Source organism: Serratia sp. 201 (genome assembly GCF_037027545.1).
Lineage (GTDB): Bacteria > Pseudomonadota > Gammaproteobacteria > Enterobacterales > Enterobacteriaceae > Serratia > Serratia bockelmannii.
Genome location: NZ_JAXCHC010000002.1, coordinates 111,615 through 569,197 on the forward strand (window position 1 = coordinate 111,615; position 457,583 = coordinate 569,197).

The following is a 457,583-nucleotide window of genomic DNA, read 5'->3' on the forward strand; positions in this document are numbered from 1 at the left end:
GCTGCGTATCAACAGCCTGACGCCGCTGGCGGCGGATCATGTGCACAGCGCCAATTGCGGCTGCGGCCACCGGCATCTGCCGAGCGACAGCGAGCTGCAGGCGGGAAGCGACTGGCGCACTCAGGCCGCCATCGTGCTGGCGATGGGCATGCGTCCCTGTTCGGGGGCGATTTTAGTGCTGCTGTTCTCCAAGGTGATCGGCGTGTTCGGCTGGGGCGTGATCTCCGCGCTGGCGATGGCGTTCGGCACCTCGTTGACCATCTCCATGCTGGCGCTGCTGGTGCATTACAGCCGCCGGCTGGCGGTGCGCCTCAGCCGTTCGCGCGCGCCCGCCGCCTGGAGCGCGGTGGCCTGGGGTTCGCTGGCGCTGGCAGGCGGTCTGATCCTGTTGGCCGCCGGGCTGTTGCTGTATGTCAGCGCGCAGCCGGAATTCGGCGGCGGCATCCGCCCCTTCTCCCGCTAACGGGCATAAAAAAAGCGCTGCATCGGCAGCGCTTTTTTTCGATTCGCTTCTGGCGATTAACGCTTCAGCGCTTCGCTCAGTTCTTCACGCATGGTGGCCAGCATGGCTTTCACCACGCGTGGGTTACCTGCGACCAGGTTACCTGAGCTGAAGTGGTTGTGGCCGCCGACGAAGTCGGTCACCAGGCCGCCGGCTTCACGCACCAGCAGCTCGCCCGCGGCGAAGTCCCACGGCTTCAGGCCGATCTCGAAGAAACCGTCTACGCGGCCGGCGGCCACATAGGCCAGATCCAGCGCGGCGGAACCGGTGCGACGGAAGTCTGCGCACTGGGTGAACAGCTTGCCGACGATGTTGATGTAAGGCGTTGCGTGCTGTTTGACTTTGAACGGGAAGCCGGTCGCCAGGATGGTGCCATCCAGATCTTTGGCGTTGGTACCGCGCAGGCGGTAGCCGTTGAGCTGTGCGCCCTGACCGCGCGTGGCGGTGAACAGTTCGTTGCGCATCGGATCGTAAACCACGGCCACTTCAGTACGGCCTTTGATGCGTACGGCGATGGAAACGGAGAAATGAGGGAAACGTTTGATGAAGTTTGCAGTGCCATCCAGTGGATCGATCACCCATTGCACATCGCGATCTTCGCCGATCAGCTCACCGCGTTCTTCGCTCACGATACTGTGTTGCGGATAAGACTTGCGGATGACGTCGATGATCAGATGCTCTGCATCGCGATCGACGTTGGTGACGAAGTCATTGGTCCCTTTCTGGCTCGCTTCTACAGCGTCCGGGGTTTCGTAGTTTTTGGCAATCAGGTTACCGGCCTTGCGCGCAGCGCGCACGGCGATAGTCAGCATCGGATGCATGGGTATCTTCCAACTAGGATGTTAAAGAACAGGAAACGGCGCGAAGTATAGCAGCTGTTCGGCAAATTGCCTACGGCTGTGTTAAGATGCTGCGATTTTCCGCCACGCTCAGAGTTTGTATGCTGCACAATATCCGCATTGTTCTGGTAGAGACTTCACATACCGGCAACATGGGCTCGACCGCCAGAGCCATGAAAACCATGGGGTTAACCAACCTTTATCTGGTTAATCCGCTGATCAAACCCGATTCTCAGGCCATCGCCCTGGCTGCCGGCGCCAGCGACGTGATCGGCAACGCCACCATCGTCGATACCCTCGATGACGCCATCGCCGGCTGTAGCTTGGTGGTGGGCACCAGCGCACGTTCTCGCACCTTGCCGTGGCCGATGCTGGAGCCGCGTGAATGCGGCGTGCGCGCGGTGCACGAGGGCGAGCACGCGCCGGTGGCGCTGGTGTTCGGCCGCGAACGCGTCGGGCTGACCAACGATGAATTGCAGAAGTGCCACTACCACGTCGCCATTCCGGCCAACCCGGACTACAGCTCGCTGAACCTGGCGATGGCGGTGCAGATCCTGGCGTATGAAGTGCGCGTGGCTTACCTCGATCGCCAACAGGCGGGCGCGCCGCAGCTGGAAGAGACGCCGTATCCGCTGGTGGATGACCTCGAGCGTTTCTATCAGCACCTGGAGCAGACGCTGCAGCGCACCGGCTTTATTCGCCCGTCCCATCCGGGCCAGGTGATGAGCCGCCTGCGCCGGCTGTTCACCCGCGCGCGCCCGGAAGGGCAGGAGCTGAATATCCTGCGCGGCATGCTAACCTCGATCGAGAAACAGGATAAACATCAAGGTAATTAATTGATGTGGCATAACGGTGGGCGACAATAGTATTAGTTATCCAAAGGTTATAACATGTATTTTATATACCTTTGTTCTTGCTAAGTTCAAAACGTGCTAATACTTGAGTTAATTACTAGGTTAAATAGTTGACTGTTTTACTCAGGAATGTCAGACTTTCGGCCATATTTGACCAACAGGTAACCATTGAGCTATGAGACTGACATCCAAAGGCCGTTATGCCGTAACCGCTATGCTTGACGTAGCGCTGCATTCCCAGGAAGGGCCGGTGCCACTGGCGGACATTTCCGAACGCCAGGGTATTTCGCTCTCTTATCTGGAACAATTATTCTCCCGTCTGCGCAAGAATGGCCTGGTGGCCAGCGTGCGCGGTCCGGGCGGTGGTTATCTGCTGGGTAAAGACGCGGGTGAGATCGCCGTTGGCGCTGTCATCACTGCCGTCGATGAATCGGTAGATGCAACCCGTTGCCAGGGCAAAGAAGGCTGTCAGGGCGGCGATCGCTGCTTGACCCACGCCCTGTGGCGCGATCTGAGCGAGCGCATCAGCGGGTTCCTGAACAACATTACGCTGGCAGAACTGGTCAATAACCAGGAGGTGCTGGTGGTGGCGGATCGTCAAAACAACGATACGCGCCGCACGGCCAACGGTCGTCCGCAAGAAACTATCAACGTTAATCTGCGCGCATAAGCAGCTGGCGAAATTATTTTAGTTTTTGGAAGTGATGTACGGAGCACAAGAGCAATGAAATTACCGATTTATCTGGATTACTCAGCAACGACGCCGGTTGACCCGCGCGTTGCTGAGAAGATGATGCAGTTTTTGACCCTGGACGGCACTTTCGGCAACCCGGCTTCCCGTTCCCACCGTTTCGGTTGGCAGGCGGAAGAGGCGGTAGACATCGCCCGTAACCAAATCGCCGAACTGGTGGGCGCCGACCCACGCGAAATCGTCTTCACCTCCGGGGCGACCGAATCCGACAACCTGGCGATTAAAGGCGCTGCCAATTTCTACCAGAAAAAAGGCAAGCACATCATCACCAGCAAAACCGAACACAAAGCCGTGCTGGACACCTGCCGTCAGCTGGAGCGCGAAGGGTTTGAAGTCACCTACCTGGCGCCACAGAGCAACGGTATCATCAGCCTGCAGGATCTCGAAGCGGCGCTGCGCGATGACACCATCCTGGTCTCCATCATGCACGTCAACAACGAAATCGGCGTGGTGCAGGACATCGAAGCGATCGGTGAAATGTGCCGTGCGCGCGGTATCATCTACCACGTTGACGCCACCCAGAGCGTGGGCAAACTGCCTATCGATCTGAGCAAGCTGAAAGTCGACCTGATGTCGTTCTCCGGCCACAAAATCTATGGCCCGAAAGGCATCGGCGCGCTGTACGTGCGTCGCAAACCGCGCATCCGCATCGAAGCGCAGGTACACGGCGGCGGTCACGAGCGCGGCATGCGTTCCGGTACCCTGCCTGTCCACCAGATCGTCGGCATGGGCGAAGCTTACCGCATCGCCAAAGAAGAGATGACCGAAGAGATGGCGCGTCTGCGCACCCTGCGCGATCGTCTGTGGAACGGCGTGAAAGATATGGAAGAAGTGTATCTGAACGGCGATCTGGAGCACGGCGCACCGAACATCCTGAACGTCAGCTTCAACTACGTTGAAGGCGAGTCGCTGATCATGGCGCTGAAAGACCTGGCCGTTTCTTCCGGTTCAGCCTGTACCTCCGCCAGCCTCGAGCCGTCCTACGTGCTGCGCGCGCTGGGCATGAGTGATGAATTGGCGCACAGCTCGATCCGTTTCTCCCTGGGGCGTTTCACCACGGAAGAAGAGATCGACTACACCATTCAACTGGTGCGTAAATCCATCGGCCGTCTGCGCGATCTGTCCCCACTGTGGGAGATGTTCAAGCAGGGCGTGGACATCAACAGCATCGAATGGGCGCATCATTAATTCTCAGGTTTCAGGAGCAAGGTCATGGCTTACAGCGAAAAAGTAATCGATCATTATGAAAACCCGCGTAACGTGGGTTCTTTCGACAACGAAGATCCTACCGTCGGCAGCGGCATGGTAGGGGCACCGGCTTGCGGCGACGTGATGAAGCTGCAAATCAAGGTTAACGATGAAGGCATCATCGAAGACGCGCGCTTTAAAACTTACGGCTGCGGTTCCGCCATCGCCTCCAGCTCGCTGGTGACCGAATGGATGAAAGGCAAGTCGCTGGATCAGGCTGAAGCGATCAAAAACACCCAGATCGCCGAAGAGCTGGAATTGCCGCCGGTCAAAATTCACTGCTCGATCCTGGCTGAAGACGCCATCAAAGCAGCGATTGCCGACTATAAGAGCAAGCATAGCGCCAAGTAATTTGTCTGAATCGGCCCGGCCGCGCCGGGCTTTGATGTGAAGTGTGAGGTTGTGATGTCTATTACCATGAGCGACAGCGCTGCGCAGCGTGTTCAGGCGTTTTTGACGAACCGCGGCAAGGGTCTCGGCCTGCGTCTGGGAGTGCGAACTTCCGGCTGCTCCGGGATGGCCTATGTGCTGGAATTTGTTGACGAAGCCAACGATGACGACATCGTGTTTGAAGACAAAGGCATCAAGGTGATCATCGACGGCAAGAGCCTGGTCTACCTTGACGGCACCGAGCTTGATTTCGTTAAGGAAGGCCTGAACGAAGGCTTCAAGTTCAACAACCCGAACGTCTCAAGCGAGTGCGGCTGCGGCGAGAGTTTCAACGTCTGACAGTCCATCGTGCTCCCCCGTTTCGGCGGGGGAACTTCATCCGCTAACGCCCAGAGCACGCTATGGATTACTTTACTTTATTCGGGCTGCCCGTTCGCTACACCGTGGACGGCAGCCTGCTTGCGTCCCGCTTCCAGGATCTGCAGCGCCAATTCCACCCCGATCGTTTCGCCAACCAGCCGGAGCGCGAACGCCTGATGGCGTTGCAGCAGGCGGCGACCATCAACGAAGCCTACCAGTCGCTGAAGCACCCGTTAAAACGCGCGGAGTATATGCTATCTTTGCACGGCTTCGATCTGGGCAACGAACAGCATACGATGCGCGACACCGCCTTTCTGATGGAACAGCTGGAGCTGCGTGAAGAGCTCGACGCCATTGAGCGCAAGCCGGAGGCGGAAAGCCTGCTGGCCGATTTCGGCGCGCGGCTGGCCTCCTCCATCAAGCAGCGCAGCGCGCTGATGCTGCAGCAGTTGGACAGTGAACAGTGGGCGGATGCCGCCGACACCGTGCGCAAGCTGCGCTTTTTGGACAAACTCCAGCAACAGGTTGAACAACTCGAAGAAAAACTGCTGGGTTTTGAGTAACACCTTCTGATTCTGATTGTGGAAGCTTCAACATGGCCTTATTACAAATTAGTGAGCCTGGCCTCAGCGCCGCGCCGCACCAGCGACGCCTGGCCGCCGGCATCGACTTAGGCACCACCAACTCGCTGGTCGCCACGGTGCGCAGCGGGCAAGCGGAAACGCTGGCCGACGATCAGGGACGCCATTTGCTGCCTTCGGTGGTGCATTATCAGGCGGACGCGCAGCGCGTCGGCTGGGATGCGCGCCAACAGGCGGCGCAGGATCCGGCCAATACCGTCAGCTCCATCAAACGCATGATGGGTCGTTCGTTGGCGGACGTGCAGCAACGTTACCCGAACCTGCCGTATCAATTTCAGGCCAGCGACAACGGCCTGCCGCTGATCGTCACCGCCGCCGGCCCGGTTAACCCGGTTGGCGTCTCCGCCGATATCCTGCGGGCTCTGTCCGCGCGCGCGCAAGCGGCGCTGGAAGGCGAGCTGGATGGCGTGGTGATTACCGTTCCCGCTTACTTCGACGACGCGCAGCGCCAGGGCACCAAAGACGCGGCGCGTCTGGCCGGCCTGCACGTCCTGCGCCTGCTGAATGAACCGACCGCGGCGGCGATCGCCTACGGGCTGGATTCCGGCCAGGAAGGGGTGATCGCGGTTTACGATCTGGGCGGTGGCACCTTTGATATCTCCATTCTGCGCCTCAGCCGCGGCGTGTTCGAAGTGCTGGCCACCGGCGGCGATTCCGCGCTGGGCGGCGACGATTTCGATCACCTGCTGGCCGACTGGCTGCGCGAGCAGGCCGGCGTGGCCGATCGCAGCGATCACGGTGTGCAGCGCCAACTGCTGGACGCCGCCATCGCCGCCAAAATCGCGTTGAGCGATGCCGACAGCGTGTGCGTTGAGGTAGCCGGCTGGCAGGGCGAGGTGACCCGCGCCCAGTTCGAAGCGCTGATCGCACCGCTGGTGAAACGTACGTTGATGGCCTGCCGCCGCGCGCTGAAAGATGCCGGCGTCGCCGCCGACGAGGTGCTGGAAGCGGTGATGGTCGGCGGTTCCACCCGCGTGCCGCTGGTGCGTGAGCAGGTGGGGGCCTTCTTCGGCCGCACGCCGCTGACGTCGATCGATCCGGATAAAGTGGTCGCCATCGGCGCCGCGATCCAGGCCGACATCCTGGTGGGCAACAAGCCGGACAGCGACATGCTGCTGCTGGACGTGATCCCGCTGTCGCTGGGCCTGGAAACCATGGGCGGTCTGGTGGAGAAAGTGATCCCGCGCAACACCACCATTCCGGTGGCGCGCGCGCAGGAGTTCACCACCTTTAAAGATGGCCAGAGCGCGATGATGATCCACGTGCTGCAGGGCGAGCGCGAGCTGGTGCAGGATTGCCGTTCGCTGGCGCGCTTCACGCTGCGCGGCCTGCCGCCATTGCCTGCCGGGGGCGCGCACATTCGCGTCACCTTCCAGGTGGATGCCGATGGTCTGCTGAGCGTCACCGCGATGGAGAAATCCACCGGCGTGGAAGCCTCGATCCAGGTCAAGCCGTCATACGGTCTGTCGGACAGCGAAATCGCCGGCATGATCAAGGATTCGATGGCCAACGCGCAAAGCGACGTGGGCGCGCGCAAGCTGGCGGAGCAACGCGTGGAAGCCGCGCGGGTGCTGGAAAGCCTGCAGGGTGCGCTGGCCACCGACGCCGCGCTGCTGAGCGAGGCGGAAAGCCAGGCGATCGCCGCCGCGACCCAGGCGTTGCAGCAGGCGGCGCAGGGTGAAGATCCCGCCGCTATCGAAGACGCCATCAAAACATTAGATGCACAAACGCAAGATTTTGCCGCGCGCCGCATGGACGCTTCCATTCGCCGCGCGCTGGCTGGCCATTCTGTGGATGAGGTTTAACCATGCCTAAAATTGTTTTCCTGCCCCATCAAGACCTTTGCCCGGAAGGGGCGGTTCTGGAAGCCGAAAAAGGGGAGTCGATCCTCAACGTTGCGCTGCGCAACGGCATTGAAATCGAGCACGCCTGCGAGAAATCCTGCGCCTGCACCACCTGCCACTGCATCGTGCGTGAAGGCTTCGATTCGCTGGAAGAGAGCAGCGAGCTGGAAGACGACATGCTGGACAAAGCCTGGGGGCTGGAGCCGGAAAGCCGTCTGAGCTGCCAGGCGCTGGTCGCCGACGAAGATCTGGTGGTCGAAATGCCGCGCTACACCGTCAACCACGCGCGTGAGCATTAATTGTTAGCCGCAGCGTCAACCCGGAGATCATAATGGGACTGAAGTGGACCGACAGCCGTGAAATCGGCGAAGCCCTGTACGACCAATACCCGGACACCGATCCGAAAACCGTGCGTTTTACCGACATGCATCAGTGGATCTGCGATCTCGAAGAGTTCGACGACGATCCGCAGGCTTCCAACGAAAAAATACTGGAAGCGATCCTGCTGGTCTGGTTAGATGAAGCGGAGTAAATAGCGTAACGGGCTGCCATGGGCGGCCCGTTTATTTTGTATCCGACAAGATTAATAAAAGAATAATCCGGAGTAAGAAGGCTATGACAACAGAATTCATGCAGGTTACGCTGTCGCAACAACCTGCCGACGCCCGCTGGGGCGAAAAAGCGCTGCTCAGCACCAACGGCGAAGGGATGACCATTCACCTGACCGGCGCCGACAAGCTGGGCGCGATCCAGCGCGCGGGCCGCAAAATTGATGGCCAGGGCATCAAAAACGTCAAGCTGGCCGGCGACGGTTGGGATTTGGAAAACAGCTGGGCGTTCTGGCAAGGCTATCGCGGGCCGAAAGGGCAGCGCAACGTCGAATGGGCTGAACTGCCGGAAGCCGCGCGTCAGGAGCTGGATAAGCGCCTGAAGATCGTCGACTGGGTGCGTGACACCATCAACATGCCGGCGGAAGAGCTGGGGCCGGAGCAACTGGCGACCCGCGCTGTCGATTTGATGTGCGACGTCGGCTGCGATGCCGTCAGCTACCGTATCACCAAGGGCGAAGATCTGCGCGAGCAGAACTATGCTGGCATCCACACCGTCGGCCGCGGTTCCGAACGCCCGCCGGTGCTGCTGGCGCTGGACTTCAACCCGACCGGTAACCCGGACGCGCCGGTGTTCGCTTGCCTGGTCGGCAAGGGCATCACCTTCGATACCGGCGGTTATAGCCTGAAACAGAGCGCCTTTATGGATTCGATGAAGGCTGACATGGGCGGTGCGGCCACCATCACCGGCGCCCTGGCGCTGGCGGCGGCGCGCGGCCTGAAGCAGCGCGTGAAGCTGTACCTGTGCTGCGCCGACAACATGGTCAGCGGCAACGCCTTCAAACTGGGTGATATCATTCGCTACCGCAACGGCAAAACCGTTGAGGTGATGAACACCGATGCGGAAGGGCGCCTGGTGCTGGCCGACGGCCTGATCGACGCTTCTGAGCAGGATCCGCAGCTGATTATCGACTGCGCCACCCTGACCGGCGCGGCCAAAACCGCAGTGGGCAACGACTACCACGCCCTGTTCAGCTTCGACGATGCGCTGGCGCAGGAACTGTTGAGTAGCGCCGCCGCCGAGCAAGAGCCGTTCTGGCGTCTGCCCCTGGCCGAGTTCCACCGTAGCCAGCTGCCGTCCAACTTCGCCGAGCTGAACAACGTAGCCGGCCCGGCCTACACCGCCGGCGCCAGCACCGCGGCGGCCTTCCTGTCGCACTTCGTCAAGAATTACCAACAGGGCTGGCTGCACATCGACTGCTCCGCCACCTACCGCAAAGGCGCGGTGGATCAGTGGTCGGCCGGCGCGACCGGTTTGGGCGTGCGTACCCTGGCCAACCTGCTGCTGAGCAAAGCCAAATAATTGAACGCCCGCCGCATCGGGCGCTAGAATGCGCATTATCTTCGGGGCCCAGCATGCTGGGCCTCGCTATTTGATCCTGGAGTTTGCCATGAGTGCCCATCATCACGATGCCGCCCCGAGCGAGAACGAACTTGAACGCCTGCTGAAGCTGGCGGTGACGGAGCCGGCCCACCGCCCGGCGTTCTTCCGTGAACTGCTCGAGGCCACGGTGCTGATCCTCGGCGACAGCGAACAGGTGCAGCAGGACGGCGACATCACGCTGAACGCGGATACGCCGGTCAATATCCAGCATTGGGAAAAGCAGGACGGCGGCAGCATCATTCCGTTCTTCACTTCGCTGGAAGCACTGCAGAAGGCCGTTGAGGACGAACAGCCGTTCATCGCCATGCCGGCGCGGGTGTTGTTCGAAATCACCCAGGGCGCGGATCTGTTCCTCAACCCGAAGGCGGAGTACGGCAAAGAGTTCTATCCGGAAGAGGTGGCGATGCTGTTGGCGACCGGCGGCGTCGTCAAACCGGTGGAGCATTACGTCGATAAAGAGACCCAAATCCTGCTGGGGCAGCCCGAGGAGTACCCGTCGGCGATGGTGGATGCGTTGACCACGCTGTTCAGCCAGCGCAAACCGGTGCGCCGCGCGTTCCTGGCGCTGATGCACGACCAGGTGGCGGACGAGAAGCCGAATCTGCTGATCGGGCTGGAAGTGGACGCCGAGCCGGCGGAGATCGAGGCGTTGATCAACGAGGCCGGCAGCGTCGCCAGCGAAACGGCGCCAAACGACGAACCGGTGGATTTCTGCCTGGTGTCGGAGAACGAGCGCGGCATCAGCCACTATCTGATCGCCCATACGCAGCCATTTTACCAGCGCCGCTGGGGCAGCTGGCTGCGCAATTTGATCCCGTCTACCGACAAGACCCAGTAGCGCCGCCGCGTGGTTAAAATGACCCATGAAGATCATATTTTTTTAATGAAATGTTGATTTTCCCGTAGGCAAGCGTTAACGGCGCACATATAATCTGCGCCACTTGAGAAGGCCGGCAACATTGCAGACCGGCCTGTTTTGGAAGTCATACAGAGGCCATCATGACCGTAGAACGTACCTTTTCCATCGTTAAACCAAACGCAGTAGCCAACAACGACATCGGCGCTATCTACGCGCGTTTCGAGCGCGCCGGTTTCAAAATCATCGCCGCTAAAATGCTGCGTCTGACTCGCGAACAAGCTGAAGGCTTCTACGCTGAGCACAAAGGCCGCCCATTCTTCGACGGTCTGGTTGAGTTCATGACCTCCGGCCCGATCATGGTGCAGGTTCTGGAATCTGAAAACGCCGTGCAGCGCAACCGCGACATCATGGGCGCAACCAACCCGGACAACGCACTGGCCGGCACCCTGCGCGCCGACTACGCGGACAGCTTCACCGCTAACGCCGTTCACGGTTCCGACTCCGTTGAATCCGCACAGCGCGAAATCGCTTACTTCTTCAACGAAAGCGAAATCTGCGCACGTTAATCGTGCATTTCTGAGCTGATAGCCAGGCATTCACCGGCTGAAACAATAAAAATGCCCTGAATGCCTTTCAGCCGTAGCCACCCGCTACTAAAATTTGTACAATGCCGCGCCCCTGATAAGACGACTTGTCAGGGGCGTGTTTTTAGTGCCGCCACCCGAATCATGCGGGCTGAAATGCACAACTTACTGTCCATTCTTTAGCGCCATAACGTGTAATAACGAGGCCAGAGATCATTATGTTAGAACCCATCACGTCCGAGCACACCGTGTCTGAAAATAATTCGCTGACTACCCCCTCCGTTAACGTGGAGCAACCGGCTGCGGCCAAAATCAACCTGCTGGATCTGAACCGCCAGCAAATGCGCGAGTTCTTCGCCGAAATGGGCGAGAAGCCGTTCCGCGCCGATCAGGTGATGAAGTGGATTTACCACTACTGCTGCGACGATTTCGAGCAGATGACCGACATCAACAAAGTCCTGCGCGGCAAGCTGCAGCGCGTGGCGGAAATCCGCGCGCCGGAAGTGGCGGAAGAACAGCGTTCGGCCGACGGCACCATCAAGTGGGCGATTAAAGTCGGCGATCAGCAGGTCGAAACCGTGTACATCCCGGAAGCCGACCGCGCGACGCTGTGCGTCTCCTCGCAGGTAGGCTGCGCGCTGGAGTGCAAATTCTGTTCGACGGCGCAGCAGGGCTTCAACCGCAACCTGCGCGTGTCGGAAATCATTGGCCAGGTGTGGCGCGCGGCGAAAATCATCGGTGCGCTGAAGGTGACCGGCCAACGCCCGATCACCAACGTGGTGATGATGGGCATGGGCGAGCCGCTGCTCAACCTGAACAACGTGGTGCCGGCGATGGAAATCATGCTGGACGACTTCGGCTTTGGCCTGTCCAAACGCCGCGTGACCCTGTCTACTTCCGGCGTGGTGCCGGCGCTGGACAAGCTGGGCGACATGATCGACGTGGCGCTGGCTATTTCGCTGCACGCGCCGAACGACACCATCCGCGATGAGATCGTGCCGATCAACCGCAAATACAACATCGAGACCTTCCTGTCCGCAGTGCGTCGCTATCTGGAGAAATCCAACGCCAACCAGGGCCGCGTGACCGTCGAGTACGTGATGTTGGATCATATCAACGACAGCACCGACGATGCGCATCAGCTGGCGGAAGTGCTGAAAGACACGCCGTGCAAGATTAACCTGATCCCATGGAACCCGTTCCCGGGCGCCCCCTACGGCCGCAGCTCCAACAGCCGGGTGGATCGTTTCTCCAAGGTGTTGATGGAATACGGCTTTACGACTATTGTTCGTAAAACCCGTGGTGACGATATCGACGCCGCCTGCGGGCAACTGGCGGGTGAAGTGATCGACCGTACCAAGCGTACCCTGAAGAAGAAAATGGCCGGGGAACCTATCAACGTACGGGCGGTCTGAATCCTATAGCACCATTTTTTGTTATCTAACAGCCTGTTATGCGCAAGCATGTCGCTGGCGGGCGTTAGCTGACGGCCGATAAGGAAATGAATGCGGGCATGAAGCTGAAACTGTGGGGTATGTGGCTGGCGGCCGGGTTGTTGGCCGGGTGTTCCGGTTCAGCGCCGGAAAAGGAAGCACAAGTCTCTGAGGCGGGCCAGACGCGGTTGCAACTGGGCCTGGAGTACCTGCAGCAAGGCGACATGGACGCCGCGCGCCAGAACCTGGAAAAGGCGCTGGACGCGGCCCCGCAGGATTACCGCACGCAGTTGGGCATGGCGCTCTACGCGCAGCGGAACGGTGAAAGCGCCGAGGCCGAACAGCGTTATCGGCAAGCGCTCAAACTTGCGCCGGGCAATGGCACCGTATTGAATAATTACGGTGCGTTTCTTTGCGGTTTAGGGCAGTATGTACCGGCGCAACAGCAGTTTAGCGCTGCGGCGCTGGTGCCCGATTATGGCCAGGTTGCCGACAGCCTGGAAAACGCAGGTTACTGTTTTCTCAAGGCCGGACAAAACGATGAGGCGCGCACGCTGTTGAGCCGCGCGCTAAAAGTCGATCCGGACAAAGGCACTCCGCTGCTGGCGGAGGCCGAAAAGCAATTTGGAGAAGGGAAGCGCGCCCAGTCGCAACTTTTATTGGATGTTTATCAGCATGTTCTGCCGGCCAGCGCCAGCAGCTTATGGTTACAGATTCGTTTCGCCGCGTCAGCCGGCCGCCAGGATAGCGTTCAACGCTATGGCAAGCAGCTAGCGCGAAGTTTTCCACAATCCAAACAGTACCAGCAGTTCTTAGCTAATGAATACTGAAGCCTCCCAAGATAAAACCGTATCCATGACGACGGGCCAGCGCCTGCGTCAGGCCCGTGAGCAACTCGGGCTGAGCCAACAGACCGTTGCAGAACGCCTGTGTCTCAAAATGTCCACCGTGCGCGATATCGAGGAAGACAGCGTGTCTGCTGACCTCGCGTCCACCTTCGTGCGCGGCTACATCCGTTCCTACGCCAAGCTGGTGCATCTGCCGGAAGACGAACTGCTGCCGATGCTGGCCAAGCAGGCGCCGTTGAAGATGGCGAAAGTGGCGCCGATGCAAAGCTTCTCGCTGGGCAAGCGCCGCAAGAAACGCGACGGCTGGCTGATGAGCTTCACCTGGCTTATCGTGTTCGTGGTGATCGGCCTGACCGGCGCTTGGTGGTGGCAAAACCACAAGGCGCAGCAGGAAGAGATCGCCACCATGGCCGATCAATCCTCGGCGCAGCTTTCACAGAATAACGAAGGGCAGTCCGTGCCGCTGACCGACGGCAATGCCGACGCCGGCACCAACGTGCCGTTGGTCGACAACAGCGCTACGCCGGCTGATACCGGCGCAGCGGCTCAGACGCCTGCGGCGACCGCCCAGGCGCCGAGCGCGGCCCAGCAGCAGCCTGCCGTGGTGTCGCCAAGCCAGACAACCCTGCCGGAAACCGCGCCGGCGGCACAAGCGCCGTTGCCGACCGCCGATGCGGGCGTGGCTGCGCCGGCGGCCGATCCGAACGCGCTGGTGATGGATTTCTCCGCCGACTGCTGGCTGCAGGTGACCGACGCGAGCGGTAAAACGCTGTTCAGCGGCACCCAGAAGCAAGGTGGCAAGCTGAACCTGACCGGCACTGCGCCGTATAAACTGACCATCGGCGCGCCGGCGGCAGTTCAGATCCAGTATCAGGGTAAACCGGTTGATTTAAGCCGGTTCGTTAAGTCAAACCGTGTTGCTCGCCTGACCGTCGCCGCGCAGTAATCGCGCGGCTGGTCGTGATGTCAGAGCAGCAATGGAGAGTAAGTAATGCATAACCAAGCGCCCATCAACCGTCGAAAATCTACACGCATTTACGTCGGCAAGGTGCCTATTGGTGATGGCGCGCCGATTGCCGTGCAGTCGATGACCAACACCCGTACCACCGATGTTGAAGCAACGGTTAATCAGATCAAAGCGCTGGAGCGCGTGGGCGTCGACATCGTCCGCGTTTCGGTTCCTACCATGGACGCCGCCGAGGCGTTCAAACTGATCAAGCAGCAGGTCAACGTGCCGCTGGTCGCCGATATCCACTTCGATTATCGCATCGCGCTGCAGGTTGCCGAATATGGCGTAGACTGCCTGCGCATCAACCCGGGCAACATCGGCAACGAATCGCGCATTCGCTCGGTGGTGGACTGCGCCCGCGACAAGAACATCCCGATTCGCATCGGCGTCAACGGCGGCTCGCTGGAGAAAGACCTGCAGGAAAAGTACGGCGAACCTACGCCGGAAGCGCTGTTGGAATCCGCCATGCGCCACGTGGACATCCTCGATCGTCTCAACTTCGACCAGTTCAAGGTCAGCGTCAAGGCGTCGGACGTGTTCCTGGCGGTGCAATCCTACCGCTTGCTGGCGTCGCGCATCGATCAGCCGCTGCATTTGGGCATCACCGAAGCCGGCGGCGCGCGCAGCGGGTCGGTCAAATCGGCCATCGGCCTGGGCATGCTGCTGTCTGAAGGCATCGGCGATACCCTGCGCATCTCGCTGGCGGCGGATCCGGTTGAAGAAGTGAAGGTCGGTTTCGACATTCTGAAGTCGCTGCGCATCCGCGCGCGCGGCATCAACTTCATCGCCTGCCCGACCTGTTCGCGTCAGGAGTTCGATGTGATTGGCACGGTGAACGCGCTGGAGCAGCGCCTGGAAGACATCATCACGCCGATGGACGTCTCGATCATCGGTTGCGTGGTGAATGGCCCGGGCGAAGCGCTGGTGTCCACCATGGGCGTGACCGGCGGCCACAAGAAGAGCGGCTTCTATGAAGACGGCGTGCGCCAGAAAGAGCGTTTCGACAACGAACAGATGATCGACCAGCTGGAAGCGAAAATTCGCGCTAAGGCCGCGATGATGGACGAAAGCAACCGCATCACGGTCAACCTGCTGGAAAAATAAGCGTTATCGCTACACGGCGGGCCAGTTGGCCCGCTTGTTTATGAGCCTGAAGGGCAGAAAACCGCATCCGCGTTGAATACCGGGCGGCAAAGTCCCTATAATCGGGTTCATTTTTACAGACAACGGACAGAGAACTCACGTGGCAAAGAACATTCAAGCCATTCGCGGCATGAACGACTACCTGCCGGAAGAAACGGCATTATGGCAGCGTATTGAAGGCACCCTCAAGCAGGTGCTGGGCGGCTACGGTTACAGCGAAATCCGGTTGCCGATTGTAGAGCAGACCCCGTTATTCAAACGCGCGATCGGCGAAGTGACCGACGTCGTGGAAAAAGAGATGTATACCTTCGAAGACCGCAACGGCGAAAGCCTGACGCTGCGTCCGGAAGGGACGGCCGGCTGCGTGCGCGCCGGCATCGAACATGGTCTGCTGTACAATCAGGAACAGCGTCTGTGGTACATCGGCCCGATGTTCCGCTACGAGCGCCCGCAGAAGGGCCGTTATCGCCAGTTCCATCAGCTGGGCGCAGAAGTGTTCGGCCTGCAAGGCCCGGATATCGACGCCGAGTTGATCCTGCTGACCGCCCGCTGGTGGAAAGCGCTGGGCATCGCCGAGCACGTCAAGCTGGAGCTGAACTCGATCGGTTCGCTGGAAGCGCGCGCCAACTACCGCGACGCGCTGGTGGCGTTCCTGGAGCAGCACGTCGAGGTGCTGGACGAAGACTGCAAACGCCGCATGTACAGCAACCCGCTGCGCGTGCTGGACTCCAAGAATCCTGAGGTGCAGGCGCTGCTGAACGACGCGCCGCGCCTGTCCGAGTACCTGGATGAAGAATCCCGTGCTCACTTCGCCGGTCTGTGTGAACTTTTGGCGCAGGCAGGTATCCCATATACCGTTAACGAGCGCCTGGTGCGCGGTCTGGATTACTATAACCGCACCGTGTTTGAGTGGGTGACCACCAGCCTGGGCGCGCAGGGCACCGTCTGCGCGGGCGGCCGTTACGACGGCCTGGTCGAGCAATTGGGCGGCCGCGCCACCCCGGCGGTCGGTTTCGCCATGGGCCTCGAGCGTCTGGTGTTGCTGGTGCAGGCGGTTAACCCGGAATTCAAGGCGCCGTCGGCTATCGACGTGTACGTCATCTCTTCCGGCGCGGGCACCCAGAGCGCGGCAATGCAGCTGGCTGAACAGGTGCGCGACGCGGCGCCGCAGCTGAAGCTGATGACCAATTACGGCGGCGGCAACTTCAAGAAGCAGATCACCCGTGCGGACAAATGGGGCGCGCGCATCGCGCTGATCCTGGGTGAGAGCGAAGTGGCGGCGCAGCAGGTGGTGGTGAAAGACCTGCGCAGTGGTGAACAAGAAACGCTGGCGCAAAGCGAAGTCGCTGCGCGTCTGGCTTTGATGTTAGGTTAAGGAGAAGGACACCGTGGAAGTCTATACCACTGAAAACGAACAAGTCGACGCACTGCGTCGGTTCTTTGCCGAGAACGGCAAAGCGCTGGCGGTGGGCGTGGTGCTCGGAATTGGTGCCCTGGTTGGCTGGCGTTACTGGCAGAGCCATGAAAACTCCAACATGATGGCGGCATCGCAATCCTATCAGGAAGCCAGCGATCGTCTGGCGGCCGGCAAGCCGGATGACGTGGCTGCCGCAGAGAAATTTGTCCAGGCTAACGGCAACAGCTACGGCGTACTGGCCGCGCTGCAGTTGGCCAAGCACTTTGTCGAACAGAATGATTTCGCCAAGGCTGAACAGCAGCTGGTGCTGGCGCAGGGCCAGACCAAAGACGACAACCTGTTGGCGATGATCGACCTGCGTCTGGCGCGCGTCCAGCTGCAGGAGAAAAAGCTGGATGAAGCGCTGAAAACGCTGGATGGCGTGAAAGGCGAAGGCTGGGCGGCGATGATGCAGGATGTGCGCGGCGATGTATTGCTGGCCAAGGGCGACGCCAAGGGCGCGCGCGAAGCTTACAGCAAAGGCATTGAGTCCAATGCTTCTCAGGCGCTGCAGGTTCTGCTGCGCATGAAATTGAATAACTTGTCCAGCTAAGGGGAATTCCCATGCAATTGCGTAAAACACTCTTGGTCGGACTGGTTTCCGCTGCCTTGCTGAGTGGTTGCTCGCTGTTTAACAGCGAAGAAGACGTGGTTACCATGTCGCCGTTGCCGAAAGTTGAAAATCAGTTCACGCCGAGCAAGGCGTGGAGCACCTCGGTGGGCGACGGCATCGGTGAGTATTACTCCCACCTGCGTCCGGCCTATCAGGACAGCACCATTTACGCCGCCGATCGCTTTGGCATCGTGAAAGCGATGGACGCCGACAGCGGCAACGAGAAGTGGAAGGTCAACCTCTCCGAGAAGACCGGCTTCTTCTCCAGCAACCTGTCTGCGCTGCTGTCGGGCGGCCTGACGGTTGCGGGCGACAAGGTTTACGTCGGCAGCGAAAAAGCGGTGGTTTACGCATTGAACACCGCCGACGGCGCCATCGCCTGGCAGACCAAAGTGGCCGGCGAAGCGATTTCACGTCCGGTTATCAGCGACGGCATGGTGTTGGTGCACACCTCCAACGGCATGCTGCAGGCGCTGAACGAAGCCGACGGCGCGGTGAAGTGGACGGTTAACCTGGACATGCCTTCGCTGTCGCTGCGCGGTGAATCCGCGCCGGCCGTCGCCTTTGGCGCCGCCATCGTCGGCGGTGACAACGGCCGCGTCAGCGCCGTGCTGATGCAGCAGGGCCAACTGATCTGGCAACAGCGCATTTCTCAGCCGAGCGGCGCGACCGAAATCGATCGCCTGAACGACGTGGACACCACGCCGGTAATCGTTGACGGCGTGGTCTACGCGCTGGGTTACAACGGCAACCTGACGGCGCTGGATCTGCGTTCCGGTCAGATCATCTGGAAACGCGAGCTGGGTTCGGTGAATGATTTCATCGTCGACGCGGGCCGCATCTACCTGATCGACCAGAACGATCGCGTGGTGGCGCTCAGCACCGAAGGCGGCGTGACCGTGTGGACGCAAAGCGATCTGCTGCACCGCAACCTGACGCCGCCGGTGATGTATAATGGTTATCTGGTGACCGGTGACGCCGAAGGCTATCTGCACTGGGTCAACACCACCGATGGCCGTTTTGTCGCCCAGCAGGAAGTGGACAGCTCCGGCTTCCTGTCTGCGCCGATGGTGGCCGGCGACAAGCTGGTCATCCAGGCTCGCGGCGGGAAAGTTTACGCTTTCACCCGCTAACGCCGCTCGTCGTGATCCTTCTTGCGCCCGAAAGATTTCGGGTTGCAGCCAGGCGGCAAGCGCATGAGTCCTCGGGAGCTTAGTGAGCTAAGTGACCGAGGCGAAGGTGCGCAGACAACGCCGCTGTGGCGCGAAAGATGAAGGGGAAAACGGCTCCTGAATGTTCAGGGGCCGTTTCGTATTTTATAAGCTGCACCGCTGGTGTCTATCCACAGTGCAGTAACGCATTGATTATTAAGTAATGAGGCTTCAACAATGATACCTGTCGTCGCGCTGGTCGGGCGCCCGAATGTGGGTAAATCCACCTTGTTCAACCGTTTAACCCATACGCGTGATGCGCTGGTGGCGGATTTCCCGGGGCTGACGCGTGACCGCAAGTATGGTCGTGCTGAAATCGAAGGCAATGAATTCATCATCGTCGATACCGGTGGCATCGACGGCACCGAAGACGGCGTCGAAACGCGCATGGCCGGTCAGTCGCTGCTGGCGATCGAAGAAGCGGACATCGTGCTGTTCATGGTCGACGCCCGCGCCGGCCTGATGCCGGCGGATCAGGGCATCGCCCAGCACCTGCGCAGCCGCCAAAAGGCGACCTTCCTGGTGGCCAACAAGACCGACGGTCTGGATCCGGACACCGCCACCGCCGATTTCTACTCGCTCGGCCTGGGTGAAGTGTTCGCTATCGCCGCTTCTCACGGCCGTGGCGTGACACAGCTGATTGAACACGTGCTGGTGCCGTTCGTGCCGGAAAAACCGGAAGACGTCGAGCTGACCGAGGAAGAGGCCAACGCCGCTTACTGGGCCGAGCAAAACGGTGAAACGCTGGAAGGCGAAGAAGACGAAGAGCCGGAAGAAGCGTTCAACCCGCAGGATCTGCCGATCAAACTGGCGATCGTCGGCCGCCCGAACGTCGGTAAGTCTACGCTCACTAACCGTATCCTCGGCGAGGAGCGCGTGGTGGTGTATGACATGCCGGGCACTACCCGCGACAGCATCTACATTCCGATGGTGCGCGACGAACGCGAATATGTGCTGATCGACACCGCCGGGGTGCGTAAACGCGGCAAGGTGACCGAAACCGTCGAGAAGTTCTCGGTGATCAAGACCCTGCAGGCGATTGAAGACGCCAACGTGGTGCTGCTGGTGATCGACGCGCGTGAAGGCATCTCCGATCAGGACCTCTCGCTGCTCGGCTTTATCCTCAACAGTGGGCGCTCACTGGTGATTGCGGTTAACAAGTGGGACGGCATGAGCGAAGAAGATCGCGAGCACGTGAAAGAGATGCTCGATCTGCGTCTGGGCTTCGTCGACTTCGCGCGCGTGCACTTTATTTCCGCCCTGCACGGCAGCGGTGTCGGCAACCTGTTCGAATCGGTACAGGAAGCCTACGAGTGCGCAACCCGTCGCGTAAACACCTCGATGCTGACCAAAATCATGCAGATGGCGGTTGACGATCACCAGCCGCCGTTGGTGCGCGGCCGCCGCGTGAAGCTGAAATATGCCCACGCCGGCGGTTACAACCCGCCGATCGTGGTGATCCACGGCAACCAGGTCAGCGATCTGGCCGATTCGTACAAGCGCTATCTGATGAACTACTTCCGCCGCTCGCTGAACGTGATGGGGACGCCGATCCGCATCCAGTTCAAAGAGGGTGACAACCCGTTCGCCGGCAAACGCAACCTGCTGACGCCGACCCAGATGCGTAAGCGCAAGCGCCTGATGAGCCACCTGAAAAAGAGCAAGTAATTGCTCATGAGGGGCGCGGCAGTGATGCCGCGCCCCTTTTTTATTGGCCCGAAATCGTTTTATTATCTGAAGATTACCTCGCCTGCCTGAAGGAACACCATGTCCTGGGAAACCTGGAGTTTTGCGTTTAACGTCACCGTGCCGAATCTGCTGATGATGCTGCTGGGGATCCTGCTGCGCCATTGGCGCCTGATGGATGACCGTTTCGTCGACGGCGCGACCCGCCTGGTGTTCAATTTGGCGCTGCCGTGCCTGCTGTTTTTCAGCATCGCCACCAACCACCCGCAGCTGCTCGGCAACCTGCCGCTGGTGCTGTTCGGCGCGGTCGGCACGCTGGCGACCTTCCTGCTCTTGGAGCTGGCGGCCAAGTGGCTGGTGAAAGAACCGCGTGAGCGCGGGGTGTTCGTGCAGGGCGGCTTCCGCGCCAATACCGCCATCGTCGGCCTGGCCTACGCCATGACCGCCTATGGCAGCGAAGGCATTGCGCTCGCCTCGCTGTACCTGACGGTGACGGTGATCCTGTTCAACATACTGTCGGTTATCACCCTCACGCGCAGCCTACAGGGTGGGCAGGGCAAGAAAATCAGCCACCTGTCGCTGCTGCGCAGCATCGTTACCAACCCGCTGATCATCGGCCTGGTGTGCGGGCTGCTGTATGCGCAAACCGGGCTGGGCATCCCGACCGTGATCCGCCAGACCGGCAGCTATATCTCCGCGCTGTCGCTGCCGCTGGCACTGCTGTGCACCGGCGCCAGCCTGGATTTTCGCGCCATGTTCCGCTCGTCCAACGTGGCGGCGCTGTCGTCGGCGGCCAAGCTGTTTCTGGTGCCGTTCCTGATGACGCTGGCCGGCTGGCTGTGCGGGTTTCAGGGTGCGGCGCTGGGCATTATCTTCCTGTTTTCCGCCACGCCGACCGCTTCGGGCAGTTATGTGATGACGCGCGCCATGGGCGGCAACGCCACGCTGGCGGCCAACATTATCGCCATCACCACCGTCGGTTCGTTCTTCACCACCGCGTTGGGCATCTATTTCTTGCGCTCATGGGGTGCGATTTAATCTGGAGTCGTTATGGAAGCGCACTGTCCGCACTGCCGTCAGACCATGAAGTGGGTAGCGGGTCATTACCATTGTGAAGCCTGCCTCTGCGATTATCGGCAGCTGGCGAGCTGCCCGGAGTGCGGGCAGCCGCTGCAAGAATTGAAAGCCTGCGGGGCGGTGGATTACCTGTGCCAGAACGGGCACGGGCTGATCTCCAAAAAACGGGTGAATTTCAGCTATCAGCCGCTGTAAGCCCTCACTCATCCACCTGGCCGGTTTTCCACAAATCCACCAGCGCCTGCGGCGCGCTGCTTTCCGGGATTAACAGCACGATCTCGGTGCTCAGGGTGGGGCTGGTGTAGTTGATCTGTACGCGGTAGTAGCGCTGGTCGCCGCAGCCGGGGGAGTTGGGTTGGCCCTCTTCCTGGGCGTACGGCAGTGTCTGATTCAGCAACTGATTCAGGCGCTGCCGTTGCTCCGGCGTGATATCGGCCAGCGCAATGCGGCGCTGGCCCGCCAGTTTGGGAATGTAGGCGAAGCCTCCCTCGCGCGCCAGCTCAATGACCGTATCCTGATTGAGCGTCGGCAGCGGTTTCATTACTCCACCCCCACCTGATGCCAGGCCTGTTGCACCTTGTCCGCCACGCTTTGATCGAAACGCGCTAGCGCATGTTTCACCGTGGCGCGGGCGAAGGTGGCGAAGTCGGCGTTTTGCGGCAGCGCTTTGTCGCACACCGTGTCATACCAGACGTAGCCGGCTTTTTCCCAGGCGAAGCCGCCCAGCGCGGTTGCCGCCAGGTAGAACGCGCGGTTGGGAATGCCGGAGTTGAGGTGTACGCCGCCGTTGTCTTCCTTGGTCTGGATATAATCCTTCATGCTGGCGGGCTGCGGGTCTTTGCCCAGCAGCGGGTCGTCGTAGGCGGTGCCGGGTGCCGACATCGAGCGCAGCCCTTGGCCTTTGATGCCCTTGGCGAGCAGCCCGGCGCCGATCAGCCAGTCGGCTTTATCGGCGGTTTGCTGCAGGTGGAATTGCTTGACCAACGAACCGAACACGTCAGACAGCGATTCGTTGAGCGCGCCGGACTGCTGGTAGTAGATCAGCCCAGCCTCGCTCTCGGTCACGCCGTGTGCCAGCTCGTGGCCGACCACGTCGATGGCGATGGTGAAACGGTTGAAGATCTCGCCGTCGCCGTCGCCGAACACCATCTGCTGGCCGTTCCAGAAAGCGTTCTGGTACTCCTTGCCGTAGTGCACGCTGCCGACCAGCGGCAGCCCTTTATTATCCAGCGAATTGCGCCGGTAGGCCTGCCAGAAGAAATCGTAGGTGACGCCGAGATAGTCGTAGGCCTCGTCCACCGCCACGTCGTGGTTGCTGGGCTGCCCCTCCTTGCGCACCTGTTTGCCGGGCAGTTGGGTGCCGTTCTGGACGTCGTAGATATCGCGGAGCGCTTCGCCGGCTCGGGCGTTTTTCTCGGTCGGTGAACGCAGCGGCTTGTTGCCGAGCAGGCTTTGCACGTGGTTCAGGGTGTGCAGCGCGCAGTCGCGCTGCGGGGCGTTACCGTGTTCAATAATGCGGCGCAGCATGTAGGGAGGAATGACGGAACGCATGCGCTGGGCTGGCATAGTGGCTCTCCTTAGGCAAAAAATTTACCTCATCGAATGAATGCACTGAGCCTAAGTGTAGCCTACTCGTCATAAAGCCTGTGGTCATGCGTGCTCACCGCCGGCGCGGTCTTGTGCGGGCTGATGCGCCGCACCGAGGCGCGTACCGCCAGCCGGCCGTGCAGCAGCAGGTTGCACGGCGGCGCGTCGGCGCGCAGCATGCGCCGCTGCAACAGTTGGATCGCCTCGTAGCCCAGCTCATCGCGCGGCACCTGCACCGAGGTCAGCGGCACATCGTGGATTTCCGCCAGGTTGAAGCCGTCGGTGCTCATCACCGAGACGTCGCCCGGCACGCTCAGCCCCCGCTTGTTGAGCGCCTTGACCGCCCCGACCGCCATGTAGTCGCCGCCGGCCAGGATCGCCGTCGGCAGCGGGGAGTGGCCGTGGAGGCCATCGAGATAGGTGGTCAGCGCCTGCTCGGCCTCTTCGCCGCCGAAGCCGGAGGTGGTGACCAGATGGCGGCCGTCGTCGAACGGCAAATGATACCGGGCGTAGGCCTGTCGGATGCCCGCCAGCCGCAGTTCCATGGTGTGGCGGCGCAGACACTGCAGGTTGAGGATATGGCTGTGCCCCTGCTGAAACAGGTAGCTGGCGGAATAGTCGCCGATCAGCTGATGATCCGGCGAGACGCTGTCCAGCCGCATCTGCCGATCGCTGCAGTTGATCAGCACGCAGGGCTTGTGCAGATCGGCGGCCAGGGTGTGGATATGCTCGTCGTCTATGCCGATGATCAGCGCCGCTTCGGTGTGCGGGTCGCTCATCTTTTCCAGAAACAGCGCGCCGTCGCTGTGCCGTTCTTCCAGCCCGCAGTAGCGGATGCGCACCTCGTGCTCCATCAGTGCGGCGGCAATGCCCTGAATGACCTTGTAGTAGAAGATGTCGGTGCGTACGTCGAACGCGCGCTGCGGCGCGAACACCATCACGTTGTTCAGCATCAGCCGGCCGCTGGAAATGCCCTGCAGAATGCCGTTTTGCTGCGCACAGTCCAGCACCTTGCGGCGCGCCTCGGCGCTGGTGTTGGCCTTACCCGCCAGCACGCGGGAAACGGTGCTGATCGACAACCCGGTTTGGCGAGCGATCTCCTGAATTTTCAGCTTTCCGTTCATTTTGTGATCTCCTTCAAATTCGTCCATGAGAATATTTTCACTGCGCATTTTCAGCGTCTTGACCGGCTTTCATGCCCATTATGGCTATTTTTTCACCCACCCGTGAAAATATTTGCAAAAAACTCCGTTTCGCTGCGCGCTATCGCTGAGTAGTCTGCATTGGTACACCAATTTTACCGACCTGTCAGTCCAATTTTAACGGTGTGCGAAAAAGAAAACAAAAAATAAATCATGGGGTTGTGATTGTCTGTCGGCCAATGATACGGCGCCGACCCGTTTTCATCGTCCCGTGTTTGATAGCGCAACGTACCCTACCAAAACGCGCGTCGCCGTAGCCGGCGGCCGCGGGGAGAGAACCGATGAGTGTGGAGATCAATCAGGCGGTCGCGCAGAGCGGCCGGCGCAAGTTCAAATCGCTGCGCTGGTGGATGCTGGCGCTGTTCTTGCTGGGCGTGACGGTCAATTACATCACCCGCAACTCGCTGGGCATTCTGGCGCCGGAGCTGAAAACCAGCCTGAACATGAGCACCGAGCAATATGCCTGGGTGGTGGCGTCGTTCCAACTGGCCTACACGGTGTTCCAGCCGATCTGTGGCTGGCTGATCGACGTTATCGGCCTGAAGATGGGCTTTCTGATCTGCGCGGGCATTTGGGCGGTGGTATGCATGCTGCACGCCGGCGCCGGCAGTTGGCTGCAACTGGCCATTCTGCGCTTCTTCATGGGGGGCGCGGAGGCGGCGGCCACCCCGGCCAACGCCAAGGCGATCTCCGACTGGTTCCCGAAGAAGGAGCGCCCGATCGCCGCCGGTTGGGCGGGCGTCGGTTTCTCCATCGGCGCCATGCTGGCCCCGCCGATCATCGTCATCGCTCATGTCTCCTTCGGCTGGCAGGGCGCCTTCCTGTTCTCCGGCGGGTTGGCGCTGATCTGGGTGGTGCTGTGGTGGCTGTTCTACCACTCGCCGCAGCAGCACCCGAACCTCAGTCAGCAAGAGCTGGACCTGATCCGCGAAGACAACGAGCCGGTGTTGCCGAAGCTGCCGTTCTTCACTTCGCTGGCCAGCCTGTGCAAGAACAAGAAGTTTTACGGCATCGCCATCCCGGCCTTTCTCGCCGAGCCGGCCTGGGCAGTCTTCAGCTTCTGGGTGCCGCTGTACCTGGCCACCGAACGCGGCATGGATCTGAAACAGATCGCGATGTTCGCCTGGCTGCCGTTCCTGGCGGCGGATATCGGCAGCGTCGCCAGCGGCTATCTCACCACCCTGTACCGCAAATGGTTCGGCTGCAGCCGCGTCAACTCGGTGGTCGCCAGCTCGGTGACCGGCGCTTTCCTGATGGTGTCGCTGGCGTTCGTCGCGCTCACCCAAGATCCCTATGTGGCGATCGCGCTGATCTCGATCGGCGGCTTCGGCCATCAGGTGATCTCCTGCATGCTCAGCGCGCTGGTGGTGGAATCGTTCGATAAGAATCAAATGGCGACGGTGAACGGCATGCGCGGCTCCAGCGCCTGGATCGCCAGCTTCCTGTTCACGCTCCTGATCGGCGCGGTATCCGACACCATCGGCTTTAACCCGCTGTTTATTGCGATGGGCTTCTTCGATTTGATTGGCGCCCTGTTCCTGGTCGCCCTGATCGCCGAGCGCGGCGGTAAGAAAACCCCTTCACACAGCTAAGTGGAATATTTATGAAAAGCTTAAAAAATTGGACATTGGCGGCGCAGCATGCGGACCACGTCGAGCTGCTGGTCGATGAACGCCACCGTTTCTGCCTGTACGTGCTGGAAGACGGTCTGTTCCGCGTGTTGATCAAACGTGAGGGCGGGCTGGCGCTGGATCGCACCTGGAGCATCGCGCCGCAGGAAGATGTGCCCTGGGAGGGGCGCGATCGGCTCAGCGTCGCCGGTTTCAGCCTGCCGGGCTATCAGCTGCGCCGGGAGGGCGATCGGCTGGTGGTCAGCACGCCGCGGCTGCGCGTGACGGTGCATCAGCCGCTGTGGCTGGCGTGGGAGTATTGCACCTCCGACGGCGAGTGGCGGCCGCTGGCGGCGGATCGGCCAACCAGCGCCTACCTGCTCAATGCGCACGGCGACGGCGTGGCGCACTACCAGCGGCGTTTTGCCGATGAGCGCTATTACGGCCTGGGGGAGAAAGCCGGCGATCTGGAACGCACCGGCCGCCGCTTTGAGATGCGCAATCTGGACGCCATGGGCTACAACGCCGCCTGCACCGATCCGCTGTACAAGCACATTCCGTTTACCATCACCCGCGGGCCGGAGGCGAGCTTCGGCCTGTTCTACGATAACCTGAGCAGCTGCTGGCTGGATCTGGGCAACGAGATAGACAACTACCACGCGGCCTACCGCCGCTATCAGGCCGAAGCGGGCGATCTGGATTACTACCTGTTCCTCGGGCCGAAGGTTTTGGACGTCACCAAGGCCTTCGTGCGCCTGACCGGCCGCACCCACTTCGGGCCGAAGTGGAGCCTGGGCTACAGCGGTTCGACCATGCACTACACCGACGCGCCGGACGCCCAGCAGCAGCTGCAGCAGTTCATCGCGCTGTGCCGTCAACACGCCATACCCTGCGACTCTTTCCAGCTGTCGTCGGGCTACACCTCGATCAACAACAAGCGCTACGTGTTCAACTGGAATTACGACAAGGTGCCGCAGCCCAAGCTGCTCAGCCAGGCGTTTCACGACGCCGGCCTCAGGCTGGCGGCCAACATCAAGCCATGCCTGCTGCAGGATCACCCGCAGTATCAGGCGGTGGCGGCGCAGGGGCTGTTTATCCGCGATTCGCAAAGCGACGCGCCCGAACGTTCCAGCTTCTGGGACGACGAGGGATCGCACCTCGACTTCACTAACCCGGCGGCGGTGCGCTGGTGGCAGCAGGGCGTCACGCAGCAGCTGCTGGAGATGGGCATCGACTCGACCTGGAACGACAACAACGAATACGAAGTGTGGGACGGCGAAGCGCGCTGCCACGGCTTCGGGCGGCCGATCGCCATCAAGCATATCCGACCGGTGATGCCATTGCTGATGATGCGCGCCTCGATGGAGGCCCAGCAGCGCTTCGCGCCGCAGCGGCGGCCGTACTTGATCTCGCGCTCCGGCTGCGCCGGCATGCAGCGCTATGTGCAGACCTGGAGCGGCGACAACCGCACCAGTTGGCAGACGCTGCGCTACAACATCCGCATGGGGCTGGGCATGAGCCTGTCCGGGCTGTATAACCTCGGCCACGACGTCGGCGGCTTCTCCGGCGACAAACCGGACGCGGAGCTGCTGGTGCGCTGGGTGCAAAACGGCGTGATGCATCCGCGTTTCACTATCCACTCCTGGAACGACGACGCCACGGTCAACGAGCCCTGGATGTACCCGGCCGCCACCCCGGCGGTGCGCGAGGCGATCAATCTGCGTTACCGGCTGCTGCCGTATTTCTACACCCTGCTATGGCAGGCCTGCGCGGACGACGAGCCGATGCTGCGCCCGACCTTCCTCGACCATGAACAGGATGCGCGCACCTTTGGCGAGAACGACGATTTTCTGATTGGCCGCGATCTGCTGGTGGCCAGCGTGGTGGAGCCGGGGCAACGTCGCCGTTCGGTGTATCTGCCGGACAACGGCGAAGGCTGGTACTGCTTCTACAGCGGCCAGTGGTTCGGCGGCGGCCAGACGGTGACGCTGGCGGCGCCGCTGGAGCGTCTGCCGCTGCTGGTGCGCGCCGGGGCGGCGCTGCCGCTGTCGCAGCGGCTGGCGCATGTGGACGTGGCCGCCGACGATCGGCGCGAGCTGCGGCTGTTTCCGCTCAAGGGCTGCGGTGCAAGCCGTGGGCTGCTGTTTGAGGACGACGGTGAAAGCGACGGCTGGCGGCAGGGCGATGCGCTGTGGCTGCGCTGGGAAATGCGCTGCGACAATCAACGCATCATGCTGGATATCACGACGGAAGGGCGTTTCTGCCCGGCCTGGCGCACGCTGACGCTTAGCCTGCCGGAAGGTGAAACGCGCGCGCTGTGGGTGAACGGCGAACCGGGCGAGCGTTTTACGCTGGAGTAGGGGGGTTACTCGGCCGCGCGCTTCTTGCGCGGCTTTTTGGCGACGGTGATGGTTTTCACCTCGCTTTCCACCCAGCCATCCTGCAGGCGGGTTTTCAGCAGTTCGCCGACCTGCGCCTGCTTGGTGGTTTTTAGCAGTTCGCCGCGCGGAGTTTGCGTCACGCTGTAGCCGCGCGCCAGCGTCGCCAGCGGGCTGACGGTCTCCAGCTGGCTGCACGCCACGCCGAAACGCTGGCGGTAGGCGTTGAGCTGGCGCTCCATCGCCTGCTGCAGACGGTATTCCTGCTGCTGCACGCGCTGTTGGTAGCGGTGAATGCGGCCCTGCGGCTGCACCTGCGCCAGCCGCTGCTGGACGCGTTCGCTGCGGCGGGCGGCCAGGCGCAGCTGCTGCTGCATGCCGTCTTCCATTCGGCGCTGCAGCTTGAACAGCAGCGTCTGCTGGCGCGCCAGGCGCAGATGCGGATGCTGCTGCTGTAAACGGTGGTGAATGCGGGTGAACTGCTGCTGGCGCTGCGCCAGATAGTAATCCATCGCCATCTCCAGCCGCTGCTGCTGCGACTGCAGCTGGCGCAACAGCTCAAGCTGATTGCGGCTGACCAGTTCGGCGGCGGCGGAAGGGGTCGGCGCGCGCAGATCGGCGACGAAGTCGGCGATGGTGACGTCGGTTTCATGGCCGACGGCGCTGACGATCGGAATGCGGCTGGCGAAGATCGCCCGCGCCACGCGTTCGTCGTTGAAGCTCCACAGATCTTCCAGCGAACCGCCGCCGCGGCCGACGATCAGCACGTCGCATTCATCGCGGCGGTTGGCGGTCTCGATGGCGCGCACGATTTGCATCGGCGCTTCCGCGCCCTGCACCGAGGTGGGGTAGATGACGATCGGCAGTGAGGGATCGCGCCGCTGCAACACCTGCAGGATATCGTGCAGCGCCGCGCCGCTGGCGGAGGTGATCACCCCGACGCGTTTGGCCGGGGCGGGCAGCGGCTGCTTGAACTGCTGATCGAACAGCCCTTCGGCGCTCAGGCGCTGTTTCAGCTGCTCGAACTGTTGCTGCAGCAGGCCGTCGCCGGCGGGCTGCATGTTCTCGGCGATCAGCTGGTAGTCGCCGCGCGGTTCATACAGCGTGATGCTGGCGCGCACCAAGACCTGCTGGCCGTTTTGCGGCCGGAAGGTGACGCGGCGGTTGCTGTTGCGGAACATCGCGCAGCGCACCTGGGCGCGGTCGTCTTTCAGCGTGAAATACCAGTGGCCGGAGGCGGGCTGGGAGAGGTTGGAGATCTCGGCGGAGAGCCAAATCTGCCCCATTTCCCTTTCCAGCAGTTGGCGAACCGTCTGATTCAGGCGGCTTACGGTAAAAATGGAAGGCGAAACAGGTAGCGACATGTGACCCAGATCAAATTTCAAAACAATCACTTAATTGGTCGATACTACATGGCTGAAAAAGGTAATCAAGACTTTTTGTAAGAAAGTGCTGGAGGCAACCGATTCCGCTCTGTATAATGCCGCGGCAATATTTTATCTTTTTCACAGCCCACCCTGGTGAGATATTGCCCATGCTACGTATCGCTAAAGAAGCTCTGACGTTTGACGACGTCCTCCTGGTTCCAGCCCACTCCACGGTTCTGCCTAACACCGCAGAGCTCGGCACTCAACTGACCAAAACCATCCGCCTGAACATCCCTATGCTGTCCGCAGCCATGGATACCGTGACCGAATCCGGCCTGGCCATCGCGCTGGCGCAGGAAGGCGGCCTGGGCTTCATCCACAAAAACATGTCCATCGAGCGCCAGGCTGAAGAAGTCAGCCGCGTGAAGAAGCATGAAAGCGGCGTAGTTACCGACCCGCAGACCGTTACCCCGTCCACCACGCTGCAGGAAGTGAAAGAGCTGACCGCGCGCAACGGCTTCGCCGGTTACCCGGTCGTTACCGAAGACAACGAGCTGGTCGGCATCATCACCGGCCGTGACGTGCGCTTCGTGACCGATCTGTCTCAGCCGGTGACTGCGGTGATGACGCCGAAAGATCGCCTGGTCACCGTGAAAGAAGGTGAAGCGCGCGACGTGGTGCTGCAGAAGATGCACGAAAAGCGCGTAGAAAAAGCGCTGGTGGTGGACGACAGCTTCCACCTGCTGGGCATGATCACCGTTAAAGACTTCCAGAAAGCGGAACGTAAGCCGAACGCCTGTAAAGACGAGCACGGCCGTCTGCGCGTGGGCGCGGCGGTCGGCGCCGGCGCCGGCAACGAAGAGCGCGTTGACGCGCTGGTGGCGGCAGGCGTTGACGTCCTGCTGATCGACTCCTCGCACGGCCACTCCGAAGGCGTGTTGCAGCGCATCCGCGAAACTCGCGCCAAATACCCGGATCTGCAGATCGTCGGCGGCAACGTCGCGACCGCAGCGGGCGCCAAAGCGCTGGCTGAAGCCGGCGTGAGCGCGGTGAAAGTGGGTATCGGCCCTGGCTCCATCTGCACCACCCGCATCGTGACCGGCGTGGGCGTACCGCAGATCACCGCCATCGCCGACGCGGTGGAAGCGCTGGAAGGCACCGGCATTCCGGTTATCGCCGACGGCGGCATCCGCTTCTCCGGCGACATCGCCAAAGCGATCGCCGCGGGCGCATCCTGCGTGATGGTCGGCTCTATGCTGGCGGGCACCGAAGAATCCCCGGGCGAAATCGAGCTGTATCAGGGCCGTTCGTTCAAATCTTACCGCGGCATGGGCTCGCTGGGCGCGATGTCCAAAGGTTCTTCCGACCGTTACTTCCAGACCGATAACGCCGCCGACAAACTGGTGCCGGAAGGTATCGAAGGCCGCGTCGCCTATAAAGGCATGCTGAAAGCCATCGTGCACCAGCAGATGGGCGGCCTGCGCTCCTGCATGGGCCTGACCGGCTGCGCCACCATCGACGATCTGCGCACCAAGGCGGAGTTCGTGCGCATCAGCGGCGCCGGCATTCAGGAAAGCCACGTGCACGACGTGACCATCACCAAAGAGTCGCCGAACTACCGCATGGGCTGATGCCTTAACCTCTCCTGAGTGAGAGGCCGGGGTGGGGCGCCAAGCCCCATCCCGAAACACACATTTTCGCTCTTTTTCTCTTGTTGCTGGAATTCGCCTCACATGACACAAAATATCCATAAGCATCGCATCCTGATACTGGACTTCGGTTCGCAATACACTCAACTGGTCGCCCGCCGCGTGCGCGAAATCGGCGTTTACTGCGAACTGTGGGCCTGGGACGCTAGCGAAGCGCAGATCCGCGAATTCAACCCAAGCGGCATCATCCTGTCCGGCGGCCCGGAAAGCACCACCGAAGCCGGCAGCCCGCGCGCCCCTGACTACGTGTTCAACGCCGGCGTGCCGGTGCTGGGCGTGTGCTATGGCATGCAGACCATGGCGATGCAGCTGGGTGGCCATGTGCAGGGTTCCAACGAACGCGAGTTCGGCTACGCGCAGGTGGAAATCGTCAAAGAGAGCGCGCTGCTGCGCGACATCGAAGACGCCATCAGCCCGGCCGGCAAACCGCTGCTGGACGTGTGGATGAGCCACGGCGACAAAGTGACCGCGATCCCGTCCGACTTCGTGACCATCGCCAGCACCGATACCTGCCCGTTCGCTATTATGGCCAACGAAGAAAAACGCTTCTACGGCGTGCAGTTCCACCCGGAAGTGACCCACACCCGCCAGGGCCAGCGCATGCTGGAGCGCTTCGTACTGGACATCTGCCAGTGTGAAGCCCTGTGGACCCCGGCCACCATCATCGAAGATGCGGTCGAGCGCATCCGCGAGCAGGTGGGTGAAGACCACGTGATCCTCGGCCTGTCCGGCGGCGTCGACTCCTCCGTGACCGCGATGCTGCTGCACCGGGCCATCGGCAAACGCCTGACCTGCGTGTTCGTCGACAACGGCCTGCTGCGCCTGAACGAAGCCAAGCAGGTGATGGAAATGTTCGGCGACCACTTCGGCCTGAACATCGTGCACGTTGAGGCGGAAAACCGCTTCCTGACCGCACTGGCGGGCGTGGACGAGCCGGAAGCCAAGCGTAAAATCATCGGCCGTGTGTTCGTTGAAGTGTTCGACGAAGAAGCCTGCAAGCAAGAGCAGGTGAAATGGCTGGCACAGGGCACCATCTACCCGGACGTGATCGAATCCGCCGCTTCCGCCACCGGCAAAGCGCACGTGATCAAATCGCACCACAACGTGGGCGGCCTGCCGAAAGAGATGAAGCTGGGCCTGGTCGAGCCGCTGAAAGAGCTGTTCAAAGACGAAGTGCGCAAGATCGGCCTGGAGCTGGGCCTGCCGTACGACATGCTGTTCCGTCACCCGTTCCCGGGCCCGGGTCTGGGCGTGCGCGTGCTGGGCGAAGTGAAGAAAGAGTACTGCGATCTGCTGCGCCGCGCCGATGCCATCTTCATCGAAGAGCTGCACAAAGCCGACCTGTACAACAAAGTCAGCCAGGCGTTCACCGTGTTCCTGCCGGTGCGTTCGGTCGGCGTGATGGGCGACGGCCGCAAATACGACTGGGTGGTCTCCCTGCGTGCGGTAGAAACCATCGACTTCATGACCGCGCACTGGGCGCACCTGCCGTATGACTTCCTCGGCCGCGTCTCCAACCGCATCATCAACGAAGTGGACGGCATCTCCCGCGTGGTGTACGACATCAGCGGCAAGCCGCCGGCGACGATTGAGTGGGAGTGATCCTGCTTTGATGTAGTAACGATAAAACGAAGCCCGCTATTGCGGGCTTTTTCATATTTACTTAGTTCTCATTTTTAGCAATTTGTTGAATCGCCAAGTACTTCATTTTTAAGGTATGGTTGGTGGTATGATTTGAGCCTATTTCTATGTTTGGGGTCTGGCACCATATCGCCATGAGCAAGCAGTTCATAGTACGAGTAGGTCAAGCCACTGAGGCATATTTTATATCTATGGTTAATTTGGAGATGAACCGAGTATTACTCTCCGGTGGCTACGAGAGAAGTCTCCTTGTCAAATATAGCCTCTCACAAACAACAAATTTACGGTTCAGAGAATGGCAATTTAGGTTTCTAGCGCATTGATTCATATGCTGCTGCACTTACCCACAATGAGCAATGCCATTTACCTCCGATCCGTGGACGACAGATCAGTACGTTACCTCTATGTAGTATGCAAAACTCCGAGGAAAAGTTATTTATGGCTAAGCCTGGCTTTGTCTGTTTGTATTGCGGGCTTAATAAGCCTAAGAGTGAAGAAAGCCTTGAGCATGCGATCCCACAATTCATGGGCGGCGAGTTTGCTCCGCAACAATATATGCTTCGTAATGTCTGCAAGCAGTGCAATAACCGGCTTGGGTTGTTCGTTGATGCTTCCTACGCAAAATCATGGTTTGTGACGAATGGCCTGAGCATTGCAGCACATCGGTTATACACGAGCCTGATCGATCAACCGATACCCTTGGTCTGTATTGGCCAGAGCAAGTTTGCCGGGCTAGTTCTTGACGAGGGGCAAGTTGCCGAGCATTGGGTTGGCCCATCAGGGGAGACGATCATCTGGCTTCGTACGGATGACAAGCGACTCCATGGTTATTCGGGTGGTAATCCTATCGACAAGAAAAAGAAGCCATCGACAGCATATCTATTCCTGACGAGTCAAGACCCTATCCGCTGGGAAATCGGTATTGCCAGCTTCTTGGAAATGTTCAGATCCACCAAAGTCCGGAAAATCCTTTGTGCAAGAGTAGATGAATCAGGTGAGGGACTGCTTTCTGGTTTCGATGCTTGGTCGGTAGATGATGAGTCGAATATTAGCGTTGTCATGGCTGCCCTTAAGTCAGGAAGCGTTAGGGGGCAAATTGATGTACATGTACACTTTGATCAGCGCTTCCTTGCAAAGCTGGCAATGGGGGTGGGTTGCTCACTGTTTGGCGAGTTATATCTGGATACTGATATGGCGAAAGAGGCACGCAAGACCTGCTGGCCGAAGGATGGAGAGTCTGGACAGACACGAGGTAGCGCGACTTTGATAGCGCCAAAGAATCCATTGTTTTCTAAATTCATTGGTTACCGAGGGGCTGTCGTGTTTACTGTGGTGAACACGGGTTCCTCTTATACGCTGAGTGGCACTATTGATCAGGCTATTCCGTTTGTTGTGGAACTGGCTCCATCGACTTTGTCTAGCCCATTCATTAACTGCGAAGAGGGTTACGCATTGGTGTTGTTCCCGTCGCTTGGTAAAACCATAGAGATGACGCTGGTTGAACTGGTAGCCCATTCTTCTGGTGTAAAAAAACATCCAGAGCTGGTGGCGATCGATTCGCGTATTGAGACATCCGTCGAGTTTTGGAGCCAACTTGCTTCTCTGTGACGTATTACTGCCTGTTTTTTAATGGGAGAAAGTAAGCCATGGGTAAAACAGATTATTGTTTTTGGTCTAAATTTGGCCTATATTTAGACCTTGGTGTGATTGATAGCCTTGGGGGCACGATGAAAGTAGAGACCATCAGCTACGTTAAAAAAAACGCGGCCACGCTCGATCTCTCTGAGCCTATCTTGGTCACGCAAAATGGGGTTCCCGCCTACGTGATAGAATCCTATGAGCAGCAGCAGGAGCGGGAGAACGCCATTGCTTTGCTGAAATTGCTGACGCTGTCAGAGAAAGATAAAGCGGAAGGGCGCGTGTTCTCGAAGGAACAGCTGTTGAATGGGCTTTAAGCATTACAGTGCTCAACATTAAGGGATTGCAATGGAACAGCAGGTGACCTTTGAGTACACGCTTACGGTAAAGCACTGCATCGATACAATAGTGAACCATCTCCGTCGCGTTGATGTCGAACCGCGCCCGGTTATCGCAGATATTCTCACTCAATTTGAGAGCATCATTGGCCAGTTCCCGCAGGGATGCCAGATTTGCCCTGAGCTGCTCAAAATCGGCTGCGCAAAGTACCGGGAGTTTAATCATGCTGGCGGTTACCGGGTTTTGTATTCCGTAGACGGAAGGTTGGTAACAGCACATGCGATTTTGTCACATCGGCAGGATATCCAGCAGCTGCTGTTTAAGCGTCTGATCATGCCCTGATAGCCCGTTCGATTGCCTAATTCCTGTTTTCCGACAATGATGCGGCCTTCAATAATTGGAACAGGAGGAACCGCATCACTCGTCCTGCTCATCATACTTGCGTTGGCACTCCTGAATCGCCTCAATATTCCCCAGCGTCCAGTCGAACAGTATCGAGAACGGCCCCTGCAGGGATTTGCCGAGCGGCGTCAGCGAATACTCGACGCCAAGCACCCGCCCGTCCAACACTTTGCGATGCACCATGCCGTTGCGTTCCAGCTTGCGTAGCGTCTGGGTCAGCACGCGTTGCGTGACGCCATCCAAACGGCGCTTGATGGCGTTGAAGCGCTGCGGCTCGCGCAGCACTTCCAGCACCATCATGGACCATTTATCGGCAATCTGATCGAGCACGATGCGGCTTGGGCAGTCGGCGCGGTAAACAAGGTCGGTCGTATCCATCGGTATCCTCCTGCATCCCTGGGATGCTTAAGGTGCGTAATTGACGCCAGGTATGCAAAGTATACCATTCGACACACGGCGCGAATAACCCGCACTTGTACCCCAGGTAAAAGGACATTGAGATGACAGATACAGATTTCAGCAAACTTAGGCTGTCTCATGCGCACGGCGTGATGACGATCGCTATCGATAACCCACCGGTGAACGTACTCGATGTGGCGCTGATGTCGGAAATCAGCCGTTTATTGCTCGCGGTGCGTGACGATCCGGATACGCGGGTGTTGGTGTTCCAGAGCGCGAACCCAGCGTTCTTTATTGCTCACGTCGACATGACCTTGATCGATGAGCCGCACGCTTTCGACGAACTGGCGAGCAACGCGCCGGAGGGGCTAAATCCGTTCCAGGCGTTTGGCGAACTGCTGCGCAGCCAGCCGCAGGTCACTCTCGTTAAGCTGGCCGGGTTGGCACGCGGCGGCGGCGCCGAGTTTGTGGCGGCGGCCGATATGGCTTTCGCGGCACGGGAAGCGGCGGGGCTGGCCCAGTGCGAAGCCTTGATGGGCATTACGCCCGGCGGTGGCGCGACGCAGTACCTGACGAGCCGAATGACGCGCGGCCGCGCTCTGGAAGTGATCCTGGGCGCCGATCTCATCGATGCCGCGACCGCAGAATGCTACGGCTGGATTAACCGCGCCTTGCCTGCCGCCGAGCTGGATGATTTCGTCGATCGGTTAGCGCGCAATATCGCGGCACTGCCTGAGGGCGTGATTGCGGCGGCCAAGCAGGCGATGCCTGCACCGGATCTGCAGGCCGGTTTTTATCGCGAGCACGACGCCTGGGCGGGATTGTTCGCACGCCCGGCCGCGGAGCGGTTGATCCGCGGTGGGCTGAAGGCCGGTGCGCAAACCCCGGAGGGGGAGCACAACCTTGAAGGCCTGCTGCGGCATCTTGCCCGCTAAGGCACCGCCTCGCGCTAGCCGGCCCCCCACTGCGTCAGCAGCGCATGCAGCCTGGCCGGCTCCAGCGGCTTGCGCAGCACCAGATAGCCTTCCTGCTCGGCCTCTTGCAATATCTGCGAGTTGAACTCGCCGCTGACCATCGCGCCGCTCACGTCCGGCAGGCGTTCGAACAGCGCTTTCAGGATGTCGAAACCGCTCTCGCCGGAACGCAGGCGCTGATCGCACAGCACGGCGAACGGCGTAAAACCGTCCTCGACAATGGCGAAGGCTTCCTCGGCGGAAGCCGCGCAGCGCACGGTGATGCCCCAGGTGCTCATCAGGCTCTCCCAGGCGGAGGTCACCAAGGGATCGTCGTCCACCACCAGGCAGGCGCCACGCAGTGGTGCATAGCGGGTAGGCGTGGCGGTGTTGTCGTAGGCGGCCGCGGTGTCCGGCGCTTTGTCTTCGCCGCTGTATTGCGTGAAGCGCATCCAGAAACGCGATCCTTTGCCTTCGACGGAGTGCATGCCGTACTTCACCTTCATCAGCTTGGCGCAGCGCGCCACCACCGCCAGCCCCAGCCCGTGGCCGGCGCTGTCGATTTTCCACGCCAGTTCAGGGCGGTAGTAAGGGGAGAAGATTTTGCTTTTCTCTTCGTCGGCGATGCCCACGCCGGTGTCCCACACTTCCACCAGGCACTCGGGGCCGCGTGGGCGGATGGCGATCAGCACGCCGCCCTGTTGCGTATAGCGCAGGGCGTTTTGGATCAGGTTGATCAGCGATTGCCGCACCAGCAGCGGATCGCCCATCACGCTGATACGCCGTCTAGGCCGCCAGGTGCGCAGCGCCAGGGCGCGGCTGTTGGCCTCTTCGCGGAACAGGGTGACTACCGAGTCGAGCAGGGCGCCGATATCCACATGGGTGGCGGCGGTGCGCACGTTGCCGGATTCGATCTTGCTGAGATCGAGCAGTGAATTGAACATCAAATGCACCGAACGCACGCTTTGTTGCAGATCCAGCAACTGCGGCGTCAGGCTGTCGTCCCGGTTTTTGTGGATGATGGCTTCGATCAGAAAGCCCATGGCGTGCACCGGCTGGCGCAGATCGTGGCTGGCGGTGGTCAGGAACTGGTTCTTGTCCAACAGCGCCTGTTCCGCCTCTTCTTTAGCCTGGCGGAACTGCTCCGCCAGGCGCGAGCTTTGTTCTTCGAGCAACGCCTGCTGGATAAAGAACGCATGCGAGGTTAATGCGTGGCGGTAAATGGCGAAGCCGTACAGCAAGTTCAGCATCAGTACGATGAACATCACGTCTTCCAGCCGCCAGATGATGCCGAGGTTCAGCAGCCCCCAGGAGGCGAAGAAAAAGCGGGTAAAGGTGCTGATGACGGGCGTCAGGTGCGTTGCGTTGGCGGCGACGATCGCAGCGATGCTGATATTGAGCAGCAGAAAAAAGTCAAAGTTATGGGTCTGTGGGGTAATTAAATAGAGTGATGAGATCCCCAACCCGTGAATAAACGCCACCTTATTAATGCGCGGCAGCCAGCGGCGCAGCACGGTGTCTTCATCATTTTCTTTGGCCTCATGCAGGTAGCGACGATGTCCTATTCGGATCGCCACGGCGCATAGCAGGTAAACGATGATCCAGGTAATGGTTGGGCCGAGTTCATCACCCAGCAAATAAATCCAGATGGCGAACGGGATACCGACGAAAGGCACGGCGGTGAAGCTGAACACCAGCCGCATGAAGGTGTTGTCCAGCAGGCGGATCTGTGCGCGTGGGGAGATGCCATCATTTTGTAAATGTTGGAAAAACCTCATGACGACGGATCCCGTTTGCCGTGCAACAGCGTGATGGCTTCCACTCGGCTGTTGACGCCGATCTTTTTCAATATATTGCTGATATGCTCTTTGACGGTGGGTTCTGAAATAGACAGTTGCGTGGCAATTCTTTTATTTGGCAGGCCGCGCAGCATCATAGTTAATACGTCTAATTGCCTCGGCGTTAAATTGAATTTATTTAAATGGTCATGGTTGTTTTTAATGGCGGCTTCATTGCCTTCCGGGAACCATTCCTGATTGTTATTCAGCGCAAAAACCGCCCTGGCGAATAATTCTGGCGGTTCATTTTTTAACACGAATCCATGCCCGCCGGCATTGTGCACTTTCTGCCAGATATCGTTATTCTCGTCGCCGCTGACCACCAAAATCCGCACCTGCGGATAACGTTGTTTTACTTCTTTGAGTAATTTCAACGCCGTACCGGAAGAGAGCCAAAAATCAATCACCAGTAAACGCGGTGGGCCATTTTCCCTAATATGGCGGTAGCAATTCTCTTCATTGGTCACCACATGCGCCTGTTTGAATCGGCAATGCGTGCTGAGAAAATTGGCGATACCGCTTGCTACCAATGGATGGTCATCAACGACCAACGCATAATCCTGCCCCAAAGGATTCTCCTTTCGCCTTCAAATATCAGATAGGTCTGATGAATTATTATCAACCCTCCCTACTTTAGGAGGGTTTTTTCGTTTAGGAAAGGGAAATATATTATTCGAGGATTTGGATAAGAGAAAACATAAAGCTAATCGGTAATTTTAACTGATTGGTTATAAAGGATAATTTATGAAGAAACCACTTATCGCTTTAACCGTTACGATGATGATAGCCGGTTGTTCCACCCTGAAAACCGATCAGGCCATTCCATTACTGCAGGCGGAAACCGCCAAAATGCTGGGCCTGGGCTCATCGGACGAAATTACCGTGACCAATGTCAATGGCGCACAGCCAGATGCGCTGGGCGGCCAAAAACTTTCTTATCGCGCCACCACGGAAAAAGGCCGTATTTTTGATTGCTCGTCGCTGATGATGCCGGGAATTTTAGGTTCGTCGCCGTCGCTGAGCGCGCCGACCTGTACGCCGGTGGTCACGCATAAATAATTCGCTTCGGGGGCGGTATTGCCGCTTCCTGGTTTTCCATCGTCGGAGCGTCAGCGCCGGGGGGCAATAAGCTTTTGCTTCGACGATCACTAAACCGGCGTGCGCGAAATAACGCCTCACACCTCCTCTAGTGTATTGAGTTTTCCTATAACAATAAATTTCGCGACATCACGCTAACGAGTACGGAGATAGCCCGTGAATGACAAGACATCGCACCCTTTAGCGGTTAGTACACCGCTTTCCAAACTTTACCTCGCTCTATTTTCTGCGCCGCTGTTGATGCTGGCGCCCGCCGATATCGCTCGCGCAGACGATGCCATTTTTGACGGCGACTCAAAAATTACCGAATCATTGGCCTACACCGGGGACGTTTACGTCGGCCGCAATCAAAGCGGTAATCTGCTGATCGAGAATGGCAAGATCAGCGCCTATAACATCAATATTGGCCGGATGTTCAACGGCCAAATTCATGAGAGCGTAGTCACGGTCCGCGGGCCGAACGCCGAGCTGAACGCGGTGAACGATCAGTTCGTGCTGCGTGGCGGCCTGAATCTGGGGCGGGGCACCTTGCGGGTTGAAGACGGTGCGCTGGCCAGCGCGAAAGAGATCGTGGTCGGCACCACCCGTGGCTATGACAGCCACCTTATCGCCACCGGCGCCGGTTCTCGCGTCACCAGCAATTTTCTCAGCGTCGGCACCGATTTAGGGGCACGATCCACGCTGGCGATTGAAGACGGCGCGGTGCTGAATACCGCCTTTGACGCACGCATCGGCAATGGCAGCGGGCCGGGCGAGAGCGATATGCTGAGCCCGAAAGCCACGGTCACGGGGGCTAATTCCCAATGGAACGTCGGCCGTGCGCTCACGCTTTACGGCGATCTGGACGTGCTGAACGGCGGCGTGGTCAACGTCGGTAATATTCAGGTGGCGGGCGTCTCCGGCGCGCGTAAAACCGCCGAGCTGACGATCGCCGGCAGCGGCTCACGGTTTACCAGCGGCAGCAGCGTCAACGTCGGCGATTACGGCAATGGCGTGTTGGCGGTCATGGACGGCGGGACATTCTCCGCCGGCGGCAACGAAGTGGTGCTGGGCAAGACCGGTTCCGGTTCTAACCGCGGCGCGCTGATTATCGGCAGCCGCGGCAACATGGATACCGGCACCGGGTTGACCGAGCCGACACTCGGCGCGGCGGGCGCTGCTGGCACTATCGATGCCCAGACGGCGATCGCCCTGCGGGGCGGATTGTTCCGCAGCTATGTGTACTTTAACCATACCGACGGTAATTACGTCTTCAGCAACAAGATGAGCGGCGAAGGCGAGGTGATCAACACCGCCGGGCACACGACGCTGAACGGCGATCTCACTGGCCTGCAGGCAAACGTCACCGCGCGCGGCGGTAAGCTCATCATCGCCAGCGACATCAATACCCAGAAAGAAGACGACATTTTCGAGATCCAAACCCTCAGCGCCGAAAACGGCGGCACGCTGATCCTCAATGCGACGGCGGGTTCCGACGTCAATAACGGGCAGGGCTACAGCAGCGCCGCGTCGATCAAGGCCGGCGGCACGCTGGGCGGCAACGGCACGCTGGGCCAGACCGAGATCCTGTCCGGCGGCCATATCTCGCCCGGCGACGGCAATATCGGCACGCTGACGCTGAAACGCTACCTGAACTTTATCGGCGAATCCTTCTATGACGTCGATATCGCCGGCGACGGCCGCAGCGATCAACTGCTGGTGGCGGGCAAAACCACCATCAGCGATCAGGCCAAGGTGCAGGTTACGGCGCTGGATCCGCAAACCAGCTATAAAACCGGCCAAAGCTACCGCATTCTGACCTCGGACGGCGGCATTGACGGCCAGTTCGCGTCGGCGGTTTCCAAGTCCGCCTTCCTCGATGTGGCGTTGAACCACAGCGCCAACGCCGTGGATCTGACCATCGCGCAGAAAGACACGGGCGGTGAAAACCCTGGCGGCGAGAACCCGGGTGGGGAAAACCCAGGCGGTGAGAATCCAGGGGGCGAGAATCCGGGCGGGGAAAACCCAGGGGGCGAGAATCCAGGCGGCGAGAATCCGGGCGGAGAAAACCCAGGCGGTGAAAATCCGGGGGGCGAGAATCCAGGCAGCGGCAAACCGGGCATTTTCCAAACGGTGGCCGAGAGCGGCAACCAGTGGAATACCGCTGGCGCGCTCTCGACGCTGGCGCAGAGCGGCCCTTCGCTGGCGCTGTATAACTCGCTGCTGCTGCTGAGCGCGCCGGAAGCGCGCGAGGCGTTCAATCAGCTGTCCGGTGAAGTCTATCCGTCGATGCAGTCTAACCTGATCGCCGGCAGCACCCAGCTGTTCAACGTGCTGAACCAGCGCATGCTGCGCCTGTTCGACAATGACAGCCTGCCGATACCGCCGTTGGCGATGTCGCTGGTGCAACCGGCGCAGGCGCAAAACAGCGGCGTTTGGGGGCAAACCTTCAGTTCCTGGGGCAAAAACAGCGGCAACGGCAACGTGGGCAAGCTGGATGGCAACACCACCGGCTTCCTGTTGGGCGCGGATCGCAAGCTGGCGGACCATAACGTGCGCATCGGCGGCTACTTTGGTTACAGCCGCGGCGACTACGACGTCGACAGCCGCCGTTCCAAGGCCGATACCGACAACTACCACCTCGGCCTGTATGCGGCGGGGCAGCAGGATGCGTTCTCGCTGCGCGGCGCGCTGGGTTACACCTGGCATAAGATTGAAGGCAAGCGCAACGTCGATTTCAGCGGCTTCTCGGATCGGCTGAAGTCGGATTACGATGCGAACTCGCTGCTGGCGTTCACTGAAGCGGGTTACCGTTTCGGTCAGCCGGAGATGAACGTCGAACCGTTCATCAACCTGAGCTACATCCGTTTGCATACCGACAGCTTCCAGGAGTCGGGTGGCGCGGCGGCGCTGAGCGTGCGCAATGAAACGATGAATACCTTCTATTCTACACTCGGGGTGCGCGGCGTGACCGAACTGCCGAAGAACGTCAGCCTTTACGGCTCGCTCGGCTGGCAACATGCCTACGGCGATAAGAACACCTCATCGCGCATGGCGTTTGCCGGCAGCGACGCGTTCATCACGCAGGGCCAGGCCGTGGATGACAACGTGATGGTGGGCGATATCGGCGTGAGCGTGAAGCTGTCGCACGCCGCGACGCTGGATGTCGGCTATCAGGGGCAATTTGGCGCCGATACTCGCGTTAATTCGGTCAACGCCAACCTGCGCTGGTCGTTCTGATTTTTTCCTCCAGACTTCTCTGGTACTTGCAGGCCCGCTTGATGCGGGCCTTTTTTATGGTGAGAACGCAGTGGCGGCCTGTGGCTGACTTTTATGATGAAAAAGCCCGCGCAAAGGCGGGCTGAGCGAGGGAGAAAGGGCGTTAACGCCCTTTTTTCTTGCGCCCTGGCTGGGTAAAGCGCTTGCGGCCGGCTGGCGCAGCGGCTTTGTCGGCGCCTTTCGGCCCGCCGGCGTTCGGTTTTTTCGCCGGGGCAGATTTGGCCGGGGCTTTCTTCGTCGGTTTAGCCTCGGACGAAGAGCCTTCAATCAGCTTGAACAGCTCAATCAGCTCGTCATCGGTCAGATCGCGCCACTCGCCCAGCGGCAACCCTTTCAGGCTGACGTTCATGATGCGCGTGCGTTCCAGCTTGGTGACCTCATAGCCGAAGTGTTCGCACATGCGGCGGATCTGGCGGTTCAGCCCCTGGACCAGCGTGATGCGGAACACGAACGGCGCCTCTTTCTTCACCTTGCACTTTTTGGTCACGGTGCCCAGCATCGGCACGCCGGCGCCCATGCCGCGAATAAACTCGTCGGTCACCGGCTTGTTGACCGTCACCAGATACTCTTTCTCATGATTGTTGCCGGCGCGCAGGATCTTGTTGACCAGGTCACCGTGGTTGGTCAGAAAGATCAGCCCCTGTGAATCCTTGTCCAAACGGCCGATCGGGAAGATGCGTTTGCTGTGGTTGACGAAGTCGGCGATGTTGTCGCGCTCGCCGTCTTCGGTGGTGGTGACGATGCCGACCGGTTTGTTCAGCGCGATCAGCACCAGATCTTCTTCATTGCGCGGTTCGATCAGCTGACCGTTAACCTTCACCACATCGCCGGCAAATACCTGAGCGCCAACGGTGGCGCGTTTACCGTTGATGAAAACGTTGCCCTGTTCGATGTATCGATCGGCGTCGCGGCGTGAGCAGATGCCACTCTCGCTAATGTATTTGTTCAGACGAATGGATGAGTTAGTCAGCATGGGATCTCCGTAAAACGCGGACTATACATTACCCGGATGACGCTGCGAAGCGAATCATGCAGGGGGGCTGGATAAGGGTATCCTGACCGCGGCTACTACAAAGGTATTTGCAATATGTTTTTTTCGTTTAATTAATTATAGAAAATCGATGAGGATTTTTCTGCAAATTATTCAGGTTATAAATGGATTGTGCCAAATTAAACCATTTAAGCGTTCATGTATAGATTCATTTTAGAAAAGCATTAGGATATTGATAAATTCAAGGAGGGATAAATGAACGCATTAGCCGAGGAAGGGACGTTACGACGTATGACCATGGGGGAAATTAAATTGGCTCGCCATATATATGGAAGCTCAATTATATATGGTCGTGTATGGATACACTGTGATAGCTATTTCCCGTTTGGCTTACAAAACAGAAGTTATGCCATGGCACCTAATGGCGAGTTATGGTTACGGAGGGAACTCTATAAAGACGATTTTTCTGATAACACGGTTCTGATAGAAGAAAAACATCTTTTCATCCATGAGTTGGGGCATGTATGGCAGCATCAGCATGGACAATGGGTAAGAATGCGTGGGTTGTTTAGTTGGGCGGCTGAGTACAACTATCGTCTTGATAAGAATAAAATTACTGATTACTCGCTGGAGCAACAAGCTTCGATTTTTGCTGATTACTGGCTGCTGTTGGTTTATGGTATTGAAACGTGGCGTTATTATCAACGTCCTGGACGAGTGGGCAAGTACAGGGGAACCGATAGTTTGCGTGACATTCATGCACTTTATCAAAAAATTATTAAGGGATGAGGGGAGCATGAAAAAATATTTGGTTCTATTCACGGCCTGCCTCCTGGTCGGCTGTCCGGGGCCTGGCGATAAGCTGACTCCGCGCTTCCCCGCCGTCGTCACTGCCAAAGATAACCATGTCTGCATTCTTTCTTCTATGAAGGCAGGGGATAATATTCGCTTCGTTCAGATTTATAGCGAATCAGGCGATAAGCTCATTAAAGCTATCGATAATGACGTTTTCTTCGTTGAGCCGGGGAGGTGCATGCCGGTATTCGACTATGCTTTTCGGCCAGGGAAGCGTTATTCCGTCGCCTACGATATACAGACACCCGAAGGTTCGCATTTGATTACCGCCGCATTCATGGTTGTCTCCGACGAACGGGGCAACCTGAGGGTTAACCATTAACGCATGTTCTTAGGTTTAGTTTGTTGGACTGCGTTAGGTTGTAGAATGAAAGGCTATGAAAAAACTTGCCCTGTTGCTCGCTAACGCATTGGCTGTTGTTGGGCTGGCTGTGCTGACAATAAAGCTTTTTCCTGTACCCAGGCTAAACCAGAATCAAACCGCTTGGCTGATTGACGCCAGTGGGTTTTTCCATTTTAACGGTACGGAATGGTTTGGTGCGCTCGTTTTTGGCGCGGTTTATCTGCTGGCCGGGTGTCTGGAATGGCTCTTTATCCGCCAGGTTTTTCAGCGGGTGAGCTGCGGGCACCGCCACTAACTCTCATCACCGTTCCTCCACCTTCACCACCCGGGTATTCAGCGGGGTGAGCGTTTGCCCGGCGCTGCCGATCGGCGTCAGGCGCGGGACGGGGCGGCCGCTGTCGCTTTCCACCAGCGTTGAGTGCGCTTCTCCCTCGGCGAACAGATGATCTTCCCCCCACTGGCGTAGGCCGACGATCACCGGAAACAGCCCGCGGCCTTTCTCGGTCAGCACATATTCCTGATAGGCGCTGCCGTCTGCGGCGGGCACGATCTCCAGCACGCCGTGCGTCACCAGCGCGCGCAGGCGGGTGGCAAGGATGTTCTTCGCCATCCCCAGCCCTTTTTGAAATTCGCTAAAGCGGGTGACGCCGTCGAAGGCGTCGCGCACGATCAGCAGCGACCACCAGTCGCCAATCACATCCAGCGTGCGCGCCACCGGGCACGGCGCGTCTTCCAGGCTTTTACGTTTCACGGCGGTTATCTCCAGCTGCAAATTCTGGTTGCATTATAAAACCTCTGCGCCTAAAGTTCATTGGGTTTAATAATGAAACCAGATTGAGGTGTGTAATGAGCGACAAACTGCTGGATCCCCCCTGTGCGGCGCTAGGGCGCCTGCCGGCCACCCTGGTGCTGCTGCTGGCTGCCGCCAGCGCCTTCAGCGTGGCCAACGTTTATTATGCGCAGCCGTTGCTGGACGCCATCGCCCGTGATTTTTCCATCAGCCTGGCGGCGGTTGGCATGGTGATCACCGTGACTCAGTTGGGCTGCGCGCTGGCGTTGCTGTTGGTGGTGCCGCTGGGGGATCGGTTGAACCGGCATCGGTTGCTGGCGGGGCAACAGCTGGGGTTGATCGGTGCGCTGCTGCTGGTGGGCTGGGCGCACAGCGCGCCCTGGCTGCTGACGGGGATGTTGTTGGTGGGGCTACTGGGCACCGCCATGACGCAGGGGCTGATCGCTTTCGCCGCGGCACTGGCGGCGCCGCAGGAGCGCGGGCGGGTGGTTGGTGCGGCGCAGGGCGGAGTGGTGCTGGGATTGCTGCTGGCGCGCACTCTGTCCGGCGCGCTGGCGGACGTTGGCGGTTGGCGCACGGTGTATTTCTTCTCTGCCGGAGTGACGCTGGTATTGCTGCCGATCCTGTCGCGGCTGCTGCCTGCGCCGCACACCGCACCCAGCACGCTGAGTTATCCCGCGCTGCTGCGTTCGATGCTGAGCCTGTTGCTGCATGACCGCACACTGCAAATTCGCGGCATGCTGGCGCTGCTGATGTTCGGCGCTTTCAGCCTCTTTTGGAGTTCGCTGGTGTTGCCGCTGAGCCAGGCGCCGTTCAACTTCAGCCATGCCGCGGTGGGGGCGTTCGGCCTGGTCGGCGCGGTGGGCGCACTGGCGGCGGTGCGCGCCGGGCATCTGGCGGATCGCGGGCTGGGGCAGGCGGCCAGCGGCGTGTGTCTGCTGCTGTTGACGCTGGCCTGGCTGCCGCTTGGTTTGCTCGGCAGCGGCCTGGTTTGGCTGGTGGCGGGCATCGTGCTGCTGGATCTGGCGGGCCAGGCGATCCACGTGCTGAACCAGAGCATGATCTTCAGCGCGCACCCGCAGTCGCACAGCCGGCTAGTGGGCTGCTACATGCTGTTTTACGCCGTCGGCAGCGGGCTGGGCGCCTTTGCCGGCACCCATATGTACGCCTGGGCGGGGTGGAGCGGCGTCTGCTGGCTGGGGGCGGGCGTCAGCCTGAGCGCGCTGCTGTTTTGGCGGCTGACGCTGCGCGGCATGCCGGATGCGGCGGGTAAGGGCTAGCGGGCCGGCGAATGCATCAGGTAATAATCTTCTTCGCCGTCGTTACCGGTAGAGATGATGAGCCAACCGTGTTTGCGGTAGAACGCCAGCGCATTTTCATTCTTCACCAGGCATTTCAGCGAGCCGGTGGCGGTGAAGGTGGCTTGCGCCGCCTGCAGTAGCGCACTGCCGACGCCGCGCGGCGGCTGATGGGGATCGACATACAGGTTATGAATGAAGTTATCTTCGCGGTAGACGGAGACGAATCCCAGCAGCGTGCCGCCGTCTTCCGCCACCCAAATCGCTTCGCCCAGCGTCGCGCCGTCGAAATCTTCCAACTGATAGTTTGAGGTATCGCGCCAGCCGAACGCCGCCTTGCGCGACGCCAGGTACAGCGTGCGCAGGAAGGGGCGATCGGTCTCTTGGTAGGGTCTTATCTGCATGGCATCTCCCGGTGGTTTGTGCTCACTATAGCGCATTGCACCGGGCGTGCACGGCCACAAACGGAAAATGCTAGGCGTCGCCCCAGGCGGGCAGGCGATTGAGCCCGTCGCTCAACTCCTGAGCCAGGTGGCGCACGGTGTCGGCATGCAGGGCGGCCAGCGGTGGATGAAAGTCGGGCGTCCGCAGCGCTTGCGGCGCGCTGGCAAGCTGCGCCGCATACTCGGCGAGAACGCGCCCGCCCTGGCGTTGCACCTCGATCAGCGCCTGGCGTTCGTGCACGGACAGCGCCGCGCCGCCGCCTGCCAGATAGGTGTTGAGCTTTTCGCTGGTCAGCAACAGGCTGCGCGTCTGGTTAAAGATCAGTTGGATGTGCCGGGTGAAGCTTTCATGGTTATCATCTGCCAACTGCCAGGTAGGCTCCAGCGTCACCCGGGCCACCACCGCTTCGCAGCCCTCGATCTTTTGCCAGATGCCGATGGCGTTTGTGTTCTCGCCGCCGAGGAAGCGCGCCAGTTCCCGCAGCACGTTGGCAACCTGCTGCCGCAGCGACTCCCCTTCGTATTCCGGCCACAGCGTGGCGTGAATGAAAGTGGCGAACCCTACCCCCAGCACGATGCCGATCAGGCGATCGCGGATCTCGGTCAGCTCGGTGACCGGGCCAAAGCTTTCCAGCAGCGCCAGGGAAAAGGTGAACAGGATCTGTACCCCTGCATAGCTTATCTTCTCGGAGCCGGCGGCGATCCAGGCGGAGAGGGCGATCACCGGCAGCGTCAGCAGCAGTAAGCCGACGAGGCTGTCGAGGTGAGGCATGATCCACACCACCGAGATCAGCGCCAGCAGACTGCCGATCGCCGCGCCGCCGAGACGCAGCCGCGCCCGCCGCTGTGTGGCGCCAAGGCTGGGCTGGGCCACGATCAGGCAGCTCAGCATGATGGTATGAATGCCGGGCCAATCGACGGCGGTATAAAACACGTAGGCGACCAGCACGGTCAGCAGCGTTTTCAACGAAAACTGGATGTAAACCGGGTTGGTCAGGGCATCGGGGGTAAAGAAGGGCACTTTTGGCGGTGGCGCGGCCTGCAGGGCGTCGGCGTAGTCGCTGCGGTTGGTGTAGACCTGCAGGAGGCCGGCCATTTCATTGAGCGGCGCCGGCACCTGCGGATCGTCGCTGCCGGCGATCGCGACGGAAAATCGCAGCGCGCTGTCGTGGCTGATCGCGGTTTGCAGCGCGCGGCAGGCGGCGTCTATCTCTTGCGCCAATTGACGCGCGGCCGCGCCGAAAGCCGGCGGCAGCTGATAGGCCAGAATATTCAGCTGCAACACCAGGGTGATCAGCGCCAGGTAACCGGGCTCGCTGGCACGGCAGCGATCGCTGCGCATCACCGAAAAGCGCAGCAGCTTATGCAGCTCGGTGGCGTGCTGCGAGATGGCGCTCAGATCGCGCGTCTCGCCGCCGTTGGCCAACATAGCGCGGGTTTCGTCCAACACCGCGTTCATCCGGCCCTTTAGCTGCTTCAGCGGTTCGGCCGGCAGCAGCAGGGTATTGACGATCAGGGTGAGCAGGATGGCGTAATTGATCGCCACCCATACCCACAGCACCAGCCGTATCACCACTTCCGCCTGCGGAGTGAGATCGACAAAGCTTTGCGTGTAGATCACCACCAGCGCCATCAGGAAGAACAGTACCCCAACCTTGGTCACCCGCATCAGGAACACGCTGAGGAAAAACAGCGCGCTGGAGAGCAGGATGCGCAGCATCGGGTAGTCGTAGGTGAACTTCAGTACCAGGATAGCGGCGCCGATCGCCAGCGTGGAGCTGACGAAAAACAGGATGCCGATCGTGCGGGTGATAACGATATTGGACTGCGTGATAAAGAAGACAGCGCCAGCCACGGCACCTGCAGCGTCTGCGAGATCACGATGGCGATCGCGCTGGAGAGCAGAGCACGGATCATCAGGTTGATGCGGCTGTCCGAAGGGCGCAGCTCGTCGATCAACGGGGACAGCCAGCCGCGAGACATCGTTTTATTCTTCATGGCGCAGGTTCAGCTTGGCCACCGCCGAAGCGCCCACGCGGAACAGCGCCGGGTTGGGGGCCTCGACCGCGATCTTGACCGGGAAGCGCTGCGAAACGTGTACCCAGTTGATGTTGCGCGACACGTTGGGTAGCCCGCCCAGCACGGTGCCGCCGTCGTCGGGCTGCACGCCGTAGCTGATCGATTCCACCTTGCCGCTGAAGGTCTGGCCGGCGTCGCTCATTAAATACAGCGTGGCCGGCACGCCGGGATGCACGCCTTTCAGGTCGGTTTCGCGGAAGTTGGCGACCACGTACCAGTGGCGGGTGTCGATCAGCGTGAACACCGGTTTGGCGCTGGAGGCATATTGGCCGACGGTGGTTTTCAGGGAGGCGATGCGGCCGTCGAACGGCGCTCTCACCTCGGTGAACTCCAGGTTCAGTTTGGCGATGGCGATGTCGGCCTGCACTTCGGCGCGCTGTGCGACCAGGGCTTCGACGCCGCTGACGGCGGCTTCCGCCTGTTTCGCCTGCAGCAATGCGGCCTGCAATTCCGCCTGCGCCGAGCGCTGGGAGGTGCGGGCGGTTTCCACTTCTTCCGCCGAAACGTAGTTCTTGCCGAGCAGCTTTTGCCGGCGGTTAAGGGTGTCGGCCGCCTGCGCCACCAGCGCCTGTGAGCGTTTGACGATGGCGTTCATCGATTCGGCGTTGTACTGCTGTGCGTTGACCGAACGCTGCGTCAGCTTGATCTGTTCATTCAGCGTGATCAGGCGCGCTTCGCTGGCCGCCAGCGCGTCCTGGTAAGGGCGCGGATCGATGCGGAACAGCAGATCGCCTTGCCGCACTTCCTGGTTGTCGCGGATCGGCATCTCGACGATGCGACCGTTCACCTCCGGCACCACGTCGATGGTGTCGGCATAGGCGTAAGCATCGTCGGTACTGGGGGCGTTTTCCACCCGCCAGACGACGACGGCGGCCACGATGAATGTCAACGCCAGGATGGTAAGCACCAGCAGTCTGCGCCGGTTTGGGGTGTGTGGTTGGGTCATGGCGTCAGTCTCAGTGGGGGAAAACCAGTAACCAGATCAGCATGGCGATCAGCGCGGTCAGCGCCGGATACGTCAGCAGCTGCGGCGCCAGCCAGGCGCGTTTTTCCGGGGTGCGCAGCAGCAGGTGGATCGCCACCATACCCGCCACGCCGCCGCACAGGCAAAACAGCCAGTCGGGGAACGAAGCGCCGAACACCACTATCGACGGTGCCGGCGAGCACCCGGTGAGCAACAGCGCGGTCAGGCAGGTGATAAGCAGTTTTTTGTCGGGCATAGGGCATTCTCTGACGATTGGCTTGGGCGACGGGCCGAATGAAATGACTCTTTTTCAGTGAGTGAGGTCACTGTTTGTCTTCCCCACGCTTGCGTCAGGGTAAACTAGAATAAATACTCTACTCTAAACTAGAGGGATTAATCTAGTTTTTTGTGTCGCCCTGCCTTCGTAGCGGCAAATGGGTATAATGCGTTGATGACAGCGGGCAGAAACGAATATGCAAATCGACGAAAACATCACCGGGCGAGAGCCACAGCAGGAAAGAGGGCGGCAACGCGTACAAACCATTCTGGATTCGGCGGCGGCGATCGTGGCGCAGGACGGCCTGGCGGCGCTCAGCATGCAGCGGCTCGCCAAGCACGCTAAAACCTCCATCGGTTCGATGTATCACTTTTTTCCCGATCGCCACGCGGTGATCAAGGCGCTGGCAGATCGGCATACCGAGTCGATTGAGGCGCTGGTGCGCGACATGGCGTTGGCCAGTGACGATGAGTGGCGGCGCCTCTCCGCTGAAGCGGTGATCCAGCGGCTGTTTTCACCCTATGCGCAGTACCTGCGTGAGCATGCCGACTACCTGCCGGTGATGCGGGAAATGAACCTGCCGGATGAAAAGTCCAGCTTCCTGACGCTGATCGCTAGCGTGTTGCAGCTGCGCCGCCCCGAGACCGCCGAAGCGGAGATCCTGCAGCAAACCCGGCTGTTGCAAAGCCTGGTGGCCGGTACGCTGCACCATATCTTCAAGACGGCGCCGCAGAGCGTGGCGTTCACGCTGGCGGAGCTGCCCGGCGTGCTGAGCCTGTATCTGGCGGGAAAAGAGGGAAACATCGCTTAGGCGCGAGTCAATTTATTCGCTTGTTTGTCCGCGCCGCCGCTGGCATGATCCCCTGCAGGGATTAACGCAACGTTGATCACAACCTATTGATTTTCATGACTCGGGGTGCCCTTCTACGTGAAGGCTGAGAAATACCCGTATTACCTGATCTGGATAATGCCAGCGTAGGGAAGTCACGGCCGCCCAGCCGGCGCCGCCTTCTTGAACGCCGGTTGGGAGGAATATGATCGCTCGACCTGATGCACTACCCGGCGCGCGCGCCGCGGCCTGTCTGACCCAATTCCAACAGCGCCCTCCGCTGATCCACTGCCTGACTAACGAAGTGGTGCAATCGCTGACCGCCAACGTGTTGCTGGCGCTCGGCGCTTCCCCGGCGATGGTGGTGGAGCCGCAAGAGGCGGCGCAGTTCAGCGCGCTGGCCGACGGCCTGCTGATCAACGTCGGCACCCTCAACGCGCTGCGTGCCGAATCGATGCGGGCGGCGGTGGCCGCCGCCAATCGGGCCGGCAAGCCCTGGACGCTGGATCCGGTGGCGGTCGGTGCGCTCTCCTACCGCACCGCCTTCGCCAAACAGCTGCTGGACGAGAAACCGGCGGCGATACGCGGCAACGCTTCGGAAATCATGGCGCTCAGCGGGTTGCTGGCCAGCGGCCGCGGCGTGGACAGTGGCGACGATTCGCTGGCGGCATTGCCCGCCGCGCGTGAGCTGGCGCAGCGCAGCGGCGCGGTAGTCGCGGTCACCGGCGCGGTGGATTACGTCACCGACGGCCAGCGCGACTGGGCGATCGAAGGCGGTTCCCCGCTGATGACGCGGGTGGTGGGCACCGGCTGCGCGCTGTCGGCGGTGGCGGCGGCGTTTTGCGCCCTGCCGGGCGATCGCCTGGACAACGTGGCGACGGCTTGCCGGGTGATGTCCCACTGCGGCGGCCTCGCGGCCAGGCAGGCCGCCGGGCCGGGCAGCTTTACGCCGGCGTTCCTCGACGCGCTGTATCAACTGCGCGGGGAGGATCTGTGATGAAACGCATTAACGCGCTGACCATCGCCGGCACCGATCCCAGCGGCGGCGCCGGCATTCAGGCCGATTTGAAAGCTTTCTCGGCGCTCGGCGCCTACGGCACCTCGGTGATCACCGCGCTGGTGGCGCAGAATACCCGCGGCGTGCAGTCGGTGTATTACATCGATCCGGCGTTCGTCGCCGCGCAGCTGGACTCGGTATTCAGCGACGTGCGCATCGACAGCGTCAAGATCGGCATGCTGGCCAACGCTGATATCGTGCAGGCGGTGGCCGAACGGCTGCGCCATTACCGGCCGGAATTCGTGGTGCTGGACACCGTGATGCTGGCGAAAAGCGGCGATCCGTTGCTGGCGCCGGAGGCGGTAGCGTCTATTCGGCGCGAGCTGTTGCCGCTGGTGTCGATCATTACGCCGAACCTGCCGGAAGCGGCGGCGCTGCTGGCGTGCGCGCCGGCGGAAGATGAAGCGCAGATGCGCGAGCAGGGGCGGGCGCTGCTGGCGATGGGCTGCCGGGCGGTGCTGATGAAGGGTGGCCATCTGAGCGAAAGCGAGAGCCCGGACTGGCTGTTTACCGCCGAAGGCGAGCAGCGCTTTACCGCGCCGCGCGTCGCCACCCGCCACACCCACGGCACCGGTTGCACGCTCTCGGCCGCGCTGGCGGCACTGCGCCCGCGCCATGCCGACTGGGCGGCGACGGTGGCCGCCGCCAAGGACTACCTGCAACACGCGCTGCAACAGGCGGACACCCTGGAAGTGGGGCACGGCATCGGGCCGGTGCATCATTTTCACGCCTGGTGGTGAGTCAACTTTTTGCCGCAACCGTGGTCTGACTAGTTCAGGCCCGGTTTGACGGGCGAAACCTGATTTAACCTAGGGAGAAGGACTATGACGGGACACCAGGCGCTGCGTTGCGCCCTCTTCGGCGCACTGCTCAGCTTCAGCGCGGGCAGCTTTGCCCAGCAGATCGTCACCACGTCGGATTTGATTCAGCAGCCGGGGTACCAGGCCAGCTGGCAAAACATGGTGAAAGGCCAGGCGCGGATGCCGGGCTGGGCGCGCAAGGGCGTCGGCACCTCTACGCCGGCGCAGAATCTGAACTGGAAGGGCAAAGAGTATCTGGTCGGCAACCTGTGCAAGCCGCACGACTGCGGCAACAACTTTTTGATTGTGGCGTTCAGCGCGGACAAATCCCAGGCCTGGGGCGTGCGGGTGGAAGTGGAAGATCGGCCGGAAGCCGTCGATCATCCGAAGAAGTATGCCAAGTACCAGTGGCTCGGCAAGCCGGATGACGACATGAAGGCGCTGCTGAAGCAGCAGTTCGAGAACAATCCCGACTGGAAATGATCTGACCGGGGGCGCCGGTGATGGCGCCCCCGGCGTTGATCAGCCGATGCCGGCCTGATGCAGATCGTGCAGGTTGAGCGCCCCCACCAGCACGCCGTCCATATCGACCACCGGGGCCGCGCTGATGTGCTGTTCGTGCAGCGCTTCCAGCGCCTCGCCGGCGCGCCACTGCTCCGGCAGCCGATAGCCGGGGCGGGTGATCGCCGGGCTGAGCGGATCCTGCAGGCTGTTGCCCTTCACCAGCCAGCGGCGCAGGTCGCCGTCGGTAAATACGCCCACCACCCGCTGCTGCGCGTCGCAGACCGCCACCAACCCGAGCCCGGTGCGGCTCAGTTCCAGCATCGCTTCCATCACGTTGGCGCTTTCGCTCACGCGCGGCAGGCGATCGCCGGTGCGCATCAGGTGATGCACGCGGTTCAGCAGGCGCGCGCCCAGACTGCCGCCCGGGTGCGAGCGGGCGAAGTCTTCCGCGTTGAAACCGCGCTGGCGCATCAGCGCCATCGCCAGGGCATCGCCCATCATCAGGGTGTTGACCGCGCTGGAGGTGGGCGCCAGCCCCATTGGGCAGGCTTCTCGCTCGACGCCGATATCCAACACGCAGGCCGCGGCCTGCGCCAGCGGCGACTCTTTGCCGCCGGTAACGGCGATCACCGGAATACCGTTCTCCGCCAGCAGCGGCAGGATCAGGTCCAGCTCTTTGGCGCGGCCGGAGTAGGAGATGAACACCACCACGTCGTCGGCGCCGATCATGCCGAGATCGCCGTGCAGCGCCTCGGCCGGGTGCACGAAGAACGACGGCGTGCCGGTGCTGGCCAGCGACGCGGCGATCTTCTTGCCGATATGGCCGGACTTGCCGATGCCGGAAATCACCGCTTTGCCACGGCAGTTCAGCAGCAGTTCGCAGGCGCAGACGAAGTTGTCGTCCAGGCGCGCCAGCAGGCGCTGCGCTTCGGTCAGCTCGATCTCCAGCGTTTCGCGGGCGAAGGCGAGCAGGGCGTTGGCGTTACTCATCGGGGTCTCCTACCAGAAGGATATTGATGCCTTTCGCCTGCAGGGCGGCGAGGTAATCGGGGTTGATGTCTCGGTCGGTGATCAGCGTGTCGACGGCGCTGAGTTCGCACACCACGTTCGGGCTCTTACGGCCGAATTTCGAGGAGTCTACCAACAGAATAATGCGGCCGGCGGCTTCGCACATCGCTTTGCTGACGTTGTGCACTTCGTTGAAGGTGGTGACGCCGGCGTTGAGATCGACGCCGTCCGCGCCGATAAACAGCTTGTCGAAGCTGAACTGCTGGAACGCCGATTCGGCCAGGCTGCCGTGGAACGAGGCCGATTTTTTGCGGTAGGTGCCGCCGGGCATCAGGATGGTCTGATCGTTGTCCAGCTCCACCAGCGCGTTGACGATGGTCAGGCTATTGGTCATCACCGTGATGTTATTGAACTGCGCCAGGTGCGGCACCATCTGCAGCACCGTGCTGCCGGCGTCGAAGATCAGCGAGTCGCCGTCGGCGATCAGCGCCACGGCGGCGCTGGCGATGTGGCGCTTTTTCTCGGTATTGATATGGGTTTTGCGGTCGATCGGCTGATCGCCGTCGTCGCGGCTGAGCACCACGCCGCCGTAGGTGCGGATCACCTCGCCTTCGTCTTCCAGCAGGGTGAGATCCTTGCGGATGGTGGTGCCGGTGGTGGAGAAATGCTCGGCCAGGGCGTCCACTGCCGTTTTGCCATGCCGCTGCAGATATTCAAGGATAGCGGCCTGCCGCTGCTTTGGTTTCATCGCGATTCCCGTTCACAAGAGTGGGGCATTTCCCCTCGCTGAATAATTCACTATGAAAGGTAATGCCTTTTAATGTGAAAATATCACGATTTGGGTTCAATCGCTAACGATAGTGCAGACTGGCATGCGCGATCCTCGGGGAAGATCACATCCGGGCGCAAATCCCGCTGATGCAAACCGTGTAATCGAGGCAGCGGGCGGGGCTGGGCGAAAACGGTCAGGCCGCGTAGCAACAGGCTGCCGCACACCCGCCGATCGGCATCGAAGGCCAGCGCCAGCACCACCCGCGGGCGGAAACGGCCGCCGGAACGGCCGACGCCGACGGCGCCCAGTTGGCACAGGCCGTCGAAGGCGCGGTTGAAGCGCTGCAGTTGCCACCAGCCGAAGGCGATTTGCAGCAGCCAGGCCAGCAGTGCGAAGGCGATCAGAGCTTGTGTCATGGGGTTCTCCTTAGGCCCCCTTCCGCGGGAGGGGGCGTCGGTGGCGTCAGAACATTACCTGGCCGCCGGTGATGTTGATCGACTGGCCGGTGCAGTAAGAGGCCTTCTCGCTGGCGTAGAACAGCAGGGTGTTCAGCACGTCCTGATAGTCGCAACCGCGTTTCAGCGGCACCTTGTCGATGTAGTACTGCTCCACCTGGTCCGGTGCGATGCCCAGTTTTTGCGCGTATTGCGGCAGCAGCGACTGGAACATCGGCGACTTCAGCAGGTTGCCGAGCATCAGCGAATGCACGGTGATGCCGTACTCCGCCAGATCGAGCGCCAGCGACTGCGTCAGCCCCACGCCGCCGAACTTGGCGGCGCTGTAGCCGGAGTTGTGCTTGCTGCCGACCTTGCCGGACTTGGAGTTGATCTGAATGATGCGCCCGGCGATGCCGTCGCGGATCATCAGGCGCGAGAACTCGCGGGCGCAGAGGAAATAGCCCACCAGGTTCACCTGCAGCGAGCGGTCGAAGTCGCCCAGCGGGAAGTCGGTGATCGGCGCCGCCTTGGCGATGCCGGCGCTGTACACCAGCAGGTTGGTTTGGCCAAATTCCCGGTCAACCGCCGCTGCCAACGCGATCACGCTCTGCTCGTCGGTGGCGTCGGCCTGAAAACCGCAGGCGCTGCCTGCGCCAAACGCTTCGTTGATCTGCTGTGCCACCCGATTGGCATTGTCGGCGTTCAGATCGGCCACCGCCACCCGATAACCGGCCTGCGCCAGCCCGTGGGACAAAAAGGCGCCTAACGTTTGGCCGCCGCCAATCACTACAGCTACTTCAGACATGGTCTACTCCTTATGCGATAAATGACAGCGTGCTGCCCAACGGGATATCGGTCGGCGTCGGGCCGGATACGTGGATCGATCCGGGGAATTCGGCTTCGGCTTCGCCGTCGAAGCGCACGGTGATGTGGCCCAGTTCGCGCAGATTCTGCGTGGCGACGCTGCCGACGGCGGTGATGGCGTAGCGCTGCTGCGCCAGCTCCATCACGCCGCCGACCTGCAGCTCACCGGCGGTTGCGCCGTGGCGGTGGATAAAGCAGAACTCTTCGATATCCGCCGGCGCGCCTTCACGGAAGGTGATCAGCATGTTGTCCAGCAACGCGTCGCGGGCGCAGCCGCCGATCTGCGTGATGGTGGTATGAAAAATGGTGTGCATAAACGTCTCCCTGGGAATCAAATTATTGATAAATAAAGGCCGAGGCGGCCCAGGCGATCAACACCGTCGGCGCGCCGGTCAGGAAGCGGCCGACCAGTACCGAGGGCACGCCGACCCGCACGGTGTCCTGCTTGGCTTCCGCCAGCGACAGGCCGACCGGAATGAAGTCGCAGGCGGCCTGCGCGTTGATGGCGAACAGCGCGGGCAGCGCCAGCTGCGGCGGAATATGGCCGAGGCCGATCTGCACCCCGACCAGCACGCCGATCACCTGGGCGATGACCGCGCCGGGGCCGAGGAACGGCGACAGCAGCGGGAATGAGCAGATCAGCGCCAGCGTTACCAGGCCGATCGGGCTATTGGCCAGCGGCGTCAGGCCGTGAGCGATAAAGTCCCCGAGGCCGGAGGCCATGATGATGCCGATCAAGGCCGAGACGAACGCCATAAACGGCAGGATGGTCTTCAGCACGGTGTCGATGGTGTCGCGCCCGGCCTGGAAGAACACCGCCACCACCGATCCCATGCCCATGCCGACCTTCGCCAACAGCCCGTCGCTTTGCTCGGTGATTTTCTTGCTGGTGTCGTAGTCGCGCGCCTTGGGCGGCGCTGCAACGGCGGCGGCGGGTGGGTTCTCCGTCGCGTCGATTCGGCTGATGTTGTGGTCACGCACGCCGGAGACATAGATGTCTTCGAGGATAAACTGCGCCAGCGGGCCGGACTGGCCGGTGGCGTGGATGTTGACTGTCGGAATGCGGCGTTTCGGGTACAGGCCGCAGCGCAGGGTGCCGCCGCAGTCTATCACCGCCACGCCGATCTCTTCCGCCGGCGGCTCGCCCTCTTTGAAGCCGTCGACGGCCGGCCAGCCGGTCAATTCGCTGAGGCGATCGACGATGGAAGGTCGGGTGCCGGCGGTGATGTACACTACTTTTTTACCGGGTTCGATCGGCAATTCCAGGGGGCCGCCCCAGCCGCTGGCGCCTTTTTCAATACGGATATAAGCACTCATGCTGCACTCCACGAATTAAAGTTGCACCTGGCGATCCAGACGGATGCCCATCTTGCGTTCAAACAGGCTGGTGGTCAGATCGGTGACCCAGCCGCGGAAGAAGTTGGTGAACAGCCCCACCAGGAAATAGCTCACCGCCAGCGGGCCGAGCGGCAGACCGAGGGTGGTCAGGCCGCTGGCGATGCCGAGATAAACGAACAGTTCGCCGGGGTTGATGTGCGGAAACAGGCCGTTCATCGAGTGGCAGCTGTAGGAGGCCGCCGCGTAGTAGCTCGGCTTGTATTTCTCCGGCATGAAGCGCCCCAGGCTGAGGGTCATCGGGTTGCAGAAGACAAAGGTGCCAATTAGCGGCAGCAGCAGATAACGCGAAACGGGGTTGCCCGCGCAGCGCTGCGCCAATCGTTCGATACGTTCCTGGCCAACAAATTTGATCAGCGCGTTCATGATAACCAACAGGCTGATCAACAAAGGTAAAATGCCGGTCACCATGCCGACAAACACTTCACCGCCTTTCTGAAACAGGCCGATAAACCACTCGGCGCCGTGGGTGATTAGCTCAATCATTATGTTCTCCTGTAATGGACTGATATGGCCTGGAGCGAACGGCGGCTCTGTCGCCATGGGCCTTACAGTAGTCACTTTGGTGGGCTATTTGTTTTAAATAGATCACAATTTGAAAGATAAATATTTTATTTTGAAAGTTTAAGGTGAAAGAAAGAGAAGGTTGACGGCGTCGGGTTTAGGGGGACGGGCACAAAAAAGCCCGGCGAACCGGGCTTTGGGTAGGGTGATATACGGAAATCGCCGTTGTTAGCTTGTTTCTGTTACTGTTCGAGAATCTTTTGTATTGTCTGTACGGAAGCACCGTTTCTTTCGGCCGTTTGGGCCAGCTCTTGCTTTTGTTTGTCTTTTTCAGCGATTGCCATATCTTTGGCGGCGGCTATCGCGGCCAGGAAAATTTCTTTTTCCGTAGCGGTGAGCGGGCCTTGTAGCCTGGCTTCGCAGACGCGATACAACGTATCACGGATAAAATTTACCGTGGTGGTGCGCCGAGCCAGATCGACTACGGCGGTGCTGAACCCTGCATCTCCACTGACTTTTTGAATTTGTTCCGTGCTCATTTCAGCTTTCAGCGCGGCAATAACGGACTGCGCGACATCAGGTGGGGGAGCCACGCAGTACTTGATATTTGAGTCTGCGGGAATATAAATGGCGCTGCTTCTTGTTGAGTCATAGTCAAACCAATACGTTTCTCCCGGTTTCAACTCATGCTTAGAGGCCGGAGATTTAAATAGCGCGCAAGACGATAGCGAAAGGATGAGCAGGGAGATGATGACAATATTGACTTTCATGATAGCACCACCATAAAAGTGTGGATTAATTAGCGTGAAATTTAGTCAAAAGTCCATAAATAACAATGAACTATAATAATTATTAATGCGCTAACTTTTTGTGTTTTTGGAAAAGGTGGGAAATTTAAAATTTGATAAGGTTAACTTTCAATCTTTAATGATTTATGTCGTTCTCTTTCGCATATTTAGAATAAAAAAAGCCCAAGGATAGTAAATAAAAACTAATTCTTATTTTTGCTTATAAAATACATTCGGTTGCATTATTTCCTTGTCAAGACCTCCCTCGATGCACAAAAAAGCCCGGCGAGCCGGGCTTTGGGACAGGCGGTCTGTCACATCAGGCGATGGTGACCTTCTTGTCCAGGTAGGCGTCTTGCACGGCGTTGATCAGCGCCACGCCGTCTTTCATCGATTTCTTGAAGGCTTTACGCCCCAGGATCAGGCCCATGCCGCCGGCGCGTTTGTTGATCACCGCGGTGCGCACCGATTCCTGCAGGTCGTTCTCACCGGCGGCGCCACCGGAGTTGATCAGCCCGGCGCGGCCCATGTAGCAGTTGGCCAGCTGGTAGCGCACCAGATCGATAGGGTGATCGGTGGTGAGTTTGTTGTAGACGCGATCGTCGGTATAGCCGAATTTCACCGCGCGGTAGCCGCCGTTGTTTTCCGCCATTTTCTGTTTGACGATGTCGGCGCCGATGGTGGCGGCGATGTGGTTAGCCTGGCCGGTCAGATCGGCGCTGGAGTGGTAGTCCACGCCGTCCTTGGTGAACGCCGGGTTACGCAGATAGGCCCACAACACGGTGACCATGCCCAGCTCATGCGCGCGCTCGAAGGCGATCGAGATCTCTTCGATCTGGCGGCGCGACTGCTCGGAGCCGAAGTAAATGGTGGCGCCGACCGCCACCGCGCCCATGTTGAACGCCTGCTCGACGCTGGCGTACAGGGTCTGGTCGTACTGGGTCGGGTAGCTCAGCGTTTCGTTGTGGTTGAGTTTGACCAGGAACGGGATCTTGTGCGCGTAGCGGCGCGATACCGACGCCAGCACGCCGTAGGTGGAGGCGACGCAGTTACAGCCGGCTTCAATCGCCAGCTCGACGATGTTCTTCGGATCGAAATACAGCGGGTTGGCGGCGAACGAGGCGGCGGCGGAGTGCTCTATGCCCTGATCGACCGGCAGGATAGACAGGTAGCCGGTGCCGGCCAGGCGGCCGTGGTTGAACAGGGTTTGCATCGAACGTAGCACGCTGTTGGGGCGGTTGTTATCGATCATTACGCGGTCGACGAAGTCGTCGCCCGGCAGGTAGAGATTCTCGGCGGGGATGGTGGTACAGCGGTGTTGCAGCAGATCTTCCGCTTCCTTTCCTAGCAACTGCACAATATCAGTCATGATTCACTCCCGATTAAGCTTCTTCATACACCGGCAATGCAAGGGTTTTTGACCACCGGCGCAGTAAAAAAGCGGTGATTGAAGCTGTAAAGCGATGCTACCGAACTTGATCCGGCAAGGACAAACAATAGATGCGATTGAGAGGAAATGCCATTGGCGTGGCCAAATACGCGGGGGCGATCGCCCCCGGCGCGCTAAGCGATTGATTATTCGATCTCGAACCACTCGGTGTTCTGCAGGGCGATCGGGGTGATGGAGTAGATCATCTCCTGCAGGTGATCGTGGATGGCGCGCTCCGCCGCCTCGGCATCGCGCGCTTTCAGCGCCTCGTAGATGCGGTAGTGCTGCTTGATCAGGCTCTCCGGCGGCGAGACTTCGCTCAGGCTGAGGAAACGCACCCGATCCATGGTGGCCTTGATGGTTTCGATGGTCTCCCACGCCAGCGGGCAGTCGGCAAACTGGGTCAGCAGCTGGTGGAACTCGTCGTCCAGCGCCAAAAACTCGCGCGTTTGCCCGTTCTGCGCCGCCAGCGCCTGGCGGTGCAGATTATGCTCCAGCGTCATCAGCTGCGCCGGGGTGGCGCGCTCGGCCGCGCGGCGCACGATGGCGCATTCCACCGCCTGACGGATAAAGCGCCCGTCGGCCACGCGCTTGGCGGAAATCTTCATCACGAAGGTGCCGCGCTGCGGCAGGATCTGCACCAGGCCGGCCTCCGCCAGCTTGATGAAGGCTTCGCGCACCGGCTGGCGCGAAACGCAAAAGCGGGTAGAAATCTCTTTCTCGGACAGCAGGGTGCCGGGGGGAATGGTGCAGTCGACGATATCCTTGCGCAGGAAGCGATAGATCTGTTGGTTGACCGGGACGTTGTTGGTGAGACTGTACGTTTCAGACATGGCGACAATCAGGCATCTGGCTGGAATTCGAATGCCACCATACTAGCAGATTATTGGTTAAGGGCGGGGGGATAAATCCACCCGCCGAGCAGGGTAACTCAGTGATGCCAATCCTGATATTCCTGCTTGCGCCGCGCTGGCGCAGTTTCCGGCATCAGGCTCAGGCCAATGGCCGACACCACGCCCAGCACCATCATGTACCCCGCCAGCCCGTAGTAGTGGCCGCCGGTCACCTGCAGGATCTTCACCGCCAACAGCCCGAGAATGCCGCTGCCGATCAGCGAGCCGATCTGCCAGATCAGCGCGATGCCGCTGCAGCGCACGCGGGTGGGGAACAGCTCCGGGAAGTAGGAGGCCTGCGGCGCGTAGCACATGCTGTGGCCGAAGGTCAGCACCACGATCATGGCGATCTGCGTCACCCAGAAACTATCGAGGTTGATCGCCATAAAGAACGGCACGATGCACACCACCTGCAGCAGCGCGCCGGCGATGTACACCGGTTTGCGCCCCAGCCGATCGGAGAGGCGGCCCATCAGCGGAATGGCGAAAATCTCCAGCAGCACCGCCACGATCATCGCCTCCAGCAGAATGCTTTCGTTGAGGTGGTTGGCTTTGCCGTAGGCCAGTACGATCACCGTGAACATGGCGAAGGCGCAGGCTTCGATCAGCTTGGCACATACCCCTTTGCCGATAAGGCCGGGATAGCGGCGGGCCACTTCCACCACCGGCCGGCTCTCCACCGCTTTGGTGGCGCGGATCTGGGTAAACACCGGCGATTCGTCGATCCTCAGGCGAATAAACAGCCCGACCAGCACCAGCAGCAGGCTGAGCAGGAACGGAATGCGCCAGCCCCAGTCCAGCATCTGCGCCGGCGACAGCACGGCGGTCAGCAGCGCGAACAGCCCGGACGGCAGCAGGAAACCTGCGGGCGCGCCGATCTGCACCCAACTGGCGTAGAAGCCACGCCGGGGCGGCGGCGCATATTCGGCGGTCATCAGCACCGCGCCGGCCTGTTCGCCGCCGACGCCGAAGCCCTGCAGCACGCGGATAAAGATCAGCGCGAGCGGCGCCCAGATGCCGATCTGCTCATAGGTGGGCAGCAGGCCGATGCAGAAGGTGCCGAGGCCGACGATCAGGATGGTGATCACCAGCGCCTTCTTGCGGCCGACCTTATCGCCGATGTGGCCGAACACGATGCCGCCCAGCGGGCGCGCCAGGAAACCGACCGCGTAGGTGGCGAAGGCCGCCAGCGTGCTGATCAGCGGATCGGCGCTGGGGAAAAACAGCTGGCCGAAGAACAGCACCGCGGCGGTGCCGTAAGCGAAGAAATCATAATATTCGGCGGCGGTGCCGATGGCGGAAGCGCTGGCGACGCGCCGCAGCAGCGGTTGATTGCCGGTATTGACGGCGTTATGCGTGGTGACGGTCATCGGAAACCTCCCGGTCGGTAAGCGGCAGAGCGGCGACGGCGGCTTTGGCCCCCAGGCTCAGCAGTTGATGATAAGCGTGGCTGACGGCGCGGACGAAGTCAGGCGAATCGGGCAGATCGTGGCCGAAGACGCTGTCGAGTTGCAGCAGCGCCAGGACGCGGGGCCGGCCTTCCTCGCTGCCGGCGACCAACGCGGCGAGGCGCTCGCGCAGCGGATCGCTGATATCGATCGGCCCGCCTTGTTCATCGCGGCCGCCGACGTAGCGTATCCAGCCAGCGACGCCCAGCGCCAGGCAGTCGAAGCGGCTGCCACGCGCCAGATGCCAGCGGATCGCGTCCAACAGCCGCTGCGGCAGTTTCTGCGTGCCGTCCATGGCGATCTGCGCGGTGCGGTGCTTCAACGCGCGGTTGCGGTAACGCTGCAGCAGCGAATTGGCATACTGCGCCAAATCGACGTTCGGCACTTGCAGGGTCGGCGCCTGTTCCGCCAGCATCAGGTGACGGGCGGCGCGGACAAAATCCGCATCCTGCATACAGTCGCCGACGTGCTGATAACCGGCCAGGTAGCCGAGGTAGGCGAGGAAGGAATGGCTGCCGTTCAGCATGCGCAGCTTCATCTCCTCGTACGGCAGCACGTCGCTCACCAGTTCGGCGCCGGCCTTTTCCCAGGCCGGGCGCCCCTGAGGAAATCGGTCCTCAATGACCCACTGGCTGAACGGCTCGCAGGCCACGCCGACGTCATCCTCGACGCCGCCCAGCCAGGTGCGCAACTGCCGGCGGGCCTCCGGCGTTACCGCCGGCACGATGCGATCCACCATGGTGGAAGGGAAGGCGACCTCTTGACGCACCCAGTCGGCCAACGCCGGATCCTGCCGCTGCGCCAGTTCGACCAGCACCTGGCGCGTGACCCGGCCGTTAGCCGGCATGTTATCGCAGGACATCACGGCGAACGGCAGCAGCCCGCGTTCACGGCGCAGGCGCAGCGCCGCCAGCAGCAGCCCCGGCGCCGACTGCGGCTGTGCCGGGTGGGCGATATCGTGCGCGATCGCCGGGTGTTCCTCCATCAGCCGACCGCTGGCGGGGTGGTAGCAATAGCCCTTTTCGCTGATGGTCAGCGAGACGATGGCGATCTCAGGCTGTGTCAGGGCCGCCAGCACCGCCGCCAGCCCGTCGGTTTGCAAGTGCAGCGCCTGGCGAACCACGCCGATGACCCGGCCCCGCCAGCCGTCGTCGTCCATCTCCGCCACCGAGAACAGCAGGTCCTGTTGCCGTAGGTCGGCGATCTTTTGCTGGCCGTGCTGCATGCTGATTTCGCAGTAGCCCCAGTCACTGCCGTACTCGCTGGCCAGCCTGTCGGCGTACATCGCCTGGTGCGCGCGGTGAAACGCGCCGAAGCCGATATGCGCCATGCGCGGTTTCACGCGCTCACGTGCGTAGCCGGGCCGGATAACGGCGGCCGGCAGCGCGCTGTGGTCGGAAAGTCTCATGTTCAATGTCCCTGGAGAGGTAAGCAAAGGGGCGAAGCCGCCCCGTCTGGCGTTAGGGTTTTAAGATTTGCACGCCCGCCGTTGCGCGCGGCGCCTTGATCACCAGTAGCACCAGCAGCGCGCCCAGCGCGGCGACGCCGCCCGCCAGCATAAAGGCGCTGTCGAATTTGCCGGTGTTCTGCACGATGTAGCCGGTGACGATCGGCCCGATGATGCCGGAGACGCTGCCGATCAAATGAATGAACCCGCTGGCGCCGCCGACCCGGGATTTATGCACCACGTCCTGGATAATCGCCCAGTAGAGAGCGCCGGTAATGTAGAGGAAGAAGATCGACACCGACATCAGCATCACCGCCGGCACCACGCTGCTGACGGTGCCCGCCAACGCCACGCACACCGCCGCCGCCAGCAGGCTGGTGACCAGCACGATCTTGCGCGACAGCAGCAATTTGCCGGTGATGTTGAAGATCTTGTCGGAAATATAGCCCCCGAGCGCCAGCCCGACGAAGCCGACGATCCACGGGATCATCGTGGTCAGGCTCATCTCTTTGATGTTCAGGTTGTGCGCCTGCACCAGATACGAGGGGAACCAGCTCAGGAAGAAGAACAGGATGTAGTTGTAGCAGAAGAAGGCGAAGGCGGTGACCAGAATGATCGGCTGCTTCAGATAGTAACCCAGCCCGTGAGCGGCGTCGCTCAGCGCGCTTTCCTCGCCGAGATTTTCCTGTTTCAACTGTGCGATCAGCGCCCGTTCTTCGTTGCTGACGCGTTGGCTTTTCGCCGGGTTATCCGCCACCACGAAGAACCACACCAGCATCCAGATGATGCCGATGGCGCAGATGATCATAAACGCCGGCCGCCAGCCGAACGCCAGCGCCAGATAGCCGACGATCGGCCCGGCCACCGCGCCGCCCAACGGTGAACCGGCGCTGAGCAGGCCCATAGCGGTCGCCGCCTGTTTCTTCGGGAACCAGCCGTTGATCATCTTGTTGGCCGAGGCGCAGATCGGCCCTTCGGCCATGCCGAACAGGACGCGCAGGATCAGCATTGAGTAAAAGCCGGTGGCGATCGCCGTCATGCCGCAGAAGATGGACCACAGGCCGACCGCCACGCCCAGCACCAGCGTCGGGCCGAAGCGGTCGACCGCCAGCCCGCCGACGAAGTTGAAGATGGCGTAGCCGAAGAAGAAGCTGCCGAAGATCAGGCCGAACTGTTCGGCGTTCAGCATCAGATCCTGTTCGATCATCGGCACGGTGATCGACAGCGCCACGCGATCGAGGTAGTTGATCATGTAGACCATGAACAGCAGGAACACGATGGTCCAACGCAGGTTTTTAAACATAAAGCACTCCACTGGGTGTCGTTTTAATCGTGATGCTTCGTTGTTTGCACGGGCGGCGGGTGCCGCCCCATGCCCCGATGCTGCCGTGACGTTACTCGAACTGCAGCAGTACCTTGCAGCAGGTGCGCTGATCCCGCTCGAACATCTGCATTGCCCGTTCGACGTCGCCGGCGGGCACGCAGTGGGTGAGTAGCCGCTGCGGGTCTAGCTTGCCGTCCGCCATCCAGGCGATCACCTGTGGGAAGCGCGCGCTGTTCAGGCGCGAGGAGAAGATCGACAGCTCCTTGCTGGTGATGCTCTGCTGGGTCAGGGTGCAAGCGTCGCCGGAAAAGCCCATGATGCCGATGCGCGCCGCCGGCGAAGCCAGCGCGATCGCCTCCGGCAAAATGGCGGGGTGGCAGGCGGCATCGACGATCAGCGTCGGCTGAACGCCGCGCTGCTGCAGCGCCTGCGGCAATGCGGCCTCGGCGTTGTTGAATACTTCGTCGGCACCGTTGGCGCGTGCCATGTCCAGCCGTTCGGCGATGCGATCGACGACCCACACCTGCTTGACGCCGTACACGCCTTTCAGCGTCTGGATCACCGTGAGCCCCATCGGCCCGGCACCGTAGATCAGCGCGATGTCGTCGGGGCGCGGTTGCAGATGGGCGGTAATGTTGGCGGCGATAGTGAAGGGTTCGATCATCGCGGCGTGGCGATCGCTGATGGCGGCCGGAACCGGATAGGCGTTGCGTGCCGGCACGCAGGCGTAGTCGCTGAAGCCGCCGTCGCGGTGCACGCCGATCACCTGCAGCGAGGTGCAGACGTTGGGGCGGCCGACCGAACAGGGATAGCAGTGGCCGCAGCTCACCACCGGGTCTACCGAGACGCGTTCGCCGAGGCGCGCCGGATCGACGCCTTCGCCCAGAGCATCGATCAGGCCGAAGAACTCGTGGCCGATCACCCGCGGGTAGCGGGCGAACGGGTTATGGCCGTGATAGATATGGACGTCGGAGCCGCAGATGCCGGCGAATTTCACCTTGACCCGCACTTCGCCGGCCGCCGGCTGTGGCAGCGCGCGCGTCTGCAGCGCCAGGCGCCCGGGCTGTTCGATCACGACGCTGCGCATGGTGTTTACCAGTTCCATAAGGTGCCATCCTCCAGACGCGCGACCGGCAGGTAGGCCGGTTCATAGGGGTAACGGGCCGCCAGCTTCTCATCGAACTCGATGCCGATGCCCGGCTTGTCGCCCGGATGCATATAGCCGTCGTCGAACGTCCAGCTGTGCGGGAACACCTCGAGCATTTGCTCGGAATAGCCCATGTATTCCTGCACGCCGAAGTTTGGCACCCACAGATCGAAGTGCAGCGCCGCCGCCATGCAGATCGGCGACAGATCGGAAGGGCCGTGAGAACCGGTGCGCACCTGATACAGCGAGGCGAAGTCGGCGATGCGCCGCATGCCGGTAATGCCGCCCGCGTGCGTCAGGGTGGTGCGGATGTAGTCGATCAGCTGTTCTTCGATCAGCTGTTTGCAGTCCCAGATGCTGTTGAACACCTCGCCGACGGCGATCGGCGTGACGGTATGCTGGCGGATCAGGCGGAAACAGGCCTGATTTTCCGCCGGCGTCGGATCCTCCATCCAGAACAGGCGATACGGCTCGGCGCTTTTACCAAAGCGCGCCGCTTCAATTGGCGTCAGGCGGTGGTGCATGTCGTGCAGCAGGTGCTCGTTGAAGCCGAACCTGTTGCGCACCGCGTCGAACAGTTTGGGGGTGAAATCGAGGTATTTTTCCGTCGACCACAGCTGCTCTTCCGGCCAGTCACCCTTGGTGGCCGGCTCATAGGCCTGGCCTTTGCCCTTGGCCATGCCGTAGGTGGTTTTCATGCCGGGCACGCCGCATTGAACGCGGATCGCCTTGAAGCCTTGTTCTTTATGTTTGGCGTAGTCGTCGAGCACCTCGTCGATCGAGTGGCCGGTGGTATGGCAATACACCATCACTCCCGAACGTGAGGCGCCGCCCAACAGCTGATACAGCGGCATGTTGGCGGCCTTGGCCTTGATGTCCCACAGCGCCATGTCGACGGCGGAAATGGCCGACATGGTCACCGGGCCGCGCCGCCAGTAAGCGCCTTTGTAGAAGAATTGCCAGAGGTCTTCGATCCGCTGCGCGTCGCGGCCGATCAACTGCGGGCAGAGGTGATCTTTCAGGTAAGAGGCCACCGGCAATTCGCGCCCGTTCAGCGTGGCGTCACCGAGGCCGATGATGCCGTCATCGGTGGTGATTTTCAGTGTGACAAAGTTGCGCCCCGGGCAGGTGACGAACACCTCGGCGTTGACGATTTTCATAACCTTCACATCCTGTAGCTGCGGAGAGATAGCGCGAAAATACGTCATGAACTAACTACCATACAAGTATGAATTGATGAATTTGCCGGAGAGGATCACATTTGATCGCGAGTGGAAGCGGATGAACGGAGGGGAAGAAGTGGGGCGCAGCGGCTGCGCCCGACAAGGTCAGCCCAGCAGGGCGCAGTTAGGCGGCAGGCGGCATTCGATGGCCTGCGGCAACACTTCGATGCGGAAATGGCGGCCTTTGAGCGGTTCGCCGTCGAGGTTGAAGGTCATCTCATGCGGCGCGTCGATCTCGAGCCACGGCAGCGCCGCGCTGAGGATGCTGTTGCTCTCTTCGTCGTTGAACAGGGCGGCGACCAGCGCCGGCAGCAGTTCATCGGCGATCAGCAGGCGCAGCTGCAGCAGGCCGTCGTTGATCAGCGCGCTGGGGCACAGTTCCTGGCCGCCGCCGGCCTGCTTGCCGTTGCCGATGCCGATCACCAATGCTTCGCCGGCCCAGCGGAAGTCCGGCCCGCGGATTTCACAGCGATCGGCCTGCAGCGTATCCATGCGCAGCAAGCCGTGCAAGAAGTAGGACACGCCGCCCAAGGCTGCCTTCAGCTTCTCCGGTGTCTCGGTGGTGATGCGGGTGCCGAAGCCGCCGGTGGCCATGTTGATGAAGTAGCGCTCGCCGTTGACCTTCGCCAGATCGATCGGTACCGAGCGGCCCTTGATCGCCAGCTGCAGCGCCAGTTCGGGGGATGGGGGGATATTGCACGCCATGGCGAAGTCGTTGGCGGTGCCGAGCGGCAGAATGCCCAGCGCCGGCCGGTTATGCGCCGGCAGCTGCACCAGCGCGGCGGCCACTTCGTTGATGGTGCCGTCACCGCCGCCGGCGACGACGGTGCCGACGCCGAGTTGTGCAGCTTCCGCGACGTAGCGCGCGGCGTCGCCGTGCTCCCAGGTCACGCGCACGTACAGCGTGATTTGCTCTTCGCGCAGCCGTGTGACCGCCTGACGCAGTTCTTCGTTGCCGGCGCCCTTGCCGTTGAGAATAAGCAGGGCGGCTGCATGTGAGTGTTGAGGCATTACCGATCTCCTCCGGCGGAAAACCAAGAATGCCTCAAGATAAACCAGCCTACGCCGCCAAGCCATCAGAATATTCAGCTAATTCCGGTTATTTCCTATTGTGCCGTGAATATGAAGACGATGCGAATTTATCTGAATTTAACCTGACAATAAGCGGGATTTTAATGGCGGCAGGATTAATCGCTATAGCGTTATTTATATATCGATGTGGCGTTATTATTCTTATTAAAATGGATAACGGGAAAACGTAATGAAAAATAGGCGCACCGGCGGCAATGGCGGACCCATAAAGAAAAAGCCAGCCCAAGGGAGATTGGGCCGGCTAAGGAGGTGGTTCCTAGTATTGCTATGCAAATATTTTCGTTGTTCGTTTTAAGCAGCGTGATAGTAACCAAGCTGCGGGCACATTGATGTGATCCAATTCTAATATTTGCTAAAAATCGCCGCCGAATGACGGCGATTGATTGTTAGGCTCCGGCGCTATTTTCTTCCGCCAAATTGCGGATCAGCAATGCATAATTGAGATCAATATCCTGCGGGATCGGCAAATAAACGATATGGCCGTTGCCCGGCGCGACCTCAATCGGCTCGCCTTTCTTATTTTGCATGCTTTCGAGGGTGAACAGCACGTTGCCGCCCGGCGTCATCATCTCGACGCTGTCGCCGAGTGAGAATTTATTCTTCACGTCGACTTCCGCCCAGCCTTCGCGGCGCACGCCGGTGAACTCGCCGACGAACTGCTGGCGCTCGGAGAGCGAAGAGCCGTATTCGTAATTCTGCTGCGCTTCGTGCACGTGGCGGCGCAGGAAGCCTTCGGTATAGCCGCGGTGCGCCAGGCCTTCCAGCGTGGTGAGCAGGGTCGGATCGAACGGTTTGCCGGCAACGGCGTCGTCGATGGCGCGGCGGTAGACCTGGGCGGTGCGGGCGCAGTAGTAGAAGGACTTGGTGCGCCCTTCGATCTTCAGCGAATGCACGCCGAGCTGCGTCAGACGCTCCACGTGCTGGATGGCGCGCAGATCCTTGGAGTTCATGATATAGGTGCCGTGTTCGTCTTCGAAGGCGCTCATATATTCACCTGGCTTTTGCGCTTCAGACAGCATGAACACCTTGTCGGTCGGCGCGCCGATGCCCAGCGTCGGCTCGACGGTCTGCACCGGGATCGGTTCGTGCAGGTGCACGATATTGCCGGTGTCGTCCTCTTTGCCTTCCTCCGCCTTGTACTGCCAGCGGCAGGCATTGGTGCAGGTACCCTGATTGGGATCGCGTTTGTTGATGTAGCCGGACAGCAGGCAGCGGCCGGAGTAGGCCATGCACAGCGCGCCGTGGACGAAGATCTCCAGCTCCATGTCCGGCACTTCGGCGCGGATCTCGGCAATCTCTTCCAGCGACAGTTCGCGCGACAGGATCACGCGGGTCAGGCCCATTTGCTTCCAGAACTTCACCGTCGCCCAGTTAACGGCATTGGCCTGCACCGACAGGTGGATGTCCATCTGCGGGAAGGCTTCGCGCACCATCATGATAAGGCCAGGATCGGACATGATCAGCGCATCCGGGCCCATATCGATAACCGGCTTCAGATCGCGCAAGAAGGTTTTCAGCTTGGCGTTGTGCGGGGCGATGTTCACCACCACGTAGAATTTTTTGCCCAGCGCATGCGCTTCGTTGATACCCTGCGCCAGATTCTCGTGGTTGAACTCGTTGTTGCGTACCCGCAGGCTGTAGCGCGGCTGGCCGGCGTAAACCGCATCGGCGCCGTAGGCAAAGGCGTAACGCATGTTTTTCAGCGTTCCGGCCGGGGAGAGAAGTTCCGGTGTAAACATAGTGTGTCTCGGTCTGATTTCAGGTCAGCACCACGCCACCTGATGGCGCAGTAAAAGCGGGGGATTGTAGCCGCAGCGCGGCAAGAAATCAGCAGTTAACCGGATTTATTCAAGGGAGATTGATCCCGGTCAAACGGAAAACGCGCGGTGGCGGCCACCGCGCGGGCGAAACGGGGGATCAGGCGCTCAAATCGCGGATATCGGTGGTCGGGCCGTTTTTCGTCACCGACTGGATACCGTTTTTGGCCGCGCTTTCGGAGCTGTACATTTCGCTGACGCCGATCACCTGATGGTTCTTGGCCTTCAGCACAAAATAGGGCTGATTGCTGGCGCTGTGCTTCAGTTCGTACTGCGCTTCGTGCGGTGAATTGGTCTGCACCGAGGCGATGCCGTTCTCCGCCGAGGCTTTGCTGGCATACATCTCGCTGGCCAGAATAATTTCGCCGTTACTGGCTTTCAGGTTGAAGTGGTACTGTCCGTTCTTTGCTTTTTTCAGCTCGTAATGACCGATTGCCATGGTTCTTCTCCTGTAGGTTCCGATTCGTGATGTAAGTGTAGCCAATCGCTTGAAAATCGGCGGCTAAACCTCACTGCAGCTTAGTCGAAAAAATGCGCAGTTTTTTTGCGCCGGCGCGGAGTTTTCATTCGGTGAGCCCGGCGCCGCACGGGAAGCTAAGGAAAGGCGCGGTGATTGCGCAGTGCGCCGCATAATGACAATTACGTGGTTTCATCGAGCAGCATTGCGCGTTACCGTTTGCCCGCTACGTAAAGGTGAGTGAAAAGTGAGCGATAGATCTTGGCATCGACGCGCTGCAGGCATATGCTTTGGCCTATGCCTGCTGTGGAGTGTCGAGATGGAAAGAATCGCCAAGCTGTTTAAAAACGGTAGAAATCAGGCGGTGAGGTTACCGGTGGAATTTGAATTTGATATGGATCGTGTGTATATCCGTCGCGATCGGGAGGGAAACGTGATTTTATCCAAATATCCAGCAAAGCCGGACAGCTGGGCACCGCTGCTGAGCATTATCGCCCAAACGCCGGTGCCGCAAGAGTTTCTTGGCGCGGAAGATCGTCAGCAAGGGGTTGCAGACCGCGATCCATTCTCAGAGGAAGAGTAGGCGATGTACATGTTTGATACCAACACCGTCAGCCACTTGTTTCGGCAGCATCCGCAGGTGCTTAACGTCATGCAAAAGCTCCCGCCTTCTGCCGTATGTATTTCCAGCGTCACGGAGGCGGAACTGCTTTACGGTGTGGCCAAACGGCGGAACAAGGCGTTGCAAAGCATGGTCGAGGCCTTTCTTGCTGCGGTGACGGTCTATGCATGGGATCGCGAGGCCGCCCGCTGCTACGGTGAAATGCGGGCAAACATGGTGAGAAAGGACAAAATCATGGGCGCGATGGATCAACTGATCGCCGCTCACGCGCAGAGCCGTGGCGCGACGCTGGTGACCAACGATCGCGCATTCGCCATGGTGCCCGGGTTGGCGGTTGAAGACTGGACGCGCTGATTTCCCTCTAAACCCCATTCATCAGCCGGCAGGGCTCGGCTTCCCAGCGGTAGCCCACACCGTATACCGAGCGAATAAAGGATTTTTCCCCGTCGATCAGTTCCAGCTTGCGGCGCAGGTTTTTGATGTGGCTGTCGATGGTGCGGTCGGTGACCACCCGGTAGTCGTCGTACAGGTTGTTCAGCAGCTGCTCGCGAGAAAACACGTTGCCTGGCTGGCTGGCCAGCGTTTTCAGCAGGCGGAACTCCGCCGGCGTCAGATCCAGTAACTGCCCCTGATAGCTGGCCTGGAAGCGCGGTTCATCGATGTGCAGCAGGTCATCTTCCCGCGCGTTCTCCTGCGGCCGATAGCTGCGGCGCAGGATGGTTTTCACTCGCGCCACCACTTCACGCGGGCTGTAGGGTTTGCAGATGTAATCGTCGGCGCCGATCTCCAATCCCAACAGGCGGTCAATCTCTTCGATTTTCGCCGTCACCATCACGATGGGCACGTCGCTGAAGCGGCGCAGCTCGCGGCACACCGTCAGGCCGTCGGCCCCTGGCAACATCAGGTCGAGTAAGATCAGCGCCGGCGGATGCTGGTGCACGGTCGGCACCACTTCATTACCGTTGGTCAGCCAGCGGGTGGCGTAGCCCGCCGCCTGCAGATAATCCACCAGCAGCTGGCCCAGCTTGGGCTCATCTTCAACAATCATGATCTGCACGGGTTGATTCTGAATGTCCATCAGGGCGCCTTATTTTTTATCGGGGTAGCAAATTCTACTGTAATGCGCACGCCGCCTAAAGGCGAATGCTCGGCGCGGATTTTCCCGTCGTGCGCTTCCACGATGTTGTGGCAGATCGCCAACCCCAGCCCTGAGCCGCCGCTGGCGCGGTTGCGTGAACCTTCCGCCCGATAGAAGCGTTCGAAAATGCGCGTCAGTTGCTGATCGCTGATGCCCGGCGCGCTGTCCTGCCAGCAGAGGATCAGTCTCCCCGGCTGCAGCTCGGCGCCGATCTCCAGCCGGCCACCGACGTCGGTGTAACGCAGGCTGTTTTCCAACAGGTTATTGAACAGCTGGTTCAGGCGATCGGGATCGCCGAACAGCGGCGCCTGGGCCGGCAGATGGGTGACGATCTCCAGCCCTTTGGCGCGGAAGCGTTCGCGGAAGGCGGCGACGGCGATCTGCACCAGGTGCACGCAGTCCACCTGCGCCTTGCGATAGGCCAGCGCGCCGAGATCGGAGAGCGACAGCTGGTGCAGGTCGTCGACCAGTTTGGTCAAGGTGGATACCTCAGCCTGCAGCGAGCTGAGCGACGCCGGCGTCGGCTGGCGCACGCCGTCCTGCAGCGCCTCCAGCTCGCCGCGCAGCACCGCCAGCGGCGTGCGTAGCTCGTGCGACACGTCGGCCATAAAGGCGCGACGCATCTGCTCGTTTTTTTCCAGCGAGGTGGCCAACTGGTTGAAGTCGTGCGCCAGCCTGCCCAGTTCATCCTGGCTGCTGACCGCCACGCGGGTGGTGAAATCGCCCGCCGCCAGGCGGTGGGTGCCCGCCACCAGGCGCTTGACCGGGGCCAGCATGCCGCGCGACAGCAGCCAGGTCACTGCCGCTGCCAACAGGGTGGAGAGCGCGACGATAATCCAACTGGTGCGCCGCTGCTGGCGATCGAAGTTGATGTCCGTATTGCGCGTCAGGCGCTCGACCGGGGTGGTGAGCACCCAGCCGACGATCTCGTTGTTATAGCGGATTGGATGGCGCGGCCCCTCTTTCGGCAACGGGCCGGAATGCCCGACCAGCCGATTGAACTGGCTGTCCACCACCCAAAACTGGGTGCGCCAGCCCTTGGGCGGCAGATTGTGGCTGCTGTCGCTGTTCTGTTCGAACGAACGCATGATTTGGTAGACCACCTGATCGTTGTTGCGCAGGAATATCCAATTGCCATGATGGCTGTACTGTTCCTCCAGCGCTTCGCTCAGCATGTTGATGCGCTGCTCGTTGCTGCTCTTGATGTAATCGATAAAGCCGCGCTCAAAGCTGACGCGCACCCCCCAATGCATGGTGATCAACACCAGCATGCAGGTAGCGAAAATGGCCAGGAACAGCTTCCCGGTAATGCCTATCCTCATTGCAACCTCGTTGAGCCGGTACCCGGCTCTTTGGTCAGCGTGCGGTTGGGCGCGCTATCGGCCGGCACGCGCGCGAAGGCGAGCGCGGGCAGGGCGATAATCAACGCCATACAGCAGTAGCTGTAAATAAATGCGCTGTGAATGGCTGGGCTATCGGCCACCACCTGGTGATGGGCGAAGCTGCCGATCAAGATGCCGGCGACGCTGACGCCGAGGCTCATCGACAGCTGCATGACCATCGACAGCAGGCTGTTGCCGCTGCTGGCCAGCCGGTCCGGCAGATCTTTCAGCGTCAGGGTGTTCATCGCCGAGAAGCGCAGCGAGTTGACCATCCCCTGGAAGAACAGCACCACCGGCAGCAGCCACAGCCAGCCGAGCATCGCCGCCAGCAGGAAACTCAGGCTGACCAGCGCCAGCAGCAGCGTGGCGGCCACCAGCACGTTGCGGTAGCCGAAGCGGTTGACCACCTGCACCACGATGCGCTTCATGCCCATGCTGCCGATGATCATCGGGATCATCATCAGCCCGGCGTGGAACGGCGAGAAGCCCATGCCCACCTGCAGAAACAGCGGCGTCATGAACGGCAGCATGCCGCTGCCGATGCGCCCCAGCAGGCTGGCCAGCAGTCCGATCTTGTAAGTCGGGGTGCGCAGCAGCCGCAGCGAGAACAGGGCGCGGCTATTGCCGTAAGCATGCCAAACATACCCCAACAGCGCCGCCACGCCCAGCGCCACCAGGCCGGCGATGGCGCCGCCGGACAGCCCCATGCCTTTGTGGCCGTCGAGCGCCAGCGTCAGCGACGCCATGCCGATCGCCAGCAGGATAAAGCCGCTGACGTCGAAGCGGCGGGTCTGCATTTGGTAGTTGGGCATCAGCAGCAGCGTGGCGATGGCGCCCACGATACCCACCGGAATATTGATCAGGAAAATCCAATGCCAGCTGGCGTATTGCACCAGGAAGCCACCCAGCGCCGGCCCCATCAGCGGGCCGATTTGGCCTGGCAGCGTTACGAAGGTCATCGCCGCCATGTACTGCTCGCGCGGCACGATTTTCATCACCGTCAGACGGCCGACCGGCACCATCATCGCGCCGCCGACGCCCTGAAGCACGCGCGAGGCGATCAGTTCGTTCAGGGTTTCCGAGCGGGCGCAGAGGAGGGAGCCGAGGGTGAACAGCACGATGGCGCTGAAAAACACCCGCTGTACGCCGACCTTGTCCGCCAGCCAGCCGCTGGCCGGCAGCGTCACCGCCACCGTCAGCACATAGGAGACGATCACCGACTGCATGCGCAGCGGGTTCTCCCCCAGGCTGGCGGCCATCGAGGGCAGGGCAGTGTTGACGATAGTGGTATCTAGCGTCTGCATAAAGAAGCCGAATGCCACTATCCAGAGTTGCCAGCGTACCGTGGCGGTGTGTTTCATCAGCATCAGTCGGCCATTAATGGGGCAACGGGGCCAGTTGCTTGTTGCGGCGGAACTTCGCCTGCAGCCGGTCGAAGTAAAGGTAGACCACCGGGGTGGTGTACAGCGTCAGCAGCTGGCTCATCACCAGGCCGCCGGCGATGGTGATGCCGAGCGGCTGGCGCAGCTCCGCGCCGTCGCCGCGGGTCAGCACCAGCGGCAGCGCGCCGAACAACGCCGCCAGCGTGGTCATCATGATCGGCCGGAAACGCAGCAGGCTGGCCTGGAAAATCGCCTCGCGGGCGCTGATGCCGCCATTGCGCTGCGCTTCGAGCGCGAAGTCGACCATCATGATGGCATTTTTCTTCACGATACCGATCAACAGCATGATGCCGATCAGCGCGATCAGGCTGAACGGTGCGCCGAACAGCTCGAGCGCCAGCAGCGCCCCCACGCCGGCGGAAGGCAGCGTGGAAAGGATGGTCAGCGGATGGATATAGCTCTCATACAGCACGCCGAGCACGATATACACCGTGGCGATCGCTGCCAGGATCAGGATGAGCTGCGACTTCAGGGTGTCCTGGAATACCTGGGCGGTGCCGGCGAACGCGCCGCGCACCGTGGACGGCACGCCGAGCTGAGTCATGGTGCGCTCTACCGCCGCGGTGGCGTCCGACAGGCTGCCGCCGTCCGGCAGGTTAAAGGAGATGGTCGAGGCGGCGGACAGCCCCTGATGGTTGACCGACAGCGGCGCGTTGGCCGGTCGCCAACTGGCGAAGTAGGAGAGCGGTATCGCCTTGCCTTCGTTGTTGATGATGAACATTTTGTCCAACGAGCTGACGTCCTGAGTGTAGGGCTGCGCCACTTCCATCACGACTTTGTATTGGTTGAGCGGTTGATAGATGGTCGAAATCTGTCGCTGGCCGAAGGCGTTGTTCAACAGGTTGTTGGCGTCGGACACCGAAATGCCGAGGCGCGCCATGGTTTCGCGATCGTAGACCAGATCCATCTCCGAGCCTTTATCCTGCTGATCCGAGTTGACATCCGCCAGCGCGGGTAATGCGGCCAGCGCGGTGCGGATCTTCGGCTCCCATTCGCGCAGCGCGGCGAGATCGTCCGCCAGCAGCGTATATTGGTAGCTGGCGTTGGCCTGCCGGCCGCCGACGCGGATATCCTGTACCGCCATCAGAAACAGGCTGGCGCCCGGCTCTTTGGCCAGGCGGGCACGCAGGCGGGCGATCACTTTCTGCGCGTCGTCGCTGCGTACCGACAGGGGTTTCAGTGAGATGAACATCGAACCGCTGTTGGTGCGCGAGCCGCCGGTAAAACCGGTGACGTTTTCCACGTCCGGATCTTCGCGCACGATTTTCATGAAGTCTTCCAGTTTGCCGCGCATCGCCTGGAACGAAATGCTTTGGTCGGCCTGGATAAAGCCCATCAGACGCCCGGTATCCTGTTCAGGGAAGAAGGTTTTCGGGATGCTGATATACAGCCAGACGTTGAGCGCAACGGTGGCGAGGAACACCGCCAGCACCCAGCGCGAGTGGCCGAGCACCCAGTTCAGCGAGCGTCCGTAACCCTGCTGCAGCGCCAGCAGCATTTTGCCGAAGCCGCGCGCGCGCCGCTGCGAACGCGCCGGCTGGTGGCGCAGCAAATAGGCACACATCATCGGCGTGAGCGTCAGCGAGACGATGAGCGACAGCCCGATCGATACCGACAGGGTGACGGCGAACTCGCGGAATAGCCGGCCGGGCAGGCCTTCCATCAGCAGCAGCGGGATAAACACCGCCACCAGCGAAATGCTCATCGACAGCACGGTGAAGCCTACTTCCCGCGCGCCCAGCAGCGCGGCGTTGATCGGTTTCATGCCGGCCTCGACGTGGCGGGAAATGTTTTCCAGCACCACGATGGCGTCGTCCACCACAAAGCCGGTGGCGATGGTCAGCGCCATCAGCGACAGGTTGTTGAGGCTGAAGCCGCACAGATACATGGCGGCGAACGAGCCGATCAGCGACACCGGCACGGCGACCGCCGGGATCAGCGTGGCGCGCCCGGAGCGCAGGAAGATGAACACCACCAGGATCACCAGCCCGATGGCGATCGCCAGCGACTGTTCCACCTCGGCCAGCGACGCGCGGATGGTTGGCGAACGATCCTGCGCGACGTTGAGTTGAATCGAGGCCGGGATATTCTCCTGCAGGGCGGGCAGCTCGGCGCGAATGCGATCGACGGTTTCGATGATGTTGGCGTCCGGCGCGCGGCTGATGGCCAGAATGATCGCCGGTTTGGCGTCGGTCATCCCGGCGTTACGCACGTCTTGCACCGAGTCTTTGACCTCGGCCACGTCGGCTAAACGCACCGCCGAGCCGTTGTTGTAATGAATGATCAGCGGACGATAAGCATCGGCGGTTTTCAGCGCGTCGTTGGCCTGGATCTGCCAGCGCTGCTGCGGGTTTTCCACGGCGCCCTGCGGACGGCGCACGTTGGCGTTGGCGATGGCCTGCCGCACGCTGTCCAGCGACACGCCCTGATTGAACAGCGCCGAAGGGTTCAGCTCCACCCGCACCGCCGGCAGCGAGCTGCCGCCTACGGAAACGTCGCCGACGCCCTCGGTCTGGCTGATCTTCTGCGCCAGCTGGGTGGAGGCGAAATCGTAAAGCTGCCCCTGACTGTAGGTGTCCGAGGTCAGCGTCAGGATCATGATCGGCGCGTCGGAAGGGTTGACCTTACGGTAGCTGGGGCGGCTCGGCATGCCGGTCGGCAGCAGGCTTTGCGCGGCGTTGATCGCCGCCTGCACGTCGCGCGCGGCGCCGTTGATGTCGCGATCGAGATCGAACTGCAAAATGACGCGGGTACTGCCGAGCGAACTCATCGAGGTCATTTCGTTAACCCCGGCGATGCGGCCCAGCGCGCGCTCCAGCGGCGTCGCCACCGAGGACGCCATGGTTTCCGGCGAGGCGCCCGGCAGCGACGCGCTGATCGAAATCACCGGAAAATCCACCTGCGGCAGCGGCGACACCGGCAGCAGGCGAAAGCCGATCGCGCCGCTGATGGCGATGGCCAGCGTCAGCAGGGTGGTGGCCACCGGCCGGTGAATGAACAGGGCGAAGAATTTCACGGCAGCTCCTGCGTATCCAGCTGGCGATGCGTGTTGCGCGCCAGCTTGTCAAACAGCAGGTAGATCACCGGCGTGGTGAACAGCGTCAGGATCTGGCTCATGATCAAACCGCCGACCATACAGACGCCGAGCGGATGCCGCAGCTCCGCGCCGACGCCGGTGCTCAGCATCAGCGGCAGCGCGCCGAGCAAGGCCGCCAGCGTGGTCATCAAGATCGGCCGGAAACGCAGCAGACAGGCCTGATAGATGGCGTCGCGCGGCGATAAACCCTGCTCGCGTTCCGCCGCCAGCGCGAAGTCGATCATCATGATGGCGTTCTTCTTCACAATGCCGATCAGCAGGATGATGCCGATGATGGCGATCACGTCCAGCTCGCTGCCGGCCAACATCAGCGCCAACAGGGCGCCGACCCCGGCGGTCGGCAGGGTGGAGAGGATGGTGACCGGATGAATGAAGCTTTCATACAGCACGCCCAGCACGATGTACATCGCCACCACCGCCGCCAAAATCAGCCACAGCGTGCTGCCGAGCGCCGCCTGGAAGGCCAGGGTCGCCCCCTGGAATTGGGTGGTGATGTCCCTTGGCATATTGAGATTTTTTTCCGCCTGGGTGACCGCGTCGACCGCCTCGCCGAGCGAGTAGCCGTCGGCGACGTTGAACGAAACGGTGGCCGACGGGAACTGGTCGAGATGGTTCACCGACAGCGGGCCGAAGCGCTCTTCGATTTTGGCGATGGCGCTCAGCGGCACCACGGCGCCGTCGTTGCCGCTCAGACGGATCTCATTGAGCGCCGCCAACCCCGGTGTCGTGCTGACGTCGTGCTCCAGCACCACGCGGTATTGATTGGCCTGGGTGTAGATGGTGGAGATCAGGCGCTGGCCGAACGCGTTGTACAGCGCATTGTCCACGTCGCTCATGGTGACGCCGAGGCGGGAGGCCGAATCGCGATCGACGTTGACATAGGCCACCAGCCCCTGATCCTGCCAGTCGCTGGTGACGTCCGCCAGCTGCGGGGTTTGCTTCAGCTCATCCATCAGCTGCGGCACCCACAGGCTGAGATCGTCCAGCGACATTGCCTGCAGGGTGAACTGGTACTGGGTGCGGCTGACCTGGGTATCGATGGTCAGATCCTGCACCGGTTGCAGATACAGCTTCACGCCGGGGAACTGCGCCGTTTGCTGCTGCAGGCGGCTGATGATCGCCGGAATGCGCTCGCTGCGTTCGCTCAGCGGCTTCAGGTTGATCTGCAGCCGGCCGCTGTTGAGCGTGGCGTTGCTGCCGTCGACGCCGACGAACGAGGTCAGGCTCTCCACCGCCGGATCTTTGAGGATCTGCGCCGCGACCTGCTGCTGGCGCTCGGCCATGTTGCTGAACGAGACGCTCTGCGGCGCCTCCAGCGTGCCCTGAATGATGCCGTTGTCCTGCACCGGGAAGAAACCTTTCGGGATCAGCAGGTACAGCAATACCGTCAGCGCCAGCGTGCCCACGGCCACGCCGAGCGTCAGCCAGGGATGGTTAAGCACCGTTTTCAGCCACTTGCCATATTGCGCGATCACCCGGTCGAAAAAGCGTTCGGAGGCGGCGGAAAAACGGTTCTGCTTGCGCAGCGATTCGTGGCTGAGCATGCGTGCGCACATCATCGGCGTCAGCGTCAGCGACACCACGGCGGAGATCAAAATTGCCACCGCCAGCGTGACGGCGAACTCGCGGAACAGGCGGCCGACGATGTCGCCCATGAACAGCAGCGGGATCAGCACCGCCACCAGCGAGAAGGTCAGAGAGATGATGGTGAAGCCGATCTCGCCGGCCCCTTTCAACGCGGCGTCGAGCGGTTTTTCCCCTTTCTCGATGTAGCGCGAGATGTTCTCGATCACCACGATGGCGTCGTCCACCACGAAGCCGGTGGCGATGGTCAGCGCCATCAGCGTCAGGTTGTTGATGGAGAAGCCAAGGAAGTACATGGCGGCGAAGGTGCCCACCAGCGACAGCGGCACCGCCACGCTGGGGATAATGGTCGCCGGTACGTTGCGCAGGAACACGTAGATCACCATCACCACCAGCGCGATCGCCAGCAGCAGCTCGAACTGCACGTCGCTGACCGAGGCGCGGATGGTGGTGGTGCGATCGGTCAACACCTTGACGTCGACTGACTTGGGCAGGCTTTTAATCAGCGTCGGCAGCATTTCGCGGATGCTGTCGGCGGTGGTGATGACGTTGACGCCGGGCTGGCGTTGGATGTTCAGCACGATCGCCTGTTGCTTGTTGGCCCAGGCCGCCAGTCGGGTATTTTCCGCCCCTTGTTCGATGGTGGCGATATCCTGCAGGCGGATCGCCGCGCCGTTCTGATAGGCGACGATCAGCTGGCGATAGTCGTCGGCAGATTTCATTTGGTCGTTGGCGGAGAGGGTGACCGATCGGGTCGGGCCGTCAAGGCTGCCTTTCGCCGAATTGACGTTGGCGTTGCTGATGGCGGCGCGAATGGTTTCACTGTTCAGGCCATAGGCGGCGACCGCCGCCGCGTTCAATTTTACGCGCACTGCCGGGCGTTGGCCGCCGGCCAGCGTCACCAGGCCGACGCCGGTCACCTGAGAAATTTTTTGCGCCACGCGGGTTTCCACCATGTCTTCCACCTGCGTCATCGGCATGGCGGTGGAGGTCACGGCCAGCGTCAGGATCGGCGGATCGGCGGGGTTAACCTTGCTGTAGATCGGCGGGTAGGGCAAATCGGTCGGCAGCAGGTTGGTGGCGGAGTTGATCGCCGCCTGCACTTCCTGCTCCGCGACGTCGAGCGGCAGCGCCAGCTGGAACTGCAGTGTGACCACCGAGGCGCCGCCGGAGCTTTGCGACGCCATTTGCTTCAGGCCGGACATCTGGCCGAACTGGCGTTCCAGCGGCGCGGTAATGGCGGAGGTCACCACGTCCGGGCTGGCGCCGGGGTACAGCGTCACCACCTGGATAGTGGGGTAATCCACCTCCGGCAGGGCGGACACCGGCAGCGCGCGATAACCGATAATCCCCGCTAGCAATATTGCCACCATCAGCAGCGTGGTGGCGACCGGACGCAGAATAAACAGGCGGGACGGACCGCCGCCGGCGTTGGGAGGCATCACCTGCATCAGGACTTCCTCTGAACGTCAGGTTCGCGCTTGGCGTTGGCCGCCGCCGGCGCTTCGCTCGGCGCGAGCACTTCCACCTGCATGCCTTCGGTCAGGCGATCGATGCCGTCGGTCACTACCCGATCGCCGGCGTTGAGGCCGGCGCTGATCACCACCTGCCGGCTGTCCTGCACGCCGGCGGTGACCCGATGTTTGCTGACCTTGTTGTCTTCGCCGAGCGTCCAAACGAAGTTGCCCTCGTTGCCCATCTGCAGCGCAGCGGTCGGGATCACCACCGCATCGTGCAGGGTATCCACCTGCAGCCGCGCGTTGACGAACTGATTGGGGAACAGCGCGTCATCTTCGTTGGCGAAGCGCGCTTTCAGCTTGATGGTGCCGGTGGCGGTATCAATCTGGTTGTCCAGGCTCAGCAGCGAACCGGTCGTCAGCTTGTTCTGGTTGGTGCGATCCCAGGCTTCGACGCTCACCGGCCCGGCTTTTTGCGCCTTGAGCAGATCGGCGATGTTGCCTTCGGGCAGCGTGAACACCACGTCGATCGGGTGCGTCTGCGTGATCACCACCAGACCGGTGGTGCTGCCGCTGGTAACGTAGTTGCCGACGTCGACCAGTTTCAGGCCGACGCGGCCGTCGATTGGCGCAGTGATGCGGCTGTAGGTGATCTGCAGTTTGGCGCTGTCGACCGCGCCCTGATCGGCCTTGATCGCGCCTTCGGTCTGCTGCACCAGCGAGGCCTGCGTATCCAGCTCCTGACGGGACACCAGATTGGTTTTCACCAGCTGCTGATAGCGCGCCAGATCGCGTCGGGCGTTGGCCAGCGTGGCCTGATCTTTTGCCAACTGCCCCTGAGCCTGGGTCAACTGAACCTGGAATGGCCGGGGATCGATTTCCGCCAGCAGATCGCCGGCTTTGACCTGCTGGCCTTCGGTAAAGTGGATCGCCATCAGTTGGCCATCGACCCGGCTGGTGACGGTCACGGTATTGGCGGCGGTGGCGGTGCCCAAGCCGGAAAGATAGCGTGGCACCGTCTGTTGCGTGGCGGTCGCCGCTTGCACCGGCGACATCGGCGCACCGCGTCTGCCGCCCGCCGCGCGGCCCGCTCCCGTTTTACCGGCGGCCTGGTGCGCGCCCGGCGTCGTCCCAGCGGTCGGTTGGGCGGCGCTGAAATGGCGCCAGGCCAGAACGGCGACGATGATCGCAATCGCCGCAACCAGCAGGCGCAGCAGCAGGGAACGACGTTGGGGTTTTGCATTCATGGTGGTGAAAATTCTCTCCAAAAGGCAGGGGCGCGGGCACTCATTGCCACAAAAATGACACTCCTTACAGGATACTAGTTTAGCCAGCGAAGACGGCATAAAAATGAAGGAAATATGGAGGAACCGTCAGCATTGTCTTAATAAGTGGGTGATTTGAGCGTGCTATGTTTATAAGTGATTTATTCCGGCTTATAGCCAATACGTTTTAACGATTTCCTGTATTTGGCGCTAATAATTAACAGGCAAATCATTTAACCCATGGAGCCTTTGTGATGAGCAAGAAACAACTGGGTCGTTCAGGCATTCAGGTGCCGGCGTTAACCTTCGGTGGCAACGTGTTCGGCTGGACGGCGGATCAAGCGACCTCGTTCAGCCTGCTGGATGCGCTGGTGGACAATCAGCTCAACTTTATCGATACCGCCGACGTTTATTCCAGCTGGGCACCGGGCAACCGGGGCGGCGAATCGGAAACCGTCATCGGCGAATGGCTGAAGAAGAGCGGCAAGCGCGACCAGGTGATCATCGCCACCAAGGTGGGCAAACCGATGGGCGAAGGCAAGCAGGGGCTGTCGCCGCGCTATATTCAGCAGGCGGTGGAGGACTCGCTGCGTCGCCTGCAAACCGATTATATCGATCTTTATCAGTCGCACGACGATGACCGCGATACGCCGCTGGAAGAGACGCTGGCGGCGTTCGATGCGCTGATCAAGGCCGGCAAGGTGCGGGCGATCGGCGCCTCCAACTATCAGGCGGATCGCCTGGAAGAAGCGCTGCGGGTGAGCGAGAGCAACGGATTGGCGCGCTACGAAACCCTGCAGCCGGAATATAACCTGTATGCGCGCGAAGGGTATGAAGCCGAGCTGGAAGGCGTGGCGCAGCGCCATGGCCTCGGGGTGATCAACTTCTTCGCGCTGGCCAGTGGTTTTCTGACCGGCAAATACCGCAGCAAAGCGGACGAGGGCAAAAGCCAGCGCGGCGATCGCATCGTCGAACGCTACCTGAACCCGCGCGGTTTCCGCATTCTGGCGGCGCTGGATCAGGTGGCGGGCAAACACGGCAGCTCCCCGGCGCAGGTTTCGCTGGCCTGGCTGATAGCGCGCCCGAGCATCACCGCGCCGATCGTCAGTGCGACCTCGTTGCCGCAGCTGGATGAGTTGGTCAGCGCCACCCGCCTGACGCTGGATGCGGACGACATTCAGGCGCTGAACGACGCCAGCGCCGAGTAGGGGGCGTTACCCGGTGGCGATTTTGCTCTATGCTGAAGGGGTTAACATGGCCCATTCAGGAACCCGCAATGTCTGGTGATACCATCAACGACCTCGCGACGCTGGAACAGCTGTACGGCAAACCCGCCGCGCCCTCGGTTTTTAAAGAAGTCAGCTATATTCACCCGGCGTACCGCCCGTTTATCGAGGCGGCGCCGTTTGCCGCGCTCTCGACGGTCGGGCCGGACGGCATGGATGTTTCTCCGCGCGGCGATCCGGCCGGTTTTATCCATATCGAAGACGAGAAAACCCTGCTGCTGCCGGACCGTCGCGGCAATAACCGCATCGACAGCCTGCGCAATATCCTGCACGACAACCGGGTGGCGCTGCTGTTGCTGATCCCCGGCATCGGCGAAACGCTGCGGATTAACGGGCGGGCGGAAATCGTGGTGGCGCCGGCGATGCTGCAGCGCTTCGTCCATCGCAACCAGCTGCCGCGTTCGGTGCTGCGCATTCGGGTGGAGGCGGTGTTCTTCCAGTGCAGCCGGGCGATCTTGCGTTCGGGATTGTGGGAAGAGGGCAGCCGCCTCGAACGTTCGGCGCTGCCCAGCCCCGGCCATATTTTGGCCGCGGTGAGCCAAACGCGCTTCGACGGTGAGGAGTACGACAGCGCGCTGCCGCAGCGACTGAAGGATACGCTGTATTAATCGCCGTGGCGTTCGCGCCACATTTGCCGGTTCAGCCGATACAAGACGTGCTTTTGCAGCGGATGGCCCGTCGGCAGGCGCGGATGCAGGAAGGTTTCGCCGTCAAACTGCATGCCGATGCGCGTCATCACCCGGCGCGACGGCTGGTTATTTTCGGCGGTGAAGGACACCACTTCCGGCAAGCGCAGCGTGTCGAAGGCGTACGCCAGCGCGGCGCGCGCCGCTTCAGCGGCGTAGCCGTTGCCCCAGTGAGCCGCCGCCAGCCGCCAGCCAATCTCCACGCAGGGGGCACAAGGCAGATCGTCGCCCGGCCGCGCCAGCCCGACAAAACCGATAAAAGGCGCGCCGCCTTTCACTTCCACCGCCCATAGCCCCCAGCTATGTTGTTGCATGAAGGCGCGGATGCGTTCGGCCTGCGCGTGGCTTTCCTCGGCCGTCATCGTCGCCGGGAAATAGCGCATCACCTGCGGATCGGCGTTAAGCGCGGCGAAGGCCGGCAGATCGTCGTCGCGCCAGGCGCGCAGCCGCAGCCTGGCGCTGTCGAGGGTAAGGATGGTCGACATGATACATAGCCTCCAATGAACAAGGGCGCGGCGAGCCGCGCCCTTGGGCTGTCAACGGAACAGCGTTTGCGCCCAGCGCGCCAGCCCGGCGGTGACCGAGCCGAAGTCGTTGCCGCCGACGATCGGAATGCCCGGCAGCTGCTGTTGCAGCGCGGCGCGCAGCAGGGGTGAGCGTGCGCTGCCGCCGGTCAGGTAGATCACTTGCGGCGCGGTCTGGCTGCTGGCCAGCGCGGCGCTGACCTGCTCCTGAATGCGCATCAACGGCTGCGAAATGGCGTCGGCGAGCTGAGCCTGGCTGATGCTCTCCGCCAGATCGGCCTGCACGAAATTGAGCGGCGCGCTGATGGCCGTTTGGCCGGACAGGGCGATCTTACTCTCTTCGGCCGCCCGCACCAATCGGTAGCTCAGGCGCTGTTGGTACACTTTCAGCAGGCGTTTGACCTTTTCCGGCTCCGCCGCGTCGAGGATCAGATCGCGCAGCACGCGGCCGTTGGTGGCGCTGTAGAAGTCATTTTGCGCCGGCACGTCGTTGGTCGCCACCGCGTTCCAGTAAGGCAGCGCCGGCAGGGCGATGCCCTTCGCGGTTTCGCCGCCCAGGCCGAACAGCGGCATCAGCTGTTTGAAGGCCAGCATGATGTCCAGATCGTTACCGCCGACCCGGCAGCCGCTGTGGCCCAGCAGGCTCTGCTGGCGATCGGCGCGGTCGCGCCACTGCGGCCCCATCAGCAGCACCGAGCAGTCGGTGGTGCCGCCGCCGATGTCTACCACCAGCACGGTTTGCTCTTCGCTCAGCGTCGCCTCGAAGTCCAGCCCCGCCGCCACCGGCTCGAACTGGAATTCAATGTCCTTGAAACCGGCACGTTCGGCGGCGCGCTGCAAAATGCCTTGCGCCTGCCGGTTGGCTTCGTCGCCGCCGATGCCCTGGAAGTTGATCGGCCGGCCGATCACCGCCTGATCGATGCCGGTCTGCAGCACGTTTTCCGCCTGGCGTTTGATGTGGAACATCATGGCGCACACCAGGTCTTCGAACAGCGCGATCTGCTGCGGTTTCAGGCCGTTGGCGCCGAGGAAGGACTTCGGCGAGCGCACGAAGTACACCTCTTCGGGATCTTCCATATAGTGCGCCAGCGCCTGCAGGCCGAACAGCACGCTGTCGCCGTTGACCGGAATGTCTTCTTCGCGGTTGTAACTGATGGCGCGGCGCAGCAGCTGCTGGTTTTCTTCGCTGCCGGTCGGCACCTGCCAATGGCGGTGCAGGCATTCGCTCACCGCTTCGCGGGTCGGCGCGCACAGCATCGAAGGCAGATACGGCTCGTTGTTTTCCAGCGTCAACAGCTCGGGGCCGTGGTCGCGCATCACTGCAACGGAACAGTTGGCTGTCCCGTAATCGAATCCAATAAACATCTCTTTTTTGTCCCCATGCCAATGAAGGGGGGCGACTTTACCCGAGACGAGGCCGGCGGGCAATGCACCAATGCGCGAGTGTCGAAAAATTTAGCGGGCGCGGCGGCGGCGTGCTTAACTTAATGTCCGAATTCCGCACGTCAGCGCGTCAGGCGAGCCCCATAATGCAGAAAAAACCGAACCCGAGCGTTGCCATGAATACTCAACAGCAAGCGTTGTACGACGCGCTGCGCGCGCGTGACCGCAAATTCGACGGCCGTTTTTTCGTCGGCGTCTCTTCCACCGGCATCTATTGTCGCCCGGTGTGCAGCGCCCGCACGCCGAAGCGGGAAAACTGCACCTTTTATCCGAGCGCGGCGGCGGCTGAACTGGCGGGGTTTCGCCCCTGCCTCAAATGCCGACCGGAACTGGCCCCTGGCCTGGCGCTGATCGATCTGGGCAACCGCTATGCCCAGGTGGCGGTGCAGCTCATCGAGCAAGGTTATCTGTCCGAGCACAGCTGCGAAGCGCTGGCGGCGCGGCTGGGCATTTCCGATCGCCACCTGCGGCGTATCTTCGCCGAACAGTTTGGCGCTTCGCCGATCGATTACGCGCAGTCACACCGGTTGCTACAGGCCAAGCGTCTGCTGGCGGATACCGACCTGCCGCTCAGCGAGGTGGCGTTCGCCGCCGGTTTCGGCAGCCTGCGGCGTTTCAACGAGCTGTTCAAGGCGCGCTACCGCCTGATCCCGTCGGCGCTGCGCAGCGGCGGCGCGCGCGGTGAACGGGCGGCCGCCAGCGGGTTGGTGTTTCACCTGGGCTATCGGCCGCCCTATGACTGGGCGCGCATGCTGAATTTCTTGCAGGCGCGCGCCGTGCAGGGCGTAGAGCGGGTCGAGGGGCGCCGCTACCTGCGCTCGATCGCCGTCAGCCAGGGTGGCACTGAACACCGCGGCTGGTTCAGCGTGCAGCCGGAAGAGGCGCGCAATCGGGTTCGGGTCGAGATCGCGCCGACGCTCAGTCTGGTGACGACGGAGGTGTTGCGCCGGGTCCGCTTGCTGTTTGATCTGGACGCCGCGCCGGATCGCATTAATGAGGTGCTGGGCTCGCTGGCGGCCGATGCGCCGGGATTGCGCCTGCCGGGCTGCGTGAACAGTTTCGAGCAGGCGACGCGTGCGGTGCTGGGGCAACTGGTCAGCGTGAAAATGGCGGCGACCTTCGCCGGGCGGATGGCCGAACGTTGGGGCGAAGCGCTGGCGACGCCGCATGAGGGCATCACCCACGTTTTCCCCACCGTAGAACGGGTGGCGCAGCTGCAGCCCGAAGAACTGCGCCCGCTCGGGGTGCAGGTGAAGCGTGCGGCGGCGCTGATCGAGATTGCCCGCGCGCTGGGCGAAGGGCGGCTGCAGCTCGACAACGTGCTGGATATCGAACAGGGCATCAAGGCGCTGACCGCGCTGCCCGGTATCGGCAACTGGACCGCCAGCTATATCGCGATGCGCGCCTGGTCGTGGCCGGACGTGTTCCTGGCCGGCGACTACCTGATCAAACAGCGTTTCCCTGGCATGACGCCGCGCCAGATTGAACGCTACGCCGAGCGCTGGCGCCCGTGGCGCTCTTACGCCACGCTGCACCTGTGGCACAACGGCGGCTGGGCGCCGGAAGGGGAGAGTTGAACGTGGCTAGCGGGGGGACTCGATCAGCTGCAGCAAGCGGCTCATGCCTTCACGCATCAGGAACGCCAGCAGCTTTTCCCGTTCGGCCGGCGTCAGGTGATAGTAATACTCGATCCAGACCCGTATTGGATCCTGGCGTTTGACGTCGTAGTCCGGATGATCGGCCTCGTGCAACGCCGAGAGGCTGCGCGCGCCGAATGGCAGGCTGTCGATATGGTATTCCAGCGCTTTGCCCTGTACGCCGCTGCGGCGGCGACTGACCCAGCCTTCTCGCCGGGCCATCAAATTGACTCCTTGTGGGGTTGAGGGCAACCCCGCCTTCCCCATCAGTTCCCTGGCGGAAAACCATTTCTTTTCCATAGTCCCTTATCCCTGAGTCATCACATGTCGAGGAAAATCAACGGATACGCTGATACTCGCATGGGCGATTCATCTTACTTAATCGTTTAAGCCTAAGGTGTTATTTATATCACTAATCTCGTATGGGTTAACACAATGTGAAATACGGGGGAGTGCGGCGGCGCCCGTGCGACGGCGCCGGTGAGGAAGAGGGATTAGCGAATGCCGAAATAACCGTCGCTGAGCAACACCGCCAGCGGCTGCTCCAGCGCCACCTGATCGCCGTCCGCCAGATCGATGCCGATATCGCGCAGCGCCTGCAGCGTCACCGGCTGGTGGGCCGGCCCGGCGAGCGTCTGCGCCTTGATTCGATGCGCCGCGCCGTTGAGCATCGCGACCATCAGCTCGTCCATCTGGTTGCAGTGCACGTTGGTGATAAAGCGCTCATCGATGCGAATGATGTCGATTCTCTGGTCGCTGAGCTCATCGAACGCATTGATGTTATGCCCGAAGCCGTTGACGATCAGCCGGCAGCCCTGCTGCTGCAGTTCGCGGAGAAATGCCCGACACTGCGCGGCGTGCTCCAGTATCGCGGCCTCGTCGACGCTGAACAGCAGCGCCTGCGGCGGCAGCGAGGAAGCGCGCACCGTTTCCGTCAGCTCGCGCTGGAAGTCGGCGCTGAGCAGACTGTCGATAGCCAGCGGCAGCGCGAGCGACAGCCCTTTGCGTTTGATGTCGTCGGCATATTTCACCAGCAGTTGCGCCGCCGTCCAACGGTCGATGTCCGGCATCAGGCCGTACAGCTGCGCGGCGGCGATGAACGCCTCGTGCGACAGCGGGCACTCGTCCGGCGCCATCACCTGCAGCTTCACCTGGTGAAACGCGGCCGACAGCGGCGTCGCCGGCGGCGCGACCGCGTGAGTCAGCAGCCGCAGTTGCCCCTCGCTGATGATCGTCTGCACTTCCTGCAGGCTCAGCACCTCGTGCTGCCGCTCCAGCCGCTGTTTCTGCCGCGTTTCGTACAGATAAACCTGGCCGCGCCCCTGGTGCTTGGCGGTGTAGCAGGCGATATCGGCCTGCGCCAGCAGTTCGCTGCTTTTGGCGTCGGCGCTGATGCGTGTGATGCCGGCGCTGGCGCCGACGCGGTAAATCTTCCCTTCCCAGTAGAACGGGTGCTGGCTGATTTGATTAACCACTTGCTGCACCAGCGATTTGGCCTGTTCCAGCCGGCAGTCGTACAGGATCAGCCCGAACTCGTCGCCGCCCAGCCGGGCCAGGCAGTCGCTATGGCGCAGCTGATGCCGCATCAGCTGGGCGATGTCCCGCAGCAGGGCATCGCCCGCCGCATGGCCGGCGGTGTCGTTCACCGCCTTGAACCGATCCAGATCGAGGAACACCAGCGAATGCGGCGACGACGGTTCCCCGCCGGCGACGATCGCCGCTTTCAGCTGTTTCTCGAAGCGGGTGCGGTTCGGCAACCCGGTCAGCGCATCGTGCGAGGCGCTGTAGCTGAGTTTTTTCATCAGTTCGCGCGAAGCGGTGACGTCCTGCAGCACCATCACCGCACCCATGGTTTCCCCGTCGAGGGTTTTCAGCGGTGAGACCGACTGCTGCACGTCGAAATAACGCCCGTCGCGGCTGTGCAGCACCAGCGCATAATCCGCCGGCCACTGCCGTGGGTATTGCGTGAGGTTTTCGATTTCCGGGCCGTCTTTGCCGTTGGTCAGGCGCACCACGCCGGCGACGGGCATACCGATCGCCAGTTCGAGCGGCCAGCCGCACATCTGTTCCGCCACCGGGTTCATAAAGGTGATACGCAGGTGGCTGTCGGTGGAGATCACCCCTTCGCCGATGGCGTCGAGAGTGATGTGCAGGCGCTCCTTTTCTTCGTGCAGCGCCTCGGCGAGGCTCTTGAGCTCGGTCATGTCGATATTGGTGCCGATCAGGCGCAGCGGCCGACTCTGATCGTCGAGGATCACGTTGCCCTGGCCGCGGATATGGCGCACTTTGCCGCCGCGCGTCGTGATGCGAAACTCCATGATGAATGGCCGCGGCTGCGCCAGGATCTCGGCCAGTTCGCGATCGGTGCGCTCGCGATCTTCCGGCACCAGCAGGGTGCGCCACAACGCCAGCGTCGGCGTTTGGTCGGGGGTGAGATCGTAGAGTTCGAACATGCGCTGATCCCAGGTGAAGTTTTCCTGGCCCATCACCCATTCCCAGATGCCGACGCCGCCCACCTGGTTGGCCAGCGTGATGCGCTCCACCAACCGGTTGTTCTCCGCCTCGCTGCGCTTAAGGTCGCTGATGTCCTCCACCTGAGAGATGAAGTACAACGGCCGGCCTTCGCCGTCGCGCACCAGCGAGACCGCCAACAGCGCCCAGACCGTCTGGCCGTCGCTGCGAATATAGCGCTTCTCTAGGGTGTAGCTGCTGATATGGCCGTCGAGCAGTTCGTGCAGTTGGGATAGGTCGGCGTTCAGATCGTCCGGGTGGGTGATCTCTTGAAAGGTCAGGCGATAAAGTCTTTCGGGCGGATAGCCGAGCAGCTTGCACAGCGCCTGGTTAACCTGCAGCCATTTGCCCTCCGGCGACACCAGCGCCATGCCGATGGCGGAATACTCCAGCGCGCTGCGAAAGCGGCTTTCGCTCTCGACGATATGTTGCTTTTCCACCCGGAATGTGTGCATCACCATCGCCATGGCGTGCGCCGGGATCAGGATCAGCAACATCGGCAGATAGAGGCCGAGTTCGCCCAGGAAAGTGTGCCGGGAAGACGTAAGGCGCATCAGGCCCAGCGACAGCAGGACGGTGATCAGCAGGATTGTACAGAAACAGACGGTGAAGGTTTCGAAGCGCGACAGGGCGATAGCCGCCCACAGCAGCGGCAGGATGACGAAGGTAAAGGGGAAGGGCAGATGCGTCAGCGCCAGATAGCTGAAGGCCAGCGATCCCATCAGGGTCAACAGCAGCGGATACGGATTCAGCCCAGCCAACAGGCGGCGGTGATAGGTGAGCCCGAGCGGCGCCAGCGACAGCACCCCTATCGCCTCAGCGATGAACCAGGTGCCGAACGATTGCCAAAACGTCTGGTCCGGCGTGGGGGTCAGTCCGGCGGCCAGCAGCGCGCTGAACAATGGGGTAAATATCACCGCGCAGACCACGAAGCGCAGCCAACAGCCCAGATCGCTCAGCGGATCGATCGCCGGCAGCGTGCGGCGCAGCAGCAGAGCGCACACTGCCGCTTCCAGCAGGTTGATGGCGGCCAGCTTGACGGGAATGGCGCTGAGGCCGAACAGCAGGAAGCTGGCGAGCACGATGCCTGTGCCGCTGGCCAGTAGCGGCAAACCCCAATGACGCGGGGGATGGCGATACAGCACGGCGATCGCGGCGGCGGTCGGGAACCACAGCGGCGTGAAGTGATGAGCCTCACTGGATAACGACAGGCTCAGCAAGGCGAGCAAAAACGTCGCCAGCGCCACGAACAGGGAATGCGTCAGCACGACGCCTTTGTGTGTGCCGAACGTGTTCGGCGCGCTGATCTCCATAGACACCCTTACCGATGGCCTCTGCCTGTGATTGAATTCATGACGTGGATGAATTAAGACGATTTATTGGCAAAGGGTAGTACAGCGTGAGAGGAAAACCTACCGGGAGGGCCGACTTTACTGCATTAGCGCAGGCCCGGCGACAGAATGACGAGAAAGCCGGCGCGGGGCCGGCTTTGAGCGTCTTACAGCAGGAACAGGGTGGCGAGGCCGAGGAAGATGAAGAAGCCGCCGGTGTCGGTCAGCGCGGTGATGAGCACGCTGGAGCCGACCGCCGGATCGCGGCCCAGTTTGAGCATGGTCATCGGGATCACCACGCCCATCAGCGCCGCCAGCAGCAGGTTGAGCAGCATCGCCAGCGTCATTACGCCGCCCATCGCCGCGTCGCCGTACAGCAGCCAGGTGATCACGCCCATGATGCCGCCCCACACTACGCCGTTGATGATGGCCACCCCCAGCTCTCTGAGCATCAGGCGCGAGATGTTGCCGACTTCGATCTGGTGCAGCGCCAGCGCGCGCACGATCATGGTGATGGTCTGGTTGCCGGTGTTGCCGCCGATGCCGGCGACGATCGGCATCAGCGCCGCCAGCGCTACCAGCTGGGAAATGGTGTGCTCGAACAGGCCGATCACCCGCGAGGCGATGAATGCGGTGCAGAGGTTGATCGCCAGCCAGGCCCAGCGGGTTTTGACCGCTTTGCTGACCGGGGCGAACACGTCTTCTTCCGGGCTTAAACCGCCCATGCGGCGCAGGTTGGTGTCGCTCTCTTCGTTGACGGCGTCGACGATCTCTTCGATGGTCAGGCGGCCCATCAGTTTGCCTTTGGCATCAACCACCGGGGCGCTGATCAGGTCATAACGTTCGAAGGCGCCGGCCGCATCATCGGCCTTGTCCTCAGGCTGAAAGGTGGCGGGATCGCTGTCCATCACGTCGCGCACCGGGATCTCCGGATCGTTCAGCAGCACCGCGGTCAGCGGCAGCTCGCCCAGCAGGGTGTTTTTGCGGTCGGTGACGAACAGTTTATCGGTGGCGTCGGGAATGGTTTTGCGCATGCGCAAAAAGCGGTGCACCGCGCCGAGCGTGACGTCCGGCCGCACCGTCACCAGTTCGAAATCCATCATCCAGCCGACGCTGTCTTTGGCGTATTGGCTCATCTCGCGCACCTGGGCGCGCTGCTCCGGCTCCAGCGAGGTCAGCAACCGGCCCATCAGGTTACGCGGCAGGTATTGCGCCAGGTAGGCCTGTTCGTCGACATCCAGCGTTTTGATCGCCTTGAGCAGGTCTTTGTCGCTCATTTCCTCGATCAGGCTGTCCCAGACCGGCTCGGCGACTTCCACCAGCGTCTGGCCGCGCTTGCTGTTGCCCACCAGCCGCCACAGCGCCATGCGTTCGTCCTGCGGCAGCGCTTCCAGCAGGTCCGCCAGGTCGGCGGCGTGCATGTCGTCCAGCAGGCCGGTAATTTCCGCCGTTTGGTTCAGCCGTTCGCTTTGGCTGAGGGCGTGTTCATCCCCCGGCCGGCCGAGAATGCCGTCGACCAATTCCTTATTGTTCAACAACAGAGTAAGAATGCGCTGGCGGTGTTCAGCGACTTTTTTGACGTTATGGGTTGCGGCTGACATGGTGTTCCTTAACGGGCGCTCGGCGTTCCTGACGCAGGCTCATTAAAAGATAGAGCATAGCGAGTGCCGGAGTCATTTTTATGAAACGGACGGGGCGCGGCGGTTATTCAGAGGAGGCGTCCTGTTGCGGCGCGCTGACTTCGGCGGCGTTTTGCGCAGCGGCCTGCTTTTTTTCCTGATGATGAGGCACCGCCACCACGGCGGCGTACAGCAGTCGGCCGACTAAAATGATAAAGCTGATAAACAACACTATCTTCGTCATCTGTCCGGTGGTTTTCTTGCGCATATATCACCCGGTATGCCGGTGTCCTGTGTTATTCGCTCGAGAATTTGTAACCGGATTTTAGGCGCTGATGACAAAAGTTGTCCATTTTTTTCCGGCGGGCGGCGCGCCGTATTAGGGTTTCGTTTAGGTTGGCGAGGCGGGGCGGAAAGAAAAACCCCCTGGCTGGCAGGGGGCGGGGGATCAGGCGGAGCGCTGTTCGTCTTGCGAGCCTTCTTCGTCGATCAGCAGCTTCCAGCCGACGACGTCGTTCCAGTAGGCCTGCTCGCGCTCGAAGTCCAGCTGCACCAGGTTGTTTTGCGCCAGGTAGCCGGCCGGGAAGCGCAGCGTCCAGTGGTTGTCGTCGGTGGTCAGGCGCAGCGTTTCCGGCGTGGTGGTCGACTGGCGCTGGTTGTTGAGCAGGGTGCTCAGACGCAGCAGCTGGATCAGCGGCAGGTAGTGTTTCTTTTTGAACAGGTTGAGGCGCGGCAGCTCTTCCAGCTTGATCGCCTTGCGGTGGAAACGCACCAACGCCGCCAACAGCAGCTGCTGTTCCTGGTTAAAGCCAGGCAGATTGGAGTTTTGCAGAATGTAGGCCGAATGGCGATGCATGCCGCTGTGGTTGATGCTCAGCCCCACCTCGTGCAGCATGGCGGCCCATTTCAGCAGGGCTTCCAGCTGCGGATGCGCCAACTTGGTGTTTTGCGCCATCCACTGCGAGTAGAGCAGTTCGGTGGTTTCCAGCACCCGCTTGGCCTGTTCGCGGTCGATGTTGTAGTGATCGGCCAGACTCTTGGCGGTGCGGCTGCGGATGTCCTGGTGGCGGAAACGGCCTTCCATTTCATACAGCACGCCTTCGCGCAGCGCGCCGTCGGACAAGCGCAGATCGCGGATCGCCAGCGCGTCGAACACGCCGCACAGGATAGCCAACCCCGGCACGAATACCGATTGTCGGTCTTCCGACAGCCCCGGCAGGCTCAGCGAGCCGAAGCTTTTGAACTGCAGCACCTGTTCGGCGAGCATTTCCAGGCGTTCCAGGGTGATGAGACCGTCTTTTTCTCCCATCGCCACCAGCACTTCGTGGGCGGCCTTGATGGTACCCGAGGCGCCCAGCGCGTACTGCCAGCCCTGAATGCGGTACTGCCAGGCCAGCGTTTCCAGCTTCTGTGCCGCCGCCAGCCGAGCGCGGCGGAAGTTGTTTTTGCTGATCTCTCCGCCCGGGAAGAACAGCTGGGCGAAGCTGACGCAGCCCATGCGGCGGCTTTCCGCCAGCAGCGGCTCGAAGTCTTCGCCGATCACCAGCTCGGTGGAGCCGCCGCCGATGTCGATCACCAGCTTGCGGCCTTTCTCCGGCTGGGTGTGTTCCACGCCCATGAAGATCAGGCGCGCCTCTTCCTGGCCGGCGATGATTTCGATCGGGTAGGGGATCACTTTGGCGGCGCGCTTGAGGAATACTTCGGCGTTCACCGCCTGACGCAGGGTGTGGGTCCCGACGATGGTGACGTTATCCGCGGGGAAGCCCTGCAGCCGTTCGGCAAACAGCGCCAGGCAGGCCAGGCCGCGTTCTATCGCCTCTTCACTGAGTACGTTGTTGCTGTCCAATCCGTCGGCGAGATGTACCCGTTGTTTCAAACGGCCCAATACCTGTAAAGCGCCGTTGACGACGCGGGCGATCACCATGTGGAAGCTGTTCGACCCGAGGTCGATGGCGGCGATTTCCTGCGGTTTGTTCGATGCAGTGTTTTTTAGCGGCATAGTTGCTGGCCTACTGTCCTGGTTGTTCCAGAGCTTTTAAATACTCGTAAATAGCCACCTGGGCGCGCACTTTGCGGCGGTTGCCGCGCGGCACGTACTGGTTGCTCAGTTCTTTATCCACATAACGGGCCTTGACCGTATCGCTGAACAGGATCTCCAGAATGTCCAGAACGCGCTGTTTCAGCGCCGGATCCAGCAGCGATACCGCCACTTCGATACGGTAATCTATGTTGCGGGTCATCCAGTCGGCGGAGGACAGATACACCCGTTTGTCACCTTTATTGTCGAAAACGTAAACCCGATCGTGTTCCAAAAAGCGATCGACGATGCTGATCACCTGAATATTGTCGCTGATCCCCGGCAGGTTGGGAATCAGGGAACACATGCCCCGCACCAGCAGGCGGATCTTCACGCCGGCGCCGGACGCGGTATATAACCGATCTACCAGTCCTTTATCCACCAGATTATTTATTTTCAACATAATGCCGGCCTGTTCCCCGGCCTGCGCGTTGGCGATTTCGTTGTCGATCAGCTCATACAGCTTCAGGCGCGAGTTCTGCGGCGACACCATCAGGTTGTCGAAGGTGACCGGCCGGTAGGGGTTCTCGATAAAGTTGAATACCCGGCGCACCTCGTTGGTGATGCGTGAATCGGCGGTCAACAGCGAATAGTCGGTGTAGATGCGCGCGGTTTTTTCGTTAAAGTTGCCGGTGCCGATATGAGCATAGCGCACAATGTCATCGCCTTCACGGCGTGAAATCAGGAACAGCTTGGCGTGGATTTTCAGGCCCGGCGCGGAGAAGATCACGTGTACGCCGGCCTCGGTCAGGCGCTTCGCCCAGTGAATGTTGGCTTCTTCGTCGAAGCGCGCCTGCAGCTCGACCACCACCGTGACCTTCTTGCCGTTGTGCGCGGCGTGGATCATCGATTCGATGATGCGCGAATCTTTCGCCACTCGGTAGATGTTGATTTTGATCGCCAACACGCTCGGATCGAACGACGCCTGGCGCAGCAGTTCCAGCACGTGCTCGAAGGTGTGGTACGGGTAGTAGAGCAGCACGTCTTTTTCACGAATGGCGTCGAAGCCGTTGCGGAAACCGTCGAACCAGATGTGGCGCAGGCGCGGCAGCGGCTTGTTGACCAGATTGGCCTTGCCGACGTTCGGGAAACTGATGAAATCTTTGAAGTTGTGGTAGCGGCCGCCGGCGATCACCGAATCGTAGTTGGAGATGCCCAGCTTGCCGCGCAGCAGTTCCACCATTTCGTTCGGCATGTCGCGCTGATAAACAAAGCGCACCGGCTCGGCGGTCAGGCGCTGTTTCAGGCTGGAGGACATCAGTTCCAGCAGGCTGGATTCCATTTCGGTGACCAGATCGTACTCCGCGTCGCGGGTCATTTTCATCGAATAGGCGTTGAGCGCATCGTAGTCGAAGAAGCCCTTGAAGATATCGTCTAGGCAGTAACGCAGAATGTTGTCCAGCAGGATCATTGGCTTACGGCGGCGCGGCGCTTCCGGCGGCAGATTGACGAAGCGCGGCACCTTGTCGGACGGGATCTCCAGCAGCGCATAGTCGGTGCGGGCGCCGCGGATGATCTCCACCGCCAGATAGGTGTAGTCGTCTTTCAGGAACTGCACCAGATTGGTGTCGTGGTTGATCAGGATCGGCGTGATGTGCTGGCGCAGATGCTGTTTGAAATATTGCCGCAGCCAGATTTGCTGGTTCTCGGACACCTGGCGTTCGTTGATCAGGAAGATCTGGTTGCGGGCCATTTCCAGCAGCAGATCGTTGTACAGGCCGTCGAACTCCTGATCGGTTTTCAGCACCTTGGCCTGGATCTTTTTCAGCAGGTGGCGCGAGGAACCGGCGGAGCCTTGCTCTTCGCTGATCAGGATGCGCCGTTTGAGATCGGCGAAGCGGACTTTATAGAACTCGTCGAGGTTGTTGGAGTAAATGCCCAGAAAACGCATACGTTCAATCAGGGGATTGCTCTTATCTGCGGCTTCCTGCAACACGCGTTCATTAAAGGATAACCAGCTTAGTTCTTTTTCGATGTAGAGCTTTTCCTGACCCATTGCCACTCCAGTTCAAATTTAGAATAGGATCCGGGACGCAGCGCCCGGATGCCGCTCTAGTGTCCTTCATCATTATTGCGAGAGATTGACAGGAAAGTCCAACATATCCATTGCGTTGGCGCGCGGCGTTTTTCGGCGGCAATAAATTTTCCCCGCGGCGGGATGCTCGGCAGTAAAACGATCAGCATGAAATGACGGCTAGCAGGCTTATTCTTGGCGTTATAAAGCGTGTTTATGGTCATTTTTCAGCAATATATCAAATTCATATTGTCTGTTGGCAGTGTAAAAAACCTGGGTTGAGTCGGGTAACTTTGTCATGCAAACGTCATAAAACTGACATAAGATGCCCGGTTATCTTACGGCGTAAGCCCGATTACATCAGCGACAGCGAGACACATGACACAGACGACGGCCAATCAACATCCCCGAGATCGCATGCGCGGGCGCATCGACCGCGGCGTGCAGGCGGCAGTGACCGCCAGCGGGCTGATGGTGCTGATGACGTTGATGCTGATCTTCGTTTATCTGCTGTTTGCGGTGCTGCCGCTGTTCAAACCGGCCTCGCTTGGGCAGGCTCAGCCGCTGCCGATCGCGGTGTCGGCCCCGGCGCTGGCGCTGGGCATGGACGTGCAGCAGCGCGTGGGTTATCGCATCGACGCGCAGGGCGCGGGGCAATTTTATCGTCTGACGCCGGCGCCGAGCGGCCAGGCCCAGACGCCGCTGGTGCAGCAGACGCTGCTGGCCAAACCGGCGCTGCTCGCGCAGGCTGCCGGAGAGCGCGATCTGTTTGCGCTGGCGCAGGCCAACGGCCGGTTGGTGGTGGCACGCGCGGACTTCGCGACGGCGGAAAACGGCCGGCCGCAGTGGCAGTTCCCGCTTGGGCAACAGCCATTGGCGCTGGATCCGCAGAACAAACCGCTGAAACTGCTGTCGTTGGCGGATGCGCATCGCGGGCAGTATCTGTTGGCCGGGGTGACCGACGATCGGCGCCTGGTGTTCGGCCGCTTCAGCCCCGACCGGCCGCCGCAGTTCAGCGAGCGTCCGCTGGAGCACGACGGGGAGCAACTGGTGCTGACGCCGGATGGCCGCCAGCTTTACCTGCTGACCGGCAACCGGCTGGCGCGTTATCAGATCGACGGCGCGCAGCTGCAGCTGCGTGAAACGCGTACCCTTGGCGAACACGCCCCGTATCAGATGACGGCGCTGCCCGGCGGTAGCGCGCTGCTGATCAAGGGCGCCGACGGCAATCTGCGCGAGTGGTTCGAGGTGGAAAAAGATCGGCGCTGGCGCCTGACGCCGGTGCAGCATTTCGATCACGGTGCTGACGGGCAGGAGCTGACGGTGGCCGAGCCTTACCGCCGTGTGTTCGCCACTCTGCGGCCCGATGGCGGCTTCTCGTTATTTTCCGCCATTCAACCGCAGCCGCTGCTGAATACCCGTTTGGGTGCCGAGGTGCGGCAGATGGCGTTCGCGCCGCGCGGCGATGGTCTGCTGCTGGAGAGCGCGCAGGGCTGGCAGCGCTATGCGCTCGACAACCCGTATCCGGACGTCACCTGGCGTTCGCTGTGGGGCAAGGTGTGGTATGAGAACTACCCGCAGCCGGCCTACGTCTGGCAGTCCACCTCCGGCGAAGACAGCTACCAACCCAAATTCAGCCTGATGCCGGTGATCTTCGGCACCTTCAAGGCGGCGGCTTACGCGATGCTGTTCGCCATACCCTTGGCCTTGGCCGGCGCCATCTATACCGCTTACTTTATGACGGCGGGGCTACGGCGGGTGATCAAACCGGCTATCGAAGTGATGGGCGCGCTGCCGACGGTGGTGATCGGGCTGGTGGCAGGCATCTGGCTGGCGCCGATCATCGAGCAGTATCTGTTGGCGGTGCTGGCGTTGCCGCTGTTGCTGGCGGCGGCGGTGTTGCTGTGCGGCGCGTTGACCCATCGTTTTATGCCGCGCTGCCGGCCGGGCGTCGATCTGCTGTTGCTGTTGCCGCTGCTGGCGTTGACGGTGTGGCTGGCGTTCAGCCTGGGGCCGTGGCTGGAGGTGGCGCTGTTTGGTGAGCCGTTGCATTTCTGGCTGGGGGATAATTATGACCAGCGTAATGCGCTGGTGGTGGGCGTGGCGATGGGCTTCGCGCTGGTGCCGATCATCTTCTCGCTGGCAGAGGACGCGCTGTTCAGCGTGCCGGCCACCCTGAGCCAGGGCTCTTTGGCGCTGGGCGCCACCCAATGGCAGACGGTGATCAAGGTGGTGCTGCCTTCCGCCAGCGCCGGCATTTTCTCCGCGCTGATGATCGGCTTTGGCCGCGCGGTGGGGGAAACCATGATCGTGCTGATGGCTACCGGCAACACGCCGATTATCGACGGCAGCCTGTTCCAGGGGCTGCGCGCGCTGGCGGCCAACATCGCCATTGAAATGCCGGAGGCGGTTTCCGGCAGCAGCCATTACCGCGTGCTGTTCCTGACTGCGCTGGTGCTGTTTGTCTTCACCTTCGTGTTCAACACGCTGGCGGAGGCGGTGCGCCTGCGGTTGCGTAAGCGTTACACGCCGAATCAGGAGGCGCCATGAAGAGCTGGGTGAAGAGTGGGTCGCCGTGGGTGTGGCTGACCGCCGGTTCGGTGGCCGTCAGCCTGTTGGCGCTGATCGGCATTCTGCTACTGCTGGCCGGGCAGGGGATGCGCTATTTCTGGCCGAGCCCGGTTTATCAGTTCGAACTGAATCAGAACGGCGCTGGGCCGGTGACGGTGATCGGTGAGTTGTACCAGCAACAAAGCATTTCCCGGCGCCAACTGGCCGAGGCGGGCGTCACGCCGCCGGGCGAGGCGCAGAACGTCGAACGTTATCTGATTAAGGTCGGCAACCGCGAACGCGAGGGGCAGGATTTCCGCACCTTGCTGGCCAGCGATATCCGCAGCCAAAGCACGCCGCGCAGCCTGCTGGTGCTGGAACGCGACAGCCACGGCACCGCTTACGGCTATCTGGCGGGGCTGCTGGAAGACGGGCAACCACTGACCGGCCGCAATCTGGGGCAGGCGTTGCAGCAGCGCCTGCCGCAAATCGCCGCGCTCTCGCGCCAGGCGCACGACATTCAATTCCGCGACATGGCGCGCATCAATCAGCAGTTTGACGCGCTGCGGCTGCGGGAAAAGCGCCTGCAGCGCGACGATAAGCTGGACGCCCGCGCACAGGACGCCATCAAGGCCGAACGGCTGGAGCTGCAGCGGCAGTATCAGCTGTTGTCCGAACGTCTGGCGGGGCTGAACCGCGATCGCCAGCGCGACGCGTTGCTGCTGCGCGACATGCACGGGCAGACGTTGACCATTCCGCTCAGCCAGGTGCGCGATGCCTGGTACCCGAACGCCATGAGCACCACCGAGAAGCTGACGCACTGGGGCGAGCAGGTGAAGAAGTTTCTCACCGACAGCCCGCGCGAGGCGAATACCGAAGGCGGGGTGTTCCCGGCTATTTTCGGTACGGTGTTGATGGTGATCCTGATGTCGATCGTGGTGATGCCGTTTGGCGTGATCGCGGCGCTGTATCTGCACGAATATGCCGGCAATAATCTGCTGACGCGGGTGATCCGCATCGCGGTGGTCAATCTGGCCGGCGTGCCCTCGATCGTCTACGGCGTCTTCGGCCTCGGCTTTTTTGTTTATATGATCGGCGGCACGCTCGATCAGCTGTTCTATCCTGAATCTTTGCCCAACCCGACCTTCGGCACGCCCGGCGTGCTGTGGGCGGCGCTGACGCTGGCGCTGCTGACGCTGCCGGTGGTGATCGTCGCCACCGAGGAAGGGCTGTCGCGCATTCCCGCCTCGCTGCGGCAGGGCTCGATGGCGCTGGGCGCCAGCCGGGCCGAGACGCTGTGGCGCATCGTGCTGCCGATGGCGGCGCCGGCGATGATGACCGGCCTGATCCTGGCGGTGGCGCGCGCCGCAGGGGAGACCGCGCCGCTGATGCTGGTGGGGGTCGTGAAATCGGTGCCGGTGCTGCCGGTGGACGAGATTTTCCCGTATCTGCACCTGGAGCGGAAGTTCATGCATTTGAGCTTCCAGATCTACGATATGGCATTCCAGAGCCCGAGCGTGGAGGCGGCGCGGCCGCTGGTGTTCGCCACCGCCTTCTTGCTGGTGACGATCGTGGTGAGTTTGAATCTGGCGGCGATGGGCATCCGCCATTCGTTGAGGGAGCGGTACCGAGCATGGTCGCAGTAACAATGACGCTATTTTTGGGGAGTGCGTAATGGGTTTGATGACGCCAGGCAGTTTGCCCCGGCTGGATGTCCAGCATCTCGACGATGAACAGACCGCGCTGGCGGTCAACGGCCTGAACCTGTTTTATGGTGACAAACAGGTGCTGCACGATATTTCGCTGCGTATCCCGAAACATCGGGTGACGGCCCTGATCGGCCCTTCGGGCTGCGGCAAATCGACGCTGCTGCGCTGTTTCAATCGCATGAACGATCTGGTGGACAACTGCCGCATTGAGGGCGATCTGCAGCTGAACGGCGCGGCGATCTCCGGCGCGCAGATCGACGTGGCGGCGCTGCGGCGGCGGGTGGGCATGGTGTTCCAACGGCCGAACCCGTTCCCGAAATCGATCTATGAAAACGTGGTGTACGGCCTGCGGCTGCAGGGCGTGCGCGACCGGCGCTTGCTGGATGAAGCGGTGGAGCGTTCACTGCGCGCCGCCGCGTTGTGGCATGAGGTAAAAGACCGGCTGCGCGAAAATGCGTTCCGCTTGTCCAGCGGCCAGCAGCAGCGCCTGGTGATCGCGCGCGCCATCGCCATCGAGCCGGAAGTATTGCTGCTCGACGAGCCGACCTCGGCGCTCGATCCGATCTCCACGCTGACCATCGAAGAGCTGATTTCCGCACTCAAGCAGCGCTATAGCGTGGTGCTGGTGACGCACAACATGCAGCAAGCGGCGCGCGTCTCCGACTACACCGCCTTTATTCATCAGGGGCGGCTGGTGGAGTACAACGACACCGACGCCATTTTCACGTCGCCGCGCCAGCGCCGCACCGAGGATTATATTACCGGGCGGTATGGTTGAGGCCGTTTGGGCTATGAACAAACGAAAGGCTGCACAACCGTGCAGCCTTTTGTCTATCAGGGGCGTCAGTAATTTTTACGAATGCGGATCGCTTCTTCTACCCACTCAGCCAAATTGTCTTTTATATGGTTATAGACATTGGTGCTGGTCGAATAAGGCGGATCATAGGCTTTGGCGATTGTGGAAAGCTTTGCGTCACCCAGCTTGATGTGATCCAACGGGTTTTTACCTTTCGTGGTTTGGTCGCCGGCGCTGTCTTTCAAATTGTGTATATACACCACCAGCACGCCCATGCCTTTTTTCCAAGCCTCGCATATTTCGAAATTAATCCATTTGCGATCAGCGGTATCTTTACCGGCGAGAATCACGGCGCAGCTGCGATTGTCCAACTGGCCCTTGATCCAAGCGGCGATGGCGGCGTCACCGCCTTTTTTCACTTCCTCCCAATCGTTATCCGTGGCTGGCCGGTTACCTTCCAGCGAGCCCATTTCGCGTACCTGAGAAGCGCGCCAGTTGTCCGGCTCATAATGGAAACTGTAAAAACATTTTCTGGTCATCGGGGGTTATCCTTAGTAATGATATCGATAAGCGCCAACAGGCTTTTCTTCTTCTCCGCCAGGCTGCCCGGTTCGTTAAGCTGATCCAGCAGATTCATGGCGGCGGGGTTGCGGTAGTAGAGGGTTTCTTTCATCTCCTCCTTGATTTTTCGGTAGATCTCGGCAGATGCGCTGCCGGTACAACCGATAGGAATGCAGACGCAGCCTTGTTCCGTGGCGATCTGGAACTCTTTCAATAAACCGTCGGCCAGCACGTATTCGCCTTCGGCGTTGCGTTTGTTGCCGAACAAAAAGATTGCGATGCCGCTGAGCGAAATCATGTTCTGACGGTATTCGTGCCAAAGTGCCGGTAGGGTAATGCCGCCGCTGGCGAATTGGGGGAAAGGACGCAGCACCAGCTGGCTTTCGCTGATTTTTCCTTGGCTGTCGTAAATGGCTTCCAATGCGCCGTTGATCACCGCTGTGCCTACGCCCCAGCCGAAACCGTTGACGATGCGATACTGTTTGTGGATAAGCAGGCGCGCCAGACGATGTATGAACTGGATGGACTCTTCACGGGCATAGGGCTGGTAGTTGTCGGCGCTGCCGGAGATAAACACCGTGCTTTTCTTGAACTGCGTTTCGATGGCATACAGCAGGTCAGTGATTTGCCGATAGTCATCCACCAACAGCGTTTGAATGCCGTAACGGCGCAGATCGTTAATCATCAAGCCTTGTTTGCGGCTGTTGTAATCGCAAGACGCCTGATCCTCGCTGCCGCTGTCGCCGAGCTGGACGCGCCGCATGATGCAGTAGTGGTTTCTCTGCCCTTCGCCGTACTGCGCGTAAAGGCGGCTCAATACATATTGCAGGTTGGGGTCTTCAAAGCTGAAACCGATAAACAGGAAGGTTTTGGCAGTCAGCTCCGCCATCAGCATGTTGATAAAAGGAAGGTGTGTACGGGAGTAAGTTTCGTATTGTTCGCGGGTGATAATCGCCTGGTTGGGATTTCTATAGTCACCATGCATTTTATATAAAACAACATCACGTTTATGAATGTTATTAGTCAGGCTTTCCGGCGTGGTTTTGACGTCGCAGACGCGATTATAACGGGCATAGGTTTTTTCAATCAGGTCGTCGTAGTTAGTGGTCCAAAGTGACGCTATCGGTAATCTGGCGATAATCCGGTGGTTTTCTGTTTCTTCCGCCTGTTCAGCGAATTCTGTAATTATTTTTTGATTTATCTTATGTCTGTTGCCTTTTTCATTGAGGTGATATTGCGCCAGAGAAATAAGATCGCTCTCTTTTTCGATATCCAGCTCCAGTTCATAAGCGATATCGCCGATAAGCTCTTTCCAGCTAACGAAACCGGCGGGGATGGACAGCCCGGCGCCGGCAAACAGCGCAGCGCTGCCGGCTTTGATATCATTAACGTAATCTCGAATAAACAGTTCTATATCACGGTTAAACATGAGGCTATTCCCGATATTGTTTTTCTTTATTGGTTAATTAATAACTATGTTTTTTATGAATTAATTATGCGAATAGAACTACCAAGATAAAATGACGAGTTAACTTTGTAAACTCTGCTTGTTTGTTTTTGTCGATATTGAATGTGTTATTTTAATATTGAATTTATTTGCTCTTATTATTTGTTTTTTTAATTTTAATATTAATTAAATGCACTCTGGGTAATAAGACACGGTGGTTGTGGCATATCTGCATTTTTTGTCACATTGTGACTTTGATTAAATGGAAGTGATTCTCATTATCGTTGATTTGCGGCGTAAATTGTATATACTTCGCTAAGGTATGTAAGTTAACGTAAATGGATGTGTTTAAATGTGTGCATGGAAGCTGAGGATTTGGCCTGTGCTCTTGGCGTTTTGCAGCTCTGCGTGGTGCGCGGAAATCACCAGCCCTGCTGACCGCGACAGCATTACCCAACAGCAGAAAACGTTGCTGGAACAGGCGCAGCAGCAACGCGAGGCGCTGCAAAATAGCGTTGAACTGCCGGCGTTACCGCTGCCTGAGCCGGCCGCCGCAGGGGCGGTTTGCCAAACGGTGCGGCAGATTGTTTTTGAGAGCGCCGAGCATCTTTCCTGGTCGGTGAAAGAAAGCCTGGCGCGCCCGTATCAGGGAAGCTGTCTGACGCTGGAGCACATCAACCGCCTGGTGCGTGAAACCACCAATGCTTATCTGCAACGCGGCTATGTCACTTCGCAGGCCTGGCTGCAGGAGCAGGATATCTCCCGTGGCGTGTTGGTCGTCAGCGTCAGCGAAGGGCGAATCGAGTCCATCACGCAGAATGGCGAGCAGACGCCGGCGCTGAAGATGGCATTTCCCGGCCTGGTCGGCGACGTATTGAATCTGCGCGATATCGAGCAGGGCATGGAGCAGCTCAACCGGCTGGCTTCGCAGCAGGTGACCATCGATATTCAACCTGGCGAGCAACCCGGCTTTTCCAACGTGGTTTTGCTGCGTGGCGCCACGCGCGCGCCGGTCTCTTTCTCTTTCGGCGCCGATAACAGCGGCCAGAAAAGCACCGGCACCGGGCAGATGAATGCCGGCGTGGTGCTGGACAACCCGCTGCGCCTGGCCGACCAGTGGTCGCTCTCCGCAGCGCGCAATAACGATTTCAGCCCGCATCATCGCAGCCGCAGCCTGAACGGCAGCGTCACCTTACCCTATGGCTATTGGCTGTTCAGCTACCAGTACGCCTGGAACGATTTTTTCCAGCAGGTGCCATTCAACGGCGCGGCTTACCGCTATCAAGGCAATAACCAGACCCAGCGTTTGGGCGCCAACCGCACGTTGCTGCGGGATGGCAAACGCAAGCTGGCCGTCGATATCGGGCTGGCGCGGCGCACCACGGAAAATAAGCTGGCGGGTGAACGGTTGGGCGTCAGCAGCCCGACGCTCAGCATTGCCAGCCTGGGCCTCAATTACAGCGCGGTCGCGGGCGGCGGCTATATGACGCTGAACCCGACGGTAAGCCGCGGGCTGCGCATGCTGGGCGCCACCGCCGACGATCCGGAGCGCGACGGAGCGCCGCGCAGCGAGTTCCGCAAGCTTGGCCTCGGCGCCAGTTATTTCTATCCGCTCGCACCCTCCCTCTACTACCTGACCTCGGCCTATGGGCAAACCAGCGCAGACAACCTGTATGCCGGGGAGCGCATTTCCATCGGCGGGCAATACTCGGTGCGTGGCTTTAAAGAGCAGTACCTGACCGGTAATCGCGGCGCCTACTGGCGCAATGAACTCAACTGGCAATGGCAGACCTTGCCGAGGCTGGGGGAGCTTTCTTTGACCGGCGCGTTAGACGCCGGCTGGCTGCAGGGGCGCGCCGGGCAGATAGACGGCGGCAGCGTCGTCGGGGCGGCGCTGGGCGCCACGCTAAGCGGCCGCTGGTTCAATCAGGCGGTCACCGTCGGTAAACCGCTGACGCACCCAGACAGCCTGCAACCGGATCGTTGGGTGGCCTACTGGCAAGCCACCGTCACGTTATAACGCCAGCACATAGCAGGAGCGCCTCGGCGTTCAAAACAACATCCTTTCGAAGGAATGAATATGGATAAGCTCAATCATCCGCTGGCGCGGGGCGCCAGCTATTTGCTGATCTACCTGACGGCTTTCCAGCCGTTGCACCCGGCGTTCGCCGCCGGCATTACCGCCGCTAACGGCAATACGCAGGTGGTTATCAAGCCGGGCAACGTACCGGTGGTGAATATCGCCACGCCGAACGGTGCGGGCATCTCCCACAACACCTATAAAGATTTCAACGTTGGGCCACAGGGTGCCGTATTGAATAACGCCACGCACGGCGGCAAAACGCAGCTGGGCGTGGAGATCTACAGCGCGCAGGGCAACACCTACCTGAAGGGAAAACCGGCGGAGTTGATCATCAATGAGGTGATCGGCGGCAGTCGTTCCGAGTTGCAGGGTAAACTCGAGGTATTCGGCAACAAGGCCAACGTGATGATCGCCAACCCGAATGGCATCACCTGCGACGGCTGCGGCTTTATCAACGCGCCGGGCGTGACGCTGACCACCGGCAAACCGCAGTTCGACAAGCAGGGCGCGCTGGAAGCGCTGGAGGTGAAAAAAGGCGGCGTCACCATCGGCGGTAAAGGGCTGGACGGCAGCGGCGCCGACTATGTCGATATCATCAGCCGCGCCACCGAGTTGAACGGCAAAATCAATGCACAAAATCTGTCTCTGACTCAGGGCGCCAACCGCATCAGCTTCAAGGACGGCAGCATCAAACCGATCGCCGGTGAAGGCGCTAAGCCCCAACTGGCCGTGGATACCAAAGCGCTGGGCGGCATGTACGCCAACAAAATCCGCCTGGTGGCCAACGAGGATGGGGTGGGGGTGAACCTGAAAGACCTCATCAGCAAACAGCGGGATATTACGCTGAGCGTTAACGGTAACCTGGTGCTTAACGGCACCACGCACAGCAAGGGTGACCTCAATGTCAGTGCCAAGGGATTGCACATTACGCGGGGTACTGTCGTGCAGGCGGACGGCAACGCCACGCTGGCAGCAACGACGCTGGTGAATGACGGGCAAACCAGCACCAGCGGCGATATGCGCATCTTCGGCGACCATATCCGCAACGCCGGGGAAAACGCCAAGTTGCACGCCAATAAAAATATGTGGATCCAAAAGGATGCTCAGGGCAACAAGGCTAAATCCGTCGAGAACCGTTCGGCGAAAATCCTGACCAACAGCGGCGATTTAGTGATACGCACGGAGAGTTTGAACAACGTTCGCCAGCAGTTCGCCATTTCCTCCAACAACGCGCCGAAGGACAACAAGGATATCGATCGTTGGTTGGCTGATGGTGTGTACGAGGGGCAATTCGATTACCAATTTTTTGATTATTTGGCGGACTTTGAAGATAAAAATTTCACCTGGTTGGGACACGTCGATTTCAAAAAAACGCCCTGGGTTAACAGTGAACGCGCGCGTTTTACCGTAGTGACCGACAGCCGTCCCGCAGAAATCATTTCAGGGAAGAATGCCTACATTAATGCGTCGGAGCTTTGGAACCACGTCAGCACAATAAAAGCGACTAACGATCTGATTTTAACTGGTAATAATCTGGGCGTGCGCAGTGAAATGACGGGGGACATGAACGACTATGCACTGTTCGAACCGAAGGTGCCGAATCCTAACGTTGTTCTGGGACATAAATGGCAGGATCAGAAATCGTCGATCCCGGAATATGTCATTTATGTCAGAAAAGGCGGGCAAAAGAGCTGGTCGGCTTCTGGCTATCCGGCCTCAGCCATGTTGGCGGGCGGCAATTTGGTTGCGGATTTTAAAAATCAGATAGAAATTAAAACTTCGACGCCGGCGGGAAATCAGCTTAGTGAGGTGGTGGCTTCGGGACGGCCTGACTCACTGGTAGCTCACAACATTGTGCTGCATGCGGGACGTGTTATCAGTACCGATAAAATAAACGCGCGTAACGACCTGACTGTGGTTGCCGATGATGTGTTTTACACCGACGGTGCTGAGCTAACTGCGGGCAAGAGTCTGAACGTTGCAGCAGTGAATGAGCTGGATGCCCGTCAAAGCTATCTGAAGGGACATCATGTCACTTTGACCAGCCGCAACGGCAACGTCAAAGTGCACACTGTACCTAGCCCGCGCTATTTCGGCGTCGATGGTGCCCGCTGGCTGAGCCAATTGAATGCTGCCGGGGACTTAACCTTAAATGCCGGGCAAGGTATTTATCTACGTAACACGCACTTCGCGCCGCAAAGCCAAAATATTGCAATGACGGCGAACGGCACTGTTTCGATTGTCAGAAATGACGAGGCGTTGAATAACGATCGTTTAGCGCAGAATTTATCTCCTGAACAACGACAAACGCAGTTCAACCAACTGCTAAATGCCGGACAGTTGAACGCCAGTGGTTCAGTGCTGCTCAACAGCGGCGGTTATCTGGCGTTGCGCGGGACGCACATTAAAGCAGGTAAAGATGTCACGCTGTTGGCCGGCCATAATGCCGATCTGAACTATCGCGAATTGGGGGAGCAATTTAGTCGCTTGTTCCCCTCTTCCCGCACGCCTGAACTGGGTAGCCGGGTACACGCCGGCGGCAATTTATTGATTAACTCGGCCCGCGACATCGGCACACAGGGCGGCGCGCTCTCCGCCAACGGTAATATCACGCTGCTGGCCGGGCAGAATCTATGGTTGTCGAATCTGGCCTATTCCGCCATTGATGCCGCCAACGACAACAACAAAGACGATCGCCATGTGGTCACTACCCTCAGCGCCGGGAAAAACCTGACCGCGTCGGCGAACAACCAACTGCTGACTTACGGCGCCAAGCTGACTTCCGGCGCCAACATGACGCTGACCTCCGGCGGCGATATGCGCTTCGAGGCGGTGCAAAACCACACTTACCGCGAGAGCGGCAACGAGTTCACCGAAACCCGTACCCAGCAAGGTACCGAGCTGAATGCCGGCGGCCTGATGACGGTGATTTCCGGCGGCAGCATTCTGTTCCAGGCGACCAAGCTGGTGGTTAAAGGATTAGGGGCGAACTGGAAATCACCGGTAGCGGTGACGGATTGGGGGAGTCGTATTGCGTCGGCGGAGCAGGCGGTTAGAAATGCAGAGCAAAATGTCAATCAAAAACAGAATGTGCTGAACAACGTTAGAAATACGCCTGAAGGCTTGTTACTCGATAATCCAGCTCAGCATCCTATTTCATACAAGCACAGTAGTTCTGTAACGATACCGGGCACGGGGACTTATCACCTCGATATGGGGAATATTGAAATAAAAACCCGTTCAGATCTGGATAGATTGCTTAATGAGGGAGGAAAGGCATTTGACCCATTCCCTTATGGTGTCGATCCTGCGGAAACATCCGGTGATGGTTATGAGATTGCGCTGGCAATTCGAAAAAAGACGATAGATGAATATGAAAATTTGCGTCAACGCATAATCAAAAAAAAGAATGAGATATACGCAGCCCAACAAGCATTGAATTCTGTTGATAGTGAAAAGGTAAACGCAAATAGGAAATTAGTTAGCGTTCGACAGGAAGCCCAAGCTAAACATGCGGAAGAAACAAGGCTGAAAGCCTATGCCGACGCCCACAACCAGGCCGAAGCCATGCGTGTCGGCAATATGGATATAGCCGCCAAGGGTGGCTATCTCTACGCCCAGGCGATGGAGGAGTCCAGCCACTACGAGAAAAAGGAAACCAAGCGCAAATGGTGGGGTAAGAAAACCGAGGTTAAGCAGACCCGCCATGACGTGACCAACAAGGTCACCGAGTTTACCGCCGCAGGCAATATCACGCTGATGAGCCGCGACGACAGCACCTATGAAGCCAGCAAAATCGCCGCCGGGCAAAACGCGCGCCTGACCAGCTCCCGTGGCCAGGTTAACTTCCGTGCGGTGAAAAACACCTCTTTCGAACAGACCGTCAGCAATTCGAAAGGCTTCTTTATCAAGCAGGCCAATAAAGGATACGAAGACAATAAGTGGGTGCTGCCGAGCATTCATACCGGTGGAGCCCTGACCGTGGAAGCCGCCAAGGGCGTCAGCGCCGATGTGAAGGTGAAAAACGGGCAGGCGCTGCAAAGCGCCATCGACGCCTTGGGCAATACGCCGGGCACCACCTGGGTCAAAGATCTGAACAAGCGCAACGACGTGCAGTGGAGCAAGGTCAAAGACGCTTACGACAGCTGGGATTACAAAAGCCAGCACCTGAACCCGGCGGTGGCGGCGGTGATCGCCATTGCGGCCGCGGCGGTGACCGCGGGCAGTTCATTGGCGGCTACGGCGGCTTCCAGCGTTTCCGGCGCCGTAGGCGGCGGGGCGATAACCAGCGGCGCAGTCACCGCTGGTATGTCTTCTTTGGCCTCTCAGGCGGCGGTGGCGCTGGTGGAGAATCAGGGCAACCTGTCGAAAACCCTGCAGGCGTTGGGCCGAAATGAAAACGTCAAAGCGACCGCCACGGCGATGGCGATCGGCGGCGCGCTCAATGGCTTCGACAGCGCGATGGGCTGGAGCAAGGACGCGGCGGGCAAACCGCTTAACCCGAACAACGTCAAACTGCCGCAGCTGAGCAACGGTGACTGGAGCAAGGTGGCGCAGCGGGTGGCCGGGCAGTCGGTCATCAGCTCCAGCCTGAATACCGCCATTAATGGCGGCAGTTTCAAAGACAACCTGACCAATGCGCTGCTGGCGAACATCGGCAGTCAGGTTCAGGCCGAGGGCGCCAACCTGATTGGGGATAACGGTCAGGTTCTCGATATACCGGGCCGGGCCGTAAGCCATGCCGTTCTGGCGGGCGTGGCCGCAGAAATCGGCAAGGGCAATGCCAAAGGCGCGGCGGCCGGGGCGCTGGCAGCGGAGCTGGCCGGGGTGATCATCAATGATAATCTGGTCAGAAGTGAAGGTTGGCAAGAGCGTCAGGCTCAGATCAGCCGCGTAGCGGGCGCCTTTGCAGGGGCCATCGTAACTGCCAAAGCCGCAGGTGCCACCAGCGGTGCAAATGCGGGGGAGTTTGTCGAACGCTTCAATCGACAGCTGCATCAGGAAGAACTCAACGCGATTAAAGAGTTGGCTAAGGGCGACAAGGAAAAAGAAGCGCGTCTGATGGCGGCTTCATGCCGAAAAGTAGCTTGCACCACGCAAGAGGCGTTGAGCTCAGACGAACGCAAGCAGTTTGAAGCCCTGATGAATAAGTACCCGTCAACGCGGGATGAAGACGGTCTCATCGCCAACTACTGGGTACAAAAAGAGCGTCAGCGCTTCGGCAACTATCCGGCGTTTGCCGGCTATGACAGCGAAAAGTTATTCACGTATGATTTGGGCGACCAGATAACCGACGGCCAGCTGTTTGCTCGCAACCAGCAGATAGAACAAATCAGCAAGTTGACTGGGTGGTCGCCGGACTGGGTGAATGCCTCGGTGATGGCGGTCTCTATTGCCAGCACATTTGCCGGTATGGGTAAAGCAAACGTCGGCAACCAATACCTGTCATCCAAATTGGTAGGCCCAACCAGCGCCTGGAAAGGGTATCTGGTCAATGAGAAGACCGTTCAACAGGCGGCTGCGTTCAGGCAGCAAGTGCTGGATGCTAGGGCGCCATTTGCGGAAAAAATCCGAAAAAAAGGAAATGCAGCTGTTGCACAAATCGATGTTCCTGGTATGCCGAAAACACTTGCGGCACACAGCAGGATAGCTAAAGCAGAAAAAAGTTTCATAGGTGATGGAAACCAAAACTTTAAATATGAAACCATTAAAAGTTCTGATGGTATCCTCATATCTAGGAATACAGATTCAGAGTACAAAATTCTGGACAACCTGGCTGATAAGTTAGGTAACAATGTATCAGCTGAGGGGAGAGTCACCATTTTCACTGAACGTGCTGCATGTGATAGCTGCTTGGGTGTCGTAGAACAATTTCAGAAAAAATACCCTGGAATAAAAGTAGAGGTTCTCGACAATAACGACGTAATGCTGATCCCTGGGAGATTGAAATGATGGATGAAGAACGCATGACTTATGAAGAATTGCGAGCTGAGTATTTAGATTGCTTTTATAGCTGTTGTAGAAGTCACATTAATGCTTTTAATAAAAATGGTACGACCTGGGAGTACGGTATTGAAGAAATAGGGTATGCATCTTATCAATACGAAAATGCACAGTTATCGCCTGTGGAAATGTTAATGCTGAAAGTGTTTACACTCATCCTTATAGCCGGTAGAGGGCCAAAAGATGTTGAGAATAATTACCGAAACTCAATTTCTTCCATTTTGGAAAAAACAAACCTTGAATCTCTAATTCAAGGTATTGGCGAAGATGAAAAAAGCGATTTGCTTTATGATATGGAGTTGCTTGGATTGCTTGAGAAGCCTGAGTAACCTCACCGCTCCCAACAGTTTGAGGTTAGGCACGCTTTGCTCATGCAAATGAGCCAAGGTAAAAAGTACCACTATAGGCCACGGTTGACGGAAATCTAACACCCATATGAACGGCTCTTCGGAGCCGTTTTCTGTTTTTAACGTCCCCGCCCCGAAACCCGCAACACTACCCCCACCAGCAGCAACGCAGCCCCTGAGGCATAGAGCGGGAACCAACGCGTCCACCAGAGTGAGGAAAACAGCGGGGTGCTATTGGGATCTGCGGAGGCGTAGCCGCTATAGGTATTCAGGCCGGCGGCGATGGCGAGCATCGCCAGGCCGATAAAAAGCAGCAGGTTTGAGACGGTCGTCATGGCATTTTTCCTTTGTAGAGGCAGAGGGTAACTCTTATTATCACTATTAATTATTGTTCGATTAATTATCTTGGGAAATATTATTTATTTTCGTATTCATCAGGCTATTTCCTGACGATAAAATAATATGCCTTAATACTAGCTGCTTATTTCCCAAGAGAAAACCCGCCTGGGCGGGTTTTCTCTTTTTTCTCGCGAATTGTCACTTCACCAGCGGCTTATCATTGGGCGTTTTGAACTTCGCCAGGTATTGCGGCTGGAAGATGCACATGCGCAGCACGGTGCGGTATTCGCCGTTGACGAAGAACTCGTCGATCAGTTCGCCTTCCACGTTGAAGCCCAGCTTGCTGTAGATGTGGATCGCCTTCGGGTTCTCCTTGTCGACGATCAGGTACAGCTTGTACAGGTTCAGCACCGAGAAACCGTAGTCCATCGCCAGACGGGCGGCGGTGCTGGCGTAGCCTTTGCCCTGGTGGGCAGGATCGATGATGATCTGGAACTCAGCGCGGCGGTGGATGTGATCGATCTCCACCAGCTCTACCAGGCCGACCTTGGCGCCTTCGTGCTCGATGATAAAGCGGCGCTCACTCTGATCGTGGATGTGTTTGTCGTAGAGATCGGAAAGCTCGACAAAGGCTTCGTAGGGTTCTTCAAACCAATAGCGCATGACGCTGGCGTTGTTGTCCATCTGGTGGACGAACGACAGATCGTCCCGTTCCAATGGGCGTAACCTGACGCTGGCAGTGCTGGACATGTGGGCTCCTCTGTGCCGTGAAATTGTGCAAAGTATAACTTCACAGAATGGATGAAGGCGAAAAAAAACGGCGCCGCGTGGGCGCCGTTTAGGCAAGGTTCAGGCTGCGCGCATCAGTCGGCGGCGTGACCCTGCTCAGGCAGGCGTTCGCCGTCCAGCCAGGCGGCGCCATCGCGCATCGCCAGGCGACCGTCGACGAACCAGCTCACCACCAGCGGATAGATCGTGTGTTCTTGGGTTTGCACCCGTTCAACCACGTCATCCTCTTCGTCGTCAGCGAAAATCGGCACCTTGGCCTGTAAAATCACCGGGCCGCCGTCGAGCTGTTCGGTCACGAAGTGCACCGAGGTGCCGTGTTCGCTGTCGCCGTTGTCGATGGCCTGACGGTGGGTATGCAGACCCGGGTATTTCGGCAGCAGGGAAGGGTGGATGTTCAGCATGCGGCCGGCATAACGCTGCACGAACTGCGGGCTGAGGATGCGCATGTAGCCGGCCAGCACCACCAGATCGGGCTGGTGCTGGTCGATGGCGTCCGCCAACGCGGCGTCGAACGCCGTGCGATCGGCGTAGGCCTTGGCATCCAGCGCCTGGGCGGCGATGCCCGCCGCTTCGGCGCGTTGCAGGCCATAAGCCTGCGCCTTGTTGCTGAACACCGCCACGATTTCAGCGGCGATGCGGCCCTGCTGGCAGGCGTCAATCAGCGCCTGGAGATTGCTCCCCTGGCCGGAGACCAACACCACGATCTTTTTCATCAGTTGATGACCACTTGTTGTTCGTCGGAAGAGGCGGTCAGTTTACCGATTTTCCACGCTTTTTCACCTGCCGCGGTCAGCAGCGCGATGGCCGCTTCCACTTCGGCTTCCGGCAGGGCGATGACCATGCCTACGCCGCAGTTGAAGGTGCGATACATTTCATGACGGCTGACGTTACCGGCCTGCTGCAGCCAGGTGAACACCGCCGGCCACTGCCAGCTGGCTTCGTCGATCACCGCCTGCATGCCTTCCGGCAGCACGCGCGGAATGTTTTCCCAGAAGCCGCCGCCGGTGAGGTGAGCGATGGCGTGGACGTCAACCTTCTCGATCAGCTCCAGCACGGACTTCACGTAAATTTTGGTCGGCGCCAGCAGGTGGTCGGCCAGCGGCTTGCCTTCCAACTGAGTGGCGGTCGGATCGGTGTTGCTCACTTCCAGGATTTTGCGCACCAGCGAGTAGCCGTTGGAGTGTGGGCCGGAAGCGCCCAGGGCGATCAGCGCGTCGCCGGACTGCACTTTGCTGCCGTCGATGATCTCGGATTTTTCGACCACGCCGACGCAGAAACCGGCCACGTCGTAGTCTTCGCCGTGGTACATGCCCGGCATTTCAGCGGTTTCGCCGCCCACCAGCGCACAGCCAGACTGTTTGCAGCCCTCGGCGATGCCGGTGATCACGCTGGCCGCGGTGTCCACGTCCAGCTTGCCGGTCGCGTAGTAGTCGAGGAAGAACAGTGGCTCGGCGCCCTGAACCACCAGATCGTTGACGCACATCGCCACCAGATCGATGCCGATGGTGTCGTGGCGTTTCAGATCCATCGCCAGACGCAGCTTGGTGCCCACGCCGTCGGTACCGGAAACCAGCACCGGCTCGCGGTATTTCTGCGGCAACGCACACAGGGCGCCAAACCCGCCCAGACCGCCCATCACTTCCGGGCGACGGGTCTGTTTAACTACACCTTTGATGCGATCTACCAATGCGTTGCCTGCATCGATATCGACACCTGCGTCTTTATAGCTGAGAGAGGTTTTGTCGGTCACTGCGCGATTCCCCACGACGATTTGCGGTTTGAAAACTGTGCTTCCGATGTTGATTCCGGAATAAGGCGCGGCAATTCTAACAGCGCAGGCAAACGTTTGCGAGCGGCTTGTGAACCGGCTCCGCTTTTTCGTCATCTATACTGATATTCAAACTTTTGTTGATCCCGATCGGGCTATTGTGGGTGGCGCGGCGAAAAAAAGGAGGTATAATCCCGCGATTTTTTTGGCCGCAACCACCTTAATAGGAGAAAAATGATGAAGATCGTTGAGGTGAAACACCCGCTGGTAAAACACAAGCTTGGCCTGATGCGTGAAAATGACATCAGCACCAAACGCTTCCGTGAGCTGGCCTCAGAAGTGGGTAGTTTACTGACCTATGAAGCGACCGCCGATCTGGAGACGGAAAAAGTCACCATCGAAGGCTGGTGCGGGCCAGTTGAAGTGGATCAGATCAAAGGGAAAAAGATTACCGTAGTGCCAATCCTGCGCGCAGGTCTGGGCATGATGGAAGGGGTGCTGGAGCACGTGCCGAGCGCGCGCATCAGCGTGGTGGGCGTATACCGCGACGAAGAAACCCTGGAGCCGGTGCCGTACTTCCAGAAGCTGGTTTCCAACATCGAAGAGCGCATGGCGCTGGTCGTCGACCCGATGCTGGCCACCGGCGGTTCGATGATCGCCACTATCGATCTGCTGAAGAAAGCCGGCTGCCACAGCATCAAGGTGCTGGTCCTGGTCGCAGCGCCGGAAGGCATCGCCGCGCTGGAGAAAGCGCATCCGGACGTTGAGCTGTACACCGCCTCCATCGATCAGTGTCTGAACGACAAGGGCTACATCGTGCCTGGCCTGGGCGATGCGGGCGACAAGATATTTGGTACTAAGTAAACATTTGAGCCGACTTAACGAGTCGGCTTTTTTTTGACTAAAACCTATAAAACCAATAAACCGAGGAAAAGCACACATGACCCGTCGCGCCATCGGCGTCAGCGAGCGCCCGCCGCTGCTCCAGACCATTCCGCTCAGCTTCCAGCACCTGTTCGCCATGTTTGGCGCCACCGTGCTGGTGCCTATCCTGTTCAAGATCAACCCGGCGACCGTGCTGTTGTTCAACGGCATAGGCACGCTGCTGTATCTGTTCATCTGTAAAGGCAAGATCCCGGCCTACCTCGGCTCCAGCTTCGCGTTTATCTCGCCGGTGCTGCTGCTGTTGCCGCTCGGTTACGAAGTGGCGTTGGGCGGTTTCATCATGTGCGGCGTGCTGTTCTGCCTGGTGGCGCTGATCGTGAAAAAGGCCGGCACCGGCTGGCTGGACGTGATGTTCCCGCCGGCGGCGATGGGGGCGATCGTCGCCGTCATCGGGCTGGAGCTGGCGGGCGTAGCGGCCAACATGGCGGGGCTGCTGCCGGCGGAAGGCACCAGCGCCGATTCGACCACCATCACCATTTCGCTGGTGACGCTGGCGGTCACGGTGCTCGGTTCGGTGCTGTTCCGCGGCTTCCTGGCGATTATCCCGATCCTGATCGGCGTGCTGGTGGGCTATGCGCTGTCGTTCTTCATGGGCGTGGTGGATTTGACCCCGATCCGCGAGGCGCACTGGTTCGCGCTGCCGACCTTCTACACCCCGCGCTTTGAGTGGTTCGCCATCTTCACCATTCTGCCGGCGGCGCTGGTGGTGATCGCCGAGCACGTCGGCCACCTGGTGGTGACCGCCAACATCGTGAAAAAAGACCTGATCCGCGATCCGGGCCTGCACCGCTCGATGTTCGCAAACGGCATCTCGACGGTGTTCTCCGGCTTCTTCGGCTCCACGCCGAACACCACCTATGGCGAGAACATCGGCGTGATGGCCATCACCAAGGTCTACAGCACCTGGGTGATCGGCGGCGCGGCGGTGCTGGCGATCCTGTTGTCCTGCATCGGTAAGCTGGCGGCGGCGATCCAGGCGGTGCCGGTGCCGGTGATGGGCGGCGTTTCCCTGCTGCTGTACGGTGTGATCGGCGCTTCGGGCATTCGCGTGCTGATCGAGTCCAAAGTGGATTACAACAAAGCGCAAAACCTGATTTTAACCTCGGTGATCCTGATCATCGGCGTGAGCGGCGCCAAGGTGCACATCGGCGCGGCGGAGCTGAAAGGCATGGCGCTGGCGACCATCGTGGGGATCGGCCTGAGCCTGCTGTTCAAGGTCATCAGCTTGTTCCGCAAGGAAGAAGAGGTGCTTGACGCGCCGGACGAATCGGCGGAGCAGAAGTAACGAAAAGGGCAGCCCAGGGGCTGCCCTTTTGACTTATGGCATTCGCCTTAGCTGCGAATTTTGCGGTACACGAACAGCACCACGATGGCGCCGATAACCGCCACCACGAAGCTGCCGAAGTTGAAGCCGTCAACCTTGCCGTAGCCGAAGAAGGTGCTGATATAGCCGCCGACCACGGCGCCGATGATCCCCAGCACGACGGTCAGAATAAAGCCGCCGCCGTCTTTGCCGGGCATGATCCACTTAGCCAAAATACCGGCGATCAGGCCGAAGATAATCCAGGAAATAATCCCCATTTACTGCTCCTTTCTTTGGTGGCTGAGAATAGCTTACTGCTGGGTGGCCGGCTGAGTATTGCCGTTCACCGCCGCATCGGTCTCTTGTTTCAACTCTTGCGCTTTGTTTTCGGCGCTGTTCTTGATGGCTTCGGTCTTCGCCTTGGCCTGCTCGGTCAGATCGTTGGCGCCGTTGATGGCGTCGTTTTTGATGGCCTTGGCCTGATCCACCAACTGCTGGCTCTGTTTACCTGCGTCGTCTTTGATCGCGGCGGCTTTGGCCTTGGCGTCGTTGGTGATGGCGTCCGCCTGCTTGGCGGCGTCTTCTTTAATCGCCGAAGCTTTGTCTTTCAGCTGATCCGCCTGAGTGGCGGCCTCTTTTTTGATTTCATCCGCCGTCGCTTTCGCTTTGTCCGTCAGATCGTCCGCTTTTTTCTGGGCGGCGTCTTTCATCTGCTCGGCGCTGTCTTTGGCTTTATCCAGGTTGGCGTCAACCTTGGACGAGTCATCACAGCCGGCAACCAACAACCCGATAAAGGAGGCCAACAGCACTTTATTCCATACTTTCATCGTCTATATCCTTGCAGAAACCTTGTTGATGGTGATTGCATTTAGCCTACCTATACTAGGTCAGATTTTACTTAAATTACAAATTTAACCTGCGCAGGCATGGAGTTAGGGAATGATATCGGATAATTCTTGCCTCGACGGGTGCCGCCGCCGATCAAGCGGCGCTTAGGCATTGTTCACTATTGCGGCATAAGATCCTGCCGGTTCAACAGCGCCCGTTTTCTGTGTTAAACTGCCCACGTTTTTCTGCCAGTTTTGGTTGAGGTGCTTCTCTGAATACGCCGGCACAGCTTTCACTGCCACTTTATCTTCCCGATGATGAAACTTTCGCCAGTTTTTATCCGGGCGAGAACCCATCCCTATTAGCCGCGATCCAATCCGCCGTCCGTCAGGAACATGGCAGCTATATCTATTTCTGGTCGCGTGAAGGCGGCGGGCGCAGCCATCTGCTGCATGCGGCCTGCGCCGAGCTTTCGCAGAAAGGCGAAGCGGTGGGCTATGTGCCGCTCGACAAGCGCGCTTACTTCGTGCCTGAAGTGTTGGACGGCATGGAGCAGCTGGCGCTGGTCTGCATCGACAATATCGAATGCATCGCCGGCGACGAAGAGTGGGAGATGGCGATCTTCAACCTCTACAACCGCATCCTGGAAACCGGCCGCACCCGGTTGTTCATCACCGGGGATCGCCCGCCGCGTCAGCTGAACCTGCGTTTGCCGGATCTGGCTTCGCGCCTGGACTGGGGGCAGATCTACAAGCTGCAGCCGCTGTCGGACGAAGAGAAACTGCTGGCGCTGCAGCTGCGCGGCAAACTGCGCGGCTTCGAGCTGCCGGAAGACGTGGGCCGCTTCCTGTTGAAACGGCTGGATCGCGAGATGCGCACGCTGTTTATGACTCTCGATCAGCTCGATCGCGCCTCGATCACCGCCCAGCGCAAGCTGACCATCCCGTTCGTTAAAGAGATCCTGGGGCTGTAACGAGCCATCAAGCCTGTTTTTCTGCATGTTCCAGCAGGGTGCAATAATGCTCAACCTGCTGGCGTTGCCGATCGCTTCGCAGTTGCAAAGCGAGATTGATGTATTCCAGACACTGCGCATTGTCTGCTAGCCGTGGGTCGATTTTCCCCTGCTGTGCCAACCAGGCCGCCACGTCAGCCCAGCGCCATAGCGGTGAGGCGCCGCCGAGCCGTTGAATGGGGGAAGGGAAGCCGCCGGGGCCGCGAGTCCCGTCTTTTAGCATGGCGATCGCCTGACGTGACAGTTCAGTGAGCTCGGCAATATCGCTTAACCCTACCAGGCTGGAGTCCACCGATATCACCTTGGCGCCAATAATTGCAGACTCGATATCGCTGATGGCGCTGCAAATCGCGTGCGCAAAGTTATCGCTTTCTCGATCGAATTCCAGGTAAACGGCTTTACCGTAGAAACAGATCAGCGCGTCATCGCATCCCGCCGCATACAGCGCATCCTCCAGCCCGGCGGTATCGGCAGTGACCCCGCCCAGCGTCAATGCGAAATGATAAAGCGTCATGGTGATTCTCCGGTTATTTTTTCTGCGACAGGCCAGGCAGTGATCGACCTTGCGCCGAATCTGTTTGGCATGTACCTCTGGGTTTTTTGGCGTGCTCCAGATGCTCATCATATGTTCTTGGTGCCCGACAAAGGCGCAATGTAGCCGACCAAATGCGTGCCCCTTGCTGGGCCGAAAATACCAACCCTGAGAAAGGGCGTAAGCTAATGCCGCCTGAATGTGCTTGTCTGGGTGTTTTTTCATCGCTCGTCCAGTGATGCGCTCAGGGTAGGCGGGGTGTTGACGATTGTCAACGGCTGTTTCACCGAGAGATTTGGCGTTTGCGCAGCATAGCAGTAGAAGAAGACTGGGATGATGAAAAGTATTTATATAACAAACAATTAAAAATAGCCCTGTTCAGGGCTATTGGTATTTTGCGGTTCAATAACAGACTTTCCGGACGATTACAAAATCTCCAGCACCTGCTCCGGCGGTCGGCCGATGCGCGCCTTGCTGCCTTTTACCACGATCGGGCGTTCGATCAGTTTCGGGTTCGTCGTCATTGCCGCCAGCAGTTGCTCTTCGCTCAGGCTGTCGTCCGCCAGCTTCAATTCCTTGTACAGATCTTCTTTTTTGCGCATCAGCTCGCGCGCGGATGTGAAGCCCAGTTCCTTCAACAGCTTTTTCAGCTCATCGACCGTAGGGGGCGTTTCGAGGTACAGCACCACCTTGGGATCGACGCCGTGCTGTTCCAGCAGCGCCAGGGTTTCACGGCTCTTGGAGCAGCGCGGGTTGTGGTAAATCGTGATGTTTTTCATGGCGTTCATTCCTTGTTGAATCAGCTGCGTTGGTATTGGCGGAAGCGCTGTTGCAGTTGGCGCAGCTGGTCGATGCGCGCATCGTAGCGCGCCTGTTTTAGGCTGCCGAGTTTTTGCAGCGAGCTGGCATTGCTGAGCAGGCCGATGGCCTGATCGAGCCGGCCGTTCAGCGCCAGGCTTTCGGCACGGGCCGACAGCTCTTCATCGCGCAGCCCTTGTGCGGCGCTGGCCTGCGCCAGCAGATCCCAGCCGTTCGGATCGTCCGGATGGGCAAAGGTGTAGCGGTTCAGGATCTTCGACGCCTGCGCCGGCTGGTTGCCTTCGACATAGGCGTTGGCCAGGTTGAGCTGCAGCACCGGATTGTTGCTTTGGGCGGCGTTGGCCGCCTGCAGGCGGGCGATGGCCTGCGGCGCGCGTTTCTGGCCGAGATCGATGTCGGTCATCAGGTCGATCAGCCAGACGTTTTTCGCATCCTGCGCCAGCATCGGTTGAATGATGTTGCGCGCGTCGTCGTATTTTTTCGCTTCATAGAACTGGATGGCGCGGCCGTATTTGGCGGCCGCCTGTTCGCGCACGTTGCCCTTGCTGAGCGATCCGAGCAGTTCTTCGTTCAGGCCATAGCCTTCCGAACTGTACATGCCCAGTGCGCGCACCTTGGCCATCAGGTAATCCTGCGAGGACTGCACGATGTGTTTCGGCATCTGGTTGGCGCGGTTGCGTGCGTCGGAGAGGCGGCTGTCCGGCAACGGGTGCGTTAGCAGCATTTCCGGCGGTTTGGAGGCGTAGCGCGACTGATCCGAGAGTTTCTGCAGGAAGTCGGGCATCGCTTCCGGATCGAAACCGGCGCGCTGCAGCACCTGAATGCCGATGCGATCGGCTTCCTGTTCGTTCGATTGGGTAAAGCTGATCATGCCTTGCTGGGTGCCGGCCATGGTGCCGCTCAGCGCCGCCATGCCCATGGTCGGGTTGGCCATCGCCAGCAGGATGGAACCAAGCGCGCCCACCCAGGTCAACGGGGCGTTGCGCTGCTGATCTTCCATGGCGCGCGCCAGGTGGCGCTGGGTGACGTGCGAGATTTCGTGCGCTAGCACCGAAGCCAGCTGGCTTTCGTTGTCGCTGACGCGGAACAGGGCGGAATGCAGCACCACGTTGCCGCCGAAGAAGGCGAAGGCGTTGATTTCGTCGTTGCGCACCAGATAGAAATGGAACGGCGTGCGCACCGAATAGGCGCTGGCCACCAGCCGGTTGCCCAGCTGATTGATATATTGGATTAGCAGCGGATCGTTGATCAGCGGGGCGCTGGCGCGCAGTTGGCGCACGTAAAAATCGCCCATCGCCAGTTCTTGTCCGATGCTCAGGGTGCCGCCGGCGGAGGTGCCCATATCCGGCAACTGGTCCTGGCTTTCCGCCTGTGCTGGCGCCAGGGCGGTGGCGTTCAGCGTGCCGAGCAGCAGCACCGCTAACGCGGTTTTGGTCAACCGGTTGGTCATAGTCAGGCGTTTCCCTTAAATAATCATTTCTAAGACGTCAGCAGCAGACAAGAGTTCTTTATTCCCACGGCGCAATCCGCGTGAAAGTGCGGCGGCTCACAAACCGCGGCGGCGGTGCCCATCACATCATAGTCAGCCGTTGGCAACAAGGAAACGTTAGCCGGGCGCGAATCGGGCAAAAAAGTTTTATTTTTCATTTCGAAGGGCGTTTTCTGCGTCGCCGGTGGCCTGCATTGTCAATAAAACACGGACAAAGTTGATCCGCGTTTTATTGACAAGATAAACGCAGACTCATATAGTCTGCGTTATTGAAGATTCATTGACGGTTGAAAACGGACATATGGCGTACATCACAACCAGCGTTGAATATGGCATCCACTGCCTGCTGTGGCTGGTCGGCGATAACCAGCGGGCGCTCAGCAGCCGCGAACTCGCCGAGTTGCAGGGCATCTCCCCCAGCTTTCTAGCCAAGATTTTCCCCAAGCTGGAAAAGGCGGGGATCGTCGCCGCCAGCGAAGGAGTGCGTGGCGGCTACCGGCTGGCGCGCCCGGCGGATGAGATCAGTTTTCTGGCGATCATCGACGCCATCGAAGGGCACAAGCCGCTGTTCGATTGCCAGGAGGTGCGCGGGCGCTGCGCGGTGTTCGATGACTCCCCGCCGGATTGGGCGGTCTCCGGCAAATGCGCTATCCATGCGGTGATGCTGCAGGCGGAGAAGGCGATGCGCGATGCGCTGGCGGCGCAGACTCTCGGTGCCGTCGCCGCCCGTTTTGGCCGCAAAGCGCCGCAAGGCTTCTTCGGCGAGGTCAACCTCTGGCTCGACGAGCGCATGACGGAACGCACCGCGCGCAGCGGCAAAACGGCGCGCGCCAAGACCTAACCACCGCCTTTCCTTAAAACGAAACACACTTTTTCCCGCCTCTTCGGAAGGGGCGGGCGGGCCTTCTGCACCCTGTTACGGGAGCGGGACGGCATCGTTCATCCGAAAAAACTGCGGGCAGCCTTGTCGCCCGGTTAACCCTGTATGAAGGAGTCATCCCATGACGCAGAAAATAGTGATTGCCGGTTCCGGTTTTGCCGGTTTTTGGGCCGCCGTGTCCGCCATGCGCGCCATTACCCTTGCCGGTAAGCATGACGATATCGAGGTGCTCATGGTTTCACCGACGCCAACCGTTACCATCCGGCCACGCCTGTATGAAGCCGTGCTGGAAAACATGAACCCGGACATTTCCGCGCAGCTCGCCGTCGTCGGTGTGCGCCACCTGGCCGGGATGGTAGAGCGTATCGATGCCGCTGCTAAAACGCTCACGGTGGCGCAGGCGACGGGGGAACCCCTTGAGTTGGCCTACGATCGTTTGGTGTGGGCCACCGGCAGCCGGCTGTCCGTGCCTGCGGTGCCGGGCTTTGCCGAATACGGCTTCAACGTCGATACGCTGGAAAGCGCACAGCGTTTGGGCGCCCATATCAACGCGCTGGCGGCCAAACCCTCGACGCCGGCGCGCAACACCGCCGTGGTGGTGGGCGCGGGGCTGACCGGGCTGGAGAGCGCGGCGGAGATGCCGCAGCGGCTACGCGATGCGCTGGGCAAAGACGAGAACGTGCGCGTGGTGATCGTCGATACCGCCCCGGAAGTGGGCGCCGGGATGGGGGCGGAGCCGGGGGCGGTGATACGCCAGGCGTTGGCGGAGTGCGGCGTGGAAGCGCGGGCCGGCCTGCGCGTCTCGGCCATCGACGCCGAGGGGGTGATGCTGTCGAACGGTGAGCGCATCGCCGCCAACACGGTGATCCTGGCGGCGGGCGTGCGAGCGCATCCGCTGACCGAGCAGATCCCCGGCGAGCGCGACGGCAGCGGCCGGGTGATCGGCGACGCCTTCCTGCGCGCGCCGGCGGCGGCGGGCATTTTCGTGACCGGCGATACGGTGAAGGCGGCGACCGACGATCTCGGTAACCACAACCTGATGACCTGCCAGCATGCGCTGAGCCTTGGGCGCGTGGCCGGCCACAATGCGGCGGCGGAACTGACGGGCTTGCCGACGCACCCTTACAGCCAGCCGAAGTATGTAACCTGTCTGGATCTGGGCCCCTGGGGCGCGCTGTATACCGAAGGCTGGGAGCGCCAGGTGCGCTTTACCCGTGAGGAAGGCAAAAAGATTAAGCAGGAGATCAACACGCAGTGGATTTACCCACCGGCGGCGGATCGCGAGGCGCTGTTTGCCGTCGCCAATCCGGATTTCGTGATTGTGCCTTAAAGAAAAGAGAAAACGGGAGCGGTAACGCTCCCGTCGTCATTTGCCCAGCGGCAGGAACGAGCGCTCCGGCACCACGGTTTTCATCACCAGCGTGGAGCTCAGGCGCTGCACGCCCGGCAGAGCGGAGAGTTTCTCGTCGTAAAGCTGCTGGAAGGCGGGCAGATCGCGGGCGATCACGTGCAGCAGATAGTCGGGATCGCCAAACAGCCGCTGTGCCTGCACCACCTGCGGAATGTCCACCATGGCGTTTTCGAAGGTTTCAACGGCGCGGCGATCGCCTTCGCGCATGGTGACGAACACCAGGGCGGAAAAGTTATAGCCCAGGCTGCCGGGGTCGAGCTGGGCGCGGTAACCCCTGATCACCCCGGACTCCTCTAATGCCCGTACCCGGCGGTGGCAGGGAGACACGCTCAAACCGATCCGCTCGGCCAGCTCGGTTACCGACAAACGGCCATCGACCTGCAGTTCAGCAAGAATCTTGCGATCAATCTTATCCATTTGGAAAAATTTCCCCGCTTATGCCGATTTCAGGCAAGTAATTGAAAGCACATTTTAACGCCTTGAGGATATTCTTGCCATCTGTTGAACGGTTTTGACGGCCACCGCGGCAGGCGGAGGCCGTTCTTCTTCCACGAGGAAAGGCAATGGTTCTCTGTTTGGTGTGGCGTGGCGCGTCTGAGAGGGCGCCGGCATGACGCTCGCTCTGTTCGCCGCTTTTTGGGCGGTGTCGATTTTATTGGTGATCACGCCGGGTATGGATTGGGCCTATGTGATCTCGGCGGGCATTCGCGGCCGGGTGGTGGTGCCCGCCGTCGCCGGCTTGCTGTTCGGCCATCTGCTGATGATTGCGATTGTGGTGGCGGGCGTCGGCGCGCTGCTGGTCGGCAACCCGCTGGCGCTGACGGCGCTCACCCTGTTGGGGGCGGCTTATCTGTTGTGGATCGGTTTCAACATGCTGCTGCACCCGCCAGTGCCCGGCGCCGGTGAAGATCAGCGTTCCGATTCCTGGCTGCGCTGGGCCGGCAAGGGCGTGTGCGTCAGCGGCTTGAACCCCAAGGTGTTTCTGCTGTTTCTGGCGCTGCTGCCGCAGTTTACCGACGCCCGAGCCGAATGGTCGGTGCCGATGCAGATGCTGGCGTTGGGCGTCGTGCATTTGATCAGCTGCGGCCTGGTGTATCTGCTGGTGGGATTCGGTTCGCAGTCGGTACTGCGCACGCGCCCGCAGGCTGCGAAGATAGTGGGGCGCATCTCCGGCGCGGCGATGATCGTCATCGCGCTCGGGCTGCTGGCCGAGCAGGCCCTGAAATAGCATTACCGTCGATAGATGTCCGGCCGGGCGATCTGCCAGACAAAGTCGGGGTGGTTGATGGCCGAATAGCCCACTTTCTTATAGAGCCAGGGGGCGGTGCTGGTGACCAGCATGATTCGCCTCAGCTTCGCCATCAGCGGATGGGCCTGGCAGCATTCCGCCAGCCACAGGCCCAGCCCGCTTTTTTGATGCGTCTCCAACACGTACACGTCGCACAGATAGCCGAAAGTGGCGTAATCGGTGACCAGCCGGGCGAAACCGATCTGCCTGGCCTCGTGATACAAACCGAAGCACAGGCTGTGGGTGAGGGACTGGCGGACGGTTTCTTTATCGATTCCCTCCGCCCATGACGAACGGGTCAGAAAAGCGTGGATGGCATCGAGATCAAGCAGGGCGGGATCGGTGCTGACGAGATAGTCCGCACGCTGCCAGACAAGTGCGGCAGGGGTTGTCATGATGATTCTTCTCCTGTGAAAGCGTTCAGGTCAGGGCCGCCGTTCAGGCGTGCAGTTCGGCGACCGTCATGGTGAAAATCAGCGTGTCTTCGCCCTCGTTGGCGTACCGGTGCGGGCCGTCCGTTCTGGCGACCGCCGAACAGCCCGGCGCAATTCTGAGCTTGGTTTGTTCGACGGCAAGGCTTAAGACGCCTTGCTCAACGTGCAGCAGCTCAAACGTGCCCGTCGGGTGGCCGACCGATGCATAGGATTCCCCGGGCGCCATTTCCCACCGCCACAGTTCTATCATGTTCGGGCCTTGGGTGCCCGCCAGCAAACGGGCCGAACCGCCGCTATCGCCATGCCACAGCGTGGGAATATCTTGGCTTTCAATCAGGTAGGCGGCGGGCGCGCGGGTGACGTTGACGATGTCCGCCACCGAGAGACCCAGCGCCGCCGCGAGCTTGCACAGGATGGCGATGCTGGGATTGGCGGCGCCTTTCTCGATCTCCACCAGCATGCCTTTGCTGACGCCCGCCCGGCGCGACAGTTCGTCCAGCGATAGCTTTTGGCTTTTTCTCTGTTGCTTGATGCGATGTGACACCGCTTCGCTGACGGTTTGCACGTCGGCGCCAAACTCGGTCGGTCTGTTGACTTTTTTGTTCATCGGTCAATATTATGCAATAAAATGGTCAATATAGGATTATTTAATGATTTTAGTCGATCCGTCAATCGATCCGGCCGTCGCTGCGCTGGCACCCGGTTTCCGGGCGTTGAGCATTACCGCGGTTGCGGCTCCCATAGCCCATCCGGACGTGGGGGCGTTAGCGTTGGCGCAAGCCTGTCGCGCCCTCGGCGAGGAAGACGCACCCTGGGCAGAGGCGCATCTCACGGCCTGGCGCGAGGTTTTCATGCAGTTTGGCGCCAAACCCAAGCGTACGCCCTGTTCCGCCGACGCCCTGCGCAAGCGCGCGCTGCGCGACGGCACGATGCCCAGCATCGATCCGGTCGTCGATCTCTATAACGCCGTCAGCATCCGTTATGCGGTGCCGGTGGGGGGCGAGAATATCGCGGCCTATGTCGGCGAGCCGCGGCTGATCGTCGCGGATGGCAGCGAACTGTTCGATACCGTCAAGGAGGGGGCGGTGATCCATGAATCGCCGGAGGTGGGCGAAGTTGTTTGGTGCGACGATCGCGGCGTGACCTGCCGCCGCTGGAACTGGCGCCAGGGGGTCAGAACCCGGTTGAGCGCCGAGGCCGAGCGGATGTGGTTCATCCTGGAGAGCCTGCCGGCGATGCCGTTGGCGGCGCTGCACGAGGCGGGCGACGAATTGATTGCCGGTTTACGGCAAATGATGCCCGGCGTCACGGTAGAGCAACGGCTCATCGGCTGCGCCTCGTAACGGGTGTCAGCACTGGCGGCGGACCAAACCGGTGATCAAATCCAGCGCGTCGTCCGCCGCCGCGATTTCGCTTTCGCTGAGCGCTTGCCGTTCGATGAAGCTCTCGATCGCTTCCAACAGGGAGAAGACGCTGATTTCATCCCCTATCTTCACGACTTCGCAAACGCCACGCCCGATCGCCAGACAAATGGCTTCATCAAATTCACACGGTTTGCTGTTCATCTTTCCCCCTACGGCGTTTGGGATGATATCGGCCATGCTACCGGTTTTTTCCCGACGGCTGTCTGACGAAAATCCCATTTTTTCGTTGATGCTGACTGGCGCACGACCGCGGGCATTGGCGAAATTCTGATTTCCTCACCGTGGTCAAATTTCCCTTGTGACCACCGTGCCGGCGCGGTATTGTCGCCAAATGACGACAATACCGCCTCATTGTCCGCATAAAAATTCATGACGTTATCATCCCTTCATCCCGCTGCCGTGCGGGATTTTTTTATGAGGTTTATCTCAAAGTGCGGATAACCTCGACGCGATCGCTTGCCATGCTCTGAGAATAATCCTAGCTTGAAATAGTCATTTAGGGTTAGCAATCCCTCATGACCTCCTTGTAACACTTGATGCACCAGAACGTTTTCTCCCCCGCTGCGGCGGGGGTTTTTAATGACGTGCATCAGAAAAGGCCGCAACGCAAGAACCGACAGAGTTCGTGACGATAACCAGTTTAAGTATCAGGGGACGGGACTATGAAAAATGATCTGGCGGCGGCGATCGCGATTGGCTGTGTGTTGTTGTTCGCATTGGCAGTCGGTTCGCCCCTTTCTATCGGTACCTCGCTGTAATCTTCCGCGGCCCCGTTCGGGGCCGCTCACCGAACCTGTCGCCGCGTCTGCGGATTTTTGCGCCGATCGCCTGCCCGCGCGATAAAATCAGCCAAATCGCTGTTGATGTATGGTGAACTTTGAGTACTCTGAGTGCTTTGCACACCTCGCGTGCGCCCGTTCTATCTATGCTTTAATCAGGCCCATCACAGGAATCGCCATGCCCGCCCGCCAAATCTCGAGGAGCCCGCTCTGATGCTGGAGATGTTATTACAGTGGTACCGCCGCCGCTTCACCGATCCGCAGGCTATCGCGCTGCTGGTGATCCTGGTCGCCGGGTTCCTCATTCTCTATTTTCTGCACGGCATTCTGACCCCGTTGCTGGTCGCCATCGTGCTGGCGTACCTGCTGGAGTGGCCGACCGCGCGCCTGCAGCGCATCGGCTGTTCGCGCACCTGGGCGGCGAGCATCATGCTGTTGGTGTTCGCGGGCGTTGCCATGCTGCTGGTGTTTGTCGTCGCGCCGACCGCTTGGCAGCAGGGCATCAATCTGATGAGCGATCTGCCGGGCATGCTCAACCAGTTCTATAACTTCGCCGCGACGCTGCCGAAGCGTTATCCAGCGCTGGTGGATGCCGGCATCATCGACATGATGGCGGAAAACCTGCGCAGTCGGCTGTCCGGCATGGGCGAATCGGTGGTGAAATTCTCGCTGGCGTCGCTGGTCGGCCTGCTGACGTTGGCTATCTACCTGATCCTGGTGCCGATGATGATGTTCTTCCTGCTGAAGGACAAAGATCAACTGTTGAACGCGGTGCGCCGCGTGCTGCCGCGCAATCGCGGCCTGGCGGGGCAGGTCTGGAACGAAATGAATCAGCAGATCACCAACTATATCCGCGGCAAGGTGCTGGAGATGGTGATTGTCGGTGTGGCGACCTACCTGGTGTTCGCCGTGCTGGACATGCGCTACTCGCTGCTGCTGGCGGTGCTGGTGGGCTTTTCGGTGCTGATCCCCTACATCGGCGCGGTGCTGGTCACCATACCGGTGGTGGTGGTGGCGCTGTTCCAGTGGGGCGTCGGCGCCGATTTCTGGACGCTGATCGTCGCCTATCTGGTGGTACAGGGGTTGGACGGCAACCTGTTGGTACCCATTTTGTTCTCCGAAGCGGTCAACCTGCATCCGCTGGTGATTATCCTGGCGGTGATCGTGTTCGGCGGGATGTGGGGCTTTTGGGGCGTGTTTTTCGCCATACCGCTGGCGACGCTGGTGAAGGCGGTGATTCACGCCTGGCCCGATGAACTGCGGGTCGAGGTGGAAGACAAGGCCGGCTGACAGGGAAGAAACGAAGCGCAGCAGGCCGCTGCGCTTCGTGAGAATTACTGCTGCAGGTAGCTCAGAACGATGTCGTGGTGATTGGTGGTTTTGAAATCATCAAACACTTTTTCAATTTTGCCGTTGGCGTCGATCAGGAAGCTGATGCGGTGAATACCGTCGTAGGTCTTGCCCATGAAGGTTTTCTCGCCCCACACGCCAAACTGTTGCGATACCTGATGATCTTCATCAGACAACAGCGTGAAGTTGAGCAGCTCCTTTTCGGCGAAGCGCGACAGTTTTTCCGGTTTGTCGGTGCTGATGCCCAGCACTTCGACGCCGACCTTTTTCAATTCGTCCATGTTGTCCCGCAGGCCGCAGGCTTGCACGGTGCAGCCCGGCGTCATCGCCTTCGGATAGAAATAGACCAATACTCGCTGTCCCTGGAAGTCGGCCAAATTAATTTCCTCACCGTCCTGGTCAGGCAAACTAAATTTCGGCGCTGTGTCACCGGCTTTCAATGGGCTCATCACTACTCTCCATCTTTCTCATCATGCTGTGGATAGTTCACCACGCTAATACTGCCTTGCGCGTTCAATTCTGTACATAGGCGATGGAAGGCTTGCTCAATATTTGAGGCATCCCGATCGCCGGAGCTGTGGGCGGTGATTTGGATATACAGCTGCGGTGGCAGGTCGCCGTCCGCCGGCTGCGTGCGCGAGACCAGCTCGGCGATATTCATCTGGCTGGAGTCGAACAAATCGGTAAAGCGTTCGATGATATGCGGCGAGTCCTTGACTTCCACCTGCACCCATACCGTGGCCGGCATCGGCGGCCTTTCGTGCGAGTTTGTGCGCTTCATCACGATCAGCAGATCCAGCTCCGCGCCTTTTTGCGGCAGGGTGGATTCGATCAGGGTGATGGCGTTCCAGCTGCCGGACAGCAGCATGATGAACGTGAACTCCTCCCCCAGCATGGCCAGACGGCTATCTTCGATATTGCATCCGCAACTGCTGACGTGGCGGGTGATGGTATTGACGATTCCGGGGCGGTCGGCGCCGAGCGCGGTAATCACGAGATAGTGTTCGTCTGACTGAGGCAAAATAGCGCTTCCTGTCGTGCTTAATGGGGTTACCATGGTAAACATAAAAAAAACCGCCTGCCAAGCGCTTACAACGCGGTTGTGCGCTTGCTTTTGGATAGGCAGCAAAAGTACCATGAGTGACTTGTTTGTGGAGGGGACGGCCAATGTTTACGGGAAGTATTGTTGCACTGGTTACGCCGATGGACGACAAAGGTGCTGTCGATCGCGCGAGCCTGAAAAAATTGATCGATTATCATGTAGCCAGTGGCACCGCGGCGATCGTTTCCGTAGGGACCACCGGCGAGTCCGCAACGCTTGCCCATGACGAGCACGTTGACGTGGTGCTGCAGACGCTGGAGCTGGCCGACGGCCGCATCCCGGTGATCGCCGGCACTGGCGCCAACGCTACCGCCGAAGCCATCGCGCTCACCACCCGCTTCGCCAACACCGGCGTGGTGGGGTGTCTGACGGTGACGCCGTACTACAATAAGCCGACGCAGGAAGGGCTGTATCAGCACTTCAAGGCGATCGCCGAGAGCACCGAGCTGCCGCAGATCCTGTACAACGTGCCTTCGCGCACCGGTTGCGACATGCTGCCGCCGACCATCGCTCGGCTGGCGAAAATCAAGAATATTGTTGCTGTAAAAGAAGCGACGGGGAACTTAAGTCGCGTTAGTCAGATCCAAGTGCTGGTTGACGATGAAGATTTCATTTTGCTGAGCGGCGACGACGCCAGCGGGCTGGACTTCATGCAACTGGGCGGCAAAGGGGTGATTTCCGTGACGGCCAACGTGGCCGCGCGCGAGATGGCGGAACTTTGCGCGCTGGCGGCGCAGGGCAAGTTTGCCGAAGCGCGCCGCTTAAATCAGCGCTTGATGCCGTTGCATCAGGATCTATTTGTAGAAGCAAACCCAATTCCGGTGAAGTGGGCCTGTAAGGCGTTGGGATTGATGGCAACCGATACGCTGCGTCTGCCGATGACGCCGTTGAGTGAAACCGCCCGCCCGGTGGTGGAGCGCGCGCTGAAAAGCGTCGGTTTGCTGTAACTCTAAGGGAAATTTGATGGCTTATTCATTGCAAAAGTCGACGGTAGCAAAAGTAGTGGGCATCTCTTTGGTGATGATGCTGGCAGCCTGCAGCAGCGATCAGCGCTATAAGCGCCAGGTCAGCGGCGACGAGGCCTACCTCGACGCGGCTCCGCTCAAGGCGCTGAACGCGCCGTCCGGCATGATCCTGCCGGTGCAGAGCGGCAACTATGACGTTCCCGCCACGAAGCTGCAAGGCAACGTCGGCAAGCAACTGGACATTCGTCCGCCGGTGCAGCCGTTGGCGCTGCTGAGCGGTTCGCGCGCGCAATACGCCGGCGACAGCGGCACGCTGCTGCTGGAAAACAGCCCGCAGAACCAGAACCTGTGGTCGCGCGTCGTCAGCCTGCTGCAGGCGAAGAACATCGCGATCGCTTCCCGCCAGGACGCCGGTCAGACCCTGACCACCGACTGGGTGAAGTGGAACCGTCTGGACGAAGACAACCAGTACGAAGGCCGTTATCAGATCAGCGTGCAGCAGCAGGGCTACCAGCAGGCGCTGGTGGTGAAAAGCGTTGGCCTGCAGCAGCAGGGCAAGAGCGAGCAGGTGACCGACCAATCTGAGATTCAGCGCTACAACGGCATGATGATCAACACCCTGATCGAAGGCCTGGACAAGCAGGACAACCTGGCGAGCAGCCAGACCGCCAGCCGCTTCGGCGCACTGGACGTGCAGAGCGGCGCCGATGACACCGGCCTGCCGATGCTGGTCGTGCGTGGCCCGTACACCGTTGTGTGGGATCGCCTGCCGCCGGCGCTCGAAAAACTGGGGATGAAAGTGGGTGACCGCAGCCGTCCGCAGGGCACCGTCGCCGTGACCTACAAGTCCCTGAGCAGCAGCGATTGGGATGCGTTGGGCGTTAAGGATCCTGAACTGGCGGAAGGGGATTATAAGCTGCAGGTCGGCGATCTCAACAACCGCACCAGCCTGCAATTCATCGATCCGAAAGGCAAACCGCTCACCCAGTCGAAAAACGATGCACTGGTGGCGGCATTCCAGTCTGCCTTCAGTAAAACCAGCGTTAACTAATCAAAAAGGGGCCTCGGCCCCTTTTTGTTTTGTCTATACGGTATCGTTTGCGTCGCAGGTTTGGCACAATAGTGTCCGGCACGCCAAAGAATTCATTAGGTCAATTCTATACCCCCTAATTTCGGGCCGCGCTCGGGAGACAACGGGGATACATCACTGGAGTAAGTAAGATGCAAAAGCTAGCTGAGCTGTATCGCGGAAAGGCAAAAACCGTTTACACCACCGAGAATCCCGATCTGTTGGTGTTGGAGTTCCGCAACGATACGTCAGCACTGGATGGTCAGCGCATTGAGCAGTTCGATCGCAAAGGCATGGTGAACAACAAGTTCAACCATTTCATCATGAGCAAACTGGAAGAAGCCGGCATCCCGACCCAGATGGAGCGTCTGCTGTCCGACAACGAAGTGCTGGTGAAGAAGCTGGACATGGTGCCGGTGGAATGCGTGATCCGCAACCGCGCCGCCGGTTCGCTGGTGAAGCGTCTGGGCATCGAAGAAGGTCTGGTGCTGAACCCGCCGCTGTTCGATCTGTTCCTGAAAAACGACGCCATGCACGATCCGATGGTGAACGAATCCTACTGCGAAACCTTCGGCTGGGTGAGCAAGGAACATCTGGCGCGCATGCGTGAGCTGAGCTACCGCGCCAACGAGGTCTTGACCCAGCTGTTCGATGACGCCGGCCTGATCCTGGTCGACTTCAAGCTGGAGTTCGGCCTGTTCAACGGCGAAGTGGTGCTGGGCGATGAGTTTTCGCCGGACGGCAGCCGCCTGTGGGACAAAAACACCCTGGACAAGATGGACAAAGACCGTTTCCGTCAAAGCCTGGGCGGCCTGATCGAAGCCTACGAAGAAGTGGCGCGCCGCATCGGCGTGAAGCTCGACTAAGCGTTGGCACCGCCATTCGGGGCGATCCGGCCGGATCGTCCCGCTATTCTGCGTTTTTCCAGAAAATTTCTACATTTCCTCCGCGGCAGACCATTTATAATGATGGATGCGAGATGACTAAAACCTATCCCACTCAGGCTTGAAGCTGCCTTTGCGCTTACGATCGCGGTGCAACTTCAACGAGCAGGGGAAATATCTGGAGTGTATTTATGCGTTGGCAAGGGCGTCGGGAAAGTGACAATGTTGAGGATCGTCGCGGGCAATCTTCAGGTTTGGGCGGTGGTGGCGGCGGCTTCCGTGTGCCGCGCGGCAAGGGCGGCATTGTCATTCTGGTGGTGGTGTTGGTGGCCGGCTATTACGGTATCGATCTGTCGCCGCTATTGAACGGCGGTAACGTCGCACCGCAGGGTCAACAGCAGAGCGCCAACATCAGCCCGAAAGACGATGAATTGGCCAAATTTACCTCGGTGGTGCTGGCCTCAACCGAGGATAACTGGAAAGAGATTTTCCAGCGCATGGGCAAAACCTATCAACCGCCGAAGCTGGTGATGTATCGCGGGGTGACGCGCACCAGCTGCGGCACCGGTCAGGCGGCTATGGGGCCGTTCTACTGCCCGGGTGACAGAACGGTGTATATCGATTTGTCTTTCTACCAGGATATGAAAACCAAGCTGGGCGCCGGCGGTGATTTCGCTCAGGCCTATGTGGTGGCGCACGAAGTCGGCCACCACGTGCAGAACCTGTTGGGCATCGAGCCGAAGGTCCGCCAGATGCAGCAGGGCGCCAGCCAGGCGGAAGTAAACCGCCTGTCGGTGAAAATGGAGCTGCAGGCGGACTGCTTTGCCGGCGTGTGGGGCAAATACGCTGAGAAGCAGCAGATGCTGGAAGAGGGCGACCTGCAGGCGGCGCTGAACGCTGCACAGGCGATTGGCGACGATCGGTTGCAGCAGCAGAGCCAGGGCCGCGTTGTGCCGGACAGCTTCACTCACGGCACCTCGCAGCAGCGCTATACCTGGTTTAAACAGGGCTTCGACAGCGGCGATCCCAATACCTGCAACACCTTTGCATCCCGTTAACGCCTCAAGTGCCGGAGCCTGACTCCGGCATTTTTTTCGGATTGAGACACAGCGTTATGTTACAGGCAGCGCAACAACTTATGCGGCGGCAGGGCATCCGACGCCTGCTGGTGCTCAGCGGTGAACCTGACTGGTGCCGCGAACAGGCGCAGCGGCTGGCGGCTACGTTGCCAGGCGACTGGCCGTGGGTCGGGGAAAATCCGCCGCCCGGCGAGGTGGCTTTAGCAAGCGGCGCGATGCGCCAATTGCTGGGGCAGGAGCGGCTGCACGCGGTGTTCGACGCCGGTCACTCGCTGGACGTAGAGGCGCTGGCGGCGTTGAGTGGCGCCTTGCGCGCCGGCAGCTGGCTGCTGCTGTTGACGCCCCCCTGGCGACAATGGCCTCAGCAGCCGGACGGCGACAGCCTGCGCTGGAGCGATTGTCCGCAGCCGATCACCACGCCGCATTTCATTCATCATCTGCAGCAGCATCTGGCCGATGACAGCGAAGTGACGATCTGGCGGCAGGGAGAGCCCCTGACGCTGGCCGCGCTGCCGGCGCGTGAAGGGTGGCAGCCGCCGGATGGCCGCCCGACCGAGGAACAACAGGCGATCTTGACGGCGCTGCTGCAGGCCGAGTCCGGCGTGTGGGTGCTGACCGCCGCCCGTGGCCGCGGCAAATCGACGCTGGCCGGCATGCTGGTGGCGCAGTCGCCGCTGACCTGCTGGATCACCGGGCCGAGCCGCGCCGCTACTGAGGTGGCCGGGGAATGGGCGCAGGGGCGCGCGCAGTTTTGGGCGCCCGATGCCTTGTTGGCGCAGTGCCGGGAAGGCGACGTCAGTGAGGTGGGCTGGCTGCTGGTGGATGAGGCGGCGGCGATCCCCGCGCCGCTGTTGCAGCAGTTGATCGGTTATTTCCCTCGCGTGCTGTTGACCACCACGGTGCAGGGCTATGAAGGCACCGGCCGCGGTTTTCTGCTGAAGTTTTGCGCCGGGCTGCCGTCCTATCAGGCGTTGAGCCTGCAACAGCCGATGCGCTGGGCGCAGGGGGATGCGTTGGAACGGATAACGGACAATGCGCTGTTGTTCAACGAGCTGCCCGCCTGGCCGGCGGACGGCCAGGCGATCGATTACAGCCAGGCGGAGCAGCGTGAACTGTGCGCCGATCCGCAGCGGCTGGCGCGTTTCTATGCTCTGCTGAGCAGCGCGCATTACCGCACCTCGCCGCTGGATTTGCGCAGGTTGATGGATGCGCCAGGCATGCATTTCGGGCTGGCGCAGGCCGAACAGGAAGTGGTGGGCGCCGTGTGGCTGGTGGACGAAGGCGGGTTGAGCGCCGAGTTGGCGCACGACGTGTGGGCCGGCCGCCGCCGACCGCGCGGCAACTTGGTGGCGCAGTCGCTGGCGGCGCATGGCGGCCAGTGGTGGGCGCCGACGCTGCATTCACGGCGCATTACCCGCATCGCGACGCTGCCGGCGTTGCGGCGGCAGGGTATCGCGCGTCAGCTGGTCGAGCGGCAACGCCGCCAGGCGCAGGGTCTGGACTTCCTGTCGGTCAGCTTCGGCTATACCGAGCCGCTGTGGCGCTTTTGGCAATCCTGCGGTTTCGAGCTGGTGCGCATCGGCAGCAAGCCGGAGGCCAGCAGCGGCTGCTATACCGCGATGGCTATCTTGCCCCTGAGCGAGCAAGGAGAGGCGCTGCGGCACGCGGCGCACAAGCATCTGGCGCGCGACTGGCCCTGGCTGCGGCAGCGTATTGAACTCGCGCTGGCGATCCCGGGCGACGACGGCGACACGCCGCTTGGCGAAGAGGACTGGCGCGAGCTGGCCGGATTCGCTTTCGCCCATCGGCCGCTGGAGGCCAGCCTGGGGGCATTGCAGCGTTTGCTGTTGGCCAGCAATTTGCCGCTGCCCGCGCTGCGCGGCCATCTGCAACGGCGACAATCCCCGGCGGCGTGCGCGGAGCAGGCGGGCGTAAGTGGCCAGAAAGCCTTGCTGCGGCACTGGCGGCACGAAACGGCGCAGGCGCTGGAACAGTTGAATGCGCAGCACTGCCGTTACTGGCGCGACTGGGCGCAGTCGTTGCAATAAATTGAATAACTCGCTCAATAAAACCCGATTTTCCCGATTTCTCAACGGCGTATAGTCACTGTCAGCGGTGCGGCGGCGACTGTCGCCGCACCAGGTCTGGTTACAACTAAGGAGTCATCGATGAAACATGAGCATTTCGTTGTCCAAAGCCCGGCGACCCCGGCGGCGCAGCTGATCTTGCTGTTTCACGGTGTCGGCGACAACCCGGTGGCGATGGGGGAGATCGGCAGCTACTTCGCCAAAGACTTTCCTCAGGCACAGGTGGTGAGCATCGGTGGCCCCGAAGCGTTCGGCAACGGTGCAGGGCGTCAGTGGTTTTCGGTGCAGGACGTGACCGAAGAGAACCGCGCGGCCCGCATCGCAGACGTGATGCCGCAGTTTGTGGCCGTGGTGCGTCATTGGCAGCAGTTGAGCGGCGTAGGCTATGCCGGCACGGCGCTGGTGGGGTTCTCGCAGGGGGCGATCATGGCGCTGGAAGCGTTGAAAGCAGAAACCCGGCTGGCCGGGCGCGTGGTCGCGTTCAGCGGGCGTTTCGCGCAACTGCCTGAGCGGGCTTTCGGCGACAGCGTGGTGCATTTGATCCACGGTGAAGAGGATGCGGTGATCGCGGTGCAACACGCTCACGCGGCGGCGGAGGCGTTGCGGACCAACGGCGCCGATTTCACGCTGGACGTGGAGGAAAACGTCGGGCACGCAATCAACCAGGGCATGATGAACGCCGCGTTGGAAAGGCTGCATTATTATGTGCCGCAGCGCTACTGGGACGAAGCCTTGTCCGGCAAGCGCGGCGAGCTGATCGCCTTTCGCTAAAAATTCAGGGCGCCGATGAGCGCCCTGATGTCATTTCTTTTTCGGCCAGTCGTCTTCGTCATCCCACTGGGCATTGTTGTCGCGGTGCGGCGGTATCTCCGGCTTGTTGGCCAAATAGCTTTTAACGTCGACGCGGCGCAGTTCCTTGATGCCGCTGACGACCATCCCCACCAGAACCAGCAGGATAATCCACCAGTAATCAGCTAACCATTGCATAGCTACTCCTTTCCTTCACTGCGTATAAAACGCGAAAAAATCGAGGGCAGATGGCGTTCGAGCCATTCGGCACCGGCGACCTCCTTATCATGCCAGGCCGCCAGCAACAGCGCCGGGGTCAGCAAATGTTCGGCCTCTTGTGCCAGCGGCCGGTAGCTCAGATGCCACGGCTCCACCGCCACGCCGCCGCAGTCTTCGGTAAAGGGGCGGTAGAAACCGAATTCGGCCATATGCGCGGTCAGCCACTGGTTGAGCGGCGCAAAGTAACCGCCTTCCTCATATTCCCACGGCTCCAGCTGCAGCTTTTGCCCTTCCGGCAACAGCGACGGATCGTACACGTCCAGATCGCTGCCCCAGTGATGGCGGCTGGCGCCCGGCAGGGCCGACCAGCGCAGGATCGCCTCACAGCGCTCGGCGGCCGATAGCGTCGCGACGTCGATCGGGCGGCTGTCCTTATCTAATACTGGCCGCTGGCCGCAGAATTTGCCATTCCAAATCGCCAACTGGCGGTCGAAATCGCGGAAGGTGCTGGCGGGCTGGAGATCGAATCCCGCCTCATGCGCCGCCTGCTGCATCGCCAGGAAGGCGTTGACCGCCTGCGGCTGCAGGCGGTGGTTCCCGCTCAGCGGCGCGAGGTGTTCGGTTGAGCGGCCGGTGAGCATCTCTGCGTTGATCATGCGACCAATTGCTCCATGATGCGTTGATACATGCGGCTCAGCAGCTGCAGATCCGCGGCGTTGACACATTCGTTGACCTTGTGGATGGTGGCGTTGACCGGCCCCAGTTCCACCACCTGCGCGCCCATCTGCGCGATGAAGCGGCCGTCGGAGGTGCCGCCGGTGGTCAGCAACTGCGGCGTCAATTCAGAATAGTGCTCGACCGCGTTGACCACCGCATCCACCAGCGCGCCGCGCGAGGTGAGGAACGGTTGGCCGGACAGCCGCCATTCGATGCTGTAATTCAACTGATGGCGTTCCAGCAGCTCTTCCACGCGCTGCTTGATCATCGCGTCGGTCAGTTCGGTGCTGAAACGGAAGTTGAACTGCACGTAGAGATCGCCCGGGATCACGTTGTTGCTGCCGGTGCCGGCCTGCACGTTGGCGATCTGCATACTGGTCGGCGGGAAGAACTCGTTGCCGCGATCCCATTCGATCGCCACCAGTTCATTCAGTGCCGGCATGGCGCGGTGCACCGGATTGTCCGCCAGATGCGGATAGGCAACGTGCCCCTGTACGCCGTGGATATGCAGGTTGGCGGTGATGGAGCCACGACGGCCATTTTTCACCACGTCGCCGACGCGCTCGGTGCTGGACGGCTCGCCGACCAGGCAGTAATCCAGCCGCTCGTTGCGCGCCATCAGCGCTTCGACCACTTTAACCGTGCCGTGAGTGGCGCTGGCTTCTTCATCCGAAGTGATCAGGAATGCCAGACGGCCCCGGTGATTCGGGTTGGCGGCGACAAAGCGTTCCGCGGCCACCACCATCGCGGCCAATGAGCCTTTCATGTCCGCCGCGCCGCGGCCATAGAGCATGCCGTCACGGATTGCCGGTTCAAACGGCGGGTTGTCCCAGCGTTTTTCATCACCGGTCGGCACCACGTCGGTGTGCCCGGCAAACGCCAGGGTTTGCCCTTCACCGCGCCAGGCCCAGAAGTTTTGGGTATCTTCGAAGTCCATTGCTTCGACGGTGAAGCCGATCGCCTGCAGGCGATCGATCATCAGCTGCTGGCAGCCTTCGTCATTCGGGCTGAGGGAAGGGCGTTTGATCAACTGCTGGGCCAGTTCGATAACCGGGCAAGTCATACGGCAACCTCGGTGATAAATTGTTGGTAAGCGTCGGCGTTAAAACCGAGCAGGGCGTGGCCGTTGCCGTCGTCCAGCAGCGGACGTTTAATGATTGCCGGCTGCGCCAACATCAGCGCGATGGCGGCGTCGGCATTATCACAGGCGTTGCGCTGCGCTTCATCCAGCTTGCGCCAGGTGGTACCGCGGGTATTGAGCAGCGGCTCCCAACCCAGCTGCGCGACGAAACCGCGCAGTTGCTGTTCGGTCAGGCCGTCGGCGCGGTAGTCGTGAAAATGATAGGCTATGCCCTGATCTTCCAGCCAGCGGCGGGCTTTTTTGATGGTGTCGCAGTTTTTGATGCCGTACATCGTCAGCGTTGTCTGTTGCGGTTTATTTGCCATGGCGTAAAGCTACCTGTCTCGTCGAGTCGATACTGAGCGGCGGGCGCGGTCTTAGGCCTTCTCGCCGCCCGGCGATAGCAGAGATAATGCCAGTAAAGCGGCGGCGAGATCCAGACAACGATGCGCGCGAGAGACGATTGGGCGCCAGGGAGAGAGAGGTTGGCAAAGCGATGAAACGGCGACCTTCGCCAGCGGTGCTTTTAAAAGACGCCGGCGAATGCATTCAGCCGCCAATGCGGAGCTGGGGGGCGGTCACTACTCTTTATTGGTTCTTATGTTTAAACGATCGGTCAAACACCGTACGCGGGTAATATGCAACAGCGGTTTTATCCTGCTGGCGCCGAGCTTTTTCATTATTCGCGACTTGTAATGATTGGCGGTTTTATTTCTGATATTCATGGCATTGCTGATATCGGCCAGCGATTTTCCCGTCGACCACTCCGAAAGGAAAAGGGACTCGCGCTGGGAGAGTTGCGGCGGTTCGGTATAGTGACTGTAACGCTTATATAAGTCACCGATCAGGTGGCTGAAGCGGCTCAATGATATAAGGTTTGATAATATAATGGTTTTATTGTCGACAATCACCACCTCATGCAGGCAGTCGGTGATAATGATTATTTTGTAGGTATTGGGGTTGGCATATTCATCGCGGTAACGTGCTTCAAAATTGGCGATAGTGACATCGATAAAGCAGACCCTTTTACGGCTAAAGCCGGCCGGCGCGCGTTTTTCCGCCCATGTTTGGTTAATGAGTTGTCGAATGCCGACGGTGGTATAGGCACACTCGCTGAAAATATCAATTTCCATTTTATTATAGTCCTTTACTTTCTATTTCCCGGTGAGGATTGATATCTTAAAACATAAAAAAAGAAATAATCTAAATAATTTCATGTTGAACTTATCTTGCACCGCAAACGAATGAGCGTTATCTGGGCGCGAGCTTTGAAGGGAAGGTTATATACTAGCATGATTTATAAAGAGTAAATCTTTTTTTCAACCGAATTTTTAAGCAAGGTAAGGCTAATAGAATAGACATCTTCTATTAATACCTCGGTAATTGAAAGGAATTAACATAGATATTGGCTATCAAAATTATCAAAACGATCGTTTTTGACGATCATTAAATGACGTAAGATTGCGTTTAACGAGTTAAAAACTAAGATTTTTCTTGGTTTTATCACGATGAGAAGCTTTACTTGGATCGACAGTAAAGTCGGCACTGAAGTCATGCGAAAATTAACGTGGAAATTGAGACAAAGATAATTCTAAACAAAGAAAATGCGATGTTTTAAGCTGTGAGCAGAGTGCGAACGTGGATGATTGATACGGAGAGCTGGCGTGAAAGAATGTCATATCGAAATTTCCGATCGGGTAACGCAGGAAATAACGTCCTGTATCGCGGAGGGGTTGGACCGTTTTAATGATCAACATATCGGCTACGGCGATCGTCTGCCGTTGGCCGTGGTGGTAAAAGATCCCGATAGTGGGGAGGTTCTCGGGGGGATTACCGGGCGCTCATCATTAGGGCTGCTGTTTCTCGATCTCTTTTATCTGCCGGAAGCGTTGCGCGGGGCGGGGCTGGGCAGCGAATTGTTGCGCCGTTTCGAGCAGGAAGGCCGCCGGCGCGGTTGCCTTTCCGCCGTGTTGTACACCATCAGCTTTCAGGCGCCGGACTTTTATCAACGACATGGCTGGCAGCGTATGGGGGAGGTGGCGTGCCTGCCGCCGGGGACCTGCCGTATCTTTATGAGCAAAACCTTGTAATGCGCGATTAACGTACGTAGCCTCCCTGTTGCAAACGCCGCAGGGCGGCGCCCTCAGCGAACACCATGCCGGTGGTCAAATCGTGAAAGCCGTACTTTTTATAGAAGGCCAGTTTTTCCGGCACCGAATAGATGAAAATCTTGCCGAGCGGCGCCAGATCTTGCATCACCCGGTCCATCAACCTGCGCCCCAACCCCTGTCCCTGAAAGCGCGGATCGATCGCCACGTCGGCCAGGTAGGCAACCGAGGTCAAATCGCTGATGGCATGTGCGGTGGCGATCAGCTCATCGCCGATAAACCCCCAATAGCAAAACTGGCTGTGTTGGTAAACGCGTTGCAGCGTATGCGGATCGCGTTCGCCCAGCCCGGCGGCCTGCAGCAATTCACACAGCCGCTGCCAGTCGATGGCGCGGCGGCTCATATCGGTGATGATTTCCATGGTTTTCCTCTAATCAATATGATTGAGATCGACGGCATAGTGCCGAATGGCGCGCTGATAGCCGTGGATGCCGGGGTCTGACGAGATGTCCGCCAGCAACAATAACAGATCGGCCACGGCGCGTTTATTTTCACCCAGGTTGTACAGCGTCATGGCGCGAAACAGCATTAGTTCGTTGGCCTGCGGGAATTCGGTCAGGCCATCGTCGAAAGCGCGCAGCGAAGCCGGGTATTTCCCCAGGGCGCGGTAAGTGCTGCCGAGGCCCAGCCAGGCTTCACGGCGCTGGGCGGGCGGCAAATCGCGAGCCAATGCCGCGAGGTAGCAGGGAATGGCCTGTTGCTCCAGGCCCTGAACGTCATACAGGCAGGCCAGCTGAAAGTGTAACATCGCCGCTTCCGGCTCGGCCGCCAGTTGCCGTAACGCCAGCGCAGTCGCTTCCTGATAGCGGCCCTGCGTTTTCAACTGCGAGAGAGACAAAGAAGTGGACATGATCGGCGCTCCCTTGGCGTATTTTTATACCTTTTACACGCTACCGTGGAGAAATTGATATCACAAGGGAATAGCTGTACTGCACATTGATCAGATAAATACGAAAATGTGCGCTAAGCCCGATTTCCGGGCCCGGCATCGTTCCCGTTTCCCTTCACATGGTCAAAAAACAAGCGTAGAATCCGCTTCGTCAAATAATTGAGGTTGTAAAGTATTATGGTTGATCGTGAATTAGGAAACTGGAAAGACTTCATTGATGAGATGTTGGGCAACTGACACAGCGTTGAAGCAGATGGCAAGGTTGAGTCATTGGAACGTCACTGAAACACCTTGGGAACGAGATTATCGTTCGAAAAAAAGCAGCATCGGTTACCCGACGCTGCTTTTTTTTATGCGCTGCCTGTTACTCCTCAGTGGTCGGCGTGGTTGCCGGATGCGCTTTACCCGGGAAACGGCGCCGCACCAGCACGAAGAACAGCGGCACGAAGAAAATCGCCAGCAGGGTGGCGGAGATCATGCCGCCCATCACCCCGGTGCCGACCGCATGCTGGCTACCGGAACCGGCGCCGCTGCTGGTGGCCATCGGCAGCACGCCGAAGATGAACGCCAGCGAGGTCATCAGGATCGGCCGCAGACGCATGCGGGACGCGTCGAGCGTCGCCGACATCAGATCCTGGCCTTTATGGTTCAGCTCATTAGCGAACTCGACGATAAGAATGGCGTTTTTCGCCGACAGCCCAATGATGGTCAACAGGCCAACCTGGAAATAGACGTCGTTCTCCAGACCGCGCAGCCAGGTGGCGGCGACCGCGCCGATCACCCCCAGTGGCACCACCAGCATCACAGAGAACGGTATCGACCAGCTCTCGTACAGCGCCGCCAGGCACAGGAACACTACCAGCAGCGAGATGGCGTACAGCGCCGGCGCCTGCGAGCCGGACAGCCGTTCCTGATAGGACATCGCCGTCCATTCCAGCCCGAAGCCGGTCGGCAGTTGGCTGACCAGTTTTTCCATTTCCGCCATCGCGGTGCCGGTGCTGACGCCGTTGGCCGCTTCGCCGACGATCTCCAGCGCCGAGCTGCCGTTATAGCGCTCCAGCCGCGGCGAACCGTACTCCCAGTGCGAGCTGGCGAAGGCCGAGAACGGCACCATGCCGCCCGCGCTGTTGCGCACATACCATTTGTTGATGTCATCCGGCAGCATGCGGAACGGCGCTGCGGCCTGCACGTAGACTTTTTTCACTCGGCCGCGGTCGACGAAGTCGTTGACGTAGGTCGAGCCCCAGGCGGTGGAGAGGGTATTGTTGATGTCGTCGATAGACACGCCCAGTGCCTGAGCCTTGCGTTGATCGATATCGATTTGCAACTGCGGGCTGTCGTCCAGGCCGTTGTGGCGCACGCGCGACAGCAGCGGGTTTTGCCCGGCCAGCTGTAGCAGCTGATCGCGCGCCGCCATCAGCTTGGCGTGGCCGAGGCCGGCGTGGTCTTCCAACTCCATATCGAAGCCGGAAGAGTTGCCGAGGCCGGTGATAGCCGGCGGGCTGCTGGCGATCACCCGCGCTTCGTTAATCTTGTTGAACGCCAGGGTGGCGCGATCGATGATGTCGAACGAGCTGTTGGCGCCCGAGGTGCGCAGATCCCAGTCTTTTAGCCGAATGAACAGACGCGCCACGTTTTGGCCGTTCCCCCCCGGCCCGGAGCCGATGATGGCGAACACCGACAACACATCCTGTTTCTCTTCGGTGAGGAAGTACCGCTCAACCTTTTCCACCACTTTGGACGTTTGTTGCAGGGTCGAACCTGCCGGCAGCTGCACCTGTACGGTGAAGATGCCACGGTCTTCCTGCGGCAGGAAGGAGGTCGGCAGCTTGATGAACAGCAACGCCATGCCGCCGAGCAACAGCAGATAAATCACCATGTAGCGGCCGCTGGCGTGCAGGATGCGCCCCACGCCGCGCTCATAGCGTTCGGTGTTGCGGTTGAACATGCGGTTGAACCAGCCGAAGAAGCCGCGCTTACCGTGGTGGTGGCCCTTGGCGATCGGTTTGAGCAGCGTGGCGCACAGGGCAGGGGTCAGGATCATTGCCACCAGCACCGACAGCACCATGGCGGAGACGATGGTGATGGAGAACTGTCGATAGATGGCGCCAGTGGTGCCGCCGAAGAACGCCATCGGCACGAACACCGCCGACAGCACCAGGGCGATGCCAACCAGCGCGCTCTGGATTTGCCCCATGGATTTGCGCGTGGCTTCACGCGGCGGCAGGCCTTCTTCGCTCATCACGCGTTCGACGTTTTCCACCACCACGATGGCGTCGTCCACCAGCAGGCCGATCGCCAACACCATGGCGAACATGGTGAGGGTGTTGATGCTGAAGCCGCAGGCGGACAGGATGGCGAAGGTGCCCATTAGCACCACCGGCACGGCGATGGTGGGGATCAGCGTGGCGCGGAAATTCTGCAGGAACAGGTACATCACCAGGAACACCAGCAGGATGGCTTCCAGCAGCGTTTTCACCACGTCCTTGATCGAGGCTTTGACGAACGGGGTGGTTTCATAGGCCACTTTGGCCTCCAGCCCGCGCGGGAAGTACTGCGACAGTTCGGCGATCTTGTCCTTCACCAACTGGTCGGTCTGCAGTTCGTTGGCGCCGGAGGCCAGCTTGATGTTCATGCCCGCGGCCTGCATCCCGTTGTAGCGGCTGAGGTAGTTGTAGTTCTCGCCGCCCAGTTCGACGGTGGCGACGTTGCCCAGCGTCACCAGCGATCCGTCCTGATTGACCCGCAGGGTGATCTGGCGGAATTGTTCTGGCGTCTGGAGCTGCGACTGGGCGTTGATGGTGGCGTTCAACGCCTGTTTATCGACCGATGGCGTGCCGCCTAACTGGCCGACCGCCACTTGGGCGTTCTGCGATTGAATGGCCTTGACCACGTCCTGGGTCGTGAGCTGGTAACTGTTGAGCTTGTTGGGATCGAGCCAGATACGCATGGCGTATTGCGAGCCGTACACGTCCATGCTGCCGACGCCGTTGATGCGGCTGAGCGGATCCTGCAGGTTGGAGACGATGTAATCGGCGATGTCCTGCTTGTCCATGCTGTTGTCGGTGGAGACGAACGCTACCATCATCAGCGTGGTGTCGCCGGATTTCGACACCGTGACCCCCTGATTCTGCACTGCCTGCGGCAAACGTTTGATCGCCGCCTGCAGCTGGTTTTGCACCTGCTGCATCGCTTCGTTGGGATCGGTGCCGGCTTCGAACGTCAGCGTGACGGTCGCCTGGCCGGTATTGGTGCTCTGCGACGACATATACATCATGTTGTCGAGGCCGGTCATATTCTGTTCAATGATCTGCGTGACGGTGTTTTCCAGCGTTTGCGCCGAAGCACCTGGGTAAGTTGCGCTAATGCGCACGTTCGGCGGCGCCAGATTCGGGTATTGTTCTACCGGTAAAGAAAAAATCGCCAATGCCCCGGTCAGGCAAAGAATAATTGCCAGCACCCAGGCGAAAATCGGGCGATCAATAAAAAAATTGGCCATGCAGCGCGAACCTCGTTATGACTTGTTCTATCTTTAAAACGCATCGGAAATATGCATTTCAGCGGCAGGGAAGGATTCCGGCGCTATTGCACTTTACTCGGGATAGTCGAGGAAAGCGTGGAGAAAAAAAGGAGATAGTGTAAATAACGGTAGCGGAAAACGGCGTGGATGCACCGACGCCGATAATTGTACGCTATTAAGACATTTTTATTACTATCAAAGGCCTTGCGCATGTCTTCGCCGCAGGCAACCGAAAGTAAAAACTGGACTCACCTTACAGCAGGAGCTTGGCATGGGAATTAACCCGGTATTTGCCCGTCGGCTTTATTTATGCTGGCTGATCAGCCACAGTGAGCGGCCCAATGTGCCGCGGTTGATGGCGCTGACCGGTTGGCCGCGCCGCACGTTGCAGGATGTGCTGAAGGCGCTGCCCGGCATGGGCGTCGAGCTGCAGTTCGTGCAGCAGGGCGTGCGCAACAACGACGGTTTCTATCAGTTGGAAAGCTGGGGGCCGTTCAACAAGAGCTGGGTGCATCAGCACCATCAGGCGCTGCTCAGCGCCATCGAGTAAGCGGCCCCGGCGTATTGGCCGGGGCGGGGCGATCAGTGGCTTTTGTACTCCAGGTACATCACCGTCGCCGCCACGCGAGAACGCACGTCCAGCTTGCGCAGTATATTGCGGATGTGCACCTTCACGGTTTCTTCAGAGATATGCAGCTGCGCCGCCACCTGTTTGTTGGACAGGCCGCGCGCCACCTCTTGCAAGACGTCCAGTTCGCGTTCGGTCAAGGCGGCGAAGGGATCGCGTTGCTCGCCGCGCGCCAGCAAATAGTCGGCCATGGCGTCGCTGATCACGTTCTGCCCTTCGGCGGCGGCGCTGATGTGTTCCAGCAGCTGTTCCGGTTCACTGTCTTTCAGCAGATAGCCGTCGGCGCCGGCGTCGATCAGCGCATACAGATCGCTGCGCGCATCGGAGACCGTCAGCACGATGATGCGCGCGTCCACGCCTTCGTTGCGCAGGGCCCGCAGCGTATCCAGCCCGGACATGCCCTTCATGTTCAGATCCAACAAGATCACGTCCGGCGCGTGCTGCAGTGCCAGCGCAACCGCCTCGCTGCCGTTGCCGGCCTCCGCTACCACGCCAAATCGCGCATCCAGTCCCAGCAGCTGTTTGATGCCGCGCCGCATCAACGGATGATCGTCAACGATCATGACTCGGTATTGCTTCATCACCATGAAATATGCTCCCTGTAGCAAGTAAAGCCACTCAAACGCGCCCGGAGGCGTGCTTCACAGTGGGACTGTCTCTTCAAAAATAGCGGCATTCTGCACCGCAAACCTCTCTGGGCAGCCTTCTGCCCGGCGGCAACCGTAACGCCGAGTGAACAGCCGCAAGGTCAGGGCGAGAATGTCAGGCAGACCGCCGTGCCGCCGCCGCCTCTGAGCCGGATGCGCAGCGTTCCTCCCAGTCGCGCCGCGCGTTCGCTCATGATGGTCAAGCCGTAATGCCCTTCCGGTTCTTCCAGACTGGCGATGCCGCAACCGTCGTCGGTAATGCTGAATACGTTGTCGCCTGCGGCATTGACCTCGCAACACACCGCGATCTCGTTCGCTCCGGCGTGCTTGACGGCATTGAGTACCGCTTCGCGCACGATCTGCAGCGCGTGCACCTGCTGTTGGGCGTTGAGCGCCTGCGAGGGCAGCCGACAGTGTAACTGAATCCGCGCGGGGGTTAGCGCCTTTAATGGCTGCAACAGTTGCTCCAGCGCGGCATTCAGATCCGCCTCCTGAATGTTGAGGCGGAAGGTGGCCAGTAATTCTCTCAGCTGGCGATAGGCATCGGCCAGCGTGCGATCGAAATCATCGATAATCGTCTGCGCCGCCGGATCGTCGGCGGCGCGCCGGAGCAGCGTCAGCTGGATGCGCAGGAACGACAGCGTCTGCGCCAGCGAATCGTGCAGCTCGCGGGCGATGGTCCCACGCTCTTCCATCAGCAACAGATATTGGTGCTGCTTTTGCGCGCGGTTGAAGTAGACGCCGCGGCCCAACATATTGGCCAGGCTCTGCATCAGGTGAGGATGCGGCGGCTGCGCCTCGGGCTGCCAACGCAATTCGCCCAGCAGTTTATCGCCTTGAGTGATCGACAGCGCGCTCCAGGCTTGCGCCGGCGCCGGCTCTCCTTCGTTCAGTTGCCACTGGCCATGGTCGTCCGCCACGTTCAACCGGATGCAGCGCAGTCGTTCACTTTGGCGCACGATGCGCAGCACATTTTCAAACGCCTGCTGATCGATCTGGCGCACGCTCAGCGCCTGCGAGCAGCGATACAGCACCTCCAGCGTTTCGTTGGCCTGCTGCAGGCGCTGGGTCTTTTCCTGCACTTTCAGCTCCAGCGACTGATAGAGCCGGGCCAGCTCGTCCGACATGGCGCTGAAGGTTTGCGACAGCACGCCGAGTTCGTTCGGCAGCGCCACGTCCAGCTGCGGGTGGCGAAAGTCGCGCTGTTGCACGCGCTGGCTGGCGTCGACCAGATGCTGCAGCGGCGTGACCACCTGGCGGCGCATAAAGCGGATGCAGAACAGCACCAGGCCGATGATGGCGGCGTAGCCCAGTACGCTGACGGCGGCCACCAGGGTGAGTTTCAACTCGGAATAACGCTGCAGAGCGGAAACAAAATGATCGACGCGGTTGACGTAGCCGGCGACCTCCGCCCGGTAGGCGGCGGCCTGCCCGTCGCGGATCTGCCGCTCCATCGCTTGCCATGTTCGTTGCAGCGCCAGATAGTGGTTGCGCACCTCGGCCGGGACGTAAAAGCGCGCCAGCTTTTGCAGCGCCGGCGCCTGCAAAGATTGCCGGTATTGCTGCAGGTGCAGCTCCAGCTCCGGGTTCTGCCGGTCGAGGTCAAAGGCCAAGCGGTAGCTTTGCATGCGCAGCGAACCGGCGATGTTGATCGCCTCGGCATCGCTCTGGCTGCCGGCGACGGTCGTCAACGCCAACCCGGTGGCGAGCACCGACAGGATCACGATGCCGAACAGCGCTCTGGCCAGGCTGCCGGTCACGGAACGTTTAACAAGCAATCACGGAATCCTTTTCTCTCAGGTGAGGCGCTTCGCCAGTTTCATTCGAAAGCAAAACTATAACTTTTGCAACTAAATTGCACCGCGATTTGTATCAAGTTGTCAACAAAACGGGAACAATTGTCGTTGTGTAATCAAATGAATAGCGAAATGCCCACCGATTTTCAGCCGCAGCCCGGTTTCCACTGATGATTTGCCTTTGTGGATGCGATTCGTCCTGACTCGTCTGTCAGAGTCTGCGTCTGCCCACGATGTATTTTAAATCCTGGTTTACCCGGAGAGGCGATGTGATTTTTGTTGCAAATCGTCTGCCGCGGCGCGGCCTAATCGCGGTATGATCTGCACGTTGTCACGCAAGGGAAAAGGGTTATGTCGTCGAAAATTGAGAATGTGAAGAAAGAGCTGCTGTCGGACAACTGGTATGTGCTGCACAAGTACACGTTCGATCTGAAACGCAAAAACGGCGGTTCGGTGCAACAGGTGCGCGAGGTCTACGATCGTGGCAACGGCGCTACCATTTTGCTGTACAACCGCGCCAAGGGCACGGTGGTGCTGACCAATCAGTTCCGCATGCCGACCTACGTCAACGGCAACGAGAGCGGCATGCTGCTCGAGGCCTGCGCCGGCCTGCTGGACGCCGACTCTCCGGAGCAATGCGCGCGCCGCGAAGCGGTGGAGGAGACCGGTTTTCAGGTCAGCGAGGTGAAGAAAATCTTCGAAGCCTACATGTCGCCGGGCGGCGTGACCGAAATCGTGCACTTCTTTATCGCCGAATACCATGATGATGAGCGGCGCGCGGCCGGCGGCGGCATTGAAGATGAAGATATTGAGGTGATCGAACTGCCGTTTCGCGACGCGGTGGCGATGATCGCCGACGGCCGGATTAAAGACGGCAAGACCATCATGCTGCTGCAGTATTTGCAGATTCATCGGGTGATGGAATAAAAAAAGCCGGTCATGATGACCGGCTTTTTTATCGGCTTGCGCCAGACCGCTTACTTCAGCAGCGCCTGCGCCTTGGCCACCACGTTGTCCACGGTGAAGCCGAACTCGGCGAACAGCTGCTCCGCCGGCGCCGACTCACCGAAGGTGGTCATGCCCACGATGGCGCCGTTCAGGCCCACGTACTTGTACCAGTAGTCCGCGATACCCGCTTCCACCGCCACGCGCGCCGTCACCGCCGCCGGCAGCACCGACTCGCGGTACGCCGCATCCTGCTTGTCGAACGCGTCGGTCGACGGCATCGACACCACACGCACTTTGCGGCCCGCTGCGGTCAGCGTGTCCGCCGCTTCCACCGTGATACCCACTTCGGAGCCGGTGGCAATCAGGATGACGTCCGGCGTGCCCGCGCAGTCTTTCAGCACGTAGCCGCCGCGGTACACGTTCGCCAGCTGCTCTGCGCTGCGCGGCTGCTGGGTCAGGTTCTGGCGCGAGAACACCAGGGTGGTCGGGCCGTCGTTGCGCTCGATACCGTACTGCCACGCCACCGCCGATTCCACCTGGTCACACGGGCGCCAGGTGCTCATGTTCGGGGTCACGCGCAGGCTCGCCAGCTGCTCCACCGGCTGGTGGGTCGGGCCGTCTTCGCCCAGACCGATGGAGTCGTGGGTGTAGACGAACACGTTGCGCAGCTTCATCAGCGCCGCCATGCGCACCGCGTTGCGGGCGTATTCCACGAACATCAGGAAGGTCGCCGAGTACGGCAGGAAGCCGCCGTGCAGCGCGATGCCGTTGGTGATGGCGGTCATACCGAACTCGCGCACGCCGTAATGAATGTAGTTGCCCGCCGGGTCAACGTTCAGCGCTTTCGAACCGGACCACATGGTCAGGTTGCTCGGCGCCAGGTCGGCGGAGCCGCCCAGGAACTCCGGCAGCACCTTGCCGAACGCTTCCAGCGCGTTCTGCGACGCCTTGCGGCTGGCGATGTTGGCCGGGTTGGCCTGCAGTTTTTCCACGAACGCTTTGGCGTCGGCTTTCCAGTCCGCCGGCAGCTCGCCGTTCATGCGGCGCTTGAACTCGGCAGCCAGTTCCGGGAAGGCCTTGGCGTAGGCGGCGAACTTGTCGTTCCAGGCCGCTTCTTTGGCCTGACCGGCTTCTTTGGCGTCCCACTGGGCGTAGATGTCCTGCGGGATTTCAAAGGCGGCGTATTTCCAGCCCAGCGCTTCGCGGGTGGCGGCCACTTCGGCGGCGCCCAGCGCGGCACCGTGCACGTCATGGGTGCCGGCCTTGTTCGGCGAACCGAAGCCGATAACGGTCTTGCACATCAGCAGCGACGGCTTGTCGGTCACCTTGCGGGCTTCTTCAATCGCGGCCTTGATGGCGTCCGGGTTGTGGCCGTCAACGTTGCGCACCACGTGCCAGCCGTAGGCTTCGAAACGCAGGGCGGTGTCGTCGGTGAACCAGCCGTCGACGTGGCCGTCGATGGAGATGCCGTTGTCATCGTAGAAGGCGGTCAGCTTGCCGAGCTTGAGGGTGCCGGCCAGGGAGCAGACTTCGTGCGAGATACCTTCCATCATGCAGCCGTCGCCCATGAAGGCGTAGGTGTGGTGGTCGACGATGTCGTGGCCAGGGCGGTTGAACTGCGCCGCCAGGGTGCGTTCGGCGATGGCGAAGCCGACGGCGTTGGCGATACCCTGGCCCAGCGGGCCGGTGGTGGTCTCAACGCCTGGGGTGTAGCCGTACTCCGGGTGCCCCGGGGTTTTGGAATGCAGCTGACGGAAGTTCTCCAGCTCGCGCATCGGCAGGTCGTAGCCGGTGAGGTGCAGGAGGCTGTAAATCAACATGGAGCCGTGGCCGTTGGAGAGCACGAAACGGTCGCGGTCAGCCCAGTGCGGGTTAGTCGGGTTGTGGTTGAGGTAGTCACGCCACAGGACTTCGGCGATGTCCGCCATGCCCATAGGGGCCCCCGGGTGGCCGGAATTTGCTTTTTGTACGGCGTCCATGCTGAGTGCGCGGATGGCGTTGGCAAGCTCTTTACGAGAAGACATAACGAAACTCCAGTGCGGTTACAGTTGAGCGGCCAACATGTCTTCCAGCTCCTGCTGGTCGACGGCGAACAGGCGGATGCCTTCGGCGAGTTTTTCTACCGCCATGGCGTCCTGATTGTGCAGCCAGCGGAATTCCGCTTCGGCCAGCGGAGCGGGTTGGTGGAAGCCCTCGGTCGACGGGGTCAGCTTGCGCTCGACCGGCTGTTCGCTGTTTTTCAGCTGCTCCAGCAGGTTCGGCGCGATGGTCAGGCGATCGCAGCCGGCCAGCGCCAGGATCTGCTCAACTTTGCGGAAGCTGGCGCCCATGATCACCGTCTGGTAACGATGACGCTTGTAGTATTCATAGATGGTGCGCACCGATTTCACGCCCGGATCCTGATCGGCGTCATAGTCGGCGGCAGGCTGTTTGGCCTGGTACCAGTCATAGATGCGGCCGACGAACGGCGAGATCAGATACACGCCGGCTTCGGCGCAGGCGCGGGCCTGTGCGAAGGAGAACAGCAGCGTCAGGTTGGTGTTGATGCCTTCTTTTTCCAGCTCTTCGGCGGCTTTGATGCCTTCCCAGGTGGAAGCCAGCTTGATCAGGATGCGCGATTTGTCGATGCCCTGTTCCTGATACATGCCGATCAGTTTGCGCGCTTTGGCGACGCACATGCCGCGGTCGAACGACAGGCGGGCGTCCACTTCGGTGGAGATGCGGCCCGGCACGCTTTTGAGGATCTCGACGCCGATATTGACCGCCAGCTTATCGCTGGCGTTGATCAGCTGGGTTTCCTTGCTGCCGCCCTGGCGGCGGGCATACTCCAGCGCTTCGGTGATCAGCGCCTTGTACTGTGGCAGCGCGGCGGCTTTCAGGATCAGTGAAGGGTTGGTGGTGGCGTCCTGGGGTTCGAACTGGCGGATGGATTCGATATCGCCGCTGTCGGCGACCACCGTGGTCAGCTGCTTGAGTGCGTCTAATTGATTCATTGATAAGCTCCTTGACCAAGCTCAACGTAGGGAAATGAGAACCTTTTTCATCATAGGGGGAACACACTGCATCATCGGGTCGAGAATGAAAATGCGCTTTTTCTGATTGTTGCGATGGATAATAACAATGAATGCCGAGTAAACCCAGGCGGAGCGCGGCTTATGCACGACCGCCATCATGGCTGCAGGCGATTTAACGCCGTCCGACCGCGTTTTCGTAATAGCCGATTCGCTCGACTTTCGGCGCCGAACCTCCCCCTTCAAACTCCGACTCCAGCCAGGCATCGACGATGGTTTTCGCCAGCTCGGCACCGATGACCCGCGCGCCCAGCGTGATGATCTGAGCATCATTGCTTTTGCGCGCCCGTTGGGCGGAGTAGGTATCGTGACATTGCGCCGCGCGAATGCCGGGCACTTTATTGGCCACGATGCTCATACCGATGCCGGTGCCGCACAGCAGGATGCCCCGCCGATGTTTTTCCTCCCGTATCGCCTGTGCGACGCGATAGGCGATATCGGGATAGATCCCCGTTTCTGCGGTGCGATCCGTCGTGTAGTCAATGACGGGAATGTCCCGTTGTTGCAGGTGGGCGACGATCAGATCCTTCAGTTCAATGGCGGCATCGTCGGCGCCGATGGCGATAGGCAGCATAGCGGTCTCCTGATTGGTAACGAAAAGGGCGGCGATCCTCGATGGCGCCACGTTCATTACCGTATCTCTGTTTAATCAAATGTTCAATCTATGTTCTTTTGTTTTTTCGTCGTGTTTTCTGTTTGCGCCTGTAAAAGGTGACTTTCGTCACTAAAAAAGAGGTTTTAATCGTTATTCATCCTCATGTAGACGGGTTTTTGAGCGATATCACACTTTGATAAGTTCACTGTGGGCAAATTGAACGCGTGGCGTTAGTGTTCATTTGTTCTTTGTGTGTGTTAATGATCAAAATAAGTTCCCCTACCAGAGGAGAGTGCTATGTGTCAGACCTGCATGACAGAGGCGAAAATGGCGGCCGGTATCCCCGAGATCATGAAGGCGGTTGTGGCGTACGCCCCGAAAGATTACCGCCTGGAACAGGTGCCGGTACCGAAGATTGGCCCGAAAGAGATCCTGGTGAAGATCGAGGCCTGCGGCATCTGCGCCGGCGATGTTAAAGCGTTCGAAGGGGCGCCCAGCTTCTGGGGCGATGAAAAACAACCGGCATACATCAAGGCGCCGATGATCCCCGGCCATGAATTTATCGGCCACGTGGTGGGATACGGCGAAGGCGTCGAGGGCTTCAATCTCGGCGATCGCGTGATATCAGAACAAATCGTTCCCTGCTGGCAATGCCGCTTCTGCAACCGCGGTCAGTATTGGATGTGCGAAAAGCATGACCTGTACGGTTTCCAGAAAAACGTCAATGGCGGCATGGCCGAGTACATGAAGTTCACCAAAGAGGCGATTAACTATCACGTGCCGGCCGACTTGCCGATCGAAAAAGCCATTCTGATCGAACCCTATGCTTGCTCCTTCCATGCGGTGCAACGCGCCAATATCAAACTGGGCGATGTCGTGGTGCTGGCCGGCGCCGGCACCCTGGGGCTGGGCATGATCGGGGCGATCAAAAAGTCCGGGCCCTCGAAGCTGGTGGTGCTGGATCTGTCCGACGAGCGTCTGGCGCTGGCGAAGCGCTTCGGCGCGGATGTGACGCTGAACCCGACCCGTGACGACGTGCCCGCGGCGGTTAAAGCGATGACCGACGGCTACGGCTGCGACATCTACATCGAGGCGACCGGCGCCCAAAAGTCCGTGGAACAGGGCCTGACGCTGATCCGCAAACTCGGCACCTTCGTCGAATTTTCCGTGTTCAAGGATCCGGTGACCGTCGACTGGAGCATCATCAGCGACCGCAAGGAGCTGGACGTGCTCGGTTCGCACCTCGGCCCTTACTGCTACCCGCTGGTGATCGAAGGCATCGCCAATGGCGATCTGCCGACCGAAGGCGTGGTGACGCATACGCTGCCGCTGGAACAGTTCGCCGAGGGCTTCGAGCTGATGAAGCGCGGCATCGGTTCAATCAAAGTGGTGCTTAATCCAAACCTCTGAAACCTGCATCGTTCTTCGGGTGCGGGCGAGCCTGCGCCTCCATAATCACATGTGCTGGGGTGTTCTATGTTGCATGGACTGATTCATCGCATTGGTCTGTCACCGAAACTGCTGCTGGGCTATGCCGGCGTGTTGGTGTTCATGATGGGCGAAGGGCTGGAACAAGGATGGCTGTCGCCTTATTTGATTGGCAAAGGGCTGAGCATTCAGGAATCGGCGCTGCTGTTCAGCGTTTATGGCTTTGCGGCCGCGATCGCCGCCTGGTTTTCCGGCGTGCTGGCGGAAATCTTTACCGCCCGGCGGGTGATGTTGGCCGGCCTGCTGCTGTTCTTGTTCGGTTCGGTGTGCTTTTTGACGTTCGGCCTGCCGAGCAACAACCTGGCGATCATGGTGCCGACCTATGCGCTGCGCGGCTTGGGCTATCCGCTATTTGCCTACGGTTTTCTGGTGTGGGTGGCGTATGAGGCGCCGCCGGAAAGGCTGGGGTCGGCGGTGGGGATTTTCTGGTTCGTCTACAGCGGCGGGCTCAGCGTGCTGGGCGTGCTGTATTCCAGCATCATGCTGCCTTATCTCGGCGAGATCCACACGCTGTGGAGCGCGCTGATTTTCGTCGTGCTGGGCGCGGTGATTGCGCTGATGCTCAATCGCGACGACGGCGCGGCACAGAGCGGCAACCGGGAAAAAGCGTCGCTGGGTTACGTCTTGAAAGGCATCACCATCGCGTTTGAAAACCCGAAGATCGGCCTGGGCGGCATCGTGCGCACCATTAATACCTCTGCGGCTTACGGCTTCGTCGTATTCATGCCCATGTACATGATGGATATGGGGTTCACCCGTACGCATTGGCTGCAGATGTACGCCGCGCTGTGGACGGTCAACATCATTTTCAACTTGATTTTCGGCGTGATCAGCGACGGTCTCGGCTGGCGCAATGTGGTGATGTGGTTCGGCTGCGTCGGCTGCGCCTTGACCACGCTGATGTTCTACTACGTGCCGCAATTCTTTGGCGCCAACTACCTGCTGACCGTTTGTGCCGCCGGTTTGTTCGGCGCCTGCCTGGCGGCGTTCGTGCCGCTGTCGGCCATCATGCCGTCGCTGGCGCCGGACAATAAGGGCGCGGCGATGTCGATTCTCAATCTGGGCGCTGGCCTGAGCACCTTTGTCGGCCCGGCGGTGGTGGGGCTGTTTATCGGCAGTCTCGGCACCGTTGGCGTGATCTGGATCTTTACCGGCTTGTACCTGTTCAGCGGCGTGCTGATGAAATTTGTCACGCTGCCGAAGGAAAGCGCGACGGCGTCGGAAGAACGCGGCGCGAGTTTGGCGAAAATATCCTGACCGAGGGTGAAGTTCACAGTTTTAAGGGGAAATATATGATTAATCATCAAACTACGGCGCCGCGCGAGCTCTCGCTGCAGGGCAAGGTGGCGCTGATTACCGGCGGCGCTGCGGGGATCGGCCTCGCTATCGCCGAACGCTATCTGCAAAACGGCGCGTGCGTGGCGCTGCTCGATCGGGCGCCACAGGTTGCGGAAGTGGCGCGACAGCTGGACGCCGAGGCGGCGTTGGGCGTCGTGGCCGACGTCACCGATGCCGCGTCGGTGGAGCGGGCGGTGGCGCAGATTGAGGCGCATTTCGGGCGGCTGGACGTGCTGGTCAACAGCGCCGGCATTGTCGCGCTGCATCCTGCTGAGGAACTGCCGGAAACGGCGTGGGATGCAACCCTGGCGGTCAATCTGAAAGGCGTGTTTCTTACCTGCCAGGCGGTAGGGCGCCGTTTCATTAGTCAGCGCGGCGGCAGCATCATCAATCTCGCCTCGCAGGCGGGGGTGGTGGCTTTGCCTAATCACCTGGCCTATTGCGCCAGCAAAGCGGGCGTGATCGGGTTGACTCAGGTGCTGGCGCTGGAGTGGGGGCCGCACAACGTGCGGGTCAACGCCATTTCACCCACCGTCGTTTTGACGGAGCTGGGCCGTAAGGCCTGGTCTGGCGAGGTGGCTGAGCAGATGAAGCAGAAAATCCCGCTGCGGCGCTTCGCCGAGCCGCAAGATATCGCCGCCAGCGCCCTGTTTTTGGCCGGCGACGCGGCGGCGATGATCACCGGCGCCAACCTGGTGGTCGACGGCGGTTACACCATTCAATAATTTCTTATTCAGGCGACAGAGAGGCCGCGATGAACAGAATCATTAACGATCCCGATCACGTAGTGGAAGACGCCATTCAGGGCTATAGGCTGGCCCACCCAGACTATTACGCCGCCACCGACAATGCGCGGGTGTTGAAATATCCGCCGGCGCCGATCGCCGGCAAAGTCGGCATCGTCACCGGCGGCGGTTCCGGCCATGAGCCGGCGTTCCTGGGCTATGTCGGCAAAAACATGCTGGATGCCGTCGCGATTGGCGAGATTTTTTCATCGCCTACGGCGGGGGCTTTTCTCGACGCTTTCAAGGCGGCGGACAGCGGTGCGGGCGTCGCTTGCCTGTACGGCAACTACGCCGGCGACAACATGAACGTCAAGATGGCGATCAAGAAGGCCACGGCGGCCGGCATACGGGTGAAAACCGTGGTGGCCAACGATGATGTCGCCTCGGCGCCAGCCAGTGAGATCGATAAACGGCGCGGCGTGGCCGGCGAAATTCTGATGTGGAAGGTCGGCGCGGCGGCGGCGGCCAAGGGATACGATCTGGACGGCGTGATCGGCGCGGCGCAAAAAGCCATCGACCGGTGTCGTTCGATCGGCGTCGGCCTCAGTTCCTGCACCATTCCCGCGGTCGGCAAACCCAATTTTCATATCGAAGACGGCAAGATGGAGATCGGCATTGGCCATCATGGCGAACCGGGCATTGAGGTGTCGCCGATCCAGTCGGCGTCGGCGATGGCCGGCACCATGCTCGATTTCGTGCTCAACGACATGCCGCTGGAACAGGGGCAGGAGGTGGCGTTGCTGATCTCCGGGCTTGGCGCCACGCCGGTGATGGAGCTGTATATCTATTATGCCGAAATAGAGCGCCGATTGACGGCGAAAGGCGTGCGGGTGCATCGGCGCTACGTCGGCAATTACTTCACGTCGCTGGAAATGATGGGCGTGACGCTGACGCTGATGACGCTGGATGACGAACTGAAAACGCTGCTGGACATGCCGGCGCAATCTTTAGGCTTAACCCAGGTGGAGTGAATCATGACGGAACAAATTTCAACCCGGTACGGCAGTGAGATCGTTACGGGGCTGATAGACACCATTGTCAGCAACCGCGAATACCTGAGCGAAATAGACGGCGCCATCGGCGACGGTGACCACGGCATTAACATGTCGAAGGGATTCGCGATGTGCGGCGATGCCATTCGCGGCCGCACGCTCACGCTGGCGCAGGCGTTCGATGCGGTTTCCGATGCGCTGATGGAGGGCATCGGCGGTTCGATGGGGCCGTTGTACGGCAGCCTGTTCATGGGCATGGCGGAGAGCGTGCGCGAGCGCAGCGTGCTGGATAAGCAGGCATTTTTGGCGATGTTGCACGGCGGATTGCGCGAACTGCAGGACATCAGCAGCGCGGGCGTGGGGGACAAGTGTCTGATGGATACGCTGATACCGGCGGTAGCGGCGTTTGAGCAGGCGGCGGGGCGCGGTGACGACTTCGCCGCTGCGCTGGAACAGATGAGGAGCGCCGCGGCGCGCGGGCGCGATTCCACGCGCGAGCTGGTGGCGAAAATCGGCCGCGCCAGCCGTCTGGGCGAGCGTTCGCGCGGCGTATTGGATGCCGGCGCGGTATCTTGCTGTCTGCTCTTGACCCGATTGGCGGACGAGGTGGAGCAACGACTGAATACCGTTGCCGCCTGATCGCGTTATACTAGCGGGCATTCAGCATTGTCGGAGGGGCGTGTATCGTCCCTCCGCCATGATTAACCGGCCTGCCGTGGGGAAACGTCTAACGGATGGAAAAACAAACTGTGTCCCAGGATAACGAACTGCTGACCGAAATCGCCGTTGCTTATTATCAGGATGAGATCACGCAGGAAGAGATCGCCAAAAAATTCGGCATTTCACGGATCAAAGTCGGTCGTTTGCTCAAGCGCGCCAAGGAAGAAGGCATCGTCGAGATCAACGTGCGTTATCACCCGGTATTCAGCACCCGGCTGGAACAGCAGATGATGGAACGTTTTCCCATCAGCCGCGCGCTGATCGCGCTCGACCATCAGGACGAAGAGGAACAGCGTCGGCAAGTGGCGGCGCTGGTGTCCAACTATCTGGCGATGTCGCTGAAAGACGATATGGTGTTGGCGGTTGGCCAGGGACGCAACGTGGCGGCGATTGCCGATCACGTCGGCAACGTGACGGAGCGCAACTGCAAGTTCATCTGCGGCATCGGCGGTACTCACCGTCCGGGCGATGCGATCAATGCCGACCATATCAGCCGGCGCTTGGCGAAGAAGTTCGGCGGCAGCAGCGAGACGCTTTACGCGCCGGCCTACGTTGAAAATCGCGCGCTGAAAGACGCCTTCATGCAGAACGGCACGATCAAGGAAACCCTGGATCGCGCGCGTAAGGCCGATGTGGCGTTAGTCGGCATTGGCGACATGAATGAAAACAGCTATATGGTGAAATTGGGATGGTTCACGCCGCACGAGATTATCGACGCCAGCCTTAATCAGGGCGTGATCGGCGACATCGCCGGCTATGACTTTTTCAATGCCCAGGGGCAGCATGTCGACACGGTAATGAATGACAGAGTGATCGGGCTAAGCATCGATGAGCTGCGCAAAATCCCTTGCGTGATCGCCATTGCTTCCGAGAATACCAAGGCGTTGGCGATTTTGGGCGCGTTGCGTACCGGTGCCATCGACATTATCGCCACCAGCGCGCTCAATGTGCGCACTATCCTCAACATGTCGCAATAGCGGCACCTGCAAAAATAAAGGGTTCAGCGCCAGGCTGAACCCTCAACGATCTCCTCATTTGACCGATTATTTGCTCAGGTTGACGTCGATCGCCTGATAGAAGGCGTTGGCGGTGTCGGCTATGTCCCACACGGCAAGGATCACGTGCGAACCGCTGCGATCTGCCGGTATGTTGCACTGGTGGGTGACCTGCGCGGCAGGGATGGCACCGCCGTCGTTGAACTGGCAGAACGGCGTCAGGTCAAAGGAAGCGCGGGTCAGCGGCTGCGAAGCGTCCCAGTTCGGCTTGGTGATGAAATAGCGCCAGCTGGTGGTGCTGTGACGCGCGGTCAGCTTCCAGGTAAAGGAGTTCGGGCCGGTTTTCAGGTTGAGCTTGTTCCAGCGCGTCGGCGTTTGCTGATCCAGTTCGAAGAAGGTGGACTTGTCGGCGCTGGCGATGTGGCCGTCAGCCGGACCGGCCTGCGGGAAGCCTTTCAGGCCTTCGACGCTCTGCGGTTCGTACTGCACGCTGCCGCACTGCGTGTTGAGCTGCAGTTTGCACTGGTAGGCGCGGCTGGCCGGCGACTCGACATAACCGTGAGCATTCGCCTGTTGCGAAACGCCGAACATGGCCGCGCTCAGCAGGCCCAGAGAGAGCAGGGTACGGGAAGTTTTGTTCATAAGTCACTCCTGACTGAAATAATGTTGTAAGTTGAGCGTATTTCACCGACAAAATGAGAGAGTAATAACGCAATTGGAAATAACCCTTCTTGTCGGCTTGTTTTATTTTTATCATTCTGGTCATGCGATAGAGCGGAATGTTTTAACGGCTATTAACGAAAATTATTATGATGACGATCTTTGATCGTTAGGCTGAATTTATTTAACTGTCGCTGTGTAAAAGTAGGGCGCTATGATGAATTTTATATCAGGTCGTGATGAATAGTATTTAAGATAGCGCTCTCATTTATGAAGTATATTGCTTGTTGCTATGAGTACCCTTGTTCGATTTGATCGATTTTTGTGCGCCACCACCTTGGGAATTTAGTGTCATTTTTCTTATTTTATTTTAAAGAGGAATTTGTATGACTAGATTATCCCTGGACGCGATTAAAATAATCAGCACCATCAAGAGCACCGGATCTTTCTCTATGGCGGCGGAGGCACTGCATAAAACGCCTTCGGCGATTTCTTATCGGGTTTCCAATATTGAAAGCAAACTCTGCGTGAAACTTTTTCATCGCAATGGCCCCATGATTACCCTGACGGATGAAGGGGAGTTTCTCCTGCAGGAGGGCAGCTGGATATTAAATGCGGTGCAGGATCTGGAAAGCCGGGTGCGCAACATCCCCAAGCTGGACAATAATATCCGCTTGGCGGTAGACACCTTCTTCCCGTTGGAAACCCTGACGCAGGATATCCGCGACTATATTCAGCATTGCCCGAACGCCAGTATCTCGGTGCAGCGGGAAGCGTTGAACGGTACCTGGGATGCGCTGAAGAACAACCGGGCGGATCTGATCATCGCCATCGGCCAAATTCCCGACAGCGTACAGGCCAAAACCCTGATGCTCGGCAAGCTCAACTTTGTGCTATGCGTGTCGCCTTCGCACCCGTTCGCGGCGCAGAGAAAACCGGTGTGCAAGAAACAGCGGTTGAACGACATCGTGGTGGTGATTGCCGACAGCAGCCACGAGCTGCCCAAGCGCAATCACGGCACGCTGCCCTTGCAGCGTCAGTTGGTGGTATGCGATGTGGAAAGCAACCTGGCGCTGCTCAAACGCGGCATCGGCCACGCTTTTCTGCCGCCTGCTTTGATCGAAAAGGAATTGGCCAGCGGCGAACTGGTGACGGTGCCGGTGGAAATGCAAAAGGGCGACGAAATGATTTGGCTGGCGTGGCACCCGGTCAGCAAGGGCGCCGGGTTTAACTGGTGGCATGAGCGGCTGACGCGCAAAAGCGATGTCTACAGCCTGATGGGCCGCGAAGTGGTACGGGATGGCGGCTATCCGTGGTGCCACAACTGATGGAATAGACACGAAGGGACGCGAAAATCAAACGGTTAACTCAATGAAAACCCCGCAGCATTCGGCTACGGGGTTTTTTTACGGCTTACGCCACGCGGCCCACCTTCAGCCAGGCGCTGTCTGAGCCCGGCGCCGAGGTGATGTAACCCCACTTGGTCTGCCAGACGTAACCCTGATAGGACACCAGTGCCCCCTGCGCGTAAGTGGTGCCCGGCACGTAGGCCGGCGCGGTCATGATCGGCAGGTTACCGGGGCCGACGCCGGTGTAGCGCAGCCCGGTGCCCATATCTAGCTGGCTGTCGTCGTAGTCCGCGGCGTTGAAATAGCGATCCAGTGCGGCCAGCAGATCGCCGTTGCGGTTGTCTTGCCCCAGGTGCCAGAACATCACGCCGCCCAGCTGCTGCTGCTTGATGTACTTCGCTTTGTATTTGAAGCTTTCGGCATCGTCATAGGTGACAAACAGCCCGTTTTGCGCATGATGCAGGTAAGGGGTTTTGGTCTTGTCGTTCCACAACCGCTGATAGCCGTAGTTGCCCTGCAGCATCTGCTCCAGCTGGCGATAGGAAGCGATACGCGGATCCTTGTCGCGTACGCACTCTTCGCAACCCACCAGCCAGTAATCGGTATTCGGATACGGATCTTCACCCGGCGTGCTGTGGCTGCTGTACTGGCCGCCGTTGCTGCCGCTGACGCCCTTGAAGGCGCGGCCGTAGAAGGGGACGCCCATCACGATTTTGGCGCTCGGCACGCCTTCCATCATCAGGTGTTGCTGCACCGCAGCGTCGACCGTCAGGCTGAACGGGCTGGGGAAGGCGCGGGTCAGCTCTTCCCAGCTCCAGCCCAGATTGGCTTCGCGCAGCGCGTTGTAGAAGGTCGGCCCGGCCGCGTCGCCGAACAGCGCCGCCTGGTGGTTGGTTACCTTCTCCCAAGGGCCGGCCAGATCGTAGGTCATCAGGTTAATGTAATCGAGCGGCGCGACGATCTGCGCCAGCTTGCTGTAATAGCGCGACAGGAAGAAAGCGCCGCCGGCGCCGGCGATGGTCAATTGATACGGCAGCGCCTGGCGGCCGTCGGTGACGGTTTGCTGGTTCAGCAGGGTGCGGATCTCCTGCAGCGCGGCGATGAAACCGTCTACTTCCGCCGCCTGCGGATACTCCCAGTCGATGTCCACGCCGTCGAAGCCGTAATCCTTCATGATGCGCACGCAGGATTGGGCAAACTTGGTGCGCGACGCCGGGGTCTTCACCGCGTTGACGTAGTTGGCGTGCGACACACCCAAATCGTTGGAGTAGTACCAGCCGCCGATGGAGAACATGATGCGCAGGCTGGGGTTGTGCGCTTTGAGCGCGGTCAGACGATTGACCACATCGCGCGCCTTGGCGTCGTTGGTGGCCGGATCCCAGGCGCATTCCAGATTGCTGTTGATATCCAGGAACGAGAAGTTGATGTGCGTCAGCTGTTTGGCTTTGGCCGGCGTGATGTTGGAAACCGGGAACGGCACGACAGACGTATCGGTCTCGGTGTAATTATTGATTTGGTTGGTCGGAATAAAATAATACCCAATAACGGCTTTACGTGTGGACATGGCATTTCTCCAGAGTGGATGTTTTTATGATGGGGAAATATTTCCCGTTGCCATTAATGTTTATTTTTAGTGAAAACAAAAGTCGAAATAAATCACAATGACAATGAATTTTTATTCACTGCTGCACAAATTGGCGCTGATGAGTTGTGCCAGCGCTCAGCATGAATGAATTCGACCATAGGGGCTGTATTTATTCATTTGCTTTGTAATAGCATCCTTAATTAGATTCTGAATATCCGATGTCCCACCGGCCGTGATTGGCATTTAATTAAAAATAAAAAAGGAGATGAGCTATGTCCAGCATAGAGCCTGACGCTGTTGGCTTAATAGTCCAGCGAGTATGTGAATATCTTCAGCCGGTATTGAACGCCATTCTGGCCGGCGTGATGGCGCTATTGCACGGTGCCTATCGCAACGTGGGTATTCGGCGCCGTTTATTGAATGCGGCGATGTGCGCGTTATTGGCCTGGACGGTGCGCGATGCGCTGGCGTTGATGGGCCTGGAATTAAACTGGGCGAATTTGGCCAGCGTACTGATTGGTTTTATGGGGGCGGATTACATCAACGCCTTAATTAAAAAATTCATCGGCAAAAAGACGGGGTTTAAAAATGTTAAATGACATCGAAGAGATTCGCTTTACTGCCCGCAGCGAAGAAAACCTGCGCGGCGTACACCCGGATCTGGTGCGCGTTATTCGTCTGGCGCTGCGTTATTCCCTGGTGCCGTTTTCCGTCAGCGAGGGGCTGCGCAGTATGGCGCGCCAGCGGGAAATGGTGCGCGCCGGCAGCAGCCAAACGCTGCGCAGCCGCCATCTGACCGGTCACGCGGTGGATGTGGTGGCGATGCCGGCGGGTGTGGTCTCCTGGGAGTGGGATTACTACGCGCAGATTGCGGTGGCGGTGCGGCGCGCGGCGCGTGAATGCGGCATCATCGTCGAATGGGGCGGCGAATGGAAAACCCTCAAGGACGGCCCGCACTTCCAGCTGACGTTCCGGGACTACCCGGCATGAGCGGTTGGCTGCAAAAACTGATGCAGGGCGGGTTGCTGCTGCTGTTGCTGGCGGCTATCTGCCTCGGCGGCTACAGCTCGCTGCTGTCGCACCAGTTGGCGTCTGTGCGCCAGCAGGCGGAGGAACTGCAAAAAAGCCTGGCGCAGCAGGCGGGGCTGATCGCCACCCTGCAGACTCAGGATGCGCAAAACCGTGCGCTGATGGCGGCGCAGCAGCGGCAGGAACAGCAGCTACGCCAACAACACGAGGCTTATCAGAGGAAATACCGTGAAGCGATTAAAAACGATCCCTGCGCCGCTCAGCCTCTGCCTGGCGCTGTGTTTGAGCTCCTGCGCCCGGCCGCCGGCGCCGCAGGCCGTGCCGCTGTTGCCCCCTGAGTCGGTATTCGCTCCCTGTGAGCAGCCGCAGTTGCAAGGGGAGACCTGGGGCGATGCGGTAAGCTATGCCCTGGCGTTACAAACCTCGTTACACATTTGCGCCGGCCAGGTGGATACGCTCAACGCCTGGCGCGCCATGCTGCCGCCGCGCTGACGGCGGCGTTTCTTTGCTCGTCCCGCAGACCTTCTTTTTTTTACTTTTAAAACGGAATTTCGACCAAGGTTATGGCGCGCTTCAAAGTTTGTGATGTTTCTCTCACTATACTTCAAGGCTGTGCCCTGTCATTGTACTTGGGCGCCATGGCCCACGGCAGGGCGCAGCCTCAAAGCCTTACCTCAACATAAAAGCAAAAAACAAAGGAATCCATAATGGACGAACAGCTCAAACAGAGTGCCCTTGATTTCCATCAGTTTCCTGTCCCAGGGAAGATCCAGGTTTCCCCTACCAAACCGTTGGCGACCCAGCGCGATCTGGCGCTGGCCTATTCGCCGGGCGTCGCCGCGCCTTGCCTCGAGATCGCCGAAGATCCGCTGGCGGCCTACAAATACACCGCGCGCGGCAACCTGGTGGCGGTGATTTCCAACGGCACGGCGGTACTGGGTCTGGGCAATATCGGCGCGTTGGCCGGTAAGCCGGTGATGGAAGGCAAGGGCGTTTTGTTCAAGAAGTTTTCCGGTATCGACGTATTTGATATCGAAGTGGATGAGCATAACCCTGACAAATTAATCGACATTATTGCCGCGCTGGAACCGACCTTCGGCGGTATCAACCTGGAAGACATCAAGGCGCCGGAGTGTTTCTACATCGAACAGAAACTGCGTGAGCGCATGAAGATCCCGGTGTTCCACGACGACCAGCACGGCACGGCGATCATCACCACTGCGGCGGTGCTCAACGGCCTGCGCGTGGTGAAGAAGAACATCTCCGACGTACGGCTGGTGGTGTCCGGCGCCGGTGCGGCCTCTATCGCCTGTCTGAACCTGCTGGTGGCGCTGGGGCTGCGTCAACAGAACATCACCGTCTGCGATTCCAAAGGCGTCATCTATAAAGGCCGCGACGCCAACATGGAGCAGACCAAAGCCGCCTATGCCATCGAGGATAACGGTCAGCGCACGCTGGGCGACGCCATCCCGAACGCCGACATCTTCCTCGGCTGCTCCGGCCCGGGCGTCCTGACGCAGGATATGGTGAAAACCATGGCGCGCGATCCGCTGATCATGGCGCTGGCTAACCCGGAACCGGAAATTCTGCCGCCGCTGGCCAAAGCGGTGCGCCCGGACGCCATCATCTGTACCGGCCGTTCCGACTACCCGAACCAGGTGAACAACGTCCTGTGCTTCCCGTTCATTTTCCGCGGCGCGCTGGACGTGGGCGCCACCACTATCAACGAAGAGATGAAACTGGCCTGCGTGCATGCCATCGCCGATCTGGCGCTGGCGGAGCAGAGCGACGTGGTGGCTTCCGCCTATGATGACCAGGATCTCTCCTTCGGCCCGGAATACATCATTCCGAAACCGTTCGATCCGCGCCTGATCGTCAAGATCGCGCCGGCGGTGGCCAAGGCGGCGATGGATTCCGGCGTGGCGACGCGCCCGATCGAAGACTTCGACGCCTACGTCGAGAAGCTGGCGGAGTTCGTCTACAAAACCAACCTGTTCATGAAGCCGATCTTCTCGCAGGCGCGCAAAGAGGTGAAGCGGGTGGTGCTGGCGGAAGGCGAGGAAGAGCGCGTGCTGCACGCCACGCAGGAGCTGGTGTCGCAGGGGCTGGCCTTCCCGATCCTGGTCGGCCGCCCGAGCGTGATCGAGATGCGCCTGAAAAAGCTGGGTCTGCAGCTGACGCCGGGTAAAGATTTCGAAGTGGTGAACAACGAGTCGGACCCGCGCTTCAACGAATACTGGGGCGAGTACTACCAGATCATGAAACGCCGCGGCGTTTCGCAGGAACAGGCGCGCCGCGCGGTGATCGGCAACCCGACGCTGATCGCCGCCATCATGCTGCACCGCGGCGAAGCGGATGCGATGATCTGCGGCACCATCGGCAGCTACCACGAGCATTACGACGTGGTGAAGAACGTGTTCGGTTTCCGTGAAGGCGCGCACGTCGCCGGCGCGATGAACGCGCTGCTGCTGCCGAGCGGCAACACTTTCATCGCCGACACCTACGTCAACGACGATCCGACGCCGGAACAGCTGGCGGAGATCACCCTGATGGCGGCGGAAACCGTGCGCCGCTTCGGTATCGAACCTAAGGTGGCGCTGCTGTCTCACTCCAGCTTCGGTTCGTCTGATTGCCCGGCGGCGCGCAAGATGCGTAAAACGTTGGAGCTGGTGAATGAGCTGGCGCCGGAGCTGGAGATCGACGGCGAAATGCACGGCGACGCCGCGCTGGTGGAAAGCATCCGTCACGATTTGATGCCGGACAGCCCGCTGAAAGGCTCAGCCAACCTGCTGATCATGCCGAACATGGAAGCGGCGCGCATCAGCTACAACCTGCTGCGCGTCTCCTGCTCGGAAGGGGTGACCGTCGGGCCGGTGCTGATGGGGGTCGCCAAGCCGGTGCACATCCTGACGCCGATCGCCTCGGTGCGCCGCATCGTCAACATGGTGGCGCTGGCGGTAGTGGAAGCCCAGACCGAACCACTGTAAGCCCGGGTTGAGTGACTGGCCCCCTGCGCTGTTGGCGCCGGGGGCTTTTTTATTTCCAGTGGACGTGGTACAAATAATCGTCAAATATGTACATGTACAGGTAAAGAAAATGACTACGATTAGCTACACGGCGGCGAGAAACAATTTGGCCGAGGTGCTTTTGGAAGCGCAAAAACAGCCGGTGGAAGTGACGCGCCGCGGACACGATGAGGTTTACATCATCAGTAAGGCCGACTATGAGGTTTTGGTCAAAGCCAAAGTGAAAGCGCGCATTCAGGCTAAACACGCGGATACGATTAAGGCGCTGGCGAATAGATGATCTTTTTGACCGCAGAGGATATTGCGGAGTTCAATGCTGAAATTGTGCCTCACGGCCGCCAGGAAGGCAGCAAAGTTGAGGCTGTAGCCAACCGCGTGCTCAATGCTTACCACTACGAGAACGTCACAGACGTTTACCGCTTGGCCGCGCTCTATCTCATCGCCATCAGCCACGGTCACATTTTTCTTGATGGCAACAAACGTACGGCCTTCCAAAGCATGGCGCTATTTCTCGGTATTAATGGCATTGCACTGCGGGAAGACGCAGAACTGGTCGAAATTACGGTTGAAGCAGCTCAAGGCCGCCTCAACGTTGAACAAGCCGCTGAACACTTACGCCGGCTAACCGAATAACCCCCCTGCTCATTTCTTACAGCGCGCGGCGATGGCGCGGATATCCTGCGGGGTGGTGCGGCAACAGCCGCCGATCAATTGTGCGCCGAGCGTGCTCCACTCTGTCGCCTGATCCGCCAGGCTGCCGTGCTCGCCGCCGCAGGCGTGCCAGGTTTTGCTCACCGCATCGTAGTGCTCACCGGAGTTGGGGTAGACCAGCAGCGGTTTGTCGGCCAGCGCGCCCAGTTGGCGCAGCGCCGGGGCGACCTTGTCCAGCGCGATGCAGTTGATGCCGATCGCCAGTACCTGCGGATTGCCGCGCAGCGCGGACAGGACCTCCGTCAGCGGCGTGCCGTCGCTGAGATGTTGGCTGTCGCGAAGGGTGAAGGCGAACCAGGCGCCGAGCGTCGGGAACTCCTGCAGCAGCGTCAGCAGCGCCTGCAGTTCGGCGAACGACGGCAGCGTTTCGCAGGCCAGCAGATCGACGCCGGCGGCGGCCAGGGCTGCGAGGCGCGGGCGGTGGAAGGCAATCATGTCATCCTGTGCCAGCCGGTAGTCGCCGCGGTATTCCGAACCGTCGGCCAGATAGGCGCCGTACGGACCCACCGAACCGGCGATCAACAGCGGCGCCGCCTGCGGGTGTGCGGCCAGATAATCGCGGCGCGCGCGTTGCGCCAGCTGCACGCTTTTGGCGATCAACGCTAGCGATTGATCCTGATCCAGGCCGCGGCGCAAGAAGCCCTGCGGCGTGGCCTGATAACTGGCGGTGATGGCGCACTGGGCGCCGGCGTTGAAATAATCGAGGTGTATCTGATAGATAAGCTCGGGATTTTCAATCAGCACCTTGGCCGACCACAGCGGATCGGTCAGATCGCAGCCACGCGCTTCCAGCTCGGTGGCCAGCGCGCCGTCCAGGATCAGCGTGGGGTGTTCGGCCAGCAGGCGGGCGACAGGGTTGTTAACCGACATGTTGTTCTCCCAAAGCGTTTTTTTGCCCGGCGCGCCGGGTCAGGAAATAGGTGAGGTAGCACAGGGCGACGAACGGCAGCCCGCAGTAGAGCGCGATGCGCTGCTCCGGATCGAACGCCAGCCCGATGCAGGCCAGCAGGCACAGCGCAAAGCCGAGGATCGGCGTCAGCGGGTAGCCGGGCGCGCGGTATTTCAAGCCGCTTATCGGCTGGCCGCTGCGCAGGTAGGCGCGGCGGAAAGCATAGTGGGCCGCGCAGATGCTCAGCCACACCGCCACCACCGCAAAACCGGAGATCGCCGACAGGGCGACAAACACCGTGTCTGGCGCGATCACGCTGGTCAGCAGCGCCAGCACGCCGCCGAGCATGCTGAAGGTCAGGGCGTTGATCGGAATGCCGCGCGCATTGACGCGCGCAAAGTAGGCCGGCAGGGTGCGCTGGTGGGCCAGCGACCACAGCATGCGCCCTGAAGCGTACAGGCCGGAGTTGGCCGCCGAGAGGATGGCGGTCAGGATCACGAAGTTGAAGATATCGGCGGCGTAAGGCACGCCGATGCGTTCAAACACCAGCACGAACGGGCTTTTGACGATCCCCGCCTGATCCATCGGGATCAACGCCGCCAGCACGAAGACCGTGCCGATAAAGAACAGCATCAGGCGGATCACCGTGGTGCGGATCGCCAGCGGTACGACTTTTTCCGGGTTCTCGGTTTCACCGGCGGCAATGCCGATCAGCTCCGTGCCGGAGAAAGCGAAGTTCACCGCCACCATGGTCATCAGGATCGGCAGCGTGCCGTGCGGCAGCCAGCCGGAAGCGGTCAGGTTATGCAGGAACGGCGCCGGCGTGCCGTCTTTCATCGGCAGAAGACCGAACATGGCGGCACCGCCCAGTATGATGAACGCCAGAATGGTCACCACTTTGATCAGCGAAAACCAGAATTCGCTTTCGGCGAAAAAGCGGGTGGTCACCACGTTAAGCAGGAAAATGGCCGCACAGAAGAGCAGGCACCACAGCCACACCGGCGACTGCGGGAACCAGTACTGCATGCAGAATCCGGCGGCGGTGAGGCTGGAGCCGAGCGCCACCGTCCAGGTGAGCCAATACAGCCAGGCGACGGCATAGCCGGTGGCCGGCCCCAGATAGCGCGAAGCATAGACGTGAAAGGCGCCGGTTTCCGGCATCGCCACCGACAGTTCGCCCAGGCACAGCATCACCAGATACACCACCAATGCGCCGATCAGGTAGGCCAGCAGCGTGCCGAGCGCGCCGGTGGTGGAGATGATGTAGCCGGTGTTGAAAAACAGCCCAGTGCCGATCACGCCGCCCAGCGACAGCATCACCAGGTGCCGGGCCTTCATGCTGCGTTTGAACTGTCCTGCGGCGGGTGCCGATGATTGCATAATAATCTATCCGTATAGACGTCTAAATATCTGAATGGCTATTGGTTATACCCGCAATGCTTTTTCAACGCAATGCGCAGCCGGCGATCGCCGCGTAAAAAAATCGTTAAGCCAAATCTATATGCAAATGATAATTATTATCTATAATGTCGCCATTTTCGATAATGGGGCAACATGATGAGATATCTGATTTTATTGGCGGCGTTGGCGCTTGGCGCCTGCAGCCAAACGCCGGTTAAGACACCGGCCAGCGACGTCGTGAGTCTGGGTAGCATCACCGATCTGCACAGCGGCGCGACCCTGACGCCGGAGCAGCTGTTGACGCGATTGGCGCAGCAGCCGCGGGTGATCCTGGGGGAGAAGCATGACAATCCTTACCACCATCAGATTGAGCAATGGCTGGTGCAGCAGCTGCCGCAACGGCGGCCGCAGGGCAGCGTGCTGATGGAGATGATCAACCCGAACCAGCAGGCGCAGGTCGACAAGGTCAAACAGTGGCTGCAGAGCGATCCCACGGTGCGTGACGGCCGCGTAGCGGAGCTGATCGCCTGGCAGCCGGGCTGGAAGTGGGAGCTGTATGGCGGGGTGACGATGGCGGCGATGCGCGCGCCTTACCCGCTGTGGTCGGCCAACCTGGATCGCAGCGAGATTACGGCGTTCTATCAGCAGCCGCAGTTCCCGGCGGGGCAGCTATCGGCGCAGCCGGCGGTGCGCAAAGCGCTGGAAGAGACCATCCGCACTTCGCACGGCGGCAAGATTGAGGCCGATCAGCTGCATGCGATGTTGGCGATCCAGCAGCAGCGCGACCGGCGCATGGCTGAGCGCTTGCTGGCGGCACCGACGCCCGCGTTGTTGATCGCCGGTGGCTATCACGCCGCCAAATCGGTGGGCGTGCCGCTGCACGTGCGGGATCTGCAACCGGCGGCGGTGCCGACGGTGCTGATGCTGGCGGAACCGGGCGTACAGGTCGATGCGAACACCGCAGACTACCTGTGGATCACACCATCAGTGAAATGAATACGTTAAGAGAGTGAAAAGGGGTGTTAATTATAGTTGCAAATGATTATCATTAGTAAATGTGATCTGCAATCATTCGCAATTAAGCAAGCTAATGCCCCTATGTTAAGTCAGTCTTACTCCCTCCCGGCCTTTGAACTGCCGCAGCCGCGCTGGGCGCGCGGCCTGCTGCTCGCCCTGGCGGCGCACGCGGCGTTGGTGCTGCTGTTTTACTGGCCGCAGACGGCGCTGGAGCCGGTGGTACTGCCGCCGCCGGCGGTGATGATGAGCTGGGCGGCGCAGATTGAAGCGCCGGAAAGCAAGCCGCTGCCGCTGGGCGTGCAGCAGGCGGAATCCGCCGCGGCGCAGCCCGCTGAGCAGCAGCAACAGCCGGATCTGCCCAAGCTGGCGCGCGCCGATAAAGCAAAAATCGTGACGGCGCAGAAGAAGCGCGCCGAACACCGTCCCCCGCAAAAAGCGCAGCCGAAGCCGCAGGAACAGGCCAAAGAGACGCGCAATGCCGCCGCGTCCAGCGCCGCCGCGCCGCAGGCGCAGACGATCTCCCACCAGACCGCCGCCCCGATCAACAGCGACGCCAACAGCAATGCGCAGGCCAAACTGTCGTGGGAGAGCCTGGTGAAAGGCAAACTGAACCGCATCAAGGATTACCCTTTGGATGCCCGCAGCCGGCGGCGCAGCGGCATGCCGCAGGTCAGTTTCAGCGTTGACGCGCAGGGACGGGTCTCGAACGTCATGCTGCAGGTGCGTTCCGGCACCGCGTCGCTGGATCGGGAAGCGGTGGCGGTGGTGTCGCGCGCCCAGCCGTTGCCGCCGCCGCCGCCGGAGATGCTGCAGCAGGGGGCCGTCAAGGTGACGATGCCGATCGATTTCAATCTGGCGGAGCTGAATGCCCGCCGTTAATGCCCGCAGGCGCCGCATCGCCGTCGTGCGCCTTTTCAAACTTCGTGAGGGATTATGAATCCGCTGTTATTCACCCCGCGCCGTCGCATCGCGGCCGCGCTCTGGCTTTCTTTAGGCCTCGCCGGCGCCGCGCTGGCGCAACCGCAGCCGCCGTTGGCGGAACGCGCGCCGAAAGCGCTGACGGCGCATGGCGAGACGCGCACCGACGATTACTACTGGCTGCGCGACGACAGCCGAACAGAGCCGAAGGTGCTGGACTACCTGAAGGCGGAGAACCGCTATACCGAGCAGATGATGGCGCCGTACCAGAAGCTGCGCGCCACGCTGTATCAGGAGATGCTGGGCCGCATGAACCCTGACGATCGTTCGGTGCCGTATCAGCTCAACGGCTATCGCTATCAGGAAAGCTACGCCGCCGGTAAAGATTTCGCGCTGTATCAACGCCAGGCGCTCACCGCCGACGCGCCATGGCAAACCTTGCTGGACGCCAATCAGCGCGCGGCCGGCCATGCCTATTATCGCCTGGGGGCGATGGACGTCAGCCTGGACAACCGCCACCTGGCGGTGGCCGAAGATCTGCAGGGCCGCCGCCAATACCGCATCTCCCTGCGCGAGATAGACAGTGAGCGTTGGTCGCCGGAAACGCTGGAAAACACCTCCGGCAATATGGTGTGGGCCAACGATAACCAAACCCTGTTCTACGTGCGCAACCACCCGCAAACGCTGTTGCCATACCAGGTTTATCGCCATCAGTACGGCACGCCGACAGCGGAAGATAAGCTGGTGTACCAGGAAAACGACCCGGCGTTCTACCTCAGCCTCGGCCGCTCGTCCTCGCGCGATTACCTGATTCTGACCATCAGCGGCAACACCACCTCCGAGGTGCGCCTGATCGACGCCAACCAGCCGCAGCGCGAGCCGCAGCTGTTCGCCGCCCGGCAGAACGGCCGCGAGTATTATCTCGATCACTACCGCGGCGAGTTCTACCTGCGCTCCAACCATCAGGACCCGAACTTCGGCCTGTACCACACGGCGGCGGCGGGTAAACCCTGGCAGACGCTGATCGCGCCGCAGGCGCAGCACGAGGTGGAGAGCTTCAGCCTGTTCCGCGACTGGCTGGTGGTGCAGGAGCGCGCCAACGGGCTGGTGCAGCTGCGGCAAATCAGCTGGGACGGCAAAACCGAACGCGCCATCCCGTTCGACGACGCCAGCTACATGGCCTGGCTGGGCTATAACCCGGAGCCGGACAGCGATCGTTTGCGTTACGGCTATTCGGCGATGACCACGCCGACCCGCACCTATGAGTGGGACCTGAACAAGGGCGAGCGCACCTTGCTGAAGCAGCAGGAGGTGAAAGGCGTCGATCCGAGCCTGTATCACAGCGAGCGCATCTGGGTCGCGGCGCGCGACGGCGTGAAGGTGCCGGTATCGCTGGTGTACCGCACATCGCTGTTCAAGAACGGCCATAACCCGCTGTTGGTGTACGGCTATGGCGCTTACGGCATGAGCATGGATCCGGCGTTCAGCGCCAACCGCATCAGCCTGCTGGATCGCGGCTTCGTCTATGCGCTGATCCACGTGCGCGGCGGCGGCGAGCTGGGGCAGAGCTGGTACAAACAGGGCAAGCTGACACACAAACCTAACAGTTTCAACGACTTCATCGATGCTACCCAGGCGCTGATCACAGACGGCTACGGCCAACCGGGGCGCATCTACGCCATGGGCGGCAGCGCCGGCGGCTTGCTGATGGGGGCGGTGATCAATCAGGCGCCGCAGCTGTACAACGCAGTGGTGGCGCAGGTGCCGTTCGTCGACGTGGTGACTACCATGCTGGACGACAGCATTCCGCTGACTACCGGCGAGTACGAGGAGTGGGGCAACCCGCACCAGCCGGCCGCCTATGCGCTGATGAAATCCTACAGCCCGTACGACAACGTGCGCCGGCAGCATTACCCGAACCTGCTGGTTACCAGCGGCTTGTACGACTCGCAGGTGCAGTATTGGGAACCGGCCAAATGGGTGGCGAAGCTGCGGCGCTTCAAGCAGGGCGATTCGCTGCTGCTGCTTTCCACCGACATGACCGCCGGCCACGGCGGCAAATCGGGCCGCCTAGCGCGGCTGGAAAACGGCGCGCTGGAGTACGCCTTTATTCTGGCGGCGGATCGGCAGGCGCAGAAATAACCTTCAGCGCCGCGGCACGCTGCGGCGCAATAAAACAATAACAACCTTTTACCGCGCTTTCGGCGGGCTTTTTGCTGGGCATTGTCGGCCATCAAACCTTATTGGCTATTTCTGGGGATATATGAAAATCAAAATGATAGCGAGCCTGATCGGCGCGGGACTGGCGCTGTACGGGCAGGCTGCGGCCGCGCAGGAACAGGCGGAAAATAATAAAGGCAGCGTGGCGTTCAGCCCGCTCAACGTCTCGGCCGCCGACAGCGGCAAAAGCAGCGAAAAAGACGCGTTGGCCAGACCGGGCGCGTTCAGCTCGCGCGATGAAAACAAAAATCTGGAGTCGGTGGACAGCATTCTGCGCAGTATGCCGGGCACCTATACCCAGATCGATCCCGGCCAGGGGGCGGTCAGCGTCAATATTCGCGGCCTGAGCGGTTTCGGTCGGGTCAATACCATGGTCGACGGCATTACCCAGAACTATTACGGTACTTCCACGTCTGGTGTGATGTCACATGGTTCGACCAATAACCAGGCGGGGGTCTTGATAGATCCCAATTTTATCGTCGGAGTGGACGTGGCGCGCGGTGAGAACAGTGGCGGCAGCGGCGTAAATGCGTTGGCAGGCAGTGCTAACTTCCGCACAATCGGTGTCGATGATGTGATCTTTTCTGGCAATCCTTTCGGGGTGAGAACCAAATTCTCTGTCGGCAGCAACGGCATTGGCCGCAGCGGCATGATCGCCGTCGCCGGTAAGGGGCAGGCGTTTACCGATACCGGCAGCATTGGCGCGATGGCCGCGGTCAGTGGGAGCTCCATTTACTCGAACTTCAACAATGGCGACGGTATCAGCAGCGAAGATTTTGGGTACGATGAATTTATGAAGCAAAATCCCAAGTCACAGCTGTTCAAACTGGATATCAAACCGAACGAGTTCAATAGCATTGAGTTTTCCGCCAGAAACTACCAAAACCGCTTTTCTCGGCGCGATATCGATAGCCATGACCTCTACCTCAAATATCACTATGCGCCGTTTTCGGAGCTGGTGGATTTAAACCTCACCGTCAGCACCAGTAAAGGCAATCAAAAATACGACGGCGGTTCGCTGTTCACCTTCTTTAACACCAACGCGGAAAACCGCTCCGATGCGCTGGATATCAATAACACCAGCCGATTCAGCCTGCTGGATACCGATGTAGCCTTCAGCTATGGCGGCAAACTGATGCGCAACCAATACCGCAAGCATGTAGAATCGGCTATAGAGAATTCGCAGACGGCGCAGGAAGCAATAGAAAATAATACCTTTGCGCCATCCGGCGAGCAGCGAATCGGCAGTTTATATACCGGCCTGCAGCTTAACCGGGATATCTATCAGCTCGATCTCAACCTGAACTACACCAGCAACAAGCTGACCGGTTACAAGCCTGAATGCGATTATCGCGTGGAGTGCTTCCCGCAAGGGGCCGCTAGCATCAATTTGAAAGAGCAAGGGTTCAATCCTTCGGTAATGCTATCGGCACAGGTGACGCCGTGGTTGCAGCCATTCGTCAGCTACAGCAAGTCGATGCGTGCGCCGAACATTCAAGAAGTGTTCTATTCCAACTCGGGTGGCGCATCGATGAACCCGTTCCTCAAAGGTGAACGAGCGGAAACCTGGCAGGCCGGCTTCAACGCCAACGGACACGATCTGCTGGTGAAGGAAGACTCTTTACGCCTCAAGGTCGTGGGCTATACCAGTAAAGTGCGCAATTACATCTTCAGTGAATCTTACATGGTGTGCCGCAATGGACGGAAATGCAGCTATCGCGAAAATCTGGAAAACGATTGGGCCGATGCGAGCGAAGATTACTCGGACAATATGTATATCTACGTCAACTCTCTGACGCCGGTGCGTATGCATGGTGTTGAGGTTGAAGCCAACTATGATGCCGGCCGAGCCTTCGCGCGCGTCTCTTTCAGCAAACAGCACACCGAGCAGCCGACCTCCATCGCTAGCACCTATTTCGGCGCCGGGGATATCAATGAACTGCCGGACATGTACTTTACGTTGGATACCGGGGTGCGTTTTCTTGATGAATCGCTAACCGTCGGCAGCATCGTGAAATATACGGGCAAGACGCGTCGCCTGTCGCCGGATTATGAGCAGAGTGAATCGACCGGTGAAATCCTCAAGCAGGAAATGCCGAATATTCCTACCGTTATCGACCTGTACAGCACTTATCAGATCAACCGCAACGTCATGCTGAAATTCAGCGTGCAAAACGTGATGAACAAGAGCTATTCCGAGGCGTTGAACAAACTGAATATGTTGCCGATCCAAGGGGATGACGCGACGGCCGCCAACACTGCCCGTGGACGCACCTATATCTTCGGCGGGGAGGTGCGCTTCTAAACCGCAGCGGAGAAGGGTGCAGTCATGAACTGCACCCCATAAGTTGGACGATGTGAGAGTCGTAATGGGGCCTTCGAACCTCAACTGGTGAAGAAGTACCAGATCACGCAGTCCGACGAGGTTGAGCAGAAGATTATTCGTCTCTTATGCTGAAGGTTAGGGCGTTGCTCGGAATGCCGCGCACGGTGGCGCGCGCAAAGTAGGCTGGCAGGGGGCGCTGGTGGACCAGCGGCTACAGCATGCGCCCAGAAGAATACTGGCCGGAGTTGGTCGCCGACAGGATGTTGGTCAGGATCACGAAGTTGAAGATATCGGCGGCGTAAGGCACGCCGATGTGTTCAAATACCTGCACGAAGACTGTAGAACAGCATCAGGCGGATCATCGTGGTGCGGCTCGCCAGCGCACGACTTTTTCCGGATTCTCGGTTTCACAGGCGACGATGCCGATCAGCTCCGTGCCGGAGAAGGCGAAGTTCACCGCCATCATGGTCATCAGGATAGGCAGCGTGCCGATGGTGGAAATGATGTGGCCGGTGTTGAAAAACAGTCCGATACTGATCATGTCGCCCAGCGACAGCATCGCCAGGTGCCGGGCCTTCATGCTGCGTTTGAATTGTTCAGCAGCGGGTGCCGATGGTTGCATAATAATCTAACCATATAGGCACCTAAATATCTGAATGGCTATTGGTTATACCCGCAATGCTTTTTCAATGGAATGCATAGCCGGCGGTGCTGATGCTGGCGGAGCTAGGCGTACAAGTCGATGCGAACACCGCAGACTACCTGCGGATCACACCATCAGTGAAATGAATACGTATGTAAAAATAAGTTATAAAATTAATTATAATAAAAACCCATCGGGGATTATAGAGCCCCGATGGGTTTCATTAATAAATTAAAATTGTTTTGGCAAACCAGAGTCAACCCTGAGCATTTGCCCTAAAGAGAAACTCTTTGCTTGAACCATATCTGTTCCTGTTCCATAGCATGTAATCGTCGCACTTCCTGGTGGGCCTAAAATCTCAGTGATTCTAGGACCCAACTTAGCCCATTTAACACGAATAACACAGGCCGAGGGGGCATTGGAAACCGTATCAAAGTTTACATTATATGTGATTTCGCCAGTGTGGCCACCTAGTTTCATCCAAGGCCCCCAAAACATTGGTGGTGCCCAGATAACGATTGAGCTCATAAATTCTCCTGTTTGACTTTTATCGATAGAATATAATTTTATGATTTGAAAAAATGTTATTTATTTCAATGGTTATGTTCTTCTTTCCAGTTGTCCTCATTTGATATTTCTATAATCTCAATATTTAATCCTTCTACAGCGGATGAAAAATAGCTTAGGGCTTGTTCTTTAGTTGCGATAACTTCTGAAACGCAACTGATGTCACTACCATTATTGTTTTTTAGGATAAACATAAAATAGTGTTTAGAAACCAATGTTTCATTGTTCATATAAACCTCTTATTTCCGAAATAGAACTGTAAGAGAAACTTCATTCAATGGCTGTGTATATAAACATGGTTATTTACACAGTGATTTGACTCTATCGGTTGGGCTTTGATGTGTCAATTGTTGAGAGCTATTCTCATTTGTGTAGTTGAGGAGACAAAACTTTCGGGTAATAAAGTGTCCTGACGGTGAGTCGTGGGCGTTACTGTGGGATGTAGGGAAAGAAGGCGAAATGGACCATTGCTATTTGAACGATGCGGTAACCTCATCCTTTGCCGTGAAATATGTTACGTTGGATTGCGTAGTATAAAAATTGAGGCGCAGTAAGTTTTAAAGTAAAGCGCCTATTCTTGGGGAGACTCTCACTGCGCCCGTTTCGCCTGCAGCAGCCATTTGTCCAGCTCGTTGGCGAACTGCTGGCGGTCGCGCTGGTTCAGGGCGTTCGGGCCGCCGGTCTGAATGCCGCTGGCGCGCAGGGTATCCATAAAATCGCGCATGTTGAGACGCTCGCGGATGGTGTCCGGCGTATAGCGTTCGCCGCGCGGGTTCAGCGCCACCGCGCCTTTCTCTATCACCTCCGCCGCCAGCGGGATATCGGCGGTGATCACCAGATCGCCCGCTTCGCAGCGGCGCACGATCTCGTTGTCGGCTACGTCGAAGCCGGCCGCCACCTGCAGCGAACGGATGTACTTCGACGGCGGCGTGCGCAATGGTTGGTTCGCCACCAGCGTCACGGTGATGGCGGTACGATCGGCGGCGCGGAACAGCACCTCTTTGATCACGTTCGGACAGGCGTCCGCATCGACCCAAATCTGCATCATTTCGGCTCCTGCAGCCAGTCACGCACCGGCAGGAAATCGCGCGCCAGCGCCGCTTCCGGACTGTCGCCTTCCGGCTGGTAGTTATATTCCCAACGCACCAGCGGCGGCATCGACATCAGGATGGACTCGGTGCGCCCGCCGGTTTGCAGCCCGAACAGCGTGCCGCGATCCCACACCAGGTTGAACTCCACGTAGCGGCCGCGGCGGTACAGCTGGAACTGGCGCTCACGCTCGCCCCAGGTCAAGGTCTTGCGTTTTTCGACGATCGGCAGATAGGCGTCGAGGAAGCCTTGGCCCACCGCGCGGGTGAAGGCGAAGCAGTGGTCGAAGTCCGGGGTGTTCAGATCGTCGTAGAACAGGCCGCCGATGCCGCGCGCTTCGTTGCGGTGCTTGATGAAGAAGTAATCGTCACACCATTGCTTGTATTTCGGGTAGACCTCGTCGCCGAACGGCGCGCACAGATCGGCCGCGGTGCGGTGCCAGTGCACGGCATCCTCTTCGAAGCCGTAGAACGGCGTCAGATCAAAGCCGCCGCCGAACCACCACACCGGCGCTTCGCCCGGTTTTTCGGCGATGAAGAAACGCACGTTGGCGTGGCTGGTGGGCACGTAGGGGCTGAGCGGATGGATAACCAATGAGACGCCCATCGCCTGGAAGCTGCGCCCGGCCAGTTCCGGACGGTGCGCGGTCGCCGAGGCCGGCAGGGTGGCGCCGGAGACGTGCGAGAAGTTAACCCCCGCCTGTTCGAACACCGCGCCGTTGGTCAGCACGCGGCTGCGGCCACCGCCGCCTTCTTCACGCGTCCATTGGTCTTCGGTGAACACGGCGCCGCCGTCGGCCTGAGCGAGCTGCGCACAGATATGATCCTGCAGCGCCAGCAGGAAGGATTTTACTTCAGCGATGTTAGGTAAACTCATGCGGGGTCTTTATAGCGTCTGGCTGAACAAGGCGCTGAGTATACTCTTATTCGCCGCCCGCGGCATCAGCGGGGTTTGCGCTGGTGGGCGTCGAAGTAGTCGAAGAAGTTGACGATGCCGTCCGCGATGGCGCGGGCGATTTTCTCGCGAAACGCGGTGGTGCCCAGCAGCCGCTCTTCGTTCGGGTTGGTGATGAACGAGGTTTCCACCAGCACCGAGGGAATGGACGGGGATTTCAACACCGCGAACGCCGCCTGTTCGGTGCTGTCGCTGTGCAGATGGTGCACCGGGCGAATTTGGCCGAGCACGTGGCGGCCGAGCGTCAGGCTGTTGTTGATGGTGTCGGTTTGCACCAGATCGAACAGCACCTGCTGCAGGTAGTTGTCCTGATCCTTGTACTTGCCGCCCGCCACGTCGTCGGCGGCGTTTTCACGGTTGGACAGGTAGCGCGCCATGGCGCTGCTGGCGCCGCGGTTGGAGAGGGCGAACACCGAAGCGCCGGAGGCCGACGGGCTGGTAAAACCGTCGGCGTGAATCGAAATGAACAGATCGGCCTGGTGCTGGTGGGCGATCTCCACCCGCTGGAACAGCGGAATGAACTCGTCTTCTTCGCGCGTCAGGCGCGCCTCGACGTGGTCATGCTCATGCAGGAAACGGCGCACGTGGTTGGCGATTTCCAGCACGATGTGTTTTTCCTGCGAACCTTCGTGGCCGACCGCGCCCGAGTCAATGCCGCCGTGGCCGGGATCGATCATCACCCGCTTTTTGCCGCCGGCCGGTTTCGCCGCCGGTTTGCTGTGCTGATTGCGCAGCATGCCTTCCGCCTTGGCGCTGTGGCTTTTCACGCCGAACAGCGCGACCGCCAGGCCGGAAAGCAAAAGTTGGCGTCGCGTCGGGGAAACGGCAAGCGGCTTAAAATTGAGGAATTGTTTACCCTGCTTTTTCATTACGCAACGCTCCATCGACGTTTCTATTTTGCGACGTTATATCGTATTGATAATCATTAATCGACCCGATAACTATTTCCATTTATTACGCCTGTTACCGGCGATTTCCGGGTAAATAGCGCGGTAAATCGCAGTTTGATATTGCGTAAGTGAATAATCACGCGATAATCAGATAAACACCTTAATTAACAGCGGCCAACATCGATGGAAATTCGCGTATTTCGACAAGACGACTTTGAAGAAGTCATTACCCTGTGGGAGCGCTGCGATCTGCTGCGGCCCTGGAACGATCCGGAAATGGACATCGAGCGCAAGCTGAACCACGATCCTGAGCTGTTCCTGGTGGCGGAAGTCGGCGGCGAAGTGGTCGGCTCGGTGATGGGCGGCTATGACGGCCACCGCGGCTCGGCGTATTACCTCGGGGTGCACCCCGACTATCGCGGGCGTGGCATCGCCAATGCGTTGATCAATCGTCTGGAGAAGAAGCTGATCGCCCGCGGCTGCCCGAAGATCCAGATTATGGTGCGCGAAGACAACGACACGGTGGTCGAGATGTACGAGAAGCTCGGCTACGAGATCCAGGGCATCACCAGCCTGGGCAAGCGGCTGATCGAAGATCAGGAATATTGATCGCGCGTCGGGCGGCGGCGTTGCCCCGCCCGACGCAGTGCATTACGGCAGCTTTTTGACGGTTTTCACGTCCACTTCGACGCTGTTCCAGTCTTTATCCACTTTGCCTTCCAACTGCACCTTGTCTTTTGGCGTAACGGTTTGGCCGTTCCAGCGTTTGCGGTCGATATCGACCGTCAGGGTGCCGGTGGCGTCGCGGAAAGTATAGGTTTCGTCGCCGATGCGCTGCTCGATGTTGCCCTGCAGCATCACCCAGGTGTCGTCGCTCAGCGATTTCACCTTGTCCACGGTGGTCAGCGCTGCGCTGGGGCCGGCGAAACCACCTTGTGCGGTGGTTTGCGTTTGGGCCTGCGGCGCGGCCGGATCGAGGAACCCGCCTTGTTGCGCCAGTACCGGTGCGCTGCACAGCGCGATCAGAGCGGCCAGAGTCAGTTTTTTCATGTTGCGCTTCCTTATTGTTATCGAAAATCACATCCCGCTGATATCGGGTTGCTTGCTTAGTGATAAGCATTAAAACACGCCGATCTTAAGAGCTTCTTAAGCCGACATATTGAAATTCCCATCGCCGGCGCCCATCTGTAGCCATAGTCTTTATTCTGTTGGCAAGGAACGATCGTTGAAGCCATTCTCACCCCGGTTTTCCCCGGACGATTACGACCAGCACGGCGCGCTGCGAATGCCGCTGGGATTTTGGGCCGTGCTGATTCTGCAGGCGCGCACCTGGCTGCTGTTCGTGATGGCCGGCGTTTCGCGTGAACAGGGCGAAAGCTTGCTGGCGCTGTTTTATCCGGATACCCAACGTTTTTGGTACGGCATGTTGCTCGGCTTGCCGGCAGCGCTGGCGTTTTTGCTGAGCGGCCGTCGCCATCAATGGCCGCGGCTGTGGCGCGGCTGGCGCTGGGGGCTGGTTATCTCCGTGCTGGCGTCGCTCTGCGGCGCGTTGTTCAGCCTGTGGCGCCAGGACGGCGATGCGCCGGGGCTGGAACTGACGCTGGCGCTGCTCGATGCGCTCGCGCTGAGCTATCTGCTGTTGAATGCGCGTCTGAAAGCCTGTTTCGCGCCGGCGGAGCACGCCGACTAATTGCCGAGAAGTGCGGCACTTTTCGCATTTTCCGCACTCCAAGCTGGCAACCGTTGGCGTAGTGCGGGCCGTTGTGAGAGGCTGGCACGCAGCAAAACGCCGAGTGCGGCAGGGGCGGGTTACCGCCCCGTGCCATTGATGTTTAAGGAGCTAGAGATGAATATTCGCCCCCTGCTGTTAGGGCTTCCGCTGTTATTGACCGGCTGTTCGAGCATGTCCAATTTCTCCTGGTCCAGCCTGTCGCCGTTCAACTGGTTCGGCAGCAGCCTGGAGGTCGGCGCCAAGGGCGTCGGCAAGCTCAACGCCGGCACGCCGATGTCGGAAAGCGCCATCAACGACGGGCTGGACGGCAACTACCGTCTGCGCGGCGGCATGGCGACCAACAACGGCCAGATCGTCTCTTACTACCAGGCGCTGTCCGGCGACGAGGTGAAGCTGGTGATCACCGGCGAACCGAAGGGGCGCCTGCAGCAGGTGGACGTGCTGGATCCGAAAGTGGCGACGGAGTGGGGCAACAAGCTCGGCACGCCGTTCGGCGACATGTACAGCAAGGCGTTCGGCTCCTGTAAACCGGGCAGCGGCGAAGACGCCGGTAAAGTGGAGTGCGTGGCGGAGCAGAGCAAGTACGTCACCTACATCTTCAGCGGCAAGTGGGCCGGGGCGCAGGATATCATTCCGCCGGACGACACCCTGAAAAGTTGGACGGTCAGCAAAATCATTTGGCACGCCAAGCCGCAGCAGTAACTCGTTCAACGGGCGCCGGTTCCCGGCGCCTGCTTGTCCAAATCATTACCCCTATTTTCTTTGCGCTGCTGCAAGGCAATCGCCCGTGCTTGCGGTATGATAGCGCGCGTTTGTAACAGGGAACCCGCGCGTCAACCGCCATACCTTACCTGTTGCCGGATTCTGGTATCGAGGATAACAACATGACACAGGTTCAGAGCGGCATTTTGCTGGAGCACTGCCGTTTCGCCATTTTTATGGAAGCTAGCGTACAGGGCGAATTCGCCGACTTGCGCCAGGGCTGCAAGCAGTTTTGTCAGACGCTGAGCGAGCTGCAGCAGCAGTTCCCCGATGCGCGCCTTGGCGCGGTGATCGCTTTCGGCTACGACGTTTGGCACGATCTCTCCAGCGGCCAGGGGGCGAAAGAGCTGAAGCCGTTCACGCCGCTTGGCAAAGGGCTGGCGCCGGCCACCCAACGCGATATGCTGATCCACATCCAGTCGCTGCGTCACGACGTCAACTTCACGCTGGCGCAGGCCGCGCTGGCAGCGTTCGGCAACGTCATCAAAATTGAAGAAGAAACCCACGGTTTCCGTTGGGTGGAAGAGCGCGATCTGAGCGGCTTCATCGACGGCACCGAAAACCCGCAGGGCGATCAGCGCCCGGCAGTGGCGACGATCGCCGAAGGCGAAGAGGACGCAGGCGGCAGCTACGTGCTGGTGCAACGTTACGAGCACAACCTGCGCCAGTGGCAGCGCTTTACCACCGAGCAGCAGGAGCAGATCATCGGCCGCACCAAGCACGACAGCGAAGAACTGCCTGCGGATCAGCGCCCGGATACCTCCCATGTCAGCCGCGTCGATCTGAAAGAGAATGGCAAGGGCCTGAAAATTCTGCGCCAGAGCTTGCCTTACGGCACCGCCAGCGGCAAGCACGGCCTGTTCTTCATTGCCTATTGCGCGCGCCTGCACAATATCGAGCAGCAGCTGCTAAGCATGTTCGGCGATCTGGACGGCAAACGCGACGCGATGCTGCGTTTCAGCCGTGCGGTCACCGGCAGCTACTACTTTGCGCCATCGCTAACGCGCCTGCTGTCACTTTGACGCCGTTGCCGAAGCCGGTGCGCCCGGCTTCGGCCCGTTTTTCCGTCCCGAAAACGCCTCGCATTCCCTGCCTTATAGCGTTTGATGCTTGTAAATCACCAAACGGTATATAAAAGCGTTACAGCTCCGCACCGAGTTATAAATACACTGGTCGTCAATAAGGCGAAAGCCTGAAGGAATGACTCAGTGATAAGGTGCAGAATGAAACAAAACCGGGTTAAAAATCTCGTGCTGAAAGGTTGGCTGGCGGCTGCGCTGTTGGCGAGCGGCGCCGCGTCGGCGGCGGAATTGCTGAACAGCTCTTATGACGTTTCCCGTGAATTGTTCGTCGCGCTGAATCCCGGCTTTGAACAGCAGTGGAATCAACAGCATCCGAACGACAAGCTGACCATCAAACAATCGCACGCCGGCTCGTCGAAGCAGGCGCTGGCGATCCTGCAGGGCCTGCGTGCCGACGTGGTGACTTACAACCAGGTCACCGATGTACAGATCCTGCACGATCGCGGGCAGCTGATCCCGGCGGACTGGCAGTCGCGCCTGCCGAACAACAGCTCGCCGTTCTATTCCACCATGGCGTTTCTGGTGCGCAAGGACAACCCGAAGGGCATCCACACCTGGAACGATCTGGTGCGTGACGACGTGAAACTGGTGTTCCCGAACCCGAAAACCTCCGGCAACGGCCGTTATACCTATCTGGCCGCCTGGGGCGCCGCCAGCCAGGCCGACGGCAATGATGCGGCCAAGACTCGCGCCTTCATGACCCGTTTCCTGAAGAACGTGCTGGTGTTCGATACCGGCGGCCGCGGCGCGACCACCACCTTCGTCGAGCGCGGTTTGGGCGACGTGCTGATCAGCTTCGAGTCCGAAGTGAACAACATCCGCAAGCAATACGGTGAAGACAAGTACGAAGTGATCGTGCCGCCGGTCGATATTCTGGCGGAGTTCCCGGTGGCCTGGGTCGACAAAAACGTCGCGCGCAACGGCACCGAACAGGCGGCCAAAGCCTATCTGAACTATCTCTACAGCCCGGCGGCGCAGCAGGTGATCACCAGCTTCTACTACCGCGTGTATGACCAGAAAGCGATGGCGGCGGCCAAGGGGCAATTCCCGGACACCCAACTGTTCCGGGTGGAAGATCAATTTGGCGGCTGGCCGCAGGTGATGAAAACCCATTTCGCCACCGGCGGCGAGCTGGATCAGCTGTTAGCGGCAGGGCGCAAGTAAATGTTGGCGTTGTCGTCCAGTAAGCGGGTGCTGCCCGGATTTGGCCTCAGCCTCGGCAGCAGCCTGTTTTATACCTGTTTGATCCTGCTGCTGCCGCTCAGTGCGTTGGTGATGCAGCTGGCGCAGATGAGCCTGGCGCAATATTGGGAAGTGATATCCAACCCGCAGGTGGTGGCGGCGTATAAAGTGACGCTGCTGGCGGCCGGCGTTGCCAGCCTGTTCAATGCGGTGTTCGGCATGCTGATGGCCTGGATCCTGACGCGCTACCGTTTTCCCGGCCGTTCGCTGCTGGATGGCCTGATCGATCTGCCGTTCGCGCTGCCGACGGCGGTGGCCGGCCTGACGCTGGCGGGGCTGTTTTCTACCACCGGCTGGTACGGTCAGTGGCTGGCGCACTTCGACATCAAGGTTACCTTTACCTGGCTCGGGATCGCGGTAGCGATGGCGTTCACCAGCCTGCCGTTTGTGGTGCGCACCGTGCAGCCGGTGCTGGAAGAGCTGGGGCCGGAATACGAAGAGGCGGCCGAGACGCTGGGCGCCACGCGCTGGCAGAGTTTTCGCCGCGTGGTGCTGCCCGAGGTGGCGCCGGCACTGCTGGCCGGCACCGCCATCTCCTTTACCCGTAGCCTGGGCGAGTTCGGCGCGGTGATTTTCATCGCCGGCAACATCGCCTGGAAGACGGAAGTGACCTCGCTGATGATTTTTGTGCGTTTGCAGGAGTTCGATTACCCGGCGGCCAGCGCCATCGCCTCGGTGATCCTGGCGGCGTCGCTGCTGCTGCTGTTCAGCATTAACGTATTGCAAAGCCGCTTCGGCAGACGTTTGGGAGGAGGGCACTGATGGCTGATGTTTCCGCCTTCAACGGCGCCGAGCGCCCACGCGTTAACTGGGGCAAGTGGACGCTGATCGCCATCGGAACGCTGTTCTCGGTGCTGCTGCTGGTGGTGCCGATGATGTCGATTTTCGCCGAGGCCTTTTCCAAAGGATTCGGCGCGATGTGGAGCAACTTGCTCGATCCGGACATGCTGCACGCCATTTGGCTGACGGTCTTGATCGCGCTGATTACCGTGCCGTTTAACCTGGTGTTCGGCACGTTGCTGGCGTGGCTGGTGACGCGTTTCACCTTCCCCGGCCGCCAGCTGCTGCTGACGCTGATCGATATCCCGTTCGCCGTTTCACCGGTGGTGGCGGGGCTGATTTACCTGCTGTTTTACGGCAGCAACGGCCTGCTGGGCGGCTGGCTGGATGCGCATAACATCCAGATCATGTTCTCCTGGCCGGGCATGGTGTTGGTGACTATTTTCGTCACCTGTCCCTTCGTGGTGCGCGAGCTGGTGCCGATGATGCTCAGCCAGGGCAGCCAGGAAGACGAGGCCGCCATTCTGCTGGGGGCGTCCGGCTGGCAGATGTTCCGCCGCGTGACGCTGCCCAATATTCGCTGGGCGCTGCTGTATGGCGTGGTGCTGACCAACGCACGCGCCATCGGCGAGTTCGGCGCGGTGTCGGTGGTGTCCGGTTCGATTCGCGGAGAAACCTACAGTCTGCCGCTGCAGGTCGAGCTGTTGCAGCAGGATTACAACACCGTCGGTTCCTTTACCGCTGCCGCGCTGTTGACCCTGATGGCGATCGTTACCCTATTTTTGAAGAGTGCGCTGCAGTGGCGTCTGGAACGTCAAAACGCGCGTCTCGCGCGGGAGGAAAATCATGAGCATTGAGATTAACGGCATCAACAAGTACTTCGGTCGCACCAAGGTATTGAACGATATCTCGCTCGATATTGCTTCCGGCGAGATGGTGGCGCTGCTCGGGCCGTCCGGTTCCGGCAAGACCACGCTGCTGCGCATCATCGCCGGGCTGGAAAGCCAGAGCGGCGGCAAGCTGGGCTTCCACGGCACCGACGTCAGCCACATGCATGCACGCGACAGGCGCGTGGGTTTCGTGTTTCAGCACTATGCGCTGTTCCGCCACATGACGGTGTTCGACAACATCGCCTTCGGCCTGACCGTGCTGCCACGCCGCGAGCGGCCGAACGCCGCGGCGATCAAACAGAAAGTCACTCAGTTGCTGGACATGGTGCAGCTTGGCCATTTGGCCAATCGCTACCCGTCGCAGCTGTCCGGCGGCCAGAAACAGCGCGTGGCGCTGGCGCGCGCCCTGGCGGTGGAACCGCAAATTCTGCTGCTGGACGAGCCGTTTGGCGCGCTGGATGCGCAGGTGCGTAAAGAGCTGCGTCGCTGGCTGCGCCAACTGCACGAAGAGCTGAAGTTCACCAGCGTATTCGTCACCCACGATCAGGAAGAGGCGATGGAAGTGGCCGACCGCATCGTGGTGATGAGCCAGGGTAATATCGAACAGGTTGGCTCGCCGGAGGAGATTATGCGCGAGCCGGCCAGCCGCTTCGTGCTGGAATTCATGGGGGAAGTGAACCGCCTGAACGGCGAAATTCGCGGCTCCCAGCTGTTCGTCGGCGCGCATCAGTGGCCGCTGTCGTTCCAGCCGATGCACCAGGGCAGCGTCGATCTGTTCCTGCGCCCGTGGGAAATGGAAGTGGCGACCGAAAGCAGCGAACGTTGCCCGCTGCCGGTTCAGGTGCTGGAAGTCAGCCCGCGCGGCCATTTCTGGCAGCTGACGGTGCAGCCGATCGGCTGGCATCAGGAACCGATAAGCATAGTGCTGCCGGAAGGCAACGCCACGCCGGTGCGCGGCGGCCGTTATTACGTCGGCAGCCTCAATGCGCGGCTGTATGCCGGCGATCAACTGCTGCAACCTGTTGCGTTAGCCAAAAGCGCCTGATAGGTTTTAACAGCCCTTTTTTTCAAGGCAACCCCAGGGTTGCCTTTTTACTTTACGCACACCAACACACAGGCAAAGATCGTGACAACGCTCGAACAATGCATCGGGAATACCCCGCTGGTAAAACTGCAACGGCTGGCCGCCCAGGCGGGCAGCGAAGTATGGGTCAAACTGGAAGGCAATAACCCGGCGGGATCGGTGAAGGATCGCGCCGCGTTGGCGATGATCCAGCAGGCGGAGCTGCGCGGGGAGATCAAGCCCGGCGATGTGCTGATCGAGGCTACCAGCGGCAACACCGGTATTGCACTGGCGATGATCGCTGCATTGAAAGGCTATACGCTGAAGCTGCTGATGCCGGAGAACATGAGCCTGGAACGGCAGGCGGCGATGCGCGCCTACGGTGCGGAACTGATCCTGGTCAGCCGTGAGCAGGGGATGGAAGGGGCGCGCGATCTGGCGTTGGAGATGCAGCGCCAGGGGCAGGGCAAGGTGCTGGATCAGTTTAACAATCTCGACAATCCTTATGCCCACTTCACCACCACTGGCCCGGAGATCTGGCGCCAGACCGAAGGGCGCATCACGCACTTCGTTTCCAGCATGGGCACCACCGGCACCATTACCGGCGTGGGCGGTTACCTGAAGAGCCAGAATCCGCAGGTGCAGATCGTCGGCCTGCAGCCGGCGGAGGGCAGCAGCATCCCCGGCATTCGCCGTTGGTCGCCTGCTTACCTGCCGGGGATTTTCCGCCCGGAGCTGGTGGATCAGGTGTTGGATATCGAACAGGGCGATGCCGAGCAGACCATGCGCCAGTTGGCGCAGCGTGAAGGCATTTTCTGCGGCGTCAGCTCCGGCGGTGCGGTAGCCGGCGCCTTGCGCATCGCGGCGGCCCACCCTGGCAGCGTCGTGGTGGCGATCGTTTGCGATCGCGGCGACCGTTACCTCTCTACCGGCGTGTTCGACTGATCGCTCCTTCCCGGCGGTGTGTTCCGTCGGGAGAATCTTTCCCCCTTTCCTTTCGACAGACGGCAGCCCCGCTTGCGTGGTAGCTGCCGCTTGCTCGTGCGCCAATGCCATGACTGAAGTAGAGAAATTGCGCGGCAGCGGCCACAATAACGGTGGCGAGACGCCAAGAGCGATGTGTAAGGATTGAGTAAAACCGGCTGCGGGCCGGCGGAATTGGCGGGAAAATAACGAAAATCGGTGAAGGAGCAAGGCATGAAAATTTTACTGGTCGACGATGACCTGGAGCTTGGCACCATGCTGAGCGAATACCTGACCGGCGAAGGCTTCGATGCCACGCTAGTGCTGACGGGCAAGGCGGGGGTAGAGGGCGCGCTGTCGGGAGACTATACCGCGATGATCCTCGACATCATGCTGCCGGACATGAGCGGCATCGACGTGCTGCGCGATGTGCGTAAAAAGAGCCGGCTGCCGATCATCATGCTGACCGCCAAAGGCGACAACATCGATCGGGTGATTGGCCTGGAGATGGGCGCTGACGATTACATGCCCAAACCGTGCTACCCGCGCGAATTGGTGGCGCGTCTGCGCGCGGTGCTGCGCCGTTTCGAAGAGCGGCCGCAAGAGGCGGACGACGAAGCCGCCATCAGCTTCGGCGAGCTGACGCTGAACCCTTCAACCCGCAGCAGCGAATGGCGCGGTAAGGCGTTTGATCTGACCGCTTCGGAATTCAATCTGTTGGAGCTGTTGCTGCGCGCGCCGGATCGCGTGGTGTCGAAGGACGAGCTGTCCGAGAAGGGGCTGGGGCGCCCGCGTGAGGCCTATGACCGCAGCGTGGACGTGCACATCAGCAATATTCGCCAGAAGCTGAGCGCGTTGGCCGGCAGTAAGCTCAGCATCGAGACGGTGCGCAGCATCGGCTATCGCATCCGGTAACCTGATATGCGCGGAAGACTGTTCTGGAAAATTTTACTCGGCTTTTGGTTGACCTTCCTCATCATGACGCAGGCGCTGTGGGTGGCGTTTTCTCTTTATGGCGATCGTTATGTGCCGCCGGAGAACGCCATGGCGCGGCGGGTCATTGGCCTGCAACTGACCTCCGCCGCCACCCAGTTGCGCAGCGGCGGTATGCCGGCGCTGGAAGCCCTGATGCGCGACTGGCCCGAGGACGACAGGCGTCTGCTGTCGGTTACGCCGATGACCCAACCGCCGCCGCCCGCGCCGGAAGAACCGGTGTTTGAAGGGCGTCGTATGCCGAAAGCGATTTCCGCCTGGGTGCAGACCGGGGAAGGGCAAGGTTACTGGCTGAGCTATGACGTGCGCGGGCTGCGGGAAGAGTATCGGCCGGAGCGGCGTTCCCACTTCTTCAACATTCCTGCGCCGATGCTGTGGGTCGGCGGGCTGGGCGGTTTGCTGTTCAGCGCCGTGCTGGCCTGGAATCTGACCCGGCCGATGCGTCAGCTGCGCGGCGGCCTGGATCGGGTGGCGCAGGGCGATCTGTCGGTGCGGCTGTTCCCGAACATGCGACGCCGCCATGACGAGCTGTCCGACGTGGCGCGCGATTTCGACACCATGGCCGAGCGGCTGGAACTGCTGGTTAGCGCCCGCGAGCAGTTACTTCATGACGTTTCGCACGAGCTGCGTTCACCGCTGGCGCGCCTGCAGCTGGCGATTGGCCTGGCGCGGCAGAATGCCGGTAACGTCGAAGCCTCGCTCAAACGTATCGAACACGAGTCGGGGCGGCTGGACAAAATGATCGGCGAGCTGCTGGCGTTGTCGCGTACCGAACACAGTAGCCTGCCGGACGAGGAGTACTTCGATCTGTACGGCCTGGTGGACGCGGTGGTGAGTGATGCACGCTACGAGGCGCAGGTGCCCGGCGTGGATATCGTGCTGCAGGCCGAGTCGGACGTGGAGTATACCGTCAAGGGCAACGCGGAGCTGATGCGGCGAGCGGTGGACAACATCGTGCGCAATGCGCTGCGCTTTTCCAGCCACGGCCAGCGGGTGACGGTGGCGCTGTCGCGCGTCGATAACCAGTTCCAGATCGCCGTCAGCGATCAGGGGCCGGGGGTCGAAGAGGCGAAGCTGTCGAGCATCTTCGATCCGTTCGTGCGTGTGAAGTCGGCGCAGTCGGGCAAGGGTTACGGCTTGGGGCTGGCGATTACCCGCAAGGTGGTATTGGCGCACGGCGGCCAGGTTGAGGCGCGCAACGGCGACAAAGAGGGGCTGGTCATTACCCTGCGTATCCCGCGCTGGTCGTCATAACGTAGCGAGATTGGGATACGACGAAGGGGATAAAAAAACGGCGCCGAGGGCGCCGTTTTTCTTGCTCATCCGCGCTTACTTCTTGATGCGGATGATCGGGGTTTCGCCAACGGTCACGCTGCCGGACAGTTTGATCAGCTCTTTGATCTCGTCCATGTTGGAGATAACGACCGGCGTCAGGGTAGACTTGGCTTTCTCTTCCAGCAGTGGCAGGTTGAACTCGATAACCACGTCACCTTTCTTGACGCGCTGACCTTCTTCGGCGATGCGTTTGAAGCCTTCGCCTTTCAGTTCTACGGTATCGATGCCGAAGTGGACGAACAGCTCAATGCCGCTGTCGGATTCGATAGAGAATGCATGGTTGGTTTCGAAAATCTTACCGATGGTGCCGTCAACCGGAGCAACCATTTTGTTACCGGCCGGTTTGATGGCGATACCGTCGCCAACGATTTTTTCAGCGAACACTACGTCCGGCACATCTTCGATATTGACGATTTCGCCAGAAAGGGGAGCGACGATCTCGATAGTGCCCGTGTCTTTCTTGTCATCAGAAACCAGAGATTTCAGTTTATCGAACAAACCCATGATCTTCTCCTAAGCATTAAATTGGGCGGCGTTCCAGTGTCGTGGAAGTTTAGCAGAGCGTTTTTTCTTCGATGAATTTATTGACGCAATTCATCAGGTCTTGTGCCGTTGGCTGTGCCAAGGCCTGCGCTGCCAACGCCTTCACATCTTCGAAATTCGTGTTACGAATAATTTTCTTGATGCGCGGGATTGAAATCGCACTCATGCTGAACTCATCCAGCCCCATGCCCAATAACAACAGTGTAGCACGCTCATCGCCAGCCAGTTCGCCGCACATGCCGGTCCACTTGCCTTCTGCGTGAGATGCATCAATAACCTGTTTGATCAGGCTAAGTACTGATGGGGACATCGGGTTATAGAGATGAGAAATCAGCTCGTTGCCGCGATCTACCGCCAGAGTATACTGGGTTAGATCGTTTGTCCCAATACTAAAGAAGTCGACTTCTTTCGCCAGGTGGTGAGCGATGACCGCCGCAGCCGGTGTTTCCACCATCACGCCCACCTCGATGCTCTCGTCAAACGCCTTGCCTTCTTCGCGCAGCTGCGCCTTCAGCGTCTCGATTTCGCCTTTCAGATCGCGCACTTCTTCCACGGAGATGATCATCGGGAACATGATGCGCAGTTTGCCGAACGCCGAGGCGCGCAGGATGGCGCGCAGCTGGGCGTGAAGGATTTCACGGCGGTCCATCGCGATGCGGATGGCGCGCCAGCCGAGGAACGGGTTCTCTTCCTTCGGCAGGTTCATGTACGGCAGGTCTTTGTCGCCGCCGATGTCCATGGTGCGGACGATCACGGCCTGCGAGCCCATGGCTTCCGCCACGGCTTTATAAGCCTGGAACTGCTCGTCTTCGGTCGGCAGCGAGTCACGGTCCATGAACAGGAATTCGGTACGATACAGGCCGACGCCTTCCGCGCCGTTGCGCTCTGCACCCGCGACGTCGCGCACGGTGCCGATGTTGGCGCAGACTTCAACCTGATGGCCGTCCAGCGTAATCGCCGGCAGGTCCTTCAGCTTGGCCAGATCGTTTTTCTCGGTGATGTATTGGTTCTGGGCGGCTTTCAGCTGATCGATAACGTCAGCGGTCGGGTTAACGTAAATTTTGTTGTTAACCGCATCCAGAATCAGGTAGTCGTCGTTTTTCACCTGCTTGGTCACGTCGCTGGTACCGACGATCGCCGGCAGCTCCAGGGAGCGCGCCATGATAGAGGTGTGGGAGGTGCGGCCGCCGAGATCGGTAATGAAGCCCAGCACTTTGTCCAGGTTCAGCTGCGCGGTCTCGGACGGGGTCAGATCGGTGGCCACCAGGATCACTTCGTCCTGAATGGAGCCCAGATCGACGATCGGCATGCCCAGAATGTTTTGCAGCAGGCGTTTGCCGATGTCGCGCACGTCGGCGGCGCGTTCTTTCAGGTATTCGTCGTCCAGCTCTTCCAACGCTTTTGCCTGACCTTCGATCACGGTGTAGGCGGCGGCGTCTGCGGAGGCCAGATCGTCTTTGATTAGGGCTATGATTTCCTGCTCAAGCTCTTCGTCTTCCAGCAACATGATGTGGCCTTCGAAGATAGCTTCCTTCTCTTCGCCGAAGGTTTCGCCAGCTTTGGTCTTGATCGCTTCCAGCTGTTCGGACGCTTTTGCGCGGCCGGCCAGAAAACGCGAGACTTCCTGCTCTACTTGATCAGCAGAGATTTTTTTCCGGTTGATGACGATGTCGTCTTCTTTCAGCAAGAGAGCCTTACCAAAAGCGATGCCCGGTGATACTAAAATGCCTGAAATCATAACCCTACCTTACTCTTGACTGGTGTTAACTAAAAAGACGGGCCGATTACTCAAGCTCTGCCATCAGTTTTACCAAGTGCTCAACGGCTTTCTGCTCGTCTTCACCTTCAGCTGAGATGGTCACTACGGTCCCTTGAGTCAGCCCCAGAGTTTGCAGTTTGAACAGGCTTTTAGCGCTGGCGCTTTTGCCGTTGGAGGTCACGGTGATGTCAGACGTGAAGCCTTTGGCTTCTTTAACGAACTGAGCGGCAGGGCGAGTATGCAGACCATTCGGAGCGGTAATAGTAACTTCTTGCTGGAACATTGATGTTTCCCCAACTTATTGGATTAATGTTGTGGAGTTAAAGTTTAGCCCAGGGGCCTGACTTTAACTTGTCTGGTTATAGCGCCTGACTATGGACAGGGGCGAACGTTGATGCAACAGAAAACGACGCGTTAGGCACTTCAGATCAAAAAACTCGGCTTTAGACGTCGTTCCAATCCGCTCCCCATTATGCCCGATTCGCCGCGTCGGCGACAGATGAGTAAATCGATTCAGCCTTGACCGTGCTCGGAGAGTGATTAATTTTGCGCATCGAAATAATGCAACGTTAAATACTAAAGGCGACGGGCAAAAGCAATCTTGGACTGCTATAAAGTTTGATCCAGTCCACAAAAAAGCACCCCGCAGGGTGCTTTTTTAGCGATTTGTGCAGTTGCGGAATTACTGCTGCAATTCCTGCTCGGTGAACAGATCGGCGAACAGCGCGGTGCTGAGATAACGTTCGCCGGAAGAGGGCAGGATGACCACGATAGTCTTGTCGGCGAACGCCGGTTCTTCGGCCAGTTTCACCGCCGCCGCGACCGCTGCGCCGGAGGAGATGCCCGCCAGGATGCCTTCTTCGTCCATCAGACGACGCGCCATGCTGATGGCTTCGTCGTTGGAGACTTTCTCGACGCGATCCACCAGGTCAAGATCGAGGTTGCCCGGAATGAAGCCGGCGCCGATGCCCTGGATCTTGTGCGGGCCCGGTTTCAGCTCTTCACCGGCCAGCGCCTGGCTGATGACCGGCGAGTCGGTCGGCTCGACCGCCACGGTGGTGATGGCCTTGCCTTTGGTGTTCTTGATGTAGCGGCTGACGCCGGTCAATGTGCCGCCGGTGCCGACGCCGGAGATGAACACGTCGACTTCCCCATCGGTGTCTTCCCAGATTTCTGGGCCGGTGGTTTTTTCATGGATGGCCGGGTTGGCCGGGTTGCTGAACTGCTGCAGGATCAGGTAGCGGTTCGGATCGGTCGCGACGATCTCTTCGGCTTTGGCGATGGCGCCTTTCATGCCTTTCGCCCCTTCGGTCAGCACCAGATTGGCGCCCAGCGCCTTGAGCAGCTTGCGGCGCTCGATGCTCATGGTTTCCGGCATGGTCAGCGTCAGCTTGTAACCGCGCGCAGCGGCGACGAAGGCCAGCGCGATGCCGGTGTTGCCGCTGGTCGGCTCCACCAGTTCCTTGCCGGCGGTCAGCACGCCGCGTTGTTCCGCATCCCAAATCATATTGGCACCGATGCGGCATTTGACGCTGAAGCTCGGGTTGCGTGATTCAACCTTGGCCAGAATGCGTCCGTTGCCGATACGGTTCAGACGAACCAGCGGCGTATGGCCGATTGTTAATGAGTTGTCTTCATATATCTTGCTCATAGCCCGTCCTTTAACTCTATGAAAATGTGGGGAACATCGAAAGCATACGCTAACAGTACCGGCAGGGAAGTAAAGAATTGGTATATCTATATGTTATTAGGAAATAAGTTTTAAGCACAATGATAAGGGCGCGAAATGCGCGCCCTGTCGAAAATTCCCGCGCTGTCGGCGGTAAAAAACAGCGATTATCGGACGAATTGCGTGCGATAACGATCGACCCACATCGCGGTGGCGCCGCAGACGGCGACCGGCAGGATCACCAGGTTGAGGATCGGGATCATGGTAAAGAGGCTGACCAGCGCGCCGAACTGCAGATTGTCGGTTTTGTGCTGGCGCAAAGCGCGGCGCATGTCGGCAAAGCTCACCTTGTGGTTGTCGAACGGGTAGTCGCAATACTGGATCGCCAGCATCCAGGCGCTGAACAGGAACCACAGCACCGGCGCCACCGTCTGGCCGATGCCGGGCACGAAGTACAGCGCCAGCAGCAGCAGCGCGCGCGGCAGGTAATACATTAGCTTGCGCCATTCGCGCGCCATGATGCGCGGCAGATCTTTGGCGATGCCGAGCAGGCCGGTGTCCGGCAGCGGTTTGCCGGTCAGGCTGCCTTCGAGCTGCTCGGCCAGCAGGCCGCAGAACGGCGCGGCGATCAGATTGGTGATAGTGCTGAATAGATAGCTGAACACCAGCAGCACCGAAATGACCGCCAGCGGCCACAGCAGGTAGCTCAACCATTGCAGCCAGTCGGGAACGTGGCTCATCATCGCCGGGATCCAATCGCCAAGCCGGCTGAACAGCCACCAGAAAGCGGAGCCCATCAGCAGCACGTTGACCAGCAACGGCAGGACCACATAGCGTTTAATCCCCGGGCGCGAAATCAGGCGCCAGCCTTCGGCGAAATAGTGAATGCCGCTGGTCGAGCGGGAAGGGAGCTGCGTATAGGACATATCTTAAGTTATCTCGTTGTCTGAACAGGCATCATTATCATATAGGGATGATTTTCCACTGGCTAGGGTAGGGTTGGCTGAAAAACCAGCAGAAAAAGGCAGTATAATCATCTTTATTGGCATAAAGTTCAGCACGGACTTGCACTTGTGTGCGCGGGCAAATAGAGTTAAAGAGTGAATGTTTGCCGCGGTGGCAATGTATTGGAACAACAGAGATAGCAATGATGCAGGATTTGCGTCTGATATTAATCGTTGTTGGCGCGATCGCCATAATAGCGCTGTTATTGCACGGTCTGTGGACCAGTCGCAAAGAACGGTCAGCGCTCTTCCGCGATCGCCCAGCCAAACGTTCCCAAAAGGAACGTGAACAAACTCCGATCGACGATCTCGAAGAAGGCGTCGGTGAGGTGCGCGTACGCGCCGCTCACCCGCAAGACGAGCCGTCATTCGGCCATTTCGATGCCGCACGCGAAGAACCCGTGGCCGCGCCGAAGCCCGCTCCGGCGGCTGCGCCAGCGCCCCACGCCGTTCAGCCGGCTGCCCATCAGACGCCGCCTCCGCTGTCTCAGCGGCCGGAATATGATGATATCCTGCTGAACAACTACGCGCCGGACGAAGAACAGGCCGAACCGCAGCAACCGCAACCGGCCGTGCGCCGTGAGCCGCGCGTCGACGATCTGCCGCATGAACATGAGGCGCCGCAGGGGGCAGAACCGGCATTCCACGCCGAACCGGCTCCTGTGCAGCAAGCGCCGGAAGTGAAGCCTGCGCCGGAACCTGCACCGCAGCCTGCGGCTGCGCCAATTCAGGCTAAGCTGAAAGAGACCGTGCTGGTGCTGCACGTCGCGGCCCATCAGGGCGGCGTGATCGGCGGCGAAGTGCTGCTGCAGAGCGTGTTGCAGGCGGGCTTCCAGTTTGGCGAGATGGGCATCTTCCACCGCCATATCAGCCCGGCCGGCAGCGGCCCGGTACTGTTCAGCCTGGCGAACATGGTCAAGCCGGGGTCGTTCGATCCTGACATGATGTCCGATTTCTCCACGCCGGGCGTGTCGATGTTCATGATGGTGCCGTCTTACGGCGACGCCAATCAGAACTTCAAGCTGATGCTGCAGTCGGCGCAGCGCATCGCCGACGACGTGGGCGGCGTGGTGCTGGACGACGAGCGCCGCATGATGACGCCGCAGAAGCTGGAAACCTACAAAGCGCGTATCCGTGAAGTGTTGGAAAACAACGCCTGACCGGGTTGCCGCGCGCACTGAACATCCGTAACAACAAAGCCCCCGCTAGCCGGGGGTTTTTTATCTTTGATGGTGAGCCATGGAATCGATAATCCAACAAATCAATCAACTACGAGCCACATTGCGCCATCATGAATACCAGTATCATGTGCTGGATGCGCCCGAAGTGCCGGATGCGGAATATGACCGCCTGATGCGTGAGCTGCGCGAGCTCGAGAGCGCGCATCCGGAGCTGATCACCGCCGATTCGCCGACCCAGCGCGTGGGCGCGGCGCCGCTTGCGGCGTTCGACCAGGTGCGTCACGAAGTGCCGATGCTGTCGCTGGACAACGTGTTCGACGAAGAAAGTTTCCTGGCGTTTTACAAGCGCGTGCAGGACAGGCTCAAAAGCAGCGATCCGCTGACCTTCTGCTGCGAACTGAAGCTGGATGGCCTGGCGGTCAGCCTGCTGTATGAAGACGGCGAACTGGTGCGCGCGGCGACGCGCGGCGATGGCACCACCGGGGAGAACATCACCACCAACGTGCGCACTATTCGCGCCATCCCGCTGCGCCTGACCGGCGACAACATCCCGCGCCGGCTGGAAGTGCGCGGCGAAGTGTTCATGCCGCAGGCCGGTTTTGAACAGATGAACGAAGAGGCGCGGCGCAAAGACGGCAAGGTGTTTGCCAATCCGCGCAACGCCGCCGCCGGTTCGCTGCGCCAGCTCGATCCGCGCATTACCGCTAAACGGCCGCTGACCTTCTTCTGCTACGGCGTCGGCCTGCTGGAAGGCGGCGAGCTGCCGCGCAGCCACTTTGAGCGCCTGATGCAGTTCAAGGCCTGGGGCCTGCCGGTTAGCGATCGCGCCCAGCGCCGCACCGGCAGCGAGGAAGTGCTGGCGTTTTATCGTCAGGTCGAGCAGGAACGCGCACAGCTCGGTTTCGACATCGACGGCGTGGTGATCAAGATTGACGACATCGATCTGCAGGAAACGCTGGGCTTTGTGGCGCGAGCACCGCGTTGGGCGACGGCGTTCAAATTCCCGGCCCAGGAGCAGATCACCGTGGTGCGCGAAGTGGAGTTTCAGGTTGGCCGCACCGGCGCGATTACGCCGGTGGCCCGCCTTGAGCCGGTGTTGGTGGCCGGGGTGACCGTCAGCAATGCCACCTTGCACAATGCCGATGAAATTGAGCGGTTGGGGCTGCGCATCGGCGATACGGTGATCGTGCGCCGCGCCGGCGACGTGATCCCGCAGGTGGTGGGGGTGCTGGAAGACCGCCGGCCGCAGGATGCGCGCGAAGTGGTGTTCCCGCTGCACTGCCCGGTGTGCGGCTCCGACGTTGAGCGCGTGGAAGGCGAAGCCGTGGCGCGCTGCACCGGCGGTCTTATCTGCGGCGCGCAGCGCAAAGAGGCGTTGAAGCATTTCGTTTCCCGCCGCGCGCTGGACGTTGAAGGCATGGGCGACAAGATCATCGAGCAACTGGTGGACAAGGAGTACGTGAAGAACCCGGCCGATCTGTTCCGGCTGTCCGCCGGCATTCTGACCGGTCTGGATCGCATGGGGCCGAAATCGGCGCAGAACCTGGTCAATGCGCTGGAGAAATCTAAACAGACCACCTTCGCCCGCTTCCTGTATGCGCTCGGCATTCGCGAGGTCGGCGAAGCGACCGCCGCCAACCTGGCGGCGCATTTCGGATCGCTCGAGAAGTTGTTCGCCGCTGACATCGAGGCGCTGAAAGAGGTGCCGGACGTCGGCGAAGTGGTGGCCAAACACACTCGCAACTTCCTCGATGAAGCGCTCAATCAGCAGGTGATCAACGAGCTGGTGGGCGCCGAGATCGGCATTCACTGGCCGGCGCCGGTGGTGGTGGCGGCGGAAGAGATAGACAGCCCGTTCGCCGGCAAAACCGTGGTGCTGACCGGCTCGCTGAGCCAGCTGTCGCGCGACGAGGCCAAAGATCGCCTGACGGCGCTGGGCGCCAAGGTCAGCGGCAGCGTGTCGAAGAAAACCGATCTGGTGATCGCCGGTGAGGCGGCCGGTTCCAAGCTGGCGAAGGCGCAGGAGCTGGGTATCGCCGTGATCGACGAAGCGGAGATGATCCGCTTGCTGGGTGAGTGATGGAAAAAGAAAACCTGCTGGAGATCGCCAATACCGTGATGCCGTTCGGCAAGTACCAAGGGCGGGTGCTGATCGATCTGCCCGAAGAGTACCTGCTGTGGTTCGCCCGCAAGGGCGAATTCCCCAAAGGCAAGCTCGGCATGCTGATGGAGATGACGCTGGCGATTAAAATCGAAGGGCTTGACCACCTGGTCAAGCCGCTGAAGAAAAGCTGAACTGACGGGCCTTGGCCCGTCTTTTTTTTACCCGCGCGACGCCTGCGCGTTGGGCACCGCCTGTTGCGCCTGCTGCTTGCGCTGATACCTTTTCGCCAATACCGCACAGGTCATCAGTTGCACCTGATGGAACACCATCAGCGGCAGCACCATGATCCCCACCGTCGCCGCCGGGAACAGGATATTGGCCATCGGAATGCCGTTCGCAAGGCTCTTCTTCGAACCGCAGAATACGATGGTGATCTCGTCTGCTTTGCTGAACCCCAGCCAGCGCGCCATGTAAGTGTTCACCACCAGCACGATCGCCAGCAGCATGATGCTGCCACCGACGATAAACGCCAGTGAGCCCATCCCTACCTGATGCCAGATGCCGTGCGTCACCGCCTCGCTGAAGGCGGCGTACACCACCAGCAGAATTGAAGTCTGATCGGTTTTACCGATAAGTGGCCGATGGCGTTCGATCCAGCCGCCGATCAGCGGCCGCAGCAGGTGACCGGCGACGAACGGCACCAGCAGCTGCAGCACGATCGAACCGACCTGCCGCAGGCCGCCGGTATCGCCGTGTACATTCATCAACAAGCCGACCAGCAGTGGCGACACGAAGATCCCGAGCAGGCTGGAGGCGGAAGCGCTGCATACCGCCGCCGCGACGTTGCCGCCCGCCAGCGAGGTGAAGGCGATGGCCGATTGCACGGTGGCCGGCAGGATGCACAGGTAGATGAAACCGGCGTACAGCTCGGGGCTGACGTCGATCGGCGCCCACCAGGCAAACAGCACGCCCAGCGCCGGAAAAATGATGAAGGTGCTGCACATCACCCACAGATGCAGCCGCCAGTTGTTGCTGCCGGCCAGGATGGCCTCGCGCGACAGCTTGGCGCCGTGCATGAAAAACAGCAGGGCGATGGCGGCGATGGTCAGGGCGTTGAGCCAGCCGACGAACTCGCCGCGCGCCGGCAGGAACGACGCCAGCAGCACGGTGGCGATCAGCGTCAGGGTAAAACGATCGGGCAGGAATCTCATGGCGATGCGCTCGGGTAGAAAATCGATGGGGCTATTCTCCCGCGCGGGCATATAATAATAAAATTGATTTATTTAATTCATCCATGAATAAAACACATGAATTACTCACTCAAACAGCTGCGGGTGTTCGTCGCCATCGCCCGCCACGGCAGCTTCAGCCGCGCCGGTGAGGCGATCGGCCTGACGCAATCGGCGGTCAGCCACAGCGTGAAAGAGCTGGAAGCGGAGGTCGGCGTGCGGCTGCTGGATCGCACCACGCGTGAAGTGGTGTTGACCGACGCCGGTCTGCGGTTGGCCAACCGGGTCGAGCGGCTGCTGGACGAGCTGCAGGCCGCGTTGCTGGATGCGCGCAGCTTTGGCGTACAGCGCAGCGGCACGGTGCGGGTGGCGACGAGCCAAACCATTTCCGCCCATCTGATGCCGCAGTGCATCGCCGCCGGCGAGCGTGAATATCCGGAGATCCGCATCATGCTGCGCGATCAGGCGCAGCAGCAGGTGCTGCACAGCGTGCGCAACGCCGAGGTGGATTTCGGCATCGTGGTCGATCCGGTACAGGCGGTGGATCTGGAGTGCGAAGCGGTGCTGCATGAACCTTTCCTGTTGCTGTGCCGCGACGATCATCCGTTCGCTGCGCAGCCGGCGGTGCGTTGGTCGGCGTTGAACGGTTGCCGCCTGGTGTTGCAGGATTATGCGTCGGGCAGCCGGCCGCTGATCGACAGTGCGCTGAGACAGCAGGGCGTGGAGGCGCAGGTGGTGCAGGAAATCGGCCATCCGGCCACGCTGTTCCCGATGGTGGCGGAGGGGATTGGCATCAGCATTTTCCCGGCGTTGGCGCTGCCGTTGCCGGAAGGGGGGCGGCTCCGGGTGCGGCGGCTGGTGCCGGAAATTAACCGCGCGCTGATGCTGGTGCGGCGCAAGAACCGCTCACTGACGCCGGCGGCGGAGGCCATCTGGCAGGTGGCGCGTCAGCAGGCGGCGCTGCTGCAACAGCGCCGGCGGGAAAACGCGGCATATTGACTCAGATATAGACGTCCACCGCGTTGAGCGGCGTTGGGCGGTTTACGCCGTCGCCGGATTGCGCCGCGGCTTTTTCCATTTGCTCCTGCTGCTGCTTTTCCATTTCTTCTTTCTGGATGCGCGCGATCTCGGCTTGCAACATCTTGATCTGCGCTTCGATCAGCTGTTTCTGCTTTTCGATCTCTTTGGGATCGGCGTCGGAATCCTTCAGTTCCACCAGCTTTTGCTGCAGCGCCTGAATCTGCCGGTTCAGCGCCTTGATGCGCGCCGAAGCGCGGCTTTCATTGAGGTTAACCGGTTCGTCATTGCCGTTGGCGCGTTCGTTTTTCTCCATCTTGCCGCCTTGCGGCTGGTTGTTGACCGGTTTGGCCATCAGCAATTCGCCCTGATGGCCCGGCGCGCTAAAGACGTTGCTGACGCCGGGAACGGTATTCTTGATCGGTACGATCATGGTGATGGTGGTCGACATGGTTGCTCTCCCTGAGTCTGGATCTCGCTGTTCAGGGTATCGGCAGCGGCGGCTAAATCTTTACCTGCTGCAAACGCGGCCAGCGCAGCAGCCAGCCTTTGTCGACCACGCGCTGGGCATAGGCCGTGTGATCGCCATTTTTCACGTTGAAGGTAATGGTGTCGTTGAACAGCGCCGCGAGCCCGAAAGGGGCGACCAGCGTGATGCTGTCGTCGGCGTTCAGGCGCGCGCCGATCGCCGTTTCCACTTCGGTCCAGAAGCTGATGGCCTCTTCGCTGTTGCGGTAGGGCGCCCGGCCGCCGCGCAGGTGCATGCGCGCCTGGTTCTTGACCGACCACGGCTGCGGCAGCCACTGTTGCAGCCGCGCCTCCAGCATGCGATCGCGTTCGGCGTCCGCACGCTGCGCATCGAAGTGGATCACGTCGATATCGTTGAGCGGCGTGGGCTCCCTATAGCCGTGGCGCCGATCCCACACCAGGTTGCGTACGAAGCCGGCGCCGAGGCACCAGTCATTCAGGCCGAGCCGGCGCACGGTGCGCAGGGCGGCCATGCGCGCGTTATCTTGTTGCAGCCAGTCGATAATTTGCCGTTGCGGATCCATCACCCCTCCTGTTTTCGCGGCTACTGTAACCCGAAGCGGCGGCGGGTGAAATGGGGGGACGCGTGGTGGCGGCGATCGCGTGCAAAATAATTTTCTTTTCCCACTGACTACACTTGGTGCAGGGCTGTTATCTCGTCACTCGGGGCAAGGGAGGGGGTTATGTATCAGGCAACGGTGGGCCAACGCGGCTATCGCTTTGGCGATCTGCGTCAGCTGATGGCGAAGGCTTCGCCTGCGCGTTCCGGCGATTATCTGGCGGAGGTGGCGGCGCAAAGCGCCGAAGAGCGTATGGCGGCGCGTATCGCGCTGGCGGATTTGCCGCTCAAGGCGTTCCTGCAGCAGACGCTGGTGCCGTACGAGCAGGACGAGGTGACGCGCCTGATTATCGATAATCACGATGCCGCCGCTTTTGAGCCCATCTCGCACCTCACGGTCGGCGATTTTCGCGACTGGCTGCTGAGCGAGCAGGCCGACAGCGCCATGCTGGCGCAGGTGGCCGCCGGCATTACGCCGGAGATGGCAGCGGCGGTGAGCAAGATCATGCGCAATCAGGATCTGATCCTGGTGGCGAAGAAGTGCCGGGTAGTGACGCGCTTTCGCAATACGATTGGTCTTCCGGGCCACCTCAGCGTGCGGCTGCAGCCCAATCACCCGACCGACAGCCTGCAGGGCATCGCCGCCAGCATGCTGGACGGCCTGCTGTACGGCAGCGGCGACGCGGTGGTTGGCATCAATCCGGCCAGCGACAGCCTGCCGCTGCTGGAAAAGCTCAACTACATGCTGGACGACGTGATCCAGCGCTTCGCCATTCCCACCCAATCCTGTGTGCTGACCCACGTGACCAACACGCTGCGGCTGATGGAGCGCGGCGCACCGGTGGATCTGGTGTTTCAGTCGATCGCCGGTACCGAAGCGGCCAATCGCGGTTTCGGCATCAGTCTGGCGCTGCTGGCGGAGGCGCAGCAGGCGGCGCTGAGCCTCAAGCGCGGCACGTTGGGCGATAACGTGATGTACTTCGAAACCGGGCAGGGCAGTTGCCTGTCGGCTAACGCGCATCACGGCGTCGATCAGCAGACCTGTGAGGCGCGTGCCTATGCGGTGGCGCGCCATTTCTCACCGCTGCTGATCAACACCGTGGTGGGGTTTATCGGCCCCGAATACCTGTATGACGGCAAACAAATTATCCGCGCCGGGCTGGAGGACCACTTTTGCGGCAAGCTGCTCGGCCTGCCGCTGGGTTGCGACGTCTGCTACACCAACCATGCCGAAGCCGATCAGGACGACATGGACACGCTGCTGACGCTATTGGCCGCCGCCGGGTTGACGTTCCTGATCGGCGTGCCGGGCGCGGATGACATCATGCTCAACTACCAAAGCACCTCGTTCCACGACGCGCTCTATATCCGAGAGCTGCTGGGGCTGAAGCACGCGCCGGAGTTCGCCGCCTGGCTGGCGGCGATGAACATCACCGACGAACGCGGGCGGCTGCGCGACGCCGCCGCCAATCACCCGCTGTTGCTGGCGCTGCAGGGAGAACGGACATGAGCAAACCGGTTCACGTCAACAGTTGGGATGCGCTGCGCGCCTTTACCGACGCGCGCATCGCGCTGGGGCGCACCGGCGCCAGTCTGCCGACCGACGAGCTGCTGCGCTTCGGCCTGGCCCATGCCCAGGCGCGCGACGCGGTGCATCAGCCTTTCGACAGCGAGCGGCTGGCGGCGGATCTGCACGATGCCGGTTGGCCCACGCTGGCGGTGCACAGCCAGGCTGGCGACCGCGCCGCCTACCTGCGCCGTCCGGATCTGGGGCGGCGATTGGCGCCGGACAGCCGCAGCCTGCTGCTTGGTTTACCGCCGCGCCGCGTCGATCTGCTGCTGGCGGTGGCGGACGGCCTCTCCTCCAAGGCGGTGCACCGCCAGGCGCTGCCGTTGCTGCAAGCGCTGCGGCCCTATCTCGATACGCTGGGGCTGACCGTGGCACCGGTGGTGCTGGCGCATCAGGCGCGGGTGGCGCTGGGGGATGAGATCGGTGAATGCCTGCAGGCTCGGGCGGTGGCGATGCTGATCGGCGAACGGCCGGGGCTGTCGTCGCCGGACAGTCTGGGCATCTATTTGACCTGGGGACCGAGCGCGCGCAGAACGGACGCCGAGCGCAACTGTATTTCCAACGTACGGCCCGAGGGGCTGGATTACCCGCAGGCGGCGTTCCGCCTGGCCTGGCTGCTGGAGCAGGCGTTCCAGCGGCGGCTGAGCGGCATCGAGCTGAAGGACGAGAGCGACAACCCGGCCCTGCATGGACGAGTGACGCCGCTTTACCCCCAGCTGGGCGGCTGACCGATGGTTTGCTGCAGCAGGGCAGTGAAGGCAGCCAGCCGGGCGGACACCTTCGCCATCGGGCGCAGCAGATAGATGCCTTGCTGCTCATGGCGCGGATCTTCCAGCATTTGCACCAGTTGCCCGTGCTGCACGTCCGGCCCCACCACCCAGTTGGGCAGAAAGGCGATGCCGAGCCCGAGCAGTGCGGCCTGACGCTGCGCGGTGAAGTCGTCGCAGCGCAGCGCCATGGTGCAGCGGCTCATCAGCGCCGCGTCGAGGATCTGCGCCCAGCAGGCCGGCTGCTGCTTGTGGTAGCGGGCGATCAGCCGGTGCTGCGGCAGCGCCTCCAGATCGCTCGGCAGGCCATAGCGGGCGACGTAGGCGGGGCTGGCGCACATTACCCAGCGTTGGGTGGCGATGCGGCTGGCGTACAGCGCGCTGTCCTTCTGCTCGCCGATGCGGATGGCGGCGTCCAGCCGTTCCTGGGTCGGATCGGTCTGGCGTTCGGTCAGATCGAGATCGACCCACAGCTGAGGGTACCGTTCCGCCAGCGTCGGCAGCAGCGGTAGCACATAGGTTTTGCCGAAGGTCGGCAGGCAACTGATGCGCAGCGTGCCCTGCGGCGTTTCGTTCAGCGCGTTCAGCTCGGCGCGAAGGCCGGTAATGTCCGTCATCAGCGCGGCGGCGCGTGTCAGCAGCAGCTCGCCGGCGTCGGTCAGCAACAGGCCGCGGGTGGAGCGCACGAACAGCGTCGCGCCGAGCGCGCTTTCCAGCGCATCGATATGGCGCACCAGCGAAGAAGGCACCATACCCAGCTGGCGCGCGGCGGCGGAAAAGCTGCCCAGGTGGGCCACGTCGAGAAAAATTGGCAGATGTTCTACATAGCGGGCGTCATTCATTTTTGCATTATATGCAAAAGCGTTTCTTATGAATACCCGCTTCTCTGCCGGCGGCGCGGCGGCTACTCTGGCTGCGGGTTGACGACGGGCTTCAACGCCGCCTTATCCCGGCCGTATAGAGAGAAAACGCATAAACCTCGCGGCGCTTAGCACTAAATAACAGATGTTTTTCCCAGGCTGCGCGAGCCGCCTGCGGAGTTGATAGTCGCTCCAACACCAGATTAACCGTTCAATTTGATATCCGATCCAGCATTAATGATTAGTGAGCCTTTACTTTCACTCATCATGCTGTTGACTCTGGATATCGGCCGGCCAGCCGTGCCGGTTTTTTTGTCGCCTCAGGCTGAATCGTTCCAACTGATGAACGCGCCTGAGAGGCATCTTGGCCCGCCGTCGGTGGGTCTTTTGAACGCGCGGAACCGCGATCCCGCGCTGGTGGAGGAGTTAGTCATGAACGAAAAACACGGGTGTTCCTGTGCGCGCCATTTGGCGCAGGGTTTTGCCAGGCAGTCGATCAACGCCGGGGAGGGCGAAATCTATCAAATCTCGCTGATGAGCGCGCTCATCGACGGGGTCTACGAGGGCGAAACCACCATTGCCGAGTTGCTCAAACACGGCAACTTCGGCCTCGGCACCTTCAATCATCTGGACGGTGAACTGATCGCTTTCGATCGGGAAATACACCAGCTGCGCGCCGACGGCAGCGCCCGGCCGGCCTGCCTGCAACAGAAAACCCCCTTCGCCGTCGTCACCTTTTTCCAGCCCAGCGTCAGCCAGCAATTCGACCGGCCGATCACCAAGGCACAGCTGCACCAGTGCATCGACGAACAGGTCGCCTCGCCGAACCTGTTCTGCGCGGTGCGGGTGGACGGTGAGTTCAGCCATGTCGAAACCCGCACCGTACCGCGTCAGGAACGGCCTTACCGCCCAATGCTGGAAGCGATAGAAGAGCAGCCGACCTTCTCGTTCCATCAGCGGCGCGGCACGCTGGTCGGCTTCCGCTCGCCGGATTACATGCAGGGCATCGGCGTGGCCGGCTATCACGAACACTTCGTTACTGACGATCGCAGCGGCGGCGGCCACGTGCTGGACTACCAGCTCGATCATGGCCGTTTGCAGTTCGGCGTCATCACCCGTCTCAATCTTCAGTTGCCGCATGATGCGGATTTCTTGCGCGCCAACCTCTGCCCAGAGGATTTGGATCGCGCGATTCGTTCCGCCGAGGGTTAACCCCGGCGATCGTTTTCTTAGGAGGTGGAACCATGGCACAGGAAAAAACAGGCAATGACTGGCAATGCGGCGCCGATTTGGTGGTGAAAAACCTGGAAGCGCAGGGCGTCAAACACGTTTTCGGCATTCCGGGCGCCAAGATCGACCGGGTGTTCGATTCGCTGGAGGACGCGCCATCGATCGAAACGGTGGTGGTGCGGCATGAGGCCAACGCGGCCTTTATGGCGGCGGCGGTCGGCCGCCTGACCGGCAAGGCCGGGGTGGCGCTGGTCACCTCCGGGCCGGGCAGCTCCAACCTGATCACCGGGCTGGCAACCGCCACCTCGGAAGGGGATGCGGTGGTGGCCTTCGGCGGGGCGGTGAAGCGCGCCGACAGCCTGAAGCAGACGCACCAGAGCATGGATACCGTCAGCATGTTCCGGCCGGTGACCAAGTACTGCGCCGAAGTGCATGCCGGTTCGGCGATTTCCGAGGTGATCGCCAACGCCTTCCGCCGCGCCGAGTTCGGCCGGCCGGGGGCGTCGTTCGTCAGCCTGCCGATGGATATCGTCAATGAACCGGTCAGCGCGCCGGTGCTGGCGGGCTGCCGCTTGCCGCGCATGGGGGCCGCGGCGGCGGACGACATTCAGGCGGCGGTGAAAATGATCCGCCAGGCCAAATGCCCGGTGCTGCTGCTGGGCTTGCAGGCCAGCCGGCCGGAGAACAGCGAGGCGGTGCGCCATCTGCTGTACCGCACCCATATGCCGGTGGTTGGCACCTATCAGGCGGCGGGGGTGATTGACGTCAATCACTTTGCCCGTTTCGCCGGCCGCGTCGGCCTGTTCAACAACCAGCCGGCCGATCAGCTGTTGCAAAAGGCCGATCTGGTGGTCAGCGTCGGCTACGATCCGATCGAATACGATCCGTGCATGTGGAACAGCCACGGGCGGCTGAAGCTGGTGCATATCGACGTGCTGCCGGCGGACATCGATACCTGCTATCGGCCGGACGTCGAGCTGGTGGGCAACATCAGCGCCACGCTGAACATGATGACCGAAGCGTTCACTGAGGCGGTCTGCGTGCCGCCGGAGGTGGAGCTGATCCTCACCGATCTCGGCCGCCAGCGCACTGAACTGGCGGAGCGCGCCGCTCGCCGCGGCGGCATGCCGATCCACCCGCTGCGCATCGTCAAGGAGCTGCAGGACATCGTCAGCGACGACGTGACGCTGTGCGTGGACATGGGCAGTTTCCACATCTGGATCGCCCGCTATCTTTACAGCTTCCGCGCTCGCCAGCTGTTGATCTCCAACGGCCAGCAAACCATGGGGGTAGCGCTGCCGTGGGCCATTGGCGCGGCGCTGGTGCGCCCCGGCGACAAGGTGGTGTCAATCTCCGGCGACGGTGGCTTCATGCAGTCGAGCATGGAGCTGGAGACCGCGGTGCGGCTGAAAAACAACATCGTGCACGTGATCTGGGTCGATAACGCTTACAACATGGTGGAAATGCAGGAAGTGAACAAATACCAGCGCAAATCCGGCGTGGAGTTCGGGCCGATAGACTTCAAGGCCTACGCGGAATCCTGCGGCGCGGTCGGTTTTGCCGTGCAGTCGGTGGAAGATCTGCGGCCGATGCTGCGCAAGGCGATGGAGATCCAGGGGCCGGTGGTGGTGGCCATTCCGGTCGACTACGCCGATAACTATAAGCTGATGGCGCAGATGAACTTCAGCCAGATGATTTAATTTCATCATCCTCGCGCCGTTTCACCGGGGCAGGCCGCTTGCGCGCCTGCCCGTTTTTATGCGCGGAATTTGTCCTTTACATCGCTAACTGCATGATTTATTGCTATCCGTTCGGCTGTTTTTTCACCACTGGGGATAGCGCAATGAAAAGAAAAGCAATAACGATCGGGCTGCTGGCGTTGGCGATTGCCGGCGGCGCGCGGGCCAATACGCTGGTCTACTGTTCCGAAGGCTCGCCGGAAGGCTTCAACCCGCAGCTGTTCACCTCCGGTACCACGGTAGACGCCAGTTCGGCGGCGATCTACAACCGGTTGGTGGATTTCAAACCCGGCACCGTCGAGCTGCAACCCAGCCTGGCGGAAAGCTGGGAGGTGAGCGAAGACGGCAAGCGCTATACCTTCCATCTGCGCAAGGGCGTGGCATTCCAGAGCAATAAATATTTCACGCCCACCCGCGATTTCAACGCCGATGACGTCATCTTCTCGTTTATGCGCCAGAAGGACGCCAACAACCCGTATCACAAGGTCTCCAACGGCGCCTACACCAACTTCGAGTCGATGGAGTTCGGCACGCTGATTGACCGGATCGTCAAGGTGGACGAGCACACCGTGCGCTTTGAACTCTCCCGCGCCGAGGCGCCGTTCGTCGCCGATCTGGGCATGTATTTCGCCACCATTTTATCGGCGGAATATGCCGACGCGATGCTGAAGGCCGGCACGCCGCAGCGGGTGGACAACGATCCGATCGGCACCGGGCCGTTCCAGCTGGTGCAGTACCAGAAGGACGCGAAAATCCTCTACAAGGCGTTCGATCGTTACTGGGAAGGCAAGCCGAAAATCGATCGGCTGGTGTTTTCGATCACGCCGGATGCGACGGTGCGTTACGCCAAGCTGCAAAAGAACGAGTGCCAGGTGATGCCGTTCCCCAACCCGGCGGATCTGGCGCGCATGCGGCAGGACGGCAACCTTCAGGTAATGGAAAAATCCGGCTTGAATATCGGCTTCCTGGCGTTCAACACCCAGAAGAAACCGTTGGATAACGTTAAGGTGCGCCAGGCGTTGGCGCTGGCGGTCAACAAGCCGGCGATCATCGAGGCGGTGTTCCACGGCGCCGGCCAGCCGGCCAAGAACCTGCTGCCGCCGGCCCAATGGGGTAGCAACGCGCAGCTTGAAGACTACCCGTATTCGCCGGAGCGGGCGAAGCAGCTGTTGCAGGAGGCCGGGCTGGGGCAGGGGTTTGACATCGATCTGTGGGCGATGCCGGTGCAGCGGCCCTACAACCCCAACGCCAAGCGCATGGCGGAGATGATCCAGGCCGACTGGGCTAAAATCGGCGTGCGCGCCAAAATCGTTACCTTCGAGTGGGGCGAGTATTTACAGCGGATTAAAAACGGCGAACACCAGACCGCGCTGATGGGCTGGACCACCGCCAACGGCGATCCAGACAACTTCTTCGGCCCGCTGTTCACCTGCGCTTCGCTCGGCGGCTCCAACTCGGCGGAATGGTGCTACAAACCGTTCGACCAGCTGATCCTGCAGGCGCGTGAAGAGAACGATCATGCCAAGCGGGTGGCGATGTACCAGCAGGCGCAGGTGATGATGCACGATCAGATGCCGGCGCTGATGATCGCGCACTCGACCATCTTCGAACCGGTGCGCAAGGAAGTGAAAGGCTACGAAATAGACCCGTTCGGCAAACACATCTTCAAGCAGGTGTCGCTGGAGAAATAAGGCACAGGCCGGGTTAACCCGGCCTTTTTCATGCCTGCGGCGCGTCGCAGTGGTAGCGGCCGCGCGGGATCACCAGCGGCGTGTGGGACAGCGGATCGTCGATGATCATGCATGGCATGCCGAACACCCGTTCCACCAGCTCGGCGGTAATGATCTCCGCCGGTTTCCCCTCAGCCACGATCTTGCCGTCGCGCATGGCGATGATGTGATCGGCATAGCGGCAGGCGTGGTTGAGATCGTGCAGCACCGCGATGAGGGTTTGGCCGCGCTCGCGGTTGAGCTGGCGGAACAGATCCAGCAGCTCTATTTGGTGCGCGATGTCGAGGTAGGTGGTCGGTTCATCCAGCAGCAGCAGCGGCGTTTGCTGCGCCAACGCCATCGCCACCCAGACGCGCTGTCGCTGTCCGCCGGACAGCTCGTCGACGCTGCGATCCGCCAGCTGGCTGACGTTGGTGGCCGCCATGGCGGCTTCCACCGCCTGTTTGTCGGCCTGCGTCCACTGTTTCAACAGGCTCTGGTGCGGATAGCGGCCGCGCGACACCAGGTCCGCCACGGTAATGCTGTCCGGTGCGATCGAGGTTTGCGGCAGCAGGCCAAGCTCGCGCGCCAGCGCCTTGGTGGCGAAGCTGCTGATGTTTTTGCCGTCCAGCATCACCTCGCCGGCGCTGGGTTTCAGCAGGCGGCACAGGGCGCGCAGCAGCGTCGATTTGCCGCAGGCGTTCGGCCCGACGATCACCGTGAAGGCGCCATCGGGGATCGCCACGCTCAGATCGTCAGCGATGATTTTATTGTCGTAGCCCAGCTTCAGGTGCGAGGCGTGCAGGCGGTGGCTCATGGCATTATCACTCTTCATTATCTGCGGGCCTCACGGATGAGCAGCCAAATCAGGTACAGGCCGCCGATGCAGACGGTCACGACCCCGACCGGCAGTTGGATCGGCGCGAAAAGATGTTGGGACACCACGTCGGCGCTGAGCAGCAGCGCTGCGCCCATCAGCGCCGATGACGTCAGGGTGACCGAGGATTGTCCGGCCAGGCGGCGGGCGATCTGCGGCGCCGCCAGCGCGATAAAGGAAATCGGCCCGGCGGTGGCGGTGACGGCGGCGGTGAGGGTAACGCCGAACAACATCAGCCACAGCCGGCTGCCTTCGGCGTTCACGCCCAGCGCGCGCGCCGTGTCGTCGCCCATTTCCAATAGCTGCAGCCGTTTGCCCATCAGCAGTGCGGCCGCGGCCGCCAGCACGATGAACGCCGTGGCGGGCTGGGCTTTCTGCCAGGTCATGCCGTTGAGCGAACCGGCCTGCCACATGGCGGCGTCCATGGCGCGCTCCAGCGAAGCGGTGATGATCAGCCAGGTATTGGTGGAGACCAAGACCGCGCTGATGGCGATGCCGACGATGATCAGCCGGAAGCCGGCGATGCCTTGCCGCCAGGCCAGCAGGTAGATGGCCAGCGCGGCGAGAATGCCGCCGGCCAGCGCGCCGCCGGCGATGTAGTAATAGCCGCCGTTGAACAGGGTGATGGCGATCAGCGCGCCGGTGTAAGCCCCCATGTTAAAGCCAATCACGTCCGGGCTGCCGAGCGGGTTGCGGATAATCGACTGGAAGATGGCACCGCTCATGCCGAGCGCGCCGCCTAACAACAGTGCCATGGCGATACGCGGCAAACGCCATTGGGTGACCACGGTGACCAGATTTTTCGGCGCCTCGCCGCTGAGCGCGGCAAAGACCTGTTCCAGCGAAAGTTGCAGTGTGCCGTAGCACAGCGCGGCAACGGCCATCGCCAGGCACAACGCCAGCAGCGAAAGATTGACCAGCAGCAGGCGCAGCGGCATGCGCCAGTTGATGACGCCGTCCGGGCGGCCGATATGCAACGTGTGGGGCAGACTCATCACAGACCCCCCAGCGTTTTCTTGCGGCGCACCAGCCAGATCAGCACCGGCGCGCCGATGAAGGCCGCCACGATGGAAACCCGCAGTTCACCGGCCGCCAGCAAGCGGCCGACCACGTCGGCGCACAGCAGTAAAATCGGCGCCAGCAGCATGGAGTAGGGCAGGATCCAGCGCTGGTCGGGGCCGACCCACCAGCGGGCGATATGCGGCACCATCAGGCCGATGAAACTGATTGGGCCGACGGTGGCGGTCGCCGCGCCGCACAGCAGCGTGATGGCGATCACCGCGACAATCTGAGTCAGCACTACGCGCGCGCCGAGCGCGATAGCCAAATCTTCCCCCATACCGATGGTATTCAGCGGCCGGGCGATGAGCAGCGTCAGCAGGCAGCCGAGCAAAATGGCGGGGGCGGTGACCGGCAGCGTGGACAGCGTGCGGATATCCAGCGTGCCGGCCTGCCAGAAGCGCAGTTGGTCGAAGGTTTGCGGATCGATCAGCGACAGCCCGGTGGTGATGCCGATCAAAACCGCGCCGATCGCCACGCCGGCCAGCGTCAGCCGCACCGGGTTGATGCGCCCGCCCGCCAGCGTGCCGATCAGGTAGACCAGCAGGGTGGTGAGGGCAGCGCCGACGAAGGCATAGGCCATATAGCTTTCAGTGGTGGCGGCGCCGAAAAACATGATGCCGATGACCACGGCGAAGCTGGCGCCGGCGTTGATGCCGAGCACGCCGGGATCGGCCAGCGGATTGCGCGTCAACGCCTGAATCAGCGCGCCGGCGGCGCCGAGCGCCATGCCGGCTAAAATGCCCGCCAGCGTACGGGGCACCCGGGCGTTGAGAATGATGGTGCTGTCGGAACCGCTCGCGGCGCCCTGCAGGCTGAGCCAGACGGTATGGAAGGGGATGGCCTTGGAACCCAGCATCAGGCTGGCAATGATGCACAGCAGCAACAGCACCAAACCGATACCGAACCCGGCGATGCGTTTGAAGCCACTGGCGTAAGCTGCGTGCGGTGCGGACGAAAGCGTCCGCTCAGTCGGAGTGGGTACGTTCACACCGGTAACTCCTGTATGATTTTTATTCTCATTGTTATTTGCGTTCATGCGGGGTGGCAATAGTAGCACGAGTTAACACCCGCATGCACCCGCCGGTTGGTGGCAAAGGTGCGTTGACGATGTTAATAACTATTGATATTTCAATTGATTGAATGTGAACTATCGCCCCGCTTGCGGAAAGCGTCGGCAGGCGTCTGGCCTGCCGACGATGTGGCTCAGGGTTTTTTGAACAGCCGTTCGATTTGGTTCAGCATGTTGGTGGCGCTGTAATAATCGAGGCGGAAGGTGTCGTTGCCGACGGCATAGACGTGCCGCTGTTCCACCGGCTCCAGATGTTTAAGGAACGGGTTGGTCAGCACCTCTTGCACTTTGCGCTCATTGGTGGCGAACAGGATCAGGGTTTTGCCGTTCAGGCCTTCGGCCATTTTTTCGCCGGAGATCTGGATGATGTCATGGCGTTTACCCATGCTGGCGTTGCCTTTGGCGCTTTCCGGCGGGATGGCCAATTGGAAGCCAAGCTGGGTGAGCAGCTTGCCCTGGGCGGAGCCCGGTGTCCACAGCATGGCCTCGCGGCCGTTGTCGGCATACACCAGCGGCGTGGTCGGCTGCGGCGGCAGCGCGATCGCATGCTTCACTTGCTCCACGCGCTGTTCGAAACGATCCTCCGCCTGTTTGGCGCCGGCTTCGTGACCGGTGATCTCACCGAGCTCGCTGGCCAGCTGTTGCCAGCTTTTGTCGCCATAATCGAGTACTAACGTCGGCGCAATGGCGGACAGCTGATCGTACAGCTTCAGCGCTGAATCCCCGCCGGTGGCGGCGACGACGATCAAATCCGGCGCGGCAGCGGCGACGGCTTCGGCATTGGGCTCCACCTGATACAGCCGTTCGACGTGGCGCTGTTTGGCCACTTCGCTCCACTGGGTAAAGAAGCCTTGTTTATCGGCCACCAGGGGATTTGGGCTGGTGGCGGCGCTGGCGACCACCGGGGCGTCGATCGCCAGCAGCGTACCGGTGATGGTGACGCTGGTGGACACGATGCGCAGCGGCGGTTTTTCCAGCGTGAACTTCCCTTTGGCGCTATCGATGGTGCGCGGCCAACTGCTGTCGGCAGCGGGGGCGGACGGTTTCTGCCCGTCGCTCTTGTCGTCCGGGCCACAGCCGCTGAGCAACAGGCTGGAAGTGGCGATGAATGCAATGAACAGCTGGCGTAAGGATAGGGTCATGAGCGGGCTCTTTCTTTCCTTGAACTAAGGCGTATCAATCCGGCGGCGGATTGGCTGCGTGGTGGATGCCCGCTAATTTACCATTCAAGCCGCCAAAATGATAACCATTCGTATCTCAGCGCGTAGTGAATACAGAAAGAATAAGGAGATAGGGGCAGTGAGTGAGGCAGAAACGAAAAAAGCGCCCAAAGGCGCTTTTTCCTGAATGGGTGGGTCGTGCAGGATTGATTCGGCCTGTGGCCTCACCCTACGGGCAACGCTGCGCGTTGTCGTATCGCTGCGCGATGCTCGAACCTGAACGCAGGATCTCACCCGCACGACTCAGTGGGCCATGTCAGTAAGAAGATAAAGGCAGAGTCAGGTGGCGCAGAAACGAAAAAAGCGCCAAAAGGCGCTTTTTTCTGAATTGGTGGGTCGTGCAGGATTGATTCGGCCTGTGGCCTCACCCTACGGGCAACGCTGCGCGTTGTCGTATCGCTGCGCGATGCTCGAACCTCTACGGTTCTTCATCCTGCACGACTCGGTAAACTATGCCGGCGAAAGATGAAGTCAGAGTCGGATGGTGCAGAAACGAAAAAAGCGCCAAAAGGCGCTTTTTTCTGAATTGGTGGGTCGTGCAGGATTCGAACCTGCGACCAATTGATTAAAAGTCAACTGCTCTACCAACTGAGCTAACGACCCGCAGAAGTGGTGGGTGATGACGGGCTCGAACCGCCGACCCCCTCCGTGTAAAGGAGATGCTCTACCAACTGAGCTAATCACCCACTTCAGGACTTCCAGGTACTGCTAAACGAGAGAATGATGGTGGGTGATGACGGGCTCGAACCGCCGACCCCCTCCGTGTAAAGGAGATGCTCTACCAACTGAGCTAATCACCCTCATTCGTTCTCATTTTTCTCAACAAGATGGTGGGCGATGACGGGCTCGAACCGCCGACCCCCTCCGTGTAAAGGAGATGCTCTACCAACTGAGCTAATCGCCCCGTCTTGTTGGAGTCGCATTATAGGGATAGTTCAAAGTGAGTCAACGCTTTTTAAAATGATTTCAATCGTTCGCCGCAAATTTAGGCAGGGCGCGATAATTATCGCCAGCAGCGCCGATTCTTTGCGCAACGCTCTGCGAAACTCGCCGCAAAACGCGCGAAATCGACCGGCGCAATATCGTGTCGGCGTTGAGGAATTAGCGCGTGGTGATACAATGTCGTCCACTCTTTTTTCAATTCCGAGCAATCGTCGGCCATCGCCGACACGCGTTGCGTAATAAGGCAGTGAACCCAATGAAAATCAAAACCCGTTTTGCACCGAGCCCGACCGGCTATCTCCACGTCGGCGGCGCGCGTACCGCACTTTACTCCTGGTTGTTCAGCCGCCATGCGGGCGGTGAGTTCGTTCTGCGTATCGAAGATACCGATCTGGAACGTTCGACCCAGGACGCGATCGACGCAATTATGGATGGCATGAACTGGTTGAACCTGGATTGGGATGAAGGCCCGTATTTCCAGACCAAGCGTTTCGATCGCTACAACGCGGTCATCGACGAGATGCTGGAGCAGGGCACGGCCTATAAATGCTATTGCTCCAAGGAACGTCTGGAAGCGCTGCGCGAGAAGCAGATGGAAAATGGCGAGAAGCCACGTTACGACGGCCACTGCCGCGACAGCCAGTGCAGCCACACCGACGACGAGCCGCACGTGGTGCGTTTCCGCAATCCGCAGGAAGGGTCGGTGATCTTCGACGACAAAATTCGCGGCCCGATCGAATTCAGCAACCAGGAGCTGGACGATCTGATCATCCGCCGCACCGACGGTTCGCCAACCTATAACTTCTGCGTCGTCGTCGATGACTGGGATATGGAAATCACCCATGTGATCCGTGGTGAAGACCACATCAACAACACCCCACGCCAGATCAACATTCTCAAAGCGCTGGGTGCGCCGGTGCCGGAATATGCGCACGTGTCGATGATCCTCGGCGACGACGGTAAAAAGCTGTCCAAACGCCACGGCGCCGTGGGCGTGATGCAATACCGCGACGACGGCTATCTGCCGCAGGCGCTGCTGAACTACCTGGTGCGCCTGGGTTGGTCCCATGGCGATCAGGAGATCTTCTCCATCGATGAGATGAAAGAGTTCTTCACGCTGGAAGCGATCAACAAATCCGCCAGCGCCTTCAACACCGAGAAGCTGCAGTGGCTGAACCACCACTACATCAACCATATGCCGGCGGAAGAAGTGGCGGTGCATCTGGCATGGCACGTTGAGCAACTGGGCATTGAAACCCGCAACGGTCCGGAACTGAAAGACCTTGTCAAGCTGCTGGGCGAGCGTTGCAAGACGCTGAAAGAGATGGCGGAGTCTTGCCGTTACTTCTACGAAGACTTCAGCGAGTTCGACGCCGACGCCGCCAAGAAGCACCTGCGCCCGGTCGCGCGTCAGCCGCTGGAAGCGGTGCGTGCCAAGCTGGCCGCCATCACCGTCTGGACGCCGGAAAATGTGCACGACGCCATTCAGGGCACGGCGGATGAGCTGGGTGTCGGCATGGGCAAAGTCGGCATGCCGCTGCGCGTCGCGGTGACCGGCGCCGGCCAGTCGCCGGGCATGGACGTGACCGTGCATGCGATCGGCCAGAAGCGCTCGCTGCAGCGTATCGATATGGCGCTGGCTTACATCGCCGAGCGTGAAGCCCAGGCCTGATTAGGCTGATACGCCGTAAATGAAAAAGCCCCGTGGAGCGATCCCGGGGCTTTTTTATTGCTTGCTGTCAGGCTTGTTCGCCGGCCGGCAAACCCGGACGGTAGGCGATGAAATACATCAGCCCGACAAAGCCGGCGCCGCCCAGCGCATTGCCGAGAAATACCGCGACGAAATTAGGCAGATACTGTTCCCAACCCATCCCGCCGGCAAAGATGGCCGCCGGGATGATGAACATATTCGCCACCACGTGCTGGAAGCCGATGGCGACAAAAGCCATGACAGGGAACCACATGCCGATCACTTTGCCCGGCACATCTTTGCTGGCGAAGGCTAACCACACCGCCAGGCACACCAGCCAGTTGCAGCCGACGCCGGAAATGAAGGCGTGCAGGAAGTCCGCATCCACTTTGGCCTGCGCGATCGCCAGCGTCTTATGCAAGAACGCGCCTTCGGTCAGGCCCAGCAAATGGCCGAAGAAGTACGCGACGGCCACGCTGCCGGCCAGGTTGGCCAGAGTGACCCAAAACCAGTTGCGCAGCACGGCGATGGCGGGGATTTCGCGGGCAAACCAGGCCATCGGCAAGGTCATCATGTTGCCGGTCAGCAGTTCGCCGCCGGCCAGAATGGTCAGGATCAAACCGATAGGGAAGACCGCGGCGCCCAATAGGGCGCCGAAAGAGCCCCATTCAGCCGGCAGGGTGCCGATGACGTGAATATCCAGCAGGAAGCCGGTGGCGATAAAGGCGCCGGCGAGAAAGCCCAGAATCAACAGATTAGCGAGAGGGGCGCGGCTTTTGTTTACCCCGGCCTGAACGGCGAGGGCGGCGATTTCTTTTGGTGAATGCAAAGACATGACGGACTCGGTTTATAGTAATAAAGTTTATGGCGCGGGCAGTCTATGCCGCTCGGGAGCCCGACTCAAGCGCATTTCGCTAACATTCCGTTAATTAAAAATCAACGTGATATGCAGGGTCTTTTGCTATTTTGAGATGTAGCGCGCAAAATGGATGAACTCTGCACAAACTGATGATTTTTTGGCGCCAAAGATGCTGATTTGGCGGCTTTTTCAACGCTTGATTCAGTAATTCAATTTAGCCGTTGACAGCTTTGAATGGGTTTCATATTATGCGCCCCGTTCACAGCACAAAGTGATTGTGGAACGGGGCTATAGCTCAGCTGGGAGAGCGCTTGCATGGCATGCAAGAGGTCGACGGTTCGATCCCGTCTAGCTCCACCACCATTTAAAAAAGCCGACCCTAGGGTCGGCTTTTTGCTTTTCGTCATTTATCCTTCGCCGAATGCCAAGCAATAAAAAAGGCGCCCGCAGGCGCCTTGTTATCGTCGTCGGTTCGAGGCTTAGCCCAGCACCAGACCCGCGATGGAAGCGGACAGGATGCTGACCAGCGTAGAGCCGTACACCAGCTTCAGACCAAAGCGCGACACCACGTTGCCCTGGTGTTCGTTCAGGCCCTTGATCGCACCGGCCACGATGCCGATGGAAGAGAAGTTGGCGAAGGACACCAGGAACACCGACAGGATCCCCAGGCTGCGCGGCGACAGCTCGGCAGAGACTTTCTGCAGCTCCATCATGGCCACGAATTCGTTGGAAACCAGCTTGGTGGCCATGATGCTGCCGACCTGCAGGGCTTCGTGTTTAGGAATGCCCATGATCCAGGCGAACGGATAGAAGAAGTAACCGAGGATTTCCTGGAAGCTCAGGCCGAAGATAGCGCTGAATACGCCATTGAGCGCGGCGATCAGGGCGATGAAGCCAATCAGCATCGCGGCGACGATAATCGCTACTTTGAAGCCGGCCAGGATATATTCACCCAGCATTTCGAAGAAGCTCTGGCCTTCGTGCAGATTGCCCAGATGCAGCTCTTCTTCTTTATTGGTGTCGTACGGGTTGACCAGCGACAGCACGATAAAGGTGCTGAACATGTTCAATACCAGTGCCGCCACCACGAACTTGGCGTCCAGCATGGTCATGTAGGCGCCGACGATAGACATGGACACCGTAGACATCGCGGTTGCCGCCATGGTGTACATGCGCTTTTCCGACATCTTGCCCAGGATATCCTTGTAGGCGATGAAGTTTTCGGATTGGCCCAGGATCAGCGAGCTGACGGCGTTGAACGACTCCAGCTTGCCCATGCCGTTCACTTTCGACAGCACGGTACCGATAATGCGGATGATGAAAGGCAGCACTTTGATGTACTGCAGAATACCGATCAGCGCCGAAATGAAGACGATCGGGCACAGCACCTTCAGGAAGAAGAACGCCAGGCCTTTGTCGCCCATGCCGCCGAACACGAAATCAGTCCCTTGTCCCGCAAACCCGAGCAGTTTGTCAAACAGCGCGGCGAATCCTTTTACGAAGCCCAAACCCGCTTCCGAATGCAGGAAAAAGTAGGCCAGCAGTACTTCGATAACCAATAATTGAATAACATAGCGAATGCGGATGCTTTTACGATCGCGGCACACCAACAGGGCCAGGATCGCCACCACTACTATCGCCAACGCAAAGTGCGCAATATGGGACATGTTTGCTCCAAATTTGAGGCAGGCTGAATTTCGGCTGTCATTTTATGTAACGCTACGTTTAAAAACGAGACTTCTATTGCAAATATGGAAAATCATAGCGGGAATTCTCCTAAAGTGTTGCGCAAAAGCATAAAAAATCAAGATGTTAACGCAGAGATAGGAAATTCGTATTCTTGTGCTAACCTGTCTTTCAGGGGTATTGCAGCTAAAATCCCATCCCAAAAGCACGGAAATCGGCATGCTTGGTGTCGGACCCTTCGATAAAACCATTAATGTTGGCTATTACAGAGATAAGTTTTACCGCTCTAAATGCGCTTGATAATTATTATCATTTATATAGAGTGGAGATAAACGTAATTTCAGTAAGGGTTCAACATATGCTGAACAGTCGCGTGGTTGAAACCACCCCCGGTCGCTCCGCCAGAAAAATCAAACTCTCGCTGATGGGGCCCGCCTTCATCGCCGCTATCGGCTATATCGATCCCGGTAACTTCGCCACCAACATCCAGGCCGGCGCCTCGTTCGGCTACAGCCTGCTGTGGGTCGTGGTCTGGGCCAACGTGATGGCGATGCTGATCCAACTGTTGTCTGCCAAGCTGGGCATCGCTACCGGAAAAAACCTGGCTGAGCACATTCGCGATCGCTTTCCGCGGCCGGCGGTGTGGGCCTATTGGGTGCAGGCGGAGATCATCGCCATGGCGACCGACCTGGCCGAGTTTATCGGCGCGGCGATCGGCTTCAAGCTGCTGCTCGGGATTTCCCTGTTGCAGGGCGCGGTGCTGACCGGCATCGCCACCTTTTTAATTTTGATGCTGCAAAAACGCGGGCAAAAGCCGCTGGAGCGGGTGATTGGCGGCCTGCTGCTATTCGTCGCCGCCGCTTACATCGTCGAGCTGGCATTCTCTCAGCCGCAGCTTTCGCCGCTGCTGAAGGGGATGGCGCTGCCCGATCTGCCCAACGGTGACGCGGTATTTCTGGCCGCCGGGGTATTGGGCGCCACCATCATGCCGCACGTGATCTACCTGCATTCGTCGCTCACCCAAGTCGGCGGTGAGCACGATAAGGCGGAGCGCTATGCCGCCACCAAAGTCGACGTCGCCGTCGCCATGACCATCGCCGGTTTCGTCAACCTGGCGATGATGGCCACTGCCGCCGCCGCGTTTCATTTCAGCGGCCACAGCGGTATCGCCGATCTCGACGTGGCCTATCTGACGCTGCAACCGCTGCTCGGGCAAGCCGCCGCCACCGTGTTTGGCCTGAGCCTGGTGGCCGCCGGTCTCTCCTCTACCGTGGTGGGCACGCTGGCGGGGCAGGTGGTGATGCAGGGGTTTGTGCATTTCCATATCCCGCTGTGGCTGCGTCGCGCGGTGACCATGCTGCCGTCGTTTATCGTTATCATGCTGGGAATGGACGCCACGCGCATTCTGGTGCTGAGTCAGGTGCTGCTCAGCTTCGGCATTGCGCTGGCGCTGGTGCCGCTGCTGGCTTTCACCGGTAATCGGGCGCTGATGGGGGAAATGGTCAACGGCCCGCTGGTGCAAAACCTGGGCAAGCTGATCGTACTGGTGGTGGTGGGATTGAACGGCTACCTGCTGATCGGCAGCGTGCTGTAGGCAAAAAAAACGCGGGCCGGCATTACGCCGGCCCGTCGTCGTTAATCGCGGTCGTCATCGCCGTGGCGGCGCCAGCGATCGCGGTCATGATCGTGGTGGTGCTTTTTCTCTTTCTTCCAATGGTGCTTATCGTAATGCTTGTCGTATTTACGATAGCGTCCTTCATGATAGTAATAGTGTTTGCGCCAGTAGTCGCGGTCGCGCCAGCGATAGCCGTCCCAGTAGTAACCGCGACGGCTGCGGTCGCCGAGATAGCGCCCCTGATGGCCTTGCCACCAGTCGCGATCGCGCCAGTCGTAACCGTCCCAGTAACGGCCGCGATTGTCCTGATCGCCGATGCGCAGTGAAACGCCCGGCATCAGATCGATGCTGATCCCTTCGGCGTGTGCTTGCTGTGCGGCGGGCAGTACCGTCGCCGCCAAGATGGCGGCCAAGAGCAGAGGTTTAAACATGGCTTCTCCTTCCCGCTTGCGCGGCTTGGCCGTTTGTCACTTTATGAAGCGCGTTCATCAGTTTAAAAAAGCGGCCTTATCGTTATTTTGCTGCAATATCGGCATCATAGCGCCAGCGCATAGGGTTGAATCTGAGAGCCACTCTGAAAACGATGCGGGAGGCCAAGATTTGAGATTTTTCTGGAGTCTCGCCGCTCGATTGAGCGGCGGAATTTGTAAACGATTACAATAAGATTTTCTCGATCTGCGCGAGCTCTTCTTCACTGAAGTGACGATTGGCCAGCATGCCCACCGCGTCTTCTATCTGCGCATTCTTACTGGCGCCGATCAGCACCGAGGTAACGCGATCGCCGCGCAGCACCCAGGCCAGCGCCATCTGCGACAGCTTCTGCCCGCGTTGCCGCGCCAGCGCATCGAGGCGGCGCACCTTGTCCAGCCGCTCGTCGGTCAACTGCTCCGGCTGCAGGAAGCGGCTGCCGCTGGCGGCGCGGGAATCTTGCGGGACGCCGTGCAGGTAGCGGTCGGTCAGCAGGCCGCCCGCCAGCGGCGAGAAGGCGATCGCGCCGACGCCATGCTCCGCCAGCGTATCCAGCAATTCCGCCTCCGGCGTGCGTTCCAACATCGAATACTTGGGCTGGTGGATCACGCACGGCGTACCGAGCCGCTGCAGAATGTCGAACGCCTGCCGCGCGCGCTCGGCCGGGTAGTTGGACAGGCCGACATACAGCGCTTTGCCCTGGCGCACCAACAAATCCAGCGCCGCCATGGTTTCTTCCAGCGGCGTGTCCGGATCCGGCCGGTGGTGGTAAAAGATATCCACATACTCCAATCCCATGCGCTTCAGGCTCTGATCGAGGCTGGCGACCAGGTACTTTTTCGAGCCCCAATCGCCGTAGGGGCCGGGCCACATGGTGTAACCGGCTTTGGATGAGACGATCAGCTCATCGCGCCAGGCCCGCAGATCGGCGTTGAGCATGCGGCCAAAGTTCTCCTCGGCGGCGCCGGGCGGCGGGCCGTAGTTATTGGCCAGATCGAAATGGGTAATGCCGCGATCGAAGGCGCAGCGGATCAGGCCGCGGGCGTTGTCATACAGCGTGGCGTCGCCGAAGTTGTGCCACAGCCCGAGCGAGACGGCGGGCAGCTTCAGCCCGCTGCGGCCACAGCGCCGGTATTCCATATCTTGATAACGCGTAGGGGAGGCTTGGTAGGACATAGTTATCCTTGTCGGCGAGAGGTGAAGTGCTTTGAGTGTATACGTTTCCACACCGTGCTGCCGGGGGAGCGATCACAGCGCCGGCATGTAACGCCAGGTTGCCGTTCGATGCCGGAGCGTTTGTTCGAAATTTGAACGGCATCTTCGATAATTAAGATAATCGCTCCAGCTGCAGACAGGTGATGATCATGACTCAGACCTATACGGTGGCCGATTATCTTCTCGATCGTCTGGCCCAAATCGGCATCCGTCATTTCTTCGGCGTGCCGGGGGATTACAACCTGCAATTTCTTGATCATGTTCTCGCTCATCCGCAAATCACCTGGGTAGGCTGCGCCAACGAATTGAACGCCGCCTACGCCGCCGATGGCTACGCGCGCTGCAAACCGGCGGCCGCGCTGCTCACCACGTTTGGCGTCGGCGAGCTAAGCGCGTTGAACGGGGTGGCCGGCAGCTACGCCGAATACCTGCCGGTGATCCACGTGGTCGGCACCCCGGCGCAGCGCGCCCAGCGCGCCGGTGATTTGTTGCATCATTCGCTGGGGGATGGCGACTTCACCCACTTCGCCCGGATCGCCAAAGAGGTGACCGTCGCGCAGGCCAATCTGACCGCTGATAACGCCGCGATGGAGATAGACCGCCTGATCGGCGTCGCCTTGCTGGAACATCGCCCGGTTTATCTGATGTTGCCCAGCGACGTCGCGCAGGCGCCGCTGCCGAGTAAACCGGCGCCGCTGATGCTGCGCCAGGCCAAACTGTCGCAGAGCGCATTGCAGGCATTTATCGCCGCGGCGCGCGAAAAGCTGCTGTCGGCGCGGCGGGTGTCATTGTTGGCGGATTTCCTGGCCGATCGCTTCGGCGCCGAAGGGGTGCTGGACGAGTGGCTGCAGGAGGTCGACATTCCGCACGCTACGCTGCTGCTTGGCAAAGGCGTGCTGGATGAGAACCGCACCGGTTTTGTTGGTACCTACTGTGGCGGCGCCAGCGATCCGGCGGTGAAACAGCTTATCGAAAACGCCGATGTGGTGATCAACGTCGGGGTGCGTCTCACCGACACCATTACCGCCGGTTTCACGCATCATCTGCCGGTGGAAAAATGCATCGATATTCAGCCGTTCGAAGCCTGGGTTGGGCGGCGGTGTTTTAGCCGCATCCCGATGCGCGAGGCGGTACAGGCGCTGCATCGCCTGAGTCTGTCGCTGGCGTCGCGTTGGCCGTTGCCGCCGATCGTCCGCCCGGCCCTGCCGGAAGGCAATGGGGAAGGGTTGGATCAGCACGCCTTCTGGCGGCAGATACAGGATTTCCTGCGGCCGGGGGATATCGTGCTGGCCGATCAGGGCACCGCCTGTTTCGGCGCGGCGGCGCTGACGTTGCCGCGCGGCTGCCGGCTGATCGTGCAGTCGCTCTGGGGATCGATCGGCTATACCCTGCCGGCGACGTTCGGCGTGCAGACTGCCGAACCGGAGCGTCGGGCAGTATTGCTGATCGGCGACGGCGCCGCGCAGTTGACCGTGCAGGAACTGGGATCGATGCTGCGCGACGGGCTTAAGCCGGTGATCTTCGTGCTGAACAATCAGGGGTATACCGTTGAACGCGCGATCCACGGGCCGGAGCAACGTTATAACGACATCGCGCGCTGGAACTGGACGCAGCTGCCGTCGGCGTTGGCCGGTGAGCGGCCGGTGAAGGCGTTGCGGGTCAGCGATCCGGACGGATTGCGTCAGGCGCTGCGCGAGGTAGCGGACGACGAACGGCTGGCCTTCATCGAAGTGATGCTGCCGAAGATGGACATTCCGGAACTTCTCGATACCGTCTCCCGCGCCATTCAGGCGCGCAACGCCGCCGCTTAGGGCAGGGTATCGCCCAGTAGGCGCTCCAGCATCCAGAACCCCGCCGGGCCCGGCGGGGTCAGTTTGGACCATACCGCATCCACCGAAATCAGTTTTGGCCAGCCGCGCGGCCGCAGCTGGGTGAGCCTGCCGTGGCCGTATTGCTGCACCAGCCAGTGCGGCAACACCGCCCAACCGAATCCTTGTTCCGCCATCTCCAGCAACAGCAGATAGCTGGGCGCCGACCAGACCAGGCCACCCTGTCTGGCCGCCTCGGCGCCGGTGTAGGTATTGAGGATCAGTTGGCGGGTGCTGGACAATTGCTCTGGCGTCGGCGCGGCGACCTGCGCCAGCGGATGCTGATGGGCGACGAACAGCCCCATTTCGGTCTGCTCAGGCAGCCGGGAGAAGGCGATATCCGGCGGATAACGTTTTTGCACTTCTACCATGCCCAAATGCGCGCGGCCGCTTTGCAGCAGATCGATAACGTCGCCTTCCTCGGCGATCATCCATTCCAGCTCAATTTCCGGGTAGCGCTGTTCGAACAGCTGCATTAACCGATCGTGATGCTTGGGCTGGTAGGTATCGGAAAACACCATGCTCAGGCGCGGTTCAACCTCGCCCGCCAGCTGAATGCTCAGGGCATCGAGCCGTTCGCTGGCCGCGAGGATCGCCTGTACGTGCCCCAGCACTTTGCGGCCGGCGGCGGTGAGCACCGGCTGGCGCGCGCTGCGATCGAACAGCGTTAATGCCAGGTCGGCCTCCAGATTGGCGATGGCGGTGCTGACGGTGGATTGGCTTTTACGCAGCTTGCGCGCGGCGGCGGAAAATGAGCCGAGGGCGGCGGCTTCCACGAACGCCTGTAACGCTTCCGGTGAATAGTGCATGTATCTACTTTATCGATGGAATCTATTTTTAATCTACCCAAAAAAGCGATGATAATCACCTGGCTTTCGCAACAACTGTTGAAAAAAAGGTGATGTATGCAACTGCAAAACAAGTCTCTCATTGAACGTATCGTCCACGCCGTCGGTTTCGAGGCCATCGCCGTGATGGTTTGCGCCCCGCTGGGCGCGTGGCTGCTGAACCGCTCAATGGTGCAGGTCGGTGCGTTGGCGGTGATGCTCTCCACCGTCGCGATGCTGTGGAACATGGTTTACAACACGGTGTTCGACCGCCTGTGGCCGGCCAGCCGGGTGATGCGTAACCTGAAGGTGCGTGCGCTGCACGCCGTCGGCTTTGAAGCCGGTTTTATCCTGATCGGCGTGCCGATCGCCGCCTGGATGCTGAGTATCTCCTGGGCGCAGGCGTTTATGCTGGAAATCGGTTTCTTCCTGTTCTTCCTGCCGTACACCATGGCCTATAACTGGCTGTACGACACGCTGCGCCAGCGCTGGTTCGAAGCGCGCCAGCCGATCAATTCCGGCGTCAAATAAGGCGTCGTCAGCCCGGCGATTCTCAGGTAAGGTCAGAGGATCGTCGGAAATGCTGAGGAACGAAGGATGAAAGTGTTGGGTCTGCTGGGCGGCATGAGTTGGGAATCCACCATTCCGTATTACCGCACCATCAACGAGCAGGTAAAGGCGCGCCTCGGCGGGCTACATTCGGCCAAAATCGTGCTCTACAGCGTCGATTTTCAGGAAATTGAACGCTTGCAGCATCAGGGCGATTGGGATGGTGCCGGCCGGCTGCTGGCCGAGGCCGCCGTGGCTTTGCGCGCCGCCGGCGCCGAAGCCATCGTGATCTGCACCAACACCATGCACAAGGTGGCGGAGGCGGTCGAGCAGGCCAGCGGCCTGCCGCTGATTCACATCGCCGACGCCACGGCGCTGCAGGTGCGGGAAAAAAACATTCGCCGCGTCGGGCTGCTGGGCACGCGTTTTACCATGGAGCAGACCTTCTACCGCGGCCGCCTGCAGGAATTGCACGGCATTGATGTGGTGACGCCGGTCAGCGCCGATCGTGACATCGTGCACCGCATCATCTATGACGAGCTGTGCCTCGGTAACATTCGCGACGCCTCGCGCGATGAGTATCGCCGGATCATCAGCGACCTGGAGCAACAGGGCGCGCAGGGGATTATTTTCGGCTGCACCGAGATAGGGTTGCTGGTGAGCGAGCGGGATGCGTCGGTGCCGGTGTTCGACACCACCGCGATCCACGCCCGCGCCGCCGCGGCGTTCGCGCTGGACTAATCGTCGTGCGGCGGTTGCCGGCGGTTCACCAGCATCAGCGGTTTGCCTGCCAGCGTCAGCCAGGCGGGCAGCATCACGATGCATAAGACGGGCAGCAGGTGCAGATCCGGCACCACCGCCACTGCCATGAACAGGCTGAGCCAGCCGTCGCGCGTGACCACCAGCACCAGCCCCATAATGGCGCAGGAGACGGTGATCGCCGCCGGCACCGCCGGAACGTGCTGGTGCAGCATCAGCCCCAGCGCCACCCCGACGAACACCGCTGGGAAGATGCGCCCGCCGCGAAAGCCGCTGGCGGCGGCGATCACCAGCGCCGCCAGCTTGGTCAGGGTAACGGTCAACAGCGCCGGCACCGAATAGTTGCCGTCTGCCGCGAGGCGCTTCATTTCATCCAGCCCTTTGAACAGGGTAATCTCTCCGCCCACCAGCGCCAGCAGGCCCAGCACAAAGCCACCCAGTCCTAACATCAACACCGGATTCTTCATCGAATGGAACAGGCGGTGAACGTGTGGGAAGCACCACAGCGCCACCATGCCGAGCGCGATGGCGATCAGCGCCACGATGGCGCCGCTGAAGATGTCCGGCAGTCGCGTTACGTCGTAGGCGTCGAGCTGCAGGGCGAAATTGGGCACGAAGAACATCTGGGTGGTGACCGCGCCGGCGGCGGCGGCCACCAGCGGGGCGAACAGCCGATCCCACAGCGGCGTTTCGTTATTGCCCGCCAGGGTTTGCGAGAAGATCAGCGCGGCGGCGACCGGCGTGCCGAACATCGCGCCGATGGTGCCCGCGGCCGCCAGGATGATCCAGTCCATGCGCGGCACCTTCGGCAGCAGGCGCGCGCCGGCCGCCGCTACCAGCGCGATATTGATGGCGGTGATCGGGTTCTCCGGCCCCAGGCTGACGCCGCCGGCCAGGCCGACGATCAGCGCCAATCCCAGCCCCGGCAGGGCGGAGAGCGGCAGCGGCATGCCGATCAGCGATTCCGTCGCCGGATCCGGCCCGGCATGGCCCGGCATATAGCGCACGATCAGGCCGACCGCCACACCGGTCAGCGTCAGCATGCCGAGCGGCCACCAGGGTGCCTGGGCATCCAGGCTCAGCGCGTCGGGCAGCGTCACCCACAGCCATTGCTGCAGCGTAGCGGCGACTTTCATCATCAATAGCAGCACCAGACTGGAGGCGGAACCGATAATCAGCGCAGGCAAAGCAAAGGCCAACATGGCATTGGCGCGCGGATGCAGCATGGATAATCCCTTGTCGATGCCTCCATGCAGGGCAGGGAGAGCGGGTGGTTGGGCAGTGGCCACAGCTTGCCAGACTATCGGCGAGCAGGCACGCATTGATATTGCCCGGCGTCGATGACGGTTAACAGTCGCGGCGGCGCGTTTTTTGCCGCAATTTGTTTCAAATCGCGGCATCACAGGCAAGCTGAAACGTTTTTTGTGATCCGGATCGCTATTGGGGCGCAGATCCGAGGCGGGTGATTGTTGTTTTCGCAGCAGGATTTTACAGTGTGGGCAGCTTTTTATTTTTCATTTTGCGGAGACGAAATCAATGACCTATGCCCTCGTGGGTGATGTTGGCGGCACCAATGCCCGCCTGGCGTTGTGCACTGTTGCGACGGGTGAAATTACCCAGGCGAAAACCTATTCCGGCCTGGAGTTCGACAGCCTGGAGGCGGTGATCCGCCACTACCTGAAAGCGTGCGATATCGAGGTGCAGGATGCCTGTATCGCGATCGCCTGCCCGGTGACGGAAGACTGGGTGGCGATGACCAACCACAGCTGGGCGTTCTCTATCAAAGAAATGAAGGCCAGCCTGGGGCTGAGTCATCTGGAAGTGATCAACGATTTCACCGCCGTCTCGATGGCGATCCCGATGCTCTCGCCGGACGACGTGCTGCAGTTTGGCGGCGGCGATGCGCAGCCGGGCAAACCGATCGCGGTGTACGGTGCCGGCACCGGGCTGGGCGTTGCCCACCTGGTGCACGTCGATCGCCGCTGGGTCAGCCTGCCGGGCGAGGGCGGCCATGTCGATTTCGCGCCGAACAGCGAAGAAGAAGACATTATTCTGGAGGTGCTACGCGGTGAAGTGGGGCACGTTTCCGCCGAGCGCGTGCTGTCCGGGCCGGGCCTGGTCAACCTGTATCGCGCCATCGTCAAGGCGGACAACCGCCTGCCGGAAAAATGGGAGCCGAAAGACATCACCGAGCGGGCGTTGGCTGACAGCTGCATCGATTGCCGCCGCGCGCTGTCGCTGTTTTGCGTGATCATGGGGCGCTTCGGCGGCAACCTGGCGTTGAATCTGGGCACCTTTGGCGGCGTGTACATTGCCGGCGGCATCGTGCCGCGCTTTATGGAATTCTTCAAGGCCTCGGGCTTCCGCGCCGCTTTCGAAGACAAGGGGCGCTTCCGCGACTATGTGCGAGACATTCCGGTGTTCATGATAACCCATGGCCAACCGGGCCTGCTGGGGGCCGGCGCGCATCTGCGCCAGACGCTGGGCATGCAGCTGTAAGCAACGCGGCGGCACGATAAAAAAAGGGGCGCAACCCACAGGTTGCGCCCCTTGTCGTTTTCGTGGGGTATCAGGCTTTGGCCAGCTCCGCCGTTTGGGCGGTTTCTGCCGTTTCCGCTGCCACCGCCTTCGGCGCTTTGATGAACAGCGTAATCAGCAGAGAAGCGGCGGACAGGACGCCAATCACCATAAAGGTGGCGTGGAAGCCGCCGAAGTATTTGGCGACGAACGAACCGGCCAGCGCGCCCAGGCCGAAGCCCTGGTAGATGATGCCGTAGTTCTTGCTGTGGTTTTTCAGGCCGAAGAAGTCGCCGACAATCGCCGGGAACACGGTGATGTTGCCGCCGAAGCAGAAGGCCACCGCGCCGACGCAGATGAAGAACAGCGTGTGGTTCAGAGTCATGAAGCTCAGGGCGACAATCGCCAGCACGGTAACCAGCATGGTGAAGCTGATGACGCGCATGCGGCCCACTTTATCGGACAGCGTACCCAGGATGATGCGGCCGGCGGTGTTGAAGATGGCGACGGCGGACACTGTGTTGGCGGCGGTGGCCAAGTCCATCCCGGCCAGTTGAACGCCCATGTCTTTCACGATGCCAATCAGATACAGACCGCTCATGCAGGCAGCGAAGAAGATGGTGAACAGCAGGTAGGCTTCTTTGGTGGCCAGCATCTGACGTACGCTGTAGTCGTTACCCAGACCGTTGGCGCCTGGCTGTGCGGCGTTGGTCGCCAGCACCGGCTCTTTCAGCAGCAGGGAGCCGACGACGATCAGGCCCATCACGATGGCACCCCAGTAGAAGAAGGCACCGGAAACGCCGACGTCGGCGATCAGGGCGGCGTTGACGTATTTGAACAGCAGGCTACCGCTGCCGAAGGCGCCGACGGAGATGCCGGAAATCAGGCCTTTGTTGGCGGGGTACCACTTAATCAGGTTGGACAGGGTGGAGATGTAGGCGATACCGACCGCAAAGCCCACCACCACGCCGGCCAGCAGGTAAATCATGTCAAGCGAGCTGACGTGGGCGCTGGCGATGAGACCCAGGCCGACCAGGATGCCGGAACACAGCGTCAGATTGCGGATGCCGAAGCGTTCTTGCAGCTTGCCGGCGAACAGCGTGGCGAAGGCCAGGAAGAAGCTGGTGATGGAGAAGGTGGTGGCGACGTCTGCCAGCCCCCAGTGGAACTTGTCGACCAGCGGCTGGTTGAACAGGCTCCAGGTGTAGATGGTGCCCAGACCCATCTGACAGATGATGGTGCCGAGAACGATTAAGCTGCGATTTGCCGGTTTGGTGTTCATGGCCGGTCTCCTTCCTGTGTGTGCGTTGCCGGGCGTGAGCCGTTGGCTGAAATTTGCGGGGTGAATCTGTGTTCCCGCGGTATGGGCTTATTATATGGCCGGCACCCCCGGCGGGCGGCGGATCGGGAATGAGTTGCACGACGGAAGGAATGAAATGCATGTTATGCGGCGTGAGTTGCCGTTTTTGCGCCGAAAAGCGCGTGAAATGCCGGGGGTGACACGTGATCTACATCAAAGATATCAACGATTTATTGTTAATCGGCGGTGAACGATTGTGGTGAAATTGTGAAGGATGCGTCTGAAAGGCGTAAATCGGCATTGCGCCTATAGAGCGGCGATGAGCGCGGGACTATGTTATCTGCGATCGGACGAGGTCCGCTCTGCAGGAGTCCATGAAATGAAAAAAACGCTGTTGTTACTGGCCGCGCTGCTGGCGCTGCCGCTGGCGAGCCAGGCCGACGTGTCCATCGGCGTGAACGTGCCTGGCCTGTCGTTGCATATCGGCGATCGCGATAATCGCGGCCACTACTGGGACGGCTATCGCTGGCGCGATCCGCGTTGGTGGGCCGATCATCACCGGTATGAACGCCCGCGCGGGTACTATTACGGCCCGCCGCCACGGGTGATTTACTACGGGCCACCGCGGCGCGACTGGCGAGATCGGCCGCATTACCGCATGCCGCCACCGCCGCCGCCCGGCTATTACTACCGTCCGGGCCCGCGCTGGTAAGCGCTTACAGGCGCATCAGCTTGCGGAACTCTTTCACCTTGCTGCGGCTGACCGGCACTTCAAACTCGAGATCGCTCAGCCGCAGAATGTAGGTATTGTTGAACCAGGGGACGATCTCGCGGATCTTCGCCAGGTTAACGCAGTAAGAGCGATGGCAGCGGAAGAAATGTTCTTCCGGGAGCCGGCCGTAAAACTCGGTGATGTTCATCGGCATCACGAACTCTTCCCGGCGGGTATAGACCCGCGTCACCTTTTCATCGGCGGCGGCGTAATAGATGTCGTTGATGTCGGTAACGATGATCCGCTCGTCTTTGATCAGGTTGATGCTATGGCTGCCGCGGCTCGGCGCGCTGGCCGGCTCCGTCGCGCCGGCGGGGCGATGATGCAGCGCCTCCAGTTTTTGCAGCATGGTGACGATGCGCGCCTCGTGATAGGGCTTGAGGATATAGTCGAACGCTTCGATCTCGAACGCTTCCACCGCGTGCTCTTTATAGGCGGTGATGAACACAATCGACGGGCGATGCGCGAATTTACTGATGTTTTGCGCCAGCAACACGCCGTCCAGCGACGGGATGTTGATATCGAGGAAAATGGCGTCGACCTGGTGAGTCTGCAGGTATTTGAGGACGTCGAGGCCATCCTCGAAGGTGGCGACGATATCGATATTGCTGTGTTTCTTGATCAGGTAGCTGAGTTCTTCCTGCGCGAGGAATTCGTCTTCCACGATGATGGCTTTCATGAGGCCTCCCCGACCGGCGGCGCGCTTGGTTCCTGATGCAGCTTGCCGCCGTTTTTGCTGATGTAGAACGCGATTTCGGTGCCCGGCTCCAGGCGGCGGATATGCAACCCCTCACCGTACAGCAGCGACACGCGGTGATGCACGTTGAGCAGGCCGATATTGTGGCCCGGCATTTCGTTGCGCGCCACCCGATCGATGGTGTCCTGGTTGATGCCGTTACCGGTATCCTTCACCGAAATCTTCACCCGGCCGCCCTGATCCTTCACCGCGATCACCACCACCCCTTTCCCCTTACAGGGCTGGATGCCGTGCACGATGGCGTTCTCCACCAGCGGCTGGATCAGCAGGCTCGGAATGCGCACCGAGACATCGTCGTCGATGTCGTAGATCACCGTCAGCTTGGCGCCGAAGCGGGCCTGTTCGATGGCGATATAGTCCTGAATCTGATGTAACTCCTTGCGGATATCGATCAGTTCGTCGTTCAGCTCCAGGTTGTAGCGCAGGTAGCGCGACAGGTTAATGATCAGCTGGCGCGCGGTGTCCGGATTCAGGCGAATAGAGGAAGAGATGGCGTTCAGCGCGTTGAACAGGAAGTGCGGGTTAATCTTGCTCTGCAGCGCGCGCATTTCGGCTTTATCCGCCATCTGGCGCAGGTGTTCGATGCGCGAAACCTCCATCTGCGTGGAGATGATCTGCGACAGCCCGACCGCCATCACCTTCAGTGTGTTGGTGATCTGGTGGGCGTGGCAGTAGTAGATTTTCAGCGCGCCGGTCACTTCGCCTTTTTCCCACAGCGGTACCACCAGCTGCGAATGGATCTGCGGCGCGGCCGGGTTTTCCAGGTTGTTCTTGATGATGATTTTGCCGTGGCGAATGCTTTCGCGGGTGACGCGGCTCAGCCCTTCGCGGCCGATCGGGTAGGCTTCACGCCCTACGCCGACGTAGGCCAGCACCTGGTGGGTATCGGTGATCGCCACCGCGTCGGCGCGGATGTCCTGGCGAATGATATCGCAGATGGTGGCCAGCGATTCGCTGTTGATGTTGCGGAAATAGGGCAGCGTCTTGTGGGCGATATCCAGCGCCAGTTTGGCCTGGCGCGCGGCGATCACTTCTTTCTCATCCTCGACGCTCTGTACCAGCAGCACGATCAGGCCGATGCACACCGTACCGAGGATCATCGGCAGGGCGATCTGCGACACGATGTCCAGTCCAAGCTCGGTCGGCTTGGCCCACAGCACGATCAGCAGCATGGTGAGGGATTCGCACAGCATGCCGCCGACGATGCCGGCACGCCAGCGCTGCTCTTTTTTCACCTTGAGGTTGATGTAACCGGCGCTGATGCCGGCGATGATGCTGGTGATAAGACAAGGCACCGAGGTGATGCCGCCGATGTCGATCAGATAACGGTGCACGCCGGCGATGATGCCGGTGACGATCCCCACCCAGGGGCCGAACAGGATGCCGCCGGCCATGATGGCGATGACGCGCACGTTAACCAGCGATCCTTCGACGTTGATGCCGGAGTAGGTGCTGAACAGCGCGAACAGCGAGAAGATCGCCGTGACGATGCCGAGCTCGAGCGGCGTATGGTCTTCTTTTTGCAGCAGTTGGCGGAACAGCCGGGTGCGGGTCAGGAAAAACAGACAGATCAACATCAGCGCGGCGCGATCAAACACCGCCAACAGCATTTCAAAAAAAGGGTGCACGACGGGTTCTCGCTGCGGCTTACGGATGGCGGCAGTATACCACAGCGAAAGGGGCCCGTGGCGTGCGCCACGGGCGGGGGATCAGCCCATGCCGAGCTGCGCTTTGCCCAGTGGCGTCAGCAGGTCGACGGTGGCGCGGCCGTCGAAATCCACCTCGAAGTCGTCAGGGGCGAAGTCTGGCGGCGTTCTGCCGTCGATAAAGCTCGGCAGCTGGCGCTGCAGATAGGCGTCGTTTTTCTCGCAGCCCGGCGCGGCAGCGATGTACATCACGTTGCTGTCGAACTCGCCGTTATGCTCGTTCTCCACCGCGTGGATCACATCGCAGTGCCAAAAGACCGTGTCGCCCGGCTCCAGATCGGGAATGGGGGAAATCCCACTTAATAAAAGGGGATGCCACTTTTCCGAGATCGACAGCGCGCGGCCCGGTGCCGCATCGCACAGATCGTCGTCGGCGACGTCGTCCTGCAGCGCGCGCAGCAACACATAGGCCATGGCGTTGGCGATCGGCACCAGGTTCAGCGTGCCGGCGTTGGTGCGCTGCGGCGTCAGCGCCGTCCAACCCTGGAAGGTGCGGAACATCGAGCAGACCGCCGGGGAGGCTATTTCGCGCACCTCGGTGCGGCCGTCGGCGGCGAAGGGATCGTACTGCTGCCAGTCGCCGGAGAAAACGTGGCGATATACATAGCGGAAGTTTTCGTCCAGCCAGCGCTCAATGGTGCCGCTGTCGACGTGCGGTGACAGGCCCAGCGACGAGGAGTTCGGCGGGCGGCGGCGGGTGCGATCGGCGTAGGTGGCGACGCGGGTCGGATCGAAATGCTGTTTGCCGTTGCTCTCGGTGGCCCACAGGCTGTTGAGGAACACCTGCACCGCATGCATGCGCGCATCCTGCCGCGCTTCAACCTGCGGTTTTGACCAATAGATGCCGTAAATCTGCGGCTTGCTGGCGGCCAACTTGCCGAAATAGTTGTCTTCGGCGGCGTTTTTCAACCGTTCGACGAAGTTGTTGCGCTCAAGGTAGTCGCCGATTTCCCGGTTCCAGCCTTCGGCCTTGGCGCGGGGGAACACGCCGCGAATGGCGCAGGCGCCGCTCTGTTTGATCAGCGCTATTTGCTGCTCGCTGACGCGCTGCTGCAGGATATCTTCTGCGTCGATCTGCGGCACCGGATTATGGCCGGCGGCCAGCTCGCGGCGGATCTGTTCGACCTGGCCGCGGATGTTCTCTTCCAGCGCTAGAAAGACGTCGCGGTAGTTCGGCAATGCCTGGCGCAGCTGGCGCTTGACGTTAACGATCGTCTGCGGAATATCGTCGATGACTAAAGAGGCCATGGTGTTCTCCTGGTGCCGCGTGGATAACGGCGGCGGGCAGTTGTAGGGAATCGGGCAAGACGTTAAGGTTTTGTGGTTTTAACGTGAATGATTATCGGCAACCAATCGGGGAAAATAAAGAGATATCTTTCATTCGTAAGTTCCTCTTTTTCGTTTTTCGGAGATTTTATGAAGCTGGTCACTGAACGTCTGCACTTACAGTCGATAACCGTCGAGGATTGGCCGCTGTTTCTGCGCCTGTACCAAGATCCCGAGGTGATCCGTTACATCTCCGATCCGCGCAGCGAAGCGGAGATCCGCGCACGGTTCGAAGAGCGGCTGCCGGCCTGGGACAAACACGGCGAGCAGTGGTTGTGTCTGGTGATGCGTGAGAAGCACAGCGGAGAGGCGGTGGGCATTACCGGCTTTCGTCCGCACTGGGCGCCGTATCGGCAGGCGGAAGTGGGATACGGGAGTTTGCCTTCCGGGCAGGGCAAGGGCTATGGCAAGGAGTCGCTACGGGCAGTGCTGGATTTTGCGGTGAACGCCTGCGGTTTTCACAAATTGACCGCCACCGTGACCGTGGGCAATCTCGCCTCGCGTGGCCTGCTGGAGTCGTGCGGTTTTCAGCTGGAAGGCACGCTGCGCGACAACTACCGTCTGGCGGATCAGTGGTGCGATGACTGGCTGTTCGGGCTGTTGGCGGCGGAGTTTCAGGGCGGCAAATAAAAATATCGCGCCAGGTATCGACAAGCTCGTCGGCGCTGCGCTATGTTCGATATTCGGTCAGTTCGCTGGCCAGCGTCGCTCGGACGGTCCGGGCGCTAACGTCTATCGAGGAATCCCCTATGGCTGATAACAGTCCACAGCGCCGTTTTACGCGCATTGAACGCCTTCCCCCTTACGTATTCAACATCACCGCCGAACTGAAGATGGCCGCACGCCGTCGCGGTGAGGATATTATCGACTTCAGCATGGGGAACCCCGACGGCCCGACGCCGCCGCACATCGTGGAAAAACTGTGCGCCGTCGCCCAGCGCGACGATACCCACGGTTACTCTACTTCGCGCGGCATTCCACGCCTGCGCCGCGCCATTTCGCGCTGGTATGCCGATCGTTATCAGGTGGATATCGATCCGGAAAGCGAAGCCATCGTCACTATCGGTTCGAAAGAGGGGCTGGCGCACCTGATGCTGGCGACCCTCGATCACGGCGATACGGTACTGGTGCCGAACCCCAGCTACCCGATCCACATTTACGGCGCGGTGATCGCCGGCGCCCAGGTGCGCTCGGTGCCGCTGGTGGACGGTGTGGATTTCTTCGGTGAGCTGGAGCGCGCCATTCGGGAAACCATTCCGCGCCCGAAAATGATGATCCTCGGCTTCCCGTCCAACCCGACCGCGCAGTGCGTGGAGCTGGATTTCTTCGAGCGGGTGGTGGCGCTGGCCAAACAGTACAACGTGCTGGTGATCCACGATCTGGCCTATGCCGATATCGTTTATGACGGCTGGAAAGCGCCGTCGATCATGCAGGTGCCGGGGGCGAAAGACATCGCGGTGGAGTTCTTCACCCTGTCGAAAAGCTATAACATGGCCGGCTGGCGCATCGGGTTCATGGTCGGCAATCCCGAACTGGTCAGCGCGCTGGCGCGCATCAAGAGCTATCACGACTACGGGACCTTTACGCCGCTGCAGGTGGCGGCCATCGCCGCGCTGGAAGGCGATCAGCAGTGCGTGCGCGATATCGCCGAGCAGTATCGGCAGCGCCGCAACGTGTTGGTGAAGGGGCTGCATGAGGCGGGCTGGATGGTGGAAAACCCGAAGGCGTCGATGTACGTGTGGGCGAAAATTCCCGAGCCTTATGCCCACCTCGGTTCGCTGGAGTTTGCCAAACGCCTGCTGGCGGAAGCCAAGGTCTGCGTCTCGCCGGGCATCGGCTTCGGCGACTACGGCGATACCCACGTGCGTTTCGCGCTGATCGAGAACCAGGACCGTATCCGCCAGGCGGTGCGTGGCATCAAGGCGATGTTCCGCGCGGAAGGGCTGCTGAAGCCGGGCAAAGCCGGCAGCGCCAAATAATCCTGTCAGGCCGGGCGTTCGCCCGGCCTTATTTTTTCCGTCCCAAGGTTTTCTTCATTATTTCCCCATTATGCTCAACTACGCTGAATTTTATTTTTTGGATAGAGTGTATGAGCAACCGCTACGCGCGATCGCAAATCGTTTTACATTGGCTGACTTTGCTGATGGTGATCCTCACCTATGCGGCGATGTTGCTGAAGGATTCGGTGCCGGAGGCGTGGGCGCCGCTGGTCAAAACTCTGCACTTTAACTTTGGGGTATCGGTTTTTGCCCTGATGCTGATTCGGTTGGCCATGCGCGCTTTCCACGCTGCGCCGCCGACCACGCCGCCGCTGGAGGAATGGCAGGAAGTGGGCGCCAAGATCTTCCATTGGCTGCTGTACGTGGTCTTCCTGATGTTGCCGTTGCTGGGCATGTTAACCCTGGCCTACGGCGGGAAATCGTGGTCTTTGCTGGGCTGGCCGATGCCGCAGTGGGTGACACCGGATCCGGTGATGCGCAGGCTGGTCAAAACGGTTCATGAGACGCTGGCGAATATCGGCTACTTTATCATTGGCGCACATGCGTTGGCGGCGCTGTTTCATCACTACCTGCGTAAGGACGACACCTTGCGCCGCATGATGCCGGGCAAATGATCGTCAGCAGAAACGACAAAGGGACGCTTGCGCGTCCCTTTGGCTGTGTTCCTGGTCTGGCTACCGTCAGGCAACCATCAACATGAAGGTGCCAACCCAGGCAACCAGCATGAATGACACGCCCATCAAAAAATATTTCACTGAACAACTCCTGTCTGGAGTCCTCGCCAGCAATGATCCCGATTGTTGTGCTGAGTATTTTATGGGCAGCCTGCTTGTCGGGCGGATTCTTCCAAGCGAAAGAACAACGTCCTCGAGCGCGGGCTGTCCGGTTGTCGCGCCTCATGCTCCGTGAGGTAAAATCCGAACCGCGACAGGATCGGCGCTAATGTACTCTCAATACTGGTCTGATTTCAATACTGTGTTTTTGATCACAATTTTCGGCTGTTTTTTGAACAGAGCGCGCTGTTTTATAACGCTTTTTATGGGCGGGCGACAGGAACTAGCCCGCCGTGGCGGGCTGTTAAATAGGGGATGAAGCAATGCAGCGGCGGGCGCTCAGGCGGCGGCGTTGATGCCGGTCGCCAAAATGACCCAAAAAACGAGACAAGACAGCAGAATAACGGCCCAAATATGACGGCGACTCCACTCCATTTTTAGCCTTCGTTGTTGCGATAAGTGATTAGGTAGCCATCATATCGGCGCAAAACGGGGAAAATTTAGTCCTGTTGACGAATATTTCGCTAACTTAGCGCTAACTCATTGGCAAACTTCGCTTATCGTCACGCGCACTTCGTAGCCCAGCAGATACAACGCCTGCTCCAGCGCTTCAACCTTCGAGGCGTAGCCGATATCCAGCAACCGCTCCATTTGCCCGCCGTTGAATCCCAGCTTACGCGCCAGCGCCGCTTTGCCGGTGTTTTTGCGTAGCATGGCATTGTGCAGTTCGATCTTCAGCGCCACCAGCGCCGGCAGGTGTACTTTCAAGTCATCGGTTTGCGCAGGAGAAGGGGCGGGCAGAGGCAGACCTTCATCCATCGCGGCGGCGATGGCGGCCAGCAGGCTTTCCTGCGCTTCCAGCTCGATGTCTTCGCGTTTATAGCAGGCAGATTGCCACTCGGGGAAGTCGTGGAAACCGATCTGCCAGGCGTCGCTGTCGCTATCGAAGGTGTAATGGGCGGGGTAGTGGCTGTACATGGCAATCCCTGATTGAAACCTGAATGAGGCGCTATTGTGACGGCGCGGCCGGCGGATAGCCATAGCCTTGAGCGGAATGGCGCTCAATCGGCATGTTCACGCGGCTTGCGACGCAGCCCGTCGGGCGGCAACAGTAGGGCGCAGATCATGACGGCCAGACTGAACAGCGGCAGCCAGCGCGCCACCGGGCCGGGGGAGTAGTTGTTGAGCACCGAGCAAACGTAGCATGTGACGGCCAGCACCCAACCGGGCAGGCCGATATCATTAAGGCGAAACGCGGTTTTGGCCATAAACCACGCCACCAGGCCAAAACAGAACAGCGCCCACACCATGATGCACAACAGATACAGCAGCACCGAGACGAATTCCTCGGTGTCGCCGTGCGCATGGGCGCGAAAATGGTTTTTATCCAGATAGGTCGACAGAAACGACAGCAGCACGATGCCAACGGCGAAGATCGCCAGCGAGAAAACAAAGGGTTTGCGCGAGATGCGCCCGCGGTAAAGGTCTTTGGTGAGTTGTCCGAGAGATTCCATCACAGTCCGTTGTCGTCATCATTGGCCGCCCGGCGGAGGCCGGATGGCAAGCAGCCGGGCATTCTAGCGGGGTAAACGGGGGCGTCAAGGTGATAATTTTTCTCATTTAGTCGCGGTTGAGATTCCACGCGGCCGCACAGGGCGTCCTTTCACCGAGCAAAACGTCACAATTTGGCACGTTTGGCTACCTGACGCGGTCATTGGCGGCATAATCCTGTTTGTTCGCGTTGAACAATGCATTAACATAACTCCCACTTATCTCTTGCATGGCTATGGATATCCGATGCGTTACCTGGTTGCGCTTTTACCGCTGATTACCTTGCTTGCTGCCTGTAGCAGCACGCCGAAACCCAGTACCACTGCTACGCCGCAGAGCACCCCGGTAAAGGGCGGCTTTTTGCTGAGCCCGGCGCACAGCGGCGCGCCGCTGGGAGGGGATTTCGCCAATAACCCGAATACCGCGCGCTTTATCGATAAGATGGTGCAGGAACACGGGTTTGACCGGCAGCAGCTGCACGACGTGCTGGCGCAGGCTCGGCGATTGGACTCGGTGCTGCGGCTGATGGACAGACAGGCGCCGACGCCGTCTACTCAGGGGCCAACCGGGCCGAACGGTTCCTGGCTGCGCTACCGCAACAAGTTCATCACCCCGGATAACGTGCAAAACGGCGTGGTGTTCTGGAATCAATATCAGGATGCGCTGCAGCGCGCCTGGCAGGTGTACGGCGTGCCGCCGGAGATCATCGTGGGGATTATTGGCGTGGAGACCCGCTGGGGCCGCGTAATGGGTAAAACCCGCATTATCGACGCGCTGGCGACGCTGGCCTTCAACTACCCGCGCCGCGCCGATTACTTCGCCGGTGAGTTGGAAACCTTCCTGCTGATGTCGCGCACCGAAGGTGACGATCCGCTCGAGCTGCGCGGCTCCTTCGCCGGCGCGATGGGCTATGGGCAGTTCATGCCTTCTTCCTTCAAAAGCTACGCGGTTGACTTCAACGGCGATGGGCATATCAACCTGTGGGATCCGGTCGATGCCATCGGCAGCGTGGCCAATTACTTCAAGGCGCACGGCTGGTCCAAGGGCGAGCCGGTCGCCATTCAGGCCAACGGCCAGGCGCCGGGGTTGGAAAACGGCTTCAAGACCCGCTACTCGGTCGCCGCACTGGCTGAAGCCGGCCTGAGCCCGCAGGGTTCACTCGGGGATAACCAAGAGGCCAGCCTGCTGCGGCTGGACGTCGGCACCGGCTACCAGTATTGGTACGGTCTGCCGAACTTCTACGCTATCACCCGCTATAACCACAGCACCCATTACGCCATGGCGGTATGGCAACTGGGCGAAGCGGTAGGGCGCTCGGCGCGCGGCGGCTTCTGACCGCTGCTTCAAACAACGAAAAAGGCCGCTTGCGCGGCCTTTTTTACGTTCTGAGCAATCAGAAATCGTAGCGCAGACGGACCACGGTCATATCGCCGAGGTTGTCGGTGCTCGATGTCAGCACGTGCTCTACGTCAACGCGGAAACCGTAGTCAAACTGTACGGTAACCCCGAGGCCGTTGTCGATGCGCTGGTAGTTGCGGCCGCTGATGTATTCCAGGCGGTCGCCCATGAAGTACGGCATCACCGATTTCACCGCGTACTGGCCCACCGGCACGGTATAACCGGCCAGGTATTCGATACCCCACGCATCGCCGGCGAAGTAATTGTTGACGTCGGCTTTCTTGGTGGTCAGGAAGTCGTTGTAGTAACCGCCGCCGAAGGTGAGCGTCCAGTTATCCGGTTTCCAGCTGATGGCGGTACCGAAAATGTTCTGGTCATAACTCTTGCTGCCGCTGGTGGACGGGTTGCGCATTTCGGCGCGGGTGTAGTTCCAGGCGGTACCCCAGGTCAGATCCTGTGTAATGTGGTAATCCACACCCAGTGAGCCGCCGCCTTTGCGCTTATAACGCAGGCCGTTGCCCGGCAGGTAGTCGCTGTCGCTGAACAGGTACGAGGCGTAAACGTCCGCATCGCCGAAGCGGTTCTTGTACTTCAGCATTTTGCGTGAACGGTAAGAGCCGTCGTAGTCGCCGTTGATGCCGTTGCCCGGTGCCTGGGCCAGCATGTCGTAGTCCCAGATATCGGTCTTGGCGCCAACCACGTCATAGTAAACGCTGTTTTGCTGACCGAAGGTCATCTGGCCCCAGGTGTTGCTTTTCAGGCCGGTATACAGCATACGGCGGCTGGTGTTTCTCGCGCCGTCGGCATAGTGGTGATCCCAGTCAAACAGCGCCGGAATGTTCACACCCAGCTCGTAGTAGCTGATCCAGCTGATATCGTCGAACAGGTAGTAGTCCGCTGCGAAACGGAAACGGGTGCCGCCATCGAAGCCGTTACGCTTATACGAGCCCTTGTCACCGTCGCCCGTCATGTTGTTGAACTGCGGACGGATGCTGCCGCCAACGGTAAAGTTCAGGCGGCTGAGCGGATCGCCGGCCTGTGGATCTTGCTTCAGCAGAGTGATTTCTGCCTGAGCGGCGAACGACGCGCTGCCGATCGCCAGACCCAGCGCCACCGCTTGAGTCACTACGCGCAATTTCATTGCCATGTGTTATCCCTGTTTTATGTATGACCGCCCCATCAGCGCCGCCATGCCGATGTTTTGCGCAGAACGCTGCGTTTTCACGCATTTTGACGGTTTTTTTGGTGTTTTAGCGGCGGGCGGCATTTGTAACATAAACGGTGAGATAAATAATTACTTTTCTTGCTAATTATTGGCCGGTTTTTGACCATTTCGTGCGGTGAAAAGCGCCATTATTTATGTCTCTCGATTCGGATGAATTCATCTAACGCCAAGGTTTATATTTTTCATTTGTCAGTCATCGGCGTCAGCCTGTAATTTTAGTCGTGCAAGAGATAATTAATTTCAGCCTGTCACCGCCGTATTAACGTTTGCCTTCTTCTGCGTAATCGGTCGGCAGGAATAAGCGATTGGGAGGTCGCCATGAGAAATCTGTTAATGTTGTTGGTGGGGCTGTTTTCATTACCGGCGATGGCGGCGGAGTCGCACGTCTGCCATTCTCAAGCTTATGATTATGCAGAGGTTAGTAAACTCAGGTTATCTGACGATACCCTGTTTACCTGCCGCGGCGTGGGGCGCCTGACGATCCCGGAATTGGCGAGTAAAGGATGGCGGGTGATTCATTTAGCGCAGCAAACTGAATATACCGACTCCGTCGACAGCGATGGTGAGGTTATTAAACTTTATCAGGAAATCGTGGTGTATAAAGAATAATTCTACGGTGGCCTGTGATTATTTCAACGGTGGCGAGAATTCTATTATGAATGCAAGAGTCGGTATTGACGGCAGGGCCGCCGCCGCCATGGTGCTGCTTTGCGCCATCTGGGGGATGCAGCAGGTGGCGATCAAGGCCGCCGAGCAGGATGTGTCGGCGGTGCTGCAAATTGCCATTCGCTCGGGCCTCGCCGCGCTGGGGGTATACCTGTTGGCGCGTTGCCGCGGCGAGTGTTTCACCTGGGATCGCGCCACGCTGAGCGCCGGTTTGAGCGTAGGGGCATTGTTCGCGCTGGAGTTCTTTTTTGTCTCCGAAGGGCTGCGCTACACCAGCGCCTCGCATATGGCGGTGTTTTTGTACACCGCGCCGCTATTTTCCGCCCTCGGTCTGCATTTTCTCCTTCCTCAGGAGCGTCTGTCGCCGGTGCAGTGGCTAGGCATGCTCATCGCCTTTGGCGGCGTGGTGCTGGTCATATCGAGCATGGCTGAGGGAAGTGGCGGAGCCGATCGGCTGAAAGGCGATTTCTATGGCCTGCTGGCGGGGATCGCCTGGGGCGGTTCTACCCTGATGATCCGTACCACGCGTCTGGCGGAGTGCCCGGCCAAACAGACGTTGTTATTCCAATTGACGGGCGCCTGCGTGCTGCTGTCGCTGCTGGCGATAGCGACGGGCAATTTGCACGTCGTCCTGAGCCCGGTGGCCTGGTGCAGCCTGCTGTTCCAAACGCTGATCGTGTCGTTTTTCAGCTACCTGATCTGGTTTTCACTGCTGCGCCGTTATCAGGCTTCCTCGCTGGGCATTCTCACCTTTATGACGCCGGTATTCGGCATCCTGGCGGGGGTCGCCATTCTCGGCGAACCACTGCAAATTGAGTTTGTATTGGGTGCTGTGCTGATCGTGCTGGGGTTAATCGTGGTGAGTTGTTCATATCTTCTTTATTTTGACCGAAGGGTGGCACCAAAAATATAAATTATGGATGTTGATGTACAGAACTACCAAATAAGCTGCGAAAGCCAATTCATTATTCAGTTGCAAATATCCCGCTATGCTTGGGGCGTGCCGCTGATTACGCTCAGCGATAACGGTGATTTTACCGTGATAAGAAGCCGAGGCTGGTCGAGGTTGGCGAATGGGATGCGATTGGAGGTTTATTATTTTGCCAATAATTCCCTGCTGACCTGGGATAAAAGTCGAAAATATATTTCTTATTCAAAGGCCGGCCGGCTCTACGCCTGCGCGCTGCATTTTTCTTATTCCCCCAAAGTAGAGCGCTAACCCTCTGGCCATCAGACCAGAGGGGAGATTTTCATGATCCACTGCTTAAACGCGAGGATCTTGGGCCACTGCCGTTCGGAAATGGTCGAGGTAAAATAGCAGTGCTCACAGGGCACGGTCATGTTGGTGAACGGAATGATCAGTTCGCCGCTTTTTATCCAGTCCTGCACCAGATTAAGCCGCCCCATGGCGACGCCAAGGTGCCGTGTGGCGGCCAGTACCGCGAGATCGGAACGGTCGAACTCCATGCTTTTACTGTCGGTATCCAGCCCCAACGCAAAGTGTTGTGACCAGGTTTGCCACTCATCTTCGCCGGAGTTGTAGCGATCGTGCAGCAGCGTACAGTGAGCCAGGTTTTCCGGCGCATCGTACAGGTTATGTGCAGCGGCGTACTGCGGCGTGCAAATCGGCACCATCGATTCCTGCATAAAGGCCTCGTCCAGATGCCGCCCCGAGGGCAGTTTGCCGAAGTACATCGCCAGGTCCACGCCGCGGTTGGCCAGGTTGATGATTTCCTGCCCGGTCAAAATGTTGAGGTGAATGGTGGGGTGCTGGGCGATAAAGTCGCCGATGCGCGGCAGCAGCAGACATTGCACCAGAGACGGGTGTGAGTAGAGGGTCAATGTTCCCGTCAACTCGCGATTTTTAATGTCCAGGATTTCCTGATTCAAGGTGTTGAAGGAGCTGTCCAGCGCCCATTGCATGCGCTCGCCCTCCGGCGTCAGGGTAATTCTGCGATGAAAGCGCTGAAACAGCAGAAAGCCCAATTCCTTTTCGAGCAAATTAATGCGGTGGCTTACGGCGCTGGGGGTGATCGACAATTCTTGCGCCGCCAGCGCAAAAGATAAATGGCGGGCGACGCATTCAAAAGTATGCAGCCGGGAAAATTGATAGCTGGTCAGCGGGGTCGCCCGCTGTGAATGTTTTTTACTGGGGAACATGCTATTTCTCCGTGCGCACAATCTGGCAATATTAACATTTAATGGCGCGGAGGATAAACCCAGCCTGATTGATCTATTCGGTTTTTATGCCGAGGGATTTCGATATGTTGAAGAGAATTGCATAACAACCGGAAATAACAGACGGTGGGGGCGATGATAATCAGCAATAGGACGAATATAATAAAAAGAGGTGCCGTTAAGCAGCGAGTAAAGGCGGTGTACCGCAGCCTGAACGATAAAAGCTCATATTCCCTGCGGGATATAACGGTTTCGCCATAATCATCCGTCGCATGGCGACGTTGAGTACGCGTTAAGCCCGGATGCCAACGAGATGGAGGTAGCAATCGATAACGCTGAGCCCCGCCTGGCCAGAGAACCGTGCCCAGTGGTTACCCACCGGGCACAACATTCAGGGAAAAGCAGGTTGATCGTCGGCGCTAATCAACGGCGACGCAGCAGCAGGCCGGCCAACAAACCTGCGCCGGCAACGAGTGCCAACGCGGCGAGGGGGTTTTTCTTCATCATACTGCCGGCGCAGCTCAGGGCGTCGCCGTATTTTTCTTGCAGCGCGCCCACTGCCTGGCGCGTGACGCCTTCGGCCTGCCAACGTTCGTTACCGCTGACGTCGCCTGCGATTTCCTGCGCTTTGCCCGCCACTTTGTCCATCATGCCATTGGCTTTTTCGCTGTTCATTATGATGTGCTCCTAAGGTTCGATCCGTTTGGCGTTCGCACAGAGCGAAAGCCTGCATTTGCACCGCCATGTTATGCACTTCACTCTGCGCTCATAAGGGGCGTTTGCATCGGTGCGGGTAGTGCATTTGCAGGCTACTTGCCATTCCTGGAGGCCGCTCCGCCGGTAAACAGCCCGCGCTCTCTGGCCCAGACGATGGCTTCGCTGCGGCTGTGCACGCCGAGTTTGGAATAGACCGTCGCGACATGATTGCGGATGGTGTTGAGCGCCAGATTGAGACGCGCCGCGATTTTCTTGTCCGGCAGCCCCTCGCAAATCAATTCCAGCACATCGCGCTCGCGCGGCGTGAGGTCGCTGGTGGTGAATCCAGCCTGGTCGGGCCGGTTGATGCTTTTTACGTTGGCCAGTTTTTCGATCAAAGTTTGGCTGAACCACGAGGCATCCTGCATCACTTCTTCGATGGCATTCACCAGCTCCAGCTCCGATCGTTTACGCTCAGTAATGTCCATGAGCACCAACAGGTAGCAGGGCGCATTATGGATACTGACGGCATCCGCCGAGGCCACGCAGTCGATTAGCTCGCTCCCTTTCTTTCGCACCTGGATATCCAACCCTTCGACGTTGCCGCTTTTTTCCAGTGCGGCAAACAAACGGCGGTTCGCCTCGGGATCGTCAATAAACTGGATCTCATCGACCGTTTTGCCGATCAACGCTTCGGCGTCGTACTCGGTGGTGCGGGTGAACGCTTCGTTGACATCCAGCACGCGCCTCTCGTCTGCGGTACACACCAACGTCGGCACCGGGCTCAGGCGAAATGCCTTGGCGAACCGCTCTTCACTTTCTCGCAGCGCCGATTCCGCCAGGCGCCGGGGTTCGAGATCGGTAAACGTGAACAGCATGCAGTCGTCTTCATTGATATCCAGCGGTTGACCGGCAACCACCACCAGCTTGCTTCCTCCGCCGGGCAGTTTCAGCTCGGCCTCCATCTGCGGAATGGTGGCACCTTCCCCCAGGCGCTGAACCGCCAGCTCTTTGTGCTCTGCCTGTTCTAAGACGTCGAGTTCATAAACCGAACGCCCCATGACCTGTTCACGCTGGTAACCGGTCATATCGAGGAACCCCTGGTTGACCTTGACGTAACGCAGGTCGCTTAGCCGACAAATGACCGCCGGTGCCGGATTGGCGTTGAAGGTTTTTTCAAAGCGCTGTTCGGCGCTGGCCCACTCCGTTGCGTCGCTCAGGATCAGCGCCAGCAGCTCCGGCTGCCCCTGCGCATCGGTGATGATCAGGCTCCGCAGGCGGTGCACCCAGAAGCTCTCCGGATCGTCGACCTGCCGAACCTCCACCACCACATCGGTGAAGGTTTCGCCATCGGCAACCCGGCTCAGCGGGTACTGTTCCAGCGCCAGCGGGTGGTTGTTGCGATAACGCAGTGCAAAACGCGCCGCGTACTCGCCGGCATCAGCCCCCAGGGCTTTCTGGTGGCTCACGCCGTGCATGGCCAACGCGGCTTCGTTAGCCCAGAGAAGCGTTTGATCGGTATCCGTCAGGATCACGCCGTCGGACAAGCCGGAGATGATTTGCTGCAGGTGGCCGCGGTGGGTTTCGCTGGCCAGGACGGATGGGTTCATGTGCTCTCCGCTAGACAGAAGGGGAGCGGCCTCTGACGGGGCCGCGGGTTACGCTACTCGCTGAGCAGCTTAGTGCATAACGTGCGTATTCGCAGGGTGTGAATGCACTAGGCATTCTGGCGCAAATGAACCGGGACGGCCGACGACGCCGCGCGGCAGACTGAATTTGTCTGCGCGGTTATCCACCGTGCGTGCAATCACTTGTCCAGAAAATATAAGGAACAACGATGACCACTGTCTATGAATCAAATCGCTTTGCGTTTCAGGTGTCATGGGGCTCGATATTGGCCGGGAGTGCCGTAGCGCTGGTGACCTACCTGATCTTCAGCGTGCTGGGCACGGCGATCGGCGCCCAGGCCGTAGATATGATGCAAAAGGGCAATCCGCTGAGCGGCTTTGGCACCGGCACCGGGATCTGGCTGCTGGTTTCCACGCTGGCATCGCTGGCCGCCGGCGCGTTCGTCGCCGGACGCACTGCGCCGAACCGCGGCGGTTTGCATGGCCTGCTGAGCTGGGCGATCACCACCTTGCTGACCACCTGGCTGATGGTTTCATTAGCAAGCGGCGTGGTGGGGCTGGCGGGCAGCGCGGTGGGTAAAGGGCTCTCACTGGCGGGCAGCGGCCTGGCGGCGGCAGCGCCAAACGCGGGTGAAGGCCTCAAGCAACAGCTGGATAAAAAGGGCATCAGCCTTGACTGGGGAAGCCTGGAAAATCAGTTGAACGCCACGCTCAAGCAGACCGGCAAGCCGGAATTGGATCCGGCTCGGTTGGAACAGAAGGCCGATAGGGCGACCGCCGACGGCAAACAGTCGGCCGTGGATGCCGCGGCAGATCCGGCGCAGGCCGCTACCGAGCTTAAGCAGTGGTTCGAGCGCGTCAAGCAGTCCGGTGAGCCGACGTTGAGTGCGGCCGACAAGGATGCGTTGGTGAATATCGTTGCGGCACGCACCGGCAAGAGCCGTGATGAAGCGAGCCAAATCGTCGATAACTACGCCCAGGCTTATCAGCAGGCGGTGCAGAAGGTGGAAAAACTCAAGGCCGAAGCCGAGCAGAAAGCGCGTGAAGCGGCTGATGAAGCGGCAAAACAACTGTCTCGCGCCGCATGGGGCTCACTGCTGATACTGCTGTTGGGCGCTGCGCTGAGCGCCGGCGTGGGGCGGATTGCCGAATCAACCCGCCGTATCGTCGCGGTAAGTTGAGATGAGGAAAAACCTGTCGTGCATCTCGCTGAACTATCGAAAAGTGGCGGGAGCGTCCGCGCCCGTGCTCGTCATCGATTTTTGCAACGAGAACAACGAGCGCTACACCTTGCGCTACAACCTGCCGCCGGATACCCCGGAACGCACCGAGCGGCGGGTATCTTTGCTGCTGAATCTGCTACGCAAGCACCGATCGGCAGAGATCGACAACCTGGCTGATTAATCAGTCCGTTAATGAAAAGCCCGGCCTGGCGAGCCGGGCTTTTTGCCGTGCTGTGGCAACAAAGCACGGGTATGCAGACACGGCACTGTTACGAGGGAAGAGCGAGGCATAAATGGCGCCCCAATTGGCGTGGAAGGTAACGTAGGGCATCGAACAAGGTTTGTTGAAACATCGATTCTGCTTTGTTGGGAAAAGATAAAAAAGAAACGCGCTATGAAGCTCTGCGATTATCTGGCCCGAGGTTAAGGCCTTGCTTTTATCCACCGCATCCTTCCTCGACATTGTTCCTATTTCTTCATATTAGGTTCAATAATTTTATCAACCGACCAAACAATAAATCACGATTTAATTTGTGATGATGAAATTCCTATTCGTCCATGCCACTGGAGTGTAAAAAAACACGTTAAGATAAAACAATTGGCAAAAAGTGTGATTCTCCCTGGTGATGTAAATGCATCTTTGACGGGAGCACTTTATGTGGGTTGTTTTTGTTTTGCCGTTTTTTGCGGGTGGATTTATATAACATGATCATTTTCAGTTATTTAAGTAATGACTTTTCCTATGCCGCAAAAATGGTGCTGCCAAGGTGATTTTTTTTAGGATTAATCTTAATGACTTGGTTTGGTTGGTTAACGATTTTAATGAAAAGGACACAATTTTTATAAAGGCAAGGAGCGCACATGGACTATCGGAAAGATATTCTTTTACAGGTATTAGAGTATATGGAGAAGAATATTATAGAGGGGCTTTCCGTCGAGAAAGTGTCTATTATCTCAGGGTATTCTAAATGGCATTTGCAACGGCTGTTTAAACATTATTTTGGTATGACGCTCGGAACTTATATCAGGCACAGAAAGCTGAGCCGATCCGCAATTTTGCTTAAACAACATCAAGGGAACATACTGGATGTCGCCTTGGCATCGGGCTTTGCCTCTCAGCAATGTTACACGCGGGCATTCAAACGTTTCTTTGGCGAAACGCCCAACAGCTTTAGAAACAGCCGGGGATGGGATTTCTCCATCCAGATCCCACCGTATGGCAATGACAATAAGCCCTATTTTTATCACACGGTCATGCCGGATGATATTGAGTTGTTAAAGCAGTACAAAGCATTGATTTTCCATTCCATAAGGAAATACAGAGATGCCAGTGACATTACGCAGACTAATGAAAAATGGTTAAGCAAGAATGGAAAAGCTTATGGTGTGGAAAAAAGAAGAGCGGGTAAATGGCATTCAAATGGTAAGGAACAAGAGGTTTTTCACTCTATTTTTAACTTCTACATACCCAGAGGGAAATATATTGTTATTCCCTTTATGGGGGCGTTGCCTGAGTACATTGATTTTTTTGAAAGCATCTATGACGCTTACCTGCCGGCCATTAATGTCAAGATGAGGGAAAGCTTTTTTATCGAGCTATATAGAAACGAGCATTTAAACAGCGAAGTTGTTAATGTCGATATACTGATTCCTGTGGTGTAGCGTTGAGAAAAGGAGACATCATGAGTGTAGAGAAATCCCCCGGTTCAATGAATAAACACCATTACGCTTTCGGTATGCTACCTTTAACGTTGTCTGTGTCTGGCTGGGTGAACGTTACCGGTTTAGGCTGGCAGGTCATTCAATTAATGCTGGCATTAACTCTCTTCATGTTTTCAGGAAATGCGATGGCCAATAATCGGGAGCATCAACAAATAGCGTTAGTCGGTACCTGGACCCATATTCCGGATGCGCCCACGGTGCAGAAACCGGCGTTCCCCAGTGAAGGGCTCTATCGTCTGAGGGTAAATGTCGACGGCACGTTAACGCTGCTCAATGTTATCAAGATGAAAAGCCCGTCATGGATCGCAAAATCTCGCGATGGTCGTTTCGCCTATGTCACCAATGAAGAGGATGCGGGAACGGTGACCGCCTTGGCAATAGACGACGCAGGCAGCGTGCGGGTGCTGAATACGGTGAGCAGTGCGGGCCAGCAGCCGACGCATGCCACACTCAGCCCGGACGGTAAGTTTCTGTTTGTCGCCAACTACTCCGTCGCCAAAGGCGGCGCGGGGGTGACGGTATTGCCGATTCGCAGCGACGGCACACTGGGTGAACACGTGCAGCATTACCCGTTTATACCCGGCTCCGGCATCGTGCAGGGGCGCCAGGAAGGCGGGCATGCGCACTCCACCACCTTCAGCCGCGATGGCCAATACCTGTACGCGGCGGATCTCGGCGGCGATAAGTTGCACGCCTACCGCTATCGCCCGGATAACGCGCAGCCGCTGCAGGCGGATGCTTCGCGCGATGTCGGCTTTGCGCCCGGCGCCGGTCCACGGCACATGGTGTTCTCGCCAGAAGGCGAATATGCGTATGTCATCACTGAAATGGCGGGCGAGATCGAGGCGTTTGCCGTTAACGACAATCGATTGACTCTGAGAGGGAAAGTGAAACTGAACGGCGGCCTCGATTCGGCGGAGGCGAAAAGCGGCGGGGCTATTATCCTGAGCCCGAGCGGCAGATATCTTATTGCCACCCATCGCGGTACCGATAACCACCTGCTGGTATTTAAAATAGGCAGGGACGGTCTGCCAAGCGTGCCGACGCGCTATGAGGCCGGCGGCATTGAACCGCGGGCGCTCGCTTTTGATGCCGACGGCAACCGCCTCTATGTCACGAATGTGTTCACCAATAGCGTTACGCTGTTCGATTTCGATGATGAGAAGGGTGAGTTGCAGGCCAGAGGTGAAGCGGCGGCGATTTCAACGCCGACGGATATCAAGTTTTTCAATTAATGCCCATCATAAGGCGCGGGAGAAACCGGGTCTGAACAGGGGAAAAGGGGAATTGCGGGTGCAGATGATGGGGAATGGCTTGATGAGAAAGAATGGTGTCCCCGACTGGAATCGAACCAGTAACTAGCCCTTAGGAGGGGCTTGTTATATCCGTTTAACTACGGGGACGCTGCGGACCGGCAACCGAAGCTGCCGGGGCATTATACCTTTTTTTACCCGCAGAATAAGCGCTTAGCGGCGCGTTTGCTCAATACCTCGCCAGTTCGCGCCGAAATTTCCTCGGCTAACCGACCGCGATCACGGTTTTTCTCCGTCGTGGCGCCGTTTTTCCCCTTGCAGCCGCGCCGCCTTATTTTTGGCGCTCAAATCGTTGCGGATTTGCGCGTGGCTGATCAGCGCAAAGATAAAGGTGCCGCCGATGATGTTACCCGCCAGCGTCGGCAGGGCGAACGGATAAACGAATGCTTGCCATCCCATCGTGCCGTTGAACACCAGATACAGGATCTCCACCGAGCCGACCACGATATGCGTCAAATCGCAAATCGCCACCAGGTAGGTCATCAACACGATCACCCAGATTTTCGCCGCGCCGGCGGCCGGGAACATCCATACCATGGTGGCGATGATCCAGCCGGCCAGGATGCCATTGGCGAACATTTCTCCCGGCGTATGGCGCATCACCTCTTCGCCCAGGCTGATGAAGGCGCGGCGCGTTTCGGCGTCGAACAGCGGCATATGGGTAAACGCCAGCGCCGCCAGCGCGGTGCCGATCAGATTGCCGAGCAGCACCACGCCCCACAGGCGCAGCAGGATAAGCAGGTTGCGCGGCGTGGGTTTATGCATAATGGGCAGCACCGCCGTGACGGTGTTTTCGGTAAACAGCTGCTGGCGCGCCATGATGACAATGATAAAACCGAAGGTGTAGCCGAGGTTCTCAATGAAAAAGCGGCTGGGATCGTCCGGCAAGCGGGCGTGGAAAATGCCTTTCGCCGCCAGCGAGGCGCCCATCGACAGCCCGGCGGCGATCGCCGACCACAGCAGCGCCAGCCCGTCGCGCTCCAGCTCTTTTTCGCCTTCCATTCGGATCTGTTCATGCACCGCCGCCGCGCGTGACGGCAGATTCTCTTCCCTGACTTCGATTTCGCGTTTGCCCTGTTCCTGCTCTTCGCTCTCTACCTGCATTGTCTCATCCGGCTCGTGCTGCTGGCGTTGCTGGTCGTTCATGCTGTCGCTCCTGCTCAATAAGGGTGAGGTCACGTCATTAAGCGTAGTTGCCCGGCCTAAATGCGGCGAAATACAGAAAAAGGTAACAAGAGTTAAAATCCGCCGATTTTTTCCACGCATTCTTGATCCTGCTCGCCATATTGGCCCCTCGGCGCGCCCGCCGCAGGCTGCGTGTGGGGAAAGGCTTATGCTATGATTCGCTATCCCAAAGAAAAATATGAGTTCCCTGATGCTGGAAGCCAAAAGTCTGAGTTGCGTGCGCGATGAGCGCATCCTGTTTAGCGAGCTAAGCTTTTCAGTTCAGCCGGGCGATATCATTCAGGTAGAAGGGCCGAACGGCGCGGGCAAGACCAGTTTGCTGCGCATCCTCGCCGGTTTGGCGCGGCCGGACGGCGGTGAGGTGTGCTGGCGCGGGCGCAACACGCTGCGCGATCGCGCGGCGTATCAGCAAGATTTGCTGTTTATCGGCCATCAACCGGGCATCAAAGCCGTATTGACACCCTTCGAAAATCTGCAGTTTTATCAGGCGGTGCGCGGCGCGGCCGAGCATCAGGCCATCTGGCGCGCGCTGGAGCAGGTCGGGTTGGTGGGGTACGAGGATCTGCCGGTGGCGCAGCTTTCGGCCGGGCAGCAGCGGCGGGTGGCGCTGGCGCGATTGTGGCTCAGCGCGGCGCCGCTGTGGATCCTCGATGAACCCTTGACGGCGATCGATAAACAGGGCGTGGCCGAGTTGATTAGCCTTTTTGAACAACATGCGCAGCGGGGCGGCATGGTATTGTTGACCACGCATCAGGATTTGGCCGGCGTCAGCCAAACGGTGGGCAAAATTCGTTTGGCGGAACACGACGCGGGGAGTTTGTGATGTTTTTGACTCTGGTGCGTCGCGAATTGAAGATCGCCTGCCGTAAAGGGTCGGAGATCGTCAACCCGCTGTGGTTTTTCCTGATTGTGATCACGCTGTTCCCGCTGGGGATTGGCCCTGAACCGCAGCTGCTGGCGCGCATTGCGCCGGGCATCGTGTGGGTGGCGGCGCTGCTGGCCTCGCTGCTGTCGCTGGAGCGGCTGTTTCGCGACGACTTTCTCGACGGATCGCTGGAGCAGCTGTTGCTGCTGCCGACGCCGCTGCCGATGACGGTGCTGGGCAAAGTGTGTGCTCACTGGGTCGTGACGGGATTGCCGCTGCTGATCCTGTCGCCGCTGGTGGCGCTGCTGTTGTCGCTCGATATGCAAACCTGGCTGGCGGTGGCGGGTACGCTGCTGCTCGGCACGCCGACGCTGAGCCTGATCGGCGCTATCGGCGTGGGGTTGACCGTCGGCTTGCGCAAAGGGGGCGTGCTGCTCAGCCTGCTGGTGCTGCCGCTGTATATCCCGGTGCTGATCTTCGCCACCGGCGCGATCGACGCCGCCTCGATGGGCATGCCGATTGACGGTTACCTGGCGATACTCGGTGCGATGCTGGCGGGCAGCGTGACATTGGCACCGTTTGCCACCGCAGCGGCGCTGCGAGTGAGCGTGCACTAGCTAACGTATTGAATGAACAGACGGGGCAAGGCCGACAAGAGCGTACCCTGCAGAAGATTTTCGCCGTTTCGATCGCTCGGGGCGGCCGACGCATAAAAATTACCGTGAGCACTGACGACAATGTGGAAATGGTTACATCAACTGGCGCGGCCTGAACGGCTGTATCACGTCTGCGGCCGCTTTATCCCCTGGCTGGGGCTGGCGGCGGCGGCCTGCCTGCTGCTTGGCTGGGCATGGGGCTTTGGTTTCGCGCCGAAGGATTATCAGCAGGGCGACAGCTTCCGCATCATTTATATTCACGTGCCGGCGGCCATGTGGTCGATGGGCATCTATGCCTCGATGGCGGTGGCAGCGTTTATCGGCCTGGTGTGGCAGATGAAAATGTCCGATACCGTGGTGGCGGCGATGGCGCCGATCGGCGCGGTGTTCACCTTTATCGCGCTGGTGACCGGCTCCGCCTGGGGCAAGCCGATGTGGGGCACCTGGTGGGTATGGGACGCGCGGCTGACCTCCGAGCTGGTGCTGCTGTTCCTTTATATGGGCGTCATCGCGCTGTATAACGCTTTCGAAGACCGCCGCCTGGCGGGCCGGGCCGCCGGCATTCTGGTGCTGGTGGGCGTGGTGAACATTCCGATCATCCATTTCTCCGTCGAATGGTGGAATACGCTGCATCAGGGCTCGACCAACATGCAGCAATCCATCGCGCCAAGTATGCGCACCCCGCTGCGTTGGGCGATCCTCGGCTACCTGCTGTTGTTCGTTACGTTGACGCTGATGCGTCTGCGCAATTTGATTCTGTTCCAGGAGCGCCAGCGCCCGTGGGTTGCCGGGCTGGTGAATAAGGAGCGTCAGTCATGAATGCCGCATTCGATTCCTGGCCGGCGTTTTTCGCCATGGGCGGTTATGCCTTCTATGTCTGGCTGGCGGTCGCCGTCACGCTGATTTCGCTGTTGGGGCTGGTGGCACACACCGTCTGGCAGCGGCGGCAGTTGCTCGCCGAGATCGGCCGCCGTCAGGCGCGCGAGCGGCGCATTCGCCATGCGCAACAATCAAAACAAAAATCCGCCGCACCGCGGGAGAAATCATTGTGAATCCACGTCGTAAAAGCCGCCTTTATCTGGCGATCGTTGTGCTGATCGGCATTGCGCTGACCGCAACCCTGATGCTGTACGCGCTGCGCTCCAACATCGATCTGTTCTATACCCCGGGTGAAATCCTGCAGGGCAAGGGCGAAAATCATGAGAAGCCCGAGGTCGGCCAGCGGCTGCGTATCGGCGGCATGGTGATGCCCGGCTCGGTGAAACGCGATCCCAATACGCTGCAGGTCAGCTTCAAGATTTACGACGCGCGCGGCGCGATCGGCGTGACCTACACTGGCATTCTGCCGGACCTGTTCCGCGAAGGGCAGGGCGTGGTGGCGCAGGGCGTGCTGGGCGAGGGCAACGTGGTCAATGCGCGCGAAGTGCTGGCCAAGCACGACGAGAAATACACGCCGCCAGAAGTGGCCGACGCGATGAAAGAGAATCACAAAGGGCCGGCGGAAGCGTATAACGCGCCGCAGGCGGAGGGTGCCAAGTCATGATGCCGGAACTGGGCAGTTTTCTGCTGTGCCTGGCGCTGGCGATCGCGCTGTTGCTGAGCATTTACCCGCAGTGGGGCGCGGCGCGGCAGGACAGCCGCATGATGGCGGTGGCCCGGCCGCTGACCTATGGCATGTTCGCGGCGATTGCGCTGGCGTTCCTGTGCCTGGTGCATGCCTTCGTGGTCAACGACTTTACCGTCGCCTACGTGGCCACCAACTCCAATACCCAACTGCCGGTGTATTACCGCATCGCCGCCACCTGGGGGGCGCACGAAGGTTCGCTGCTGCTGTGGGTGCTGCTGCTGAGTTGCTGGTCGCTGGCGGTGGCGTTGTGCAGCCGGGCGATGCCGCAGGACGCGGTGGCGCGGGTGCTGTCGGTGATGGGCATGATCACCGCCGGTTTCCTGCTGTTCATCATCATGACCTCCAACCCGTTCACCCGCACGCTGCCGAACTTCCCGATCGACGGCAGCGATCTCAACCCGCTGCTGCAGGATATCGGCCTGATTTTCCACCCGCCGCTGCTGTACATGGGCTATGTCGGCTTCTCGGTCGCCTTCGCGTTCGCCATCGCCTCGTTGATGGCCGGCCGGCTCGACACCGCCTGGGCGCGCTGGTCACGCCCGTGGACTACCGCCGCCTGGGTGTTCCTCACGCTGGGCATCGTGCTCGGATCGGCCTGGGCCTACTATGAGTTGGGCTGGGGCGGTTGGTGGTTCTGGGATCCGGTGGAGAACGCCTCCTTTATGCCGTGGCTGGCCGGCACCGCGCTGATGCATTCGCTGGCGGTGACCGAGAAACGCGGCACGTTCAAAGCCTGGACGGTGCTGCTGGCGATCACCGCCTTCTCGCTGTGCCTGCTGGGCACCTTCCTGGTGCGCTCCGGCGTGCTGGTCTCGGTGCACTCCTTCGCCTCCGACCCGGCGCGCGGCATGTTTATTCTCGCCTATCTGGTGATCGTCATCGGCGGTTCGCTGCTGCTGTACGCGGTCAAGGGCGGCCAGGTGCGTAGCCGTGTACAGCACGAGACCTTCTCGCGCGAGACCTTCCTGCTGGGCAATAACGTGCTGCTGATCGCCGCCATGCTGGTGGTGCTGTTGGGCACGCTGCTGCCGCTGGTGCACAAACAGCTGGGGCTGGGCAGCATTTCGATCGGCGAGCCGTTCTTCAATACCATGTTCACCTGGCTGATGGCGCCGCTGGCGCTGCTGTTGGGCATTGGGCCGCTGGTGCGCTGGCGCCGCGATGAGCCGCGCAAGCTGTGGCGGCGCCTCGGCGTAGCGCTGCTGGCGACGCTGGTGCTGTCGATTCTGCTGCCGTGGTTGTTGCAGGACAGCATCGCCGGCATGACGGTGGTGGGCCTGATCATGGCACTGTGGGTGATCATCCTGACGCTGATGGAGCTGCATGAGCGCGCCACCCATCGTCACGGTTTCTGGCGCGGCCTGCGGCAGCTGTCCCGCAGCCACTGGGGCATGGTGCTCGGCCACCTCGGCGTGGCGGTGACGGTGATCGGCATCGCCTTCAGCCAGAATTACAGCGTGGAGCGCGACGTGCGGATGAAGGCCGGCGACAGCGTGGATATCCACAATTATCATTTCGTGTTCCGCGACGTGCACGACATCCGCGGCCCGAATTACAGCGGCGGCGTCGGTATCATCGACGTGACGCGCAACGGCAAGCCGGAGGCGACGCTGCATGCGGAGAAACGCTACTACAGCGTGGCGCGCAGCATGATGACCGAGGCGGCGATCGACGGCGGGTTCAGCCGCGATCTGTACGCGGCGCTGGGTGAGGAGCTGGAAGACGGCTCCTGGGCGGTGCGCCTGTATTATAAACCCTTCGTGCGCTGGATCTGGTTCGGTGGCGTCTTTATGGCGATCGGCGGCCTGCTGTGCATTCTCGACCCGCGTTATCGCATGAGCAAAAAGCTCAAGCGTGAAGGCAAGCTGGAGGCGCAATCATGAAGCGTAAGCTGCTGTTTATCCCGTTGGTGCTCTTCCTGCTGCTGGTGGCGGCCCTGATGGTGCAACTGACGCGCAACGCCGGCGGCGAAGATCCGACCATGCTGGAGTCGGCGCTGATCGGCAAACCGGTGCCGACCTTCAGGCTGGAATCGCTGGATCAGCCCGGCAAAACCTACGATCAGGCGGTGCTGCGCGACGGCAAGCCGATATTGCTCAACGTCTGGGCCACCTGGTGCCCGACCTGCCGCGCGGAGCACCAGTATCTCAATACGCTGGCGGCGCGCGGCGTGCGGGTGGTCGGCCTGAACTATAAAGACGATCGTGCCAAGGCGGTGACCTGGCTGAATTCCCTCGGCAATCCCTATGCGCTCAGCCTGTACGACGGCGACGGCATGCTGGGGTTGGATCTCGGGGTGTACGGCGCGCCTGAGACCTTCCTTATCGACGGCCAGGGGATCATTCGCTATCGCCACGCCGGCGACATGAACGAGCGCGTCTGGCAGCAGGAAGTGCTGCCGCTGTATAAAAAGTACGGGGGTGAGGCATGAGGCTGATTGTTCTGCTGTGTGCCGCACTGCTGAGCTGGAGCGCCGCCGCGGCGATCGATACCTATCGCTTCAACTCCGTCGAGCAAGAGCAGCAGTATCGCGAGTTGACCGAACAGCTGCGCTGCCCGAAATGTCAAAACAACAGCATTGCCGATTCCAACGCCATCATCGCCGCCGACATGCGCACCAAGGTGTACGAACTGATGATGCAGGGGCAAAACAAGCAGCAGATTATCGATTACATGGTGGCGCGTTATGGCAACTTCGTCACCTACGAGCCGCCGGTAACGCCGGCGACGCTGATCTTGTGGATCGGCCCGCTGCTGTTCGTATTGATCGGCGGGGCGGTGGTGATCCTGCGCACCCGTCGGCGGCCCGATGCGGCGGCGGATGATGCATTCTCCGAACGGGAACGGCAGCGCCTGGCGGCGCTGTTGCAAGAGACTGACAGGAAGAAACCCTAATGGCTTTTTGGCTGATTATTTGCGTGTTGTTGGCCGGCGCCGCCGCGTTGCTGGTGGTGCCGGCGATGCGCCACGGCAAGCAGAGCGCCGCCACGCGCGATGCGTTGAACAAGGCGTTTTATCAGGATCGCCTCAGCGAGCTGGAGCAGGATGAGCAGCAGGGCGTGGTGGCCGAGCGCCCGGAGCTGGTCAAAGAGCTGCAACAGAACCTGTTGAACGACATCCCGGCCGAGCAGATGGTGCAGGCGAAGCCGATCAACCGCTGGGCGCTGGTGCCGGGCGTGGTGTTACTGCTGGCGGTGACCGTTGGCTTTTATCTGAAAACCGGCGGGTTGGCGCAGGTGCTGGACTGGCGTCTGGTGCAGGCGCAAATGCCGGAATTGCGCGAGCGCGTCGCCAACGAGCGCGCCAAACCGCTGAGCATGGAAGAGATTGCCCGTCTCGGACTGGGGCTGCGCACCGCGCTGCAGCAGGACGATCGCAATATCAACGACTGGATGATGCTGGGGCGCGTCGGCATGGCGTTGAACAATGCCACTACCGCCACGCAGGCCTTTGCTCATGCTTATCAATTGGATCCGAATAGTCTGGAAGTGCGGCTCGGCTATGCCGAGGTCTTGACGCGCTCCAACGATCCGGAGGATAACAAGCAGGCGACGCAGCTGTTGCGGCGCATGATCGCGGAAAACCACAGCGATCCGCGGGTGCTCAGCCTGCTGGCGTTCAATGCCTTCGAACAGGGCGATTTCAAACAGGCGATTGGCGCCTGGCAAGTGATGCTGCAGCTGCTGCCGGCCAACGATCCGCGCGCGGAAGTGATAAAGCGCAGTATTGCACAAGCAAAAGCCCAGGCCGGCGGAGAAACTGTTAAACTGAATGTGACCGTTGCGCTGTCACCGCAGGCGGCGAAAGCCATGCCGCCGCAGGGGACGCTGGTTATCTCGGTGACCGACGGCGTCAGCCCGGTGCCGGTCGCAGTAAAACAATTGCCGTTGAGCCGTTTTCCGCTGTCTTTCTCACTGGATGACAGCAACGCCATGATGCCCGAGCGTCTGCTCTCGGCGCAGCATCAGGTGCAGGTGCGTGTGCGCCTCTCACAGGACGGATTGGCCACGCCGCAACCGGGGGACTGGTTCGGCGAAAGCTCGCTGCAGACATTCAGCGGTAAAGAGCAGGTTAGCGTTCAGATAAACAAGCAGGTCCCTGAAAAATAAGACCGAACGTGTTTTTATGGAGAAAAATATGAACTTTCGCCTGACTGGGGTGGCATTCGCAGCGGCATTACTGGTGGGCTGTGCCAGCGCGCCAGACAATGAGCCGCAAGGGCGTTCTGATCCTCTGGAAGGATTTAACCGGACGATGTTCGACTTCAACTACAACGTCCTGGATCCTTATATCTTGCGTCCGGTCGCGGTGGCCTGGCGTGACTACGTGCCGATGCCGGCGCGTAACGGCATCAGCAACTTCACCTCCAACCTGGAAGAGCCGGCCAGCATGGTCAACGCCTTCCTGAAGGGCGATCCTTACCGCGGGATGATCCACTTCAACCGTTTCTTCCTGAACACCCTGCTCGGGATGGGCGGCCTGATCGACGTGGCCGGCATGGCCAACCCGAAACTGGCGCGCGAAGAGCCGAATCGCTTCGGCAGCACGTTGGGGCATTACGATGTGGGTTACGGCCCGTACGTGATGTTGCCGGGCTATGGCAGCTTTACCCTGCGTGACGAAGGTGGCGACTTTGCGGATACGCTGTATCCGATGCTGAGCTACCTGACCTTCTGGATGTCGGCGGGCAAATGGGTGGTCGAGGGTATCGAAACCCGCGCTCAACTGCTGGATTCCGACGGTCTGCTGCGCAATTCCTCCGATCCTTACATCATGGTGCGCGAAGCTTACTTCCAGCGCCACGATTTCATCGCCAACGGCGGTTCGCTCAAGCCGGAAGAGAACCCGAACGCCAAGGCGATTCAGGGCGAACTGGACGAGATCGACTCGCAGTAATCCCGGGCATTATGCCAATGAAAACCCGCCGTCAGGCGGGTTTTTTTATGCCCGCGCGAGCGACAGGCAAAGAAAAAGCGCCCCAGGGGGCGCTTTGGCATCCATCTCAAGTGAGATTAGAAGCGGTAGTTGAAGTTGGCGCCGTACAGCCAGGCTTTACCCACCGAATTGAAGGTGTAAGGGCCTTCGTTGATGGTGACTTTCTGGCCGTGCATGTAGGACACGCCGACGTCGACCGAGGCGTCTTTGTTGAACGCATAGGTAGTACCGGCACTCAGCCAGAAACGGTCCTGATCGGGAATGGAGATCGAACGGTTTTGGGCGGGCACCGGGCTGTCATCGAAGGCGATACCGGTCCGGAAGGTCCAGTTGTCGTCGTAGAAGTAGGTGGTGCCCAGCGCGATACGGTAAGCGTCTTTGAAGCCTTCATGCTTCTCGAACAGCGTCTGACCGTTGTTGCCGGTGGCTCTCAGCTCCTGGAACTGGCTCCAGCTGGTATAGGCCAGGCTGTAGTGAATGGCCCACTGCGGCGCCACTTTGTTGTAGCCGGACAGCTCCCACATTTCCGGCAGATTCAGATCCAGAGAACCCGGGATGGTGCTGCCGCTGGTGCCCCAAGGCAAGCCTAAGCCCAGAGATTGAGTCAGAGGGTTGAATTGTGCTGGCAGGCTGCTCTTGTAATCGCCATCGAACTTGATTTTGACTTCAGAGCGATAGGTGAAGCCGTAACGGTTGTTTTCATCCACTTCGTACAGGATGCCGGCGTTCCAGCCGTAACCCCATTTATCGCCTTTCAGGTGAGAAATCTGGGTATCGCCAGGGATTTGAGCGATCATTCCGGCTTGCTGAGGCGTTAATCTACCGGTTTGCAGGCCTTGACCTGCAAGCAGTTTCGGCAATTCACCGGCGTAGCGTTCCAGTTTGGCTTTGGCGTACACCGCATCGAAGCCCAGGCCGAAGCTGAAGTGTTGATTCAGACGGTAGGCGCCGCTCAGGTTGAGGTTAACGGTAGTCAAATCGGTCTTACCGCCGTAGGCGCCGGCGGTATAACCGTCGTTGAATTCGGTCGCCAAACCGAAGTTGCTGGTGACCGAGCCGCCTACGGCGAACTGATCGTTAATCGGGTGAACATAATGCAGGTTCGGCACCCAGGCGACAGGGGCGATATTTTTGGAGTCCAGGCTGGCACCGGAAGGCGATTTGCCGGTGATGTCAACGTCCGGGTCGATGAAGACTGCGCCGATGGACAGCTCGGGACGGGTATACATCATCAGCAATGCCGGGTTGCGGCTTGCGGAGGCCGCCGTATCCGCCATGGCGCCTTCGCCAGAATACGAACGTCCTAAACCAGCTGATGAGAACTCATTCAGCTGGAATCCTGCGGCAGACACGTTTGAAGAAATAATTGCCACTGCAGCTGCGAGAGCTGATTTAGTCAATAGGTTTTTCTGGCTCATGACCAAAACCTCATTATGTGTTTATTATTTAAACTATTGTTACACGAAGTAACAAGGAGCGCGGGATTGTAGGGTCCGTTATCGTTCAGACAAATCAGACCAGTGGCTGAAGTATAGGTCTGACCTGTGAAAATGTTGCAAGTTTGTTTTTGAAATATTTCCAACCTGATATCAAAAAAGAGATCTGCTTAACAAAAAGCCAGCGGTAAATAACAAAATTCTTACCACTCCTTAGCAGACGCTCATTTTTATTTGTGATTTCCATCACTTAAAACACCCAGTAAAAGTAAGTGCTAGTGATTGCCGGCGTGGAAGCGTAAAATACCCGCAGAATTTTGTGGCTTTGTGCCGGTGAGTGAAACGGCAATTTGGGCTGATAACCGAGGCCCTTGAGGAGAACCAATCATGTCAGATGCAATTAATAAATGCAGCGCCCAGGAAACCGCCGCGTGTTGCTGCGTGGATGTCGGCACCGTGATGGATAACACCGATTGCACCGCGTCCTACAGCCAGGTGTTCAGTAATCAACAAGATGCGGAAGCGATGCTGGCCGCCCTGAGCGAAAAGGCGCGCGCGGTCGAATCCGATCCTTGTGACATCAGCAGTAGCATTAAACCGGTTGACGGTGGCGTGCAGTTGGAGGCCGATTTCACCTTCGCCTGCCAGGCGGAAACCCTGATCTTCCAGCTCGGCCTGCGTTAATCCCCGCTTTACCCCCGGCGCCGCCTGCTGCGCGCCGGGGATTTCCTTCCCCGTGCCGCCCCGATAGAAAGTGCGCCTGCTCGCAGTTTTGATCTCTGCCGGTTTGCCAAATGTAACCGTTTGGTTAACAATGACCTCATCAGGTCAGACCTCTTTCTGCCCATTGCGCTGACGTTATTTTCTTCAGGAGCATTTATGAGTAAGGCACTGCCGTTGGTGACCCGTCATGGTGACCGCATTGCGATTGTGAATGGACTGCGTACCCCCTTTGCCAAACAGGCAACTGCCTATCACGGCATTCCGGCGGTGGATTTAGGGAAAACGGCGGTGAGCGAGCTGTTGGCGCGTAGCGGCATCGATCCGCAGCTGATCGAACAGCTGGTGTTCGGCCAGGTGGTGCAAATGCCCGAGGCGCCGAACATCGCGCGTGAAATCGTGCTCGGTACCGGTATGAGCGTTCATACCGACGCTTACAGCGTGTCGCGTGCCTGCGCCACCAGCTTCCAGGCGATCGCCAACGTGGCGGAGAGCATCATGGCCGGCAGCATCAGCGTCGGTATCGCCGGCGGGGCGGACTCTTCTTCCGTCTTGCCGATCGGCGTCAGCAAGGCGTTGGCGCGCACGCTGGTGGACGTCAACAAGGCGCGCACGCTGTCGCAGCGTCTCAAACTGTTCAGCCGGCTGAAATTCCGCGATCTGATGCCGGTGCCGCCGGCGGTGGCGGAGTATTCCACCGGTCTGCGCATGGGCGATACCGCTGAGCAAATGGCGAAAAGCCACGGCATCACCCGCGAAGCGCAGGATGCGCTGGCGCACCGTTCCCACGAACTGGCGGCCAGGGCCTGGCGTGAGGGGTGGCTGCGCGATGAGGTGATGACGGCCTACGTGCCGCCTTACCGCGCGCAGCTTTCTGAAGACAACAATATCCGCAAAGACTCCAGCCTGGCTTCCTACGCCAAGCTGAAACCGGCGTTCGATCGCAAAAACGGCAGCGTCACTGCGGCCAACAGCACGCCGTTGACCGACGGCGCGGCGGCGGTACTGATGATGAGCGAATCGCGCGCCAAAGAGCTGGGGCTGCAGCCGCTCGGCTATCTACGCAGTTTCGCCTTCGCCGCCATCGACGTGTGGGAAGACATGCTGCTGGGGCCTTCCTACGCTACGCCGCTGGCGCTGGATCGCGCCGGCATCGGTCTGGCCGATCTGACGCTCATCGACATGCATGAAGCCTTCGCTGCGCAAACGCTGGCCAACCTGAAGATGTTTGCCAGCGAAGCGTTCGCCCGCGAGAAGCTTGGCCGCAGCCAGGCGATCGGTGAGGTGGACATGGACAAATTCAACGTCTTGGGTGGTTCCATCGCCTATGGCCACCCATTCGCCGCCACCGGCGCGCGCATGATCACCCAGACGTTGCGCGAGCTGAAACGCCGCGGCGGCGGGCTGGGCCTGACCACCGCCTGCGCCGCCGGCGGGTTAGGGGCCGCGATGATCGTGGAGGTGGAATGATGAGTGCCGAAAACGCATTGCACGAACAGCGGGCCAAACCGTCGGCCTTTCAGCTGACGATTCGCCCCGACAACATCGGCGTGATCACCATCGACGTGCCGGGCGATAAGGTCAATACGCTCAAGGCCGAGTTCGTCGAACAGGTGAACGACGTGCTGATCCGGGCGCAGCAGCATACCGCGCTGGAAGGATTGGTGATCGTTTCCGGCAAGCCGGACTCGTTTATCGCCGGCGCCGACATCACCATGATTGCCGCCTGCACCAGCGCCAAAGAGGCGGAAACGCTGGCCAAGAAAGGGCAGAGCACGCTAGCGCAGATCGCCGCCTTCCCGGTGCCGGTGGTGGCCGCCATTCATGGCGCCTGCCTGGGCGGCGGCCTGGAATTGGCGCTGGCCTGCCACGGCCGCGTCTGTTCGTTGGATGACAAAACCGCGCTCGGTCTGCCGGAAGTGCAGCTGGGCCTGCTGCCGGGCTCCGGCGGCACTCAGCGCCTGCCGCGCTTGGTTGGCGCCGCCAAGGCGCTGGACATGATCCTGACCGGCAAGCACATTCGCGCCCGCCAGGCGCTGCGCATGGGGCTGGTGGACGACGCCGTGCCGCAGTCGATCCTGTTGCAGACCGCCATCGAGCGGGTGAAACAGGGCTGGAAGCATCAGCGCGAGCTGCCGTGGCAGGATCGCCTGCTCAATGGCCCGCTGGGCAGAAATCTGCTGTTCAGCATTGTGCGCAAAAAAACGTTGGCGAAAACCCACGGCAACTACCCGGCGGCGGAACGCATCATTCAGGTAGTGCGCACCGGGCTGGATCACGGCAGCGCCAGCGGCTATGAAGCCGAAGCGCGCGCCTTTGGCGAACTGGCGATGACGCCGCAGTCGGCGGCGCTGCGCAGCCTGTTCTTCGCCTCCACTGCGCTGAAAAAAGAGCGGGGCGGCAATGCCAAGCCGCATGCCCTGCATCGCGTCGGCATTCTCGGCGGCGGCCTGATGGGCGGCGGCATCGCCTGCGTCACCGCCACGCGCGGCGGTTTGCCGGTTCGTATCAAAGACATTAATGAAACCGGCATCAATCACGCGCTGAAATACAGCTGGGACGTGCTTGGCAAACGGGTACGCAGCAAGCGCATGCGCCCGGCGGAACGGCAAAAACAGATGATGCTGATCTCCGGCTCTACCGATTACACCGGCTTTGAGCAGGTGGATATCGTGGTCGAGGCGGTGTTTGAGGATCTGGCGCTGAAGCAGAAGATGGTGGCCGAGGTCGAAGCGAACTGTGCGCCGCATACCGTGTTTGCCTCCAATACTTCCTCGTTGCCTATCGGCCACATCGCCGAAAAAGCCCAGCGGCCGCAGCAGGTGATCGGTCTGCACTACTTTAGCCCGGTGGACAAAATGCCGCTGGTGGAAGTGATCCCGCACGCCGGCACCAGCGAAGAGACTATCGCGACCACCGTGGCGCTGGCGCACAAGCAGGGCAAGACCGCTATCGTGGTGGGCGACAGCGCGGGTTTTTATGTCAACCGCATCCTGGCGCCGTACATCAACGAAGCGGCCCGTTGCCTGCTGGAAGGCGAGCCGATGGAGTCACTGGACAAGGCGCTGGTGGACTTCGGTTTCCCGGTCGGCCCGATCACCCTGTTGGACGAAGTGGGCATCGACGTCGGCACCAAGATCATTCCGGTGCTGGTCGAGGCGCTGGGGCCGCGCTTCGCCGCGCCGGCTGCGTTCGATGCGGTGCTGAAGGACGGGCGTAAAGGGCGCAAGAACGGCCGCGGCTTCTATCTTTACCCGAGCGAAGGGCAGCAGCGGCAGCGGCGTAAACGTGCGGATACCTCATTGTATACGTTGCTCGGCGTCACGCCGAAGGCGCACATGCTGCCGGCGACCGTCGCCCAGCGCTGCGTGATGATGATGCTGAACGAAGCGGCGCGCTGCCTGGATGAAGGCGTGATCCGCAGCGCGCGCGACGGCGACATCGGCGCGGTGTTCGGCATCGGCTTCCCGCCGTTCCTCGGCGGCCCGTTCCGCTATATGGACGAGCTCGGCGCCGAAAAAGTGGTGAAAACGTTGGAATACCTGCGCCAGCAGCACGGCGAGCACTTCGCGCCGTGCGAACGCTTGCAGCGCATGGCGCAGCAGGGCGAGCGTTTTTATCCGCTGGGGAGCTGAACGCAGGGCGGCCCGATTTGCACTATAGTTGCAACAGGGCCGCGTTGTGATCGCCATCACTCCTTGTAACAGCGTCAGCCGGTGAGGCTGTACAGCAAGGCGTAGGCAGCGGTAAGTTAGCTTGACCGTCATCAATAAATTTCATGGCGGAAAGGTTAAAATTTAACCCGTTGAATTGATTGTTCTGTGAGCAATCGAGGTTTGCCAGGGGAGGGTTGCTGTAAAAAACAGCATTTTCTTTAGGCAAACTTTCAGGCAAAATGCCCGGCCGCCATAAAGAGACGGCGCGTTATCGTTTTAAAGCTTTGGCTTTGGGTTGTAAAACTCGGCGGTACAGCACGCACGGCGTTTCTGTATAGCGTTACTTTGTCAACAACAGCGGTGCAATATGCAAGTTTTGATTATGCGTCACGGAGAGGCGGCGCTCGAGGCAGCCAGCGATGCGGTAAGGCCCCTTACCCTGTGCGGCCGCGACGAGTCCCGTCAGATGGCGGCCTGGTTGAACACCAAGTCTGTGGATATTGAACGCGTGCTGGTCAGCCCCTATCTGCGGGCCGAACAGACGCTGGCGACGGTGCGTGAAGCCTTGACGCTGCCGGAGGGCGAAGAAGTGCTGCCCGAGCTGACGCCGGGCGGCAACGCCGAACAGGTCGGCAGCTATCTGCAGGCGCTGGCGATGCAAGGGGTGAGCTCGGTGCTGATCGTGTCGCACCTGCCGCTGGTGGGCTACCTGGTGGCTGAACTGTGCCCGGGCGAGTGCCCGCCGATGTTCGCGACCTCGGCGATCGCTAACGTCGATCTGCCGGCGGACGGCAGCTACGGCAAATTTGAATGGCAGGTCAGCCCGTCGCAGGTGATGGCCAAAGTGTGAGCCGCAGATGCGGTGCGGAATAAACTCAGGGCGATGTCTGACATCGCCCTGAGTCGTTTCTGCGGGGGGCTATTCTGCCAGCTCCACCAACAGCAGGACGGCGGCGTTGCCGCCCCATTCCTTCGGCGCCTGATGGAACGCCAGCACGTCGGGATGCTGCGCAAGCCACAGCGGCGTTTGCTGTTTGAGAATGTGTTTGCCGTGCCCGTGCATCACGCAGGCGCAGTGCACGTGCTCGCGTTTGCAGGCGGCGATCAACGCCCCCAGCTCCTGCTTGGCCTGCAGCTGGGTCAGGCCGTGCAAATCGAGAAACAGCTCCGGCGAATAATCGCCGCGTCGCAGCTTCTTCAGCTCATACGGGCTGCTGCCGGGGCGCACGTAGCGCGTCGGGCCTTCCTCTTCCAGCTGCGGCTGATATTCATCTGAAAAATAATAGCTGGCATCGACCTGCTCCTGCAGCAGCCGCTGCGGCGCAACCTGTTTGACCTTGAGCTTCGGCGGGCGGTGGACGATGGTGTCCTGGCGCAGCTTTTTTGCGCCCGCCACCGACTCTCTGAAGAGCTGTTGTTCGTCTTTGCTCAGAGGGGGCTTGTTCTTCATGCTTCATTCACCGGAAATCGTTTATTTCGCTAGTTTACCTTGTGAATGAGCGCTGTCGACGCAAAACTCGGGCCAGAGTGAAAAGCGCGAGGGGCGCGCGTGATTTGTCGCGGGCTTCATGGCAAACTATGCGGCTAAATCATGAAACACAGCGCCTGCCGGAGGGCAAATTGGACAAAATTTTCGTCGACGAAGCAGTGAACGAACTGCACACCATTCAAGATATGCTGCGCTGGACGGTAAGCCGCTTCAACGCCGCCAATATCTATTATGGTCACGGAACCGACAATCCGTGGGACGAAGCGGTGCAATTGGTGCTGCCAAGCCTGTTCCTGCCGTTGGACATTCCGGAGGACATGCACACCGCCCGTCTGACCTCCAGCGAGCGCCATCGCATCGTTGAGCGCGTGATCCGCCGCGTCAACGAACGCATCCCGGTCGCTTACCTGACCAACAAGGCCTGGTTCTGCGGCATGGAATTCTACGTCGACGAACGCGTGTTGGTGCCGCGCTCGCCGATCGGTGAGCTGATCAACGATCGTTTCAGCGCGCTGATCCCGCACCCGCCACGCCATATTCTCGACATGTGCACCGGCAGCGGCTGCATCGCCATCGCCTGTGGCTACGCTTTCCCGGAAGCGGAAGTGGATGCGGTGGACATCTCCAGCGAAGTGCTGGCGGTGACCGAGCGCAATATTCAGGCGCACGGCGTCGAACATCAGGTGATCCCGATCCGTTCCGATCTGTTCCGCGACGTTCCCGCGATCCAGTACGATCTGATCGTCACCAACCCGCCGTACGTCGATGCGGAAGACATGTCCGATCTGCCGCAGGAGTTCCGCTTTGAGCCGGAACTGGGCCTGGCGGCGGGCAGCGACGGCCTGAAGCTGGTGCGCCGCATCCTGGCCTGCGCGCCGGACTACCTGACCGACGACGGCGTGCTGATTTGTGAAGTGGGCAACAGCATGGTACATCTGATGGAACAATATCCGGACATCCCGTTCACCTGGCTGGAATTCGAAAATGGCGGCGACGGCGTGTTCATGCTGACCAAACAGCAGCTGGTGGATTGCAAGGATCACTTCAGCCTCTATCGCAGCTAAACCGCATTTCCAGGGCCCGCACGGCGGGCCTCATAACGATAAAAGACTAACGGTAAGGAGCCGTGATGGCAGGAAACAGTATTGGGCAGATTTTCCGCGTCACCACCTTCGGTGAATCTCACGGGGTGGCGCTGGGTTGTATCGTCGATGGCGTACCGCCCGGCATTCCGCTCACCGAAGCCGATTTGCAACACGATCTGGATCGTCGTCGTCCGGGCACCTCGCGTTACACCACCCAGCGTCGCGAACCGGATCAGGTGCGCATTCTCTCCGGCGTATTCGAAGGCGTGACCACCGGTACCAGCATCGGTCTGATCATTGAAAACACCGATCAGCGCTCGCAAGACTACAGCGCCATCAAAGACGTGTTCCGTCCGGGGCATGCCGACTACACCTACGAACAGAAATACGGTCTGCGCGACTATCGCGGCGGTGGCCGCTCTTCGGCGCGCGAAACCGCCATGCGCGTTGCGGCGGGCGCCATCGCCAAGAAATACCTGCAGCAGAAGTTCGGCGTGCAGGTGCGCGGCTATCTGGCGCAGATCGGCGACGTGACCTGTGAGCTGAAAGACTGGGATCAGGTCGAACAGAACCCGTTCTTCTGCCCGGATCCGGACAAGCTGGAAGCGCTGGACGAACTGATGCGCGCGCTGAAAAAAGAGGGCGACTCCATTGGCGCCAAGGTCAGCGTGATTGCGGAGAACGTGCCGGTTGGCCTGGGCGAGCCGGTGTTTGATCGCCTCGACGCCGATCTGGCGCACGCGCTGATGAGCATCAACGCGGTGAAAGGCGTGGAGATCGGTGACGGATTTGCTGTCGTGACCAAACGCGGCAGCGAAAACCGCGATGAAATCACCCCGGAAGGCTTCCAAAGCAACCATGCCGGCGGCATTCTCGGCGGCATCAGCAGCGGCCAACCGGTGATCGCGCATCTGGCGCTGAAGCCGACCTCCAGCATCATGGTACCGGGCCGCACCATCAATCGCCAGGGCGAAGCGGTGGAAATGGTGACACGCGGTCGCCACGATCCGTGCGTGGGCATCCGCGCCGTGCCGATCGCCGAAGCGATGATGGCAATCGTGTTGATGGATCACCTGCTGCGCCAGCGTGCGCAAAACGGTGATGTGGTTTCCGACGTACCTCGCTGGTAATCGCCATGAAAAACTGGATGTTGGGCCTGGTGGCCTTGACGGCCTCCGCTTCCGCCATGGCGCTGACGCCGTGGCAGAAAATCGACCATCCGGTGGCCGGTGCGCCGCAGGCGGTGGGCGGTTTCGCCAACGGCTGCGTCATCGGCGCGCAGCCGTTGCCGCTGAATTCACCGGACTACCAGGTGATGCGTACCGACCAGCGCCGCTATTTCGGCCATCCGGATCTGCTGGCGTTCATACAGCGCCTCAGCAGCCAAGCGAACCAGAAAGCACTGGGCACGGTGCTGATCGGCGACATGGCGATGCCGGCCGGTGGGCGCTTCAGCAGCGGCCACGCCAGCCACCAGTCGGGGCTCGACGTTGACATCTGGCTGCAGTTGCCGCGCCAACGCTGGAGCGCGCAGCAATTGCTCAAACCGCAGCCGATCGACCTGGTGTCAGGGGATGGCAAGCAGGTGGTGGCGAGCCAATGGCAGCCGCAAATTGAGTCGCTGATCAAACTGGCGGCGCAGGACGCGGACGTGACGCGCATCTTCGTCAACCCGGCGATCAAGCAGCGTCTGTGCCTGGACGCCGGCGCCGATCGCGCCTGGCTGCACAAGGTGCGGCCGTGGTTCGGCCACCGTGCGCACATGCACGTGCGTCTGCGTTGTCCGGCCGGCAGCCTGGAGTGCCAGGAGCAGGATACGCCGCCGCCGGGCGACGGCTGCGGCGCCGAACTGGCGAGCTGGTTCGTGCCGCATCAGCCGAACGCGAAGCCGGGCAAACCCGTGCCGCCGCCGTTACCGCCGACCTGTCAGGCATTGCTGGATCACCATTTCTCAGCGGAATAACACATGGACTGGTTCGTCATTGGCCCCGAAATGCTCGGGGTGTTGTTTGCGGTAGCGCTGCTGGCGGGGTTTATCGACTCCATCGCCGGCGGCGGCGGATTACTGACGGTGCCGGCCCTGCTGGCGGTGGGGGTTCCTCCGGCGCAGGCGCTGGCGACCAATAAGCTGCAGTCGGTCGGCGGCTCCTTTTCCGCCAGTCTGTACTTCATTCGTCGGCGAGCGGTGAACCTCAACGACCAGAAGCTGACGATTTTTCTGACGCTGATCGGCTCGATCGCCGGCGCCATTTTGGTGCAGCATATGCGCGCCGATTTGCTGCGGCAGATGTTGCCGCTGCTGGTGATCGGCATCGGTCTCTATTTCTTGTTGATGCCGCGACTGGGTGAGGAAGATCGTCAACGCCGTCTCGGGGCCTTGCCGTTCGGGCTGGTGGCCGGCGGTTGCGTCGGGTTTTACGACGGTTTCTTCGGCCCCGGCGCCGGGTCATTCTACGCGCTGGCCTACGTGACGCTGTGCGGTTTCAACCTCGCCAAGTCCACGGCGCACGCTAAGGTGCTGAACTTTACCTCCAACGTCGGCGGGCTGGCGCTGTTCATCATCGGCGGCAAGGTGGTGTGGAGCATTGGTCTGGTGATGTTGGTGGGGCAGGTGCTGGGGGCGCGTTTGGGCGCGCACATGGTGCTGACCCGCGGCCAGAAATTGATTCGGCCGATGATCGTGATCGTCTCGCTGGTGATGAGCCTCAAGCTGCTGTACGACAATCACGGCGCGGAAATTCAGCAGTGGTTGACCGCCTTGGTGCACGGTTAAAGATGAAGAGGGGGCGTTGCTTACGCGCCCTGTCTTATCGGGTATAATGGCCTCTTTATTTTTGTGGTTATAGAGTTTTTATGTCAGACATGCAGACCCGCCATCACTATGAGCAGTTGATCGAGATCTTCAATCGGTGCTTCAGCGATGACTACAACACCCGCCTGGTGAAGGGCGACGACGAACCTATCTACCTGCCGGCCGACGACGAATTGCCGTATCACCGCATCGTGTTCGCCCACGGCTTCTACGCCAGCGGCCTGCATGAAATCTCGCACTGGTGCATCGCCGGTGAAGCGCGCCGCCAACTGGTGGACTTCGGTTACTGGTATTGCCCGGACGGGCGCGACGCGCAAACCCAGAGTGAATTCGAAGCGGTGGAGATCAAACCGCAGGCGCTGGAATGGATGTTCTGCGTGGCGGCCGGTTTCCCGTTCAACGTCAGCTGCGACAACCTGAACGGCGACTGCGAGCCGGATCGCATCGCGTTCCAGCGCAAGGTGCGCGCCCGGGTATTGATGCTACTGGAGCAGGGAATACCCACACGGCCTGCGCGCTTTATTCAGGCGTTGCAATCGTTCTACAATACGCCACCGCTGGCGGCCGAGCATTTTCCGTATCCGGAAGATCTCAACTGACGCCACAGCCCGTTATTTAATGAGGAAATTTGATGATCGCAGAATTTGAAGCGCGCATTTTGGCGCTGATTGATGACATGGTAGAGCACGCCAGCGATGATGAACTGTTTGCCGGTGGCTACCTGCGCGGTCATCTGACGCTGGCGGTGGCCGAAGCGGAAGAACAGGGCGAGCATACTGCCGAAGCGCTGAAAGCGCGGGTGGAAGAGAGCCTGCACAAGGCGATCGCCGCTGGGGAACTCTCGCCGCCGGATCAGATTTTGGTGCGCGGCATGTGGGAAAACCTCTATCAGGCTGCCACCCCTGCCGCCTGACCGCCATGCCGGGGCGCGCCGCCGCGCCCCTCATCCATGAATTAAACCGCACGTCCTTTCAGTAACTTTCGCACCCACATTCGATTCGGATTCAACGCCGCCAGCAGGCGCGCGTCGCCCGGTAACGGTTCGCCGAACAGCTGCGCCGCCAGAATTTCCGCCGCCAGCGGCGCCGAACACAGCCCGCGCGATCCCAACCCACCGATAGCGAACAGGCCGGGATAGACCGGCGCATCGGCGACGGTTTCGCCGCGCTGGTTCTGCCGTTGCAAATCCTGATACTGCGTCAACGTGGCCTGATAGTCCGGCAGCGCGCCGACCATCGGTAAATGATCGCGGGTGGCGCTGCGCACGCCGCAGCGCGCCTGATGAGCGCTGACGTCCACCTGCTGCGGCCAGGCCTGCTCCGGCAGGCAGCGCAGCAGGCGTTCACGGTTTTCCTGTTGCTCCTGCTCGCGGTAGTCGGTGGTGATGTCGCCGCGCTGGTAGCTGGCGCCAATGCAGTGGTGGCCGTTGTTGGCATTAACCGGCGTCAGGTAGCCGTCGTAACACAAGACCTGTTTCAATTGACCGAGGGCCGGCGAGCTTGGGATATGCGACACCTGTCCGCGTACCGAATACAGCGGCAGGGCTTCCGTCGGCGCCAGTTCGGCCAGCCGATGGCCATTGGCCAGGATCACCGTCGCATGGCTGCGGCTTTCGCCGTGGGCGAAGTCGATGCGCCAGCCGTTTTCTTCCTGCTTCAGCCTCTGTGCATCGTGCCGGTAGTGGCAGACCAAGCCCTGGCGCTGCGCCAGCGCGAGAACGCCGCGCGTCAGCTCGGCCGGACAGAGCCAACCGCCTTGGGGGTAGGTGATGCCGCCAAAGCCGGTATCGACGCCGCACAGTCCGCTGAGCGTCTCGCGGTCGGCCGCCATCGCCAAGGCCTGCGGCCAGTCGGTTTTCAGCATATTGGCGATCTTAGCGCCGCTCTTGTCGTCATAGGCCAACTGGCTGACGCCGCACCACTGATGATCAAAGGCGACGCCTTGTTGCAACAGCGCGTCGTACTGGCGGCGGGCGAAGGGAAACGCGGCGCTGAAGAAGCTCTCCAGCGCGTCGCCGCTGCCGTTCAGCAACGGATAAATCGCCCCCTGGCGATTGCCGGATGCCCCCTCCGCCGCCTGCTCATCGGCGCAGTACAGCGTGACGGTGGCGCCGCGCCGCAGCAAGGCCAGCGCGGTGAGCGCGCTGGCGACGCCGCCGCCGATCAGGGCGATATCGGCGGTGTTGTCCGCCGCCGGGCGCCGATACCAGGGCGCTGGATGAGGGGTGGGCTGCGCATCGGCCGGGAGCTCGCCGGCGAGCATCTCACGCTTTTGGCCGAAGCCTTTGCAGCGGTTGACCTGAAAACCGGCCTGTTGCAAGCCGCGGCGCACAAAGCCAGCGGCGGTAAAGGTGGCGAAGCTGCCTCCCGGCCGGGCGAAACGCGCCATGGCGGCGAACAGTTGCTCGGTCCACATGTCGGGATTTTTTGCCGGCGCAAAACCGTCGAGGAACCAGGCATCCACCTGGTTATTCATGCTGGCGTCAAACTGCGGCAGCAGATCGTTGACGTCGCCGAACCACAGATCGAGCGTAATGCGGCCTTCGGCCAGCAGCAGACGATGGCAGCCCGGTAGCGGCAGCGGCCATTGGGCGCGCAGCTCGTCGGCATAAGGCGCCAGCTCCGGCCAGCGCGCATGCGCCGCCGCCAGGTCAGCCTGCTGCAGGGGGAATTTTTCGAAGCTGATAAAGTGCAGGCGTTGCAGCGCGGCGTCCGGCTCGGCCTGGCGGAAGCCGGCGAAGGCCTGCCACAGCGTGAGGAAATTGAGCCCGGTGCCGAACCCGGTTTCCGCCACCACCAACAACGGACGCGGGTGGGTGGCGAAACGTTGCGGCATCCGATTGCCGTGCAGGAAGACGTAGCGGGTTTCTTCCAGCCCATCCTGATTGGAAAAATAGACGTCATCAAACTGTTTCGAAACAGGTGTACCCTGTTCGTTCCAGGTTAGCGTTGCGGTTTGGATGGGGGCGTGGTTCACGGTCAATGGCTCGAAATTCAAGGGATGCCGCGAATTCTAACGGCGCTGGCGCCCCGGCGCAAACTGGACAACAATAAAGCTGAAAAACGCTGATCGGACTTGTTCGGCTTACATCTGTACGCTAAAGTGCGATGCAAAATCCCGTAGGTAAATAGTGGAAGAGGTATTGAATGAAACGTGCAGTGATTACTGGCCTGGGAGTTGTCTCCAGCATTGGTAATAACCAGCAGGAGGTCCTGGCAAGCCTGCAGGAAGGACGTTCTGGGATCACTTTCTCCCAGGAGCTGAAAGATTCCGGCATGCGTAGTCACGTATGGGGGCAAGTTAAGCTCGACACGACCGGCCTGATCGACCGCAAGGCAGTGCGTTTCATGAGCGATGCTTCCATTTATGCCTTCCTGGCGATGCAAGAAGCGATCGCGTCTTCCGGCCTGAAGGAAGAAGAGTATCAAAACAATCCGCGCGTAGGCCTGATTGCCGGTTCCGGCGGCGGTTCTCCGCGCTTCCAGGTGTTCGGCGCCGATGCGATGCGCAGCCCGCGCGGCCTGAAAGCGGTTGGCCCGTACGTGGTGACCAAAGCCATGGCTTCCGGCGTTTCCGCCTGCCTGGCAACGCCGTTCAAAATCCACGGCGTAAACTACTCCATCAGCTCCGCTTGCGCGACCTCCGCGCACTGCATCGGCAACGCGGTTGAGCAAATCCAACTGGGCAAACAGGACATCGTGTTCGCTGGCGGCGGCGAAGAGCTGTGCTGGGAAATGGCCTGTGAGTTCGACGCGATGGGCGCGCTGTCCACCAAATACAACGACACGCCGGAAAAAGCGTCCCGCACCTACGACGCCGATCGTGACGGTTTCGTCATCGCCGGCGGCGGCGGCATGGTGGTGGTTGAAGAACTGGAGCACGCGCTGGCGCGCGGCGCGCACATCTACGCAGAAATCGTTGGCTACGGCGCGACTTCCGACGGCGCCGACATGGTTGCCCCTTCGGGCGAAGGCGCAGTGCGCTGCATGAAGATGGCGATGCAGGATCTGGATGCGCCGATCGACTACATCAACGTGCACGGCACCTCTACGCCGGTAGGCGACGTGAAAGAGCTGGGCGCTATTCGTGAAGTGTTCGGTGACAATACCCCGGCCATCTCCTCCACCAAGGCGATGACCGGTCACTCGCTGGGCGCCGCGGGCGTGCAGGAAGCGATTTACAGCCTGCTGATGCTGGAGCACGGCTTTATCGCGCCGAGCATTAACATCGAAACCCTGGATGAGCAGGCGGCCGGCATGAACATCGTGACCCAGCCGACTCAGCGCGAGCTGACCACCGTGATGTCCAACAGCTTCGGTTTCGGCGGCACCAACGCCACCCTGGTGATGCGCAAACTGGCGAAATAATTCCGCCGGAGCGTCACTTCGCTATCAAGCCCGCGTTTTCGCGGGCTTTTTACTGCCCAAAGCCCGCCGGGCGAGCGCTCGGAGTTTTCCCAAATCACATCCCCTGACACATCATTACCTCGCCATTACACGCGTTGGGCATACAATAGCCAGGTAGCGTGATTATCGCTCGGCGTAGCTTTCTAAAGTGATCGAACATTGAGGCAAGAAGTATGAAAAAGTTAATTGCGGTTGGGTTACTGTCGGCCGTGTTGGCCGGATGCGCCACCGATTCTCCCTGCGTGCCGGTCTACGATGACCAGGGGCGTCTGGTGCACACCAACACCTGTATGAAGGGCACCACTCAGGATAACTGGGAAACCGCGGGTGCGATCGCCGGCGGCGCGGCGGCGGTTGCCGGTCTGACCCTCGGTATCATCGCGCTGACCAAGTGATCGGCGCGGAACAGGAATAAGCCCGGCCATTGCGCGCCGGGCTTTTTTATCTCACTGCACCAAAAACGCTTTGAATTGCGGCGTCATCACGGCGCTGAAACCGTCGTCGGTTTTGCTGATCAGGTAGACCGCCAGCCCTTTCTCTTCTGCGAGCTGCAACGCTTTCTCCGGGCCCAGCACCATCAGGCCGGTATCCCAGCCGTCGGCCTCGAGCGCAGTGGGGGCGATCACCGTGGCGGAAACCAGCCGGTGGTTGATCGGCCTGCCGGTGGTCGGATCGATGACATGGGAGTAGCGCTGGCCGTTTTGTTCAAAGTAGTTGCGGTAGCTGCCGGCGGTGCTGATGCCGTAACCGTGTAGATCCACCAGCGCCTGCACCGCATTTTCACGATCGGTCGGCTTTTGGATCGCTACCCGCCAGGGTTTGCCCTGGCCGTTGACGCCGCGTGAAGAGACCGCGCCACCGACCGATACCAGGTAGTTGGTAATGCCGTGACGGTTCATCAGGCGCACCAACTCATCCGCGCCATAGCCTTCGCCCAGCGTCGAGAGATCGACATACATGCCCGGCAGATCTTTTTGCAGCCACTCCCCGCGACTGTCGCTGATCAGCTTCAGGTGTTGCAGGCCGATGTTCTGCTTCGCCGCGTCGATCTGCGCCTGTTCCGGCACCTTGACCGGATGCTTGTCTGGGCCGAACCCCCACAGGTTCACCAGCGGGCCGACGGTGATGTCCATGGCGCCGCCGGTATCGCGGCCGATACGCTGGGCCATCAACACGATGTCCGCCATGCCGCGCGGGATAGGCTGCGGCTCGAGGTTGGCGCTGCGGTTAAACCGCGACAGCACCGAATCGGCGCGGTAGGTAGAGATGTCGTCGTTGGCCTGTTCGAGCACCGTGTCGATCTGCCGCTGCAACTCTTGTTTGCCGATCGCGACGTCACCGCTGACCTTAACGCTGTAGAAGGTGCCCATGGTCTTGCCGTCGATATCGATTTGCGGGCGAGAGGCGGCATCGTCGCAGGCGGCGAGCAGGGCGCATAAGGCGCTGAGCAACGCCCCTTTGGCGAACAGGGAAGCCATAACATGTCCTTTGAAAACGAGAAAGCCGCTACAAATAAAGTAAAGCGCGGCAAATGGAAAGCGGATAAAGGTAAAATAGCATTTTGCTGGCGTTGCGGCTGCGCCTGAGCTAACGTCTCGCTCATGCTTTTCGCTGAGGTTTCAAGCTGCCACCATGAGTGCAACCGCCATTTCCCGGATTATCCATCCCTTTGTCAAAGATCGCTTCTTGCATGTATTGCTGCTGGCCGGCGTGGCGATGTTCGTCTTTCATCCGCAGCCATTGGCGGCGTTGGGCGGCTTTATCGACGGCCGCACTCTCATCACCCTGCTGGGGCTGATGCTGCTGACCAAAGGCGTTGAGGTCAGCGGCTACTTTGACTTCGTTGGCCGTAAGATTATCAACCGGTTGCACAGCGAACGACGGCTGGCGCTGTTCCTGGTGTTTTCAGCCGCGCTGCTGTCGTCGTTTCTGACCAACGATGTGGCGCTGTTTATCGTCATTCCGCTCACCATCACGCTAAAAAAGCTGTCGGCGCTGCCGGTTGGCCGCTTGATCATCTTCCAGGCGCTGGCGGTGAACGCCGGTTCGTTGCTGACGCCGATCGGCAACCCGCAAAATATCCTGCTGTGGAGCCGATCCGGCCTCTCTTTCCTCGATTTTATCGGCCAGATGGCGCCGTTTGGCGCCGCAATGATGTTGAGCCTGCTGGCGCTGACCTGGTTCAGCTTCCCGGCGCGCGACATCGTGAAAACGCCGAATACCGAGGGGTATCCCTACCAGCGGCCGCTGTTGCTGAGCTGTGTAGGGCTGTATGTGGTTTTCCTGCTGTGTCTCGATTTCGATCTGCCGTTGTACGGGCTGCTGGCGGTGTTCGCCGGTTTCTTGCTGCTGGCGCGCCGAGTGCTGTTGCAGATCGACTGGAGTCTGATTTTCGTGTTCACCGCCATGTTCATCGATGTCGGCCTGTTTACCCGCTTGCCGCCGCTTCAGCCGGCGTTCGCCGCCATCGCCGGGCTGAGCGAGGGGAGCGTGTATGCGTTGGGCGTCGGGCTGTCGCAGATCGTCAGCAACGTGCCGGCCACCATACTGTTGCTCAACTATGTGCCCTCCAGCGCTCAACTGGCCTATGCGGTCAACGCCGGCGGCTTCGGGTTGGCGATCGGATCGCTCGCCAACCTGATTGCGCTGCGCATGGCGGGGGAGCGCAAGATCTGGTTGCGCTTCCACTATTATTCGCTGCCGCTGTTGGTATGGGCCGCGTTGCTCGGCTGGGTGATGAGCTAAGCCGGTTGGCCGCTTTGCCGCGTGGCCAGCAGGCAAATGCTGCGGGTCACCTGATAGGATTTCACGAAGGCGCTGACGGGTAAAAACTCGAAGCGCGAGTGGAAGTTATGCGCGCCGGTGAAGTAATTGGGCGTCAGGATACCGCGGCTGGAGAGCGCCGCGCCGTCGGTGCCGCCGCGCATTGGGATCACCTTCGGCGGGATGCCGTGGGCGGCAAGGGCGCCGAAGATCAGATCGATAGCGCGTCGATCTTCGCCGATGGCATTGCTGATGTTGCTGTAGATGTCGCTGACGTTGCAGCTAACGTTGGCGCGCGGATAGTTGGCCGCCACCTGGCGCACCGTCTCCTCAAGGCGGGCCTTGCGTGCCTCGAACGCCGCGCGATCGAAGTCGCGAATCGACACCTTCAGCGTCGCCTGATTGGCGTTGGCGGCCAGATCGGTGAACCAGAAATAGCCCTCGCGCCCTTCGGTGTGCTCCGGGGTATCCAGTACATCGAATCGGTTAATGATGTCGTTGGCGATGCGTATCGGGTTGATTAATACGTTTTTCGCTGACATCGGGTGGGCGGTCACTCCCTCGATGCGGATCTCCGCCGCTGCCGCGTTGAAATTCTCGTACACCACTTCACCCAGTTCGCAGCAGTCGATGGTGTAGGCGAAATCGACGGGGAAACGCTGCAGATCCAGCGCCTTGGCGCCGCGCAGGCCGATTTCTTCGTCCGGTACGAACGCCACCACGATATCGCCGTGGCGATCGGCCGCGGTCAGGTTGGCCAGCAGCGTCATCACCACGGTGACCGCCGCCTTGTTGTCGGCACCCAGCACGCTGGTGCCGTCGCTGAACAGGATCTCTTCGTTGCGGTAGGGCAGGATCTCCGGGTGCTCGGCGGTGCGCAGCCAGATGTCTTGCTCGGCGTTCAGACATAAATCTCCGCCGGTGAAGCGCAGGCGCTGCGGGCGAATCTCGGGCGACAGGCCGACGTCCACGGTGTCGATATGGGTGATAAAGCCGATGCGCGGCGCGCCGGGTTGGGTGCCGGGCTTGCGGGCGGTGACGGTGGCGTGTTCGTCTATCTGCACCTCGGCCAGGCCGAGCCGGCGCAGCTCTTCCGCCAGCAGTTGCGCCATCTCATGCTGCCCCGGCGTGCTGGGCAGGGTGGTTGCGGCGGCGTCGCTCTGGCTGGTGACCGCCAGGTAGCGGAAGAAACGTTCGGTGAGCTGTTCGGCAATCGGGCTGGTCATCGGAACTCCTCGCGGTTGGCAATCTACCGGTTTTAAAACGAAATCAGCCGTTTGTCCAACGATGCAATGCGTAAACCGCCAGAATGCGAAGCATCGCGCAGAAACGAAAAATAGCGGTGAAACTAGGAAATCGTCGCAGGTTTCTGCGGCAAAATCGGTGTTAGCTGTGGGCCGGGAAGCGCCCGCATAACACTTATCTGTCCCTCAAGGAGAATTCATGCACACCGGTCACGCTCTGCTTATCACCTTATTGTCCCTTGGCCTTTCTCACAGCGCCTGGGCGTCTGCCGATACCGGGCATGCCAACAGCAACGCCAACAGCCGCGAAGTGGCCAGCGCGCTGGGCGGCCTGAAAAACAAAACCTACGAGCTGGAGCAGGCGCCGAAGATCCGCGTCGCCAGCTTCAATATCGCCGCCGGCAAGGTCAGCGACATGACCGCCATCGCCAAGGCGATTCGCGCGATGAACGTCGACGTGGTGGCGCTGCAGGAGGTGGATAAACTCACCGCCCGCAGCGGGCGGGTCGATCAGGCGGCGGAACTGGCGAAGCTGACCGGCATGCAGGCGGTGTTCGGCCGGGCGATCGATTTCGACGGCGGTGAATACGGACTGGCGTTTCTCTCGAAGTATCCGCTGCACGACGCCGTGATCTATCCGTTGCCGTCCGGCCAGCGCGAGCAGCGCATCGCCTTCAGCGCCAAGGTCGATGTGCCGGAGTTCCCGACGCCGATCACCCTGTTCAACACCCACCTCGATACCAAGGAAGATCCGACGATGCGTCTGGATCAGGTGCGGGAGCTGAACGATCGCACCATCGAAGTGCGCGGCATCAAACTGCTGTTCGGCGACATGAACGACGTGCCGGGCAGCGTCACCTGGCTGGAGCTGAGCCGCTATTGGAACGACATCATGCCTAACGGGCAGGACGGCCGCAGCTGGCCGGCGGAAAACGCCGAGATCAAGGTGGATTACATCTTTAGCGGCAATGCGCAGCGTTGGCATCTGGACAGCCTGACGGTGCCGAACGCCAGCGGCGATTGGAATGGCGTGCACTGGCCGGCGGTGAGCGATCACCTGCCGCTGGTGGCGGAGATGCGCCTGACCGAGCAATAAGCCGGCCGGCGTCTTTCCAGGGCAGGGCTAAGCCACAACGATCCGCGCCAGCCGCTCGACGGCGCTGCGGATCTCGCCCGGCGTCAGAGCCGAAAAACCCAGCAGCCAGCCATCGCGCTGGGCCTGAACCGTTTGGTATTGCGCCGTTAACCCGGGCGTAAGGACGCCGAGCCGCCACGCCTGCCGGCTGAGCGCCGCCTCCCGGCCGGGCGGTAGCCAAACGCTGAGCTGCAGGCCGCCGGCGGCGGGAGCGGCCGTGGCGAAGTGGCTCAGCTTTTCGCGCACTTCCGTCAGCAGCACATCGCGCCGGCTGTGGTAGAGCTGGCGCATGTAGCGAATATGCGCGGCGAAGTGCCCCTGGCGGATGAACTCGGCGGTCACCGCCTGCATCAATTGCGCGCTGTGGCCGTCATAGACCGTGCGCGCGGTGACGAAGGGAGCGACCAGCGCGGGTGGCACGATCAGGTACGCCAGCCGCAGCGAAGGGAACAACGATTTGGAGAAGGTGCCGAGATAGAGCACCCGGCCATGGCGATCCAAGCCTTGCATCGCCGGAATCGGCAGCCCGTCGTAGTGAAATTCGCTGTCGTAATCGTCCTCAATGATCCAGGCCTGTTGCCGCTCCGCCTGCGCCAGCAACGCTAACCGGCGCGCCAGGCTGAGCGCAGCGCCGGTCGGGTATTGGTGCGAGGGCGTCAGATAAATCAAACGCGGATCGGGCAAGGAAGGTTCTGCTTGCAGGCCGTCGGCGTCTACCGCTACCGGCGTCAGCGCGGCGCCGGCGCTGATAAAGGCGTTTCTCGCCCCGGCGTAACCCGGCTCTTCCATCCAGACGCTGTCGCCGCTGTCCAGCAGTAACGTGGCAATCAGTTGCAGCGCCTGCTGCGAACTGGTCAGCAAGATAACCTGGTTTGCATCGCAGATTACGCCGCGCGTTTGGTTGACGTGGGCGGCAATCGCTTCACGCAGCGGCAAATAGCCCTGCGGGTCGCCGTAGCGCAGCAGGCTTTCTCCCTGTAGCCGCAGGCGCTGCGCGGTCAGCTGCTTCCATAAGGCCAGCGGAAACGCGCGCAGGTCCGGCGAGCCGGCAGCGAAGGCCTGAGGATACTGCGGATCGCGGCAGCCGCCGGTTTGCACGATCTGTTGGCCGCGCTGTGAAAGACGTGGCATGCCGGAGCCGGTCGCCGGTGGTGGCGACTTGGCGATACGGATCGCCACAAATGTGCCCTGGCCGACGCGGCGCTGCAAATACCCCTCCGCCTCCAACTGGCCGTACGCTGCTTCGACGGTCACCCTTGAGAGGTTCAGATCCCCAGCCAGCACTCGGCTGGAGGGCAGCCGTTGCCCAACGCTCAATGCGCCGTGGTGGATGGCCTGCCGCAATGCCGCACACAGACGATCGCGCAGCGTGCCGGCGGCGTGAGGCGATTGCTGAAACAGCGTGATCAGCGTGTGCCGCATAATGGGTCTTATCATGAGTAAAAAATGGGTATCAATCATAAGACCAAAATCGGGCACTATTGTCATCTGTCTTGATCAACGGGAGTGAGTGATATGCCGAAAGAATCCTTGGTGCTGGCTTTTCCGCCAGCGGCGCCGGAAGAGAGCCTGGCCTATCTGGCGGCCAAACTGAGCCGCTATGCGGATGCCTGGGACGTGGCGGAAGATTTGCGCAATGGCGTGGACGGAATGGTGGTGATCGATACCCGTGCGGAGGCGCTGTACGCCGCCGGGCATATCCCCGGCGCGTTCAGCTTGCCGCATCGCCTGATGGATGAAGCCGGCACGGCGCACCTGGATCGCCAAAAGGTGTATGTGACCTACTGCGACGGCATTGGCTGCAACGGTTCCACCAAAGGCGCCTACAAGCTGGCGACGTTGGGGTTCAGGGTGAAGGAGTTGATTGGCGGGCTGGATTTCTGGCTGCGCGACGGCCATCCGTTGGCCATCGGCGAACAGCCGGGATCGCTGCGCGATCGGGCGGCTGTTGCGGACTGCGGCTGCGCCTGAGGCGTTAAAATACCAGCGCCAGCACCACGGCCAGCACCAACAGCAGCAGGATCAGCGCCACGGCCGGCTTGCTGAGCGCTTTTTGCAGTGGCAGAGGCAGGGCGGCGATCAGCGGGTTGAGCAGCGGCTGTGGCTCGACAGGGTGGCTGGCGATCGGCTGCGCCTGGCCGGCCTTCTCCAGACGGCGGGCAAACAGTTGATGAATGGCGTCGCTCATTTGCGGGTGCGTCAGCGGCGCATTGGCGCCGCAGTTGAAGCGCGCCTGGCAATAGTCGTTCATCTGCTGCAGTTCTTGCTCGTCCGCCGGCTGTTTGAGCGCCGCCAGCAGGTTGTTCAGCGTCGGTGCGCTCTGCGGGCTGAGCGCCACTTTCACCTGTAAAAACTGGTTCAGCAGCTGGAAGTGGCGCGCCGGCAGCGGATCGTTGGTTTTCACACCCGCCAGATCGAACAGCGTTTGCCAGATTTTAGCCGGCGCTTCGCCGGTGGCGGCACTGAGTTTGGTGATCTGCTGCTGCAGGCTTTGATGCTCTGCGGGCAGCAGCGGGCGATCGCTGGTGGCGGTTTGCTGCGGTTGGGGAATGGTCAGGCCGCCGGTCTGCAACAGATTCAGCACCTGCTGCAGCTGTGGTGGGCTTAACTGGCTCAACACCGTATGGCCGAACCGTTGACGAATAAAGTCACTGACCGCCTGGCGATTATTGCCCTGCGGCAGCAACTCGGCCAGCTGTTGCAGCAGTTGGCGCCCGGCATGGTTTTGCTGCGCCTGCGTCAGGCGCGTTTGCAGCAGCTGTTCCGCCGGTTGAAAATGGCGCGCCAGCAGTTCGCCGCCTTTATCGGCGCCGAGATCGTGACGCAGAGACGCCCAGATCTCCGCCGATTTTACCGGGCTGAGCGTCATGATTTTCACGATCAGTTTTTCCAGCGTTGTGCGCTGCGCCGGAGAGAGGGGTTGATCGTCAGTGGCCGCCGTTTTGCCCGGGGAAGGGGGGCGCTCGCCGGCGATTGGGGTGCCCGGCCCACTCAAAGGTTGCATATCACCAGTCCTTCGCTGTGTATCCCCGCAGTGTGCCTGGAGGAGAGAATCGTCATCGTACCCGGCGAAAAGCGCAGGCTTACCCTCTATGATACCTGTAATTCGCCGCCATCAATACCGCCGCTCAGACATTTCTTTACCGACAAAACGTTGCTAATCGCGTCTGCGCCGCTAAGATAACCCCAGATCTGAACATGAGGATGGCATGGTTAAACGGCAGCGGATTGCAAAATGGTTTTTATGCCTGGCTTGCCTGGTGGTGCTGACGTGCATGACCCAGCGCATGGCGGGCCTGCATGCGCTGCAGCAAACGCTGGGGATCCCGGCCGCTACCGCCGTTCAGTCCAGTGATGCCGCCGCCGAAGCGCAGCCGACGCCCTGTGAACTGAGCGCCAAATCATTGCTGGCCGCGCCGCCGGTAATGTTCGAAACCGTGCTGTTCGGGCTGGGGCTGCTGCTGGCGCTGTTGGCGCCGACCATGGCCGCGCGCCTGCGCATTCCTCCTCCCCGCGTCATCTCACCGCCCACCCTCAGGGTGCACCTTCGATTATGCGTCTTCCGTGAATGAGTTAATCGCCCGTTTTTCGCGGTGAATTAATCATTTATGGAGAATTAACATGTTGAAAATTATCAGGCTGGCCTGCGCTTGCCTGTTTATGCTGTGGCTGCCTGCCTTGCAGGCGGCGGACAGCGGCTGGCTGCAGAACCCGGCCAACGATCATGCCAAGGTGCGGCTGCGCGCCGACACGTCACAGCCGGGAGAGACCCGTCTGCTGCTGTCGGTCGAGCTGCAAAAAGGCTGGAAAACCTACTGGCGCTCTCCAGGCGAAGGCGGCATCGCGCCGGCTATCGTCTGGCAGGGCAACCCGCCGCCCGCAACCTGGCACTGGCCGACGCCGCAGCGTTTCGAGGTGGCCGGCATTTCCACCCAGGGCTATCACGATCGGGTCACGCTGCCGATCGTGATGCCAGGCCAGGTGTCCGGCCCGCTGGCGGGCACCCTGACGCTGTCCACTTGCAGCAATGTCTGCATTCTGACCGACTACCCGTTCAGCCTGGATCTGACCATGCCGAACGATCCGCTGTTTAACCACGATTTCGCGCAGGCGATGGGGCAGGTGCCGATCGCCGCTGGGTTGGCGGAAAGCGTCAAGGCCGGTTACCGCAGCGGCGAGCTGCAGATTTCCGCCGAACGCGCCGCCGGTTGGCAGCAACCCGCGCTGTTCTTCGATACGCTAGCGGATGCCGATCTCGGCAAGCCGCAGGTCGAGACCGACGGTGCTCAGCTGTTGGCGCGAGTGCCGGTCAGCGACGGTTGGGGCGATGCGGCGCCGGATCTGCGCGGCAAAACGCTGACGTTGGTGATTGACGACGGCGGCATGGCGCAGCAGATTACGCTGCCGATTGGCGATCCGCTGGCCGCGCCTGCCGGTGCGGCGTTCCCGTTATGGCAAGCGGTATTGATGGCGCTGGCGGGTGGGTTAATCCTCAACCTGATGCCGTGCGTGCTGCCAGTGCTGGGCATCAAGCTCGGTTCTATCCTACAGGTGGAGCATCGCGATCGGCGCAGCGTTCGTTTGCAGTTCCTGGCGTCGTCGCTGGGTATCGTCGCCTCGTTTATGGCGTTGGCCTTGCTGATGACGCTGCTGAGACTCGGCAACCACGCGCTTGGCTGGGGCATTCAGTTCCAGAATCCGTGGTTTATCGGCTTTATGGTGCTGGTGACGCTGCTGTTCAGCGCCAACCTGTTTGGCCTGTTCCATCTGCGCCTCTCATCCGATCTGAATACCTCACTGGCCACCCATAACGGGCACGGTCTGAGCGGCCATTTCTGGCAGGGCGCGTTCGCTACGCTACTGGCGACGCCGTGCTCGGCGCCGTTTCTCGGCACGGCGGTGGCCTTCGCGCTGGCGGCGTCGCTGCCGGTGCTGTGGGGCATGTTCATCGCACTCGGCATCGGCATGAGCCTGCCGTGGCTGCTGATCGCCGCCTGGCCTTCGCTGGCGCTGCGCTTGCCGCGCCCCGGCCGCTGGATGAATACCGTCAAGCTGGCGATGGGGTTGTTGATGCTGGCGTCGTCGCTGTGGCTGCTGAGCCTGCTGAGCAATCATATCGGCGTGCAGGCCACGCTGTGGCTGGGGGCGCTGGCGCTGCTGGCGTTGCTGCTGGCAGTATGGCGTCAGCAGGGCGCACGGTTAGCGGCCAAGCTGGCGGCGGGCACGTTGGTGCTGGCTGGCGTGGCCTTGTTGGCCGGCTCGCTGACCGCCGGCCTGTGGCGCCAACCGTTGCAGGATCGGGTGCAGTGGCAACCGCTGAGCGAACAGGCGATTGCCGAGGCGCTGGCCCAGCATAAGCGGGTGTTCGTCGACGTGACCGCCGACTGGTGCGTGACCTGTAAAGCCAACAAATTCAATGTGCTGCTGCGCGATGACGTACAGCGCGCGCTGAGCGCCGACGATGTGGTCGCGCTGCGCGGCGACTGGAGCCGCCCGTCGGCCGACATCAGCGCCTTCCTGCAAAAGCGCGGCAGCGTCGCCGTGCCTTTCAACCAAATCTATGGCCCCGGCAGCCCGGACGGCGAGGTGTTATCCCCGCTGTTGACCCGTGACGCCGTGCTGCAAACGCTCTCCCATGCCAAAGGAACCGAACAATGAAAAAGCTACTGATTTTACTGATGATCATCGCCGCCCCGGCGTGGGCCGCCGAGCCTTTCACTCCGGCACAAGAGGCGCGTATCAAAGAAATGATCCGCGAAACGCTGGTGTCCAACCCGGACATTCTGGCGCAGGCGGTGGACGCCTGGCAGCAGCAAACCGCCGGCCAGCAAATCAGCCAGGCTATCAAGCAGAACGCCAAAACGCTGTACCAGGATCCGGCCAGCCCGCGCCTGGGCGCCGCCAACGCCAAACTGACGCTGGTGACCTTTACCGACTATAACTGCCCGTACTGCAAGCGGTTTGATCCGATGCTGGAGAAGATCGTCAAGCAATACCCGGATGTGGCGCTGGTGGTGAAGCTATTGCCGTTCAAGGGCGAAAGCTCGGTCAGCTCGGCGCGCGTGGCGCTCACCACCTGGCAGCAGCATCCGGATCAATTCTGGGCTTTGCACCAGCGGCTGATGGCGAAAAAGGGCTTCCACGACAAGGCCAGCATCGCCGCCGCGCAAGAAAAAACCGGCGTCAAGGCGGTGGCTCCGAGCGAACAAAGCATGACCACGCTGCGCACCAATATGGAATTGGCGGAACAATTGGGCGTACAAGGGACGCCGGCGACGCTGATCGGCGATCAAATGCTGCCGGGGGCGGTGTCCTATGAAGAGCTGGAAACGATGGTGAAGCAGCGGCTGGCGAAGGCCAACCATGGCTAAGCTCAAGCGCTGGGGGCGCGAGTTGCTGCTGCTGGCGCTGATCGTACTGGCGGTGGTCACGGTAATGGATTGGCTGAACGCGCCGCAGGCGCCGTCGGCCTTCGATGCCCAGACGCTGACCACGTTGGACGGTGAGCGCGTATCGTTGGCGCAGCTCAGCCATGAACGGCCGCTGCTGGTTTACTTCTGGGCCAGTTGGTGCGGCGTCTGCCGTTTCACCACGCCGGACGTCGCCCGTTTGCAGGCGACGGGCGGCAACGTGCTGACCGTCGCGCTGCGCTCGGGCGACGATACCCAGGTGAAACAGTGGCTGGCACGCAAACGGCTGGCGCTGCCGGTGGTCAACGATCCGGCCGGTACGCTGTCGGTGCAGTGGCAGATTGGTGTGACGCCGACCTTCGTGGTGATCTCGCAGGGCAAAGTGGTGCAGAGCACCACCGGCTGGACCAGTTACTGGGGGATGAAGCTGCGGCTGTGGTGGGCCGCTGTCTAACCGGCGTTTTTCTCTGTTATCACTTCCTCAATCGCCCGGCCTAGCCGGGCGATACCTTCTTCAATCTGCGGCGGCGAGTTGGCGGCAAAGTTTAGCCGCAGACTGTGCGCGCCCAGCTGTTCCTGGGCATAAAAGCATTCGCCGCGCGCGAAAGTGACGCCGTGTCGCCAGGCCACCGGCATCAGTTCGGTGGTGGTTACCGTCGCGGGCAGCGTCAGCCAGATAAACAAGCCGCCTTGCGGCGTTTCGAAACGGCACCCCGGCGGCAACCGCCGTTGCAACGCGTCGATCATCACTTCCAGATGGCGGCGGTAGACGCGCCCGGCGCGCCGCAGCTGCTTGTCGTAACGGCCGACGGTGACGAACGCGTCCAGTGCCCGCTGGATCAGACTGGAGCTGGTGAAGCTGTCGACGTGTTTCAGCCTGGCGAAACGCTGATAGTGTTCGCTGTCCGCCACCAGATAGCCGATGCGCATGCTGGGCAGCAGCATCTTGGAGAAAGTGCTGACGTAGATCACCGCGCCCGGCTGCGCCAGCGCGCGCAGCGACGGCAGCTGCTTGCCCTGGTAACGCAGATCGCCGACGAAATCGTCCTCCAGGATCACCACGCCGGCCTGTTGGGCGATCGCCAGTAGGCGTCGCCGACGCACCTCGCTCAGGCAGCGGCCGGTCGGGTTGTGGAAATTGGGGATGGTATAGATCAGTTTAGGGCGGTGGCGTTCCAGCAACTCGGGCAATCGTTCGACCAGCATGCCGTGGCGATCGCCGGGCACGGTGACGATATTGATGCGGTGCTGGCGCAGCAGGCCCAGCGCTTCGGCGTAGGTCGGCTCTTCGACGATCACCGTATCGCCCGGTGTCAGCAGGCTTTGCACCACCAGGCTGATGGCATGCTGCGAGCCGTTGGTGATCAGCACCTGTTCCGCCTGCGTGGGGATACCCTGTGCGCTGAGGATGCGGCTCAGCGTATCGCGCAGCGGGTAGTAGCCGCAGTATTCGCCGTAGCTGAAGGCCTCTTCCGCGTGGCGGCTGAGCACCGACAGCAGCACTTTGCGAAACGCCTCCAGCGGAAACACCTTAGGGCTGCCGACGCCGGCGGCGAAGTTGATCAGCCCCTCGGGCAGCGGGGCGTCGGCATAGCCGTCCAGCCGCGAGGTGAGGGTGGTGAAGCTCTCCAGCGGGAAGGGGGCATCGCTGGTCGGCCGGGCCGGGCGCGTTTGCGTCTGCGGGTGCGCAACATAGGCGCCGCTGCCGCGCCGCTGATGCAAAAAGCCCTTGGCCGCCAGCTCGGCGTAGGCGTTATCCACCGTTAAACGGCTGACCGCCAGCTCGGCCGCCAGCGTGCGCGTCGAGGGCAGCTTGTCGCCATCGACGAACACGCCGGTGAGGATGGCGCGCCGCAGCGCTTCTTCGATCTGTAAATAGAGCGGAACGTCCTGCTCGCGATCTAACGGAATGTGCATGCGAAATTGGCCCGGTTAGGGAGAGAGCTTTTTACTATAACCCATGTCAACGGGGCTTCAAGCGCAGAAAAGTGGCCTGCATGACAACGCCGTAAAGTGGCTATAGTGAGAAAAAATGGCCGAGTTACACTCTGTGCCTGAGTATTTATGTCACCATTTCTCCGAGGATCTCATGTCATTACCGTCAGGCGTTTCCGCCCGGCCTTTGCTGCCCGGCGCGCGTCTCTTTCAGGGCAGCCGCCAGGGTTACGTCATCGCCATTATCAGCGCCATGCTGCTGGCCTTTACCGCCATCATCATTCGCACGCTGACCGAGTACTATCACCTGCCGACTTTCGTGCTGGCGTTCTGGCGCGCGGCGCTGGTGGCGCTGGTGCTGTTGCCGCTGCTGTTGGTGGTGAAACCGCAGTGGGCGCGCCTGCGCCGTGAACAGGTATTGTTCTACGCGCTTTACGGGCTGCTGCTGGCGCTGTTCAACAGCCTGTGGACGCTGTCGGTGGCGCTGAACGGCGCATCGGTGGCGACCATTCTGACCTACTGCTCGGTGGGCTTTACCGTGTTCCTCGGCTGGGTGATGTACAGCGAACGCCTGACGCTGCGCCAACTGCTGGTGATCGCCATCAGCCTGGGCGGTTGTTTCTTGGTCAGCAACGGCGACAGCATGGGCAACCAGCACTTCGACTTGTTGGGGCTGCTGGTGGGGATGCTGTCGGGCATCGGCTATACCCTGTATACCCTCGGCGGGCGGGTGGCCAGCGAACGGGGCTATCCGGTGTGGAACACCATTTTGTACGTTTTCGGTTTTTCGGCACTGTATCAGCTGGTGTTCAACGCGGCGCTGACGGCGTTCCCGCTGGCGGCGTTCCACGGCATGGCCGGCTCTCTGTGGTTCCTGTCGCACGGCGCGCAGGGCATTCAGTGGAGCGGCTGGCTGTTGCTGCTGGCGCTGGCCGCCGGGCCGACGCTGTTGGGCTTCGGGTTGTATAACATCAGCCTGAAAACGCTGCCGCTGGCCGTAGCCAACCTGATCCTGTCGTTGGAGCTGGTTTTCACCGCGGCGATCGCCTATTTCCTGCTGGGGGAAAACATGAATCAGCTGCAGCTGCTGGGCAGCGCGCTGGTGATGGGCGGGGTGCTGCTGTTGAAAAGCAAGACCGCCGAGGCGTGATCGGCTACCATTACGCCTCGCAAGAGAGGCGGTAATGATGAATAACCCGAGATTGAAACGAGCGCTTATCGCTTGAATGGCCGTGTTGAGTGAACGACAACACGGCCACAGACATTCCGTTCCGTGGCTTTTATTCCCGTAACAAGAGAATACGCCATGTCCGAAAAACACTGGTCCAACACCGAACTGCTGCATCAGACGGTGACCAACCCGAATATCATCGTCAAAGGCACCCACAGCTACTACAGCGACTGTTGGGATAACGGCTTCGAACGCTCGGTAGTGCGCTATCTGCACGGCGACGCGGTCAGCCGGCAATGGCAGCCGCTGGGTGACATAGATCGCTTGCTGATCGGCGATTATGTGTGCATCGCGGCCGAAACAGTGATCCTGATGGGGGGTAATCACACCCACCGTATCGACTGGTTGAGCCTGTACCCCTTTATGGAAACCATCAAACGGGCGTACCGCCCCAAAGGCGACACCCGGCTGGGGGACGGTTGCTGGATTGGCATGCGGGCGATGTTGATGCCAGGGGTATCGATAGGCGAAGGGGCGATCGTCTCCGCTGGCAGCGTGGTGGCCGGCGATGTTGAGCCTTATGCCATCGTCGGCGGTAACCCGGCGAGGTTTATCCGTTGGCGATTCGCGCCGGAAATCATCGCGCGGTTGCTTGCGTTGCGCCTCTATGACTTGTCCGAGGCGGACTTTGCGGTGGTACAGCCTTTGCTGGTCGACAATGATATTGCGGCCGTAGAGCGGGCGATATGCAACATTAAGCGTTATTAAATGAAAAGGACGGGGTAATGACCCCGTCCGAGAGTGACTGAGATAATCGGGCCAAGTGTACCAGAAACTCTCCGACTGTTAATCCTCGCTCCACGGCAGCCGTATAACTGCATTATAGAAATGCAATGTATATAATAGCATTGCCTGAGAAAGGTCCTGGGTCTACGGTATTATTGGCTGTCAGTTTTGCTTTTAGATTGATATTTTTCCGTTGGCCGCCAGTCAAAGAATAATCCACGCCTGTCCATGCGGAATTTCCATCTAAAAAAAGCGTCGAATAAAAATTTTTGGTGTTTCTGAAATAAATATTTCCATCGCCTAATGTAGATTGGGCATATATTTTTACCGTGCCTGACTGAGTGCATCCGATTGTTCCATAAATCGTTCTCTCCATCCCGGAAATCTCGTCCTGCGAAAGCGTACCAAAATCTATCACAGGAGGGAGATTCACATCACAAGATTGGTTTTGGGGAGGCAATTTGCCGCAAACAGAATTAGGCCATAAAAACGCCCCCCCGGCTAGTGATGGCGTATGTACATAAAAAAGCCCAACGCAACTGGCATCCCTACCGTTCACCAGGTAGGGTCGCGAGGTCCATGGAATGCCAAAGGAGTTTTTCCAGGCGATCTCTATTTCTTTTGCGGTTCTATATTTTTCAATTCGAAGACAATTTTTAGAGTCTATACATGAGCCATGTAGCCCAGGATTTCGGGTACTGTATTTGACATCAGGGCCAATAAAACAAGACGACCATCCATAACAAGGATTGAGATCAGAAGGGTTCTCATCCCACGCAACCAACGATTGAACAACCGTTAGGTTAACAAAAGATACGGGAAGCATATATGCGCCAGCTATAGCTTGTTGAGATAATAAAAATGTGCAACAAAAAATAAATATTCTAAACATTATAACTCCTGATTTTATATTTATCTTCCCTATTGATTGTCATCTATAATGCCGCCCATGTTTTGGTGGATTTATAGAGAATATCTGCATCACATTATCATGTGTCTGAGTGAACAGCAATAATTTGGGTTCTCGAATTATCTGGTTGATTTAGTCTGGGTTTTTATTTTTATGATTAAATAAAAAGTATAATTAATGACAATGTAATAGCTCAGGTTACTTTCTTCACTCTCTCCGTCAATAACGATATAAAAGGGTCACGTAGAGTGTGTGGGGGGAGGAGGAGGGGCCAAATGTAGTGGCAAAAATCGATAGCCGTTATCAGGTTAAAAAACGGTATCAAAAAGGTAACGGACATCTGTAATGGATCAATCGCGGACAACAAAAGTTTTTGCGTGTTTAGACATGAAAAATCCAGAGTCAAAAGTCTGGCTCTGGATTTTTTCTCTGGTCGGCTTATTCAAGCTCTCTCAAACGATCGGCATCAGAGATCATAACACCGCCCGTTTCGCATTACTCGGCCTTGGCCTCGGCCACCGGTTGGCGGCGTTTACGCATCAGGCGCAGCAGCGGCGGCAGCGCCAGTACCGCGACCGCCAGCACCAGCAGCGTTTGCGCGATGCTGCTGCTCCACAGGATGCCGAATTCGCCGTTGCTGATCGACAGCGCGCGGCGCAGGTTCTGCTCCAGCATCTCACCCAGAACAAAGCCCAGAATCAGCGGCGACATCGGGAAGTGCATTTTCCGCAGGATATAGCCGAACACGCCCAACCCCACCATCAACAGCAGGTCGAAGGTGGTGCTGTGCACCGCATAAACCCCCACCGCGGAAACTGCGGCGATCGCCGGCACCAGGAACCACAGCGGAATGGTCAGCATGCGGGTGAACAGGCCGACCAGCGGCAGGTTCATGATCAGCAGAATGACGTTAGCGATCAGCAGTGCGGCGATCAGCCCCCAGACGATATCCGGCTGTTCGGTGAACATCGCCGGGCCGGGGGTGATGTTGTACAGCGTCAGCGCCCCCATCATCACCGCCGTGGTGCCGGAACCCGGCACCCCCAGCGTCAGCATCGGAATGAATGAGCCGCAGGCCGAGGCGTTGTTGGCCGCTTCCGGCGCCGCTACGCCGCGGATGTCGCCCTTGCCGAAGGTGTCGCTGTTACCGCTGATTTTCTTCTCGGTCATGTAGGTCAACGCGCTGGCGATGGTGGCGCCGGCGCCCGGCAGAATGCCGACGAAGAAACCGATCACCGACGAGCGCAGGGTCGGGCCTGCGCACTGCGCCGCCTCTTTGCGGTTGAACAGCAACCGGCCGGTTTTACGCACCAGCTTTTGCCCGGCGCTGGTGCTTTCCAGCATCAGCAGGATTTCGCTGACCGAGAACAGGCCGATCACCACCACGATAAACTGCACGCCGTCGGAGAGGTGCACGCTGTCGAAGGTAAAGCGGTAAACGCCGGTGTTGGCGTCGACGCCCACCGTCGCCAGCCCCAGGCCGATCAGCGCCGCCAGCAGCGATTTCAGCGGGTTCTGGCTCATCATGCTGCCGAGGCAGGCGATGGCGAACACCATCAGGGCGAAATACTCTGCCGGGCCGAAGGCCAGCGACCAGCGGGCCAGCAGCGGCGCGAACAGGATGATGCCGCCGATGGCGATCATCGATCCGACGAACGAACTGACCGCCGAGATGGACAGCGCCACGCCGGCGCGCCCCTGCTGCGCCATCGGGTAGCCGTCCAGCGCGGTCATGATCGCCGCCGCGTCGCCCGGCACGTTGAGCAGAATCGACGAGATGCGGCCGCCGTACTCGCAGCCGATATACACCGTCGCCAGCAGGATTAGCGCCGATTCGGCCGGCAGCTTGAGGGCAAATGCCAGCGGCAGCAGAATCGCCACGCCGTTGATCGGCCCGAGGCCCGGCAGCAGGCCGACGATGGTGCCGACGAAGCAGCCGATCAGGGCGATAATCAGGTTCTGCGGCACCAGCGCCACTTCGAACCCTTGGGTCAAATACATCCAGGTATCCATCATCGCTCCCGTTAGCTCAGCCAGATGCCGAGCGGCAGTGTGACATCGAGAAGTTGGTCAAAGGCGTAGTACAGCGCTGCGCCCATGACGACGCCGGAGAGGGCCGCCGCCGGCAGGCTGGCCTGAAACAACAGGCCGATGCTGAACGTCAGCAGCGCGGTCGCCAGTGGAAAGCCCAGCCATTCAAAGCCCCAGGCATACAGCACCAGGGTGATCACCAGCACCAGCAGCCGCTGCAGCACCTTGTGGTGCGGCCATTCCACCGCCTGTGGGCGGCGCAGCAACAACAGGGCTGCGCACAGCGCCATCAGGCTGAGGATCGCCAGCGGGAAAGGGCGCGGCCCCAGCGGTTCATAGCTGTATTCGCTTTGAATGCCCCAGCCGATGAACAGCCCGCCGATACACAGCAGCAGCCAAAAGCCGGCAAAAATACGATCGCTCATGGTTTTCCCCTGCGGTTATTTGGCCAGGCCGAACACTTTCGCCTGCTCACGGTATTGGGCAACCTGATTCTTCACGTAGGCGTCCAGCTCTTTGCCGGTCATGTTGAATTCGAACAGGCCGCGCAGATCGCGTTGCTGCTTGAATTCATCGGTCGCCATCATTTTCTGGAAGGTGTCGATCCACCACTGATACTCTTCATCGCTGACTTTCGGCCCGACGTAGAAGCCGCGAATGATCGGCCACACCAGGCTGTACCCCTGTTCTTTGGCGGTTGGAATGTCGGCCAACTGGCCAGGCAAACGTTGTTCGGCATACACCGCCAGCACGCGGATTTTGTCGCCCTGCAGGTAAGGCACCATCTCGCTCAGATCACCGGAAACTGCCTGAATATGATTGCCCAACAGCGCGGTGACCGGCTCGCCGCCGCCTTCGAACGCCACGTAGCGCATCTTGCGCGGATCCACGCCGACTTCGCGCGCCAGCAGCGCAGTTTTCATCCAGTCCTGGCTGCCGATGGAGGCGCCGGCGCCGAACACCACGCTGTTGGGATCTTTTTGGAAGGCGTCCATCAGGTCTTTCAGGGTCTTGTAAGGCGAGTCGGCGCGCACCGCGATCATGCCGTAGTCGGTTCCGACCGCCGCCAGCCATTTCACGTCGTCCACGTTATAGCGGCCGAACTTGCCCTGGGCCAGATTGAGCAGCGAGCCGCCGGAGAAGGCCACCACGGTGCCGAACTCCGCCGGGCGCTGCGCGACGATGGCGTTGTAGGCCACCGCGCCGACGCCGCCGGGCATATAGGTGACGCGCATCGGTTTATCGATGGCCTTGGTGTCCTGCAACGACACCTGAATCAGCTTGCAGGTCAGATCGAAGCCGCCGCCAGGCTTGGCCGGCGCAATACATTCGGTGCGTTTGGGCGCTTCCACGGCAAAGGCCTGAGAGGCTGCCAGCAACAGTGCGGCGGCGGTAAAGGTACGGGTCATTATTTTTTTCATTGTGGCTTGCCCTCGGTATTGTTCTGGTTGTGAATCCCGCAGAGCGCGGTTGCAGGATTGTTAAAACAACAACCTTTCATTTACCTTTCAGTGGCCGGAAAAGTTTCCAGTCTGTGATTAGGGTCTCTTGTCGCCAGTGAATCACGGGTGCGCTACCATAGAAATGCGGGCAGGAACAGGGCGCAAAACCGGCCAAAATCCTGCGTAATATCAGGTTTGCCGTTCTGCTTTCGCGATAAAATCATGATCAGTGAAATGAATAGAGACGCAGTGATATGTTTTCGTTAGGGAAATTATTTGGTGGTAGGGACAGCGCCAAAGTATGCGCGATTAAACGGTTGCCTGAGGTCTACGCGGAGATGGTCGGTGAAACCGGGCAGTGCCGTTTGAAGCGACTGCGTGCCGACGTTGGCGTGTTTGAACTGCATTTCGTCAACGCCGACGGTGAAAAGTATGCCTGCCAGATGACCGCCTGCGTGACCGGCATCGATCTGGTATTTGCCGCCAACAACCGCTCCGTGCTGGTTTCTTCGCCGTTTACCGCCGACAAGCTGCGCCCGGTACTGGACATTGCCGTGGCCGATAGCCCCATTCCGCTGATCTGACATCGTCCTGCGATCGCGCTCTATACGCATAATTGTGTGCCAGCTCCCAAAACTGGCGGCGCGGCGCTCTTTTATCCCCTTATTTTCCATGCCATTCTCTGTTATCGACCTGTTAACAATCGCGATATTGGCGCCAGGTTGATCAGATAAATCAATGGAATGGGAACATGCGACTGTTATTGGTTGAAGATCACCCCGAGCTGTCTCACTGGTTGCAAAAGGCGCTGACCGGCGCCGGCTTTGCCGTCGACGTCGCCCCGGACGGCGTGGCAGCGGATCACCTGCTGCTCAACGAACGCTATGCGCTCGCGGTGCTGGATGTGGCGCTGCCGCGTATGAACGGTCTGGATTTGCTGGCGCGCCTGCGCAAGCGCGGGCAGGATCTGCCGGTGCTGCTGCTGACGGCGCGCACCGACGTGGCCGACCGGGTAAAAGGCCTGAATCTGGGGGCGGACGATTACCTCACCAAGCCGTTCGAACTGGACGAGCTGGAAGCGCGTATTCGGGCGCTGCTGCGCCGCAGCGTCGGCGCCCCGCAGCCGGCGTTGCAGTACGGCGCGTTGACCTATCACGACGAAGGCTATTTTCTGCTGGAGAGCAAACCGCTGGCGCTGACGCCGCGTGAGCTGGCGGTGTTGACCGCGTTGATGCACCGGCGCGGCCGCCCGGTGGCCAAGCAACAGCTGTTCGAGCAGGTATTTACGTTGTCCGACGAGGCCAATCCGGAGAGCATCGAGCTTTACGTACACCGCCTGCGGAAAAAGCTGCAGGGCAGCGACGTGGCGATCGTCACGCTGCGTGGCCTGGGTTACAGCCTGGAGCTGTGCGATGCGGTGGTTTAACGCGCCGCGTTCGCTGTTCTATCAACTGCTATTGTTTTTTGGCCTGCCGCTGCTGGCGTTGGGCGGCATCTCTATCTACACCCACTATTTCAGCGCCATGAGCGCCGCCACCCTGGCTTACGATCGCACGCTGCTGGCGTCGGCGCGCACCGTAGCGGAGCGACTGGTGGTGCGCGAAGGCAAGCTGGCGGTTGATGTGCCCTATGTGGTGCTCGACAGCTTCGAGCGCAACATGAACGATCAGCTGTATTACGAGGTGATCTCGCCGCAGGGGAAAAGCATCTCGGGCTATGACGATTTGCCGCCTTTGCCGCCCCATATCCCGCGTTCCACGCTCTACCCGGCGCTGGTGCATTTTTACGATGCGGAATACCTCGGCAGGCCGATCCGCGTGGCGGCGCTGTTTCAACCGGTCAACGAGTCGGGCGTGAGCGGCATGGCGACCATTCTGGTGGCGGAAACCCTGGAGTCGCGCCGTTACCTGGCGCGGCAGATGATGATCGCGGCGCTGCTGAGCCAGGGCACGGTGGTGGCGTTAACCCTGATCCTGGCGTTCGCATTGCTCAAGCGGGTGTTGAAGCCGATGCGTAAGCTCTCCGGTATCATGCTGCGGCGCGATCCGGGCGAGCTGACGCCCTTGCCGCGGGTATTGCCATGGTCGGAGATGCAGCCGCTGCTGGTGGCGTTTAATCGTTACATCGAACGGCTGCGGCTGATGGTGGCACGTCAGGAGCGCTTCAGCGCCGACGCTTCGCACCAACTGCGCACGCCGCTGGCGGTGTTGAAGACTCAGGTAGGGGTAGCGCTGGCCAGTGACCGGCCGCAGCAGTGGCGCGAAAGCCTGCAGGCGATGAGCGCGACGCTGGATAATACCGTGTCGCTGACCGACCGCCTGCTGCATCTTTCACGCCTGAAGGCCAGCGAGCACCAGGCCGATCGTAAGTTGCAACCGGTCAACCTGGCGCAGGTGCTGCGCGACGCCTGCTTTTCCCGCTTGCCGCAGGCGCGCAGTAAACAGATCGATCTCGGGTTCGAAGGCGAGGCGGCGTGTCAAGTGGCGGGGGAGCCGCTGCTGTTGGCCGAGCTGTGCGCCAACCTGCTGGACAACGCGCTGAAATACACGCCGCGTCAGGGCGTGGTGACCGCTCGCCTCACGCAGGATAAGGCGGCAGGGGAAGGCGTGCTGGAGATAGAAGACAGCGGCCCCGGCATCGCCTTGCAGGACAAGGCGCTGGCGCTGCAGCCGTTTCACCGGCTGGACAACGTGGGCGATCAGCCGGGCGCCGGATTGGGACTGGCGTTGGTGAAAGACATCACCGCGTATCACGGCACCCGCCCGGAGCTGTTGAGCTCTGCCGCGCTGGGCGGCCTGTTGGTGCGGGTGCGTTTCAGGCTGCTGCCTTAAGCCTGTTCTTTGCAGGACTCTGCGTTGGCCGCCGGGGCTTTGGCTTTACGCGTCAGCGGCGTGCGCAGCCGCTGCGACAGGATAACGCCCAGCAGGGTAATGCCGCCGCCGATCAGGTGGTAACCGTGCAACTGCTCATGCAGGAACAGCACGGCGATAGCGGCGGTAAACACCGGTGCCAGGTTCATGAAGATCGAGGCGGTGTTGGCGCCCAGGCGCATCACGCCCTGGATCCACAGGAACGGGGCGATGATCGAAGCCGGAATGCCGGCGAACAGCACCAGCGGCAGGTTATGGCCGTTCAAGCCGACATCCTCCGCCATCAGGAAATTAGGCAGTAACAACAGCACGCCGAACAGGATCTGCACATACAGCGATTGCCAGTTCGGCAGCGCGATGGCCCAGCGTTTGGTCAACACGCCATACAGCGCGTACGAGGCGGTGGCGAGCAGCATCATCAATTCCCCTTTGCCGATACCGTGCTGCAACAGCACGCCGGGCTGACCGCCGCTGACCAGCCAGATCAGGCCGCAGAAGGAGAGTATGCTGCCGAGCAGCACGCCGACGGTTGGCGCAATGCGCAGCAGAACGATGCTGATCAGGATGGTCAGCAGCGGGATCAGCGACACGATGATGCCCATAAACAGCGCGCTGACGCTGTGCGCGGCGTAATAGGCCAGGCTTTGGTACAGCACCATGCCCAGCAGGCCGAGGATCATCAGCTTCCACCAGTTGGCGCGCACCTGCGCCCAGTTGCGCAGCACGCCCGGCAGCACGAACGGCGTGAGGGCAATCAGCGCCAGCAGCCAGCGGTAGAGCGAGATGGCCGCCGGATCGATGGCGGTGGCGGAGAGTTTGCTGACGACGGCATTAATCGACCAAATCAGCACGGCCAACAGCGGGAAGAGCATATTCATGATAATTATTCTCAATAACGTCCAACATGCTGGCTAGTCTACGCGTGTCCGGTTTATCATATATAGCGATATCCAGACAAAAATCGGCGTAAACAAGACAAATCACGGGACGAAACCATGCCAGAAATCCGCCATTTCCCCGAGTCGTTGATCCCGGCGCCCAACCCGGTGCAGTTCCGCTGCGAGGAGTTCAACGCGCGCACCGAATTCCAGCCGCACAGCCACACCTGGGGTCAGTTGATGTGGGTTAAAGCCGGGGTGATGGTGCTGCGCATCGGCGGGCAGCGCTTTCTGGCGCCGCCGGAGTTCGTGCTGTGGGCGCCGGCTGGCATCGAACACTCCTGCTATAACCAGCGGCTGGCGCAGTGCCGCATGGTGGACATCACGCCGGCGCTGTGCACCGGCATGCCGGCCGACCCCTGTCTGGTGAGCGTAACGCCGATATTCCGCGCCATCGCCGAGGATTTCTATGCGCGCAAGCAGTACATTCCGCAGGCGGAGGCGGATTTGCGTCTCTGCCAGGTGCTGATCGATCAGCTGCGCCTGTCGCCGCGCCAGCAAACCTATCTGCCGTCGTCGGACGACAAGTTCTTGGCGCCGGTGCTGGAAGCGTTGGAGCATTGTCCGGCGGACAACACCTCGCTGGCGGCGTGGGCGGCTCGGGTCTACACCACCGAGCGCACGCTGTCGCGACGCTGCCAACAGGATCTGGGCATGTCGTTCAGCGAATGGCGCCAGCGCCTGCGGTTCCTGCATGCCGTCTCCCTGCTCGAGCAGGGCAAGACCGTGCAGGACGTGGCGTTAGACGTCGGCTACAGCTCCGCGTCGGCCTTTATCGTCATGTTCCAGCAGATCGCCGGCACTACCCCTGAGCGCTTTCGCCGTGCCTGATTCAGTGGCACACTATTTCGCAGACAAATAGCCGTAAACCGTCGGAGAACGCAGTGAAAATTCTGGTTGATGAAAATATGCCGTACGCGGCCGAGCTGTTCAGCCGCCTGGGCGAGGTGCAGGCGGTACCGGGCCGCCCGATCCCGCTCGAGGCGCTGGCGGATGCCGATGCGCTGATGGTGCGTTCGGTCACCAAGGTCAATGAAGCCTTGTTGGCCGGCAGCCATATCGACTTTGTCGGCACCGCCACCGCCGGCACCGATCACGTCGATGAAGCCTGGCTGCAACGTCAGGGCATCGGCTTTTCCGCCGCGCCGGGCTGCAACGCTATCGCGGTGGTCGAGTATGTGTTCTCTGCCTTGATGCTGCTGGCCGAACGCGACGGCTTCCACCTGCGGGATAAAACCGTCGGCATCGTCGGCGTGGGCAACGTTGGTTCCCGTCTGGACGCTCGCCTCAAAGCGCTGGGCGTGCGCACGCTGCTGTGCGATCCGCCGCGTGCCGATCGCGGCGACGCCGGGGAATTCTGGCCGTTGGAGAAGCTGGTGGCCGAGGCCGACGTGCTGACCTTCCATACGCCGTTGAATAAATCCGGCCCATACCATTCGCTGCATCTGGCGGACGCCGAGCTGTTGGCGGCCCTGCCGGACAACCGCATTCTGATCAACGCCTGCCGCGGGCCGGTGGTGGATAACGCCGCCTTGCTGCAGGCGCTGGAAAAGGGCAAAAAGCTGAGCACGGTGCTGGACGTGTGGGAACCGGAGCCGGATCTCGCCTTACCGCTGCTGGCGCGGGTGGATATTGGCACCGCGCACATCGCTGGGTATACGCTGGAAGGCAAGGCGCGCGGCACCACCCAGGTGTTCGAGGCGTTCAGCCGCCATCTGGGGCAGCCGCAACAGGTGGCGCTGGCCTCGCTGTTGCCGGTGCCGGAGTTCAGCCAGATCCGCCTCAATGGGCCGCTGGATGAAGCGCGGTTAAAACGATTGATGCACTTGGTGTATGATGTGCGCCGCGATGATGCGCCGCTGCGCAAAGTCGCTGGGCAACCGGGCGAATTCGATCGCCTGCGCAAGCACTACCAGGAGCGCCGCGAGTGGTCTTCGCTGGCCGTGCAATGCGATGACAGCGCCAGCGCCGAGCTGCTCGGCAAGCTGGGCTTTAGCCTGGCGTAGCGCGTAAGGTTGTCTTAAGCCAACGCCGCTACAGTGAGCGGTAAAGATTATCGGGCGGTGATTGCACTGCCCGTCTGCTTTTATGAATGAAATACTCTGGAGAAAACCCGATGTCTGACGGCTGGAATATCGCGCTGCTCGGCGCCACTGGCGCGGTAGGTGAAGCGTTGCTGGAATTGTTGCAGGAACGCCAGTTCCCGGTGGGTGAGCTCTATCCTCTGGCAAGCGAACGCAGTGCGGGCGCCAATGTGCGCTTCAACGGCAAGTCTCTTCTGGTGCAGAACGCCGAAGAGTTCGACTGGTCGCAGGCCCAACTGGCCTTCTTCGTCGCCGGCAGCGACGCTTCCGCTCGCTATGCCGAAGAGGCCGGCAACATGGGCTGCCTGGTGATCGACACCAGCGGTCTGTTCGCCATGGAGCCGGATGTGCCGCTGGTGGTACCGGGTGTTAACCCGCAGGTGTTGGCGGATTACCGCAACCGCAATATCGTCGCGGTGGCTGACAGCATGGTCAGCCAACTGCTGACGGCGATCAAACCGCTGACCGAACAGGCGGGGCTCTCGCGTCTGCACGTTACCACGCTGATGTCGGTATCCTCGCGCGGCAAGGCCGCGGTGGACGATCTGGCCGGCCAGAGCGCGCGCCTGCTGAACGGCATTCCTGCCGAGGAAGGCGTCTTCGCTAAACAGCTGGCGTTTAACCTGCTGCCGCTCGTTGCCGACGAGCAGGGCAGCGTGCGCGAAGAGCGTCTGATCGTCGATCAGGTGCGCAAGGTGCTGCAGGACGAAGGGTTGCCGATTTCGGTGAGCTGCGTTCAGTCGCCGGTGTTTTACGGCCATGCGCAGGTGGTGCACCTGGAAGCGCTGCGCCCGCTGTCCGCCGAAGAGGCGCGCAGCGAGCTCGAAGAAGTCGAGGACATTCAGCTGAGCGAAGAGGACGATTACCCGACTCAGGTGACCGAAGCCTCCGGCAGCGATGCGCTCAGCATCGGTTGCCTGCGTAACGATTACGGCATCCCCGAGCTGCTGCAGTTCTGGACGGTGGCGGACAACGTGCGCTTCGGCGGCGCGTTAATGGCGATCGAAACCGCCGAGCGTCTGGTGCAGGAGCAGATGTACTGATGTCAGAGGTGGTCTCGCCCGCTCAGCCGACGCTGAAGGTAGCGCTGGGCATCGAATATGACGGCAGCCGGTACTACGGCTGGCAGCGGCAGCAAGAAGTGGCCAGCGTGCAGGAGCGCCTTGAGCAGGCGTTGAGCAAGGTGGCGGATGCGCCGATCAACGTGCTGTGCGCCGGGCGCACCGACGCCGGGGTGCACGCCACCGGGCAGGTGGTGCATTTCGAAACCACCGCGCGTCGCAAGGACGCCGCCTGGACGATGGGCGTGAACACCCATTTGCCGCCGGACATCGCGGTGCGCTGGGTGAGCCCCGTCGCCGACGATTTTCACGCGCGTTTCAGCGCTACCGCGCGCCGTTACCGCTATATTATTTTCAACCATCGCTACCGGCCGGCGGTGTTGCAACAGGGGGTGACGCACTTTTATCACCCGCTGGATGCCGATCGCATGCACCGGGCGGCGCAGGCGCTGCTGGGCGAGAATGACTTCACCTCGTTCCGCGCGGTGCAGTGTCAGTCGCGCACCCCGTGGCGCTGCGTAAAACACGTTAAGGTTACGCGCTACGGCGAATATATTGTGGTAGATATCAAGGCGAATGCCTTTGTGCATCACATGGTTCGCAATATCGTCGGCAGCCTGATGGAGATCGGCTGCGGCAATCAGGATGAGAACTGGATGGCCGAGTTGCTGGCGCTGAAGGATCGCAATCTGGCGGCGGCGACGGCGCGAGCCGAGGGGCTGTATTTGGTTGCCGTGGACTATCCCGATCATTTTGGTCTACCGCGGCCGCCGATGGGGCCGCTGTTTTTGCCCGACGATTAAACGCCGGCACGCCTGAAAGCGTCGCTCCCTTGTGCTTCTGCCGGGTGATTGAAACACCCGGTATCAATGAGAGAATTTATGGACATCATCAAGTTTATTATTGATTTCATTTTGCATATTGATGTGCACCTGGCCGAGCTGGTCGCACAATACGGCATGTGGGTCTACGCTATTCTGTTCCTGATCTTGTTTTGCGAAACCGGCCTGGTGGTGACGCCGTTCCTGCCGGGGGATTCTTTGCTGTTTGTCGCCGGCGCGCTGGCGGCGTTGCCGACCAACGATCTCAACGTGCACACCATGGTGGCGTTGATGGCCGTAGCGGCGATCATTGGCGATGCGGTGAACTACACTATCGGGCGGTTGTTCGGCGAGAAGCTGTTCAGCAACCCGAACTCGAAAATTTTCCGCCGTAGCTACCTGGACAAAACGCATCAGTTCTATGAGAAGCACGGTGGGAAAACGATTATTCTGGCGCGATTCGTGCCGATCGTGCGTACTTTTGCGCCGTTCGTCGCCGGCATGGGGCATATGTCCTATCGCCACTTCGCCGCCTACAACGTGATTGGCGCACTGGTTTGGGTGCTGCTCTTCACTTATGCTGGCTACCTGTTCGGCGATCTGCCGGTGGTGCAGGAGAACCTGAAACTGTTGATCGTCGGGATCATCATCGTTTCGATTCTGCCGGGCGTGATTGAAATTTGGCGTCACAAGCGCGCGGCCGCCCGCCAGCAAAAACAGTAAAAACATCGCTTAACCTGTCGGTTCGACCAGTTTTTTGTCCACAGCGCCGGGCCGATATGGTTTAATGAGCGACATTATGGTCTGTTCCTGCGAACAACCCTGAAGCCGATGCCTCAGTCGCCGCGCTTGCCGCGCCGCGAACGGGCATTTTTTCATTGGGGTGTTTTCAGGGGGATTGTTAAAGCATGAACAGCGGACTGGCGTGTGCCAGGTTCAAACAGAAAGGTCATCGATGAGCTGGATTGAACGAATTCTTAACAAGAGCAATATCACACAAACCCGTAAGGCGAGCATTCCTGAAGGGGTCTGGACCAAATGCGACAGCTGCGGCCAGGTTCTCTACCGCGCCGAGCTGGAGCGTAATCTGGAAGTGTGTCCGAAGTGCGACCACCACATGCGTATGGGCGCGCGCGCGCGTCTGCATACCCTGCTGGACGAAGGCAGTGAAGTGGAGCTGGGCAGCGATCTGGAGCCGAAGGACGTTCTGAAATTCAAGGATTCCAAGCGCTATAAAGATCGTCTGGTCGCCGCACAGAAAGCGACCGGCGAGAAAGATGCGCTGGTGGTGATGAAGGGCACGCTGTACGGTATGCCGATCGTCGCCGCATCCTTCGAATTCGCTTTCATCGGCGGCTCAATGTCTTCCGTGGTCGGCGCGCGTTTCGTGCGTGCGGTTGAGCAGGCGCTGGAGGACAACTGTCCACTAGTGTGCTTCTCCGCCAGCGGCGGCGCGCGCATGCAGGAAGCGCTGATGTCGCTGATGCAGATGGCGAAAACCAGCGCGGCGTTGGCTAAGATGCAGGAGCGCGGCTTGCCGTACATCTCCGTGCTGACCGACCCGACCATGGGTGGCGTCTCTGCCAGCCTGGCGATGCTGGGCGACATCAATATCGCCGAGCCGAAAGCGCTGATCGGCTTTGCCGGCCCGCGTGTGATCGAGCAGACCGTGCGCGAGAAACTGCCGCCTGGCTTCCAGCGCAGCGAGTTCCTGATCGAAAAAGGCGCGATCGACATGATTGTTCGCCGTCCGGAGATGCGCCAAACGTTGGCGAGCATTCTGTCCAAGCTGACCAACCAACCGCAGCCGCATTTCGATGAGGCCGCGCCGGTCATTGAGCCGGAGCCGCAGGCCGACGCCTGAGGCAAAGACAGATCCCGCCCGGGTTCAGCCGCCACTTTGTGGCTAAGTGACGGCTGATGCCCGTTCCCTGCCGGCCGTGGCCTATCGCGCCATGGTTTGCGGGTTGGCGGCGGTTACGAAGCGCATCGCCTTTACCGCGGTGAGGGTGGTGCCCTGATGGATTAATGAACCCAAGTTCAGTGACGGGACTCATGCAAAACCACCAAATTCCCCAAGCCACGTCGCCATTGAGCTCGTGGCTTTACTATCTGGAACGTCTGCACAGCCAGGCGATCGAACTCGGTCTTGAGCGCGTACAGCGCGTCGCGGCGCATCTGGATTTACTGACCCCCGCTCCTACGGTGTTCACCGTTGCCGGCACCAACGGCAAAGGCACGACCTGTCGTACCCTCGAAGCCATTCTGCTGGCCGCCGGCCTGCGCGTCGGCGTCTACAGTTCGCCGCATCTGGTGCGCTATACCGAACGCGTGCGCATTCAGGGGGAAGAGCTGAGCGAAGCAGAGCATAGCCGCTCGTTCGCCGCCATTGAAGCCGGCCGCGGCGAAACGTCGCTGACCTATTTCGAATTCGGCACCCTGTCGGCGCTGCAGCTGTTCAAACAGGCGCGGCTCGACGTGGTGATCCTGGAAGTGGGCCTGGGCGGGCGTCTCGACGCCACCAATATCGTCGATCCGAGCGTGGCGGTGATCACCAGCATTGCGCTCGATCATACCGACTGGCTGGGCAACGATCGCGAAAGTATCGGCCGTGAAAAGGCCGGTATTTTCCGCAGCGGCAAGCCGGCGGTGGTGGGCGAACCCGACATGCCGGATAGCATTCGCCAGGTCGCCGAAACGCTGGGCGCACCGCTGTATCGCCGCGGTGAAGCCTGGAGCTTCAGCGAGCAGGGCGATCGCTGGCAGTGGCAGGGCGGTGACACGCAGCTGACCGATCTGCCGACGCCGAACATACCGCTGGCCAACGCCGCTACCGCGCTGGCGGCGCTGAACTGTTCGCCGCTGGAAATCGACGAACGCGCGATCTTCACCGGGCTGCAGCAGGCGACGCTGCCGGGGCGTTTCCAGATCGTGCGGCGGGAGCCGATGCTGATCCTCGACGTGGCACACAACCCGCACGCCGCCGGCTATCTGGCCGGGCGTCTGGCCAAGCTGCCGCGCGACGGCGGCAAGGTGCGCGCGGTGGTGGGCATGCTGTCCGACAAGGACATCGCCGGCACGCTGGCCTGCCTCAGCGAACAGGTGGATGAATGGTACTGCGCACCGCTCGACGGGCCGCGCGGTGCCAGCGTCGAACAGCTGGCGCAGCATCTGACGGAACCGCGCCGCTTTAATGATGTCGAAACTGCCTGGCGGCAGGCTATGCAGGATGCTGATAAACAGGATATTGTGATCGTCTGTGGATCGTTCCACACCGTGGCGCAGGTGATGGCGGCGTTAGACGAGATGCGGGGAGTGTGAGTGGCGAGTAAATTTCAGAACCGACTGGTTGGAACCGTGATTCTGGTGGCGCTGGGGGTAATCATCCTGCCAGGGTTGCTGGACGGCAAAAAGAAGCATTACGAGGATGAGTTCGCGGCCATTCCATTGGTGCCGAAGGCGGGCGACGTCGAAGAGAACGACGTGCTGCCGCCGGTGACGCAGCCGTTGCCGGCGCAGCCGCCGGAAGGGGCGGGCGCGCTGGTCGAGCAGCAGGCGGCCAACGAAGCGGCGGCGCAACAGGCGGTGCGGCAGAGCGCTCAGCAACCGACGCAGGTGGCGCCGCCGCCGGTCGAGACGCGTCCTCAGCCGGTGCAGCAGCCTAAGCCGAAGCCGGTGGAAACCAAACCGGTGGAAGTGAAACCAAAACCGGTACCGCAGCCGAAGCCGGTGGAGGTGAAACCGGTGCCGAAGCCGGAACCGACGCCGAAACCAGAACCGGCGCCGCAGCCCAAACCGGCGGAAGAAAAAGCGCCGTCCGGGCAAGCCTATGTCGTGCAGCTCGGGGCGCTGAAGAACGCCGCCAAGGCGAACGAGATTGTCGCTTCGCTGCGTCTCTCGGGCTATCGAGCCTTTACCGTGCCGTCAACGCCGGTGCAAGGGCAGATCACCCGCATCTACGTTGGCCCGGACGCTTCCAAGCAGAAGCTGCAGGCGGCGCTGCCGTCGCTGAACTCGATCAGCGGGCTGAGCGGGCAGGTGAAGCCGTACGGCCGTTAAACCCCGCGGGGGCGCAGCAGGATGCGCCCCTGAATTCAGGAGTGGTGGAGAGAAAGCGAGAGAAACCGCGCCTTTTACAGGCGAAATCACCTATGTAGGCGCGGCGATTGGGAATTTTTTAATCGCCGCTTTTTATTTGTAACGTGGTAGGAAATCCCCTACGCAAACGTTTTCTTTTTCTGTTAGAATTCGCCGCGAATTGGATGCAGGGGCGATTCATCATTGGAATAGTTCATGGTCTGGATTGATTACGTCATTATAGCGGTGATTGGATTTTCGGCTCTGGTGAGCCTGATCCGAGGGTTTGTTCGCGAAGCATTGTCACTTGTGACATGGGGATGTGCGTTTTTTGTTGCCAGCCATTTCTACTCTTACCTTGCGGTCTATTTCACTCGTTTTGAAGATGAACTGGTGCGAAACGGCATCGCGATCGCGATTTTGTTCATCGCGACCCTGATCGTAGGGGCTATTGTTAACTATGTGATTAGCTCACTGGTAGAGAAAACCGGGTTGTCGGGCACCGACCGGGTGCTGGGCATCTGCTTCGGCGCACTGCGCGGCGTGTTGATTGTCGCGGCGATCCTGTTCTTCCTGGATACCTTTACCGGCTTTTCACAAAGTGCCGACTGGAAACAGTCGCAGCTGATCCCCCAGTTCAGTTACGTCATCAGGTGGTTCTTTGACTACCTGCAGAGCACGTCGAGTTTCTTGCCGACCCAATTGCCGGGGCGGTAGCGCTGATGAGGAAAAGACAACATGTGCGGTATTGTCGGTATCGCCGGTTTCATGCCGGTAAACCAGTCGATTTATGATGCGCTGACGGTGCTTCAGCACCGTGGCCAGGATGCCGCAGGCATCGTCACCATTGACGCCCACAACGGGTTCCGTTTGCGTAAAGCCAACGGCCTGGTGAAGGATGTGTTTGAGGCGCGCCATATGCAACGCTTGCAGGGCAACATGGGCATTGGCCATGTGCGTTACCCGACGGCCGGCAGCTCGAGCGCCTCTGAGGCCCAGCCTTTCTACGTCAACTCGCCGTTCGGCATTACGCTGGCCCACAACGGCAACCTGACCAACGCCCATGAGCTGCGCCAAAAGCTGTTCGAAAGCGGCCGCCGCCATGTCAACACCACCTCCGACTCGGAAATCCTGCTGAACGTGCTGGCCAGCGAGCTGGATCGCTTCCCGCACTATCCGCTGGAAGCCGACAACATCTTTACCGCGGTCGCCGCTATGCATCAGCAACTGCGCGGCGCTTACGCCTGCGTGGCGATGATCATCGGCCATGGCCTGCTGGCGTTCCGCGATCCCAACGGTATTCGTCCGCTGGTGATCGGCAAGCGCACGCTGGAGGATGGCCGCAGCGAGTACATGGTGGCTTCCGAGAGCGTGGCGCTGGATACCCTGGGCTTTGAGTTCCTGCGCGACGTGGCGCCGGGCGAAGCGGTGTACATCACCACCAAGGGCCAGCTGTTCACCCGCCAGTGCGCAGAGAACCCGAAAACCAACCCGTGCCTGTTCGAATATGTTTATTTTGCGCGCCCAGACTCCTTTATGGACAAGATCTCGGTCTACAGCGCCCGCGTGCGCATGGGCCAGAAGCTGGGTGAGAAGATCGCCCGCGAGTGGGAAGATCTGGATATCGACGTGGTGATCCCGATTCCTGAAACTTCCTGCGATATCGCGCTGGAGATCGCGCGTATTCTCGAGAAGCCATACCGCCAGGGCTTCGTGAAAAACCGCTACGTTGGCCGCACCTTTATCATGCCGGGCCAGCAGGCGCGTCGCCAGTCGGTACGCCGCAAGCTGAACGCCAACCGTGCCGAGTTCCGCGACAAGAACGTGCTGCTGGTGGATGACTCCATCGTGCGCGGCACGACCTCTGAGCAAATCGTCGAGATGGCGCGCGAAGCGGGCGCCAAGCGCGTGTATCTGGCTTCCGCCGCGCCGGAAGTGCGTTTCCCTAACGTCTACGGCATCGACATGCCGAGCGCCAACGAACTGATCGCCCACGGGCGTGAAGTGGATGAAATCCGTCAGATTATCGGCGCCGACGGGCTGATCTTCCAGGACCTCGACGATCTGATCGAAGCGGTGCGCGAAGAGAACCCGGACATCATCCAGTTCGAATGCTCGGTCTTCAATGGTATCTACGTGACCAAAGACGTTGACCAAAGCTATCTGGAATACCTGGAGTCGCTGCGCAGCGACGATGCCAAGGCGATGCGGGTGCAAACCGAAGCGGAAAATCTGGAACTGCACAACGAAGGCTAACGGTCTGCGTTGATCCCTCAAGGTGCATCGCAGCGTCTGCGGCGGTGCACCTTGTTCCTCTGACTTGCTTATCCCTCGCCATTGCGGCAAAGTCTGCCTGATCTTACTTTTTACGGCAGAGGCCATTCTTCATGAAACGACTCATCATCGGCATTTCCGGCGCCAGCGGCGCTATCTACGGCGTGCGCCTGTTACAGGTTTTGCGCGACGTCGCAGAGGTGGAAACCCATCTGGTGATGAGTAATGCTGCACGGCAGACGCTGGCGCTGGAAACGCCGTACAGCCTGCGTGAAGTGCAGGCGCTGGCCGACGTGGTGCACGATGCGCGCGACATCGCCGCCGGCATCTCCTCGGGCTCTTTCAAAACGTTGGGCATGGCGATCCTGCCTTGTTCGATCAAAACCCTGTCTGGCATCGTTAACAGCTACAGTGACGGATTGCTGACCCGCGCCGCCGACGTGGTGCTCAAAGAGCGCCGCCGTTTGGTCTTGTGCGTGCGTGAAACGCCGTTGCATCTTGGTCATTTGCGGCTGATGACGCAGGCGGCGGAGATGGGCGCGGTGATCATGCCGCCGGTGCCGGCGTTTTACCACCAGCCGAAAAGCGTGGAAGACATCATCGATCAAACCGTCAATCGGGTGATCGACCAGTTTGATATCGAATTGCCGACCGATCTGTTCACCCGCTGGCAGGGTGCTAATTAACAGTTTTATCCCTAAATTGGTACATTTGTGCAACACCGCACTGAATTGGGGCGGAGTATGCACCATAATGATCCCACTTCATCACGCTCACTGTTTCATGGTGCCGCCTTATTGCGGTTGCCAGTGGCGCGGCCCCAACCGGCCGATTTAATTTTGCGGTTATCGTCCCAGGAAACAGTATTGTGAAGGCCGGAGCCGTTCCCTCCGCCCGTAGCACCTAATGTGGCACGATTACTGCAAATTGATTTGGTGGGGAAAGTAATGCCCGTAGTGGCATCAAAAAAATCAATTTGAGGGTAATTTATGAAAAAGCGGGTTTTGATTTTGCCGTTAGTTCTGGCTTTGAGCGCCGCCAGCAGCGCCTTTGCCGCCATTCCTTCCACGCTGAAGATTGGCACCGATCCGACTTACGCACCGTTTGAATCCAAAAACGCCAAAGGCGAATTGGTTGGCTTTGACATTGATTTGGCCAAAGAGCTGTGCAAACGCATCAATACCCAATGCACCTTCGTGGAGAGCGACTTCGACGCGCTGATCCCCTCCCTCAAGGCGAAGAAAATCGACGCCATCATCTCTTCGCTGTCCATCACTGAAAAACGCCAGCAGGAAATCGCCTTTACCGACAAGCTGTATGCCGCCAACGCGCGTCTGATCGCGCCGAAAGGGTCCAAGCTGTTGCCTACCGTGGACGCTCTGAAAGGCAAGAGCGTGGGCGTGCTGCAGGGCACCACCCAGGAAGCCTACGCCAACGCCATGTGGCAGCCGAAGGGCATCACCGTCGTGCCTTACCAGAACCAGGATCTGGTTTACGCCGATCTGGCTTCCGGCCGTATTGACGCCGCCTTCCAGGATGAAGTGGCGGGCAGCGACGGCTTCCTGAAACAGCCGCCGGGCAAAGACTATGCGTTCGCCGGCGAATCGGTGAAGGATGACAAGTTCTTCGGCGTCGGCACCGGCATGGGGCTGCGCAAGACCGATACCGAGCTGAAAGCGGCGCTGGACAAAGCCTTCGCCGAGATGCGCAAAGACGGCACCTACGACAAATACGCGAAAAAGTACTTCGACTTTGACGTCTACGGCGGGTAATCCGCTTACCGTTCCATGCTGTGACTGCGGGGCCGGCGTGCCGGCCCCGATGGTTCGGATCCTAGACCACAGGGTGAAGTAGATGCTGCAAGGCTATTCCCAACTGATTTTCGAGGGGGCTCTGGTGACGTTGGAGCTGGCCCTCAGTTCCGTGTTGCTGGCGGTGGTGATCGGCCTGATCGGCGCCGGTGGCAAACTGTCTCATAACCCCTTTATCTCCGGTCTGTTCGGCGCCTATACCACGCTGATCCGCGGCGTGCCCGATCTGGTGCTGATGCTGCTGATCTTTTACGGCCTGCAAATCGCGCTGAACAACATCACCACGCTGCTCGGCTTCTCGCAGATCGATATCGATCCGCTCGGCGCCGGTATCATTACCCTCGGCTTTATCTACGGTGCTTACTTCACTGAGACCTTCCGCGGCGCCTATCTGGCGGTGCCGAAAGGGCAGATCGAAGCGGCGACGGCCTACGGCTTCAGCGGCGCGCAGATCTTTCGGCGCATTCTGTTCCCGGCGATGATGCGTTTCGCTTTGCCGGGCATCGGCAACAACTGGCAGGTGATCCTGAAGGCGACGGCGCTGGTGTCGATCCTCGGCCTGAACGACGTGGTGAAAGCCACGCAGCTGGCGGGGAAAGGCACCTATCAGCCGTTCTTCTTCGCCATCGTGGCCGGCGTGGTGTACCTGATCTTCACTACCGTTTCCAACGGCGTGCTGCTGTGGCTTGAACGGCGTTACTCACTGGGCGTCAAGAGGGCCGAGCTATGATCGAGATTTTGCAACAGTATTGGCAGTCGCTGCTGTGGAGCGACGGCTACCGTTTCACCGGCGTGGCAGTCACGCTGTGGCTGCTGATCGCCTCGGTGGTGATGGGCGGGCTGCTGGCGATCCCGATGGCGGTGGCGCGCGTCTCTTCCCTTCGCTGGGTGCGTTTCCCGGTGTGGCTTTACACATATGTGTTTCGCGGTACGCCGCTGTACGTGCAGCTGCTGGTGTTCTACTCCGGCATGTACAGCCTCGAGATTGTGCGCGGCACCGAGTTTCTTAATGCGTTTTTCCGCAGCGGGCTTAACTGCACCATCCTGGCGCTGACGCTCAATACCTGCGCCTATACCACCGAGATCTTCGCCGGGGCGATCCGCGCGGTGCCGCACGGTGAAATCGAGGCCGCCAACGCCTACGGTTTCTCGCGCTTCAAGATGTATCGCTGCATCATTTTGCCTTCGGCACTGCGCACCGCGTTGCCGGCTTACAGCAACGAAGTGATCCTGATGCTGCACTCCACCGCGCTGGCGTTTACCGCCACCGTGCCGGATCTGCTGAAGATCGCGCGCGACATCAACGCCGCGACCTACCAGCCGTTCTACGCTTTCGGCATCGCGGCGGTGCTGTACCTGATCATCTCCTACGTGTTAATCAGCCTGTTCCGCAAAGCTGAAAAACGCTGGATGGCACACGTTAGTCACTGATAAATGACGGGAAGAAAAACCATGTCTGAGAATAAATTAGCCGTCACGGAACTGCACAAACGCTATGGCGACCACGAAGTGCTGAAAGGCGTCTCGCTGGCGGCCAACGCCGGGGATGTGATCAGCATCATCGGCTCCTCTGGCTCCGGCAAAAGCACCTTTCTGCGCTGCATCAACTTCCTCGAGAAGCCGAGCGAAGGCTCGATCAGCCTGAACAACGAAGATATTCGCATGGTGCGCGACAAGGACGGCCAGCTGAAAGTGTTCGACAAGAAGCAGCTGCAGCTGCTGCGCACCCGCCTGACCATGGTGTTCCAGCACTTTAACCTGTGGAGCCATATGACGGTGCTGGAGAACGTGATGGAGGCGCCGGTGCAGGTGCTGGGGCTGAGCAAGGCCGACGCGCATGAGCGCGCGGTGCGTTACCTGGATAAAGTGGGCATCGACGAGCGGGCGCGCGGCAAGTACCCGGTGCACCTGTCGGGTGGCCAGCAGCAGCGCGTCTCCATTGCTCGCGCATTGGCGATGGAGCCGGAGGTGCTGCTGTTTGACGAACCGACGTCGGCGCTGGATCCCGAGCTGGTGGGCGAGGTGCTGCGCATCATGCAGAAGCTGGCGGAGGAGGGAAAAACCATGGTGGTGGTGACGCACGAAATGGAATTTGCGCGCCACGTTTCCAACCACGTGATCTTCCTGCACAAAGGGTTGATCGAAGAGCAGGGGCCGCCGGCCGAGCTGTTCGGCAACCCCAAAAGCCCGCGCCTGCAGCAGTTCCTGTCCGGCGCGTTGAAGTAACCTCAGATCAGCGGGCTTCGGCCCGCTGATTAATCACGTCATCCAATGCCTGTTCCAATTCCAGATAGCGGAAGTGGAAGCCGGCCTCTTCCAGGCGCTTCGGCACCGCCCGCTGGCCGCCGAGCACCAGCACCGCCGCTTCCCCCATCAACAGCCGCATGGCGAACGCCGGCACCCGCAGAAACGCCGGGCGATCGAGCACGTTGGCCAATTGGGCGGCGAACTGCTCGTTGTGCACCGGGTAGGGCGCGACCATGTTAAACGGGCCGCTCAGCGTGGCGTGATCCAGTAGATAAATAATGCCGTTGACCATGTCGTCGAGATGGATCCACGGCAGATATTGGCGACCGTCGCCGATCGGGCCGCCCAGCCCGAAGCGGAACGGCGGCAGCATTTTGGCCAGCGCGCCGCCCTGTGGCGCCAGCACCACGCCGGTGCGCAGCAGGCAGACGCGGGTGGCATCGCTTTGCGCCTGCAGCGCCAGCGTTTCCCAGCGTTGACACAGTTGGTGGGTGAATTCGTCGTGCGGTGGCTCCTCTTCGGTCACCACCGCCTGCCCCTGATCGCCGTAGTAGCCGACGGCGGAACCGGAAATCAACACACCGGGCGGCGTGCTGCCGGCCTTGATCAGCTGCGCCAACCGTTCGGTCAGATCCCAACGGCTGCGGCACAGGCGCTCTTTCTGCTGTGCGCTCCAGCGCTTGTCGGCGATAGGTTCGCCGGCCAGGTTGATCACCGCGTCGAATTCATCCAGCGACTGCCGGTCGTCCAGCGTTTGCCAATAGCTCGGCCGATCGCCCAGCCGGGCTCGGGCTCGCCGCTCGTCTCGGGTCAACACCGTAATGTGGTGAGAAAGCGCCAGCAGCCTGGCCGTCAGACTGCTGCCTATCAATCCCGTTGCGCCGGTGATCAGGATCCGCATGGTCGACCTCCCTGAGTTAGTCCCGGCGGTAGCTCATGGTCATGGAAACCGAATCGGCGTAGCGCAGGGCCAGAAGTTTATCTATCTCCACTTCAGCATAGGTTACCCAGGCGTGTTCTTTTACGATGTCGAGCACATCCTGCGTTAATTTTTCCAGCAACGCGAAACGGTTATCTTCCACATGGCGGATGATCGCTTTGGTGATGGTGCGGTAGTTGAGTGCATCGGCGATGTCTTCGCTGTTGCGCGCTTTGTCCGCCGGGTAGTGGATCACCACGTTGATCAGGACGTCCTGTCGGTTGTTGATTTCCTCTTCCTTGATACCGATGAACGTGCGCAGCCGCAGATTTTTAATGCGAATAACGGCGTCGGGTTGACTGAAAGACATCAGAGATTCTCCATAGGTCTGATTATTAGCGTTCAGAATACACGGAAAGTAAGGAAAAGATAACGAGGGGACGATGTGACTCCCCGGCCGACGGGGAGTCGGGGAAGGCGCTTAGCCTTGTTCGGCCAGTTTGTAGGCGCGCTCGGTCGCCGGGCGGTTGCTGATGCGCTCGAACCAGTTGCGCACCGCTGGGTAATCTGCCAGATCGATGCGTTGACGCGGATGCGATACGACCCACGGATAGGTGGCGATATCGGCGATGCTGTAGTTGTCGCCGCCCAGGTACGGGTGTTTTTGCAGTTCAGCTTCCAGCACGCCGTACAGCCGCTTGGTCTCCAGATGGTAACGCTCGATGGCGTAAGGCACCGGCTGCGGCGCGTAGTGATTAAAGTGGTGATTCTGCCCGAGCATCGGCCCGAACCCCGCCACCTGCCAGAACAACCACTGTAGGGTCGCGGCGCGTTCGCGCAGGCCGGTGCTCAGCAGCTTGCCGGTCTTCTCCGCCAGATACAGCAGGATTTCCCCGGATTCGAACAGACTGATTGGCGCGCCGCCGTCCACCGGTTGCTGATCGACGATCGCCGGGATTTTGTTGTTGGGAGAAATGCTCAGAAAGTCCGGTTTGAACTGGTCGCCGGCGCTGATGTTTACGCGATGGATACGGTAGGGTAAGCCGACCTCTTCCAAAAACAAGGTGATCTTGTGACCATTGGGAGTAGGCGCGTAATACAGGTCAATCATGTTGCCTCCTGCGGTAAGGTGATCTGTAATTCATTACACGTTGCTGCGGTCTTCGCCGCGCACAAAGGTATATCAGAGATCCAACAATAGCAGCTAAGGATAGCAGGCTATGTGGGATTCGTCCGATGCTATCTGCGCAGTTGGATCACAATTCTCCACCGGGGCGGGCGGCGGTTTGCCGTACGGCGTCGGCGCGGTAAAATGGCGCTTATTTCCCTCTATAGGACAAGGTTATGAAGCTGATGTTCGCCTCGGATATCCACGGATCGCTGCCGGCCACCGAACGCGTGCTGGAATTATTCGCACAACACGGCGCTGACTGGCTGATTCTTCTGGGTGATTTGCTGAATCACGGCCCGCGCAACGCGCTGCCGGCCGGCTATCAGCCCGCTCAGGTTGCCGAACGATTGAATCGCTATAGCGACAAGATCATCGCCGTTCGCGGCAATTGTGACAGCGAGGTCGATCAGATGCTGCTGACGTTTCCTATCGAGGCGCCGTGGCAACAGGTTCTACTGCAAAAAAGACGATTGTTTTTGACCCACGGTCACCTTTATCATCCTTCGGCACTGCCGCCGTTATCCCGCGGTGACGTCCTGGCCTACGGCCATACGCATCTGCCGCAGGCGGAGCGGCAGGGTGAGATCTATTGCTTCAATCCGGGCTCGGTCAGCATCCCGAAAGGGGGCTTCCCGGCTAGCTACGGCATGTTGGATCGGGGCACTTTGCGCGTGCTGACGCTCGACGACGGCAAGGTCGTCGCGGAGGTGGCGTTAACACGCTAAACGCACTAATTTATACACACACACAATAAAAATCTTTGAAAAACACTCATTGATTAACCAGCGCGCGGGATGCATCGCGCCAAAATAGAAGGTTTTAGAGGATGGCGGAACAGGGTCAGGCTGCAGATACCGAATGGGTTGATATCGTCGACGAGCAAAACGAGGTGATTGCGCAATCCAGTCGTCAACAGATGCGGGCGGAGCGGCTGCGTCATCGTGCGACCTATATTGTGGTGCATGATGGGATGGGAAAAATTCTGGTGCAGCGTCGCACCGAGATTAAAGACTTCTACCCGGGCTGGTTGGACGCGACGGCGGGTGGCGTAGTGCAAAGCGGTGAAAACGTGCTGGATTCGGCGCGCCGCGAGGCGGAAGAAGAGCTGGGCATCGCCGGCGTGCCTTTCGCCGAGCACGGTCTGTTCTACTTCGAAGAAGATCAGTGCCGGGTGTGGGGCGCGCTGTTCAGCTGCGTGTCGCACGGCCCGTTCGCGCTGCAGGAAGAGGAAGTTGCCGAGGTGTGCTGGCTGACGCCGGAAGAGATCACCGCTCGCTGCGACGAGTTTACCCCGGATTCGCTGAAGGCGCTGTCGCTGTGGCTGACGCGCAACAACGAACAGGATTACGGTAAGCCGCTCGACAACCACTGAGGCGCCAACGCGTGAGAAAGCCGGTCATCGACCGGCTTTTTTTATGGGCGGATTCAGCAGCTGTCGCGGCGGCACAGCGTGGCGGGCAGGGTGCCTGCCTGCTGCCAGGGCTGCTCGTTCAGCCGCGCCAGCAGCGCCTGGCCGGCCTGAATGCCGATATCGCGATGCGGAATGGTCATGGTGGTCAGCGGCGGCTGGCACACCCGGCTGAACTCGCTGTTGCCGAACCCCACCACCGCCAGATTGTCCGGCACCCTGATGCGCCGCCGCTGGCATTCGTACAGTGCGCCGCCGGCCAGTTCGTCCGAGGCGCACACCAGCGCGTCCAGTTCCGGCCAGGCCAGCAAGAATTCCGGCAGCTGCTGCGCACCGGTGCTGAAGCTGGCGGGCTGCGCGGCGTTGATCACCCGATGCGGCGACATATGGTTGCGCAGCAGCGCCTTGTGCCAGCCCTGCAGGTGCTGCTGGAAAATCCACTGTTCCTGATTGGCGCACAGCAGCCCGATATTCTGATAGCCGCTGGCGATCACCGTTTGCGTCAGCTGATACATGGCCGCCACATAGTCGATGCCGATGCTCATATCGATCGGATCGGCGCGCACGGCGCCGATCTCCACCACCGGAATGTTGGCGGCGATCAACGCGTTGCGGGCGTTTTGCGAATGCTCGACGCTGAGCAGCACCGCCGCCGCGAGGTTGTAAGAGAGCAGCGTCTCCAGCAGCTTTTCTTCGCGCTCCAGGTGGTGCTGCGACTCCGCCAGCATGATGTGATAGCCGGCCGGCTGCAGCACTTTCTGCAGGCCGGCGAACATCTCGGCGCAGCCAGATTCGGACAGGCTGGGCACCACCATGGCGATGGTGTAGGACGAGGCCGACGCCAGCGAACTGGCGGCCAGATTGGGCAGGTAGCCCAGTTCGCTCACCGCGGCTTCAATCTTCTCGCGCAGTTTGTCTGAAACCTGCTCCGGCGTGCGCAGCGCGCGCGACACCGTCATGGTGCCGACGCCCGCCAGCTGCGCTACGTCAGCCAACGTCACCCTGCCTGTGCTGCGTCGTTTTTTACCGATCGACATGCCTAATCCCGACTGAAATGCGCGAGCGGCGCATAAAAATGGTGAGGGTGGGAAGCCGACGGCGCGGCTTCGACGATCCCCGTATGCGGCACATTCTACCCCGTTACCCGAAAGAGCGAGAAAAAATTGTGGTTAACGCCATGCCGCCACGCGGTGTTTTGATAGCGCTATCACAGATTCGCATGATAGCGCTTTGGTAGCGCTATCTTTGTGATATCCATCACTGTGTCGCCGAGAGGGGTTGATTAAAGTTTTACCGTCGTCGGTGAATTAATCACCGGCCGAAACCATCAACATTTGGGAGGGTAATGTGCTGAAAGAGTGGCTGACCGCCGATCATATACAGCTATGCGAACGGGTGGAGGACTGGCGCCAGGCGGTCACGCTGAGCGCGCAGCCCCTGCTGCAAGGCGGTGTGATTACGCCGAATTACCTAACGGCTATCTTTCATCAGCAGGAGAAGCTCGGCCCTTACTTTGTCCTGGCGCCGGGCATCGCCATGCCGCACGCCAGGCCGGAGGAGGGCGCCAACGCGCTGGGGCTGTCGCTGTTGAAGATCCATCAGGGCGTGAATTTCCATTCCGCGGATAACGATCCGGTTCAGGTGGTGGTGATGCTTTCGGCGCCCGACGGCAACAGCCACATTGAAATGATTTCGCAGTTGGCGGAATTATTTTCCGATAACTCGGCGATGGAGGCTTTATTTCACGCCACAGATAAACGGCAAATTGAGGAAATTATCGCCCGCTATTAACGTTTAATCACCAGGAACACGATTAATGCTAACAACGCCGGGAATATGACCGGCGGCGCTACCCTACACGCTAAATTCAACAGGTGGATATTATGAAAATCATGGCGATTTGCGGTTCCGGTCTCGGCAGCAGTTTTATGGTGGAAATGAACATTAAAAAGGTGCTGAAAAAGATGGGGGTGGAGGCCGAAGTCGAACACTCCGATCTGTCGTCCGCTACCCCCGGTGCCGCCGACGTGTTCGTGATGGCGAAAGACATCGCCGACAGCGCCAGCGTACCGGCCGAGCAGCTGGTGGTGATCAGCAACATCATCGACATTAATGAGCTGGAAGCCAAGCTGCGCGCTTACTTCGAAGCCCACTCAATCATCTAAATAAAACGATTGGCGAGGTGGATATGTTTATCCAGGAAACGCTTAAGTTTGTGGTGGATATATTAAAGGTGCCTTCGGTGCTGGTCGGGCTTATTGCACTGATCGGTTTGCTGGCGCAAAAGAAATCGTTTTCCGACGTGGTGAAAGGCACGGTAAAAACTATTCTCGGCTTTATCGTTTTGGGCGGCGGTGCCACGGTATTGGTCGGATCGCTCAATCCGCTGGGCGGCATGTTCGAACATGCGTTCAATATTCAGGGCATCATTCCGAACAATGAAGCGATCGTCTCCATCGCGCTGGAGAAATACGGCGCCTCCACCGCGTTGATCATGGCGTTCGGCATGGTGGCGAACATCGTGGTGGCACGGTTCACCCGGCTGAAATACATCTTCCTGACCGGCCACCACACCTTCTACATGGCCTGCATGATCGGCATCATCCTGACGGTGGCGGGCTTCGAGGGCGTGCAGTTGGTGTTTACCGGTGCGCTGACCCTGGGGCTGGTGATGGCGTTCTTCCCGGCGATCGCCCAGCGCTATATGCGCCGCATTACCGGCAACGACGATATCGCTTTCGGCCACTTCGGCACCCTGGGCTATGTGTTGTCCGGCTGGATCGGCTCGAAGGTGGGCAAAAACTCGCGCTCGACCGAGGAGATGAACCTGCCGAAAAACCTCAGTTTCTTGCGTGACAGTTCCATTTCGATCTCGATGACCATGATTGTCATCTACCTGATCCTGGCGATCTGCGCCGGGCGGGCCTATGTGGAAAGCGAGCTCAGCGGCGGCCAGAACTACCTGGTGTATTCGATTATCCAGGCCATCACCTTCGCCGCCGGGGTATTCATCATTCTGCAAGGCGTGCGCTTGATTCTGGCGGAGATTGTGCCGGCGTTCACCGGTTTCTCGGAAAAGCTGGTGCCTAACGCGCGGCCGGCGCTGGATTGCCCGGTGGTCTATCCCTATGCCCCCAACGCGGTGCTGATCGGCTTCCTGTTCAGCTTCCTTGGCGGGTTGGCCGGGCTGTTCCTGCTGGGGCAGCTGAAAATGGTGCTGATCCTGCCTGGCGTGGTGCCGCATTTCTTCACCGGCGCTACCGCCGGGGTGTTCGGCAACGCCACCGGCGGGCGGCGCGGCGCGATGCTGGGCGCCTTCGCCAACGGGCTGCTGATCACCTTCCTGCCGGTGCTGCTGCTGCCGGTGCTGGGGGCGCTGGGCTTTGCCAACACCACCTTCTCCGACGCCGACTTCGGCGTGATCGGCATCCTGCTGGGCAACATGGCGCGCTTTATGTCGAAGGAGATGATCATGCTGGCGATCGTCGCCGTGTTCGCGCTGCTGGTGGCGCATAACTTCCTGGGAAAACGCAAAGGCGCGCCGGCCGCTGACCGCGTCGAGAAATAACGAGGGCAGACTGATGAACGACACAACGAGCGAAACGGAAATTGAAGAGCTGCAGATCCTGGCGCGCGCGATCCGCCTGGAAACATTGAAGGCGTTGACCGGGCTGGGCTTCGGCCACTACGGCGGCTGCATGTCGGTGGTGGAGACGCTGGCGGTACTGTACGGCAGCGTGATGCGTATCGATCCGGCGGATCCGGACTGGCCGGAGCGCGATGACTTCGTGCTGTCGAAAGGGCACGCCGGCCCGGCGCTGTACAGCACGCTGGCGATCAAGGGCTACTTCCCGCTGGCGGAGCTGAAGACCCTCAACCAGAACGGCACGCGCCTGCCTAGCCACCCGGACCGATTGCGCACGCGCGGCGTGGACGCCACCACCGGTTCACTGGGGCAGGGCGTGTCGATCGCCGCCGGCATGGCGTTATCCCATCGGCTGGCGGGGCGTCGTAACCGGGTGTTCAGCATCCTCGGCGACGGTGAGCTGAACGAAGGGCAGTGCTGGGAGGCGTTCCAGTTTATCGCCCACCACAACCTGAACAACCTGACGCTGTTCATCGATTACAACAAGCAACAGCTAGACGGTGCGCTGGACGAGGTGATCCAACCGTTCGATCTGGCCGCCAAGTTCCGCGCTTTCGGTTTTGAGGTGCAGACCATCAAGGGCGACGACATCGCGGCGCTGCTGGCGGCGGTGGCGCCGGCGCGCGGCGGTGAACAGCGGCCGCTGGCGATCGTGCTCGACAGCATCAAGGGACAGGGGGTGACCTATCTGGAAAACCTGTCGAACTCACACCACCTGCGCCTGACGCCGGACGTGCAGCTGGAAATCGAAAAAGCCATCGCCGAACTGGAGGCCGCCCATGTTTAACGTAGTGACCCAGTTGGAAAACGACGCCGTCGAAATGCGCAAAGTCTATGCCGGCGCGGTGCGGCGGCAGATAGAAGCGGGCGCGCCGATCATCGCGCTGGAGGCCGATTTGATGAGCTCGATGGCGATGGACGGCGTGCACAAGGATCACCCGCAGCACGTGATTAACTGCGGCATCATGGAGGCCAACGTGATCGGCGTCGCCGCCGGGCTGTCGCTCACCGGCCGGGTGCCGTTCGTGCATACCTTTACCGCTTTCGCCAGCCGCCGCTGTTTCGATCAGCTGTTCATGTCGCTGGATTATCAGCGCAACAACGTCAAAGTGATCGCCTCCGACGCCGGGGTGAGCGCCTGCCACAACGGCGGCACCCACATGTCGTTCGAGGACATGGGCATCGTGCGCGGGCTGGCGCACTCGGTGGTGCTGGAAGTGACCGACGCTACCATGTTCGCCGACATTCTGCGCCAGCTGATGGATCTACGCGGCTTCTACTGGGTGCGCACCATCCGCAAGCAGGCGACGCGCATCTACCAGGAAGGCTCGCGCTTTACCATCGGCAAGGGCAACCTGCTGCGCGACGGCGACGACATTACGCTGATTGCCAATGGCATCATGGTGGCGGAGGCGCTGAAGGCGGCGCAGATGCTGGCGCGGCAGGGCGTCAGCGCGGCAGTGATCGATATGTTCACCCTCAAGCCTATCGACCGTGAACTGATCAAAACCTACGCGGCCAAGACCGGACGCATCGTCACCTGTGAAAACCACAGCATTCATAACGGGTTGGGATCCGCAGTGGCGGAGGTGCTGGCAGAGGAATGCCCGACGCCGATGCGGCGCGTGGGGGTGAAGGAGCGTTACGGCCAGGTGGGCACCCAGGCGTTTTTACAGCAGGAGTATGGCCTGACCGCCGAGCATATTCTGGAGGCTGCCGGGCAGTTGCTGGCGCGTTAGGGAACGCAAAAGAAAAGCGCCGGTCAATGACCGGCGCTTTTTTATCGCTCAACCTGAAGAATATCAGGCCTTGGCGGCGGCAGCGTCAGCCTGGGAAGACTGGATCGCCGTCAGCGCAACGGTGTAGACGATATCGTCAACCAGTGCGCCGCGCGACAGGTCGTTCACCGGCTTGCGCATGCCTTGCAGCATCGGCCCGATGGAAACCAGGTCAGCGGAGCGCTGTACCGCTTTGTAGGTGGTGTTGCCGGTGTTCAAATCCGGGAAGATGAACACGGTCGCCTGGCCGGCCACCGGTGAGTTCGGCGCCTTGGACTTGGCAACGTCGGCCATGATGGCGGCGTCGTACTGCAGCGGGCCGTCGATGATCAGATCCGGGCGTTTTTCCTGCGCCAGACGGGTCGCTTCGCGCACTTTCTCGACGTCGCTGCCCGCACCGGAGTTACCGGTGGAGTAGGAGATCATCGCTACGCGCGGCTCGATGCCGAAGGCAGCGGCGGAATCCGCAGACTGGATGGCGATTTCAGACAGCTGCTCGGCGGTCGGATCCGGGTTGATCGCGCAGTCGCCGTAGACCAGTACCTGGTCAGGCAACAGCATGAAGAATACGGAGGACACCAGCGAGCTGCCCGGTGCGGTTTTGATCAGCTGCAACGGTGGACGGATGGTGTTGGCGGTGGTGTGAACCGCGCCGGAGACCAGACCGTCGACTTCGCCTTGTTCCAGCATCAGGGTGCCGAGCACCACGTTGTCTTCCAGCTGCTCGCGCGCGACCACTTCGGTCATGCCCTTGCTCTTGCGCAGCTCAACCAGACGCGGCACGTAGTTTTCACGTACGGCGACCGGATCGACGATTTCGATGCCTTTGCCCAGCTCAACGCCCTGCGCTGCCGCTACGCGCTGGATCTCGTCCGGGTTGCCGAGCAGCACGCATTCTGCGATGCCGCGTTCGGCACAGATGGCCGCCGCTTTTACGGTACGCGGCTCGTCGCCTTCCGGCAGCACGATGCGCTTGCCGGCTTTACGCGCCAGCTCGGTCAGTTCGTAACGGAACGCCGGTGGAGACAGGCGGCGTGAACGCTCAGAGGTGGCGGTCAGCGAGTCGATCCACTCGGTGTTGATGTGGCTGGCCACGTAGTTCTGCACTTTCTCGATGCGCTGGTGGTCGTCCGCCGGCACTTCGAGGTTGAAGCTCTGCAGGCTCAGCGAGGTTTGCCAGGTGTTGGTGTCAACCATGAACACCGGCAGGCCGGTTTGGAAGGCGCGTTCGCACAGCTTCTTGATCGGCTCGTCGATGGCGTAGCCGCCGGTCAGCAGGATGGCGCCGATTTCCACGCCGTTCATCGCCGCTAGGCAGGCGGAGACCAGCACGTCAGGACGGTCTGCGGAGGTCACCAGCAGAGAGCCTGGGCGGAAGTGTTCCAGCATGTGCGGGATGCTGCGCGCACAGAAGGTCACGGACTTCACGCGGCGGGTCATGATGTCGCCTTCGTTGACCACGCGGGCCTTCAGGTGGCGAGCCATGTCGATGGCGCGGGTGGCGATCAGATCGAAGCTCCACGGCACGCAGCCCAGAACCGGCAGCGGGCTGTTGGCGAACAGCTGCGCAGGATCGACGTGGGCGATGCTGGCTTTGGTGGAGTCGTCGAAGATTTCGGACAGGTCAGGACGGGTACGGCCCTGATCGTCGACCGGTGCGTTCAGCTTGTTGATGATAACGCCGGTGATGTTTTTGTTCTTGCTGCCGCCGAAGCTGGTGCGCGCCAGTTCGATGCGCTCTTTCAGCTGCGCCGGGGAGTCGTTGCCCAGCGCCAGCACGAAGACGATCTCGGCGTTCAGGGTTTTGGCGATCTCGTAGTTCAGCGCGTTGGCGAACTGGTGTTTGCGAGTCGGCACCAGGCCTTCGATCAGCACCACTTCCGCGTCTTTGGTGTTCTCGTGGTAACGCGCCACGATCTCTTCCATCAGCACGTCTTGCTGGTTGGAGCTCAGCAGGCCCTCAACGTAGTCCATGCGCAGCGGTTCGGCCGCCGTAATGGTGGAGTTGCTGCTGCGGATGATGGTGGTGGTCTGGTCGAGCGCGTTGTCGCCGGTGCGCGGTTGAGCGATAGGCTTGAACACGCTCAGACGAACGCCTTTTTGCTCCATGGAGCGGATGACACCCAGGCTGACGCTGGTCAGGCCGACGCTGGTGCCGGTGGGGATCAACATAATAGTACGTGACACAGAATAGTCCTCTTCACGATTAACATGAGGCTAAAACAACACCGTCAGCCTGGGCTGACGGTGTTTTGAGAGCATTACGCGGTCAGGCGGGATGCGTCCTGCGCGATGACCAACTCTTCGTTGGTCGGGATCACCAGCGCCAGGCGGCTGCCGTCTTTGGTGATGGCGCCGGATTTGCCGAAGCGAGCGGCCATGTTGCGGTCGTGGTCGATTTCGAAGCCCAGCAGGCCCAGTTTGTTCAGGGTCAGCTCACGCACCATGCCGGCGTTCTCGCCGATGCCGCCGGTGAAGATCACCGCGTCCAGACGGCCTTCCATCAGCGCGCTGTAGGCGCCGACGTATTTGGCCAGACGGTGGCAGAACACGTCCATGGCGCGTTTGGCGTCGGCTTTGCTGTCGTAGTTGTCTTCAACGTAACGGCAGTCGCTGGTGACTTCGGTCAGGCCCAGCAGGCCGGATTCTTTGGTCAGCATCTTGTTGATCTGGTCAACGCTCATGCCCAGAGAATCGTGTAGGTGGAAGATGATAGCCGGATCGATGTCACCGCTGCGGGTGCCCATCACCAGGCCTTCCAGCGGGGTCAGACCCATGGAGGTGTCAACGCACTGGCCGTTGCGCACTGCGGTTACGGAGCCGCCGTTGCCCAGGTGGCAAGTGATCACGTTCACTTCTTCTACCGGCTTGTTCAGCATCTTCGCGGCTTCTTGAGTCACGTAGAAGTGGCTGGTGCCGTGTGCGCCGTAGCGGCGAACGCCGTGGTCGCGGTACAGGCTGTACGGCAGGGCGTACAGGTAAGATTCTTCCGGCATAGTCTGGTGGAACGCGGTGTCGAACACGGCAACGTTCTTGTCGGCCAGGTTAGGGAAGGATTTCAGCGCTTCCGCGATGCCGATCAGGTGAGCTGGGTTGTGCAGTGGTGCAAACGGCACGGAATCTTTGATACCCTGCAGAACTTCGTCGTTGATCACGGCAGAAGCGGTGAACTTCTCGCCGCCGTGCACGATGCGGTGGCCGATAGCGGTCAGCTGCGCGGAAAGCTCTGGTTTTTGTGCCAGAATAGTATTAACAATGAAGTTCAGCGCTTCGCTGTGTGCAGCGCCGGCCCCCAGGGCAGCTTCGTGTTTGGCGCCGTCCATTTTCCACTTGATGCGAGCTTCAGGCAGGTGGAAACACTCGGCCAAACCGGAGAGGAATTCGTCGCCGTTAACGGCATCGATGATGGCGAATTTCAGAGAAGAACTGCCGCAGTTAAGAACCAGTACTAGCTTACTCGACATGGAAGTACCTACTTAAATAGTCGTGTTGTTAAAAGAAAATCGAACACACGTGGTGAATTAATCGTCAATCAGACAACAAGCGTAGCGCATAGTGCCGATGACATTTATGATTAACATCATGTGAAGTGCACAAATCACAGGATGATGGAAAAACCGATGATTTCTCTGCGGTTTAAATAATCTTGATTTTTATAGGGCTAAAAGTTGACAAAATTTACGTCATCTTCTACCGGCCACAAGGCCGGCTTAGGATACCGATAGCCCGGTGCAAACACAAAATAAATTTAAAGCTTCAAATTTTTTAGTATGGTCTCTGGCAGCACGCTTTTAGTTTCTTTACGTGACGTTGAGGTACGCAATGACGAGCAAACCGTCCGGTTCCGTAAGCTGGTTTCAGGTCTTCCAGCGCGGGCAGCATTATATGAAAACCTGGCCGTCGGACAAACGTCTGGCACCGGTCTTTCCGGAGAATCGCGTTGCGCGTGCCACCCGTTTCGCTATCCGTTTCATGCCGCCGTTGGCGATTTTCACGCTGACCTGGCAGATCGCGCTGGGCGGCCAGCTGGGCCCGGCGATCGCCACCGCGCTGTTCGCCTGCAGCCTGCCGATGCAGGGCTTGTGGTGGCTGGGGCGTCGTTCGGTCACGCCGCTGCCGCCGACGCTGCTGCAATGGTTCCATGAGGTGCGCAACAAGCTGACGGAAGCCGGGCAGGCGGTGGCGCCGCTCGAAGGCACGCCGACCTATCAGACGTTGGCCGATCTGCTCAAGCGCGCCTTCAAGCAGCTGGACAAAACCTTCCTCGACGATCTGTAAATGAAAAAAGGCCGCGCTGATGCGGCCTTTCTCGTCAAAGCGGCAATAACCCCGGTTTAAATCAAAGAACGGTCGAGTTGTGATTTCCTGCGTTCTTGCGCTGTGCGATGCTCCCGCCATCACACAGAAATGAGGAAATCCTGATGGAAATGACCAACGCCCAGCGGCTGATCCTGTCGAACCAGTACAAGATGATGACCCTGCTCGATCCGGACAACGGCGACCGTTATCGCCGGTTGCAAACCATCGTCGAACGCGGCTTCGGTTTGCAAATGCGCGAACTGGATCGCGACTTCGGCGAACTGAGCGAAGAGGTGTGCCGCACCATCATCAACGTGATGGAGATGCACCATGCGCTGCAGGTTTCCTGGGGCAACCTGAAAGAGAAGCAGGATCTGGACGAGCGCCGCCTGGCGTTTCTCGGCTTCGACGCCGCTACCGAGGCGCGCTACCTGAGCTACGTGCGTTTCCTGGTCAGCACCGAGGGGCGTTATACTCACTTCGATTCCGGTAGCCACGGTTTTAACGCCCAGACCAAAATGTGGGAAAAGTACCAGCGTATGCTGGCGATCTGGCTGGCCTGTCCGCGCCAGTATCACTTGAGCGCCGTTGAGATAGCGCAAATCATCAATGCTTGATTAAGAAGAGGTTTTCTGTGGAGTGTAAGGGTTTTCTGTTCGATCTTGATGGCACCCTGGTGGATTCATTGCCGGCGGTAGAGCGCGCCTGGACGCACTGGGCCGAGCGCCGCGGCGTCGCCCCGCAAGCGGTGCTGGACTTCATTCACGGTAAACAGGCCATTACTTCTCTGCGCCACTTTATGCCGGGCGAAAGCGAAGCGGAAATTCAGCGCGAGTTCCAACTGCTGGAGCAGGTGGAAGCGCAGGATACCGACGGCGTTCGCGCGCTGCCGGGCGCCATCGCGCTGCTGGAGCGCCTGAACGCGCTCGGCATCCCTTGGGCGATCGTCACCTCCGGTTCGGTGCCGGTGGCCGGCGCTCGCCGCCAGGCCGGCGGTTTGCCGCAGCCGGCGGTGTTCATCACCGCCGAGCAGGTTAAACACGGCAAGCCTCAGCCCGATGCCTACCTGCTGGGCGCCGAGCGCCTGGGGCTGGCGCCGCACGAGTGCGTGGTGGTTGAAGACGCGCCGGCCGGCATTCTTTCGGGTCTGGCTGCGGGCTGTCAGGTGATTGCGGTCAACGCCCCGGCCGATGCGCCGAAGCTGGAGCAGGTCGACCTGCGGCTGGATTCGCTGGCGCAGATCGCCGTCGATAAAACGGCGCAAGGCGCGATCGTTCGCCGGCTGGCCTGAGTGGCATTATCTTCACCCTAATTGATTAGACCCCGCTTCGGCGGGGTTTTTTTATGCTATTTTTTAGACCCTTGGACATTTGTCGGATGAGGCCGTTTTGAACAGCGAATTACTGTGGGTGCTGAGTTTACTGCTGATTGCCATCGTGCTGTTTACCACCAACAAACTGCGGATGGACGTGGTGGCGCTGTTGGTGATCATCGCCTTCGTGCTGAGCGGCACGCTCAGCCTGCAGGAGGCGACGGTCGGATTCAGCGATCCCAACGTGATTCTGATCGCCGCGCTGTTCGTGATCGGCGAAGGGCTGGTGCGCACCGGGGTGGCCTATCAGGTGGGCGACTGGCTGGTGAAAGTGGCCGGCAGCAGCGAAACCAAAATGTTGATGCTGCTGATGGTGACGGTCGCCGGGCTGGGCGCGTTCATGAGCTCGACCGGCGTAGTGGCGATCTTTATCCCGGTGGTGCTCAGCGTGACGGCCAGAATGAAGATCGCGCCGGGGCGGTTGATGATGCCGCTCAGCTTCGCCGGGCTGATCAGCGGCATGATGACGCTGGTGGCCACGCCGCCCAACATGGTGGTCAACAGCGAGCTGGTGCGCGAAGGCATCCATGGTTTCGGTTTCTTCAGCGTGACGCCCATTGGTCTGGTGGTGCTGGCGCTGGGCGTCGGCTACATGCTGATCGCCCGGCGTTGGCTGGGCAGCGGTGACACCGGCAAAGCCGGCGACGACTGGCAGCGCCGCACCTTCCGCGACCTGATCCGTGATTACAAGCTGACCGGCCGCGCGCGCCGGCTGGCGATCCGCAGCGCTTCGCCGCTGATCGGGCGTTCGCTGGATGAACTGCACCTGCGTGCGCGCTATGGTGCCAACGTGGTGGGCATCGAGCGCTGGAAACGCTTCCGGCGGGTGATGGTCAGCGCCTCCGGCAGCACCGAGCTACGCGAGGGCGACGTGCTCTTGATCGACATGTCGGACAGCCAGGTCGATCTGCGCGAGTTCTGCGGTGAACAGCGTCTGGAGCCGATGGTGCTGCGTGGCGATTACTTCTCGGAACAGTCGCGCAATGTCGGCATGGCCGAAGTGTCGCTGATCCCGGACTCGGCGCTGCTGGGCAAAAGCCTGCGCGAAGCGGCGTTCCGCAGCCGTTACGATCTGAACGTGGTGGGCATCCGCCGCCACGGCGAGACGCTGGGCGGCAAGCTGGTGGACGAACCGCTGGAACTGGGCGACATTTTGCTGGTGATCGGCGATTGGAAGGCGATCCGTCAACTGCAGGCCAAAACCCACGACTTTATCGTGCTCAACCTGCCGGCCGAAGTGGACGAAGTGGCGCCGGCGATCACCCAGGCGCCGCACGCGCTGTTTTGCCTGGCGTTGATGGTGGCGATGATGCTGACCGACGAAATCCCCAATCCGATCGCGGCGCTGATCGCCTGCCTGCTGATGGGCAAGTTCCGCTGTATCGACATGGAGAGCGCCTATAAATCGATCCATTGGCCGAGCATCATTTTGATCGTCGGCATGATGCCGTTCGCGCAGGCGCTGCAAAAGACCGGCGGGGTGGATCTGATCGTCCGCGGGCTGATGGACGTCGCCGGCGGCGCGGGGCCGCGCGTGATGCTGCTGTGCCTGTTCGTCTTGTGCGCCACCATTGGCCTGTTTATTTCCAATACCGCGACGGCGGTGCTGATGGCGCCGATCGCCATTGCCGCCGCGCGCGAAATGGGCGTCTCGCCATACCCGTTCGCGATGATTATCGCCATCGCCGCGTCCGCCGCCTTTATGACGCCGGTCTCTTCACCGGTCAACACGCTGGTGCTGGGGCCGGGCAATTACAAGTTCGGCGATTTCGTGCGTCTCGGCGTGCCGTTCACCCTGTTGGTGATGGCGGTCAGCGTGATTGTGGTGCCGTGGCTCTACGGTTTTTAACGGCGCAGCGAGGCTGCGCCGGTGGGGTTACAGCGAGCTGTCGAGGCTGATTTCGTCCAATGACAGGCTGAAACTGGGAATGAACACGTCCATAAAGTAGTCCATTTCCGGGCTGCGGCGCTGTTCCAGGGTTTTATCCAGCCGCGCCTTGGCCAGGGTGAATTCATTGTTGCCGGCAGAGAGTTCCTCCAGACATTTCAGGTAGGCGCACAGCGCGTCTGCCTGCTTCACTACCTGCTTTTCATCTTCGCTGTAGTAGTGCTCATCGAGAATGGTGCGGAAATCGTTGCGCAGCTCAGCGGGGATCATGTCCAGCAGCTTTTGCTGGGCGATCTTTTCGATCTTCTTGTATTCATGGGCGATCTGCGGATTGTAGTACTTGATCGGCGTCGGCATGTCGCCGGTGATCACTTCGCTGGCGTCGTGATACATCGCTAACAGCGCAACGCGGTCGGCATTGAGGTTGCCGTTGAATTTGCGGTTCTTGATCACCGCCAACGCGTGGGCGACGAAAGCCACCTGCAGACTGTGTTCGGAGACGTTCTCGGTACGCACGTTGCGCATCAGTGGCCAGCGGTTGATCAGTTTCAGGCGGGACAGATGGGCGAAGAAATGGCTCTGGCTCATGGTGCTCTCTTTAACGGCAAGTGAGGGCCCCATTGTGAAGCAGTGACGGCGAATTTTGCAACCGGGCAATAAGAGAAGGGCGCAGCAAGGCGCTGCGCCCCAGGCGATTACTGGTGGTAACCTTCAAGGAAGCGGCCCAGCTTGCCGACCGCCATTTCCAGTTCGTCTACGCGCGGCAGGGTGACGATGCGCACGTGATCCGGGTAAGGCCAGTTGAACGCCGAACCTTGCACCAGCAGCACTTTTTCCTGTAGCAACAGATCCAGCACCAGCTTCTGGTCGTCGTGGATGTTGAAGCGTTTGGCATCGATGCGCGGGAACATGTACAACGCGCCCTGCGGCTTCACGCAAGAGACGCCCGGGATGTCGTTGAGCAATTCCCAGGTGCGGTTGCGTTGTTCGTACAGGCGGCCGCCGGGCTGAATGAATTCGCTGATGCTCTGATAACCGCCCAGCGCGGTCTGAATGGCGTGCTGCATCGGCACGTTGGCGCACAGGCGCATCGAAGCCAGCATCTCCAGCCCTTCGATATAGCCTTTGGCGTGCTTCTTCGGCCCGTTCAGCACCATCCAGCCCTGGCGGAAGCCCGCCACGCGGTAGGTTTTCGACAGGCCGTTGAAGGTCACGGTCAGCAGATCTGGCGCCAGTGCGGCGATCGAGTGGTGTTCGGCGTCGTCGTACAGGATCTTGTCGTAGATCTCGTCGGCGAAGATGATCAGGTTGTGTTGACGGGCGATCTCGACGATCTGTTCCAACAGCGCTTTGCTGTAAACCGCGCCGGTCGGGTTGTTTGGGTTGATGATCACGATACCGCGGGTGCGCGGGGTGATCTTGCTGATGATATCGTCCAGATCCGGGAACCAGCCGGCCTGCTCATCGCACAGGTAGTGCACGGCCTTGCCGCCGGACAGCGATACCGCAGCGGTCCACAGCGGGTAGTCCGGCGCCGGTACCAGCATTTCGTCGCCGCTGTTGAGCAGCGCCTGCATGGATTGGACGATCAGCTCAGAGACGCCATTGCCAATGTAGATATCCTCAACGGTCACGTCACGCATGTTGCGCGCCTGATAGTGCTGCATGATCGCTTTACGCGCCGAGAAGAGGCCCTTGGAGTCGGAGTAGCCTTGCGCCGTGGGCAGATTGCGGATCACGTCGACCAGGATTTCGTCCGGGGCGTCGAAACCGAACGGGGCAGGGTTGCCGATGTTCAGTTTCAGGACTTTGTTGCCTTCTTCTTCAAGACGTTTAGCTTCTTTAAGCACCGGGCCGCGAATGTCATAGCAGACGTTGTCCAGTTTGCTGGATTTCTCAATGGGGGACATAAAAAGTTGAGCCTTTTGCTGGGATAGGGGCGCTCCTACCGTGGGACGCCGCAACCCGCCCAATGTACTCCTGGCGTAGTTGCTTTTGAAGGGTTTTGCACGCCTTTGGTGCAAATGCATGTCGTAACGGGGGATTTTAGTTATGATAAGCAAAGGTAAAGTTATTTTGTGGTTCATAATTTCATGAACTATAATTTTACTAGGGTTTTGTTCTGTTAAATCAAGCGTCGATAAACGAGACGTGCCGGCGATCGCGGCCGGCAGCAGTGAACTGATAAGCCGAAAGGGAGAATAGGCTTCAATAAACTGTAAAGGAACGATAATACCGGAGTAGTCTGATAGCGGGGTGTCGGTTCGCGCACCACACTAAGGAAAATGACATATTTACATTAGCTTTACTTTATATTTTACCTTAAGCATTGTTTATGTGGTTATAAGATTATTATTTAAAGCAAAAATCTTAATGATTGAATTTATTAAATTCATTGAGTAGTCACACGAAGTCGGTACCGTTAATTATTTATCTTTTTTGCTCTGGAATGCAGTCTGAAGGCCGGTTGATAAGGGTTCTCAGTAGCACGAATGGAGTGGAAATTAGGCAGTATGAATGAGTAAAATCTCAGGTTCGGTGGGGGTTTTCCCTTTTCACCGGTATTCAGTCCCCCGCGTTCTATAAGCACCATCGATAGATCGCATTTTAAAAAGCGATAGAGGTAACGAATCATAAGTAATTTTTTTGCCCTCCACTTATGAGTGGGGTACTGTCATAACAGGCGCCGTCCTTTTCAACGGCGTCTGAGAAACACACCAGGGTAGTAGTTCGTAAATTAGAATTTAAAAAAGTGAAGAATACACTATGACAACTGCAAATCGTCCGATACTTAATCTCGACCTCGATCTGCTAAGAACCTTTGTTGCGGTTGCTGATTTGAATACCTTCGCCGCGGCGGCTGTTGCCGTTTGCCGTACTCAATCAGCCGTCAGTCAACAAATGCAGCGATTAGAGCAACTGGTCGGCAAAGAACTGTTTGCCCGCCATGGGCGCAACAAACTCCTGACTGAGCATGGTATTCAGCTTCTCGGTTATGCCAGGAAGATCCTGCGCTTTAACGACGAAGCCTGTACCTCGCTGATGTACAACAATATAAAAGGTGTTCTGACCATCGGTGCTTCCGACGACACTGCCGATACCATTCTGCCTTTCCTGTTGAACCGCGTGACCGCCATCTATCCGAAGCTGGCCATTGACGTGCGCGTAAAGCGCAGTACGACGATGGTTGATCTGCTGGAAGAGGGCGAGATCGATCTGGCGGTGACCACGGCGGATCCGGCCGGGCACCCGCACATCGTGCTGCGCACGTCGCCGACGCTGTGGTATTGCGCCGCCGATTATCACTATCAGGCCGGCGAACCGATCCCGCTGGTGGTAATGGATGAGCCAAGCCCGTTCCGCGCGCTGGCGATTAAACAGTTGGACGAAGCCGGTATTCCGTGGCGTATCGCCTACGTCGCCTCCACGCTGTCCGCGGTGCGGGCGGCCTGTAAAGCCGGCCTGGGCGTGACCGCACGGCCGATCGAGATGATGAGCCCCGATCTGCGGGTGCTGGGCGCGGTGGAAGGTTTGCCGCCGCTGCCGGATACCCAGTATGCGCTGTGCAAAAACGCGCAGTGCAGCAACGAGCTGGCGATGGCCATCTTCAGCGCGATGCAGGGCGGCAATGACGGCTATGGCTTCAACGGTGCGGAAGGCGGTCTCCAGAGCGATCAGGATGACGCCAGCCTGGTGGACGAAGAAGAATAACGTCGCGGCGCGATATCTGATGAAAAACCTCTGCTTCGGCGGAGGTTTTTTTTGCCCTTTTTTTACCTAAAAATTTATTTATATGTATTTGGCTTGTATTTTCAATTGAGTTGGCTGTTTTGTTAACTTTTAAGCGTTAATGAAAAGAGAGTTTGGCCGGGTTTAATACGCTAAGTTCGTTTTTTGAGCAATAAGATTGAATGGGTTAAAGGCATGGTAATAGCAGGGGTATTTTGTTAGCTTATAGCGGCCGTTTTTGCGGCTCAATTTGAGGAAAATTGTTAAAGGGCCACACTTTTTTTGAGGATTTATGCTGAAAACGTGTCCTGGATCAAAAAAATACCCCTAGGTAGTGAGTGGAAGAACAGGGAATTCCTGAGACAATGGTATAGTAAAACTGAAATGTGCATGTTGGTTTATATCTATCTGTTTCTACACAAAAATTAACTGACACGATTTAGCCTGTCCCTGGCGCATCAAATGTTAATCAAATGATACGTATGTAAACTAGTGTGTAGATACTTTTGTCAAAGTTGACAAAAGGTTATAGAAAGGAGTAAAAAGCCCACAGAAAAACGCTGCCTAACTCGCTGTAAAAGCAGTTTGTTTGTGTGGTTATTTATCCTTCCCTTAAATCGATGTGGCGCACTAACTGCCGGTGACAAGAGCAGTGCGATCGACGCCACTTTTGATGAGTAAGCATAGAGTATGTCAACAACCACTGAAGTTATCGCTCATCACTGGGCGCTCGCCGTATTTCTCGTTGTGGCTATCGGGCTCTGCGGCTTAATGCTGCTGGGCGCGTTCTTCTTGGGCGGGAGAGCCCGGGCGCGCGCCAAACACACCCCGTTTGAATCAGGCATCGACTCGGTCGGCACGGCGCGCATGCGCTTGTCCGCCAAGTTCTACCTGGTGGCCATGTTCTTCGTTATTTTCGACGTTGAAGCCTTATACCTGTATGCCTGGTCGGTCTCGGTTCGCGAGAGCGGTTGGGTAGGCTTTATCGAAGCCGCCATTTTCATTTTGGTGCTATTGGCCGGTCTGGTTTATCTGGTGCGCATCGGCGCGTTGGATTGGACTCCGGCGCGTTCCCAACGCCGCAGCAAACCGAGCACGATCACTAACACCAACAGTCATCCGCAGTAACAGCGAGGCATTAAGATGGACTATACGCTCACCCGCATAGACCCGAACGGTGAGAACGACCGTTATCCCCTGCAAAAACAGGAGATCGTCGCCGATCCCCTGGAACAACAGGTCCACCGCACGGTTTACATGGGTAAACTCGAACATGCGCTGCATGACATGGTGAACTGGGGGCGTAAAAACTCTATTTGGCCGTATAACTTCGGCCTTTCGTGCTGTTACGTGGAGATGGTGACGTCGTTTACCGCCGTTCACGACGTGGCGCGTTTCGGTGCGGAAGTGTTGCGCGCCTCCCCGCGTCAGGCTGACCTGATGGTGGTGGCCGGTACCTGTTTCACCAAGATGGCCCCGGTCATCCAGCGCCTGTACGAGCAGATGCTGGAACCGAAGTGGGTGATCTCGATGGGCGCCTGCGCCAACTCCGGTGGTATGTACGACATCTATTCCGTGGTGCAGGGCGTGGACAAGTTCCTGCCGGTCGACGTGTACATTCCCGGCTGCCCACCGCGTCCGGAAGCCTACATGCAAGCGCTGATGCTGCTGCAGGAATCTATCGGCAAAGAACGTCGCCCGCTGTCGTGGGTTGTCGGCGATCAGGGCGTTTACCGCGCCAATATGCAGTCTGAAAGAGAGCGTAAACACGGCGAGCGCATCGCGGTGACCAACCTCCGGACGCCTGACGAGATTTAAGACGTTCATTTAACGTCCATCTTAGTGCGCTATTGGTTAACACAGCGAAAAGTGAAACTTGCGGCGAATAACCCTTTAGTGTGGTGAAAAAAAATTATGACAGATTTGACGACGCACGACGCCTTGCCTGCCTGGCAGACCCGAGATCACCTTGACGACCCGGTGATCGGCGAACTGCGCAACCGTTTTGGGCCGGAAGCCTTTACTGTTCAGGCCACCCGTACCGGCATGCCCGTGGTATGGGTTAAACCTGACCAGTTACTGGAAGTAATGACGTTCCTGAGAAAACAGCCGAAGCCGTATGTCATGCTGTTCGATCTGCATGGCGTGGACGAACGTCTTCGCACCCACCGCGACGGCCTGCCCGCTGCGGATTTCTCCGTTTTCTACCATCTGATTTCCATCGAGCGCAACCGCGACATCATGCTGAAGGTGGCGCTGTCTGAAAAAGACCTGCACGTGCCCACGGCGACCAAGGTATTCCCGAACGCCAACTGGTATGAGCGCGAAACCTGGGAAATGTTCGGCATCACCTTCGACGGCCACCCGCACCTGTCGCGCATCATGATGCCGCAGACCTGGGAAGGGCACCCGCTGCGCAAGGACTACCCGGCGCGCGCCACCGAATTCGATCCTTTCGTGCTGACCAAGCAGAAAGAAGATCTGGAGATGGAAGCGCTGACCTTCAAGCCGGAAGACTGGGGCATGAAGCGCGGCACCGAGAACGAAGACTTCATGTTCCTCAACCTCGGCCCGAACCACCCGTCTGCGCACGGTGCGTTCCGCATCATTCTGCAGCTGGACGGCGAAGAGATCGTCGACTGCGTGCCGGACATCGGTTATCACCACCGCGGCGCCGAGAAGATGGGCGAGCGTCAATCCTGGCACAGCTACATTCCGTACACCGACCGCATCGAGTATCTCGGCGGCTGCGTGAACGAAATGCCTTACGTGCTGGCGGTCGAGAAGCTGGCCGGTATTAAGGTGCCTGAGCGCGTCGACACTATCCGCGTGATGCTGTCCGAGCTGTTCCGTATCAACAGCCACCTGCTGTATATCTCCACCTTCATTCAGGACGTCGGCGCGATGACCCCGGTGTTCTTCGCCTTTACCGACCGTCAGAAAATCTACGATCTGGTGGAAGCGATTACCGGCTTCCGTATGCACCCGGCCTGGTTCCGCATCGGCGGCGTCGCGCACGATCTGCCGCGCGGTTGGGATCGCCTGCTGCGTGAATTCCTCGACTGGATGCCGAAACGTCTGGATTCTTACGTGAAAGCGGCGCTGAAGAACAGCATCCTGAAAGGCCGTTCCATCGGCGTAGCGTCTTACAACGCCAAGGAAGCGCTGGAGTGGGGTGTGACCGGTGCCGGCCTGCGTGCTACCGGCGTTGAGTTCGACGTGCGTAAATGGCGTCCTTACTCCGGCTATGAGAACTTCGACTTCGAAGTGCCGGTGGGCGACGGCAACAGCGACTGCTACACCCGCGTGATGCTGAAGGTGGAAGAGCTGCGCCAGAGCCTGCGTATCCTCGAACAGTGCCTGAACAACATGCCGGAAGGCCCGTTCAAGGCCGATCACCCGCTGACCACGCCGCCGCCGAAAGAGCGCACGCTGCAGCACATTGAAACGCTGATCACCCACTTCCTGCAGGTTTCCTGGGGCCCGGTGATGCCAGCCAACGAATCATTCCAGATGATTGAAGCCACCAAAGGGATCAACAGCTACTACCTGACCAGCGACGGCAGCACCATGAGCTACCGCACCCGGGTACGTACGCCGAGCTTTGCGCACCTGCAGCAGATCCCATCGGTCATCCGAGGCAGCCTGGTTTCCGACCTGATCGTCTATCTGGGTAGTATCGATTTTGTAATGTCAGATGTGGACCGCTAACTATGCATGATCAAAAAGACAATCACGCAGTCAACGATGCGCTCGAGCCCATCAATGCAGCCGCTCCTCAGAGCGGCGTTGATGCATTTGTACTGAGCGCGGAAGAACGTGATGCGATCGAGCACGAAAAGCACCATTACGAGGATCCGCGCGCCGCTTCCATCGAAGCACTGAAAATTGTGCAGAAGCAGCGCGGCTGGGTTCCGGACGGTGCGATTTACGCCATCGCGGAAGTGCTGGGCATCCCCGCCAGCGACGTAGAAGGCGTGGCCACGTTCTACAGCCAGATTTTCCGTCAGCCAGTAGGACGTCACGTGATCCGTTATTGTGACAGCGTTGTTTGTCACATCACCGGTTACCAGGGCATTCAGGCCGCTATCGAGAAGAAGCTGAACATCAAGCCGGGTCAAACCACTTTTGATGGCCGCTTCACGCTGCTGCCGACCTGCTGTCTGGGCAACTGCGATAAAGGGCCGACCATGATGATTGATGAGGACACTCACAGTCAGTTGAAGCCTGAAGATATCGAGACGCTACTGGAGCAGTATCAATGACCAAGCACATTGTACGCACTCCCGAAACGCATCCGCTGACCTGGCGTCTGCGCGATGACAAGCAGCCGCTGTGGCTGGACGAATACCGCAGCAAAAACGGCTATGCCGGCGCAGAGAAGGCCCTCAAAGGCCTGGCCCCGGACGAGATCGTCGGCCTGGTGAAAGATTCCGGGCTGAAGGGCCGCGGCGGCGCGGGCTTCTCCACCGGTTTGAAGTGGAGCCTGATGCCGAAGGACGAATCCATGAACATCCGTTACCTGCTGTGTAACGCCGATGAGATGGAGCCGGGCACCTATAAAGACCGCCTGCTGATGGAGCAGCTGCCGCACCTGTTGGTGGAAGGCATGCTGATCTCCGCGTTCGCGCTGAAAGCCTATCGCGGGTACATCTTCCTGCGCGGCGAGTACATCGAAGCGGCGGCGCACCTGCGTCGCGCCATCGCGGAAGCCACCGAAGCCGGCTATCTGGGCAAGAACATTCTCGGCACCGGGTTTGATTTCGAGCTGATTGTGCACACCGGCGCCGGCCGTTACATCTGCGGCGAAGAGACCGCGCTGATCAACTCGCTGGAAGGCCGCCGCGCCAACCCGCGCTCCAAGCCGCCATTCCCGGCCAGCGCCGGCGTCTGGGGCAAGCCGACCTGCGTCAACAACGTCGAAACGCTGTGCAACGTGCCGGCCATTTTGGCGAACGGCGTGGAGTGGTACACCGGCATCTCCGGCAGTGAAGACAAAGGCACCAAGCTGATGGGCTTCTCCGGCCGGGTGAAAAATCCGGGCGTCTGGGAGCTGCCGTTCGGCACTACCGCGCGCGAGATCCTGGAAGACTACGCCGGCGGCATGCGCGACGGTCTGCGTTTCAAAGCCTGGCAGCCGGGCGGCGCGGGCACCGACTTCCTGACCGCCGATCACCTCGACCTGCCGATGGAATACGGCGCGATCGGCAAAGCCGGCAGCCGTCTCGGCACCGCGCTGGCGATGGCGGTAGACCACGAGATCGGCATGGTGCCGCTGGTGCGTAACCTGGAAGAGTTCTTCGCCCGCGAGTCCTGCGGCTGGTGTACGCCATGCCGCGACGGCCTGCCGTGGAGCGTGAAGATCCTGCGTGCGTTGGAAAACGGCGAAGGGCAGCCGGGGGATATCGAAACCCTCGAACAGCTGTGCCGCTCCCTCGGCCCGGGCAAAACCTTCTGCGCCCACGCGCCAGGTGCCGTAGAGCCACTGCAAAGCGCGATTAAATATTTCCGTGAAGAGTTCGAGGCGGGTATCGCCGTGCAGCACTTCGGCAACGCCCATGCGATTGGCGGCATTCAGCCGAACAATCTGCTGAAGCAGCGCTGGTAAGCCGAACTCGCCCGAACAAGGCCAGAATTTTTGATTAACGCCTGCCGCAAGGCAGGCCACTTGGAAGCATGCTGACTATGGCTACGATTCATGTAGACGGCAAAGAGTATGAGGTAGACGGGGCGGACAACCTGCTGCAGGCTTGTCTTTCCCTCGGCCTTGATATTCCTTACTTTTGCTGGCATCCGGCGCTGGGAAGCGTCGGCGCTTGCCGCCAATGTGCGGTAAAGCAATACCAAAACGCGGAAGATACGCGCGGCCGTTTGGTGATGTCCTGTATGACCCCGGCATCCGATGGCACCTTCATCTCCATCGATGACGGCGAAGCGAAGCAGTTCCGTGAAAGCGTGGTCGAGTGGTTGATGACCAACCACCCGCACGATTGCCCGGTCTGTGAAGAAGGCGGTAACTGTCACCTGCAGGATATGACGGTAATGACCGGCCACAGCTTCCGCCGCTACCGCTTCACCAAGCGTACCCACAACAACCAGGAGCTGGGGCCGTTTATCTCGCACGAGATGAACCGCTGCATCGCCTGCTACCGCTGCGTGCGTTACTACAAAGACTATGCGGACGGCACCGACTTCGGCGTGTACGGCGCGCACGACAACGTCTACTTCGGTCGCCCGGAAAGCGGCACGCTGGAAAGCGAGTTCTCCGGCAACCTGGTGGAAGTGTGCCCGACCGGCGTCTTCACCGACAAAACGCACTCCGAACGCTACAACCGTAAATGGGACATGCAGTTCGCGCCGAGCATTTGCCAGCAGTGCAGCATCGGCTGTAACACCAGCCCGGGCGAGCGCTATGGCGAGCTGCGCCGTATCGAAAACCGTTACAACGGCAGCGTGAACCACTACTTCCTGTGCGACCGCGGCCGTTTCGGTTACGGCTACGTCAACCAGAAAGATCGTCCGCGTCAACCGCAGCAGCTGCGCGGCGATGACTGGATCACCCTGAACGCCGAGCAGGCGATGCAGGGCGCGGCGGACATCCTGCGTCAGGCGAAGAAAACCATCGGCATCGGCTCCCCGCGCGCCAGCCTGGAAAGCAACTTCGCACTGCGCGAGCTGGTCGGCGCCGAGAACTACTACACCGGTATCGCTCAGGCGGAGCAATCACGCCTGGCGCTGATGCTGAACGTGCTGAAAAACGGCGGCGTCCATACGCCGGCGCTGCGTGAGATCGAAGATTACGACGCGGTGCTGGTGCTGGGCGAAGACCTGACGCAAACCGGTGCGCGTATCGCGCTGTCCGTGCGCCAGGCCGTCAAGGGGAAAGCTCGCGCGATGGCGGCGGCGCAACGTGTTGCCGACTGGCAGATCGCGGCGGTGCAGAACATCGGTCAGCACGCCAAGTACCCGCTGTTCACCACTAACATCGACAACACCCGCCTGGACGACATTGCCGCCTGGAACTACCGCGCGCCGGTGGACGAGCAGGCGCGCTTCGGCTTCGCCATCGCGCACGCGCTGGATAGCGCGGCACCGGCGGTGAACGATCTGGCCGAGGGCCTGAACAAGAAAGTCGATATCATCGTGCAGGCGCTGACCGGCGCACGCAAACCGCTGATCATTACCGGCAGCAACGCCGGCAGCGAAGCCATCATCGAAGCGGCGGCCAACATCGCCAAAGCGTTGAAGGGCCGCGGTTCCGATGTCGGCATCACCTTCGTGGCGGGCGCTGCCAACAGCATGGGCCTGGCGATGATCGGCGGCGGTTCGCTCGATCAAGCGCTGGAACAGCTGGCGAGTGGCGCAGCCGACACCGCCATCGTGATGGAAAACGATCTCTATCGTCATGCGCCGGCGGCGCAGGTGGACGCAGCGTTGGCCAAGGTCAACAACCTGATCGTCGCCGACCACCAGCGCACCGCGATCATGGACAAAGCCAACCTGATCCTCTCCTCGGCCAGCTTCGCCGAGAGCGACGGTACGCTGATCAACCAGGAAGGCCGCGCGCAGCGCTTCTTCCAGGTATACGATCCGGCTTACTATGACGACGCCAAGAAAAATCAGTTCACCGTGATGCTGGAAAGCTGGCGCTGGATGCACTCGCTGCACTCCACCTACACCAGCCGCCACGTGGACTGGACCCAGCTCGATGACGTGATCGCCGCTTGCGTCGCTGCGTTGCCGCAGCTGCAGGGCATCGTCGACGCCGCGCCGGACGCGACGTTCCGCATCCGCGGTCAGAAGCTGGCGCGTTCGCCGCACCGTTCCAGCGGCCGTACCGCCATGCGCGCCAACATCAGCGTGCACGAGCCGCGTCAGCCGCAGGATAAAGACACCATGTTCGCCTTCTCGATGGAAGGGAACAACAGCCCGCTGGCCGATCGTCAGCAGATCCCGTTCGCCTGGGCGCCAGGCTGGAACTCACCGCAGGCATGGAACAAGTTCCAGGCCGAAGTGGGCGGCAAACTGCGCCACGGCGATCCGGGCGTGCGCCTGATCGAAGCGGGGGAGGGCAGCCTCGGTTACTTCGACCGCGTGCCAGCCGCCTTCAATCCGAACGACGGCTGGCGTGTCGCGCCTTACTACCACCTGTTCGGCAGCGATGAAATGTCGCAGCGCTCTCACGTGATCCAGCAGCGCATGCCGGAAGCCTACGTGATGGTCAACCCGGCCGACGCGGCGACGCTTGGCGTCAACGCGGGCAGCCTGGTGGAGTTCAGCTGCGCGGGCCAGACCTTGCGTCTGCCGGTGCGTCTGAGTGAAACCCTGACCCAGGGCCAGGTTGGTTTGCCGCTCGGCTTGCCAGGGATCCCGCCGATCTTGGTGGGTGCTAAGGTAGACAATCTGCGGGAGGCGGCACGATGAGCTGGTTTACCCCTGAGGTGATCGACATTCTGATCGCCATTCTTAAAGCGGTCGTGATCCTGTTGGTGGTCGTGGCGTGCGGGGCATTCATGAGCTTCGGCGAACGCCGCCTGCTCGGCCTGTTCCAGAACCGCTACGGACCGAACCGCGTAGGCTGGGGCGGCTCGCTGCAGCTGGTCGCCGACATGATCAAAATGTTCTTCAAGGAAGACTGGGTACCGAGATTCTCCGACCGGGTGATCTTCACCCTGGCGCCGATGATCGCCTTTACTTCCCTGTTGCTGGCATTTGCCATCGTTCCGGTCAGCCCGACCTGGGCGGTGTCCGATCTCAACATCGGTATTCTGTTCTTCCTGATGATGGCCGGCCTGGCGGTGTACGCCGTGCTGTTCGCCGGATGGTCGAGCAACAACAAATACTCGCTGTTGGGCGCGATGCGCGCCTCCGCGCAAACCCTGAGCTACGAAGTGTTCATCGGCCTGTCGCTGATGGGCGTGGTGATGCAGGCGGATTCGTTCAACATGCAGGCCATCGTTGAATCCCAGGCGCACGTCTGGAACGTCATTCCGCAGTTCTTCGGCTTCGTGACCTTTGCGATCGCCGGCGTGGCGGTGTGTCACCGCCACCCGTTTGACCAGCCGGAAGCCGAGCAGGAACTGGCCGACGGTTACCACATCGAATATTCCGGCATGAAGTTCGGTCTGTTCTTCGTGGGGGAATACATCGGTATCGTCACCGTGTCCGCCCTGATTGTGACGTTGTTCTTCGGCGGCTGGCAGGGTCCGTTCCTGCCGCCATTCATCTGGTTCGCGTTGAAAACGGCCTTCTTCATGATGATGTTCATCCTGATCCGTGCCGCGCTGCCGCGTCCGCGTTATGACCAGGTGATGTCCTTCGGCTGGAAAGTGTGCCTGCCGCTGACGCTGCTGAACCTGCTGGCAACCGCCGCGGTCATTTTGTACAACGCTCAATAAGGGGTGAATAAACCATGACATTGAAAGAGTTAGTGGTTGGTTTCGGCACCCAGGTGCGCAGCATTTGGATGATTGGCATGCATGCCTTCGCCAAGCGCGAAACCCAGATGTATCCGGAAGAACCGGTTTACCTGCCGCCGCGCTACCGCGGCCGCATCGTGCTGACGCGCGATCCGGACGGCGAAGAGCGCTGCGTCGCCTGTAACCTGTGTGCGGTGGCCTGCCCGGTCGGCTGTATCTCGCTGCAAAAAGCGGAACAGAAAGACGGCCGTTGGTATCCGGAGTTCTTCCGCATCAACTTCTCGCGCTGCATTTTCTGTGGCCTGTGCGAAGAGGCTTGCCCGACTACCGCTATCCAGCTGACGCCGGATTTCGAACTGGGTGAGTACAAGCGTCAGGATCTGGTGTACGAAAAAGAAGATCTGTTGATCTCGGGGCCGGGTAAATATCCGGAATATAACTTCTACCGGATGGCCGGTATGGCGATTGACGGCAAAGCCAAAGGCGAAGCCGAAAACGAAGCCAAACCGATCGACGTCAAAGGTCTGTTGCCCTAAGGAGCCAGCAAGCATGGAAATTGCATTTTATCTGGCAGGTTTGATTGCGGTGGCCGCGACGATTCGCGTGATCACCCATACCAACCCTGTGCATGCGCTGCTGTATCTGATCGTCTCGTTACTGGCGATCTCGGCAGTCTTCTTCTCTCTCGGTGCCTACTTTGCCGCCGCGTTGGAAATCATCGTCTATGCGGGCGCCATCATGGTGCTGTTCGTGTTCGTGGTGATGATGCTGAACCTCGGCAACGTGCAGCAGCAAGAACGCGACTGGATGAAGCCGACGGTGTGGATCGGGCCTGGCCTGTTGTCACTGGCGCTGCTGGTGGTATTGATCGTCGCGATCCGCAGCGTATCCGATCAGGGTATCAGCGGCGAGATGGTCGACGCGAAGGCGGTGGGCATCAGCCTGTTCGGGCCTTACGTACTGGCGGTTGAGCTGGCTTCAATGCTGCTGCTGGCGGGTCTGGTTGTCGCCTTCCATATCGGCCGCGAGCACAAGCCTGGCGAGGTGCTGAGCAACGCGCCGGCGAGTGGCGAAATGGCGAGAAGAAAATCGGAGGAGCAAGCATGATCCCTCTTCAACATGGCCTGATCCTGGCGGCTATCCTGTTTGTGCTCGGGCTGACCGGGCTGCTGGTGCGCCGCAACCTGCTGTTTATGCTGATCAGCCTGGAAGTGATGATCAACGCTGCGGCGTTGGCGTTTATCGTGGCGGGAAGCTACTGGGGCCAGGCGGACGGGCAGGTGATGTACATCCTGGCGATCAGCCTGGCGGCAGCCGAGGCCAGTATCGGCCTGGCGCTGCTGCTGCAGCTCTACCGTCGTCGTCATACCCTGAATATTGATACTGTCAGTGAGATGCGCGGATGAACCTATTATATTTAACAATTCTGCTACCGCTGATCGGGTTCCTGCTGTTGGCATTTTCCCGCGGTCGTTGGTCTGAAAACACGGCGGCCACCGTCGGCGTGGGTTCTATCGGCCTGGCTGCGCTGGTCACGGTGTATGTGGCGATGGATTTCCTCGCCCAGAAAGCCGCCGGCGTGCAGCTGTTCGAGCAAAGCCTGTGGACCTGGATGGCCGTCGGTAACTTCAATATCGGCGTGACCCTGGTGCTGGACGGCCTGTCGCTGACCATGCTGTCGGTGGTCACCGGCGTCGGCTTCTTCATCCACATGTTCGCTTCCTGGTACATGCGCGGTGAAGAGGGCTATTCGCGCTTCTTCGCTTACACCAACCTGTTTATCGCCAGCATGGTGGTATTGGTGCTGGCGGACAATCTGCTGCTGATGTATCTGGGTTGGGAAGGCGTGGGTCTGTGCAGCTACCTGTTGATCGGTTTCTACTATAAAGATCCGGCCAACGGCGCGGCGGCGATGAAAGCCTTTATCGTCACCCGCGTGGGCGACGTGTTCCTGGCGTTCGCGCTGTTCATCCTCTACAACGAGCTGGGCACGCTGAACATCCGCGAGCTGATGATCCTGGCGCCGCAGAAACTGGCGGTGGGCGATACGGCCATCACCTGGGCGACCCTGATGCTGCTGGGCGGCGCGGTCGGTAAATCGGCGCAGCTGCCGTTGCAAACCTGGTTGGCGGACGCGATGGCGGGCCCAACCCCGGTTTCCGCACTGATCCACGCGGCGACCATGGTGACCGCGGGCGTCTATCTGATCGCCCGTACGCACGGCCTGTTCCTGATGGCGCCGGAAGTGCTGCACCTGGTGGGCATCGTCGGTGCGGTCACTCTGCTGCTGGCCGGCTTCGCCGCGCTGGTGCAGACCGACATCAAGCGCGTGCTCGCTTACTCCACCATGAGCCAGATCGGTTACATGTTCCTGGCGCTGGGCGTGCAGGCATGGGACGCGGCGATCTTCCACCTGATGACCCACGCGTTCTTCAAGGCGCTGCTGTTCCTGTCGTCCGGTTCGGTGATCCTGGCTTGCCACCACGAGCAAAACATCTTCAAGATGGGCGGCCTGCGCAAGAGCATCCCGCTGGTGTACGTCTGCTTCCTGGTGGGCGGCGCGGCGCTGTCTGCGTTGCCGCTGGTCACGGCCGGCTTCTTCAGTAAGGACGAGATCCTGGCGGGCGCGATGGCCAACGGCCACATCAACCTGATGGTTGCCGGCTTGGTTGGTGCGTTCATGACCTCGCTGTACACCTTCCGTATGATTTTCATCGTGTTCCATGGCGAAGAGAAAATCAAAGCGCATGCCGGTAAAGGCATCACTCACCACCTGCCACTGCTGGTTCTGCTGGTGCTGTCCACCTTCGTCGGCGCGATGATCGTGCCGCCGTTGCAGGGCGTGCTGCCGGATACCACCGAACTGGCGCACGGCAGCGTGCTGACGCTGGAAATCACCTCTGGCGTGGTGGCTATCGTCGGCATTCTGCTGGCGGCCGCGCTGTGGCTGGGCAAACGCAGCCTGGTCAACAGCATCGCCAACAGCGCGCCGGGTCGTTTCTTCTCGACCTGGTGGTTCCATGCCTGGGGCTTCGACTGGCTGTATGACAAAGTGTTCGTCAAGCCGTACCTGGGTATTGCGAAGCTGCTGCAGCGCGATCCGCTGAACTCGCTGATGAACCTGCCGGCCGTCTTCTCCCGCTGGGGGAACCGCGGTCTGACGGTGAGCGAGAACGGTCAGGTGCGTTGGTATATAGCGTCTATGGGTGTGGGTGCAGTGGTCGTATTGGCTCTGTTGATTTTGGTTTAATTGAATAATTTAAACAGACGCATTTTTCGGGCGTAGCGCCGGGTAGGCGCTACGTACAAAGTTTGAAATTATTCGTATAAGGGACACAAAACGCCATGCTATTACCTTGGCTAATTCTTATCCCCTTTATCGGCGGTCTGCTGTGCTGGCAGCTTGAGCGCTTCGGTACTAAGGTGCCGCGCTGGATAGCGCTGATCGCAATGGGGCTGACGTTGGCGCTCTCTCTGCAGTTGTGGATGCAGGGCGGCTATACCTTGACCACGCCGAAAGGCATTCCGCAGTGGCAGAGCGAATTCCTGCTGCCGTGGATCCCGCGCTTCGGCATCTCCATCCACCTGGCGCTGGACGGTCTGTCGCTGCTGATGGTGGTGTTGACCGGTCTGCTGGGCGTGCTGGCGATCCTCTGTTCCTGGCGTGAAATCCAGAAGTATCAGGGCTTCTTCCACCTCAACCTGCTGTGGATCCTGGGCGGCGTTATCGGTGTGTTCCTCGCCATCGACATGTTCCTGTTCTTCTTCTTCTGGGAAATGATGTTGGTGCCGATGTACTTCCTGATCGCGCTGTGGGGGCACAAAGCGTCGGACGGTAAAACCCGTATCACCGCGGCGACCAAGTTCTTCATCTACACCCAGGCCAGCGGTCTGGTGATGCTGATTGCGATCCTGGGCCTGGTGTTCGTGCATTACAACGCCACCGGCGTGTGGACCTTCGATTACGAAGACCTGCTGCAAACGCCGATGTCCCACAACGTGCAATATCTGCTGATGCTGGGCTTCTTCATCGCCTTCGCGGTGAAAATGCCGGTGGTGCCGCTGCACGGCTGGTTGCCGGACGCGCACAGCCAGGCACCGACCGCAGGTTCCGTCGACCTGGCGGGCATCTTGCTGAAAACCGCGGCCTACGGCCTGCTGCGTTTCAGCCTGCCGCTGTTCCCTGAGGCTTCGCACGAGTTCGCGCCAATCGCCATGTGGCTGGGCGTGATCGGCATCTTCTACGGCGCCTGGATGGCGTTCGCGCAGACCGACATCAAGCGTCTTATCGCCTACACCTCGGTATCGCACATGGGCTTCGTGTTGATTGCCATCTACACCGGCAGCCAGCTGGCTTACCAGGGCGCCGTGATCCAGATGATCGCGCACGGTCTGTCCGCCGCCGGTATGTTTATTATCTGCGGCCAGCTGTATGAGCGTCTGCATACCCGCGACATGCGTCAGATGGGCGGCCTGTGGGGGCGTATCAAGTTCATCCCTGCGCTGTCGCTGTTCTTCGCCGTGGCTACGCTGGGGATGCCGGGGACCGGTAACTTCGTCGGCGAATTCATGATTCTGTTCGGCAGCTACCAGGTGGTACCGGTGATCACCGTGATCTCTACCTTCGGTCTGGTGTTCGCTTCGGTTTACTCGCTGATCATGATGCAGCGCGCTTACTACGGTGCGCCTAAATCCGACCAGCCGCTGCAGGGCATGACCGCGCGCGAACTGTTCATCATTCTGCTGCTGGTGGTGTTGCTGGTTCTGCTGGGGGTTTACCCGCAGCCGATTCTGGATACTTCCAACGCGGCGATGAGCAACGTGCAACACTGGTTTGGTTCGTCAGTTTCAGCAATTTCAACAACAAGGCCGTAATTCGCCATGACAATAACTCCTCAACAACTGATCGCACTGCTGCCGCTGTTGATCGTCGGATTGACGGTGGTGGTTGTGATGCTAGGCATTGCGTGGCGACGCGACCACTTTATCAACGCCACCCTGACCGTGATCGGTCTCAACCTGGCGCTGCTTTCGCTGTACTTTGTCGGCCAGGCAGGCCCAATGGACGTCACCCCGCTGCTGCGGGTTGACGGTTACTCGATGTTCTACACCGGGCTGGTGCTGCTGGCGAGTCTGGCGACCTGCACCTTCGCCTATCCGTGGCTGGTCGGCTATCCGGATAACCGCGAAGAGTTCTACCTGCTGGTGCTGATCGCCGCCATGGGCGGCATCCTGCTGGCGAGCGCCAACCATCTGGCTTCGCTGTTCATCGGTATCGAGCTGATCTCGCTGCCGCTGTTCGGCCTGGTGGGTTATGCCTATCGTCAGAAGCGCCCGCTGGAAGCCGCCATCAAGTACATGCTGCTGTCCGCCGCCGCGTCGTCGTTCCTGCTGTTCGGCATGGCGCTGCTGTACGCTGAATCCGGCGATCTGTCGCTGGCCGGCCTCGGCAAGAGCCTGCAGGAAAACATGATGCACCAGCCGCTGATCCTGGCCGGTATGGGCATGATGATCGTCGGTCTGGGCTTCAAGCTGTCGCTGGTGCCGTTCCAACTGTGGACGCCGGACGTGTATCAGGGCGCGCCTGCGCCGGTCTCGACCTTCCTGGCAACCGCCAGCAAGATTGCGATCTTCGCGGTCGTGATGCGTCTGTTCCTGTATGCCCCGGCCGCCGACAACGAAGCGCTGCGTCTGGTGCTGTCGATCATCGCGTTCTGCTCTATCTTGTTCGGTAACCTGATGGCCATCAGCCAGACCAACATCAAGCGTCTGCTGGGCTACTCGTCGATCGCTCACCTGGGCTACCTGCTGGTGGCGCTGATTGCGGTGCAAACCCATCAGCTGTCGCTGGAAACCGCCGGCGTTTACCTGGCCGGTTACCTGTTCAGCAGCCTGGGCGCCTTCGGCGTGGTCAGCCTGATGTCCAGCCCGTACCGCGGCCCGGATGCGGATTCGCTGTTCTCTTACCGTGGTCTGTTCTGGCATAAGCCAATCTTGTCCGCGGTAATGACGGTGATGATGCTGTCGCTGGCCGGTATCCCGATGACGCTGGGCTTTATCGGTAAGTTCTTCGTGATCGCGATGGGCGTCAGCGCACACCTGTGGTGGCTGACCGGCGCAGTCGTGGTAGGCAGCGCCATTGGCCTGTACTACTACCTGCGCGTGACTGTCAGCCTGTTCCTCAGCGCGCCGGAATCGCTGCAGCGCGACACCCCGAACAACTGGGCGTTGACCGCCGGTGGCGTCGTGGTGCTGATCTCAGCCGCGCTGGTGCTGCTGTTGGGGGTTTATCCGCAGCCGCTGATTTCGCTGGTGCAGATGGCGCAGCCGACGTTCTGATAACGCTTCAGACGGTAAAAAGGTCGCTTCGGCGGCCTTTTTTTATGGAGAAACGGCACTTAGCCGTAATGGGCGCTAAACGACGTTTCCAGCGCCTGCACCACCGCGCGCACGCGGGCGGCACGCTGCAAATCGGGATGCAGCACCAGCCAGATATCCACCCAGTCTTTATTCTCTGGCAACAGGCGCACCAGCTCCGGGTCTTTATCCGCCAGAAACGCGGAGAGCAGGCCGATGCCTAGCCCGCTGCGAGTGGCGGAGCGCAGCAGCAGCTGTGAATTGCATTGCAGCACGACGTTGGGCTCGTGCAGGGCTTCGCCGCAGAAATTGTTCCAGTGGCGCGGCACCAGCTCGCGCGGGAACATCAGCAGATCGTGACCGCGCAGCTGCTCGCCTTTGACCGGCATACCTCGCCGAGCCAGATAGTGCGGGCTGGCGTACAGGCCCATCTCGATGGTGGCCAGCCGCTTGATGATCAGTTCATCGTCATCGGGGCGTGCACCGCGGATCGCCAGATCCGCGCCGTGATAAGAGATATCGGCGATGTTCAGTGCCGTCAACAGCGTGACGGTGATGGCCGGATAGCGTTCCCGCAGATCTTGCAGCGCGGGTATCACGAAGGCTTCGGCCAGGGTATCGGTGGTGGCGATGCTCACGTGGCCGTGCAGGCTGTCATCGCCGCTGGCGGCTTTGCGGTTGATCGCCTGCACCGCATTCTCCATCTTCATCACGTCCGCCAGCATTTCTTCCCCCAACGGGCTGAGGGCGAAGGATTTCGGCGTGCGGATAAACAGCTTGGAACCGAGAGCGTCTTCGAAAGCGGAGAGCCGTCGACCGACGGTCGCCTGATCGACATGCAGCTGGTTGGCGGCTTTGCGTAGCGTGCCACAGCGTGCGACGGCCAAAAAGAAGCGCGCGTCGTCCCAATTCATCATGCCATTTCCTCTCTGCAGATTTGTCGGCGCCGTGGGGCACAGGCCGAGCCAGGCGAACAATAACGGTTTCTATCATAAAGCGTTGTTCTGCCCGGGGGGAGAGAAAGACGGTTAGCGGGCTGCACATCGGCGGTTATTTCTCCGGTGATGCAAGAATGCATCAGGGTGATTCATTCTTGACGATACTTCGCCCGTTGCCGGAACGCTATGATAAGCGCCGTTCCCGGCAGGCCGGGTGAGGAAAATGTCGACGGCAGGCCGCCGTCTGCCGTCTTTGGGAGTTGAAACATGTCAGAAAATACCGCCAGCCAGATTGCGGCGCCGCAAAATGCTCAGGCGTCGGGCAGGACAATTTTATTGTTCCTGGCGCTGGCTTTGATGTCGGCATTGCTGAACAGCAGCGCGCCGACGCCGCTTTATCCGCTGTATCAGCAGCAGCTTACGCTAAGCTCGGTCAGTCTGACCGTCATCTACGGCGCCTATGCCGCCGGCGTGCTGATCTCTTTGTTCGGCGTCGGCAATCTGGCCGGCAAAGTAAAGGATTTACGCAGCATGATCGTGCCGGCATTGCTGGTGGTGTTGAGCGGCGCCCTGCTGTTCGCGCGGGCTGATACCTTTGCCATGATGCTGATGGCGCGGCTGTTGGCCGGGGTGGGCACCGGGGCGCTAACCGGCGCGGCGAACATCGCGTTGGTGCGGTTTGGGCCGCGCGACGGCGGCAAAAATGCGGCGTTGATCGCGACGCTGTCATTCACCACCGGATTGGCGCTGGGCCCGATCTTCAGCGGCATCGCCTTGCAGACCGGTTTCCATCCCACGACGCTGCCATTTGTTTTCATCATGGTCATGGCCGCCGTGGCTGCATTGGGCGTGATGTTCTCGTGGCCGCGTGGCGTGGTTACGGCGCCGAGCCATGTTACGTCGGCCGAGACAGAAAAAAGCTCGCTGCTCGATGGCTTGCGCGCCACCGGCGGTAAATTCTTTGTGTGTGCAGGGGCTTTATTTATCTGTTGGGCGCTGGCCGCCAGTATTTTGGCAATCGGCCCCGGCGTGGCGGAAACGCTGTTAGGCCTGCACGCTCGTGGCGTCTTTGGCTATGCGATTGCGGTGTATCTGCTGATCGCCGGTATCAGCCAGATCCTGAGCCGCCGCGTTAACGCCCGTCATTCGCTGTTGTTCGGTTGCCTGGCGCAGGTGCTGGCGGCAGTGGTGTTCACCATGGCGATCCAGTGGCATTCTCTTGGGCTGGCGGCGGTGGGGCTGGTGGTGGCCGGCTATGCTTATGGCGCCATTTTCGTCGGCAGCGCGACCCTGGTGAACCTGATTTCGCCGCCGACCAGCCATGCGCGCTTGCTTTCGCTGTTTTACGTTATCGCTTATATCGCCAACTGGGTGCCGATCTTGCTGGGCGTGGTGGTCGATCGCGTCGATCTGAATCAGGCAACCCATTTGCTGTTCCTGGGCAGCACCGTGGTGTGCCTGTTGTTGGCATGGAAGACGTCCCGGGTGGGGTTCCCTCGCTAATTGCTTTGTGATGAATATCTATTTTTTATAATTAATGATTCTTTAATTACATTTATAGTGTGATTTTAATCGCATAAATTGGCCTGTTTTCGGGTAAACTGCGCGCTTTCTTTTTGCTGCAGGTCACTTTATGAACGTTCTTTTCGCCATTGCCGTCACCACCGGGATCCTGTCCGGTGTTTGGGGATGGGTTGCCGTCAGTTTGGGCCTGATCGGTTGGGCCGGCTTTCTCGGCTGCACGGCGTATTTCGCCTGCCCGCAGGGCGGACTGAAAGGGCTGTTGATCGGCGCGTTGACCTGCTGCAGCGGCGTCTTCTGGGCAATGGCGATCATCCACGGCAGCGAACTGGCGCCGCAGTGGAATCTGCTGGGGTATCTGCTGACCGGCATCGTGGCGTTCCTGATGTGCATTCAGGCTAAACAGCAGTGGCTGGGATTCGTACCCGGCACCTTTATCGGCGCCTGTGCGACCTTCGCCGGCGGCGGCGATTGGCCGCTGGTGACGCTTTCCCTGCTGGTGGGCCTGCTGTTCGGCTATGCGATGAAAAACAGCGGTCTGTGGTGGGCGGCACGCAGCGATAAAGCCCGCGCTACGCCGCCGATGGACCCGAATGCCGGCTCAAACGGTGCCGCCGAGTGAGTTGCTGCCGCGCCGCTGTGCGGCAGTATCTCCTGATAACCAGGACGGTAACGCTGTTGAAAATTGTCTATTTTAAAAGGGATAGGTATTGACTCTTCCTGTAGGGATTGCGTGAGATCACGTTAAAAGTAACAGGGTTTCGTAACATTATTTTCAGTGATTCCCATCACGTTTTTACCGGTAACAATCGGCTGAGATAGAGGTCTGTCCGATTGGAGGCCTGAAGGCCGGGAATCACCATGCACAACCTGTTTTCTCTGGATAACAAAACCGTCTTAATCACTGGTGCCTCGCGCGGCATTGGTTTTCTGCTGGCGCGCGGCCTGGCACAGCAAGGCGCGCATATTCTGATCAATGCCACCACCGAAGAACATGCCCGGCACGCCGCCGATCGCCTGCGTGAAGAGGGGCTGCGCGCCGATGCGGCGGCGTTCGACGTCACCGACTCCCAGGCGGTGCATGCCGCCATCGACCGTATCGAAGCGGACATCGGCGCGATAGACGTCTTGATCAACAACGCCGGTATCCAGCGCCGCCACCCGTTCACCGAATTTCCGGAGCAAGACTGGGACGACATCATCGCCGTCAACCAGAAGGCGGTCTTCATCGTGTCGCAGACCGTAGCGCGTTATATGGTGCCGCGCCGGCGCGGCAAGATAATCAATATCGGTTCGATGCAAAGCGAGCTGGGGCGGGACACCATTACCCCTTATGCGGCGTCCAAGGGCGCGGTGAAAATGCTGACGCGCGGCATGTGCGTGGAGCTGGCGCGCTACAACATTCAGGTCAACGGCATCGCCCCCGGCTACTTCAAAACCGAGATGACGCAGGCGCTGGCCGACGATCCGGCCTTCACCGCCTGGCTGACCCAACGCACGCCTGCCGCGCGCTGGGGCGATCCTCAGGAGTTGATCGGCGCGGCGGTGTTCCTGGCCGCCGACGCCTCCGCCTTCGTCAACGGGCAGTTGCTGTTTGTCGATGGCGGCATGTCTGCGGCGGTGTAATCTTTTTTCGTGGAGTCTGGAGATGAAAATTCAAACCCAGTCCTGCGTGGTCAATGGCAAGCGAGACGTGGCGGTGATCGCGCAAGAAGTGGATTATCGGGGGCAGGGAACGCTGGTAAAAATCAGCCGCGGCGGCATCTGCGGCTCGGATCTGCATTACTTCCAGGAAGGCAAGGTCGGCAATTTTCAGGTGCGTCAGCCGATGGTGCTGGGCCATGAGGTGATCGGTGAGGTGGTCGCCAGCGATTCGCCGCAGCTGCCGGTCGGGCAGAAGGTGGCGCTCAATCCCAGCAAACCCTGCGGGCAGTGCAAATACTGTCTGGCGCAGCAAAGCAATCAATGCGTCGAGATGCGCTTTTTCGGCAGCGCGATGTATTTTCCGCACGTCGACGGCGCTTTTACCCAATACAAAGTGGTGGATAGCGCGCAGTGCATTCCTTACGCTGCCGATCGCGACGACAGGGTAATGGTGTTCGCCGAACCGCTGGCGGTGGCTGTCCACGCGGCGAAGCAGCCCGGCGATGTGACGGGGAAAAAGATTTTCGTGTCCGGCGTTGGCCCGATCGGCTGCCTGCTGGTGGCGGCGCTGAAAGCGCTGGGCGCCGCCGAGATTGTCTGCGCCGATCTCAGTCCGCGCTGCCTGGCGATCGCGAGGCAAATGGGGGCCGATCGGTGCCTGCATGCCGCGGACGACGATTTTAGCGATTATCTGCAGGACAAGGGGTATTTTGAGGTCGCCTTTGAAGTGGCGGGGCACCCGCAGTCGCTGCAGCGCTGTCTGGAGATCACCCGCGCCAAAGGCACTGTGGTGCAGGTGGGCATGGGCGGTAGCTTCCCCGATTTTCCGCTGATGTTGTTGATTGCCAAGGAACTGAATCTGCTTGGATCGTTCCGCTTCGTGGCGGAGTTCGCGTTGGCGGTGGCCTGGCTGGCCGACGGCGTGATCGATCCGCTGCCGTTGCTGTCGGCGGAATTCGCCAGCGGGCAGTTGGCGCAGGCGCTGACGTTTGCCGGCGATAAACGCCAGGCTGCCAAGGTGCAATTGGTGTTTTAGGGTAAAAGTCCGATGGCCGCAGGCGGCGATCCTTGTCTATAGTGTAGGAACGCTTAATTTTTCAACCACGGAGATCTCACGATGGCAAGACATACGGATGCTGAGCAAACTACGCTGGATGACGATCTGAGAATGCTGACCGAGACGCTGGAAGAAGTGCTGCAATACACCGGCGATCGCGCGGATCAGGCCTACATCGACATCAAGTCGCACGCCGAGCAGGCGCTGAGTGAGGTCAAGGCGCGCTGGGCGAACACCGGCGAATCTTACTATGCGCGCGCCAAAGAAGCGGTGCACCGCACCGACGACTACGTGCGGGACAAACCCTGGCACAGCGTGGGCATCGGCGCCACCGTCGGGCTGGTGCTGGGATTGTTGCTGGCTCGCAAATAAACCATGCCATCGGGGCGGCGCAGGCCGCCCCGTGTTTTTCTTCAGACTGTGTTGTTCATTCCGCCGTTTTACCGAAAGCTTTTCCTTATCCTGCCTATACTTCCCGCTAGCCGCCGTTGGAGCACCCCTATTTCCCTTGTTTTTATATGGACGGATTGAGCCGACGCCGCCGCAAGTGTAAAGTGTTTGTGTATTTATTGTTTGTTTTTTGTTCTAAATCAAATAATTATCTGGTGTAAACACCCAGGGATATACGGCGTTCTTGCGCTGGCGCAAAAGCCGTGAAAATAACACCTCATATAATACAGAGCGTAACTACAGGCGCGGCGTCTGTCGGCTGCGTCGGAGACGATCTCTGCTAACTGACTTGTGAGCGAACTATGTCGACAAGTGTTTTTAATCGCCGGTGGGCGGCTGTGCTGCTCGAGGCGCTGGCCCGCCATGGGGTGCGGCATGTTTGTATCGCTCCGGGATCGCGCTCCACGCCGCTGACGCTGGCCGCCGCGGCCAACCGATCGTTTATCTGCCATACCCATTTTGATGAGCGCGGGCTCGGTCATCTGGCACTCGGGCTGGCGAAGGCGGCGCGTGAGCCGGTGGCGGTGATCGTCACGTCCGGCACCGCGGCGGCGAACCTTTACCCGGCTTTAATCGAAGCCGGCCTGACCGGTGAACGGCTGGTGTTTCTCACCGCCGATCGGCCGCCGGAACTGATCGACTGCGGCGCCAATCAGGCGATCCGTCAAAATGGCCTCTACAGCAGCCACCCGACGCTGGCGATCGATCTGCCGCGTCCTACGCCGGATATTCCGGCCGCGTGGCTGGCCTCCAGCGTCGACAACGCGATGGCGCGCTTGCAGCATGGCGCTTTGCATATCAACTGCCCGTTCGCCGAACCGCTGTACGGCGGCGATGAGCGTCACTATGCCGAATGGTCCGCCGCGCTGGGCGACTGGTGGCAGAGCGATCGTCCGTGGCTGCAGGAAAGCGAGACGCATGCAGTGCCATTGCCGCAGCCGGACTGGTTTTTCTGGCGACAAAAGCGCGGCGTGGTGCTCGCCGGCCGCATGAGCGCACAAGAGGGCGCACAGGTGGCGGAATGGGCCGAAACGCTGGGTTGGCCACTGATCGGCGATGTACTGTCGCAGACCGGGCAACCGCTGCCCTGTGCCGATTTATGGCTCGCGCATCCGCAGGCGCAGCGCCTGTTGCAAGACGCGCAGCTGGTGGTGCAGTTCGGCGGCAGCTTGACCGGCAAACGCCTGCTGCAGTGGCAGGCGCAGTGCCGGCCGGAAGAGTATTGGGTCATCGACGAGCTGCCGGGGCGGCTCGATCCGGCCCAGCACCGGGGGCGGCGCCTGCGCGCCGGCGTGGCGCAGTGGTTGGCGCAGCATCCGGCGCAACCGCGCGCGCCGTGGGCCGCCGGGCTGGCTGCGCTGGCGGATAAGGCGCTGACGGCGGCGTCCACGCATCTGTACGATAACTTTGGCGAAGCGCAGCTGGCGCACCGCCTGCCGGAACTGTTGCCGGAGAACGGCCAGCTGTTTCTCGGCAACAGCCTGGTGGTGCGACTGATCGACGCGTTAACGCCATTGCCCGTCGCTTACCCGGTATTCAGCAACCGTGGCGCCAGCGGTATCGACGGTCTGATTTCCACCGCCGCCGGCGTACAACGTGCCACCGCCAGGCCAACGTTGGCGGTGGTGGGCGACCTTTCCGCACTGTATGACCTCAATGCGCTGGCGCTGCTGCGCCACTGCTCGGCGCCGACGGTGCTGATCGTCGTCAATAACAACGGCGGCCAAATTTTCTCGCTGCTGCCGACGCCCGAAGAAGATCGTCAGCGCTTTTACTGCATGCCGCAGAACGTTGAGTTCAGCCATGCGGCGGCGATGTTCCAGCTTGACTACGCGCGGCCGGAGAACTGGAGCCAGCTGCAACAGGCGGTTGAGCAAGGCTGGCGGCGCGGCGGCGCCACGCTGATAGAACTGCAGGTGTCGCCGAGTGAAGGGGCCGAAAGCCTGCAATACCTGGTACAACAGATGGCGGTGCAATGATGCTGGCGACGCGAATTTTGCAACAGGGCGAAGCGGGGCGTCCGTGGCTGGTGTGGCTGCACGGCCTGCTCGGCAACAACAATGAATGGCGGGTGATCGCCGCGCGCTGCCCGGAATGGCCGTCGCTGGCCATCGATCTGCCCGGCCACGGCGATTCCGTGGCGGTGGGCTGCCGCGGCTTCGACGACATCAGCGCGCAAATCGCCGCGACCCTGCAACTGCGCAATATTGAACGTTATTGGTTGGTGGGCTACTCGCTCGGCGGGCGCATCGCCATGTATCACGCTTGCCACGGCCGCCATGACGGCCTGCAAGGGGTGATCGTCGAGGGCGGCAATCCGGGGCTGGAGGACGAACAACAGCGCCGCGATCGTTGCGAGCAGGATGCGCGATGGGCGGCGCGTTTTCGCAGTGAGCTGATTGCCGAAGTCTTGGCTGACTGGTATCAGCAGCCGGTGTTCAAAGAGCTTAGCCATGTGCACCGCCAGGCGTTGATCGCCGCGCGTTCGGTCAACAGCGGCCCGGCGATTGCCGACATGCTCGAAGCCACCTCGCTCGGGCGGCAGCCTTATCTGGCGCCGCAGCTGCGCCAACTGACCGTGCCGCTGCGGGTGCTGTGCGGTGAGAACGACCCCAAATTTCAACGGCTGGCGCGCGACGCCGGGTTGCCGTTGCGCATCGTGCCGCAGGCCGGCCACAACGCGCATCTGGCCAATCCGCAGGATTTCGTCGCCGAGCTGCAGACATTTCTCGTTAACCCTGGTTAAAGGAACCGAACATGCTTTATCCGAATGAAGAACACCTGTATGCCGCTATCGCCTGGCAGGATTGCACCGGCGATTTCGAAGACATCCTGTATCACAAATCCGCCGACGGCATCGCCAAAATCACCATTAACCGGCCGCAGGTGCGCAACGCGTTCCGCCCGCAAACGGTCAAAGAGATGATCGACGCGCTGGCCAACGCCCGTTACGACGACGGCATCGGCGTCATTATTCTGACCGGCGCCGGCGATAAGGCCTTCTGCTCCGGCGGCGATCAGAAAGTGCGCGGCGACTACGGCGGCTATCGCGACGACAGCGGCGTACACCACCTCAACGTGCTGGACTTCCAACGCCAGATCCGCACCTGCCCGAAGCCGGTGGTGGCGATGGTGGCCGGCTATTCGATCGGCGGCGGCCACGTGCTGCACATGATGTGCGATCTGACCATCGCGGCGGATAACGCCATCTTCGGCCAGACCGGTCCGAAAGTGGGCTCGTTCGACGGCGGCTGGGGCGCGTCTTACATGGCGCGCATCGTCGGCCAGAAGAAGGCGCGCGAAATCTGGTTCCTGTGCCGCCAGTACGACGCCGCCGCCGCGCTGGACATGGGCCTGGTCAATACCGTGGTGCCGCTGGCCGAACTGGAAAAAGAGACGGTGCGCTGGTGCCGCGAAATGCTGCAGAACAGCCCGATGGCACTGCGCTGTCTGAAGGCGGCGCTGAATGCCGACTGCGACGGCCAGGCCGGTTTGCAGGAGCTGGCGGGCAACGCCACCATGCTGTTCTACATGACCGACGAAGGGCAGGAAGGGCGCAACGCGTTCAACGAGAAGCGCCAACCGGACTTCAGCAAATTCAAGCGTAACCCGTAATGAACGGGGCAAACCGCAGCGCGGCGCTATACCGTTACAGCCTGCCGATGGAGGCGGGCGTGGTGCTGCGCAATCAACGGTTGAAAACGCGTGACGGATGGGTGGTGCAGCTGTGTCAGGGCGAGCGTGAAGGTTGGGGAGAAATCGCGCCGCTGCCGGAATTCAGCCGGGAAACGCCGGCGCAGGCCGAACAGGCCGCGTTGGGCTGGCTGCAGGCCTGGTTGGCGGGCAACGAACCGGAGCACAGCGCGCTGCCCTCGGTGGCCTTTGGGCTCAGCTGTGCGCAGGCCGAGCTGGAGCAGCGTTTGCCGATGCAGGCGGATTTTCGCAAGGCGCCGCTGTGCACCGGCGATCCGGATGAGCTGTTCGAGACATTGAGCGCTTTGCCGGGCGAGAAAGTCGCCAAGGTGAAGGTGGGGCTGTATGAGGCGGTGCGGGACGGCATGATCGTCAACGTGTTGCTGGAGGCGTTGCCGGATCTGCGGCTGCGGCTGGACGCCAACCGCAGCTGGACCCGCGCCAAGGCCGACGGCTTCGCCAGGTATGTTAACCCGGCATGGCGCGATCGTATCTCTTTCCTGGAAGAGCCCTGCAAGACCCGTGATGAATCGCGCGACTTCGCCCGGGCGACCGGTATCGCCATCGCCTGGGATGAGAGCGTGCGGGAGGCGGACTTTGTGGTGCAGGCCGAGCCGGGCGTGGCGGCCATCGTGATCAAGCCGACGCTGGTCGGCAGCCTGGCGCGTTGCCAGACGCTGGTGGCGCAGGCGCACGCGGCGGGCCTGACGGCGGTGATCAGCTCCAGCCTCGAATCCAGCCTGGGGTTGACTCAACTGGCGCGCATCGCCCATTGGCTGACGCCGGATACCGTGCCGGGCCTGGACACGCTGGGGTTGATGCAGGCGCAGGTGCTGCGCCCGTGGCCGGGCAGCGCGTTGCCGCTGCTGGATGTCTCGGCGCTGGAGTGCCTATGGCGCCGTTGAACGATTGGCCGTGGCGACACTGGGCGCGCACTCAGCCGCAGGCGACGGCGCTGATGCTCGGCGAACAACCGCTGAGCTGGCTGGCGTTGCAGAGCCAGGTGGATGAGCTGGCGGCGGATTTCCAGCATCAGGGCGTTGAACCGGGCTGCGGTGTGGCGCTGTGCGGTAAAAACAGCTATCCACTGCTGCTGGCCTATCTGGCGCTGTTGCAGTGCGGCGCACGCCTGTTGCCGCTCAATCCCGCCTTGCCGACGCCGCTGCTGGCGCAGCTGTTGCCGGAATTGGATATGACCTTTGTCTTCGGCCCGGACTCGTTGCCGGCGCTGCCGGAAGACGTGATTCGATTGACCCCGCCGTCGACCGAGCCGCGTTGGCCAGACCTGCCGACGTGGGATGCGCAGCGTCTGGCGACGCTGACGTTGACCTCCGGTTCCAGCGGCATGCCGAAAGCGGCCGCACACAGCTATGCCAACCATCTGGCCAGCGCCGCCGGGGTGTTGGAGCTGATGGCGTTTCAGCGCGAGGATTGCTGGCTGCTGTCATTGCCGCTGTTTCACGTCTCCGGCCAGGGTATCGTCTGGCGCTGGCTGGCGGCGGGCGCCCGGTTGGCGGTGCGCGAGATGCACCCGCTGAACGAGGCGTTGGCGGGATGCACGCATGCCTCGTTGGTGCCGACCCAGCTGTGGCGGCTGCTAGCGCAACCGCTGGCGGACATGACGCTGAAGGCGGTGCTGCTCGGCGGCGCGATGATCCCGGTGGAACTGACCGAGCGGGCGGAGGCGGCGGGGATCCGCTGCTGGTGCGGCTACGGGCTGACCGAACTGGCCTCCACGGTGTGCGCCAAGCGCGCCGATGCGCGGCCGGGCGTCGGCCTGCCGCTCGATGGTCGCGAAGTAAAACTGGTGGATGAAGAGGTCTGGATCCGCGCCGACAGCCTGGCGCTTGGCTACTGGCGTCATGGCCATCTGCAGCCGTTGGCCGATGAACAGGGCTGGTTCCCGACCCGCGATCGCGGCGTGATGGCTGAGGGGGAACTGCGAATTCTCGGCCGGCTGGACAACCTGTTTTTCAGTGGCGGCGAAGGGGTGCAGCCGGAAGATATCGAACGCGTGCTGGCGGCGCACCCGCAGATATCGCAGGCGTTTGTGGTGCCGGTGGCGGACGCCGAGTTCGGCCAGCGGCCGGTGGCGGTAATCGATGGCGATCCGTCGCTGTCGTTGGCGGCGTTGCTTGCCTGGTCGCAGGATAAGCTGGCCAATTTCCAACGCCCGGCGGCGTTGCTCCCGCTGCCTGACGAGCTGAAAAACGGTGGCATCAAGATTTCACGCCGCCAGTTGCAGCGGTGGGTGGCGCAGCGTCTCTCTGAGGCATAAAAAAGCCGCCCGTAAGGGCGGCTGAGTGAATGATGCAGGGGGATTATTTCAGCCCCAACGCCTTGGCGACGCCGGCGCCGTAGTCGGGGTGCACCTTGGTGAACAGCTCGACCTGACGGCGCTGGATGTGTTCCGGCACCTGCGACAGTTCGCCGGCGATGCGGGTGAACATGCGCTGGTGCTCTTCGGCGCTCAGCAGGTTGAACAGCGCGCGCGGCTGGCTGTAGTAATCGTCGTCTTCACGATGATTCCAGTGGTCGGCCGCGCCCTCAATGCTCAGCGGCGGCTCGCTGAAGTCCGGCTGCTCCTGGAACAGGCCGAAGCTGTTCGGTTCGTAGGTGGCGCCGTTGCCGCTGTTGCCGTCCACGCGCATCGCGCCGTCGCGATGGTAGTTGTGGAACGGGCATTTGGCGCCGTTCACCGGGATCTGGTGGTGGTTGACGCCCAGGCGGTAGCGGTGCGCATCGCCATAGGAGAACAGGCGGCCCTGCAGCATTTTATCCGGCGAGAAACTGATGCCCGGCACCACGTTGGCGGGGTTCATCGCCACCTGCTCAACCTCTGAGAAGTAGTTGTCGGGGTTGCGGTTCAGCTCGAAATAGCCGACGTCGATCAGCGGGTAGTCGCCGTGCGGCCACACCTTGGTTAGGTCGAACGGGTTGTATGGCGTCTGCGAGGCTTCATGCTCCGGCATGATCTGGATCTGCAGCTTCCAGCGCGGGAAGTCGCCGCGTTTGATCGCATCGAACAGATCGCGCTGTGAGCTTTCGCGATCCTTGGCGATGATCGCTTCCGCTTCTTCATCCATCAGGTTTTCAATGCCTTGCTCGCAGCGGAAGTGGAATTTCACCCAGAAACGTTCGTTGGCGGCATTGATAAAGCTGAAGGTGTGGCTGCCGAAACCGTGCATGTGACGGTAGGATTTCGGAATGCCGCGATCGCTGAAGTCGATGGTCAGCTGGTGCAGCGACTCCGGCAGGTGGGAGAAGAAGTCCCACTTGTAGACTGGGTTGCGCAGGTTGGTATGCGGATCGCGTTTCACCACGTGGTTGAGATCGGGGAATTTCAGCGGATCGCGCAGATAGAACACCGGCGTATCGTTACCCACCAAATCCCAGTTGCCTTCTTCGGTATAGAACTTCATGGCGAAACCGCGAATGTCGCGCTCGGCGTCGGCCGCGCCGCGCTCACCGGCGACGGTGGAGAAGCGGATAAACATGTCGGTCTGCTTACCGATTTCGGAGAAGATCTTGGCGCGCGTGTAGCGGGTGATGTCATGGGTGACGGTAAAGGTGCCGTAGGCGCCGGAACCCTTGGCGTGCATGCGGCGTTCGGGGATGACTTCACGGTCGAAGTGGGCCAGTTTTTCCAGGAACCACACGTCCTGCAACAGCATCGGGCCGCGTTTGCCTGCGGTGATCACGTTATTGTTATCGACAACCGGGGCGCCGGCTGCGGTGGTCAGTCCTTTCTTGCTCATCACTTGCTCCTTATCGTAGTGCAGTTAAGTAAAGACTCGGGCGGTTTAAGCGTTCATCAGCATAGTCCTTTGGCGGGGCTTCTTCCCCTGACCTTGGTCAAAGCCACTACTAGTTGTAGCCCTATTGCCGAGCGACGGCAAATAGGTCTCGGTTATCGTTGGCATCGCCTTGACGAATATGGATTTTTGTTTGCAAATTTTTACATTTATTTGATTATTGAAGAATTTTTTCGCTTTTATCCCTTAAATACTCATTGCGCTTTGGTATAGACTCATGACGTTATTATTATGCGTTGATTCGATCATTCGGTACGGATGACAAACCAGAGGGAAAGATGATGAAAAAGACTTGGGTCGCGTGCGCGGCAGGATTGCTGTTGGTGACCGGTGCGGCGAACGCCATCAGCGTGTCGGGCGAAGCCGGGCAACACTACACCAACCTGGGCGTTGGCATGAGCACCGGCTCTTCAGGTCTGGGCTTGACCGGCAACTGGGCGCGCAGCGACCACGACGGCAACGTCGGCAGCGTGGGGTTGAACTTCGGTGTGCCGCTGGGGCCGTTGACGGCGACCGTAGGCGCCAAAGCGCTGTACCTCAGTCCGAAAGACGGGAAGAGCGGCGGGGCGGTCGCGCTGGGCGGCGGCCTGGAGTGGGAAATTAACCGCTACTTCAGCCTGCACGGCGAAGGTTACTTTGCGCCTGACTCTTTCACCAGCGGCGTGAAGGCCTATAACGAAGCCAGCGGCGGCCTGCGCTGGAAGTTCCGTCCGCTGAGCGTGGACGTGGGCTACCGTTACATGCAGATGGAAGGCAAAGACGGGCGTCGCGACAACACCCTGGCCGATGGCCCTTATGTCGGTGTCGGCCTGAGCTTCTAAGGCTGCGAAAAAAGGGGCCATTGCGGCCCCTTTCTCTCTATCATTTCTTGTCTTTCGGCGCTTACCCGACCGCCGGCAGCATGCCGCTGGCGATGCCCAGTTGAATGGCGATCACCGTTACCCCGCAGACAAACACCAACGCCAGCGCAGGGGTGCCGCCCCAGACGCGATATTGTGCCTGATGCTTTTGGCGAGTTTTCCACACCAGCAGCGAAGGCAGCAGCAGCGCCAGCACCGACAGGGCGATGGCGGCGAAACCCAGCGCCAGCACGAAACCGCGCGGGTAGAATAGCGCGAAGGCCAGCGGCGGCAGGAAGGTGATGGCGCCGGTTTGCAGGCGGCCACGCACGTTATCTTGACGCTTGAACAGGTCAGCCAGGAAATCGAACAGCCCGAGCGCGACGCCGAGGAACGAGGTCGCCAGCGCCAGATCTGCGAACAGGTGCACCGCCAGTTCAACGTGCGGTGAAGCTACTGCATCACGCACCGCCTGCAACAGGCCGTTTAGCCCGGCCTGCTGAGCCAGGATGCCGACGAAGGTGTCGGAGCTGATGCTGCCCAACGTCGCCAGCTGCCAGAAGATATAGGCGATCAGTGGGATCGCGCTGCCGATGATAAACACCCAACGCAGTTTGCGAATGTTGCCGCCCATGTAGTTGACGATGCTCGGCACGCTGCCGTGGAAGCCGAAAGAGGTGAAGATCACTGGAATGGCCGACAGCGCCAGGCCTTGCTCCAGCGGCAACGTCATCAGATTGGTCTGGTGGATATTCGGCAACATCAGGCCGAGCATCACCACCAGGAACACCACTTTCGCGCTGAACAGGATGCGGTTGAACAAGTCGACCGAGTGGGTGCCGATGCACACCACGCCGCCGGCCACCAGGGTGAACAGCAGGACGCCGAGCGACACCGGGAAGTCCTGCGACGTCCATTGGCTGATGCTGGTGGCGAGCAGTTCGCCGGCGCCGCTGATATAGGCGGCGGTGAGGGCGTACATCAGGAACATCATGCTAAAGCTGGTCAGCCACTGGCCGCCGCCGCCGAGATAACGTTTGGCGAGCGTGCCCAGACCGGTATCCGCCTGCTCATGCTGGTAAACCTCCACCAGTAACAGCGCGGTGTAACACATCAACAGCCACAGCCCGACCAGTAAGGCCAGCGTGACGCCGAAACCGACGCCGGCCGCCGCCAGCGGCATCGCCAGCATCCCGGCGCCAATGGTGGTGCCCGCCACGATAAAAACACTGCCAAGAGTGCGATTCTTCACGTTTTTTCTCTACCAGCCGAAAGATTTTGAAAATTATAGGTAACGATTTATGAGGATGGCAGGATAGTGGAAGCCCTAATTTGTGTCAAACCGACGTTACGCATGATGTACATTAATGTTTACATCTCGCAGGCCTGCATCGCACATGAGAAACGGACCCATGGCTGAAATTATCCGCAGGCGGCTAGTGAAAAGTTATTTACGGGCTTCTATAGTGGAATGACCAAAAAATGTGGGAGAGATCAATGTTAAGGGTAGAGATGCTCAGTACCGGCGATGAGGTGCTGCACGGGCAAATTATTGATACCAACGCCGCCTGGCTGGCGGACTACCTGTTCCAGCAGGGGCTGCCGATGAGCGGGCGTGAAACGGTCGGAGACAGCCTCTCTGCGTTGATCGAGATCCTGCAGGAACGAAGCCATATCGCCGATGTGCTGATCGTCAACGGCGGCCTGGGGCCGACCAGCGACGATCTCAGCGCGCTGGCCGCGGCGAAAGCCTGTGGCGTAGAGCTGGTCGAACGGGCCGACTGGCTGGCGCGCATGGAAGCCTATTTCACCGAGCGTGGGCGGCCGATGGCTCCTTCCAATCGCAAGCAGGCGCAGATCCCGGCCAACGCGGAAATGCTGGATAATCCGGTGGGCACCGCCTGCGGTTTCGCATTGCAGCTGAACCAATGCCTGATGTTCTTCACTCCCGGTGTACCGTCGGAATTCAAAGTGATGGTCGAACAGCAGATCGTGCCGCGCCTGCGCCAGCGCTTCACCTTACCGGCGCCGCCGCTATGCCTGCGCCTGACGACGTTCGGCACTTCCGAGAGCGATCTGGCCGCCGAGCTGGATGGCATGCCGCTGCCGCCGGAAGTGGTGCTGGGTTACCGCTCATCCAGCCCGATTATCGAACTGAAGCTGACCGGGCCGGAAAGCCGGCGTGCGGAAATGGAGCAGGCATGGCGGCGCGTGCGCGAAGTGGCGGGGGACAACTGCATTTTTGAAGGCACCGTCGGGTTGCCGGCGTTGTTGACGCAGCGGCTGAGTCAGCAAGGGCTGAAGCTGGCGTTGAGCGAGCAATTCAGCGGCGGGTTGATCAATCTGCAGCTGCAGAGCGAAGGGGCGCCGCTGGCGGGTGGCGAGCTGCTGCCGGCGCACTGCATCGAAACGCTGGAAACGACGCTGGCCCGCGCCCGCTCGCTGGCGGAATTGACCGGTGCGCCGTTGGTGTTGGCGGTCAGCGCCATGCGCGATGAGCAGGTGAGCATTGCACTGCACACGCCGCGCGGCGGCATTGGGCAGACCGTGCGTTATCGCGCGTCGCGCCACGGTCTGCGGCTGCGTCAGGAGTCGGTGGCGATGCTGGCGCTGGATATGCTGCGCCGTTGGCTGAATGGGGGCCAGGCGTGCGGTAAAAACGCCTGGCTGGAAGTGGTGGATATTATCGAGTGACGGTCATGGCGCCGAGTTGCCGGCGTCACGGCTTTGCTGCAGCCGTTCGGACGCCAGCCGTGACAGGCGTATCGCCGCGGCACCCCGCACGTGCAGTTCCAGACCGTAGTCCCTGAGCGCCTGCGCGGCGCTGCCGGCTTGCGCCAGATGCGTCGCCAGGCTGGCGGCGTCCGCCAGCGCGGTGTTGGCGCCAAGCCCGCCCGCTGGGCTCATGGCGTGCACGGCGTCCCCGAGAAAGGCGATGCGTTCGCTGTGCCACACCGGCATCGCCTTCGTGACCTGCACCGTCCGCACGCTGAGCGACAGGGGATCCGCCAGCGCTAACGCCGTTTGCAAGGCGGGCGCCCATCCCTGCGAGATATGCCGTACACGCGCCTGCAGCGTTGCGCTTCCCTTCGCCCGTGTCGGCCCGCCGAGCCGTTCAGCCGATCCGATACAGGCCCAATAGAGATAATCGTCGACCGGCGTGAGGCGGCAATCGGGCGCGTAGTCGGCCGCCAGCTGCGCCATGGGCGCCTGAAAGCGCATCGGTTCAATCACCAGCGATACGCCGTCGGCGAAGATCACCGATACGCCGTTCAGCAGCTCAGGGGCCAATTGGGCCCGGGTTGCCGCATCGAGCGGTGTTTTGCCGTAGAGGGTGACCGCGCCGCTGTCTTCGGGCCCCGCCTCGGGCAGGCAGCGCCGCCGCACCAGCGAGTTGACGCCGTCGGCGGCGATCAGCACATCGACTCGCACTTGCTCGCCGTTGGCGAACTGTAGCTCCACGCCCTGCGGCGTTTGTGCAAATTCACGCAAGGTATGGCCGAAACGCACCCGGTCTTGCAGGCCGGCAAGCAGGATCTCGCGCAGCGTTTGGCGATGAATGCCGAGATCGCCGCTCGGTTCTTGCGTTTGGCGCTGGCTGGACGGCAACCAGTGCTCGGGGCGCCGGCCGGTGAGCGGGGCAAGCTGCGGATCCCATAGATTGCTCTCGCCGCTGTTTTGCGCGCTGCCGGCGCAGAGCAACCGGTAGTGCGCCGGCGGCAGGCAGGCGGCCAGCGCCTGCTGGCCAGACGGATCGATGCGCAGCCGGTAGCCCTGATCGCGCGCTTGCGGCGTGGTGTCGCGTTCAAACACCGTGGCGTGGATGCCGAAGCGGCTCAGCCCCTGAGCCAGACACAGACCGCCGGGCCCGGCGCCGATAATGCCAATGCTGGGTGTTGTCATCATGTTCCCTCGTGAGTCAGTGGCCACAAACGGGAGCGGCCGGAAGCATTTCATTATGTCGGCGCAGGAAAAGGTTGATATAACGGTATCTGGACTAAAAATAGTGATAAGTGGCCAATGTGAACGATAACCCTCACTTCACTGACGCTGACTGCAGCGAATGGCGGGCGGGCGCCTGGCTGATCGCCCTTGGCGGCCGCGACGCGGCAGGCCGGGAGTATCGGTTGGGCACGCGCGAATACGACTGGCATCAGCATGTGCGCGGGCAGTTGCTGTGCGTCGAAAGCGGCTTGTTGCATGTACGCACGGCGCAGGGCGATTGGGTGCTTCCGCCTCAGCGGGCGGGTTGGATCCCACCGGCGACGGAGCACCGGGTGCAGGTCTGCGGCGCACTGAGCGGCTGGAGTTTGCTGCTGGCGCCGGAGGCCTGCCACGATCTGTCGAATGTACCCTGCGTCATCGGCATTAGCGCCGTGCTGCAGGCGCTGGCTCAGCGAGCAGAAGGCTGGGACAAGCGCAGCGCGCTCACCCTGGAGCAGGATCGCATGGCGCAGGTGATGCGGGACGAGATACGTTTGGCGCCGACGGAACCACTGCATTTGCCGATGTCGTCCCATCCGCGCCTGGCCGGCGTTCTGCAGGCCTTGCTGGCGCAGCCGGGGAGCGAGCGTTCGCTGGAGGCGTGGGCTGAATGGGGGGCGATGTCGCCGCGTACCCTGCGGCGGCTGATGATCGGCGAGACGGGGTTGAGTTTTGCACAGTGGCGCCAGCAGGCCCGGTTGTCGTATGCGTTAGCGAAGCTGGCCGAAGGCGAGACGGTGCTGCAGATAGCGGAAACGCTGGGGTATGCCTCGCCGAGTAATTTTATCGCCATGTTTCGCAAAGCCTTTGGCGATTCTCCGGCACGTTATTTTTCCGCATCGGCGGGAAAGGGGCGCTAAGCGAAATACTTTGAGGATAGTTATATATCCCTAATTAATCATAAGGTTATAGGGGATATTCGCGGCGAGAGAATGCTGTTACTCTCTTGACGGGTGCTTGAGACTGTTCGTCTTGGGCATTGTGTGACAAGGCGGATAGATGAAAGCCCCAAACTGACTCTCAATCAGAATGGGGCTGCCCTAATGCCTAGACACCGTTATGGTAGCCCCTTCACAGCAAGGAGGCAAGCATGCGCTTAAGGCATGTGTTTCACTCGCTAACAGTTGTATGTATTACGGTTTTGTTATTTATCTGGATGATAAGAGACTCGCTGTGCGAGCTGAAAATCTACCAGGAAAATATCACTATCCTGATCAGGTTGGCGTGTGAGGTGAAGCGGTAATCATAGGGCGGGGGCAACCCCGCCTTCTGGTCTCCAGGCGCGGTTTCCGGCACCCGACTTTACATTTCCAGCTCGATATCCGTCAGCGGCATGCAGCAGCAGGGCAGGATCTCGCCGGCGTTGATAAACGCCAGCGGCTGCTGGCGGTAGGTCACTTCACCTTTCACCAGCTTCAGGCGGCAGGCACCGCAATAGCCGGATCGGCACTGATACTCCACCTGCACGTCGTGCAGTTCCAGCACGTCGAGCAGACAGTTTTCACTGTTGGGGCAGGAGAGCTGCGTGCCGGCGGCGCGCAGCGTTACGATTGGCGTCGCCATCGCTTACAGTTCGAAGTCGCTCAGGTCGTCGGCGTTGATCTCCGAGTCGATCTGGCCAACCAGGTAGGAGCTCACTTCCACTTCCTGCGGCGCTACCTGCACGTTGTCGGACACCAACCAGGCATTGATCCATGGGATCGGGTTGGAGCGGGTTTCGAACGGCAGACCAAGGCCGACCGCCTGCATGCGGATATTGGTGATGTATTCCACATACTGGCACAGGATGTCTTTGTTCAGGCCAATCATCGAGCCGTCGCGGAACAGGTATTCCGCCCACTCTTTCTCCTGCTGGGCGGCCAGCACGAACAGATCGTAGCACTGCTGTTGACATTCCTCGGCGATCTCCGCCATTTCCGGATCGTCGGCGCCGGAACGCATCAGGTTCAGCATGTGCTGGGTGCCGGTCAGGTGCAGCGCTTCGTCGCGGGCGATCAGCTTGATGATCTTGGCGTTGCCTTCCATCAGTTCGCGCTCGGCGAACGCGAAGGAGCAGGCAAAGCTGACGTAGAAGCGGATCGCTTCCAGCGCGTTCACGCTCATCAGGCACAGGTACAGCTGCTTCTTCAGCGCGCGCAGATTGACGGTGACGGTTTTACCGTTCACCTGGTGGGTGCCTTCACCCAGCAGGTGATAGTAGCTGGTCATCTCGATCAGATCGTCGTAGTAGCCGGAAATGTCTTTCGCGCGCTTCTTGATCTCTTCATTGGTGACGATGTCGTCGAACACTAACGCCGGATCGTTGACGATGTTGCGGATGATGTGAGTGTAGGAACGGGAGTGGATGGTCTCGGAGAACGACCAGGTTTCCACCCAGGTTTCCAACTCAGGGATCGAGATCAGCGGCAGCAGGGCGACGTTCGGGCTGCGGCCCTGGATGGAGTCCAGCAGCGTCTGATATTTCAGGTTGCTGATGAAGATGTGCTTCTCGTGCTCCGGCAGCGCCTGGTAATCGATACGGTCGCGGGAAACGTCAACTTCTTCCGGGCGCCAGAAGAAGGAGAGCTGTTTTTCGATCAGCTTTTCGAAGATTTCATGCTTTTGCTGGTCGAAACGCGCAACGTTTACCGACTGGCCGAAGAACATCGGCTCTTGCAGCTGGTCGTTTTTGGTCTGAGAAAAAGTGGTGTAAGCCATAAGCCTGAATCCATCGTAACGTGGCTAAATGAAGGGGCCGGAAAATTCCGGCCCGCTAGGTCAAACTTTAGATCTTGCAGGCGCCGCTTTCGCAGTCGTCATCGCCGGCCTTGGCAGGCTGCAAATCTTCCTGGGCGTCTTCCGCACCGTCGCGGGTGTTTTGGTAGTACAGCGTTTTCACGCCGAACTTGTAGGTGGTGAGCAGGTCTTTCAACAGCTGCTTCATCGGCACCTTGCCGCCCGGGAAGCGGGTCGGATCGTAGTTGGTGTTGGCCGAGATCGATTGGTCGATGAATTTCTGCATCAGCCCAACCAGCTGCAGATAGCCGTCGTTGCTCGGCATTTCCCACAGCAGCTCGTAGTTGTCTTTCAGACGCTCATACTCCGGCACCACCTGGCGCAGGATGCCGTCTTTCGACGCCTTGATGCTGATGTGGCCGCGCGGCGGCTCGATGCCGTTGGTGGCGTTGGAAATCTGCGAAGAGGTTTCCGATGGCATCAGGGCGGACAGCGTCGAGTTGCGCAGGCCGGTTTCCTGGATCTCTTTACGCAGGGTTTCCCAGTCGTAGTGCAGCGGCTCGCTGCAGATCGCATCCAGGTCTTTCTTGTAGGTGTCGATCGGCAGGATGCCCTGCGAATAAGTGGTTTCGTTGAACCACGGGCAAGCGCCTTGTTCCTGAGCCAGACGGTTGGAGGCTTTCAGCAGGTAGTACTGAATGGCTTCGAACGTTTTGTGGGTCAGGTTGTTGGCGCTGCCGTCGGAATAGCGTACGCCGTTCTTCGCCAGGTAATAAGCGAAGTTGATGACGCCGATGCCCAGGGTGCGGCGACCCATCGCGCCACGGTGCGCAGCCTTGATCGGGTAATCCTGATAATCCAGCAGAGCGTCGAGTGAACGCACCGCCAGGGTCGCCAGCTCTTCCAGGTCGTCCAGGCTGTCGATCGCGCCCAGGTTGAAGGCAGACAGGGTACACAGCGCGATCTCGCCGTTTTCATCGTTGACGTCTTCCAGCGGCTTGGTCGGCAGGGCGATTTCCAAGCACAGGTTGGACTGACGCACCGGCGCGATCTGCGGATCGAACGGGCTGTGGGTGTTGCAGTGGTCGACGTTCTGGATGTAGATACGGCCGGTAGAGGCACGTTCTTGCATCATCAGCGAGAACAGCTCAACCGCTTTCACGCGTTTCTGGCGAATGCTGTCATCTTTCTCATACTGGGTGTACAGGCGCTCGAATTCGTCCTGATCGGCGAAGAACGCGTCGTACAGCCCCGGCACGTCGGACGGGCTGAACAGGGTGATGTCTTCGCCCTTGATCAGACGCTGGTACATCAGGCGGTTCAACTGCACGCCGTAGTCCATGTGACGCACGCGGTTGCCTTCAACGCCACGGTTGTTTTTCAACACCAGCAGGCTTTCTACTTCCAGGTGCCACATCGGGTAGAACAGCGTTGCCGCGCCACCGCGCACGCCGCCCTGTGAGCAGGATTTGACGGCGGTCTGGAAGTGTTTGTAGAACGGAATGCAGCCAGTATGGAAAGCTTCACCGCCACGGATCGGGCTGCCCAGCGCGCGGATGCGGCCGGCGTTGATGCCGATGCCGGCGCGCTGCGAAACGTATTTCACAATGGCGCTGGAGGTGGCGTTGATGGAGTCCAGGCTGTCGCCGCACTCGATCAGCACGCAGGAGCTGAACTGGCGGGTTGGGGTGCGCACGCCGGACATGATCGGCGTAGGCAGCGAAATCTTGAAGGTGGAAATCGCATCGTAGAAACGTTTGACGTAGTCCAGACGGGTTTCACGCGGGTAGTTGGAGAACAGGCACGCAGACACCAGCAAATACAGGAACTGGGCGCTTTCGTAGATTTCGCCGCTGACGCGGTTCTGCACCAGGTATTTGCCTTCCAGCTGCTTGACGGCGGCATAAGAGAAGTTCATGTCGCGCCAATGATCGATAAAGGAATCCATCTGCTCGAACTCTTCAGCGCTGTAGTCTTCCAGCAGATGCTTATCGTATTTGCCCATCTCGACCATGCGAGTGACGTGGGCGTGCAGCTTCGGTGGCTCAAACTGGCCGTAAGCCTTTTTACGCAGGTGGAAGATCGCCAGGCGAGCGGCCAGGTACTGATAGTCCGGCGCATCGCGGGAGATCAGGTCAGCTGCGGCCTTGATGATGGTTTCGTGAATGTCGGCGGTTTTGATGCCGTCATAAAACTGAATGTGTGAACGCAACTCTACTTGAGAAACCGAGACGTTGTGTAATCCCTCAGCGGCCCAATCGATGACCCGGTGGATTTTGTCGAGATTGATGCGCTCTTTACGGCCATCGCGTTTAGTTACAAGCAGACTTTGGTTCATGTGGTGTTTTACCTGTCCGTATGGTGCCCCTAAGCAGAAGTGTAGTCGCTCTGCTCAGTATGTAAACACTATATATAGGGGTTGTATGTCGGTGAGGTAACAAGATAGTGAGAAAAAACGGCGTTTGCAAGTGAACAAAACCGGCCTAATTTGTGGATAACTTGGGGGTGAAATGCCACTTGCCGTTCGCAGTGCGCGCCGTGACTGGCGCGACAAGCTTGTCAATAAGCACGATCAGATTTTACTGAAAAACTGAAAAAACCGATCGTTTGGCGCTTTATTAAACGTTAGAAAAAAACGGCATATTGATCTGATTTAATATTCTAAAAAACTGTCTACAACCGCTATTTTGATCGAAGTCGCGGAAATTAGGTATTTTTCCTAATACCGCGTTGGCGCCGCCCCCCGGTAATGCAGGGCCGGCGCGGTTTACCGTGCTTAACCTTCGTGCTGGGTGTGCACCATGTAGTTCACGTCAACGTTGCGCCCAAGCTTGAAATGATCGGTGATCGGGTTGTAATGCAGGCCGATCATGTGCTTTTCGCGCAGCGGCGTGCCGTCGACCCAGCCGATCAGTTCGGACGGGCGAATAAACTTCTTATGATCGTGGGTGCCCTGCGGCACCATCTTCAGTACGTACTCGGCGCCGATCACCGCCATCAGCCAGGCTTTGGTATTGCGGTTAATAGTGGAAAAGAACACGTGACCGCCCGGTTTCACCAGATGGGCGCAGGCGCGCACCACCGAGGCCGGATCGGGCACGTGCTCCAGCATCTCCATACAGGTGACCACGTCGTAGCGCTGCGGATTGGCCTGAGCGTGGCTTTCTACGGTTTCCTGCACATAGGTGACGTCCATGCCGCTTTCCAACGCGTGCAGCCGGGCGACCTGCAGCGGCTCTGCGCCCATGTCCAGGCCGGTCACTTTGGCGCCTTCGCGCGCCATGCTTTCCGCCAGAATGCCCCCGCCGCAGCCCACGTCGAGCACCTGCTTGTCAAAGATGCCGCCGGCGCGCTGCATGATGTAGTTCAGGCGCAGCGGGTTGATGCGGTGCAGCGGTTTGAACTCGCCTTCCAGATCCCACCAGCGGGAGGCGACAGCCTCGAACTTGGCGATTTCCTGGTGGTCAACGTTTTGCACTCGGCTGGATGATTCTGCGTTCATGGGCTGGTCTGGCTCCTTGTTCTCGTTGCGCGGATTATACATGTTCCGGCGCGGCATCGTCTGCGCCGATGCGTTTTTAGCGCACTTATCTGCACAATTTCCGTGAAACAGCGGCGGTTATTTTCCCGTAAAGCGTGCTTTGTGATATAGTTTTACACCTTTGCCACTATGGCAGCGGGCAGATGAATCATTAGTAGAGGGATAGCAGCTCCATGAGCGACCTTGCCAGAGAAATCACACCGGTAAACATCGAAGACGAGTTGAAAAACTCGTATCTGGACTATGCGATGTCCGTTATTGTCGGACGTGCGCTGCCAGATGTTCGTGATGGACTGAAGCCGGTTCACCGCCGCGTTCTGTACGCGATGAGCGTATTGGGTAACGACTGGAATAAACCATACAAGAAATCGGCCCGTGTCGTCGGGGACGTGATCGGTAAATATCACCCGCACGGTGACAGCGCGGTTTACGACACTATCGTGCGTATGGCTCAGCCGTTTTCACTGCGCTACATGCTGGTGGACGGTCAGGGTAACTTCGGTTCCGTCGACGGCGACTCCGCCGCGGCGATGCGTTATACCGAAGTGCGCATGTCCAAAATTGCTCACGAACTGTTGGCGGATCTGGAAAAAGAAACCGTCGACTTCGTGCCTAACTATGATGGCACCGAGCAGATCCCGGCCGTCATGCCGACCAAGATCCCGAACCTGCTGGTTAACGGCGCATCGGGCATCGCCGTGGGCATGGCCACCAATATCCCGCCGCACAACCTGGCGGAAGTCGTCAACGGCTGCCTGGCCTATATCGACGATGAAAACATCAGCATCGAAGGGCTGATGGAACATATTCCGGGGCCAGACTTCCCGACGGCGGCGATCATCAACGGCCGCCGCGGTATTGAAGAGGCCTACCGCACCGGGCGTGGTAAAATCTACCTGCGCGCGCGCGCGGAAGTGGAAGCCGACGCCAAGACCGGGCGCGAAACCATCATCGTTCACGAGATCCCGTATCAGGTGAACAAGGCGCGTCTGATCGAGAAGATCGCCGAGCTGGTCAAAGAAAAACGCGTGGAAGGCATCAGCGCGCTGCGCGACGAGTCCGATAAAGACGGCATGCGCATCGTCATCGAAGTCAAACGCGACGCGGTCGGCGAAGTGGTGCTGAATAACCTGTATGCGCTGACGCAACTGCAGGTCACCTTCGGCATCAACATGGTTGCGCTGCATCAGGGGCAGCCTAAACTGCTGAACCTGAAAGACATCCTCGAAGCCTTCGTGCGCCACCGCCGCGAAGTGGTCACCCGTCGCACCATCTTCGAACTGCGCAAAGCCCGCGATCGCGCCCATATCCTGGAAGCGCTGGCTATCGCGCTCGCCAACATCGATCCGATCATCGAGCTGATTCGCCGTGCGCCGACCCCGGCGGAAGCGAAAGTCGCACTGGTAGCTCAGCCGTGGGATCTGGGCAACGTCAGCGCCATGTTGGAACGCGCCGGTGACGACGCCGCCCGCCCTGAGTGGCTGGAGCCGGAGTTCGGCATCCGCGACGGCAAGTACTACCTGACCGAGCAGCAGGCTCAGGCGATTCTGGATCTGCGTCTGCAGAAACTGACCGGCCTGGAGCACGAAAAGCTGCTGGAAGAATATAAAGAGCTGCTCAACTTCATCGCCGAGCTGATCTTTATTCTGGAAAGCCCAGAGCGCCTGATGGAAGTGATCCGCGAAGAGCTGGTGGCGGTCAAAGAGCTGTACAACGACGGCCGTCGCACCGAGATCACCGCCAATACTTCCGACATCAACATCGAAGACCTGATCAACCAGGAAGACGTGGTGGTGACCCTGTCTCACCAGGGCTACGTGAAGTATCAGCCGCTGTCCGACTATGAAGCCCAGCGCCGCGGCGGCAAAGGCAAGTCCGCCGCGCGTATTAAAGAAGAAGACTTTATCGATCGCCTGCTGGTGGCCAACACCCACGATACGATCCTGTGCTTCTCCAGCCGTGGCCGCCTGTACTGGATGAAGGTGTACCAACTGCCTGAAGCCAGCCGTGGCGCGCGCGGTCGTCCAATCGTCAACCTGCTGCCGCTGGAAGCCGATGAGCGTATCACCGCCATCCTGCCGGTACGCGAGTATGAAGAAGGGCGCCACGTGTTCATGGCCACCGCCAGCGGTACCGTGAAGAAAACCGCGCTGACCGAGTTCAGCCGTCCGCGCAGCGCCGGCATCATCGCCGTCAACCTCAACGAGGGCGACGAGCTGATTGGTGTCGATCTGACCGACGGCAGCAACGAAGTGATGCTGTTCTCCGCCAACGGTAAAGTGGTGCGCTTCCCGGAAGCGCAGGTGCGTTCGATGGGCCGTACCGCGACCGGCGTACGTGGCATCAACCTCGGCGAAGGCGACAGCGTGATCTCACTGATCGTGCCGCGCGGCGAAGGCGACATTCTGACCGTCACGCAAAACGGCTTCGGTAAACGTACCGCCGTGACCGAGTATCCGACCAAGTCACGTGCCACCCAGGGGGTTATCTCCATCAAGGTGAGCGAGCGTAATGGCCAGGTGGTTGGCGCCGTGCAGGTGGAAACCAGCGACCAGATCATGATGATCACCGATGCAGGCACGCTGGTGCGCACCCGCGTTTCGGAAGTCAGCGTGGTGGGCCGTAACACCCAGGGTGTGACGCTGATCCGCACGGCGGAAGACGAAAACGTCGTCGGTCTGCAGCGCGTGGCCGAACCGGTGGAAGACGAAGAGCTGGATAGCCTGGAACCGGGCGCGGAAGCGGTGGAAGAAGACACCACGCCGCTGGACGATGGCGACGACGCGGCTGAGCCGATGGACGACGACAACGTTTAAAGCAAGGTGAGGGCGTCGGCATGCCGACACCGTAATGCACTGAGACAAAAGGGCCTGGCAGCGATGCTAGGCCCTTTTTCAGTTATATGGTTTAATTGGCGCACCGAGCCGCCGGCCGCCGTGCCGGCGATAGCGTGCGCCGCCACTGACTTTCGTATGGTATCCGATTGAAATACTTAGCCTCTTTTCGAACTACGCTGAAGATATCCCGCTATCTGTTCCGGGTGCTGGCGATTTTGCTGTGGTCGTTGGGAGCGCTGCTCACCACCTTTTATATTCTGAATATCCTGCATCAGAAAGAATCGGACATCCGGCAGGAGTACAACCTCAATTTCGACCAGGCACAGGGCTATATCCGCCATTCCGCCGACATCATCCGCGACATCAAGTATATGGCGGAGAACCGCCTCAACGGGTCGGTCAGCAGCCTGGACATGTTCAGCGGTGTGTTTCCCGGCAAGGGCAGCCCGCCGCAATTCTTTCCGCTGTACCCGGAGTCCAACTGTGCGCTGAGCACCACCTACCGCAGTTCGCTCGATTCACTGAGCGGCCTGATCCAGTATTGGAAAGAGAACTTCGTAGCGGCCTACGATCTCAACCGGGTGTTCTTCATCGGCGGCGACAGCCTGTGTATGGCAGAATTCGGCGGCGGCAATGCGAGTGCCAATCGGGAAAATGTGCTGAAGTCACTGCACGAGCGCATTCTGAAATACCGCAACGCCAAGAATCAGGACAAAGACAACAACCTGTATTGGATCAGCCCCAGCGCGCAGCGGCCGGACGTCGGTTATCTGTATGTACTGACGCCGATCTATATCGGCAACAAGCTGGAGGCGTTGTTGGGCATCGAACAAACCGTTCGGTTGGAGGATTTCGTTACCGCCGGCAACCTGCCGATCGGCGTCACGCTGCTGGATGAGAACAACGAGCCGGTGCTGCGTCTGGCGGACGGCGATCGTTATGCCGCCTCACTTAACAGCTATCCCGTAGAGCACGCGTACTTCGGCTATGTCGACAATTACCGCGACCTGATTCTGAAGAAAGCGCTGCCACCTTCTTCGCTGAGCATCGTCTATGCACTGCCGGTGAAAAGCGTGGTGGAACGCTTCAAAATGCTGATCCTCAACGCGCTGTTGCTGAACCTGTTGTCAGCTATCGTGCTGTTCACGCTGGCGTGGCTGTTTGAGCGCAAGATGTTCCTGCCGGCGGAGGACAACGCGTTTCGCCTGGAAGAGCACGAGCAGTTCAACCGCAAGATCGTCGCCTCGGCGCCGGTGGGTATCTGTATCCTGCGCATCAGCGACGGTACCAATATCCTGAGTAACGAACTGGCGCATAACTACATCAACCTGTTGACCCACGAAGATCGCGATCGCATTACGCGCATCATTTGCGAACAGCAGGCGAATTTCGTCGATGTGATGACCAGCAACAACAACAACCTGCAGATCAGCTTTGTTCACTCGCGCTACCGTAACGAAGAGGTGGCGATTTGCGTGCTGGTGGACGTCAGCGCGCGCGTGAAGATGGAAGAGTCGTTGCAGGAGATGGCGGCGGCGGCGGAGCAGGCCAGCCAGTCCAAATCGATGTTCCTGGCTACCGTCAGCCATGAGCTGCGCACGCCGCTGTACGGCATTATCGGCAACCTCGATCTGCTGCAAACCAAGGCGTTGCCGCAAGGGGTCGATCGGCTGGTCAATGCGATGAACAACTCTTCCGGCCTGCTGCTGAAAATCATCAGCGATATTCTCGACTTCTCCAAAATCGAGTCCGAGCAGCTGAAGATCGAACCGCGCGAGTTCTCCTGCCTGGAGGTGATCACCCATATCGCCGGCAACTATTTGCCGCTGGTGGTCAAGAAACGTCTGGGGCTGTACTGCTTTATCGAACAGAACGTGCCGGAGCGCATCTTCGGCGATCCGGTGCGGTTACAGCAGGTGCTCTCCAATTTGGTGAACAACGCCATCAAGTTCACCGATACCGGCTGTATCGTGCTGCAGGTCTGCACCCGCGGCAGCTACCTGGAGTTCAGCGTGCGCGATACCGGCGTCGGTATTCCGGAGAAAGAGGTCTCGCGCCTGTTCGACCCGTTCTTTCAGGTGGGGACCGGTGTTCAGCGCCACTTCCAGGGAACCGGTTTGGGGCTGGCGATCTGCGAAAAATTGGTCAACCTGATGGACGGCGATGTCTCTGTCGAGTCCGAACCGGGGTTGGGCAGCTTGTTCAGCATTCGCATTCCGCTGTTCAACGCCCAGTTCCCGATCCCGCAGGCCAGCGATACCTGGCAGGGCCGGCGGCTGTGGCTGGATATCCGCAATCAGCGGCTGGAAAGCTACCTGATGGCGATCCTAGGCGGTTACGGCGCCGATATCCAACGCTATGACGGGCAGGAGACCGCTGCCGGTGAGGTGCTGCTCAGCGATTACCCGCTGATGCTGGACACGCCGCTGCTGGCTCAGATCCAATTCTCCACCGAGCATATCGGCCCGTCGCAGGAAACCCGGCCAGGCTATTGGATGCACAGCACCTCCACGCCGCGTGAAACGTTGACCTTGCTCAACCGGTTGTTTGGCGTCGGCGGCGGCGCGGCAGAGGGGCTGGTGCAGCTGCCGGTGCCCGCCAAGGCCAGCGCGGCGGACAACGGCGATATTCATCTGCTGGTGGTCGACGATCATCCGATCAACCGTCGCCTGTTGTCCGATCAGCTGGGGTCGCTGGGGTATCAGGTGGTGACCGCCAACGACGGCGTCGACGCGCTCGGCGTACTGAAACAGCATCACGTCGATATTGTGCTGACCGACGTCAATATGCCGAACATGGACGGTTATCGCCTGACGCAGGAACTGCGACAGATGCAGTTCAGCGCGCCGGTAATCGGCGTGACGGCGAACGCGCTGGCGGAAGAGAAGCAGCGCTGTCTCGAGGCGGGCATGGATAATTGCCTGTCGAAACCGGTTACGCTGGAGACGCTGGAACAGACGCTGGCTTACTACAGTCAACAGGTGCGCTACAGCCGCAGCGAGGCTTGAAAAACAAACAGGCACGGCGGATGCCGTGCCTGTTTGGCGTTCACCTGCCGTGAGGCGGGTTTTAGTCTTTGTCCAACGGCGTCATGCTGACGGACGAGAGATAGTTGAGCAGGGCGATGTCGTTCTCGACGCCCAGCTTCATCATCGCCGATTTTTTCTGGCTGCTGATGGTTTTGATGCTGCGGTTGAGCTTCTTGGCAATTTCGGTCACCAGGAAACCTTCGGCGAACAGACGCAGCACTTCGCTTTCTTTCGGCGACAGGCGTTTGTCGCCATAGCCGCTGGCGCTGATTTTTTCCAGCAGTTTAGAGACGCTTTCCGGCGTGAACTTCTTGCCTTTCTGCAGGGCGGCCAGCGCCTTCGGCAGATCGGTCGGCGCGCCTTGTTTCAGCACGATGCCTTCGATATCCAGATCCAATACCGCGCTCAGGATCGCCGGGTTGTTGTTCATGGTCAGCACGATGATCGACAACTGCGGATAGTGACGCTTGATGTACTTAATCAGCGTGATGCCGTCGCCATACTTGTCACCCGGCATCGACAGATCGGTGATCAGCACGTTGGCGTCCAGCTTGGACAGATTGTTGATCAGTGCGGTTGAGTCTTCGAACTCCCCAACGACATTCACCCATTCAATTTGCTCAAGTGACTTCCGGATGCCAAACAGTACGATAGGATGGTCATCAGCAATAATTACGTTCAGGTTATTCATGTTGTTGGCTACCTTGCTTCAGCAGTCTGCTGACGAAAAAATCAATCTGACTGATGTTATTCTCGATCTCGGGCGCATCACCTTCTGCGATGCGCTGTTCTAACGATTCGCACAGCTGCTTGCCGGGAAGCAGATTTAACATGGCAAACACGCCTTTCAGGCGGTGTGCGGTTTGTGACAGCGCATTGAAATCACTGCTGCCCGCCTCAGTATACAGTTTTTTGACATCGTCGGGTACTGTATCGACAAACAGCCCATAGTAATCACTTGATTTCAATTGTTTTTCATAGAGTTGGATATCTTCTGAACTCAATGAAAGCGGGCTTTCTTCCTGTTCCAGCGCGGCCATTTGCTGTTCGATCAGCATCAGCACGGCGTCGATTAATGCGCCGTTCAGGTTGTAGTTCACCCGAATGTAGCGTTTATCCAGCGCTTGCCAACCCGGCTCATCGGTCGCCAGCAGCAGGGTGTAGTCATCGGCCCGCTGCGGGTTATCCGTCAGCAGCACGTCATAATCGCGATTGACCGCGCGATCTTCGGCGACGAGACAGTCGGCGCCGTAGGCCTGCAACAGGCGGGTCACGATGCCGCGCACTTCATCCGACGTGACGTCCAGCAGGGCGGTGACGCCGTCGAGCAGCTTTTCCTGCTCCTGCGGTTCTTTTTTCTCCATCTCCATGGCGACGCGAATGGTGTAGCGAGTGCCGATATCCACCTTGCTGCGAATGTCCAACTGGCCGTTAAGCTTCTTGCACAGCTGATTGCACAGGAAGAAGGTGAGGCCGGAACCGTGGTTGAAGCGGTCCACCAGCGTCTGGCTGAGGAACGGATAGTTGAGGTTGCTGATCTCTTCGTTGGAGATGCCGGAGCCGGTGTCGTTGATTTGGAAAATCAGGCGGTCAGGGTGCTCGGGCTCATGGTCGATGACCAGAGAAATCTTGCCGCAGGCGGTAGTGATAATGGCGTAATGCACCAGCAACGAGATCACCTTGCGCAGCGCGTTGGCGTCGCCGATATAGTTCTGCTCGACGTCCAGCTGGAAATGCTTGAACAGCGCCAGCCCCTTTTGATTGAGGGCAGGCAGGGCCTCCAGCAGTAACTCGTCGATCAGCGCCGTTGGGTTGAACGGCTCGCGTGTGGGTTGCCAGTCCTGGGTTTCCAGCCGGGTCAGGAGGGTGATGTTATCGATCAACTCCAGTACCGAAGCCGACGCCGTCGTCAGCTGGCCCAGCAGCGCCTGCTGTTGTTCCTCATCCGGCCGGTTGTGCAGGCGGTCGACCAGATCGTGCATCTGACGTACCGGCTGATTCAGCTCGATGCCCAGATTGTGCAGCATCAGTTTGCGCGCCTGAACGTTTTTGTCGTATTCGCGCCGCGCCTGCTGCAGCCGCTTGTTCACCATCACCTCTTTATCCTGATCGTTCATCAGGAACAGGTAGGTGTCCGGTGAGAGCTGGCTGCGGAAAATGCGAATTTCATACACCTCGTTGTTGACTGTCGCCTGGATCACTCCGTGATGCTGTTCGGCCATATGGGCGATCTTTTGCAGGCTGAGATGCGGCAGCAGGTGCTCGGCGATTTTGTTGCTGGCGATCACCGTATTGTTGGCGAAGCTGTAGACCAGCAGGCCGGAGGGCAGGCTGGAGACGATCTCCCGATTCAGCGCGCGCTCGGCCTCCAGTTCCACTGCCATGTTTTCGCTCGGGCGAATGTACTGGCGGCGGATAAAGTAGATGCTCAGCATCGACAGCGCCAGCAGCAGCAAGTTGACTGCGATCAGCCAGATGTTGTTGCGCAGCAGATCGATGGCCAGATTGATAGCCGAAACGCGATACACCACCTTCAGCGGCGCATTGGGCAGGGCGGCGCTGAACTCCACCCAGCCCCCGCTCATCGTTGCATGGGTACCGAGGACGGTTTCCGACGGGATGGTGCTGTCGTCGAGATCGACATCATCCGGCAGCAGCAGGAAATTGGCGCGGGCCAGATTGGCCGGAATGATGTCGTTGATCGGCAAATCAAAGGCGATCACCGTCGCCAGATGCCCCGGCTGATTAAAGGTGGTGCGAATCGAAAACGAATAGGCGTTCTGGAAGCGTTGCTTGCGCAGATCGGAAAAGCTCTCGCGTTCGTCGAGCATATTGGCCTGCTGCAGCATCTCGGCGCGGCGTTCGTCCGCCGAGGTGGTCAGGTAGCTTTCCCGAAAGCGCGAAGCCAGCTCTTTGAGCGGCTGGGTAGTGATCAGGCTGAGGCTGTTGTCCTGACCATTGAGGTAATACATGGCGTAGTTCTCGGTCTTGGCGCCCCAGCGGGTATCCAGGTAGTCCGAGATGTTGGCGATCATCGCCAGCGTGTTCTCGTCATGGCTGCCGAAGATCACCGCGTCGGTTTTCTTGTGCGGTTTCTCGACATAATAGACGTCGGGCCGCAGGCGGGTTTCCTGCAAACCGGGATCGATATTCTGCGCCGGCGCATTGCCGAATTTGTCATAGACCTGATAGGTCATATAGCGGTAGGTATCGATACGCTTTTGCAGCGAACCGGCGATGCTATTGAGCGTGTACTTCTTTTCCGCCAGCCAGGCATTGGTGTAGTTGTAGCCATACAGACCGATGCCGATCGTCAGCAGCACGATAAACAGCAGGAAGCAGCGGGTAATGTTGCTGGAGCTTATGGTCAGTTGTTTATTTTGCATAGTGGCTGCGCATTCCTGAATCAGCGAGTGACGGCCCTGGCGCTGGCGGTCACCGCCAACAGCAGAGCGGCTACGCAGGCGAAGGCCACCGTCAGGTTGGAAAACTGAGCGATGAAGCCGATCAGCGCCGGGCCGGCCAGAATACCGGCATAGCCGACGGTGGTGACGGAAGCGATCGCCAAATTGGCCGGCATGTCGCGCTGGTTGCCTGCGGCGCTGAACAGGATCGGCACGACGTTCGAGGCGCCGAGGCCGACCAACATGAAACCGGCCAGCGAAACGGTGGCGTGATTGAAGGCGATGGCCAGACCCAGGCCGAAAGCGGCACACAGGCTGCCCAGCAGCAGCACCCGGTAGCGGCCCAGCGAGTTCACCACCCGATCGCCATTGAGGCGGCCGAGCGTCATGGTGATGGAAAACAGCGCATAGCCCAGACCGGCCTGGCTGTGTTCGACACCGCGCAACGTGGTGAGGAACAGCGCGCTCCAGTCGAGCATCGATCCTTCAGCCAGAAACATGATAAAGCACAGAATGCCGATGAACATCACCCAACCGCGCGGCAAGACGAACATCGGCCCGCCGTCGTCGGCGCCGCTCTCACGCAGCAGATGGTGGCTGGCAAGCGCCAGCAGGACTATCACCGCCAGCACGGTGAGCAGGGTGGATTGCAGCGGTGTCAGCCCCAACCACAGCAACGCGCTGACGCCGCCGGCGCCGGCAATACCGCCGATGCTGAAGAAACCGTGAAAGCCGGACATCATCGCCTTGCCGCTGGCGCGTTCGACGATCACCGCCTGAACGTTCATCGCTACGTCGATCATGCCGATTGCCGCACCGAATAGCAGCAGCGCCACGGCCATGCCGCCGAGGGAATCCATCAGTGCCAACAGCGGCAGATCAATACACAATCCCAGACCCGCCATCAGGATCACCGCGCGGCAGCCCAGTTTGCCGGTCAGGAAACCGGTCAGCGGCATCGCCAGCATGGAGCCGGCGCCGATACAGAGCAGCAACAGGCCGAGCGAACCGTCATCGATACCGATGCGCGCTTTGGCGAAGGGGACCAGCGGCGCCCAGGCGGCCATGCCGAGACCGGCGACGAAAAAGGCCAGACGGGTGGCGATCTGTTGAGGAATGCCGGGCGTTTGCTGTTCATTGCACAAGGTAGCTGTCATGTAAGCGTCAGGATCTTGGGTCAAAAGAATGGTGAAAGTTACTGACAGTTTTTATCACAATCCGCGATCCGGATCGAAAATATTCGCGCCTGACATGTCCCTGGCACCGCCTCTGCGCACCAGCCACAGCGCGATAGCTTGGACAATATACTCCTTTTGCTGCTCGTTCAGTGTGACGCCTTGCGGTATGCCGTGCCACTTTTCCAGACAGCTGCGGCAGCAGGTGGCGGTGGCATGCTGGGCGACGAACACCGGGTGGCCGCGCATCGGTGTTTGCTTGCCGTCATTCTTAGGATGGGCGGCGGCCAGGCGGCGGTCGATAAAATCGCGGGCATGGCTGAGTATCAGCGGCAATCCCTTGCCGTCGAGATAAGTCTGGTCTTTGGCATTTAAACGGAAGCGAGCGCGGAAGGGGGAGGTTTGTAGCCGCCGCCACAGCACGTCGGGTTGAAAGGGCATCATGAATTTTACTCGCTGGAGGTGCACTTTTTTCAGGTTATCAGAATTGAAACTCTGCGGCTAATTGTGCCTGTGGCGGGAAATAATCGGTGGGATAAAGCACGAAATGAAAAGTAATTTCAATTTGTAGACTAAAATAAGGGAAAAGATTAGCAATTAGTGCGAAAGTAAATTAATGAAACTATATCATTAGGTTATTTATTTGCGTGCTATTTGTACGAGTCGGAATTGTGAGGAGAGTATGGAGAAAAATAAAAAACCGGCCAGAAGCCGGTTAAAGGAGTGCAGAAATTATCCTCGGATCTCGGATAATGAAGGTAATAATGAAAATAATGATGATAGCGAGGTGATTATAGCGGCTGCGTGCGGACGGCGTTTTGGCACAATGTGCTTATTGTCTGGCTCAATTGTATGGTTGGCTTTTTTTTCTTAAAGATATGTATAACTACATGATTTTTTATCAATTAATCTATTCTTTGTCTTTAAGTGCTTTATTTTGTTTGTCTGTAATGTTTTGTGAAAGTTCGCGCGTATTTACATTTGGAAACCTTTATTAATTACACTGAAACACTATCGGATACTTGGTATCATTTTCTTTCTGGATTAATATAACCCTTGTTACCAGAATGGTAATGCACAGTCGTGCTAATAATGCTCGAAAAGGGCAGTGGCCGTAGCTCGACATAATTAACGAGGATAATAACGATGAAACTTCGAGTACTCTCTCTGATGGTACCCGCACTGCTGGTTGCAGGCACAGCAGGCGCGGCGGAAATCTACAACAAAGACGGTAATAAACTGGATTTGTACGGTAAAGTCGACGGTCTTCACTATTTCTCCAGCAACAACGGCGTGGACGGCGATCAGTCTTATATGCGTTTTGGCCTGCGCGGCGAAACGCAAATCAGCGATCAGCTGACCGGTTACGGCCAGTGGGAATATCAGGCGAACCTGAATCACGCTGAAAGCCAGGACAACAAGAACTTCACCCGTTACGGCTTCGCCGGTCTGAAATTCGGCGACTATGGCTCCTTCGACTACGGCCGTAACACCGGCGTGCTGTACGACGTCGCGGCGTATACCGACTTGCAGCCTGAGTTCGACGGTATGACCTACGGCGCCGATCAGTTCATGTTCCAGCGCTCCAGCGGCCTGGCGACCTACCGTAACAACGACTTCTTCGGTCTGGTTGACGGCCTGAACTTCGCCCTGCAGTACCAGGGTAAAAACGGCAACGGCGAAGAGACCAACAACGGTCGTGACGTTCTGGGTCAAAACGGCGAAGGCTACGGTATGTCCATGAGCTATGACATGGGCTACGGCATCAGCGCCGCAGGTGCCTTCTTCAACTCGCGTCGTACCAGCGAGCAGAACGGCGGTAACGGTCATCAGAACATCATGGGTCGCGGCGACAAGGCCGAAGGGTACTCCGGCGGTCTGAAATATGACGCCAACGACGTCTACCTGGCGGTGATGTTCACCCAGTCCTACAATGCGGCGCGTTTCGGTAGTTCTGACAGCAGCGTTTATGGCTACGCCAACAAGGCGCAGAGCTTCGAAGCCTACGCGCACTACCAGTTCGACTTCGGTCTGCGTCCGTTCGTGGGTTATAACCAGACCAAAGGTAAAGACTTGGGCCGCGCCGGCAACGGCAAGGACTACGGCGATCAAGATCTGGTCAAATTCGTCGACCTGGGTGCGACCTACTTCTTCAACAAAAACATGTCCACCTATGTTGATTACAAAATCAACCTGGTGGACAACAACGACTTCACCGACGCTGCCGGTATCAACACCGACAACGTGGTTGCCGTGGGCCTGGTTTACCAGTTCTAAGCACCTCAGTGTGAACGTCATCGCGCGGCCTTCGGGCCGCGTTTTTTTTGCCTGTAAGCCGGTAAAAAAGCACGGATTGATCCGCTATCGGCACGGGAAGCACCGTGGTTTTCCTCCTCTAAGCCTACGCTGTCAGTACAGAAAAAGAGGGGGATGATATGGAACTCAAGATCGACAAGGTGATCGAAACGGTGCTCTACGTCAGCGATATTGAACGCGCGGACGCTTTTTACCGGGAGGTGCTGAAACTGCCGGCGATGGTCGCTAACGAACGGTTTCGCGCCTATAACGTCGGCGATCGAAGCGTACTGTTGCTGTTTATCGAGGGCGACTCGCTGCGCGGGGCGCACTATCCTACCGGGTTTATTCCTGCGCACGATGGCGTGGGGCCGGCGCATATCGGGCTGGCGGTGGCGAAAGCGCAACTGCCACACTGGGAACGGCATCTGACGGCCAACGGCGTGGAGATTGAGGGGCGGATGCGCTGGGAACACGGCGGGGAGAGTATTTATTTTCGCGATCCCGACGCCCACCTGTTAGAACTGGTGACGCCGGGCATCTGGGCCAATTACTGATCGAACCCGCCTTGTGCCAGCAACGCCAGAGCGGCATTCAGCACCTGCAGCGCCGCCTGCGGTTGCCGCTCTATCTGCACTCTGACGATGGCGCCGTCGATCAGCATCGCCAGCATTGCTGCCTGCTGTTCCTGCTGTGGGCCGGCGGGCAGGTGACGTGCCAGTTCCTCCGCCATTTGCCGCTTATGCCGGCTGGCGATGTGCAGGCTTTCCGGCAGCAGATCGGCGATTTCCACCGCTGTATTGATAAATGCGCAGCCGCGAAAGCGCGGTTCGTCGAACCACTCCGCCAGGCAGGGCGCCAACGCCGGCAGCAGCCCACCGGTTTGCGCCACATGATGGGCCAGCGATGTGCTGAACCAGGTGAGCCACTGCTGATGGCGATAGGTCAAAAACGCCGTAATTAAATCATTCTTGCTGGGAAAGTGGCGATAGAAGGTCACCTTGGTCACGCCCGATTCTTTGATGATGCGATCGATGCCGGTGGCGCGGATCCCTTCTTGATAAAACAGATCGTGCGCCGTCAGCAGGATGCGCTGGCGGGCGGGTAAGGCGTTGAGATCGGCGGTCATCATTTTCTCCCAGGCTATTTCCGAGTCATTGTAGACAACTCTGTCTACATGCGCTAGCGTAATGACGTAGACAGAGTTGTCTACACGCCTTCACTCAGGAGATAAACATGAGCATTAAACCCCCATTGCCGCCTTTTACCCGCGAATCCGCTATCGAGAAGGTGCGGCTGGCGGAGGATGCCTGGAATAGCCGCGATCCCGAACGCGTATCGCAGGTGTATTCCCTCGATACCCACTGGCGTAACCGCGCGGAATTTGTCGATGGGCGCGCGGCGGTGGTCGGCTTTTTGCAACGCAAGTGGGCGAAAGAACTGGAGTATCGGCTGATTAAGGAGCTGTGGGCGTTTGACGGCGCGCGCATCGCGGTGCGTTTTGCCTATGAATGGCGCGACGATTCCGGCAACTGGTATCGCAGCTTCGGCAATGAGAACTGGGAGTTCAATCAGGAGGGGCTGATGATCAACCGTCACGCCTGCATCAACGACATGCCGATCCGCGAACAGGATCGGCGTTTTCATTGGCCGCTCGGCCGGCGCCCGGACGATGTCCCAGCCCTGAGCGATTTCGGTTTTTGAATCTGATGGCATGCCGGCGATGGCCTTTTGAGAGCAAAAGCGCACCGATCGACAAAGGGGAATTTGTAGAAAAGCCTTCCCGCTTCTAGACTTAGGGAACAACAAATGCACTCCAAGAGGACAAGCTATGACGAAGAAGTTGGTTTTGGCCGTCGGCACTGCGGCGGTATTCTCCATTCTTGCCGGTTGTACCACCTATGATCGCGCAGCCAGCTATGTCAATGAGCCGGTGGTCAGCGATGTCAAAGTAGGGATGACCAAGCAGCAGGTGCGGGCTATCGCGGGTCCACCGTCGACCACTGCCACACTGGTTCATGCGCAGGGCACCTGCGACACCTATGCGGTGGCGCCGCGCGACGGCAAGGTGCAAACCTACTTTGTCAGCTACAACGACACGGGCCATGTCATGAACAAGGGCTATCAAACCTGTTCAGACTACGATTCTCAGCCGAAATAATCGCGTTTCGGCCGACCAAAAAAGCCTCGCTTGCGCGGGGCTTTTCATTTTTTAAGCGTTTAAGGCCTGAAGTTTAGGCAACTGCACCGGTTGTGCCATTTTTTTGCATCAAAACGATAGACATTTCATAACGGTATCGCTAATATCAGCGCCCATTGGAAGGATGGCCGAGTGGTTTAAGGCAACGGTCTTGAAAACCGTCGAGTGTAACAGCTCCCAGAGTTCGAATCTCTGTCCTTCCGCCAAATTCAGCCGGCTTAGCTCAGTAGGTAGAGCAACTGACTTGTAATCAGTAGGTCACCAGTTCGATTCCGGTAGCCGGCACCATGACAGAGGCCCCAGCAGCGATGCTGGGGCTTTTTGTTATGGATTTTTTACTAGAAGCGCCACGAGAAGGAGTTTCTCGGCTGGCGCTGAAGTTAACCGATAAGCAGCTATCAGATTGAGTGTCGATAGGCAATTACCTTAACGCGACAGCTTTCGTTTGGCTGCGGCTAATAAGCATTTTGCCGAGTTTGATACCTGGTTTCTCAACAAAGTGGTACAGCAACGTTGCGATACCATAAGTGAGCGGGAGAATGATTCCTGATGCAACAATGAACCGCATCACTGAAGAAAGTTCAGCAAATGATGTGGTTGAGAGCAAATAGGCGATGGCCGGTAGGACTATCAATAGGTGAAGCAAATAGACTGAGTATGAGACATCTCCCAGAAATACGCTGAAACGGTTTGTCAGGCACCAGCGCGGCAAGCGCAACACGCGCGACCACTTGCTATCTTCACTTCTAGCCCAAAGCATCGTGACCATCATTAAGATAAGACCTATTTGAGCGAGCAAATGGTATTTATTCAATTCGTTTGGCAGATACGCGCTACCCAGTACGGTCAATAAAGCAAAAACGACATAGCGAACACTCTTTCTGCGGATTGATTCAGCCATCAGCATGCCACCAATAAATAAGTTCAGCTTTATGAGGATCATGGAGGGCATGGGGAATGCAGCAAAGTAGTCCGGTACTAAAAACTTGGCGAGTCCGCAGAACAAGACAACCGCGAGGCATGCTCGGGCAAATCCCAGTTTCAAGACTGTCAACATGATGAATGGGAAAAGTAAATAGAACTGCATTTCCAAACCGATGCTCCAGTCGGGGAGCACCGTATTGAAGGAATAATCAGGCAGAAAGCCAAACATAAAGGTGGCATGTGTAAATACATTCAAGAATGAATGATCGCTATAGCGTGAGCTGTTGGTTTGCGTTTCGCTGTAGAAGTGGCCAATGATGTCTCTGGCCTCACCGAAGTAGCTACCAAATACAATTGCCACAGCCAATAAGACGTAGTAAAGCGGTGCGATGCGAAAGAACCGCCGAGTCCAAAATTTTTTGAAAGTCGACGCGTCGGTCCAAGGTTCCCGTTCCTTACGCTCAACATAATTTTTGGCCATCAGATAACCCGAAAGCAAAATGAAAAGATCTACACCGATTGCAGGATCAGAAAGAATGGGGGGACGGAAGCGGGTTAAAATGCAGATATGGCCCAAAACAACCCAAAGTGATGCCAGGCCGCGTAACCCCTCAAGTTCCTGTGACCACTGATTGACGGGGTAGTCGGAGGATTCTGCCAATCCGTTTTTCATGATCATTCCAGCCTAGGGTTTACATTTTATTCTAGCATAGAGCGGGGTACGAAATGTTGCTGGCAGAACAAGGGGGCGGCGTTGGTCATCAGTTTTGGCTGGAAATATAGCCGGTGGGCGAGTCCGGCTATCAGACAGGGTTCAAATATCAGTGACCAGCCACTGATCCGCTTCTTCGAACATCTCTTCCAACATTCGGTTCAGCTTCTCACGATCGCTTTTGCTGGCGTCGGAGTTCAGACCGTTGGCCTGCATCGGCTTCACGTGCACCTCCGCCTCCGGGAACAGCACATGCACGCGTTTTTCCAGCTCGTTGCGAATAATCTCGGCGGCGTTGGGTAGCCCAGCGACGTTGCGCTTGTCGTACACTAATTCTACAAACATGTCTCACCTGTAAACACTGATTTAATGTACAGTATTCTGGCCTGAGGAAGGCGGGTTGGCAAGAGGGGGGCGCAATTTTGCATAAGGCGTTTATTCTTACTTGCGCAGCGGGCTGCCAAGCCTGCCACTGAATCTTTTCTTTACGTCTGGCCAGTGGTCTGCATTTTCCTCGCTCACTTCGTGCGTGAATATTCAAAGGGCACGATTATCCTCCGCAACCTACATTTTTCTCCCTTACTAATCAGTATGTAAGGCGGTGGCGTCGGGCTGGGGGCTCCCTGGTGTTGGGGGCCCGACGCCACCTTTCTGGTCGCCGTTCTTGGCATAATATCGATCAATGCAGGTATGCGCCGGAACTCGGCGCTACGGGCGCTGACGCAGCTTCTTCGCGTTCTGACAGAGAAAAAATCCCGAGTGTTGGCCAATGGTCGCTCGATGAGCGATGAATAAAGCACTCATCTCATTTCCTTTAAAATTATCGAACCGGGATGCGATTTGCTCTCCAGGTTGGCTTCTGTGCGTGAAATTGCTGCGGGGTTAATGTTTAGCATTTTGGGTTTCTCCTGCGTCGGCTATGGCGTGAATGCGATGAAGATATCCCGGGCGTTGTAAAGCGCCTCTGATGTTTGATGAACGTACATATGAGTTAGCCTGTGCAGACAGCATTTTTATAAGTAAATTGAATCATTTAAAAGGCAGCCAGTCATGTTCGGCAAGACCGGTGGTTCACAATAAAATTATTATATTACAATGTATTGTATTTATATTTCGTATACCAAAGGCCCCGAGTCATTGTCATAGCCACCCTAGAAGTGGTTTAATGTTTTTAATTCACTTTAATGACACTAAAGTATAGGTTTAAAACATTATAATGCAACCAAGCAACATTAAAATATCAGAAGAAAATGGTATGTCATTGAAAATGATAGGTGAAAACCTTACTTACCTCATGCGCATGCACGGGATTGACGCCAGTCGGTTGAGCAGCGAAACAGGGATAGGTATTGCCACGATCAATAATCTGAGGAAAGGCGTGGGGAATCCCACGATCTCTACGCTTGCGTCCATTGGTGAATTTTTCAGCGTAAAAGTAGGGGAGCTGACTGACAAGGATTTAAGCGTCACGGGAGAGGCCAAACACAATGTGAGATCGCTTCCGCTCATTAGCTACAGCGATGTAGAACGTTTTCTGGCCAACACGATCAGAACGGCAGATACCTATACGACAGAAGTCGATGACATGACGGACGATTCGCTGTTTGTGGTAGAGATAACGAATAATTCACTGTCGCCTGAATTAGACCGTGGAACGTATTGTGTGATCTCGCTCAAGGAGCCATTTTGCGATGGCGATATCGTCCTGGTTAAGCTGAAAAATTACCCAATATGCTTAAGGCGAGTTTTTGTTTCCGACGGCGACTTGTTGTTTACAAACATCTCATTAGATTCAGATAGCAGTGTGAAGTCCTATAGCGATTATGCGATCGTCGGTGTTCTATTGAAAACGATAAAGAGGCTGAAATAAATGGACTTATTTAACATAATGAGAAGGTTAAGAAAAATATACTCTCCCAGTTACCTCTATACGTTAGATCGTAGCGTGATCCGAACGGCGGATGGATATTGGCTTTTCAAAGAGTTTGGCACCCATACTTTCGTGAAAAAAAACTGGGGGCAACTCATCGAGGGCGATTTTCTCAGGCATGTTAACCCGAAAGATATCGCTTTTATCGCCGAGACCGAATCTAAAATAAAAATCGCCTCGGCCAAACTGTCGATTCATGAAGAGAAACGAAACTGTATGTGGACGTTGAAAAACGATGTTGACTCGATATCAATATCAGGGGCGGATTTTCTAAGGGATCGCGATCTTGTCGACAAAACCGAGTCCTTGGATGCGACGAAAATAGCCTTCTATGCCGGGGTAAAGGAAGGCAGAGCACTCTCTGCCTCATTGAAAAATGCTAAGAAAAGCGACAGGTCTAAAAAAACAATACTGACGTTGATTAAATAAACCAGGGTTCGACGTGAATATGCTCATCGAACGTAATCACGCTGAAAGCCGAATTGTCTATGCTACTGACAGCGCTTGTGCCGTTCTTCCATTGCGAACAAATCGCCGGGGAAACAGAGACTAAGGTTTCCCCCAGCTTTCTTTGGAATAGCGTATGTGCATGGCCTGAGCCGATAAACTTAACGTTTAATCGTTGGCAGAGGCTCAAAAACTCCTCGGCATTGTTTAACATACAGCTATCAACAATCGGGGTGCCTACCGGAATAGGGTGATGATGCAAGAAGACGGCGACCTTTTTATTGTCACTTGCGACGATGGCTTTTTCAAGCGTGTCGAGCGATTGCGTCGAGATTCTGCCGAAATCTTCATTATCAACCACCGAGTCGATGCTGAGCATGCGCCATTCGTCATCTTCAAACGAGTTTATATCGTAGCTGCCACCCTGCTTACGGGCTGCATCGTCCAGGTTCTTTTTGTTGTCGTGGTTGCCTGGGAAAAAATAGAAAGGTAAGGAAGTGCGGTTCATTATCTTAAAGAAGCGCTCATAAGAGGGGATATCGCCATCATGAGAGATGTCACCCGTCACAATGATTAAGTCGGCATTGATTTTATCGGCATTGGCATTAATGAAGTCAATGGCCCTGTCGAAATTAGCAAGATGCTTCGAAGCCAGCGCGCTTTCATTAGGCATAATATGTATGTCGCTAATCTGAATTACTTTCATGCGAGACCCTGTTGATATTACTTAAATGGATTGTATGAGGTGCCCCAATCATAATGATCGGTATTTTCTATCTTCTTCACCCACTCGACTAAGGCGATGGCGAGCGGCAGTAATACAATAGAGACGACAACTTTATAAGACCACGTCGTGCTTATGATGTTAACCAACTCCATGAAGGTGTATTTTCCTGAAAGACTGATCGGATAGGCTGTCAGCAACAGGGCGGCCTGTGTAGACATGGAGCCCACAATATATCGGATAAAGAAGTATTTGCCGGAGAAGATAATCTTCATCTTTGAAATAATAAAACCATTGACGAAATAAGCGACCGGAACGGACACCCAGGTGCCTATCATGACTCGCCAGAATTCATGGTATAAAGAATAATAGTGCGTGGCGATATCATTGTTTTCTGGCTGAATAACAGCTGAGAGATTAAGTATTATGACATATAAGCTTTGGCAGAACACCATGATCCATATTGCTCTTACCGACAATTTATAGCCGTAAACCTCAGTCAGCAATGTGGATATCAAGAAACACAAGGAGAATACAATGCCGCTTGCCGTTATTTTAAAACCATAGATATCAAAGACCTTATAAACCAACGTGTCGCAGGTGATCATAATGGTCACCGTCAGGCCAACAAAAAGGCCATAGAGCTTGAGATTTCCTTGCATTTTTATTCCTTATTTAGTCCGTGTTCTTCTGTTATTCATAATCCGTACTTATTTAAAACGTCAACCGGGCGGTCAGATAGTGGCGTAATGATGCTCGAGCCATGTTGCATGGTCATCATTTCTCTTTATTCAAGGCAACGCCCCTTCTTTCCCACACGGGGTTCCTGAAGGCGAAAGCGCTACGCTGGGTTTTGCGGAGAATGCTGATAGCCTGTTGGTTGAGAAAAGGTGATTCTACCGTAATGCATTAATATTTCTAATAAATATATTGCCTGGATCGCGCTGTGTCAATCAAGGAAAGAGGAATACGGGACGTTAGCTTGATGAGGGCTTTATGCATTCACTCCCGGGGCGTGTGCGGCAGAGCCTGCAGCTGAATCACCAATTCCGCCAGGCTGGCGGCCTGCATTTTCTCCATCACTTTTGCCCGGTGAACCTCTACGGTGCGCAGGGCGATATTCAGCCGCTCCGCCATTTCCCGATTCATCATGCCCCGCACCACCAGCTGCGCGATGTCGCGTTCTTTCGGTGTGAGCGTATGGTAGCGGCCGCAAGTTTCATGGCGCTGCTGGGCTTTGGCCGAGACCTGCTGTGCCCGTTCGAGGGCGGCGATCAGCGGTTCTGCGGCGATCGGTTTTTGCAGGAAATCCACCGCGCCGTACTTCATCTGCTCCACCGCCATCGGCACGTCGCCATGGCCGGACAGGAACACCACCGCCAGCGTGCTGCTGCGGCGGCGCAGCTCAGCGTAGGCCTGGTGCCCATCGAGTTTCGGCATCCGCATGTCCAGCAAGACGATCCCGGTCTGAAACAGGTCGGCCCGCGCCAAAAAGTCGGCGCTGTCATTCCAGCACTGCACGTTGTGACCGAAGCTGGTCAGCAAAAAATGGCAGGCGTCGGTGACGGCGGCGTCATCGTCCACCAGATGAATTAGCGACATGGTTTTCCTCATCGTTCAATATGAAATGCAGCGTTATGCACAGCCCATTGCGGCTGTCGGGGGCGGGGCGGTTAGCCAGGCGGATTTCGCCGCCGCCGTAGCGGGCCAGGCGCCGGCAAATGGCTAACCCCAGCCCCATGCCGCCGGCTTTGGTGGTGTTGAAGGGGCGAAAAGCCTGTTCCAGCCCGGCCGTTGTCATGCCGCCCGCGTTGTCCTGCAGATGCAACTCGATCGCCCGTTCGCTCTGGACGGCGGAAAGCCAGACGGCGTTGGCTCCGGCCTGCGCCGCATTCAGCAGCAGGTTCGCCAGCAACTGTTCCAGCAGCGCCGGCGGCAGGGTTAGCGTCAGCGAAGGCGCCACGTTGTTGAACAGTTTCAGGTCGGGATAGCGCTGCGTCAGGCGCAGCAGCGTCCACACCCGCTCGGCGGTTTCGCTTACCGCCGCGGGTCGCCAGCGTGTTTGGTCTATCGCATAAGCGGTGGGCTGCACCCACTGGCGCAGGTTATGAATCGTCTCGCCGCCGCGCTGCGCCTGTCGGTCGATATTTTCCAACGGCCCCAACAGCGGATGCCCGGCGTCCGTTTTGCGCAGTTGGATCAGGCATCCCTGCGCATAAAGGCGAATAGCCGCCAACGGTTGATTGAGCTCGTGCGCGAAGCCGGAGGCCATTTCCCCCAGCACGTTCAGCTGCCTGGCGTTCTCCAGCGCCTGCTCCTGCCGCCGCAGTTGCTCTCCGGCATGGAGCAACTGCCGCCCGCGCCGGCGTACCAGCAGCGCGATCCAGATATGGTTGGCGATCAACAGCGCCAGCACCGCCAGCGACAGGCCGACGGCCGTCTGATGCTGGATCAGCCAGCTCTTGATATCCAGCCACAGCCGCCGCTGTTCCGGGTGTTGATTGACGGCGCGCAGCAAGGCTTCCACCTCGCTGGTCGAGACCGGTGCGCCCCATTGAAAGGGAGACTGCGGAGGTGCGGTCAGCAAGGCTCTTGCCACCGCATCCACCAGTGAGTTATCCAGGCCGGGCAGGGCGGCGAACGACCAGTTGGGGTAAAGCGGCGTGCTGCTGACGCAGGGAACCGATGTGGGCCGTTGCAACAGCGGGCGAAAATCCGCCGGGTTGATCAGGCCTTCTCGATCCATTTTCTCCAGCAGGCAGACGGGGACGATGGCGGCCTGAATGGCGCGCTCGCGCAACAGATAGAGCAGGGCATCGGCAGGGAAACCGGTAAAGCGCAGGTGGAAATCGCGATCGGGCCGCATACCGGCATCGCTGAGCGCCTTATAGCCGGTCAGATAGCCGCCGAAGGCCTGCGGATCGATGGCGCCCACCGTTTTGCCCATCAGCGCCTGCGGCGTCGTGATGCCGCTGTCGCGCCGCACCAGAATCACGCTGCCGATGATGTTGCCCGTTGCCCGATCGCCGTTGGCGGCGCGCAACGATGCCAGCCAGCGCAGATGATAGCGGCTGTTCAACTGCACGAACTGCGCCGGATTAGTGACCACGAACTGCACGCTGCCCCGATTGACCGCTTCGCGCATCTGCGCCAGATCGAGCGGCTGCAGGCGGAAGCGCTCACCGCCGACACTGCCGTTGAGGCTGTCGATCAGCGGCTGCCAGTCACGCGCGGTCGCCGCATCGCCGCGCATCGCCAGCACGCCGATCGACCACTCTCCCGCCTGTGCCGCCATCCCCCAACCGAGACTGAACAGCAGTAATAACACGACCCTCACAGCCCCTCCTGATGGGCAATTTGCCTGCCGCCACTTGTTTTAGATCAACGTTGGGGCCGGTATGTGGTTAACCACAATAGAGCGCCATCGATGCCATTTTTACACTGTAAATCATCGACATTGTTTATTCATCTAACGGGCATCAATAGCGTGATCGGGGTGATGCCCAGGGCGTGGGAGAGGCGCATGGACTTCAGTAAACGGCAGTTTTTGCAGCAGCTGGGCGTGTTGACGGCGGGGGCTTCGCTGATCCCCGTGGCGGAGGCCGGGCTGACGTTAGCGCCGACGCGGCGCGAGGGGGATGCGAGCCGCCGCTACGCGATGCTGATCGATCTGCGGCGCTGCGTCGGGTGCCAGGCCTGTACCGTGAGCTGCGCCATTGAAAACCAGACGCCGCACGGCGAGTTTCGCACCACGGTAAACCAGTACCAGGTCAGCCTCGAAGGTGAAGCGGTGGCGACCAACGTGCTGCTGCCCAGGCTGTGCAACCACTGCGACAACCCACCCTGCGTGCCGGTGTGCCCGGTACAGGCCACTTTCCAGCGTGAGGACGGGATCGTGGTGATCGACAACACGCGCTGCGTGGGGTGTGCCTATTGCGTGCAAGCCTGCCCGTACGATGCCCGCTTTATCAATCACGCCACCCAAACGGCGGACAAATGTACCTTCTGCGTACACCGGCTGGAGGCGGGATTGTTGCCGGCGTGCGTGGAGTCGTGCGTGGGCGGGGCGCGGATCATCGGTGACATGCGCGATCCGCACAGCACGCTGAGCAAAATGCTGCGGTGCCATGAGGCCGAGATCAACGTCCTCAAGCCGGAGAACCAAACCGCGCCCCATGTGTTCTATCTGGGGCTGGATGACGCCTTCGTCACGCCGCTGCCGGGGCGGGCGCAGGTTGCCTTATGGGGGGAGGGACGATGAGTCGCCAACTGATGATCGCAGAAGTGCTGGGCCAACCGCAGGCGGTGAGCTGGTTGCCGTGGGCCGTGCAATATTTCTTCTTTATCGGCATCGCTGCCTGTGCTGCGCTGCTGGCCTGCGTGTGGCGCTGGCGCGGTGGAGATAACGCCGCGCATCTGGAGCGCATGGCGCTGTTTATTGGGCTGACGTGCGCCATCACCGCACCGCTGGCGCTGACCGCCGACCTGCATCAAACCGCCCGCTTCTGGCATTTCTACGCCTACCCGACGCCCTGGTCGTGGATGCCGTGGGGCGCGCTGTTCTTGCCGCTGTTTACCCTGCTGATCGGCCTGTGGTTTCTCGCTCTCGAATTTGCGCGGCTGACGGGTAGGCCGGTTGCGCTGCTGCGTGGGATTGCGCCCGCCTGCGCGCTGGTGGCTATCGGCCTGCTGTTGTACACCGGGCGTGAGGTTTCCGTCGTGCGTGCCCGCCCCATTTGGTTCAGCTACGGATTTCCGATCGTGATGTTCCTCAGCGCGCTGCAGGCGCTCTTGGCCTTGCTGCTGCTGACATTGCGCGAACGGCCCGGTCTGCAGGCGCCGCTGGCGCGCGGGATGCTGCTGACGTTACTGCTGCTCGGCGGGGCGATCCTGCTGTGGGTATGCGGCGATACGTTATCCGGCGCGGCGGTACGCCACTGGCTGCAGACGCAGGCGATGGCGCGCCGGTATGCCGTGGGATGGATTGCTCTGTGGGGGCTGACGCTGGCGTGCGCCGCTTGGGCCGGCTCTCGGCGCTTGCCGCGCGGCGGTACGACGCTGCTGGTGGCCGGCGCACTGGGGCTGAGTTGGCTGATGCGCTGGACGCTGTTGATCGAGGTGCAAACCATCCCGAAATACAACGCGACGTATTCCCCTTATAGCCTGCCGCTCGGCACCGATGGCTTGCTGGCGATCGTCGGCACTTTCGGGTTGTGGCTGGCGTTAATGATCATGGTGCGTGAAGCACAGGCGTTTTTACTGCGGAGAAAACAACATGGCTAAACTCACCCGGCGTCAGTGGTTGAAAGTGGGCCTGGCCTTCGGTGGATTGTCCGCCTTTGGCCTGAGCTATCGCGAGGTCGCCAAACGGGCGATCGACGGCTTGATTCACGGCACTTCAGGGCGGGTGACCCTGGATCGCATCAACGGCAACTCCCTGCCACCCGAAGGGCGGGCAATGCCGGAATGGCAAGGCAATCCGCAGCAGACCATCTCGATGACCCAGTGTTTCGGCTGCTGGACGCAATGCGGCGTGCGGGTTCGGGTGGACAGGCAGACCGACCGGGTATTGCGCATTGCCGGCAACCCGTATCATCCGCTGTCTCAGGAACGGCACGTCGACTCGGCCTTGCCGCTGCAGGACGCGTTGGCGCAGCTGGGCGGCGAAAGCGGCCTAGATGCGCGTTCCACCGCCTGCGCGCGCGGCGCCACGCTGTTGGAGGGGCTTTACAGCCCGCTGCGGGTGCTGGAGCCGATGAAGCGCGTCGGCAAACGTGGCGAGGGCAAGTGGCAGCGCATCAGCTTTGAGCAGTTGATCGCTGAAGTGGTGGAAGGCGGCGATCTGTTCGGCGAGGGGCATGTGGAGGGCCTGCGGGCGATCCGCGATCTGGAGACGCCGATCGATGCCCGACAGCCGGGGCTGGGGCCGAAAGCCAATCAGCTGCTGGTGACCAACGCCGGTGACGATGGGCGCGACGGCTTCCTGCGGCGTTTCGCTCAGAACAGTTTCGGCAGCAAAAACTTCGGCGCGCACGGTGCTTACTGCGGGCTGGCCTACCGTGCCGGTTCCGGTGCGCTGATGAACGATCTGGACAAAAATCCGCACGTAAAACCCGACTGGGAACAGGTCGAATTCGCGCTGTTTATGGGAACCTCGCCGGCACAGTCCGGCAACCCGTTCAAGCGCCAGGCTCGGCAACTGGCCAGCGCCAGATTGCGCAGCGAGTTCCGTTATGCGGTAGTGGCGCCGGCGCTGCCGCTGACCACCACATTGGCGGACGATCATGGCCATTGGATCCCGATATTGCCGGGCACCGACTCGGCGCTGGCGATGGCAATGATCCGTTGGATCCTCGACCACCGGCGTTATCAGGCCGATTATCTCGCCATCCCGTCGGAGGTCGCCATGCAACGCGCCGGCGAGAAGAGCTGGACCAACGCCACGCATTTGGTGATCGCCGAGAGCGAGCATCCGCGGGCGGGGCAGCATCTGACGCTGGCCGATCTGAATGGCGCCGGGTCGGCGTCGCCGTTGGTGGTCAACGGCGCGGGGGAACTGGTGGCGGCCGAGGCGTGCGACAGCGCCGAGCTGTGGGTAAGCCGTACGGTGACGCTGCACGACGGCGTGCAGGTGGGGGTGAAAAGCGGCTTCCAGTGTTTGAAAGAGGCCGCCGACAAGCTGTCGCCGGAGGCGTACAGCCGGCAATGCGGCGTGCCGGTGGCACGCATCGCGGCACTGGCCGAGGCCTTTACCGCCCACGGGCGCAAGGCGGCGGTGATCGCCCATGGCGGGATGATGGCGGCAAACGGGTTTTACAATACCTGGTCGGTGATGATGCTTAACGTGCTGATCGGCAACCTGAGCCTGGCGGGAGGCGTGTTCGTCGGCGGCGGAAAATTCAACGGCTTCGCTGAGGGGCCGCGCTATAACCTGGTCGAGTTTCCCGGCCTGGTAAAACCGAAGGGCCTGAATATCGCGCGCAGCAAGGCCGCCTATGAAACCTCCGACGAGTACCGCGAAAAAGTGGCGGCGGGCGTTTCCCCCTGGCCGGCCAGGGCGCCCTGGTATCCGTTCGTCGCCGGGCAACTGACCGAGCTGCTGACATCGGCGTTGGCAGGGTATCCGTACGGGCTGAAAGCCTGGATCTCGAACATGACCAACCCCTTGTACGGTATCGCCGGGTTACGTAGCGTGGCGGAGGAACGATTGAAAGATCCGGCGCGTTTGCCGCTGTTTATCGCTATCGATGCGTTTATCAACGAAACGACGGCGCTGGCCGACTATATCGTCCCGGACACCCATAACTTTGAGAGCTGGGGGTTCAGCGCCCCCTGGGGCGGCGTCGCCAGCAAGGCCACTACCGCGCGCTGGCCGATAGTGACGCCGGCGACCGCGAAAACGGCGCAAGGGCAGCCGATTTCCATGGAGGCGTTTTGCATCGCCGTCGCTAAACGCCTGGCGCTGCCGGGGTTCGGCGATCGCGCTATCGGCGACGGCCAGGGCGAGCTGCTGCCGCTCAACTGCGCCGAGGATTATTATCTGCGCGCCGCCGCCAACGTGGCGTTTGCCGGCAAGGCGCCGGTGCCGGCCGCGAGGGCGGACGAACTGACGCTGAGCGGTGTCGATCGCTTGTTGCCGCAGCTTGCGCAGACGCTGCGCGCCGATGAAATCGACCGCGTGGCGTTTATTTACAGCCGCGGCGGCCGGTTCGCCGTTCACGACAGCGGCCGCCGCGACGGCAGCGTGGGCAACCGCTGGGAGAAACCGCTGCAGATCTGGAATGCGGAAGTGGCGAAGCACCGGCATGCGATCACCGGTGAGCGTTTCAGCGGCTGCCCCACCTGCTATCCGGCGCGTTTGTCGGACGGCCGCGCGGTGGAAGCGCTCTACCCTGAGCAGCAGTGGCCACTGCGCCTGATGTCCTTCAAATCCAACGTGATGAGCAGCTCCACCGCGGTGATCCGGCGCCTGCACGACGTGAAACCGGTGAACCTGGTGGCGCTGAACCCGGCGGACGGAGCGCGTTTCGGCATTCAACACGGCGACCGGGTACGTATCAGCACGCCGGGCGGCAGTCGAGAGGTGCAGATCAGTTTACTGGCGGGCGTGATGCCCGGCGTGATCGCGGTGGAACACGGCTACGGCCACTGGGAGATGGGGGCCAGTCAGCACTACCTGGACGGCGAACCGCTGGCGATGGATGAGCGCATCGCCGCCGGCATCAACCTCAACGATTTGGGCTTTGCCGATCCGACGCGCGAAGTGCCGAATACCTGGCTGGATTGGGTGACCGGTGCGGCGGTGCGTCAGGGGATCCCTGCGACCATCGTCAAACTTTCCGCGTAGGCGCAGCCGTAATGGCCTGCTGTGGCAGCTGGTTTTACGGTGCGGGGGGTTAAGCCTGCGTCAGCAGCTGCAAAAAGCGGCTCAGCGCGGCAAAAGGCGGTTCGCTGTTGCGCCAGAAGACGCCCACGCTGCCTTTCTGCTCTATCTTCGGCAGATTCAGGATCGCCAGCTGCCCCTGGCTGGCATAACGCTGCGCCAGCCGTAGGGAAAGAATGGAGATCATATCGCTGCTTTGCAGCAGGTTGGTACTGACGTTCATGGATGCCGATTCAACCGTGTTTTCGGGCAGCATCACGCCGTTATCCGCCAGCGCATTATCAATGCTGAGGCGGATGGGCGTGCCGGTCGGCCAGACAATCCAGCGCCAGTGGGTGAGATCGCGCCAGGTGAGGGAGGCGGATTCCGCCAGCGGATGGTGAGGGCGGGCAACAAAGCATACCGGTTCGGTGTAGAGCACTTGATAGTTGAGCGGCAGTTGCAGCGCCCGCCCGCCAACGCGGCCCACGACGACGTCCACCGCGCCCGCGATCAGATCGTGCAGCAGCGGGGTCATCACCTTTTCCTCAATATTGAGATGCAGCGTTGGCATTTCCTGCAGCAGGCTCAATATGGCCTGCGAAACGCAGTCGGTGGCGACCGGCGAACAGCCGATTTTCAGGCTTCCCACCAGCCCGCCTTGCTTAAAGCGGGCGATTTCAGACTGCGAACGCTCGAGATCGTTGACCAAGCGCTGCGCATGCTGAAGCAGCAGTTTCCCCCCCTCGGAGGGGCGCAGCCCTTTGCTATGCCGCTCAAACAGCGTGATCCCAATCTCATCTTCGAGCTGTGACAACCATTTTGACAGAGCGGGTTGGGAGATGTTCATCATCCGGGCAACGTGGGTCAGATTTCCCTGCTCACCCAACGCCACCAACATTTGCAGATGGTGAAGTTTCATTTTCTGCGCCCAGTTCGCCATTTGCTATAACCCTCCGGTTATGTCTCTGCCTGAAAAGCCATTGTACATTTTATCGCTAAGGATACAAATTCGTAACATACCTAAAACAAGACAGACATCTCCCTACCTGCACCGAGGCGCTCACTATGACTCAACGGCGTGATTTACAAGCACTGATCGATGCTGCTCCCATCGGTAAGACGCAGTGGCGCGTTATCATCTGCTGCTTTTTGGTGGTGATGTTCGATGGTTTTGACACCGCCGCCATTGGTTTCATCGCACCCGACATCCGTACCCAATGGCAACTGACCGCCGGCGAACTGGCACCGCTGTTTGGCGCGGGGTTGTTGGGATTGACGGCGGGCGCACTGCTTTGCGGCCCGCTTTCTGACCGCTTTGGCCGCAAGCGCGTCATCGAACTTTGTGTGGCGCTGTTTGGCACGCTGAGCCTGATTTCGGCCTTCTCCCCCGATATGCCAACGCTGGTCATTTTACGTTTTCTCACCGGCCTGGGGTTGGGGGGCGCGATGCCGAACACCATCACGATGACCTCTGAATATCTGCCTGCTCGCCGCCGTGGTGCGCTGGTCACGCTGATGTTCTGCGGTTTCACGCTCGGTTCAGCCCTGGGCGGGATCGTCAGCGCCCAACTGGTGCCGGTGATGGGGTGGCACGGCATTTTGGTGCTCGGAGGCGTTTTGCCGCTGATGCTCTTTGTGGTGCTGCTGTTTGCCCTGCCGGAATCCCCGCGCTGGCAGGTCCGCCGCCAACTGCCGCGCAAGGTGATTGCCAAAACGGTCAGCGGCATCACCCGAGAGTGCGATGAAGAGACCCATTTTTACCTCAACGAAGCCGCTACGGCGACCAAAGGGAGCATCAGCCCGCTGTTTGCCGGCCGCCAGCTGCGCATTACTCTCATGCTCTGGGCGGTTTTTTTTATGAGCCTGTTGATTATCTATCTGCTCTCCAGTTGGATGCCGACGCTGCTTAACCATCGCGGTATAGATCTGCAGCATGCCTCTTGGGTGACCGCCGCTTTCCAGATGGGCGGAACGTTGGGGGCGCTGGGGCTGGGCGCGTTGATGGACAAATACAATCCCTTCCGGGTGTTGGCGGCGAGCTACGCCCTGGGCGCCGCGTGTATCGTCATGATTGGTCTGAGCGAGAACGGCCTGTGGCTGATGGCGCTGGCCATCTTCGGCACCGGCATCGGCATCAGCGGTTCGCAGGTTGGGCTGAATGCCTTGACCGCCACGCTCTATCCGACACAAAGCCGGGCGACCGGCGTCAGCTGGTCCAATGCCATTGGCCGCTGCGGCGCGATTGTCGGCTCGCTTGCCGGCGGCGTGATGATGGCGATGAATTTCTCATTCGATACGCTATTTTTCATTATTGCCGTGCCGGCGGCGATCAGTACGGTGATGTTAATGCTGCTGACGGCTGTTGTTCGCCAGTCTGCTCCAGCCCCTGATACGTTGCCTCGCGCAGCGTCGTGAATGAAAAGGAGAATCCCTATGCCTGAACGCAATCAGGATGTTAATCCCAGCCGCCAGCAGTTCTACCGGCATATTTCAGGGCAGAACCTGACCCCATTGTGGGAGTCGCTGCACCATTTGGTGCCGCAAACGCCGAATGCAAACTGCGCTCCGGCTTACTGGAACTATCAGGCGATTCGCCCGCACCTGCTGGCCAGCGGCGAGTTGATTGGCGCCAAAGAGGCGGTTCGCCGCGTGCTGGTGCTGGAAAACCCGATGCTGCGCGGACAGTCCTCCATCACCCCGACGCTGTATGCCGGATTGCAGTTGATCATGCCGGGCGAAGTCGCGCCGAGCCATCGCCATAATCAGTCGGCATTGCGTTTTATCGTCGAGGGGAAAGGGGCATTTACCGCCGTTGACGGTGAGCGTACGCAAATGCATGAAGGCGACTTCATTTTGACGCCGCAGTGGCGCTGGCACGATCACGGTAATCCCGGCGAGGAGCCGGTGGTATGGCTGGACGGGCTGGATCTGCCGCTGGTGAACCTGCTGGGTTGCGGTTTCGCGGAAGACTATCCGCAAGAGCAGCAGCCCGTGACGCGCCAGGAGGGGGATTATTTACCGCGCTATGCGGCCAATATGCTGCCGCTGCGCCATCAGAAAGGCAACTCATCGCCCATTTTCAACTACCGCTACGATCGCAGCCGGGCAGCGCTGCACGACCTCACCCGCATGGGGGACGCCGACGAGTGGGACGGCTACAAGATGCGCTACGCCAACCCGGTGACCGGCGGCTATCCCATGCCCTCGATGGGCGCCTTCCTGCAGCTGCTGCCGAAAGGCTTTTCCTCACGGAAGGCGCGCACCACGGACAGCACCATTTACCACGTGGTGGAAGGGCGCGGCCAGGTCAGCATCGGCAGCGAAACCCTTCACTTTTCGGCAAAAGATATCTTCGTGGCGCCGACCTGGTTCGACGTGTCGTTTCAGGCGGACGAAGACACCGTGTTATTCAGTTTCTCGGACAGGCCGGTTCAGGAAGCCCTGGGACTGTTCCGCGAAGCACGTTATTAATTTGGGAGAGACAAAATGACGCAATACGTATTTGCACCGCAAGCCCCTGTGACGGTTCCTGTTGTGGGGAGTGATAAACAGTTTCCCGTGCGCCGTGTCTACTGCGTCGGGCGTAACTATGCTGCGCATGCCCGCGAAATGGGCTTTGACCCGGATCGTGAGCCACCGTTTTTCTTCTGCAAGCCTGCCGATGCGGTGGTGCCGGTGGCGGCCGGCGAAACGCTGGCGTTGCCGTATCCGTCGCAAACCGACAACTATCACTACGAAATCGAACTGGTGGTGGCGATTGGCAAACGGGGGAGCGATATTCCGCTGGAAAAGGCGCATGAATACATTTGGGGATATGCCACAGGCCTGGACATGACCCGCCGCGATCGGCAGATGGACATGCGTCAGATGGGGCGCCCATGGGAAATCGGCAAGTCGTTCGATCTTTCTGCGCCCATCGCGCCATTGCATAAAGCCGGCGACAGCGCCGACGTGAACAACGCGCCTATCTGGCTGCAGGTCAACGGCAGCGATCGCCAGCGCAGCGACATCCGCCATCTGATCTGGTCGGTGAATGAAACCATCAGCTATCTGTCCGGCTTTTTTGAGCTGCAGCCCGGCGATCTGATTTTTACCGGGACGCCGGAAGGGGTGGGCGCGGTGGTGAAAGGCGATGTGATTACCGGCAATGTAGAGGGGCTAACCCCGATCGCCGTGAAGATTGTCTGAGCCGATTCAGAGGTGAATGATGAAGCTGTACAGTTTCTTTAATAGCTCAGCGTCCTACCGCGTGCGCATTGCGCTGGCGCTGAAAGGCCTCCATTACCAGACGGTGGGGGTCAATATTCGTATCGGGCAGCAGAATGAGCTGGCATATCGGCGAATGAACCCGGTCGGGCTGGTGCCGACGCTGCTCACGGACGACGGTGAGTCTCTCAGCCAGTCGCTGGCGATTATTGACTGGCTGGATCGCCATTTTCCTCAGTCGCCGCTGTTGCCGGCGGCCGACCCGGCGCGCAGCCGGATACTGGAAATCGTCTATGTTATTGCCTGCGATATTCATCCGGTAAATAACCTGCGGGTTTTACGCTACCTGAGTGAAGAGCTGAAGGTGAGTGAGGAAGAGAAAAAACGCTGGTATGCGCACTGGATCCGCCAAGGGCTGAGCGCCGTAGAACAGCTGTTGCTCCAGAGGCCGCCAGGACCCTTCTGCGTTGGCGATACCCCGACGTTGGCGGATTGCTGCCTGATCCCTCAGTGGGCGAATGCCCTGCGGATGGGGTGCGACCTGAGCGGGTACCCGCGCTGTAAAGCGGTTTACGACGCCTGTACTCGTCTCCCGGCGTTCATCGCCGCGGCGCCCGAAAACCAACAAGACAAAATCTCAGCCTGAGCCCGAAAGGAGGAAAACAATGGCTAAAGTGATGCGCGCAATTATCGTCGGGGGAGGCATTGGCGGCGCAGCGACTGCGCTCTCGCTGGCTCGCCAGGGCATTAAAGTGATGTTGTTGGAAAAGGCGCACGAGATTGGTGAGATTGGGGCGGGTATTCAGCTCGGCCCCAACGCCTTTTCCGCGCTGGATAGCCTGGGTGTGGGCGGCGTAGCGCGTCAGCGCGCCGTCTTTACCGATCACATTACCCTGATGGATGCGGTCAATGCCCAGGAGGTGGTGCATATTGAGACCGGGCAAGCATTTCGCGATCACTTTGGCGGTCCCTATGCGGTTATCCATCGGGCGGATATCCACGCCTCTGTTTGGGAAGCGGTATTGACCCATCCGGATGTGGAATACCGTACCTCAACGCAGGTGGCGGGTATCAGCCAAACGGTGGACGATGTGACGGTATTTGATGAGCAGGGCAATCGCTGGACGGCGGATATTCTGATCGGCTGCGATGGCGTGAGGTCGGTGGTGCGGCAGTACCTGCTGGGCGATGCGCCGCGGGTGACCGGACATGTGGTTTACCGCGCCGTGATTAATTGCGATGAGATGCCGGAGGATTTACGCATTAACGCGCCGGTACTGTGGGCGGGGCCGCATTGCCATCTGGTGCATTACCCGCTGCGCGGCGGGAAGCAGTATAACCTGGTGGTGACGTTCCATAGCCGTCAGCAGGAGGAATGGGGTGTGAAGGAGGGCAGTAAAGAGGAGGTACTTTCCTATTTTTCCGGTATTCACCCGCGTCCGCGCCAGATGCTGGATAAGCCGACCTCATGGCGCCGCTGGTCAACCGCCGATCGTGAACCGGTGGAGAAATGGGGCAACGACCGTATCACGCTGGTGGGAGACGCAGCGCACCCGGTGGCACAGTATATGGCACAGGGAGCCTGCATGGCGCTGGAGGATGCGGTAACGCTGGGTAAAGCGCTGGAAGAGCATGGAGGGGATGCGGCAAAAGCGCTTGCCCTGTACGAGTCGGTACGTATTCCACGCACGGCGCGCATCGTCTGGTCAACCCGTGAGATGGGCCGTGTTTATCACGCCGCAGGCGTTGAGCGCCAGGTGCGTAATCTGTTATGGAAAGGCAAATCTCAGGCGGAATTTTATCGCGGAATGGAATGGCTGTACGGCTGGAAAGAAGAAAACTGCCTGCAGCCGCGCTGAGAGAGAGGCCCTGCCCAGGCCTCCGCTAGCGCATGGGCCAAACCGGTGCGGCCTAATCCTCTCAATATGCAGACGAAAAAAAACCTGCTGTAACAGCAGGTTTTCTTAAATTTGGTCGGCATGAGAGGATTATGCGCATCTTCGATGCTTGCCCTGCGGGCCGTTGCTAAAGCAACGTGGTCTCACTACGTTCGGCTCAAACCTCCTTCGGAGATTCTCATCCTCTCGACGTATAGATGAAAAAAAACCTGCTGTAACAGCAGGTTTTCTTAAATTTGGTCGGCATGAGAGGATTCGAACCTCCGACCCCCGACACCCCATGACGGTGCGCTACCAGGCTGCGCTACATGCCGACGCTATGAAAAATCATACTACCGATTCCCGATGTTAATGCAAGCGCCTCGCCACTTGATTGCTTTAGTTTTAAGCAGTTAGTTGGCGATAAAGCGTTTTACATCGGTCAGCACCTGCAGCAGCAGAGCAAGCTGCGGTTTCTCGTCTTTTATTTCTTCGCCGTTCTGATCGTAGACGCGATAGTTGCCGCTGTTGTCCAGCATCAGCGTCTGCGTCGGCGTAGTGATCACCAGCTGATTGCCATCGCCGGTGGCGATCCAGTCGTTGCGGCGCTGGGCGGTGAACAGATCTTCGCCCTGCGAATAGTCTTTCGGCGCGGTTTTCACGTGCAGCAACCGTTGCATCAAGGTGCGCATCACGTCGTTATGGCCGGTCAGCTTGCTGATGGTCTGCGCCGGGGTGCCCGGCCAGTGGATCACCAACGGCACCTGCAGTTGCGCCTGGTTGAAGGCAGTGCCGGCGCCCCATTGGCCTTTGCCGCTGTCGTTGAATTCGACGCCGTGTTCGGCGGTGATCACCACCACGGTTTTGTCCAGCAGACCGCGCTGTTTCAGGGTATCCAGCACCTGGGCTATCTGGGCATCCACGTCTTGAGCGCCGGTGCGATAGCGTTGGATAAAATCGGCCGGCGCCGGGGTTTTGTCGCCTTCAGCCGGCTCGGCGCCGCTGAAGTTGATATAGGAGAACCACGGCTCTTTGCCGCCCTGATCCGTCAGCCAGCGCTGCCATTGCTGCGTGGTTTGCGCGTCGCTTTGCGGCGCCGGCGTTGGCAGCGAGAAGTCGGTCAATAGGGCCTGGCGGTACAGGCTGGCGTTGAAACCGTCGGAAGAGAACAGCCCCAGTTGGTAGCCCTGATCGCCGAGCGCGTTGAGCAGCGCCGACGGCTTGCGGCCGGCGAGCACGCTGTCCAGATAGGTCGGAGAAATGCCGTAGAACAGGCCGAACAGCCCGGTGTCGGCATGATTACCCGAGCTGTAGTGATCGCTGAAGCGCACGTTTTCCTGGGCGAAGCGCGTCAGCGCCGGCATGTCCTGCGCCACGTCTTTGGCGCGAATGCCGTCCACCACGATCATCAGCAGGTTATAGCCGCTGCCTTTATCGCCGTAGCTGAGATCGCTGAGCGGATACTCCACCGCCACCGCTTCCGGGTTGCCCTGTTGCATCAGGCGGCGCTCATACTCTTGCTGGTCGAGCAGGCCGTGTTTTTCGAGGAACTTGCGTGCGGTCATCGGGTACGAGAGCGGCAGATTGGCTCGCTGCATGGTGATCGGGCGATAGAAGTTGGCGTCAGCCCAAATGTAAATCAGGTGCGACGCGAAAAAGGCGCTGATAAACAGCGCCGCCAGCGGTTTGCCGAAGCGGCGGCGGTTCAGGCTGCGCAGCTTCTGCCAGCTCCAAGTGCCGAACAACATCTCCACCAGGAAGATCACGGGCACGCAGATAAACATCAGCTGCCAGTCGCGCGACAGCTCACTCTGGTCCGGGTTGACCACCAGATCCCACACCACCGGATTGAGGTGCAGGTGGAAATGGGAGAACACTTCGCTGTCGACCAGTAACAGCGTGAGCCCGATGGTGGCCAGCGCGGCGGAAATAAATCGCAGCAGCCGCTGCGACATCACCACGAAGGTGAGCGGGAAAATCACCAGCAAATAGCCGGCGAACACGATAAAGCTGAAATGCCCCAGCAGGCTGACCAGGGCATAGACCCGGCCCAGCAGGGATGCGGGCCAGTCGGTAACAAACAGGTAGCGGCTGCCCAGCCCAAGGGCGAGCAGGATGTTGAATAAGGCGAACCAGTGCCCCCAACTGATCATCTGGGAGACTTTTTCACGATAACGCTGACGGTTTGTCACCATAAGTCAATATTAATGTGCTTTGTCTTCACGGACAGAAGCCTGCAGGGCTTCCGCGAACGATCTTGCCAGGGTTTTCCGCTGCGCGGGGGCAACGCTGGTGTTGATCAAATTAGTAACCATGTTGCCCAGCACCATCAGGGAAAGATCGGTGGGGGTATGGTGTTTTTCCAGAACATTGACCAGCTCTGAGAGCAGTTGTTCAACGTGTTCGTCACTGTAACGGGATGATTGTGGCATAAAATTGCGCTTAGTAATCTGCAAAGTGCCCTATCTTACCGTATAGGGCAGTGATTTTCCGCTCTTTTATCACTTCCTGTCATTTGGGGAGGGGGGCGCCCGTGGCGGGGCTGCTCCTCGCAGCGCCTTTCCGGTTTGCCGCGGTTTTTAGTATTGCAGGTCGGGGCCTTCAGTGTTTGAATACGCGCCTAAAGAACAGGAGGATTTACCATGAGTCTGGATATCGACCAGATCGCTTTGCATCAGTTGGTGAAACGCGACGAGCAAACGCTGGACGTGGTGCTGCGCGATTCCTTGCTTCCCACCAACGCGGCGGTGGAAGAAATGATGACGGAACTGCATCGCGTCTACAGCGCCAAGAGCAAGGCCTTAGGCCTGTTCAACGAAGGTAGCGAGCTGGCGGAAGCGCTGCGCACCTGCCGCAAGGACGATAAGGACTTTCTGGCCTTCAGCCGCGCGGCGACCGGCCGCCTGCGCGACGAACTGGCGAAGTATCCGTTTGCCGAAGGCGGCGTGGTGCTGTTCGGCCAATACCGTTATCTGGCGGTGGAGTACCTGCTGATCGCGGTGCTGAACAGCCGTAACAGCATGCGCGTCAACGAAGAGCTGGATATCAACACCACGCACTATCTGGACATCAACAACGCCGATATCGTCGCGCGCATCGATCTGACCGAATGGGAAACCAACCCGGAATCGACCCGCTATCTGACCTTCCTGCGCGGGCGCGTAGGCCGTAAGGTCGCCGACTTCTTCATGGATTTCCTGGCGGCGTCCGAAGGGTTGGACACCAAGGCGCAAAACCGCGGGCTGCTGCAGGCGGTAGACGACTACTGCGCCGATGCGCAGCTGGACAAGAACGAGCGCCAGTCGGTGCGCCAGCAGGTGTACAGCTACTGCAACGAACAGCTGCAGGCCGGCGAAGAGATTGAACTGCAGGCCTTGTCGCAGGAGCTGTCGCCGCTCGGCGAGAAAGACTTCATGCAGTTCTCCAGCGAGCAAGGGTATGAGCTGGAAGAGAGCTTCCCGGCGGATCGCGGCACGCTGCGCCAACTGACCAAATTTGCCGGCAGCGGCGGCGGCATCAGCCTGAACTTCGACGCCATGCTGCTGGGCGAACGCATTTTCTGGGATGCGGCCACTGACACGCTGACCATCAGAGGCACGCCGCCGAACCTGCGCGATCAGCTGCAGCGCCGGACCGGCAGCGGCAAGTAAGCGTGCCGAATCGCAGACAATAAAAAACGCCGCAATTGCGGCGTTCTTTATTTCGGCGTCCCGAAAGGTTCGAAAACGTAGCGATTAAACGCGAACGAAGTCGATGTGAGCCAGTTTTGGCTTGAACGGGTGACGCTGTACAGCCTGAACCTTAACTTTGGTTTCTTTACCGTCGATAACCAGAGTTACTGCTTCGCTGTAGAATTCTGGTTTAGCTTCCATGTTCTTAACAGAATCATGGTCCAATTCGATGGAAACTGCAGCTTCTTTGCCACCGTAAACGATAGCTGGGAATTTGTTTGCTGCACGCAGGCGGCGGCTCGCACCTTTACCCTGGTCTTTACGTACTTCTACATTGATAGTGAACATTGTTTTTTCTCTTAAAAGAAAATTTACCCTGCTACAGGCGACCCAAGTAGCAAGTTCGGAAACCCGCTTTAACGCTGGGCAGGCCCAGGTAAAGCGCGCGGCATTTTAACGGAAAGCCGCCCGCAGGGCAACGAAAACCTGCCCAGGTTGGGGACAGTTCGCTCAGGCCAACTGATTGGCGCGGCGGAAACGGCCTTGATAATCGAACACTTTCTCACGCACCTGCCAAAACTGCCCGCGCTTGCGCGCCACCACGAAATCCGGATGGCGCAGCGCCTGCTGTTGCGCCAGCACGTCGGCGGCGGTGTGCCAGGCGAACGGCACGCCCGGCGCGCGCTGATGCGGGCGCAGGAACAGCATCTCGAACGCTTTGCGCTGCGCCGGCGTCTGCAGGCGGAAGCGCTCGCTGGTGCTGGTGCCGTCCTCGTCGTAATAGGTGGCCTTCAGCCATTCGCCCTTGTCGTCGCGGCCGCTCTGCAGTTCCATGCCGCCGCAGCGCAGCACCAGCGCGTCTTTCAGCTTCAGCGCCGCCTTCAGCATGTCATCGGGATCGACCAACACTTCCTGACATTGATGGCAGCGGCGTGCGGCGATATCGTTCTCCGCGCCGCAGTGCGGGCAACTCTTGAACCGGAAGCGGTAATCGCACTGCTCGCGGTGGCCGTCGTCGTCCTCCAGCCAGCCCTGGCAGCGGCGGCCGTAGTGCTCGATGATATCGCCGTTCTCGGTGCACTTGCCCCAGAACAGGTTGGCGAAGCCGCAGGCCGGGCAGAATACCTGCACCGGCTGGCTGTCGCCGTGCGGCTTGCTGACGCCGACTTCCGGCGTGAACAGATCGTGCGGGTTGCCGGCGTAGTCGAGGATCAGGCAATCCTTTTTGTCGGGCGCCAAACGCAGCCCGCGCCCGACGATCTGCTGGTACAGGCTGACGGACTCGGTGGGGCGCAGGATCGCGATCAGATCGACGTGCGGCGCGTCGAAACCGGTGGTCAATACCGCGACGTTGACCAGATAGCGCAGCCGCTGCTGTTTGAACGCGTCGATCAGCGCATCGCGCTCGGCGGGCGGCGTTTCGGCGCTGACCAGCGCGGCTTCGCCGTTCGGCAACAGGCCGTGGATCTCGCGGGCGTGTTCGACGGTGGCGGCGAAGATCATCACGCCTTTGCGATCCTCTGCGTACTCCACGATCTGGCTGATGATGTGCGGCGTGACGCGGTTTTGCCGCTTCAGCTCGCGGTTCAGATCCGCTTCGCTGAACAGGCCGTTGCTCCTGGCCTCCAGCCGGCTGAAGTCATATTGCACGATCGGCATATCCAGCCGCTCAGGCGGCACCAGGAAGCCGTTCTTAATCATGTAGCGCAGCGGCAGCTCGTAGATGCAGTCGCGAAACAGACTGGCGCCGTCGCCGCGGGTGAAGCCATGGTAGTGATACTGGTAAATCCAGCCCTTGCCCAGTCGGTAAGGCGTGGCGGTCAGCCCCAGCAGCCGCAGCTGCGGGTTGGTTTTCTGTAAATGCTGGATGATTTGCTGGTACTGGCTGTCGTCGTCGTCGCTGATGCGGTGGCATTCATCGACGATCAGCAGCGAAAAGGCGCCGTCGAACAGCGGCAGGTTGCGCGCGACGGACTGTACGCTGCCGAACACCACCTTGCCGGCGCTCTCTTTCTGCTGCAGGCCGGCGGCGAAGATATCCGCTTCCAGGCCGTAGGCGCAGTATTTGGCGTGGTTTTGCGCCACCAGTTCCTTGACGTGCGCCAGCACCAACACCCGCCCGCGGGCGCGCTTCGCCAGCTCGGCGATCACCAGGCTTTTGCCGGCACCGGTCGGCAGCACGATCAGCGCCGGTTCGGGGTGCCGCCGGAAATGGTTGATGGTGGCTTCGACCGCTTCCAGTTGGTAGGGGCGTAGGGTAAAGGCCATAAATGAACGCCGTAGGTTGGAATGGGCCGCCGGGAACCGGTTTTGTCACCTCTGTTCCCACAGAAACCGTGACATTTTACGTGCCGGGCGGCCGAAAAATTTCTATTATTATGCCTTCTGCGCGCGCGCGGTGCGAGAAGCGTGAAAATTACCCCTGTCGGGCAACGCGTTGTACCGCTATACTCGTGTGACAGCAATCGCTGTTCCCCCACGCGATTTCCCCCCTGAACCTGCCATTTGCACCCGGTGCAACGGCGGGCGTCATATTTTGGCAATACGATCAATGCGATCATAACAACGACAGGCAAAGCAGATCCCATGCGATTGGACAAGTTTTTATCTCAGCAGTTAGGCATTAGCCGTGCGCTGGTTGCGCGCGAACTTCGGGCTAAACGCGTCACCGTGGACGGTGAGGTGGTGAAGAGCGGGGCTGTCAAACTGACCCCGGAGCAAGAAGTGGCGTTCGACGGCAATCCGCTGCAGCAGCAGAACGGCCCGCGCTATTTCATGCTCAACAAACCGCAGGGTTACGTCTGTTCCACCGACGATCCCGATCATCCGACGGTGCTGTACTTCCTCGATGAGCCGGTCGCGTACAAGCTGCACGCCGCCGGGCGGTTGGATATCGACACCACCGGGCTGGTGCTGATGACCGACGACGGCCAGTGGTCGCACCGCGTCACGTCGCCACGCCACCACTGTGAGAAAACCTATTTGGTGACGCTGGAGCACCCGCTGGCGGAAGACACCGCGCAGCGTTTCGCCGAAGGGGTGCAACTGCACAACGAGAAAGATCTGACGCGGCCGGCGACGCTGGAGCAGGTCGACGAGCACGTGGTGCGCCTGACCCTCAGCGAAGGGCGCTACCACCAGGTGAAGCGGATGTTCGCTGCCGTCGGCAATCGGGTGATCGAGTTGCACCGCGAGCGCATCGGCGCCATCGTGCTGGATGACGATCTGGCGCCGGGCGAATACCGCCCACTGACCGAAGAAGAGATCGCCAGCGTGGGCGCGCCGCACCTGCAGGACTGATAACCGATCATCGATTGCGGCCGATTAAGGAGTCGTGGAACGTGCAACAGAACCGAACCTCTCATCTCGGTTTGATTTTCATTCTGGGCCTGTTGTCCATGTTGATGCCGTTGGCCATCGACATGTACCTGCCCAGTATGCCGGTGATCGCCGCCCAGTTTGGCGTCGAGTCCGGCAGCGTGCAGATGACGCTCAGCGCCTATATGCTCGGCTTTGCCTTCGGGCAGCTGTTCTATGGGCCGATGTCGGACAGCATCGGCCGCAAGCCGGTGATCCTGTGGGGTACGCTGATCTTCGCCATCGCCGGCTGCGCCTGCGCCATGGCGCAATCGATCGATCAGCTGATCGGGCTGCGTTTCCTGCACGGTTTGGCCGCCGCCGCCGCCAGCGTAGTGATCAACGCCTTGATGCGCGACATGTTCACCAAGGACGAGTTCTCGCGCATGATGTCGTTCGTCATTCTGGTGATGACCATCGCGCCGCTGCTGGCGCCGATGATCGGCGGGGCGCTGCTGCTGTGGTTCAGTTGGCACGCCATCTTCTGGACCATGGGCGCCGCGGCGTTGATCGGTTCACTGCTGGTGGCCCTGTTCATCAAGGAGACGCTGCCGAAAGAACGGCGACAGCGGTTCCACCTGCGCACCACGCTGGGCAACTTCGGTTCGCTGTTCCGCCACAAACGGGTGCTGAGCTACATGCTGGCCAGCGCCTTCTCGTTCGCCGGCATGTTCTCGTTCCTCAGCGCCGGGCCGTTCGTCTACATCGAACTGAACCACGTTTCGCCGCAACACTTCGGCTACTATTTTGCGCTGAACATCGTGTTCCTGTTCCTGACGACGCTGATTAACAGCCGCAACGTGCGGCGGTTCGGCGCGGTCAAGATGTTCAAGCTGGGGCTGCTGGTACAGCTGGCGATGGGGCTGTGGCTGCTGGCGGTGAGCGCTGTCGGTCTGGGTTTCTGGGCGCTGGTGATCGGCGTTGCGGTCTATCTGGGGTGCATCGCGATGATCTCCTCCAACGCCATGGCGGTGATCCTGGATGATTTCCCGCATATGGCGGGCACGGCTTCTTCCTTGGCCGGTACGTTGCGCTTCAGCATCGGTGCGCTGGTGGGAGCGGTGCTGTCGATGGCGCCGGGCAAAAGCGCCTGGCCCATGGTCACCTCGATGGCGCTGTGCAGCATCGTGGCGGTGCTGTTCTATGTTTACGCCAGCCGGCCGCGCGATCGCGCAGCCTGACGTTCTCCCGATTCGGGGCGTTTTGCCCCGCATCGCCTTAGGGTTGCGCCTTGCCATTTCAGGGTGCAACTGGCAATTAAAAATTTGTTGCTAAATATACGCAAGCTAATTAATTGGCCGTTTTCCCCTCTGTGTGTTTTTTGTTAAAAAATTCCACCGCCGCATCGCCTAATATTCCTCGGGAGGCGCAGCGTTCTGCCGGCTGAGTGCTGCGGATGGTTTGTATTAGGATTGATGTAAATCAAGGCATTAGCAGGGGTAGCTGCGCCAACGTGGCGGGCTAAATGTTTCTTCATTGTAAAAATATGGCGTCTGAAAAGTAGTCGCATTGCAAGAAAAAAGAGTTGAGATCGCTGCGGGAAAGGGTTACATATAACGCAAAAATGCGAGCTGAGTCGCAAAATGCCGTGAAATAACACCGCACGGCGCGCCAAAAAATGGCACGGCATCGGCAAGCACGGGGTCAGGTTAATGGCTAGCGGCAAAATTTACATTTAAATAACATTTGTGCGCGGCAGAGTCGGGAGTCAGCGGCTATAACTTAGTAACCCTGTCAGGTAAAAGTGTTTCACCTTTTCAATCTAGGGATTTCATGTGGAGAGTATCCAACTTTCGGTAGTGCATCGCTTGCCGCAAAGTTATCGTTGGCTATCTGGTTTCACCGGCGTGAAGGTCGAACCGATTCCGTTTAACGGAATAGACGAAGATAACAACCTGATTGGTCTGAAGTTACTCAGCCATGAAGGGGCCGAGGCCTGGCAGGTCATGCAACAGCTCAATCTGTCGCTGCAGGAGATTCAGGTCGACTGCGCGATTGTTGAATGGGAAGGGGAACCTTGCCTGTTCGTGCAGCGCAGCGACGAGAGCGCCACCATGTGCCGCCTGAAAAACGTCGGCGCCGCGATCGCCGAACCGCTCAGCGCGCAATACCCTTTCTAAATTCGCCGCTAGTCCGCCAACTGCAGCAGTTGACGGGTATAGTCGGCGGCGGGCGCCGCGAAAATCGCCCGGCAGTCTCCCTGTTCAACCACTTCTCCCTGTCGCAACACGATGACCTGGTGGCATAGCGAACGCACCACCTGCAGGTCATGGCTGATGAACAGATAAGCCAGCCGGTGGCGTTGCTGCAGCGATTTCAGCAGCGTCAGGATCTGCGCCTGCACCGATTTATCCAGCGAAGAGGTCGGCTCGTCGAGGATCAGCAACTGTGGCTGCAGGATCAGTGCACGCGCGATGGCGATACGCTGGCGCTGGCCACCGGAAAACTCGGTGGGATAGCGGTGGCGCAACTGCGGGTCCAGCCCGACCTCCTGCAACACCGCGATCACGCGCTGTTCCCGTTGCTCGGCGGTAAGCCGCTGGTGCACTTCCAGCCCTTCGGCGATGATCTGCTGTACGTTCAGGCGCGGGTTCAGGGCGGAATAGGGATCCTGGAAGACGATTTGCATTCGGCTGCGGTAGGGCAGCATCTGCTTCATCGTGAGCGGGTGCAGCGGTTCGCCGTCGAACCAGATGGCGCCCTGAGAGGCCAGCAGGCGCAGCAGCGCCAGCCCGGTGGTGCTTTTGCCCGAGCCGGACTCTCCCACCAGCCCCACGCTTTCCCCGGCGCGCAGCTCGAAACTCAATGATTTCAATGCATAGTGATAATCCACCGTGCGGCGCAGCAGGCCGCGGCGAATGGGGAAGCGCACCTGCAGATTTTCCACCTTGAGCAGCGGCCGCTCGTCGCCGGGGCGCCTGTTGGCTGCGGCAGGCAGCGGCAGCGGTTCACCGACGTCCTCGGCGGCCAGCAGCTGCTGCGTGTAAGGATGTTGCGGCCGGCTGAACAGCTGCGTGCGGGCGTTTTGCTCTACGCAGCGCCCCTGACGCATTACCGCCACGTTATCCGCCAGGCGGCGCACGATATTCAGATTATGGGTGATAAACAGCAACCCCATGCCCATCTCCTGCTTCAGTTCTTGCAGCAGCGTCAGGATCTGCGCCTGGATAGTAACGTCGAGCGCGGTGGTGGGTTCGTCGGCGATCAGCAGTTTTGGGCGGGTCAACACCGCCATGGCGATCATCACCCGCTGGCGTTCGCCGCCGGACAGCTGATGCGGGTAATCCTGCAGCCGGCTCTTGGCCTGACGGATGCCGACGCGTTCCAGGCACTCGACGATCTCTGCGCGCGCGGCTTCGCGCCGCAGGCCGCGGTGCAGCATCAACACTTCCGCCAGCTGTTTTTCGATGGTGTGCAGTGGGTTAAGCGACACCATCGGCTCCTGAAAGATCATCGCGATCTGATTGCCGCGCACCTTGCGCAGCGCCGCTTCCGGCGCATGCAGCAACGAGTCGCCGTTGAACAGGATATCGCCGGCAGGGTAAACCACCGGCGGCGCGGGCAGCAGGCGCAGTATCGACAGGGCGGTGACGCTTTTGCCGGAGCCGGACTCCCCTACCAGCGCCAGCGTTTCCGCCGGCGCGATTTGCAGCGAGAGTTCGTTGACCACCGGCGTGACGGTGTCGCCCTGGCGGAAGGCGATGCTGAGATCTTGAATTGCGAGCAAAGGAGTGGCCATATCAATGCGCCTTGCTGGGGTCAAAGGCGTCGCGCACCGCTTCGCCGATAAAGATTAATAACGACAGCAGCACAGCCAATACCAGGAAGGCGGTGATGCCGAGCCACGGCGCCTGCAGATTGTTTTTGCCTTGCAGCAGCAATTCGCCGAGCGACGGCGAGCCTATCGGCAGCCCGAAGCCGAGGAAATCGAGCGACGTCAGGGTGGTGATCGAGCCGCAAAGGATAAACGGCAGGAAGGTCAGCGTCGCCACCGTGGCGTTAGGCAGCATATGGCGGGACATGATCACGCGATCCGGCACGCCCATGGCGCGCGCGGCGCGGATGTAGTCAAAGTTGCGGGTGCGCAAGAATTCGGCGCGCACTACGCCCACCAGGCTCATCCAGCCGAACAGGATGGTGATGCCGAGCAGCCACCAGAAATTGGGCTGGACGATGCTCGACAACAGGATGATCAGAAACAGCGTCGGCATGCCCGACCACACTTCGATAAATCGCTGCCCCCACAGGTCGAAACGCCCGCCGTAATACCCCTGGGTCGCGCCGACGCACACGCCGATCAGACTGGAAAACAGCGTCAATGCCAGGCCGAACAGCATTGAAATGCGAAAACCGTACAGCACCCGAGCCAGCACATCGCCGCCGTTGCTGTCGGTGCCCAGCAGGTTATGGCGCGAAGGCGGCGAAGGGAAGGGCACCTCGGTGGCGAAGTTGATGGTGTCGTAGCTGAAACGGATCGGCGCCCAGACCGCCCAGCCGTGCCGTTCGATCTGCCGCTGGACGAACGGATCCTGATAGTCGGCTTCGGTATTCAGTTCGCCGCCGAAGGCGGTTTCGCTGTAGCTAATCATAAACGGCAGGTATAACCGGCCTTCATAACGCACCAACAGCGGTTTGTCGTTGGCGATCAGATCGGCGGCCAGGCTCAGGGTGAACAGCACCAGAAAGATCCACAGCGACCAGTAGCCGCGGCGGTTGCGGCGAAAACGCGCCCAGCGCGCCTGGTTGATCGGGCTAAGGCGGCTCATTGGCGGGCCTCGAAGTCAATGCGCGGATCGACCAGGGTGTAGGTGACATCGCTGAGGATGTTCAACAGCAGGCCGATCAGGGTGAAGATATACAGCGTGCCGAACATCACCGGGTAGTCGCGCTGCAGCGTGGCGTCGTAGCCCAGCAGCCCCAGGCCGTTGAGCGAGAACATCACCTCAATCAGCAGCGAGCCGGTAAAGAACATGCTGATAAAGGTGGCCGGAAAACCGGCGATCACCAGCAGCATGGCGTTGCGGAACACGTGGCGGTACAGGATCTTTTTTTCGTCCAGCCCTTTGGCGCGGGCGGTGGTGACGTACTGTTTGCGGATCTCATCGAGGAACGCGTTTTTGGTCAGCATGGTCAGGGTGGCGAAGCCGCCGATCACCGTCGCCAGCACCGGCAACGTGATGTGCCACAGGTAGTCGGCGATCTTCGCCGGCCAGGAAAGGGTGTCGAAGTTGCTGGACACCAGGCCACGCAGCGGGAACCAGTCGAGGTAGCTGCCGCCGGCGAACAGCACGATCATCAGGATAGCGAACAGGAAAGCCGGAATGGCGTAGCCGATGATGATCAGCGTGCTGCTCCAGGTATCGAATGCGCTGCCGTTGTGGACGGCCTTGCGGATGCCGAGCGGGATCGACACCAGATAGATGATCAGCGTGCTCCAAAGGCCCAGCGTGATGGAGACCGACAGGCTCTGGCCGATCAGCTGCATCACCGAAGCGCCGCGAAACAGGCTGTCGCCGAAGTCGAAGCGCATATAGTTCCACAGCATGGTGAAGTAGCGTTCGTGCAGCGGTTTGTCGAAGCCGTACCGTTGGGTGATCTCGGCGATCACCTCCGGATCCAGGCCGCGCGAACCGCGATATTGTCCGTCGCCTGCCGCGATGCCCGTCCGGGCATGGCCCAGGCCTTCGCCGACACCGCCGCTGCCAAAACCGCTGCCGTGCCCCAGCTCGATGGCGGCGATGGCCTGATCCACCGGGCCACCGGGCGCGATTTGCACGATAAAAAAGTTGATGGTGATGATCGCCCACAGCGTGGGGATCACCAATAACAGTCTGCGTATCAGATAGGCCGCCATTCCGACTCCTTATTGCCGCTGAGCCGGTAAGCGCGCCGCCTTGTTGACGTCGTACCACCAGTTGTCGAAGCCAATCGCATAGGCCGGGCGGATCGACGGCGTGGAGAATTTGTCCCAATAGGCATAGCGATCGTGGTTGGAGTACCACATCGGCAGCATGTAGTTGTTCCAGGTCAGCACCCGGTCCAGCGCGCGGCCGAGCGGCAACAGGGCTTTTTCGTCGCCCTGATGGGCGGCGATTTGCCTGACCAGGCTGTCGACCGCCGGGTCCTTGACGCCGGCCGTGTTGTAGCTGGAGTCGATGTACTGCGAATCCCACAGGATTTGCAGATCGGCGCTGGGGAACGGCATCGCCATGTACACCGTCGACATCATGTCGAAATCACGCTCGCGCATGCGGCGGGTGTACTGCGAGGCGTCAATCTCGCGGATTTGCATATCGATGCCCAACCGCTGCAGGTTGTGGCGAAACGGCAACACGTACTGGAAGTTGCTGCCGCTCAGCAGCATCAATTCAAAGGTGAACGGCTGGCCGGTTTTCGCGTTGACTAACTTTTGATTTTTGACCACCCAACCGGCTTCTTTCAGCAGTTGGGTCGCCTTCAGCAGGTTTTGCCGATCGTTGCCGCTGCCGTCGGAGGAGGGCGGTTGGTAGATGCTGGTAAACACCTCTGGCGGTATCTGGCCTTTGAGCGGCGCCAGCAAGGCCAGTTCAGCGGCGTCCGGGTAGCCGCGGGCGGCGTAGGCGGTGTTTTGGAAATAGCTGTCGGCGCGCTGATAGGCGTTGTAATACAGCGCTTTGTTCATCCAGTTGAAGTCGAAAGCCAGGCCGATCGCTTCCCGTACCCGACGATCGGCGAACAGCGGTTTTTGCAGGTTAAACGCCAGCCAGCGGGTATTCTGTGCCGCCTGATTGGTTTCGTCCTGTTTGATGATGTAGTTGCGCGCGAAATTACCGCCCTGATACTGGGTGGCCCAGCTCTTGGGCGACGGCTCGATGCGGAAATCATAACCGCCGGCCTTGAAGGCTTCCAGCGCCACTTTATCGTCCAGGTAATAATCGTAGCGAATGCTGTCGAAGTTATAGCGGCCGCGATTCACCGGTAGGTTGGCGGCCCAGTAGTCGCGCACCCGCTGATAGGTGATGTACTGGCCGAGGCGGTAATCGCCGATTTTGTACGGGCCGCTGGCGAGCGGCGGGGTGCTGAGTGGTTCGTTGAGCTTATGGTTTTTCCAGAAGCTTTCCGGCAATACGCGCAGGCTGAGCAGGCTGAGGATTTGATCGCGATTTGCCTTAGGCAGCTCGATGCGCACCGTCAGCCGGGAAATGGCCTTGACCGTGACGCCTTTGTAAAAGGAGCGAAACTGCGGTACGCCTTCGGTCATGAATTTATTGAAAGTAAAGGCCACGTCGGCGGCGGTGATCGGGCTGCCGTCCTGGAAGCGGGCGCGGGCGTTGATATCCAATTCCATCCAGCGCATGTCGGCCGGGAAACGGGCCGATTCGGCAATCAACGGGTAATAGCTGCCGGGTTCGTCGTCGGAGTTGGTGAACAGCGTATCGTACAGCTCCATCGTGCGCTCGCCGGGTACGCCGCGGGTAGCGAAACGGTTGAAGTTGTCGTAGGTGCCGATGGCCGCCAGCCGTACGTCGCCGCCTTTGGGCGCCGCCGGGTTGACGTAGTCGAAATGGCTGAAGTCGGTGGCGTATTTCGGTTCACCGAGCAGGGCGAAAGCGTAGCTTTCGTTGAGGGCTTCGGCCTGCAGACCGAAACTCAGTGCCGAGAGCACCAGAGCAGCGAAAATGCGCACGGACATCGGACGGTAAGCTCCTGCTGTGGAATAAGGTACAACCTGCGCCCAGCATAACATTCTTCGGGTGGGCGCAGGGTAAAGTTGCCTAAAGATTAACTATTTTTTTCCTGATAATCAAAGACCTGATTAGCATTGCAGTAAGCGACGAAATCATCGATGCTCAGCGGCTTGCTGAAGTAGTAGCCCTGCATGAAGTTGACGCCGTGTTCTTGCAGGAACTGCATCTGCTCGGCGGTTTCCACGCCCTCGGCCACCGTCAGCATTTTCAGCTTTTTCGCCAGCGAGATCACCGCATCCAGCACCGGCGCGGTGACCGTATCCTGGCCGATGGTGTTGACGAAGCCGCGATCGATCTTCAGGTAATCCATGGTGAAGCGCTCAAGATAGATCAACGCGCTGTGCCCGGTGCCGAAATCGTCCACCGCGATCTCGATACCCTGTTTGTGCAGCCAGTCGAACTCCGCCAGCGCGCTCTCTTCTTCCACCATGCCGCGTTCGGTGATTTCAAACACCAGCGTAAAGTAATCGCCCGGCAGCTGCGTCAGTAGTTCATACACGTCCTGATGGAACGACGGCGCGCTAAGGTGGGCAGGGGAAATATTGAGACCGACTTTGCCTCCCCGTGGCAGCGCTTTGGCGAGCTGCGGCGCATCTTCGGCGATCAGCCTGAACAGATGGCGGGTAAGCGGCACGATCAGCCCGTTGCTTTCGGCGTAGGGGATAAAGACATCGGGCGGGATGCGGCCCTCGAGCGGATGCTGCCAGCGGATCAGCGCTTCCAGCCCACCAATGCTGTTGCTGTCGGTATGGAACACCGGCTGGTATTCGATAAAGAACTCGTTGCGCTTGATGCCGCGCAGCAGCGCACGCTCCGGGCTTTGCCGCAACAGCAGCATATAGTAGCAGAGCACGCCAATCATCAGCGACAGCACCAGGCTGCCCAGCAGCGTCAGGCGAATGTCATTGGGCGTCAGTTTCTCGTTGTAGAACAGGATGGTCAGCGGCAGATTGGGCAGCGTCAGGGTATCCGCCTTGCCTTTCGGCAGTTGATCGACTGGCATCAGGTTTGGGCTGAAGGTGGTCAGGGCGCGGTTGCCCATCACGATGGCGATGCCCGGCGCCTGTTCGTCATGCGAGGTGAACAGTAAGTAGGGCATCAGATCGATGTCCAGCGTAGCGAGGATGCCGGTGGCCTTTTCGCCGGGATGCCGCAGCCAAACCGCAACCGCCGGTTTGTTCGGTACGATCGGCGTGCCCTGCTGCAGCTTCAGATCCAAAGGCAGATCCCAGTCGATTTCCTGGTAGAGATTTTTCATCGGCAACATCATGTCACCGGTGGCGGAAGAGCAATAGGCGTAGCCGCCTTTTACCAACAAGAAGGTGCGCACGCCGCTGGTAAAGGCCGCTTGGTAGGTAATATCCGACTGGCTGGAGAGGCAAGGCTTGTCCAGTAGCGGCATCATTTGCTGCATCACTGCCGTCAGGTGCGAGATATAACCCAGCGTGAATTTTTGCGTACGCGCTTCGACCTTGTGTTGATATTGCGTGCGCTGGTGGTTGATCAAAGAAAGCGTGACCGCAGTGAAGAGCGTAAAAAATACCAGGGCAGCGACACCGCTTTTAGCCAGGCTGCGCTGTCGGTGAGACACGCTGCGGGCAAAAGCTCTTTTCAAGCCCATAACCGAGTCCTCTGCAACCGGGCGTCAGGGGTGTCGCACAGCCAGTTAATGGATTGTGCCAACGGCTTTTTTTTCATTTTTGACTTTTTATCCCGAACCAACCGGCGGCGCCGTTTAAATACGCGGCGTCGCCGACAGAAATATAATGCGCCTATTTTAAGCGGAAACGTTTTAAATAACGCCGGGGCGCCGTTGCCGTCATCTGACGATAATAGGCGAGTTTTTCCTCGATGGCGCGATTTCCTGCCAACAGTTTATCAAAATAACGACGTGCGGCAGTGTTAAGTGGGGAACGGTGACGATAAGGCAGGGATCAATCTTGATGATACCCATTCGACAGCCAAAAAAAACGCCGCCCGTAGGCGGCGCTTATCGCTCGTTTGGTATTCAGGATCTTCAGGGCGTTGCGCCGTCAGCCGTTGGTCAACACTCGGCGTGCTTCTCGATAACGTTTATTCCAATAGTTATCGGTCAGCTTGGAAATCATGACGCCACTGCTGGTAGAAGCGTGAACGAACTGATCGTTACCTAAATAGATGCCGACATGGCGCCCGGTAGAACCGGCGCGGAACAGCACTAAATCGCCGGCGCGCAGCTTGGTGCGCTGGATTTTCTTGCCGAGATCTTCCTGTTCATAGGTAGAACGCGGTAAATCCATACCGAACTGTTCGCGGAAGGTGCGCTGTACAAACGCCGAGCAATCGATGCCGCGCTTGGTGTCACCGCCTAAGCGGTAGCGAACGCCTTTCCAGTCCGCGTACTGATCCATAATCTTTGACTTGACGTCAACGTTGCGGACCATCGCTTCGAATTCATCCTGAGAGGCTTGCAGTAAAAGACCGTCTTTGTCATTAACTGCACGCATCTCAGTTTGTGCGTTATTCAAGTTCGAAGTGTGAGTCGAGCTGCACGCTGACAGCATAACCGCAGCGGCAATTGCAGGGACTACCCGCAAAAAATATCTCAGAAACGGTTGAGATTTGACCATTGTTGTTGTTTTCCCTTGAAGTCCTTAACGACGAAAGTCGCTACCTGAAAAATGCCAAACGGAACGAGCCTAGTCCGCACCTGTTGCATCGACAACCAGTTACCGTTGAAAACGTGCGAGAACGCACATTTTTATCGGATTCCATACTGATTCGACTTAAACCAGGCACAAACGCATCTGAGATTACCGGAACAAATAGGGGATTGCGAGCCTTTTTCCCGTCTTTTTTATATGAATTTGTGATGTAACATAATGTAAATCTTCATATAAAAAACGCCAATTGTCCGATGTATGAATCTGGCGTGAAATCAGGTTGCAAAAGCGTTAACGACTGGTGGCGACATTTTGCGCTCGGCGAAGGGGGAAAGGCCGGGAGGCGGGCACCTCCCGGTATGAGTCATAAATGCATATTATGGTTGGCTGGGACGGTGCTTGCCGGGCAACAGGCGGTTCAACCGATCGACGATCCAGTCGCTGCAAGGCGTCATCAGCACCCAGCTGGCACCAACCAGCACCACGGACAGCGAGCCAACGGCGATATCGGTAAACCAGTGGGCGCCAATCATCACGCGTGGCAATGAGAAGACCAGCGTAATCAGCAGGGCGATGGCAAAGGCGCCGCGGCCGAAATAGCGCAGCATAAAGCAGGAAAAAATAATCAGCATCATGCCGTGGTCGCCGGGGAAGCTGTCGCCGGAAGCGTCCTTAGTGGGGATGCCGGTCAGTTCGCTGACGCGATTGATATTGTCAAAGGTCAGGGTGGGGCTCGGATGCTTCACCGGCAGCAGATGGCCAAGCTGGTTCAGCACCACGGCGGTCAGCAGCATCACCACGCCGGTGATCACCAGACGGCGGCGGCCGGCGGCGTCCTGCTTCAGATAAAAGTACAGATACAGCAGCCCCATGGCGAGCAGCGAGATCGCGTCGAACGCGCGGTTGTTGGTGATGGCGACCAGGTGCAAAAACGCCGGGTCGGTGGCCAGATGGCGGTTAAAGAAGAAGAAGATCGCCGAATCCAGGGTAAACCAGCCGCCGTGATTGGCCGGCAGGAACCAGGACAGAAACAGCGCAACGCCCAGTAAATTGAAGAAGAGAATGAAGGGTAAATTGCGGCGTGTCATGACATAAACCTGTTGGAAAAATGAAAACGAAACAAAACCCGGTTGCCCTGCGACAACCGGGGGGCAACGGTACGGGGTTTAACTTAAACGAATCTTAAACAAGGCGGATTGCAGGGCGTTCCAATCGGCATTTTCGCTGTGGATCAGTTCAATTCGGCTGTCGAGCGGTGCGAGCGGGCGAGTTTCGATGTTGAGATCCTGCCCCTGGCGATTGATCAGCAATGTGCCTTCGGGGATGCGCACCACGCCTTTGATTCGTTCGACCGGCGCCAGCCGCACCCACTCCATGAAACCGACGGTATCGAACCGGGTGTCGCCGTCAAAAATCCAGCCGCAGCTGGTGAAGCCTTGCCCTTCGTTCAGCGCTCGCCGCCAACGGGCGTGTTCCGGCAGCCGCAGCGCCGCCAGCCCCTGCTTTTTCGCCTGACCATGATGATGCTGCGCGTCCGGCAATTCTGTACGATTTGTGCGAGGAAGTGACAACAGCGCGACATCTGCTTCGCCTTGCGCGATGGCGTAGCAGGGCCGCTGCAGCGAATCTTGCGCCCTCCAGGCTTCCAGCGCCAGTCTGTCTTGCGGTTGATAGGTGTCGTTTTTGCTGGCCAGAATAACGTCGGCCGCGGCCAGCTGATCGCGGAAATTTTCGTTGTCGCGGTAGCGGGGTTGGCTAAGCTGGCGGGCATCCAGCAGGCACAGCGTGGCCTGCAGATCGATCCAGCCGGCATAGCTCTCCTGGGTCAGCAGTGACAGGATTTGCTTCGGGTGTCCTAGCCCGGTCGGCTCGATCAGCAGCCGGTCCGGTTTGGCCTGTTGCAACAGCATATTCAAGCCCACCTGCATCGGCAGGCCGTTGACGCAGCACATGCAACCGCCGGGGATCTCTTTGAGCACCGCGCCGCTGTCCGCCAGCAGCGCGCCGTCGATGCCGATCTCGCCGAATTCATTGACCAATACCGCCCAGCGTTCATGTTCGGGTTTATGAGCCAGCAAATGGCGGATAGTGGTGGTTTTACCGCTGCCGAGGAAACCGGTAATCAAATTGGTTTTGGTCATTAATCATTCCTGGCGCAAAAATTAACCTGCTTAATAAATGAGTTACGCAGCCGTATCGGTGAAACGACCGCGATTTAATTTGTGCTCTATCTCGCAAATTTTGCATGTCACCCTGCGCTTTTCAACCGATAAAATCCACCTTTCTTTGCAAGAAAATTCTTAGATAAAACCCTGTATTAGATACGGTTAACTTTTGTTAGTAGCTTGTTTTTACATTGTTAATGACGCGATTAACGATCAAATCCTGTCCCTTTCCTTGCGATTATTCCTAACAAGATCCTCTATGGTTAAATTGGCTTAACTAAAAATGAGGTTGCCATGAATACCTTTCGGTTATTTTTGATCGTAGGAATGTTGTTTTCATGGACGGCAGTGAGTCAGGCAGGAGTGGCCGGCGGGGTAATTCGCTTCGTCGGCTCTATCGTTGAAAGTCCTTGCACGGTCAAGATTGCAGATTCTAAGGCGAATACGCAATGTTACCGCAACGGCCAGCATTATCAGGCCCAGCAAGCGTTGTCAGGTTTTGATACTACACGCAAAGAACTTCCGCTGAATCTTGGCACAACCGAAATGAAGTGGGTAGACCAACAGAAGAAACTTGCTGTTATGACGGTCGTTTATCGTTAAGTCGTTCCGCCATGCCGGCGTAACGTTACGCCGGCATGGTTATTCTCGGTCTTGCAGGCTCCTCACCGCATCACCCAATGCTTTACCGTTTCACGCGCACCGCGATCGCGCAGTGACAAATAGGCTTGCGTCACTGCGTCGGTAAACCCCCCATGCGTCGCCAGCGCTTCGCCGAACACCGGTTTGAGCGCCAGCAGCGCCGTTACGCGCCGCCGATCGTCCGGCGTGGCGGCGACAGTCTGTTGCAGCACGTCTGCCAGCGGATCGCGAATGTCGATCGGCTGTCCGGCGTCATCGACGCCGCCGATGTAACGCATCCAGCCCGCCACGCCCAGCGCCAGCCCGCTATAGTCGCCGCCGTGCCGCAGATGCCAGCGCACGGCGTCCAGCAGACGCTGCGGTAGCTTCTGCGAACCGTCCATGGCGATCTGCCAGGTGAGGTGTTGCAGCGCCGGATTGCTGAAGCGCGCGATAAGCTGTGCGGCGTAGTCGGCCAGACTGATGCCGGTGACGCTCAGCGTCGGGGCCTGTTCGTCCAGCATCAATCGCAGGGCGGCGCGACGGTAGTGCTCATCCGCCATGCACTCGTTGATATAGCGGTAGCCGCCCAGGTAGCCGAGATAAGCCAGGAACGAGTGGCTGCCGTTCAGCATGCGCAGCTTCATGTGTTCAAACGGCAGCACATCGCTGACCAACTGGGCGCCGGCCAGCTCCCACGTCGGGCGTCCGGCGACGAAGTGGTCTTCCACCACCCATTGAATGAAGGGCTCGCAGGCGATGGCGCATTCGTCGCGCACGCCGCCCAGCGCGGCGGCGATCTCATCCAGCGTAGTCGGCGTGGCGGCCGGCACGATGCGGTCCACCATGGTGCAGGGGAAGGTGGCGGCGGCGGCGATCCAATCGGCGAGCGACGGATCCCGCGCCTGCGCCAGATCGAGCACCGCCCGGCGCAGCACGTGGCCGTTCTCCGGAATATTGTCGCAGGAGAGCAGGGAAAAGGCGGGCAGGCCGCGTTCGCGCCGCAGCCGCAGCGCCTCTACCACAATGCCGGGCACGGTCTGCGGCTGATGCGGCGCCGCCAGATCGGCGACGATCCCCGGATGCTGCCAATCCAGTTGCCCGTTGCCGGGCTCGATGCAGTAGCCTTTTTCGGTGATGGTCATCGAGACGATTGCCACCTGCGGCTCTGCCAGCTTCTCCAGCACCGCGGCGATGCCCTCCAGCTTGCGGTGCAGGCTTTCATGCACCGCGCCGATCACAATGGCCTGATGGCCGTCCACGCCTTTCTCCAGCACGCTGTACAGATGATCCTGCTGCCGCAGCGCCTCAAACAGCGGCACGCCGCCAGACAGGCTGATTTCGCAAATGCCCCAGTCGCCGCCCTGGGCGTTCAATACCCGATCCGTCAGCAGCGCTTGATGTGCGCGGTGGAAAGCGCCGAAACCCAGGTGCACGATACGGCTGCGCAGGGCACGGCGATCATAGTTCGGTTGCCGGACGGTGCCCGGTAGCGGGGTGTTGGCGATCGTTTTCATCTCATCTCCAAAGCGTGTAGGACAGCTGGCGGGCCACTTGCATCCAGTTAGCGGACCAGTTTGCCGCCGTATGGGCAGGGTGGCGCCGGCGATAAAAAACTGCGACCAGTGTAGGTCTGTCGACAAGTTAAAGGAATTGGTCAGTCCAAAATAAGCCAAAATCGTGAAGTGGATCAACCAATGCGCGGTTCACTTTTGACAGCGCAGGGCGAAAGAGTACCTTAAAGATAACTGACATCTAAATTAAACTGGTATAACAGCATCGCGGTGCGAGACAGGCATAAGGACAAAACATGGAACAAACATGGCGTTGGTATGGCCCGAACGATCCGGTTTCTTTGGATGATGTGCGTCAGGCCGGGGCGACCGGAGTCGTGACGGCGCTGCATCATATCGCGAACGGCGAAGTCTGGCCGATCGACGAAATCCGCGCGCGGCAGGCGCTATTGGCGGAAAAGGGGCTGGTGTGGTCGGTGGTGGAGAGCGTGCCGGTGCATGAGGAGATCAAAACCCACAGCGGCGACTGGCAGCGGCATATCGCCCATTACCAGCAGACGCTGCGCAACCTGGCGGCCTGCGGCATCGATACCGTCTGCTACAACTTCATGCCGATCCTCGACTGGACGCGTACCGATCTGGCCTATTTGCTGCCGGACGGCGCCAAGGCGCTGCGTTTCGATCAGATCGCCTTCGCCGCGTTCGAGTTGCATATCCTGCAGCGCGCCGGCGCCGAGGTGGACTATACGCCGCAAGAGCGCAGTCAGGCGGCAGCCTATTTCGCCGCCATGAGCGAGGAGGAGAAAGCCACGCTGACCGGCAATATCATCGCCGGCCTGCCGGGAGCGGAAGAAGGCTATACGCTGGATCAGTTCCGCCGCCGCCTGGCGGAATACGACGGCATCGACAAGGCGCAATTGCGCGAAAACATGGCGATCTTTCTGCGCGCCATCGTGCCGGTGGCGGAAGAGGCCGGCATCCGGTTGGCGGTGCATCCCGACGATCCGCCGCGGCCGATCCTCGGCCTGCCGCGCATCGTCTCCACGATTGAAGACATGCAGTGGCTGAAGCAGACCGTCGACAGCATTCATAACGGTTTCACCCTGTGCACCGGTTCCTACGGCGTGCGCGCCGACAACGATCTGGTGCGGATGATTGAAACCTTCGGCGATCGCATTCACTTCACCCACCTGCGCGCCACCTGCCGCGAGGAGAACCCGAAAAGCTTCCACGAGGGGGCGCACCTGCAGGGCGATGTGGACATGGTGGCGGTGATCGAAGCGATCCTGACCGAAGAGCTGCGTCGGCAACGGGCCGGCGATCGGCGGCCGATCCCGATGCGCCCCGATCATGGGCATCAGATGCTGGACGATTTGAAAAAGAAAACCAATCCGGGCTATTCGGCCATCGGGCGGTTGAAAGGGCTGGCGGAGCTGCGCGGCGTCGAGCTGGCGCTCAAGCGGCGCTTTTTCCCGGAATTGCCGTAGCGGAAAATGAAACGGGGCCGAGACTCGGCCCCGCTGGCGCGACTAGTCAGCGCGGCTCATGTAGCGGCGTTCGGCGATATGAATGCGAATTTTGTCGCCGGCGCTGAGGTATTCCGGCACATGGATCACCAGACCGGTCGCCATGGTGGCCGGTTTGTTGCGGGCGCTGGCGGAAGCGCCTTTGATGCCCGGCGCGGTCTCGACGATTTCCATATCTACGGTCTGGGGCAGCTCCAGCGCCAGCACCTGGCCATCCAGCGTCAGCACCTGCATGCCCGGCAGGCCGCCTTCCGGAATGAACAGCAGCTCGTCTTCGATCTGGTCTTTCTTGAAGATGTACGGCGTGTAATCTTCGTCATCCATAAACACGTATTCTTCGCCATCGATATAGGAGAAGTTCACCTTGCGGCGCGACAGGGAAATGGTGTCCAGGATATCGTCGCCCTTGAAGCGTTCTTCCACTTTCAGGCCGGTGCGCACGTCGGAGAAGCGCATTTTGTACAGGGTGCTGGCGCCGCGGGCGCTCGGGCTCTGCACGTCGATATCTTTTACCAGCAGCAGCTTGCCGTTGTAGCTGATCGCCATGCCGCGTTTAATTTCGTTAGCTCTTGCCATTTCAATTCATCCGCAATGAAGAGTATTAGAGAAGTTGCGACAAGGTACTCGCGCCACCGATTTCAGGCAATAGCCCGGCGCAAAAACAGTGCGGGAAAGGGAGGGCGGCCGCCCTCCCGTCGGGGATTAGTGGAAGACCGGCAGCAGGCCGAAAAGCGACAGAATATGCGCGGCGGCGTTGATCAAGCCGAACAGGATGACGAACAGGATCACGCCGTTACCGCCCGGTGCGCGGTAACCCGCCTGCGGATAGCGGCGGCGGCTGGCGCGCGCCATCAGCGCCGGCACGATCACCGCCCAGATGGTGGCCGCCAGCCCGGCAAAGCCGATGGCGTACAGAAAACCGTTCGGGAACAGCAGCGCGGCCAGGGTCGGCGGCACAAAGGTCACCAGCGCGGTCTTGCTGCGCCCGACGGCGTCGTCCTTGAACTTGCAGAAGTCCGCCAGGTAGTCGAACAGGCCCAGCGACACGCCGAGGAACGAGCTGGCCAGCGCCATATAGGAGAAGGCGTTCAGCAGTTGGCTGACGGTCTGGCTGCTGGAGACGTTGCCCATTTGCTTGAGCAGGCTGCCGATATTGCCGCCTTCGGCGATCACCTGCTTAAAGGCATCGCGCGTGATATTGCCCTGAATCACATACTGCCACAGGATGTAGATAGCCAATGCCAGCAGGGTGCCGTACACCAGGCTGCGCACCACGGAGCTGCTGTCCTTGTGGTAGTACTTCACCAGCCCGGGAATGTTGCCGTGGTAGCCGAACGAGGTCAGCAGGTAAGGCAACGCCGCCAGGGCGTAAGGCAGATAGCTGGCCTGGTCATCGCCGGTGTTGAACAGCACCGCGGGCTGCACGTGGGTGAACATGTCGCCCACGGACATCACGAAGGTGATCACCATGCCGCCGATCAGAATGGTGCTCAGGCGGTCGACCGCGCGGGTGGAGAGCCAGACGATAAACGCCACGACCAGTGCGAAGACCAGGCCGGCGGTGGTCTGGCCGACGCCGACGATGCCCTCCAGCGTATGCGCGATAATCGAGCCGCCGGCGGAGATATAGGCGTAGGTCAGGATGTAGAGTACGAACGCCACCGACAGGCCGTTCACGGCGTTCCAGCCCTTACCCAGCAGATCCTTGACCATGGTGTTGAAGCTGGCGCCGCTCGGGTAGTGCAGCGTGGCTTCGAGGATCATCAGGCCGGAAAGCAACATGCAGGCCCAGGTATACACCAGCAGCGCGACGGAGCCGCTGAACCAGACACCGGAAGTGACGATCGGAATGGAAAACATGCCGGCGCCAACGGCGGTTCCGGCAATGATCATCGCGCCGCCGAGGACGGAAGGGCGGGCTAGCTTCTGGATGGTGTCCGTAGACATGCGTGCTCCTGATGGAAGAAGTTCTTTTGTACTAGCTCAATGGTACATGGGTGCATGGCGCATGTAAAGCGGGGGGATTGCACGTTTCACGCGTTTTTGTCTTTAAATTGCGGCTTTTTGGGCGTTTACTCGCCAGGCGGCGAATCAGGCGGGGTAAGACGGTTGCGGGACGAGTGTAAAGATCGCAGGGGCGCAGGGATTCTGCTGGCGGCCACCGCGCGCGGCTGCTATTGTCGCGCTTCTTTTCCCCAGCCCACCAGGAGTAGCGCTGATGGACTGTCGCAGCGACTGCGGCGCCTGCTGTATCGCGCCGTCAATATCCAGCCCGATCCCCGGCATGCCGAACGGTAAGCCCGCCAATACCCGCTGCATTCATCTGGATGAACAGCTGCGCTGCGGCCTGTTTCATTCGCCGCTGCGGCCGAAAGTGTGCGGCAGCCTGCAGCCGAGCCGCGATATGTGCCACGATCACCGCGATCAGGCGCTGATCTACCTCGCCAGGCTGGAAGCGGACACCGCGCCCTAAACTTCCCTCAGCTTCCACAGACACAGCGTCGCACCTGCCGCCATCGCCAGCGCGGCGTAAAATACCGCATGGTAGTTCCAGATTTCCGCCACCGCACCGGCGATGGCGCCGGCAATGACCCAGCCGACCCGAATGGTGTTGGTGAACAGCGTGGTGGCCGTGCCGGCCTGGCCGGGCATCAAATCCTGGAAGTAGAGCATGCCGATCCCCGCCAACACGCCGATAAACGCCGCATTCAGCAGCTGCAGGGCGATGAGTTGGACACTGCCGGTGATAAACAGCAGGCTGCAATAGAATAATACGCCGGCGACGGCAGCACCTAGCATCAAACAACGCTTGCCGCAGCGTTTCGCCACCAGACCGGCGATCAGCATGATCGGGATTTCCAGCCCGGCGGCGGTGCCCATCAGCACGCCGACCAGCCGCTCCGGCAGCCGCAGTTCGTGCACCATATACAGCGGCATGTTGATCAGGTACATGCTGTTGGCGGTCCACATCAAAGTGCTGGCGCCAAACAGCAGTAGCGCATCGCGGCGATGCTGGCGCGGTGCGGCCAGGGGCGCACTCGCCGCGGCAGTTTTCGGCATGGAAGGCAGCCGTTTCCACACCAGCAGGCCGCACAGCACAAAGGCCGCCGCGCCCGCCAGATACATGGCCTTGAAGCCGAAGCCCAGCGCCAGCGCGAAGGCGATCGGCGGGCCAATGACCCAGGCGAGCGAGACCTGGGCGCGCATGATGGAGGTGAACATGACCGCCTCGCGGCCGGTGCGATCGGCGTGTTCGCGCGCCAGAGCGAACATTTGCGGGTTAGCGGTGGAGCCGAAGCTGGTGAGCAGCACGCCGACGAGCAGCAGCAGGTAATAGTTGCGGCTCCAGGCGAACAGCGTGAACCCCAGCGCCCCCAGCATACAGCAGAGGAAGATCAGTGATTTGCGGTCGCCTTTTTTATCCGAGCGGCCGGCGAGAAACTGGCTGACCAGAATGCCGATCACCGCGCTGCCGGTAAAGAACAGCCCAACCAGCGCCGGCCGCACCTTGACTTCGGTTTCCAAAAACAGGCTCAGCGTCGGGGTTTGCAACGCACCGGCGATGCCGGTCAGGAACGCCACCGCCAAAAAGGCCAGCGAAGTGAGATCGGGCGCGCGTCGCGTTACTGCGGATGAAGTCGGCATGGTGGTTGAGAATTCGTCGAAAAAGGAAGGTCGCGCGCATCATACGCCCGTTGAAATGAAACGCAAACCGCTCCTTTGCGGCGAAGGGTAAACGGATATGTCGCGCGGCGACGAGAAAAAAGGGGCGCGTTGCGCCCCCTTGCTTGCCGGTAAATCAGGCGCCTTGCGGCACCGCGTGCGCGGTATTTTTCAGCGCCGGCCCCTGATATTTCTCGATCTGCAGCTGCGCCATCTGCCCGCAGTTGCCCTGCGCCAGGCTGGAAGAGCCGATGTCGAAGGTCAGGCAGTTGACGTTACCGTTCTTGCACAGCGAGCCGGGCTGCGCCGGATCGGCCGGATCGAACCAGGCGCCTTCGCTGATGCGCACCACGCCGGGCCGCACGTCTTCGCTGACCACCGCGCCCACCAGGATCTGGCCGCGATCGTTGTACGCCCGTACCAGATCGCCGCCACTGATGCCGCGCGGCTGCGCGTCCTGCGGGTGGATCAGGATCGCTTCACGATCCGCTACCGCGTATTTCTCGCGCAGCGGCGTGTTGTCGAGCTGAGAGTGCAGCCGGTTGGTCGGGTGCGCGGTATTGAGCGACAGCGGATACTTGGCCGCTTCGGGCCCGCGATACCACTCGTGCGGCGGCATCCAGGTCGGGATGCCGGGGCAATCCGCATAATGCATTTTGGCGATCGCGTCGGAGTAGATCTCGATCTTGCCCGACGGCGTGCCCAGCGGGTTCAGCAGCGGGTTGTCACGATAATCGGCGAAGCGCACCCACTGCTTATTGGCCTCGGGCACCGGGAAACGCACGTAGTTATTGGATTGCCAGAACATGTCGAACGGCGGCAGCGCCACCCGCGCGGCGCGCGCCTGGTTTTTCATGTCGTCATACATGCCTTTCAGCCACTGGGTTTCATCCTTGCCCTCGGTAAAGGCCTCCTGCACGCCCAGCCTGGCCGCCATCGCCGAGAAGATGTCGAAGTCACTGCGCGATTCGTGCTGCGGCGGCACGCATTGATGCATCGGGAACACATAGAGCTGCGAATAGTCACCCCCCATCTCCAGATCGTTGCGCTCGTAGCTGGTGGTGGCCGGCAGCACGATATCGGCATGCTTGGCGGTGGCGGTCCAATAAGGTTCGTTGACCACGATGGTGTCCGGCCGCTGCCAGGCTTTGACCAGGTTATTGGTGTCCTGATGCTGGTGGAAGGTGTTACCGCCCGCCACATACACCATTTTCACCTCGGGGTAGGTGACCTTGGCGCCGTTGAAGTCGATGGTTTTGCCCGGGTTGCTCAGGCATTCGGCGATGCGCGCCACCGGGATCGGCGCCGGCGAGTTTTTCGGCGCATTGCCGGCGGAGATGCCGGCGATGATGCCACCCTTGGCGGTTGGGCTACCGCCGGACGAATAGTGGTAGCTGAAGCCGAAGCCGCCGCCCGGCAGGCCGATTTGGCCGAGCATCGCCGCCACCGTCACCAGCAGCCAGTGCTGCTGTTCGCCGTGGTGCTGGCGCTGAATGCCCCAGCCGCCCATGATCATGGTGCGGCTCTTCGCCATCTCGCGCGCCAGCGCGCGCAGCGTGTCGGCATCGACGCCGCTGATGTCGGCCGCCCATTCGGCGGTTTTCGCCACGCCGTCGCTCTCGCCCAGCAGGTAGGCCTGGAACTTGTCGAAGCCGACGGTGTAGGTTTTCAGGAAGTCCGGGTTATGCAGCTTCTCGGTCAGCAGCGTGTGGGCGATGCCGATCAGCATGGCGCCGTCGGTGTAAGGGCGCGGGGCGATCCACTGCGCATTGACGAACTTGGCGCTGTCGTTGTGCACCGGATCGATGCTGATCACCCGGGTGCCTTTTTTCTTCAGCGCTTCGAAACCGGTCTGGCCGACGTGATCCGGCACGTTCCAGCTATTTTTCAGCGTGACCATCGGGTTGCAGCCCCACAGGATCACCAGCTCGCTGTTTTCGATCACGTTCGGCCAGGCGGTCTGCTGTTCGTAGACCTCCATCGAGCCGACCACGTGCGACATGATCACCTGCGCCGCGCCGGTGGAGTAGTCGCCGGCGTAGCCGAGGAAGCCGCCGGTCAGGTTCATCAGGCGCTGCAGCAGCGTGCGGCTGTTGTGCAGCATGCCGACGCTTTTCCAGCCGTAGGAACCGGCGTAGATCGACTGCGGGCCGTGATCTTTCTGCAGGCGGGTGATCTCATTGCACACCAGCTCGGTCGCTTTATCCCAGCTGACGCGCACCCACTCGTCGCGGCCGCGCAGCTCGGTACGGCTGCCGGGGCCGCCTTCCAGCCAGCTTTTACGCACCATCGGGTATTTGATGCGGTTCTCGGCGTGCACCTGATAAGGCGCCATGGTGATCAGCTCATTGGGATACGGATCGTCCTGCACCGGCTGCACGCCGACCATCTTGCCGTCCTGCACGATGGCCTCAAACGCGCCCCAGTGGGCGCCGGTCAGGATGCCTTTTTGCGCCTGACGCAAGACGATGAACTGCGGCAGCGCTTCGCTGATGGCCTGCGCCAGTGCCGCTTTGGGCCATAAGCCCGCCAGCAGCGGGGCGGCGGTCAGCGCGGCGGCGCCGGTCAGAAAGCGGCGGCGGCTCATGGTTAACGGTTGTTGGTTGCTCATTGCGCTTCTCCCTTAAAGCTTGGCCGGTGCGGCAGGTGGCATGTCGCTGGCGTGTTTTTGTACGTATTGTGTCAGCACGCGCAGCTGTTCCTGCGTCAGCGAGGTGCGCGGTGCCATGCCTTTGATGACGCCGATCCATTGGTTGGCGTTGAAGCGATCGAGCGCGGTCAGCCCGTGACAGCCGGTGCAGTTGGCCGACATCATGTCCGCGGCGTAGCGCCAGATTTTTTGCTGATCGTCGATCAGCTGCTTGCGCGCGTCTTCACCCAGCAGCACGCTGAGGATGCGTTTGCCCTGCGCCGCGTAGAACACTTCGCTGACGCCGTCTTGCTGCCAGCCGCTCACGGTGGCCTGCACCTTGTCGCCCTCCTGTTTCACCACCTGCACTTCGGTGGACGGCATCAGGTTGCCGGCGTTATGGCTGTCGTCCGCGCCGAGGAAGAACGGTTCGGTGGCGATGGTGTAGAGGGTGGTGGCGCCCGGTGCGGTCAGCGCCGCGGCCTTGGCCAGCTCGGCGGCACCGGCCTGGGTTTCGCCGCTCATGTCAGGCAGAATGTGGGCCACGCCTTTATGGCAGTCGATGCAGGTTTCGCCCTGTTTGATCGCCACCGGGTGCTGCAGGCGCGCCTCAGGGCGCTGGGCGGTGATGTCCATGGCGTCGTAGCTGTGGCAGGAACGGCAGGTCGCCGAATCGTTTTCTTTCAGCGTCTTCCAGACCGACTGCGCCATCGCCAGCTTGTGCGCTTCGTATTTTTCCGGCGTATCGATGGTGCCGACCATCTCGCCGTAGATGTCTTTTACCGCGCGGATCTTGGTCCACAGGTAATCGATCGGCTGATGGGGGACGTGGCAGTCGGCGCACTCGGCGCGGATGCCCTTGGTGTTTTGGAAGTGGACGCTGCCCTGATATTCGGCCAGCGGTTGTTGCATGGTGTGGCAGGAAACGCAGAAGGCGGTATCGCTGGTTTTATGGAATACGGTGGCAGTCCCGGCCAACAGCGCCGCGCCGAGGATAATCCCCAGCAGCAAAAGCCATAACCATCCCCACCGGCGCTTTTTTTCAAAGCCAGTCAGTTTTTTGCTCATGGTAAACCCGCTTATAATTATGAATTTAAAATAAAATCTTGCCAAAAGGCCACCGACCGGAGGTCAGAATGCCACGTCGATTGCAGGGGTAATAATAGAAGAGGGTTAACCCCATGGGGTTATCCGTAGTCAAAAAAATGGTTTATATCGCAAAAAATAGCGTTATATTCTAATTTATATAGCGGTGGGGCGGCGCAGCACGCGCTCGCGATGGGTCAGGCCGTGGGCAGATAGGCCTGGCCGCTCAGCCACAGGCGGATCGCTGTGCGGCTGGCTTCGAAATGGGGTTCCGGCAGAGAGTCTGGCGCGCACCAACGCCATTCGGCGCATTTTTCGGGTTCTTTCAGCTCGGCTTCGCCGCCGGGGTGATCCACCTGCAGGCAGATAGACACGGTGTGTTTGCCTTCGGCGTGCCAGGTTTGCAGATTGTTGCTGACGCCAACGAAGCGCGGCGGATCGATGATCAACCCGGTTTCTTCGGCAATTTCGCGCTGGGCGCACTGCTCGAAGGTTTCACCGGCATCCAGATGCCCGCCGGGGATCGACCAAAAGGGCGCGTGGGAGCCGCAGCGTTTGCCCAGCAAAATCTCGCCTTGCGGGTTGACGATGATCACCCCGACGCCCGTCACTACATTCATGCTTTTCTCCGTCAGCAAAGTTTCAGCACAGTATGTCATTTTGCCCCGGCGCTGACCAATGCGCCGATGAAAGTGTGCGTAAGCTCAAAAATCTGCAATGGCGAAAGGGAGAAAGCTTGCTTTCATCTTGCGCTGCTTACACACTACTTGAAACGTTTCAGCGTTATCCGACCGCTTGTGGGCAGCGGGTAACGCTCCTTTTTCTCAATAAAGCTGAAACGATTCAATTCAGCAGGAGAGGAGAATCATGTTCCAGTTGTCACCGCAAGACATTCATCTGGGCGCCGCTGCCGCCGATAAGCAGGGGGCCATCCGTCAGGTGGCCGCCGCGCTGACCGAAGCCGGCTGCGTCAGCGCCGGTTATGTGGACGGCATGCTGCAGCGCGAACTGCAGACGTCCACCTACCTGGGCAACGGCATCGCCATTCCGCACGGCACCACCGATACCCGCGATCTGGTGTTGAAAACCGGCGTGCAGGTGTTCCAGTTCCCGCAGGGCATCGCGTGGGGGGAAGGCCAGACCGCCTATGTGGCGATCGGTATCGCCGCCCGTTCCGACGAGCATTTGGCGCTGCTGCGTCAGCTTACCCACGTGCTGAGCGATGACAGCGTGGCGGAGCGGCTGGCGAAAACCACCTCCGCGGAAGAGCTGCGCAGCCTGTTGATGGGCGAACGGCAGAGCGCTGAATTCCAGTTCGACGTTTCGCTAATTGCGCTCGACGTCGCGGCCGACAGCCTGATGACGCTGCAGGCGCTGAACGCCGGCCGTCTGCAAAAAATCGGGGCGGTCAACGCGCAGTTCGTCAGCGATGTCATCACCCGCAGGCCGCTGAATCTGGGGCAGGGCATTTGGCTGAGCGACAGCGTTGAAGGCAACCTGGCCAGCGCGGCCACCGTCAGCCGCCCGGCGCAGGCTTTCGTGGAAGACGGCGAGCCGGTGGCGCTGCTGCTGACGGTGTCGGTCGCCGACGCGCAGCCGCTGGCGGTGCTCAACTACCTCAGCGATCTGCTGCTGGCCAACAAAGCTGAACGCTTGCTGAAGGCGGATGCCGCCGGGGTGCTGGCGCTGCTGACCAGCGACGTGGCGGAAGAGAGCAGCGTGCTGAGCGCCGAATTCGTGATCCGCAACGAGCATGGCCTGCACGCGCGGCCGGGCACGGCGCTGGTCAACGTGATCAAAAGTTTCAACAGTGACATCACCGTCACCAACCTGGACGGCAGCGGCAAGCCGGCCAACGGGCGCAGCCTGATGAAGGTGGTGGCGTTGGGCGTGAAGAAAGGGCATCACCTGCGCTTTACCGCCAATGGAGAAGATGCTGAAGCCGCGCTGAAGGCGATTGGCGAAGCGATTAATGAAGGACTGGGCGAGGGCGCAGCATGAGCAGAAGAGTAGCAACAATCACCCTGAACCCGGCGTACGATCTGGTGGGTTTCTGCCCGCAGATCGAGCGCGGGGAAGTCAACCGGGTAAAAACCGCCGGCCTGCACGCCGCCGGTAAGGGCATTAACGTCGCCAAAGTGTTGAAGGATTTAGGCATCGACGTCACCGTCGGCGGCTTCCTGGGCAAAGACAATCAGGACGGTTTCCAACTGCTGTTCAGCGATCTGGGGATCGCCAATCGCTTTCAGGTGGTGCCGGGCCGCACCCGCATCAACGTCAAGCTGACGGAAAAAGACGGCGAGGTGACCGATTTCAACTTCTCCGGCTTTGAAGTGACATCACAGGACTGGGATCGCTTCGTCAGCGACTCGCTGAGCTGGCTGGGCCAGTTCGACATGGTGGCGGTGAGCGGCAGTCTGCCGGCCGGTGTCGATCCCGACGCCTTTACCGACTGGATGACCCAGCTGCGCGCCAAGTGCCCGTGCATCATTTTCGACAGCAGCCGCGAAGCGCTGGTCGCCGGGCTGAAGGCCTCGCCGTGGCTGGTGAAGCCGAACCGCCGCGAGCTGGAAATCTGGGCCGGTCGCCCGCTGCCGACGCTGGCGGACGTGGTCGAGGCCGCGCATGCGCTGCGTGAACAGGGCATTGCCCACGTGGTCATCTCCCTCGGCGCGGAAGGCGCGCTGTGGGTTAACGCCTCCGGCGCCTGGATCGCCAAACCGCCGTCCTGTGAGGTGGTCAGCACCGTGGGCGCCGGCGATTCGATGGTCGGTGGCCTGATTTACGGCCTGCTGATGCGCGAATCCAGCGAACACACTCTGCGTCTGGCCACGGCGGTAGCGGCGCTGGCGGTCAGCCAAAGCAACGTCGGCGTGACCGATCGTCCCCAGTTGGCCGCGATGATGGCGCGCGTCGATCTGAAACCTTTCAATCAATAGCAGGAGGCAGAATGAAAACGCTGCTGATGGTAGACAGTTCGCTGGGGCAGGCCCGTGGCCACCTGGCGAAACGCATGCTGGAGGCCGCCGCGGCCAAAACTGGCCTGACGCTGGTCGAGTCACTGCAGGACGCCGAACTGGTGGTGGTGGCGGGGCAGGCTGCTCCTGCTGACGCCGGGCTGAACGGCAAATTGGTGTATGTGGGCGATGTCGAACAGGCGGTGCGGGAACCGGACGCTTTTCTGGCGCGTGCCCAGGCCGAAGCTGAAACCTATCAGGTGCCGCAGGCGGCGGCACCGGTGAAAGCCAATGGGCAAAAACGCATCGTGGCGATCACCGCTTGCCCAACCGGCGTGGCGCATACCTTTATGGCGGCCGAAGCCATTGAAAGCGAAGCCAAGAAACGCGGCTGGTGGGTGAAGGTGGAAACGCGCGGTTCCGTCGGCGCCGGCAACGCCATCACCCCGGAAGAAGTGGCGGCGGCGGATCTGGTGATCGTCGCGGCGGACATCGAAGTGGATCTGGACAAGTTTGCCGGTAAGCCGATGTATCGTACTTCCACGGGTCTGGCGCTGAAGAAAACCGCGCAGGAACTGGACAAGGCGCAGGCCGAGGCGGAGGTGTTCCAGCCGCAGCAGCGCGGTAGCGCGGCGCCGGCGGCGAAAAAGAAAGAGGGCAGCGGCCCGTATCGCCACCTGCTGACCGGCGTGTCCTACATGCTGCCGATGGTGGTGGCCGGCGGTCTGTGCATCGCGCTGTCGTTCGTGTTCGGCATCAAGGCGTTTGAAGTCAAAGGCACGTTGGCGGCGGCGCTGATGCAGATCGGCGGCGGCTCCGCCTTTGCGCTGATGGTGCCGGTGTTGGCCGGTTTTATCGCCTTCTCCATCGCGGATCGTCCGGGCCTGACGCCGGGCCTGATCGGCGGCATGCTGGCGGTGAGCACCGGCGCCGGGTTCCTCGGCGGCATCATCGCCGGCTTCCTGGCGGGTTATGTCGCCAAGGCGATCAGCAGCAAGCTGCGCCTGCCGCAAAGTATGGAAGCGCTGAAGCCCATCTTGATCATTCCGCTGGTCGCCAGCCTGATCACCGGCCTCATCATGATTTACGTGGTCGGCACGCCGGTGGCGAAAATCATGGAAGGTCTGACCCATTGGCTGCAATCGCTGGGCACCGCCAACGCCGTACTGCTGGGGGCAATCCTCGGCGGCATGATGTGTACCGACATGGGCGGCCCGGTGAACAAAGCGGCCTACGCGTTTGGCGTGGCGCTGCTCAGCTCTTCGGTGTATGCGCCGATGGCGGCGATCATGGCGGCGGGCATGGTGCCACCGCTGGCGATGGGTCTGGCGACACTGCTGGCGCGCCGCAAGTTCCCGAAATCCGAACAGGAAGGCGGCAAGGCGGCGTTGGTGCTGGGGCTGTGCTTCATCACCGAAGGGGCGATTCCGTTCGCCGCCCGCGACCCGATGCGCGTGTTGCCGTGCTGCATCGCCGGCGGGGCGCTGACCGGCGCGCTGTCGATGGCCTTCGGCGCCAAACTGATGGCACCGCACGGCGGGCTGTTCGTGCTGCTGATCCCGGGCGCGATTTCGCCGGTGTTGCTGTACCTGGTGGCGATCGCCGCCGGTACGCTGCTGGCGGGCGTAGCTTATGCCCTGCTGAAACGTGCTGAAGTACCGGTTACTGCCGCGGCGTAAGCCTCGCGATACCGCAAAACGCGCAGCCCCGAGCTGCGCGTTTTTGTTTGTGCCTTAGGCAGTTAGCACGATTTACCCCTGGTCAGAAACCACAACGCTTTCTAAGCTGATAGCGCGACTTTGTTCCTGCGAACAAGCAATGACTCAAGGAGATTCATCCGTGGCTAAAAAAGTGGCGATCGTACTCACACCCGGTTTCGCCGATTGGGAATACGCGCTGATTGCCGGCGTTGGCGGCCCGTTTTATGGGCTGGAGGTGGCGTTTTTTGCGCCGCAGGCCGGAACGCTTCGCTCACAGGGCGGGCTGACGGTCGAGGTTGAAAAAAGCGTGGCCGAACTGGCGGATTGGCGCCCCGAGGTGCTGGTGGTGGTCGGCGGCACCCTGTGGGAAACCGAACGGGCGCCGGATATCCGCGCGTTGCTCAACGAGCAGTCTCAACGCGGCGCGACTCTGGCGGGCATTTGCGGCGGGACGTTGGCGTTGGCGCGGGCTGGCCTGTTGAACGGCAGGGCGCATACCTCCAACGCTGCCGAGTTCTTGACGGGCAATGTTGAGGGCTACAGCGGGCAGCGCCATTACGTTGCGAGCGCCGCCGCCGTCGTGGATGACCGTGTCATTACGGCACCAGGCTCGGCGCCGGTCAGCTTTACCACCGCGGTGTTTAGGGCGGCGGGCCTGGATGAAGAAACGCTGCGCCAGTTCAGCGCCATGCTGGCGGCGGAGCACACGGTGGGGGAAACCGCTCGCGCATAGGCGAGCGGCCAAGGGAGGGTTACTGCTGTGCTTTCAGCCAGGCGATCTCTTCCGCCCAGATATCCGGGTTTACCGTTTCCAGAATCAGCGGAATATTGTCGAAGCGCGGATCGCGCATGATGTAGCTGAACACCGTTTTGCCGATGTTGCCTTCCCCCAGGCTGTGGTGGCGGTCGACGCGGCTGTTGAACTCGCTCTTGGCGTCATTCAGGTGCATGCCGCGCAGGTAGTTGAAGCCGACGATGTCGCCCAACTGCTTGAAGGTGTGCTCGCAGTCTTCTTCGGTACGCAGATCGTACCCGGCGGCGAAGGCGTGGCAGGTGTCGATGCAAACGCCGACGCGGCTCTTATCTTCCACGCCGTCGATGATCGCCGCCAGATGTTCGAATTTGAAGCCCAGGTTGCTGCCCTGGCCGGCGGTGTTCTCGATCACCGCCGTCACGCCGGCGGTTTTATCCAGCGCGATGTTGATCGATTCGGCGATGCGCGCCAGGCACTTGTCTTCATCGATTTGCAGCAGGTGGCTGCCGGGATGGAAGTTCAGCAGCGTCAGCCCCAGCTGTTCGCAGCGCTGCAGTTCGTCGATAAACGCCTCGCGCGATTTTTCCAACGCCTCGGCCACCGGGTGGCCCAGATTGATCAGGTAGCTGTCGTGCGGCAGGATCTGCCCCGGCCCGAAGCCGTACTGGGCACATGCGCTCTTGAACTTATCGATCACGTCGGCGGCCAGCGGTGCGGCCTTCCATTGACGCTGATTTTTGGTGAACAGGGCGAACGCGGTCGCCTCCAATTCGTGCGCGCGGATAACCGCCTGATCCACGCCGCCTGACGCGCTGACATGTGCACCGACAAACTTCATCTTCATTCTCCTGTGTTATCGGTGACATTATGGCATTGATGGCGGGCGGATTGAATGGCGAAAAGCGGCGGCCCGCCGAAGCGGACCGCCGAGGGGGATTACAGCAGGTGTTGCACCAGTTGGTTTATCGCGCCGCCGCCGACCAGCAGCCAGACGAACAGCAGCGTCGCCAGCAGAATCGGTTTCATCCCGGCCTGGCGCACGGCGCTGATGTGGGTGGTCAACCCCAGCGCCGCCATCGCCATCGCCAGCATCCAGGTGTCGGCGGTGATCAGATGGCGCACCAGCGTGGCCGGCAGCAGGTTGAAGGAGTTCAGCCCGGCGACGGCGATAAACAGCACGGCGAACCACGGAATGGTGATGGCGGATTTTTCCGCCTTGCCTGCGCTGCCGCGGCTGATGTAGCCCGACAGCAGCAGCAGGAACGGCGCCAGCATCATCACGCGGATCATCTTGGCGATCACCGCCGCATTTTCGGCGTCCGGCCCGATGGCGTGCCCGGCGGCGACCACCTGAGCCACTTCGTGGATGGTGGAGCCGGCGTAAATGCCGAAGGTTTCCTGGCTGAACGGCAGCCACTGGAAGTGTTCATTCAACTGATACAGCCAGGGATAAACGAAAATAGCCAGGGTGCCGAATACCACCACGGTCGAGACCGCTACCGCCACTTTGCTGGAATCGGCCTTCAGCACCGGCTCGGTGGCCATCACCGCCGCCGCGCCGCAAATGCTGCTACCGGCGCCGATCAGTATCGCGGTCTGGCTGTCGATGCCGAACACTTTCTTGCCGAGCCAGCAGGCCAGCAGGAAAGTGGTGATCAGGGTCAGTGCGTCGATGATGATGCCGCTGGCGCCGACGTCGGCGATCTGCTGAAAGGTCAGCCGGAAGCCGTAAAGGATAATCCCCAGACGCAGCAGCCGCTGTTTGGCCAGCTGTACGCCGCTGTGACAAACGGTTTGCCAGTGGGGGTACAGCGTGTTGCCCACCAGAATGCCGAGCAGGATCGCCAGCGTCAGCGCCCCCAGCCCCAGCTCCGCCACCCAGGGAATATCGCCGGCCCAGACGGCCAACGAGGTGAGCGCGCCGGTCAGCGCCAGCCCCGGCACCAGCCGTGGCAGGCCAAACAGCGGAAAGCGTCGCTCGGGATAGGTGTGAGTGGTATCAGTCGCCATAAAAGTCAGTCCTTCAGTCTGTTTCTTGCTGCTAAGAGTACGTTTGGGCTGAATAAAAGAGAAATTGATTATATATTTATAACCTATCTGAATAAGTGGTATGGGATCAGGCATTGGCATAACGCCGCATTGCGGCTAGGGTGTGGAGGAGCGGCGAGCCGCCGTCAACTTTCCAACTAACAGGAGCAGGCGATGGATACCGACGATCAACGCAGAGAGCAGGTAGATCAGGAAGTGGGGCGCGCGGTGCGGCGGTTGATTGAAGAAAACAAGGCGATCGACCGCGATCATCTCGTTGCGATGCTGCAATTGATACTGCGGGACGAAGCCGGCACGCCGCGCGAGCCGGTGCTGGCCGCGGCGGCGCAGCTGGTCGCGTTGGGTAAATAGCGCGCCGATCTGGCCGCAAACAGGGTAGCCTGGCCGGGCTGCCCACATCACCATGTTGGGTTCTCTGGCAGAACCTTCTTTCAATACCGGGACGGCTATGCATATCACGTTGCGTCAACTGGAAGTTTTCACCGAAGTGCTGAAAAGCGGTTCGACCACTCAGGCCTCGGTGGTGCTGGCGCTGTCGCAGTCGGCGGTCAGCGCGGCGCTGGCGGATCTGGAGGGGCAGCTGGGCGTGCAGCTGTTCGATCGCGTCGGCAAACGGCTGGTGATCAACGAGCACGGCCGGTTGCTGTATCCCAAGGCGCTGGCGCTGTTGGAACAGGCGGGGGAGATAGAGCAGCTGTTCCGCCATGACGGCGGGGCGCTGCGCATCGCCGCCAGCAGCACCATCGGCAACTACATGCTGCCGGAGATGATCGCCCGTTACCGTCGGGATTTTCCGGCCACGCCGCTGGAGCTGAACGTTGGCAACAGCCAGGACGTGATCGTAGCGGTGGCGGATTTTCGCGTCGATTTGGGGCTGATCGAAGGGCCTTGCCATATGCCGGAGCTGGTGACGCAGCCGTGGCTGGAGGACGAGCTGGTGGTGTTTGCCGCGCCGGACAATCCCTTGACCCACCAACCGCCGACGCTGGAGGCGCTGGCCAATGCGCCTTGGATCCTGCGCGAGCGTGGTTCGGGCACCCGCGAGGTGCTGGATCATCTGCTGTTGGCGCACCTGCCGCACTTCCAGCTGGTGATGGAACTCGGCAACTCGGAGGCGATCAAGCACGCGGTGCGGCACGGTATCGGCATCAGCTGCCTGTCGCGGCGCGTGGTGGCAGAACAGCTGGCCAGCGGCGCACTGGTAGAACTGCCGGTGCCGCTGCCGCCGCTGCGGCGCACCCTGTACCTGATCCGCCATCGGCAAAAGCACATTTCCAACGCCTTGCAGCGTTTTCTCAGCTATTGCGCGCTGTAATCGACAGCGCGTCACGTCCTCTGCTGCTGCGCAGGCCGAAGAAAGCATAAAAACCTGCGCGCGCTCACATTAATGAGAGTAAGTAAGGCCATAAGGGCCGCGGCTAATAATTGCCTCTGAATTATGAAGCTATCTTATATCAGTGCAATGTTGCTAGTTCACCGGCGGGTATTTGTTACAATCCGCCCTCATTTTTTCAAAGAGCAGATAGGGTACGAATGGCTCAGCAGGATATAAAAACATCGGGGCAGCAAGCACCCGGATTGCGCCGCGAGCTGAAAGCCCGGCATTTGACCATGATCGCCATCGGCGGCTCCATCGGCACCGGCCTGTTTGTGGCCTCGGGGGCCACGGTTTCTCAGGCGGGCCCCGGCGGGGCGCTGCTGTCTTACGCTCTGATCGGTTTGATGGTGTACTTCCTGATGACCAGCCTGGGCGAACTGGCGGCCTTTATGCCAGTCTCCGGTTCATTCTCCACTTACGGCGCCAAATACGTGGAAGAAGGCTTCGGCTTCGCGCTGGGCTGGAACTATTGGTACAACTGGGCGGTGACCATCGCCGTTGACCTGGTGGCCTCGCAGTTGGTAATGAACTACTGGTTCCCGGACACCCCTGGTTGGATCTGGAGCGCCCTGTTCCTCGGCCTGATGTTCCTGCTGAACTACATTTCGGTGAAAGGGTTCGGCGAGGCGGAATACTGGTTCGCGTTAATCAAGGTCAGCACGGTGATTATCTTCATCGCCGTCGGTGTGCTGATGATCGTCGGCATTCTGAAGGGCGGCGAGCATGCCGGCTGGCAGAACTGGACGGTAGGAGACGCGCCGTTTGCCGGCGGGTTCTCGGCGATGATCGGCGTGGCCATGATCGTCGGCTTCTCGTTCCAGGGCACCGAGCTCATCGGTATCGCGGCCGGCGAATCGGAGAATCCGGGTAAAAACATCCCACGCGCAGTGCGTCAGGTGTTCTGGCGTATCCTGCTGTTCTATATCTTCGCCATTCTGATCATCAGCCTGATCATTCCGTACACCGATCCGAGCCTGCTGCGCAACGACGTGAAAGACATCAGCGTCAGCCCGTTCACCTTGGTGTTCCAGCACGCCGGGCTGTTGTCGGCGGCGGCGGTGATGAACGCGGTGATCCTGACGGCGGTGCTGTCGGCCGGTAACTCGGGCATGTACGCATCGACCCGCATGTTGTACACCCTGGCGTCGGAAGGCAAGGCGCCGCGGATTTTCGCCAAGCTGTCGAAAGGCGGCGTGCCGCGTAACGCGCTGTATGCGACCTGCGTGGTGGCTGGCCTGTGCTTCCTGACGTCAATGTTCGGCAACCAGTCGGTTTACCTGTGGCTGCTGAATACCTCGGGCATGACCGGTTTCATCGCCTGGTTGGGCATCGCCATCAGCCACTACCGTTTCCGTCGCGGTTACATGCTGCAGGGGCGCGATCTGAACGATTTGCCGTACCGTTCCGGGTTCTTCCCACTGGGGCCGATCTTCGCCTTCGTGCTGTGCCTGATCATTACCCTGGGGCAGAACTACCAGGCCTTCCTGCAAGATAAGATCGACTGGTACGGTGTGACCGCGACCTACATCGGCATTCCACTGTTCCTGCTGATCTGGTTCGGTTACAAGCTGTCGCAAGGCACCCGTGTCGTGAAGTACAGCGAAATGGAATTCCCGAAGATGGACGTGAAGTAATTTTCGGTGAGTGATACGCGGCGGGGGTTCCCGCCGCGTTTGGCTTTACTTTTTCCCGCCTTTGGCTTCCGCCAGCGCCTGCTGCGCCGAACTCATCAAATCTTCCACCGTCGCATAATGCTGCGTCAGCGCCACAATGCCAGCGTTGAGTTGCATGTTCACCTCGCCGAACGCGCCAAAATCGTAAGGTGCCTCCAGCGGCGGCACGATGCGCGCCAGGAATTCGCTTTCCGCGCCGTAGGGCAGATCGTGCACCAGAATCAAAAACAGGCCGCCGGTATAGCGGCAGACGTAGTCGCTCGGGCGGATCAGCGTCTTGAGACGCTCGCCGACGGTGCGCAGTACGTCGTCGCCGATCTGGACGCCGTGGCTTTGGTAGAGCGCCGCCAGCGGACCGAACTCAAGAATGAACAGGTGGGAGATCGTCTGTGCCGCTGCGGGGCGGCAGATGCTACGCATCGCCACCTCGCCGCCCGCGCGGTTGAGGAAGCCGGTCAGGCGATCGCGGTGCGACGCCTGCTGCTTCTCCCAGGCCAGCGTGACGTGCTGCACCAGTTGGCGGTGGTAGCGTGCGATCATGCCATGGGCCAGCACCAGCCACAGCGGCGCGAGGTCCGCCAGGACAAACAGATTTTGCACGCGCGACAGCGGTGCTGCCAGCAGGTAAGGCAGCGTCAGCGCGATCACCTCAAGCAGCGCGAAGCGTGGCGCGGCGGCGTGGCGCTGCATCAGCCAGCAGGCCAGAGCGGTGATGGTGAGGCCGGCGAAAAGTATTAAAACGAAGCGGCCCGACAGCATCGCCAGCGCGGCGCTGGCGCCGACCAGCAGCGTCCACAGCAACACCGTCACCAGCATGGCGTCCGGCCAGGCAGGTTGACGCCGGCGCGCCAGCCAGGCTCGCCCGGCGGTCAACAGCAGCAACAGCAGCAGCAGGCCGATACCGATCAGCGGTCGGTTCAGCCAGGCGTACCCCACCAACAGCGCGACCGGCCCTGCGGCATTCAGCCAGGGAGTGAGAGGAGAGGGCGTCAGCGTGAGACGCAGCTGGCGTTGAAACGGCTCGTCATCGGCCTGCAGCGGGCTGTATAACAGCCAGTTCAGCAGCGCCGGACGTTTGGGCGTTGTCGCCGGAGATGGACTTCTCATTACAGCCTCGTCAATAAGGCCGCTCTTGCGGCGGCCTGAAGGTTTTTTGCACGCGCGGTGCTGTGGCTTTGGATTCTATGTGGTTTTGCCGTTATTTGTCAGAGTCTGGTCGGATCAGGAATCACTTTCAGAATAATGAACCTACTGGCCGCTGGCGGGGGTAAGCGTGGTGGTTTGAAAAATGGCGTGTAAAAACAAATTGTTACATTTCTATAACGCTGTTTTCACCGATTGATATGATTGATAAGTATTATCGTTTGCTTTATTGTGGACGGCTGCGCGCAGGCTGCTGCCGCACACTTTCCGGTTCACGGCGGACGCCTTCGCGCCGCTGTCATGATGGTTGTAACAGGTATCTTAACGAATGAGCGTATCCACCGATCCCATGACTGACGCCAAGGGGCAACCCAACGCCGGCGTGATGGGGCGTTATCAGCATATTCTTCGCCATCGCCTGATGATGATGGGCGTGTTGGCACTGGCGATCCTGGGCTCGCTGCTGCTGGATTTCACCATGGGGCCGTCCGGCCTGTCGCTGTCGTCCTTATGGCACACGCTGCTTGACCCCGCCGCGGCCGATGCCGGCACGCGGGTGATCGTCTGGGACATCCGATTGCCTTACGCGCTGATGGCGGTGGTGGTGGGCTTTGCGCTCGGCCTGGCCGGGGCGGAGATGCAGACCATCCTGAATAACCCGCTGGCCAGCCCCTTTACCCTCGGGGTGTCTTCCGCCGCGGCCTTTGGCGCCGCGCTGGCGATCGTGCTTGGCATCGGCATTCCGGGGATTCCCGACCAGTGGTTCATCTCCGCCAACGCCTTTATCTTCGCGCTGTTCGCTGCGCTGATGCTCGACGGCATCACGCGCTGGACGCGGGTCGCCACCTCCGGCGTGGTGCTGTTCGGCATCGCGCTGGTGTTTACCTTCAACGCGCTGGTCTCGATGATGCAGTTCATCGCCAGCGAGGACACGCTGCAGGGGCTGGTGTTCTGGACCATGGGCAGCCTGGCGCGCGCCTCGTGGGACAAGCTGGGCATTCTGTTCGGGGTGTTCGCCGTGCTGCTGCCGCTGTCGATGATGAGCTCGTGGAAACTGACCGCGCTGCGTCTGGGTGAAGACCGGGCGGTGAGCTTCGGCATTGACGTGCGCCGCCTGCGGCTGACCACGTTGCTGCGCATTAGCATGCTCTCGGCGCTGGCGGTGGCGTTCGTCGGGCCGATCGGCTTTATTGGCCTGGTGGCGCCGCACATCGCCCGCATGATCTTCGGCGAAGATCACCGTTTCTACCTGCCGGCCAGTGCGCTGATTGGCGCGCTGGTGCTGTCAATGGCCTCGGTGGCGTCGAAAAACCTGGTGCCCGGCGTGATCATTCCGGTGGGCATCGTGACGTCGCTGGTCGGGGTGCCGTTCTTCCTGAGCATTATTCTGCGCCACCGGGGGAACGTATGAGCCAGGGTTTACGGATAGAAAACTTCTCGGCGGGTTACCCGAAACGCCAGGTGATCGACAATCTCTCGGTGCCGATGCTGCCGCGCGGGCAAATCACCGTGCTGCTGGGGCCGAATGGCAGCGGCAAATCGACGCTGCTGCGCTCGCTGGCCGGGCTGAACCCGGCGCAGGGCAAGCTGTGGCTGGACGACGGCGATCTGATGCAGATGCCGTTCGCCCGTCGGGCGGAGAAAGTGGTGTACCTGCCGCAGTCGCTGCCCGCCGGAGTGCATCTGCACGTGCTGGAGTCGATCATCGTGGCGCAGCGCGCCTCGGGCGGCCGCAGCAACGCCGGCAGCGAAGCGGAAGTGATGGCTTTGCTGGAACAGCTGGGCATCGCCCACCTGGCGTTGAGTTATCTCGATCAGCTGTCCGGCGGCCAGAAACAGCTGGTGGGGTTGGCACAGTCGCTGATCCGTCAGCCGTCGCTGCTGCTGCTAGATGAGCCGCTGAGCGCGCTCGATCTCAACTACCAGTTCCACGTGATGGATTTGGTGCGCCGTGAAACCCGCAAGCGTAATATCGTGACGGTGGTGGTGGTGCATGACATCAACATCGCGCTGCGTCACGGCGACCACGTGCTGATGCTGCAGGATGGCGATCTGATCGCCGATGGCGCGCCGGATCAGGTGATTACGCCGCAGAGCCTGGCGCGGGTCTACGGCGTGCGCGGGCGCATCGAGCGTTGCTCGCAGGGCACGCCGCAGGTGCTGATAGACGGTCTGGTGAACCAGCCGACGATTTAACCCAAGAAAAAGCCCGGCATCGCCGGGCTTTCTTTATCGCGCAGCGTGGTTCAGGGCCTCGCTCACGCGTTCGACGACGTGCTGGGCGGTGACGATGCCGCCGGACAGATACACCTCGGCTGCCGGCAGGTAGACCACCTGGCCTTTTTTCACCGCCGTGGTTTTCTTCAGCGCGGTGCCGGTGAGGATTTTCTGCGGTGCCACCGCGTTCGGCCGCCCGGTCGCGGCGTCTCTGTCGATGACGAACAGCCAGTC

General features: G+C 59.8%; 428 protein-coding genes, 9 tRNA genes, 3 other RNA genes, 2 pseudogenes and 1 riboswitch (2 of these 443 cut by a window edge). Of the genes and pseudogenes, 250 read left to right on the top strand and 192 right to left on the bottom strand.

Translation table 11 applies throughout. From position 1 onward, the window contains the following. Positions 1-463, top strand: partial view of a nickel/cobalt transporter gene (locus WA302_RS08780; RefSeq protein ID WP_164063824.1) — the final stretch only. It extends 560 nt beyond the left edge of the window; only the last 463 of its 1,023 coding nucleotides appear in the window; the start codon falls outside the window, past its left edge; the stop codon is at positions 461-463. Between the two features lie 56 nt (positions 464-519). Here WA302_RS08780 and suhB read toward each other — a convergent pair whose 3' ends face one another. Continuing rightward, the gene (suhB, locus tag WA302_RS08785) at positions 520-1,323 is read right to left on the bottom strand and encodes an inositol-1-monophosphatase (RefSeq protein ID WP_025303917.1); all 804 of its coding nucleotides are present in this window, start codon (positions 1,321-1,323) and stop codon (positions 520-522) included. Between the two features lie 119 nt (positions 1,324-1,442). Here suhB and trmJ point away from each other — a divergent pair, with 119 nt between their 5' ends. The 22 genes from trmJ (at position 1,443) to WA302_RS08895 (ending at position 21,535) form a co-directional block, all read left to right on the top strand. Continuing rightward, complete coding sequence (gene trmJ / locus WA302_RS08790) at positions 1,443-2,177, top strand: tRNA (cytosine(32)/uridine(32)-2'-O)-methyltransferase TrmJ (protein ID WP_025303916.1); 735 nt, start codon at positions 1,443-1,445, stop codon at positions 2,175-2,177. Between the two features lie 193 nt (positions 2,178-2,370). After that, positions 2,371-2,865: a Fe-S cluster assembly transcriptional regulator IscR gene (gene iscR, locus WA302_RS08795; RefSeq protein WP_004941404.1), complete on the top strand. Its 495-nt coding sequence runs from the start codon at positions 2,371-2,373 to the stop codon at positions 2,863-2,865. Between the two features lie 54 nt (positions 2,866-2,919). Next, complete coding sequence (gene iscS / locus WA302_RS08800; protein WP_016929764.1) at positions 2,920-4,134, top strand: cysteine desulfurase; 1,215 nt, start codon at positions 2,920-2,922, stop codon at positions 4,132-4,134. A gap of 24 nt (positions 4,135-4,158) precedes the next feature. Further along, the gene (gene iscU, locus WA302_RS08805; RefSeq protein ID WP_004941408.1) at positions 4,159-4,545 is read left to right on the top strand and encodes a Fe-S cluster assembly scaffold IscU; all 387 of its coding nucleotides are present in this window, start codon (positions 4,159-4,161) and stop codon (positions 4,543-4,545) included. Positions 4,546-4,599: 54 nt separating this feature from the next. Beyond that, complete coding sequence (gene iscA, locus WA302_RS08810) at positions 4,600-4,923, top strand: iron-sulfur cluster assembly protein IscA (protein WP_004941410.1); 324 nt, start codon at positions 4,600-4,602, stop codon at positions 4,921-4,923. Between the two features lie 62 nt (positions 4,924-4,985). Next, positions 4,986-5,507, top strand: coding sequence for a co-chaperone HscB (hscB, locus tag WA302_RS08815; RefSeq protein ID WP_025303915.1), 522 nt, complete (start codon positions 4,986-4,988; stop codon positions 5,505-5,507). A 32-nt stretch (positions 5,508-5,539) separates the two neighbouring features. After that, positions 5,540-7,390 (top strand): Fe-S protein assembly chaperone HscA, encoded by a 1,851-nt coding sequence (hscA, locus tag WA302_RS08820; protein ID WP_025303914.1) that lies wholly within the window; start codon positions 5,540-5,542, stop codon positions 7,388-7,390. Between the two features lie 2 nt (positions 7,391-7,392). After that, positions 7,393-7,728, top strand: a complete 336-nt coding sequence (gene fdx, locus WA302_RS08825) for an ISC system 2Fe-2S type ferredoxin (protein WP_004941417.1) — start codon at positions 7,393-7,395, stop codon at positions 7,726-7,728. A gap of 32 nt (positions 7,729-7,760) precedes the next feature. Further along, positions 7,761-7,961: a Fe-S cluster assembly protein IscX gene (gene iscX, locus WA302_RS08830; RefSeq protein ID WP_006327336.1), complete on the top strand. Its 201-nt coding sequence runs from the start codon at positions 7,761-7,763 to the stop codon at positions 7,959-7,961. 83 nt (positions 7,962-8,044) lie between these two features. Next, positions 8,045-9,340 (top strand): aminopeptidase PepB, encoded by a 1,296-nt coding sequence (gene pepB, locus WA302_RS08835; RefSeq protein WP_043138092.1) that lies wholly within the window; start codon positions 8,045-8,047, stop codon positions 9,338-9,340. Positions 9,341-9,428: 88 nt separating this feature from the next. After that, positions 9,429-10,259, top strand: coding sequence for an enhanced serine sensitivity protein SseB (gene sseB, locus WA302_RS08840; RefSeq protein WP_049204939.1), 831 nt, complete (start codon positions 9,429-9,431; stop codon positions 10,257-10,259). 161 nt (positions 10,260-10,420) lie between these two features. Beyond that, positions 10,421-10,846, top strand: coding sequence for a nucleoside-diphosphate kinase (gene ndk, locus WA302_RS08845; protein WP_004941424.1), 426 nt, complete (start codon positions 10,421-10,423; stop codon positions 10,844-10,846). Between the two features lie 236 nt (positions 10,847-11,082). Then, positions 11,083-12,279, top strand: coding sequence for a bifunctional tRNA (adenosine(37)-C2)-methyltransferase TrmG/ribosomal RNA large subunit methyltransferase RlmN (locus WA302_RS08850; RefSeq protein WP_004941426.1), 1,197 nt, complete (start codon positions 11,083-11,085; stop codon positions 12,277-12,279). Between the two features lie 98 nt (positions 12,280-12,377). Further along, positions 12,378-13,127, top strand: a complete 750-nt coding sequence (pilW, locus tag WA302_RS08855; RefSeq protein ID WP_127146618.1) for a type IV pilus biogenesis/stability protein PilW — start codon at positions 12,378-12,380, stop codon at positions 13,125-13,127. Continuing rightward, a complete protein-coding gene (gene rodZ / locus WA302_RS08860) occupies positions 13,117-14,091 on the top strand; it encodes a cytoskeleton protein RodZ (RefSeq protein WP_025303910.1) in 975 nt (324 codons plus the stop codon). Before pilW ends, rodZ begins: the two co-directional genes overlap by 11 nt. Before the next feature lie 45 nt (positions 14,092-14,136). Further along, a complete protein-coding gene (gene ispG, locus WA302_RS08865) occupies positions 14,137-15,258 on the top strand; it encodes a flavodoxin-dependent (E)-4-hydroxy-3-methylbut-2-enyl-diphosphate synthase (protein WP_016929756.1) in 1,122 nt (373 codons plus the stop codon). 139 nt (positions 15,259-15,397) lie between these two features. Further along, positions 15,398-16,672 carry a histidine--tRNA ligase gene (gene hisS / locus WA302_RS08870; protein WP_025303909.1) on the top strand — a complete coding sequence of 425 codons (1,275 nt, stop codon included), beginning with the start codon at positions 15,398-15,400 and terminating at the stop codon, positions 16,670-16,672. A 13-nt stretch (positions 16,673-16,685) separates the two neighbouring features. Next, complete coding sequence (locus WA302_RS08875; RefSeq protein WP_049204897.1) at positions 16,686-17,306, top strand: YfgM family protein; 621 nt, start codon at positions 16,686-16,688, stop codon at positions 17,304-17,306. Positions 17,307-17,317: 11 nt separating this feature from the next. After that, on the top strand, positions 17,318-18,499 hold the full coding sequence (gene bamB, locus WA302_RS08880; protein ID WP_025303907.1) for an outer membrane protein assembly factor BamB: 1,182 nt from the start codon (positions 17,318-17,320) through the stop codon (positions 18,497-18,499). Between the two features lie 255 nt (positions 18,500-18,754). Then, positions 18,755-20,245, top strand: a complete 1,491-nt coding sequence (gene der / locus WA302_RS08885) for a ribosome biogenesis GTPase Der (protein ID WP_004941442.1) — start codon at positions 18,755-18,757, stop codon at positions 20,243-20,245. Between the two features lie 99 nt (positions 20,246-20,344). Next, positions 20,345-21,301 (top strand): AEC family transporter, encoded by a 957-nt coding sequence (locus WA302_RS08890; protein ID WP_025303906.1) that lies wholly within the window; start codon positions 20,345-20,347, stop codon positions 21,299-21,301. 12 nt (positions 21,302-21,313) lie between these two features. Further along, positions 21,314-21,535: a zinc ribbon domain-containing protein gene (locus WA302_RS08895; protein WP_025303905.1), complete on the top strand. Its 222-nt coding sequence runs from the start codon at positions 21,314-21,316 to the stop codon at positions 21,533-21,535. Between the two features lie 4 nt (positions 21,536-21,539). Here WA302_RS08895 and WA302_RS08900 read toward each other — a convergent pair whose 3' ends face one another. The 3 genes from WA302_RS08900 to WA302_RS08910 all read right to left on the bottom strand — a co-directional run bounded on the left by WA302_RS08900 (position 21,540) and on the right by WA302_RS08910 (position 24,051). Beyond that, the gene (locus WA302_RS08900; RefSeq protein WP_016929750.1) at positions 21,540-21,881 is read right to left on the bottom strand and encodes a protealysin inhibitor emfourin; all 342 of its coding nucleotides are present in this window, start codon (positions 21,879-21,881) and stop codon (positions 21,540-21,542) included. After that, positions 21,881-22,906, bottom strand: a complete 1,026-nt coding sequence (locus WA302_RS08905) for a M4 family metallopeptidase (RefSeq protein WP_049204895.1) — start codon at positions 22,904-22,906, stop codon at positions 21,881-21,883. The genes WA302_RS08900 and WA302_RS08905 overlap by 1 nt, the downstream gene beginning before the upstream one ends. Positions 22,907-22,968: 62 nt before the next feature. Next, on the bottom strand, positions 22,969-24,051 hold the full coding sequence (locus WA302_RS08910; RefSeq protein WP_049204936.1) for a LacI family DNA-binding transcriptional regulator: 1,083 nt from the start codon (positions 24,049-24,051) through the stop codon (positions 22,969-22,971). 359 nt (positions 24,052-24,410) lie between these two features. Here WA302_RS08910 and WA302_RS08915 point away from each other — a divergent pair, with 359 nt between their 5' ends. Continuing rightward, complete coding sequence (locus WA302_RS08915; RefSeq protein WP_049204894.1) at positions 24,411-25,721, top strand: MFS transporter; 1,311 nt, start codon at positions 24,411-24,413, stop codon at positions 25,719-25,721. A gap of 11 nt (positions 25,722-25,732) precedes the next feature. Further along, on the top strand, positions 25,733-28,099 hold the full coding sequence (locus WA302_RS08920) for a glycoside hydrolase family 31 protein (RefSeq protein ID WP_049204892.1): 2,367 nt from the start codon (positions 25,733-25,735) through the stop codon (positions 28,097-28,099). Between the two features lie 5 nt (positions 28,100-28,104). Here the strand turns inward: WA302_RS08920 and xseA are convergent, their stop codons facing one another. Continuing rightward, on the bottom strand, positions 28,105-29,481 hold the full coding sequence (gene xseA / locus WA302_RS08925; RefSeq protein WP_336063617.1) for an exodeoxyribonuclease VII large subunit: 1,377 nt from the start codon (positions 29,479-29,481) through the stop codon (positions 28,105-28,107). A gap of 170 nt (positions 29,482-29,651) precedes the next feature. On the opposite strand from xseA, the gene guaB reads away from it, so the two are divergent. From guaB to WA302_RS08950, 5 genes are all read left to right on the top strand, one after another. Beyond that, complete coding sequence (gene guaB, locus WA302_RS08930; RefSeq protein WP_038629838.1) at positions 29,652-31,115, top strand: IMP dehydrogenase; 1,464 nt, start codon at positions 29,652-29,654, stop codon at positions 31,113-31,115. A gap of 102 nt (positions 31,116-31,217) precedes the next feature. After that, positions 31,218-32,795, top strand: a complete 1,578-nt coding sequence (gene guaA / locus WA302_RS08935; protein ID WP_336063619.1) for a glutamine-hydrolyzing GMP synthase — start codon at positions 31,218-31,220, stop codon at positions 32,793-32,795. A 477-nt stretch (positions 32,796-33,272) separates the two neighbouring features. Next, positions 33,273-34,442, top strand: coding sequence for an HNH endonuclease (locus WA302_RS08940; protein ID WP_164066267.1), 1,170 nt, complete (start codon positions 33,273-33,275; stop codon positions 34,440-34,442). 119 nt (positions 34,443-34,561) lie between these two features. Then, positions 34,562-34,789, top strand: a complete 228-nt coding sequence (locus tag WA302_RS08945; RefSeq protein WP_025303897.1) for a type II toxin-antitoxin system Phd/YefM family antitoxin — start codon at positions 34,562-34,564, stop codon at positions 34,787-34,789. A 31-nt stretch (positions 34,790-34,820) separates the two neighbouring features. After that, complete coding sequence (locus tag WA302_RS08950; protein ID WP_025303896.1) at positions 34,821-35,153, top strand: type II toxin-antitoxin system RelE/ParE family toxin; 333 nt, start codon at positions 34,821-34,823, stop codon at positions 35,151-35,153. A 75-nt stretch (positions 35,154-35,228) separates the two neighbouring features. Here WA302_RS08950 and WA302_RS08955 read toward each other — a convergent pair whose 3' ends face one another. Beyond that, on the bottom strand, positions 35,229-35,591 hold the full coding sequence (locus tag WA302_RS08955) for a winged helix-turn-helix transcriptional regulator (RefSeq protein ID WP_127146624.1): 363 nt from the start codon (positions 35,589-35,591) through the stop codon (positions 35,229-35,231). Positions 35,592-35,713: 122 nt separating this feature from the next. Here WA302_RS08955 and WA302_RS08960 point away from each other — a divergent pair, with 122 nt between their 5' ends. Further along, on the top strand, positions 35,714-36,547 hold the full coding sequence (locus tag WA302_RS08960; protein WP_336063620.1) for an enoyl-CoA hydratase/isomerase family protein: 834 nt from the start codon (positions 35,714-35,716) through the stop codon (positions 36,545-36,547). A gap of 14 nt (positions 36,548-36,561) precedes the next feature. On the opposite strand, the gene WA302_RS08965 is transcribed toward WA302_RS08960, so the two are convergent. Further along, positions 36,562-38,343 carry a hybrid sensor histidine kinase/response regulator gene (locus WA302_RS08965; RefSeq protein WP_336063621.1) on the bottom strand — a complete coding sequence of 594 codons (1,782 nt, stop codon included), beginning with the start codon at positions 38,341-38,343 and terminating at the stop codon, positions 36,562-36,564. Then, on the bottom strand, positions 38,340-38,972 hold the full coding sequence (locus WA302_RS08970) for a response regulator transcription factor (RefSeq protein WP_049204885.1): 633 nt from the start codon (positions 38,970-38,972) through the stop codon (positions 38,340-38,342). Before WA302_RS08970 ends, WA302_RS08965 begins: the two co-directional genes overlap by 4 nt. Before the next feature lie 175 nt (positions 38,973-39,147). Between WA302_RS08970 and WA302_RS08975 the strand changes: the two genes are divergently transcribed. After that, positions 39,148-39,462 carry a hypothetical protein gene (locus WA302_RS08975; RefSeq protein ID WP_025303891.1) on the top strand — a complete coding sequence of 105 codons (315 nt, stop codon included), beginning with the start codon at positions 39,148-39,150 and terminating at the stop codon, positions 39,460-39,462. 195 nt (positions 39,463-39,657) lie between these two features. Continuing rightward, entirely contained in the window at positions 39,658-42,720 is a 3,063-nt protein-coding gene (locus WA302_RS08980) for an autotransporter outer membrane beta-barrel domain-containing protein (RefSeq protein WP_336063624.1), read from the top strand. A 142-nt stretch (positions 42,721-42,862) separates the two neighbouring features. Here the strand turns inward: WA302_RS08980 and rluF are convergent, their stop codons facing one another. Beyond that, positions 42,863-43,732 (bottom strand): 23S rRNA pseudouridine(2604) synthase RluF, encoded by an 870-nt coding sequence (rluF, locus tag WA302_RS08985; RefSeq protein WP_025303889.1) that lies wholly within the window; start codon positions 43,730-43,732, stop codon positions 42,863-42,865. A gap of 273 nt (positions 43,733-44,005) precedes the next feature. Here rluF and WA302_RS08990 point away from each other — a divergent pair, with 273 nt between their 5' ends. The 3 genes from WA302_RS08990 to WA302_RS09000 are packed head-to-tail and all read left to right on the top strand — an operon-like array spanning position 44,006 to position 45,243. After that, positions 44,006-44,539, top strand: a complete 534-nt coding sequence (locus WA302_RS08990; RefSeq protein WP_072022355.1) for a type IV secretion protein Rhs — start codon at positions 44,006-44,008, stop codon at positions 44,537-44,539. Positions 44,540-44,546: 7 nt separating this feature from the next. Next, complete coding sequence (locus tag WA302_RS08995) at positions 44,547-44,927, top strand: putative T6SS immunity periplasmic lipoprotein (protein WP_033648952.1); 381 nt, start codon at positions 44,547-44,549, stop codon at positions 44,925-44,927. Between the two features lie 55 nt (positions 44,928-44,982). Continuing rightward, positions 44,983-45,243, top strand: coding sequence for a DUF1158 family protein (locus tag WA302_RS09000; protein WP_060434382.1), 261 nt, complete (start codon positions 44,983-44,985; stop codon positions 45,241-45,243). A 6-nt stretch (positions 45,244-45,249) separates the two neighbouring features. Here the strand turns inward: WA302_RS09000 and WA302_RS09005 are convergent, their stop codons facing one another. Further along, positions 45,250-45,699 carry a winged helix-turn-helix transcriptional regulator gene (locus WA302_RS09005; RefSeq protein ID WP_060434485.1) on the bottom strand — a complete coding sequence of 150 codons (450 nt, stop codon included), beginning with the start codon at positions 45,697-45,699 and terminating at the stop codon, positions 45,250-45,252. A gap of 95 nt (positions 45,700-45,794) precedes the next feature. Here WA302_RS09005 and WA302_RS09010 point away from each other — a divergent pair, with 95 nt between their 5' ends. Beyond that, on the top strand, positions 45,795-47,018 hold the full coding sequence (locus WA302_RS09010) for an MFS transporter (protein WP_089196166.1): 1,224 nt from the start codon (positions 45,795-45,797) through the stop codon (positions 47,016-47,018). Here WA302_RS09010 and WA302_RS09015 read toward each other — a convergent pair. The 4 genes from WA302_RS09015 to WA302_RS09030 form a co-directional block, all read right to left on the bottom strand. Next, complete coding sequence (locus WA302_RS09015) at positions 47,015-47,440, bottom strand: GNAT family N-acetyltransferase (protein WP_336063627.1); 426 nt, start codon at positions 47,438-47,440, stop codon at positions 47,015-47,017. The genes WA302_RS09010 and WA302_RS09015 overlap by 4 nt on opposite strands. Before the next feature lie 70 nt (positions 47,441-47,510). Continuing rightward, on the bottom strand, positions 47,511-49,334 hold the full coding sequence (locus WA302_RS09020) for an FUSC family protein (RefSeq protein ID WP_336063628.1): 1,824 nt from the start codon (positions 49,332-49,334) through the stop codon (positions 47,511-47,513). Positions 49,335-49,466: 132 nt separating this feature from the next. After that, the gene (gene mdtN, locus WA302_RS09025) at positions 49,467-50,504 is read right to left on the bottom strand and encodes a multidrug transporter subunit MdtN (protein WP_043138023.1); all 1,038 of its coding nucleotides are present in this window, start codon (positions 50,502-50,504) and stop codon (positions 49,467-49,469) included. Positions 50,505-50,514: 10 nt separating this feature from the next. Further along, positions 50,515-50,778: a YtcA family lipoprotein gene (locus tag WA302_RS09030; RefSeq protein WP_025303884.1), complete on the bottom strand. Its 264-nt coding sequence runs from the start codon at positions 50,776-50,778 to the stop codon at positions 50,515-50,517. Positions 50,779-50,995: 217 nt separating this feature from the next. On the opposite strand from WA302_RS09030, the gene WA302_RS09035 reads away from it, so the two are divergent. The 4 genes from WA302_RS09035 to WA302_RS09050 all read left to right on the top strand — a co-directional run bounded on the left by WA302_RS09035 (position 50,996) and on the right by WA302_RS09050 (position 53,968). Then, entirely contained in the window at positions 50,996-51,610 is a 615-nt protein-coding gene (locus tag WA302_RS09035; protein WP_025303883.1) for a TetR/AcrR family transcriptional regulator, read from the top strand. A gap of 91 nt (positions 51,611-51,701) precedes the next feature. Further along, positions 51,702-51,798, top strand: a riboswitch (TPP riboswitch). A gap of 35 nt (positions 51,799-51,833) precedes the next feature. Next, positions 51,834-52,625, top strand: a complete 792-nt coding sequence (gene thiM / locus WA302_RS09040; protein WP_099816850.1) for a hydroxyethylthiazole kinase — start codon at positions 51,834-51,836, stop codon at positions 52,623-52,625. Then, positions 52,625-53,425 carry a bifunctional hydroxymethylpyrimidine kinase/phosphomethylpyrimidine kinase gene (gene thiD, locus WA302_RS09045; RefSeq protein ID WP_025303881.1) on the top strand — a complete coding sequence of 267 codons (801 nt, stop codon included), beginning with the start codon at positions 52,625-52,627 and terminating at the stop codon, positions 53,423-53,425. Before thiM ends, thiD begins: the two co-directional genes overlap by 1 nt. Positions 53,426-53,509: 84 nt before the next feature. Then, entirely contained in the window at positions 53,510-53,968 is a 459-nt protein-coding gene (locus WA302_RS09050; RefSeq protein ID WP_025303880.1) for an inhibitor of vertebrate lysozyme family protein, read from the top strand. A gap of 39 nt (positions 53,969-54,007) precedes the next feature. Here the strand turns inward: WA302_RS09050 and gutQ are convergent, their stop codons facing one another. From gutQ to yegS, 16 genes are all read right to left on the bottom strand, one after another. Beyond that, complete coding sequence (gene gutQ, locus WA302_RS09055; protein ID WP_016926691.1) at positions 54,008-54,979, bottom strand: arabinose-5-phosphate isomerase GutQ; 972 nt, start codon at positions 54,977-54,979, stop codon at positions 54,008-54,010. Beyond that, positions 54,972-55,745: a glucitol operon DNA-binding transcriptional repressor SrlR gene (srlR, locus tag WA302_RS09060; protein ID WP_025303878.1), complete on the bottom strand. Its 774-nt coding sequence runs from the start codon at positions 55,743-55,745 to the stop codon at positions 54,972-54,974. Before srlR ends, gutQ begins: the two co-directional genes overlap by 8 nt. An 83-nt stretch (positions 55,746-55,828) precedes the next feature. After that, complete coding sequence (gene gutM, locus WA302_RS09065) at positions 55,829-56,185, bottom strand: transcriptional regulator GutM (protein WP_043138008.1); 357 nt, start codon at positions 56,183-56,185, stop codon at positions 55,829-55,831. Between the two features lie 46 nt (positions 56,186-56,231). Beyond that, positions 56,232-57,011, bottom strand: a complete 780-nt coding sequence (gene srlD / locus WA302_RS09070) for a sorbitol-6-phosphate dehydrogenase (protein WP_043138004.1) — start codon at positions 57,009-57,011, stop codon at positions 56,232-56,234. 10 nt (positions 57,012-57,021) lie between these two features. Further along, on the bottom strand, positions 57,022-57,384 hold the full coding sequence (srlB, locus tag WA302_RS09075) for a PTS glucitol/sorbitol transporter subunit IIA (protein WP_004941520.1): 363 nt from the start codon (positions 57,382-57,384) through the stop codon (positions 57,022-57,024). Positions 57,385-57,406: 22 nt separating this feature from the next. Beyond that, a complete protein-coding gene (gene srlE / locus WA302_RS09080; RefSeq protein WP_016926695.1) occupies positions 57,407-58,387 on the bottom strand; it encodes a PTS glucitol/sorbitol transporter subunit IIB in 981 nt (326 codons plus the stop codon). A 15-nt stretch (positions 58,388-58,402) separates the two neighbouring features. Further along, the gene (srlA, locus tag WA302_RS09085; protein ID WP_004941528.1) at positions 58,403-58,951 is read right to left on the bottom strand and encodes a PTS glucitol/sorbitol transporter subunit IIC; all 549 of its coding nucleotides are present in this window, start codon (positions 58,949-58,951) and stop codon (positions 58,403-58,405) included. Positions 58,952-59,211: 260 nt separating this feature from the next. After that, positions 59,212-59,739 carry a hypothetical protein gene (locus WA302_RS09090; RefSeq protein WP_025303874.1) on the bottom strand — a complete coding sequence of 176 codons (528 nt, stop codon included), beginning with the start codon at positions 59,737-59,739 and terminating at the stop codon, positions 59,212-59,214. A 337-nt stretch (positions 59,740-60,076) separates the two neighbouring features. Next, positions 60,077-61,126, bottom strand: coding sequence for a class I fructose-bisphosphate aldolase (fbaB, locus tag WA302_RS09095; RefSeq protein WP_025303873.1), 1,050 nt, complete (start codon positions 61,124-61,126; stop codon positions 60,077-60,079). 206 nt (positions 61,127-61,332) lie between these two features. Next, positions 61,333-62,019: a GntR family transcriptional regulator gene (locus WA302_RS09100; protein WP_025303872.1), complete on the bottom strand. Its 687-nt coding sequence runs from the start codon at positions 62,017-62,019 to the stop codon at positions 61,333-61,335. A gap of 98 nt (positions 62,020-62,117) precedes the next feature. Continuing rightward, entirely contained in the window at positions 62,118-63,449 is a 1,332-nt protein-coding gene (locus WA302_RS09105) for an MFS transporter (RefSeq protein ID WP_089181210.1), read from the bottom strand. Further along, positions 63,430-64,935 (bottom strand): mannitol dehydrogenase family protein, encoded by a 1,506-nt coding sequence (locus WA302_RS09110; protein WP_336063638.1) that lies wholly within the window; start codon positions 64,933-64,935, stop codon positions 63,430-63,432. The genes WA302_RS09105 and WA302_RS09110 overlap by 20 nt, the downstream gene beginning before the upstream one ends. A 52-nt stretch (positions 64,936-64,987) precedes the next feature. After that, positions 64,988-66,277, bottom strand: coding sequence for an MFS transporter (locus WA302_RS09115; RefSeq protein ID WP_336063639.1), 1,290 nt, complete (start codon positions 66,275-66,277; stop codon positions 64,988-64,990). 91 nt (positions 66,278-66,368) lie between these two features. After that, positions 66,369-67,385 carry a Zn-dependent oxidoreductase gene (locus WA302_RS09120; protein WP_164066269.1) on the bottom strand — a complete coding sequence of 339 codons (1,017 nt, stop codon included), beginning with the start codon at positions 67,383-67,385 and terminating at the stop codon, positions 66,369-66,371. A 5-nt stretch (positions 67,386-67,390) separates the two neighbouring features. Beyond that, positions 67,391-68,605, bottom strand: a complete 1,215-nt coding sequence (gene manD, locus WA302_RS09125; RefSeq protein WP_025303867.1) for a D-mannonate dehydratase ManD — start codon at positions 68,603-68,605, stop codon at positions 67,391-67,393. Between the two features lie 168 nt (positions 68,606-68,773). After that, a complete protein-coding gene (gene yegS, locus WA302_RS09130) occupies positions 68,774-69,679 on the bottom strand; it encodes a lipid kinase YegS (protein ID WP_197791343.1) in 906 nt (301 codons plus the stop codon). Between the two features lie 29 nt (positions 69,680-69,708). Between yegS and WA302_RS09135 the strand changes: the two genes are divergently transcribed. Then, positions 69,709-69,930 carry a hypothetical protein gene (locus tag WA302_RS09135; RefSeq protein ID WP_262237511.1) on the top strand — a complete coding sequence of 74 codons (222 nt, stop codon included), beginning with the start codon at positions 69,709-69,711 and terminating at the stop codon, positions 69,928-69,930. Between the two features lie 216 nt (positions 69,931-70,146). On the opposite strand, the gene trhP is transcribed toward WA302_RS09135, so the two are convergent. Both trhP and WA302_RS09145 read right to left on the bottom strand, forming a co-directional pair. Further along, positions 70,147-71,499, bottom strand: a complete 1,353-nt coding sequence (trhP, locus tag WA302_RS09140; protein WP_025303865.1) for a prephenate-dependent tRNA uridine(34) hydroxylase TrhP — start codon at positions 71,497-71,499, stop codon at positions 70,147-70,149. A 178-nt stretch (positions 71,500-71,677) separates the two neighbouring features. Continuing rightward, positions 71,678-72,016, bottom strand: coding sequence for a YegP family protein (locus WA302_RS09145; RefSeq protein WP_016926703.1), 339 nt, complete (start codon positions 72,014-72,016; stop codon positions 71,678-71,680). A gap of 337 nt (positions 72,017-72,353) precedes the next feature. Between WA302_RS09145 and WA302_RS09150 the strand changes: the two genes are divergently transcribed. Next, a complete protein-coding gene (locus tag WA302_RS09150) occupies positions 72,354-72,617 on the top strand; it encodes an antitoxin (protein ID WP_262237513.1) in 264 nt (87 codons plus the stop codon). 3 nt (positions 72,618-72,620) lie between these two features. Continuing rightward, complete coding sequence (locus WA302_RS09155; RefSeq protein WP_043137970.1) at positions 72,621-73,010, top strand: type II toxin-antitoxin system VapC family toxin; 390 nt, start codon at positions 72,621-72,623, stop codon at positions 73,008-73,010. Between the two features lie 7 nt (positions 73,011-73,017). On the opposite strand, the gene baeR is transcribed toward WA302_RS09155, so the two are convergent. The 6 genes from baeR to WA302_RS09185 are packed head-to-tail and all read right to left on the bottom strand — an operon-like array spanning position 73,018 to position 84,003. Then, positions 73,018-73,734 carry a two-component system response regulator BaeR gene (gene baeR / locus WA302_RS09160; protein WP_004941568.1) on the bottom strand — a complete coding sequence of 239 codons (717 nt, stop codon included), beginning with the start codon at positions 73,732-73,734 and terminating at the stop codon, positions 73,018-73,020. After that, positions 73,734-75,116, bottom strand: coding sequence for a two-component system sensor histidine kinase BaeS (gene baeS / locus WA302_RS09165; protein WP_049204856.1), 1,383 nt, complete (start codon positions 75,114-75,116; stop codon positions 73,734-73,736). Before baeS ends, baeR begins: the two co-directional genes overlap by 1 nt. Further along, positions 75,113-76,543, bottom strand: coding sequence for an MFS transporter (locus WA302_RS09170; RefSeq protein ID WP_262237516.1), 1,431 nt, complete (start codon positions 76,541-76,543; stop codon positions 75,113-75,115). The genes baeS and WA302_RS09170 overlap by 4 nt, the downstream gene beginning before the upstream one ends. A 10-nt stretch (positions 76,544-76,553) precedes the next feature. Next, the gene (gene mdtC, locus WA302_RS09175; RefSeq protein ID WP_261439108.1) at positions 76,554-79,634 is read right to left on the bottom strand and encodes a multidrug efflux RND transporter permease subunit MdtC; all 3,081 of its coding nucleotides are present in this window, start codon (positions 79,632-79,634) and stop codon (positions 76,554-76,556) included. Beyond that, entirely contained in the window at positions 79,631-82,750 is a 3,120-nt protein-coding gene (locus tag WA302_RS09180; RefSeq protein WP_049209523.1) for an MdtB/MuxB family multidrug efflux RND transporter permease subunit, read from the bottom strand. Before WA302_RS09180 ends, mdtC begins: the two co-directional genes overlap by 4 nt. Then, positions 82,750-84,003, bottom strand: a complete 1,254-nt coding sequence (locus WA302_RS09185) for an MdtA/MuxA family multidrug efflux RND transporter periplasmic adaptor subunit (protein WP_025303859.1) — start codon at positions 84,001-84,003, stop codon at positions 82,750-82,752. Before WA302_RS09185 ends, WA302_RS09180 begins: the two co-directional genes overlap by 1 nt. Before the next feature lie 272 nt (positions 84,004-84,275). Between WA302_RS09185 and WA302_RS09190 the strand changes: the two genes are divergently transcribed. Both WA302_RS09190 and WA302_RS09195 read left to right on the top strand, forming a co-directional pair. Continuing rightward, a complete protein-coding gene (locus WA302_RS09190; protein ID WP_049204848.1) occupies positions 84,276-85,229 on the top strand; it encodes an aldo/keto reductase in 954 nt (317 codons plus the stop codon). Between the two features lie 68 nt (positions 85,230-85,297). Then, a complete protein-coding gene (locus WA302_RS09195) occupies positions 85,298-85,915 on the top strand; it encodes a pyridoxamine 5'-phosphate oxidase family protein (RefSeq protein WP_025303857.1) in 618 nt (205 codons plus the stop codon). Here the strand turns inward: WA302_RS09195 and WA302_RS09200 are convergent. Continuing rightward, positions 85,912-86,478, bottom strand: coding sequence for a GNAT family N-acetyltransferase (locus WA302_RS09200; protein ID WP_025303856.1), 567 nt, complete (start codon positions 86,476-86,478; stop codon positions 85,912-85,914). The genes WA302_RS09195 and WA302_RS09200 overlap by 4 nt on opposite strands. A gap of 51 nt (positions 86,479-86,529) precedes the next feature. After that, positions 86,530-87,882 carry a molecular chaperone gene (gene yegD / locus WA302_RS09205; protein WP_197819540.1) on the bottom strand — a complete coding sequence of 451 codons (1,353 nt, stop codon included), beginning with the start codon at positions 87,880-87,882 and terminating at the stop codon, positions 86,530-86,532. Positions 87,883-88,046: 164 nt separating this feature from the next. On the opposite strand from yegD, the gene alkA reads away from it, so the two are divergent. Further along, complete coding sequence (gene alkA, locus WA302_RS09210; protein ID WP_197819541.1) at positions 88,047-89,537, top strand: DNA-3-methyladenine glycosylase 2; 1,491 nt, start codon at positions 88,047-88,049, stop codon at positions 89,535-89,537. A 6-nt stretch (positions 89,538-89,543) separates the two neighbouring features. Here alkA and WA302_RS09215 read toward each other — a convergent pair whose 3' ends face one another. The 6 genes from WA302_RS09215 to ppk1 all read right to left on the bottom strand — a co-directional run bounded on the left by WA302_RS09215 (position 89,544) and on the right by ppk1 (position 99,131). Further along, positions 89,544-89,897, bottom strand: coding sequence for a DNA-binding protein (locus WA302_RS09215; RefSeq protein WP_025303853.1), 354 nt, complete (start codon positions 89,895-89,897; stop codon positions 89,544-89,546). Positions 89,898-90,091: 194 nt separating this feature from the next. After that, positions 90,092-93,421, bottom strand: a complete 3,330-nt coding sequence (locus WA302_RS09220) for a diguanylate cyclase (protein ID WP_164099466.1) — start codon at positions 93,419-93,421, stop codon at positions 90,092-90,094. Positions 93,422-93,606: 185 nt separating this feature from the next. After that, complete coding sequence (gene mgtE, locus WA302_RS09225) at positions 93,607-95,040, bottom strand: magnesium transporter (RefSeq protein ID WP_025303851.1); 1,434 nt, start codon at positions 95,038-95,040, stop codon at positions 93,607-93,609. A gap of 103 nt (positions 95,041-95,143) precedes the next feature. Continuing rightward, positions 95,144-95,326, bottom strand: coding sequence for a YfgG family protein (locus WA302_RS09230; RefSeq protein WP_004941600.1), 183 nt, complete (start codon positions 95,324-95,326; stop codon positions 95,144-95,146). 180 nt (positions 95,327-95,506) lie between these two features. Further along, positions 95,507-97,057, bottom strand: coding sequence for an exopolyphosphatase (ppx, locus tag WA302_RS09235; protein WP_025303850.1), 1,551 nt, complete (start codon positions 97,055-97,057; stop codon positions 95,507-95,509). A 10-nt stretch (positions 97,058-97,067) separates the two neighbouring features. After that, on the bottom strand, positions 97,068-99,131 hold the full coding sequence (ppk1, locus tag WA302_RS09240) for a polyphosphate kinase 1 (protein ID WP_025303849.1): 2,064 nt from the start codon (positions 99,129-99,131) through the stop codon (positions 97,068-97,070). 396 nt (positions 99,132-99,527) lie between these two features. Between ppk1 and WA302_RS09245 the strand changes: the two genes are divergently transcribed. Genes WA302_RS09245 through pstB form a run of 3 tightly spaced genes read left to right on the top strand, consistent with a single transcriptional unit; the run spans position 99,528 to position 104,186 of the window. Next, positions 99,528-101,699, top strand: coding sequence for an ABC transporter permease subunit (locus WA302_RS09245; RefSeq protein WP_049204840.1), 2,172 nt, complete (start codon positions 99,528-99,530; stop codon positions 101,697-101,699). Next, on the top strand, positions 101,696-103,345 hold the full coding sequence (gene pstA / locus WA302_RS09250) for a phosphate ABC transporter permease PstA (protein ID WP_049209520.1): 1,650 nt from the start codon (positions 101,696-101,698) through the stop codon (positions 103,343-103,345). The genes WA302_RS09245 and pstA overlap by 4 nt, the downstream gene beginning before the upstream one ends. Positions 103,346-103,373: 28 nt before the next feature. After that, positions 103,374-104,186, top strand: a complete 813-nt coding sequence (gene pstB / locus WA302_RS09255; RefSeq protein WP_019452422.1) for a phosphate ABC transporter ATP-binding protein PstB — start codon at positions 103,374-103,376, stop codon at positions 104,184-104,186. Positions 104,187-104,251: 65 nt separating this feature from the next. Here pstB and WA302_RS09260 read toward each other — a convergent pair whose 3' ends face one another. Together WA302_RS09260 and WA302_RS09265 are read right to left on the bottom strand one after the other, a co-directional pair. Next, the gene (locus WA302_RS09260; RefSeq protein ID WP_049296092.1) at positions 104,252-104,743 is read right to left on the bottom strand and encodes a TIR domain-containing protein; all 492 of its coding nucleotides are present in this window, start codon (positions 104,741-104,743) and stop codon (positions 104,252-104,254) included. Next, positions 104,740-106,194, bottom strand: coding sequence for an SIR2 family protein (locus WA302_RS09265; protein WP_049296091.1), 1,455 nt, complete (start codon positions 106,192-106,194; stop codon positions 104,740-104,742). The genes WA302_RS09260 and WA302_RS09265 overlap by 4 nt, the downstream gene beginning before the upstream one ends. Before the next feature lie 370 nt (positions 106,195-106,564). Between WA302_RS09265 and WA302_RS09270 the strand changes: the two genes are divergently transcribed. Genes WA302_RS09270 through WA302_RS09280 form a run of 3 tightly spaced genes read left to right on the top strand, consistent with a single transcriptional unit; the run spans position 106,565 to position 114,627 of the window. Next, the gene (locus WA302_RS09270; protein ID WP_043140462.1) at positions 106,565-108,232 is read left to right on the top strand and encodes a ShlB/FhaC/HecB family hemolysin secretion/activation protein; all 1,668 of its coding nucleotides are present in this window, start codon (positions 106,565-106,567) and stop codon (positions 108,230-108,232) included. Positions 108,233-108,292: 60 nt separating this feature from the next. Continuing rightward, entirely contained in the window at positions 108,293-114,247 is a 5,955-nt protein-coding gene (locus WA302_RS09275) for a DUF637 domain-containing protein (protein WP_336063663.1), read from the top strand. After that, complete coding sequence (locus WA302_RS09280) at positions 114,244-114,627, top strand: hypothetical protein (protein ID WP_043140454.1); 384 nt, start codon at positions 114,244-114,246, stop codon at positions 114,625-114,627. The genes WA302_RS09275 and WA302_RS09280 overlap by 4 nt, the downstream gene beginning before the upstream one ends. Before the next feature lie 137 nt (positions 114,628-114,764). Here WA302_RS09280 and WA302_RS09285 read toward each other — a convergent pair whose 3' ends face one another. The 4 genes from WA302_RS09285 to purM all read right to left on the bottom strand — a co-directional run bounded on the left by WA302_RS09285 (position 114,765) and on the right by purM (position 117,523). Then, positions 114,765-114,980: a hypothetical protein gene (locus tag WA302_RS09285; protein WP_043140451.1), complete on the bottom strand. Its 216-nt coding sequence runs from the start codon at positions 114,978-114,980 to the stop codon at positions 114,765-114,767. A 202-nt stretch (positions 114,981-115,182) separates the two neighbouring features. Continuing rightward, positions 115,183-115,734 carry a spermidine N1-acetyltransferase gene (gene speG / locus WA302_RS09290; protein ID WP_004941631.1) on the bottom strand — a complete coding sequence of 184 codons (552 nt, stop codon included), beginning with the start codon at positions 115,732-115,734 and terminating at the stop codon, positions 115,183-115,185. Between the two features lie 113 nt (positions 115,735-115,847). Then, positions 115,848-116,486 (bottom strand): phosphoribosylglycinamide formyltransferase, encoded by a 639-nt coding sequence (gene purN, locus WA302_RS09295; RefSeq protein WP_021504400.1) that lies wholly within the window; start codon positions 116,484-116,486, stop codon positions 115,848-115,850. Beyond that, complete coding sequence (gene purM, locus WA302_RS09300; protein WP_016926726.1) at positions 116,486-117,523, bottom strand: phosphoribosylformylglycinamidine cyclo-ligase; 1,038 nt, start codon at positions 117,521-117,523, stop codon at positions 116,486-116,488. Before purM ends, purN begins: the two co-directional genes overlap by 1 nt. 255 nt (positions 117,524-117,778) lie before the next feature. Between purM and upp the strand changes: the two genes are divergently transcribed. Continuing rightward, a complete protein-coding gene (gene upp / locus WA302_RS09305) occupies positions 117,779-118,405 on the top strand; it encodes a uracil phosphoribosyltransferase (protein ID WP_004941642.1) in 627 nt (208 codons plus the stop codon). A gap of 76 nt (positions 118,406-118,481) precedes the next feature. Beyond that, on the top strand, positions 118,482-119,771 hold the full coding sequence (gene uraA, locus WA302_RS09310) for a uracil permease (RefSeq protein WP_016926727.1): 1,290 nt from the start codon (positions 118,482-118,484) through the stop codon (positions 119,769-119,771). Between the two features lie 47 nt (positions 119,772-119,818). Here the strand turns inward: uraA and WA302_RS09315 are convergent, their stop codons facing one another. Together WA302_RS09315 and WA302_RS09320 are read right to left on the bottom strand one after the other, a co-directional pair. After that, entirely contained in the window at positions 119,819-120,067 is a 249-nt protein-coding gene (locus tag WA302_RS09315; protein ID WP_016926728.1) for a GlsB/YeaQ/YmgE family stress response membrane protein, read from the bottom strand. Between the two features lie 33 nt (positions 120,068-120,100). Beyond that, a complete protein-coding gene (locus WA302_RS09320; RefSeq protein WP_016926729.1) occupies positions 120,101-120,616 on the bottom strand; it encodes a hypothetical protein in 516 nt (171 codons plus the stop codon). Between the two features lie 272 nt (positions 120,617-120,888). Between WA302_RS09320 and hda the strand changes: the two genes are divergently transcribed. Then, positions 120,889-121,590, top strand: coding sequence for a DnaA inactivator Hda (gene hda / locus WA302_RS09325; protein WP_025159568.1), 702 nt, complete (start codon positions 120,889-120,891; stop codon positions 121,588-121,590). 7 nt (positions 121,591-121,597) lie between these two features. Here the strand turns inward: hda and WA302_RS09330 are convergent, their stop codons facing one another. From WA302_RS09330 to WA302_RS09345, 4 genes and pseudogenes are all read right to left on the bottom strand, one after another. After that, positions 121,598-122,143, bottom strand: coding sequence for a helix-turn-helix transcriptional regulator (locus tag WA302_RS09330; RefSeq protein ID WP_197813368.1), 546 nt, complete (start codon positions 122,141-122,143; stop codon positions 121,598-121,600). A gap of 36 nt (positions 122,144-122,179) precedes the next feature. Beyond that, positions 122,180-122,386: pseudogene (locus WA302_RS09335) on the bottom strand (hypothetical protein); the annotation flags it as partial. Between the two features lie 200 nt (positions 122,387-122,586). Then, the gene (gene arsC, locus WA302_RS09340; RefSeq protein ID WP_142591425.1) at positions 122,587-122,940 is read right to left on the bottom strand and encodes an arsenate reductase (glutaredoxin); all 354 of its coding nucleotides are present in this window, start codon (positions 122,938-122,940) and stop codon (positions 122,587-122,589) included. 20 nt (positions 122,941-122,960) lie between these two features. After that, a complete protein-coding gene (locus tag WA302_RS09345) occupies positions 122,961-124,430 on the bottom strand; it encodes a beta-barrel assembly-enhancing protease (RefSeq protein WP_049204829.1) in 1,470 nt (489 codons plus the stop codon). A gap of 340 nt (positions 124,431-124,770) precedes the next feature. On the opposite strand from WA302_RS09345, the gene WA302_RS09350 reads away from it, so the two are divergent. After that, positions 124,771-125,310, top strand: coding sequence for an RrF2 family transcriptional regulator (locus WA302_RS09350; protein ID WP_025303838.1), 540 nt, complete (start codon positions 124,771-124,773; stop codon positions 125,308-125,310). A 160-nt stretch (positions 125,311-125,470) separates the two neighbouring features. After that, a complete protein-coding gene (locus tag WA302_RS09355) occupies positions 125,471-126,679 on the top strand; it encodes an NAD(P)/FAD-dependent oxidoreductase (RefSeq protein ID WP_043140440.1) in 1,209 nt (402 codons plus the stop codon). Between the two features lie 36 nt (positions 126,680-126,715). On the opposite strand, the gene WA302_RS09360 is transcribed toward WA302_RS09355, so the two are convergent. Further along, a complete protein-coding gene (locus WA302_RS09360; protein ID WP_019452433.1) occupies positions 126,716-127,177 on the bottom strand; it encodes an Lrp/AsnC family transcriptional regulator in 462 nt (153 codons plus the stop codon). Between the two features lie 193 nt (positions 127,178-127,370). Here WA302_RS09360 and WA302_RS09365 point away from each other — a divergent pair, with 193 nt between their 5' ends. Next, positions 127,371-127,988 (top strand): LysE family translocator, encoded by a 618-nt coding sequence (locus tag WA302_RS09365; RefSeq protein WP_025303836.1) that lies wholly within the window; start codon positions 127,371-127,373, stop codon positions 127,986-127,988. Between the two features lie 2 nt (positions 127,989-127,990). Here WA302_RS09365 and WA302_RS09370 read toward each other — a convergent pair whose 3' ends face one another. Then, positions 127,991-128,443 carry a GNAT family N-acetyltransferase gene (locus tag WA302_RS09370; protein WP_261456773.1) on the bottom strand — a complete coding sequence of 151 codons (453 nt, stop codon included), beginning with the start codon at positions 128,441-128,443 and terminating at the stop codon, positions 127,991-127,993. Between the two features lie 43 nt (positions 128,444-128,486). Next, entirely contained in the window at positions 128,487-129,089 is a 603-nt protein-coding gene (locus tag WA302_RS09375) for a helix-turn-helix domain-containing protein (protein ID WP_336063672.1), read from the bottom strand. Between the two features lie 43 nt (positions 129,090-129,132). Here WA302_RS09375 and WA302_RS09380 point away from each other — a divergent pair, with 43 nt between their 5' ends. After that, entirely contained in the window at positions 129,133-129,825 is a 693-nt protein-coding gene (locus WA302_RS09380) for a B3/B4 domain-containing protein (RefSeq protein WP_025303833.1), read from the top strand. Positions 129,826-129,831: 6 nt separating this feature from the next. On the opposite strand, the gene WA302_RS09385 is transcribed toward WA302_RS09380, so the two are convergent. Then, entirely contained in the window at positions 129,832-130,047 is a 216-nt protein-coding gene (locus WA302_RS09385; RefSeq protein WP_025303832.1) for a hypothetical protein, read from the bottom strand. Between the two features lie 851 nt (positions 130,048-130,898). Here WA302_RS09385 and WA302_RS09390 point away from each other — a divergent pair. Next, positions 130,899-131,975: an AI-2E family transporter gene (locus WA302_RS09390; protein ID WP_025303831.1), complete on the top strand. Its 1,077-nt coding sequence runs from the start codon at positions 130,899-130,901 to the stop codon at positions 131,973-131,975. A 44-nt stretch (positions 131,976-132,019) separates the two neighbouring features. Here the strand turns inward: WA302_RS09390 and bcp are convergent, their stop codons facing one another. Next, positions 132,020-132,484 carry a thioredoxin-dependent thiol peroxidase gene (bcp, locus tag WA302_RS09395; RefSeq protein ID WP_025303830.1) on the bottom strand — a complete coding sequence of 155 codons (465 nt, stop codon included), beginning with the start codon at positions 132,482-132,484 and terminating at the stop codon, positions 132,020-132,022. Positions 132,485-132,486: 2 nt separating this feature from the next. Beyond that, positions 132,487-133,092: a glycine cleavage system transcriptional repressor gene (locus WA302_RS09400; RefSeq protein WP_369783268.1), complete on the bottom strand. Its 606-nt coding sequence runs from the start codon at positions 133,090-133,092 to the stop codon at positions 132,487-132,489. A gap of 110 nt (positions 133,093-133,202) precedes the next feature. On the opposite strand from WA302_RS09400, the gene dapA reads away from it, so the two are divergent. The 6 genes from dapA to ypfH all read left to right on the top strand — a co-directional run bounded on the left by dapA (position 133,203) and on the right by ypfH (position 139,992). Further along, positions 133,203-134,084, top strand: a complete 882-nt coding sequence (gene dapA / locus WA302_RS09405) for a 4-hydroxy-tetrahydrodipicolinate synthase (protein ID WP_033644005.1) — start codon at positions 133,203-133,205, stop codon at positions 134,082-134,084. Between the two features lie 16 nt (positions 134,085-134,100). Continuing rightward, positions 134,101-135,153: an outer membrane protein assembly factor BamC gene (bamC, locus tag WA302_RS09410; protein WP_025303828.1), complete on the top strand. Its 1,053-nt coding sequence runs from the start codon at positions 134,101-134,103 to the stop codon at positions 135,151-135,153. Between the two features lie 170 nt (positions 135,154-135,323). Beyond that, on the top strand, positions 135,324-136,037 hold the full coding sequence (gene purC, locus WA302_RS09415) for a phosphoribosylaminoimidazolesuccinocarboxamide synthase (RefSeq protein WP_019453889.1): 714 nt from the start codon (positions 135,324-135,326) through the stop codon (positions 136,035-136,037). Between the two features lie 209 nt (positions 136,038-136,246). Next, positions 136,247-137,113 carry a KPN_02809 family neutral zinc metallopeptidase gene (gene ypfJ, locus WA302_RS09420; protein WP_043140420.1) on the top strand — a complete coding sequence of 289 codons (867 nt, stop codon included), beginning with the start codon at positions 136,247-136,249 and terminating at the stop codon, positions 137,111-137,113. A gap of 56 nt (positions 137,114-137,169) precedes the next feature. Then, complete coding sequence (locus WA302_RS09425; RefSeq protein WP_089181199.1) at positions 137,170-139,182, top strand: tRNA(Met) cytidine acetyltransferase TmcA; 2,013 nt, start codon at positions 137,170-137,172, stop codon at positions 139,180-139,182. Positions 139,183-139,302: 120 nt separating this feature from the next. Continuing rightward, the gene (gene ypfH, locus WA302_RS09430; RefSeq protein ID WP_043140413.1) at positions 139,303-139,992 is read left to right on the top strand and encodes an esterase; all 690 of its coding nucleotides are present in this window, start codon (positions 139,303-139,305) and stop codon (positions 139,990-139,992) included. A gap of 30 nt (positions 139,993-140,022) precedes the next feature. On the opposite strand, the gene WA302_RS09435 is transcribed toward ypfH, so the two are convergent. From WA302_RS09435 to WA302_RS09455, 5 genes are all read right to left on the bottom strand, one after another. Then, positions 140,023-140,208, bottom strand: coding sequence for a YpfN family protein (locus WA302_RS09435; protein WP_004941720.1), 186 nt, complete (start codon positions 140,206-140,208; stop codon positions 140,023-140,025). 2 nt (positions 140,209-140,210) lie between these two features. After that, positions 140,211-140,885 (bottom strand): M15 family metallopeptidase, encoded by a 675-nt coding sequence (locus tag WA302_RS09440; RefSeq protein WP_025303824.1) that lies wholly within the window; start codon positions 140,883-140,885, stop codon positions 140,211-140,213. Continuing rightward, positions 140,882-142,009: a succinyl-diaminopimelate desuccinylase gene (gene dapE / locus WA302_RS09445; RefSeq protein WP_025303823.1), complete on the bottom strand. Its 1,128-nt coding sequence runs from the start codon at positions 142,007-142,009 to the stop codon at positions 140,882-140,884. The genes WA302_RS09440 and dapE overlap by 4 nt, the downstream gene beginning before the upstream one ends. After that, on the bottom strand, positions 142,006-142,392 hold the full coding sequence (locus WA302_RS09450; protein WP_043140410.1) for an ArsC family reductase: 387 nt from the start codon (positions 142,390-142,392) through the stop codon (positions 142,006-142,008). Before WA302_RS09450 ends, dapE begins: the two co-directional genes overlap by 4 nt. Positions 142,393-142,647: 255 nt before the next feature. Next, on the bottom strand, positions 142,648-143,199 hold the full coding sequence (locus WA302_RS09455) for a LuxR C-terminal-related transcriptional regulator (RefSeq protein WP_049204816.1): 552 nt from the start codon (positions 143,197-143,199) through the stop codon (positions 142,648-142,650). 531 nt (positions 143,200-143,730) lie between these two features. Between WA302_RS09455 and WA302_RS09460 the strand changes: the two genes are divergently transcribed. Continuing rightward, complete coding sequence (locus WA302_RS09460; protein WP_025303820.1) at positions 143,731-144,156, top strand: GNAT family N-acetyltransferase; 426 nt, start codon at positions 143,731-143,733, stop codon at positions 144,154-144,156. Positions 144,157-144,163: 7 nt separating this feature from the next. On the opposite strand, the gene WA302_RS09465 is transcribed toward WA302_RS09460, so the two are convergent. After that, positions 144,164-144,595: a GNAT family N-acetyltransferase gene (locus WA302_RS09465; protein WP_025303819.1), complete on the bottom strand. Its 432-nt coding sequence runs from the start codon at positions 144,593-144,595 to the stop codon at positions 144,164-144,166. 9 nt (positions 144,596-144,604) lie between these two features. After that, positions 144,605-145,084 carry a tetratricopeptide repeat protein gene (locus WA302_RS09470; protein ID WP_261456772.1) on the bottom strand — a complete coding sequence of 160 codons (480 nt, stop codon included), beginning with the start codon at positions 145,082-145,084 and terminating at the stop codon, positions 144,605-144,607. A gap of 216 nt (positions 145,085-145,300) precedes the next feature. Between WA302_RS09470 and ypfM the strand changes: the two genes are divergently transcribed. Further along, the gene (gene ypfM, locus WA302_RS09475) at positions 145,301-145,360 is read left to right on the top strand and encodes a protein YpfM (RefSeq protein ID WP_100396732.1); all 60 of its coding nucleotides are present in this window, start codon (positions 145,301-145,303) and stop codon (positions 145,358-145,360) included. 127 nt (positions 145,361-145,487) lie between these two features. Here the strand turns inward: ypfM and acrD are convergent, their stop codons facing one another. Next, on the bottom strand, positions 145,488-148,622 hold the full coding sequence (gene acrD / locus WA302_RS09480; RefSeq protein ID WP_025303817.1) for a multidrug efflux RND transporter permease AcrD: 3,135 nt from the start codon (positions 148,620-148,622) through the stop codon (positions 145,488-145,490). 292 nt (positions 148,623-148,914) lie between these two features. On the opposite strand from acrD, the gene WA302_RS09485 reads away from it, so the two are divergent. Further along, complete coding sequence (locus WA302_RS09485) at positions 148,915-149,193, top strand: winged helix-turn-helix domain-containing protein (protein ID WP_004941750.1); 279 nt, start codon at positions 148,915-148,917, stop codon at positions 149,191-149,193. Positions 149,194-149,225: 32 nt separating this feature from the next. Here the strand turns inward: WA302_RS09485 and WA302_RS09490 are convergent, their stop codons facing one another. Together WA302_RS09490 and narQ are read right to left on the bottom strand one after the other, a co-directional pair. After that, positions 149,226-149,858 (bottom strand): response regulator, encoded by a 633-nt coding sequence (locus WA302_RS09490; protein ID WP_127146646.1) that lies wholly within the window; start codon positions 149,856-149,858, stop codon positions 149,226-149,228. Between the two features lie 161 nt (positions 149,859-150,019). Beyond that, complete coding sequence (narQ, locus tag WA302_RS09495; protein WP_261456771.1) at positions 150,020-151,696, bottom strand: nitrate/nitrite two-component system sensor histidine kinase NarQ; 1,677 nt, start codon at positions 151,694-151,696, stop codon at positions 150,020-150,022. Between the two features lie 369 nt (positions 151,697-152,065). On the opposite strand from narQ, the gene nudK reads away from it, so the two are divergent. Next, entirely contained in the window at positions 152,066-152,641 is a 576-nt protein-coding gene (gene nudK / locus WA302_RS09500; RefSeq protein WP_033643990.1) for a GDP-mannose pyrophosphatase NudK, read from the top strand. A 50-nt stretch (positions 152,642-152,691) separates the two neighbouring features. On the opposite strand, the gene tkt is transcribed toward nudK, so the two are convergent. The 3 genes from tkt to rpiB all read right to left on the bottom strand — a co-directional run bounded on the left by tkt (position 152,692) and on the right by rpiB (position 156,307). Next, entirely contained in the window at positions 152,692-154,686 is a 1,995-nt protein-coding gene (gene tkt, locus WA302_RS09505) for a transketolase (protein WP_089180484.1), read from the bottom strand. 18 nt (positions 154,687-154,704) lie between these two features. Beyond that, positions 154,705-155,655: a transaldolase gene (tal, locus tag WA302_RS09510; RefSeq protein ID WP_261456865.1), complete on the bottom strand. Its 951-nt coding sequence runs from the start codon at positions 155,653-155,655 to the stop codon at positions 154,705-154,707. Positions 155,656-155,848: 193 nt separating this feature from the next. Then, positions 155,849-156,307: a ribose 5-phosphate isomerase B gene (gene rpiB / locus WA302_RS09515; protein WP_025303812.1), complete on the bottom strand. Its 459-nt coding sequence runs from the start codon at positions 156,305-156,307 to the stop codon at positions 155,849-155,851. 318 nt (positions 156,308-156,625) lie between these two features. Here rpiB and WA302_RS09520 point away from each other — a divergent pair, with 318 nt between their 5' ends. The 6 genes from WA302_RS09520 (at position 156,626) to WA302_RS09545 (ending at position 162,628) form a co-directional block, all read left to right on the top strand. Further along, entirely contained in the window at positions 156,626-157,738 is a 1,113-nt protein-coding gene (locus tag WA302_RS09520) for an MDR/zinc-dependent alcohol dehydrogenase-like family protein (RefSeq protein WP_025303811.1), read from the top strand. 66 nt (positions 157,739-157,804) lie between these two features. Beyond that, positions 157,805-159,073, top strand: coding sequence for an MFS transporter (locus tag WA302_RS09525; RefSeq protein WP_025303810.1), 1,269 nt, complete (start codon positions 157,805-157,807; stop codon positions 159,071-159,073). A 35-nt stretch (positions 159,074-159,108) separates the two neighbouring features. Further along, the gene (locus WA302_RS09530; protein ID WP_025303809.1) at positions 159,109-159,879 is read left to right on the top strand and encodes an SDR family oxidoreductase; all 771 of its coding nucleotides are present in this window, start codon (positions 159,109-159,111) and stop codon (positions 159,877-159,879) included. A 29-nt stretch (positions 159,880-159,908) separates the two neighbouring features. Beyond that, positions 159,909-160,910, top strand: coding sequence for a dihydroxyacetone kinase subunit DhaK (locus WA302_RS09535; protein WP_015378693.1), 1,002 nt, complete (start codon positions 159,909-159,911; stop codon positions 160,908-160,910). A gap of 3 nt (positions 160,911-160,913) precedes the next feature. Further along, complete coding sequence (dhaL, locus tag WA302_RS09540; protein ID WP_025303808.1) at positions 160,914-161,570, top strand: dihydroxyacetone kinase subunit DhaL; 657 nt, start codon at positions 160,914-160,916, stop codon at positions 161,568-161,570. 95 nt (positions 161,571-161,665) lie between these two features. Next, entirely contained in the window at positions 161,666-162,628 is a 963-nt protein-coding gene (locus tag WA302_RS09545; protein ID WP_025303807.1) for a sugar-binding transcriptional regulator, read from the top strand. A gap of 66 nt (positions 162,629-162,694) precedes the next feature. On the opposite strand, the gene WA302_RS09550 is transcribed toward WA302_RS09545, so the two are convergent. Next, positions 162,695-163,288 (bottom strand): lytic polysaccharide monooxygenase, encoded by a 594-nt coding sequence (locus tag WA302_RS09550; protein ID WP_004936574.1) that lies wholly within the window; start codon positions 163,286-163,288, stop codon positions 162,695-162,697. 404 nt (positions 163,289-163,692) lie between these two features. Between WA302_RS09550 and WA302_RS09555 the strand changes: the two genes are divergently transcribed. Continuing rightward, positions 163,693-164,634, top strand: a complete 942-nt coding sequence (locus WA302_RS09555) for a LysR family transcriptional regulator (protein WP_308347492.1) — start codon at positions 163,693-163,695, stop codon at positions 164,632-164,634. Between the two features lie 85 nt (positions 164,635-164,719). Here the strand turns inward: WA302_RS09555 and WA302_RS09560 are convergent, their stop codons facing one another. Next, positions 164,720-166,219 (bottom strand): glycosyl hydrolase family 18 protein, encoded by a 1,500-nt coding sequence (locus WA302_RS09560; protein WP_261456866.1) that lies wholly within the window; start codon positions 166,217-166,219, stop codon positions 164,720-164,722. A gap of 293 nt (positions 166,220-166,512) precedes the next feature. Here WA302_RS09560 and WA302_RS09565 point away from each other — a divergent pair, with 293 nt between their 5' ends. The 7 genes from WA302_RS09565 (at position 166,513) to WA302_RS09595 (ending at position 170,928) form a co-directional block, all read left to right on the top strand. After that, positions 166,513-166,839, top strand: a complete 327-nt coding sequence (locus tag WA302_RS09565; RefSeq protein WP_033643982.1) for a phage holin, lambda family — start codon at positions 166,513-166,515, stop codon at positions 166,837-166,839. After that, complete coding sequence (locus tag WA302_RS09570) at positions 166,829-167,230, top strand: M15 family metallopeptidase (protein ID WP_025303803.1); 402 nt, start codon at positions 166,829-166,831, stop codon at positions 167,228-167,230. Before WA302_RS09565 ends, WA302_RS09570 begins: the two co-directional genes overlap by 11 nt. Beyond that, positions 167,227-167,607, top strand: a complete 381-nt coding sequence (locus WA302_RS09575; RefSeq protein WP_043140376.1) for a DUF2570 family protein — start codon at positions 167,227-167,229, stop codon at positions 167,605-167,607. Before WA302_RS09570 ends, WA302_RS09575 begins: the two co-directional genes overlap by 4 nt. Continuing rightward, positions 167,588-167,761, top strand: a complete 174-nt coding sequence (lysC, locus tag WA302_RS09580) for an Rz1-like lysis system protein LysC (RefSeq protein WP_185958052.1) — start codon at positions 167,588-167,590, stop codon at positions 167,759-167,761. Before WA302_RS09575 ends, lysC begins: the two co-directional genes overlap by 20 nt. A gap of 215 nt (positions 167,762-167,976) precedes the next feature. Continuing rightward, positions 167,977-170,256, top strand: coding sequence for an NADP-dependent oxaloacetate-decarboxylating malate dehydrogenase (maeB, locus tag WA302_RS09585; RefSeq protein WP_016926766.1), 2,280 nt, complete (start codon positions 167,977-167,979; stop codon positions 170,254-170,256). Positions 170,257-170,365: 109 nt separating this feature from the next. Beyond that, the gene (locus WA302_RS09590) at positions 170,366-170,575 is read left to right on the top strand and encodes a type II toxin-antitoxin system Phd/YefM family antitoxin (RefSeq protein WP_004936539.1); all 210 of its coding nucleotides are present in this window, start codon (positions 170,366-170,368) and stop codon (positions 170,573-170,575) included. Further along, the gene (locus tag WA302_RS09595; protein WP_025303801.1) at positions 170,572-170,928 is read left to right on the top strand and encodes a type II toxin-antitoxin system death-on-curing family toxin; all 357 of its coding nucleotides are present in this window, start codon (positions 170,572-170,574) and stop codon (positions 170,926-170,928) included. The genes WA302_RS09590 and WA302_RS09595 overlap by 4 nt, the downstream gene beginning before the upstream one ends. 9 nt (positions 170,929-170,937) lie before the next feature. On the opposite strand, the gene mmuM is transcribed toward WA302_RS09595, so the two are convergent. Together mmuM and mmuP are read right to left on the bottom strand one after the other, a co-directional pair. Then, complete coding sequence (gene mmuM / locus WA302_RS09600) at positions 170,938-171,876, bottom strand: homocysteine S-methyltransferase (RefSeq protein WP_261456867.1); 939 nt, start codon at positions 171,874-171,876, stop codon at positions 170,938-170,940. Continuing rightward, entirely contained in the window at positions 171,866-173,275 is a 1,410-nt protein-coding gene (gene mmuP / locus WA302_RS09605) for an S-methylmethionine permease (protein ID WP_261456868.1), read from the bottom strand. The genes mmuM and mmuP overlap by 11 nt, the downstream gene beginning before the upstream one ends. A 177-nt stretch (positions 173,276-173,452) precedes the next feature. Between mmuP and WA302_RS09610 the strand changes: the two genes are divergently transcribed. The 4 genes from WA302_RS09610 (at position 173,453) to WA302_RS09625 (ending at position 179,756) form a co-directional block, all read left to right on the top strand. Continuing rightward, on the top strand, positions 173,453-174,292 hold the full coding sequence (locus tag WA302_RS09610) for a ChaN family lipoprotein (protein WP_025303798.1): 840 nt from the start codon (positions 173,453-173,455) through the stop codon (positions 174,290-174,292). A 102-nt stretch (positions 174,293-174,394) separates the two neighbouring features. Further along, entirely contained in the window at positions 174,395-175,192 is a 798-nt protein-coding gene (locus WA302_RS09615) for an energy transducer TonB family protein (RefSeq protein WP_025303797.1), read from the top strand. A 54-nt stretch (positions 175,193-175,246) separates the two neighbouring features. Continuing rightward, positions 175,247-177,373: a S9 family peptidase gene (locus tag WA302_RS09620; RefSeq protein WP_261456869.1), complete on the top strand. Its 2,127-nt coding sequence runs from the start codon at positions 175,247-175,249 to the stop codon at positions 177,371-177,373. Between the two features lie 121 nt (positions 177,374-177,494). After that, positions 177,495-179,756: a TonB-dependent receptor domain-containing protein gene (locus tag WA302_RS09625; protein ID WP_049205386.1), complete on the top strand. Its 2,262-nt coding sequence runs from the start codon at positions 177,495-177,497 to the stop codon at positions 179,754-179,756. A 232-nt stretch (positions 179,757-179,988) separates the two neighbouring features. Here the strand turns inward: WA302_RS09625 and WA302_RS09630 are convergent. From WA302_RS09630 to amiA, 6 genes and pseudogenes are all read right to left on the bottom strand, one after another. Continuing rightward, a pseudogene (locus WA302_RS09630) lies at positions 179,989-180,399 on the bottom strand (hypothetical protein). Between the two features lie 252 nt (positions 180,400-180,651). Then, positions 180,652-180,948: a colicin Z C-terminal domain-related protein gene (locus WA302_RS09635; RefSeq protein ID WP_072271551.1), complete on the bottom strand. Its 297-nt coding sequence runs from the start codon at positions 180,946-180,948 to the stop codon at positions 180,652-180,654. 65 nt (positions 180,949-181,013) lie between these two features. Beyond that, the gene (locus WA302_RS09640) at positions 181,014-181,217 is read right to left on the bottom strand and encodes a hypothetical protein (RefSeq protein ID WP_072271550.1); all 204 of its coding nucleotides are present in this window, start codon (positions 181,215-181,217) and stop codon (positions 181,014-181,016) included. A gap of 359 nt (positions 181,218-181,576) precedes the next feature. Beyond that, on the bottom strand, positions 181,577-182,032 hold the full coding sequence (locus tag WA302_RS09645) for a YaiI/YqxD family protein (protein WP_004936514.1): 456 nt from the start codon (positions 182,030-182,032) through the stop codon (positions 181,577-181,579). After that, the gene (gene hemF / locus WA302_RS09650; protein WP_197770162.1) at positions 182,032-182,952 is read right to left on the bottom strand and encodes an oxygen-dependent coproporphyrinogen oxidase; all 921 of its coding nucleotides are present in this window, start codon (positions 182,950-182,952) and stop codon (positions 182,032-182,034) included. Before hemF ends, WA302_RS09645 begins: the two co-directional genes overlap by 1 nt. A gap of 65 nt (positions 182,953-183,017) precedes the next feature. Continuing rightward, positions 183,018-183,899 (bottom strand): N-acetylmuramoyl-L-alanine amidase AmiA, encoded by an 882-nt coding sequence (amiA, locus tag WA302_RS09655; RefSeq protein ID WP_043140361.1) that lies wholly within the window; start codon positions 183,897-183,899, stop codon positions 183,018-183,020. A gap of 204 nt (positions 183,900-184,103) precedes the next feature. Here amiA and WA302_RS09660 point away from each other — a divergent pair, with 204 nt between their 5' ends. Then, entirely contained in the window at positions 184,104-184,529 is a 426-nt protein-coding gene (locus tag WA302_RS09660; protein ID WP_004936504.1) for a GNAT family acetyltransferase, read from the top strand. A gap of 42 nt (positions 184,530-184,571) precedes the next feature. On the opposite strand, the gene WA302_RS09665 is transcribed toward WA302_RS09660, so the two are convergent. Next, positions 184,572-184,970, bottom strand: coding sequence for a YgiW/YdeI family stress tolerance OB fold protein (locus tag WA302_RS09665; RefSeq protein ID WP_043140358.1), 399 nt, complete (start codon positions 184,968-184,970; stop codon positions 184,572-184,574). A gap of 175 nt (positions 184,971-185,145) precedes the next feature. On the opposite strand from WA302_RS09665, the gene WA302_RS09670 reads away from it, so the two are divergent. The 10 genes from WA302_RS09670 to WA302_RS09715 all read left to right on the top strand — a co-directional run bounded on the left by WA302_RS09670 (position 185,146) and on the right by WA302_RS09715 (position 194,681). After that, positions 185,146-185,610, top strand: a complete 465-nt coding sequence (locus WA302_RS09670) for a DUF2919 domain-containing protein (protein ID WP_336063708.1) — start codon at positions 185,146-185,148, stop codon at positions 185,608-185,610. A gap of 156 nt (positions 185,611-185,766) precedes the next feature. Next, the gene (locus WA302_RS09675; protein ID WP_089181188.1) at positions 185,767-186,354 is read left to right on the top strand and encodes an RpoE-regulated lipoprotein; all 588 of its coding nucleotides are present in this window, start codon (positions 185,767-185,769) and stop codon (positions 186,352-186,354) included. A 182-nt stretch (positions 186,355-186,536) separates the two neighbouring features. Next, positions 186,537-187,436: a Dyp-type peroxidase gene (locus WA302_RS09680; RefSeq protein ID WP_004936493.1), complete on the top strand. Its 900-nt coding sequence runs from the start codon at positions 186,537-186,539 to the stop codon at positions 187,434-187,436. A 201-nt stretch (positions 187,437-187,637) separates the two neighbouring features. Then, complete coding sequence (locus WA302_RS09685; protein WP_033652562.1) at positions 187,638-188,660, top strand: sulfate ABC transporter substrate-binding protein; 1,023 nt, start codon at positions 187,638-187,640, stop codon at positions 188,658-188,660. Next, positions 188,661-189,500 (top strand): sulfate/thiosulfate ABC transporter permease CysT, encoded by an 840-nt coding sequence (cysT, locus tag WA302_RS09690; protein WP_004936486.1) that lies wholly within the window; start codon positions 188,661-188,663, stop codon positions 189,498-189,500. It abuts the gene before it with no gap. Next, entirely contained in the window at positions 189,500-190,375 is an 876-nt protein-coding gene (gene cysW / locus WA302_RS09695; protein ID WP_261456870.1) for a sulfate/thiosulfate ABC transporter permease CysW, read from the top strand. Before cysT ends, cysW begins: the two co-directional genes overlap by 1 nt. Further along, positions 190,365-191,453, top strand: a complete 1,089-nt coding sequence (gene cysA, locus WA302_RS09700; protein ID WP_025303786.1) for a sulfate/thiosulfate ABC transporter ATP-binding protein CysA — start codon at positions 190,365-190,367, stop codon at positions 191,451-191,453. The genes cysW and cysA overlap by 11 nt, the downstream gene beginning before the upstream one ends. 81 nt (positions 191,454-191,534) lie before the next feature. Then, positions 191,535-192,416 (top strand): cysteine synthase CysM, encoded by an 882-nt coding sequence (cysM, locus tag WA302_RS09705; protein ID WP_025303785.1) that lies wholly within the window; start codon positions 191,535-191,537, stop codon positions 192,414-192,416. A gap of 252 nt (positions 192,417-192,668) precedes the next feature. Continuing rightward, the gene (locus WA302_RS09710) at positions 192,669-193,349 is read left to right on the top strand and encodes a response regulator transcription factor (protein WP_025303784.1); all 681 of its coding nucleotides are present in this window, start codon (positions 192,669-192,671) and stop codon (positions 193,347-193,349) included. Between the two features lie 6 nt (positions 193,350-193,355). Then, positions 193,356-194,681: an ATP-binding protein gene (locus tag WA302_RS09715; RefSeq protein WP_043140342.1), complete on the top strand. Its 1,326-nt coding sequence runs from the start codon at positions 193,356-193,358 to the stop codon at positions 194,679-194,681. Between the two features lie 75 nt (positions 194,682-194,756). Here WA302_RS09715 and crr read toward each other — a convergent pair whose 3' ends face one another. From crr to cysZ, 5 genes are all read right to left on the bottom strand, one after another. After that, positions 194,757-195,266, bottom strand: coding sequence for a PTS glucose transporter subunit IIA (gene crr, locus WA302_RS09720; RefSeq protein ID WP_004936467.1), 510 nt, complete (start codon positions 195,264-195,266; stop codon positions 194,757-194,759). Positions 195,267-195,315: 49 nt separating this feature from the next. Beyond that, on the bottom strand, positions 195,316-197,043 hold the full coding sequence (gene ptsI, locus WA302_RS09725; RefSeq protein WP_025303782.1) for a phosphoenolpyruvate-protein phosphotransferase PtsI: 1,728 nt from the start codon (positions 197,041-197,043) through the stop codon (positions 195,316-195,318). Positions 197,044-197,089: 46 nt separating this feature from the next. Further along, on the bottom strand, positions 197,090-197,347 hold the full coding sequence (ptsH, locus tag WA302_RS09730) for a phosphocarrier protein Hpr (RefSeq protein ID WP_004936458.1): 258 nt from the start codon (positions 197,345-197,347) through the stop codon (positions 197,090-197,092). A 399-nt stretch (positions 197,348-197,746) separates the two neighbouring features. Then, positions 197,747-198,715, bottom strand: coding sequence for a cysteine synthase A (cysK, locus tag WA302_RS09735; RefSeq protein WP_004936453.1), 969 nt, complete (start codon positions 198,713-198,715; stop codon positions 197,747-197,749). 185 nt (positions 198,716-198,900) lie between these two features. Beyond that, the gene (gene cysZ / locus WA302_RS09740) at positions 198,901-199,659 is read right to left on the bottom strand and encodes a sulfate transporter CysZ (RefSeq protein ID WP_025303781.1); all 759 of its coding nucleotides are present in this window, start codon (positions 199,657-199,659) and stop codon (positions 198,901-198,903) included. Positions 199,660-199,880: 221 nt separating this feature from the next. On the opposite strand from cysZ, the gene zipA reads away from it, so the two are divergent. The 3 genes from zipA to WA302_RS09755 all read left to right on the top strand — a co-directional run bounded on the left by zipA (position 199,881) and on the right by WA302_RS09755 (position 203,213). Continuing rightward, positions 199,881-200,897 carry a cell division protein ZipA gene (gene zipA, locus WA302_RS09745; protein ID WP_043140339.1) on the top strand — a complete coding sequence of 339 codons (1,017 nt, stop codon included), beginning with the start codon at positions 199,881-199,883 and terminating at the stop codon, positions 200,895-200,897. A 79-nt stretch (positions 200,898-200,976) separates the two neighbouring features. After that, positions 200,977-202,998 carry an NAD-dependent DNA ligase LigA gene (gene ligA, locus WA302_RS09750; protein ID WP_049209341.1) on the top strand — a complete coding sequence of 674 codons (2,022 nt, stop codon included), beginning with the start codon at positions 200,977-200,979 and terminating at the stop codon, positions 202,996-202,998. After that, a complete protein-coding gene (locus tag WA302_RS09755) occupies positions 202,998-203,213 on the top strand; it encodes a DUF3820 family protein (protein ID WP_004936441.1) in 216 nt (71 codons plus the stop codon). The genes ligA and WA302_RS09755 overlap by 1 nt, the downstream gene beginning before the upstream one ends. A gap of 27 nt (positions 203,214-203,240) precedes the next feature. On the opposite strand, the gene WA302_RS09760 is transcribed toward WA302_RS09755, so the two are convergent. Further along, positions 203,241-204,233: a bile acid:sodium symporter family protein gene (locus tag WA302_RS09760; RefSeq protein ID WP_261456871.1), complete on the bottom strand. Its 993-nt coding sequence runs from the start codon at positions 204,231-204,233 to the stop codon at positions 203,241-203,243. Between the two features lie 96 nt (positions 204,234-204,329). On the opposite strand from WA302_RS09760, the gene WA302_RS09765 reads away from it, so the two are divergent. Further along, positions 204,330-205,250 (top strand): LysR family transcriptional regulator, encoded by a 921-nt coding sequence (locus tag WA302_RS09765; RefSeq protein ID WP_049209340.1) that lies wholly within the window; start codon positions 204,330-204,332, stop codon positions 205,248-205,250. Position 205,251: 1 nt separating this feature from the next. On the opposite strand, the gene WA302_RS09770 is transcribed toward WA302_RS09765, so the two are convergent. Both WA302_RS09770 and WA302_RS09775 read right to left on the bottom strand, forming a co-directional pair. Continuing rightward, positions 205,252-205,719: a FlxA-like family protein gene (locus WA302_RS09770; RefSeq protein WP_043140327.1), complete on the bottom strand. Its 468-nt coding sequence runs from the start codon at positions 205,717-205,719 to the stop codon at positions 205,252-205,254. A 52-nt stretch (positions 205,720-205,771) separates the two neighbouring features. After that, the gene (locus WA302_RS09775; RefSeq protein WP_043140323.1) at positions 205,772-206,320 is read right to left on the bottom strand and encodes a nucleotidyltransferase family protein; all 549 of its coding nucleotides are present in this window, start codon (positions 206,318-206,320) and stop codon (positions 205,772-205,774) included. Positions 206,321-206,479: 159 nt separating this feature from the next. Between WA302_RS09775 and WA302_RS09780 the strand changes: the two genes are divergently transcribed. After that, positions 206,480-207,865, top strand: coding sequence for an ethanolamine ammonia-lyase subunit EutB (locus tag WA302_RS09780; protein WP_043140320.1), 1,386 nt, complete (start codon positions 206,480-206,482; stop codon positions 207,863-207,865). Then, positions 207,862-208,653, top strand: coding sequence for an ethanolamine ammonia-lyase subunit EutC (gene eutC, locus WA302_RS09785; protein WP_043140316.1), 792 nt, complete (start codon positions 207,862-207,864; stop codon positions 208,651-208,653). The genes WA302_RS09780 and eutC overlap by 4 nt, the downstream gene beginning before the upstream one ends. Here eutC and WA302_RS09790 read toward each other — a convergent pair. After that, on the bottom strand, positions 208,632-209,534 hold the full coding sequence (locus WA302_RS09790; protein WP_043140312.1) for a LysR family transcriptional regulator: 903 nt from the start codon (positions 209,532-209,534) through the stop codon (positions 208,632-208,634). The two genes, eutC and WA302_RS09790, sit on opposite strands and share 22 nt — an antisense overlap. Before the next feature lie 450 nt (positions 209,535-209,984). Here WA302_RS09790 and budA point away from each other — a divergent pair, with 450 nt between their 5' ends. From budA to WA302_RS09805, 3 genes are all read left to right on the top strand, one after another. Continuing rightward, entirely contained in the window at positions 209,985-210,764 is a 780-nt protein-coding gene (gene budA / locus WA302_RS09795) for an acetolactate decarboxylase (protein ID WP_060448000.1), read from the top strand. Positions 210,765-210,796: 32 nt separating this feature from the next. Beyond that, positions 210,797-212,482: an acetolactate synthase AlsS gene (alsS, locus tag WA302_RS09800; protein WP_261456872.1), complete on the top strand. Its 1,686-nt coding sequence runs from the start codon at positions 210,797-210,799 to the stop codon at positions 212,480-212,482. A gap of 143 nt (positions 212,483-212,625) precedes the next feature. Continuing rightward, on the top strand, positions 212,626-214,212 hold the full coding sequence (locus WA302_RS09805; RefSeq protein WP_336063730.1) for an ABC transporter substrate-binding protein: 1,587 nt from the start codon (positions 212,626-212,628) through the stop codon (positions 214,210-214,212). A gap of 28 nt (positions 214,213-214,240) precedes the next feature. Here WA302_RS09805 and WA302_RS09810 read toward each other — a convergent pair whose 3' ends face one another. The 10 genes from WA302_RS09810 to WA302_RS09855 form a co-directional block, all read right to left on the bottom strand. Then, complete coding sequence (locus WA302_RS09810) at positions 214,241-215,047, bottom strand: ABC transporter ATP-binding protein (protein WP_004936408.1); 807 nt, start codon at positions 215,045-215,047, stop codon at positions 214,241-214,243. A 17-nt stretch (positions 215,048-215,064) separates the two neighbouring features. Then, positions 215,065-216,102: an iron-enterobactin ABC transporter permease gene (gene fepG / locus WA302_RS09815; protein ID WP_049205407.1), complete on the bottom strand. Its 1,038-nt coding sequence runs from the start codon at positions 216,100-216,102 to the stop codon at positions 215,065-215,067. Continuing rightward, entirely contained in the window at positions 216,102-217,157 is a 1,056-nt protein-coding gene (gene fepD, locus WA302_RS09820; protein WP_141998620.1) for a Fe(3+)-siderophore ABC transporter permease, read from the bottom strand. Before fepD ends, fepG begins: the two co-directional genes overlap by 1 nt. Before the next feature lie 215 nt (positions 217,158-217,372). Further along, entirely contained in the window at positions 217,373-218,380 is a 1,008-nt protein-coding gene (fepB, locus tag WA302_RS09825) for a Fe2+-enterobactin ABC transporter substrate-binding protein (RefSeq protein WP_197759447.1), read from the bottom strand. Between the two features lie 207 nt (positions 218,381-218,587). Beyond that, positions 218,588-218,712: non-coding RNA, RtT sRNA (locus WA302_RS09830), on the bottom strand. 75 nt (positions 218,713-218,787) lie between these two features. Then, positions 218,788-218,911: non-coding RNA, RtT sRNA (locus WA302_RS09835), on the bottom strand. A 74-nt stretch (positions 218,912-218,985) separates the two neighbouring features. Then, positions 218,986-219,061, bottom strand: a tRNA-Lys gene (locus WA302_RS09840). 7 nt (positions 219,062-219,068) lie between these two features. Continuing rightward, positions 219,069-219,144, bottom strand: a tRNA-Val gene (locus WA302_RS09845). A gap of 38 nt (positions 219,145-219,182) precedes the next feature. Further along, a tRNA-Val gene (locus WA302_RS09850) sits at positions 219,183-219,258 on the bottom strand. Positions 219,259-219,286: 28 nt separating this feature from the next. Continuing rightward, positions 219,287-219,362: transfer RNA gene (locus WA302_RS09855), tRNA-Val, on the bottom strand. A 294-nt stretch (positions 219,363-219,656) separates the two neighbouring features. Here WA302_RS09855 and gltX point away from each other — a divergent pair. After that, complete coding sequence (gene gltX / locus WA302_RS09860; RefSeq protein ID WP_025303764.1) at positions 219,657-221,072, top strand: glutamate--tRNA ligase; 1,416 nt, start codon at positions 219,657-219,659, stop codon at positions 221,070-221,072. A 67-nt stretch (positions 221,073-221,139) separates the two neighbouring features. Here gltX and WA302_RS09865 read toward each other — a convergent pair whose 3' ends face one another. Next, positions 221,140-221,925, bottom strand: a complete 786-nt coding sequence (locus WA302_RS09865; protein WP_043143749.1) for a formate/nitrite transporter family protein — start codon at positions 221,923-221,925, stop codon at positions 221,140-221,142. Positions 221,926-222,233: 308 nt separating this feature from the next. Here WA302_RS09865 and WA302_RS09870 point away from each other — a divergent pair. Next, positions 222,234-222,309 (top strand) — tRNA-Ala (locus WA302_RS09870). A 119-nt stretch (positions 222,310-222,428) separates the two neighbouring features. Here WA302_RS09870 and WA302_RS09875 read toward each other — a convergent pair. After that, on the bottom strand, positions 222,429-223,616 hold the full coding sequence (locus tag WA302_RS09875) for a NupC/NupG family nucleoside CNT transporter (protein ID WP_004936373.1): 1,188 nt from the start codon (positions 223,614-223,616) through the stop codon (positions 222,429-222,431). A 377-nt stretch (positions 223,617-223,993) separates the two neighbouring features. On the opposite strand from WA302_RS09875, the gene WA302_RS09880 reads away from it, so the two are divergent. Continuing rightward, positions 223,994-225,229, top strand: a complete 1,236-nt coding sequence (locus WA302_RS09880) for an Nramp family divalent metal transporter (RefSeq protein ID WP_149570106.1) — start codon at positions 223,994-223,996, stop codon at positions 225,227-225,229. A 41-nt stretch (positions 225,230-225,270) separates the two neighbouring features. On the opposite strand, the gene WA302_RS09885 is transcribed toward WA302_RS09880, so the two are convergent. Together WA302_RS09885 and mgrA are read right to left on the bottom strand one after the other, a co-directional pair. Next, positions 225,271-225,681, bottom strand: coding sequence for a DUF2502 domain-containing protein (locus tag WA302_RS09885; protein ID WP_025303761.1), 411 nt, complete (start codon positions 225,679-225,681; stop codon positions 225,271-225,273). 223 nt (positions 225,682-225,904) lie between these two features. Then, complete coding sequence (gene mgrA, locus WA302_RS09890) at positions 225,905-226,894, bottom strand: L-glyceraldehyde 3-phosphate reductase (RefSeq protein ID WP_099816968.1); 990 nt, start codon at positions 226,892-226,894, stop codon at positions 225,905-225,907. Between the two features lie 188 nt (positions 226,895-227,082). Between mgrA and WA302_RS09895 the strand changes: the two genes are divergently transcribed. Further along, entirely contained in the window at positions 227,083-228,744 is a 1,662-nt protein-coding gene (locus tag WA302_RS09895; RefSeq protein ID WP_164063898.1) for an alpha-keto acid decarboxylase family protein, read from the top strand. Here WA302_RS09895 and WA302_RS09900 read toward each other — a convergent pair. Further along, positions 228,741-229,610, bottom strand: a complete 870-nt coding sequence (locus tag WA302_RS09900) for a LysR family transcriptional regulator (RefSeq protein WP_025303758.1) — start codon at positions 229,608-229,610, stop codon at positions 228,741-228,743. The genes WA302_RS09895 and WA302_RS09900 overlap by 4 nt on opposite strands. 96 nt (positions 229,611-229,706) lie before the next feature. Here WA302_RS09900 and WA302_RS09905 point away from each other — a divergent pair, with 96 nt between their 5' ends. Together WA302_RS09905 and WA302_RS09910 are read left to right on the top strand one after the other, a co-directional pair. Beyond that, complete coding sequence (locus WA302_RS09905; protein WP_049203745.1) at positions 229,707-230,159, top strand: multidrug/biocide efflux PACE transporter; 453 nt, start codon at positions 229,707-229,709, stop codon at positions 230,157-230,159. A gap of 66 nt (positions 230,160-230,225) precedes the next feature. Beyond that, entirely contained in the window at positions 230,226-230,918 is a 693-nt protein-coding gene (locus tag WA302_RS09910) for an aspartate/glutamate racemase family protein (RefSeq protein WP_025303756.1), read from the top strand. Here the strand turns inward: WA302_RS09910 and WA302_RS09915 are convergent. Further along, positions 230,915-232,162 (bottom strand): ion channel protein, encoded by a 1,248-nt coding sequence (locus WA302_RS09915; protein WP_025303755.1) that lies wholly within the window; start codon positions 232,160-232,162, stop codon positions 230,915-230,917. The genes WA302_RS09910 and WA302_RS09915 overlap by 4 nt on opposite strands. 310 nt (positions 232,163-232,472) lie before the next feature. Here WA302_RS09915 and glk point away from each other — a divergent pair, with 310 nt between their 5' ends. Beyond that, positions 232,473-233,435: a glucokinase gene (gene glk / locus WA302_RS09920; RefSeq protein ID WP_060447972.1), complete on the top strand. Its 963-nt coding sequence runs from the start codon at positions 232,473-232,475 to the stop codon at positions 233,433-233,435. A gap of 70 nt (positions 233,436-233,505) precedes the next feature. Here the strand turns inward: glk and WA302_RS09925 are convergent, their stop codons facing one another. Continuing rightward, positions 233,506-234,735: an L-lactate MFS transporter gene (locus WA302_RS09925; protein WP_238969545.1), complete on the bottom strand. Its 1,230-nt coding sequence runs from the start codon at positions 234,733-234,735 to the stop codon at positions 233,506-233,508. A gap of 397 nt (positions 234,736-235,132) precedes the next feature. Between WA302_RS09925 and WA302_RS09930 the strand changes: the two genes are divergently transcribed. After that, positions 235,133-235,465 carry a DUF2502 domain-containing protein gene (locus tag WA302_RS09930; RefSeq protein ID WP_025303752.1) on the top strand — a complete coding sequence of 111 codons (333 nt, stop codon included), beginning with the start codon at positions 235,133-235,135 and terminating at the stop codon, positions 235,463-235,465. 4 nt (positions 235,466-235,469) lie between these two features. On the opposite strand, the gene WA302_RS09935 is transcribed toward WA302_RS09930, so the two are convergent. The 3 genes from WA302_RS09935 to WA302_RS09945 all read right to left on the bottom strand — a co-directional run bounded on the left by WA302_RS09935 (position 235,470) and on the right by WA302_RS09945 (position 239,236). Further along, complete coding sequence (locus WA302_RS09935; RefSeq protein WP_025303751.1) at positions 235,470-236,204, bottom strand: LytR/AlgR family response regulator transcription factor; 735 nt, start codon at positions 236,202-236,204, stop codon at positions 235,470-235,472. Continuing rightward, positions 236,201-237,892: a sensor histidine kinase gene (locus tag WA302_RS09940; protein WP_336064457.1), complete on the bottom strand. Its 1,692-nt coding sequence runs from the start codon at positions 237,890-237,892 to the stop codon at positions 236,201-236,203. The genes WA302_RS09935 and WA302_RS09940 overlap by 4 nt, the downstream gene beginning before the upstream one ends. A 99-nt stretch (positions 237,893-237,991) precedes the next feature. Further along, positions 237,992-239,236 carry a DUF1479 domain-containing protein gene (locus WA302_RS09945; RefSeq protein WP_336063750.1) on the bottom strand — a complete coding sequence of 415 codons (1,245 nt, stop codon included), beginning with the start codon at positions 239,234-239,236 and terminating at the stop codon, positions 237,992-237,994. 168 nt (positions 239,237-239,404) lie between these two features. Here WA302_RS09945 and WA302_RS09950 point away from each other — a divergent pair, with 168 nt between their 5' ends. The 3 genes from WA302_RS09950 to WA302_RS09960 all read left to right on the top strand — a co-directional run bounded on the left by WA302_RS09950 (position 239,405) and on the right by WA302_RS09960 (position 241,928). After that, positions 239,405-239,944, top strand: a complete 540-nt coding sequence (locus tag WA302_RS09950; protein WP_141998610.1) for a GNAT family N-acetyltransferase — start codon at positions 239,405-239,407, stop codon at positions 239,942-239,944. 119 nt (positions 239,945-240,063) lie between these two features. Further along, positions 240,064-241,293: an alanine transaminase gene (gene alaC, locus WA302_RS09955; RefSeq protein WP_336063753.1), complete on the top strand. Its 1,230-nt coding sequence runs from the start codon at positions 240,064-240,066 to the stop codon at positions 241,291-241,293. A gap of 110 nt (positions 241,294-241,403) precedes the next feature. Next, positions 241,404-241,928 carry a cytochrome b gene (locus WA302_RS09960; protein WP_089181172.1) on the top strand — a complete coding sequence of 175 codons (525 nt, stop codon included), beginning with the start codon at positions 241,404-241,406 and terminating at the stop codon, positions 241,926-241,928. Between the two features lie 66 nt (positions 241,929-241,994). Here the strand turns inward: WA302_RS09960 and ypdK are convergent, their stop codons facing one another. The 3 genes from ypdK to WA302_RS09975 form a co-directional block, all read right to left on the bottom strand. Continuing rightward, positions 241,995-242,069 carry a membrane protein YpdK gene (ypdK, locus tag WA302_RS09965; RefSeq protein ID WP_099782600.1) on the bottom strand — a complete coding sequence of 25 codons (75 nt, stop codon included), beginning with the start codon at positions 242,067-242,069 and terminating at the stop codon, positions 241,995-241,997. 558 nt (positions 242,070-242,627) lie between these two features. Further along, the gene (locus WA302_RS09970) at positions 242,628-243,065 is read right to left on the bottom strand and encodes an antitoxin HicB (protein WP_025303746.1); all 438 of its coding nucleotides are present in this window, start codon (positions 243,063-243,065) and stop codon (positions 242,628-242,630) included. A gap of 83 nt (positions 243,066-243,148) precedes the next feature. After that, positions 243,149-243,601, bottom strand: coding sequence for a DUF805 domain-containing protein (locus tag WA302_RS09975; protein ID WP_043140239.1), 453 nt, complete (start codon positions 243,599-243,601; stop codon positions 243,149-243,151). A 283-nt stretch (positions 243,602-243,884) separates the two neighbouring features. On the opposite strand from WA302_RS09975, the gene mltB reads away from it, so the two are divergent. Next, positions 243,885-244,973, top strand: a complete 1,089-nt coding sequence (gene mltB, locus WA302_RS09980) for a lytic murein transglycosylase B (protein WP_336063755.1) — start codon at positions 243,885-243,887, stop codon at positions 244,971-244,973. A gap of 58 nt (positions 244,974-245,031) precedes the next feature. Here the strand turns inward: mltB and WA302_RS09985 are convergent, their stop codons facing one another. After that, complete coding sequence (locus WA302_RS09985) at positions 245,032-246,183, bottom strand: porin (RefSeq protein WP_025303743.1); 1,152 nt, start codon at positions 246,181-246,183, stop codon at positions 245,032-245,034. A gap of 396 nt (positions 246,184-246,579) precedes the next feature. On the opposite strand from WA302_RS09985, the gene WA302_RS09990 reads away from it, so the two are divergent. Genes WA302_RS09990 through WA302_RS10000 form a run of 3 tightly spaced genes read left to right on the top strand, consistent with a single transcriptional unit; the run spans position 246,580 to position 248,146 of the window. Further along, positions 246,580-246,870 carry a hypothetical protein gene (locus WA302_RS09990; protein WP_336063758.1) on the top strand — a complete coding sequence of 97 codons (291 nt, stop codon included), beginning with the start codon at positions 246,580-246,582 and terminating at the stop codon, positions 246,868-246,870. Positions 246,871-246,916: 46 nt separating this feature from the next. Next, positions 246,917-247,840 (top strand): DMT family transporter, encoded by a 924-nt coding sequence (locus WA302_RS09995; protein ID WP_336063760.1) that lies wholly within the window; start codon positions 246,917-246,919, stop codon positions 247,838-247,840. Positions 247,841-247,843: 3 nt separating this feature from the next. Beyond that, complete coding sequence (locus WA302_RS10000; protein WP_049294901.1) at positions 247,844-248,146, top strand: hypothetical protein; 303 nt, start codon at positions 247,844-247,846, stop codon at positions 248,144-248,146. Between the two features lie 11 nt (positions 248,147-248,157). Here the strand turns inward: WA302_RS10000 and dsdC are convergent, their stop codons facing one another. The 3 genes from dsdC to WA302_RS10015 all read right to left on the bottom strand — a co-directional run bounded on the left by dsdC (position 248,158) and on the right by WA302_RS10015 (position 251,411). Beyond that, positions 248,158-249,087, bottom strand: a complete 930-nt coding sequence (dsdC, locus tag WA302_RS10005) for a DNA-binding transcriptional regulator DsdC (protein ID WP_025303739.1) — start codon at positions 249,085-249,087, stop codon at positions 248,158-248,160. A 441-nt stretch (positions 249,088-249,528) separates the two neighbouring features. Continuing rightward, on the bottom strand, positions 249,529-249,780 hold the full coding sequence (locus tag WA302_RS10010) for a CsbD family protein (RefSeq protein ID WP_025303738.1): 252 nt from the start codon (positions 249,778-249,780) through the stop codon (positions 249,529-249,531). A gap of 134 nt (positions 249,781-249,914) precedes the next feature. After that, entirely contained in the window at positions 249,915-251,411 is a 1,497-nt protein-coding gene (locus tag WA302_RS10015; protein WP_025303737.1) for a helix-turn-helix transcriptional regulator, read from the bottom strand. Positions 251,412-251,638: 227 nt separating this feature from the next. Between WA302_RS10015 and WA302_RS10020 the strand changes: the two genes are divergently transcribed. The 4 genes from WA302_RS10020 (at position 251,639) to WA302_RS10035 (ending at position 255,609) form a co-directional block, all read left to right on the top strand. After that, positions 251,639-252,610: a hypothetical protein gene (locus tag WA302_RS10020; RefSeq protein ID WP_336063763.1), complete on the top strand. Its 972-nt coding sequence runs from the start codon at positions 251,639-251,641 to the stop codon at positions 252,608-252,610. A 1-nt stretch (position 252,611) separates the two neighbouring features. Further along, positions 252,612-252,833: a hypothetical protein gene (locus WA302_RS10025; RefSeq protein ID WP_025303735.1), complete on the top strand. Its 222-nt coding sequence runs from the start codon at positions 252,612-252,614 to the stop codon at positions 252,831-252,833. Positions 252,834-253,513: 680 nt separating this feature from the next. Further along, positions 253,514-254,314, top strand: coding sequence for a helix-turn-helix domain-containing protein (locus WA302_RS10030; protein WP_060447966.1), 801 nt, complete (start codon positions 253,514-253,516; stop codon positions 254,312-254,314). 20 nt (positions 254,315-254,334) lie between these two features. After that, entirely contained in the window at positions 254,335-255,609 is a 1,275-nt protein-coding gene (locus WA302_RS10035) for a lactonase family protein (RefSeq protein WP_334671205.1), read from the top strand. A gap of 93 nt (positions 255,610-255,702) precedes the next feature. Here WA302_RS10035 and WA302_RS10040 read toward each other — a convergent pair. Then, positions 255,703-255,777: transfer RNA gene (locus WA302_RS10040), tRNA-Arg, on the bottom strand. Between the two features lie 129 nt (positions 255,778-255,906). After that, entirely contained in the window at positions 255,907-256,833 is a 927-nt protein-coding gene (locus WA302_RS10045; RefSeq protein ID WP_148123630.1) for a formate/nitrite transporter family protein, read from the bottom strand. Between the two features lie 229 nt (positions 256,834-257,062). Between WA302_RS10045 and ccmA the strand changes: the two genes are divergently transcribed. The 10 genes from ccmA (at position 257,063) to mlaA (ending at position 264,916) form a co-directional block, all read left to right on the top strand. Then, complete coding sequence (gene ccmA / locus WA302_RS10050; protein WP_015378626.1) at positions 257,063-257,695, top strand: cytochrome c biogenesis heme-transporting ATPase CcmA; 633 nt, start codon at positions 257,063-257,065, stop codon at positions 257,693-257,695. After that, positions 257,695-258,354, top strand: a complete 660-nt coding sequence (gene ccmB, locus WA302_RS10055; RefSeq protein WP_025303731.1) for a heme exporter protein CcmB — start codon at positions 257,695-257,697, stop codon at positions 258,352-258,354. The genes ccmA and ccmB overlap by 1 nt, the downstream gene beginning before the upstream one ends. 120 nt (positions 258,355-258,474) lie before the next feature. Then, on the top strand, positions 258,475-259,212 hold the full coding sequence (locus WA302_RS10060) for a heme ABC transporter permease (protein ID WP_004936270.1): 738 nt from the start codon (positions 258,475-258,477) through the stop codon (positions 259,210-259,212). Next, the gene (gene ccmD / locus WA302_RS10065) at positions 259,209-259,445 is read left to right on the top strand and encodes a heme exporter protein CcmD (protein ID WP_025303729.1); all 237 of its coding nucleotides are present in this window, start codon (positions 259,209-259,211) and stop codon (positions 259,443-259,445) included. The genes WA302_RS10060 and ccmD overlap by 4 nt, the downstream gene beginning before the upstream one ends. Next, positions 259,442-259,936, top strand: a complete 495-nt coding sequence (gene ccmE, locus WA302_RS10070) for a cytochrome c maturation protein CcmE (RefSeq protein ID WP_004936264.1) — start codon at positions 259,442-259,444, stop codon at positions 259,934-259,936. Before ccmD ends, ccmE begins: the two co-directional genes overlap by 4 nt. Next, positions 259,933-261,903 carry a heme lyase CcmF/NrfE family subunit gene (locus WA302_RS10075; RefSeq protein WP_025303728.1) on the top strand — a complete coding sequence of 657 codons (1,971 nt, stop codon included), beginning with the start codon at positions 259,933-259,935 and terminating at the stop codon, positions 261,901-261,903. The genes ccmE and WA302_RS10075 overlap by 4 nt, the downstream gene beginning before the upstream one ends. Next, on the top strand, positions 261,900-262,451 hold the full coding sequence (locus WA302_RS10080) for a DsbE family thiol:disulfide interchange protein (RefSeq protein ID WP_015378623.1): 552 nt from the start codon (positions 261,900-261,902) through the stop codon (positions 262,449-262,451). Before WA302_RS10075 ends, WA302_RS10080 begins: the two co-directional genes overlap by 4 nt. Beyond that, a complete protein-coding gene (locus tag WA302_RS10085; RefSeq protein ID WP_025303727.1) occupies positions 262,448-262,915 on the top strand; it encodes a cytochrome c-type biogenesis protein in 468 nt (155 codons plus the stop codon). The genes WA302_RS10080 and WA302_RS10085 overlap by 4 nt, the downstream gene beginning before the upstream one ends. Next, positions 262,915-264,129, top strand: coding sequence for a c-type cytochrome biogenesis protein CcmI (gene ccmI / locus WA302_RS10090; protein ID WP_043140192.1), 1,215 nt, complete (start codon positions 262,915-262,917; stop codon positions 264,127-264,129). Before WA302_RS10085 ends, ccmI begins: the two co-directional genes overlap by 1 nt. Before the next feature lie 28 nt (positions 264,130-264,157). Further along, on the top strand, positions 264,158-264,916 hold the full coding sequence (mlaA, locus tag WA302_RS10095) for a phospholipid-binding lipoprotein MlaA (protein ID WP_025303725.1): 759 nt from the start codon (positions 264,158-264,160) through the stop codon (positions 264,914-264,916). A 116-nt stretch (positions 264,917-265,032) separates the two neighbouring features. On the opposite strand, the gene fadL is transcribed toward mlaA, so the two are convergent. Beyond that, positions 265,033-266,373: a long-chain fatty acid transporter FadL gene (gene fadL, locus WA302_RS10100; protein WP_038629776.1), complete on the bottom strand. Its 1,341-nt coding sequence runs from the start codon at positions 266,371-266,373 to the stop codon at positions 265,033-265,035. A gap of 405 nt (positions 266,374-266,778) precedes the next feature. Between fadL and WA302_RS10105 the strand changes: the two genes are divergently transcribed. The 4 genes from WA302_RS10105 to sixA all read left to right on the top strand — a co-directional run bounded on the left by WA302_RS10105 (position 266,779) and on the right by sixA (position 271,617). Further along, positions 266,779-267,075, top strand: a complete 297-nt coding sequence (locus tag WA302_RS10105; RefSeq protein ID WP_072145088.1) for a YfcZ/YiiS family protein — start codon at positions 266,779-266,781, stop codon at positions 267,073-267,075. 195 nt (positions 267,076-267,270) lie between these two features. Next, positions 267,271-268,581 carry an acetyl-CoA C-acyltransferase FadI gene (gene fadI / locus WA302_RS10110; protein WP_336063774.1) on the top strand — a complete coding sequence of 437 codons (1,311 nt, stop codon included), beginning with the start codon at positions 267,271-267,273 and terminating at the stop codon, positions 268,579-268,581. Further along, positions 268,581-270,746 carry a fatty acid oxidation complex subunit alpha FadJ gene (gene fadJ / locus WA302_RS10115; RefSeq protein ID WP_025303721.1) on the top strand — a complete coding sequence of 722 codons (2,166 nt, stop codon included), beginning with the start codon at positions 268,581-268,583 and terminating at the stop codon, positions 270,744-270,746. The genes fadI and fadJ overlap by 1 nt, the downstream gene beginning before the upstream one ends. Positions 270,747-271,134: 388 nt before the next feature. Beyond that, positions 271,135-271,617 (top strand): phosphohistidine phosphatase SixA, encoded by a 483-nt coding sequence (gene sixA, locus WA302_RS10120; protein ID WP_004936230.1) that lies wholly within the window; start codon positions 271,135-271,137, stop codon positions 271,615-271,617. A gap of 69 nt (positions 271,618-271,686) precedes the next feature. Here the strand turns inward: sixA and smrB are convergent, their stop codons facing one another. Next, positions 271,687-272,217, bottom strand: coding sequence for an endonuclease SmrB (gene smrB, locus WA302_RS10125; RefSeq protein ID WP_025303720.1), 531 nt, complete (start codon positions 272,215-272,217; stop codon positions 271,687-271,689). Positions 272,218-272,387: 170 nt separating this feature from the next. Between smrB and prmB the strand changes: the two genes are divergently transcribed. From prmB to WA302_RS10155, 6 genes are all read left to right on the top strand, one after another. Then, entirely contained in the window at positions 272,388-273,320 is a 933-nt protein-coding gene (prmB, locus tag WA302_RS10130; protein WP_025160157.1) for a 50S ribosomal protein L3 N(5)-glutamine methyltransferase, read from the top strand. Between the two features lie 65 nt (positions 273,321-273,385). Continuing rightward, on the top strand, positions 273,386-274,471 hold the full coding sequence (gene aroC / locus WA302_RS10135; protein ID WP_004936219.1) for a chorismate synthase: 1,086 nt from the start codon (positions 273,386-273,388) through the stop codon (positions 274,469-274,471). Between the two features lie 5 nt (positions 274,472-274,476). Continuing rightward, positions 274,477-275,304 carry a penicillin-insensitive murein endopeptidase gene (gene mepA / locus WA302_RS10140; RefSeq protein WP_043140182.1) on the top strand — a complete coding sequence of 276 codons (828 nt, stop codon included), beginning with the start codon at positions 274,477-274,479 and terminating at the stop codon, positions 275,302-275,304. 3 nt (positions 275,305-275,307) lie between these two features. Beyond that, positions 275,308-276,114: a sulfite exporter TauE/SafE family protein gene (locus tag WA302_RS10145; RefSeq protein ID WP_025303718.1), complete on the top strand. Its 807-nt coding sequence runs from the start codon at positions 275,308-275,310 to the stop codon at positions 276,112-276,114. A gap of 80 nt (positions 276,115-276,194) precedes the next feature. After that, a complete protein-coding gene (locus tag WA302_RS10150; protein WP_043140178.1) occupies positions 276,195-276,752 on the top strand; it encodes an elongation factor P hydroxylase in 558 nt (185 codons plus the stop codon). A gap of 32 nt (positions 276,753-276,784) precedes the next feature. Beyond that, on the top strand, positions 276,785-277,066 hold the full coding sequence (locus tag WA302_RS10155) for a YfcL family protein (RefSeq protein ID WP_016926855.1): 282 nt from the start codon (positions 276,785-276,787) through the stop codon (positions 277,064-277,066). Between the two features lie 41 nt (positions 277,067-277,107). Here the strand turns inward: WA302_RS10155 and mnmC are convergent, their stop codons facing one another. Next, positions 277,108-279,129: a bifunctional tRNA (5-methylaminomethyl-2-thiouridine)(34)-methyltransferase MnmD/FAD-dependent 5-carboxymethylaminomethyl-2-thiouridine(34) oxidoreductase MnmC gene (gene mnmC, locus WA302_RS10160; protein WP_043140276.1), complete on the bottom strand. Its 2,022-nt coding sequence runs from the start codon at positions 279,127-279,129 to the stop codon at positions 277,108-277,110. Positions 279,130-279,299: 170 nt separating this feature from the next. Here mnmC and fabB point away from each other — a divergent pair, with 170 nt between their 5' ends. Beyond that, complete coding sequence (gene fabB / locus WA302_RS10165) at positions 279,300-280,520, top strand: beta-ketoacyl-ACP synthase I (protein WP_016926857.1); 1,221 nt, start codon at positions 279,300-279,302, stop codon at positions 280,518-280,520. Positions 280,521-280,732: 212 nt separating this feature from the next. Further along, positions 280,733-280,954 carry a hypothetical protein gene (locus WA302_RS10170; protein ID WP_004936201.1) on the top strand — a complete coding sequence of 74 codons (222 nt, stop codon included), beginning with the start codon at positions 280,733-280,735 and terminating at the stop codon, positions 280,952-280,954. A gap of 51 nt (positions 280,955-281,005) precedes the next feature. Here WA302_RS10170 and apbE read toward each other — a convergent pair whose 3' ends face one another. Continuing rightward, complete coding sequence (gene apbE / locus WA302_RS10175) at positions 281,006-282,037, bottom strand: FAD:protein FMN transferase ApbE (RefSeq protein WP_043140173.1); 1,032 nt, start codon at positions 282,035-282,037, stop codon at positions 281,006-281,008. Positions 282,038-282,191: 154 nt separating this feature from the next. On the opposite strand from apbE, the gene WA302_RS10180 reads away from it, so the two are divergent. Then, the gene (locus WA302_RS10180; RefSeq protein ID WP_043140170.1) at positions 282,192-283,304 is read left to right on the top strand and encodes an SLC13 family permease; all 1,113 of its coding nucleotides are present in this window, start codon (positions 282,192-282,194) and stop codon (positions 283,302-283,304) included. On the opposite strand, the gene pepT is transcribed toward WA302_RS10180, so the two are convergent. Then, positions 283,301-284,548 carry a peptidase T gene (gene pepT / locus WA302_RS10185; protein ID WP_336063784.1) on the bottom strand — a complete coding sequence of 416 codons (1,248 nt, stop codon included), beginning with the start codon at positions 284,546-284,548 and terminating at the stop codon, positions 283,301-283,303. The genes WA302_RS10180 and pepT overlap by 4 nt on opposite strands. Before the next feature lie 217 nt (positions 284,549-284,765). On the opposite strand from pepT, the gene WA302_RS10190 reads away from it, so the two are divergent. Then, positions 284,766-285,662, top strand: a complete 897-nt coding sequence (locus WA302_RS10190) for an endonuclease/exonuclease/phosphatase family protein (protein WP_043140163.1) — start codon at positions 284,766-284,768, stop codon at positions 285,660-285,662. Between the two features lie 27 nt (positions 285,663-285,689). Here WA302_RS10190 and pdxR (WA302_RS10195) read toward each other — a convergent pair whose 3' ends face one another. Continuing rightward, complete coding sequence (gene pdxR, locus WA302_RS10195; protein ID WP_336063787.1) at positions 285,690-287,123, bottom strand: MocR-like pyridoxine biosynthesis transcription factor PdxR; 1,434 nt, start codon at positions 287,121-287,123, stop codon at positions 285,690-285,692. A gap of 93 nt (positions 287,124-287,216) precedes the next feature. Between pdxR (WA302_RS10195) and WA302_RS10200 the strand changes: the two genes are divergently transcribed. Next, entirely contained in the window at positions 287,217-287,672 is a 456-nt protein-coding gene (locus WA302_RS10200; RefSeq protein ID WP_043140156.1) for a rhodanese-like domain-containing protein, read from the top strand. 4 nt (positions 287,673-287,676) lie between these two features. Here WA302_RS10200 and flk read toward each other — a convergent pair whose 3' ends face one another. Continuing rightward, complete coding sequence (flk, locus tag WA302_RS10205) at positions 287,677-288,705, bottom strand: flagella biosynthesis regulator Flk (protein ID WP_336063791.1); 1,029 nt, start codon at positions 288,703-288,705, stop codon at positions 287,677-287,679. A gap of 205 nt (positions 288,706-288,910) precedes the next feature. On the opposite strand from flk, the gene WA302_RS10210 reads away from it, so the two are divergent. Genes WA302_RS10210 through WA302_RS10225 form a run of 4 tightly spaced genes read left to right on the top strand, consistent with a single transcriptional unit; the run spans position 288,911 to position 292,565 of the window. Beyond that, positions 288,911-289,273, top strand: a complete 363-nt coding sequence (locus tag WA302_RS10210; protein WP_060447956.1) for a hypothetical protein — start codon at positions 288,911-288,913, stop codon at positions 289,271-289,273. A 49-nt stretch (positions 289,274-289,322) separates the two neighbouring features. Continuing rightward, a complete protein-coding gene (locus WA302_RS10215) occupies positions 289,323-291,359 on the top strand; it encodes a protein-disulfide reductase DsbD family protein (RefSeq protein WP_336063794.1) in 2,037 nt (678 codons plus the stop codon). Continuing rightward, on the top strand, positions 291,356-292,072 hold the full coding sequence (locus WA302_RS10220) for a DsbA family protein (RefSeq protein ID WP_336063796.1): 717 nt from the start codon (positions 291,356-291,358) through the stop codon (positions 292,070-292,072). The genes WA302_RS10215 and WA302_RS10220 overlap by 4 nt, the downstream gene beginning before the upstream one ends. Next, entirely contained in the window at positions 292,065-292,565 is a 501-nt protein-coding gene (locus WA302_RS10225; RefSeq protein WP_049207343.1) for a protein disulfide oxidoreductase, read from the top strand. Before WA302_RS10220 ends, WA302_RS10225 begins: the two co-directional genes overlap by 8 nt. Here WA302_RS10225 and pdxR (WA302_RS10230) read toward each other — a convergent pair. After that, complete coding sequence (pdxR, locus tag WA302_RS10230) at positions 292,562-294,028, bottom strand: MocR-like pyridoxine biosynthesis transcription factor PdxR (RefSeq protein ID WP_336063800.1); 1,467 nt, start codon at positions 294,026-294,028, stop codon at positions 292,562-292,564. The two genes, WA302_RS10225 and pdxR (WA302_RS10230), sit on opposite strands and share 4 nt — an antisense overlap. Before the next feature lie 172 nt (positions 294,029-294,200). Between pdxR (WA302_RS10230) and WA302_RS10235 the strand changes: the two genes are divergently transcribed. Together WA302_RS10235 and WA302_RS10240 are read left to right on the top strand one after the other, a co-directional pair. Beyond that, positions 294,201-295,196, top strand: a complete 996-nt coding sequence (locus WA302_RS10235; protein ID WP_049207341.1) for a DMT family transporter — start codon at positions 294,201-294,203, stop codon at positions 295,194-295,196. 156 nt (positions 295,197-295,352) lie between these two features. Further along, positions 295,353-295,985 carry a CatB-related O-acetyltransferase gene (locus WA302_RS10240; protein ID WP_043140141.1) on the top strand — a complete coding sequence of 211 codons (633 nt, stop codon included), beginning with the start codon at positions 295,353-295,355 and terminating at the stop codon, positions 295,983-295,985. Positions 295,986-296,097: 112 nt separating this feature from the next. Here WA302_RS10240 and WA302_RS10245 read toward each other — a convergent pair whose 3' ends face one another. From WA302_RS10245 to WA302_RS10260, 4 genes are all read right to left on the bottom strand, one after another. Further along, a complete protein-coding gene (locus WA302_RS10245) occupies positions 296,098-296,895 on the bottom strand; it encodes an MrpH family fimbial adhesin (protein WP_152561304.1) in 798 nt (265 codons plus the stop codon). A gap of 513 nt (positions 296,896-297,408) precedes the next feature. After that, a complete protein-coding gene (locus WA302_RS10250; RefSeq protein WP_043140139.1) occupies positions 297,409-298,926 on the bottom strand; it encodes a tripartite tricarboxylate transporter permease in 1,518 nt (505 codons plus the stop codon). Between the two features lie 11 nt (positions 298,927-298,937). Further along, positions 298,938-299,369 carry a tripartite tricarboxylate transporter TctB family protein gene (locus WA302_RS10255; RefSeq protein ID WP_049203701.1) on the bottom strand — a complete coding sequence of 144 codons (432 nt, stop codon included), beginning with the start codon at positions 299,367-299,369 and terminating at the stop codon, positions 298,938-298,940. Positions 299,370-299,384: 15 nt separating this feature from the next. Next, the gene (locus tag WA302_RS10260; protein ID WP_025303700.1) at positions 299,385-300,365 is read right to left on the bottom strand and encodes a Bug family tripartite tricarboxylate transporter substrate binding protein; all 981 of its coding nucleotides are present in this window, start codon (positions 300,363-300,365) and stop codon (positions 299,385-299,387) included. Between the two features lie 275 nt (positions 300,366-300,640). Between WA302_RS10260 and WA302_RS10265 the strand changes: the two genes are divergently transcribed. From WA302_RS10265 to WA302_RS10275, 3 genes are all read left to right on the top strand, one after another. Then, a complete protein-coding gene (locus tag WA302_RS10265) occupies positions 300,641-300,970 on the top strand; it encodes a hypothetical protein (protein ID WP_060433730.1) in 330 nt (109 codons plus the stop codon). A gap of 167 nt (positions 300,971-301,137) precedes the next feature. After that, positions 301,138-301,812, top strand: coding sequence for a transcriptional regulator TctD (gene tctD / locus WA302_RS10270; RefSeq protein ID WP_025303698.1), 675 nt, complete (start codon positions 301,138-301,140; stop codon positions 301,810-301,812). Then, positions 301,799-303,217, top strand: coding sequence for a sensor histidine kinase (locus WA302_RS10275; protein ID WP_043140131.1), 1,419 nt, complete (start codon positions 301,799-301,801; stop codon positions 303,215-303,217). The genes tctD and WA302_RS10275 overlap by 14 nt, the downstream gene beginning before the upstream one ends. Here WA302_RS10275 and WA302_RS10280 read toward each other — a convergent pair. Next, positions 303,214-304,134 (bottom strand): DMT family transporter, encoded by a 921-nt coding sequence (locus WA302_RS10280; RefSeq protein WP_049207333.1) that lies wholly within the window; start codon positions 304,132-304,134, stop codon positions 303,214-303,216. The two genes, WA302_RS10275 and WA302_RS10280, sit on opposite strands and share 4 nt — an antisense overlap. 117 nt (positions 304,135-304,251) lie before the next feature. Between WA302_RS10280 and WA302_RS10285 the strand changes: the two genes are divergently transcribed. From WA302_RS10285 to hisP, 15 genes are all read left to right on the top strand, one after another. Further along, positions 304,252-305,025, top strand: a complete 774-nt coding sequence (locus WA302_RS10285) for an AraC family transcriptional regulator (protein WP_025303695.1) — start codon at positions 304,252-304,254, stop codon at positions 305,023-305,025. Positions 305,026-305,078: 53 nt separating this feature from the next. Then, a complete protein-coding gene (gene pdxB / locus WA302_RS10290) occupies positions 305,079-306,200 on the top strand; it encodes a 4-phosphoerythronate dehydrogenase PdxB (RefSeq protein ID WP_043140127.1) in 1,122 nt (373 codons plus the stop codon). Between the two features lie 110 nt (positions 306,201-306,310). After that, positions 306,311-307,321, top strand: coding sequence for an aspartate-semialdehyde dehydrogenase (locus WA302_RS10295; RefSeq protein ID WP_025303693.1), 1,011 nt, complete (start codon positions 306,311-306,313; stop codon positions 307,319-307,321). After that, on the top strand, positions 307,321-308,142 hold the full coding sequence (truA, locus tag WA302_RS10300; protein ID WP_025303692.1) for a tRNA pseudouridine(38-40) synthase TruA: 822 nt from the start codon (positions 307,321-307,323) through the stop codon (positions 308,140-308,142). The genes WA302_RS10295 and truA overlap by 1 nt, the downstream gene beginning before the upstream one ends. 78 nt (positions 308,143-308,220) lie before the next feature. Continuing rightward, the gene (locus WA302_RS10305) at positions 308,221-308,883 is read left to right on the top strand and encodes a DedA family protein (RefSeq protein WP_004936130.1); all 663 of its coding nucleotides are present in this window, start codon (positions 308,221-308,223) and stop codon (positions 308,881-308,883) included. 232 nt (positions 308,884-309,115) lie between these two features. Then, the gene (gene accD / locus WA302_RS10310; RefSeq protein ID WP_025303691.1) at positions 309,116-310,024 is read left to right on the top strand and encodes an acetyl-CoA carboxylase, carboxyltransferase subunit beta; all 909 of its coding nucleotides are present in this window, start codon (positions 309,116-309,118) and stop codon (positions 310,022-310,024) included. Between the two features lie 191 nt (positions 310,025-310,215). Beyond that, positions 310,216-311,481, top strand: a complete 1,266-nt coding sequence (gene folC / locus WA302_RS10315; RefSeq protein ID WP_025303690.1) for a bifunctional tetrahydrofolate synthase/dihydrofolate synthase — start codon at positions 310,216-310,218, stop codon at positions 311,479-311,481. Next, positions 311,482-312,219 (top strand): cell division protein DedD, encoded by a 738-nt coding sequence (gene dedD / locus WA302_RS10320; RefSeq protein WP_025303689.1) that lies wholly within the window; start codon positions 311,482-311,484, stop codon positions 312,217-312,219. A 234-nt stretch (positions 312,220-312,453) separates the two neighbouring features. After that, positions 312,454-312,954 carry a colicin V production protein gene (gene cvpA, locus WA302_RS10325; RefSeq protein WP_004936119.1) on the top strand — a complete coding sequence of 167 codons (501 nt, stop codon included), beginning with the start codon at positions 312,454-312,456 and terminating at the stop codon, positions 312,952-312,954. A 21-nt stretch (positions 312,955-312,975) separates the two neighbouring features. Next, on the top strand, positions 312,976-314,493 hold the full coding sequence (gene purF, locus WA302_RS10330; RefSeq protein ID WP_025303688.1) for an amidophosphoribosyltransferase: 1,518 nt from the start codon (positions 312,976-312,978) through the stop codon (positions 314,491-314,493). Positions 314,494-314,624: 131 nt separating this feature from the next. Further along, complete coding sequence (locus tag WA302_RS10335; RefSeq protein ID WP_019453741.1) at positions 314,625-315,197, top strand: UbiX family flavin prenyltransferase; 573 nt, start codon at positions 314,625-314,627, stop codon at positions 315,195-315,197. Between the two features lie 303 nt (positions 315,198-315,500). Next, positions 315,501-316,283, top strand: a complete 783-nt coding sequence (hisJ, locus tag WA302_RS10340; RefSeq protein WP_004936109.1) for a histidine ABC transporter substrate-binding protein HisJ — start codon at positions 315,501-315,503, stop codon at positions 316,281-316,283. Between the two features lie 82 nt (positions 316,284-316,365). After that, positions 316,366-317,052, top strand: a complete 687-nt coding sequence (locus WA302_RS10345) for a histidine ABC transporter permease HisQ (RefSeq protein WP_025303686.1) — start codon at positions 316,366-316,368, stop codon at positions 317,050-317,052. After that, positions 317,049-317,753: an ABC transporter permease gene (locus WA302_RS10350; protein ID WP_025303685.1), complete on the top strand. Its 705-nt coding sequence runs from the start codon at positions 317,049-317,051 to the stop codon at positions 317,751-317,753. The genes WA302_RS10345 and WA302_RS10350 overlap by 4 nt, the downstream gene beginning before the upstream one ends. A gap of 21 nt (positions 317,754-317,774) precedes the next feature. Next, a complete protein-coding gene (gene hisP / locus WA302_RS10355) occupies positions 317,775-318,548 on the top strand; it encodes a histidine ABC transporter ATP-binding protein HisP (protein WP_004936098.1) in 774 nt (257 codons plus the stop codon). A 7-nt stretch (positions 318,549-318,555) separates the two neighbouring features. Here hisP and WA302_RS10360 read toward each other — a convergent pair whose 3' ends face one another. From WA302_RS10360 to yfcG, 3 genes are all read right to left on the bottom strand, one after another. Further along, complete coding sequence (locus WA302_RS10360) at positions 318,556-319,470, bottom strand: TIGR01777 family oxidoreductase (RefSeq protein ID WP_025303683.1); 915 nt, start codon at positions 319,468-319,470, stop codon at positions 318,556-318,558. Positions 319,471-319,486: 16 nt separating this feature from the next. Then, the gene (gene folX, locus WA302_RS10365; protein ID WP_025303682.1) at positions 319,487-319,858 is read right to left on the bottom strand and encodes a dihydroneopterin triphosphate 2'-epimerase; all 372 of its coding nucleotides are present in this window, start codon (positions 319,856-319,858) and stop codon (positions 319,487-319,489) included. A gap of 111 nt (positions 319,859-319,969) precedes the next feature. Further along, complete coding sequence (yfcG, locus tag WA302_RS10370; protein WP_043140104.1) at positions 319,970-320,599, bottom strand: GSH-dependent disulfide bond oxidoreductase; 630 nt, start codon at positions 320,597-320,599, stop codon at positions 319,970-319,972. 233 nt (positions 320,600-320,832) lie between these two features. Here yfcG and yfcE point away from each other — a divergent pair, with 233 nt between their 5' ends. Both yfcE and yfcD read left to right on the top strand, forming a co-directional pair. Then, positions 320,833-321,384: a phosphodiesterase gene (gene yfcE, locus WA302_RS10375; protein WP_025303680.1), complete on the top strand. Its 552-nt coding sequence runs from the start codon at positions 320,833-320,835 to the stop codon at positions 321,382-321,384. A gap of 101 nt (positions 321,385-321,485) precedes the next feature. Further along, complete coding sequence (yfcD, locus tag WA302_RS10380) at positions 321,486-322,031, top strand: NUDIX hydrolase YfcD (RefSeq protein WP_025303679.1); 546 nt, start codon at positions 321,486-321,488, stop codon at positions 322,029-322,031. A 53-nt stretch (positions 322,032-322,084) separates the two neighbouring features. Here yfcD and WA302_RS10385 read toward each other — a convergent pair whose 3' ends face one another. Continuing rightward, positions 322,085-323,104, bottom strand: a complete 1,020-nt coding sequence (locus WA302_RS10385; protein ID WP_336063820.1) for a LacI family DNA-binding transcriptional regulator — start codon at positions 323,102-323,104, stop codon at positions 322,085-322,087. Between the two features lie 310 nt (positions 323,105-323,414). Here WA302_RS10385 and WA302_RS10390 point away from each other — a divergent pair, with 310 nt between their 5' ends. From WA302_RS10390 to WA302_RS10410, 5 genes are all read left to right on the top strand, one after another. Then, positions 323,415-323,858: a PTS sugar transporter subunit IIA gene (locus WA302_RS10390; protein WP_049207320.1), complete on the top strand. Its 444-nt coding sequence runs from the start codon at positions 323,415-323,417 to the stop codon at positions 323,856-323,858. A 92-nt stretch (positions 323,859-323,950) separates the two neighbouring features. After that, positions 323,951-324,232, top strand: coding sequence for a PTS sugar transporter subunit IIB (locus WA302_RS10395; RefSeq protein ID WP_025303676.1), 282 nt, complete (start codon positions 323,951-323,953; stop codon positions 324,230-324,232). Between the two features lie 23 nt (positions 324,233-324,255). After that, positions 324,256-325,635 carry a PTS ascorbate transporter subunit IIC gene (locus tag WA302_RS10400; RefSeq protein WP_043140091.1) on the top strand — a complete coding sequence of 460 codons (1,380 nt, stop codon included), beginning with the start codon at positions 324,256-324,258 and terminating at the stop codon, positions 325,633-325,635. Between the two features lie 13 nt (positions 325,636-325,648). Then, positions 325,649-326,500: a transketolase gene (locus WA302_RS10405; RefSeq protein ID WP_099816994.1), complete on the top strand. Its 852-nt coding sequence runs from the start codon at positions 325,649-325,651 to the stop codon at positions 326,498-326,500. After that, positions 326,493-327,452 carry a transketolase family protein gene (locus WA302_RS10410; RefSeq protein ID WP_043140084.1) on the top strand — a complete coding sequence of 320 codons (960 nt, stop codon included), beginning with the start codon at positions 326,493-326,495 and terminating at the stop codon, positions 327,450-327,452. The genes WA302_RS10405 and WA302_RS10410 overlap by 8 nt, the downstream gene beginning before the upstream one ends. Before the next feature lie 63 nt (positions 327,453-327,515). Here the strand turns inward: WA302_RS10410 and pta are convergent, their stop codons facing one another. Together pta and ackA are read right to left on the bottom strand one after the other, a co-directional pair. Continuing rightward, on the bottom strand, positions 327,516-329,678 hold the full coding sequence (gene pta, locus WA302_RS10415; RefSeq protein ID WP_043140081.1) for a phosphate acetyltransferase: 2,163 nt from the start codon (positions 329,676-329,678) through the stop codon (positions 327,516-327,518). A gap of 74 nt (positions 329,679-329,752) precedes the next feature. Beyond that, the gene (gene ackA / locus WA302_RS10420) at positions 329,753-330,955 is read right to left on the bottom strand and encodes an acetate kinase (protein ID WP_025303669.1); all 1,203 of its coding nucleotides are present in this window, start codon (positions 330,953-330,955) and stop codon (positions 329,753-329,755) included. A gap of 358 nt (positions 330,956-331,313) precedes the next feature. Here ackA and yfbV point away from each other — a divergent pair, with 358 nt between their 5' ends. The 4 genes from yfbV to WA302_RS10440 all read left to right on the top strand — a co-directional run bounded on the left by yfbV (position 331,314) and on the right by WA302_RS10440 (position 335,011). Beyond that, positions 331,314-331,769 (top strand): terminus macrodomain insulation protein YfbV, encoded by a 456-nt coding sequence (gene yfbV, locus WA302_RS10425; protein ID WP_004936061.1) that lies wholly within the window; start codon positions 331,314-331,316, stop codon positions 331,767-331,769. A 143-nt stretch (positions 331,770-331,912) separates the two neighbouring features. Continuing rightward, entirely contained in the window at positions 331,913-332,407 is a 495-nt protein-coding gene (locus WA302_RS10430; RefSeq protein ID WP_016926898.1) for a YfbU family protein, read from the top strand. Between the two features lie 17 nt (positions 332,408-332,424). Then, complete coding sequence (locus WA302_RS10435; protein WP_197826409.1) at positions 332,425-333,081, top strand: sugar phosphatase; 657 nt, start codon at positions 332,425-332,427, stop codon at positions 333,079-333,081. Between the two features lie 97 nt (positions 333,082-333,178). Then, positions 333,179-335,011, top strand: a complete 1,833-nt coding sequence (locus WA302_RS10440) for an SLC13 family permease (protein WP_261456889.1) — start codon at positions 333,179-333,181, stop codon at positions 335,009-335,011. Positions 335,012-335,038: 27 nt separating this feature from the next. Here WA302_RS10440 and yfbR read toward each other — a convergent pair whose 3' ends face one another. Then, positions 335,039-335,638, bottom strand: a complete 600-nt coding sequence (yfbR, locus tag WA302_RS10445; protein ID WP_025303666.1) for a 5'-deoxynucleotidase — start codon at positions 335,636-335,638, stop codon at positions 335,039-335,041. A 107-nt stretch (positions 335,639-335,745) separates the two neighbouring features. Continuing rightward, positions 335,746-336,960 carry a pyridoxal phosphate-dependent aminotransferase gene (locus WA302_RS10450; RefSeq protein WP_025303665.1) on the bottom strand — a complete coding sequence of 405 codons (1,215 nt, stop codon included), beginning with the start codon at positions 336,958-336,960 and terminating at the stop codon, positions 335,746-335,748. An 856-nt stretch (positions 336,961-337,816) separates the two neighbouring features. On the opposite strand from WA302_RS10450, the gene lrhA reads away from it, so the two are divergent. The 14 genes from lrhA (at position 337,817) to nuoN (ending at position 354,537) form a co-directional block, all read left to right on the top strand. Then, positions 337,817-338,761: a transcriptional regulator LrhA gene (gene lrhA / locus WA302_RS10455; RefSeq protein WP_025303664.1), complete on the top strand. Its 945-nt coding sequence runs from the start codon at positions 337,817-337,819 to the stop codon at positions 338,759-338,761. 708 nt (positions 338,762-339,469) lie between these two features. After that, positions 339,470-339,907, top strand: a complete 438-nt coding sequence (gene nuoA / locus WA302_RS10460; protein WP_025303663.1) for an NADH-quinone oxidoreductase subunit NuoA — start codon at positions 339,470-339,472, stop codon at positions 339,905-339,907. A gap of 15 nt (positions 339,908-339,922) precedes the next feature. Further along, positions 339,923-340,597 carry a NuoB/complex I 20 kDa subunit family protein gene (locus WA302_RS10465; protein WP_004936039.1) on the top strand — a complete coding sequence of 225 codons (675 nt, stop codon included), beginning with the start codon at positions 339,923-339,925 and terminating at the stop codon, positions 340,595-340,597. 96 nt (positions 340,598-340,693) lie between these two features. After that, a complete protein-coding gene (gene nuoC / locus WA302_RS10470; protein WP_025303662.1) occupies positions 340,694-342,490 on the top strand; it encodes an NADH-quinone oxidoreductase subunit C/D in 1,797 nt (598 codons plus the stop codon). 2 nt (positions 342,491-342,492) lie between these two features. Beyond that, positions 342,493-343,044, top strand: coding sequence for an NADH-quinone oxidoreductase subunit NuoE (gene nuoE, locus WA302_RS10475; RefSeq protein WP_004936034.1), 552 nt, complete (start codon positions 342,493-342,495; stop codon positions 343,042-343,044). Beyond that, positions 343,041-344,387, top strand: coding sequence for an NADH-quinone oxidoreductase subunit NuoF (gene nuoF / locus WA302_RS10480; protein WP_015378579.1), 1,347 nt, complete (start codon positions 343,041-343,043; stop codon positions 344,385-344,387). The genes nuoE and nuoF overlap by 4 nt, the downstream gene beginning before the upstream one ends. Positions 344,388-344,464: 77 nt before the next feature. Beyond that, positions 344,465-347,203: an NADH-quinone oxidoreductase subunit NuoG gene (gene nuoG, locus WA302_RS10485; protein ID WP_197791268.1), complete on the top strand. Its 2,739-nt coding sequence runs from the start codon at positions 344,465-344,467 to the stop codon at positions 347,201-347,203. Then, on the top strand, positions 347,200-348,177 hold the full coding sequence (nuoH, locus tag WA302_RS10490) for an NADH-quinone oxidoreductase subunit NuoH (RefSeq protein ID WP_004936022.1): 978 nt from the start codon (positions 347,200-347,202) through the stop codon (positions 348,175-348,177). The genes nuoG and nuoH overlap by 4 nt, the downstream gene beginning before the upstream one ends. 14 nt (positions 348,178-348,191) lie before the next feature. Continuing rightward, positions 348,192-348,734 carry an NADH-quinone oxidoreductase subunit NuoI gene (nuoI, locus tag WA302_RS10495; RefSeq protein WP_025160170.1) on the top strand — a complete coding sequence of 181 codons (543 nt, stop codon included), beginning with the start codon at positions 348,192-348,194 and terminating at the stop codon, positions 348,732-348,734. Between the two features lie 13 nt (positions 348,735-348,747). Continuing rightward, complete coding sequence (gene nuoJ / locus WA302_RS10500) at positions 348,748-349,305, top strand: NADH-quinone oxidoreductase subunit J (RefSeq protein ID WP_019453717.1); 558 nt, start codon at positions 348,748-348,750, stop codon at positions 349,303-349,305. Further along, a complete protein-coding gene (gene nuoK, locus WA302_RS10505) occupies positions 349,302-349,604 on the top strand; it encodes an NADH-quinone oxidoreductase subunit NuoK (RefSeq protein ID WP_004936014.1) in 303 nt (100 codons plus the stop codon). Before nuoJ ends, nuoK begins: the two co-directional genes overlap by 4 nt. Further along, on the top strand, positions 349,601-351,448 hold the full coding sequence (nuoL, locus tag WA302_RS10510; protein WP_043140059.1) for an NADH-quinone oxidoreductase subunit L: 1,848 nt from the start codon (positions 349,601-349,603) through the stop codon (positions 351,446-351,448). Before nuoK ends, nuoL begins: the two co-directional genes overlap by 4 nt. Positions 351,449-351,543: 95 nt before the next feature. Further along, entirely contained in the window at positions 351,544-353,073 is a 1,530-nt protein-coding gene (gene nuoM / locus WA302_RS10515) for an NADH-quinone oxidoreductase subunit M (protein ID WP_025303660.1), read from the top strand. A gap of 6 nt (positions 353,074-353,079) precedes the next feature. Next, the gene (gene nuoN / locus WA302_RS10520; protein WP_025303659.1) at positions 353,080-354,537 is read left to right on the top strand and encodes an NADH-quinone oxidoreductase subunit NuoN; all 1,458 of its coding nucleotides are present in this window, start codon (positions 353,080-353,082) and stop codon (positions 354,535-354,537) included. A gap of 59 nt (positions 354,538-354,596) precedes the next feature. On the opposite strand, the gene WA302_RS10525 is transcribed toward nuoN, so the two are convergent. Next, positions 354,597-355,472: a LysR family transcriptional regulator gene (locus WA302_RS10525; RefSeq protein ID WP_025303658.1), complete on the bottom strand. Its 876-nt coding sequence runs from the start codon at positions 355,470-355,472 to the stop codon at positions 354,597-354,599. Positions 355,473-355,760: 288 nt separating this feature from the next. Between WA302_RS10525 and WA302_RS10530 the strand changes: the two genes are divergently transcribed. The 10 genes from WA302_RS10530 to menE all read left to right on the top strand — a co-directional run bounded on the left by WA302_RS10530 (position 355,761) and on the right by menE (position 366,136). Then, complete coding sequence (locus WA302_RS10530) at positions 355,761-356,996, top strand: MFS transporter (RefSeq protein ID WP_049203678.1); 1,236 nt, start codon at positions 355,761-355,763, stop codon at positions 356,994-356,996. A gap of 130 nt (positions 356,997-357,126) precedes the next feature. Continuing rightward, positions 357,127-357,636: a DUF1097 domain-containing protein gene (locus WA302_RS10535; protein ID WP_025303656.1), complete on the top strand. Its 510-nt coding sequence runs from the start codon at positions 357,127-357,129 to the stop codon at positions 357,634-357,636. Between the two features lie 239 nt (positions 357,637-357,875). Next, complete coding sequence (idnO, locus tag WA302_RS10540) at positions 357,876-358,640, top strand: gluconate 5-dehydrogenase (protein WP_025303655.1); 765 nt, start codon at positions 357,876-357,878, stop codon at positions 358,638-358,640. Positions 358,641-358,662: 22 nt separating this feature from the next. Continuing rightward, positions 358,663-359,694 (top strand): L-idonate 5-dehydrogenase, encoded by a 1,032-nt coding sequence (idnD, locus tag WA302_RS10545; protein ID WP_148123615.1) that lies wholly within the window; start codon positions 358,663-358,665, stop codon positions 359,692-359,694. Between the two features lie 81 nt (positions 359,695-359,775). After that, positions 359,776-360,087, top strand: coding sequence for a stress response protein ElaB (elaB, locus tag WA302_RS10550; protein WP_025303653.1), 312 nt, complete (start codon positions 359,776-359,778; stop codon positions 360,085-360,087). 380 nt (positions 360,088-360,467) lie between these two features. Beyond that, positions 360,468-362,144 carry a 2-succinyl-5-enolpyruvyl-6-hydroxy-3-cyclohexene-1-carboxylic-acid synthase gene (gene menD, locus WA302_RS10555; protein ID WP_148123614.1) on the top strand — a complete coding sequence of 559 codons (1,677 nt, stop codon included), beginning with the start codon at positions 360,468-360,470 and terminating at the stop codon, positions 362,142-362,144. Then, on the top strand, positions 362,141-362,911 hold the full coding sequence (gene menH / locus WA302_RS10560; RefSeq protein WP_043136534.1) for a 2-succinyl-6-hydroxy-2,4-cyclohexadiene-1-carboxylate synthase: 771 nt from the start codon (positions 362,141-362,143) through the stop codon (positions 362,909-362,911). Before menD ends, menH begins: the two co-directional genes overlap by 4 nt. Before the next feature lie 11 nt (positions 362,912-362,922). Next, entirely contained in the window at positions 362,923-363,780 is an 858-nt protein-coding gene (gene menB, locus WA302_RS10565; protein WP_043136531.1) for a 1,4-dihydroxy-2-naphthoyl-CoA synthase, read from the top strand. Then, positions 363,780-364,763, top strand: coding sequence for an o-succinylbenzoate synthase (gene menC / locus WA302_RS10570; protein ID WP_049207305.1), 984 nt, complete (start codon positions 363,780-363,782; stop codon positions 364,761-364,763). The genes menB and menC overlap by 1 nt, the downstream gene beginning before the upstream one ends. Further along, positions 364,751-366,136: an o-succinylbenzoate--CoA ligase gene (gene menE, locus WA302_RS10575; protein WP_089196107.1), complete on the top strand. Its 1,386-nt coding sequence runs from the start codon at positions 364,751-364,753 to the stop codon at positions 366,134-366,136. Before menC ends, menE begins: the two co-directional genes overlap by 13 nt. Before the next feature lie 43 nt (positions 366,137-366,179). Here menE and katA read toward each other — a convergent pair whose 3' ends face one another. Further along, positions 366,180-367,616: a catalase KatA gene (gene katA, locus WA302_RS10580; RefSeq protein WP_025303647.1), complete on the bottom strand. Its 1,437-nt coding sequence runs from the start codon at positions 367,614-367,616 to the stop codon at positions 366,180-366,182. Positions 367,617-367,954: 338 nt separating this feature from the next. Here katA and WA302_RS10585 point away from each other — a divergent pair, with 338 nt between their 5' ends. Further along, a complete protein-coding gene (locus WA302_RS10585; protein WP_025303646.1) occupies positions 367,955-368,494 on the top strand; it encodes a YfaZ family outer membrane protein in 540 nt (179 codons plus the stop codon). A gap of 61 nt (positions 368,495-368,555) precedes the next feature. Here WA302_RS10585 and tyrP read toward each other — a convergent pair whose 3' ends face one another. After that, positions 368,556-369,764: a tyrosine transporter TyrP gene (gene tyrP, locus WA302_RS10590; RefSeq protein WP_004935940.1), complete on the bottom strand. Its 1,209-nt coding sequence runs from the start codon at positions 369,762-369,764 to the stop codon at positions 368,556-368,558. Between the two features lie 245 nt (positions 369,765-370,009). Between tyrP and WA302_RS10595 the strand changes: the two genes are divergently transcribed. Next, on the top strand, positions 370,010-371,206 hold the full coding sequence (locus WA302_RS10595; protein WP_148123612.1) for a nicotinamide mononucleotide deamidase-related protein YfaY: 1,197 nt from the start codon (positions 370,010-370,012) through the stop codon (positions 371,204-371,206). A 3-nt stretch (positions 371,207-371,209) separates the two neighbouring features. On the opposite strand, the gene WA302_RS10600 is transcribed toward WA302_RS10595, so the two are convergent. Further along, positions 371,210-372,418 (bottom strand): FAD-dependent oxidoreductase, encoded by a 1,209-nt coding sequence (locus tag WA302_RS10600; protein ID WP_239532916.1) that lies wholly within the window; start codon positions 372,416-372,418, stop codon positions 371,210-371,212. Positions 372,419-372,534: 116 nt separating this feature from the next. On the opposite strand from WA302_RS10600, the gene WA302_RS10605 reads away from it, so the two are divergent. Together WA302_RS10605 and WA302_RS10610 are read left to right on the top strand one after the other, a co-directional pair. Then, positions 372,535-373,356, top strand: coding sequence for an AraC family transcriptional regulator (locus tag WA302_RS10605; RefSeq protein ID WP_049203756.1), 822 nt, complete (start codon positions 372,535-372,537; stop codon positions 373,354-373,356). Positions 373,357-373,586: 230 nt separating this feature from the next. Then, on the top strand, positions 373,587-373,739 hold the full coding sequence (locus WA302_RS10610) for a Hok/Gef family protein (protein WP_004935921.1): 153 nt from the start codon (positions 373,587-373,589) through the stop codon (positions 373,737-373,739). A gap of 59 nt (positions 373,740-373,798) precedes the next feature. On the opposite strand, the gene yfaE is transcribed toward WA302_RS10610, so the two are convergent. The 4 genes from yfaE to ubiG form a co-directional block, all read right to left on the bottom strand. Beyond that, positions 373,799-374,059 carry a class I ribonucleotide reductase maintenance protein YfaE gene (gene yfaE / locus WA302_RS10615; protein WP_025303642.1) on the bottom strand — a complete coding sequence of 87 codons (261 nt, stop codon included), beginning with the start codon at positions 374,057-374,059 and terminating at the stop codon, positions 373,799-373,801. 3 nt (positions 374,060-374,062) lie between these two features. Further along, positions 374,063-375,193, bottom strand: coding sequence for a class Ia ribonucleoside-diphosphate reductase subunit beta (gene nrdB / locus WA302_RS10620; RefSeq protein WP_019453694.1), 1,131 nt, complete (start codon positions 375,191-375,193; stop codon positions 374,063-374,065). A 67-nt stretch (positions 375,194-375,260) separates the two neighbouring features. Next, positions 375,261-377,549, bottom strand: a complete 2,289-nt coding sequence (gene nrdA / locus WA302_RS10625; protein WP_025303641.1) for a class 1a ribonucleoside-diphosphate reductase subunit alpha — start codon at positions 377,547-377,549, stop codon at positions 375,261-375,263. Between the two features lie 438 nt (positions 377,550-377,987). Further along, positions 377,988-378,713 (bottom strand): bifunctional 2-polyprenyl-6-hydroxyphenol methylase/3-demethylubiquinol 3-O-methyltransferase UbiG, encoded by a 726-nt coding sequence (gene ubiG / locus WA302_RS10630; RefSeq protein WP_025303640.1) that lies wholly within the window; start codon positions 378,711-378,713, stop codon positions 377,988-377,990. 212 nt (positions 378,714-378,925) lie between these two features. On the opposite strand from ubiG, the gene gyrA reads away from it, so the two are divergent. After that, complete coding sequence (gene gyrA / locus WA302_RS10635; RefSeq protein ID WP_049203668.1) at positions 378,926-381,568, top strand: DNA topoisomerase (ATP-hydrolyzing) subunit A; 2,643 nt, start codon at positions 378,926-378,928, stop codon at positions 381,566-381,568. A 167-nt stretch (positions 381,569-381,735) separates the two neighbouring features. Then, positions 381,736-384,597 (top strand): two-component system sensor histidine kinase RcsC, encoded by a 2,862-nt coding sequence (gene rcsC, locus WA302_RS10640; protein ID WP_025303638.1) that lies wholly within the window; start codon positions 381,736-381,738, stop codon positions 384,595-384,597. A 61-nt stretch (positions 384,598-384,658) separates the two neighbouring features. On the opposite strand, the gene rcsB is transcribed toward rcsC, so the two are convergent. Genes rcsB through WA302_RS10660 form a run of 4 tightly spaced genes read right to left on the bottom strand, consistent with a single transcriptional unit; the run spans position 384,659 to position 389,641 of the window. Next, positions 384,659-385,309, bottom strand: a complete 651-nt coding sequence (gene rcsB / locus WA302_RS10645) for a response regulator transcription factor RcsB (protein WP_004935900.1) — start codon at positions 385,307-385,309, stop codon at positions 384,659-384,661. Beyond that, entirely contained in the window at positions 385,302-388,004 is a 2,703-nt protein-coding gene (rcsD, locus tag WA302_RS10650) for a phosphotransferase RcsD (protein WP_060447943.1), read from the bottom strand. Before rcsD ends, rcsB begins: the two co-directional genes overlap by 8 nt. Positions 388,005-388,024: 20 nt before the next feature. Next, on the bottom strand, positions 388,025-389,179 hold the full coding sequence (locus tag WA302_RS10655; RefSeq protein WP_261456892.1) for an MFS transporter: 1,155 nt from the start codon (positions 389,177-389,179) through the stop codon (positions 388,025-388,027). Positions 389,180-389,233: 54 nt separating this feature from the next. Next, positions 389,234-389,641 (bottom strand): DUF4186 domain-containing protein, encoded by a 408-nt coding sequence (locus WA302_RS10660; RefSeq protein ID WP_089180481.1) that lies wholly within the window; start codon positions 389,639-389,641, stop codon positions 389,234-389,236. A 702-nt stretch (positions 389,642-390,343) separates the two neighbouring features. Here WA302_RS10660 and ompC point away from each other — a divergent pair. Then, the gene (gene ompC, locus WA302_RS10665) at positions 390,344-391,474 is read left to right on the top strand and encodes a porin OmpC (RefSeq protein ID WP_025303634.1); all 1,131 of its coding nucleotides are present in this window, start codon (positions 390,344-390,346) and stop codon (positions 391,472-391,474) included. 158 nt (positions 391,475-391,632) lie between these two features. Continuing rightward, positions 391,633-392,049, top strand: coding sequence for a VOC family protein (locus tag WA302_RS10670; RefSeq protein ID WP_025303633.1), 417 nt, complete (start codon positions 391,633-391,635; stop codon positions 392,047-392,049). Here WA302_RS10670 and WA302_RS10675 read toward each other — a convergent pair. Then, the gene (locus WA302_RS10675; RefSeq protein ID WP_049203662.1) at positions 392,043-392,621 is read right to left on the bottom strand and encodes a TetR/AcrR family transcriptional regulator; all 579 of its coding nucleotides are present in this window, start codon (positions 392,619-392,621) and stop codon (positions 392,043-392,045) included. The genes WA302_RS10670 and WA302_RS10675 overlap by 7 nt on opposite strands. 107 nt (positions 392,622-392,728) lie before the next feature. Here WA302_RS10675 and WA302_RS10680 point away from each other — a divergent pair, with 107 nt between their 5' ends. From WA302_RS10680 to WA302_RS10695, 4 genes are all read left to right on the top strand, one after another. After that, positions 392,729-393,196, top strand: coding sequence for a nuclear transport factor 2 family protein (locus WA302_RS10680; protein ID WP_025303631.1), 468 nt, complete (start codon positions 392,729-392,731; stop codon positions 393,194-393,196). 127 nt (positions 393,197-393,323) lie between these two features. Next, on the top strand, positions 393,324-393,653 hold the full coding sequence (osmE, locus tag WA302_RS10685; RefSeq protein ID WP_025303630.1) for an osmotically-inducible lipoprotein OsmE: 330 nt from the start codon (positions 393,324-393,326) through the stop codon (positions 393,651-393,653). 157 nt (positions 393,654-393,810) lie between these two features. Beyond that, positions 393,811-393,898 (top strand) — tRNA-Ser (locus WA302_RS10690). A gap of 6 nt (positions 393,899-393,904) precedes the next feature. After that, positions 393,905-393,980 (top strand) — tRNA-Thr (locus WA302_RS10695). A 133-nt stretch (positions 393,981-394,113) separates the two neighbouring features. Here WA302_RS10695 and WA302_RS10700 read toward each other — a convergent pair. Together WA302_RS10700 and WA302_RS10705 are read right to left on the bottom strand one after the other, a co-directional pair. Next, positions 394,114-395,289, bottom strand: a complete 1,176-nt coding sequence (locus tag WA302_RS10700) for an acyltransferase family protein (protein ID WP_060447942.1) — start codon at positions 395,287-395,289, stop codon at positions 394,114-394,116. A 141-nt stretch (positions 395,290-395,430) separates the two neighbouring features. Beyond that, complete coding sequence (locus WA302_RS10705; protein ID WP_261456894.1) at positions 395,431-395,673, bottom strand: DinI family protein; 243 nt, start codon at positions 395,671-395,673, stop codon at positions 395,431-395,433. An 871-nt stretch (positions 395,674-396,544) separates the two neighbouring features. On the opposite strand from WA302_RS10705, the gene WA302_RS10710 reads away from it, so the two are divergent. Together WA302_RS10710 and WA302_RS10715 are read left to right on the top strand one after the other, a co-directional pair. Beyond that, positions 396,545-397,198 carry a helix-turn-helix domain-containing protein gene (locus tag WA302_RS10710; protein ID WP_072271549.1) on the top strand — a complete coding sequence of 218 codons (654 nt, stop codon included), beginning with the start codon at positions 396,545-396,547 and terminating at the stop codon, positions 397,196-397,198. Continuing rightward, complete coding sequence (locus WA302_RS10715; RefSeq protein ID WP_043136490.1) at positions 397,199-397,687, top strand: hypothetical protein; 489 nt, start codon at positions 397,199-397,201, stop codon at positions 397,685-397,687. It begins immediately after the preceding gene. Here WA302_RS10715 and WA302_RS10720 read toward each other — a convergent pair. The 4 genes from WA302_RS10720 to ttrS all read right to left on the bottom strand — a co-directional run bounded on the left by WA302_RS10720 (position 397,680) and on the right by ttrS (position 401,724). Further along, positions 397,680-398,411 carry a metallophosphoesterase family protein gene (locus tag WA302_RS10720; RefSeq protein WP_060447941.1) on the bottom strand — a complete coding sequence of 244 codons (732 nt, stop codon included), beginning with the start codon at positions 398,409-398,411 and terminating at the stop codon, positions 397,680-397,682. The two genes, WA302_RS10715 and WA302_RS10720, sit on opposite strands and share 8 nt — an antisense overlap. 17 nt (positions 398,412-398,428) lie before the next feature. Beyond that, positions 398,429-399,091 carry a VUT family protein gene (locus WA302_RS10725; RefSeq protein ID WP_025303625.1) on the bottom strand — a complete coding sequence of 221 codons (663 nt, stop codon included), beginning with the start codon at positions 399,089-399,091 and terminating at the stop codon, positions 398,429-398,431. A 340-nt stretch (positions 399,092-399,431) separates the two neighbouring features. Then, complete coding sequence (gene ttrR, locus WA302_RS10730; protein WP_197771041.1) at positions 399,432-400,031, bottom strand: tetrathionate respiration response regulator TtrR; 600 nt, start codon at positions 400,029-400,031, stop codon at positions 399,432-399,434. After that, positions 400,003-401,724, bottom strand: a complete 1,722-nt coding sequence (gene ttrS, locus WA302_RS10735) for a tetrathionate respiration histidine kinase TtrS (RefSeq protein ID WP_336064463.1) — start codon at positions 401,722-401,724, stop codon at positions 400,003-400,005. The genes ttrR and ttrS overlap by 29 nt, the downstream gene beginning before the upstream one ends. Before the next feature lie 228 nt (positions 401,725-401,952). Between ttrS and ttrB the strand changes: the two genes are divergently transcribed. From ttrB to ttrA, 3 genes are read left to right on the top strand one after another with little or no spacing between them, the layout of a single operon-like run. After that, positions 401,953-402,690, top strand: a complete 738-nt coding sequence (ttrB, locus tag WA302_RS10740) for a tetrathionate reductase subunit TtrB (protein WP_025303622.1) — start codon at positions 401,953-401,955, stop codon at positions 402,688-402,690. Next, positions 402,687-403,712, top strand: coding sequence for a tetrathionate reductase subunit TtrC (gene ttrC, locus WA302_RS10745; RefSeq protein WP_049294873.1), 1,026 nt, complete (start codon positions 402,687-402,689; stop codon positions 403,710-403,712). Before ttrB ends, ttrC begins: the two co-directional genes overlap by 4 nt. After that, on the top strand, positions 403,705-406,776 hold the full coding sequence (gene ttrA / locus WA302_RS10750) for a tetrathionate reductase subunit TtrA (protein ID WP_301480206.1): 3,072 nt from the start codon (positions 403,705-403,707) through the stop codon (positions 406,774-406,776). Before ttrC ends, ttrA begins: the two co-directional genes overlap by 8 nt. A gap of 49 nt (positions 406,777-406,825) precedes the next feature. Here the strand turns inward: ttrA and WA302_RS10755 are convergent, their stop codons facing one another. After that, entirely contained in the window at positions 406,826-407,734 is a 909-nt protein-coding gene (locus tag WA302_RS10755; RefSeq protein WP_060433674.1) for a LysR family transcriptional regulator, read from the bottom strand. 125 nt (positions 407,735-407,859) lie between these two features. Between WA302_RS10755 and mhbT the strand changes: the two genes are divergently transcribed. Genes mhbT through WA302_RS10780 form a run of 5 tightly spaced genes read left to right on the top strand, consistent with a single transcriptional unit; the run spans position 407,860 to position 412,859 of the window. Continuing rightward, positions 407,860-409,209 (top strand): 3-hydroxybenzoate transporter MhbT, encoded by a 1,350-nt coding sequence (gene mhbT / locus WA302_RS10760; protein ID WP_049203377.1) that lies wholly within the window; start codon positions 407,860-407,862, stop codon positions 409,207-409,209. A gap of 18 nt (positions 409,210-409,227) precedes the next feature. Next, on the top strand, positions 409,228-410,265 hold the full coding sequence (gene gtdA / locus WA302_RS10765) for a gentisate 1,2-dioxygenase (protein ID WP_049203376.1): 1,038 nt from the start codon (positions 409,228-409,230) through the stop codon (positions 410,263-410,265). A gap of 15 nt (positions 410,266-410,280) precedes the next feature. Then, positions 410,281-410,982: a fumarylacetoacetate hydrolase family protein gene (locus WA302_RS10770; protein WP_025303616.1), complete on the top strand. Its 702-nt coding sequence runs from the start codon at positions 410,281-410,283 to the stop codon at positions 410,980-410,982. Between the two features lie 19 nt (positions 410,983-411,001). Further along, positions 411,002-411,646, top strand: a complete 645-nt coding sequence (gene maiA / locus WA302_RS10775) for a maleylacetoacetate isomerase (RefSeq protein ID WP_025303615.1) — start codon at positions 411,002-411,004, stop codon at positions 411,644-411,646. A 19-nt stretch (positions 411,647-411,665) separates the two neighbouring features. Continuing rightward, positions 411,666-412,859, top strand: a complete 1,194-nt coding sequence (locus WA302_RS10780) for a 3-hydroxybenzoate 6-monooxygenase (RefSeq protein ID WP_043136451.1) — start codon at positions 411,666-411,668, stop codon at positions 412,857-412,859. A 112-nt stretch (positions 412,860-412,971) separates the two neighbouring features. Here the strand turns inward: WA302_RS10780 and WA302_RS10785 are convergent. The 4 genes from WA302_RS10785 to WA302_RS10800 form a co-directional block, all read right to left on the bottom strand. After that, positions 412,972-413,101: non-coding RNA, RtT sRNA (locus tag WA302_RS10785), on the bottom strand. Positions 413,102-413,135: 34 nt separating this feature from the next. After that, a tRNA-Pro gene (locus tag WA302_RS10790) sits at positions 413,136-413,212 on the bottom strand. A gap of 78 nt (positions 413,213-413,290) precedes the next feature. Continuing rightward, on the bottom strand, positions 413,291-415,072 hold the full coding sequence (gene yejM, locus WA302_RS10795; RefSeq protein WP_049205249.1) for an LPS biosynthesis-modulating metalloenzyme YejM: 1,782 nt from the start codon (positions 415,070-415,072) through the stop codon (positions 413,291-413,293). 9 nt (positions 415,073-415,081) lie between these two features. After that, a complete protein-coding gene (locus tag WA302_RS10800) occupies positions 415,082-415,309 on the bottom strand; it encodes a YejL family protein (protein ID WP_004935782.1) in 228 nt (75 codons plus the stop codon). Positions 415,310-415,519: 210 nt separating this feature from the next. Here WA302_RS10800 and yejK point away from each other — a divergent pair, with 210 nt between their 5' ends. Further along, positions 415,520-416,527 carry a nucleoid-associated protein YejK gene (gene yejK, locus WA302_RS10805; RefSeq protein WP_025303563.1) on the top strand — a complete coding sequence of 336 codons (1,008 nt, stop codon included), beginning with the start codon at positions 415,520-415,522 and terminating at the stop codon, positions 416,525-416,527. Positions 416,528-416,611: 84 nt separating this feature from the next. Here the strand turns inward: yejK and rplY are convergent, their stop codons facing one another. Together rplY and WA302_RS10815 are read right to left on the bottom strand one after the other, a co-directional pair. Continuing rightward, positions 416,612-416,896, bottom strand: coding sequence for a 50S ribosomal protein L25 (gene rplY / locus WA302_RS10810; RefSeq protein WP_019453645.1), 285 nt, complete (start codon positions 416,894-416,896; stop codon positions 416,612-416,614). A gap of 162 nt (positions 416,897-417,058) precedes the next feature. Further along, the gene (locus WA302_RS10815; RefSeq protein ID WP_099817470.1) at positions 417,059-418,816 is read right to left on the bottom strand and encodes a DEAD/DEAH box helicase; all 1,758 of its coding nucleotides are present in this window, start codon (positions 418,814-418,816) and stop codon (positions 417,059-417,061) included. Between the two features lie 318 nt (positions 418,817-419,134). Between WA302_RS10815 and rsuA the strand changes: the two genes are divergently transcribed. From rsuA to WA302_RS10830, 3 genes are all read left to right on the top strand, one after another. Next, positions 419,135-419,848, top strand: coding sequence for a 16S rRNA pseudouridine(516) synthase RsuA (gene rsuA / locus WA302_RS10820; protein WP_025303560.1), 714 nt, complete (start codon positions 419,135-419,137; stop codon positions 419,846-419,848). A 41-nt stretch (positions 419,849-419,889) separates the two neighbouring features. Continuing rightward, positions 419,890-421,086, top strand: coding sequence for a Bcr/CflA family multidrug efflux MFS transporter (locus tag WA302_RS10825; protein ID WP_025303559.1), 1,197 nt, complete (start codon positions 419,890-419,892; stop codon positions 421,084-421,086). A 594-nt stretch (positions 421,087-421,680) separates the two neighbouring features. Beyond that, a complete protein-coding gene (locus WA302_RS10830; protein WP_004935763.1) occupies positions 421,681-422,025 on the top strand; it encodes a YejG family protein in 345 nt (114 codons plus the stop codon). Positions 422,026-422,033: 8 nt separating this feature from the next. Here WA302_RS10830 and yejF read toward each other — a convergent pair whose 3' ends face one another. The 8 genes from yejF to WA302_RS10870 form a co-directional block, all read right to left on the bottom strand. Beyond that, a complete protein-coding gene (yejF, locus tag WA302_RS10835; protein ID WP_167324462.1) occupies positions 422,034-423,644 on the bottom strand; it encodes a microcin C ABC transporter ATP-binding protein YejF in 1,611 nt (536 codons plus the stop codon). 1 nt (position 423,645) lies between these two features. Next, on the bottom strand, positions 423,646-424,671 hold the full coding sequence (locus WA302_RS10840) for an ABC transporter permease (protein WP_025303557.1): 1,026 nt from the start codon (positions 424,669-424,671) through the stop codon (positions 423,646-423,648). Further along, positions 424,668-425,759, bottom strand: a complete 1,092-nt coding sequence (locus WA302_RS10845) for a microcin C ABC transporter permease YejB (protein WP_336063874.1) — start codon at positions 425,757-425,759, stop codon at positions 424,668-424,670. Before WA302_RS10845 ends, WA302_RS10840 begins: the two co-directional genes overlap by 4 nt. A 9-nt stretch (positions 425,760-425,768) precedes the next feature. Continuing rightward, complete coding sequence (locus WA302_RS10850; RefSeq protein ID WP_261456899.1) at positions 425,769-427,577, bottom strand: extracellular solute-binding protein; 1,809 nt, start codon at positions 427,575-427,577, stop codon at positions 425,769-425,771. A gap of 89 nt (positions 427,578-427,666) precedes the next feature. Further along, a complete protein-coding gene (locus WA302_RS10855) occupies positions 427,667-429,253 on the bottom strand; it encodes a cyclic di-GMP phosphodiesterase (RefSeq protein WP_089196094.1) in 1,587 nt (528 codons plus the stop codon). 412 nt (positions 429,254-429,665) lie between these two features. Next, positions 429,666-430,241 (bottom strand): bifunctional murein DD-endopeptidase/murein LD-carboxypeptidase, encoded by a 576-nt coding sequence (gene mepS, locus WA302_RS10860; protein ID WP_025303553.1) that lies wholly within the window; start codon positions 430,239-430,241, stop codon positions 429,666-429,668. A 410-nt stretch (positions 430,242-430,651) separates the two neighbouring features. Beyond that, the gene (locus WA302_RS10865) at positions 430,652-431,362 is read right to left on the bottom strand and encodes a phosphatase PAP2 family protein (protein WP_025303552.1); all 711 of its coding nucleotides are present in this window, start codon (positions 431,360-431,362) and stop codon (positions 430,652-430,654) included. A 78-nt stretch (positions 431,363-431,440) separates the two neighbouring features. Beyond that, entirely contained in the window at positions 431,441-432,415 is a 975-nt protein-coding gene (locus tag WA302_RS10870) for a CobW family GTP-binding protein (RefSeq protein ID WP_025303551.1), read from the bottom strand. Positions 432,416-432,733: 318 nt separating this feature from the next. Between WA302_RS10870 and WA302_RS10875 the strand changes: the two genes are divergently transcribed. Next, positions 432,734-433,042 (top strand): type 1 fimbrial protein, encoded by a 309-nt coding sequence (locus WA302_RS10875; protein ID WP_004935734.1) that lies wholly within the window; start codon positions 432,734-432,736, stop codon positions 433,040-433,042. Between the two features lie 62 nt (positions 433,043-433,104). Here the strand turns inward: WA302_RS10875 and WA302_RS10880 are convergent, their stop codons facing one another. After that, complete coding sequence (locus WA302_RS10880) at positions 433,105-434,577, bottom strand: mannitol dehydrogenase family protein (RefSeq protein ID WP_164063938.1); 1,473 nt, start codon at positions 434,575-434,577, stop codon at positions 433,105-433,107. A gap of 293 nt (positions 434,578-434,870) precedes the next feature. On the opposite strand from WA302_RS10880, the gene uxuA reads away from it, so the two are divergent. Next, positions 434,871-436,061 (top strand): mannonate dehydratase, encoded by a 1,191-nt coding sequence (uxuA, locus tag WA302_RS10885; protein ID WP_197837188.1) that lies wholly within the window; start codon positions 434,871-434,873, stop codon positions 436,059-436,061. A 42-nt stretch (positions 436,062-436,103) separates the two neighbouring features. On the opposite strand, the gene yeiP is transcribed toward uxuA, so the two are convergent. Then, the gene (yeiP, locus tag WA302_RS10890; RefSeq protein ID WP_004935725.1) at positions 436,104-436,676 is read right to left on the bottom strand and encodes an elongation factor P-like protein YeiP; all 573 of its coding nucleotides are present in this window, start codon (positions 436,674-436,676) and stop codon (positions 436,104-436,106) included. 126 nt (positions 436,677-436,802) lie between these two features. After that, positions 436,803-438,047 (bottom strand): tryptophan permease, encoded by a 1,245-nt coding sequence (mtr, locus tag WA302_RS10895; RefSeq protein WP_261456900.1) that lies wholly within the window; start codon positions 438,045-438,047, stop codon positions 436,803-436,805. 271 nt (positions 438,048-438,318) lie between these two features. Between mtr and WA302_RS10900 the strand changes: the two genes are divergently transcribed. After that, positions 438,319-438,573 (top strand): YkgJ family cysteine cluster protein, encoded by a 255-nt coding sequence (locus tag WA302_RS10900; RefSeq protein ID WP_019453627.1) that lies wholly within the window; start codon positions 438,319-438,321, stop codon positions 438,571-438,573. Here the strand turns inward: WA302_RS10900 and WA302_RS10905 are convergent. The 4 genes from WA302_RS10905 to WA302_RS10920 all read right to left on the bottom strand — a co-directional run bounded on the left by WA302_RS10905 (position 438,570) and on the right by WA302_RS10920 (position 444,098). Continuing rightward, a complete protein-coding gene (locus WA302_RS10905) occupies positions 438,570-439,745 on the bottom strand; it encodes a sugar efflux transporter (protein ID WP_099817474.1) in 1,176 nt (391 codons plus the stop codon). The genes WA302_RS10900 and WA302_RS10905 overlap by 4 nt on opposite strands. A gap of 154 nt (positions 439,746-439,899) precedes the next feature. Continuing rightward, on the bottom strand, positions 439,900-442,374 hold the full coding sequence (gene torA / locus WA302_RS10910; RefSeq protein ID WP_099817475.1) for a trimethylamine-N-oxide reductase TorA: 2,475 nt from the start codon (positions 442,372-442,374) through the stop codon (positions 439,900-439,902). 12 nt (positions 442,375-442,386) lie between these two features. Then, the gene (locus WA302_RS10915) at positions 442,387-443,460 is read right to left on the bottom strand and encodes a NapC/NirT family cytochrome c (RefSeq protein WP_336063880.1); all 1,074 of its coding nucleotides are present in this window, start codon (positions 443,458-443,460) and stop codon (positions 442,387-442,389) included. Positions 443,461-443,675: 215 nt separating this feature from the next. Continuing rightward, a complete protein-coding gene (locus tag WA302_RS10920; RefSeq protein WP_043136420.1) occupies positions 443,676-444,098 on the bottom strand; it encodes a nucleotide triphosphate diphosphatase NUDT15 in 423 nt (140 codons plus the stop codon). 247 nt (positions 444,099-444,345) lie between these two features. Between WA302_RS10920 and fruB the strand changes: the two genes are divergently transcribed. The 4 genes from fruB (at position 444,346) to WA302_RS10940 (ending at position 448,868) form a co-directional block, all read left to right on the top strand. Next, positions 444,346-445,479 (top strand): fused PTS fructose transporter subunit IIA/HPr protein, encoded by a 1,134-nt coding sequence (gene fruB / locus WA302_RS10925; protein WP_049294865.1) that lies wholly within the window; start codon positions 444,346-444,348, stop codon positions 445,477-445,479. After that, a complete protein-coding gene (gene fruK / locus WA302_RS10930) occupies positions 445,476-446,417 on the top strand; it encodes a 1-phosphofructokinase (protein WP_043136417.1) in 942 nt (313 codons plus the stop codon). The genes fruB and fruK overlap by 4 nt, the downstream gene beginning before the upstream one ends. 11 nt (positions 446,418-446,428) lie before the next feature. Continuing rightward, positions 446,429-448,114 carry a PTS fructose transporter subunit IIBC gene (gene fruA / locus WA302_RS10935; RefSeq protein ID WP_197835094.1) on the top strand — a complete coding sequence of 562 codons (1,686 nt, stop codon included), beginning with the start codon at positions 446,429-446,431 and terminating at the stop codon, positions 448,112-448,114. Between the two features lie 160 nt (positions 448,115-448,274). Further along, positions 448,275-448,868 carry a DJ-1/PfpI family protein gene (locus tag WA302_RS10940; protein ID WP_025303540.1) on the top strand — a complete coding sequence of 198 codons (594 nt, stop codon included), beginning with the start codon at positions 448,275-448,277 and terminating at the stop codon, positions 448,866-448,868. A gap of 19 nt (positions 448,869-448,887) precedes the next feature. Here WA302_RS10940 and nfo read toward each other — a convergent pair whose 3' ends face one another. Then, on the bottom strand, positions 448,888-449,727 hold the full coding sequence (nfo, locus tag WA302_RS10945) for a deoxyribonuclease IV (protein ID WP_049205268.1): 840 nt from the start codon (positions 449,725-449,727) through the stop codon (positions 448,888-448,890). A gap of 98 nt (positions 449,728-449,825) precedes the next feature. Then, on the bottom strand, positions 449,826-450,899 hold the full coding sequence (locus WA302_RS10950; protein ID WP_261456902.1) for a YeiH family putative sulfate export transporter: 1,074 nt from the start codon (positions 450,897-450,899) through the stop codon (positions 449,826-449,828). 192 nt (positions 450,900-451,091) lie between these two features. On the opposite strand from WA302_RS10950, the gene WA302_RS10955 reads away from it, so the two are divergent. From WA302_RS10955 to WA302_RS10965, 3 genes are all read left to right on the top strand, one after another. Beyond that, complete coding sequence (locus tag WA302_RS10955; RefSeq protein WP_043136401.1) at positions 451,092-451,289, top strand: hypothetical protein; 198 nt, start codon at positions 451,092-451,094, stop codon at positions 451,287-451,289. 97 nt (positions 451,290-451,386) lie between these two features. Beyond that, complete coding sequence (gene yieE, locus WA302_RS10960) at positions 451,387-452,253, top strand: DNA-binding transcriptional regulator YeiE (protein WP_025303536.1); 867 nt, start codon at positions 451,387-451,389, stop codon at positions 452,251-452,253. Positions 452,254-452,471: 218 nt separating this feature from the next. Then, complete coding sequence (locus WA302_RS10965; protein ID WP_025303535.1) at positions 452,472-453,950, top strand: amino acid permease; 1,479 nt, start codon at positions 452,472-452,474, stop codon at positions 453,948-453,950. A 45-nt stretch (positions 453,951-453,995) separates the two neighbouring features. On the opposite strand, the gene WA302_RS10970 is transcribed toward WA302_RS10965, so the two are convergent. Next, a complete protein-coding gene (locus WA302_RS10970; RefSeq protein ID WP_049205271.1) occupies positions 453,996-455,096 on the bottom strand; it encodes a GGDEF domain-containing protein in 1,101 nt (366 codons plus the stop codon). A 364-nt stretch (positions 455,097-455,460) separates the two neighbouring features. Here WA302_RS10970 and WA302_RS10975 point away from each other — a divergent pair, with 364 nt between their 5' ends. Together WA302_RS10975 and WA302_RS10980 are read left to right on the top strand one after the other, a co-directional pair. Further along, positions 455,461-456,543, top strand: a complete 1,083-nt coding sequence (locus WA302_RS10975; protein WP_025303533.1) for a FecCD family ABC transporter permease — start codon at positions 455,461-455,463, stop codon at positions 456,541-456,543. Beyond that, complete coding sequence (locus WA302_RS10980) at positions 456,540-457,328, top strand: ABC transporter ATP-binding protein (protein ID WP_004935663.1); 789 nt, start codon at positions 456,540-456,542, stop codon at positions 457,326-457,328. The genes WA302_RS10975 and WA302_RS10980 overlap by 4 nt, the downstream gene beginning before the upstream one ends. A 33-nt stretch (positions 457,329-457,361) precedes the next feature. On the opposite strand, the gene WA302_RS10985 is transcribed toward WA302_RS10980, so the two are convergent. Next, positions 457,362-457,583: the end of a siderophore ABC transporter substrate-binding protein gene (locus tag WA302_RS10985; protein ID WP_197791276.1), read on the bottom strand. The gene runs 732 nt beyond the window's last position; 222 of the gene's 954 nt are visible here — the last part of the coding sequence; the start codon falls outside the window, past its right edge; the stop codon is at positions 457,362-457,364.

Coding starts and splice junctions, on each gene's coding strand:
- suhB (WP_025303917.1), bottom strand. CDS start 1,323: ATGCATCCGATGCTGACTATCGCCGTGCGCGCTGCGCGCAAGGCCGGT.
- trmJ (WP_025303916.1), top strand. CDS start 1,443: ATGCTGCACAATATCCGCATTGTTCTGGTAGAGACTTCACATACCGGC.
- iscR (WP_004941404.1), top strand. CDS start 2,371: ATGAGACTGACATCCAAAGGCCGTTATGCCGTAACCGCTATGCTTGAC.
- iscS (WP_016929764.1), top strand. CDS start 2,920: ATGAAATTACCGATTTATCTGGATTACTCAGCAACGACGCCGGTTGAC.
- iscU (WP_004941408.1), top strand. CDS start 4,159: ATGGCTTACAGCGAAAAAGTAATCGATCATTATGAAAACCCGCGTAAC.
- iscA (WP_004941410.1), top strand. CDS start 4,600: ATGTCTATTACCATGAGCGACAGCGCTGCGCAGCGTGTTCAGGCGTTT.
- hscB (WP_025303915.1), top strand. CDS start 4,986: ATGGATTACTTTACTTTATTCGGGCTGCCCGTTCGCTACACCGTGGAC.
- hscA (WP_025303914.1), top strand. CDS start 5,540: ATGGCCTTATTACAAATTAGTGAGCCTGGCCTCAGCGCCGCGCCGCAC.
- fdx (WP_004941417.1), top strand. CDS start 7,393: ATGCCTAAAATTGTTTTCCTGCCCCATCAAGACCTTTGCCCGGAAGGG.
- iscX (WP_006327336.1), top strand. CDS start 7,761: ATGGGACTGAAGTGGACCGACAGCCGTGAAATCGGCGAAGCCCTGTAC.
- pepB (WP_043138092.1), top strand. CDS start 8,045: ATGACAACAGAATTCATGCAGGTTACGCTGTCGCAACAACCTGCCGAC.
- sseB (WP_049204939.1), top strand. CDS start 9,429: ATGAGTGCCCATCATCACGATGCCGCCCCGAGCGAGAACGAACTTGAA.
- ndk (WP_004941424.1), top strand. CDS start 10,421: ATGACCGTAGAACGTACCTTTTCCATCGTTAAACCAAACGCAGTAGCC.
- WA302_RS08850 (WP_004941426.1), top strand. CDS start 11,083: ATGTTAGAACCCATCACGTCCGAGCACACCGTGTCTGAAAATAATTCG.
- pilW (WP_127146618.1), top strand. CDS start 12,378: ATGAAGCTGAAACTGTGGGGTATGTGGCTGGCGGCCGGGTTGTTGGCC.
- rodZ (WP_025303910.1), top strand. CDS start 13,117: ATGAATACTGAAGCCTCCCAAGATAAAACCGTATCCATGACGACGGGC.
- ispG (WP_016929756.1), top strand. CDS start 14,137: ATGCATAACCAAGCGCCCATCAACCGTCGAAAATCTACACGCATTTAC.
- bamB (WP_025303907.1), top strand. CDS start 17,318: ATGCAATTGCGTAAAACACTCTTGGTCGGACTGGTTTCCGCTGCCTTG.
- der (WP_004941442.1), top strand. CDS start 18,755: ATGATACCTGTCGTCGCGCTGGTCGGGCGCCCGAATGTGGGTAAATCC.
- WA302_RS08890 (WP_025303906.1), top strand. CDS start 20,345: ATGTCCTGGGAAACCTGGAGTTTTGCGTTTAACGTCACCGTGCCGAAT.
- WA302_RS08895 (WP_025303905.1), top strand. CDS start 21,314: ATGGAAGCGCACTGTCCGCACTGCCGTCAGACCATGAAGTGGGTAGCG.
- WA302_RS08900 (WP_016929750.1), bottom strand. CDS start 21,881: ATGAAACCGCTGCCGACGCTCAATCAGGATACGGTCATTGAGCTGGCG.
- WA302_RS08905 (WP_049204895.1), bottom strand. CDS start 22,906: ATGCCAGCCCAGCGCATGCGTTCCGTCATTCCTCCCTACATGCTGCGC.
- WA302_RS08910 (WP_049204936.1), bottom strand. CDS start 24,051: ATGAACGGAAAGCTGAAAATTCAGGAGATCGCTCGCCAAACCGGGTTG.
- WA302_RS08915 (WP_049204894.1), top strand. CDS start 24,411: ATGAGTGTGGAGATCAATCAGGCGGTCGCGCAGAGCGGCCGGCGCAAG.
- WA302_RS08920 (WP_049204892.1), top strand. CDS start 25,733: ATGAAAAGCTTAAAAAATTGGACATTGGCGGCGCAGCATGCGGACCAC.
- xseA (WP_336063617.1), bottom strand. CDS start 29,481: ATGTCGCTACCTGTTTCGCCTTCCATTTTTACCGTAAGCCGCCTGAAT.
- guaB (WP_038629838.1), top strand. CDS start 29,652: ATGCTACGTATCGCTAAAGAAGCTCTGACGTTTGACGACGTCCTCCTG.
- guaA (WP_336063619.1), top strand. CDS start 31,218: ATGACACAAAATATCCATAAGCATCGCATCCTGATACTGGACTTCGGT.
- WA302_RS08940 (WP_164066267.1), top strand. CDS start 33,273: ATGGCTAAGCCTGGCTTTGTCTGTTTGTATTGCGGGCTTAATAAGCCT.
- WA302_RS08945 (WP_025303897.1), top strand. CDS start 34,562: ATGAAAGTAGAGACCATCAGCTACGTTAAAAAAAACGCGGCCACGCTC.
- WA302_RS08950 (WP_025303896.1), top strand. CDS start 34,821: ATGGAACAGCAGGTGACCTTTGAGTACACGCTTACGGTAAAGCACTGC.
- WA302_RS08955 (WP_127146624.1), bottom strand. CDS start 35,591: ATGGATACGACCGACCTTGTTTACCGCGCCGACTGCCCAAGCCGCATC.
- WA302_RS08960 (WP_336063620.1), top strand. CDS start 35,714: ATGACAGATACAGATTTCAGCAAACTTAGGCTGTCTCATGCGCACGGC.
- WA302_RS08965 (WP_336063621.1), bottom strand. CDS start 38,343: ATGAGGTTTTTCCAACATTTACAAAATGATGGCATCTCCCCACGCGCA.
- WA302_RS08975 (WP_025303891.1), top strand. CDS start 39,148: ATGAAGAAACCACTTATCGCTTTAACCGTTACGATGATGATAGCCGGT.
- rluF (WP_025303889.1), bottom strand. CDS start 43,732: ATGCTGACTAACTCATCCATTCGTCTGAACAAATACATTAGCGAGAGT.
- WA302_RS08990 (WP_072022355.1), top strand. CDS start 44,006: ATGAACGCATTAGCCGAGGAAGGGACGTTACGACGTATGACCATGGGG.
- WA302_RS08995 (WP_033648952.1), top strand. CDS start 44,547: ATGAAAAAATATTTGGTTCTATTCACGGCCTGCCTCCTGGTCGGCTGT.
- WA302_RS09000 (WP_060434382.1), top strand. CDS start 44,983: ATGAAAAAACTTGCCCTGTTGCTCGCTAACGCATTGGCTGTTGTTGGG.
- WA302_RS09010 (WP_089196166.1), top strand. CDS start 45,795: ATGAGCGACAAACTGCTGGATCCCCCCTGTGCGGCGCTAGGGCGCCTG.
- WA302_RS09015 (WP_336063627.1), bottom strand. CDS start 47,440: ATGCAGATAAGACCCTACCAAGAGACCGATCGCCCCTTCCTGCGCACG.
- mdtN (WP_043138023.1), bottom strand. CDS start 50,504: ATGACCCAACCACACACCCCAAACCGGCGCAGACTGCTGGTGCTTACC.
- WA302_RS09030 (WP_025303884.1), bottom strand. CDS start 50,778: ATGCCCGACAAAAAACTGCTTATCACCTGCCTGACCGCGCTGTTGCTC.
- WA302_RS09035 (WP_025303883.1), top strand. CDS start 50,996: ATGCAAATCGACGAAAACATCACCGGGCGAGAGCCACAGCAGGAAAGA.
- thiM (WP_099816850.1), top strand. CDS start 51,834: ATGATCGCTCGACCTGATGCACTACCCGGCGCGCGCGCCGCGGCCTGT.
- thiD (WP_025303881.1), top strand. CDS start 52,625: ATGAAACGCATTAACGCGCTGACCATCGCCGGCACCGATCCCAGCGGC.
- WA302_RS09050 (WP_025303880.1), top strand. CDS start 53,510: ATGACGGGACACCAGGCGCTGCGTTGCGCCCTCTTCGGCGCACTGCTC.
- gutQ (WP_016926691.1), bottom strand. CDS start 54,979: ATGAGTAACGCCAACGCCCTGCTCGCCTTCGCCCGCGAAACGCTGGAG.
- srlR (WP_025303878.1), bottom strand. CDS start 55,745: ATGAAACCAAAGCAGCGGCAGGCCGCTATCCTTGAATATCTGCAGCGG.
- gutM (WP_043138008.1), bottom strand. CDS start 56,185: ATGACACAAGCTCTGATCGCCTTCGCACTGCTGGCCTGGCTGCTGCAA.
- srlD (WP_043138004.1), bottom strand. CDS start 57,011: ATGTCTGAAGTAGCTGTAGTGATTGGCGGCGGCCAAACGTTAGGCGCC.
- srlB (WP_004941520.1), bottom strand. CDS start 57,384: ATGCACACCATTTTTCATACCACCATCACGCAGATCGGCGGCTGCGCC.
- srlE (WP_016926695.1), bottom strand. CDS start 58,387: ATGAGTGCTTATATCCGTATTGAAAAAGGCGCCAGCGGCTGGGGCGGC.
- srlA (WP_004941528.1), bottom strand. CDS start 58,951: ATGATTGAGCTAATCACCCACGGCGCCGAGTGGTTTATCGGCCTGTTT.
- WA302_RS09090 (WP_025303874.1), bottom strand. CDS start 59,739: ATGAAAGTCAATATTGTCATCATCTCCCTGCTCATCCTTTCGCTATCG.
- fbaB (WP_025303873.1), bottom strand. CDS start 61,126: ATGACTGATATTGTGCAGTTGCTAGGAAAGGAAGCGGAAGATCTGCTG.
- WA302_RS09100 (WP_025303872.1), bottom strand. CDS start 62,019: ATGTCTGAAACGTACAGTCTCACCAACAACGTCCCGGTCAACCAACAG.
- WA302_RS09105 (WP_089181210.1), bottom strand. CDS start 63,449: ATGACCGTCACCACGCATAACGCCGTCAATACCGGCAATCAACCGCTG.
- WA302_RS09110 (WP_336063638.1), bottom strand. CDS start 64,935: ATGAGACTTTCCGACCACAGCGCGCTGCCGGCCGCCGTTATCCGGCCC.
- WA302_RS09115 (WP_336063639.1), bottom strand. CDS start 66,277: ATGTTTAAAAACCTGCGTTGGACCATCGTGTTCCTGCTGTTCATGGTC.
- WA302_RS09120 (WP_164066269.1), bottom strand. CDS start 67,385: ATGCGCAGCGTCGTGATCGAACAGCCCGGGCGCCTGGCGCTGCAGACG.
- manD (WP_025303867.1), bottom strand. CDS start 68,605: ATGAAAATCGTCAACGCCGAGGTGTTCGTCACCTGCCCGGGGCGCAAC.
- yegS (WP_197791343.1), bottom strand. CDS start 69,679: ATGCCTCAACACTCACATGCAGCCGCCCTGCTTATTCTCAACGGCAAG.
- WA302_RS09135 (WP_262237511.1), top strand. CDS start 69,709: ATGCCTCAAGATAAACCAGCCTACGCCGCCAAGCCATCAGAATATTCA.
- trhP (WP_025303865.1), bottom strand. CDS start 71,499: ATGTTTACACCGGAACTTCTCTCCCCGGCCGGAACGCTGAAAAACATG.
- WA302_RS09145 (WP_016926703.1), bottom strand. CDS start 72,016: ATGGCAATCGGTCATTACGAGCTGAAAAAAGCAAAGAACGGACAGTAC.
- WA302_RS09150 (WP_262237513.1), top strand. CDS start 72,354: ATGGAAAGAATCGCCAAGCTGTTTAAAAACGGTAGAAATCAGGCGGTG.
- WA302_RS09155 (WP_043137970.1), top strand. CDS start 72,621: ATGTACATGTTTGATACCAACACCGTCAGCCACTTGTTTCGGCAGCAT.
- baeR (WP_004941568.1), bottom strand. CDS start 73,734: ATGGACATTCAGAATCAACCCGTGCAGATCATGATTGTTGAAGATGAG.
- baeS (WP_049204856.1), bottom strand. CDS start 75,116: ATGAGGATAGGCATTACCGGGAAGCTGTTCCTGGCCATTTTCGCTACC.
- WA302_RS09170 (WP_262237516.1), bottom strand. CDS start 76,543: ATGCTGATGAAACACACCGCCACGGTACGCTGGCAACTCTGGATAGTG.
- WA302_RS09180 (WP_049209523.1), bottom strand. CDS start 82,750: ATGCAGGTGATGCCTCCCAACGCCGGCGGCGGTCCGTCCCGCCTGTTT.
- WA302_RS09185 (WP_025303859.1), bottom strand. CDS start 84,003: ATGAATGCAAAACCCCAACGTCGTTCCCTGCTGCTGCGCCTGCTGGTT.
- WA302_RS09190 (WP_049204848.1), top strand. CDS start 84,276: ATGAGCAAGAAACAACTGGGTCGTTCAGGCATTCAGGTGCCGGCGTTA.
- WA302_RS09195 (WP_025303857.1), top strand. CDS start 85,298: ATGTCTGGTGATACCATCAACGACCTCGCGACGCTGGAACAGCTGTAC.
- WA302_RS09200 (WP_025303856.1), bottom strand. CDS start 86,478: ATGTCGACCATCCTTACCCTCGACAGCGCCAGGCTGCGGCTGCGCGCC.
- yegD (WP_197819540.1), bottom strand. CDS start 87,882: ATGTTTATTGGATTCGATTACGGGACAGCCAACTGTTCCGTTGCAGTG.
- alkA (WP_197819541.1), top strand. CDS start 88,047: ATGCAGAAAAAACCGAACCCGAGCGTTGCCATGAATACTCAACAGCAA.
- WA302_RS09215 (WP_025303853.1), bottom strand. CDS start 89,897: ATGGAAAAGAAATGGTTTTCCGCCAGGGAACTGATGGGGAAGGCGGGG.
- WA302_RS09220 (WP_164099466.1), bottom strand. CDS start 93,421: ATGGAGATCAGCGCGCCGAACACGTTCGGCACACACAAAGGCGTCGTG.
- mgtE (WP_025303851.1), bottom strand. CDS start 95,040: ATGTCAGCCGCAACCCATAACGTCAAAAAAGTCGCTGAACACCGCCAG.
- WA302_RS09230 (WP_004941600.1), bottom strand. CDS start 95,326: ATGCGCAAGAAAACCACCGGACAGATGACGAAGATAGTGTTGTTTATC.
- ppx (WP_025303850.1), bottom strand. CDS start 97,057: ATGCCGCTAAAAAACACTGCATCGAACAAACCGCAGGAAATCGCCGCC.
- ppk1 (WP_025303849.1), bottom strand. CDS start 99,131: ATGGGTCAGGAAAAGCTCTACATCGAAAAAGAACTAAGCTGGTTATCC.
- WA302_RS09245 (WP_049204840.1), top strand. CDS start 99,528: ATGACACAGACGACGGCCAATCAACATCCCCGAGATCGCATGCGCGGG.
- pstA (WP_049209520.1), top strand. CDS start 101,696: ATGAAGAGCTGGGTGAAGAGTGGGTCGCCGTGGGTGTGGCTGACCGCC.
- pstB (WP_019452422.1), top strand. CDS start 103,374: ATGGGTTTGATGACGCCAGGCAGTTTGCCCCGGCTGGATGTCCAGCAT.
- WA302_RS09260 (WP_049296092.1), bottom strand. CDS start 104,743: ATGACCAGAAAATGTTTTTACAGTTTCCATTATGAGCCGGACAACTGG.
- WA302_RS09265 (WP_049296091.1), bottom strand. CDS start 106,194: ATGTTTAACCGTGATATAGAACTGTTTATTCGAGATTACGTTAATGAT.
- WA302_RS09270 (WP_043140462.1), top strand. CDS start 106,565: ATGTGTGCATGGAAGCTGAGGATTTGGCCTGTGCTCTTGGCGTTTTGC.
- WA302_RS09275 (WP_336063663.1), top strand. CDS start 108,293: ATGGATAAGCTCAATCATCCGCTGGCGCGGGGCGCCAGCTATTTGCTG.
- WA302_RS09280 (WP_043140454.1), top strand. CDS start 114,244: ATGATGGATGAAGAACGCATGACTTATGAAGAATTGCGAGCTGAGTAT.
- WA302_RS09285 (WP_043140451.1), bottom strand. CDS start 114,980: ATGACGACCGTCTCAAACCTGCTGCTTTTTATCGGCCTGGCGATGCTC.
- speG (WP_004941631.1), bottom strand. CDS start 115,734: ATGTCCAGCACTGCCAGCGTCAGGTTACGCCCATTGGAACGGGACGAT.
- purN (WP_021504400.1), bottom strand. CDS start 116,486: ATGAAAAAGATCGTGGTGTTGGTCTCCGGCCAGGGGAGCAATCTCCAG.
- upp (WP_004941642.1), top strand. CDS start 117,779: ATGAAGATCGTTGAGGTGAAACACCCGCTGGTAAAACACAAGCTTGGC.
- uraA (WP_016926727.1), top strand. CDS start 118,482: ATGACCCGTCGCGCCATCGGCGTCAGCGAGCGCCCGCCGCTGCTCCAG.
- WA302_RS09315 (WP_016926728.1), bottom strand. CDS start 120,067: ATGGGGATTATTTCCTGGATTATCTTCGGCCTGATCGCCGGTATTTTG.
- WA302_RS09320 (WP_016926729.1), bottom strand. CDS start 120,616: ATGAAAGTATGGAATAAAGTGCTGTTGGCCTCCTTTATCGGGTTGTTG.
- WA302_RS09330 (WP_197813368.1), bottom strand. CDS start 122,143: ATGACGCTTTATCATTTCGCATTGACGCTGGGCGGGGTCACTGCCGAT.
- arsC (WP_142591425.1), bottom strand. CDS start 122,940: ATGAAAAACATCACGATTTACCACAACCCGCGCTGCTCCAAGAGCCGT.
- WA302_RS09345 (WP_049204829.1), bottom strand. CDS start 124,430: ATGACCAACCGGTTGACCAAAACCGCGTTAGCGGTGCTGCTGCTCGGC.
- WA302_RS09350 (WP_025303838.1), top strand. CDS start 124,771: ATGGCGTACATCACAACCAGCGTTGAATATGGCATCCACTGCCTGCTG.
- WA302_RS09355 (WP_043140440.1), top strand. CDS start 125,471: ATGACGCAGAAAATAGTGATTGCCGGTTCCGGTTTTGCCGGTTTTTGG.
- WA302_RS09360 (WP_019452433.1), bottom strand. CDS start 127,177: ATGGATAAGATTGATCGCAAGATTCTTGCTGAACTGCAGGTCGATGGC.
- WA302_RS09365 (WP_025303836.1), top strand. CDS start 127,371: ATGACGCTCGCTCTGTTCGCCGCTTTTTGGGCGGTGTCGATTTTATTG.
- WA302_RS09370 (WP_261456773.1), bottom strand. CDS start 128,443: ATGACAACCCCTGCCGCACTTGTCTGGCAGCGTGCGGACTATCTCGTC.
- WA302_RS09375 (WP_336063672.1), bottom strand. CDS start 129,089: ATGAACAAAAAAGTCAACAGACCGACCGAGTTTGGCGCCGACGTGCAA.
- WA302_RS09380 (WP_025303833.1), top strand. CDS start 129,133: ATGATTTTAGTCGATCCGTCAATCGATCCGGCCGTCGCTGCGCTGGCA.
- WA302_RS09385 (WP_025303832.1), bottom strand. CDS start 130,047: ATGAACAGCAAACCGTGTGAATTTGATGAAGCCATTTGTCTGGCGATC.
- WA302_RS09390 (WP_025303831.1), top strand. CDS start 130,899: ATGCTGGAGATGTTATTACAGTGGTACCGCCGCCGCTTCACCGATCCG.
- bcp (WP_025303830.1), bottom strand. CDS start 132,484: ATGAGCCCATTGAAAGCCGGTGACACAGCGCCGAAATTTAGTTTGCCT.
- WA302_RS09400 (WP_369783268.1), bottom strand. CDS start 133,092: ATGGTAACCCCATTAAGCACGACAGGAAGCGCTATTTTGCCTCAGTCA.
- dapA (WP_033644005.1), top strand. CDS start 133,203: ATGTTTACGGGAAGTATTGTTGCACTGGTTACGCCGATGGACGACAAA.
- bamC (WP_025303828.1), top strand. CDS start 134,101: ATGGCTTATTCATTGCAAAAGTCGACGGTAGCAAAAGTAGTGGGCATC.
- purC (WP_019453889.1), top strand. CDS start 135,324: ATGCAAAAGCTAGCTGAGCTGTATCGCGGAAAGGCAAAAACCGTTTAC.
- ypfJ (WP_043140420.1), top strand. CDS start 136,247: ATGCGTTGGCAAGGGCGTCGGGAAAGTGACAATGTTGAGGATCGTCGC.
- WA302_RS09425 (WP_089181199.1), top strand. CDS start 137,170: ATGTTACAGGCAGCGCAACAACTTATGCGGCGGCAGGGCATCCGACGC.
- ypfH (WP_043140413.1), top strand. CDS start 139,303: ATGAAACATGAGCATTTCGTTGTCCAAAGCCCGGCGACCCCGGCGGCG.
- WA302_RS09435 (WP_004941720.1), bottom strand. CDS start 140,208: ATGCAATGGTTAGCTGATTACTGGTGGATTATCCTGCTGGTTCTGGTG.
- WA302_RS09440 (WP_025303824.1), bottom strand. CDS start 140,885: ATGATCAACGCAGAGATGCTCACCGGCCGCTCAACCGAACACCTCGCG.
- dapE (WP_025303823.1), bottom strand. CDS start 142,009: ATGACTTGCCCGGTTATCGAACTGGCCCAGCAGTTGATCAAACGCCCT.
- WA302_RS09450 (WP_043140410.1), bottom strand. CDS start 142,392: ATGGCAAATAAACCGCAACAGACAACGCTGACGATGTACGGCATCAAA.
- WA302_RS09455 (WP_049204816.1), bottom strand. CDS start 143,199: ATGGAAATTGATATTTTCAGCGAGTGTGCCTATACCACCGTCGGCATT.
- WA302_RS09465 (WP_025303819.1), bottom strand. CDS start 144,595: ATGGAAATCATCACCGATATGAGCCGCCGCGCCATCGACTGGCAGCGG.
- WA302_RS09470 (WP_261456772.1), bottom strand. CDS start 145,084: ATGTCCACTTCTTTGTCTCTCTCGCAGTTGAAAACGCAGGGCCGCTAT.
- acrD (WP_025303817.1), bottom strand. CDS start 148,622: ATGGCCAATTTTTTTATTGATCGCCCGATTTTCGCCTGGGTGCTGGCA.
- WA302_RS09485 (WP_004941750.1), top strand. CDS start 148,915: ATGGGAATTAACCCGGTATTTGCCCGTCGGCTTTATTTATGCTGGCTG.
- WA302_RS09490 (WP_127146646.1), bottom strand. CDS start 149,858: ATGGTGATGAAGCAATACCGAGTCATGATCGTTGACGATCATCCGTTG.
- nudK (WP_033643990.1), top strand. CDS start 152,066: ATGTCGTCGAAAATTGAGAATGTGAAGAAAGAGCTGCTGTCGGACAAC.
- tkt (WP_089180484.1), bottom strand. CDS start 154,686: ATGTCTTCTCGTAAAGAGCTTGCCAACGCCATCCGCGCACTCAGCATG.
- tal (WP_261456865.1), bottom strand. CDS start 155,655: ATGAATCAATTAGACGCACTCAAGCAGCTGACCACGGTGGTCGCCGAC.
- rpiB (WP_025303812.1), bottom strand. CDS start 156,307: ATGCTGCCTATCGCCATCGGCGCCGACGATGCCGCCATTGAACTGAAG.
- WA302_RS09520 (WP_025303811.1), top strand. CDS start 156,626: ATGTGTCAGACCTGCATGACAGAGGCGAAAATGGCGGCCGGTATCCCC.
- WA302_RS09525 (WP_025303810.1), top strand. CDS start 157,805: ATGTTGCATGGACTGATTCATCGCATTGGTCTGTCACCGAAACTGCTG.
- WA302_RS09530 (WP_025303809.1), top strand. CDS start 159,109: ATGATTAATCATCAAACTACGGCGCCGCGCGAGCTCTCGCTGCAGGGC.
- WA302_RS09535 (WP_015378693.1), top strand. CDS start 159,909: ATGAACAGAATCATTAACGATCCCGATCACGTAGTGGAAGACGCCATT.
- dhaL (WP_025303808.1), top strand. CDS start 160,914: ATGACGGAACAAATTTCAACCCGGTACGGCAGTGAGATCGTTACGGGG.
- WA302_RS09545 (WP_025303807.1), top strand. CDS start 161,666: ATGGAAAAACAAACTGTGTCCCAGGATAACGAACTGCTGACCGAAATC.
- WA302_RS09550 (WP_004936574.1), bottom strand. CDS start 163,288: ATGAACAAAACTTCCCGTACCCTGCTCTCTCTGGGCCTGCTGAGCGCG.
- WA302_RS09555 (WP_308347492.1), top strand. CDS start 163,693: ATGACTAGATTATCCCTGGACGCGATTAAAATAATCAGCACCATCAAG.
- WA302_RS09560 (WP_261456866.1), bottom strand. CDS start 166,219: ATGTCCACACGTAAAGCCGTTATTGGGTATTATTTTATTCCGACCAAC.
- WA302_RS09565 (WP_033643982.1), top strand. CDS start 166,513: ATGTCCAGCATAGAGCCTGACGCTGTTGGCTTAATAGTCCAGCGAGTA.
- WA302_RS09570 (WP_025303803.1), top strand. CDS start 166,829: ATGTTAAATGACATCGAAGAGATTCGCTTTACTGCCCGCAGCGAAGAA.
- WA302_RS09575 (WP_043140376.1), top strand. CDS start 167,227: ATGAGCGGTTGGCTGCAAAAACTGATGCAGGGCGGGTTGCTGCTGCTG.
- maeB (WP_016926766.1), top strand. CDS start 167,977: ATGGACGAACAGCTCAAACAGAGTGCCCTTGATTTCCATCAGTTTCCT.
- WA302_RS09590 (WP_004936539.1), top strand. CDS start 170,366: ATGACTACGATTAGCTACACGGCGGCGAGAAACAATTTGGCCGAGGTG.
- WA302_RS09595 (WP_025303801.1), top strand. CDS start 170,572: ATGATCTTTTTGACCGCAGAGGATATTGCGGAGTTCAATGCTGAAATT.
- mmuM (WP_261456867.1), bottom strand. CDS start 171,876: ATGTCGGTTAACAACCCTGTCGCCCGCCTGCTGGCCGAACACCCCACG.
- mmuP (WP_261456868.1), bottom strand. CDS start 173,275: ATGCAATCATCGGCACCCGCCGCAGGACAGTTCAAACGCAGCATGAAG.
- WA302_RS09610 (WP_025303798.1), top strand. CDS start 173,453: ATGAGATATCTGATTTTATTGGCGGCGTTGGCGCTTGGCGCCTGCAGC.
- WA302_RS09615 (WP_025303797.1), top strand. CDS start 174,395: ATGTTAAGTCAGTCTTACTCCCTCCCGGCCTTTGAACTGCCGCAGCCG.
- WA302_RS09620 (WP_261456869.1), top strand. CDS start 175,247: ATGAATCCGCTGTTATTCACCCCGCGCCGTCGCATCGCGGCCGCGCTC.
- WA302_RS09625 (WP_049205386.1), top strand. CDS start 177,495: ATGAAAATCAAAATGATAGCGAGCCTGATCGGCGCGGGACTGGCGCTG.
- WA302_RS09635 (WP_072271551.1), bottom strand. CDS start 180,948: ATGAGCTCAATCGTTATCTGGGCACCACCAATGTTTTGGGGGCCTTGG.
- WA302_RS09640 (WP_072271550.1), bottom strand. CDS start 181,217: ATGAACAATGAAACATTGGTTTCTAAACACTATTTTATGTTTATCCTA.
- WA302_RS09645 (WP_004936514.1), bottom strand. CDS start 182,032: ATGCAGATTTGGGTCGATGCGGACGCCTGTCCGAACGTGATCAAAGAG.
- hemF (WP_197770162.1), bottom strand. CDS start 182,952: ATGAGTTTACCTAACATCGCTGAAGTAAAATCCTTCCTGCTGGCGCTG.
- amiA (WP_043140361.1), bottom strand. CDS start 183,899: ATGAAAAAGCAGGGTAAACAATTCCTCAATTTTAAGCCGCTTGCCGTT.
- WA302_RS09660 (WP_004936504.1), top strand. CDS start 184,104: ATGGAAATTCGCGTATTTCGACAAGACGACTTTGAAGAAGTCATTACC.
- WA302_RS09665 (WP_043140358.1), bottom strand. CDS start 184,970: ATGAAAAAACTGACTCTGGCCGCTCTGATCGCGCTGTGCAGCGCACCG.
- WA302_RS09675 (WP_089181188.1), top strand. CDS start 185,767: ATGAATATTCGCCCCCTGCTGTTAGGGCTTCCGCTGTTATTGACCGGC.
- WA302_RS09680 (WP_004936493.1), top strand. CDS start 186,537: ATGACACAGGTTCAGAGCGGCATTTTGCTGGAGCACTGCCGTTTCGCC.
- WA302_RS09685 (WP_033652562.1), top strand. CDS start 187,638: ATGAAACAAAACCGGGTTAAAAATCTCGTGCTGAAAGGTTGGCTGGCG.
- cysT (WP_004936486.1), top strand. CDS start 188,661: ATGTTGGCGTTGTCGTCCAGTAAGCGGGTGCTGCCCGGATTTGGCCTC.
- cysW (WP_261456870.1), top strand. CDS start 189,500: ATGGCTGATGTTTCCGCCTTCAACGGCGCCGAGCGCCCACGCGTTAAC.
- cysA (WP_025303786.1), top strand. CDS start 190,365: ATGAGCATTGAGATTAACGGCATCAACAAGTACTTCGGTCGCACCAAG.
- WA302_RS09710 (WP_025303784.1), top strand. CDS start 192,669: ATGAAAATTTTACTGGTCGACGATGACCTGGAGCTTGGCACCATGCTG.
- WA302_RS09715 (WP_043140342.1), top strand. CDS start 193,356: ATGCGCGGAAGACTGTTCTGGAAAATTTTACTCGGCTTTTGGTTGACC.
- crr (WP_004936467.1), bottom strand. CDS start 195,266: ATGGGTTTGTTCGATAAACTGAAATCTCTGGTTTCTGATGACAAGAAA.
- ptsI (WP_025303782.1), bottom strand. CDS start 197,043: ATGATTTCAGGCATTTTAGTATCACCGGGCATCGCTTTTGGTAAGGCT.
- ptsH (WP_004936458.1), bottom strand. CDS start 197,347: ATGTTCCAGCAAGAAGTTACTATTACCGCTCCGAATGGTCTGCATACT.
- cysK (WP_004936453.1), bottom strand. CDS start 198,715: ATGAGCAAGATATATGAAGACAACTCATTAACAATCGGCCATACGCCG.
- cysZ (WP_025303781.1), bottom strand. CDS start 199,659: ATGTCCTATACGCAGCTCCCTTCCCGCTCGACCAGCGGCATTCACTAT.
- zipA (WP_043140339.1), top strand. CDS start 199,881: ATGATGCAGGATTTGCGTCTGATATTAATCGTTGTTGGCGCGATCGCC.
- ligA (WP_049209341.1), top strand. CDS start 200,977: ATGGAATCGATAATCCAACAAATCAATCAACTACGAGCCACATTGCGC.
- WA302_RS09755 (WP_004936441.1), top strand. CDS start 202,998: ATGGAAAAAGAAAACCTGCTGGAGATCGCCAATACCGTGATGCCGTTC.
- WA302_RS09760 (WP_261456871.1), bottom strand. CDS start 204,233: ATGAGATTCCTGCCCGATCGTTTTACCCTGACGCTGATCGCCACCGTG.
- WA302_RS09765 (WP_049209340.1), top strand. CDS start 204,330: ATGAATTACTCACTCAAACAGCTGCGGGTGTTCGTCGCCATCGCCCGC.
- WA302_RS09770 (WP_043140327.1), bottom strand. CDS start 205,719: ATGTCGACCACCATCACCATGATCGTACCGATCAAGAATACCGTTCCC.
- WA302_RS09775 (WP_043140323.1), bottom strand. CDS start 206,320: ATGGATCCGCAACGGCAAATTATCGACTGGCTGCAACAAGATAACGCG.
- WA302_RS09780 (WP_043140320.1), top strand. CDS start 206,480: ATGTATCAGGCAACGGTGGGCCAACGCGGCTATCGCTTTGGCGATCTG.
- eutC (WP_043140316.1), top strand. CDS start 207,862: ATGAGCAAACCGGTTCACGTCAACAGTTGGGATGCGCTGCGCGCCTTT.
- WA302_RS09790 (WP_043140312.1), bottom strand. CDS start 209,534: ATGAATGACGCCCGCTATGTAGAACATCTGCCAATTTTTCTCGACGTG.
- budA (WP_060448000.1), top strand. CDS start 209,985: ATGAACGAAAAACACGGGTGTTCCTGTGCGCGCCATTTGGCGCAGGGT.
- alsS (WP_261456872.1), top strand. CDS start 210,797: ATGGCACAGGAAAAAACAGGCAATGACTGGCAATGCGGCGCCGATTTG.
- WA302_RS09805 (WP_336063730.1), top strand. CDS start 212,626: ATGAAAAGAAAAGCAATAACGATCGGGCTGCTGGCGTTGGCGATTGCC.
- WA302_RS09810 (WP_004936408.1), bottom strand. CDS start 215,047: ATGAGCCACCGCCTGCACGCCTCGCACCTGAAGCTGGGCTACGACAAT.
- fepG (WP_049205407.1), bottom strand. CDS start 216,102: ATGAGTCTGCCCCACACGTTGCATATCGGCCGCCCGGACGGCGTCATC.
- fepB (WP_197759447.1), bottom strand. CDS start 218,380: ATGACCCTATCCTTACGCCAGCTGTTCATTGCATTCATCGCCACTTCC.
- gltX (WP_025303764.1), top strand. CDS start 219,657: ATGAAAATCAAAACCCGTTTTGCACCGAGCCCGACCGGCTATCTCCAC.
- WA302_RS09865 (WP_043143749.1), bottom strand. CDS start 221,925: ATGTCTTTGCATTCACCAAAAGAAATCGCCGCCCTCGCCGTTCAGGCC.
- WA302_RS09875 (WP_004936373.1), bottom strand. CDS start 223,616: ATGTCCCATATTGCGCACTTTGCGTTGGCGATAGTAGTGGTGGCGATC.
- WA302_RS09880 (WP_149570106.1), top strand. CDS start 223,994: ATGCTGAACAGTCGCGTGGTTGAAACCACCCCCGGTCGCTCCGCCAGA.
- WA302_RS09885 (WP_025303761.1), bottom strand. CDS start 225,681: ATGTTTAAACCTCTGCTCTTGGCCGCCATCTTGGCGGCGACGGTACTG.
- mgrA (WP_099816968.1), bottom strand. CDS start 226,894: ATGTCCTACCAAGCCTCCCCTACGCGTTATCAAGATATGGAATACCGG.
- WA302_RS09895 (WP_164063898.1), top strand. CDS start 227,083: ATGACTCAGACCTATACGGTGGCCGATTATCTTCTCGATCGTCTGGCC.
- WA302_RS09900 (WP_025303758.1), bottom strand. CDS start 229,610: ATGCACTATTCACCGGAAGCGTTACAGGCGTTCGTGGAAGCCGCCGCC.
- WA302_RS09905 (WP_049203745.1), top strand. CDS start 229,707: ATGCAACTGCAAAACAAGTCTCTCATTGAACGTATCGTCCACGCCGTC.
- WA302_RS09910 (WP_025303756.1), top strand. CDS start 230,226: ATGAAAGTGTTGGGTCTGCTGGGCGGCATGAGTTGGGAATCCACCATT.
- WA302_RS09915 (WP_025303755.1), bottom strand. CDS start 232,162: ATGCTGCATCCGCGCGCCAATGCCATGTTGGCCTTTGCTTTGCCTGCG.
- glk (WP_060447972.1), top strand. CDS start 232,473: ATGACCTATGCCCTCGTGGGTGATGTTGGCGGCACCAATGCCCGCCTG.
- WA302_RS09925 (WP_238969545.1), bottom strand. CDS start 234,735: ATGAACACCAAACCGGCAAATCGCAGCTTAATCGTTCTCGGCACCATC.
- WA302_RS09930 (WP_025303752.1), top strand. CDS start 235,133: ATGAAAAAAACGCTGTTGTTACTGGCCGCGCTGCTGGCGCTGCCGCTG.
- WA302_RS09935 (WP_025303751.1), bottom strand. CDS start 236,204: ATGAAAGCCATCATCGTGGAAGACGAATTCCTCGCGCAGGAAGAACTC.
- WA302_RS09940 (WP_336064457.1), bottom strand. CDS start 237,892: ATGCTGTTGGCGGTGTTTGATCGCGCCGCGCTGATGTTGATCTGTCTG.
- WA302_RS09945 (WP_336063750.1), bottom strand. CDS start 239,236: ATGGCCTCTTTAGTCATCGACGATATTCCGCAGACGATCGTTAACGTC.
- WA302_RS09950 (WP_141998610.1), top strand. CDS start 239,405: ATGAAGCTGGTCACTGAACGTCTGCACTTACAGTCGATAACCGTCGAG.
- alaC (WP_336063753.1), top strand. CDS start 240,064: ATGGCTGATAACAGTCCACAGCGCCGTTTTACGCGCATTGAACGCCTT.
- WA302_RS09960 (WP_089181172.1), top strand. CDS start 241,404: ATGAGCAACCGCTACGCGCGATCGCAAATCGTTTTACATTGGCTGACT.
- WA302_RS09970 (WP_025303746.1), bottom strand. CDS start 243,065: ATGTACAGCCACTACCCCGCCCATTACACCTTCGATAGCGACAGCGAC.
- WA302_RS09975 (WP_043140239.1), bottom strand. CDS start 243,601: ATGGAATCTCTCGGACAACTCACCAAAGACCTTTACCGCGGGCGCATC.
- mltB (WP_336063755.1), top strand. CDS start 243,885: ATGCGTTACCTGGTTGCGCTTTTACCGCTGATTACCTTGCTTGCTGCC.
- WA302_RS09985 (WP_025303743.1), bottom strand. CDS start 246,183: ATGGCAATGAAATTGCGCGTAGTGACTCAAGCGGTGGCGCTGGGTCTG.
- WA302_RS09990 (WP_336063758.1), top strand. CDS start 246,580: ATGAGAAATCTGTTAATGTTGTTGGTGGGGCTGTTTTCATTACCGGCG.
- WA302_RS09995 (WP_336063760.1), top strand. CDS start 246,917: ATGAATGCAAGAGTCGGTATTGACGGCAGGGCCGCCGCCGCCATGGTG.
- WA302_RS10000 (WP_049294901.1), top strand. CDS start 247,844: ATGGATGTTGATGTACAGAACTACCAAATAAGCTGCGAAAGCCAATTC.
- dsdC (WP_025303739.1), bottom strand. CDS start 249,087: ATGTTCCCCAGTAAAAAACATTCACAGCGGGCGACCCCGCTGACCAGC.
- WA302_RS10010 (WP_025303738.1), bottom strand. CDS start 249,780: ATGAACAGCGAAAAAGCCAATGGCATGATGGACAAAGTGGCGGGCAAA.
- WA302_RS10015 (WP_025303737.1), bottom strand. CDS start 251,411: ATGAACCCATCCGTCCTGGCCAGCGAAACCCACCGCGGCCACCTGCAG.
- WA302_RS10020 (WP_336063763.1), top strand. CDS start 251,639: ATGACCACTGTCTATGAATCAAATCGCTTTGCGTTTCAGGTGTCATGG.
- WA302_RS10025 (WP_025303735.1), top strand. CDS start 252,612: ATGAGGAAAAACCTGTCGTGCATCTCGCTGAACTATCGAAAAGTGGCG.
- WA302_RS10030 (WP_060447966.1), top strand. CDS start 253,514: ATGGACTATCGGAAAGATATTCTTTTACAGGTATTAGAGTATATGGAG.
- WA302_RS10035 (WP_334671205.1), top strand. CDS start 254,335: ATGAGTGTAGAGAAATCCCCCGGTTCAATGAATAAACACCATTACGCT.
- WA302_RS10045 (WP_148123630.1), bottom strand. CDS start 256,833: ATGAACGACCAGCAACGCCAGCAGCACGAGCCGGATGAGACAATGCAG.
- ccmA (WP_015378626.1), top strand. CDS start 257,063: ATGCTGGAAGCCAAAAGTCTGAGTTGCGTGCGCGATGAGCGCATCCTG.
- ccmB (WP_025303731.1), top strand. CDS start 257,695: ATGTTTTTGACTCTGGTGCGTCGCGAATTGAAGATCGCCTGCCGTAAA.
- WA302_RS10060 (WP_004936270.1), top strand. CDS start 258,475: ATGTGGAAATGGTTACATCAACTGGCGCGGCCTGAACGGCTGTATCAC.
- ccmD (WP_025303729.1), top strand. CDS start 259,209: ATGAATGCCGCATTCGATTCCTGGCCGGCGTTTTTCGCCATGGGCGGT.
- WA302_RS10075 (WP_025303728.1), top strand. CDS start 259,933: ATGATGCCGGAACTGGGCAGTTTTCTGCTGTGCCTGGCGCTGGCGATC.
- WA302_RS10080 (WP_015378623.1), top strand. CDS start 261,900: ATGAAGCGTAAGCTGCTGTTTATCCCGTTGGTGCTCTTCCTGCTGCTG.
- WA302_RS10085 (WP_025303727.1), top strand. CDS start 262,448: ATGAGGCTGATTGTTCTGCTGTGTGCCGCACTGCTGAGCTGGAGCGCC.
- ccmI (WP_043140192.1), top strand. CDS start 262,915: ATGGCTTTTTGGCTGATTATTTGCGTGTTGTTGGCCGGCGCCGCCGCG.
- mlaA (WP_025303725.1), top strand. CDS start 264,158: ATGAACTTTCGCCTGACTGGGGTGGCATTCGCAGCGGCATTACTGGTG.
- fadL (WP_038629776.1), bottom strand. CDS start 266,373: ATGAGCCAGAAAAACCTATTGACTAAATCAGCTCTCGCAGCTGCAGTG.
- WA302_RS10105 (WP_072145088.1), top strand. CDS start 266,779: ATGTCAGATGCAATTAATAAATGCAGCGCCCAGGAAACCGCCGCGTGT.
- fadI (WP_336063774.1), top strand. CDS start 267,271: ATGAGTAAGGCACTGCCGTTGGTGACCCGTCATGGTGACCGCATTGCG.
- fadJ (WP_025303721.1), top strand. CDS start 268,581: ATGAGTGCCGAAAACGCATTGCACGAACAGCGGGCCAAACCGTCGGCC.
- sixA (WP_004936230.1), top strand. CDS start 271,135: ATGCAAGTTTTGATTATGCGTCACGGAGAGGCGGCGCTCGAGGCAGCC.
- smrB (WP_025303720.1), bottom strand. CDS start 272,217: ATGAAGAACAAGCCCCCTCTGAGCAAAGACGAACAACAGCTCTTCAGA.
- aroC (WP_004936219.1), top strand. CDS start 273,386: ATGGCAGGAAACAGTATTGGGCAGATTTTCCGCGTCACCACCTTCGGT.
- mepA (WP_043140182.1), top strand. CDS start 274,477: ATGAAAAACTGGATGTTGGGCCTGGTGGCCTTGACGGCCTCCGCTTCC.
- WA302_RS10145 (WP_025303718.1), top strand. CDS start 275,308: ATGGACTGGTTCGTCATTGGCCCCGAAATGCTCGGGGTGTTGTTTGCG.
- WA302_RS10150 (WP_043140178.1), top strand. CDS start 276,195: ATGTCAGACATGCAGACCCGCCATCACTATGAGCAGTTGATCGAGATC.
- WA302_RS10155 (WP_016926855.1), top strand. CDS start 276,785: ATGATCGCAGAATTTGAAGCGCGCATTTTGGCGCTGATTGATGACATG.
- fabB (WP_016926857.1), top strand. CDS start 279,300: ATGAAACGTGCAGTGATTACTGGCCTGGGAGTTGTCTCCAGCATTGGT.
- WA302_RS10170 (WP_004936201.1), top strand. CDS start 280,733: ATGAAAAAGTTAATTGCGGTTGGGTTACTGTCGGCCGTGTTGGCCGGA.
- apbE (WP_043140173.1), bottom strand. CDS start 282,037: ATGGCTTCCCTGTTCGCCAAAGGGGCGTTGCTCAGCGCCTTATGCGCC.
- WA302_RS10180 (WP_043140170.1), top strand. CDS start 282,192: ATGAGTGCAACCGCCATTTCCCGGATTATCCATCCCTTTGTCAAAGAT.
- pepT (WP_336063784.1), bottom strand. CDS start 284,548: ATGACCAGCCCGATTGCCGAACAGCTCACCGAACGTTTCTTCCGCTAC.
- WA302_RS10190 (WP_043140163.1), top strand. CDS start 284,766: ATGCACACCGGTCACGCTCTGCTTATCACCTTATTGTCCCTTGGCCTT.
- pdxR (WP_336063787.1), bottom strand. CDS start 287,123: ATGCGGCACACGCTGATCACGCTGTTTCAGCAATCGCCTCACGCCGCC.
- WA302_RS10200 (WP_043140156.1), top strand. CDS start 287,217: ATGCCGAAAGAATCCTTGGTGCTGGCTTTTCCGCCAGCGGCGCCGGAA.
- flk (WP_336063791.1), bottom strand. CDS start 288,705: ATGCAACCTTTGAGTGGGCCGGGCACCCCAATCGCCGGCGAGCGCCCC.
- WA302_RS10210 (WP_060447956.1), top strand. CDS start 288,911: ATGGTTAAACGGCAGCGGATTGCAAAATGGTTTTTATGCCTGGCTTGC.
- WA302_RS10215 (WP_336063794.1), top strand. CDS start 289,323: ATGTTGAAAATTATCAGGCTGGCCTGCGCTTGCCTGTTTATGCTGTGG.
- WA302_RS10220 (WP_336063796.1), top strand. CDS start 291,356: ATGAAAAAGCTACTGATTTTACTGATGATCATCGCCGCCCCGGCGTGG.
- WA302_RS10225 (WP_049207343.1), top strand. CDS start 292,065: ATGGCTAAGCTCAAGCGCTGGGGGCGCGAGTTGCTGCTGCTGGCGCTG.
- pdxR (WP_336063800.1), bottom strand. CDS start 294,028: ATGCACATTCCGTTAGATCGCGAGCAGGACGTTCCGCTCTATTTACAG.
- WA302_RS10235 (WP_049207341.1), top strand. CDS start 294,201: ATGTCATTACCGTCAGGCGTTTCCGCCCGGCCTTTGCTGCCCGGCGCG.
- WA302_RS10240 (WP_043140141.1), top strand. CDS start 295,353: ATGTCCGAAAAACACTGGTCCAACACCGAACTGCTGCATCAGACGGTG.
- WA302_RS10245 (WP_152561304.1), bottom strand. CDS start 296,895: ATGTTTAGAATATTTATTTTTTGTTGCACATTTTTATTATCTCAACAA.
- WA302_RS10250 (WP_043140139.1), bottom strand. CDS start 298,926: ATGGATACCTGGATGTATTTGACCCAAGGGTTCGAAGTGGCGCTGGTG.
- WA302_RS10255 (WP_049203701.1), bottom strand. CDS start 299,369: ATGAGCGATCGTATTTTTGCCGGCTTTTGGCTGCTGCTGTGTATCGGC.
- WA302_RS10260 (WP_025303700.1), bottom strand. CDS start 300,365: ATGAAAAAAATAATGACCCGTACCTTTACCGCCGCCGCACTGTTGCTG.
- WA302_RS10265 (WP_060433730.1), top strand. CDS start 300,641: ATGTTTTCGTTAGGGAAATTATTTGGTGGTAGGGACAGCGCCAAAGTA.
- tctD (WP_025303698.1), top strand. CDS start 301,138: ATGCGACTGTTATTGGTTGAAGATCACCCCGAGCTGTCTCACTGGTTG.
- WA302_RS10275 (WP_043140131.1), top strand. CDS start 301,799: ATGCGGTGGTTTAACGCGCCGCGTTCGCTGTTCTATCAACTGCTATTG.
- WA302_RS10280 (WP_049207333.1), bottom strand. CDS start 304,134: ATGAATATGCTCTTCCCGCTGTTGGCCGTGCTGATTTGGTCGATTAAT.
- WA302_RS10285 (WP_025303695.1), top strand. CDS start 304,252: ATGCCAGAAATCCGCCATTTCCCCGAGTCGTTGATCCCGGCGCCCAAC.
- WA302_RS10295 (WP_025303693.1), top strand. CDS start 306,311: ATGTCTGACGGCTGGAATATCGCGCTGCTCGGCGCCACTGGCGCGGTA.
- truA (WP_025303692.1), top strand. CDS start 307,321: ATGTCAGAGGTGGTCTCGCCCGCTCAGCCGACGCTGAAGGTAGCGCTG.
- WA302_RS10305 (WP_004936130.1), top strand. CDS start 308,221: ATGGACATCATCAAGTTTATTATTGATTTCATTTTGCATATTGATGTG.
- accD (WP_025303691.1), top strand. CDS start 309,116: ATGAGCTGGATTGAACGAATTCTTAACAAGAGCAATATCACACAAACC.
- folC (WP_025303690.1), top strand. CDS start 310,216: ATGCAAAACCACCAAATTCCCCAAGCCACGTCGCCATTGAGCTCGTGG.
- cvpA (WP_004936119.1), top strand. CDS start 312,454: ATGGTCTGGATTGATTACGTCATTATAGCGGTGATTGGATTTTCGGCT.
- purF (WP_025303688.1), top strand. CDS start 312,976: ATGTGCGGTATTGTCGGTATCGCCGGTTTCATGCCGGTAAACCAGTCG.
- WA302_RS10335 (WP_019453741.1), top strand. CDS start 314,625: ATGAAACGACTCATCATCGGCATTTCCGGCGCCAGCGGCGCTATCTAC.
- hisJ (WP_004936109.1), top strand. CDS start 315,501: ATGAAAAAGCGGGTTTTGATTTTGCCGTTAGTTCTGGCTTTGAGCGCC.
- WA302_RS10345 (WP_025303686.1), top strand. CDS start 316,366: ATGCTGCAAGGCTATTCCCAACTGATTTTCGAGGGGGCTCTGGTGACG.
- WA302_RS10350 (WP_025303685.1), top strand. CDS start 317,049: ATGATCGAGATTTTGCAACAGTATTGGCAGTCGCTGCTGTGGAGCGAC.
- hisP (WP_004936098.1), top strand. CDS start 317,775: ATGTCTGAGAATAAATTAGCCGTCACGGAACTGCACAAACGCTATGGC.
- WA302_RS10360 (WP_025303683.1), bottom strand. CDS start 319,470: ATGCGGATCCTGATCACCGGCGCAACGGGATTGATAGGCAGCAGTCTG.
- folX (WP_025303682.1), bottom strand. CDS start 319,858: ATGTCTTTCAGTCAACCCGACGCCGTTATTCGCATTAAAAATCTGCGG.
- yfcG (WP_043140104.1), bottom strand. CDS start 320,599: ATGATTGACCTGTATTACGCGCCTACTCCCAATGGTCACAAGATCACC.
- yfcE (WP_025303680.1), top strand. CDS start 320,833: ATGAAGCTGATGTTCGCCTCGGATATCCACGGATCGCTGCCGGCCACC.
- yfcD (WP_025303679.1), top strand. CDS start 321,486: ATGGCGGAACAGGGTCAGGCTGCAGATACCGAATGGGTTGATATCGTC.
- WA302_RS10385 (WP_336063820.1), bottom strand. CDS start 323,104: ATGTCGATCGGTAAAAAACGACGCAGCACAGGCAGGGTGACGTTGGCT.
- WA302_RS10395 (WP_025303676.1), top strand. CDS start 323,951: ATGAAAATCATGGCGATTTGCGGTTCCGGTCTCGGCAGCAGTTTTATG.
- WA302_RS10400 (WP_043140091.1), top strand. CDS start 324,256: ATGTTTATCCAGGAAACGCTTAAGTTTGTGGTGGATATATTAAAGGTG.
- WA302_RS10405 (WP_099816994.1), top strand. CDS start 325,649: ATGAACGACACAACGAGCGAAACGGAAATTGAAGAGCTGCAGATCCTG.
- WA302_RS10410 (WP_043140084.1), top strand. CDS start 326,493: ATGTTTAACGTAGTGACCCAGTTGGAAAACGACGCCGTCGAAATGCGC.
- ackA (WP_025303669.1), bottom strand. CDS start 330,955: ATGTCGAGTAAGCTAGTACTGGTTCTTAACTGCGGCAGTTCTTCTCTG.
- yfbV (WP_004936061.1), top strand. CDS start 331,314: ATGACGAGCAAACCGTCCGGTTCCGTAAGCTGGTTTCAGGTCTTCCAG.
- WA302_RS10430 (WP_016926898.1), top strand. CDS start 331,913: ATGGAAATGACCAACGCCCAGCGGCTGATCCTGTCGAACCAGTACAAG.
- yfbR (WP_025303666.1), bottom strand. CDS start 335,638: ATGAGCCAGAGCCATTTCTTCGCCCATCTGTCCCGCCTGAAACTGATC.
- WA302_RS10450 (WP_025303665.1), bottom strand. CDS start 336,960: ATGTCCCCCATTGAGAAATCCAGCAAACTGGACAACGTCTGCTATGAC.
- lrhA (WP_025303664.1), top strand. CDS start 337,817: ATGACAACTGCAAATCGTCCGATACTTAATCTCGACCTCGATCTGCTA.
- nuoA (WP_025303663.1), top strand. CDS start 339,470: ATGTCAACAACCACTGAAGTTATCGCTCATCACTGGGCGCTCGCCGTA.
- WA302_RS10465 (WP_004936039.1), top strand. CDS start 339,923: ATGGACTATACGCTCACCCGCATAGACCCGAACGGTGAGAACGACCGT.
- nuoC (WP_025303662.1), top strand. CDS start 340,694: ATGACAGATTTGACGACGCACGACGCCTTGCCTGCCTGGCAGACCCGA.
- nuoE (WP_004936034.1), top strand. CDS start 342,493: ATGCATGATCAAAAAGACAATCACGCAGTCAACGATGCGCTCGAGCCC.
- nuoF (WP_015378579.1), top strand. CDS start 343,041: ATGACCAAGCACATTGTACGCACTCCCGAAACGCATCCGCTGACCTGG.
- nuoG (WP_197791268.1), top strand. CDS start 344,465: ATGGCTACGATTCATGTAGACGGCAAAGAGTATGAGGTAGACGGGGCG.
- nuoH (WP_004936022.1), top strand. CDS start 347,200: ATGAGCTGGTTTACCCCTGAGGTGATCGACATTCTGATCGCCATTCTT.
- nuoI (WP_025160170.1), top strand. CDS start 348,192: ATGACATTGAAAGAGTTAGTGGTTGGTTTCGGCACCCAGGTGCGCAGC.
- nuoJ (WP_019453717.1), top strand. CDS start 348,748: ATGGAAATTGCATTTTATCTGGCAGGTTTGATTGCGGTGGCCGCGACG.
- nuoK (WP_004936014.1), top strand. CDS start 349,302: ATGATCCCTCTTCAACATGGCCTGATCCTGGCGGCTATCCTGTTTGTG.
- nuoL (WP_043140059.1), top strand. CDS start 349,601: ATGAACCTATTATATTTAACAATTCTGCTACCGCTGATCGGGTTCCTG.
- nuoM (WP_025303660.1), top strand. CDS start 351,544: ATGCTATTACCTTGGCTAATTCTTATCCCCTTTATCGGCGGTCTGCTG.
- nuoN (WP_025303659.1), top strand. CDS start 353,080: ATGACAATAACTCCTCAACAACTGATCGCACTGCTGCCGCTGTTGATC.
- WA302_RS10525 (WP_025303658.1), bottom strand. CDS start 355,472: ATGATGAATTGGGACGACGCGCGCTTCTTTTTGGCCGTCGCACGCTGT.
- WA302_RS10530 (WP_049203678.1), top strand. CDS start 355,761: ATGTCAGAAAATACCGCCAGCCAGATTGCGGCGCCGCAAAATGCTCAG.
- WA302_RS10535 (WP_025303656.1), top strand. CDS start 357,127: ATGAACGTTCTTTTCGCCATTGCCGTCACCACCGGGATCCTGTCCGGT.
- idnO (WP_025303655.1), top strand. CDS start 357,876: ATGCACAACCTGTTTTCTCTGGATAACAAAACCGTCTTAATCACTGGT.
- idnD (WP_148123615.1), top strand. CDS start 358,663: ATGAAAATTCAAACCCAGTCCTGCGTGGTCAATGGCAAGCGAGACGTG.
- elaB (WP_025303653.1), top strand. CDS start 359,776: ATGGCAAGACATACGGATGCTGAGCAAACTACGCTGGATGACGATCTG.
- menD (WP_148123614.1), top strand. CDS start 360,468: ATGTCGACAAGTGTTTTTAATCGCCGGTGGGCGGCTGTGCTGCTCGAG.
- menH (WP_043136534.1), top strand. CDS start 362,141: ATGATGCTGGCGACGCGAATTTTGCAACAGGGCGAAGCGGGGCGTCCG.
- menB (WP_043136531.1), top strand. CDS start 362,923: ATGCTTTATCCGAATGAAGAACACCTGTATGCCGCTATCGCCTGGCAG.
- menC (WP_049207305.1), top strand. CDS start 363,780: ATGAACGGGGCAAACCGCAGCGCGGCGCTATACCGTTACAGCCTGCCG.
- menE (WP_089196107.1), top strand. CDS start 364,751: ATGGCGCCGTTGAACGATTGGCCGTGGCGACACTGGGCGCGCACTCAG.
- katA (WP_025303647.1), bottom strand. CDS start 367,616: ATGAGCAAGAAAGGACTGACCACCGCAGCCGGCGCCCCGGTTGTCGAT.
- WA302_RS10585 (WP_025303646.1), top strand. CDS start 367,955: ATGAAAAAGACTTGGGTCGCGTGCGCGGCAGGATTGCTGTTGGTGACC.
- WA302_RS10595 (WP_148123612.1), top strand. CDS start 370,010: ATGTTAAGGGTAGAGATGCTCAGTACCGGCGATGAGGTGCTGCACGGG.
- WA302_RS10600 (WP_239532916.1), bottom strand. CDS start 372,418: ATGATGACAACACCCAGCATTGGCATTATCGGCGCCGGGCCCGGCGGT.
- WA302_RS10610 (WP_004935921.1), top strand. CDS start 373,587: ATGCGCTTAAGGCATGTGTTTCACTCGCTAACAGTTGTATGTATTACG.
- yfaE (WP_025303642.1), bottom strand. CDS start 374,059: ATGGCGACGCCAATCGTAACGCTGCGCGCCGCCGGCACGCAGCTCTCC.
- nrdB (WP_019453694.1), bottom strand. CDS start 375,193: ATGGCTTACACCACTTTTTCTCAGACCAAAAACGACCAGCTGCAAGAG.
- nrdA (WP_025303641.1), bottom strand. CDS start 377,549: ATGAACCAAAGTCTGCTTGTAACTAAACGCGATGGCCGTAAAGAGCGC.
- ubiG (WP_025303640.1), bottom strand. CDS start 378,713: ATGAACGCAGAATCATCCAGCCGAGTGCAAAACGTTGACCACCAGGAA.
- gyrA (WP_049203668.1), top strand. CDS start 378,926: ATGAGCGACCTTGCCAGAGAAATCACACCGGTAAACATCGAAGACGAG.
- rcsB (WP_004935900.1), bottom strand. CDS start 385,309: ATGAATAACCTGAACGTAATTATTGCTGATGACCATCCTATCGTACTG.
- rcsD (WP_060447943.1), bottom strand. CDS start 388,004: ATGCAAAATAAACAACTGACCATAAGCTCCAGCAACATTACCCGCTGC.
- WA302_RS10655 (WP_261456892.1), bottom strand. CDS start 389,179: ATGACAGCTACCTTGTGCAATGAACAGCAAACGCCCGGCATTCCTCAA.
- WA302_RS10660 (WP_089180481.1), bottom strand. CDS start 389,641: ATGATGCCCTTTCAACCCGACGTGCTGTGGCGGCGGCTACAAACCTCC.
- ompC (WP_025303634.1), top strand. CDS start 390,344: ATGAAACTTCGAGTACTCTCTCTGATGGTACCCGCACTGCTGGTTGCA.
- WA302_RS10670 (WP_025303633.1), top strand. CDS start 391,633: ATGGAACTCAAGATCGACAAGGTGATCGAAACGGTGCTCTACGTCAGC.
- WA302_RS10675 (WP_049203662.1), bottom strand. CDS start 392,621: ATGACCGCCGATCTCAACGCCTTACCCGCCCGCCAGCGCATCCTGCTG.
- WA302_RS10680 (WP_025303631.1), top strand. CDS start 392,729: ATGAGCATTAAACCCCCATTGCCGCCTTTTACCCGCGAATCCGCTATC.
- osmE (WP_025303630.1), top strand. CDS start 393,324: ATGACGAAGAAGTTGGTTTTGGCCGTCGGCACTGCGGCGGTATTCTCC.
- WA302_RS10700 (WP_060447942.1), bottom strand. CDS start 395,289: ATGAAAAACGGATTGGCAGAATCCTCCGACTACCCCGTCAATCAGTGG.
- WA302_RS10705 (WP_261456894.1), bottom strand. CDS start 395,673: ATGTTTGTAGAATTAGTGTACGACAAGCGCAACGTCGCTGGGCTACCC.
- WA302_RS10710 (WP_072271549.1), top strand. CDS start 396,545: ATGCAACCAAGCAACATTAAAATATCAGAAGAAAATGGTATGTCATTG.
- WA302_RS10715 (WP_043136490.1), top strand. CDS start 397,199: ATGGACTTATTTAACATAATGAGAAGGTTAAGAAAAATATACTCTCCC.
- WA302_RS10720 (WP_060447941.1), bottom strand. CDS start 398,411: ATGAAAGTAATTCAGATTAGCGACATACATATTATGCCTAATGAAAGC.
- WA302_RS10725 (WP_025303625.1), bottom strand. CDS start 399,091: ATGCAAGGAAATCTCAAGCTCTATGGCCTTTTTGTTGGCCTGACGGTG.
- ttrR (WP_197771041.1), bottom strand. CDS start 400,031: ATGTCGCTAATTCATCTGGTGGACGATGACGCCGCCGTCACCGACGCC.
- ttrS (WP_336064463.1), bottom strand. CDS start 401,724: ATGGCGGCACAGGCGGGAGAGTGGTCGATCGGCGTGCTGGCGATGCGC.
- ttrB (WP_025303622.1), top strand. CDS start 401,953: ATGGACTTCAGTAAACGGCAGTTTTTGCAGCAGCTGGGCGTGTTGACG.
- ttrC (WP_049294873.1), top strand. CDS start 402,687: ATGAGTCGCCAACTGATGATCGCAGAAGTGCTGGGCCAACCGCAGGCG.
- ttrA (WP_301480206.1), top strand. CDS start 403,705: ATGGCTAAACTCACCCGGCGTCAGTGGTTGAAAGTGGGCCTGGCCTTC.
- WA302_RS10755 (WP_060433674.1), bottom strand. CDS start 407,734: ATGGCGAACTGGGCGCAGAAAATGAAACTTCACCATCTGCAAATGTTG.
- mhbT (WP_049203377.1), top strand. CDS start 407,860: ATGACTCAACGGCGTGATTTACAAGCACTGATCGATGCTGCTCCCATC.
- gtdA (WP_049203376.1), top strand. CDS start 409,228: ATGCCTGAACGCAATCAGGATGTTAATCCCAGCCGCCAGCAGTTCTAC.
- WA302_RS10770 (WP_025303616.1), top strand. CDS start 410,281: ATGACGCAATACGTATTTGCACCGCAAGCCCCTGTGACGGTTCCTGTT.
- maiA (WP_025303615.1), top strand. CDS start 411,002: ATGAAGCTGTACAGTTTCTTTAATAGCTCAGCGTCCTACCGCGTGCGC.
- WA302_RS10780 (WP_043136451.1), top strand. CDS start 411,666: ATGGCTAAAGTGATGCGCGCAATTATCGTCGGGGGAGGCATTGGCGGC.
- yejM (WP_049205249.1), bottom strand. CDS start 415,072: ATGGTGACAAACCGTCAGCGTTATCGTGAAAAAGTCTCCCAGATGATC.
- WA302_RS10800 (WP_004935782.1), bottom strand. CDS start 415,309: ATGCCACAATCATCCCGTTACAGTGACGAACACGTTGAACAACTGCTC.
- yejK (WP_025303563.1), top strand. CDS start 415,520: ATGAGTCTGGATATCGACCAGATCGCTTTGCATCAGTTGGTGAAACGC.
- rplY (WP_019453645.1), bottom strand. CDS start 416,896: ATGTTCACTATCAATGTAGAAGTACGTAAAGACCAGGGTAAAGGTGCG.
- WA302_RS10815 (WP_099817470.1), bottom strand. CDS start 418,816: ATGGCCTTTACCCTACGCCCCTACCAACTGGAAGCGGTCGAAGCCACC.
- rsuA (WP_025303560.1), top strand. CDS start 419,135: ATGCGATTGGACAAGTTTTTATCTCAGCAGTTAGGCATTAGCCGTGCG.
- yejF (WP_167324462.1), bottom strand. CDS start 423,644: ATGGCCACTCCTTTGCTCGCAATTCAAGATCTCAGCATCGCCTTCCGC.
- WA302_RS10840 (WP_025303557.1), bottom strand. CDS start 424,671: ATGAGCCGCCTTAGCCCGATCAACCAGGCGCGCTGGGCGCGTTTTCGC.
- WA302_RS10845 (WP_336063874.1), bottom strand. CDS start 425,759: ATGGCGGCCTATCTGATACGCAGACTGTTATTGGTGATCCCCACGCTG.
- WA302_RS10850 (WP_261456899.1), bottom strand. CDS start 427,577: ATGTCCGTGCGCATTTTCGCTGCTCTGGTGCTCTCGGCACTGAGTTTC.
- WA302_RS10855 (WP_089196094.1), bottom strand. CDS start 429,253: ATGGGCTTGAAAAGAGCTTTTGCCCGCAGCGTGTCTCACCGACAGCGC.
- mepS (WP_025303553.1), bottom strand. CDS start 430,241: ATGGTCAAATCTCAACCGTTTCTGAGATATTTTTTGCGGGTAGTCCCT.
- WA302_RS10865 (WP_025303552.1), bottom strand. CDS start 431,362: ATGACACGCCGCAATTTACCCTTCATTCTCTTCTTCAATTTACTGGGC.
- WA302_RS10870 (WP_025303551.1), bottom strand. CDS start 432,415: ATGACCAAAACCAATTTGATTACCGGTTTCCTCGGCAGCGGTAAAACC.
- WA302_RS10875 (WP_004935734.1), top strand. CDS start 432,734: ATGAATACCTTTCGGTTATTTTTGATCGTAGGAATGTTGTTTTCATGG.
- WA302_RS10880 (WP_164063938.1), bottom strand. CDS start 434,577: ATGAAAACGATCGCCAACACCCCGCTACCGGGCACCGTCCGGCAACCG.
- uxuA (WP_197837188.1), top strand. CDS start 434,871: ATGGAACAAACATGGCGTTGGTATGGCCCGAACGATCCGGTTTCTTTG.
- yeiP (WP_004935725.1), bottom strand. CDS start 436,676: ATGGCAAGAGCTAACGAAATTAAACGCGGCATGGCGATCAGCTACAAC.
- mtr (WP_261456900.1), bottom strand. CDS start 438,047: ATGTCTACGGACACCATCCAGAAGCTAGCCCGCCCTTCCGTCCTCGGC.
- WA302_RS10900 (WP_019453627.1), top strand. CDS start 438,319: ATGGACTGTCGCAGCGACTGCGGCGCCTGCTGTATCGCGCCGTCAATA.
- WA302_RS10905 (WP_099817474.1), bottom strand. CDS start 439,745: ATGCCGACTTCATCCGCAGTAACGCGACGCGCGCCCGATCTCACTTCG.
- torA (WP_099817475.1), bottom strand. CDS start 442,374: ATGAGCAACCAACAACCGTTAACCATGAGCCGCCGCCGCTTTCTGACC.
- WA302_RS10915 (WP_336063880.1), bottom strand. CDS start 443,460: ATGAGCAAAAAACTGACTGGCTTTGAAAAAAAGCGCCGGTGGGGATGG.
- WA302_RS10920 (WP_043136420.1), bottom strand. CDS start 444,098: ATGAATGTAGTGACGGGCGTCGGGGTGATCATCGTCAACCCGCAAGGC.
- fruB (WP_049294865.1), top strand. CDS start 444,346: ATGTTCCAGTTGTCACCGCAAGACATTCATCTGGGCGCCGCTGCCGCC.
- fruK (WP_043136417.1), top strand. CDS start 445,476: ATGAGCAGAAGAGTAGCAACAATCACCCTGAACCCGGCGTACGATCTG.
- fruA (WP_197835094.1), top strand. CDS start 446,429: ATGAAAACGCTGCTGATGGTAGACAGTTCGCTGGGGCAGGCCCGTGGC.
- nfo (WP_049205268.1), bottom strand. CDS start 449,727: ATGAAGTTTGTCGGTGCACATGTCAGCGCGTCAGGCGGCGTGGATCAG.
- WA302_RS10950 (WP_261456902.1), bottom strand. CDS start 450,899: ATGGCGACTGATACCACTCACACCTATCCCGAGCGACGCTTTCCGCTG.
- WA302_RS10955 (WP_043136401.1), top strand. CDS start 451,092: ATGGATACCGACGATCAACGCAGAGAGCAGGTAGATCAGGAAGTGGGG.
- yieE (WP_025303536.1), top strand. CDS start 451,387: ATGCATATCACGTTGCGTCAACTGGAAGTTTTCACCGAAGTGCTGAAA.
- WA302_RS10965 (WP_025303535.1), top strand. CDS start 452,472: ATGGCTCAGCAGGATATAAAAACATCGGGGCAGCAAGCACCCGGATTG.
- WA302_RS10970 (WP_049205271.1), bottom strand. CDS start 455,096: ATGAGAAGTCCATCTCCGGCGACAACGCCCAAACGTCCGGCGCTGCTG.
- WA302_RS10975 (WP_025303533.1), top strand. CDS start 455,461: ATGAGCGTATCCACCGATCCCATGACTGACGCCAAGGGGCAACCCAAC.
- WA302_RS10980 (WP_004935663.1), top strand. CDS start 456,540: ATGAGCCAGGGTTTACGGATAGAAAACTTCTCGGCGGGTTACCCGAAA.